Annotated in this window: 430 protein-coding genes, 1 tRNA gene, 4 pseudogenes and 2 riboswitches (1 of these 437 running past the window's edge); of the genes and pseudogenes, 209 read left to right on the forward strand and 226 right to left on the reverse strand. The window is 63.2% G+C overall.

What is annotated here, in order from left to right; genetic code table 11:
- Together BLS48_RS06745 and BLS48_RS06750 are read left to right on the forward strand one after the other, a co-directional pair.
- On the forward strand, positions 1-303 hold a 303-nt coding region (locus BLS48_RS06745; protein ID WP_091576257.1), incomplete at its 5' end, for a hypothetical protein.
- A 53-nt stretch (positions 304-356) separates the two neighbouring features.
- Positions 357-851, forward strand: coding sequence for a thermonuclease family protein (locus BLS48_RS06750; protein ID WP_091576258.1), 495 nt, complete (start codon positions 357-359; stop codon positions 849-851).
- A gap of 462 nt (positions 852-1,313) precedes the next feature.
- On the opposite strand, the gene BLS48_RS06755 is transcribed toward BLS48_RS06750, so the two are convergent.
- Positions 1,314-1,469 carry a hypothetical protein gene (locus BLS48_RS06755; RefSeq protein ID WP_244529530.1) on the reverse strand — a complete coding sequence of 52 codons (156 nt, stop codon included), beginning with the start codon at positions 1,467-1,469 and terminating at the stop codon, positions 1,314-1,316.
- 158 nt (positions 1,470-1,627) lie between these two features.
- Entirely contained in the window at positions 1,628-2,524 is an 897-nt protein-coding gene (locus BLS48_RS06760) for a LysR family transcriptional regulator (protein ID WP_091576259.1), read from the reverse strand.
- 108 nt (positions 2,525-2,632) lie between these two features.
- On the opposite strand from BLS48_RS06760, the gene BLS48_RS06765 reads away from it, so the two are divergent.
- From BLS48_RS06765 to BLS48_RS06775, 3 genes are read left to right on the forward strand one after another with little or no spacing between them, the layout of a single operon-like run.
- On the forward strand, positions 2,633-3,511 hold the full coding sequence (locus BLS48_RS06765) for an NmrA/HSCARG family protein (RefSeq protein WP_091576260.1): 879 nt from the start codon (positions 2,633-2,635) through the stop codon (positions 3,509-3,511).
- Positions 3,512-3,545: 34 nt separating this feature from the next.
- A complete protein-coding gene (locus BLS48_RS06770) occupies positions 3,546-4,496 on the forward strand; it encodes an alpha/beta hydrolase (protein WP_091576261.1) in 951 nt (316 codons plus the stop codon).
- A 1-nt stretch (position 4,497) separates the two neighbouring features.
- Positions 4,498-5,127, forward strand: coding sequence for an SDR family oxidoreductase (locus BLS48_RS06775; protein WP_091576262.1), 630 nt, complete (start codon positions 4,498-4,500; stop codon positions 5,125-5,127).
- Between the two features lie 82 nt (positions 5,128-5,209).
- On the opposite strand, the gene BLS48_RS06780 is transcribed toward BLS48_RS06775, so the two are convergent.
- From BLS48_RS06780 to BLS48_RS06820, 9 genes are all read right to left on the reverse strand, one after another.
- The gene (locus BLS48_RS06780) at positions 5,210-6,115 is read right to left on the reverse strand and encodes a tyrosine-type recombinase/integrase (RefSeq protein WP_091576263.1); all 906 of its coding nucleotides are present in this window, start codon (positions 6,113-6,115) and stop codon (positions 5,210-5,212) included.
- 470 nt (positions 6,116-6,585) lie between these two features.
- A complete protein-coding gene (locus BLS48_RS06785) occupies positions 6,586-6,918 on the reverse strand; it encodes a hypothetical protein (protein WP_091576264.1) in 333 nt (110 codons plus the stop codon).
- 84 nt (positions 6,919-7,002) lie between these two features.
- A complete protein-coding gene (locus tag BLS48_RS06790; protein ID WP_091576265.1) occupies positions 7,003-8,118 on the reverse strand; it encodes an ABC transporter substrate-binding protein in 1,116 nt (371 codons plus the stop codon).
- Between the two features lie 63 nt (positions 8,119-8,181).
- On the reverse strand, positions 8,182-9,117 hold the full coding sequence (locus tag BLS48_RS06795) for an SMP-30/gluconolactonase/LRE family protein (RefSeq protein WP_091576266.1): 936 nt from the start codon (positions 9,115-9,117) through the stop codon (positions 8,182-8,184).
- 28 nt (positions 9,118-9,145) lie between these two features.
- Complete coding sequence (locus tag BLS48_RS06800; protein WP_091576267.1) at positions 9,146-10,195, reverse strand: ABC transporter permease; 1,050 nt, start codon at positions 10,193-10,195, stop codon at positions 9,146-9,148.
- A 19-nt stretch (positions 10,196-10,214) separates the two neighbouring features.
- Positions 10,215-11,711, reverse strand: a complete 1,497-nt coding sequence (locus BLS48_RS06805; protein ID WP_091576268.1) for a sugar ABC transporter ATP-binding protein — start codon at positions 11,709-11,711, stop codon at positions 10,215-10,217.
- 80 nt (positions 11,712-11,791) lie between these two features.
- On the reverse strand, positions 11,792-12,676 hold the full coding sequence (locus BLS48_RS06810) for an NAD(P)-dependent oxidoreductase (RefSeq protein WP_091576269.1): 885 nt from the start codon (positions 12,674-12,676) through the stop codon (positions 11,792-11,794).
- Positions 12,673-13,251 carry a gluconokinase gene (locus BLS48_RS06815; protein WP_091576270.1) on the reverse strand — a complete coding sequence of 193 codons (579 nt, stop codon included), beginning with the start codon at positions 13,249-13,251 and terminating at the stop codon, positions 12,673-12,675. Before BLS48_RS06815 ends, BLS48_RS06810 begins: the two co-directional genes overlap by 4 nt.
- Entirely contained in the window at positions 13,220-13,957 is a 738-nt protein-coding gene (locus BLS48_RS06820) for an SDR family oxidoreductase (RefSeq protein ID WP_244529543.1), read from the reverse strand. The genes BLS48_RS06815 and BLS48_RS06820 overlap by 32 nt, the downstream gene beginning before the upstream one ends.
- Positions 13,958-14,130: 173 nt before the next feature.
- Here BLS48_RS06820 and BLS48_RS06825 point away from each other — a divergent pair, with 173 nt between their 5' ends.
- Positions 14,131-15,051, forward strand: coding sequence for a 2-hydroxyacid dehydrogenase (locus BLS48_RS06825; protein WP_091576272.1), 921 nt, complete (start codon positions 14,131-14,133; stop codon positions 15,049-15,051).
- A gap of 14 nt (positions 15,052-15,065) precedes the next feature.
- A complete protein-coding gene (locus BLS48_RS06830) occupies positions 15,066-16,097 on the forward strand; it encodes an L-idonate 5-dehydrogenase (protein WP_091576273.1) in 1,032 nt (343 codons plus the stop codon).
- Between the two features lie 14 nt (positions 16,098-16,111).
- Here the strand turns inward: BLS48_RS06830 and BLS48_RS06835 are convergent, their stop codons facing one another.
- The 4 genes from BLS48_RS06835 to BLS48_RS06850 form a co-directional block, all read right to left on the reverse strand.
- The gene (locus tag BLS48_RS06835; protein ID WP_091576274.1) at positions 16,112-17,155 is read right to left on the reverse strand and encodes a LacI family DNA-binding transcriptional regulator; all 1,044 of its coding nucleotides are present in this window, start codon (positions 17,153-17,155) and stop codon (positions 16,112-16,114) included.
- 415 nt (positions 17,156-17,570) lie between these two features.
- The gene (gene sigJ / locus BLS48_RS06840) at positions 17,571-18,431 is read right to left on the reverse strand and encodes an RNA polymerase sigma factor SigJ (RefSeq protein ID WP_167364980.1); all 861 of its coding nucleotides are present in this window, start codon (positions 18,429-18,431) and stop codon (positions 17,571-17,573) included.
- Entirely contained in the window at positions 18,428-19,690 is a 1,263-nt protein-coding gene (locus BLS48_RS06845) for an NAD(P)/FAD-dependent oxidoreductase (protein ID WP_091576276.1), read from the reverse strand. Before BLS48_RS06845 ends, sigJ begins: the two co-directional genes overlap by 4 nt.
- Before the next feature lie 300 nt (positions 19,691-19,990).
- Entirely contained in the window at positions 19,991-20,860 is an 870-nt protein-coding gene (locus BLS48_RS06850) for a LysR family transcriptional regulator (RefSeq protein ID WP_244529531.1), read from the reverse strand.
- Positions 20,861-21,042: 182 nt separating this feature from the next.
- On the opposite strand from BLS48_RS06850, the gene BLS48_RS06855 reads away from it, so the two are divergent.
- From BLS48_RS06855 to BLS48_RS06890, 8 genes are all read left to right on the forward strand, one after another.
- On the forward strand, positions 21,043-21,630 hold the full coding sequence (locus tag BLS48_RS06855) for a cytochrome b (protein WP_091576278.1): 588 nt from the start codon (positions 21,043-21,045) through the stop codon (positions 21,628-21,630).
- A gap of 3 nt (positions 21,631-21,633) precedes the next feature.
- Complete coding sequence (locus BLS48_RS06860) at positions 21,634-22,185, forward strand: hypothetical protein (RefSeq protein WP_091576279.1); 552 nt, start codon at positions 21,634-21,636, stop codon at positions 22,183-22,185.
- Between the two features lie 74 nt (positions 22,186-22,259).
- Entirely contained in the window at positions 22,260-23,069 is an 810-nt protein-coding gene (locus BLS48_RS06865) for a peroxiredoxin family protein (RefSeq protein WP_091576280.1), read from the forward strand.
- 14 nt (positions 23,070-23,083) lie between these two features.
- Positions 23,084-23,983, forward strand: a complete 900-nt coding sequence (locus BLS48_RS06870; RefSeq protein ID WP_244529532.1) for a haloalkane dehalogenase — start codon at positions 23,084-23,086, stop codon at positions 23,981-23,983.
- 101 nt (positions 23,984-24,084) lie between these two features.
- Positions 24,085-24,270 carry a hypothetical protein gene (locus tag BLS48_RS06875; protein WP_091576281.1) on the forward strand — a complete coding sequence of 62 codons (186 nt, stop codon included), beginning with the start codon at positions 24,085-24,087 and terminating at the stop codon, positions 24,268-24,270.
- Positions 24,267-25,217, forward strand: a complete 951-nt coding sequence (locus BLS48_RS06880) for an SDR family oxidoreductase (protein ID WP_091576282.1) — start codon at positions 24,267-24,269, stop codon at positions 25,215-25,217. The genes BLS48_RS06875 and BLS48_RS06880 overlap by 4 nt, the downstream gene beginning before the upstream one ends.
- Complete coding sequence (locus tag BLS48_RS06885; RefSeq protein WP_091576283.1) at positions 25,214-25,642, forward strand: hypothetical protein; 429 nt, start codon at positions 25,214-25,216, stop codon at positions 25,640-25,642. The genes BLS48_RS06880 and BLS48_RS06885 overlap by 4 nt, the downstream gene beginning before the upstream one ends.
- Positions 25,639-26,580 (forward strand): SDR family NAD(P)-dependent oxidoreductase, encoded by a 942-nt coding sequence (locus tag BLS48_RS06890; protein ID WP_091576284.1) that lies wholly within the window; start codon positions 25,639-25,641, stop codon positions 26,578-26,580. Before BLS48_RS06885 ends, BLS48_RS06890 begins: the two co-directional genes overlap by 4 nt.
- A gap of 321 nt (positions 26,581-26,901) precedes the next feature.
- On the opposite strand, the gene BLS48_RS06895 is transcribed toward BLS48_RS06890, so the two are convergent.
- A complete protein-coding gene (locus BLS48_RS06895) occupies positions 26,902-27,780 on the reverse strand; it encodes a class I SAM-dependent methyltransferase (protein WP_091576285.1) in 879 nt (292 codons plus the stop codon).
- Positions 27,781-27,925: 145 nt separating this feature from the next.
- Between BLS48_RS06895 and BLS48_RS06900 the strand changes: the two genes are divergently transcribed.
- Both BLS48_RS06900 and BLS48_RS06905 read left to right on the forward strand, forming a co-directional pair.
- On the forward strand, positions 27,926-28,519 hold the full coding sequence (locus BLS48_RS06900; protein WP_167364981.1) for a TetR/AcrR family transcriptional regulator: 594 nt from the start codon (positions 27,926-27,928) through the stop codon (positions 28,517-28,519).
- Positions 28,520-28,720: 201 nt separating this feature from the next.
- Positions 28,721-30,562, forward strand: coding sequence for a type II toxin-antitoxin system HipA family toxin (locus BLS48_RS06905; RefSeq protein ID WP_091576286.1), 1,842 nt, complete (start codon positions 28,721-28,723; stop codon positions 30,560-30,562).
- 287 nt (positions 30,563-30,849) lie between these two features.
- Here BLS48_RS06905 and BLS48_RS06910 read toward each other — a convergent pair.
- Positions 30,850-31,112: pseudogene (locus BLS48_RS06910) on the reverse strand (IS21 family transposase); the annotation flags it as partial.
- A 307-nt stretch (positions 31,113-31,419) separates the two neighbouring features.
- Here BLS48_RS06910 and BLS48_RS06915 point away from each other — a divergent pair.
- The 3 genes from BLS48_RS06915 (at position 31,420) to BLS48_RS06925 (ending at position 34,158) form a co-directional block, all read left to right on the forward strand.
- Positions 31,420-32,136 carry a response regulator transcription factor gene (locus BLS48_RS06915; protein ID WP_208604594.1) on the forward strand — a complete coding sequence of 239 codons (717 nt, stop codon included), beginning with the start codon at positions 31,420-31,422 and terminating at the stop codon, positions 32,134-32,136.
- Between the two features lie 190 nt (positions 32,137-32,326).
- Complete coding sequence (locus BLS48_RS06920) at positions 32,327-33,637, forward strand: 8-amino-7-oxononanoate synthase family protein (RefSeq protein ID WP_091576288.1); 1,311 nt, start codon at positions 32,327-32,329, stop codon at positions 33,635-33,637.
- Complete coding sequence (locus BLS48_RS06925; RefSeq protein ID WP_167364983.1) at positions 33,634-34,158, forward strand: GNAT family N-acetyltransferase; 525 nt, start codon at positions 33,634-33,636, stop codon at positions 34,156-34,158. Before BLS48_RS06920 ends, BLS48_RS06925 begins: the two co-directional genes overlap by 4 nt.
- A 168-nt stretch (positions 34,159-34,326) precedes the next feature.
- Here BLS48_RS06925 and BLS48_RS06930 read toward each other — a convergent pair whose 3' ends face one another.
- Genes BLS48_RS06930 through BLS48_RS06950 form a run of 5 tightly spaced genes read right to left on the reverse strand, consistent with a single transcriptional unit; the run spans position 34,327 to position 39,787 of the window.
- Complete coding sequence (locus BLS48_RS06930) at positions 34,327-35,835, reverse strand: M81 family metallopeptidase (protein WP_167364984.1); 1,509 nt, start codon at positions 35,833-35,835, stop codon at positions 34,327-34,329.
- A gap of 14 nt (positions 35,836-35,849) precedes the next feature.
- On the reverse strand, positions 35,850-36,908 hold the full coding sequence (locus tag BLS48_RS06935; protein WP_091576291.1) for an ABC transporter substrate-binding protein: 1,059 nt from the start codon (positions 36,906-36,908) through the stop codon (positions 35,850-35,852).
- A 35-nt stretch (positions 36,909-36,943) separates the two neighbouring features.
- Positions 36,944-37,735 (reverse strand): ABC transporter permease, encoded by a 792-nt coding sequence (locus BLS48_RS06940; RefSeq protein WP_167365001.1) that lies wholly within the window; start codon positions 37,733-37,735, stop codon positions 36,944-36,946.
- 49 nt (positions 37,736-37,784) lie between these two features.
- Entirely contained in the window at positions 37,785-38,681 is an 897-nt protein-coding gene (locus tag BLS48_RS06945) for an ABC transporter permease (protein ID WP_091576292.1), read from the reverse strand.
- A gap of 2 nt (positions 38,682-38,683) precedes the next feature.
- A complete protein-coding gene (locus BLS48_RS06950; protein ID WP_091576293.1) occupies positions 38,684-39,787 on the reverse strand; it encodes an ABC transporter ATP-binding protein in 1,104 nt (367 codons plus the stop codon).
- Between the two features lie 248 nt (positions 39,788-40,035).
- Between BLS48_RS06950 and BLS48_RS06955 the strand changes: the two genes are divergently transcribed.
- The 7 genes from BLS48_RS06955 (at position 40,036) to BLS48_RS06985 (ending at position 47,994) form a co-directional block, all read left to right on the forward strand.
- Positions 40,036-40,740: a GntR family transcriptional regulator gene (locus BLS48_RS06955; RefSeq protein WP_091576294.1), complete on the forward strand. Its 705-nt coding sequence runs from the start codon at positions 40,036-40,038 to the stop codon at positions 40,738-40,740.
- A gap of 72 nt (positions 40,741-40,812) precedes the next feature.
- A complete protein-coding gene (locus BLS48_RS06960) occupies positions 40,813-42,144 on the forward strand; it encodes an aspartate aminotransferase family protein (RefSeq protein WP_091576295.1) in 1,332 nt (443 codons plus the stop codon).
- 10 nt (positions 42,145-42,154) lie between these two features.
- On the forward strand, positions 42,155-43,867 hold the full coding sequence (locus tag BLS48_RS06965; RefSeq protein ID WP_091576296.1) for an acetolactate synthase catalytic subunit: 1,713 nt from the start codon (positions 42,155-42,157) through the stop codon (positions 43,865-43,867).
- A complete protein-coding gene (locus BLS48_RS06970; protein WP_091576297.1) occupies positions 43,864-44,640 on the forward strand; it encodes an SDR family NAD(P)-dependent oxidoreductase in 777 nt (258 codons plus the stop codon). The genes BLS48_RS06965 and BLS48_RS06970 overlap by 4 nt, the downstream gene beginning before the upstream one ends.
- A 95-nt stretch (positions 44,641-44,735) precedes the next feature.
- Positions 44,736-45,446 carry a response regulator transcription factor gene (locus BLS48_RS06975; RefSeq protein ID WP_091576298.1) on the forward strand — a complete coding sequence of 237 codons (711 nt, stop codon included), beginning with the start codon at positions 44,736-44,738 and terminating at the stop codon, positions 45,444-45,446.
- A 343-nt stretch (positions 45,447-45,789) separates the two neighbouring features.
- Positions 45,790-46,506, forward strand: coding sequence for an antitoxin Xre/MbcA/ParS-like domain-containing protein (locus tag BLS48_RS06980; RefSeq protein WP_091576299.1), 717 nt, complete (start codon positions 45,790-45,792; stop codon positions 46,504-46,506).
- A 372-nt stretch (positions 46,507-46,878) separates the two neighbouring features.
- Positions 46,879-47,994, forward strand: coding sequence for a porin (locus tag BLS48_RS06985; RefSeq protein WP_091576300.1), 1,116 nt, complete (start codon positions 46,879-46,881; stop codon positions 47,992-47,994).
- A gap of 1,312 nt (positions 47,995-49,306) precedes the next feature.
- Here BLS48_RS06985 and BLS48_RS06995 read toward each other — a convergent pair.
- Complete coding sequence (locus BLS48_RS06995) at positions 49,307-49,633, reverse strand: MarR family transcriptional regulator (RefSeq protein ID WP_342028502.1); 327 nt, start codon at positions 49,631-49,633, stop codon at positions 49,307-49,309.
- An 814-nt stretch (positions 49,634-50,447) separates the two neighbouring features.
- Here BLS48_RS06995 and BLS48_RS36750 point away from each other — a divergent pair.
- Entirely contained in the window at positions 50,448-50,864 is a 417-nt protein-coding gene (locus BLS48_RS36750; protein ID WP_091576303.1) for a LysR family transcriptional regulator, read from the forward strand.
- On the opposite strand, the gene BLS48_RS07010 is transcribed toward BLS48_RS36750, so the two are convergent.
- From BLS48_RS07010 to BLS48_RS07080, 15 genes are all read right to left on the reverse strand, one after another.
- On the reverse strand, positions 50,856-51,083 hold the full coding sequence (locus BLS48_RS07010; RefSeq protein ID WP_091576304.1) for a DUF2274 domain-containing protein: 228 nt from the start codon (positions 51,081-51,083) through the stop codon (positions 50,856-50,858). The genes BLS48_RS36750 and BLS48_RS07010 overlap by 9 nt on opposite strands.
- On the reverse strand, positions 51,080-52,294 hold the full coding sequence (locus BLS48_RS07015) for a TraB/TrbI/VirB10 family type IV secretion system protein (protein ID WP_091576305.1): 1,215 nt from the start codon (positions 52,292-52,294) through the stop codon (positions 51,080-51,082). The genes BLS48_RS07010 and BLS48_RS07015 overlap by 4 nt, the downstream gene beginning before the upstream one ends.
- Positions 52,291-53,304 (reverse strand): P-type conjugative transfer protein TrbG, encoded by a 1,014-nt coding sequence (trbG, locus tag BLS48_RS07020; protein WP_208604600.1) that lies wholly within the window; start codon positions 53,302-53,304, stop codon positions 52,291-52,293. Before trbG ends, BLS48_RS07015 begins: the two co-directional genes overlap by 4 nt.
- A 47-nt stretch (positions 53,305-53,351) precedes the next feature.
- The gene (gene trbF / locus BLS48_RS07025) at positions 53,352-54,038 is read right to left on the reverse strand and encodes a conjugal transfer protein TrbF (RefSeq protein WP_091576306.1); all 687 of its coding nucleotides are present in this window, start codon (positions 54,036-54,038) and stop codon (positions 53,352-53,354) included.
- Positions 54,035-55,405 (reverse strand): P-type conjugative transfer protein TrbL, encoded by a 1,371-nt coding sequence (gene trbL, locus BLS48_RS07030; protein ID WP_091576307.1) that lies wholly within the window; start codon positions 55,403-55,405, stop codon positions 54,035-54,037. The genes trbF and trbL overlap by 4 nt, the downstream gene beginning before the upstream one ends.
- A complete protein-coding gene (gene trbK-alt, locus BLS48_RS07035) occupies positions 55,402-55,770 on the reverse strand; it encodes a putative entry exclusion protein TrbK-alt (RefSeq protein ID WP_091576308.1) in 369 nt (122 codons plus the stop codon). The genes trbL and trbK-alt overlap by 4 nt, the downstream gene beginning before the upstream one ends.
- Before the next feature lie 12 nt (positions 55,771-55,782).
- Positions 55,783-56,529: a P-type conjugative transfer protein TrbJ gene (gene trbJ / locus BLS48_RS07040; protein ID WP_091576309.1), complete on the reverse strand. Its 747-nt coding sequence runs from the start codon at positions 56,527-56,529 to the stop codon at positions 55,783-55,785.
- On the reverse strand, positions 56,529-59,033 hold the full coding sequence (gene trbE, locus BLS48_RS07045) for a conjugal transfer protein TrbE (protein WP_091576310.1): 2,505 nt from the start codon (positions 59,031-59,033) through the stop codon (positions 56,529-56,531). Before trbE ends, trbJ begins: the two co-directional genes overlap by 1 nt.
- 13 nt (positions 59,034-59,046) lie before the next feature.
- Positions 59,047-59,310: a VirB3 family type IV secretion system protein gene (locus tag BLS48_RS07050; protein WP_091576311.1), complete on the reverse strand. Its 264-nt coding sequence runs from the start codon at positions 59,308-59,310 to the stop codon at positions 59,047-59,049.
- The gene (locus tag BLS48_RS07055; RefSeq protein ID WP_244529546.1) at positions 59,310-59,573 is read right to left on the reverse strand and encodes a TrbC/VirB2 family type IV secretion system protein; all 264 of its coding nucleotides are present in this window, start codon (positions 59,571-59,573) and stop codon (positions 59,310-59,312) included. Before BLS48_RS07055 ends, BLS48_RS07050 begins: the two co-directional genes overlap by 1 nt.
- 106 nt (positions 59,574-59,679) lie before the next feature.
- Positions 59,680-60,675 (reverse strand): P-type conjugative transfer ATPase TrbB, encoded by a 996-nt coding sequence (gene trbB / locus BLS48_RS07060; RefSeq protein ID WP_091576313.1) that lies wholly within the window; start codon positions 60,673-60,675, stop codon positions 59,680-59,682.
- Between the two features lie 157 nt (positions 60,676-60,832).
- Entirely contained in the window at positions 60,833-61,285 is a 453-nt protein-coding gene (locus BLS48_RS07065; RefSeq protein WP_091576314.1) for a CopG family transcriptional regulator, read from the reverse strand.
- A 5-nt stretch (positions 61,286-61,290) separates the two neighbouring features.
- A complete protein-coding gene (locus BLS48_RS07070; RefSeq protein ID WP_091576315.1) occupies positions 61,291-63,291 on the reverse strand; it encodes a conjugal transfer protein TraG in 2,001 nt (666 codons plus the stop codon).
- Between the two features lie 491 nt (positions 63,292-63,782).
- Positions 63,783-63,855, reverse strand: a tRNA-Pro gene (locus tag BLS48_RS07075).
- 38 nt (positions 63,856-63,893) lie between these two features.
- The gene (locus BLS48_RS07080; RefSeq protein WP_091576317.1) at positions 63,894-65,144 is read right to left on the reverse strand and encodes a tyrosine-type recombinase/integrase; all 1,251 of its coding nucleotides are present in this window, start codon (positions 65,142-65,144) and stop codon (positions 63,894-63,896) included.
- Between the two features lie 1,026 nt (positions 65,145-66,170).
- On the opposite strand from BLS48_RS07080, the gene BLS48_RS07085 reads away from it, so the two are divergent.
- The 11 genes and pseudogenes from BLS48_RS07085 to BLS48_RS07140 all read left to right on the forward strand — a co-directional run bounded on the left by BLS48_RS07085 (position 66,171) and on the right by BLS48_RS07140 (position 74,758).
- On the forward strand, positions 66,171-67,376 hold the full coding sequence (locus tag BLS48_RS07085) for a DUF932 domain-containing protein (protein WP_091576861.1): 1,206 nt from the start codon (positions 66,171-66,173) through the stop codon (positions 67,374-67,376).
- Positions 67,377-67,850: 474 nt separating this feature from the next.
- A pseudogene (locus BLS48_RS36135) lies at positions 67,851-67,970 on the forward strand (DUF2285 domain-containing protein); the annotation flags it as partial.
- 184 nt (positions 67,971-68,154) lie between these two features.
- Entirely contained in the window at positions 68,155-68,310 is a 156-nt protein-coding gene (locus BLS48_RS36755; protein ID WP_425284664.1) for a transcriptional regulator domain-containing protein, read from the forward strand.
- Positions 68,255-68,896, forward strand: a complete 642-nt coding sequence (locus BLS48_RS07100) for a DUF2285 domain-containing protein (RefSeq protein ID WP_167364986.1) — start codon at positions 68,255-68,257, stop codon at positions 68,894-68,896. The genes BLS48_RS36755 and BLS48_RS07100 overlap by 56 nt, the downstream gene beginning before the upstream one ends.
- 134 nt (positions 68,897-69,030) lie before the next feature.
- On the forward strand, positions 69,031-69,321 hold the full coding sequence (locus tag BLS48_RS07105) for a helix-turn-helix transcriptional regulator (RefSeq protein WP_091576320.1): 291 nt from the start codon (positions 69,031-69,033) through the stop codon (positions 69,319-69,321).
- A gap of 356 nt (positions 69,322-69,677) precedes the next feature.
- Entirely contained in the window at positions 69,678-70,100 is a 423-nt protein-coding gene (locus tag BLS48_RS07115) for a DUF2840 domain-containing protein (protein WP_091576324.1), read from the forward strand.
- The gene (locus tag BLS48_RS07120; RefSeq protein WP_091576326.1) at positions 70,097-70,657 is read left to right on the forward strand and encodes a S26 family signal peptidase; all 561 of its coding nucleotides are present in this window, start codon (positions 70,097-70,099) and stop codon (positions 70,655-70,657) included. Before BLS48_RS07115 ends, BLS48_RS07120 begins: the two co-directional genes overlap by 4 nt.
- 45 nt (positions 70,658-70,702) lie before the next feature.
- On the forward strand, positions 70,703-71,029 hold the full coding sequence (locus BLS48_RS07125) for a DUF736 domain-containing protein (RefSeq protein ID WP_091576328.1): 327 nt from the start codon (positions 70,703-70,705) through the stop codon (positions 71,027-71,029).
- Positions 71,030-71,483: 454 nt separating this feature from the next.
- Positions 71,484-72,110, forward strand: coding sequence for a lytic transglycosylase domain-containing protein (locus BLS48_RS36760; RefSeq protein WP_244529533.1), 627 nt, complete (start codon positions 71,484-71,486; stop codon positions 72,108-72,110).
- A gap of 245 nt (positions 72,111-72,355) precedes the next feature.
- Entirely contained in the window at positions 72,356-74,095 is a 1,740-nt protein-coding gene (locus BLS48_RS07135; protein WP_091576332.1) for a relaxase/mobilization nuclease domain-containing protein, read from the forward strand.
- A gap of 294 nt (positions 74,096-74,389) precedes the next feature.
- The gene (locus BLS48_RS07140) at positions 74,390-74,758 is read left to right on the forward strand and encodes a VanZ family protein (RefSeq protein ID WP_091576333.1); all 369 of its coding nucleotides are present in this window, start codon (positions 74,390-74,392) and stop codon (positions 74,756-74,758) included.
- 52 nt (positions 74,759-74,810) lie between these two features.
- Here the strand turns inward: BLS48_RS07140 and smc are convergent, their stop codons facing one another.
- The 3 genes from smc to BLS48_RS07155 form a co-directional block, all read right to left on the reverse strand.
- Entirely contained in the window at positions 74,811-78,269 is a 3,459-nt protein-coding gene (gene smc, locus BLS48_RS07145) for a chromosome segregation protein SMC (protein WP_091576335.1), read from the reverse strand.
- A gap of 78 nt (positions 78,270-78,347) precedes the next feature.
- Positions 78,348-79,091 (reverse strand): DsbA family protein, encoded by a 744-nt coding sequence (locus BLS48_RS07150; RefSeq protein WP_091576336.1) that lies wholly within the window; start codon positions 79,089-79,091, stop codon positions 78,348-78,350.
- Positions 79,092-79,233: 142 nt separating this feature from the next.
- Positions 79,234-79,734 (reverse strand): DUF721 domain-containing protein, encoded by a 501-nt coding sequence (locus BLS48_RS07155; protein ID WP_091576338.1) that lies wholly within the window; start codon positions 79,732-79,734, stop codon positions 79,234-79,236.
- A gap of 54 nt (positions 79,735-79,788) precedes the next feature.
- Here BLS48_RS07155 and mutY point away from each other — a divergent pair, with 54 nt between their 5' ends.
- A complete protein-coding gene (gene mutY / locus BLS48_RS07160) occupies positions 79,789-80,970 on the forward strand; it encodes an A/G-specific adenine glycosylase (RefSeq protein ID WP_091576339.1) in 1,182 nt (393 codons plus the stop codon).
- On the forward strand, positions 80,963-81,574 hold the full coding sequence (locus BLS48_RS07165) for an HAD family hydrolase (RefSeq protein WP_091576341.1): 612 nt from the start codon (positions 80,963-80,965) through the stop codon (positions 81,572-81,574). Before mutY ends, BLS48_RS07165 begins: the two co-directional genes overlap by 8 nt.
- Before the next feature lie 68 nt (positions 81,575-81,642).
- Here the strand turns inward: BLS48_RS07165 and BLS48_RS07170 are convergent, their stop codons facing one another.
- Positions 81,643-82,776 (reverse strand): site-specific DNA-methyltransferase, encoded by a 1,134-nt coding sequence (locus tag BLS48_RS07170; protein ID WP_091576343.1) that lies wholly within the window; start codon positions 82,774-82,776, stop codon positions 81,643-81,645.
- 163 nt (positions 82,777-82,939) lie between these two features.
- Here BLS48_RS07170 and BLS48_RS07175 point away from each other — a divergent pair, with 163 nt between their 5' ends.
- Positions 82,940-83,629, forward strand: coding sequence for an HAD family hydrolase (locus BLS48_RS07175; protein WP_091576345.1), 690 nt, complete (start codon positions 82,940-82,942; stop codon positions 83,627-83,629).
- 41 nt (positions 83,630-83,670) lie between these two features.
- On the opposite strand, the gene BLS48_RS07180 is transcribed toward BLS48_RS07175, so the two are convergent.
- Positions 83,671-84,396, reverse strand: a complete 726-nt coding sequence (locus BLS48_RS07180; protein WP_091576347.1) for a hypothetical protein — start codon at positions 84,394-84,396, stop codon at positions 83,671-83,673.
- A gap of 129 nt (positions 84,397-84,525) precedes the next feature.
- Between BLS48_RS07180 and thrC the strand changes: the two genes are divergently transcribed.
- From thrC to BLS48_RS07200, 4 genes are read left to right on the forward strand one after another with little or no spacing between them, the layout of a single operon-like run.
- A complete protein-coding gene (gene thrC, locus BLS48_RS07185; RefSeq protein WP_091576348.1) occupies positions 84,526-85,923 on the forward strand; it encodes a threonine synthase in 1,398 nt (465 codons plus the stop codon).
- Positions 85,924-85,937: 14 nt separating this feature from the next.
- On the forward strand, positions 85,938-87,230 hold the full coding sequence (locus tag BLS48_RS07190) for a M16 family metallopeptidase (RefSeq protein ID WP_091576350.1): 1,293 nt from the start codon (positions 85,938-85,940) through the stop codon (positions 87,228-87,230).
- 15 nt (positions 87,231-87,245) lie between these two features.
- Positions 87,246-87,842 (forward strand): GNAT family N-acetyltransferase, encoded by a 597-nt coding sequence (locus BLS48_RS07195; protein ID WP_091576351.1) that lies wholly within the window; start codon positions 87,246-87,248, stop codon positions 87,840-87,842.
- A gap of 3 nt (positions 87,843-87,845) precedes the next feature.
- Positions 87,846-90,734: an EAL domain-containing protein gene (locus tag BLS48_RS07200; protein WP_091576353.1), complete on the forward strand. Its 2,889-nt coding sequence runs from the start codon at positions 87,846-87,848 to the stop codon at positions 90,732-90,734.
- A 19-nt stretch (positions 90,735-90,753) separates the two neighbouring features.
- Here BLS48_RS07200 and BLS48_RS07205 read toward each other — a convergent pair whose 3' ends face one another.
- A complete protein-coding gene (locus BLS48_RS07205; RefSeq protein ID WP_091576862.1) occupies positions 90,754-91,362 on the reverse strand; it encodes a YqgE/AlgH family protein in 609 nt (202 codons plus the stop codon).
- Between the two features lie 169 nt (positions 91,363-91,531).
- Between BLS48_RS07205 and BLS48_RS07210 the strand changes: the two genes are divergently transcribed.
- The 3 genes from BLS48_RS07210 (at position 91,532) to BLS48_RS07220 (ending at position 93,478) form a co-directional block, all read left to right on the forward strand.
- The gene (locus BLS48_RS07210; protein WP_091576355.1) at positions 91,532-92,338 is read left to right on the forward strand and encodes a protein-disulfide reductase DsbD domain-containing protein; all 807 of its coding nucleotides are present in this window, start codon (positions 91,532-91,534) and stop codon (positions 92,336-92,338) included.
- 84 nt (positions 92,339-92,422) lie between these two features.
- A complete protein-coding gene (locus tag BLS48_RS07215; protein ID WP_091576356.1) occupies positions 92,423-92,905 on the forward strand; it encodes a peroxiredoxin in 483 nt (160 codons plus the stop codon).
- A 93-nt stretch (positions 92,906-92,998) separates the two neighbouring features.
- Positions 92,999-93,478, forward strand: coding sequence for a DUF2938 domain-containing protein (locus BLS48_RS07220; RefSeq protein WP_091576358.1), 480 nt, complete (start codon positions 92,999-93,001; stop codon positions 93,476-93,478).
- A gap of 120 nt (positions 93,479-93,598) precedes the next feature.
- On the opposite strand, the gene rnhA is transcribed toward BLS48_RS07220, so the two are convergent.
- The 11 genes from rnhA to coxB all read right to left on the reverse strand — a co-directional run bounded on the left by rnhA (position 93,599) and on the right by coxB (position 102,839).
- Complete coding sequence (gene rnhA / locus BLS48_RS07225) at positions 93,599-94,129, reverse strand: ribonuclease HI (RefSeq protein ID WP_091576360.1); 531 nt, start codon at positions 94,127-94,129, stop codon at positions 93,599-93,601.
- Positions 94,126-95,088: a homoserine kinase gene (locus tag BLS48_RS07230; RefSeq protein ID WP_091576361.1), complete on the reverse strand. Its 963-nt coding sequence runs from the start codon at positions 95,086-95,088 to the stop codon at positions 94,126-94,128. Before BLS48_RS07230 ends, rnhA begins: the two co-directional genes overlap by 4 nt.
- 5 nt (positions 95,089-95,093) lie before the next feature.
- Positions 95,094-96,104 carry a 4-hydroxy-3-methylbut-2-enyl diphosphate reductase gene (ispH, locus tag BLS48_RS07235; protein ID WP_091576363.1) on the reverse strand — a complete coding sequence of 337 codons (1,011 nt, stop codon included), beginning with the start codon at positions 96,102-96,104 and terminating at the stop codon, positions 95,094-95,096.
- A gap of 88 nt (positions 96,105-96,192) precedes the next feature.
- Complete coding sequence (locus BLS48_RS07240; protein ID WP_167364987.1) at positions 96,193-96,948, reverse strand: SURF1 family protein; 756 nt, start codon at positions 96,946-96,948, stop codon at positions 96,193-96,195.
- Positions 96,945-97,331, reverse strand: coding sequence for a DUF983 domain-containing protein (locus tag BLS48_RS07245; RefSeq protein ID WP_091576364.1), 387 nt, complete (start codon positions 97,329-97,331; stop codon positions 96,945-96,947). The genes BLS48_RS07240 and BLS48_RS07245 overlap by 4 nt, the downstream gene beginning before the upstream one ends.
- A gap of 235 nt (positions 97,332-97,566) precedes the next feature.
- Positions 97,567-98,448, reverse strand: coding sequence for a cytochrome c oxidase subunit 3 (locus tag BLS48_RS07250; RefSeq protein ID WP_091576366.1), 882 nt, complete (start codon positions 98,446-98,448; stop codon positions 97,567-97,569).
- A 1-nt stretch (position 98,449) separates the two neighbouring features.
- Positions 98,450-99,082, reverse strand: coding sequence for a cytochrome c oxidase assembly protein (locus BLS48_RS07255; protein WP_091576368.1), 633 nt, complete (start codon positions 99,080-99,082; stop codon positions 98,450-98,452).
- Positions 99,082-99,240 carry a hypothetical protein gene (locus BLS48_RS07260; RefSeq protein ID WP_091576369.1) on the reverse strand — a complete coding sequence of 53 codons (159 nt, stop codon included), beginning with the start codon at positions 99,238-99,240 and terminating at the stop codon, positions 99,082-99,084. Before BLS48_RS07260 ends, BLS48_RS07255 begins: the two co-directional genes overlap by 1 nt.
- A gap of 2 nt (positions 99,241-99,242) precedes the next feature.
- Positions 99,243-100,187, reverse strand: a complete 945-nt coding sequence (locus BLS48_RS07265; RefSeq protein WP_091576371.1) for a heme o synthase — start codon at positions 100,185-100,187, stop codon at positions 99,243-99,245.
- A 77-nt stretch (positions 100,188-100,264) separates the two neighbouring features.
- Positions 100,265-101,917 carry a cytochrome c oxidase subunit I gene (gene ctaD, locus BLS48_RS07270; RefSeq protein ID WP_091576372.1) on the reverse strand — a complete coding sequence of 551 codons (1,653 nt, stop codon included), beginning with the start codon at positions 101,915-101,917 and terminating at the stop codon, positions 100,265-100,267.
- 37 nt (positions 101,918-101,954) lie between these two features.
- On the reverse strand, positions 101,955-102,839 hold the full coding sequence (coxB, locus tag BLS48_RS07275) for a cytochrome c oxidase subunit II (RefSeq protein ID WP_425284660.1): 885 nt from the start codon (positions 102,837-102,839) through the stop codon (positions 101,955-101,957).
- Between the two features lie 375 nt (positions 102,840-103,214).
- Between coxB and BLS48_RS07280 the strand changes: the two genes are divergently transcribed.
- Together BLS48_RS07280 and tldD are read left to right on the forward strand one after the other, a co-directional pair.
- Entirely contained in the window at positions 103,215-103,775 is a 561-nt protein-coding gene (locus BLS48_RS07280; RefSeq protein ID WP_091576376.1) for an invasion associated locus B family protein, read from the forward strand.
- 124 nt (positions 103,776-103,899) lie between these two features.
- A complete protein-coding gene (gene tldD / locus BLS48_RS07285; RefSeq protein WP_091576866.1) occupies positions 103,900-105,312 on the forward strand; it encodes a metalloprotease TldD in 1,413 nt (470 codons plus the stop codon).
- A 44-nt stretch (positions 105,313-105,356) separates the two neighbouring features.
- Here tldD and BLS48_RS07290 read toward each other — a convergent pair whose 3' ends face one another.
- The 3 genes from BLS48_RS07290 to BLS48_RS07300 form a co-directional block, all read right to left on the reverse strand.
- Entirely contained in the window at positions 105,357-107,747 is a 2,391-nt protein-coding gene (locus BLS48_RS07290) for a caspase family protein (RefSeq protein ID WP_091576378.1), read from the reverse strand.
- 187 nt (positions 107,748-107,934) lie between these two features.
- Positions 107,935-109,170, reverse strand: a complete 1,236-nt coding sequence (locus tag BLS48_RS07295; protein WP_091576380.1) for a class I SAM-dependent RNA methyltransferase — start codon at positions 109,168-109,170, stop codon at positions 107,935-107,937.
- Positions 109,167-109,931 carry a TlyA family RNA methyltransferase gene (locus BLS48_RS07300; RefSeq protein ID WP_091576381.1) on the reverse strand — a complete coding sequence of 255 codons (765 nt, stop codon included), beginning with the start codon at positions 109,929-109,931 and terminating at the stop codon, positions 109,167-109,169. The genes BLS48_RS07295 and BLS48_RS07300 overlap by 4 nt, the downstream gene beginning before the upstream one ends.
- A gap of 174 nt (positions 109,932-110,105) precedes the next feature.
- On the opposite strand from BLS48_RS07300, the gene BLS48_RS07305 reads away from it, so the two are divergent.
- Positions 110,106-110,507 (forward strand): GFA family protein, encoded by a 402-nt coding sequence (locus BLS48_RS07305; RefSeq protein ID WP_091576868.1) that lies wholly within the window; start codon positions 110,106-110,108, stop codon positions 110,505-110,507.
- Here the strand turns inward: BLS48_RS07305 and BLS48_RS07310 are convergent.
- From BLS48_RS07310 to BLS48_RS07335, 6 genes are all read right to left on the reverse strand, one after another.
- The gene (locus tag BLS48_RS07310; RefSeq protein ID WP_091576383.1) at positions 110,504-110,797 is read right to left on the reverse strand and encodes a hypothetical protein; all 294 of its coding nucleotides are present in this window, start codon (positions 110,795-110,797) and stop codon (positions 110,504-110,506) included. The two genes, BLS48_RS07305 and BLS48_RS07310, sit on opposite strands and share 4 nt — an antisense overlap.
- A gap of 149 nt (positions 110,798-110,946) precedes the next feature.
- Positions 110,947-112,881 (reverse strand): 1-deoxy-D-xylulose-5-phosphate synthase, encoded by a 1,935-nt coding sequence (gene dxs, locus BLS48_RS07315; protein ID WP_244529535.1) that lies wholly within the window; start codon positions 112,879-112,881, stop codon positions 110,947-110,949.
- Between the two features lie 120 nt (positions 112,882-113,001).
- Positions 113,002-113,922: a pirin family protein gene (locus tag BLS48_RS07320; protein WP_091576386.1), complete on the reverse strand. Its 921-nt coding sequence runs from the start codon at positions 113,920-113,922 to the stop codon at positions 113,002-113,004.
- Between the two features lie 40 nt (positions 113,923-113,962).
- Entirely contained in the window at positions 113,963-114,229 is a 267-nt protein-coding gene (locus tag BLS48_RS07325) for a DUF2277 domain-containing protein (protein ID WP_013532791.1), read from the reverse strand.
- A 112-nt stretch (positions 114,230-114,341) separates the two neighbouring features.
- Positions 114,342-114,593, reverse strand: coding sequence for an exodeoxyribonuclease VII small subunit (locus tag BLS48_RS07330; RefSeq protein ID WP_013532792.1), 252 nt, complete (start codon positions 114,591-114,593; stop codon positions 114,342-114,344).
- Positions 114,594-114,596: 3 nt separating this feature from the next.
- On the reverse strand, positions 114,597-115,523 hold the full coding sequence (locus BLS48_RS07335) for a histone deacetylase family protein (RefSeq protein ID WP_091576388.1): 927 nt from the start codon (positions 115,521-115,523) through the stop codon (positions 114,597-114,599).
- 121 nt (positions 115,524-115,644) lie between these two features.
- A riboswitch (cobalamin riboswitch) is annotated at positions 115,645-115,824 on the forward strand.
- 60 nt (positions 115,825-115,884) lie between these two features.
- On the opposite strand from BLS48_RS07335, the pseudogene bluB reads away from it, so the two are divergent.
- Positions 115,885-116,502: pseudogene (gene bluB, locus BLS48_RS36145) on the forward strand (5,6-dimethylbenzimidazole synthase); the annotation flags it as partial.
- Between the two features lie 125 nt (positions 116,503-116,627).
- Here the strand turns inward: bluB and BLS48_RS07345 are convergent.
- A complete protein-coding gene (locus BLS48_RS07345; RefSeq protein ID WP_244529536.1) occupies positions 116,628-117,611 on the reverse strand; it encodes a hypothetical protein in 984 nt (327 codons plus the stop codon).
- A 92-nt stretch (positions 117,612-117,703) separates the two neighbouring features.
- The gene (locus BLS48_RS07350; protein ID WP_091576389.1) at positions 117,704-118,312 is read right to left on the reverse strand and encodes a TetR/AcrR family transcriptional regulator; all 609 of its coding nucleotides are present in this window, start codon (positions 118,310-118,312) and stop codon (positions 117,704-117,706) included.
- Positions 118,313-118,432: 120 nt separating this feature from the next.
- On the opposite strand from BLS48_RS07350, the gene BLS48_RS07355 reads away from it, so the two are divergent.
- Positions 118,433-119,656 (forward strand): MFS transporter, encoded by a 1,224-nt coding sequence (locus BLS48_RS07355; RefSeq protein WP_091576391.1) that lies wholly within the window; start codon positions 118,433-118,435, stop codon positions 119,654-119,656.
- Between the two features lie 54 nt (positions 119,657-119,710).
- Here the strand turns inward: BLS48_RS07355 and ribB are convergent, their stop codons facing one another.
- Entirely contained in the window at positions 119,711-120,811 is a 1,101-nt protein-coding gene (gene ribB, locus BLS48_RS07360) for a 3,4-dihydroxy-2-butanone-4-phosphate synthase (protein ID WP_091576393.1), read from the reverse strand.
- 79 nt (positions 120,812-120,890) lie between these two features.
- Positions 120,891-122,006, reverse strand: a complete 1,116-nt coding sequence (gene aroC / locus BLS48_RS07365; protein ID WP_091576395.1) for a chorismate synthase — start codon at positions 122,004-122,006, stop codon at positions 120,891-120,893.
- A gap of 178 nt (positions 122,007-122,184) precedes the next feature.
- Here aroC and BLS48_RS07370 point away from each other — a divergent pair, with 178 nt between their 5' ends.
- A complete protein-coding gene (locus BLS48_RS07370; RefSeq protein ID WP_091576397.1) occupies positions 122,185-122,445 on the forward strand; it encodes a DUF1344 domain-containing protein in 261 nt (86 codons plus the stop codon).
- Between the two features lie 24 nt (positions 122,446-122,469).
- Here the strand turns inward: BLS48_RS07370 and BLS48_RS07375 are convergent, their stop codons facing one another.
- From BLS48_RS07375 to BLS48_RS07390, 4 genes are all read right to left on the reverse strand, one after another.
- Positions 122,470-123,057, reverse strand: coding sequence for a histidine phosphatase family protein (locus BLS48_RS07375; protein ID WP_091576399.1), 588 nt, complete (start codon positions 123,055-123,057; stop codon positions 122,470-122,472).
- 46 nt (positions 123,058-123,103) lie between these two features.
- Positions 123,104-123,922 carry an enoyl-ACP reductase FabI gene (fabI, locus tag BLS48_RS07380; protein ID WP_091576401.1) on the reverse strand — a complete coding sequence of 273 codons (819 nt, stop codon included), beginning with the start codon at positions 123,920-123,922 and terminating at the stop codon, positions 123,104-123,106.
- Between the two features lie 106 nt (positions 123,923-124,028).
- Positions 124,029-124,958: a DnaJ C-terminal domain-containing protein gene (locus tag BLS48_RS07385; RefSeq protein WP_091576402.1), complete on the reverse strand. Its 930-nt coding sequence runs from the start codon at positions 124,956-124,958 to the stop codon at positions 124,029-124,031.
- 99 nt (positions 124,959-125,057) lie between these two features.
- A complete protein-coding gene (locus tag BLS48_RS07390; RefSeq protein WP_091576404.1) occupies positions 125,058-125,519 on the reverse strand; it encodes an RT0821/Lpp0805 family surface protein in 462 nt (153 codons plus the stop codon).
- A gap of 39 nt (positions 125,520-125,558) precedes the next feature.
- Here BLS48_RS07390 and pdxH point away from each other — a divergent pair, with 39 nt between their 5' ends.
- Positions 125,559-126,176 (forward strand): pyridoxamine 5'-phosphate oxidase, encoded by a 618-nt coding sequence (pdxH, locus tag BLS48_RS07395; RefSeq protein ID WP_091576406.1) that lies wholly within the window; start codon positions 125,559-125,561, stop codon positions 126,174-126,176.
- A gap of 9 nt (positions 126,177-126,185) precedes the next feature.
- Here the strand turns inward: pdxH and BLS48_RS07400 are convergent, their stop codons facing one another.
- The gene (locus BLS48_RS07400) at positions 126,186-126,938 is read right to left on the reverse strand and encodes a crotonase/enoyl-CoA hydratase family protein (RefSeq protein WP_091576408.1); all 753 of its coding nucleotides are present in this window, start codon (positions 126,936-126,938) and stop codon (positions 126,186-126,188) included.
- A 19-nt stretch (positions 126,939-126,957) separates the two neighbouring features.
- Positions 126,958-128,727 (reverse strand): acyl-CoA dehydrogenase family protein, encoded by a 1,770-nt coding sequence (locus BLS48_RS07405; protein ID WP_091576410.1) that lies wholly within the window; start codon positions 128,725-128,727, stop codon positions 126,958-126,960.
- Between the two features lie 214 nt (positions 128,728-128,941).
- Between BLS48_RS07405 and BLS48_RS07410 the strand changes: the two genes are divergently transcribed.
- Positions 128,942-129,178: a hypothetical protein gene (locus BLS48_RS07410; protein ID WP_091576411.1), complete on the forward strand. Its 237-nt coding sequence runs from the start codon at positions 128,942-128,944 to the stop codon at positions 129,176-129,178.
- Between the two features lie 87 nt (positions 129,179-129,265).
- Positions 129,266-130,429: a glycoside hydrolase family 25 protein gene (locus tag BLS48_RS07415; protein ID WP_244529537.1), complete on the forward strand. Its 1,164-nt coding sequence runs from the start codon at positions 129,266-129,268 to the stop codon at positions 130,427-130,429.
- 22 nt (positions 130,430-130,451) lie between these two features.
- Here BLS48_RS07415 and purD read toward each other — a convergent pair whose 3' ends face one another.
- A complete protein-coding gene (gene purD, locus BLS48_RS07420; protein WP_091576413.1) occupies positions 130,452-131,729 on the reverse strand; it encodes a phosphoribosylamine--glycine ligase in 1,278 nt (425 codons plus the stop codon).
- 159 nt (positions 131,730-131,888) lie between these two features.
- Positions 131,889-132,695 carry a phytanoyl-CoA dioxygenase family protein gene (locus BLS48_RS07425; protein WP_091576415.1) on the reverse strand — a complete coding sequence of 269 codons (807 nt, stop codon included), beginning with the start codon at positions 132,693-132,695 and terminating at the stop codon, positions 131,889-131,891.
- 91 nt (positions 132,696-132,786) lie between these two features.
- Here BLS48_RS07425 and BLS48_RS07430 point away from each other — a divergent pair, with 91 nt between their 5' ends.
- Positions 132,787-133,698 (forward strand): LysR family transcriptional regulator, encoded by a 912-nt coding sequence (locus BLS48_RS07430; protein ID WP_091576417.1) that lies wholly within the window; start codon positions 132,787-132,789, stop codon positions 133,696-133,698.
- 61 nt (positions 133,699-133,759) lie between these two features.
- Positions 133,760-134,743, forward strand: coding sequence for a 4-hydroxybenzoate octaprenyltransferase (ubiA, locus tag BLS48_RS07435; RefSeq protein ID WP_091576872.1), 984 nt, complete (start codon positions 133,760-133,762; stop codon positions 134,741-134,743).
- A gap of 97 nt (positions 134,744-134,840) precedes the next feature.
- Here the strand turns inward: ubiA and BLS48_RS07440 are convergent, their stop codons facing one another.
- From BLS48_RS07440 to BLS48_RS07450, 3 genes are all read right to left on the reverse strand, one after another.
- Positions 134,841-135,407: a DUF6101 family protein gene (locus BLS48_RS07440; protein WP_091576418.1), complete on the reverse strand. Its 567-nt coding sequence runs from the start codon at positions 135,405-135,407 to the stop codon at positions 134,841-134,843.
- A gap of 185 nt (positions 135,408-135,592) precedes the next feature.
- Positions 135,593-137,023, reverse strand: a complete 1,431-nt coding sequence (locus BLS48_RS07445; RefSeq protein ID WP_091576420.1) for an FAD-binding oxidoreductase — start codon at positions 137,021-137,023, stop codon at positions 135,593-135,595.
- A gap of 9 nt (positions 137,024-137,032) precedes the next feature.
- Positions 137,033-138,007 carry an L-threonylcarbamoyladenylate synthase gene (locus BLS48_RS07450; protein ID WP_167364988.1) on the reverse strand — a complete coding sequence of 325 codons (975 nt, stop codon included), beginning with the start codon at positions 138,005-138,007 and terminating at the stop codon, positions 137,033-137,035.
- Between the two features lie 186 nt (positions 138,008-138,193).
- Here BLS48_RS07450 and BLS48_RS07455 point away from each other — a divergent pair, with 186 nt between their 5' ends.
- A complete protein-coding gene (locus tag BLS48_RS07455) occupies positions 138,194-138,664 on the forward strand; it encodes a hypothetical protein (RefSeq protein WP_167364989.1) in 471 nt (156 codons plus the stop codon).
- Between the two features lie 156 nt (positions 138,665-138,820).
- Positions 138,821-139,210 carry a hypothetical protein gene (locus BLS48_RS07460; RefSeq protein ID WP_091576877.1) on the forward strand — a complete coding sequence of 130 codons (390 nt, stop codon included), beginning with the start codon at positions 138,821-138,823 and terminating at the stop codon, positions 139,208-139,210.
- Between the two features lie 165 nt (positions 139,211-139,375).
- Here BLS48_RS07460 and BLS48_RS07465 read toward each other — a convergent pair whose 3' ends face one another.
- On the reverse strand, positions 139,376-139,786 hold the full coding sequence (locus BLS48_RS07465) for a cupin domain-containing protein (protein ID WP_091576421.1): 411 nt from the start codon (positions 139,784-139,786) through the stop codon (positions 139,376-139,378).
- A 101-nt stretch (positions 139,787-139,887) separates the two neighbouring features.
- Here BLS48_RS07465 and BLS48_RS07470 point away from each other — a divergent pair, with 101 nt between their 5' ends.
- Positions 139,888-140,781 (forward strand): LysR family transcriptional regulator, encoded by an 894-nt coding sequence (locus BLS48_RS07470; protein ID WP_167364990.1) that lies wholly within the window; start codon positions 139,888-139,890, stop codon positions 140,779-140,781.
- A 251-nt stretch (positions 140,782-141,032) separates the two neighbouring features.
- Here the strand turns inward: BLS48_RS07470 and BLS48_RS07475 are convergent, their stop codons facing one another.
- Positions 141,033-141,329: an ATPase gene (locus tag BLS48_RS07475; RefSeq protein ID WP_091576425.1), complete on the reverse strand. Its 297-nt coding sequence runs from the start codon at positions 141,327-141,329 to the stop codon at positions 141,033-141,035.
- 109 nt (positions 141,330-141,438) lie between these two features.
- The gene (gene glyS, locus BLS48_RS07480; RefSeq protein ID WP_091576426.1) at positions 141,439-143,655 is read right to left on the reverse strand and encodes a glycine--tRNA ligase subunit beta; all 2,217 of its coding nucleotides are present in this window, start codon (positions 143,653-143,655) and stop codon (positions 141,439-141,441) included.
- A 226-nt stretch (positions 143,656-143,881) separates the two neighbouring features.
- Here glyS and BLS48_RS35590 point away from each other — a divergent pair, with 226 nt between their 5' ends.
- Positions 143,882-144,058, forward strand: a complete 177-nt coding sequence (locus BLS48_RS35590) for a hypothetical protein (RefSeq protein ID WP_167364991.1) — start codon at positions 143,882-143,884, stop codon at positions 144,056-144,058.
- A gap of 17 nt (positions 144,059-144,075) precedes the next feature.
- Here the strand turns inward: BLS48_RS35590 and BLS48_RS07485 are convergent, their stop codons facing one another.
- Complete coding sequence (locus BLS48_RS07485; RefSeq protein WP_208604602.1) at positions 144,076-144,996, reverse strand: glycine--tRNA ligase subunit alpha; 921 nt, start codon at positions 144,994-144,996, stop codon at positions 144,076-144,078.
- 222 nt (positions 144,997-145,218) lie between these two features.
- Here BLS48_RS07485 and BLS48_RS07490 point away from each other — a divergent pair, with 222 nt between their 5' ends.
- Positions 145,219-145,680 (forward strand): GNAT family N-acetyltransferase, encoded by a 462-nt coding sequence (locus BLS48_RS07490; protein ID WP_091576429.1) that lies wholly within the window; start codon positions 145,219-145,221, stop codon positions 145,678-145,680.
- A gap of 106 nt (positions 145,681-145,786) precedes the next feature.
- On the opposite strand, the gene BLS48_RS07495 is transcribed toward BLS48_RS07490, so the two are convergent.
- The 5 genes from BLS48_RS07495 to BLS48_RS07515 form a co-directional block, all read right to left on the reverse strand.
- Positions 145,787-147,562: a tetratricopeptide repeat protein gene (locus BLS48_RS07495; protein ID WP_091576431.1), complete on the reverse strand. Its 1,776-nt coding sequence runs from the start codon at positions 147,560-147,562 to the stop codon at positions 145,787-145,789.
- 236 nt (positions 147,563-147,798) lie between these two features.
- Positions 147,799-148,242 carry a DUF1284 domain-containing protein gene (locus BLS48_RS07500; protein ID WP_091576432.1) on the reverse strand — a complete coding sequence of 148 codons (444 nt, stop codon included), beginning with the start codon at positions 148,240-148,242 and terminating at the stop codon, positions 147,799-147,801.
- 6 nt (positions 148,243-148,248) lie between these two features.
- Entirely contained in the window at positions 148,249-148,848 is a 600-nt protein-coding gene (locus BLS48_RS07505) for a biotin transporter BioY (RefSeq protein WP_091576434.1), read from the reverse strand.
- A 107-nt stretch (positions 148,849-148,955) separates the two neighbouring features.
- On the reverse strand, positions 148,956-149,624 hold the full coding sequence (locus BLS48_RS07510; RefSeq protein WP_091576436.1) for a GntR family transcriptional regulator: 669 nt from the start codon (positions 149,622-149,624) through the stop codon (positions 148,956-148,958).
- Between the two features lie 119 nt (positions 149,625-149,743).
- Positions 149,744-150,760, reverse strand: a complete 1,017-nt coding sequence (locus tag BLS48_RS07515; RefSeq protein ID WP_091576438.1) for a polyprenyl synthetase family protein — start codon at positions 150,758-150,760, stop codon at positions 149,744-149,746.
- A gap of 205 nt (positions 150,761-150,965) precedes the next feature.
- Here BLS48_RS07515 and BLS48_RS07520 point away from each other — a divergent pair, with 205 nt between their 5' ends.
- The 7 genes from BLS48_RS07520 (at position 150,966) to BLS48_RS07555 (ending at position 155,288) form a co-directional block, all read left to right on the forward strand.
- Positions 150,966-151,190 (forward strand): putative signal transducing protein, encoded by a 225-nt coding sequence (locus BLS48_RS07520; RefSeq protein ID WP_091576439.1) that lies wholly within the window; start codon positions 150,966-150,968, stop codon positions 151,188-151,190.
- Positions 151,190-151,990 (forward strand): tRNA1(Val) (adenine(37)-N6)-methyltransferase, encoded by an 801-nt coding sequence (locus BLS48_RS07525; RefSeq protein WP_091576441.1) that lies wholly within the window; start codon positions 151,190-151,192, stop codon positions 151,988-151,990. The genes BLS48_RS07520 and BLS48_RS07525 overlap by 1 nt, the downstream gene beginning before the upstream one ends.
- 79 nt (positions 151,991-152,069) lie before the next feature.
- Complete coding sequence (locus tag BLS48_RS07530; RefSeq protein WP_091576443.1) at positions 152,070-152,930, forward strand: S49 family peptidase; 861 nt, start codon at positions 152,070-152,072, stop codon at positions 152,928-152,930.
- Positions 152,931-153,070: 140 nt separating this feature from the next.
- Positions 153,071-153,256 carry a membrane protein gene (locus BLS48_RS07540; protein WP_013896713.1) on the forward strand — a complete coding sequence of 62 codons (186 nt, stop codon included), beginning with the start codon at positions 153,071-153,073 and terminating at the stop codon, positions 153,254-153,256.
- 26 nt (positions 153,257-153,282) lie between these two features.
- Positions 153,283-154,182, forward strand: coding sequence for a 4-(cytidine 5'-diphospho)-2-C-methyl-D-erythritol kinase (locus tag BLS48_RS07545; RefSeq protein WP_091576444.1), 900 nt, complete (start codon positions 153,283-153,285; stop codon positions 154,180-154,182).
- Complete coding sequence (moaB, locus tag BLS48_RS07550) at positions 154,169-154,723, forward strand: molybdenum cofactor biosynthesis protein B (protein ID WP_091576446.1); 555 nt, start codon at positions 154,169-154,171, stop codon at positions 154,721-154,723. Before BLS48_RS07545 ends, moaB begins: the two co-directional genes overlap by 14 nt.
- Positions 154,724-154,865: 142 nt before the next feature.
- Positions 154,866-155,288 carry a GFA family protein gene (locus tag BLS48_RS07555; protein ID WP_091576447.1) on the forward strand — a complete coding sequence of 141 codons (423 nt, stop codon included), beginning with the start codon at positions 154,866-154,868 and terminating at the stop codon, positions 155,286-155,288.
- Positions 155,289-155,295: 7 nt separating this feature from the next.
- Here BLS48_RS07555 and BLS48_RS07560 read toward each other — a convergent pair whose 3' ends face one another.
- Both BLS48_RS07560 and BLS48_RS07565 read right to left on the reverse strand, forming a co-directional pair.
- Positions 155,296-156,270, reverse strand: coding sequence for a hypothetical protein (locus tag BLS48_RS07560; RefSeq protein ID WP_091576879.1), 975 nt, complete (start codon positions 156,268-156,270; stop codon positions 155,296-155,298).
- Positions 156,271-156,410: 140 nt separating this feature from the next.
- Positions 156,411-156,938 carry a glycosyltransferase gene (locus tag BLS48_RS07565; protein ID WP_091576881.1) on the reverse strand — a complete coding sequence of 176 codons (528 nt, stop codon included), beginning with the start codon at positions 156,936-156,938 and terminating at the stop codon, positions 156,411-156,413.
- A gap of 150 nt (positions 156,939-157,088) precedes the next feature.
- On the opposite strand from BLS48_RS07565, the gene BLS48_RS07570 reads away from it, so the two are divergent.
- On the forward strand, positions 157,089-158,243 hold the full coding sequence (locus tag BLS48_RS07570) for a PA0069 family radical SAM protein (protein WP_143019402.1): 1,155 nt from the start codon (positions 157,089-157,091) through the stop codon (positions 158,241-158,243).
- Positions 158,244-158,395: 152 nt separating this feature from the next.
- Positions 158,396-159,091 carry a ribonuclease HII gene (locus tag BLS48_RS07575; RefSeq protein ID WP_091576450.1) on the forward strand — a complete coding sequence of 232 codons (696 nt, stop codon included), beginning with the start codon at positions 158,396-158,398 and terminating at the stop codon, positions 159,089-159,091.
- A gap of 124 nt (positions 159,092-159,215) precedes the next feature.
- Here BLS48_RS07575 and BLS48_RS07580 read toward each other — a convergent pair whose 3' ends face one another.
- From BLS48_RS07580 to BLS48_RS07610, 7 genes are all read right to left on the reverse strand, one after another.
- Positions 159,216-159,707 (reverse strand): F0F1 ATP synthase subunit B, encoded by a 492-nt coding sequence (locus BLS48_RS07580; protein WP_091576452.1) that lies wholly within the window; start codon positions 159,705-159,707, stop codon positions 159,216-159,218.
- 10 nt (positions 159,708-159,717) lie between these two features.
- Positions 159,718-160,317, reverse strand: a complete 600-nt coding sequence (locus BLS48_RS07585) for a F0F1 ATP synthase subunit B (RefSeq protein WP_091576453.1) — start codon at positions 160,315-160,317, stop codon at positions 159,718-159,720.
- A gap of 78 nt (positions 160,318-160,395) precedes the next feature.
- On the reverse strand, positions 160,396-160,620 hold the full coding sequence (locus tag BLS48_RS07590) for a F0F1 ATP synthase subunit C (protein WP_006206606.1): 225 nt from the start codon (positions 160,618-160,620) through the stop codon (positions 160,396-160,398).
- A gap of 69 nt (positions 160,621-160,689) precedes the next feature.
- Positions 160,690-161,448, reverse strand: coding sequence for a F0F1 ATP synthase subunit A (locus tag BLS48_RS07595; protein WP_091576882.1), 759 nt, complete (start codon positions 161,446-161,448; stop codon positions 160,690-160,692).
- Positions 161,449-161,533: 85 nt separating this feature from the next.
- Positions 161,534-161,941: an AtpZ/AtpI family protein gene (locus BLS48_RS07600; protein WP_091576455.1), complete on the reverse strand. Its 408-nt coding sequence runs from the start codon at positions 161,939-161,941 to the stop codon at positions 161,534-161,536.
- A 255-nt stretch (positions 161,942-162,196) separates the two neighbouring features.
- Positions 162,197-163,381, reverse strand: a complete 1,185-nt coding sequence (locus BLS48_RS07605; RefSeq protein ID WP_091576457.1) for a cell wall hydrolase — start codon at positions 163,379-163,381, stop codon at positions 162,197-162,199.
- A 148-nt stretch (positions 163,382-163,529) separates the two neighbouring features.
- Positions 163,530-164,828, reverse strand: a complete 1,299-nt coding sequence (locus BLS48_RS07610) for an MFS transporter (RefSeq protein WP_091576459.1) — start codon at positions 164,826-164,828, stop codon at positions 163,530-163,532.
- Between the two features lie 121 nt (positions 164,829-164,949).
- On the opposite strand from BLS48_RS07610, the gene BLS48_RS07615 reads away from it, so the two are divergent.
- Complete coding sequence (locus BLS48_RS07615) at positions 164,950-165,873, forward strand: LysR substrate-binding domain-containing protein (protein WP_091576884.1); 924 nt, start codon at positions 164,950-164,952, stop codon at positions 165,871-165,873.
- A gap of 28 nt (positions 165,874-165,901) precedes the next feature.
- Here the strand turns inward: BLS48_RS07615 and der are convergent, their stop codons facing one another.
- Together der and BLS48_RS07625 are read right to left on the reverse strand one after the other, a co-directional pair.
- A complete protein-coding gene (gene der / locus BLS48_RS07620; RefSeq protein WP_091576461.1) occupies positions 165,902-167,341 on the reverse strand; it encodes a ribosome biogenesis GTPase Der in 1,440 nt (479 codons plus the stop codon).
- Positions 167,338-168,003 carry a tetratricopeptide repeat protein gene (locus BLS48_RS07625; RefSeq protein WP_091576462.1) on the reverse strand — a complete coding sequence of 222 codons (666 nt, stop codon included), beginning with the start codon at positions 168,001-168,003 and terminating at the stop codon, positions 167,338-167,340. The genes der and BLS48_RS07625 overlap by 4 nt, the downstream gene beginning before the upstream one ends.
- Before the next feature lie 197 nt (positions 168,004-168,200).
- Here BLS48_RS07625 and BLS48_RS07630 point away from each other — a divergent pair, with 197 nt between their 5' ends.
- The gene (locus tag BLS48_RS07630) at positions 168,201-169,208 is read left to right on the forward strand and encodes a polysaccharide deacetylase family protein (protein WP_091576464.1); all 1,008 of its coding nucleotides are present in this window, start codon (positions 168,201-168,203) and stop codon (positions 169,206-169,208) included.
- A gap of 39 nt (positions 169,209-169,247) precedes the next feature.
- On the opposite strand, the gene sbmA is transcribed toward BLS48_RS07630, so the two are convergent.
- From sbmA to BLS48_RS07645, 3 genes are all read right to left on the reverse strand, one after another.
- Positions 169,248-170,507 (reverse strand): peptide antibiotic transporter SbmA, encoded by a 1,260-nt coding sequence (sbmA, locus tag BLS48_RS07635; RefSeq protein ID WP_091576466.1) that lies wholly within the window; start codon positions 170,505-170,507, stop codon positions 169,248-169,250.
- A gap of 112 nt (positions 170,508-170,619) precedes the next feature.
- Complete coding sequence (locus BLS48_RS07640) at positions 170,620-171,777, reverse strand: YbfB/YjiJ family MFS transporter (protein ID WP_091576467.1); 1,158 nt, start codon at positions 171,775-171,777, stop codon at positions 170,620-170,622.
- A 118-nt stretch (positions 171,778-171,895) separates the two neighbouring features.
- Complete coding sequence (locus BLS48_RS07645; RefSeq protein ID WP_091576469.1) at positions 171,896-172,120, reverse strand: hypothetical protein; 225 nt, start codon at positions 172,118-172,120, stop codon at positions 171,896-171,898.
- A 97-nt stretch (positions 172,121-172,217) separates the two neighbouring features.
- Between BLS48_RS07645 and BLS48_RS07650 the strand changes: the two genes are divergently transcribed.
- The 3 genes from BLS48_RS07650 (at position 172,218) to BLS48_RS07660 (ending at position 174,852) form a co-directional block, all read left to right on the forward strand.
- A complete protein-coding gene (locus tag BLS48_RS07650; protein ID WP_091576471.1) occupies positions 172,218-173,132 on the forward strand; it encodes a LysR substrate-binding domain-containing protein in 915 nt (304 codons plus the stop codon).
- An 84-nt stretch (positions 173,133-173,216) separates the two neighbouring features.
- The gene (locus tag BLS48_RS07655) at positions 173,217-174,473 is read left to right on the forward strand and encodes an aminopeptidase (RefSeq protein ID WP_091576473.1); all 1,257 of its coding nucleotides are present in this window, start codon (positions 173,217-173,219) and stop codon (positions 174,471-174,473) included.
- Between the two features lie 25 nt (positions 174,474-174,498).
- Positions 174,499-174,852, forward strand: coding sequence for a DUF488 domain-containing protein (locus BLS48_RS07660; RefSeq protein ID WP_091576474.1), 354 nt, complete (start codon positions 174,499-174,501; stop codon positions 174,850-174,852).
- A gap of 57 nt (positions 174,853-174,909) precedes the next feature.
- On the opposite strand, the gene BLS48_RS07665 is transcribed toward BLS48_RS07660, so the two are convergent.
- The 9 genes from BLS48_RS07665 to BLS48_RS07710 form a co-directional block, all read right to left on the reverse strand.
- Complete coding sequence (locus tag BLS48_RS07665) at positions 174,910-175,257, reverse strand: ArsC family reductase (RefSeq protein WP_091576476.1); 348 nt, start codon at positions 175,255-175,257, stop codon at positions 174,910-174,912.
- A 208-nt stretch (positions 175,258-175,465) separates the two neighbouring features.
- Positions 175,466-175,819, reverse strand: coding sequence for a SnoaL-like domain-containing protein (locus BLS48_RS07670; protein WP_091576477.1), 354 nt, complete (start codon positions 175,817-175,819; stop codon positions 175,466-175,468).
- An 88-nt stretch (positions 175,820-175,907) separates the two neighbouring features.
- The gene (locus BLS48_RS36150; RefSeq protein WP_244529538.1) at positions 175,908-176,270 is read right to left on the reverse strand and encodes a 2'-5' RNA ligase family protein; all 363 of its coding nucleotides are present in this window, start codon (positions 176,268-176,270) and stop codon (positions 175,908-175,910) included.
- Between the two features lie 520 nt (positions 176,271-176,790).
- A complete protein-coding gene (locus BLS48_RS07680; protein WP_091576478.1) occupies positions 176,791-177,876 on the reverse strand; it encodes an ABC transporter ATP-binding protein in 1,086 nt (361 codons plus the stop codon).
- Positions 177,866-178,474, reverse strand: coding sequence for a cupin domain-containing protein (locus BLS48_RS07685; protein WP_091576480.1), 609 nt, complete (start codon positions 178,472-178,474; stop codon positions 177,866-177,868). The genes BLS48_RS07680 and BLS48_RS07685 overlap by 11 nt, the downstream gene beginning before the upstream one ends.
- A 204-nt stretch (positions 178,475-178,678) precedes the next feature.
- Complete coding sequence (locus tag BLS48_RS07695) at positions 178,679-179,737, reverse strand: ABC transporter substrate-binding protein (protein ID WP_091576484.1); 1,059 nt, start codon at positions 179,735-179,737, stop codon at positions 178,679-178,681.
- Complete coding sequence (locus BLS48_RS07700; protein ID WP_091576485.1) at positions 179,722-180,591, reverse strand: ABC transporter permease; 870 nt, start codon at positions 180,589-180,591, stop codon at positions 179,722-179,724. Before BLS48_RS07700 ends, BLS48_RS07695 begins: the two co-directional genes overlap by 16 nt.
- The gene (locus BLS48_RS07705; RefSeq protein WP_091576885.1) at positions 180,588-181,472 is read right to left on the reverse strand and encodes an ABC transporter permease; all 885 of its coding nucleotides are present in this window, start codon (positions 181,470-181,472) and stop codon (positions 180,588-180,590) included. Before BLS48_RS07705 ends, BLS48_RS07700 begins: the two co-directional genes overlap by 4 nt.
- A gap of 84 nt (positions 181,473-181,556) precedes the next feature.
- Positions 181,557-182,840: an NAD(P)/FAD-dependent oxidoreductase gene (locus tag BLS48_RS07710; RefSeq protein ID WP_091576487.1), complete on the reverse strand. Its 1,284-nt coding sequence runs from the start codon at positions 182,838-182,840 to the stop codon at positions 181,557-181,559.
- A gap of 220 nt (positions 182,841-183,060) precedes the next feature.
- Between BLS48_RS07710 and BLS48_RS07715 the strand changes: the two genes are divergently transcribed.
- The 5 genes from BLS48_RS07715 (at position 183,061) to BLS48_RS07735 (ending at position 188,684) form a co-directional block, all read left to right on the forward strand.
- A complete protein-coding gene (locus BLS48_RS07715) occupies positions 183,061-184,218 on the forward strand; it encodes a fumarylacetoacetate hydrolase family protein (RefSeq protein WP_091576488.1) in 1,158 nt (385 codons plus the stop codon).
- Positions 184,219-184,698: 480 nt separating this feature from the next.
- Positions 184,699-185,634, forward strand: a complete 936-nt coding sequence (locus BLS48_RS07720) for a substrate-binding domain-containing protein (protein ID WP_091576490.1) — start codon at positions 184,699-184,701, stop codon at positions 185,632-185,634.
- A 120-nt stretch (positions 185,635-185,754) separates the two neighbouring features.
- Positions 185,755-186,741 carry an ABC transporter permease gene (locus tag BLS48_RS07725; RefSeq protein ID WP_091576491.1) on the forward strand — a complete coding sequence of 329 codons (987 nt, stop codon included), beginning with the start codon at positions 185,755-185,757 and terminating at the stop codon, positions 186,739-186,741.
- 3 nt (positions 186,742-186,744) lie between these two features.
- Positions 186,745-187,536 carry an ATP-binding cassette domain-containing protein gene (locus BLS48_RS07730; protein ID WP_091576493.1) on the forward strand — a complete coding sequence of 264 codons (792 nt, stop codon included), beginning with the start codon at positions 186,745-186,747 and terminating at the stop codon, positions 187,534-187,536.
- Between the two features lie 125 nt (positions 187,537-187,661).
- Positions 187,662-188,684, forward strand: a complete 1,023-nt coding sequence (locus BLS48_RS07735; protein WP_091576494.1) for a LacI family DNA-binding transcriptional regulator — start codon at positions 187,662-187,664, stop codon at positions 188,682-188,684.
- A gap of 334 nt (positions 188,685-189,018) precedes the next feature.
- On the opposite strand, the gene BLS48_RS07745 is transcribed toward BLS48_RS07735, so the two are convergent.
- The gene (locus BLS48_RS07745) at positions 189,019-189,609 is read right to left on the reverse strand and encodes a TetR/AcrR family transcriptional regulator (RefSeq protein ID WP_091576887.1); all 591 of its coding nucleotides are present in this window, start codon (positions 189,607-189,609) and stop codon (positions 189,019-189,021) included.
- 245 nt (positions 189,610-189,854) lie between these two features.
- On the opposite strand from BLS48_RS07745, the gene BLS48_RS07750 reads away from it, so the two are divergent.
- Genes BLS48_RS07750 through BLS48_RS07760 form a run of 3 tightly spaced genes read left to right on the forward strand, consistent with a single transcriptional unit; the run spans position 189,855 to position 194,446 of the window.
- Positions 189,855-190,106 carry a hypothetical protein gene (locus BLS48_RS07750; RefSeq protein WP_091576496.1) on the forward strand — a complete coding sequence of 84 codons (252 nt, stop codon included), beginning with the start codon at positions 189,855-189,857 and terminating at the stop codon, positions 190,104-190,106.
- The gene (locus BLS48_RS07755) at positions 190,100-193,276 is read left to right on the forward strand and encodes an efflux RND transporter permease subunit (RefSeq protein WP_091576888.1); all 3,177 of its coding nucleotides are present in this window, start codon (positions 190,100-190,102) and stop codon (positions 193,274-193,276) included. The genes BLS48_RS07750 and BLS48_RS07755 overlap by 7 nt, the downstream gene beginning before the upstream one ends.
- A 15-nt stretch (positions 193,277-193,291) precedes the next feature.
- Positions 193,292-194,446, forward strand: a complete 1,155-nt coding sequence (locus tag BLS48_RS07760; RefSeq protein ID WP_091576497.1) for an efflux RND transporter periplasmic adaptor subunit — start codon at positions 193,292-193,294, stop codon at positions 194,444-194,446.
- A 44-nt stretch (positions 194,447-194,490) separates the two neighbouring features.
- Here the strand turns inward: BLS48_RS07760 and BLS48_RS07765 are convergent, their stop codons facing one another.
- The gene (locus BLS48_RS07765) at positions 194,491-195,399 is read right to left on the reverse strand and encodes a LysR substrate-binding domain-containing protein (protein WP_091576890.1); all 909 of its coding nucleotides are present in this window, start codon (positions 195,397-195,399) and stop codon (positions 194,491-194,493) included.
- A gap of 103 nt (positions 195,400-195,502) precedes the next feature.
- Between BLS48_RS07765 and BLS48_RS07770 the strand changes: the two genes are divergently transcribed.
- The 12 genes from BLS48_RS07770 to BLS48_RS07825 all read left to right on the forward strand — a co-directional run bounded on the left by BLS48_RS07770 (position 195,503) and on the right by BLS48_RS07825 (position 210,691).
- Entirely contained in the window at positions 195,503-196,291 is a 789-nt protein-coding gene (locus BLS48_RS07770; protein WP_091576891.1) for a HalD/BesD family halogenase, read from the forward strand.
- A gap of 115 nt (positions 196,292-196,406) precedes the next feature.
- On the forward strand, positions 196,407-197,099 hold the full coding sequence (locus tag BLS48_RS07775; RefSeq protein WP_091576499.1) for a GntR family transcriptional regulator: 693 nt from the start codon (positions 196,407-196,409) through the stop codon (positions 197,097-197,099).
- A 36-nt stretch (positions 197,100-197,135) separates the two neighbouring features.
- On the forward strand, positions 197,136-198,242 hold the full coding sequence (locus tag BLS48_RS07780) for a mandelate racemase/muconate lactonizing enzyme family protein (protein ID WP_091576500.1): 1,107 nt from the start codon (positions 197,136-197,138) through the stop codon (positions 198,240-198,242).
- A 1-nt stretch (position 198,243) separates the two neighbouring features.
- Positions 198,244-199,428 carry a mandelate racemase/muconate lactonizing enzyme family protein gene (locus tag BLS48_RS07785; RefSeq protein WP_091576502.1) on the forward strand — a complete coding sequence of 395 codons (1,185 nt, stop codon included), beginning with the start codon at positions 198,244-198,246 and terminating at the stop codon, positions 199,426-199,428.
- 232 nt (positions 199,429-199,660) lie between these two features.
- Positions 199,661-201,325 carry an ABC transporter substrate-binding protein gene (locus tag BLS48_RS07790; RefSeq protein ID WP_091576503.1) on the forward strand — a complete coding sequence of 555 codons (1,665 nt, stop codon included), beginning with the start codon at positions 199,661-199,663 and terminating at the stop codon, positions 201,323-201,325.
- A 71-nt stretch (positions 201,326-201,396) separates the two neighbouring features.
- Entirely contained in the window at positions 201,397-202,350 is a 954-nt protein-coding gene (locus BLS48_RS07795) for an ABC transporter permease (protein WP_091576893.1), read from the forward strand.
- On the forward strand, positions 202,347-203,225 hold the full coding sequence (locus BLS48_RS07800) for an ABC transporter permease (RefSeq protein ID WP_091576505.1): 879 nt from the start codon (positions 202,347-202,349) through the stop codon (positions 203,223-203,225). Before BLS48_RS07795 ends, BLS48_RS07800 begins: the two co-directional genes overlap by 4 nt.
- Positions 203,218-205,248 (forward strand): dipeptide ABC transporter ATP-binding protein, encoded by a 2,031-nt coding sequence (locus tag BLS48_RS07805; RefSeq protein ID WP_091576506.1) that lies wholly within the window; start codon positions 203,218-203,220, stop codon positions 205,246-205,248. Before BLS48_RS07800 ends, BLS48_RS07805 begins: the two co-directional genes overlap by 8 nt.
- 121 nt (positions 205,249-205,369) lie before the next feature.
- Positions 205,370-206,134, forward strand: coding sequence for an SDR family oxidoreductase (locus BLS48_RS07810; RefSeq protein WP_091576508.1), 765 nt, complete (start codon positions 205,370-205,372; stop codon positions 206,132-206,134).
- A 440-nt stretch (positions 206,135-206,574) separates the two neighbouring features.
- Positions 206,575-207,549, forward strand: a complete 975-nt coding sequence (locus tag BLS48_RS07815; RefSeq protein ID WP_091576509.1) for an ABC transporter substrate-binding protein — start codon at positions 206,575-206,577, stop codon at positions 207,547-207,549.
- 77 nt (positions 207,550-207,626) lie between these two features.
- Entirely contained in the window at positions 207,627-208,712 is a 1,086-nt protein-coding gene (locus BLS48_RS07820) for a quaternary amine ABC transporter ATP-binding protein (protein WP_091576511.1), read from the forward strand.
- Positions 208,709-210,691: an ABC transporter permease gene (locus tag BLS48_RS07825; RefSeq protein ID WP_091576513.1), complete on the forward strand. Its 1,983-nt coding sequence runs from the start codon at positions 208,709-208,711 to the stop codon at positions 210,689-210,691. Before BLS48_RS07820 ends, BLS48_RS07825 begins: the two co-directional genes overlap by 4 nt.
- A 15-nt stretch (positions 210,692-210,706) precedes the next feature.
- Here BLS48_RS07825 and BLS48_RS07830 read toward each other — a convergent pair whose 3' ends face one another.
- A complete protein-coding gene (locus BLS48_RS07830; protein ID WP_091576515.1) occupies positions 210,707-212,065 on the reverse strand; it encodes an NAD(P)-binding domain-containing protein in 1,359 nt (452 codons plus the stop codon).
- 258 nt (positions 212,066-212,323) lie between these two features.
- On the opposite strand from BLS48_RS07830, the gene BLS48_RS07835 reads away from it, so the two are divergent.
- Complete coding sequence (locus BLS48_RS07835) at positions 212,324-213,049, forward strand: helix-turn-helix domain-containing protein (protein ID WP_091576517.1); 726 nt, start codon at positions 212,324-212,326, stop codon at positions 213,047-213,049.
- 274 nt (positions 213,050-213,323) lie between these two features.
- On the opposite strand, the gene BLS48_RS07840 is transcribed toward BLS48_RS07835, so the two are convergent.
- Genes BLS48_RS07840 through BLS48_RS07855 form a run of 4 tightly spaced genes read right to left on the reverse strand, consistent with a single transcriptional unit; the run spans position 213,324 to position 217,107 of the window.
- Positions 213,324-214,364, reverse strand: coding sequence for a heme-dependent oxidative N-demethylase family protein (locus tag BLS48_RS07840; protein ID WP_091576518.1), 1,041 nt, complete (start codon positions 214,362-214,364; stop codon positions 213,324-213,326).
- Between the two features lie 9 nt (positions 214,365-214,373).
- Positions 214,374-215,339, reverse strand: a complete 966-nt coding sequence (locus BLS48_RS07845) for a PDR/VanB family oxidoreductase (RefSeq protein ID WP_091576520.1) — start codon at positions 215,337-215,339, stop codon at positions 214,374-214,376.
- Positions 215,336-215,932 carry a dimethylamine monooxygenase subunit DmmA family protein gene (locus BLS48_RS07850; protein WP_091576522.1) on the reverse strand — a complete coding sequence of 199 codons (597 nt, stop codon included), beginning with the start codon at positions 215,930-215,932 and terminating at the stop codon, positions 215,336-215,338. The genes BLS48_RS07845 and BLS48_RS07850 overlap by 4 nt, the downstream gene beginning before the upstream one ends.
- 41 nt (positions 215,933-215,973) lie before the next feature.
- On the reverse strand, positions 215,974-217,107 hold the full coding sequence (locus BLS48_RS07855) for an aminomethyl transferase family protein (RefSeq protein WP_091576524.1): 1,134 nt from the start codon (positions 217,105-217,107) through the stop codon (positions 215,974-215,976).
- Positions 217,108-217,392: 285 nt separating this feature from the next.
- Between BLS48_RS07855 and BLS48_RS07860 the strand changes: the two genes are divergently transcribed.
- The 18 genes from BLS48_RS07860 (at position 217,393) to BLS48_RS07945 (ending at position 238,700) form a co-directional block, all read left to right on the forward strand.
- A complete protein-coding gene (locus BLS48_RS07860) occupies positions 217,393-217,680 on the forward strand; it encodes a hypothetical protein (RefSeq protein ID WP_091576525.1) in 288 nt (95 codons plus the stop codon).
- A gap of 12 nt (positions 217,681-217,692) precedes the next feature.
- Positions 217,693-218,070 (forward strand): hypothetical protein, encoded by a 378-nt coding sequence (locus BLS48_RS07865; RefSeq protein ID WP_091576527.1) that lies wholly within the window; start codon positions 217,693-217,695, stop codon positions 218,068-218,070.
- Positions 218,071-218,086: 16 nt separating this feature from the next.
- Positions 218,087-218,248, forward strand: coding sequence for a hypothetical protein (locus BLS48_RS07870; protein WP_081294059.1), 162 nt, complete (start codon positions 218,087-218,089; stop codon positions 218,246-218,248).
- 14 nt (positions 218,249-218,262) lie between these two features.
- Positions 218,263-219,657, forward strand: coding sequence for an APC family permease (locus tag BLS48_RS07875; RefSeq protein ID WP_091576529.1), 1,395 nt, complete (start codon positions 218,263-218,265; stop codon positions 219,655-219,657).
- Between the two features lie 45 nt (positions 219,658-219,702).
- Positions 219,703-220,392, forward strand: a complete 690-nt coding sequence (locus BLS48_RS07880; protein WP_167364993.1) for a hypothetical protein — start codon at positions 219,703-219,705, stop codon at positions 220,390-220,392.
- A complete protein-coding gene (locus BLS48_RS07885) occupies positions 220,389-220,718 on the forward strand; it encodes a hypothetical protein (RefSeq protein WP_091576530.1) in 330 nt (109 codons plus the stop codon). The genes BLS48_RS07880 and BLS48_RS07885 overlap by 4 nt, the downstream gene beginning before the upstream one ends.
- Before the next feature lie 85 nt (positions 220,719-220,803).
- Entirely contained in the window at positions 220,804-221,700 is an 897-nt protein-coding gene (locus BLS48_RS07890) for a class II glutamine amidotransferase (RefSeq protein WP_091576532.1), read from the forward strand.
- Between the two features lie 4 nt (positions 221,701-221,704).
- Positions 221,705-222,430, forward strand: coding sequence for a GltB/FmdC/FwdC-like GXGXG domain-containing protein (locus BLS48_RS07895; protein ID WP_091576533.1), 726 nt, complete (start codon positions 221,705-221,707; stop codon positions 222,428-222,430).
- Positions 222,431-222,436: 6 nt separating this feature from the next.
- Complete coding sequence (locus tag BLS48_RS07900; RefSeq protein WP_091576535.1) at positions 222,437-223,765, forward strand: FMN-binding glutamate synthase family protein; 1,329 nt, start codon at positions 222,437-222,439, stop codon at positions 223,763-223,765.
- A gap of 40 nt (positions 223,766-223,805) precedes the next feature.
- Complete coding sequence (gene glnT, locus BLS48_RS07905) at positions 223,806-225,113, forward strand: type III glutamate--ammonia ligase (RefSeq protein WP_091576536.1); 1,308 nt, start codon at positions 223,806-223,808, stop codon at positions 225,111-225,113.
- An 88-nt stretch (positions 225,114-225,201) separates the two neighbouring features.
- Positions 225,202-226,455, forward strand: a complete 1,254-nt coding sequence (locus tag BLS48_RS07910) for a sarcosine oxidase subunit beta family protein (protein WP_091576538.1) — start codon at positions 225,202-225,204, stop codon at positions 226,453-226,455.
- Positions 226,456-226,471: 16 nt separating this feature from the next.
- Positions 226,472-226,747 (forward strand): sarcosine oxidase subunit delta, encoded by a 276-nt coding sequence (locus BLS48_RS07915; RefSeq protein WP_091576539.1) that lies wholly within the window; start codon positions 226,472-226,474, stop codon positions 226,745-226,747.
- Positions 226,747-229,728, forward strand: coding sequence for a sarcosine oxidase subunit alpha (locus tag BLS48_RS07920; protein ID WP_091576541.1), 2,982 nt, complete (start codon positions 226,747-226,749; stop codon positions 229,726-229,728). Before BLS48_RS07915 ends, BLS48_RS07920 begins: the two co-directional genes overlap by 1 nt.
- Entirely contained in the window at positions 229,721-230,350 is a 630-nt protein-coding gene (locus BLS48_RS07925; RefSeq protein ID WP_091576896.1) for a sarcosine oxidase subunit gamma, read from the forward strand. The genes BLS48_RS07920 and BLS48_RS07925 overlap by 8 nt, the downstream gene beginning before the upstream one ends.
- 127 nt (positions 230,351-230,477) lie before the next feature.
- Positions 230,478-232,847 (forward strand): trimethylamine N-oxide demethylase, encoded by a 2,370-nt coding sequence (locus tag BLS48_RS07930; protein ID WP_091576542.1) that lies wholly within the window; start codon positions 230,478-230,480, stop codon positions 232,845-232,847.
- Between the two features lie 251 nt (positions 232,848-233,098).
- A complete protein-coding gene (locus tag BLS48_RS07935) occupies positions 233,099-234,808 on the forward strand; it encodes a trimethylamine N-oxide permease (RefSeq protein ID WP_091576544.1) in 1,710 nt (569 codons plus the stop codon).
- A 180-nt stretch (positions 234,809-234,988) separates the two neighbouring features.
- Complete coding sequence (locus tag BLS48_RS07940) at positions 234,989-237,091, forward strand: oxidoreductase (RefSeq protein ID WP_091576898.1); 2,103 nt, start codon at positions 234,989-234,991, stop codon at positions 237,089-237,091.
- Positions 237,092-237,161: 70 nt separating this feature from the next.
- Positions 237,162-238,700, forward strand: coding sequence for a trimethylamine methyltransferase family protein (locus BLS48_RS07945; RefSeq protein WP_091576545.1), 1,539 nt, complete (start codon positions 237,162-237,164; stop codon positions 238,698-238,700).
- Here the strand turns inward: BLS48_RS07945 and BLS48_RS07950 are convergent.
- From BLS48_RS07950 to BLS48_RS08000, 11 genes are all read right to left on the reverse strand, one after another.
- On the reverse strand, positions 238,697-239,377 hold the full coding sequence (locus tag BLS48_RS07950) for a TetR/AcrR family transcriptional regulator (RefSeq protein WP_091576547.1): 681 nt from the start codon (positions 239,375-239,377) through the stop codon (positions 238,697-238,699). The two genes, BLS48_RS07945 and BLS48_RS07950, sit on opposite strands and share 4 nt — an antisense overlap.
- 46 nt (positions 239,378-239,423) lie before the next feature.
- Positions 239,424-240,971, reverse strand: a complete 1,548-nt coding sequence (locus BLS48_RS07955) for an ABC transporter substrate-binding protein (protein ID WP_244529539.1) — start codon at positions 240,969-240,971, stop codon at positions 239,424-239,426.
- 16 nt (positions 240,972-240,987) lie between these two features.
- On the reverse strand, positions 240,988-242,016 hold the full coding sequence (locus tag BLS48_RS07960) for an oligopeptide/dipeptide ABC transporter ATP-binding protein (RefSeq protein ID WP_091576550.1): 1,029 nt from the start codon (positions 242,014-242,016) through the stop codon (positions 240,988-240,990).
- A complete protein-coding gene (locus tag BLS48_RS07965; protein WP_091576552.1) occupies positions 242,013-242,978 on the reverse strand; it encodes an ABC transporter ATP-binding protein in 966 nt (321 codons plus the stop codon). Before BLS48_RS07965 ends, BLS48_RS07960 begins: the two co-directional genes overlap by 4 nt.
- Entirely contained in the window at positions 242,975-243,862 is an 888-nt protein-coding gene (locus tag BLS48_RS07970; protein ID WP_091576553.1) for an ABC transporter permease, read from the reverse strand. The genes BLS48_RS07965 and BLS48_RS07970 overlap by 4 nt, the downstream gene beginning before the upstream one ends.
- On the reverse strand, positions 243,846-244,796 hold the full coding sequence (locus BLS48_RS07975) for an ABC transporter permease (protein ID WP_091576555.1): 951 nt from the start codon (positions 244,794-244,796) through the stop codon (positions 243,846-243,848). The genes BLS48_RS07970 and BLS48_RS07975 overlap by 17 nt, the downstream gene beginning before the upstream one ends.
- Positions 244,797-244,813: 17 nt before the next feature.
- A complete protein-coding gene (locus BLS48_RS07980) occupies positions 244,814-246,823 on the reverse strand; it encodes a CocE/NonD family hydrolase (protein WP_091576557.1) in 2,010 nt (669 codons plus the stop codon).
- 197 nt (positions 246,824-247,020) lie between these two features.
- Entirely contained in the window at positions 247,021-250,161 is a 3,141-nt protein-coding gene (locus BLS48_RS07985; protein ID WP_091576559.1) for an efflux RND transporter permease subunit, read from the reverse strand.
- Positions 250,162-250,359: 198 nt separating this feature from the next.
- Entirely contained in the window at positions 250,360-251,508 is a 1,149-nt protein-coding gene (locus BLS48_RS07990; protein ID WP_091576560.1) for an efflux RND transporter periplasmic adaptor subunit, read from the reverse strand.
- 54 nt (positions 251,509-251,562) lie between these two features.
- Positions 251,563-252,171 (reverse strand): TetR/AcrR family transcriptional regulator, encoded by a 609-nt coding sequence (locus tag BLS48_RS07995; RefSeq protein ID WP_091576562.1) that lies wholly within the window; start codon positions 252,169-252,171, stop codon positions 251,563-251,565.
- A 187-nt stretch (positions 252,172-252,358) separates the two neighbouring features.
- A complete protein-coding gene (locus BLS48_RS08000; protein WP_091576564.1) occupies positions 252,359-253,999 on the reverse strand; it encodes an acyl-CoA synthetase in 1,641 nt (546 codons plus the stop codon).
- Positions 254,000-254,197: 198 nt separating this feature from the next.
- On the opposite strand from BLS48_RS08000, the gene BLS48_RS08005 reads away from it, so the two are divergent.
- The 4 genes from BLS48_RS08005 (at position 254,198) to BLS48_RS08020 (ending at position 257,966) form a co-directional block, all read left to right on the forward strand.
- Positions 254,198-255,166 carry a sugar-binding transcriptional regulator gene (locus BLS48_RS08005; RefSeq protein WP_091576565.1) on the forward strand — a complete coding sequence of 323 codons (969 nt, stop codon included), beginning with the start codon at positions 254,198-254,200 and terminating at the stop codon, positions 255,164-255,166.
- A gap of 81 nt (positions 255,167-255,247) precedes the next feature.
- On the forward strand, positions 255,248-257,302 hold the full coding sequence (locus tag BLS48_RS08010; protein ID WP_091576567.1) for a bifunctional aldolase/short-chain dehydrogenase: 2,055 nt from the start codon (positions 255,248-255,250) through the stop codon (positions 257,300-257,302).
- Positions 257,303-257,425: 123 nt separating this feature from the next.
- Positions 257,426-257,686: a ribbon-helix-helix domain-containing protein gene (locus BLS48_RS08015; RefSeq protein ID WP_425284665.1), complete on the forward strand. Its 261-nt coding sequence runs from the start codon at positions 257,426-257,428 to the stop codon at positions 257,684-257,686.
- Positions 257,679-257,966, forward strand: coding sequence for a type II toxin-antitoxin system RelE/ParE family toxin (locus BLS48_RS08020; protein ID WP_091576570.1), 288 nt, complete (start codon positions 257,679-257,681; stop codon positions 257,964-257,966). Before BLS48_RS08015 ends, BLS48_RS08020 begins: the two co-directional genes overlap by 8 nt.
- Before the next feature lie 68 nt (positions 257,967-258,034).
- Here the strand turns inward: BLS48_RS08020 and BLS48_RS08025 are convergent, their stop codons facing one another.
- The 3 genes from BLS48_RS08025 to BLS48_RS08035 all read right to left on the reverse strand — a co-directional run bounded on the left by BLS48_RS08025 (position 258,035) and on the right by BLS48_RS08035 (position 261,730).
- A complete protein-coding gene (locus BLS48_RS08025; protein ID WP_091576900.1) occupies positions 258,035-259,087 on the reverse strand; it encodes a substrate-binding domain-containing protein in 1,053 nt (350 codons plus the stop codon).
- A gap of 49 nt (positions 259,088-259,136) precedes the next feature.
- Positions 259,137-260,132, reverse strand: a complete 996-nt coding sequence (locus BLS48_RS08030; RefSeq protein WP_091576572.1) for an ABC transporter permease — start codon at positions 260,130-260,132, stop codon at positions 259,137-259,139.
- Between the two features lie 86 nt (positions 260,133-260,218).
- Positions 260,219-261,730, reverse strand: a complete 1,512-nt coding sequence (locus BLS48_RS08035; protein WP_091576902.1) for a sugar ABC transporter ATP-binding protein — start codon at positions 261,728-261,730, stop codon at positions 260,219-260,221.
- Between the two features lie 137 nt (positions 261,731-261,867).
- Here BLS48_RS08035 and mtnK point away from each other — a divergent pair, with 137 nt between their 5' ends.
- Positions 261,868-263,139 carry an S-methyl-5-thioribose kinase gene (mtnK, locus tag BLS48_RS08040; RefSeq protein ID WP_091576574.1) on the forward strand — a complete coding sequence of 424 codons (1,272 nt, stop codon included), beginning with the start codon at positions 261,868-261,870 and terminating at the stop codon, positions 263,137-263,139.
- A complete protein-coding gene (gene mtnA / locus BLS48_RS08045; protein WP_091576576.1) occupies positions 263,136-264,230 on the forward strand; it encodes an S-methyl-5-thioribose-1-phosphate isomerase in 1,095 nt (364 codons plus the stop codon). The genes mtnK and mtnA overlap by 4 nt, the downstream gene beginning before the upstream one ends.
- Before the next feature lie 37 nt (positions 264,231-264,267).
- Here the strand turns inward: mtnA and BLS48_RS08050 are convergent, their stop codons facing one another.
- The gene (locus tag BLS48_RS08050; RefSeq protein ID WP_091576578.1) at positions 264,268-264,807 is read right to left on the reverse strand and encodes an Lrp/AsnC family transcriptional regulator; all 540 of its coding nucleotides are present in this window, start codon (positions 264,805-264,807) and stop codon (positions 264,268-264,270) included.
- 48 nt (positions 264,808-264,855) lie between these two features.
- On the opposite strand from BLS48_RS08050, the gene BLS48_RS08055 reads away from it, so the two are divergent.
- The 4 genes from BLS48_RS08055 to dhaL all read left to right on the forward strand — a co-directional run bounded on the left by BLS48_RS08055 (position 264,856) and on the right by dhaL (position 268,672).
- Positions 264,856-266,031, forward strand: a complete 1,176-nt coding sequence (locus BLS48_RS08055; RefSeq protein ID WP_091576580.1) for an MFS transporter — start codon at positions 264,856-264,858, stop codon at positions 266,029-266,031.
- Positions 266,032-266,239: 208 nt separating this feature from the next.
- Positions 266,240-266,387: riboswitch (FMN riboswitch) on the forward strand.
- A 77-nt stretch (positions 266,388-266,464) separates the two neighbouring features.
- Complete coding sequence (locus BLS48_RS08060; protein ID WP_091576582.1) at positions 266,465-266,938, forward strand: 6,7-dimethyl-8-ribityllumazine synthase; 474 nt, start codon at positions 266,465-266,467, stop codon at positions 266,936-266,938.
- Between the two features lie 75 nt (positions 266,939-267,013).
- A complete protein-coding gene (locus BLS48_RS08065) occupies positions 267,014-268,021 on the forward strand; it encodes a dihydroxyacetone kinase subunit DhaK (RefSeq protein WP_091576903.1) in 1,008 nt (335 codons plus the stop codon).
- Between the two features lie 15 nt (positions 268,022-268,036).
- Positions 268,037-268,672, forward strand: coding sequence for a dihydroxyacetone kinase subunit DhaL (gene dhaL / locus BLS48_RS08070; RefSeq protein ID WP_091576583.1), 636 nt, complete (start codon positions 268,037-268,039; stop codon positions 268,670-268,672).
- Here dhaL and derI read toward each other — a convergent pair.
- From derI to BLS48_RS08085, 3 genes are read right to left on the reverse strand one after another with little or no spacing between them, the layout of a single operon-like run.
- Complete coding sequence (gene derI, locus BLS48_RS08075) at positions 268,669-269,109, reverse strand: D-erythrulose-4-phosphate isomerase (protein ID WP_091576585.1); 441 nt, start codon at positions 269,107-269,109, stop codon at positions 268,669-268,671. The genes dhaL and derI overlap by 4 nt on opposite strands.
- Before the next feature lie 39 nt (positions 269,110-269,148).
- Positions 269,149-269,907 carry a triose-phosphate isomerase gene (locus tag BLS48_RS08080; RefSeq protein WP_091576587.1) on the reverse strand — a complete coding sequence of 253 codons (759 nt, stop codon included), beginning with the start codon at positions 269,905-269,907 and terminating at the stop codon, positions 269,149-269,151.
- 9 nt (positions 269,908-269,916) lie between these two features.
- Complete coding sequence (locus tag BLS48_RS08085; protein ID WP_091576588.1) at positions 269,917-270,684, reverse strand: DeoR/GlpR family DNA-binding transcription regulator; 768 nt, start codon at positions 270,682-270,684, stop codon at positions 269,917-269,919.
- 271 nt (positions 270,685-270,955) lie between these two features.
- On the opposite strand from BLS48_RS08085, the gene fba reads away from it, so the two are divergent.
- Positions 270,956-272,020: a class II fructose-bisphosphate aldolase gene (gene fba, locus BLS48_RS08090; RefSeq protein WP_091576590.1), complete on the forward strand. Its 1,065-nt coding sequence runs from the start codon at positions 270,956-270,958 to the stop codon at positions 272,018-272,020.
- Between the two features lie 68 nt (positions 272,021-272,088).
- Here fba and BLS48_RS08095 read toward each other — a convergent pair whose 3' ends face one another.
- From BLS48_RS08095 to ftsZ, 12 genes are all read right to left on the reverse strand, one after another.
- Positions 272,089-273,030 carry a sugar phosphate isomerase/epimerase family protein gene (locus tag BLS48_RS08095; RefSeq protein ID WP_091576592.1) on the reverse strand — a complete coding sequence of 314 codons (942 nt, stop codon included), beginning with the start codon at positions 273,028-273,030 and terminating at the stop codon, positions 272,089-272,091.
- Between the two features lie 49 nt (positions 273,031-273,079).
- Positions 273,080-274,165, reverse strand: a complete 1,086-nt coding sequence (locus tag BLS48_RS08100) for a class II aldolase/adducin family protein (RefSeq protein WP_091576594.1) — start codon at positions 274,163-274,165, stop codon at positions 273,080-273,082.
- Positions 274,135-275,652, reverse strand: a complete 1,518-nt coding sequence (locus tag BLS48_RS08105; RefSeq protein WP_091576596.1) for a glycerol-3-phosphate dehydrogenase — start codon at positions 275,650-275,652, stop codon at positions 274,135-274,137. Before BLS48_RS08105 ends, BLS48_RS08100 begins: the two co-directional genes overlap by 31 nt.
- Positions 275,653-275,698: 46 nt before the next feature.
- Positions 275,699-276,739 (reverse strand): 2-hydroxyacid dehydrogenase, encoded by a 1,041-nt coding sequence (locus tag BLS48_RS08110; RefSeq protein WP_091576598.1) that lies wholly within the window; start codon positions 276,737-276,739, stop codon positions 275,699-275,701.
- A 10-nt stretch (positions 276,740-276,749) separates the two neighbouring features.
- Positions 276,750-278,303: an FGGY-family carbohydrate kinase gene (locus BLS48_RS08115; RefSeq protein WP_091576599.1), complete on the reverse strand. Its 1,554-nt coding sequence runs from the start codon at positions 278,301-278,303 to the stop codon at positions 276,750-276,752.
- The gene (locus BLS48_RS08120; protein ID WP_091576601.1) at positions 278,303-279,427 is read right to left on the reverse strand and encodes an ABC transporter ATP-binding protein; all 1,125 of its coding nucleotides are present in this window, start codon (positions 279,425-279,427) and stop codon (positions 278,303-278,305) included. Before BLS48_RS08120 ends, BLS48_RS08115 begins: the two co-directional genes overlap by 1 nt.
- The gene (locus tag BLS48_RS08125) at positions 279,424-280,542 is read right to left on the reverse strand and encodes an ABC transporter ATP-binding protein (RefSeq protein ID WP_091576603.1); all 1,119 of its coding nucleotides are present in this window, start codon (positions 280,540-280,542) and stop codon (positions 279,424-279,426) included. The genes BLS48_RS08120 and BLS48_RS08125 overlap by 4 nt, the downstream gene beginning before the upstream one ends.
- Before the next feature lie 2 nt (positions 280,543-280,544).
- Entirely contained in the window at positions 280,545-281,402 is an 858-nt protein-coding gene (locus BLS48_RS08130) for a carbohydrate ABC transporter permease (protein ID WP_091576604.1), read from the reverse strand.
- A 9-nt stretch (positions 281,403-281,411) separates the two neighbouring features.
- Positions 281,412-282,335 (reverse strand): carbohydrate ABC transporter permease, encoded by a 924-nt coding sequence (locus tag BLS48_RS08135; protein WP_091576905.1) that lies wholly within the window; start codon positions 282,333-282,335, stop codon positions 281,412-281,414.
- 193 nt (positions 282,336-282,528) lie between these two features.
- Positions 282,529-283,974 carry an ABC transporter substrate-binding protein gene (locus tag BLS48_RS08140; RefSeq protein WP_091576606.1) on the reverse strand — a complete coding sequence of 482 codons (1,446 nt, stop codon included), beginning with the start codon at positions 283,972-283,974 and terminating at the stop codon, positions 282,529-282,531.
- 45 nt (positions 283,975-284,019) lie between these two features.
- Positions 284,020-284,994 carry a sugar-binding transcriptional regulator gene (locus BLS48_RS08145; protein WP_091576608.1) on the reverse strand — a complete coding sequence of 325 codons (975 nt, stop codon included), beginning with the start codon at positions 284,992-284,994 and terminating at the stop codon, positions 284,020-284,022.
- 497 nt (positions 284,995-285,491) lie between these two features.
- Positions 285,492-286,529: a cell division protein FtsZ gene (gene ftsZ / locus BLS48_RS08150; RefSeq protein ID WP_091576610.1), complete on the reverse strand. Its 1,038-nt coding sequence runs from the start codon at positions 286,527-286,529 to the stop codon at positions 285,492-285,494.
- Positions 286,530-287,070: 541 nt separating this feature from the next.
- Between ftsZ and BLS48_RS08155 the strand changes: the two genes are divergently transcribed.
- From BLS48_RS08155 to BLS48_RS08170, 4 genes and pseudogenes are all read left to right on the forward strand, one after another.
- Positions 287,071-289,137: a N,N-dimethylformamidase beta subunit family domain-containing protein gene (locus tag BLS48_RS08155; protein ID WP_091576612.1), complete on the forward strand. Its 2,067-nt coding sequence runs from the start codon at positions 287,071-287,073 to the stop codon at positions 289,135-289,137.
- A pseudogene (locus BLS48_RS36765) lies at positions 289,119-289,430 on the forward strand (hypothetical protein); the annotation flags it as partial. The gene BLS48_RS08155 and the pseudogene BLS48_RS36765, both read left to right, overlap by 19 nt.
- Positions 289,403-290,101: a GntR family transcriptional regulator gene (locus BLS48_RS08165; RefSeq protein ID WP_091576613.1), complete on the forward strand. Its 699-nt coding sequence runs from the start codon at positions 289,403-289,405 to the stop codon at positions 290,099-290,101. The pseudogene BLS48_RS36765 and the gene BLS48_RS08165, both read left to right, overlap by 28 nt.
- A 218-nt stretch (positions 290,102-290,319) precedes the next feature.
- Entirely contained in the window at positions 290,320-291,675 is a 1,356-nt protein-coding gene (locus BLS48_RS08170) for a glutamine synthetase family protein (RefSeq protein ID WP_091576615.1), read from the forward strand.
- 133 nt (positions 291,676-291,808) lie between these two features.
- On the opposite strand, the gene BLS48_RS08175 is transcribed toward BLS48_RS08170, so the two are convergent.
- Both BLS48_RS08175 and BLS48_RS08180 read right to left on the reverse strand, forming a co-directional pair.
- Positions 291,809-292,498, reverse strand: a complete 690-nt coding sequence (locus BLS48_RS08175; RefSeq protein ID WP_091576616.1) for an SDR family NAD(P)-dependent oxidoreductase — start codon at positions 292,496-292,498, stop codon at positions 291,809-291,811.
- Between the two features lie 224 nt (positions 292,499-292,722).
- A complete protein-coding gene (locus BLS48_RS08180; protein WP_091576618.1) occupies positions 292,723-293,583 on the reverse strand; it encodes a MurR/RpiR family transcriptional regulator in 861 nt (286 codons plus the stop codon).
- A 194-nt stretch (positions 293,584-293,777) separates the two neighbouring features.
- Between BLS48_RS08180 and murA the strand changes: the two genes are divergently transcribed.
- From murA to BLS48_RS08230, 9 genes are all read left to right on the forward strand, one after another.
- On the forward strand, positions 293,778-295,034 hold the full coding sequence (gene murA / locus BLS48_RS08185; RefSeq protein ID WP_091576619.1) for a UDP-N-acetylglucosamine 1-carboxyvinyltransferase: 1,257 nt from the start codon (positions 293,778-293,780) through the stop codon (positions 295,032-295,034).
- A complete protein-coding gene (locus BLS48_RS08190; RefSeq protein ID WP_091576621.1) occupies positions 295,031-295,915 on the forward strand; it encodes a glucosamine kinase nucleotide-binding domain-containing protein in 885 nt (294 codons plus the stop codon). The genes murA and BLS48_RS08190 overlap by 4 nt, the downstream gene beginning before the upstream one ends.
- A 180-nt stretch (positions 295,916-296,095) precedes the next feature.
- Positions 296,096-297,022 carry an N-acetylmuramic acid 6-phosphate etherase gene (gene murQ / locus BLS48_RS08195; RefSeq protein WP_091576622.1) on the forward strand — a complete coding sequence of 309 codons (927 nt, stop codon included), beginning with the start codon at positions 296,096-296,098 and terminating at the stop codon, positions 297,020-297,022.
- Between the two features lie 138 nt (positions 297,023-297,160).
- Positions 297,161-298,675, forward strand: a complete 1,515-nt coding sequence (locus BLS48_RS08200; protein ID WP_091576624.1) for an ABC transporter substrate-binding protein — start codon at positions 297,161-297,163, stop codon at positions 298,673-298,675.
- A gap of 34 nt (positions 298,676-298,709) precedes the next feature.
- Positions 298,710-299,669 (forward strand): ABC transporter permease, encoded by a 960-nt coding sequence (locus BLS48_RS08205; protein WP_091576625.1) that lies wholly within the window; start codon positions 298,710-298,712, stop codon positions 299,667-299,669.
- Positions 299,669-300,508 carry an ABC transporter permease gene (locus BLS48_RS08210; protein ID WP_091576906.1) on the forward strand — a complete coding sequence of 280 codons (840 nt, stop codon included), beginning with the start codon at positions 299,669-299,671 and terminating at the stop codon, positions 300,506-300,508. Before BLS48_RS08205 ends, BLS48_RS08210 begins: the two co-directional genes overlap by 1 nt.
- Complete coding sequence (locus BLS48_RS08215) at positions 300,505-302,253, forward strand: ABC transporter ATP-binding protein (protein WP_091576627.1); 1,749 nt, start codon at positions 300,505-300,507, stop codon at positions 302,251-302,253. Before BLS48_RS08210 ends, BLS48_RS08215 begins: the two co-directional genes overlap by 4 nt.
- 223 nt (positions 302,254-302,476) lie before the next feature.
- Entirely contained in the window at positions 302,477-303,481 is a 1,005-nt protein-coding gene (locus BLS48_RS08225; RefSeq protein WP_091576628.1) for a serine hydrolase domain-containing protein, read from the forward strand.
- A gap of 64 nt (positions 303,482-303,545) precedes the next feature.
- A complete protein-coding gene (locus BLS48_RS08230; RefSeq protein ID WP_091576630.1) occupies positions 303,546-304,661 on the forward strand; it encodes an anhydro-N-acetylmuramic acid kinase in 1,116 nt (371 codons plus the stop codon).
- Positions 304,662-304,722: 61 nt separating this feature from the next.
- Here the strand turns inward: BLS48_RS08230 and BLS48_RS08235 are convergent, their stop codons facing one another.
- The 3 genes from BLS48_RS08235 to BLS48_RS08245 all read right to left on the reverse strand — a co-directional run bounded on the left by BLS48_RS08235 (position 304,723) and on the right by BLS48_RS08245 (position 308,412).
- Complete coding sequence (locus BLS48_RS08235; protein WP_091576908.1) at positions 304,723-305,151, reverse strand: GNAT family N-acetyltransferase; 429 nt, start codon at positions 305,149-305,151, stop codon at positions 304,723-304,725.
- Positions 305,152-305,218: 67 nt separating this feature from the next.
- Complete coding sequence (locus BLS48_RS08240; protein ID WP_091576631.1) at positions 305,219-306,610, reverse strand: sigma-54-dependent transcriptional regulator; 1,392 nt, start codon at positions 306,608-306,610, stop codon at positions 305,219-305,221.
- Positions 306,607-308,412 (reverse strand): sensor histidine kinase, encoded by a 1,806-nt coding sequence (locus BLS48_RS08245; protein WP_244529541.1) that lies wholly within the window; start codon positions 308,410-308,412, stop codon positions 306,607-306,609. The genes BLS48_RS08240 and BLS48_RS08245 overlap by 4 nt, the downstream gene beginning before the upstream one ends.
- 324 nt (positions 308,413-308,736) lie before the next feature.
- On the opposite strand from BLS48_RS08245, the gene BLS48_RS08250 reads away from it, so the two are divergent.
- The gene (locus BLS48_RS08250; RefSeq protein WP_091576634.1) at positions 308,737-310,065 is read left to right on the forward strand and encodes a dicarboxylate/amino acid:cation symporter; all 1,329 of its coding nucleotides are present in this window, start codon (positions 308,737-308,739) and stop codon (positions 310,063-310,065) included.
- 170 nt (positions 310,066-310,235) lie between these two features.
- Here BLS48_RS08250 and BLS48_RS08255 read toward each other — a convergent pair whose 3' ends face one another.
- The 12 genes from BLS48_RS08255 to BLS48_RS08310 all read right to left on the reverse strand — a co-directional run bounded on the left by BLS48_RS08255 (position 310,236) and on the right by BLS48_RS08310 (position 321,836).
- A complete protein-coding gene (locus tag BLS48_RS08255) occupies positions 310,236-311,258 on the reverse strand; it encodes an ROK family protein (RefSeq protein ID WP_091576636.1) in 1,023 nt (340 codons plus the stop codon).
- On the reverse strand, positions 311,255-311,977 hold the full coding sequence (locus BLS48_RS08260; protein WP_091576637.1) for a ribulose-phosphate 3-epimerase: 723 nt from the start codon (positions 311,975-311,977) through the stop codon (positions 311,255-311,257). The genes BLS48_RS08255 and BLS48_RS08260 overlap by 4 nt, the downstream gene beginning before the upstream one ends.
- The gene (locus tag BLS48_RS08265) at positions 311,974-312,807 is read right to left on the reverse strand and encodes an alpha/beta fold hydrolase (RefSeq protein WP_091576639.1); all 834 of its coding nucleotides are present in this window, start codon (positions 312,805-312,807) and stop codon (positions 311,974-311,976) included. The genes BLS48_RS08260 and BLS48_RS08265 overlap by 4 nt, the downstream gene beginning before the upstream one ends.
- A complete protein-coding gene (locus BLS48_RS08270; protein ID WP_091576641.1) occupies positions 312,807-313,625 on the reverse strand; it encodes a sugar phosphate isomerase/epimerase family protein in 819 nt (272 codons plus the stop codon). Before BLS48_RS08270 ends, BLS48_RS08265 begins: the two co-directional genes overlap by 1 nt.
- A complete protein-coding gene (locus BLS48_RS08275) occupies positions 313,625-314,701 on the reverse strand; it encodes a Gfo/Idh/MocA family protein (protein WP_091576643.1) in 1,077 nt (358 codons plus the stop codon). Before BLS48_RS08275 ends, BLS48_RS08270 begins: the two co-directional genes overlap by 1 nt.
- Positions 314,702-314,712: 11 nt before the next feature.
- Complete coding sequence (locus tag BLS48_RS08280) at positions 314,713-315,534, reverse strand: sugar phosphate isomerase/epimerase family protein (protein WP_091576645.1); 822 nt, start codon at positions 315,532-315,534, stop codon at positions 314,713-314,715.
- Positions 315,535-315,597: 63 nt separating this feature from the next.
- Complete coding sequence (locus BLS48_RS08285) at positions 315,598-316,440, reverse strand: carbohydrate ABC transporter permease (protein ID WP_091576646.1); 843 nt, start codon at positions 316,438-316,440, stop codon at positions 315,598-315,600.
- 5 nt (positions 316,441-316,445) lie between these two features.
- Positions 316,446-317,342 (reverse strand): carbohydrate ABC transporter permease, encoded by an 897-nt coding sequence (locus BLS48_RS08290; RefSeq protein ID WP_091576648.1) that lies wholly within the window; start codon positions 317,340-317,342, stop codon positions 316,446-316,448.
- 133 nt (positions 317,343-317,475) lie between these two features.
- Positions 317,476-318,723 carry an ABC transporter substrate-binding protein gene (locus BLS48_RS08295; protein ID WP_091576650.1) on the reverse strand — a complete coding sequence of 416 codons (1,248 nt, stop codon included), beginning with the start codon at positions 318,721-318,723 and terminating at the stop codon, positions 317,476-317,478.
- A gap of 122 nt (positions 318,724-318,845) precedes the next feature.
- Complete coding sequence (locus BLS48_RS08300) at positions 318,846-319,991, reverse strand: ABC transporter ATP-binding protein (RefSeq protein WP_091576652.1); 1,146 nt, start codon at positions 319,989-319,991, stop codon at positions 318,846-318,848.
- A 90-nt stretch (positions 319,992-320,081) separates the two neighbouring features.
- Entirely contained in the window at positions 320,082-321,032 is a 951-nt protein-coding gene (locus BLS48_RS08305; protein WP_091576653.1) for a PfkB family carbohydrate kinase, read from the reverse strand.
- A gap of 3 nt (positions 321,033-321,035) precedes the next feature.
- Positions 321,036-321,836: a beta/alpha barrel domain-containing protein gene (locus BLS48_RS08310; protein ID WP_023756676.1), complete on the reverse strand. Its 801-nt coding sequence runs from the start codon at positions 321,834-321,836 to the stop codon at positions 321,036-321,038.
- A gap of 162 nt (positions 321,837-321,998) precedes the next feature.
- On the opposite strand from BLS48_RS08310, the gene BLS48_RS08315 reads away from it, so the two are divergent.
- From BLS48_RS08315 to BLS48_RS08325, 3 genes are all read left to right on the forward strand, one after another.
- Entirely contained in the window at positions 321,999-322,760 is a 762-nt protein-coding gene (locus tag BLS48_RS08315) for a DeoR/GlpR family DNA-binding transcription regulator (protein ID WP_091576910.1), read from the forward strand.
- Positions 322,761-323,028: 268 nt separating this feature from the next.
- Positions 323,029-324,177, forward strand: coding sequence for a Gfo/Idh/MocA family protein (locus BLS48_RS08320; protein WP_091576655.1), 1,149 nt, complete (start codon positions 323,029-323,031; stop codon positions 324,175-324,177).
- A gap of 10 nt (positions 324,178-324,187) precedes the next feature.
- A complete protein-coding gene (locus BLS48_RS08325; RefSeq protein ID WP_091576657.1) occupies positions 324,188-325,156 on the forward strand; it encodes an alpha/beta hydrolase in 969 nt (322 codons plus the stop codon).
- On the opposite strand, the gene BLS48_RS08330 is transcribed toward BLS48_RS08325, so the two are convergent.
- On the reverse strand, positions 325,144-326,178 hold the full coding sequence (locus BLS48_RS08330) for a LacI family DNA-binding transcriptional regulator (protein ID WP_091576658.1): 1,035 nt from the start codon (positions 326,176-326,178) through the stop codon (positions 325,144-325,146). The two genes, BLS48_RS08325 and BLS48_RS08330, sit on opposite strands and share 13 nt — an antisense overlap.
- A gap of 269 nt (positions 326,179-326,447) precedes the next feature.
- On the opposite strand from BLS48_RS08330, the gene BLS48_RS08335 reads away from it, so the two are divergent.
- Both BLS48_RS08335 and BLS48_RS08340 read left to right on the forward strand, forming a co-directional pair.
- Positions 326,448-327,401 carry a sugar kinase gene (locus BLS48_RS08335; protein WP_091576912.1) on the forward strand — a complete coding sequence of 318 codons (954 nt, stop codon included), beginning with the start codon at positions 326,448-326,450 and terminating at the stop codon, positions 327,399-327,401.
- Positions 327,398-328,681, forward strand: a complete 1,284-nt coding sequence (locus tag BLS48_RS08340) for a D-tagatose-bisphosphate aldolase, class II, non-catalytic subunit (protein ID WP_091576660.1) — start codon at positions 327,398-327,400, stop codon at positions 328,679-328,681. Before BLS48_RS08335 ends, BLS48_RS08340 begins: the two co-directional genes overlap by 4 nt.
- A gap of 8 nt (positions 328,682-328,689) precedes the next feature.
- Here BLS48_RS08340 and BLS48_RS08345 read toward each other — a convergent pair whose 3' ends face one another.
- From BLS48_RS08345 to BLS48_RS08400, 11 genes are all read right to left on the reverse strand, one after another.
- The gene (locus tag BLS48_RS08345; RefSeq protein ID WP_091576661.1) at positions 328,690-330,210 is read right to left on the reverse strand and encodes an SRPBCC family protein; all 1,521 of its coding nucleotides are present in this window, start codon (positions 330,208-330,210) and stop codon (positions 328,690-328,692) included.
- A 9-nt stretch (positions 330,211-330,219) separates the two neighbouring features.
- The gene (locus BLS48_RS08350; protein ID WP_091576663.1) at positions 330,220-330,657 is read right to left on the reverse strand and encodes an SRPBCC family protein; all 438 of its coding nucleotides are present in this window, start codon (positions 330,655-330,657) and stop codon (positions 330,220-330,222) included.
- Between the two features lie 306 nt (positions 330,658-330,963).
- Entirely contained in the window at positions 330,964-333,150 is a 2,187-nt protein-coding gene (locus tag BLS48_RS08360) for a flotillin family protein (protein WP_091576664.1), read from the reverse strand.
- A gap of 89 nt (positions 333,151-333,239) precedes the next feature.
- Complete coding sequence (locus tag BLS48_RS08365; protein WP_091576666.1) at positions 333,240-335,465, reverse strand: ABC transporter permease; 2,226 nt, start codon at positions 335,463-335,465, stop codon at positions 333,240-333,242.
- The gene (locus BLS48_RS08370) at positions 335,458-336,243 is read right to left on the reverse strand and encodes an ABC transporter ATP-binding protein (protein WP_091576667.1); all 786 of its coding nucleotides are present in this window, start codon (positions 336,241-336,243) and stop codon (positions 335,458-335,460) included. Before BLS48_RS08370 ends, BLS48_RS08365 begins: the two co-directional genes overlap by 8 nt.
- A gap of 24 nt (positions 336,244-336,267) precedes the next feature.
- Positions 336,268-337,515: an ABC transporter substrate-binding protein gene (locus BLS48_RS08375; protein ID WP_091576669.1), complete on the reverse strand. Its 1,248-nt coding sequence runs from the start codon at positions 337,513-337,515 to the stop codon at positions 336,268-336,270.
- A 51-nt stretch (positions 337,516-337,566) separates the two neighbouring features.
- Positions 337,567-338,595, reverse strand: coding sequence for a branched-chain amino acid ABC transporter permease (locus tag BLS48_RS08380; RefSeq protein ID WP_091576670.1), 1,029 nt, complete (start codon positions 338,593-338,595; stop codon positions 337,567-337,569).
- Positions 338,592-339,641, reverse strand: coding sequence for a branched-chain amino acid ABC transporter permease (locus BLS48_RS08385; RefSeq protein ID WP_091576672.1), 1,050 nt, complete (start codon positions 339,639-339,641; stop codon positions 338,592-338,594). Before BLS48_RS08385 ends, BLS48_RS08380 begins: the two co-directional genes overlap by 4 nt.
- Entirely contained in the window at positions 339,638-340,966 is a 1,329-nt protein-coding gene (locus BLS48_RS08390) for a metal-dependent hydrolase family protein (protein WP_091576674.1), read from the reverse strand. The genes BLS48_RS08385 and BLS48_RS08390 overlap by 4 nt, the downstream gene beginning before the upstream one ends.
- 52 nt (positions 340,967-341,018) lie before the next feature.
- Entirely contained in the window at positions 341,019-341,798 is a 780-nt protein-coding gene (locus tag BLS48_RS08395; protein ID WP_091576676.1) for an alpha/beta fold hydrolase, read from the reverse strand.
- Complete coding sequence (locus BLS48_RS08400; RefSeq protein ID WP_091576677.1) at positions 341,795-342,673, reverse strand: fumarylacetoacetate hydrolase family protein; 879 nt, start codon at positions 342,671-342,673, stop codon at positions 341,795-341,797. Before BLS48_RS08400 ends, BLS48_RS08395 begins: the two co-directional genes overlap by 4 nt.
- A gap of 205 nt (positions 342,674-342,878) precedes the next feature.
- Here BLS48_RS08400 and BLS48_RS08405 point away from each other — a divergent pair, with 205 nt between their 5' ends.
- Positions 342,879-343,550, forward strand: coding sequence for a FadR/GntR family transcriptional regulator (locus BLS48_RS08405; protein WP_091576679.1), 672 nt, complete (start codon positions 342,879-342,881; stop codon positions 343,548-343,550).
- Positions 343,551-343,573: 23 nt separating this feature from the next.
- Here the strand turns inward: BLS48_RS08405 and pobA are convergent, their stop codons facing one another.
- The 6 genes from pobA to pcaD are packed head-to-tail and all read right to left on the reverse strand — an operon-like array spanning position 343,574 to position 348,386.
- Complete coding sequence (gene pobA / locus BLS48_RS08410; protein ID WP_091576681.1) at positions 343,574-344,746, reverse strand: 4-hydroxybenzoate 3-monooxygenase; 1,173 nt, start codon at positions 344,744-344,746, stop codon at positions 343,574-343,576.
- Positions 344,746-345,798, reverse strand: coding sequence for a 3-carboxy-cis,cis-muconate cycloisomerase (locus tag BLS48_RS08415; protein ID WP_091576682.1), 1,053 nt, complete (start codon positions 345,796-345,798; stop codon positions 344,746-344,748). Before BLS48_RS08415 ends, pobA begins: the two co-directional genes overlap by 1 nt.
- A 19-nt stretch (positions 345,799-345,817) precedes the next feature.
- Complete coding sequence (gene pcaG / locus BLS48_RS08420) at positions 345,818-346,432, reverse strand: protocatechuate 3,4-dioxygenase subunit alpha (RefSeq protein WP_091576684.1); 615 nt, start codon at positions 346,430-346,432, stop codon at positions 345,818-345,820.
- Positions 346,432-347,187 (reverse strand): protocatechuate 3,4-dioxygenase subunit beta, encoded by a 756-nt coding sequence (gene pcaH, locus BLS48_RS08425; protein WP_091576686.1) that lies wholly within the window; start codon positions 347,185-347,187, stop codon positions 346,432-346,434. The genes pcaG and pcaH overlap by 1 nt, the downstream gene beginning before the upstream one ends.
- On the reverse strand, positions 347,177-347,584 hold the full coding sequence (gene pcaC / locus BLS48_RS08430; protein ID WP_091576688.1) for a 4-carboxymuconolactone decarboxylase: 408 nt from the start codon (positions 347,582-347,584) through the stop codon (positions 347,177-347,179). Before pcaC ends, pcaH begins: the two co-directional genes overlap by 11 nt.
- Positions 347,577-348,386, reverse strand: a complete 810-nt coding sequence (gene pcaD, locus BLS48_RS08435) for a 3-oxoadipate enol-lactonase (RefSeq protein ID WP_091576690.1) — start codon at positions 348,384-348,386, stop codon at positions 347,577-347,579. The genes pcaC and pcaD overlap by 8 nt, the downstream gene beginning before the upstream one ends.
- Positions 348,387-348,479: 93 nt before the next feature.
- Here pcaD and pcaQ point away from each other — a divergent pair, with 93 nt between their 5' ends.
- From pcaQ to BLS48_RS08475, 8 genes are all read left to right on the forward strand, one after another.
- The gene (gene pcaQ / locus BLS48_RS08440) at positions 348,480-349,397 is read left to right on the forward strand and encodes a pca operon transcription factor PcaQ (RefSeq protein ID WP_091576692.1); all 918 of its coding nucleotides are present in this window, start codon (positions 348,480-348,482) and stop codon (positions 349,395-349,397) included.
- 142 nt (positions 349,398-349,539) lie between these two features.
- Positions 349,540-350,856: an ABC transporter substrate-binding protein gene (locus tag BLS48_RS08445; protein ID WP_091576913.1), complete on the forward strand. Its 1,317-nt coding sequence runs from the start codon at positions 349,540-349,542 to the stop codon at positions 350,854-350,856.
- Positions 350,857-350,877: 21 nt separating this feature from the next.
- Complete coding sequence (locus BLS48_RS08450; RefSeq protein ID WP_091576693.1) at positions 350,878-351,621, forward strand: ABC transporter ATP-binding protein; 744 nt, start codon at positions 350,878-350,880, stop codon at positions 351,619-351,621.
- Entirely contained in the window at positions 351,618-352,346 is a 729-nt protein-coding gene (locus BLS48_RS08455; protein ID WP_091576695.1) for an ABC transporter ATP-binding protein, read from the forward strand. The genes BLS48_RS08450 and BLS48_RS08455 overlap by 4 nt, the downstream gene beginning before the upstream one ends.
- Entirely contained in the window at positions 352,343-353,239 is an 897-nt protein-coding gene (locus tag BLS48_RS08460; protein ID WP_091576697.1) for a branched-chain amino acid ABC transporter permease, read from the forward strand. The genes BLS48_RS08455 and BLS48_RS08460 overlap by 4 nt, the downstream gene beginning before the upstream one ends.
- Complete coding sequence (locus BLS48_RS08465) at positions 353,236-354,306, forward strand: branched-chain amino acid ABC transporter permease (RefSeq protein ID WP_091576699.1); 1,071 nt, start codon at positions 353,236-353,238, stop codon at positions 354,304-354,306. Before BLS48_RS08460 ends, BLS48_RS08465 begins: the two co-directional genes overlap by 4 nt.
- A 2-nt stretch (positions 354,307-354,308) precedes the next feature.
- Complete coding sequence (locus tag BLS48_RS08470) at positions 354,309-355,094, forward strand: coniferyl-alcohol dehydrogenase (RefSeq protein WP_091576915.1); 786 nt, start codon at positions 354,309-354,311, stop codon at positions 355,092-355,094.
- 40 nt (positions 355,095-355,134) lie between these two features.
- Complete coding sequence (locus BLS48_RS08475; RefSeq protein WP_091576701.1) at positions 355,135-356,580, forward strand: aldehyde dehydrogenase; 1,446 nt, start codon at positions 355,135-355,137, stop codon at positions 356,578-356,580.
- 33 nt (positions 356,581-356,613) lie between these two features.
- Here BLS48_RS08475 and BLS48_RS08480 read toward each other — a convergent pair whose 3' ends face one another.
- Positions 356,614-357,543: an aldose 1-epimerase gene (locus BLS48_RS08480; protein ID WP_091576917.1), complete on the reverse strand. Its 930-nt coding sequence runs from the start codon at positions 357,541-357,543 to the stop codon at positions 356,614-356,616.
- Positions 357,544-357,603: 60 nt separating this feature from the next.
- Between BLS48_RS08480 and BLS48_RS08485 the strand changes: the two genes are divergently transcribed.
- The 8 genes from BLS48_RS08485 to BLS48_RS08520 all read left to right on the forward strand — a co-directional run bounded on the left by BLS48_RS08485 (position 357,604) and on the right by BLS48_RS08520 (position 365,864).
- Positions 357,604-358,395 (forward strand): FadR/GntR family transcriptional regulator, encoded by a 792-nt coding sequence (locus BLS48_RS08485; protein WP_091576703.1) that lies wholly within the window; start codon positions 357,604-357,606, stop codon positions 358,393-358,395.
- Complete coding sequence (locus tag BLS48_RS08490) at positions 358,392-360,119, forward strand: IlvD/Edd family dehydratase (protein ID WP_091576704.1); 1,728 nt, start codon at positions 358,392-358,394, stop codon at positions 360,117-360,119. Before BLS48_RS08485 ends, BLS48_RS08490 begins: the two co-directional genes overlap by 4 nt.
- Before the next feature lie 11 nt (positions 360,120-360,130).
- On the forward strand, positions 360,131-360,910 hold the full coding sequence (locus BLS48_RS08495) for an SDR family NAD(P)-dependent oxidoreductase (protein ID WP_091576706.1): 780 nt from the start codon (positions 360,131-360,133) through the stop codon (positions 360,908-360,910).
- Positions 360,911-360,941: 31 nt separating this feature from the next.
- Positions 360,942-361,940, forward strand: a complete 999-nt coding sequence (gene araD1 / locus BLS48_RS08500) for an AraD1 family protein (RefSeq protein WP_091576707.1) — start codon at positions 360,942-360,944, stop codon at positions 361,938-361,940.
- A 52-nt stretch (positions 361,941-361,992) separates the two neighbouring features.
- Positions 361,993-363,018, forward strand: a complete 1,026-nt coding sequence (locus tag BLS48_RS08505; protein WP_091576709.1) for an ABC transporter substrate-binding protein — start codon at positions 361,993-361,995, stop codon at positions 363,016-363,018.
- A gap of 76 nt (positions 363,019-363,094) precedes the next feature.
- Positions 363,095-364,198 (forward strand): ABC transporter ATP-binding protein, encoded by a 1,104-nt coding sequence (locus tag BLS48_RS08510; RefSeq protein ID WP_091576710.1) that lies wholly within the window; start codon positions 363,095-363,097, stop codon positions 364,196-364,198.
- Positions 364,195-365,067 (forward strand): ABC transporter permease, encoded by an 873-nt coding sequence (locus BLS48_RS08515; protein ID WP_091576712.1) that lies wholly within the window; start codon positions 364,195-364,197, stop codon positions 365,065-365,067. Before BLS48_RS08510 ends, BLS48_RS08515 begins: the two co-directional genes overlap by 4 nt.
- Positions 365,064-365,864, forward strand: a complete 801-nt coding sequence (locus BLS48_RS08520) for an ABC transporter permease (RefSeq protein WP_091576714.1) — start codon at positions 365,064-365,066, stop codon at positions 365,862-365,864. The genes BLS48_RS08515 and BLS48_RS08520 overlap by 4 nt, the downstream gene beginning before the upstream one ends.
- A gap of 14 nt (positions 365,865-365,878) precedes the next feature.
- Here the strand turns inward: BLS48_RS08520 and BLS48_RS08525 are convergent, their stop codons facing one another.
- From BLS48_RS08525 to BLS48_RS08555, 7 genes are all read right to left on the reverse strand, one after another.
- A complete protein-coding gene (locus BLS48_RS08525) occupies positions 365,879-367,282 on the reverse strand; it encodes an FAD-binding oxidoreductase (protein ID WP_091576716.1) in 1,404 nt (467 codons plus the stop codon).
- A 214-nt stretch (positions 367,283-367,496) separates the two neighbouring features.
- Positions 367,497-368,756 carry an ABC transporter substrate-binding protein gene (locus BLS48_RS08530; protein ID WP_091576718.1) on the reverse strand — a complete coding sequence of 420 codons (1,260 nt, stop codon included), beginning with the start codon at positions 368,754-368,756 and terminating at the stop codon, positions 367,497-367,499.
- A gap of 48 nt (positions 368,757-368,804) precedes the next feature.
- Entirely contained in the window at positions 368,805-369,236 is a 432-nt protein-coding gene (locus BLS48_RS08535; protein ID WP_167364995.1) for a DUF4440 domain-containing protein, read from the reverse strand.
- Positions 369,233-370,288 (reverse strand): aldo/keto reductase, encoded by a 1,056-nt coding sequence (locus tag BLS48_RS08540; RefSeq protein WP_091576720.1) that lies wholly within the window; start codon positions 370,286-370,288, stop codon positions 369,233-369,235. Before BLS48_RS08540 ends, BLS48_RS08535 begins: the two co-directional genes overlap by 4 nt.
- Entirely contained in the window at positions 370,285-370,638 is a 354-nt protein-coding gene (locus BLS48_RS08545; protein ID WP_091576721.1) for a TIGR04076 family protein, read from the reverse strand. The genes BLS48_RS08540 and BLS48_RS08545 overlap by 4 nt, the downstream gene beginning before the upstream one ends.
- The gene (locus BLS48_RS08550; protein WP_091576723.1) at positions 370,631-371,128 is read right to left on the reverse strand and encodes a DUF3830 family protein; all 498 of its coding nucleotides are present in this window, start codon (positions 371,126-371,128) and stop codon (positions 370,631-370,633) included. Before BLS48_RS08550 ends, BLS48_RS08545 begins: the two co-directional genes overlap by 8 nt.
- Complete coding sequence (locus BLS48_RS08555; RefSeq protein WP_091576725.1) at positions 371,125-371,859, reverse strand: GntR family transcriptional regulator; 735 nt, start codon at positions 371,857-371,859, stop codon at positions 371,125-371,127. Before BLS48_RS08555 ends, BLS48_RS08550 begins: the two co-directional genes overlap by 4 nt.
- Positions 371,860-371,985: 126 nt before the next feature.
- On the opposite strand from BLS48_RS08555, the gene BLS48_RS08560 reads away from it, so the two are divergent.
- The 5 genes from BLS48_RS08560 to BLS48_RS08580 are packed head-to-tail and all read left to right on the forward strand — an operon-like array spanning position 371,986 to position 376,718.
- Positions 371,986-372,786 carry an ABC transporter ATP-binding protein gene (locus BLS48_RS08560; RefSeq protein WP_091576726.1) on the forward strand — a complete coding sequence of 267 codons (801 nt, stop codon included), beginning with the start codon at positions 371,986-371,988 and terminating at the stop codon, positions 372,784-372,786.
- Positions 372,783-373,532, forward strand: coding sequence for an ABC transporter ATP-binding protein (locus BLS48_RS08565; RefSeq protein WP_091576728.1), 750 nt, complete (start codon positions 372,783-372,785; stop codon positions 373,530-373,532). Before BLS48_RS08560 ends, BLS48_RS08565 begins: the two co-directional genes overlap by 4 nt.
- Positions 373,529-374,437 (forward strand): branched-chain amino acid ABC transporter permease, encoded by a 909-nt coding sequence (locus BLS48_RS08570; RefSeq protein ID WP_091576730.1) that lies wholly within the window; start codon positions 373,529-373,531, stop codon positions 374,435-374,437. Before BLS48_RS08565 ends, BLS48_RS08570 begins: the two co-directional genes overlap by 4 nt.
- Positions 374,434-375,417 carry a branched-chain amino acid ABC transporter permease gene (locus BLS48_RS08575; RefSeq protein WP_167365006.1) on the forward strand — a complete coding sequence of 328 codons (984 nt, stop codon included), beginning with the start codon at positions 374,434-374,436 and terminating at the stop codon, positions 375,415-375,417. Before BLS48_RS08570 ends, BLS48_RS08575 begins: the two co-directional genes overlap by 4 nt.
- A complete protein-coding gene (locus tag BLS48_RS08580; RefSeq protein ID WP_091576734.1) occupies positions 375,414-376,718 on the forward strand; it encodes an NAD(P)/FAD-dependent oxidoreductase in 1,305 nt (434 codons plus the stop codon). The genes BLS48_RS08575 and BLS48_RS08580 overlap by 4 nt, the downstream gene beginning before the upstream one ends.
- 21 nt (positions 376,719-376,739) lie before the next feature.
- Here the strand turns inward: BLS48_RS08580 and BLS48_RS08585 are convergent, their stop codons facing one another.
- Genes BLS48_RS08585 through BLS48_RS08600 form a run of 4 tightly spaced genes read right to left on the reverse strand, consistent with a single transcriptional unit; the run spans position 376,740 to position 381,080 of the window.
- Positions 376,740-377,396, reverse strand: a complete 657-nt coding sequence (locus BLS48_RS08585; protein WP_091576736.1) for a GntR family transcriptional regulator — start codon at positions 377,394-377,396, stop codon at positions 376,740-376,742.
- Between the two features lie 16 nt (positions 377,397-377,412).
- A complete protein-coding gene (locus BLS48_RS08590; protein ID WP_167364996.1) occupies positions 377,413-378,723 on the reverse strand; it encodes an aspartate aminotransferase family protein in 1,311 nt (436 codons plus the stop codon).
- Entirely contained in the window at positions 378,724-379,782 is a 1,059-nt protein-coding gene (locus BLS48_RS08595; protein ID WP_091576738.1) for a phosphotransferase, read from the reverse strand.
- Positions 379,779-381,080 carry an ArgE/DapE family deacylase gene (locus BLS48_RS08600; protein WP_167364997.1) on the reverse strand — a complete coding sequence of 434 codons (1,302 nt, stop codon included), beginning with the start codon at positions 381,078-381,080 and terminating at the stop codon, positions 379,779-379,781. Before BLS48_RS08600 ends, BLS48_RS08595 begins: the two co-directional genes overlap by 4 nt.
- A gap of 177 nt (positions 381,081-381,257) precedes the next feature.
- Between BLS48_RS08600 and BLS48_RS08605 the strand changes: the two genes are divergently transcribed.
- The 8 genes from BLS48_RS08605 to BLS48_RS08640 all read left to right on the forward strand — a co-directional run bounded on the left by BLS48_RS08605 (position 381,258) and on the right by BLS48_RS08640 (position 390,320).
- Complete coding sequence (locus tag BLS48_RS08605) at positions 381,258-381,905, forward strand: GNAT family N-acetyltransferase (RefSeq protein WP_167364998.1); 648 nt, start codon at positions 381,258-381,260, stop codon at positions 381,903-381,905.
- Positions 381,902-384,613, forward strand: coding sequence for a winged helix-turn-helix domain-containing protein (locus tag BLS48_RS08610; RefSeq protein ID WP_091576925.1), 2,712 nt, complete (start codon positions 381,902-381,904; stop codon positions 384,611-384,613). Before BLS48_RS08605 ends, BLS48_RS08610 begins: the two co-directional genes overlap by 4 nt.
- A gap of 84 nt (positions 384,614-384,697) precedes the next feature.
- Entirely contained in the window at positions 384,698-385,819 is a 1,122-nt protein-coding gene (locus BLS48_RS08615) for a class II histone deacetylase (protein WP_091576740.1), read from the forward strand.
- A 4-nt stretch (positions 385,820-385,823) separates the two neighbouring features.
- The gene (gene urtB, locus BLS48_RS08620; protein WP_091576927.1) at positions 385,824-386,681 is read left to right on the forward strand and encodes an urea ABC transporter permease subunit UrtB; all 858 of its coding nucleotides are present in this window, start codon (positions 385,824-385,826) and stop codon (positions 386,679-386,681) included.
- Positions 386,678-387,664: a branched-chain amino acid ABC transporter permease gene (locus BLS48_RS08625; RefSeq protein ID WP_091576741.1), complete on the forward strand. Its 987-nt coding sequence runs from the start codon at positions 386,678-386,680 to the stop codon at positions 387,662-387,664. Before urtB ends, BLS48_RS08625 begins: the two co-directional genes overlap by 4 nt.
- The gene (locus tag BLS48_RS08630) at positions 387,661-388,365 is read left to right on the forward strand and encodes an ATP-binding cassette domain-containing protein (protein ID WP_091576743.1); all 705 of its coding nucleotides are present in this window, start codon (positions 387,661-387,663) and stop codon (positions 388,363-388,365) included. The genes BLS48_RS08625 and BLS48_RS08630 overlap by 4 nt, the downstream gene beginning before the upstream one ends.
- 2 nt (positions 388,366-388,367) lie before the next feature.
- Positions 388,368-389,069, forward strand: coding sequence for an ABC transporter ATP-binding protein (locus tag BLS48_RS08635; RefSeq protein ID WP_091576745.1), 702 nt, complete (start codon positions 388,368-388,370; stop codon positions 389,067-389,069).
- An 81-nt stretch (positions 389,070-389,150) separates the two neighbouring features.
- Positions 389,151-390,320 carry a substrate-binding protein gene (locus tag BLS48_RS08640; RefSeq protein WP_091576747.1) on the forward strand — a complete coding sequence of 390 codons (1,170 nt, stop codon included), beginning with the start codon at positions 389,151-389,153 and terminating at the stop codon, positions 390,318-390,320.
- Positions 390,321-390,372: 52 nt separating this feature from the next.
- On the opposite strand, the gene BLS48_RS08645 is transcribed toward BLS48_RS08640, so the two are convergent.
- Entirely contained in the window at positions 390,373-392,019 is a 1,647-nt protein-coding gene (locus tag BLS48_RS08645) for an acetolactate synthase large subunit (protein ID WP_091576928.1), read from the reverse strand.
- A gap of 356 nt (positions 392,020-392,375) precedes the next feature.
- Between BLS48_RS08645 and BLS48_RS08650 the strand changes: the two genes are divergently transcribed.
- Together BLS48_RS08650 and BLS48_RS08655 are read left to right on the forward strand one after the other, a co-directional pair.
- Positions 392,376-392,669: a TFIIB-type zinc ribbon-containing protein gene (locus BLS48_RS08650; RefSeq protein ID WP_091576748.1), complete on the forward strand. Its 294-nt coding sequence runs from the start codon at positions 392,376-392,378 to the stop codon at positions 392,667-392,669.
- 76 nt (positions 392,670-392,745) lie between these two features.
- Complete coding sequence (locus BLS48_RS08655) at positions 392,746-393,738, forward strand: Tim44 domain-containing protein (protein WP_091576750.1); 993 nt, start codon at positions 392,746-392,748, stop codon at positions 393,736-393,738.
- Positions 393,739-393,759: 21 nt separating this feature from the next.
- Here BLS48_RS08655 and BLS48_RS08660 read toward each other — a convergent pair whose 3' ends face one another.
- Positions 393,760-394,854 (reverse strand): lactonase family protein, encoded by a 1,095-nt coding sequence (locus BLS48_RS08660; protein ID WP_167364999.1) that lies wholly within the window; start codon positions 394,852-394,854, stop codon positions 393,760-393,762.
- Between the two features lie 199 nt (positions 394,855-395,053).
- On the opposite strand from BLS48_RS08660, the gene BLS48_RS08665 reads away from it, so the two are divergent.
- The 8 genes from BLS48_RS08665 to BLS48_RS08700 all read left to right on the forward strand — a co-directional run bounded on the left by BLS48_RS08665 (position 395,054) and on the right by BLS48_RS08700 (position 402,615).
- Positions 395,054-395,605: a MaoC family dehydratase gene (locus BLS48_RS08665; RefSeq protein ID WP_091576751.1), complete on the forward strand. Its 552-nt coding sequence runs from the start codon at positions 395,054-395,056 to the stop codon at positions 395,603-395,605.
- A 2-nt stretch (positions 395,606-395,607) separates the two neighbouring features.
- Complete coding sequence (locus tag BLS48_RS08670; RefSeq protein WP_091576753.1) at positions 395,608-396,768, forward strand: CaiB/BaiF CoA transferase family protein; 1,161 nt, start codon at positions 395,608-395,610, stop codon at positions 396,766-396,768.
- A 14-nt stretch (positions 396,769-396,782) separates the two neighbouring features.
- Positions 396,783-397,928: an extracellular solute-binding protein gene (locus tag BLS48_RS08675; RefSeq protein WP_091576931.1), complete on the forward strand. Its 1,146-nt coding sequence runs from the start codon at positions 396,783-396,785 to the stop codon at positions 397,926-397,928.
- A gap of 27 nt (positions 397,929-397,955) precedes the next feature.
- The gene (locus BLS48_RS08680) at positions 397,956-399,143 is read left to right on the forward strand and encodes an ABC transporter substrate-binding protein (RefSeq protein WP_091576755.1); all 1,188 of its coding nucleotides are present in this window, start codon (positions 397,956-397,958) and stop codon (positions 399,141-399,143) included.
- A 72-nt stretch (positions 399,144-399,215) separates the two neighbouring features.
- Positions 399,216-399,953: an ATP-binding cassette domain-containing protein gene (locus tag BLS48_RS08685; protein WP_091576756.1), complete on the forward strand. Its 738-nt coding sequence runs from the start codon at positions 399,216-399,218 to the stop codon at positions 399,951-399,953.
- Positions 399,946-400,695, forward strand: coding sequence for an ATP-binding cassette domain-containing protein (locus tag BLS48_RS08690; protein ID WP_091576758.1), 750 nt, complete (start codon positions 399,946-399,948; stop codon positions 400,693-400,695). Before BLS48_RS08685 ends, BLS48_RS08690 begins: the two co-directional genes overlap by 8 nt.
- The gene (locus BLS48_RS08695) at positions 400,692-401,642 is read left to right on the forward strand and encodes an ABC transporter permease (protein ID WP_091576759.1); all 951 of its coding nucleotides are present in this window, start codon (positions 400,692-400,694) and stop codon (positions 401,640-401,642) included. The genes BLS48_RS08690 and BLS48_RS08695 overlap by 4 nt, the downstream gene beginning before the upstream one ends.
- Before the next feature lies 1 nt (position 401,643).
- Entirely contained in the window at positions 401,644-402,615 is a 972-nt protein-coding gene (locus BLS48_RS08700; RefSeq protein WP_091576761.1) for an ABC transporter permease, read from the forward strand.
- 21 nt (positions 402,616-402,636) lie between these two features.
- Here the strand turns inward: BLS48_RS08700 and BLS48_RS08705 are convergent, their stop codons facing one another.
- A complete protein-coding gene (locus tag BLS48_RS08705; RefSeq protein WP_091576763.1) occupies positions 402,637-403,476 on the reverse strand; it encodes an amidohydrolase family protein in 840 nt (279 codons plus the stop codon).
- 49 nt (positions 403,477-403,525) lie between these two features.
- Positions 403,526-404,323 (reverse strand): IclR family transcriptional regulator, encoded by a 798-nt coding sequence (locus BLS48_RS08710; protein ID WP_091576764.1) that lies wholly within the window; start codon positions 404,321-404,323, stop codon positions 403,526-403,528.
- 168 nt (positions 404,324-404,491) lie between these two features.
- On the opposite strand from BLS48_RS08710, the gene BLS48_RS08715 reads away from it, so the two are divergent.
- From BLS48_RS08715 to BLS48_RS08750, 8 genes are all read left to right on the forward strand, one after another.
- Positions 404,492-405,811: an ABC transporter substrate-binding protein gene (locus tag BLS48_RS08715; protein WP_091576766.1), complete on the forward strand. Its 1,320-nt coding sequence runs from the start codon at positions 404,492-404,494 to the stop codon at positions 405,809-405,811.
- Positions 405,812-405,975: 164 nt separating this feature from the next.
- Positions 405,976-406,872, forward strand: coding sequence for a carbohydrate ABC transporter permease (locus tag BLS48_RS08720; RefSeq protein WP_091576768.1), 897 nt, complete (start codon positions 405,976-405,978; stop codon positions 406,870-406,872).
- A 2-nt stretch (positions 406,873-406,874) separates the two neighbouring features.
- On the forward strand, positions 406,875-407,741 hold the full coding sequence (locus BLS48_RS08725; RefSeq protein ID WP_091576769.1) for a carbohydrate ABC transporter permease: 867 nt from the start codon (positions 406,875-406,877) through the stop codon (positions 407,739-407,741).
- 4 nt (positions 407,742-407,745) lie between these two features.
- Entirely contained in the window at positions 407,746-408,843 is a 1,098-nt protein-coding gene (locus tag BLS48_RS08730) for an ABC transporter ATP-binding protein (RefSeq protein ID WP_091576771.1), read from the forward strand.
- Between the two features lie 5 nt (positions 408,844-408,848).
- Positions 408,849-409,961 carry a mandelate racemase/muconate lactonizing enzyme family protein gene (locus BLS48_RS08735; RefSeq protein ID WP_091576773.1) on the forward strand — a complete coding sequence of 371 codons (1,113 nt, stop codon included), beginning with the start codon at positions 408,849-408,851 and terminating at the stop codon, positions 409,959-409,961.
- Between the two features lie 10 nt (positions 409,962-409,971).
- A complete protein-coding gene (locus tag BLS48_RS08740; RefSeq protein WP_091576776.1) occupies positions 409,972-410,301 on the forward strand; it encodes an L-rhamnose mutarotase in 330 nt (109 codons plus the stop codon).
- Entirely contained in the window at positions 410,294-411,370 is a 1,077-nt protein-coding gene (locus BLS48_RS08745; RefSeq protein WP_091576778.1) for a Gfo/Idh/MocA family protein, read from the forward strand. The genes BLS48_RS08740 and BLS48_RS08745 overlap by 8 nt, the downstream gene beginning before the upstream one ends.
- Positions 411,367-411,822 (forward strand): MaoC/PaaZ C-terminal domain-containing protein, encoded by a 456-nt coding sequence (locus BLS48_RS08750; RefSeq protein ID WP_167365007.1) that lies wholly within the window; start codon positions 411,367-411,369, stop codon positions 411,820-411,822. Before BLS48_RS08745 ends, BLS48_RS08750 begins: the two co-directional genes overlap by 4 nt.
- Before the next feature lie 129 nt (positions 411,823-411,951).
- Here the strand turns inward: BLS48_RS08750 and fghA are convergent, their stop codons facing one another.
- The 14 genes from fghA to BLS48_RS08820 form a co-directional block, all read right to left on the reverse strand.
- Complete coding sequence (gene fghA / locus BLS48_RS08755; protein ID WP_091576933.1) at positions 411,952-412,815, reverse strand: S-formylglutathione hydrolase; 864 nt, start codon at positions 412,813-412,815, stop codon at positions 411,952-411,954.
- 168 nt (positions 412,816-412,983) lie between these two features.
- Positions 412,984-414,423, reverse strand: a complete 1,440-nt coding sequence (locus BLS48_RS08760; protein WP_091576782.1) for an NAD(P)-dependent oxidoreductase — start codon at positions 414,421-414,423, stop codon at positions 412,984-412,986.
- A gap of 58 nt (positions 414,424-414,481) precedes the next feature.
- The gene (locus BLS48_RS08765) at positions 414,482-416,878 is read right to left on the reverse strand and encodes a xanthine dehydrogenase family protein molybdopterin-binding subunit (RefSeq protein WP_091576784.1); all 2,397 of its coding nucleotides are present in this window, start codon (positions 416,876-416,878) and stop codon (positions 414,482-414,484) included.
- Between the two features lie 3 nt (positions 416,879-416,881).
- Positions 416,882-417,340 (reverse strand): (2Fe-2S)-binding protein, encoded by a 459-nt coding sequence (locus BLS48_RS08770; RefSeq protein WP_091576786.1) that lies wholly within the window; start codon positions 417,338-417,340, stop codon positions 416,882-416,884.
- A gap of 28 nt (positions 417,341-417,368) precedes the next feature.
- On the reverse strand, positions 417,369-418,229 hold the full coding sequence (locus tag BLS48_RS08775; protein WP_091576788.1) for an FAD binding domain-containing protein: 861 nt from the start codon (positions 418,227-418,229) through the stop codon (positions 417,369-417,371).
- Positions 418,230-418,292: 63 nt separating this feature from the next.
- Positions 418,293-418,892 carry a biotin transporter BioY gene (locus BLS48_RS08780; protein WP_091576789.1) on the reverse strand — a complete coding sequence of 200 codons (600 nt, stop codon included), beginning with the start codon at positions 418,890-418,892 and terminating at the stop codon, positions 418,293-418,295.
- A 32-nt stretch (positions 418,893-418,924) separates the two neighbouring features.
- Positions 418,925-419,968, reverse strand: coding sequence for an ABC transporter permease (locus tag BLS48_RS08785; protein ID WP_091576791.1), 1,044 nt, complete (start codon positions 419,966-419,968; stop codon positions 418,925-418,927).
- Positions 419,965-421,482, reverse strand: coding sequence for a sugar ABC transporter ATP-binding protein (locus BLS48_RS08790; protein WP_091576796.1), 1,518 nt, complete (start codon positions 421,480-421,482; stop codon positions 419,965-419,967). Before BLS48_RS08790 ends, BLS48_RS08785 begins: the two co-directional genes overlap by 4 nt.
- A 61-nt stretch (positions 421,483-421,543) precedes the next feature.
- On the reverse strand, positions 421,544-422,611 hold the full coding sequence (torT, locus tag BLS48_RS08795; RefSeq protein ID WP_091576797.1) for a TMAO reductase system periplasmic protein TorT: 1,068 nt from the start codon (positions 422,609-422,611) through the stop codon (positions 421,544-421,546).
- Between the two features lie 64 nt (positions 422,612-422,675).
- Positions 422,676-423,647, reverse strand: a complete 972-nt coding sequence (locus BLS48_RS08800; RefSeq protein WP_091576799.1) for a 5-oxoprolinase subunit C family protein — start codon at positions 423,645-423,647, stop codon at positions 422,676-422,678.
- Positions 423,637-424,512, reverse strand: a complete 876-nt coding sequence (locus BLS48_RS08805; RefSeq protein ID WP_091576800.1) for a 5-oxoprolinase subunit B family protein — start codon at positions 424,510-424,512, stop codon at positions 423,637-423,639. Before BLS48_RS08805 ends, BLS48_RS08800 begins: the two co-directional genes overlap by 11 nt.
- Entirely contained in the window at positions 424,512-425,897 is a 1,386-nt protein-coding gene (locus BLS48_RS08810; protein ID WP_091576802.1) for an acetyl-CoA carboxylase biotin carboxylase subunit, read from the reverse strand. Before BLS48_RS08810 ends, BLS48_RS08805 begins: the two co-directional genes overlap by 1 nt.
- On the reverse strand, positions 425,894-426,136 hold the full coding sequence (locus BLS48_RS08815) for an acetyl-CoA carboxylase (protein WP_091576803.1): 243 nt from the start codon (positions 426,134-426,136) through the stop codon (positions 425,894-425,896). Before BLS48_RS08815 ends, BLS48_RS08810 begins: the two co-directional genes overlap by 4 nt.
- Entirely contained in the window at positions 426,133-426,939 is an 807-nt protein-coding gene (locus tag BLS48_RS08820) for a 5-oxoprolinase subunit PxpA (protein WP_091576805.1), read from the reverse strand. The genes BLS48_RS08815 and BLS48_RS08820 overlap by 4 nt, the downstream gene beginning before the upstream one ends.
- A gap of 289 nt (positions 426,940-427,228) precedes the next feature.
- Between BLS48_RS08820 and BLS48_RS08825 the strand changes: the two genes are divergently transcribed.
- Positions 427,229-428,134, forward strand: coding sequence for a LysR family transcriptional regulator (locus BLS48_RS08825; protein ID WP_091576934.1), 906 nt, complete (start codon positions 427,229-427,231; stop codon positions 428,132-428,134).
- 164 nt (positions 428,135-428,298) lie between these two features.
- Here the strand turns inward: BLS48_RS08825 and BLS48_RS08830 are convergent, their stop codons facing one another.
- The 7 genes from BLS48_RS08830 to BLS48_RS08860 all read right to left on the reverse strand — a co-directional run bounded on the left by BLS48_RS08830 (position 428,299) and on the right by BLS48_RS08860 (position 436,805).
- A complete protein-coding gene (locus BLS48_RS08830) occupies positions 428,299-429,177 on the reverse strand; it encodes an SMP-30/gluconolactonase/LRE family protein (protein ID WP_091576807.1) in 879 nt (292 codons plus the stop codon).
- 46 nt (positions 429,178-429,223) lie between these two features.
- On the reverse strand, positions 429,224-430,186 hold the full coding sequence (kce, locus tag BLS48_RS08835) for a 3,5-dioxohexanoate:acetyl-CoA acetone transferase (protein WP_091576809.1): 963 nt from the start codon (positions 430,184-430,186) through the stop codon (positions 429,224-429,226).
- Entirely contained in the window at positions 430,183-431,130 is a 948-nt protein-coding gene (locus BLS48_RS08840; RefSeq protein ID WP_091576810.1) for a 3-hydroxyacyl-CoA dehydrogenase, read from the reverse strand. Before BLS48_RS08840 ends, kce begins: the two co-directional genes overlap by 4 nt.
- 11 nt (positions 431,131-431,141) lie before the next feature.
- A complete protein-coding gene (locus BLS48_RS08845; RefSeq protein WP_091576812.1) occupies positions 431,142-431,948 on the reverse strand; it encodes an SDR family oxidoreductase in 807 nt (268 codons plus the stop codon).
- 13 nt (positions 431,949-431,961) lie between these two features.
- Complete coding sequence (locus BLS48_RS08850; protein ID WP_091576813.1) at positions 431,962-434,043, reverse strand: ABC transporter permease subunit; 2,082 nt, start codon at positions 434,041-434,043, stop codon at positions 431,962-431,964.
- Entirely contained in the window at positions 434,040-435,572 is a 1,533-nt protein-coding gene (locus BLS48_RS08855; protein WP_091576815.1) for a sugar ABC transporter ATP-binding protein, read from the reverse strand. The genes BLS48_RS08850 and BLS48_RS08855 overlap by 4 nt, the downstream gene beginning before the upstream one ends.
- 105 nt (positions 435,573-435,677) lie before the next feature.
- A complete protein-coding gene (locus BLS48_RS08860) occupies positions 435,678-436,805 on the reverse strand; it encodes a sugar ABC transporter substrate-binding protein (protein ID WP_091576817.1) in 1,128 nt (375 codons plus the stop codon).
- Positions 436,806-437,026: 221 nt separating this feature from the next.
- On the opposite strand from BLS48_RS08860, the gene BLS48_RS08865 reads away from it, so the two are divergent.
- Positions 437,027-437,707, forward strand: coding sequence for a GntR family transcriptional regulator (locus BLS48_RS08865; RefSeq protein ID WP_091576819.1), 681 nt, complete (start codon positions 437,027-437,029; stop codon positions 437,705-437,707).
- Between the two features lie 139 nt (positions 437,708-437,846).
- On the opposite strand, the gene BLS48_RS35600 is transcribed toward BLS48_RS08865, so the two are convergent.
- Positions 437,847-438,014: a hypothetical protein gene (locus BLS48_RS35600; protein ID WP_167364978.1), complete on the reverse strand. Its 168-nt coding sequence runs from the start codon at positions 438,012-438,014 to the stop codon at positions 437,847-437,849.
- Between the two features lie 397 nt (positions 438,015-438,411).
- Here BLS48_RS35600 and groL point away from each other — a divergent pair, with 397 nt between their 5' ends.
- The 5 genes from groL (at position 438,412) to BLS48_RS08890 (ending at position 442,877) form a co-directional block, all read left to right on the forward strand.
- Complete coding sequence (groL, locus tag BLS48_RS08870; RefSeq protein WP_091576936.1) at positions 438,412-440,034, forward strand: chaperonin GroEL; 1,623 nt, start codon at positions 438,412-438,414, stop codon at positions 440,032-440,034.
- A gap of 245 nt (positions 440,035-440,279) precedes the next feature.
- A complete protein-coding gene (locus tag BLS48_RS08875) occupies positions 440,280-441,101 on the forward strand; it encodes a universal stress protein (RefSeq protein ID WP_091576937.1) in 822 nt (273 codons plus the stop codon).
- Between the two features lie 67 nt (positions 441,102-441,168).
- On the forward strand, positions 441,169-441,699 hold the full coding sequence (locus tag BLS48_RS08880) for a flavin reductase family protein (RefSeq protein WP_091576939.1): 531 nt from the start codon (positions 441,169-441,171) through the stop codon (positions 441,697-441,699).
- An 86-nt stretch (positions 441,700-441,785) separates the two neighbouring features.
- Positions 441,786-442,610 carry a universal stress protein gene (locus BLS48_RS08885; protein ID WP_091576821.1) on the forward strand — a complete coding sequence of 275 codons (825 nt, stop codon included), beginning with the start codon at positions 441,786-441,788 and terminating at the stop codon, positions 442,608-442,610.
- 57 nt (positions 442,611-442,667) lie between these two features.
- Positions 442,668-442,877, forward strand: a complete 210-nt coding sequence (locus BLS48_RS08890; protein WP_091576823.1) for a ChaB family protein — start codon at positions 442,668-442,670, stop codon at positions 442,875-442,877.
- Between the two features lie 436 nt (positions 442,878-443,313).
- Here BLS48_RS08890 and BLS48_RS08900 read toward each other — a convergent pair whose 3' ends face one another.
- The 4 genes from BLS48_RS08900 to ftsH all read right to left on the reverse strand — a co-directional run bounded on the left by BLS48_RS08900 (position 443,314) and on the right by ftsH (position 447,088).
- Entirely contained in the window at positions 443,314-443,718 is a 405-nt protein-coding gene (locus tag BLS48_RS08900; protein WP_091576826.1) for a baeRF12 domain-containing protein, read from the reverse strand.
- A 200-nt stretch (positions 443,719-443,918) separates the two neighbouring features.
- On the reverse strand, positions 443,919-444,566 hold the full coding sequence (locus BLS48_RS08905) for a BON domain-containing protein (RefSeq protein WP_091576828.1): 648 nt from the start codon (positions 444,564-444,566) through the stop codon (positions 443,919-443,921).
- A 131-nt stretch (positions 444,567-444,697) separates the two neighbouring features.
- Positions 444,698-445,216, reverse strand: coding sequence for a pyridoxamine 5'-phosphate oxidase family protein (locus tag BLS48_RS08910; protein WP_091576830.1), 519 nt, complete (start codon positions 445,214-445,216; stop codon positions 444,698-444,700).
- Between the two features lie 51 nt (positions 445,217-445,267).
- Positions 445,268-447,088, reverse strand: coding sequence for an ATP-dependent zinc metalloprotease FtsH (ftsH, locus tag BLS48_RS08915; protein ID WP_091576832.1), 1,821 nt, complete (start codon positions 447,086-447,088; stop codon positions 445,268-445,270).
- A 214-nt stretch (positions 447,089-447,302) separates the two neighbouring features.
- On the opposite strand from ftsH, the gene BLS48_RS08920 reads away from it, so the two are divergent.
- Complete coding sequence (locus BLS48_RS08920) at positions 447,303-448,256, forward strand: hypothetical protein (RefSeq protein ID WP_143019400.1); 954 nt, start codon at positions 447,303-447,305, stop codon at positions 448,254-448,256.
- Here the strand turns inward: BLS48_RS08920 and BLS48_RS08925 are convergent.
- Positions 448,201-449,262 carry a ribose-phosphate diphosphokinase gene (locus tag BLS48_RS08925; protein ID WP_244529542.1) on the reverse strand — a complete coding sequence of 354 codons (1,062 nt, stop codon included), beginning with the start codon at positions 449,260-449,262 and terminating at the stop codon, positions 448,201-448,203. The genes BLS48_RS08920 and BLS48_RS08925 overlap by 56 nt on opposite strands.
- A 75-nt stretch (positions 449,263-449,337) precedes the next feature.
- On the opposite strand from BLS48_RS08925, the gene BLS48_RS08930 reads away from it, so the two are divergent.
- From BLS48_RS08930 to BLS48_RS08950, 5 genes are all read left to right on the forward strand, one after another.
- Complete coding sequence (locus BLS48_RS08930; RefSeq protein WP_244529549.1) at positions 449,338-450,201, forward strand: nucleotidyltransferase family protein; 864 nt, start codon at positions 449,338-449,340, stop codon at positions 450,199-450,201.
- Complete coding sequence (locus BLS48_RS08935) at positions 450,201-450,641, forward strand: DUF3775 domain-containing protein (RefSeq protein ID WP_091576839.1); 441 nt, start codon at positions 450,201-450,203, stop codon at positions 450,639-450,641. Before BLS48_RS08930 ends, BLS48_RS08935 begins: the two co-directional genes overlap by 1 nt.
- A gap of 367 nt (positions 450,642-451,008) precedes the next feature.
- The gene (locus tag BLS48_RS08940; protein WP_091576840.1) at positions 451,009-451,548 is read left to right on the forward strand and encodes an Hsp20/alpha crystallin family protein; all 540 of its coding nucleotides are present in this window, start codon (positions 451,009-451,011) and stop codon (positions 451,546-451,548) included.
- A 138-nt stretch (positions 451,549-451,686) separates the two neighbouring features.
- Positions 451,687-452,052, forward strand: a complete 366-nt coding sequence (locus BLS48_RS35605) for a hypothetical protein (RefSeq protein ID WP_167365000.1) — start codon at positions 451,687-451,689, stop codon at positions 452,050-452,052.
- A 56-nt stretch (positions 452,053-452,108) separates the two neighbouring features.
- Positions 452,109-453,047: the 5' portion of a PAS domain S-box protein gene (locus BLS48_RS08950; RefSeq protein WP_091576843.1), read on the forward strand. 570 nt of this gene lie beyond the right edge of the window; 939 of the gene's 1,509 nt are visible here — the first part of the coding sequence; it begins with the start codon at positions 452,109-452,111; the stop codon falls past the right edge of the window.

Below are 453,047 nucleotides of genomic sequence, written 5' to 3' on the forward strand. Positions count from 1 at the left end.
GGCAGCTATGACTGCACAATGGAAAAGGACGACATAGCCCTGCGCATCGAAGCGTTCGACCAGGCCAATGGCGGCGGCGTTGGCTGGTACAAGGACAAAGGTGCCTACCACCTGTACCTGCTGGCAACCGAGGTGCCGATCGCCCGTCTCAAGCCGATCGGCAGAGGCGATGAGGTCAAAATCGCCTACTGGTCACACCGGCGAAAATGGGAAGACATCGACGATATGGGAGGCTGCAGCCTGCCCCTCGATCAGGCGCTCAGCCACATCGCAACCAACAGCCTCTTCTGGACATGGACCTGACCAAAAACGTACAAAGTCGAGCTCAGTGGCCGCCTCGATAATCGCAGTGGGTTATGCAACACCGCGACAGCATTCCCGAAATCGGTGTCTCTCAATGGATCGGCCCGACGCCTGCTCCGATCGCCGGCGTCGCCTCAGTCATCGACGGTGACACGATCGAGATCCATGGGCAGCACATCCGCTTTAACGGCATCGACGCGCCCGAGAGCAGGCGGTATTGCGATGACGCCAAGGGGTTCGAATATCCTTGCGGTCGACGCCCGGCCGAGGCGCTCGACAACTTCCTTGCGACCTCCAAGCCCGTGCAGTGCGCTTTTGTCTCCTGGGATCGTTACGACCGCTTCGTGGGCGATTGCAGGCGCGCCGACGGCGCCAGCGTGGCATCGTGGATGGTCGAGCACGGTCAGGCCTTGGATTGGCCCCGCTACAGCCAGGGGGCCTATGCAGGGCAACAGGCGAAGGCCGAGGCGGCTAAGGTCGGCCTGTTTTGGCTTAAAACTGACCGTCCAGCCACTCCCGCAGTTCGCGATCCTCTTCGGTCTCGCTGACAGGCGGCGGGACAGGCCTCGTCCTAACGTACCAAATCGCAGCAACAACGCATGCCGCCCAAACACCAGCGAACATGTCTGCGATTAGCGTAGCCATTTCGTCTCCTGTAAAAAGCCCGCGCCTCTGGCGGAGAGCGCGGACCAATCGGGGCTATCATCCAAAGCAGGAGAATGCGGCACTACCCCCTGCCACAGCACGGAATGTTTCGGGAGGACTAATGTTCCGTCAAGCCGGTTTTGACGTTGCTGATCGGCATTATCGCCGGGCGCGCCGTTACGCCCCCATTTGCAGAGTTACAGCCATAATCCTTGCAATGGCCGCCGGTTTTGGAATCTTGGTCTTTATCATCGCCAGGAACTCCAGCACTTCCAAACCAAGCGGCGCAAGCGCTAGCCGGCCGGAGTGGAGGGCAGCGTCGTAAGTTGACTGGCGACAGCCTTTTGGATGGCGGCAACTGGTGATCACTCATCCGAGACGACGAGTGTTGAGCCGATCGAGGCTTCATCGACTTCCGCTTCCATCTGATCGCTGACGGGCTGGTCCTTGCCGCCGGCAAGCGGCTCGCCATCGAAGCCCTTCAGCCACGCACCGGCGAATTCGTCCCATGCCTGCGGCACAACGCGTTCCTTGCCGTCCTTGCTAGCCTGGGTTCACCGTTATTGCAGGATAGACGCCATCCGCGCCGCTCCTGAGATACAGGCAACGCGTGCGTTGAAGGGGATTGCCACCGACAGTCCTCCTTCCCCAACCCTGATGGCCGAGAGGAAAGGCCACTTCAGGGGTCAGGAACAAAAACTTTGCTAGGAAACGACCTCTCCATCACATCCAGGAAAGCGCGAACCTTCGCACCGACAAGACGTCGCGAGCTTTGGAGCGCCCAGATTTCCACAGACGGACCGGTATGAGTTCCCCAGCAAACGAGCCGGCCCGCCTCGATATCGCCTTCGACAAGGAGTTTCGGAAGCAATGCCGCGCCCACACCTGCCAGAACGGCATCGCGCACCATCAGCAGAGAAGAGAAGCGCAGGATCGGCTCGGGCTTGAAAAGGACTTCGTCCTCAAGGTCGGATTTCATGCGCCAAACAACGTTCAGCGAAGTCGCGCTCAGCAAGACCGCCTTTACGGCGCTCGCTCCGCCGCCCGGCGCCGGCTGAGGGCGCGGCATGTCCGGTGAGGCAACGATCAGGCGCTCGTCATCGAGAAAACGGCGACCGATGAGCCGTTCATCCGGTGAAGGATCGATCCGGATAACAAGGTCGTAGCCATCCTCGACCGGATCGACCTTGCGATCCTCGGCAACGATCTCAAGCTTGACCTCCGGATAGGCGAGCGCGAAGCGGGCGCCGATCCTGGGAAGCGCCACATGCGCGAAAACCATCGGAGCGCTCACCCGCAGCCTGCCTCTCGGGGTCGACGCACCCAAGACAATCGCCTCTCCCGCCTCCGCAATTTCCGCCAGCAATCCGTCGGTGCGCTCGTGAAGCGCTCGCCCTTCGTCAGTCAGTCGCAGACTTTGGGATCCACGCTCGATCAGCCGCACGCCAAGGCTATGTTCGAGTTCGCTCACATGGCGCGACAATGTCGCCTTGGATCGGCCGGAGATGCGACCGGCTCTGCCGAAACCGCCGTGGGCGGCAACGAGATTGAAGTCCGCCAAGGCCTCGAGATCCATAACGTGTTCCAATATTGAGACGAGTTGTTCCGAACATGCCATCTCCTGCTCATGATTGGAACGTTTATCTTTCTCTCGACACGCACAAACACTCAAGGAGTTTTCACAATGGCTATTTTGGTAACCGGCAGCACCGGGACGATCGGCTCCCAGGTCCTGGCCCACCTGCAGGGGCGCAACGTCGAGGTTCGCGCCCTGACGCGCTCTCCTGAAACAGCGCAACTGCCCTCGGGCGTGACCGCGGTCCGCGGTGACCTCGCTGATCCGGATTCGGTCCGCGCGGCGCTGCAAGGCGTCAGCACTCTGTTCCTGCTGGCCCCGAACGTCGCCGATGAATTGACACAGGCCATGCTGACCCTGACGGTCGCCCGCGAGGCCGGCGTCAAGGGCATCGTCTATCTGTCGGTGTTCGGCGGCGACGGCTATGCCGACGTGCCGCATTTTGCGGGGAAGTACACGGTCGAGCGCATGATCGAGGCGCTCGACCTGCCCGCGACGATCCTGCGGCCCGCCTACTTCATCCAGAACGATCTCCGTCAGAAGGACGGACTTCTGAAGACCGGCGTCTATGGCTCGCCGATCGGCAGGAAGGGCGTCTCGATGGTCGATATCCGCGACATCGGCGAAGCCGCCGCGATCGAGCTGGTTCGCCGTGAGCAGGCAGCAGCGCCGCTCGGCCGCGAGACCTACGCCCTGATCGGCCCGGACAGCCTGACCGGCGACGGTATCGCCACCATCTGGAGCGAGGCCCTCGGCCGCGCGATCCGCCATGGCGGCGACGATCTCGTCGTCATGGAACAGCGCACGAAGACCATGCTGCCAGCCTGGCATTCGCTCGACCTGCGCCTGATGTTCAGCCGCTATCAGACGGAAGGCGCGGTGGCGACCGCTGACGACATCGAGCGCTTGACCAAACTGCTCGGCCACGCGCCCCGCTCCTATGCCGCTTTTGCCAGGGATGCCGCCGCCCAGTGGGCAAACGGCTGAACCCGCACTTACCCCCCAACCAAGGAGACCTGCCATGATGACGATCCAACCCCTCTCGCCTGAAGATGCTCCAGCGGTGGCCGCGATGCGACAGGCCGCCTCGGCCCACAAAGGTGAAAAGCTCGGGCCCGAGGCACGGCCGATGTTCGACGCCATGTTTGCCGCCACGCCCGCCGCCGCGGATGTGCGGATTGAAGTGGCGACGGTCGGCGGCATCGCCGGCTTCTGGCTTCGACTGCCCAATGCACGACCGGGCGCAAGCATGCTCTATCTTCATGGTGGTGGCTATGTGCTCGGCTCAGCCGAGGCGCTCACCAACTTCGCGGGCCAGATCGCCACACGCGTTGGCGCCGATACTTTTGTCCCAGACTACCGGCTCGCGCCCGAACACCCCTTCCCGGCGGCGATCGATGATGCCGTCGCCGCCTATCGCGGTCTCGTTGCGGAGGGGGCCGATCGGATCGGGGTCGTCGGCGACTCCGCCGGCGGTGGTTTGACGCTCTCGCTGCTCTCGATTCTCGCCTCTGACAAGACCAAGGGCTTGGTGCAACCAGTCGGAGCGGCGGCGATGTCGCCCTGGACCGATCTTGCGCTCACCGGCGACAGCTTCGAGACCAGGGCGGAGGCGGATCCGATCTTCACGCGCGGCGTACTGCAGGGCTTCGCGGACATGTATCTTCAAGGCCAGGATGCCACGAACCCCAAGGCCTCGCCGCTCCATGCGGAACTCAACGGCCTGCCGCCGATCCGCATCGATGTCGGAGACCACGAAGTGCTGCTCGCGGACTCTGTCCGCTACGCCGACCGTGCGAGGGCGGCAGGCGCGGAGGTCACGTTGTCGGTGTGGGAGGGCATGCCGCATGTCTTCCAATCTTCCCTCGGCCGCTTTCTCGCGGCAGAGCAGTCGGTAGACGCCATCTGTGACTTCCTCCGCCAGCGGCTCATCGATGCTTCCCCGTCCATCAGCACACCTTCGGAGGCTTGAGATGAAAATTCTTGTATTGGGCGCCACGGGCGCAACCGGTCGGCTGATTGTCAGCAAAGCCATCGCTGAGGGGCACAACGTCGTTGCCCTCGTCCGCTCCAAGGCAAAGGCCGGGGACCTCGCCGGCGCCGAGCTCATCGAAGGCGACGCCCGCGATGCCGCAGCGCTAACCAGGGCCATCGCGGGTTGTGATGCCGTCGTCAGTTCATTGGGCACCGCCATGAGCCCGTTCCGCGAGGTGACCCTGCTTTCGATCGCGACACGCGCGCTGGTCGGGGTCATGGAGCGGCAGAACATCCGTCGTCTGGTGTGCATCACTGGCCTCGGCGCCGGCGACAGCCGCGGCCATGGCGGTTTTTTCTTTGACAGACTCCTCCTGCCCCTCATGCTGCGGAAGGTTTACGAAGACAAGGATCGCCAGGAAGATGCAATCCGTGGCAGCGCGCTCGATTGGACCATCGTTCGGCCGATGGTGCTCAACGACAAGCCGGCGCGCGGTGGCATCAAGGCGTTGACCGACCTGTCAGGCGTACATGGCGGGACGATCGCCCGAGCCGATGTCGCGGATTTCGTCGTTCAGGAACTCACTACGGATACGTGGCTGCGCAAATCGCCCCTGATCAGCTGGTGAATCGTGCCCTGCGTGGGTGGCCCGGTAGGCGGGCCCAGTAGCACGGAAAATGTCGGCAGCCTCCAGGTCCGCGCGCACCGGTTCAGCCGGGAGGCGACTTATCCTCCATCAGCGCCATCAGCCGGTCGAGCGGCCCTGCGACCGCGTGGATCGTCCGGGTCGAGACCTTGGTGTAGAGCGCGGTGGTATCGAGCTTGCTGTGCCCGAGCAGGACCTGGGTGACGCGGATGTCGACATCCTGCTCAAGCAGGTGGGTGGCGAAGCTGTGACGCAGCGTGTGCGGGCTGACGCGCTTGCGGATGCCGGCGACTTCGGCTGCTTCCTGGACCGCGCGATGCAGTTGCCGCGATGAGATCGGCGCGATGCAACTGCGTCCCGGGAACAACCAACCATGCGGAAGCATCACCCCGCGCCGCTTGCCTTCGCGCCACCACAGTCGCAGCAGTTCCAAGAGTTGCGGCGAGAGCATGGCGTTGCGGTCCCTGCGTCCCTTGCCCTGTTCGATGCGGATCAGCATGCGTGTGCTGTCGATATCATCCACCTTGAGGTGCGCGACCTCGGACACGCGCAGGCCCGCGCCATAGGCAACACCGAGCGCGGCCTTGTACTTGATGCCAGGTGCTGCTTCGAGCAGCCGCGCCGCTTCCTCAACGCTCAGCACCTCGGGCGGCTTGCGCGGATACCGGGTGACCACCAGCGCACGCGCCAGATCGCGCCGCTTCAGCGTCACCGTGAACAGGAATCGCAGCGCCGAGACCGCGCCGTTGATCGTGGCGGGGCCCACGCCGCTCTCATGCTGGTACAACTGGAAGCGACGGATGTCCTCGGGCGTCGCAGTATCGGGAGAGCGTCGGAGGAAGGCTGCGAAGCGCCGGACGTGACGAACGTAGTCCTGCTGGGTATGGGGGCCCAGGCCCCGCATGAGCATATCCTGCTGCATGCGCTGGCGAAGCGGCGTGATCGGTGCATCGATCGACAGAGTATCCATGGCAAGTTCCTCTCGTTGAAGGGAACTCCATGGTCAGATCGCGGCCTCTACCCGCTCAAGGCCTATCAATACCGCGCCATCTCAGAACGAGGCGCCCCTCCCGCGCAGCGGGTTCGTGCTTGAGGCGCATAGCTGCCTTTTCCGGCATCGGGCCGTCCTACCCTACCTACCTGAACTCAAGAAGCCGGCAACCGACCAATAAAAACCTTGGCTTACCCCTAAAGGCGCGTTACGTCGCGCCTAGGCGCCCTAGCTTGCTCGCGCTCCCATTTCGCGCGACTTGACGAGGCGGTGATGCGCCTTCAGGCACGCTGCGGCGGTTGCATCCCCATCGCAAAACGCAAAAAACCGCCCCGGTTAGACCGGGACGGTAATTGATTTATGATGAAAGTGGTTGCGGGGACACGCAACCACCGATACCGGCATTCGCCGATCGCAGCAATTGAGAGCGTTGCCAATCAAGATTCCAATCAGGCCGTTGCGTACTCATTTGCCTCGAAAACATGGTGATGCACGCGGCCAGTGAACATCTTCAGCAGTTCACCGGTCACCTCCCGACTTTGAAATCTTACGTCGGATTGAAGCGCCCGGTTGCAGGTGTCCATGTCGGGATAGCGAATGGCGAGCGCCATCGCGTAGGCGGGCGCACCTTCGTCGCGCGCCGTACCGTCGAGAACGCGCACTTCTTCGGCTCCGGGAAACTGTGTCCACAGCGGCACCAGCCGGTCCCTGACGAAGCGCCGGAATTCACTCTCTTGTCCGGGATGGATTTCACCTTCGAAGAGGGCGTAGCGAATGATCATAGCGAGGCTGTCCTGACTTTGTACGCTTGAGATGTCTGTCGGCTTTGCGGGCGCATCGGGTGATGCGCCCGCCTGCGTGCGTGCTTATTTGCCCCAGATCTTCTTGTACTGGTCGCGGTAGCCATTCTCGGGGTCGAACGCATTCTTCGGACCGCCGTCGAACTCGACATTGTCGGCCGTCACCACATGCAGCGGCGACAGATAACCCGACCATTTCTCACCAGCGATGGCGCGGTTCAGTTCGTCGACCAATTGCCAGCCCTGCAGGTTGAGCGGTTCGGCGACCGTCACTTTCTGAAACTGGCCGGCGCGGATGCGCTGATAGGCCGATTCCGAGCCGTCGCCGGCGGCGACATTGATCGGTGCGTCGGTACCGGCCTTGCCGGCAGCGGCTAGCGAAGGTCCCATGAAGTCGAAATAGAGGTCGTTGATCGCCAGCGAATGCGTCCAGGCATCACCGTATTTCTGCAGCAGCGAGGTGGTGAGCTGCGGCATGCGTTGCGAGGTCTCGGCGATCGGCGTGTCGACATATTCGAGCACCTTGCCGCCCAGCCGCTCGATCTCCGCCTTCATCTTGTCAGCCTTTGCGATGGCGATGGCGTAGGTCGAATCGGTGAAGATGACGACGCCAGGCTTGCCCTTGGCATCGGCGTAGGCCCAGTCGGCCGCCGCCGTGGAGACCTGCATGGCGTCGGTCGAGACATTGGCGAAGACGCCGCTCTTTTCGTCGGGTCCGATCACCGGTCCGGCATGCCAGGAAACCAGCGGGATGCCGGCAGCCTTCGCCTGTTCCAGCGCCGGCGCCTGCTCGACAGCGTCGAAACCGTTGATGACGATGCCATTCGGCTTCAGCGCCATCGCCTGACCGAAGGCGGCGGTGCGGCCGCCGATCGAGCCGGCGCCGTCGATCACCTTGACCTCCCAGCCGATCGCCTTGGCGGCTTCCTCGACGCCGGTGGTGACGCCCAGAATGCCGCCGTTCTTGAGGTCACCGGCGAGCACGACGATCGTCTTGCCAGGCTGTGCCTTTGGGCCGGTGGTCGGGCCGTCCCAGGCGGTTACTTTCTGGGCATATTTTCCCACCACCGCCATGGCGTCGGCCATCGCGTCTGCCCGTGCATGGCCCGCGAACAGGACTGGAGCAGCGATGGTAATGGCCATCAAGGCGACGGATGATTTCAGGAATGTTCTGCGTTGCATGTTGGTACCTCCCTTGGTTCAAAAAATTGGCTGGTCTTCCGGGACTCGACTTCGGGCGCCAGGTCACTGGCTGATCGGCCCAGCCATCGGGCCCAAACCGGCTGGATGCGCGTTGACATAGATGGAATAAAGCGACGTCTGGGCGGTGATGTAGAGGCGGTTGCGCTTCGGACCGCCGAAGCATAAATTGGAGACGATTTCGGGAACCAGGATGCGACCGATCAGCTGCCCGTCCGGCGCGTATACGCGAACCGCATCGGCGCTGGAGGCCCAGATGTTGCCATCGCGATCGACGCGAAATCCGTCGAAGAATCCTGCCTCGCATTCGGCCAAGGTGCCACGCAACCGCAGCGAACGGCCGCCCGCGGCAACGTCATAGGTCTTGATAGCCCGCGGCAGGCCCTGAACATGGCTTGCGCCGGTATCCGACACATAGAGGATGCTCTCGTCGGGCGAAAAAGCCAGCCCGTTCGGCTGCACCAGATCGGTGATGACCGCACCCACCTCGCCGGTTGCTTCGTGGAAGCGGTAGACATGGGACGCGCCGATCTCCGGTCGGGCAATCATGCCTTCATAATGGCTGTCGATGCCGTAGACCGGGTCGGTGAACCAGATCGTCCCATCAGATTTGACCACCACATCGTTCGGCGAATTGAACCGCTTGCCATCGGTGGCCTCGACAAGCGGCTGCCAGCGCCCGTCATGCTCAAGCCGGGAGACCCGCCGGCCGCGATGTTCGCAGGCGACGACGCGGCCCTCGCCATCGAGCGTGTGACCGTTCTGGTTGTTGCAATGGGTTTCGAAGACACTGACCGAGCCGTCGCTTTCGTCGTAGCGCAGCAGCCGGTCGTTGGGGATATCCGACCACAGCAAATGCTTTGCCGCGGGAACATAGACCGGTCCCTCCGCCCAGCGGCTACCGGTCCACAGCCGTTCGAGCTTGGCATGCCCGATCGTCAGCTTTCGGAAACGATCGTCCAGAATCTCGTAGTCGCTCATTCCATTATTCCCGGATGGGTTCGGCTGGTCACTTCGAGGACTGCGTTGCCGTGCTGGTCCTGTGCGCCGCGCCGCGCTTGCGCTGGGCGTAGCCGGCAATGCCGATGGCGACGAGCAGCGTCACACCGTTGAACAGCGGTTCGACGAAGAACGAGCCGCCAAACTGCTGGATGCCGGAAATGCCGACCGCGAGGATAATAACACCGGTCATCGTGCCCCAGACATTGACGCGTCCGGGCTTGATGGTGGTCGAGCCGAGAAAGGCGCCGACCAATGCCGGCAGCAGATATTCCAGCCCGACGCTGGCCTGGCCGATGCGCAGCTTGGAGGCGAGCAGCACGCCTGTCAGGGCCGTCAGGAAACCCGACGAGATGAAGGCGCCGATGACGAAGCGGCGCACCGGTATGCCGTTCAGCGCCGCGGCCTTCGGATTGGCGCCGATGGCATAGACGTAGCGGCCGATCGGCAGATATTCGAGGATGATCCACAGCGCGACGGCGATCGCCAAAACATAGAGGCCGGTGATCGGCAGCCCGAACACCATCGTGCCGTTGAGCGCGTAGAACCCGTTCGGCAGCACGCCAACCACTTGCCTGCCGCCAGTGTGCCATAGCGCCAGCGCGTAGAGCACGGTGCCGGTGCCGAGCGTGGCGATGAACGAGTCGATGCGGGCAACTTCGACCAGCAGGCCGTTGAGGAAGCCGGTCACAGCACCGAGAAGCAGCACGATGATCACCGCCAGCGGCCACGGAACGCCGAACATGGTCTGCAGGCTGATGGCGAGGATGTGCCACAGCACGATGCCGTAGCCGACGGTGAGATCGATGCGACCGGACGCCATTGGGATCATCGCCGCCAGCGACAGCAGTGCGATGATCGCCTTGTCGGAGACGATCGAGCGCAAATTGAGCAGCGTTGGAAAGGTGCTCGGCAGCAGGATCGAAAACAATAGGATCAGCAGCGCCGTCAGGATCACCAGCCCGTAGACCGGCAGCAGCCGGATGATTTTCTGCCCCAACGACAAGCCCGCCATTTCGCCGCGGGTCGGTTCGAGTGCGCTGGATTCGATCGATTGCATGGGTTCGCTCCCAGAAAAATCAGGCGGCTTCGGAAGCCGATGCCGCGGTGATCACGGCGGATGTGGTCAGGTTGTCGCCGGTGAGTTCGCGCACGATCTGTCCGCGCGAAAACACCAATGCGCGATGGCAGACGTGGGCAATCTCCTCGAAATCAGTCGACACCACGACGACGGCGAGGCCGGCTTCGAGCGCACGGCCGATCAGTCGGTAGATCTCGGCCTTGGCGCCGACATCGACGCCGGCCGTCGGATCCTCGGCGATCAGCAAAGTGCGGCCGGTGTGGAGCCAGCGGCCGACGACCACCTTTTGCTGGTTGCCCCCCGACAAAGCCTCGATTGGCAGGTTCGGATCGTTGGGGCGCAGCCCGACCGAGCTACCGATCACTTGCGCCAGCGCGGCCTCCTTGTGAGGCGCGAGAAAAGAAAACAGGCCGCGCTTGCCGGCGCCGGGATTGAGAAAACTGTTTTCGCGGATCGACAAGGAAGCCGCGATGGATTCCTCGGTCCGGTCGCGTGCGATGAGGCCAACGCCGGCCGACATTGCCGCGATCGGGCTCGACAGATCGGGCGTAACGCCATCAATGGTCACCGAGCCGGAAAAGGCCTGGCAGCCAAACAGCGCCCGGCCGACCAGTTCTTGCCCGGCGCCGCGCAGGCCGACTAGCCCGAGCAACTCGCCCTTGCGCACGTCGAACGACACCGGGCCGGCACCGGCGCAGATCAGGTCGCGGACAGCGCACACCGTCTCGCCGGCCTGCGTTTGAGCCTTGCTGAAAACCTGGCTGACTGGACGGCCGACAATCATCTCGACCAAGTCGTCCGGCCTGGTGTCGGCGACCTCCTCCTGGCCGACCAACCTGCCGTCGCGCAGCACCGCGACGCGGTCTGCGATGCGGAAAATCTCGTCGAGGCGATGCGAGACGTAGATCATGCCGACGCCGCGCTGCTTGAGCGGGCGGATGGCGTCGAACAGGCGGTCGACCTCGTCGGCGGGAAGACTGGCCGTCGGCTCGTCGAGCACCAGAACATCGGCCTCGGTGGCCAGGGCGCGGGCGATGGCGACCAGCGACTTTTCGGTGCGGGTCAGATCCTGGACACGCGTCGTCGGATCGAAATCGCAACCGACCAGTTTCAGGGCCTCGTGCGCCCGCTTCTCGGTGGAACGCCAGTCGATGAGACCCGAGCGCAGCGAAAATCCCTGGGCGAGACCGACATTTTCGCCGACCGTCATCCATTCGATCAGGCCGAGATCCTGGTGAATGAAGGCGACGGACTGCCGCTGGTTCGGCCGCGGCGGACGATGATGATAGGGCTCACCACGAAACAGGATCTGGCCGCCATCGGGCCGGTAGATGCCGGCAAGCGTCTTGATCAGCGTCGACTTGCCGGCGCCATTCTCGCCGAGCAGTGCCAGGATCTCGCCCTTGTGCAGATCGAGCGTCACGTCGAAGAGCGCGCGGGTGCCGCCGAACTCCTTGGTAATCGACTTGAACTCGATCAGTTTTTCTTCAGCCACAAAGCGTTCCTCCCGAGATCGCCAAACGATGTTATCGATAACATTTCTGAGCGTCAAGCGACAAAATCAGGGTTCTCCACTTAGCCGGTCTTGCCGTCGAGCAGGCGCATCATTTCGGCCGAATCCCTGGCCCCCAGGCCGGCGGCGCAGAGCAAGCGGTGGATCTCGACCACTTGCCCTGTCATCGGCATCGGCGTCTTTGTCTTCAGGGCAAAGGCCTGCAGCGAATCCAGATCCTTCAACATGTTGTCGATGCGGCCGGTGGCTGAAAAATCGCGGGTGGCGAACTTTGCCATGAACTCCTGCATGATGCTGGAATCGGCCCGCCCCCCCTTCAGCGCCGCTGGGATTGCCTTCGGATCGACGCCGCCGGCTTCAGCCAGTTTGACGGCCTCGGCGACGGCCTGGAACAGCACCGCGCAGAACAGCTGGTTGATCAGCTTGGTGGTCTGCCCTGCCCCACTCGGCCCCATCAACGTGTAGTTGGCGCACAGATGCTGCATGACGGTACGGGCGTGTTCGAAGTCCGCCGCCTCGCCGCCGGCCATGACGGTCAGCCGACCGGCCAGCGCACCGGGAACGCCGCCCGACAGCGGGCAGTCGAGCCATTTCATGCCGGTCTCGGCCGAGAGCTTCTTCGCCATCTCGGCGGTGTCGGCCGGGTCAATCGACGACATGTCGATGAGCAGCTTTGCGGGCGATGCCGCAGCCGCGACACCGGCATCGCCGAACACGACCGAACGCACGATATCGGCATGGTTTAGGCTGAGGATGACGAAGTCGGTCGCTCGCACTGCCTCGGCGACCGACGCAGCGGCAGCCGCACCCTTCGCGGTCAGGGCAGCAACCTTGGCCTTGTCCAGATCGAACACCGCCACCGCCTGCTTGGCCTCGATCAGGCGGGTGGCGATCGCCGATCCCATGATGCCGGCGCCGACAACGGCGATTTTTGCAGCTTGCGTCATCTCAACGAGCCTCTTTCCTTGATCCTGGCGGGGGCGATCGCGAAGGCGCCCAGGCCCTCCAGCCCCGCATCGGCAATGCTGTCGACCGGAGCGTCGATGTCCACTGTGACCACCAGCTTTTCGTCACCAGGATGTTCCAGCGCGACGAACTGGCTGTCGAGCAGCGCCGGCGGGAAGAAGTGGTCGCGGCGCGCGGCGAGCCTGGCTTGCAGCAGCGAGCGCGCCCCCTCCAGGAATATGAAAAATAGCGGCCCGCCCGCCGCATGGCGAAGCCGATCGCGATAGGATTGCTTCAGCGCCGAACAGCTGACGACGAGCCCGCGGCCCTCTTCACCGGCCTGGCGCAAGGCTGCGCCGACCAGATCCAGCCAGGGCCAGCGATCGTCGTCGGCAAGCGGGATGCCCGCCGACATCTTTTCGACATTGCCGCGCGGATGCAGCGTATCGCCTTCGACAAAGGCAACGCCAAGCCGCGCGGCGATCTCGACGCCGACCTTGGTCTTGCCGCAGCCGCTGACGCCCATCACGACGATGAGCGCGGGTTCAAAGACAGGTCGTGATGCCACCGTCGACATAGAGCGTGTGTCCATTGACAAAGGATGAGGCCGGTCCGGCCAGGAACACTGCCGCGCCGACCAGTTCGCCGACGTCGCCCCAGCGCCCCGCTGGCGTGCGGTTGGTCAGCCAGGCTGAAAATTCGGGATTGTCGACCAGCGCCTGGTTGAGCGGCGTCTTGAAGTAGCCCGGCGCGATGGAATTGATCTGCAAGCCATGCTTGGCCCAGTCGGCGCACATGCCGCGCGTCAGGTTGCGCACCGCGCCTTTCGTGGCCGTATAGGGCGCAATGTTGGTCCGTGCCAGCTCGCTCTGCACCGAAGCGATGTTGATGATCTTGCCGCGCCGCCGAGGGATCATGTGCCGCGCCGCCGCTTGACCGACAAAGAACACGCTGGAGATGTTGGTGCGCAGCAATTCGTCCCATTTGTCGGCGGGAAAATCTTCGAGCGGCATGCGGAACTGCATGCCGGCATTGTTGATAAGGATGTCGATGGCGCCGATGGTCGCCTCGATCTCGGCAACGCCATTCGCCACCGCCGCATGATCGGTGACGTCAAAGACGGCGCTATCGACCTTGTATCCCTTCGCCGTCAGCGCATGCGCAGCCGTTTTGACTTTTTCGGGGCTGCGGCCGTTAATCACGATTTCGGCGCCGTGCTGCGCCAGCCCCTCCGCCAAGGCCAGGCCGATGCCCTGCCCCGACCCTGTGACCAGCGCCCGCATGCCGGTCAAATCGAACAACGAACTGCTCAAGTGCTCCTCCCGAGGAATATCCCTGAAGCGGGATACGATTTCCACCGCGCGGCCGCCAGTGCCTATTGACATGAATGTTATCGATAACATAGTCAATAGAAAAATACAGTTGCGCGGGAGACGATGCCGTGACCGACATATTGATGACCGGCCCCTATCCGGACTGGGACATGGCAGATCTCGAAGCGAAATATCGCGTCCACAAGCTTTGGCAGGCGCAGGACAAGGACGCGCTGATATCAAGCCATTCCGATGCCATCCGCGCCATCGCGACGCGCGGCGAGCTTGGCGCCAGCGCTGCGCTGATGGCGAAACTGCCGAAGCTCGAAATCGTCTCCTGCTACGGCATGGGCACCGACGCCATCGACCTTGCCTATGCGAGGGAAAAAAGCATCCGTGTCACCAACACGCCTGATGTGCTGACCGAGGATGTGGCCGATATCGGCATCGGGCTGCTGCTCGCCGTGGCGCGCCAGATTCCGCAGGCCGATGCCTATGTGCGCGATGGAAACTGGTGCAAGGCCAACATGCCGCTGGTCACGCGCGTTTATGGGAAGAGGCTGGGCATTGTCGGCATGGGCCGCATCGGCAAGGCGGTGGCCCGGCGCGCGGCTGCGTTCGACTGCGAGATCGCCTATTTCGGCACCCGCAAACACCACGAGCTGCCTTACGACTTCATCGGTGATCTGGTCGAGCTGGCACGTCGGAGCGAGTTCCTGATGGTGACGCTGGCCGGTGGCGAAAGCACCAGGAACATTGTCAATGCAGAGGTTCTGGCAGCGCTCGGGCCGGACGGCATCCTGATCAACATCGCGCGGGGCAGCACCGTCGACGAGACCTCGCTGCTCGCCGCGCTGGAATCCGGTGCGATCAAGGGCGCGGGGCTCGACGTGTTCTGGAACGAGCCGACGATCGACGAGCGCTTCGGAAAGCTTTCCAACGTCGTGCTGCAACCCCACCATGGCAGCGGCACGGTGGAGACCCGCAAGGCCATGGGTCAACTCGTTCGCGACAATCTCGCGGCCCATTTCGGTGGCCGGACCTTGCTGACACCGGTCGTCTGAGACAGGATCACATCATGAAGTCGATCGTCATCCACGCCGCCAAAGATTTGAGGATCGAGGAGACCGATCCGGGTGTGCTTGGCGCCGGACAGGTGGAGATAGCCGTCGAAGCCGGCGGCATTTGCGGATCGGACCTGCACTACTACAATCATGGCGGCTTCGGCGCGATCCGCCTGCGCGAGCCGATGATCCTCGGCCACGAAGTTGCCGGCACGGTAGAGGCCATCGGCGGCGGCGTTTCTGCGCTGGCCATCGGTGACCGTGTCGCCATCTCGCCCAGCCGTCCCTGCAATGCCTGCCGCTATTGTCTGCAAGGCATGCAGAACCAGTGCCTCAGCATGCGCTTCTACGGCAGCGCCATGCCGATGCCGCACATCCAGGGGGCCTTCCGCCAGCGCCTGGTCGCCGAGGCGTGGCAGTGCCATAGAATAGCCGACCATGTCTCCATCAACGAAGCCGCTTTCGCCGAGCCCTTTGCGGTGACGCTGCATGCCATGAACCGCGCCGGCTCGCTGCTTGGCAAGCGCGTTCTGGTCACCGGCTGCGGGCCGATCGGCGCGCTCTGCATTCTCGCCGCGCGGGCGCATGGCGCGCGCGAAATCGTCGCCACCGATGTCATGGACGGCGTGTTGGCAAAGGCCCTGGAGATCGGAGCCGACCGCACCATCAATGTCGCGACGAACAGCGAACAGCTAGCCACCTACAATGTCGACAAGGGCAGCTTCGACGTGATGTTCGAGGCCTCGGGCAACGAACGCGCGGTACGTGCGGGACTTGATGTCCTGAAGCCTCGCGGCGTGCTCATGCAGCTCGGTCTCGGCGGCGATCTGTCGATCCCGCAGAACCTGATCGTCGCCAAGGAGATTGAGATGCGCGGCACTTTCCGTTTCCACGAGGAGTTCGCGCTCGCCGTCGACCTGATCAATCGCCGTCGGGTGGATGTCAAACCGCTACTGACGGGCGTCTATCCTCTCGACCAGGCGGTCGCGGCTTTCGAGATCGCCGGCGACCGCAACAAATCGATGAAGGTCCAGATCGCGTTCTGACCGACACCGCAACGTCAGGTGCTTTCGCGCTCGACGACGCGATAGCCGGTGAGGACGATTTCCTGGCCGTGTCGTTTCTCGTCGCCACGGATCACCTGGATCAATCTTCGGGCAGCCTGTTGCCCGATGCCATAGCAGTCGACATTCACGGTGGTGATACCGGGATGGCAGAAGGCGGCGACTTCATAGTCGCCAAAACCGGCAATGGCGATGTCCTGCGGCACTCGCATACCCCGGCGCTTGCATTCCATCAGCGCGCCGAAGGCCGAAAGATCCGAGACGCAAAGCACGGCTTGCGTGTCCGGCCAGCGTTCCAGCATGCTGACGACGGCCTGGCCGCCTTGCTCGATGGAGATGGGCGGCACGCCGAAGGAAACGAGGCGGCCGGTCGGCAGGCCGAGTTCGTCAATGGCCCTGACGAAGCCTTCGCGCCGCTGGCTGCCGCGCGTGTCGCGCGAGGTCGTACCGCCGATGTAACCGAACTTCCGGTAGCCCCTTTTTGCGAGCGTCTTGACCAGCAGACCCATCGCCTCTTCGTTGGAGAACCCGACCACCTGATCGATCGGCTTTGCCGGCAACTCCCAGGTTTCGACCACGGGAATGCCGGCGCTTTTCAGAAGGCGGCGGGCGCGATCGGTATGAGCGCCGCCGGTCAGGATGATGCCTTCCGGCCGCCGGCGCAGCATCGCCTCGATCAGCTGTTCTTCCTTCTCGACCGTATAGTCGGTGTAGCCGAGCAAGAGCTGTAGCCCCGTGCTTTCAAGCTCGTCCGTGATCCCGCGCGCCGTATCGGCGAAGTTGGAATTGTTGATCGAGGGCACGATCGCAGCGACGAACCCCGTCTTGCGCGAGGACAGGCTCCCGGCCGATTGGTCGAGCACGTAGCCGAGGTCGTTGACCGCGGTCATGATCTTTTCGCGCGTTGCCTTGGAAACGCGGCTGCCTTCCTTCAAGGCGCGCGACACCGTCATGGTCGACACACCGGCCCGCAGCGCCACGTCGACCATCGTCGGCGTGTGGCTTTCGCCCGGTCTCGATGCGGCTGCCTTGGCCATCATGCCGCTCCATCGGCCGGCTGCGGTTTGCCCAAGGAAAGCCCTAGACGCTCGGGCACACGGTCTCTGCGGCGTCCGGCATCGCTCATGAACCACCTACTGGAATCAACTTCACGCAAAGGCATGTTATCGATACCAAATCAACAAGACAACAGCCACATACGAGGCCCAATTGTATTATGGTCATGGGCACTAAGTTTGAGCCGCGGTCACCTTTTGATCTGCTACAAGGTCTTCCCGCGCCGTCTTGGTGCCTGGGGTGGATTCCGTAAAAACCCAGAGGGGTTCGAGTTCAAGAGCGTAAAACCAATACGAGTAAAAACTTCAACAAAATCAGATGCTTAATATTCTGTCTGCCTCGGATTGCATATCGTTCCGCCTACGGGCCATAACCCGACCGCTTCCGCCCACCCGAAGACTACGACTTGGCCAGCGCGAGTGCGTCGAGCTTGTCGGGGTTCGCGACCGCAAAGACCGAGCGGATTCTCTCCCCATCTGTATCAATCAGGATGGCGACGACGGGGTGTCCACTCGACGATATGACCAGAGCTGGCGCGCGGTTTAGGTCAATCTCATCCACGCTCACGCCAGTCGGCAGGGTCCGCGTCACCGCGAAAATGAACTGAGCGACGGCCTCTGCCCCGACGACGGGCCTCTTGAGGGCTAGCGCCTTGCCGCCGCCATCGCCATGCAGCACAACAGATTCATCGAGGAGCGAAACCAGCTTTGCCGTGTTGCCGTCGAGCGCGGCTTCCGTGAAGCTTTTCAACAGCGCATGGTGCCGGTCGCGGTCGATTGTAAAGCGCGGCCGCTCTTCGAGGACACGGGCGCGGGCGCGGCTGAAGATCTTGCGACAAGTGACGGCATCGCGACGAGCCACCGGCATAATCTCTTCGAAGCTAAAATCGAACGCGTTACGCAACACAAACACGACGCGCTCCAGCGGGGACAGGCGCTCTAGCACGGCCATCAAGGCAAACGATACGTCTTCGGTGCCAATGCCAGGTTCATCCGCGGTGAGCAACGGCTCAGGCAGCCACTCGCCGACATAGGTTTCGCGGCGCGCACGTTGATCGCGTAGGCGATTGAAGCTGAGCCGCGCGGTAATCGTCGCGAGGTAGGCCTTGTGCGAGCGTACCGCATCTTTTGGCGTGGATTTCTGCAGGCGCACGAAGGCGTCCTGCACAATCTCCTCGGCGTCGGCCCGATTGCCAGTAATCCGATAGGCAAGGGCGAACATGGAGGGACGAAGCTCAACGAAGGCGCGGTCAATGCTCACGCTATCTGAAGCTTCTTTGCCGTCTCGGCTTTTTGTAGCGCGTCGTTTGCTTGATCCCATGACACTCTCCGGCGCCCCGGCCAAAAGAACGAGCCCGGCATTCTACGCTCGAGTGTGAGCACATAGCTTACGAGCCACACGAAGAAATTGCGGATTTGGCGTGCCGTTTGACCTTTGACGATGAACAAGGCTTGCCGGTCATCAGGATAGCTGAAGAAGCCCACGCCGCTGCGGCCAATGGCGATGCCTTGGCCAAAGGTAGAGAAACTAAATGGCCGAATGCGCCGCTTTGCCCTATTCGCCAAAATAGCGTCCGCGGCGTAAGCCCCTGACACCAATGCGCTGAATGCCGACAATCGGTAAGGTGCGCCAGTCGGAGCGATAGGATGGACCGCGTCGCCGACAGCCAGGATATGCGGGTGAGAAACCGACCGCAAATTGGCGTCCACCCAGATTCGGTCTTGCGGATCAGTCGCCAAACCGGCACCGCGGGCGACTGGGGCAGAGCGCAGTCCGCCCGACCAGACACAAATGTCGCAGGCAAGGGATCGACCTCTATTGGTTACGACCTCTGCGGGCCCGACCTCAATGACAGTCTCGCCATCGATCAATTCAACACCCAGGCGGATGAGCTCGGCTCGCACGGCCCTTTCAACACGAGGTCCTCTGGACGCCCCGCATCGGGATCGGCAGACCATGGTCATTTTGACGCCCGGCCATGCGGTCTTGATTTCGCCTGCGACTTCGATTGCTGTCTCGGCGCCACCGACAGTGATGACGTGCATGGGTCGGTCAGCATTCACGCGTAGTGTCGACCGCAGCGCCGCCGCGGAATGTGGGCCGTTGCCGGCCTCAAGGCGATAGGCGTTCTCGGCTGCGCCCGGAACATCCTCCACGTCGATGTTTGAGCCCAGAGCAAAGATGGCCTGATCGAACACGATTTCGCGCATTTGAGTGTCGGTTTGGATCTGAACGTGCCTCAGGTCCGGGTCGAGCGAGGTGACGTTGCCACAGATGAATTCGATTGTGGTTCCCGCGACGAATGCCGAGATCGATGCGATGCGTGGCGCCACTGCGGCCACGATGCTCTCCTGCAGCCTCACTCGTTCCAGGAACTGATCCTGCGCGCTTACGAGGGCGATGCGCAATGGCCATTTTCGTCGGCTAAGCCTTAGCGCGGCCATTAGACCGGCATAGCCAGCTCCCAAGATGACAACGTCATAGGAACTTGATTTCTCGGTTGTCCGTGTCGCGTTCATACAAATCTCCACTGAGGCGCCTTGCACAACAAGACACGCCAGGAGGCTGAAACGTGACAATGGGCTGATCCCAGCTTGGCCTGCAGGGCAATTCCATGCCGAACGCGGACGCCGAGCGCGGCAAGATGCAGGCTGGCAGAGGTTCACGCCAAGCTTCGACGCAGGCTATCCGCAGGAGCTGCTGAACGGCGTGCGATCCTAGTCCGCCGATCCCGCTGCCTACAACAATCTTGCGATCACAGCCTGGCATTTTGAAAAGATGTCGATGCTGAGGATGGTCAGCGCAGCGGTTTTTTGCTGTCAGCGCGCCTGAGTCTTCAACACGTTGATAAATGCTTGCAGCGCGGCGGGCATCTGGCGCCGGCTTGGATAGTAGAGGAAAAAACCAACCGAGCGTGGCGTCCAATCTTCCAGCAGTGGAACTAGCCGCTTACATGTTACATGCGGCTCGGCATAAATGGCTGGCACGCGAGCGATTCCCACGCCATCCAGAGCGGCGCGAATAGCAAGATCACTCTCGCTGGTGATCAGGGAGCCTGTGACGATCACCTCCAGACTCTTGCCACGCTTCTCGAAATCCCACCGGTGGATCACTCCGCTCGCAAAACGCTGACGGAAACAATTGTGCTCCTGAAGGTCTCCCGGGACCTTCGGTCTAGGATGCCTTGTCAAATAGTCCGGCGACGCGACGATTGTCGCCCGCGCATCCTCGCCGACACGCACCGCGATCATATCCTGCTCGACGCGATGACCAGGCCGGATGCCCGCATCGAAGCGGTCGCGCACGATGTCCGTGAGCGCGCTCTCGATGACGACTTCCAAAGTGATGGCCGGATTCGCTGTTAGAAATGTCGCGAGGATCGGCTCTATGACCTGCTTCGCGGCGGGCCGCGGCACCGTGAGACGCAGGTGCCCCGCCGGCTTGTCGCGGAAGACATTGATCGACTCGACCGCCGCCTCAAAACTTTCAAGAGCCGGGCGCAACTCGGCCAGCAGGCGCTCGCCGACCTCCGTCAGAGCGACACTGCGTGTGGTGCGGTTGAGCAAGCGCACACCGAGCTTTTCCTCGAGCGCCCGAATGGTCTCGCTGAATGTCGAGCGCGAGACGCCGAGCTGACGCGCCGCCTTGGCAAAGCTCAGGCGCTCGGCCACCGCCACGAAGGCATTCATTTCGGCAAAGCCTAGCTTTCGCATTAGTCGGGAATTCCGAATAGGGCATACGGATCATGCCGGATTGTCGAACAAATGGTAAGACCCTAACTCCTCCGAAGCAAGCGAGCACTGACCGGACCTGCAGAATTGGGACCATCAACCGAACGGATCAGCGCCGCGTTCTTCGAAGGAGAAACGAGATGGATCAGGTTTCGCGCTACCACCCGTTACTCGTCGCGCTTCATTGGGTGCTGGCCCTGCTGATCATTGCGGCACTGGCGCTTGGCGCTCTGGTGATGGTCAATATCCCCAATACCGACCCGATGAAGCTCGAGGCGCTGCGTAGCCATATGAGCGGCGGCCTCCTCATTCTGATCCTTATGCTCATCCGCCTCTTCGTGCGGACGCGGACCCGACATCCGGCGCCCGCGACGGCAGGCAATCCGCTCCTCGATCGCATTGCCTGGGCCTCGCACCGGATGTTGTACGTCGCTGTTTTTGGGATGGCCGGCAGTGGCCTCTTTATGGCTGTGCAGGCCGGGTTGTTCGGCATTGTCTTCGGCGGCCACGGCTCCCTGCCCCCCGACTTCTGGGGCTTCCCCGTGCGGATGGTTCATTACGCGTTTTCACGTCTCCTTATGGCTCTGATCGCCCTCCACGTCGCCGCCGCGCTCTTTCACAGCCGGATGCTCAGGGATGGGTTGCTGCGGCGTATGTCCTTCGGACGTCGCGCCCTGAAGACGAACGCCACCGCAGCCACCCTCGGCCGCCCTCATGCAGGAGTTTGACCGATGACCTACATGATGCCCGCCCAAGCAGGCGCCCAGCTTTTGAGCCTGATCGTGTTCGCCGCCGCCGCGCGCTGGTACGTGGTGCCCTGGCTCAAGAGCCGCTCCCGTGCCGACGCGCTTGGCGCGCTGCTTTGGGTGCATGTATTCCGCTATGTGGCGCTGCAGGTGTTCTCCGCGCAGCATGACGGTTTTCCAATCTCGGACAGCGGCGCCCTGGAGATAGTGATCGGTGACGTCGCCGGCGCGGTGATTGCGTTCGCGGCGATCGCGCTGCTCCGATATCGCGCGCGTTTTGCCATCCCGCTCGCCTGGTTGCTCGCGCTGGAGACCGTCTACGACACGATCACCAACATCCAAGGCGGCCTGCGCGAGCATCTGATGGGCGCAGCGAGCGGCGTCACCTGGCTGGTCCTGGTCTATTTCGTCCCGATGGTGGTGGTGAGCTGCGTGCTGTTCGTCTGGCAGCTCTACGCAAGACGTGGGGAGGCGCTCGACTCCATGCGCGACTGCGACTTTCGCTCGCAAGCCAGCCTCGCGCTGAAGGCTTCATAGAAGACGACGATCAACTGTTGAGCTGGCGCCGGCGGCGCACGCCGCGTTTCGACCCATACCAAGGAGTGGATGACATGACCATCGGATTGATACTTGCCAGCCTCTCGCTTGCGACAGGCGCCGGCACGATCGCGAGCTATTACCCGAAGATGCAGAGCAACCAGGCGACTCTGCTCCCGCGGCGGCAACAGGCCCTGATGGTACTCGCATTGCTGCTCGCCATAAGCGCTTTCTTTCTGCAGCCCGGGATCGTCGGCTATGTCCTCGGCGCGCTTGCGATCGTGCCGGCTGCGTTGTTCCTGTTGGGAACTTCCACCAGCGGATTGCCGAGCCTGCAGCCCGCAGTGAGCGTCGGCGCTCTCGCGCCAGATTTCTCGGCAATCGATGCCGAAGGCATGCCGTTCCATCTTTCAAATCTGCGCGGAGAGCCCGTGTTGATCAAGTTCTTCAGGGGGTACTGGTGCCCCTACTGCATCGCCGAACTGAAACAGCTCGACGATTCCGCGAAGGAGTTCGCCGCGCTCGGCATCAAGCTTGTGGCACTGAGTTCCGACCGTGTCGACGAGTTGCGGCCTTTCAAGCAGAAGCAGAATTGGGACATCACTTTGCTGGCAGATCCCGAACTCGTCGTTCATCGGCAATACAGAGTCGAGTTCCGCAAATTCTCACCTAAACGCGGCCCGTTTCGTGATCTCGCGATTCCCACGACGATACTTATTGACCGAGATGGTCGCGTTCTCTTGCTCGAGCAAACGAGTGACTTCCGCGTGCGCCCGCAGGCGTCGATGATCCTGGCCAAGGCCAAGGCACTGCTGGCGACCAATGAGCGACAGTTCGACCACGCGGCGTCCTGCGACGTCTGCGCCGCAATCGATCCCACTTGAAAGGAACCACCTGCGTGACCAGCAAAGTGATCAGCGCGGCCGATCCCCATCCACGCCAGCGCGCCAGCGTCCTCGATAGCGAGATCAGCTACGTCGACACCGGCGTCGGCGATCCAGTGGTATTCCTGCACGGAAACCCAACCTCCTCGTATCTCTGGCGCAACATCATCCCGTATGTCAGCCCGTTCAGCCGTTGTCTCGCGCCCGACTTGGTCGGCATGGGCCGTTCGGGAAAATCGCCGGCCAGGTCGTATCGGTTCGTCGATCATGCGCGCTATCTGGATGCTTGGTTCGATGCCCTCGATTTGACCAGAAACGTCACTCTGGTCCTACATGACTGGGGCTCTGCTTTGGGCTTCCATCGCGCCTTCCGCTTTCCAGAACAGGTGAAGGCGATCGTATATATGGAGGCCATCGTCCAGCCGATGCATTGGGCGCACTTCGGCGAAGCCGGCGGCATCTTCCGCTCGCTCCGCTCGCCCCAGGGAGAGCAGCTGATCCTCGACCAGAACGTCTTCGTCGAGAGGGTGCTGCCAAGCGCGATACTCCGTACCCTGGGCGAGGAGGAAATGGCCTCCTATCGCGCGCCTTTCACCGAAAGGGAGGCGCGCCTGCCGACCTTGATCTGGCCGCGGGAGATTCCCATTGACGGCGAGCCGGCGGACGTCACCGCCATTGTCGAAGCTTATGGGACCTGGCTCTCCCAAAGCCCGCTTCCCAAGCTCTTCATCGCCGGCGACCCCGGCGCCATCCTTTCGGTCAATGGCCTCGCCCGCGACTTCTGTCGGACTTGGCGGAACCAGCAGGAAGTCATCGTGAACGGTCGACATTTCCTTCAGGAAGACTCGCCCCATCAGATCGGCGAGGCGCTGCGGGAGTTTGTGACGGCCCTAAGAACTGACCGGTGCCCTTAAACGTCGACCAAAGGAATAGCCCCAATGAAGTCTGGCAAGGCATCGATGGCTGCGCTGGAGTGTTCAGTGTTGGCCGATCGCGCCGTTCCCGGGGAATTAACATGAGCACGCAGCAGGTCTCTCGCTACCATCCCGTGCTGGTCGTTCTGCACTGGATGCTGGCCTTTCTGATCATGGCTGACCTGGCCATCGGCGGGCTCATCCTCGTTCATATACCGAACGGCGTTCCCAAGGAGATCGAAGGCTTCGGTCCCATATCGCCAAAGCAAGAATCGAAACGATCATGAACCAGGACAACGATCTCCTCAATATGTACGCAGATCCACTCACTCGATGGGATGATGCCATGCATGGAAAAATCGTGCTTATCACTGGCGCCAACAGCGGCATCGGTTTCGTTACTGCCCGTGAACTGGCAAAAATGGGCGCGCAGGTTCTGATGGTCTGCCGCAACGCTGAGCGTGGAGCCCAGGCTCAGACCGAAGTCGCGATGGAGGCCACTGGACCTGTGCCGGAACTCTTGCTTGCAGATATGTCGTCGCAAGCTGAAGTTCGAGCTCTCGCCACTGAAATTGGTCGACGTTTCCACAGCATCGACGTTCTGATCAATAACGCTGGAGCCATTTTTGCCCGTCGTGAATTGACCGCGGACGGCATCGAGAGAACGTTTGCGACCAACTTTCTGGGTCCGTTCCTGTTGACTAATCTCGTGCTCGACCTTGTACGCACGGGGGGCGGTCGCATCATTAACGTCGCATCGGAATCTTACCCGCCCAAGCTCGATTTCGGCAATCTTCAAGGCGAAAAGAGATACAGCTTCTTGAACGCTTATTTCCGCTCGAAACTCGAGAACATCATTTTTTCCATGGACTTGGCGAAGCAACTCCAGGACTCCGGGGTTACCGTCAATTGCTTTAGCCCAGGGCCGACCAACACTGGGTTCGGAGACGGCATGTCCGGCCTCGCCGGTCTTTTTCCCCGCCTAGCGAAGAAACTGTTTCCGAGTCGCGAAAAGGGAGCCCGCACCTTGATTTATCTGGCGTCCTCACCCGAGGTAGCGGACGTCTCTGGCCGGTTCTTCCTGCGGCAACGAATCAGGCGAACCAAACCTGTAACTCATGACGCCGAGATTGCAGCGCGGCTCTGGCATTTGAGTGCCGAGCTGGTTGGCCTACGCGTCGAGCAGCCCAAACCTAGCACTTCCGCGAAAGCCGTTTCTCGGAGCGTGGCATGAGAATTCTTTGGACGCTTTCGCCTTGGCTGAGCCGCCTCATCATCCTGGCGGTAGCCGCCCTCTTCACCATGATCAGTCTCAAGTTCGTCTTCGATCCGCAGCAGGCCGCCGCGACTTCGGGCATCGCCATCGAACCGGGCCTTGGCTTCACAAACACCCGCGCGGGGTTCGGCGGTTTTCCGCTGGGATTCGCGTTGATCCTGGTGTTCTGTCTGTTTTCGTCGCGTTGGTTGCTTGCCGCGCTGTCATCCATCGCCATAGTAACAGCAGTGATCTTTGTAGTGAGGGTCTATGGCGCGGCACAGGACTCCACCTTCAGCCAAAGCGCGCATCTTTTGATACCTGAAGCTGGGATTCTGGTCGTTTCGCTCCTGGGCGTGGCGATGGAGAAGCGGCGGCGCGCCAACACGATGGCAAAGACGTGAAGCCCGTCAAAGTCGACGGATCGGCCAGCGGAAGGCGGATCGCGCTGGTGACTGGCGGCACCGACGGCATCGGCAAGGCGATCGCGTTGGTCCTGGCCAAAGCGGGCGTGGACGTCATCATCATTGGGAGCATTGGCGAAAAGGGCACCGCCGTCGCCAACGAATTGCAAGCTGCGTCCGGTGACTGCCACGTCGAGTTTCTGCAGGCTGACCTTAGCCTCATGTCGAATGTCGATGCGCTTGCAGCACAGGTCTCAGCACGTTGGCCACGACTGCACTATTTGGTACTTTGCGCGGGCGTCATGTGCGGCCGGTACACACGGACAGCGGAAGGAATTGAGACGAATTTCGCCCTCAACTATCTGAGCCGCTTCGCTTTGACCGAGGCCCTGCTTCCGTGTCTCGTTGCTAGCGGGGACAGCGATGACGTCTCCAGGATCCTGGTCATTGGAGGCGCCGCGCAAAACGGCAAGATCCAATACGAAGACGTCAATCTGACGAAGCGATTTGGTATCCTACGCGTCGTGTCGCAGTTCTGCGAGGCGAACGACGAGTTCGTCCTTGAACTATCACGCCGAATAGCGGCGGCCCACTCGTCATCGCACGTCACTGTCACCGGCCTCAAAGTCGGTGTTGTACGCACCGGAATCCGGCGGCAATTCCCACTGTGGATGAAGTTGTTGGTGCCGCTGCTCGACCCATTCTTGTCTAGGTCGCCAAAACAGATTGCCGCTTCCGCGTTGCACCTTCTGCTCGGTCCGAAATTTGAGGGCGAAACCGGTGCATTGTTTCTCCACATCAAGCACTTCAAAAGACTTCAGCCGGGACGGCACACAAGCGATCCCGCGCAAGGACAAAAATTGTGGGATTTCAGCCGACGCCTTATTGCTCAAGCTCGGACGGTCAACGCGAACTGTGTGCCCTGTACCAACTGCTAACTGGTATTCCGGCCATCATTGAGGTTCGGCAGGCGAGGATGCTCCACGGCAGAAAATATGCACAAATACGTCCAGGCGGTGGTGACAACCGAACGAGTTGCCGCAAGCTGGGCATGACGGAAGCAGGCCTCAGATGATTTGCAGGCCTTGGCGGCGCAGATTAGATGAACCAGGGCGAGATCGCCGAGATGAACAGCCCGGCCGAATTCTTCTTGTACCCGCGTTAGCGTAGCAAGCAGTTCCTTGCCTAGATCCTGAAGTAGCCGGCCCTGTCCCGCGGGCTGATTGCCCCTGTCGGACGAGCGAGCGAATGCCGCCTCCTCACACCTGCCCACCCTTGCCGGGCGTCGCGCGAATATAGTTCAGGTTCGTGGTTCCGACCGCGCCGATGTCTTCAACCTTGAACCGGTGCTCGCTGAGCAGCGCGGCGATCGCCCGCATGTCGATATGGCCATGTCGATGAAGTCTCGGCAGCCAGTGGGATCTGCGCCCTGGCCCGCCGAAATCAATGAGGAGCAGCCGACCTCCCGGTTTCAGCACGCGGCCGGCTTCACGGACAAATTCCGACCGAACGGGCTTCGATAGATGATGCAGCATCAGCGTGCCGATGACGATGTCGAACTGCGCATCGCCGAAGGGAAGTGCCTGCGCCGTGGCGTTGACGAAATTGAGGTCAAGGCTGGCGCGTCCTGCCTTGGCGCGCGCTCGCTCGATCATTTCGGCTGAGGCATCTACGCCGGCGACGCGTCCGCTCGGGCCGACTTGTCGCTTCGCCGCAATGGCCAATGTTCCCGTTCCGCAAGCGACGTCGAGCACTGACTCGCCAGGCCAGAGGTTTGCCAGGCACAGCATGGCCTCGCGGAAACGGTTCTCGCGACCGAAGGTCAGCGCGCGCACCAGAAGGTCATAAACCAGCGCCCGGTGCAGGACGATGCCGATGCCCCTGTAGGCGGCGCCATGCGCTCCGCCGCCGCCGAACGCCTTGTGACGCAACCCGCCCCACAGGGCCACGACCACGACCGCGGCAAGGACGAGACCGTGGAGGGCTGCCGTCCAGGTGCCGACCTCGATGTAGCCCATGCCCAGTTTGGCCAGCACCAGTAGACCCGCGACCAGCGTGAACTTGGCGAGCAGGACCAGCACGATGGCGCGCTTTCGGGAATGCATTCCGTTGCCGGCATTATGATCGGATGAGTGCATGCTCAGTGTCCTTCCGCTCCGTTGTGAGGTGCTCAAACATCATTGAGCTTCTGGACGCGGCGTATCATACTGGACACAACGTCCGAAATCGATGTTGCCGGACAGTAAGGCGCCGACTGCCCAGAACCGGGCACATGGAGGATCTATGACCATGAAAATCGAGCGAGCGGGCGACACAGGCACAATCGACCGTCGCGTCGCGCGGACCCGCGCCCTGCTGCAGGATGCCATCATCGCACTGATCCCGGAGCGCGGCTATGCGGCAATTACGGTCGACGACATTTGCCGCAAGGCGAATGTCGGCAGGTCGACCTTCTATACCCACTACACCGACAAAGACGCCCTGCGTAGCGCCACACTCGAGGCGCATCTCCGTTCGCTGAGCCGCGAGCAGCTGTCGAAGGAAGAGCGAACGGGAAGCCGGGTGTTCGATTTCAGCCTACCGATGTTCGAGCACGCGCAGGCGTTTCGCTCACTTCACCACGCGCTGCTTGCGAGCAGCGGCGACACCATCCATGACCAGATGCGCCAGCGTATCCAGCGTGCCGTTCGCGCGGAGCTTTCCGGAAAGCGGGTCGGCGAAGCCGGCGTCCCCATCGAATTCGCCGTCCAGTTCATCGCCGGCGCATTCCTTGCAGTGCTGGCCTGGTGGCTTCCCAGCGACATGAAACTTTCGCCCGCACACGTCGATGAGCTGTTCCAGAAGATGGCGGGACAGGCCATCGGCGCTCGAGGATAACAGGGCTGAGCCCAGAACTCCTTGCATCGAAGTCCAGATAATCGTTACAAATCAGTAATTTAACCATCATGCTCAAGGCACTTGGCTTATTGCTATATGAAACTATCGCGTATTTCAGATACGCGATAGTTTCTTAGAGGATTGAAATCTCGAAGAAAATCTGTAACTTTCCCGTATCTGAAATGCGCGAAAGTTGCATGCATGCCCCTCCATCTCGTCGGCGAAAACATCGATAAAATGCGCGCTCACCGCCAGGCCGAGGCCGGCAAGCTCGTCCAGCTGATGCGCGGCATCTATGTCAATGCCGACGACGACATAGACCAGACGGTGCGGACCCATGCGGTACGCATCGCCAAATACCTCTATCCGAACGCCTACCTGTCCGCCGCCAGCGCCGTACTGCTTGGCCCCATGCGCGATGGCCGCCTGTTCCTGACCGGCCGCCGCGCGCAGCGGCAGCGCATCAGGGCGCTCGAAATCATACAGAACAAAGCACCGGACCATCCATCCGTCGCGCAGGCGACTGTCGGCGACGACATGGGCGAACTGCGCGTGGACGTTTCTTCTCTGCGGCAGCGTTTCCTAGAAGCCTTCCGCATCCGTAGCGAACATGCCGCCTCGTTCGACGAAACGATGAAAGAAGGAATCGCAGCGCGACTGATTGAAGAATACGGCAGTCCGGAGGGTGCCGCCGATGCGGTGTTCAAACTTGCCCGTGACAATGACTGGCTTCATGAAGGGAGCGCCGCCGAACGCTTCCTCAAACGGAAGCCGGCTGCCCCCGCCGCCGTCGCAAACCAGGCCGCGCTCGACCTGATGGTGGCGTGGCACGGCGCGCCGATCGGTAACCTGGTGCATGATGGCTTCGAATGGCGATGGCAGGCGTCCGAACCGGGCGGTCCGCCGCTCGTGCGCCAGACCACGCCCGGCAGATTGCCTCCCTTCATTGAATCGCTGTTGCCGGAAGGCTGGCTGAACCGGGTGCTGAACAGCCCGGATGAACGCACGGAACTGCGCACCGGCAAGCGGTACATGTCGAACATCACGATCGTAGAGCGGGCAAGCGAGTTGGCGGCCCTGCCGGCTGATGTTCTGCTCACAAGGCTGCACAGCTTCACGGCGGATCACGAGTTCACCGGGATCTATGTCGGTCCCGGCCGCGGCGACATCCAGGATACGTTCGAACAGAACCTGGCGCGCATGTTCGCCACTGGCGCAACTCCGCGCCTTTCAGGTGTGCAGATCAAGGCGCCGATGTTCCTCAATGCCGACGGCACCCTGATGCCGAGTACAGACAAGCCGTTCACGCATATTCTGAAGCCGGCCGGTACGTCGGGATTCGAGGCGCTGCCCGCAATCGAATGGCAATCCATGGAACTCGGCCGCGCGGTCGGATTCACCGTGCCTGCCATTGCACTCGTTACCATGCCGGATGGCATGCCGCACGCCCTGGCTGTTGAACGGTTCGATATCCGCACCAGCCTTGATGACGTGCGTCGTCTGGCGCTGGAGGACATGACGTCAGTCCTGGGCGTGCGGGCGGAAGACAAATACACAGGCACCATGGAACGGATTGCCGGCGCACTGCGCCCCCTCTCGACCGACTCAGACGCGGACCTGCTGCTGCTTTTAAGGCGGGCACTATTCGCGTGGCTGATCGCCGATGGCGACATGCATCTGAAGAACATGGCCGTGCTGAAAATCGCGGAGCCAGGCAGAGGAGATTTTAGCTCCGTTCGCATGGCGCCGCTTTACGACGCGGTGTCAACACGGGTATTTCCGAATCTGCAGCATGACCACATGGCGCTCAAAATCACCGGCAAAGACGAACGCCTGAAGAGAGCGGATTTCAAGCGTTTTGCGGCGACGGCGGGTATTCCGGCGGCGGTTGCGGATACGGCCATGGATGAACTGGCAGCAGCGCTTGCGCGCGGCCTGGACGACCTCACGCTGCCGGCGCCGCTGACCGGTGGATCGACGGGCGCTGAACGGGCGGCGAAGATGCGAGAGATTGTCCGCGAACGCCTGGATACGTTTCAATAGCGTCGAGCGCGTTTTGCAGTTGGTGCCTAAACGGAAGGCTCTCTTCCCGTGTCCGGCGTACGGAGTTCCTTGGGGACTCGCAAGATGCGCCGGTAGATCCGCAAAGACCCATCGGGCAGGTCATTCAGCGCCCTGTTCATGAGATAATCCTGCAGCTGTCGTCAGTCTCTGTCCCGCCGTGTGCCGTCCAGCATCGCCGCCGCCATGGCGACGCTGCTGTGGCCCGCTCGCCTTTGGCTACGAAGGCAGAGCTGGACTGCCTCGGCCGCATTTTTGAAATGCCTCGGAAAGCGGCGGTTGTAGCGGCTGTCGATAAAGATCGCGTCCACGGCCGTCTTCATGTTGTCGGAGATGCCGCGCGTGCAGGCGCCGCGGAAGGAGCTGAATGCCCGCTCATGGGGTTGGATACCATCTCCCGCGTTTCGCGCGGATAGGCCCGCACGAGGAACATATGGCGGTGGGAAAGCCGCGTGTGCGCAAGCTTCACCGTTACCGTCACGCCATCGAGCAGAACGATCTCGTGGCTCCAGTCGAACTGGTAGGCCTCGCCTGCCGCAAGGGGCAACCGATGTAGGCTTCGTTCGCGGCGCCGCCGCAATCCGACTCCAAGCATGCCGCCAAGGCCACAACTCCTGCTTGTCACGAGCAATCACAGCGATTATGTTGCAACATAATCAAAAGGTAAAATCTGACATTTAGACAAATCGACAAAAACCTCGGAGCGGAGAAGCCTAAATCAACTTATTAGTCACATCTAACGAAAGTCGCCAGCCATTCTATTTCTGGTTTGTTGCAACATTATGGTGACGTCGAGAGAATTAATTCGAGGCGTCTCGTCAACTGTGAGTCTAATCGGTATGAGACCTTGCATCCTCGTTTGCTCTGCCGACGCCAGTTATTATCTGCTTATCAGCTATATCCTCGAAAACGAGGGATTTTCCTGCCTGCCCGCCCGCGATTGCGCAACGGCGCTAGAACTCTTGCTGCAACAATCCTTCGCGGCTGTGCTGCTAGACTGCAACGACAATCTGTGTTGTGGGCCCGACGCAATCGATCGCATGTGTCAGGCAAGCAAGGAACGGTCAATTCCGCTCGTTGCGGTGTTGCCTGCGGGCAATGAGGGTCGGTATCTCGAACTCCTGAAGGCTGGCGTCACTCACATCTTTGTATCACCCCATCCGCCGGCGCAGATTGTCCACGTCTTGCGCCAGCTGGCTGCAATGGGCGAACAGTTGGTCCCGCCGGGCCTTGGCGAGACTGGGCTGATTTGGGGAAAGCTCGAACTCTTTCCGAGACAGCACCGTGTGCGTTACGACGGAAACGATGTCGTCCTTGGGCCGATACAGTTCAAGCTACTGGCGACAATGATGCTGGAACCTGGGCGCATTTTCAGCCGCGACGAATTCATCCACGCGGCATGGCCACCCAACATCCACGTCGAACCGCGGACCGTCGACGTGCATATGGGCCGGTTGCGCGATGCGTTGCGGAAGGCAGCCGGCCGAGATGTCATCCGTACGGTGCGTGCGGCGGGCTACGGACTCGAGAACCCGCTCGAGCAGATGGGCGCCTAGCGGCATCGAGCTCGAATGCGGCTCGCCGGTAAGGCGGTCATCAAAGTTTGTCGCAAAATTGTTTCCGGCTTTATGGAATTTCACCGGCCATTTGCCGACTATCCCGGACGACGAGACATGGCGCGGATCTGATTTCCCTTTCATCGGACCCTGCCGTTTGACACGCCGCGTCGAGCGCTGGAGGAATTCGATGGTCAGTCAGTCTGTCGGACAAATTGCCAAGAGCGACAAGCGCGCGAGCCGGAACACAAAGAGCCTCATCGACAAAGCGAGCAGTCATTTCGCCACTGCGCGCCTGGCGGGGCTAATGGCAGTGTATGCTCGTCCATTGCCGGGGCGAGGCGTGGCAATCAGCACAGGCCCGAACAAGGAACAGCCGGTGGTCGACTTCGTCCGCTGCTCCTATCTTGGCCTGGACAACCATCCGAAGATCGTTGGTGGTGCGCTTGAAGCCATCGAGCGCTACGGCACACTACACTGGTCATGCGCGCGCACCCGTCTCAATTTCGGTTTAATCGGCGAACTGGAAGAAAACCTGTCGGACCTCTTCGACGCGCACGTCATTGTCTACACAACGGTGCTAGCCGCCAACATGGGCGCACTTCCAATCTTGGCTTCCGGGCACCTTACCGGGGGCAAGAAGCCGGTGATGGTTTTTGACCAGTTGGCGCATGCGTCATTGGCGTTTCACAAGGGAACGATCGCCGAAGAAACCGAAGTCGTGACGATCCCACACAATGACATGCAGGCACTCGAGACTATCTGCCGCGACAAAGCCACCGTCGCCTATATCTGTGACGGCGTCTATTCGATGGGTGGCGGCGCCCCCATCGCCGATCTGCTGGCCCTGCAGGAGAACTACGGACTTTTCCTCTATATCGACGATGCCCACGGAATCTCGATTTTCGGCCGCAACGGCGAAGGCTACGCACGCTCTCAGATCAGAGGGCCGCTTGGGGATCGCACCATCATCGCGACCTCACTCGGAAAGGGCTTCGGCGCATCCGGCGGGTTGCTCATGCTGGGAACCTCGCGACAAGAAGAACTGTTTCGCAGCTTCGCCATCGCACACGCCTTTTCGGCCTCGCCGAATGTTGCGGCAATTGGTGCGGCACTTGCGTCGGCCGAACTGCATCGCACTCCCGAATTGCATCGCCTGCAATCGACACTTCAGAACAGATTGCAGCTGTTTGATGGAGTGTTTGAAACGAGCGGGGCCGGGAGCAAACTCCCGATTCGCTTAGTCACCATTGGCGACGAACTGGTCTCGATTGGAGCGGCTCGCGCCATTCTCGACCGCGGCTTCTATGTATCGGCCGTTTTCTTTCCGACTGTTCGCAGAGGCGAATCCGGCTTGCGCATTTGTCCCACCGCTGGACATTTTCCCGAAGACATCGAGCGCCTGGGCGAGGCGCTTGTCGAGATTGTCCCAACTGACGAAGCCCCAGAGCCGCCGACATCGCCTGCCGCGAAAACCACCAAGGCTGGAGGAGGTCGTTGAGAGTTCTGGAAACGGACCGGCTCTTTCTGCGCCCTCTTCAGGCCTCGGATGCGAGTGCGTTGTTTCAGCTTCACTGCGATCCGCTTGTCGTTCGGCTTACAACCGACGGTCAGCCGATGACCCGGGACCAGTCAGACGAGCGCCTCGACCTTTATCTGCGCGAGGCGAGAGATTTTGGACTGGGGTTCTTTGCCGTCTTCGAGAAGCAGCCAAACGGTGATCTTCTGTTCGCGGGACGATGCGGCCTGCGCAGCTTCAAAAATGACGCTGTCGAAATCGGCTATTGCTTCTCTGAACGCGCTTCGGGGCGTGGCCTGGCGACTGAATCGGCCGGACTGATGATTGCCGACGCTTTTGGCAGGTTGGGTTGCCAAAAGCTGGTCGGATTGGTGCGCCCTGCCAATCAGCAATCGCAAAAGGTCCTCAGGAAGCTTGGGTTCACGCAAAACGGCATGATCTGTTGTCGCAACGTCAACTACCGCAGTTTCGAACGGAACAATGGCGAGACGGGACGTCTATGAGGTTCGCCCCATCCCCGCGAACGGCCATCCAGTATCTTCCGACCCGAGAACCGAGGTTCTTTGCAAGTGAAGTCCCAGTAGCGCGGTCGCGATTTCATCACTTGGTCCATTCAGAGCGTTCGCTTGATGTTCGATGCACTCGCTTGTCGTTCAAAAAGAGCGGGCGCACTACGATATCGCTCTGTCGAAAGTGCGCACCTTCACCACGGGATCGCCGACATCGTGTTCCGGCCAGAACCGGGCCTTGCGATAAGTGAGCGAGCCCTTGGTGTAGTATCCAACCCCTGGCGTGCGAACCAGCAGCGGGGTGGCTGCGGCGCCGAAATTCAGCTTGAAATGGTATCCAGATTTGACGACGAAAAAATCGCGTGAAACAAGTTCTATGCCCTGGCTGGTGAAAACGGCTGGGTCGTGACTGAACGCTGCCTTGGTTGTCAAAACGACGAGCAGCCGGCCATCGATCTCCACGACGGCGGTGCGTCCCATGCTTGAGGGTTCGCCGCCCTGGAAGGGACCGGCCAAAATGAAGTCGCCGCTGCTCAGGTGGATGACTTTGCCGGTGATAGGCAGAGGCCTGAAGCCTGGTGTGATCCGACCTCCTACCGCGCAGGCAATGACGTTGCCCAGTCCGGCTTCGAAGGCGATATCGACGGAGCGGGGATCCGTAATTGGGATTGCTCCGCGCAGGTCGTCGTGGCGGTGCAATGCGGCTTCCAGGATCGCAGTACTGTCTCCAGGCGCGCCGGCAAGCACACGGTCACCCATATCGGCCAGGACGAAAGGCCGACGGGAATTTGCTGCTGCAACCGTGTCGAGGGCCTCGGCAATCGACAACAATTCGTCAGTGAAACGGGCGCGATTTTCCCAGAAAGCCCGGGCGAGCGAATTCGCGACCAGCTCGCCCTTCTTGCCGGCATCATTCGTCAGAACGACGGCCGCCTGGCCGATATTCTCATCATCCGCGTAGCGGAATACGTTAAAGAGGGAGACGTCCCAGATTGCCGGGCAGCCCTTCGCCGCAAGGCGCGCCTGGTTGTGGATCTCGTGCAGAGGACCCCCGGCTGTTTCGGCCGCGCCTGGCAGGATCATCGGGATCTTGGCCATCGCGGTCACCGGACGCAGCGCGCCATTGAGCATCGCCAAAAGATATGCGGCGACCTTTTCACCGCATTCGACAACGTCGGAGTGCGGGTTTTCCTTGCAGGCAATGCAGATATCGACCGCAGCCAGCATGGCCTCCGTGACGTGCGCATGAAGATCAAGCCCGATACCGATCGGCACTGTTTTGCCCACCGCGGCGCGGAGCCCTGCGAGCAGATCTCCTTCCGCGTCCTCGATGCGTGTGGTTCCCATGGCGCCATGCAGCTCGAGCGCAATCGCATCGGGGTCGAGGGCGATGGCATCCGCAATGAGACGCTCCTTGACTCCGATGAAGAAGGCATGATCGACCAGTCCGCCAGGCGGCGCGACCACCGAAATGCTGGGCAGAATTTCTACCTGCTCCTTGGTGAGTTTCTGGACGATGCCGGCCAGGGTAGAGCCCGAAGTCGCAGCAGCTGCCATCAACTCGTCGCCTGCCGAAATCTGGAAATCGGCTGCGCAGGTTGGCTGTGGATTGAACCCGTTCGACTCGTGCCATATCCGTGCGACGAGAACACGCGGCGCAGATCTGTTCATGGTCATTCTCCTGTTCACTGCTGAATCCAGGCGTTCCACCGCTCAAGCAAGAGAGCGGCGTTGTCATTGATCCATTTAGCATCTGGAACGATGGGGCTGTTTTGGGGATCAGTCGTGCTCGGCATATCGGCGCGGGCTTGCGGGGACATCAATTTGACGGCCTCGCTGCTTGGCGGTTTGCACGACAACGCTTCGCAGACCTTGGCCTGCGCAGCCGGCGTGTTGAGCCAATATTCAGCCAGTTTAAGCGCGTTCTGGCGATGCGGCGCGTTCTTGATCAATGCGATCCGGTCGCCGACGAGGAACGAAGCAGCGTGTGACCACGCAATGGGCAGGCCCTCGCTTTTCAGAGCTTTGGCGCGGGTCAGCCAGATCTGACCGACGACATAATCGCCATTGCGAAAGCCCTGCATGCTTTGATCCCCGGTCTTCCACCACAACGTCACCGCCGGTCGGATCTGTTCGAGCTTGGCCAAGGCCCGGTCGATGTCGAGCGGGAACAGTTTTTCCGGTCTCACACCGTCGGCAAGCAGGGCGCTTGCCATGACCCGCCAGGGATCATTGAAGTCTGGAAACGATCGGCCGCCAGGAAATTTCTTCAGGTCCCACATGTCGGCCCAGGTCTGGGGACTTCTGCCGTCGAAGGCGTCCGATCGGTAGGCAAGGAGGGTCGAATTCGAGAGCAGCCGCACCCCCGCCGCAGTACAGGCGTCGGGATCGAGGTTCGCGTGCGTGAAAAATTCCTTACAAAACTCCGAGAGGTTCTCGGCGTAGAGCAGGTGTTGCTCGGAAGCCGCCTGTATCTCGCCTTGCAGGTAAAGGTCCCAGCTGACATTGCCCGTCTTGACCATCGCGGCTGCCTTAGCCCGCATCTCGGCGTTGGTGGCCGCAACGGTGACGACCTCAATGCCCGTCCTGGCTGTAAACGGATCGAACCAAGCCTCCCGGAGTGCCTTTTCGTATGCACCACCGGTTGTCGCGACCACGATCGTCTCGGCGGCAGCGGCGCTGGACACCAAGGCGGCCAGACACGCCGCTGTCGCTGCAGACATTTTCTGAAAAGCCCAAAGCATCGAAGTTCCTCCCGTCTGGTTTGGTCAGCTAATTTCTAGTTCTGCCGGCTGGCCCTAATGGCTGCCATCAGCAGCAGAGACACGCCTGCCAGCAGGGTCGAGACAGCGGCAATCACTGGTGTGAGATTAAAATCAATGTCCTCGAACATCTTCCGACTGATGGTCTTCCCGCCCGTATCGGAAAGGAAGAACGCCACTGTCGCCTCGTCGAAGGAGGACAGGAAGGCGAACACCGCCGCGACAGCGACCGAAGGCGAAATATTTGGGAGCACGATGAGCAGAAACGCTCGCGTCCGGTTGGCCCCACAACTGAGCGCGGCAAGTTCCAGCGTGAAATCAAACCGTTGCAGCGCGGCCATTACGGTGACCAGCACATAGGGAACGGCAAGCACTGTGTGGCCGATGAGGAACCCCACGAGATTTCCTGTCAGCCGCAGGGGCGAGAAAATCAAATAGAGTGCGACACCGAAGACCACATGAGGAACCACCATGGGCGCAAGAGAAAGCGCCTGAAGGGCTTGTTTGCCCGGCAGATCCCCGCGGGTCAGAGCCATTGCCGCAAGTGTGCCGATGGCCGTCGCAGAAAGGCTGGTTGCCAGCGCGATCTTCAGGCTGAACCAGGTTGCAGCCATCCAGTCCGGGTCGGACAGGTATTCGCGATACCAGTGCAGCGTCAGTTGATGGGGCGGAAACTCGATATGATCAGCGCTGCCCAGCGAAATTGGCAAAATGACGAGGGTTGGCAGGACAAGGTAGAAGAGGATGAGGCCGAGCACGGCGCCTTGCAGTAAGACGGCGACCGTAGATGCCCAGGGCCTTTGCCAGATGGCGGCGCTGTTGCCTGCCAGAGAGGCCGCTTGACGTGGGTATCGGGTTTCAATCGACACTTGCAAATCCTTTGGACATGGAAAAGGCCTTGCGGAAAACCAGCACCATGGTCAGCGTCGCGATCACCAGGATGGTTGAAAGCGCGGCAGCGAAGGGCCAGTCGAGAAGGACTGTCGCTTGCTGACCGATCAGTGTCGCGACGATCAGAGTGCCTGGTCCGCCGACCAGTGCAGGAGTGATGTAAAAGCCGAGGGCGAGGATGAAACACATGACGCATCCGGCAAAGATACCCGGCAGGCTGAGTGGCAGGGTGATGCGCAAAAATGCCATCGTGGCGCCAGCCCCAAGGCTACGGGCAGCGCAGACATACTCCTGCGGGATCGACCGCAGCGCCGCGAAAATCGGCAAGATCATGAAGGGCAGGAGGACGTGGGTCATTGCCAAGATGACCGCCCCTTCATTGTAGATGAGCTTGAGGGGCGCTTCGATCAATCCGAGCTGCTGCAGGACGTTATTCACCACGCCATTGCGTTGCAGAAGCACGATCCAGGCATAGGAGCGAACCAGCACCGGCGACCACAGAGCGATAAACACCGCAGCCGTGGCAACGGCGGCCAGGCGCCGTTTGAGGCTGGCCATCGCAAGGGCGACTGGATAGCCAAGTACGAATGAGGCGATGGTGACGGACAGAGCAATTCTGAACGTTCGCGCCATGACCGAAAGATAGATCGGCTGCTCGATGATCTTCCGGTATGCGGTGAAATCCAATGCCGGCGTAAACAGGCTCAGCTTGATCAGCGCTGCAATCGGATACAGGAAGCCAACCAATAAGAGCAGCAGTAAAGGACCGATCAATGAAAACGACAATGCCCGCGAGTAGCGGCTTGCCGGGCCCCCCGGTCGACCGAGACTATGATCGCTTGGCCTGGAAGCTACGTCAGCCATGATCAGGCTTCCGGCGCAGCAAAGACATGGAAGGCTTCCTTGAACGCAAACAAGTCAACACGTTCGCCGCGTCTGAAAGGACCTGCCGATGTGGAAGCGGGCAGTTGGACCTGCACGATCGGCTGCCCGATCGTGGCAAGGCGCACCAGATAGACGCGGAAGGCGCCGACGAAGATCTCCGCGTCGATGTGGCCGGGTATGGCGGTCGCTGAATCGGGCGGGGCGAATGACAGACTTTCGGGCCGAACCGCGAGCTTGACAGCTCGACCCCGCTGCAGGTGCCCTGCCCCACTCAAGGACGGGGACGGGGCAGGGATGGTGATCCTGTCCGATATGCGGATGTGGCAGGTACCGGCTTCGTCACGTTGGCATTCACCGTTGATGAAATTCATCTTGCCAACGAACTGCGCGACAAAGGGTGAGCATGGCCGTTGGTAAATGTCCGCTGGAGCGCCGAGCTGGACAAGGGTTCCACCAGACATGATCGCCACACGGTCGGACAAGGTCATCGCTTCGTCCTGATCGTGGGTGACGTAGATGACGGTAGCGCCGAGCTTGGACTGGATGCGTTTGATTTCCAGCTGCATGGCCTCTCGCAAATTCTTGTCGAGGGCACCGAGGGGTTCATCCATCAGCAACACAGGGGGCTCGCACACAAGCGCACGGGCAACAGCGACGCGCTGCTGCTGGCCGCCCGAGAGCTGATTTGGGTAGCGATGATCAAAACCGACCAGCTGCACCAATTCGAGGATCATCCTCACACGGTCCCTGATCGCTAGACGATCCACCCGGCGCATACGCAAAGGAAAGGCCACGTTCTGGTGGACCGTCATATGCGGAAACAGCGCATATTTCTGAAAAACCATGCCAATGTTGCGCCGGTTGGGTGCGGCTCCGGTGATATCCTGGCCGCCGATCGAAATCCGGCCAGAGCTCGGCGCTTCGAACCCGGCGATCATGGTCAGCAAAGTGGTCTTGCCGGACCCCGATGGTCCCAGCACTGACACGAACTCGCCCGCCGCAATGTCGAACGAGACGCCCTCAACCGCAACGGTGCGTTCAAAGCGCTTGCTGAGGGATTGGAGAGATAGCGTTTTGCCGATCAAGCTGGTGTTCCTCCGTGCGAAGAATGTGCCCGCGACTATCCGACCTTCGGAAGGATACCAGCGCCCTTGTCGTTGCTGCCGTACAAGCCCGCATACGGCTTTTGATCCCGGTTTCATCCATCGCCACGTCAAAACAGAGGACGCGAGACCGGGAAGATGTTATGCAGATGTCACACAAACTTTACCGTGACTTCATAGTCGCATTTTGATGCAACAAAAAACTCAGCCTGTCAACGTCAGGATTTTCGATGGCCTCCAGCACCCCATTCGCCAAAGAAGACGACAGACAGCCAACTCGCCTGGGCGATCGCGTCTACGAGCAAATCAAGGAACGTCTCATCCGGGGCGCCTATGGTCCAGGCGACAAGCTGACCGTTCGCGGCCTGGCCGAGACCTTGGGGGTGAGTTCCACGCCGGCGCGCGATGCCATCAACCGCCTGGCCCTCGAAGGCGCACTGGTCTACGCCGGGCCTAAAACGGTTATCGTTCCGGCTCTCGACCCCGAAGTCCTTGAAGAGATTACACTTATGCGCCTGGCTCTTGAGGGTCTGGCCGCCGAGAGGGCCGCTGCTCGCGTGGCGGACGAGGACATTGAGGCGCTCAAAGAGACCCAAGCACGGATCAACGCCGCCCTCCGTGAAAGGCGGTACGCGGAAGCGTTGTGGAGCAACAAGGAATTCCATTTCTCGATCTACAAGCTCAGCGGGATGCCCCATCTGCTCGCTACGATCGAAACACTTTGGTTGCGTATCGGGGCCTCGTTCAATGATCTGTATCCAGAATTCGCCGAAGCGAAATATGGCATACACAATCACATGGCCGCACTTGAGGGACTGGCCGAACGCGACGGCAGTGCCGTCCGTGCTGCGATCGAAAGTGACATTCGGGACGGCTATCGGCGTATGAGACAAGCCACTCGCGAACGGAACGCCATACAATCACTACCGTCGTGATATTTTTGTTGCGTCAATTCCGTTTGTGTGTTTTTTGTTGCAACATAATTGTGCTGCGATGGAAAACATCTGATGACGACACGACAGGTTCGCCTCAATCAGGCCCGTCAGGTATCCAATCGGCTTTACGACCGCGGACTTCGCGTTTTTCCCGACGGCACGACACGGATCACCGTCGAGCGTGATCCGGTCCCGCGCTATGCGAAAGCAGGCCGGGGCGCTTACCTGGAAGATGTGGACGGCAATCGCCTTCTCGACCTGAACAACAATTTCACCACGCTCATTCACGGCCATGCCTACGCCCCGATCGTGGAAGCCGTTGCATCGCAGCTTGCTTGCGGAAGCTGCTTTGCGAACCCGACTGAATATGAAATCAAGCTTGCCGAACTGCTGGTCGATCGCATCCCGTCGGTTGAACGGGTTCGCTTCGTCAACAGTGGCACCGAAGCCGTCATGTTCGCAATTAAAGCGGCCCGTGCATTTACGGGCAGGCCTGCCATCGCTCGGATTGAGGGGGCTTTCCACGGTGCCTATGACTGGGCGGAGATCGGCCAGGCAGGAACACCTTTGACCTGGGGACCACCGGAGGATCCGCTGCCAGTCCCGCTGTATGCGGGCGTTCCGGCCTCTATCGCGGACGATGTGCTCGTTCTGCGCCTCAACGATATCGGAGGCTTGCAGCGCCTGGAGGATGCGGCCGACAGACTGTCTTGTATTCTCATAGATCCGATGCCCAGTCGCGCCGGCCTGATCGCTGCAGATCCAGAATTCCTCACGGCATTGACGGAATCGGCGCGCAGAAATGGCGTCCTTGTCATTGCCGATGAGGTGTTAAATCTGCGACAGGGCTTTCAAGGCGCGTCCGCAAGATATGGGCTCACGCCAGATCTTGTGGCGATGGGCAAGATCATTGGCGGTGGCTTTCCAATAGGCGCGATCGGCGGTCGCGAAGACGTAATGCGCGTTTTCGGTACTCGCCAAGCCAAAGGAAGTTTGCCGCAGGGGGGCACGTTTTCAGCGAATCCCGTATCGATGCTTGCCGGCTCCATAGCCATGCAGGCGCTGACGAAAGACGAATTCGATCGGCTCGAGCAGTTGGGCAACCAAGTCAGGGCCGGCCTGTCTGAAGTGATCAGGCGCCATTGCGCAGCATTTTCGGTAACTGGTGCGGCTTCGCTTTTCCGCATTCATCCGAAGGAACAGCCGCCGTGCGAGTTCAGGCAAGCATTCTGCAATAAGGCCGAAGCAGAGACGTTGATGAGATTGCATCGACATTTTCTGGCGTCTGGCATCCTCCTGCCAAATGGCGCAGCGGCCTCGTTGTCGACGCCCATGGGAGCGGCAGAAATGAATATGATCGTCGAATGCTTCGACGATTTCCTCAGCCAAGCAAACCAGCGTTGAAGTGGGGCCAATGTCACCAGATCTCTCCAGCACGGTTGCCGGCCGCATTGCGCTGGCATTGAGACGCCATGACGTCTCTCATATTTTCGCACAAAGCCTGCCGTCCGCTGTCATCCTGGCGGCCGAAGCATTGGGAATCCGGCAGATCGCCTACAGACAAGAAAATATGGGCGGCGCCATGGCCGATGGATATGCCCGCCGTTCCGGAAAGATCGGCATAGTGGCCGCGCAGAACGGGCCAGCCGCCGCGCTTCTGGTCCCTCCCCTGGCAGAGGCGCTCAAGGCCAGCGTGCCAATCGTTGCAATCGTGCAGGATGTCGAGCGCCCCCAGGCCGACCGCAATGCTTTCCAGGAACTCGACCATCTGGCGCTATTTCAGTCCTGCACCAAATGGGCGCGAAAGGTTGTGGTGCCGGAGCGGATCGAAGACTACGTCGATGCTGCGTTTGCCATCGCAGGATCAGGGCGCCCGGGTCCCGCCGCGCTCGTCTTGCCGGCTGACCTCTTGCGCGCCAACTGGACGGGGACGCAATTCGATCGAACGGCCAATCTCGGCCACTGGCCAATCGACAGGTTGCGCCCATCTGAACGTGACGTCATGGCTGCAGCGAGACTTTTGAGCAATGCGCGATCGCCGGTCATCATTGCCGGCGGCGGCGTGCACGCCAGCGGGGCGTCGGCCGAACTTGCTCTGCTTCAGGAAGAATGCGCACTTCCAGTTTTCACAACCTTCATGGGCAAGGGAGCGGTTGACGAATTTCATGAGCTCTCGGCCGGTGTCCTCGGCTCTCTTGTCGGCCCCACTTCACTCGGATCTCATTCAGTGGCGCTCTTGAGAGACGCGGACGTCGTCTTGCTGGTCGGCACCCGCACCAATCAGAACGGCACGGACAGCTGGTCCCAAATATCTGCCGATACGGCGATCATCCACATCGATGTGGATCCGGCGGAAGTTGGCCGGACTTACGAGGCAAAGGTGCGCCTGGTTGGCGACGCTGCCGAAACCCTGCAGGTGTTGCGCGTTGCGCTTTGGACCGATCTTTCGCGACGGCGCGCTGCCAGGAGCGTGATTGCAGGTCGTATAGGGAGCTTCTGGGCGCAATTTCACGATGCGCGTTCAAGCCGCCTGGAAAGGCAGAAGGGACCAATCCATCCCGAGCGGGTCATGGCCGAACTACAGGCTCAGATTACACCGGAAACGACCATCGTGGCCGACGCCAGCTATTCATCGATGTGGGTCACCGGCCAATTGCGAGCGTTGTCCCCAGGAATGCGGTTTTTGACGCCACGAGGTCTGGCTGGGCTTGGATGGGGAATCCCCCTCGCCATTGGGGCCAAGGTGGCGCGGCCGGAATACCCTGTGGTCGTCATCGTCGGCGACGGTGGATTCGCACACAGTTGGGCCGAGCTCGAAACCATGGTGCGCTGCCAACTTCCAATTACAGTGATTGTGCTCAACAATGGCATTCTTGGCTTTCAGCGGGACGCAGAGTCCGTCAAGTTTGGCGCCTTCACGACCGCGTGCCACTTGGGTCAAGTCGATCATGCAATGATCGCAAGGGCCTGCGGTTGTGCCGCGGTTCGGATTGAATCTGCGGATGAGATTTCTGGTGCATTGCGGACGGGTATGGCTGCAGACTCTCCTTTTGTCATCGAAGTCATGACCGACCCAGGTGCTCATCCGCCTCTGTCGCTGTTCGCGGAGGTCGACGCCGCGGCATGAACGATAACAGCCACTCGCAGGTCGCCGTGATCACCGGCGGCACGACCGGGATAGGACTGGCGACCGCGCGCCGCCTGCTTCGCCGGAATTACCTTGTCGCCGTGTTCAGCCAGCGCCGTGAAAGCGTCGAAGCAGCGCGCGACGAACTGGCGGAGGAGTTCGGCAAGGAGCGGGTCTTCGCCCAACCCGTTGACCTGGCAGTGCCAGGGCAGATTGAAGAGTTCTTTGTCGTACTTCGCGCTCATTGGGGTCACCCGCATGCACTGGTCTGTAATGCGGGTGTTTCGCCGAAGGGACGTGACGGCGCCCTCCCCTTTAACGAAATCCACTTGCAGGAGTGGAACGAAGTGTTGGCCGTGAATCTGACTGGGGCGATGCTTTGCTGCCAGGCAGTCGGACCAGCCATGATGGACCGCGGTTTCGGCCGTATCGTCTTGATCGGCTCCGTCGCGGCCCGCACGAGACCGAAAATTGCGGGAGCCAGTTACGTCGCTTCCAAAGCAGCGCTCTCGGGGCTGACGAAGTCGTTGGTAACTGCCTATGCTCCTTTTGGCATTACCGTAAATCTGGTCGCACCTGGCCGGATTCTGACCAATATGTCCGGTGAACCGAATACGCCCGCAAACAAGGCAGCACTTGCCGCCATTCCGGCCGGCAGACTCGGCCAACCCGATGATGTCGCAGCCGTTGTTGAATTCCTGATCTCTCGCGAAGCCGGTTTTGTGAACGGCGCGGTCGTGGACGTTAATGGTGGAGAATTCCTGCCTCTGTAGGTGTGCCGATCAACGCTGTGTGGCGACCGAGCGCAGGTGCGAAGTGACGGCGAACTGCAATACAAGGTTATGCCGAACGCGACGGGAGGCGACAAATGAAACCTGTTGTAGTCCTGAGTTCTCAAGACCCGGAATTCTGCTTTCTCCTCCAATATATCCTTGAAGCCGAGGGGTACGCGGTTTGTTTAGCCACCAAACCCGATCAGGTGATCCGCCTTGCCGATCATCCCAGTACCCATGCCATCCTTCTTGATTGTTTGGCCGATAACCTCGATGCGATATGTAAAGGACTGAAACGCGGCGCCCTGACTGGCCGCATTCCAATTGCGGCACTGGTTGGCGCCAACAGCGACCGTCACATCGACCTGATAGAAGCAGGCATCGACGAAAGCCTCGTCCGCCCTTTGGCGCCAGCCAGACTTCTGCAGTTCCTCAAGACAGGTGTGACTAGTGGTCAACAAGGCGAGGATCTCGGCCGGTTTGGATCAGGCAGGACGCTGCGACAGCTTGAGATCGAGATCAACCTTGCCAGCCAAAGCGTCAGATGCAATGGGCAGCCGCTGGATCTGGCGCCGATCGGGTTCCGTCTGTTGCAGTATTTTCTCCAGTTTCCCAATGTAGTGCACAGCAGACAATCGCTCATCGCGGCAGCATGGCGTGGAACCAGACGTGTCGATCCGCGCACCGTCGATGTGCACATCGGGCGGTTGAGGCAAGCATTGCGGTCATTGAGTGGGTACGATGCGATCCGAACGGTTCGCACGGCCGGTTACATGTTGGAAACCCGTGCGCGCCACAGCGTGTAAGCCATGACAGCGCCTCGATTCAATGGGGTACCCGTTTTGTCCCAAACTCTGTCCTGCTTTCCCAAAAGGTGTCGAATCCCCGGCACTTATCGCAGCGGATGGGCGGCGGCGCGTAATTCGTCCGAAATCCCGATCTATCCCGCGCCTGACTTTTTCAAACCCGCGGCGTCGCCTGCTGCAAAAGACAAGATCGCCGGCGTTTTTCCACACAGCAAACTCGGTCCATCCACGGCGGCAAGGACAAACAAGACGTGGCTTGGCCTCAACGAAATTGTAGCGCCCAAACGCCGGGCTTTTCTCATGACATTTGCTCTTTACGTCTTCAGCTTCGGCATGACACGGCATGATTGAGTTGCCACACTCCCAAGCCAATAACCACTTGGATGACTTCGAAATCTTCATAGCGGTAGAGGTCGAGCGCGCGTTGGTTCGGCGCGACCAATCGAGAAAAATCTCCATCTCAGCCGGCAAGGTGGCGGGCAGAGTCGCAGCCGCGGTGGCGCTTCTTCCACCCATCCAATTGCGCGCCATCGACGGTATTTCGGACGACCTATCCAGGCTGGCGTCAGATTTCGTCAAATCGCTTGCAGCCAGGGCGATGCTTCGATGGGAAATGCGCGATGTAGGTCAGGCACAAGACGCCCCAGCCACCTCACCCACAGGTGAGCCAACGCAAATCTTCCAGAACGTGCCGACTGAGAAGGCCTACCTTGAGACAACATTGATCGAAGATTGGGCTGGCCAGGTAGTGGGACAGACGTATCTGGAAGAACAGCTTCGTATACCCCGATCGACACTCCATCTATGGAGGCGGCACAACGAGGTGGTCGCCTTGCGGGCAGGGAGCCGTAAACATGTGTTTCCTTTGGCCCAATTTGTAGACGGCAGGCCCGTTCCGGGCATCAGGGACGTGCTCTCCGGCATTGCAAATCCACGGCGAGCATGGTTCTGGCTGAATACCCCCTCGCCTTGCCTGGAAGGCCGCACTCCAATTTCCATGCTCCGGCAAGACCTGGTCGCGGAGGTCGTTTCGGCCCTGCGCCACAACTTGTCGTCGTAAAAGCACTCTCGAAAACCTCCAAAGGAGCTCATAGCCATTCGACAACGCGATCTTCATCGTGCCTGTCTGCCATGCGCGCCAGATTCATCATCTCAATTAGTAGACGCGTCAAACAAATATACCTATTGCACAAACTAAACTATATGCACAAAATTGAGCGGTTTTAGCGCCATTTATGCAACATTATATTTTAACTTAGTGGCAAACAATACTTTGCGAAAAAATGCCCATTGAATCCGTGCCTACGCTGAAGTCAATTTAAACTTCGAGAATGGGCCAGAAAGCATCCTTCTCGATTGCAGGGCGGGGTGAGGACGCTGTCTTTCAGCAAACGGCCCTGACCCCTTTTTTAACCCTTACGGAGGTACGAAAGTGAACACGACAGGACTTCTTGTCAGCTCCGCTGCGGCGCTGATCGCAGTTTCCAATGCGCGCGCGGCCGACGCCGTCGTCGCCGAGCCGGAACCCGCTGAATACGTCAAGATTTGCGACCTCTACGGCGCTGGCTATTTCTATATCCCGGGAACCGAAACCTGCCTGCGCGTCGGCGGCTATGTTCGCTACGACATCGCCGCTGGCGACGCCGGTTCGTTTGACGGCGTCAATCATGTCCCTGATCAGAAGGGCAACGGCAACAGCTCTGCCTGGAAGAAGAATGCCCGCTTCACGCTAAAAACCTGGACCGGCCAGCAAACCGAGCTCGGCACCTTGAAGACCTACACCGAAACCCGCGTTAGCTTCGGCAACAGCGGCGGTGACTACACAATCGGCGGTACCAACTGGCAGGCCCGTAACAAGGGCCTGACGCTAAACTTTGCCTGGATTCAGCTCGGTGGTCTGCGCGTAGGAAAGGATGAATCGGCCTTCGATACTTTCATTGGCTATGCCGGCAACGTCATCAACGATACGCTGATCCCCTATGGTGGCTTCGACACCAACGTTGTCCAGTACTATTTTGACGCCGGCAATGGCTTAACGGCGGTAGCGTCGGTCGAGGAAGGATCGGGCGCGGATACAATTGATAGCTACGTTCCGCATCTCGTCGGCGGCCTGAAATACAAGGGCCACTGGTGGGCGATCACCGCAGTCGGCGCCTACAACAGCAATTGGGAGGAATGGGCTGGCAAGGCTCGTCTCGACGTCAACGCGACGGACAGGCTGACTCTCTTCGTCATGGTAGGCTACGGCACAGACGCGAACACCTCCACGGGCCGCAACTTCTTCAAGCAGTGGGGTGGCAATGTCGCGATCTGGGGTGGTGGCACCTACAAGATCAACGAAAAAACTTCGTTCAATGCCCAGATTTCTTGCGACCAGGACAAGAATTTGGGCGTGGCGACGAACATTGCCTACGACATCGTGCCCGGGCTCAAGGTAACGGGCGAACTTGACTATCTTAACGTGGGTTCGAAGGACACCTACAACTGGACCGGCGCCACCAAAAAGGCCAACGTCGGTGGCATCGTCCGGTTTCAGCGTTCTTTCTGACGGACAAGTCGGTGGAAGAGTTGGCCCACAGTGACAACTGTGGGCCGTTTCAGGTTGCCCGATGCCATTGTTGCACCGCCGTAAGACAGAGTTGTACTGCTTTCTGTCGATGGATGGGTTGGCGGCGCCACCGGAATTGAGCAAGACGGGAGCCTAATGCGCGCGCCCCATGTGGACGCAAGAGACCGTATCGAGGACCGCCAGGATCCGATCTTCTCGCCCGTAGCGAGTTGGTTGTGAATGAAATCCACCACCCAGATGTCGGCATTGCGGCAATGGACAGTGCGCGATATCGGCGGCTCCGGCGTTCCCGGCAGTGCCAGTACCGGCAGCCGTATCAAAGCTCATGGCCGGCGCAAGCCTGCTGGGTGCCGATGATCGGCCAACAGATCGGCCAATATTCTATAAAATCAGGAATATATCATAATAATTATGTATTTAGCGGAACCCAAGTTCGGCCAACTAGTGGTGAAAACCTGACGCTAGGTACCCCGCGATGACCGGCAAGATTCGGACCCTTAGCGGAATTTAAACGCCACGCCTCTAGAGCGAAGCTATGCTGCCGAAACGCCTTCTACAGCTCCCGTACCTGGTTCACACGAACCGAGAACTCGGCTTAATGCTCAAAGGGGTAAAGCCGCTCGCATACTTCATGGATGTGGCTGGTCAGGAGCCAGATTGCCTTGTCCGATATTGGCGAATGTTCGATAGGCACGTTGGCTTGGGGCGCTTTGTCAAGCGTGAATTCCATGATCCAGCCCCTGAACGACCACAGTTCCAGTGTCGCTCGATCTTCTATTCGTTGCCAGGCGAGGAGTGGCGGATCGACGCCTTTCGGACGCTCCTAGCTCAACCCGGCGCGTGGTCCCGTAATCGCGAACGGCGATTTGGTGAGTTGCTTGGCTACGCAGACTGGCAGAACGACTACTGGTTGAGCCATCGGAGCATTTAGTCCGCTTTCCACCCCGAGCTGCCCTGCGCGTCGGGTACCAAGCGTCAGGCTTTGACCACTAGGAAGAAAGCATACAACGCATCGAACCGGCACGGCTAGCAAGCGCATCCGAGACTACCTCGAGGGGCAAAACTCAGCCCAACCGTCATCCAGGCGGAAACTGTATCCTGCGTCTTGATCCTTTTGTTGTCAGCCGTGCTTTCAGGTCGCGCTTTGCACGGCTGCCGGAATATCGTGGCCTCGATGTCATCCGTCCTATCGACGTACACGCGCGCGGAGATGAACCAGTTCCCCTGCTTGGGCAAGCAGATGGACGCGCTTGGCGTCTATGGCCTCTCCTACAAGGTGCAGTACAGAGTTTCAGCGAGGCGAACGTTCAACCTGTCGGATTCGTTCGAATATCTCTTCCGGGAAGGAAAAGCGCCGGGCCTTGCCGCGGCCAAGGGAATTCCTGACTTCTGTTTCGTCCAACAGGCTGCGTTTCAACAAATATGCGATGGTCTCATAGACGCCACCGCGAGTAAGCCCGGTCTCGGCCGTGATAGCGGCCAGGGTCAGGGCCTGGTTGTCGACATGCATGCAGTAGAGCACGCTCATCAATCCGACCTGCTTTAGCCGGGCCGAAGCGGTTTCGTCCTCCAATGGATTGTCCATGATTTCGCGCATGACGAAGGCGGTGAACGACAATGCGCGCCAGCTGTTATCCAATGCTCTTGAATCCACACTCGGTGCTTTGTATAAGACAGTTAAAGCTGCCAGATCGTTTTGTAAATAGGAACCACCGCATCTTATTAGCTGTGCTTAAATCAGCAATTCAAGCGCCCTGGCGTCGACCTGACCTCTCTGATTGCTCAACGATTGGGCCGCAGCAGAGCGTTGCGCAGGACGAAACTTTTTTCGGCCACCGGTCTGAGCAGTTTTTTTCAAGCAGTGCAAAATGGGATCGGCGCATTTGGCGTGCCTTTCACCAAGGCACGTTCGGAGTTCGTGCCGGTTCAACGAATCTGGCAATTACCTGCGCCCCATCGCCTGTCGCAAGCTCATTCCGGCCCTTCTACGAAGGCGAGAGCGGTTGGGAGAGGAAGTGCCACTGTGTCGAGGCCCGTCGGCGGCGGGCCCGGAAGCTGAGGTCGATCGCAAATACTCTTCTCACCGGCATTATCGCGCATTGCATTCGCAAGGGAGTCTCCACGGTCACCGTCGACATGAACAAGCTTCGGCTTATGGGGCTCGGGCAACTGCATTTGAGAGTTACGCCGGTCGGCCTGCCGCGGACGATCGAGAGCGAGGAGACGATGGCCGCCAAAGCGAGCTCTGGCCGCAGGCAATCGCCAGGCTGCGTGACACGAAAGGCGAACACCAAGCTAGCGCAACCAAAAACTGAGCATGCGGTGCGATCTGAAAAAGCGCCCGCCGCCTAATATTTCATTGGTGAAGGAACCAATCACCTCTCGAGGTCGTGAGCCTATTAGCCTGCTGGCGTCAAGACGAAGGAAGGAAGATGCGGCGAATCCAGCTCATTACGCTTGATTGCGCACTCGTCGTCGCCGAGGAGGGCAGCTTTCTCGGCGCTTCCCGACGTGTTGGTATCCACCACTCCGCTCTGAGCCGAAGAATCCGAGACCTTGAGCACTCGCTTGGAACGACGCTGTTCGAACGTCACGCCAGCGGCGTGCGACCTACCCCAGCCGGCATGAGACTGCTACACGATCTTCGACGGGTCCTCGCCGATCTCGACGGTACACTTGCATTTGCAAAGTCTGCACGATCAGGAAAAACTGGCGGGCTTCTTGCCGACTTAGATACATCCGAGCACGCGATCGAGTTTCTGCACGCAGTTGCCGAGTTCATTAGGAGCAGGCCGGATGTCGCTCTCAGTTTCATGAAGGCGAAGCGGACCGCGGGCCGCTTATCCTGACTTCGTTTCGCGCCGGGCTCGACTGAAGACCCGGTCCGTCGCCATGAAGCGTGCCAGCATCGGAGCTATCAGCTTTACTGGATCGACAACCAACTGTCCGGTCTCGCGACCGAGCACCTCAGCATAAGCAATCAGATCGCGGTGAACCGCGGCTGGCAATTCTACGGTGGCTTTGACCGGCCGATCATCGGGAATGGAGGAGAGTTTCAGTTTGGTCATGACGGCTCCTTTGCCGCATCATAGGGGTTTAGTATCAAGTCGCGATTGACGATGACGCGCACCGGAAAACCGGGCCGGATGGTGAGGGTCGGCTGGACGTTCAGCTGATTGCGAACGATCTGCTGGCCGACACTGGACAATGAATCCTGTGCGCTCTCACGGATCGCCTTGGCGATGTCGCTCTCGTTGCTGCTGGAACCAAGGTTGGAGCCGATCCCCAGCAGCGTCGTAAGCGCCGCAGCCCTGAACAACTGACCCCAATGGTGGTCGATCTCGTCCTCCAACCCGGAAAACCCTTCAGTGTCCGCGCCCTGCTGGCGTTCGAGCGCGATGGAGGTGCCGTTGGGCATGATCAGCCGGTTCCAGACCAGCAGCACGCGCGACTGGCCGAAGGTGACCTGGCTATCGTACTGGCCGATCAGGCGGGCGCCTTGCGGGATCAGGAGATATGATCCTGTTGGACTATCATAGACGTTCTCGGTCACCTGAGCGGTGATCTGACCGGGAAGGTCGGAACGGATGCCAGTGATGAGAGCAGCCGGGATGATTGTGCCGGCCTGGACGACATAGGGTGAAGCCTTCTCGACTATTCGATCGGGACTGACGGTGCGGCGGTCTGGTTCGGCATTGACGAAGGCGAGTTTGCGGTCCTGCATGTTCTGCGCAGAACCTGGATCAACCGCCAACTGCTCCGCTGGCGGGGTCGAACCTGGACCGGTGTCCGCGATGGAACTTCCTGGACCAGCACCTTGTCGCGCCGCGTTTGTTCGCCCACGGGTGTCGGTAAAGAGCTTTGCGACACGCGCGGCCTCGATTTCGGCAAGGCGACGCTGTTCCTCCGCGTCGACGCGGGGCGTGTGTATCTCAGGCGCAATGACTGACTTGCCCTGCTCCTGCGCGCGCAGGATCGGTCGGCCGAGATCCCCAGGCAGTGCGGGACCGAGCTTTGGAACCCCGGAATAATCCTTCGGCAGCGTCTGCAGCCCATCGGCGGTCGAGCGGTCTTCAGTGGTGAAGAGTTCGGAGGGCTGTTCATTGCCGCGCCGCCTGATGTCGAGCGCCCAGATCAACGTGCCCAGGATCGCAACGCTGGCCACTCCACCAAGACCGATCAGCACCTTGCGCGAAAGACGCGTGACCCTGGCCGGTTCGGGCCGCAAGCGCAGTTGCTCCCTGATGTCCGGATTGGGGGGAATGCCGGCGTCGCTCATCGGAACAGCCCCGCGCTGCGCAGTGGTTTCCTCCCGTCGGTGCGCACGATCCTGACACGTCGCTCCGAACCTTTGTCACCCAGCCTTAGCTCGGCAGCGGCAAACAGGCGGTCGACGACATAGTAGTTTTGCCGGGCGCGGTAATTGACCAACTCGGAGCCGCCAGAGGAGCCGATGACGAACAGTGGCGGCATTTCCCCCTGCCCAATGCCGGACGGGAATTCGATATAGACCTTTTCGCCGTCGTCGAACGCGCGCAGCGGTCTCCAGGGTGCTGCGTCGCCCTCGATGCGATAGCGGAAGTTGAGCTTCTGGATGTCCACTCCAGAAGCGACCGGCTGCGCGGCGGAAGCTTGTACGTTCTGGCGCCGCAGCGCAATCAACTGGTCCTGCGGATACTGCCACGACACCGAGGCCATGTAGGTCTTTTCCGTCGAGCGCAGCTCGAGATGATAGGTGCGACGGTCGCTGTTGATCACGAGGTTGGTCTGAAGATCGGTGCGTGTCGGCTTAACGAGGATATGGACCTGCAGCCGGTCCCCTGCCCCGCTCTGCGTATCGCCGATGATCCAGCGAACCGTATCGCCGGCGGCGACGGGACCGGAGCCGACAAGCTGTTCGCCCGGTTGGAGCGCGATGTCGGTGACCTGGCCCGGCGCGGCGTAGATCTGGTAGAGCGCCCCTTCACTCCAGGGATAGAGCTGGATCGCGTTGACGAATCCATCGCGGACCGGCTGCATTCGAGCTGCTTCGTTGGCTTGGCTGATCCGCTGTTTCGGATCGGCCGGCTCAGCTTTCGCTTTGCTGGCCTCGACCGGCTTCAACTGACTGGGTAGCGGAAGCGGCTTTGATACCTCCACCACCTTCACCGGACCAGGCGGATCGACCTTCAGCACGGCAGGCCTGGGATCGTCATATTGGATTTCGGGTAGAATGTATTTTTTCGAGGCGCAACCGGCGAGCGCTGTCGCTGACAGCATAGCGGCGACAAGCACGCGTGCTCTCATCATGTCGCGCGCGACATGTCTCGTTGTTTTGCGTGTTGGTGCCGCACTCATCATGAAAGTTCCTTCGACCAGTTGATGGCGTTGACGTAGATACCGAGCGGATTGACCTTCAGCCGGTCGGCATCGCGCGGTTGCTGAATGACGATGGTAAGGAAAGCGGTCCAGCGCTCGGTGCTGGCCAGGCTGCCGTTATCGTAGTGGCGCTCGATCCAGGCAACACGGAACGAGTCCGGCGAGGCACGAATGACGCTGGAGACTTCGACCGCGATCTGGATCTTGCCGACCTTGGCAAAAGGGTCGTTCAGACGGGCGTAGTCGTTCAGCGAGACGGCACCGCGATCGGTCGTGTAGTCGTAGGCACGCAACCAATTCTGGCGAACGATGACCGGATCGTCAGGGATGCTTCTCACCTCTTCGATAAAACGAGCGAGATGCCATGCGATCTGCGGATCGGTGGGCCGATAGTCGGCAACGGCCGGAGCGACCGCCTGCGCTTCGCCAAGCTTATCGACCTGAACCACCCAGGGAACAACGGAGCCGCGTGTCGACTGCCAGACCAAGACGGAAGCGAAGACGCCGGCCAGGACGAGCGAGCCGACGGCCATCAGCCGCCAATTCTTCGCTTGCACACGAGCCGAGCCGATGCGCTCGTCCCATACCTGCGCAGCACGCTGATAGGGCGTCTCCGGTTGTGGTGTTTTTCCGTAACGAACGGAAGGTCGTCTGAAGAGGTTCATCGGCGATCATCCTGGTTGAGGGGAACATTCATTGAGCCTCCGCCGTGATCGCCAGAGCGGACAGAATGCGCGGCCATGCTCGCGCCATGGCTCATGGTCTGGCCGCGCTTCATGCGAGCGGCCCAGGCGGGCGGCGATCCAGCGCTGGATTCTACGGTCCGAGCACGGCCTAAGGAGACTGCTCCCGATGGCTCCTCTCCACCGGTCGCGGTCCATGCCGCCGAACGGCCAGCCTGCTGGCTGGCTGACAGGGCTGACGCCGCGCGTGACATTGCCTGCTTGACAGGTTGAACAGCGGCGCCGGCACCAGCTTTGGCGACACCAGCAATGCCGGCGGCGATCGAGCTTGCACCGCTCTGTCCGGATGTCGCCGCGGCTAGGCTGTAAGCTGTCGAGGTGCTGCCGGCCAAATGCGCGCCGCCACGTGCGGCGGCTGACGACATGCCCCCACCAGCACTGAGCGCACTTGCGGCGCCGCCCAATCCGGCGCGGGCGCCCATGGCACCAGCAGCACCAAGGCCGACGGCGGCGAGACTGGTGCCCACAGCAGCACCCGCCCCGAGTTGCGGCGCTCCGGAGACGAGGCCAGTTGCGATGCCCGGTCCAAAGATCGACAGCCCCATCAGCGACAGGGCCCCCAGCACAAGCGACAGCGCATCCGTGATCGTGGGTTGTTCAGCGCCGAAGCCTTGAGTGAACTCGCCGAAGAGACCCGAACCGATTCCGACGATGACGGCAAGCACCAGGATTTTCACGCCGGAGGCGACGATGTTGCCGAGCACCTTTTCGGCGAGGAAGGCAGTTCTGTTGAAGAGCGCGAACGGGATCAGAACGAAGCCAGCAAGCGTCGTTAGCTTGAACTCGATAAGCGTGACGAAAATCTGGACGGCCAGGATGAAGAAGGCGATCAGAACGATCGCCCAGGCGATCATCAAGACGGCGATCTGTACAAAGTTCTCAAAGAAGGAGACGTAGCCCATCAGCTCGCTGGCGGCTTCAAGGATCGGATTGCCGGCGTCGATGCCGACCTGCGCGACGCGACCCGGCTGCAAGAGAGCTGAGCTCGAAAGTGCGGACCCTCCGGCCTTCAGGCCAAGCCCGGAAAAGCTCTCGAAGACGATGCCGGCCAGACGATTGAAGTTGCCGATGATGAAGGCGAAGAAGCCGATATAGAGCGTCTTCTTCACCAGCCTGTGCAGAATGTCCTCGTCCGCACCCCAAGCCCAGAACAGGCCGGCGATCGTGATATCAATGACGATAAGGGTGGAGCTGAGAAAAGCCACCTCGCCACCGAGCAGCCCGAAGCCTGAATCGATGTAGCGGGTGAAAGTCTCCAGAAAGCGATCGATAACGCCGGTGTCGTTCATGGCGCCACCGTGTTCGGGCGGTATTGGTCCTGCGTACCCGGCGAGGTCGACGGCTGAAGGGGCAGAAGCCGGCTCTGATCCTTCCCGGCTGAAGGAACGGCATACGGCGTCACGGTCTTTGTAGGCCGAAGGAATCGCCGGCGGTTTTCCGCCCAGGCCTTTCTGCAAACCTCGTCAGAAACGGCGGCCATGCCGATGTCCCGGCATCGTGCAAGCTCGACCCTTTCCGGCTCGCCGCCCGGATGTGCGGAGCGCGGGGAGGACGCGTCCTGCGAGCCGTCGCCGCGCAACGCCATGAAGGCGGCGGTCATGGCGGCGCCAAGGGCAAGAACGGCTGTCATCCGGGCGGCGATCTTGAGATCCATGCGACTCTCGCCTCAGTCGTGGAACATCTTCACAGATGACGGGCTGTAGCCATTGCCCGTCATGAAGCGGCTGAACTGTTCACGTGCTTGTCCCTGTGCAGCCGCCTGCCTCGCCTGGTCTAATGCGTTGGCGCGTCCCTGCGCTGCCATCATCGCCGTCAGGTCCGAAACCTGCCTTGCCTGGACGGCGAGAAGCTGGTTACCGGCTTGCGTCGCCTGGAGCACGCCGACTGCCGACTGGCTGGCGCCGACCAGCGCGCTGGTCTGTTCCTGTGTTCCTTCGATGTTGTCCACGGCAACGGCACCCGCCTTCAGCGAGTGCTCGAAGGCCGAAACCGAGGTCTGCCAGCGTTCACGCGCGCCATCGACAAGCTGCTGGCTGGAGAGGTCCGAACCAAAATTCTCGTAGGTCGAGGCGAATTGGCTCTCGATGTCCTGGACGCTGTAGGCGAGCTTCTCGGCCTCGCCGAGCAGAGTCTTCATCTGAGAGAAACTGTCTTCGATCTGGCCTAGCACCGAGGTCGGCAGCGAAGTGAGGTTCTTTGCCTGGTTGATCAGCATCTGCGCCTCATTCTGAAGCGAGGTGATCTGGTTCTGGATCTGCTCCAGGGCGCGCGCCGCCTGGAGCAGATTCTGGCTGTAGTTGGTGGGATCATAGACAATCAGCGCCGATGCCGGCAGCGGCGCCAGGGCAACGGCGGCGAGCGCTGCGGCGGCCGTCGTGCGGCGGATTCGATAGCGTGCAAAAACGGACTGCATCAGGAAATCTCCTTGGCGGATTGGTTGATGACATTGGTGAGATCGGGAATGAGGTCGGCCGCCCAGGAAAGACCGCGGTTCGCAAGCCAGGTCTCGAGGAAATGTTCGCGACCGCCCTCAGCGATGATCCGATCGATCGCCGCCTGATCGGACTTGGAGGACGCAGCGCAGAGCGCCAGCGCTATGGGACCAAGGCCAAGCTCGAAAAGACGATTGCCGCGGCGGCTCTGACAGTAATAGTCGCGCTTCGGCGTCGCCCGCGCCACGATCTCGATCTGCCGATCGTTAAGACCGAAGCGGCGGTAGATGCCGGTGATCTGCGGTTCGATCGCGCGTTCGTTCGGCAGGAACAGCCGCGTAGGACAGCTCTCGACGATGGCGGGCGCGATCCTGCTGCCGTCGATATCCGAGAGCGATTGCGTGGCAAAGATGACGGAGGCGTTCTTCTTCCTCAGCGTCTTCAGCCATTCGCGCAGCTGATCGGCGAAGCCGCCATCGTCGAGCGCCAGCCAACCTTCATCGATGATCAGCAACGTCGGCCGCCCATCCATTCGCTGCTCGATGCGGTGGAAAAGATAGGCAAGCACAGCCGGAGCCGCCCCCGTGCCGATCAGGCCTTCGGTCTCGAATGCCTGGACGGAAGCCACGCCCAGCCGCTCGTGCTCGGCGTCGAGCAGTCGGCCATAGGGACCGCCGATGCAGTAGGGCCGCAGTGCCTGCTTCAGTGGCGAAGATTGCAGCAGCACCGACAGGCCGGTCAGCGTCCGTTCCTGAACCGGCGCGCTGGCCAGCGAGATCAGCGCCGACCAGAGATGCTCTTTAACCTCCGCCGTGACGCGAACGTCTTCGCGCAGAAGAATGTCGACGAGCCAGTCAGCCGCCCAGGCGCGCTCTGGAGTTTGGTGGATACGGCCGAGCGGCTGCAGCGAAACGGTCTCGACGTCATCCGACAGTTCCGTCAAGGTGAGCAGAGCGAGCGGATCGTCGGGCCCTCGCCCGCTCGAAGCATTGCCGCCGAGATTGTGCCAATCGCCGGCCATGCCCAGCATCGCCGCGCGGATCGAGCCGCCGAAGTCGAAGGCAAAGATCTGGCTGTTCTCGTAGCGCCGGAACTGCAGTGCCATCATCGCCAATAGCACCGACTTGCCGGCGCCGGTGGGGCCAATGACAAGGGTGTGGCCGACATCGCCCACATGCAGGCTGAACCGGAACGGCGTCGCGCCTTCGGTCCTGGCAAAAAACAGTGCCGGAGCGCCAAAATGCTCGTCCTCTACAGGTCCCGCCCAAACTGCCGAGAGCGGGATCATGTGGGCGAGGTTCAGTGTCGACAGCGGCGGCTGGCGGACGTTCGCATAGACGTGGCCCGGGATGCTGCCAAGCCATGCTTCGATGGCGTTGACGCCCTCGATGATTGCTGTGAAGTCCCTGCCCTGGATATTTTTCTCCACCAGCCGAAGCTTCTCGTCGGCGATTGATGGGTCGGCATCCCATACCGTCACTGTCGCCGTCACGTAAGCCTCGCCGATCTGATCGGAACCTAGGTCCTGCAGGGCCGCATCGGCATCGGCCGCCTTGTTCGTGGCGTCGGTATCGACGAGAACGGAGCCCTCGTTGGTCATCACCTCCTTGAGGATGGTGGCGACGGACTTCCGCTTGGCGAACCACTGGCGGCGGATCTTCGCCACCAGCCTGGTCGCGTCGGTCTTGTCGAGCATGATCGCTCGCGTTGACCAGCGGTAGGGGAAAGCAAGCCGATTGAGGTCGTCGAGAACCCCCGGAAAAGTCGCGCTGGGGAAGCCGATGATGGTGAGCGTGCGCAGATGAAACTCGCCCAGCCGCGGCTCCAGTCCGCCGGCGAGCGGCTGATCGACAAGCAATACATCGAGATGCGTCGGTGTTTCCGGCACACGAACCCGAAGGCGCTTCGTCGAAATGGTCGAGTGGAGATAGGTCAACGTCTCGCCGTCATCGAGCCAGGCGGCTTCCGGGACGAACCCCTCGACCAGGTTGAGCACGCGGTCGGTGCGGTCGACAAAGCCCTTCAACAATTCCCAAGGATCGACGCCGCTCTTCTCCCGGCCTTCGTAGAGCCAGCTCTCTATGCGGGAGGCTTCCTCAGCCGGCGGCAGCCAGACGAAGGTGAGAAAATAGGTGCTCTCGAACAGGGCACCGGAGTCTTCGAACTGCTCGCGCCGCTCGAGGTCGAGCAGTGCCGATGCAGAATCCGGGAACTGGCTGTTGGGATAGTTGGTGGTCGGATTGCGCTGCGCTTCGACGAAGATCGCCCAGCCGGAGCCGAGACGGCGAAGAACGCTGTTTAGCCGTGCCGTCGCGCCGACCAGTTCCGCCGGTGTGGAGGAATCCAGATCGGGGCCTCGGAAACGAGCGGTTCGCTGGAACGAGCCATCCTTGTTGAGGACTACGCCCGGTGCCACCAGGGCAGCCCAGGGTAGGTAGTCTGCGAGGCTGGCGCTCTTCTTACGATATTCGGCGAGATTCATCATCGCGGAAAACCTCTTAGCAACCGAAATGCGGGGGATAGCGCAGATGCCGGCGAGCCACGTCGACGAACCGCGCGTCGCGCTTTGCCGCCCATACGGCAGCGAAATGGCCAATCGCCCAGATAACGAGACCCGCGATCCACAAGCGAAGTCCCAATCCGACCGCGCCAGCCAGCGTGCCATTGGCGATGGCGACCGCGCGTGGCGCGCCGCCAAGCAGGATCGGTTCGGTGAGCGCGCGACGCACCGGAGCGAAGAATCCGCGGATCTCCTCCTCCATCAGATCAGCGCTCCGCCGCCGAAGGAGAAAAACGACAGGAAGAATGAACTCGCCGCGAAGGCGATCGACAGTCCGAACACGATCTGGATCAGACGTCGGAATCCGCCCGCCGTGTCGCCGAAGGCGAGCGACAAGCCCGTGACGATGATGATGATGACCGCCACGATCTTGGCGACCGGTCCCTCGACAGATTCGAGGATTTGCTGAAGCGGTTCTTCCCACGGCATGGAAGACCCTGCGGCATGGGCAGGCGCGTTCATCATGGTCGCGACCACAGCAGTCGTTGCGGCGAATGGGAGCACCGCACGAACCCTACGGATAGACGATGAAGTGAAGCGGATCGGATTCATTATGGATCTCCATGAGGGATTAGGGCTTGGCGGTTGACTTGGTCTCCAGTCTTGCTTCGAGCATGCGGTAGTCGCCGGTCGCGGGATCGAGCCCTTCGACCCATGCGATCTCGACAACGCGGCGCGCAGCGCCCCGACCGGCGAGAACCGCAATGAGGTCAACAGTGTCGGCAATTAGCGCGCGCGGGACGGTGATCACCGCCTCCTGTATGAGCTGCTCGAGCCGTCGCAACGCACCCAGGGCCGTACTGGCGTGGATGGTGCCAATGCCGCCGGGATGTCCCGTGCCCCAAGCCTTCAACAGGTCGAGTGCTTCCGCCCCGCGCACCTCGCCGATCGGGATGCGGTCGGGACGCAGCCGCAGCGACGACTTCACCAGATCGGAAAGCGAGGCGACGCCGTCCTTGGTGCGTAGCGCCACCAGATTGGGTGCTGCGCATTGCAGTTCGCGGGTGTCCTCAATTAGCACCACGCGGTCGGCGGTCTTGGCCACTTCCGCCAACAACGCATTCACCAGCGTGGTCTTGCCGGTCGACGTACCGCCAGCAACGAGCAGGTTTTTGCGTCGTTCTACGGCGAGGCGTAGCACTGCAGCCTGGGCCTCCGTCATGACACCAGCGGCGACATAGTGCTCAAGAGTGAAGACAGCGACGGCGGGCTTACGGATGGCGAAGGTGGGTGCTGCGACAACAGGCGGCAGCAGGCCCTCGAAGCGCTCGCCGGTTTCCGGCAGTTCGGCAGATACACGAGGGCGCCCGGAATGCACCTCCGCACCGACATGGTGCGCGGCCAGTCGGACGATGCGCTCGCCGTCGGCCGGGATCAGGACTTCATCGGTGGCGACAAGTCCATCCTTTAGCCGGTCGACCCATAGCCGCCCGTCCGGGTTGAGCATCACCTCGACGATTTCGGGATCTTCAAGGAACCCTGCGATAGCCGAGCCGAGCGCCGTGCGTAGCATGCGCGCGCTGCGCGACCGCGCTTCCCTGCCATTCTGATGAGCTTCCACGATCATCCCCATTCCGTGCGGCGAATTGGTTCGAGCCGCGGTTGGGGATGATTAGAAGAGGCAGGAATACCGATCCTGCAACAAGCAAAATGGGCGATCGTGATGAGACGTGTAGCGACTTGCGAAATGCGGTGCGGCGACCTCGCCGGCTTGCCTCCGCTGCCTATCTCGGCGGGGAGCCATCCGCGTCGGCTGGCGACACAGGCGGCACGTCGTCAGCTACTTCCTGCCTCAGTTTGGGCCCTTTGCTCAACCTGCGGCCAAGCGCGTCAACGAATGCTTCATACCGCTGTAGGCCTTTCGCGCGGGCTTCGGCCTGCGCGGATTCCGGCAGGGCAGGTGTCGAATTGAGCCAGAAGCGCACGAACAGCGCCAGCGTCTCGATGGCGATGCCAACATCACGTTCGACGCGTTGCACGCGCCGGTCGACCTGATCGAGGCGCCGGGTGATCGCCGCTTCCTTTCGCTCCTCGGCGTCCGGCGACAGGAACGAGGCGATTGCAGCCTCGGCAATCAGAGAAAGCGAGGCGTCCCTTTGCGCCGAGTAATCGGCGAGCGCGTTCATCACGTCGGGATCGAGATAGGCCGAGAGCCGTTTTTTCTTGGCGTTCTTCATGCGGCTCAAAGCCCGATGCCATCATCGGGATCCAGTGCGGCCTGCCGTGCAGCACGTCGCATCACCTGATTGACCGCACGACGACGAACGGCATCATCGTCAGGTTCGTCCCGGTCGAGGTCAAACTCGTCGCCGCGCTGTACCGCCCGTTCCGGCGCGATGTCCTCGTGTCCGGGGAGCTCGGGCTGGCGGCGAATGCCGCCATTTGCCGGATCATCGTCCTGAGGATCCGTGGAAGGTTTTGATCGCAGATGACTTCGTTCCGGTTCCGACGCGAGGATCGCTGTCCCAGTCCAGTCGTCGGGGCGCGACGGTCTTTCGGTCGTTGCAGACTTAGGCGGCGGCAACACACGTTCGGTAAAGCGCCGGTCGGTGAAGTAGCGTGCTTTCTTCGCCCGGATCGGGAAGAGGCCGGACACCATGACAATAGCGTCAGTCGGCGGGAGCTGCATGATCTCGCCGGGCGTCATCAGGGCGCGAGCCGTTTCCTGCCGCGAGACCATGAGATGTCCGAGCCAGGGCGACAGCCTGTGGCCGGCATAGTTCTTCATGGCTCGCATCTCGGTTCCTGTTCCCAGCGAATCGGACACGCGCTTGGCTGTTCGTTCGTCATTGGTGGCGAAGCTCACTCGCACATGGCAGTTGTCGAGGATGGAATTGTTCGGCCCGTAGGCCTTTTCTATCTGGTTGAGCGACTGCGCAATCAGGAAGGATTTGATACCGTAGCCCGCCATGAAGGCGAGCGTCGACTCGAAGAAATCGAGCCGGCCTAGCGCCGGAAACTCGTCGAGCATCATGAGCAATCGCTGCCGTCGATCTTTCGCATGGAGATCCTCGGTCAACCGGCGGCCAATCTGATTGAGAACGAGGCGGATAAGCGGCTTTGTGCGACTGATATCTGAGGGCGGCACAACCAGATAGAGCGTGGTCGGATGCTCGCACTCGACGAGATCAGCGATCCGCCAGTCGCAACGAGACGTGACCTTGCCCACGACTGGATCGCGGTAGAGGCCCAGAAAACTCATGGCAGTGGACAGCACGCCGGAGCGCTCATTTTCCGACTTGTTGAGCAATTCGCGCGCCGCCGATGCCACGACCGGATGCGGGCCGGTGTCGCCCAGGTGCCGCGTCAACATCATGGTGCGCAATGTCGTTTCGATCGGCCGCTGTGGATCGGAGAGGAAGTTTGCTACGCCCGCGAGGGTCTTGTCCTTTTCAGAATAGAGAACATGCAGAATGGCGCCGACCAGCAGCGCATGGCTGGTCTTCTCCCAATGGTTCCTGCGCTCCAACGACCCTTCGGGGTCGACGAGCACATCGGCGACATTCTGGACATCACGGACTTCCCATTCGCCACGTCGCACTTCCAGCAGAGGATTGTAGGCTGCCGAAGCTGCGTTGGTCGGATCGAACAGAAGTACGCGGCCGAAGCGCGCCCGCCATCCGGCGGTCAGCTCCCAGTTCTCCCCCTTGATGTCGTGAACAATCGCCGACCCTGGCCAGGTGAGCAGTGATGGCACGACGAGGCCGACACCCTTGCCACTTCTAGTTGGCGCAAAGCACAGCACGTGCTCGGGACCGTCGTGACGGAGATAGTCGTGATTTAGCTTACCGAGCACAACGCCATCCCTGCCAATTAAGCCTTCGCCGCTGATCTCGACGCGCGTCGCCCATCGCGCCGAGCCGTAGGTCACCGAGTTCTTGGCCTCTCGCGCTCGCCAGACCGACATGCCAACGGCCACGACGATCGCGACAAGGCTTCCGCTTGCCGCAACTACCGCACCTTCAATGAAGACCTGTGGCGCGTACGCATCGTAAAAAAACCACCACCAGAAGAATGATGGTGGTGGATAGATTGGTTGGCCAGCGAGTTCGAACCAAGGGAGACCGAGTTCGCTCTGGAAACCGAGCCGCCAAGCTGTCCATTGCGTCGAGCACCAGATCGTCGAGAGCACAATCAGACATACGGCAAGAACTTGATCCCACAATATCTTGGTACCTGGCATCTGTTGTTTCCCGGAAGCGAAGGATCGGGCTTAAACAGAAACGGTCAAATCTCCGATCCACAAGTATGAATCCGCGATGAGAGCAATAGCGCGCGGCGCGGCGTGAAAAGACTTGCCAAATCCGCCCCTTACGGCGCAGGACTATAGATCCAGACGTCGAGGCGATTTCCCAATCAACTGTCAAAGGCGGGCGGCTCGAGCAGTTGCCGAGCAGGCCAGTACAATGCCAACGCGCGCTGCATTTGGCGAGCTTTCTGGTGAACTCTAACCGAGCCAACTTGGTTGATTGGTGTCGCGGCGGGCTGTGGTCACGCGACTTCGTTGTGCCTCAATGGTGCCTATAGCGCACGGAGCGGAGAGGTCTTCGGAGAGATCGACTATCGGATCAAGTTGGATCGGAAAGAAATCGCGCCTTTCGTGAACTGACCTATGCACACTGGGATTGAGACGGCAGTAATCTGTGTATCAGGAATGGACCCCTCCTTTCTGGTCGGAGTGGCAGGATTTGAACCTGCGACCCCCTCGTCCCGAACGAGGTGCGCTACCAGGATAATCGTAAACTCCTAGCCATTTTCGTCAATTTCTCTGACAATCATCGCGTTTCATCTTAGTTCTTGCAGTGGGTCAACGTCGGCGTTCGCCCTTTGTGCCTCTCCCAGTTTGGATGGCTTCGTGGCTTTGGTGGCAACACTTTTCTTGGTGATATTCTCAGCCGCCTCTATCTGAAAATCGGGATGATGGTGTCCATAAATGTCCACGAGGACGTCGACGGTAATGCCAAGAAAACCCGCCGCCTGCCACAAGTCTGTACCAGCCTGCATTAGCCATGTCGCGGCGGTGTGACGAAAAATATGCGGAGTAACATCGGGGCCAAGACCGGCGATTATGCGCGCCTTCCTAAAGCTTTTCTTTATTGATTTAACAGGTCTTCCATTCCACTCTACAACAAAGTCTTGTGATATCTTGCGGCCAATGTTCGCGCTTTTGCAGCGTCCCTTGGTCTTGATGTCGAGATCGGTGCGCGACCAGCGACGCAGATGCGCCAGCAGCCGGTCCGGTAGCCGTACGGGCGGTTGGCGCTTCTTGGTCCTCTTGGCGCCATCACCGCGGCGGTGAAAGACCCCGCTGTCGAGATCCACGTAGCCACGCCCTTCGGTCGGACGGATGGCTGCACCGCAAACCGCGCCTGAGCGCGTCCCCGTGTAGAGCGCGACGAGAATGAAGCGGGCAAGATGGCGCCCGGTGCGCCTGTCACTCTCCTGGCCTCTCCAACTTTGCTTCATGCGCCATGCAGCCCAAATGAGTGCAGCGGCTTCACCGCGCGTCAGCCAGCGCTCACGTGCGGCGCGCTTCTCGGGCAGTGAAATCGTCGGCGCGGCTGTCGTATAACCTTCCTTGCGGCAGTAGTTGATGGCCGCGCGCAGATCCTCAAGTTCTCGGCGCGCCGCAGCTTCGGTTGATCTAGTCGCGACGTAGCTTCGGCAAAGCTTGCCGTTGATGTCGGCGAGTGTCATTTCTCCGAAGAAATCGAGGATCTTGTCTAACCGAGCAGCCGTCTCTTCGGGCGTGACATGCGCAGGCGCAACCTCGTTCAGGTATAGGTGGATTACCTGAGCGATCAGGACGTCGACGGCAGCATGTCCGTGTTCTCGCACGGGGGAGTACTTATCGGCGATGTGGGCCGCGAGCGCCTTTTCAGTTTCAATCCCTGGACGGCCTCTTTCGCCGCCGCCAGCGCAGAGGAATGTCGATCTATCCCAAATGAACGATCCGGCCTTGTTTCTAAGGGTTCCGTTCTTGTTCCAGCTTTCTTCGCGCCAGACGAGGAGAGGCCCCTTCGACGTCCGCGGCATAGCTCCCTCATTCTTATGATCGCGGCCAAGGTCACGTACTCCTTCCCGGCGACCAGCTCCGTTTCAAGCCGGCCGGCATCGCGTTCCCTGCGCAAGCCAGCCGCCCCCATCGAGCCATCGGGAAAAGCGATTTGGGCAGCAATCTCAATGCGTAGGGGCGTGGTCTCGTCGTACCGCTCTGGTATCTTCAATTGATCTTTCGGATCGCCGAACAAGTGTGATTGTCGTTTGAGAAAAGAGTGACGGCTGTCGTTGCGCAGGCGGAGGATATGTCCGCGCATTGCGCGTTAGGGTCAGATTTCCCTGCGTTGGTCCCAAGCCTGCCTCCAACTAGATAACGTCGGTGCGGAGTGAGGTTAGTCACGCGCGGCATACATCTGGCAGGTCGATGCCGGGCAATGTTGCTTTTCACTATGCCAAATTTGATCGTGCCGCATTTCACCGCGACGCCTCCATTTTCGCCCCTTTGCGATCTTGAGCCTGCTGCATGAGATCATTCGCAAATATACGGGGGCGAAAAGCGGCAAATGGATATCCTCGGGCAAAGATGATCTCCTGACGTGCTTATCGGACAGGTCGCACTTCCAGGCCGACAGGAATTACTGGCGACACGTGCGCTCAATTGGATTCCGACCCAAAAAGAGGTTCGCTGAGAGAGAGATATGATTCACGGCTTCCGAAAAGAGAGCGTCGATCCTTATCCGTCGCGATTATCACGCCAGTAAGCTTCGCTTGCATTGTTCTGACGGCTACGGACGAGCCTTACCGATCATTTTGGAAAGCGAGGCGACTTTCCCTCGCTTCCCCGCCAATGCCGCCTGTGCAGAGCAGGGTTGCCGGCTCGCAAAGCGGCCGACTGCCAGGAAGTCCTCCTTACGAACTTTGATCCGCTTCGCTCGACCGCGCAGCCCGGCTCCGCGCGCCGACATTGGCCCCCATCACTCCCGCGCGCTCCCGCGCCCCCGGAAGGCATGCCGGGGGACATGCCTTCGGCATCAACGGAAAAAAGGAGTGAACACCGTGAACATGACTACCATCATCAACAGCGAGAGCAACACCCAGCAGCAGCTGATTTCCAGCGGCTTTGGCGTGGATATCTCGCGCGGCGTGCGGATCGGACGAGTTTCCTCGGAATGGTTTTCGCGTCCCGATGACGAGCGCTATTTGAGCCTCACCGAGCTTTTTGATGCCGTGAAGCAGAGAGCGGACCGCGCTACCGCCCGCACCGTCGAGAGTCGCTCCGTGGGCGTGGAGGCCACCCGCGACAATGCAGAGCGGCTTGCGGTCATCGTCCCAGGACAGGACCAGCCAATCGCGCCGACGCATTGGAGTTTTGGCCAGCTCTGCAGCCTCGTCAGCGCACCAGCCACCTACATGCGCCAGCTGCCCGCGCCGCTGGCAGGCATTAATTTGCAGCACGGCCTTTTGAGCCATAGAGCGGAATTGATGAAGACGCTCGAGACGAAGGACGGTCGCGTTGAGCTTCGCGCCGTAACCGGGCCCGACTATGGCCGCATCTGGGATCATGAGCTTGTCGCCGCCGTGATGAAGATCGCGGGCAATGGCACCGGCGACACCATGTGGAAGGTGCCTGGCGTTCTCGACTGGGCGACCATGACGCACAATCCTTTCGTGGACGTGACCAAGGACACCACCACGCTCTATGCCAGTGACCGAGACGTGTTCCTGTTTCTGGTGGACGACACGCATCCCATCGAAGCCGGACGCCTTCCGAATGGCGAGCCGGATTTGTATTTCCGTGGCTTCTATTGCTGGAATTCGGAGGTGGGCAGCAAGACGTTGGGCATTGCGAGTTTCTATCTCCGTGCGGTGTGCATGAACCGCAATCTGTGGGGCGTTGAAGGTTTTGAGGAAATCAGCATCCGGCATTCGAAGTTTGCCGCGCAGCGTTTTGCTCACGAGGCAGCGCCCGCTTTGACGAGCTTCGCAAACTCAAGCCCCGCACCGTTCATCGCCGGGATCAAGGCCGCGCGCGAGAAGATCGTCGCCCGTAGCGACGAAGAGCGCGAAAGCTTCCTGCGCAGGCGTGGTTTCTCCAAGAGCGAAACGGGCAAGATCATCGAGGCTGTATTGCAGGAGGAAGGCCGCCCGCCTGAAAGCATCTTCGATTTCGTGCAGGGCATGACTGCACATGCCCGCAGCAAGGGGCATCAGGACAGTCGCCTTGAAATGGAAGGAAAGGCCAAGGCCCTATTGGAAAAAGCGGCATGAACAAAGAAAGGACGCCCGGCGAGGTCTCCCCGGGCGTCCTTTCAGGTCCGCCACATCAACGAGACCGTCATAGCATAAGAATATCTAACGACCAGATCATCGGGCTCGGCGCGTGCGGCCGTTTTTGACACGGCGGCCGCTCGCCGGGCTTCGCCCGGCTCGCAATGCAACTGCCGTCATGGGTGCCAACAAATACAAATGGGGGCGATTTGCTCACTACCGTGTGACGCGCAATGGAGGCCGCCTTAGAAGGTCCGCAGCCTCAATCCCGGAACATCTGCCAACTTGTCGACGACGTCGATCGCCGTAGACGCTGCGTTCCAACGCACTGATATGGGTGCGATCGACATCCGCAGGGTGGGCCAGCTCTTCTTGCGGAAGCCCACCGCCTGCCGATGCCGCCTCAGATTGCGCGCAAACACCTCGCGTATTTCCATGCACGCAAGTGCAACGCCTTGTCAGGATCGTTCTGCAATAGACCCGGCTGAGGAACCAGAGCGGGAGTTGCGGTCATGGGAGACGCATCTTGCCCGCGCCCGCTGGATGACGACGAACGGCTACCGATATCTTCTGGCCGGCGGTGCGCCACACTGACCGTCCAAGGCCATGGTTTGCTGAATCAGCACAGCGGTTTGCCGACTCTCCAACTACCCGATTTGTGTATCGGCAGGGATGCTCATTCCGAAGCCCGCAGCCTGGTGCGGGCATCGGGAGAGGGTTTGGCGCATTGCAAGGCGATTGGACCGATCCGGAAGCCTACGCGCACATGCAAGGTTACATGCCTGCTCAGTTCGCTGCCGAGTATCTGATCCGAAACGACGACTTTGTTGCCGAGTGCGGCCAGCTGTCATCACATCTGCCAGGTGCCGTAGAACCTGTTGGCCCGGGCGACTTCGTCACACGTTGGGGCGCGCGATTTCACAGTCACCGGTGACGGGCTTCCGTTAGCTCAGAACATCGTCTGGACGGAAAAGGCCTCGCCGCGCGTGCTGCGGGCCACGCAAATCCGATCGTCAGTTAGCCCTTCGCATCAGACGGTCCAACTTTCCAGATTCAGCGGTGCCGCCGTTTGGAAAGCAGACGACCTTCATATTCTTTGGCCGGCACCGACCGGAACAAATACTCTCGTCACTGACATTCGCAGCGGCGCCACCGAATTCAATGCCATCGTACTGCCACTCGATACTGCATTCGAGACACGCCTCGACGCAGCGCGCCAGTTCTGGCGGGCGCTCGGCGACCGGCCGTCTGGCCGGGTCTACGGCGCGCTGCCGAAGCAAACAATGGCAAGGCATACTCTCAATTTGCGCGCTCATGACGCCAGACGCGCAGAGGCCACCTACCGCGAGATCGCGGAGGTGCTTTTGTCACGAGAGTCGATCTCGCCTCGAGATTGGCGCGATCATCATCTGAGACATAAGGTTCGGGCGATCCTGCGAAGGGCGGATCGTCTTGTGGATGGCGGTTACCGCGACCTTCTCTTCTATCCTCACAGCCGCAGCCGAAAATCCGACCGCTGAAACCGCTGTTCGCAGGGGTAGCAAAAACACATCCCCCGATCTTTGCCCTCCCACGCCTCTTCTTAATTCGGCCATCGTCCATTTGCGCGTCCCGGCAGGCCAGGACGACACCAGAACCAAATGGAGATCGAGCGATGTCGAAGGGTCCCGTGGACGCGCCCCAAAAATACCTGCGAACGAAGGAGGCAGCGCCAATCGTAGGCCTTTGCGCTCGCACCATGGAAAAGCATCGGACCTATGGCACCGGTCCAAAGTACCGCAAGGTCGGCGGTCGGGTCCTCTACGACATCGACGACCTGCATGCCTGGATCGCACTTGGCGCTCGCACCTCCACCAGCGATGCGAATGCGACCTATGTTCCGCCAGCCAAGCAGCATGCCGCTCGTGCGCCGGCCTATGTCGGCAGACGCGATCGCACCTCCTGACCAGGGCGCAAGACAATGCGACATCACTCGCCCCCTAAGGCTCAGCTTGAGTTGTTTCATGCGCCCCCCGGCGCCTTTGCTCTTCGCGATGCGCAAGGCTTCTCGTCGTGGCCGTTCTCGTCCCTCGCCAAATCCCTTCGCGTGACACCGATCGACTTTCGCCACGATTGCATCAAGCCCCGGAAGGCCGTCAACCAGCTCGCGCACCACCTTCAGCCCGAGCGGCCGGATCGGAACCATGACCTTTCGGCCAGGCGGATAATAGTCGACGACCGTTGTTCCCCGTGGAGCACGACTGATCTCTCCGCTCCTCGTTTAACAACGTCGACTGCTGGCCTCCTGTCACGGAGGCCAGCATGAGCAATATCACGCACGTCGAACTGGTGCGGCTTAAGAAGCGGATCGAGAACTGTATCAGGTTCGGCAAGGTTGCTTCGAATAGGAATATTGACCGCAGTCGTGGTGTCGTCTCGTTCACGCCAGGCTGCGTCATCGCTTTCGTTCGTTGGCTGCGAGCCGCCGTTGCCGGTAAGCGCTGCTCGACCGTCGCATATGTCCGACCTGGCGCTGACATCCTGCTCATGGTCACCGGATGGCCGAATGTCGAGAAGGTTCTGAACATTATCGACGCCATCGAGGCGATCGGCATCGATCCTGTCGATGTCTCGTCGGACTGCTGGCGGCGTGCCCACAGTCGGCTCGCCGTGCGCACGGCGCTCAGGACGTACATTACCCAGCACTACGGGGCCTGGCTCCTGCGCTGCAGGATAGAGCTATGAGCACGCGAGCAACGACTATCGTCACAATGCTCAGCGGTGCAGTTCTGGTCGCGGCCCCCATGTGGGCAGGCCATCGATTGCGCTTTGTCTGGAATGCATCCGCGAGCGTGCGAACCGGGCTCTATCTCGTCAAGCCGGCCAACAGGATCGCTGTTGCCGACATCGCCGTCGTCATGCCGCCCGAACCGCTGTCGAGCTTCCTTGCTGAGCGCGAATATCTACCGAAAGGCGTGCCGCTCTTAAAGCGCGTGCTGGCACTTGGAGGCGCGACAGTCTGTCGGCAAGGCACAGCCATCATCGCCCACGGCGTGACCGTCGGACATGCTCATGAGCGTGACAGTCGCGAGCGAGGGCTGCCCGTCTGGCAGGGCTGCCGCCTCATCGCCAGTGACGAGGTCTTCCTTATGAACTTGAACGCAGCCGACAGTTTTGACGGCCGCTATTTCGGCCCGCTGAAGCTCACTTCGATAATCGGTCGAGCGGTTCCGGTCTGGACACGCGACCGCATTGCTCAGGTACCGGATGATTTTGTGGAAGCGGATCGCGGCGAGCCGTGACGGCTCGCACCAACCCTCACGAACGCTCATGAAAGGAGCAACGCAATGGCCCAGATCGGCATCTTCACCCGCAGCGATGACGGCTTCTTCGGCAACATCTCTACGCTGACCCTCGACGCCAAGCTCGCTATCCTGCCTGCCGAGAAGTCGGACGCGGAGAACGCGCCAGACCATCGCGTCTTCTGTGAAGGCATGGAGATCGGCGCAGCGTGGGATCGCACTGGCGAGAAGGCCGGCGCTTATCTCTCAGTTACCATTGACGATCCCTCGTTCATCCAGCCGATCCGCACCAATCTGTTCCAGTCCGATGCCGAGAAAGGTGTCTGGGCCTTGCACTGGAGTCGGCTGCTCAAGCGCGACGAGCGAGGCTGATCGGATGCTCCGATCGCGCTTCTGCGGCCTTTCGGCATCAAATCGGGCGCCGGTCAACCCCTTCGACCCTATCGCCCGCCAGGCAGCTGCCGCGCGCAGCGAAGGTCAAGGGCGGCCGGACGCTTGCCCGTCGTTCAGGACGTTCATCGTTCCGCGGTTTGCGGCCGGCTGGCTCGGCCGGCGAAGCCTTGCCCCTGACGCGGGCCAGCACTATGGAAGGCTGCCGGCGCGTCGGGCTGGTGGTGCATATAGTTTAATCTGCCGAGGTATTGCAGGACTGTCTGCAAGCATCATACTCACGCTCCCAGCGTCTACTGTCTGTGCAGAGCCTTCCCCGCATCGTGAGCGGCCGGGGCACTCCCGCCTCACCATCTCATCCTCTGATCCCTGGTCGGCGCATATCCGGGAGGCTGCCGAACGCTTTGCCATTCCCGAGCGGCTGCTTCGCGCCGTCATGCATGTCGAAAGCGTTGGCGATGTTGACGCAGTGTCGAACAAGGGCGCAATGGGCCTGATGCAGATCATGCCGGCGACGTGGGAAGATCTGCGCACCAGGTACTGCCTTGGCGACAATCCTTATCAGCCGCGCGACAACATTCTTGCAGGTGCAGCGTATCTGCGCGAAATGCTCGACCGCTTCGGACGCAACGGCTTCCTGGCGGCTTACAATGCCGGTCCTGGGCGATACGAAGAGCACCTTGCTACCGGCCGGCCGCTGCCGCGTGAGACGATCGACTACGTCAGGAAACTCGCGCCGGTGATCAACGGTGCGGTTCCAATTTCGACTCGCGCACGGCAACGATCGGGCACGGCGAGCACACTCGATGCGGCGATTTTCGCGCACGTCGTGAACACCTTGAATAGCTCAGCTTCGCAAGGCGAGCGCGAGACCGATGTTCCCGTCGAGACTGTCTTCACGGCGATCCGCTCACCCAGCGTGCGAGCGCGGGTGGGTAAAGCGGTCACCGATCTTACGGCGCTTGTATCACAATCGGACGGCTGGCGAAGTGAAGGAGTATCCGATCCGAACCCCGCTATTCGTAGCCCGTTTGTACAGGGCTCCTCCGCGACTCCACAATGATCGCAGCATTCCTGCTCAATCGCATTCCGACCTGTTCCGTCGTGGAAATTGCGGCGGGGGGGTGGTCGTGAAAGCAGGCGAAGAGGGAAGGCAGGATAAAGGGTCGCGATGTGCGGCTCGGTCGGGGTGCTGGATTTCAAGCATTTGCACGACGTTTTCGCGATGTGCGCCGCAGATCCACGATGTGCGGCGTCGAAAATTTCTCAATTCATTCAGGAAAGGCCCACCTCGCAGGATTGGCAGCCATGATCCGTGACGACGACTTTCGCGTCCGCCCCGGCCGCATCCGCTCTCGAGCCGGTCAGCATGCACGCCCTTTCATTTTCCAGGCGCTCACAGCGGCACAGCGGGCGGGCGGGCATATCTCGCGTAAGGGCCGGATCATCTCACCGCGCGCCTCGACATTCGGTCGCGGCAGATCGGCGAGCATCCGCGCCAATCGCCTCATCACCGGCCGCTCACGCGGCGCCGTGGTCAAGGCACGTGTTGTCCGGCAGTTCAGAGGGGCGACGCCGCTCGTTGCTCATCTCAAATATCTCCGCCGCGAGGGTGTGACGCGTGACGGCGAGAAGGCAACGATGTTTGGCCCTGACAGGGACGAGCCCGATCATGACGTCTTTGCCGATCGGTGCAAGGACGACCGGCACCATTTCCGTTTCATCATCTCGCCGGACGATGCGTTGGAGTTGGGGGACCTCAAGAGTTTTGCTCGTGACCTCATGGTCGACATGGAGCGCGATCTTGGCACGAAGCTGGATTGGATCGGCGTCGACCATTGGAACACCGAACATCCGCATGTTCATATTCTTGTGCGCGGCGTGGCCGATGATGGCGAGAACCTCGTCATCTCACGGGACTATATACGTCAGGGCATGCGCGACCGTGCGAGCGACATCCTCACCCAGACGCTGGGGCCCCGCACCGATCACGACATCCGTCGGACAATCGCACAGCAGGTCCATACCGAGCGCTGGACACAGCTCGACCGCCAGCTCGTTCGAGACGCGGATCGCCTTGGCATGATCGATCTCGCGCCGCGTCCCTATCGCCCGCCAGACGAGTTTCTGACGCAGAAGGTCGGACGGCTTCGCAAGCTGGAGAACCTCGGCCTGGCCAACGAGATCAGTCCCAACCAGTGGACGATGGCCCAAGAGGCTGAGACGACCTTGCGTGCGCTCGGCGAGCGCGGCGACATCATCAAGCGCATTCATCGCAGCCTGACCGGGCACGGGCTCGAAAGAGGTGCGGCTGATTACGTGCTTGCCTCGGAGCTGATTGATACGCCGGTGATCGGCCGGCTGCTCGAGCGCGGTCTGCACGACGAACTATACGGATCGGCCTACGCTATCGTCGACGGCATTGACGGGCGTACACATCACATCCGCTTTCCTGAAATCGATGCCACTGGGGATTCTACGCCAGGCTCAATCGTCGAGCTTCGTCGCTACGAGGATGCGAAGGGCCGCAGCCGCGTTGCACTCGCAGTGCGCTCTGACTTTTCGATCGAAGAACAGGTTCATGCTTTCGGCTCGACCTGGCTCGACCGGCAACTCGTAGCGCGTGAACCGGCCGAACTCGGCGAGGGCGGGTTCGGCAAGGTAGTGAGGCAGGCGCTGGAGAATCGCGTCGATCATCTGATCGAGCAAGATTTGGCTCGGCGCGAGGGACAGCGCGTCATTTTCGCGCGCAACCTGATCGATGCACTATGCGACCGTGAGGTGAACTTGCTCGGTGCTAGGCTTGCCGAGGACACTGGATTGTTGTTCGCTAAGGCTTCGGACGGCGACCATGTGGCCGGCATCTATCGGCAGCGTTTTTCCCTTGCCTCTGGGCGCTTGGCAATGATCGACGACGGACTTGGCTTCCGCCTCGTGCCTTGGTCGCAGTCGATTGACAGCCAGATCGGCAGCCATATTTCTGGCGTTGCCCGCGGCAGAGGCGATGTGGATTGGAGCGCCGGAAGGAAGCGTGGTGTTGGGCTGTGAAGATCTCAACTGGTGTAGAATTTAGAAGGTACGCACATCTGGAATGAGATTAGAATGTTCGACGAACTGGACGTTTCGCCACATCGCCCTACGCGGATGATATTGGCCTGCGAGGCGCCGGCAAAAAAAGGCAGACGGCCTCTGGACGAAGGCCTTAAGGAATGAGAAGCCCTAAATAGGTGAAGGTGGACAAACGCCCTGCCCCATCGGGTGTTCCCGCAAAAGCCCGGCCCGGATCTTCGAGCCGGCTTTGGCTTTCTCGGCGGTCAGGCACAGATTTGTTGTTGGAGCAGCATGAGATCTTATTCGGCCGCGGGACGGATCGCCTTTGTCATCACGCTCGTTGTCGTTCTTGTGCTTGCGCTGTTGCCGGTACCCCGTCTCGAGGAATTCGGCATCGACGTCGGTTTCCACTACGACAAGCTGAACCATGCCAGCGCATTCGCCGTCCTGACATTCCTCGGAATCCTCGGCTGGCCCGAGCGCAAGGCAAGGCTAATCGTCTTCCTTGCCCTGGTTGGAGCCGCGATCGAAATTCTCCAGGGCACGACGCTGATAGAGCGTGATCTTGACGTGTTCGACTGGGTTGCCGATTGCGTCGGCATGGCGTTCGGTCTCGCGGCCGCGATGTGCGCAAACTGGATTTTGCGACGCGGAGACTGAAAGTGGCCAATCGCTGCAGGATCATTCAAGCGATCCAGGCAGCCCGGATGGTTCAGCTAGCCTCGCGCATCGCCTCGGCGGCCTGCAGATCGACCGACACGAGCTGGCTGACGCCCTGCTCGGCCATGGTCACGCCGAACAGCCGGTTCATGCGCGCCATGGTGATCGGGTTGTGGGTGATGATGACGAAGCGCGTCTCGGTGGTGTTGGCCATCTCGTCCATGAGATTGCAGAAGCGCTCAACATTGTGGTCGTCGAGCGGGGCATCGACTTCGTCGAGCACGCAGATCGGCGCCGGATTGGTCAGGAACACGGCGAAGATCAGCGACATCGCCGTCAACGCCTGCTCGCCACCGGACAGCAGCGTCATGGTCTGCGGCTTCTTGCCGGGCGGGCGAGCCAGGATTTCGAGCCCGGCCTCAAGCGGATCCTCGGACTCGATCAGCTGCAGTTCCGCCGTGCCGCCGCCGAACAGATGCGAGAACAGCCGCTGGAAGTGGCTGTTGACCACGTCGAAAGCGGCGAGAAGCCGCTCGCGGCCTTCACGATTGAGGCTCTGGATCGCCTGCCGCAGCTTGCGGATGGCCTCGATGATATCCTCGCGCTCGGAGACGATGGTCTCCAGCCGGTCGGACAGCTCCTTCTGCTCTTCCTCGGCGCGCAGATTGACCGCGCCAAGCCGCTCGCGCTCGATCTTCAGCCGGTCGAGTTGACGCTCGATCTCGGCCATTTCCGGCATCGGGCTGTCAGCTTCCAGGCCGGTATGGCGGATGACCAGATGCGGCGGCGTGTTCAGCGTTTCCTGGATCCGCGCCTCGACCTCCAGCCGGCGTTCGTCGGCCGCCGTCAGCCGCTCTTCGGCGCGAACGCGCGTCTCGCGCGCCTCGGCCAGCGACTGGATGGCGCCGGTGGCCGCCTTGTCCAGTTCGGATTGCTTGTTCTCCGCTTCCTGCAAACGGTCGGCGGCCGCCTTGCGCAAGGTCTCGGCCTCGGTGAGCTGCGACAGCAATGCGCGCCGTTTGGCGTCGATTTCGTCGGGTGCATCGGCCAGTCGCTCGCGCTCCGCCTCGGCCTCGGCCTTGCGTTCACCAAGCGATGCGATCTGCGTTGAGGCGTTTTCGGCGCGCTCCAGCCAGTTGCTGCGCTCGGCGCCAATGGCATCGAGCCGGCGTATGCGCGCCTCGGCTTCGCGCCGCAAACCCTCGTGCACGGCACGCGCATCGGCAAGCGTGGCGCGGTCGCGGGCGACATTGGCCGAGGACTGTTCGAGCTGCAATTGCAGGTCGCCGAGATCGGGCGCGTCCTGCAGAAGCATCTCGGCCTCGACGAAAGCCGCCGACGTCTCCTCATGGCTATCGACGATGCGGGCCCGTGCCTCATCCAATGCGGCGCGCCGGCTCGACAATTCGCCGCCGGCCTTTTCGGCCTCGGCCAGCGCATTGCGGGCTGCGTCCAGCCGATGCTGGGCGTCACGTCCGGCCTGGCGCGCATTGCGCTCGGCCTCGCTTGCCAGGCGAAGCGTCTGTTCGGCCTGTGCCAGCGCTTCCTCGGCCTGGCGCAGAACCAGCGTCGCCTGCACGGCTTCGGCATCGAGTTCGGCCAGCCGGTTCTTCTGCGCCAGCCGTTGCGCTGCCGCGGTCGGCGCGTCGGCGCTGGCGGTAAAGCCATCCCAGCGCCAGAGCGCGCCTTCGCGGCTGACCAGCCGCTGGCCGGGCGCAAGAAGCGCCTGCAGCCGGCGGCCATCAGTGTCCGCAACGATGCCGATCTGCGCCAGCCGGCGGGCCAGCTGCGCCGGCGCGTGAACCACGCTGGCAAGGCTCGTGACGCCCTCGGGTAAAGCCGCATCACCGGGATGGATCTGGCTTTCGCCCCAATGCACCGGCGCGCTGCGGTCGAGCGGCACGTCGAGGTCTTCGCCAAGGGCGGCACCCAGCGCCGTCTCGAAGCCGCGCTCGACGCTGATCTGTTCCAATACGGCCGGGAAGAGATCGCCACTGGCGGCGTTGAGGATCTTGGCCAGCGTGCGCGCTTCCGTCTCGATCCGCGCCAGCTCCGCCCTGGCGTCCTGGAGTGGCGGCCGGGCAGCGCTTTCGGAGGCGCGGGCATCGACGACCGACTGTTCGGCCTCCGATACCGCAGCCTCGGATTCTTCCAGCAGCGCGATGGCCTGTTCGACCAGAAGCTGTTTCTCGGCCGGATCCGGCAGTCCGGCCACCTTCGACAGGATGTCCGACAACTCCCGGTCGACCTCGGCGAGCTGGCGCGCGAAGCGGTCGCGGCGCTCGGCGGTGTCGCGCAGCGTCCGTTCGATCTGGTTGCGCGAAGCGGCGGCCTCGGCCCGCTCGGCGGTCAGCGCGGCGAGCCTGGCTTCGCTTGCGGCAAGCGTCGATCCTGCCTGTTCGAACGCAGACCGGGTGCTGGCCTCGCGCTCGGCGGCACCGGCATTTTCGGAATTGAGAGCGGCTTCTTCCGTGCGAAGGCGCTCGAGAATATCCGCATTGTCGCGGACCATGCGCTCTTCGCGCGCGATATCGCCGTCGAGTTGCTGCAGCCGGCGCTCGAGCTCGGCCTGGCGGGCACGGATACGGCCGGCTTCCTCCTCGATCTGCGACTTGGCGATCGACAGGCGCTGAAAGGCAGCGGCGGCGGCGGCTTCCGCGTCACGCAGGTCAGGCAAGCGGTGAGCGCCGATGCCTTGTTCCCTGGCCGCATTCATCTGAGCGGCGGCGCGATCGCCGACCAGCGCCGTGGCAACCGCCAGCGCCGAGCGTGCCTCGCCTTCCTGCGTCTTGGCCAGCGTCCAGCGCAGATGCAGCAGTGTCGCTTCGGCCTTGCGGATATCGGCCGACAGGTTCTTGAAGCGCGATGCCTGGCGAGCCTGGCGCTTGAGGCTTTCGATCTGGCTTTCCAACTCGCCGACGACGTCGTCCAGACGTTCGAGATTCTGTTCGGCCGCCTTCAGCCGCAGTTCGGCCTCATGACGACGGGTGTGCAGGCCGGAAATGCCGGCCGCCTCTTCGAGCAGCGCGCGGCGCGCCTGCGGCTTGGCCTGGATCAGTTCGCCGATGCGGCCCTGCCCGACCATCGACGGCGAACGCGCGCCGGTCGACTGGTCGGCGAACAGAAGCTGCACGTCCTTGGCGCGCGCTTCCTTGCCGTTAATGCGGTAGAGCGAACCCGCCTCGCGCTCGATGCGGCGCGACACCTGCAATTCGTCGGCATCGTTGAAGGCGGCGGGCGCCGAGCGGTCGCTGTTGTCGAGGAAAAGCGTGACTTCGGCGGTGTTGCGTGCCGGGCGCGTGCCCGAGCCGGAAAAGATGACGTCGTCCATGCCGGATGCGCGCATGTTCTTGTAGGAGCTTTCGCCCATCACCCAGCGCAGCGCCTCGACCAGGTTCGACTTGCCGCAGCCGTTGGGCCCGACAATACCCGTCAGGCCGCGTTCGATGACGAACTCGCCGGGCTCGACGAAGGATTTGAAACCGAGGAGGCGAAGGCGCGAAAACTTCATTCACGCCGCCCCATGATCAGGTCGCGGCACAACGAAAAGCCGCACACGCCGAAGTGCCGCCGCTTCGGCGCCCGAGCGTCAGAGCAGAGGGTCGATGATGGCCGACATTTCCTCAATCGACATCGCCCCTTTGTAGGTCTTACCGTTTATGAAGAAGGTCGGCGTTGAATCGACCTTGAATTCATTGGCGCCGCGCTTCTGGACCGATCTCACATCGTCCAGAAGTTTCTGGTCCGTCAAGCAGGCCTCGAAGGACTCCTGTGTAAAACCGGCGAGCTTCGAGATTTGCAGTAGCGCATCCTTGGTGTTGGCGACGCCAACCCAGTTCGCCTGCTGCCTGAACAGGACATCCACCATCGGGAAATAGTTATCCTTGGCGCAACGCGCCAGCATGAAACCGGCCTCGGCGCTCGGATCGAACGGGAATTCGCGCAGGATGTAGCGGGCCTTGCCCGTGTCGATGTACTTCGTCTTCAGATCCGGGAAGGTGGTCTCGGCGAAATGCGCGCAGTGCGGGCAGGTCATCGAGGCGTATTCGACGATGGTGACCTTGGCGTCGTCCTTGCCAAGCTGCTTGTCGGGCAGCGCACCCGGCTTCAGCAATTCCGCCATGTCCACCGTGCCCTGTGCTTCCGGCGCGGTAGCGGCGGCCGGCGTGGCCGGCTTCGCGGGCGCGGCCGGGGCGGCAGGCTTGACATCCGCGGCCTTGGCTTCCTCGCCGGAGTCGCTGCAAGCCGCGAGCAGGGCCACCGCCGGAATGGCGGCCAGCGAAGACAGAAGGTTTCTGCGAGACAAGCTTGCGCCAAACGGGGGACGGTTCATACGAATCACCTGACAAGGGTTGGATTTTGCAATGCAAAAGCACGAAAAGGCGAGAGTTGGCGCGAATTAAGGCATCCCTGTCCCCAATCCAATCGCGAAACCTGACAAGGGCGATCACGAATGCGCGAGATTGGCGACAAATCTATGACTTCCTTTCCCCAATAATGGTCGCGCCAAGTTTTTCCAACGAGGCGCGCAGTCCATCATCGTCGATCAGGCCGACAGTGCCCGACAATTTCGTCTTCTCGGCCGCGGTCAGCGGCCTCAAGGTCGGTTTAGGCCGTCCTTTGTCCGCTGTCACCGGTTTCTGCAGGATTTTGATCCGGCTGATGGCGGTGAAGCCGAGGAAGGCGTTGACCCGGTTGATGATCTCGCCGGTCTCGTGCTGCAGGTGGAGTGCGGCCATGCCTTCGCAGGCGATGACCAGCACCGCCGGCTCGAACGGATCGTCTTCATGCATGCGGCGCGGCCACTGGATTTTCTCGGGACGAGAGCGGCTGGCGAGGCGCGGACCGGCGATCTCTTCCCATGACTGGACGAGGCCGATCGAAATGCCGGCCCGCTTGCGCAGCACCGGATCGAGGATTTCGGTTGCAAGATCGCTCACCGGGACGGGATTGCCGTAGGGCTTTCTCCCTGCCATGTACGTCCTCCAGCCACGACCTTCATCAGCATCGCCAAGGCCAATTCCCGATCAATGGCACCAGCAGACCAGACCCGCAAGACCGCATCCAGAGATAGCAGCGCTGCTGCATCTGGAGATAGCAGCGCAGCTGCATCTGGAAGCGGCGACGACATCGCGTCCCGCCTGCTCGGCTGGTACGACATCCATCACCGCGAGCTACCGTGGCGTATCACGCCGCGGCAGCATGCGCGCGGCGTGCGGCCCGACCCTTATCGTATCTGGCTGTCCGAAGTCATGCTGCAGCAGACCACGGTTGAAGCCGTGAAGACTTATTTCCGCGCATTCGTCGAGAAATGGCCTAACGTCGAGGCGCTCGCCGCGGCACCGACCGAGGATGTGATGAAGGCCTGGGCCGGGCTCGGCTATTACTCCCGAGCCCGCAATCTCAAGGCGTGTGCCGATCTGGTGGCCGGGCGCGGCGGCCGGTTTCCCGACACAGAGGCTGGCCTGAGGGACCTGCCCGGCATCGGCGCCTATACGTCGGCGGCCATCACGGCGATCGCCTTCGACCAGCCGGCCGCCGTCGTCGACGGCAATGTCGAACGCGTCATCTCCCGCCTGTTTTCGATCACCACGCCGCTGAGCGAAGCCAAGGCTGTGATCCGTGCCCATGTCGAGCGCATGATGCCAGGGACGAGGCCGGGCGACTTCGCCCAGGCGATGATGGATCTGGGGGCGACGATCTGCACGCCGCGCCGGCCACGCTGCATGCTGTGCCCGCTACGCGAAGACTGCAGCGCCACTGTTTCAGGCGATCCCGAGCACTTCCCCGTGCGCCTGCCGAAGGCCGACAAGCCGTTGCGGCGCGGCGCGGCCTTCGTCGCCGTGCGCGGCGACGGCGCCATCCTTCTGCGCAAGCGGCCGGAAAGAGGCCTGCTCGGCGGCATGACCGAGGTGCCGACGACCGACTGGACGGCGCGGGTCGACGGCGCGACCACCGAGGCGGCAGCGCCTTTCCCCGCCAACTGGCGGCCTGCTGGCCAGATTGCCCATGTCTTCACCCATTTCGTGCTTGAGCTCGACGTCTTTCGTGCCGAGGTGAACGTCGCCGCGCCGGCGGGGCATTTCTGGTCGCTGGCCCATGAAATTTCCGGCGAGGCACTGCCCACTGTCATGAAAAAGGCAATCGAGGCTGCGATACCCGGCGCGACGAAAAAACCGTCGCCACACTATGTAAAGAGGCCCCATGACTGAAGTCCGCCACATCGTTTTCGACATCGGCAGAGTGCTGATCCACTACGATCCCAACATTCCGTTCAGCCGGCTGATTCCCGACGAGAAGGAGCGGAAATGGTTCTTCGACAATGTCTGCACGCATGATTGGAACATCGAGCAGGACCGTGGCCGGACCTGGGAAGAGGCCGAGGCGCTGCTGATCGCCGAGCATCCCGATCACGCGGAAAACATTCGCAATTTCCGCCGCTACTGGCACGACATGGTGCCGCATGCCTATGACGACAGCGTCGCCATCATGGTCGGCCTGATCGAGAGCGGTCACGACGTGACCATGCTGACCAACTTCGCCACCGACACGTTGGCCGAGGCGCGCAAGCGCTTCGATTTTCTGGAACGGCCGCGCGGCGTCACCATCTCCGGCGAGATCGGCATGATCAAGCCGGATCGCGGCATCTATGATCATCACGTCGCCACGTTCGGCCTCGAGCCGTCGGCCACCTTGTTCATCGACGACAGCCAGAAGAATGTCGACGGCGCCAAGGCGGCCGGCTGGCAATCGGTGCTGTTCACCGACGCGACGACGCTTCAAGCGGACCTTCAGCGCCTCGGAATCAAAGCGTGATTTGAATCGCTTGCGGTGATCCAATGAGGTTTTGAATCAACGCAAATTAGGGCAGCAAATGGCAGGGCTCAGGCCCCTGCGCGCTCCATCCCCAGTCGTGCAATGCGGCGAAGCTCGTCGATCGGGGTCAGGCCGCCGCTGCGCTCATAGTGCCAGAAGGTCCAGCCGTTGCAGGCATCCAGGCCCTGCACTTCGGCGCCGATCTTGTGGATCGAGCCGGCGCTGTCGCCGATCGCCACCGTGCCGTCGGCGCGCACCTTGGCCGCCCAGCGCTTCTTGGCATCGTAGAGCGTCGCGCCGGGCGTCATCAGTCCGGTGTCGATGAGGCTGACGAAGGCAACGCGCGGCTCGGCGCGCTTGCCGGTGAGCACGGTCAGATCAGCGCCGTCCAGCGGCCGCACCGCGTCGATGCGCTCATTGGCGGCGTCGATATAGGCCTGCTCACGCTCGATGCCTACGAAATGGCGGCCGAGGCGCTTGGCCACCGCGCCGGTGGTGCCGGAGCCGAAGAAAGGATCGAGCACGATGTCGCCCGGTTTGGTCGAGGCCATCATGATGCGGGCGAGCAGCGCTTCCGGCTTCTGCGTCGGATGCAGCTTGTCGCCATTGTCGTTCTTCAGCCGCTCGCCGCCGGTGCAGATCGGAAACAGCCAGTCTGAGCGCATCTGGATGTCGTCGTTCGAGGCCTTCATGGCTTCGTAGTTGAAGGTATATCCCTTGCCCTTCTGGTCGCGCGAGGCCCAGATCATCGTCTCATGGGCGTTCTGGAAACGGCGGCCGCGGAAGTTCGGCATCGGATTGGTCTTGCGCCAGACCACGTCGTTGAGGATCCAGAACCCCAGGTCCTGCATCTTGGCGCCGACCCGGAAGATGTTGTGGTAGGAGCCGATGACCCAGATGGTGCCGTTGGGTTTCAACACGCGGCGCGCCGCCAGCAGCCAGGCGCGGGTGAAAGCATCGTAGGCCTCGAAGCTTTCGAACTGGTCCCAGTCGTCGTCGACGGCATCGACCTTGGACTGGTCAGGGCGGTGCAGATCGCCGTCGAGTTGCAGATTGTAAGGCGGATCGGCGAAAATGACGTCGATCGACTTTTCCGGCAGCCGGTCGAGCGCGGCGACGCAGTCGCCCTTCAGGATCGTATCCAGCCATTCGGATTGCTGGGGAGCGTGGGAAAGCTCGTCGAGAAGACGCACGGCAGACATTCTGACACCCAAGGCACGCGTTACTGTTTTACTCTCTGTTATGGTTACCGATCAGCGTAAACATTCGGTGAAGACCGCCGAGTTTGCGAAGGCCGACCTGTTGGTGTATGCCGCGCCGCCTGAGCCTTCCGAGGCCCCTTCTCCTCCCACTGTCCGGATAACCATGCCCCAGCCAGACCTTGTCATCTTCGATTGCGACGGCGTTCTCGTCGATTCCGAAATCATCGCCGCGCGTGTCGAGGCCGAGCTGCTGACCTTGGCCGGGTACGAAATTTCGGCCGAGGAAATTGCGGAAACCTATGCCGGCCTGACCTTCAAGGACATCATGATGCGGGTCGAGGAGAAGTCCAGCATCCCGTTCCAGGCCTCACTCATCGACCGCGCCGAGGATCTGGTCGACCGCAAGTTGCGCAGCGACGTCCGTGCCATCGATGGCGTGCGCGAGGCGGTCGCCGCGGTAACGGCGCCGCGCTGTGTCTGCTCGAATTCGCGCACCGAGCGGGTCGAGTTCATGCTGGAGAAAGTGCACCTGATGCCGTTTTTCGCTGGCCGGATATTTTCGGCGCTGGAAATACCGAGCAAGAAGACCAAGCCCGCGCCCGACGTGTTCCTGTTTGCGGCGGAAAAGCTCAACGCGAATCCGGCGAGCACCTTTGTCATCGAGGATTCCGTGCATGGCGTCCACGGCGCCAGGGCAGCCGGCATGCGCGTGATCGGCTTCACTGGTGCCGGACACAATTATCCCGGTCATGCCGACGCGCTGACCGAAGCCGGCGCCGAAACGGTGATCCGCCGCTGGGCGGAGCTGAAAAGCGTCATCGCGGCGCTGTCGGAGTGGTCGGCCGATGCTTGAAAACGTGCGTCCGTCCGGACGCACGTTGGGCAGGTAGCCCCTTAATTTGTCGCCACTTTCTTCCTGTGGGTCTTCTTCGGCTTGTCGGTCGTCGCCTTGGGTGCGGTCTCATCGTAGCCGGCATAGGCCTGATAATCCTGCGCCGTCGGCTCCGGCACGACGACACTGGAATCGGTGAAGACGAACTGTGTGGCGACCGAGGGGTCGGTCACCTGGACTTGATACTGGTGAAGCTGCGAGTAAAGCACTTCGGTGCCGTGCATCACCGCGGTGCGGATCGGCATGGTGATGGTGCCGGGCGAGAACTTCGGCCCCGGCACGATCCTGCCGGCGACCGCTATCTTCATCGTCAGCTGCCCGTTGGCGCGGCTGCAGTCGCGGGTCACGTCGCTGATCGAGGCCTGATAAATGATCCTCGCCGAATCGTCGGGCGGAGTAGCAGCGGCGGCGTCAGCCGCAGCCTGGGCCGCAGCATCCTGCGCGGCATCGCCGGTCTTCTTGAGCTTGGGCTTGGACTTCTGGACGTCCTTGCCATACGTGTTGAAGAAGGCCGTGCCATCTCGCACAGTCACCCTCGGACAATAGGCCTGCAACTGGCTGGCCAGGACCTTGGGATCCTGCGGTGGCGGTGGCGCCGTCGGGTCCTTCTTGCCGATGCCGAGGTTCAGGATGCCATTGTCGCCCGATTGGCAGCCGGCGGCGGCAAGCATAAAGCCGGTGAGCGCAAGACCCGCCAAAAAGCGACCACTGAATGTACGAAACGCCATGAAACTGCACTTCCCTCTCGCAAAGCTGGTGACGTATATCAACCGCGCGGCAAAAATGCGACTGAGCCAGCGCAGAAATTAACCACCTTCTGGTGAACGGAAAAGCCAAGCGGCAATGGATTTGTGACGATGCAATATGTGAGTACCCGCGGGGAAGCGCCCGTGCTTGGATTTTCCGACGCCGTGCTGGCTGGCCTGGCGCGCGACGGCGGGCTCTATGTCCCGCGTGAGTGGCCGCGGTTCTCCGCCGCCGAGATCCGCGCCATGCGCGGCCTTGCCTATCCCGATCTTGCCATCCGCGTGCTGTCGCCGTTCCTTGGCGACGAAATCCCGGCGCCCGTCTTCGAACGCCTGGTGCGCGAGGCCTATGCCACTTTCCGCCACGAAGCCGTCTGCCCGCTGGTGCAGACCGGCCCCAACACCTTCATCCTGGAACTCTTCCACGGCCCGACGCTCGCCTTCAAGGACGTGGCGATGCAGTTGCTCGCCCGGCTGATGGACCATGTGCTTGCCGAACGCGACCAGCACGCCACCATCGTCGGCGCCACGTCAGGCGATACCGGCGGGGCGGCCATCGATGCCTTTGCCGGCCGCAGCCGCACCGACATCTTCATCCTTTTCCCACATGGCCGCGTCTCGCCGGTGCAGCAGCGGCAGATGACGACATCGACGGCTGAAAACGTCCATGCGCTGGCGATCGAAGGCAATTTCGACGATTGCCAGGGCCTGCTCAAGGACATGTTCAACGATCACGGCTTCCGCGACCGGGTTGCGCTGTCCGGGGTCAATTCGATCAACTGGGCCCGCATCATGGCCCAGATCGTCTATTATTTCTCCTCGGCGCTGTCGCTCGGCGCGCCCGACAGGCCGGTGTCCTTCACGGTGCCGACCGGCAATTTCGGCGATATCTTCGCCGGCTACGCCGCCAAGAAGATGGGCCTGCCGATCGAGCGACTGGTCATCGCCACCAACGACAACGACATCCTGGCGCGCACCTTCGCGACCGGCGAATACCGCACCAAGGGCGTCTTTGCGACCACTTCGCCGTCGATGGACATCCAGGTGTCGTCGAACTTCGAGCGTTTGCTGTTCGAGGCATCCGGCCGGGACGCCACGACCGTGCGGCGCTACATGGCCGGGCTCAAACAGTCCGGCGCCTTCACCATCGAAGCGGCGGAGATCGGCAGGATGCGGTCCGAATTCGACGCCGGCCGCGCAACGATGGACGAGGTCGCCGCCACGATCCGCTCGACGCTTGCGGCCAGCAACTATTTGCTCGATCCGCATACCGCGGCAGCCGTGCATGTGGCGGCGGGCAAGGCGGCCGGCGCCGTGCCTATGGTGGTGCTGGGCACCGCCCATCCGGCGAAATTTCCGGCCGCCGTCGAAGCCGCCAGTGGCGTGTCGCCCGCACTGCCCGCATGGCTAGGTGGGTTGATGACCGCGCACGAAAAATACACGGTACTTCCATCCGACCTGAAAATGGTGGAAGATTACGTCGGCCGCCGCGCGCGAGCGGCGCGTTAGGGAGTACAAGCCATATGGGTGTTGAGGTAAGCCGTCTGTCGAACGGCCTGACAGTCGCCACCGAAACCCTTCAAAGCATCGAATCGGTTGCCCTTGGTGCCTGGGTCAAGTCCGGTGCCCGCAATGAGCGTGACGAAGAGCATGGCATGGCCCATCTGCTCGAACACATGGCGTTCAAGGGGACGAAGCGGCGAAGCGCCTTCGAAATCGCCTCGGAAATCGAGGATGTCGGTGGTGAGATCAATGCGGCCACCAGTGTCGAGACCACCTCCTACTATGCGCGGGTGCTTTCCGACGACGTGCCGCTGGCTGTCGACATCCTTGCCGACATCCTGCAGGAATCCGAGTTCGACCCGCAGGAACTCGAACGCGAGCAGCACGTGATCCTGCAGGAGATCGGCGCCGCACACGACACACCCGACGACATCGTCTTCGACCGTTTCACCGAGACGGCGTTTCGCCATCAGACGATCGGTCGCTCGATCCTGGGCACGCCCGAGACCGTCAAATCCTTCACCTCGAAGCAGTTGCACGATTTCATCGAACGGCAATATGGCGCCGAGCGCATGGTGATCGTGGCCGCCGGCGACATCAAGCACGACAATTTCGTGCGCGAGGTCGAAAAGCACCTCGGTGGCTTCCGCAGCAAGGCCGACAGCACCATCCCGCAATATGCGCAATATGTCGGTGGCGACTTCCGCGAGGATCGCGACCTGATGGACGCGCAGATCGTGCTGGGCTTCGAGGGCCGCGCCTATCACGTGCGCGACTTCTATGCCTCGCAGGTGCTGTCGATGATTCTCGGCGGCGGCATGTCGTCGCGTCTTTTCCAGGAAGTCCGTGAGAAACGCGGCCTGTGCTATTCGGTCTATGCCTTCCACTGGGGTTTTTCCGACACCGGCATCTTCGGCGTCCATGCCGCGACCGGCCAGAGCGACATCGCCGAACTGGTGCCTGTCATCATCGACGAATTGCAGAAGGCCGGCGAGAACATCCTGCAGGAAGAACTTGACCGGGCGCGCGCCCAATATCGCGCCGGGCTGATCATGTCCGCCGAAAGCCCGGCCAGCCGCGCCTCGCAGATCGCACGGCAGATGCTTCTGTTCGGCCGGCCGATCGGCAAGGAGGAACTGATGGAGCGGCTGTCGGCGCTGACGGTCCAACGGCTGACCGATCTGTCGTCGCGGCTGTTCTCGACCAAGCCGACGCTTACCGCGGTCGGGCCTGTGGGTACGCTGGCACCATACGAGGCGATCCTCGATTCGCTTGCGGGCACGCAGACCACGGCCCGCAAGCTCGCCGTCTAAGCCCCTCAAAGCGTCGTGTTCGCACTCCCTTTCTTTCGCCGTGACCTGCCGGCACTGAAGGGTGACCGCGTCACGCTGCGTGTGCCGTTCACGAATGACTACCGCGAATGGGCGGTGCTGCGCGGCGAGAGCCGCGCCTTCCTGGAGCCATGGGAGCCGCGCTGGACCCCCGATGAACTCGACCGTACGGCATGGCGGCTGCGCATCAGCCGCTACCGCGAAGACTATGCCCAGGGAACCGCGATCGCCTTCTTCATCTTCGAGAAGAGCAGCGGCAAGCTGGCGGGCGGCATAACGCTCGGCAACATACGCCACGGCGTTTCGCAGAGCGGTCACGTCGGCTACTGGATCGGAGAGCGCTTTGGCGGCCGTGGCCTGATGACCGACGCTGTCAAGGTGGTGGCGCGCTTCGCCTTCGATACGCTGAGGTTGCACCGGATCGAGGCGGCCTGTATTCCCGACAACGCCCGGTCGATCCGCGTGCTTGAAAAAGCCGGATTCCGGCGCGAAGGACTTCTGCGATCCTATCTCCGGATCAACGGCATCTGGCAGGACCACTACCTCTACGCCCGGATCGCGGACGATCCGCCGGGCGCTGGAACGAAGGACTGATTTTTGACGAATTTCCTGCGAAACGGGCCGCTGTTCGCCTTTGTCCTCGCGACAATCCTGGCGCTGTGCGCGGCATCGTCGGCTTTCGCCGTCGAGCCGATCAAGATTGCCCGCGACGACGTCGCGCTCGACCTGTCGGGCGCCGTCGAGATCTACCGGAACCAGGGCGAGAATTTCCAGGTGTCGACCGCTCCCGGACCGGACGGCATCGTGCGGCGTATCGAGGTCGAGGCCAATGACGCGCGATCGACCGGCGACTGGGCGGTGTTCGCGCTTGCCAACACCACCGATCAGCAGCTCGACAGGCTGATCGTCGCGCCGCATTTCCGCTTGGTGAATTCCGGCATCTTCTGGCCGGATCTCGGCTCGACCCGCATCGCCGCCATCACGCCGAGCGAAGGCTTCGCGCTCGATCGTCAGACCAGCCCCGACGCCGACGTGTTCCGGGTGACGCTGAACCCTGGCACGGTGATCACCTTCATCGCCGAACTTGCCTCGCCGAAGCTGCCGCAGGTCTATCTGTGGGATCCGGAATCCTACAAGGACTCGGTCAATTCCTACACGCTGTTCCGTGGCATCGTCATCGGCATCGCAGGCCTGTTGGCGCTGTTCCTGACTATCCTTTTCGTGGTCAAGGGGACGTCGATGTTCCCGGCGACGGCAGCGCTTGCCTGGGCGGTGCTGGCCTATATCTGCGTCGATTTCGGCTTCCTCAACAAGATCATAGAGATTTCGCCGGGCAATGAGCAGATGTGGCGAGCGGGAACGGAGGTGGCGCTGGCGGGAACCTTCGTGGTGTTCCTGTTCGCCTATCTCAACCTCAACCGATGGCACGGCCATTTCAGCTATGGGGCACTGGTCTGGATCCTTGGCCTGGTGCTGATCGCGGGTGTGGCCATCATCGATCCGGCGGTCGCTGCCGGCATCGCCCGCATCTCGTTTGCCGCGACCGCGCTGACCGGGCTCGGCCTGATCATCTTCCTCGGCATACGCGGCTATGATCGCGCCATCATGCTGGTGCCCAGTTGGGTCATGGTGCTGCTGTGGCTATGCGGGTCGTGGATGGCGATCACCGGCATGCTCGACAACGATATCGCCCAGCCCGCGCTAGGCGGCGGGTTGATCCTGATCATCCTCTTGATCGGCTTCACCGTCATGCAGCACGCCTTTGCTGGCGGCGCGCTGCACCAGGGCCTGTTCTCCGACCTCGAACGGCAGGCGCTGGCTGTCGCCGGGTCGGGCGACACGGTGTGGGACTGGGATGTGCTGCGCGATCGCGTCGTCACCAAGCCCGATGTCAGCATCCAGCTTGGGCTGGCGCCCAACAGCCTTGGAGGTGCTGCCCGCAACTGGCTGCCGGTGCTGCATGCCGACGACCGTGACACCTTCCGCACGACGCTCGACGTCGTGCTGGAACATCGGCGCGGCCGGGTGTCGCAGAACTTCCGCCTGCGCGGCGCCGACGGCCACTATCACTGGTTTTCGCTGCGCGCACGGCCGGTCATCGGATCCGACGGCGAGGTCATCCGCTGCGTCGGCACCATGGTCGACGTCACCGAGCAGAAGAAGTCCGAGGAACGGCTGTTGCACGACGCCGTGCACGACAACCTGACCGGCCTGCCGAACCGCGAACTCTTGATGAACCGGCTGGAAGCGATCATCTCGATCGCACGCACCGAGGAGAAGGTGCGCCCGACCGTCTTCGTCATCGACATCGACCGTTTCAAGCAGGTCAATGACGGGCTCGGCATCTCGGCCGGCGACACCATCCTGCTGACCATTGCGCGTCGCCTGCACCGGCTGCTCAAACCGAAGGATTCGCTGTCGCGCTTTGCCGGCGACCAGTTCGCGCTGATGCTGCTTTCCGAACAGGACCCGGCCCGCATCGCCGCTGTCGCCGACGCCATCAAGCATGCCATCAACAACCCGATCACCTTCGCCAAGCGCGAGATCGTGCTGACGGCGTCGATCGGCTTGATCACCTGGAACTCGCCGCAGATGTCGGCGGAGGACATGGTCAAGGATGCCGAGCTCGCCATGCATCAGGCCAAGCGCTTCGGCGGCGACAGGATCGAGCCGTTCCGGCCGGCCTTCCGCACCGTCGGCACCGATCGGCTGCAGTTCGAATCCGACCTGCGGCGCGCCATCGAACGGCGTGAATTCACGCTTGCCTACCAGCCGATCGTGCGGCTGGAGGATGGCAGCGTCGCCGGCTTCGAAGCCTTGCTGCGCTGGGATCATCCGCGCCGCGGCATGATCCCGCCGGCGGATTTCATCCCGGTCGCCGAAAGCTGCGGGCTCATTGTGCAGCTCGGGTTATTCGCCATGCAGCAGGCGGCCGAGGACCTTGCCGGATGGCAAAAGCAGATCGGCGACGCGCCGCTGTCGGTGTCGGTCAACCTGTCGAGCCGCCAGCTCATCCGCCGCGACCTGGTCAGCGACGTCCGCTCCGTCATCGCGCGGGCCAATCTGAAGCCGCGCTGCTTCCGGCTCGAACTCACTGAATCGCTGGTGATGGACAATCCCGAGCAGACCGCCCACGTGCTGACCAAGCTGAAGCAGCTCGGCATCGGCCTGTCGCTGGACGATTTCGGCACCGGCTATTCCTCACTGGCCTATCTGACGCGCTTCCCCTTCGACACCATCAAGATCGACAAGAGCTTCGTCGACGACAACACGCCCAAACGCGCGGTGCTGCTCAAATCCATGGTCAACATGGCGCATGAGCTTGGCCTGTCGGTGGTCGCCGAGGGCATTTCGGACGAAAGCGACGCGCTGGAACTGCGCCAGATGGGCTGTGAATATGTTCAGAGCTTCATGTTCGGCGCCCCGATGCCGGGCGACCAGGTGCTGAAGACGCTGAAGGAGCAGTATCCGCTGACGCAAGCCTGAGATCAAGGCTTGCCTGGGTTCAGGCGTGCCCGGCGGCGAGGCTCAGATGGGCCAGATCGATGCCGATCGAGGCAAGGATCCGGTCGTATTTGCGCTCTATGTCGGTGTCGAACAGAAGCTCGGCGTTGGCCGGGCAGGTCAGCCAGCCATTTTCGGCGATCTCGGTCTCCAGTTGGCCGGCGCCCCAGCCCGAATAGCCAAGCGCCATCAGCGCGTGACGGGGGCCGCGGCCCGACGATATGGCACGCAATATGTCGACGGTGGCGGTCAGGCAGATGTCGTCCGAGACGGTCAGCGACGATTCCACCCGATAGTCGCCCGAATGCAGGACAAAGCCCCGGCTGCGGTCGACCGGCCCGCCATTGCGCACGACGAAATCACGAGCCTGCGCCGGCAAGCGGATCGCCTCCTGTTCGTTCATGATGCCCAGTTGCACCAGCAAATCCGGAAACAGCATCTGCTGTGTCTGGTTGATGATCAGGCCCATGGCGCCTTCATCGCTGTGCGCGCAGACATAGATGACCGAGCGCGTGAAACGGTCGTCCTTCATGCCGGGCATGGCAATCAGGAACTGGTCATCGAGAAAGCCGCGGCTGGCGGCTGTCTTCTTGTGGCGCAGCAAGTCCATGGCGAGAGGGTAACGCGTTTCCAGAGCGCCGAAAAGATGTACCGTGCGGGATTCGACCAAAGCCCATGCCGCCGGCTCGAGCATTCTTCCGCTCGAGGTCACGCAAATATGATATCGGCAACACCATGAAAACATTGCGCGGCCACGAACGGACGATCAAATCACCGCCATGCAAAGCTTGAAAATCCTGCTGCTCGGCGCCGCGATCGGATTGGCAACCGCTCTTCCCGCCGCCGCCTCCTCGTCGGCGTGGTACAATAGTGAAGGCGGCAAGGTCCGGCTGGTGACGACCGGCAAACCCGATGATGCCGGTCGCATCCAGGGTGTTCTCGACATAGCGCTCAAACCCGGCTGGAAGACCTACTGGCGCGACCCGGGCGACGCGGGTGTGCCGCCACAGCTCGACATTTCGGCCAGCACCAACATCGCCGAGGCCAGGCTTTCCTTCCCGGCACCGCAGCGTCACGACGACGGCTATGGTAAATGGGCGGGCTACGACTACCCGGTTTCGCTGCCGGTGGTGTTCACCCTGTCGGCGGCGAAGGATCCAGCCGTCATCGACGCCGACATTTTTCTCGGTATTTGTGAAACGATCTGTATCCCCGTGCAGACGCGGCTGACTGTCGACCCAGCCTCAGACCCGGACAATGCCGACGACGCGGCGCTGGTGAAGGCGGGTTTCACAGCACTGCCGTCGCCCGCAAGGCCGGATTTCGGCATCAACGTCCTGCCCGGCGACCACGAAACGCTGATTGTCGAGGCGAGCTTCCCCGGCGATCCGCAAGCAGCGGATTTCTTTGTTGCCGGTGAGCGGGATTACATGTTCGGCTCTCCTGTCCGCAGTGAAAAGGACGGCAAGCTGATTTTCACCGTGCCGATCCTCGACCGCCCTTCGACGACGCCCACCGATGGCGGACTTCATTACACGCTGACGAGTTCGGCCGGGGCGGTCGAAGGGCTTCTGCCTTTCCCTTGATCCAGTCTGCTCAAACGATTGCAGGAAGCCGCTGAGTTCGCTACGCAAGCAAACATCCTTCCCCATCCCCCAAGCGAGGAACTCATGACCATTTCCGTTGGCGACAAGCTGCCCGAGGTGACCTTCAAGACGATGACCGCCGACGGCGCGAAGGCGATCACTTCGGCCGAGATTTTCTCCGGCAAGAAGGTCGTGCTGTTCGGCGTCCCCGGCGCCTTCACGCCGACCTGCAGCAACAACCACCTGCCCGGCTATCTCGAAAACCATGACGCCCTTCTGGCACGCGGCGTCGATACGATCGCCGTCGTTTCGGTCAACGACGTTCACGTCATGGGCGCCTGGGCGCGCTTCACCGGCGGGGAGGGCAAGATCCTCTATCTCGCCGACGGCAGTGGTGATTTCGCCAAGGCGGTCGGCCTCGACAACGACCTTTCCGCAGGCGGCATGGGGCTGCGCTCGAAGCGTTTTTCGATGATCGTCGAGGATGGCAAGGTGACGGCGCTCAATGTCGAGACCAAGCCAGGTGTCGACGAAAGCGGCGCGGCTCATATTCTCGGACAGCTCTGAACCTCAGCGACAGCGCCGGGCCTGGGGTACCGCCCAGACCTGACGTTTGCGCTTGCACTCCAGAACTGCCTGCTTTTGGGGGGACCTCAAACGATGTCTGATATCTTCTGGCGCGCGATCGCGATCGGCATCGGCGCTACGGCGCTGATGGATATCTGGGCGATTTTCCTGAACACCGTGTTTGCCCGGCCGCGTTCGAACTGGGGACTGGTCGGTCGCTGGGTCTGGCATCTCAGGGAAGGCAAGGTCTTTCACGACGATATCGGCGATGCCGCGCCCTACGCGCATGAGACAGCGCTGGGCTGGGCCTTTCACTATTTTGTCGGCATCGTTTACGGCATCGTCCTGGTGCTGCTGGCTGGAACGGCCTGGCTGGCGGCGCCGACATTCCTGCCGGCCTTCATCCTGGGCCTCGTCACCGTCGGCGCCGGCTGGTTCCTGCTGGCGCCGGGCATGGGCGCTGGCTGGGCGGCTTCAAAGCGGCCCAATCCCACGCAAATCCGGGCGCTCAACCTCGTTTCGCACACCGTGTTCGCGCTCGGGCTTTACGGCACGGCGCTGTTGATCCGCTAGAGCAATTCCAGGAAAAGTGTGAAACGGTTTTCCGTTCGGAATTGCGTCAAAACAAAGAGTTAGAGCGGTTTGCCGTTTCCGTGAAATGGTGAACAGCTCTAAAGTGGCGGCCGAATTCGCTCAATAGCTCCGGGTCGAGCGCCGCGCCTTTGCCACCGTCGGCCGCTTTGCCTGTGTTGCTGGCTTCGGCGCCGCGGCAGGCCTGACCGGGCCTTTCTTGAACGGCGCCATGCCTTCGCGCGCGAGTTCGTCGGCGCGCTCGTTCTCGCTATGGCCGGCATGGCCCTTGACCCAGTTCCAGGTGACCTTGTGGCGCCGGTTGGCTTCATCCAGCGCCTGCCACAGCTCACCGTTCTTGACCGGTTTCTTGTCGGCGGTCTTCCAGCCGTTCTTCTTCCAGCCGTGGATCCACTTGGAAATGCCGTCCATGACATATTTGCTGTCGGTATGAAGGTCGACCGTGCAAGGCTCCTTCAGCGCATTCAGCGCCGATATGGCCGCGAGAAGTTCCATGCGGTTGTTGGTCGTCTCGGCCTCGCCGCCGGAAAGCTCCTTGGTGGTGCCGTTGAAGCGCAGGATCGCGCCCCAGCCGCCGGGGCCGGGATTGCCCGAACAAGCGCCGTCGGTGAAGATCTCAACCTGTTTGCTCATGCCAATCCATATTCCGAAGGAGATCTGATCGCCCGATGGAACCGCATCCTGCGGATATACTCGGTCGGGTCGCGTTTCATCACCAGCCCGCCATCGGGAACGGTCAGCCAGTCGTAGAGCCGGGTCAGCATGAAACGCAGCGCCGAACCGCGCGCCAGTATCGGCAGTGCCGCCTTCTCCTGGTCGCTCAAGGGACGCACGCTCTGATAGCTGGCAAGCAACGCCCTGCCCTTGGTGAGGTTGAAGGAAAAATCCTTCTCGAAGCACCAGGCGTTGAGACAGGTGGCGACATCATAGGCGTAGAGATCGTTGCAGGCGAAATAGAAGTCGATGAGGCCGGAGAGTTTTTCGCCGAGGAAAAAGACGTTGTCCGGGAAAAGATCGGCATGGATGATGCCCTGGGGAAGGTTCTTCGGCCAGTTGCGCTCGAAATCGGCGAAGTCGGCATCGACCTCGGCCGCCAAGCCTGGCTCAACCTCGTCGGCTCGCTCGTGGGACGCATTCCAAAGCTTGCGCCAGCCGTCGATTGCGAGCGCATTCGGACGGGTCATCGGAAAATCGGCGCCGGCCAGATGCAGGGCCGCCAGCGCCTTGCCGACCTCGGCGCAATGCGTTGAAGTCGGCCGCCGCAGTGAAAGCCCTTCGAGGAAGGTGATGATGACGGCTGGCCGGCCGGCGAGCGTGCCGATGACGCTGCCATCATGCGCGGTCACGGGCAGCGGGCAGGACACCCCCTTTTTGGCGAGATGACCCATCAGGCCCAGGAAAAATGGCAGATCCGCCTTCTCGACGCGCTTTTCATAGAGCGTCAGGATGTAGGAGCCGCTTGAGGTGTGCAGCAGGAAGTTCGAGTTCTCGGTGCCTTCGGCGATGCCCTTGTAGGACAGGAGATCGCCGACAGGATAGCGCTGCAGGAATGCGCCGAGTTCGCCTTCCGCAACATCGGTGTAAACCGCCATTCGCTTTACGCGGCTCCATTGACGAAGGCCATGTCGGCCCGCGTCAGTTCGACGTCGCGCAATACCCGCATGACCGGAAAATCCTCCGTTTCCGTGGCCGTGATGGCCAGGTCGATCGTGACATCGAAGCGCTGGCGGAACGCGTCGATGATCTCGTCGACGATGATTTCGGGCGCCGACGCGCCGGCCGACAGGCCGAGCGTCGAGATGCCGGCGATGTCATTCCACGGAATCTCGGCGGCGCGCTGCACGAGAAGCGACATCGAGGCGCCGGCACGCTCCGCCACTTCGACAAGACGCCGCGAATTGGATGAATTGGGCGCACCGACGATCAGGTAGAGATCGGCGCCGGCCGCGGTTTCCTTGACCGCTTCCTGGCGGTTGGTGGTGGCGTAGCAGATTGATTCCGCGGCCGGGGCTTGCAGGTCTGGAAAGCGATCCTGCAAGGCGCGGACGATGCCGGCGGTGTCCTCCACCGACAGGGTGGTCTGGGTAACGAAGCCGAGCGCGCGCGGATCGGCCGGCGCAAGCTTCGCGGCGTCGGCTTCGGTCTCGACCAGCGTCACCGCTCCCTCCGGCAGCTGGCCCATCGTGCCGATCACCTCGGGGTGTCCGGCATGACCGATAAGCAGCACATGACGGCCAAGCCGCTGGTGGCGCATCGCCTGCTTGTGGACCTTCGACACCAGCGGGCAAGTGGCGTCGAGATAGAAGAGGTTGCGCGCCTGGGCATCGGCCGGCACCGATTTCGGCACGCCATGCGCCGAGAACACGACCGGGCTCTGGCGATGTTCCGCCGGAATCTCGGAGAGCTCTTCGATGAAGACCGCGCCAAGGCTTTGCAGCCCCTCGACGACATAGCGGTTGTGCACGATCTCGTGGCGGACATAGACCGGCGCACCATATTTCTTCAACGCCAACACGACGATCTGGATGGCACGGTCGACACCGGCGCAGAAACCGCGCGGCTGGCAGAGCCGGATCGTCAGAGGAGGCTTGGTGGTTGTCTGAAGCATGAATCCGGGCCGGTTGATCAGAGCCGAAATGAGGTGCGTACCCCCGCCCTGTCAAGGGCGTCGGTAGAAAGGGGGGCGTCGGTCGCGTTCATTCCTCTTTCACGGGTCGGCGAAGCCGCAGGATGAGCACGGCGGCGAGTGCCGCGGCAAGCCCGTACCAGGTCACCGCATATTGCAGATGGCTGTTCGGCAGGTCGATGATGGTGACGCCGCCGACCGGCAGCCCGCCGGGATTGGGCGCCTTGTCGGCGTCGATGAAGATCGGCACCAGCGTGGCGCCCGCCGGCAGCCCGGCGCTCGCCGCCATCGCGTCGCGGTCCTTCCAGTAGAAGATGTTTTTCGCCACGTCATTGTCGGGAAGCATCATCGACGGCTTTGCCGGCAGCGGGTTGCGGGCGAGCCCTGATATCGTCACCTTCCCCGGCACCTGCCCTTGCGAACGCTTGGCTGCATCTTTCAGGTCGTAAGGCACGAAGCCGCGATTGATCAGGACGAAGCGGCCGTCGCCGAGGGCGAGCGGTGTGTAGACGTTGAAGCCGGCTTCACTTTCCCACGTAGCATAGAAGTGCCGTTCGCCCGAATGCAGGAAGGTGCCGGTGACGGTCACAGGCGTATAGTCGACGTCCCCGGTGGAGGCGAACTCTTTCTCAACTTCGGCCAGCGGCCGTGGCGCCGAATGGGTGCGCTGGTCGATGGTCTGGAGAAGACTTTCCTTCCAGTGCAGTCTCTGCACCTGCCAGGTGCCAAGCGCCAGCAGGATCAGCAGCAGCACCAGGCCGAGGCCGAGCAGCAATGCGGTCCTTGGCCGCGCACGGCCGCCACCTTTCACGGACGCCTCGCTCATTCACCGCGATCCAGCCGGCCCTCGGCGGCCTTGTTGCGGTATTGCAGGGTGAGCAACACGCCCTTGATCAGCCGGAGCGCCGTCAGGCACAGCACGACGGCCAGTGGGATCCACAGCAGCAGATGCAGCCAGAGCGGCGGGCTCAGCGTGACTTCCACCCAGAGCGCCAGGCCGACGATCAGAAAGCCTATGATCAGGATGACGAAGACCGCCGGCCCGTCACCGGCATCGGCATAGGAATAATCGAGGCCGCAATTGGAACAGCGCTTGCCGACGGTGAGGAAGCCGGAAAACAATCGCCCCTCGCCGCAGCGCGGGCAGCGGCCGTGCAGGCCGGCCGAAATCGGATCGATCGGAGGCCAGATCGCCTTGTCGTCGCTCATTGTCTACCACTCGATCTCGATGGTGAGCCATCGGCCGCCATCGCCCAGTTCTCGTCCATGCCCGGAATCCGTAACCGCAATGCAGCCATCGGTCCAGTCGACCAATTGAAGCAGCCAGCCCACAAGCCGAAACCATTTGGTCGAGCTATGGACCGTACCGACCGGCGATCATTGCGCTGAAAAGAAAAAGGCGGCCGCGTCGACGCGGCCGCCTCCTTGTTTCCTCAGACCGGTATCAGTGGCCTTCGATCACCGCGCCGACCGATCCCCAGACGTAGATCGATGCGAACAGGAACAGCCAGACCACGTCGACGAAGTGCCAATACCAGGCTGCGGCCTCGAAGCCGAAATGCTGCTTGGGGGTGAAATCGCCCTTCATTGCCCTGATCAGGCAGACCAGCAGGAAGATGGTGCCGATGATGACATGGAAACCATGGAAGCCGGTGGCCATGAAGAAGGTGGCGCCGTAGATGGAATCCTTGAAGGCGAACGGCGCATGCATGTACTCGTAGGCCTGCACCATGGTGAACAGCATGCCGAGGCCGACAGTCAGTGCGAGACCGTTGATCAGCCCTTTGCGATCGCCATGGATGAGCGAGTGGTGCGCCCAGGTAACCGTGGTGCCCGACAGGAGCAGAATGACGGTGTTGTAGAGCGGCAGGTGGAAAGGATCGAGAACCTCCATGCCCTTCGGCGGCCAGACACCACCGGTGAACGCGGTACGAGCGTAATTCTGAACCTCGCTGGGGAACAGGCTGGCATCGAAAAAAGCCCAGAACCAGGCGACGAAGAACATCACCTCCGAGGCAATGAACATGATCATGCCGTAGCGCAGGTGGAGCGATACCACCCGCGTGTGATGGCCCTCATGCGCTTCCTTGATCGTATCCGACCACCAGGCGAACATGGTGTAGAGGACGATTGCCATGCCGATGAAGAACAGCCACGGATTGGCGATGTTGAAGCCGAAGATCGGGAAGTTGCCCGCCTTGAGATACTGCATCAGGCAGACGCCACCGATCGCGGTCACCAACGCGCCGATGGACCCCAGGAAAGGCCATGGGCTCGGGTCTACGAGATGGTAGTCATGGTGTGGTTTTGCGTGCGCGTCTGCCATATCAACCCCCGAGATTTGCTTCGGTATTCGAAATTATCTTGCTGCTGCCTTTGACCGGCACCGATGATGCAACCGGCTTGCTCTTCTCGACCGGGAACATCGTATAGGACAGAGTGATCGTCTTCACGTCCTTCAGTTCCGGCACGTTCACAATATCGGGATCCACATAGAACACGACCGGCATGTCCAGCGTCTGGCCGGGCTTCAGCGTCGTATCGGTAAAGCAGAAGCACTCGACCTTGTTGAAGTAGGGGCCGGCGAGTTCCGGCTGCACATTGAAGGTGGCCCGGCCGGTAACGGGGCGATCGAACTTGTTGATGGCCTGGTACTGCGCTTGCACCGTCTCGCCGATCTTCATCGTCATAGACCGTTGGACCGGCTGGAATTGCCACGGCACGCCGGCAATGTTGGCATCGAAGCGGACGGTGATGTCGCGGTCGAGCACGCGGCCGGCATATTGCTTCTCGGCACGTTGCGTCTTACCGCCATAGCCGGTCGCCTGGCAGAACATCTTGTAAAGCGGCACCGCGGCATAGGCCATGCCGATCATGCCGGTGAAGAAAACAAGGCAGACCGCCGCGACCATGACGTTGCCATTGTTCCTGCCCGGTCTTTTGTACGTTTCGACGCTCATCACATCGTGCCCAGGTTGTGGCCGAACTTGACGATCGTGGCGATATAGAAAATGACGACCAGCACGGCTAAAGCCAGGCCGATGGCGACGGAACGGTTGCGCCTGGCTTTCCTCTGACGCTCGGTCAATGTGACCAGCTCGAGCTTTTCTTCGATCATGGTCATGCTCCACCCATGGCAAGGACACGCTCGACGACGCTGTCGGCAAGATAGGCGGCGAAGATGGCGAAGAGATAGAGAAGCGAATAGGCGAACAAGGCCTTGGCCGGCTTCATCACGCGGTCGCCGTCGGCCATCGCCAGCACCTTCCACGAGTACCAGACAAAACCAGCGCCGAGCAGCACTGCGGCCACGCCATAGACGGGCGTGGTGTAGCCAAGCAGCCATGGCAGCACGCCAACCGGGGCCAGCACCAGCGCGTAGGCGAAGATCTGACGGCGGGTTGAAGCCTGGCCGGCGACATTCGGCATCATCGGAATGCCGGCACGTTCGTAATCTTCCGACTTGAACAGCGCCAGCGCCCAGAAATGCGGCGGCGTCCAGAGGAAGATGATCAGGAACAGGATCAGGCTTTCGAGGCTGACCGTTCCGGTCACCGCTGCCCAGCCAATGACCGGCGGAATGGCGCCGGCAGCCCCGCCGATGACGATGTTCTGCGGCGTCCAGCGCTTCAGCCACATCGTGTAAACGACGGCGTAGAAGAAGATGGTGAAGGCAAGCAGCGTCGCCGACAGCCAGTTGACCAGAACGCCCAGCGTCATCACCGACAGCACCGACAGCACCAGGCCGAAGCTCAGCGCCTCGCCGGGCCGAATGCGACCGGCCGGGACCGGCCGGCTCGCGGTCCTGGTCATCACGGCATCGATGTCGGCGTCATACCACATGTTAAGCGCGCCCGACGCGCCGGCGCCGATGGCGATCGACAGGATGGCGATCACCGCCAGCAGCGGGTTGATGGTCACGGGTGCGGCGACCAGTCCGACAAAGGCGGTGAACACCACCAGCGACATGACGCGCGGCTTCAGCAGGGCGAAGAAATCGCCTGCCGTCGCTTCCGACATGCGAAAGCCCGCTTCGTCAATCAATTGGTCGTCGACAAGGGCCATGCGTACTTAGGTCCATCATTCCGTTTGGCCAAAACCGCCGGCGGACCGGCGGTTTCGATTCCATGCAGGCTGCCGCCTTACTTGATCTTCGGCAGCTGCTCCCACTGGTGGAAAGGCGGCGGCGAAGGCAGCTGCCATTCCAGTGTCGTCGCTCCCTCACCCCACGGATTGGCACCGGCCACCCGCTTCTTCTGGAAGGCTTCGAACACACCGTAGAGGAAGATCACGACGCCGACGGCCGAGATATACGAACCGTACGAGGACACCATGTTCCAGCCCGCGAATGCGTCCGGATAGTCGATGGTGCGGCGCGGCATGCCGGCCAGGCCGAGGAAGTGCTGCGGGAAGAAGATCAGGTTGACGCCGACGAACGTGACCCAGAAGTGGGTGTTGGCGATAACCGGCGAGTACATGTAGCCGGTCATCTTCGGGAACCAGTAGTACCAGCCGGCGAAGATGGCGAAGACCGCACCCAACGACAGCACGTAGTGGAAGTGCGCGATCACGAAATAGGTGTCATGCAACGAGCGGTCGAGGCCGGCATTGGCCAGCTGGACGCCGGTGACGCCACCAATCGTGAACAGGAAGATGAAGCCCAACGCCCACAGCATCGGCGGCTTGAACGAAATCGACCCGCCCCACATCGTGGCGATCCAGGAGAAGATCTTCACGCCCGTCGGCACCGCGATGACCATGGTGGCGAAGACGAAATAGCGCTGCGTGTCGAGCGACAGGCCGGTCGTATACATGTGATGCGCCCAGACGATGAAGCCCACCGCGCCGATCGCCACCATGGCATAGGCCATGCCCAGATAGCCGAACACCGGCTTCTTCGAGAAGGTCGAGACGATGTGGCTGATGATGCCAAAGCCCGGCAGGATCAGGATGTACACTTCCGGGTGACCGAAGAACCAGAACAGGTGCTGGAACAGGATCGGGTCGCCCCCGCCGTCCGGTGCGAAGAAGGTCGTTCCGAAGTTGCGGTCGGTCAAGAGCATGGTGATGCCGCCGGCAAGCACCGGAAGCGACAACAGCAGCAGGAATGCGGTGACCAGCACCGACCATGCAAACAGTGGCATCTTGTGCAGCGTCATGCCGGGAGCGCGCATGTTGAAGATGGTGGTGATGAAGTTGATGGCGCCGAGGATCGACGACGCGCCGGCAATGTGGATCGACAGGATCGCCAGATCCATCGCCGGTCCAGGCTGGCCCGAGGTCGAAAGCGGCGGATAGAGCGTCCAACCGCCGCCGACGCCAAAGGCGCCCGGCGCGCTCGGCACGAACATCGAGGTGAGCAGCAGGATGAAGGCTGGCGGCAGCAGCCAGAAGGAAATGTTGTTCATGCGCGGGAACGCCATGTCGGGCGCGCCAATCATGATCGGAACCATCCAGTTGGCAAAACCGCCGATCAGCGCCGGCATGACCATGAAGAAGATCATGATCAGGGCGTGCGCGGTGGCGAAAGCATTGTACATGCTCTTGCCGCCGTCGATCGCGGCATCACCGTTCATGCCGTAGACCATCTGCGCGAGGCCACTGAAAATCTGGATGCCCGGCTCCTGCAGCTCCATGCGGATAGCCACGGACAGGGCGCCACCGATGATGCCGGCGAAGATCGCGAAGATCAGATAGAGCGTCCCGATGTCCTTGTGGTTGGTCGAATAAACCCAGCGGACCCAGCCGTGATAAGGCTTGTGGTCGTGCCCGTCGTGAGCTGCAGCGTCTGCCATGTTCCGCTCCGTTCCCTGATCTTTTCTGGCCGCGGCGTCAGTTGCCGGCGACCGCTACCTTGTTCTGGCCGTCGACCTCAGCCATCAGCGCCTTGTTGGCGCCGGGCAGATTGGTTTTGGCTGCTGCCAGCCAGCTGTTGAATTGTGCGTCGGACACCACGCGGATGGCGATCGGCATGAAAGCATGATCCTTGCCGCAGAGCTGCGAGCACTGGCCGTAGTAGAGGCCTTCCTTCTCCGCCTTGAACCAGGTCTCGTTGGTGCGACCTGGGACCGCGTCCATCTTGATGCCGAACGACGGCATGGCGAAGGAGTGGATCACGTCGGTAGCGGTCACCAGCACGCGGGTCATGGTATTGACCGGCACAACCATCTCGTTGTCAACGGCAAGCAGGCGGGGATAGACCTTGCGATCTTCCTTGCCGGCAGCCGCCCGGTCCGCGTCCTGGAGGACCGCGGAATTGAAGGAAAGCGTGCTCCCGGTCTGGTATTCGTAGTCCCAGTTCCACTGGTTGCCAGTCGCCTTGACTGTCAGCTTGGCTTCTTCCGGCGGCGTGTATTGCGCCGTCAAAAGCTGGAACGAAGGTATGGCGAGGCAGAGCAGGACGACGACCGGACCAACAGTCCAGACCACCTCGATCAGCGTGTTGTGGCTGGTCTTCGAGGGGACCGGGTTTGCACTCGCGCGGAATCTCACGATGCAGTAAGCGAGAAGAAGCAGCACCAGGACGGTGATCGGGACGATGAACCACATCGTGTAGTTTCCGAACCATTCGATCTGCCGCATAATGTCGGTAGCCGGCGCCTGGAAGGTCGTCTCCCATGCCACAGGCTGGTCGGCATGGGCGGGTGTGCCGGCGAAAAACGTGGCAGCGGCCCCAGCACTTGCTAGAAACTTGGCGCTTGCTAGGAATTTTCTCATCGCCCTCATCGTCTCCCAGTTCCTCGCGGTTGCGGTGCGAGAATATCGAACAATGCCGGGACGGGAATCCCGACAGTCTCAAGCTGGTTCAAACCATACTCTTTTTCCCTCCGCAAGAAAGGAGCGGACGAAACCGTGCGGCATTTTTGCGCGCAAGCCAGGATGAGCCCTTGAAGGCAGCAGCGGTGGCCCCGAATCGCGTATGTTCGGCCAATGGCCGCATTCTTGCGGGCCCTGCGTAGCGGACGTCGCAATTCGGGCGAAATTGGCTAGGAAAAGCGCCGTGTTGGCTTTTTCGGGGCAGACCGGTTGCGGTCTCATCCTTTACTTGGCTTTGGCGCGGCTTAAAGTGCCGTGATTCGCAATGGAGCCGTCATGAACTCTTGGCTTTCGAGACTTGGGCTTTCGAGAACCTTGGCGAAGGTCAGCTTTCTCGCCGCCTTGTCCGTGATGGGCTTGTCTGCAATCGGCTTGTCCGGCATCAGCCAGGCCAATGCCGCGCAGCCGAGCGGCACTGTCCGCTCGACGCATGGCGCGTGGTCGATCATCTGCGACACGCCGGCCGGCGCCACCTCGGAACAATGCGTGATGATGCAGAACGTCGTCGCCGAGGATCGCCCGGAGATGGGGCTCTCGGTCGTCGTGCTGCGCACCGCCGACAACAAGGCGGAGATCCTGCGCGTGCTGGCGCCGCTGGGCGTGCTTCTGCCCAACGGGCTCGGCCTCAATGTCGACGGCAAGGATATCGGTCGCGCCTATTTCGTGCGCTGCTTCCAGGACGGCTGCTACGCCGAGGTCATTCTCGAAAAGCCGCTGCTCGACACGTTGAAGACCGGCACATCGGCCACTTTCATCGTCTTCCAGACCCCGGAAGAAGGTATCGGCATTCCGGTCGACCTCAAGGGTTTCGCCGACGGTTTCGCCGCCCTGCCCTGAGCAGTTCTCTTCCTGAGGGACATGTTTGCACGGACGCGCGTGCACCATCGCTTTGCCGCAGCGCATTGCCGAAACGCCCGGTCGCGCCTACATCGGCAAAAGAAATCTTCTCCAGGGATGCGCCATGAACAGCCTGATAGGCCAATTTGACATTTCCGACGACCGCATCAAGCAGATCGTCGCCGACACCATCAATGGCGCCGACGACGGCGAGTTGTTCCTCGAATACAGCGAGAGCGAGGCGCTGATGTTCGACAATGGCCGACTGAAGACCGCCAACTTCAACACGGACCAGGGCTTTGGCCTGCGTGCCGTTGCCGGCGAAGCCAGCGGCTATGCCCATTCCAGCGATCTTTCGGAAGCCTCGTTGCTGCGCGCGGCCGATGCCGTGTCCACCGTCAAGGGCGGCTATTCCGGCACGCTTGCCGCGGCCCCCGCCCGTACCAATCGCCATCTCTATGGAGACGAGAACCCAATCCCCTCGCCTTCCTTCGAGGTCAAGGCGAAGCTGCTGCAGGAAATCGACGCCTGGCTGCGCGCCGAGGACCCGCGCGTCCGCCAGGTTTCGGCATCGCTCGCAGCCTCCTGGCAGCATGTCGAAATCGTGCGCGCCGACGGCCAGGTGGTGCGCGATATCCGGCCGTTGGTCCGGATCAACGTCTCTGTCGTCGTCGGCAATGGCGACCGCCAGGAGAGTGGCTCCTACGGCATGGGCGGACGCAAGGCTTTCGGCGACTTTCTCGTCGAGGACAGCTGGAAGCACGCCGCCAAGGAGGCGCTCAGGCAAGCGCTGGTCAACCTCGAGGCCATTCCGGCGCCGGCCGGGACCTTCGACATCGTGCTGTCGAGTGGATGGCCGGGCGTCATGCTGCACGAGGCCGTCGGCCATGGCCTCGAAGGCGACTTCAACCGCAAGAAGACCTCGGCCTTCGCCGGCCTGCTGGGTCAGCAGGTCGCCGCCAAGGGCGTCAGCGTCGTCGACGACGGCACCATGCCCGAGCGGCGCGGCTCGCTCACCGTCGACGACGAAGGCACGCCTTCGGCCCGTAATGTACTGATCGATGACGGCAAACTGGTCGGCTACATGCAGGATCGCCAGAACGCCCGGCTGATGGGCATGAAGGCCACCGGCAACGGCCGGCGCGAAGGCTATGCGCACCAGCCGATGCCGCGCATGACCAACACCTACATGACGGCGGGCGACATGGAGCCGGACGAGATCATCGCCTCGGTCAAGAACGGCATCTATGCCGTCTCCTTCGGCGGCGGCCAGGTCGACATCACCTCGGGCAAATTCGTGTTCGGTTGCACCGAGGCCTACATGATCGAGAACGGCAAGGTGACGCAGCCGATCAAGGGCGCCATGCTGATCGGCAACGGGCCGGATGCCATGCACCGCGTTTCGATGGTCGGCAACGACATGAAGCTCGATACCGGCATCGGCATGTGCGGCAAGGCCGGACAGGGCGTCCCGGTCGGTGTCGGCCAGCCGCATCTCAGGATGAACCAGATGACAGTCGGCGGCACGCGGGTTTGAGCGTCACGACATGAAGGAAGGCCGGCGCATTTCCGCCTTCCCGCCTACTGCTTGCACGGAGGCTCGCCCGGGTGTCCGCAGGCAGGTTTCTTGTTGCCTTGCGGCGGCTGCGGATTGGGCTGTTGCAACAGACGCCGCTCCTGGACCTGGGGCTTGGGCTGAGCATGGAACTCCGGCTTCTGCGGCTTTGAGAACATCTGCACGTTCGGCTTTTCCTGCAGCTTGAGCTGGCGCTGCGGATTCTCGTTAGGCTTGTTGACCTTGAAGTTCCGCTGGACGTTGACTTGCGGGCCGGTGGAACCTCCTCCGCCGTTCTGCAGCTTGCGGAACTTCTTGTTCCTGTTTCCTAAGGCCTGATCGCTCGGTCCGGCAACGGCCTGGCCGGCGGACAGATTCTTGCGCGTCAGCTTCTTCGGCTTGCCGCCACCCTGGTCAGAGAAGACAGCTGGATTGTTCTTCTTGAGCTTTTCCCGCGCGCTCAGGCCCTGCCCGGCCGGTGCACCGTTGACGGTCGGCAGCTTGCGGAACTTGCCTTTCTTGCCCTGCCCATCGCCGACTCCGTTCTGCTGCCCATTTCCCTGTCCGGTAACGGCAGCGCCGGCATTTCCCGTGGCCTGCTGGTTGCCGCCCAAGGTGCCTTGCTTGCCACGCAGCTTCTTGGACTTGTTGTTGGGTAGATTCTGGCCGTTGAGCACCGGCGGTTTGCCGTTGACGAGTGGCAGCGTCTTGCCGTTTGCTCCCGGCAGAGTGTGATCAGTTGAGAGCGTCTTCGACAGCCGCTTTGCGCCGCCGGGCTGCTGGCCTTGCGCCGCACCCTGGCCGAGCTTGCCCAGAGCGGCAGGGTTCCGGTCAGAGAGCACGGCCTTCTTCTGCAGCAGCGGCGGCAGCGCCACCTTGGTCGCGATCGCGGCCGCGCCCACTCCAACCGCGGCGCCGGTCAGCTTCTGGCCGGTGGTGAGGCCACCGCCATTGCCCTGCCCTGCCTGATTGTTCTCGTTATTGATCGTCGTGTTGTTGATGACGGTCGTGTTGTGGATGTTTTTGAAGATGATGTTGTCGGGCGGCGGCACGATGTTGTGCGGCGGGTTGACCCACACCGGCACCGGCACGAAGACCGGCACCGGCAGAACAAAGATATCGACTGCCGGCCGCGGCGGCGCCAACACGATGAAATCCGGCGGAGGCGGCGGCAGGAAGATCACCGCGACAGGCGGCGGTGGCTCGAAGTCGAAATCGGGATCGTCGAAATAGAGAACGGGCCGGTCGACATAGATGATCTCTTCCGGTGATGGCGGCGGCACGTCGTAGTCATAGACGGTAAAATCCTCCGGCGGCTCCAGCGCTGCGTCGAAATGCTCCAGCCGGCGGCGGGCATCCCAGGCGTGCGGGCCATGCGGATATCGATCGAGGTAGGACCAGTAGGCCTCCGGCGTGTCCCGGAGCCAGGTTTCGCGCCAAGTGATCGCTTCGCGCCGAGCAGCTATGATGGCCCGCACGCGCTTGGCCATTGGATCGTGCGGGTAGGCGCCGACGAAATCCTCGTAACCGCGGAGCGTGTCGCGGTCGAGGGCCGCGACATAGGCGTCGTGGGCGTCGAAGTCGCGGATCTCTCTGGTCCGGTTGGCTTGGGACTCAGCCTCCGAGACCTTGGGCGCGGGCGCGTCCGGAGCGCGGTCGAAGAAGACGAAGGGCGCCGTGATCTTCGAGGCGCTCCACGGAACTTCCGCGCCCTGGGTCACCTCGTTGACGCGCAAGCGTGTGCGATCGAAAACATCGTCAAGCGGCAGGCCGCCTTCGCGCATCATCTCGGCTAGCGCCTGTGCGTAGGCGCCGTACGGGCCCTTGCCCTCCGGCGCGACGGTCCCCGGAGCGGCATTGAATGCAACAAGCATGTTCGGATCGGGATCGACCAGTGCGAGACCTCCGGCCAGCGGCTGGTTCGTCTGCGGGAATGCATTCGGCCGCGCCGCATCGAGCACGACGATGTTGACCTTCGTCGGTAGTCCAGCCAGCGACTTGGAGACATCGGAGAGCCGCATCCCCTGAAGCGGGACGTCGGTTGGATTGGCGATCTGGGCATCGACGGGCAAGAAGTAATTCTCGCCTTCGAACTGCACGCCATGGCCGGCGAGATAGATGAAGACGACCGCGTCGGGACCGGCGGCAGAAACCTTGCCGAGGAAATCCCGCAACGCGCCGCGCAGCGATTCCTGGTCGACGTCGCGGGCACCGACCACATCGAACCCTGCCGCCTGCAAGGTCTGCGCGATCAGCCCGGCATCATTGGCGGGCGTCGCCAGCGCACCCGACGGATAGGCGGCATTGCCGATGACGAAAGCGAGGCGTTTTTCACCTTGCGCGAGGGCACCCGTCGCGGAAGCGGCCACGAAAATGACGAGCAGGAAGAAGCCGAGGAATTTCTGGAGCGTCCGCATTTCTGGCCACCATGTCAAGCAAACGGTGATGGAGCAGGATGGTTCCCTCCTCCAGTGATTCCGAAATAGACGGACGCAAAGGGGGCGGCTTTGCGGCGCGATTTCGGCAAGCCCGCCCGACGCGGAAAACTCAAGAAGATGTGATCGTTTTCGGTTCACGCGTGAACCAAAGGAAATGCGAACAACGCTATCGCCGCTTCCGCGGCTTCTCCAGGAGCGCCACCGCCTCGACATGGGATGACCACAGGAACTGGTCGATCGGCGTCACGCTTTTCAAGGTGTAGCCGCCGTCGATGAGGATGCGCAAATCCCGCGCCAGCGTCACCGGATTGCAGGACACCGCGGCAACGAACGGAACATCCGAGCGGGCGATCTGCTTCGACTGGTCCTCGGCGCCGGCGCGCGGTGGGTCGAACACGAGACCGTCGAAAGCGTTCAACTCCTTGAACGTCAGCGGCCGGCGGAACAGGTCGCGGCGTTCGCCCGTCACCCGCTTCAGTCCGGTCGCGAAGCGTGCCCCCCGATCGAGCGCCGACAATGCCGCCGCGTCGCCTTCGACAGCATGGACTTCCGACTTCGCCGCAAGCCTCAGCGCAAAGCTGCCGCAGCCGGCGAAAAGATCGGCGACCTTCTTGGCACGTTTCAGATGTCCGCCAACGATATCGGCCATGGTCTGTTCGGCGGCCGCTGTCGCCTGCAGAAAAGCGCCCGGCGGAACGGCGACCGCGACGCCCCCGAACATGACCACCGGCTTCTTCGGCTCGATGACGATTTCGTCGTCGATCGAAAGCCGGGCAAATCCCTGAGCCATGACGAAGTTGGAGGCGACCCGACGCTGGTTCTCACCCAGTTTCCCGGACTCGTAGACCGCGATGTCGAGGCCCGACCCGGTCACGGTGACTGCCATCCGGAACGATTTGGTGGTGGCGCAAACCAATTCGGCGAGTGCCTTCAACCGGTCGAGCGCGGCGACGATCTCTGGCAGGGAGATCGGGCATTCCGATATCGGGATGATTTCGGGCGACAGATGGCGATTGAAGCCGAGCAGCATGCCCGTTTCGGCGCGCCGGGCGGCGAGCACCACACGGCGCCGCGTGTGCGGCGCACAGGCGACCAACTCGCCAATCTGGCAATCGATGCCCCTCAAGGCGTGCACCACCTTGTCGCGTTTCCATTGGCGATAGGCTTCGGCTTCGAGATGCTGGAGAGCGCAACCGCCGCATTCGGTGAAATGGCGGCAGGCGGGATCGATGCGCAGCGGCGAGGCCTCCAGCACCGCCATCAGCGTGGCGCGGTCCCTTTCGCGCGCCGCGGTGACGGTTTCGCCGGGCAATGTGAAGGGAATGAACAGATCGCCGCTCTCGGTCTCGGCAATGCCGTCGCCCTGGGCGCCAAGTTTCCTGATGGTGAAGCGCGTGCTCATCGATCCTTGATCCCACCGAGCAGGAATTCGCGATTGCCGTCGCCACCTTCGATCGGCGACAGGTGCAGCCCGAGCGAGCGCCAGCCGGGAATGGCGTCCAGCCAATCCTGCAGTAGGCCGGCGACGCGGGAGGCATCGTAGGGATCTTTCAACAGGCCACCCTTGCCGATCGCTTCGCGACCCGCCTCGAATTGCGGCTTGACCAGAAACACGGCGCCGGTACCAGCCTTCGCGATGGCAAGCGCCGGCGGCAGCGCCAGTTTCAGCGAAATGAAGCTGACATCGGAGACGATAAAGTCCGGAATACGGCCGGCAAGATCGGCGGCTGCGAGGTCGCGGGCGTTCAGACCCTCGATGACCGTCACCCGCGGATCGCCGCCGACATCGGGATGCATCTGGCCATGACCGACATCAATCGCGGTGACATGCGCAGCGCCGCGCTCAAGCAGGACCTGGGTGAAGCCGCCCGTCGAAGCGCCGATGTCGAGTGCCTCGCGGCCAGCCGGGTCGAGGCCGAAATGGTCGAGCCCGCCGATCAGCTTGAGCGCCGCACGCGACACGTAGCCTTGCGCCGGGTCGTCGATGGCAATCAGGCATTGCGGCAAGACGTTCTGACCGGGCTTGCGGGCAATCACGCCGTCAACCGTGACGGCTCCGCGTTCGACCGCGTCGCGGGCACGCGAGCGGCTGGCAAACAGCCCGCGCTGGACGAGCAGTTCGTCGAGCCGTTGGCGTGCGCTGGCTGGCAGAGGCGAGTTCATCGGCCTTCATGGCGAAAGCCGGCGGCGAAGGCAAGGATATTGGGGCGGGACAAGGAACATCGTCGGAAAGCGGCGAAGGGATCAAGCCGCTCCGTGGCTTGTCGAGTACCGCATCGGGTCCGGCACAATGTTAAGGCGGAGAGCAGCTTGCTGTCGGAACTCGAAGAAGGGCGGATGCTGACGGGAACCTGCCACTGTGGTGCGGCCCACTGGACCCTGGAGGGCGATCCCGGATCCATCACAGCCTGCAATTGCACGCTCTGCCGTCGCTATGGCGTGCTCTGGGCTTACGATTATGTCGACGAACGCATTCGCGTCGCCGGACCGACGAGCAGCTATACGCGTGCCGGGAAGGATGCCCCTTCGCTCGAGATCCTGTTCTGCCCGACCTGCGCTTGCGTGCTCGCCTGGCGTGGCTTGCGCCCGAGCGCCGGCGGTCGAACGCGAATCGCCGTCAATGTGAGGCTTGCGCCACCGGAGGCCGTCGCCGACTTGCCGATCGACCATTTCGATGGCCTCGACACCTACGACGACCTGCCACGCGACGGTCGCTGCGTGCGCGACTTGTGGTTCTAGAAAACGGTTCGCGAAACCTGGCGCTCGACGGCTGGAGACAAACCGTCGTCCCGATCCCCGGAAGCTTGCTCGCGTGGATGCTCGGTCGCAACCGCGGGCGCCGGAACAGGGTCCGGGAGGACCACAAGCTGCGGCACCTGCTTGTAGGAAAAGCCGCTGCGAATATCGCCCATCTTGCCGGCGACGATGCCCATGGCAGCCTTTTCAAGGTTGCGATCATAGCGCGTTTCGGCGGCGGCCGGCGCGACGATGACCGCCAAGAGGGCGACGCCACACAGAAGCGTTCTCATCGTTGTTATCTCCCCTGCCTGATCATGATCTAGCAGGGCGCCATTGAAAAACGGCCAAGAGACACGGTAAGCAAAGCGCCAAACGGCAGCGTAAACAATGCGTTACGAATTCAAGCCGGCAAATCGATTCAAGCCGTTGAGGTTTTGATTCAGGCGCGCTGGGCGCGAACCGTATGCCCAAGCGCCGTGAATACGGTGCGCACGATGCCGGCGGCGTCGAGGCCTGCATCGGCATACATCTTTTCCGGCTTGGCGTGGTCGGTGAACGCGTCAGGCAACACCAGCGGGCGCACCTTCAGGCCGCTTTCCAGCAGGCCCTCATGGGCGAGGAACTGCAGCACGTGGCTGGCGAAGCCGCCCACCGCGCCCTCCTCCACCGTCACCAGAACTTCGTGCGAGCGGGCCAGCCGCCGGATCAGATCCTCGTCGAGCGGCTTGGCAAAACGGGCATCGGCGACGGTGGTGGAAAGCCCGGCCGCGCCAAGCTCCTCGGCGGCGATCAGGCAATCCTGCAGACGGGTACCGAAGGACAACAGCGCGACCTTGCTGCCCTCCCTGACGATACGGCCCTTGCCGATTTCGAGAACCGAGCCACGCTCCGGCATGTCGACGCCGACGCCGTTGCCGCGCGGATAGCGAAAGGCGATCGGGCCTTCATCATAGCTTGCAGCGGTGCGCACCATGTGGCGCAGCTCCGCCTCGTCGGCCGCAGCCATGACGACGAAGCCGGGCAGTGTCGCCAGGAAGGTGGTGTCGAAAGCGCCGCAATGGGTGGCGCCATCAGCGCCGACGAAGCCGGCGCGGTCGATGGGGAAGCGCACCGGCAGTTTCTGGATCGCGACGTCGTGCACGACCTGGTCGTAGGCGCGCTGCAGGAAGGTCGAATAGATGGCCGCGAACGGCTTGTAACCTTCCGTGGCGAGGCCGGCGGCGAAGGTCACCGCGTGCTGCTCGGCAATGCCGACATCGAAGGTCCGTGCCGGAAACACCTCGCCGAACAGGTCAAGGCCGGTGCCGCTCGGCATGGCGGCGGTGACGGCGACGATGCGGTTATCCTGATGGCCTTCCTGGATCAGGCTTTCGGCGAACACCTTGGTGTAGGCCGGCGCGTTGGCAGGCGCCTTGGCCTGCGCGCCGGTGATGACATCGAACTTGTTGACGCCATGATACTTGTCGGCGGCGGCTTCAGCCGGCGCATAGCCCTTGCCTTTCTGCGTGACGACATGGATCAGCACCGGGCCTTTGCCATTGTCGCGGACATTCCTTAGCACCGGGATCAGATGCTCGAGATTGTGACCGTCGATCGGGCCGATATGGTAGAAGCCGAGCTCCTCGAACAGCGTGCCGCCGGTGACGTAGCCACGCGCATGCTCGACCGCCCGGGTGATGGCGCGGTCGGCGCGCTTGCCGAGATAAGAGGTCAGTTTCTTGCCGAAGTCACGCAGGCCGATATAGGCCTTGCCCGAGGCCAGACGCGCCAGGTAGGCGCTCATGGCCCCGGTCGGCGGAGCGATCGACATGTCGTTGTCGTTGAGGATGACGATGAGACGGGCATCGAGCGCGCCGGCATTGTTCATCGCCTCATAGGCCATGCCAGCCGACATGGCGCCGTCACCGATGACGGCGATGACATTGTTGCGCCCGCCGGAGAGGTCGCGGGCGGCGGCCATGCCGAGGCCGGCCGATATCGATGTCGAGGAATGGGCGGCGCCGAAGGGATCGTACTCGCTTTCGGCGCGGCGGGTAAAGCCGGACAGGCCGCCCTCCTGCCGCAAGGTGCGGATGCGGTCGCGGCGGCCGGTGAGGATCTTGTGCGGATAGGCCTGGTGGCCGACATCCCAGATCAGCCGGTCATCCGGGGTGTTGAAGACATAGTGCAGCGCCACCGTCAGCTCGACCACGCCAAGGCCGGCGCCAAGATGGCCGCCAGTGCGGGACACGGCGTCGACCAGTTCAGCGCGCAGCTCGGATGCCAGTTGCGGCAGCTCGCTCTCGGCAAGCGTGCGCAGGTCTGCCGGAATGCGGACCTTGTCTAGAAGCGGCGTATGCAGCGTTGCGTTCACGGGCTCAGGCTCTCTATTCATCGGCGAAATAGGCCGCCGGCCAGCGAATGTAAATGCGTGTCAGTGACGCGCGTCGATCCACGGCTCTATCTGTTGGGCATGATCTCTTCCGAACCGGTTCCCACTTTTCGGGATCATGCCCTAGCTCTCCGGCAGCGGGATGAACTCTTCCTCGTCTCCAGGAACGATATCGAAGCGGCCAGTCTTCCATTCCTGCTTGGCCTGTTCGATGCGCTCCTTGGACGACGAGACGAAATTCCACCAGATGTAACGCTGCGAGCCGAGCGAAGCGCCACCAAACAGCATGAAATGCGCGCCGCCCTGCGACGATACGACGATTTCGTCACCGGGCCGGAACACCAACAGGCGTTCCGCCGGAAACACGTCGCCTGAAATCGCGACCTCACCTTCCAGTGTGTAGATGGCGCGCTCTTCCGCATCGGCTGGAATTTTCACGCTGGCGCCGGGCGCCAGGCGCAGGTCGGCATAGAGCGTGTCGGAATGCGCCCTGACCGGAGACCGCATTCCCTGGAAATCACCGATGACGACGCGCCCGCTGACGCCTTCGGCATCGATCTCGGGGAGAAGCATCGCGCCGGTGTTCTCGAACACCGGTGCCACTTCTTCCTTGCCGTCCGGCAGCGCCAGCCATGTCTGCAGGCCGGAGATCGACATCGGTGCGCCGCGCAATTCCTCGGGCGTGCGCTCCGAATGGACGATGCCGCGGCCGGCGGTCATCAGGTTCACGTCACCGGGCTGGATGACCATCTCGGTGCCGAGCGAATCACGATGCCTGATCCTGCCGTCGAACAGATAAGTGACCGTCGATAGTCCGATATGCGGATGCGGGCGGACATCGAGCGCCTGGCCGGCGCGCAGGATGGCCGGGCCCATGCGGTCGAAGAAGATGAATGGCCCGACCAGCCGCCTCTTGGCGGTCGGCAGGGCGCGGCGCACCTGAAAACCGCCAATGTCCTTGGCGTTCGGAATGACCATCAGCTCGATCTGGTCGCTGGCGAAGGCATCGCCGGCTTCAGGGTCCTTCCCGGGGAAGAAGCTCACGAGATCTCCTTGTCAGCGGTCAACGACCGCATTGGACGCCTCAGGCAAACCGGATCGCCGCCTTGGCCCGCAGTTTGGCCGCCACCTCTTCGCGATTGCGAGGATGCTGATGGGTTTCGAGAGAATCGAGCAGTTCGCGCGCTGACGCGGCAATCGCATCGACAGCGTGGTCGAACGCGTGCTGGTTCTGCTTCGAAGGCCGCGTCGTTCCGCTCAGCTTACGGACGAACTGAAGTGCCGCGTCGCGGACCTCGTCGTTGGTTGCCGGCGGATCAAAGTTGAACAGGGTCTTGATGTTTCTGCACATCGTTTCCGAACCTCCTCTTGTCCTGGAGCCGTTTCAATCGGGACGAATTCGATCCTCAATCATGATCGTGTCCAAAAACCGGTGAGGCAAGACCATCGTTCGCGACCACGCCTCAGTCCGCGTCGAGCGGCTCCGTTCCGACCGGCTTGCCGTCGCGCGACAGCCTGATCTTCTCGACCTTGTCCTCGGCGGCCTTCAGCAGCCGGTCGCAATGCGCCTTCAGCGCCTCGCCGCGCTCGTAGATCCGGATCGACTGGTCGAGCGGGACGTCGCCGCGCTCCAGATCATCGACGATCTTCTCCAGCGCGTCGAGTGCCTGTTCGAAGCTCATCGCCTTGACGTCTTCGTTGGTCTCACCAGCCATCATTCATCCTTTCATCAGTCGCCCGACATGGGCGGCGACCGAAAATGCCAGTCCCTGCAGATCGTAGCCACCCTCGAGCAGGCTGACGAGCCGGTTGCCGCTGTGGCGCGTGGCGCGCTGCATGAGCTGGCCGGTCGCCCAGTCGAAGTCGTCCTCGGTCAGATTGATCTCGGCTAGCGGATCACGGTGATGCGCGTCGAAACCGGCCGAAATGATGATCAGATCGGGCGCGAAATCGTCGAGCGCCGGCAGCACGCGCGACAGGAAGGCATCGCGAAACACCTCGCTGCCGGTCTGCGGCGCCAGCGGCGCGTTGACGATGTTGCCGGCACCGGTCTCGTTCTTTGCCCCTGTGCCGGGATAAAGCGGCATCTGGTGCGTCGAACAATAGAGCACGGAGGGATCGTCCCAGAAAATGTCCTGCGTGCCGTTGCCGTGATGCACGTCCCAATCGACGATGGCGACACGCTCGGCGCCGAATTTCTTCTGCGCATAGCGTGCCGCGATCGCCGCGGTGTTGAAGAGGCAGAAGCCCATCGCCGTCGTCTTCTCGGCGTGATGGCCTGGCGGTCGGGCGGCGACGAAGGCGTTGTCGGCGCGGCCCGTGAAGACGTCGTCGACGGCGGCGTTGGCGGCGCCGATCGCCGTGATCGCCGCCTGCCAGCTTTTCGGGCTGGCGGTGGTGTCGGCGTCGATGCGGGCGATACCCTCGTCGGGAATGGCGGCGCGGACGCGCGCGACGAAATCAGCGGGATGCGCGTAGAGGATGGTCGCCTCGTCACCTTCCGGCGCCCTGACGCGGTCGAGCGCGGCAAATGCCTCATCGTCGAGCACGCGCTCGATGGCGCGCAAGCGGTCCGGCCGCTCGGGATGGCCGGGCGGCGTGATGTGCTCGAGGAAGATCGGATGGGTGTAGAGACGGGTAACCATCGGCCTAATCTAGTGGCCCGGATCGACAAAGGCCATGAGCAGGCGGCTGATGGCTGGGGAAAATCACGCCTGCGTCCATTCGTGTCGTTACGGGCATTGGCGTCGCCGGCGCTTCGGCGTAAGGTCGCCGCCACTGCCTGGTGCCCGCCGCAAGCGGGAGAATCGGGAACACGGTTGAACTCCGTGGCGTGCCCAACGCTGTGAGGGGGACCGCGCCGGTAAATGCCACTGTCTATGACGGGAAGGCGCCGGACGCGGGTTGATCCCGAGCCAGAAGACCGGCCTGGCAGGCATCGTCATCCGCATGGTCAGGCGGCTGGCATTGATTGCAATCGCAAGGGGACAAGCGATGCCGGAACACATGACCGCTCCTGTTGGCGACGGATTTGACCAGACAGCGCGCGATGCGGTTTATCGCGCCATGTTCACGCGGCGCGATGTGCGCAGCCATTTCCTGCCCACCGCGCTCGACGATGACGTGCTGGCGCGGCTGTTGCTTGCCGCCCATCATGCGCCGTCGGTCGGCTTCATGCAGCCATGGAATTTCATCGTCATCCGCGATGCCAAACGACGGGAAAAGGTGCGCGACCTGTTCCTGGCGGCGCGCGAGCAGGAACTGCCGGCCATCGAGGCAGAACGACAGGCGCTCTACCGCAAGCTCAAACTGGAAGGCATTTGCGAAAGCGCGCTCAACATCTGCATCACCTGCGACCGTAAGCGCTCGAAGGATTCACCGCTGGGACGCTGGCACAATCCCGAGATGGATCTCTACAGCACGGTCTGCGCGGTGCAGAATTTCTGGCTGGCGGCGCGCGCCGAAGGCGTCGGTGTCGGCTGGGTCAGCATCATCGAGCCGCAGGCGCTGAAAAGCCTGCTGTCCATTCCCGATCATGTGACGCCTGTCGCCTATCTCTGCGTCGGCCGCGTTTCCGAGTTCGCGCCAAAACCGGACCTCGAAATGCATGGCTGGGGCCGCCGGCTGCCACTGCCGGAGCTGATCATGAGCGAGACTTTTTCCGGGCAAGGTGAGGCGCCACTAAAATCGACCGTGGCGGGCCTCAACACCGTCAATGCTACGGCGGCGATCGCAGGCCGCCCCGCTGATCAGCGTGTTGCGCCGGCCGTGCCCCAACGCGAGCCGCCGAAGGAGGCCAGCGCCTTGTCCTTGAGTTCCCTGAACTTCGACGATGCCTCGGCCAGCCGGGCGTCCCAGTCGGGATCGGGTACCTGACCGGCGATGGTCTTGAAGTAGACCTGCATCAGGCAGGCGATGGCGAAGGGCTCGATGAAGGCCGCCTTGAAGGCCCAGGCGAAGACGATGGCGAGCACGAAGGCCCAGCCGGCGAGTTGCCCAGGCATCATGAAGAGAATGGCGGCGGCAGGGGCCAGCATCAGCAGGAAGATGACGAAGGACACGCCCCACATGATGACCGCCAGCCAGACGGCGTTCTTGACCATGATCTTGCCATTCTGGGCGTAGAGCACGACGCCTTGCCGCGCCGTCTCGAAAGGCGAGGCGGAATTGATGCGGATGTTATAGCCGAGGATGATCTCGTCGACATAGGTCAGCGACAGGCGGATCACCGTGTTGATGAAGGAGACAAGGCCGCTCAACCCCGGAATCGGCAGGAAGGCGGCGATGCCGCCGAGCAGGCCGGTGACGGCGCGGATGGCGCCCTTGACCAGCTGGTCGACGACGAAAAGGATGTTGGCCTCGGCGAAACGCTGGGTGACGACTTGCCTGGCATAGGCGATCTGGTCCTGGCCGTCGGGAATGTCGCGGCCGTCGATCAGATGGACCATGACGGCGACATGGCCAGCCTTGACGACATAGAGGATGTATTCGCGAATCCAGTACACGGCGATCGAAACGACGCCGAAACCGACCACGCCGCCCCACAAGGCAAACGACAACGGCCCGTCGGGGTCGGTGGAGATATGGCCGACGCCATAGCCGACTGAGGCGCCGGTGCCGGTCGCCACGATATAGGCCAGCGTGATGCCGAAATAGACGATCATGCGAAAGACAATGAAGGGCCAGGTGCGCATCATGATGGACACCGACCTGCCGATATCGAAATCCCACATGCCCGAATCTCCCCTCAGAGATGGTGGGAGAGGATGCGCTCAACCCGGCTATTGTCAATTGCGATAGCAGCGCCAAGCCGCCAATGGCGCCTTCAGTTCGGCTGCCGATCCGTTTTTTTGAGCAGGCCCTCAAGCAGTTGCTTGAAGGCCGCTACCGCCATTTTCGACGTCGCTTCAGGGTCTTGCGAATTGGCGATCCGCTGCGAGGCCTGGCTGCTGGCGCCATTGATCAGCCGCGCCGTGGTCTCCGGGTCGAGATCGGCCACGACGACGCCGTCCTGCTGCAGCCGAGTGAGGTTGTCCGTCATCGAGGCGACGCAGCCATTGGCATTCGGCCATTGTGCCGGGTCGCCCAGCACCGCCGGGCCATCGCGGAACATGATGCGCTGGATTTCCGGCTCCAGCGCCATCTCGATGTAAGCGGTGCACTCGTCGACGAAGTGCTGCCAACGGGTTGGCGCCCTAGCCGCCACTTCGTTCACGCGCGCCGCCATCTCCGCGTCGATCTCGGCGATGACCGCCTGCAGCAGTCCCTTCTTGTCGCCGAAATGATGATAAAGCGCGCCGCGCGTCAGCCCGGCCGAGGCGGTGAAATCATCCATTGAGGCTTCGGCATAGCCGATGGTGCCAAAGGCATGGCGCGCCGCCGCGATCAGCTTGGCGCGCGTCTCGGCGATCATCTCCTTGCGGGGCCTGTGCATGGTTCTGGTCCTACTGACATACGCTTCGTATGCCAATTGACATACGCGGCGTATGGTCTATTTAACAGTCATACGCTTCGTATGTAATTACTGAATCGTCCTTTGTCGAGGAACCCAGCCATGCAAAACCCCTACTCGGAAATCTTCCGCGCCCCCGGAGCCAAGGGCTTTGCCGCCGCCGGCTTCGTGGCGCGCCTGCCAATCGCCATGGCTCCGATCGGCATCGTGGCGATGCTGTCGCAGACGCGTGGCGAGTACTGGCTGGCCGGCGCCGTCTCGGCGACCTTCGCGCTGGCCAACGCTTTCGTGGCGCCGCAGATATCAAGGCTGGTGGATCGCCTTGGCCAGGCGCGGATCGCGATGCCGACCACCATCATTTCGGTGCTCGCTTTCGCGGTTCTGATCGCGGCGGCCAATCGGGACTGGCCGGTATGGACCTTGTTCGTGTCGGCGTTGCTGGCCGCAGCCATGCCCAGCATGCCGGCAATGGTGCGCGCACGCTGGACCGAGATTTTCCGGGGTCGGCCGCAAATGAACACCGCGTTCGCCTTCGAGTCGGCGGCGGACGAGCTGGTCTACATCGCTGGGGCATCGCTGTCGGTGGGCCTGAGTGCCGCCCTGTTCCCGGAAGCGGGGATGCTGGCGAGCACCTTGTTCCTCGCCTTCGGCTCGACGGCGTTCATCCTGCAGCGCTTGACTGAGCCACAAGTGCGGCCGGTGCAACATGGTTCGCGCGGTTCGGCAATCCGCCTGCGGTCAGTTCAGGTCATCACCTTCGCCCTGATCTTCATCGGCGCGACATTCGCGACAACGGAAGTGAGCACCGTGGCGATCACCAAGGAACTTGGACAGCCAGGTGTCGCAAGCCTCGTCATCAGCGTCTACGCGCTTGGATCGTTCGTGCTGGGCATCATTGTGGGTGCGCTCAACCTGAGGGCGCCGCTGCAACGCCAGCTGGCGATAGCGATCGCCATTATCGCGGTCAGCACGCTGCTGCCGCTCACCGCTGGCACGGTGCCGCTCCTGGCGCTGACAGTCTTCGTCAGCGGCGTGGCGATCTCACCGACCTTCATCACGGCATTCGGCCTGATCGAGCGGCACGTGCCGGAGGCGATGCTGACCGAGGGCATCACCTGGGTGACTACCGGGATCGGCATCGGCATGGCGCTGGGATCCTTCGCCGCCGGCGCGGTGGTGGACGCGTTCGGCGCCCAGAACGGGTTCTGGGTTTCGGTCGCGGCCGGCGCCATCGCACTGGTCACCGTGCTGCTTGGCCAGCGCAGCCTTGCCACGCCAGAGTGCGACCTGAACGGATGCGAAGCGGGTATCGTTCCCGCGGAATGATCCGCGAAGCGCCCGGTTTCGAACGGCCGGGCGCTATCCGTTGTCGACTGACCTTCAGAGAATCTCGGTCTTGGCGATGTGGATGCCAAAACCTTCGAGGCCGACATAGTGGCGTTCGCGCGAAGCGATCAGGTTGATCGAGGAAATGCCGAGATCCTTCAGGATCTGTGCTCCGAGCCCGATCTCGCGCCATTCGTTCTCGCGGCGGCGCGCCTCATCGTGATCCTCGCGGTCGCCGGAGGCGGGACGCTTGCGTTCCTGATGGGCGACGCCGACCGAGCCCTCACGCAGATAGACAATGACGCCGCGCCTGCGCTCGCCCATCGTTTTCATGATGCCGTCGAGCCGATGGCTGGTGCCGAAGACGTCGGTCACCACATCCTCGGAATGCAGGCGCACCGGGACATCCTCGCCGTCGCGGATGTCGCCGAAGACGATGGCGACGTGGTGCATGGAATCCCACGGCAGCGTGTAGGTGAAGACCTGCGCCTTGCCGCCCGGCGTTTCAATATCCGAGCAGGCGACGCGTTCGACCAGCGTTTCCTTGCGCTGCCGGTAAGCGATGAGGTCGGCAACCGAAACCTGCTTCAGACCGTGCTGCTCGGCAAAAGCGGCAACCTGCGGGCCGCGCTTGACCGTGCCGTCGTCGTTCACCAATTCCGAGATCACGCCGACCGGCGGCAGGCCGGCGAGCTTGCACAGGTCGACCGCCGCCTCGGTATGGCCCGAGCGCATCAGCACGCCACCCTCGCGCGCGATCAGCGGGAAGATGTGGCCGGGACGGACGAAATCCGAACCACCAACATTGCCGTTGGCGAGGTTGCGGACGGTCAGGGTGCGGTCCTCGGCCGAAATGCCGGTCGTGGTACCGTGCTTGAAATCGACACTGACGGTGAAGGCGGTGGTGTGCGCGGAATCATTGTCGGCAACCATCGGCTGCAAGTTGAGGCGCTTGGCCTCCTCGCGCGGCATCGGCGTGCAGACGATGCCGGAGGTGTGGCGGACGATGAACGCCATCTTTTCCGGCGTGCAATGGACGGCGGCGACGATCAGGTCGCCCTCGTTCTCGCGCCCGTCATCGTCCATGACGACAACGATCTCGCCGCGTTCGAAAGCACGCAGGGCTTCGACGATCTTCTTCTGGTCGTAAGGCATGGGCGGCTCGCTTCGCTCGCAGGGACTAAGGCAGTAAGGCAGTAGGAAAAAGAAAAGGCTGTATCGGGCGGCCTACTGCCTATTCCCTACTGCCTATTCCCTTCCCCGTCTGTCCGCGATGACGCAGATAATGGTCGGCAATGGCGCACGCAACCATCGCCTCACCGATCGGCACAGCGCGGATGCCGACGCATGGGTCGTGGCGACCCTTGGTCATGATCTCGACGTCGTTGCCGTCCTTGTCGATCGACTTTCGCGGCGTCAGGATCGAGGACGTCGGCTTGACGGCGAAACGGGCGATGATCGCCTGACCGGTCGAAATGCCACCAAGGATGCCGCCGGCATTGTTGGACAGGAACACCGGCTTGCCATCATTGCCCATGCGCATCTCGTCGGCATTCTGCTCGCCGGTGATGCGGGCGGCCTCGAAGCCGTTGCCGATCTCGACACCCTTGACCGCGTTGATCGACATCAGGCCGGATGCGATGTCCTGGTCGAGCTTGGCATAGATCGGCGCGCCGAGGCCTGCCGGAACGCCGTCCGCAACGATCTCTATCACCGCGCCGACCGAGGAGCCGGCCTTGCGGATGCCGTCGAGATACTGCGTGAAGACGGGAACGGAAGCCGGATCTGGGGTGAAGAACGGATTTTCCGCGTCGCCGATGAAATTCCAGTTCCAGTTGGCGCGATCGATCGATTTTTCGCCCATCGACACCAGCGCGCCGCGCACCACCATGCCGGGCACCACCTTGCGCGCGAGCGCGCCGGCTGCCACCCGCGCGGCCGTCTCGCGGGCCGAGGAGCGGCCGCCGCCGCGGTAATCGCGTATGCCGTATTTGACGTCATAGGTGTAGTCGGCATGGCCCGGCCGGTATTGGCGGGCGATCTCGCCATAGTCCTTTGAACGCTGGTCGACATTCTCGATCAGCATCGACACCGGCGTGCCGGTGGTGATCATCGTCTCGCCGTCCTCGTCGAGGATGAAGCCGGAGAGCACCTTCACTTCGTCGGGCTCGCGGCGCTGGGTGACGAAGCGTGACTGTCCCGGCCGGCGCTTGTCGAGTTCTGCCTGGATCTCGTCGCGCGTAAAGCGGATGCCGGGCGGACAGCCGTCGACGACGCAACCGAGTGCGGCGCCATGGCTTTCGCCCCAGGTGGTGACGCGGAAAAGATGGCCGAACGTGTTGTGAGACATGAAATGACCCTGCCCGGCATTGGAGCCGGCTCAAGGCAGCCTTCTATTGGCGTTTTTCACAGGGGTCAAACCGTGATCTGGTGGATTTAGTTTTGACACATTCGGTTGGTTTCTGCTCAGCTCCATCCGCCGTTGAACGCCCGCCGCCATGCCGGTGCAATGATAAAGAGGAACGATTATGCGTACCCTGATTGGCGCCGTTGCCGCCACACTGCTGCTTTCCACCGCCGCTTTCGCCGGCCAGACCGAAGGCCTGATCAAGAAGATCGACAAGGACGCGCTGACGCTGACGCTGGATGACGGCAAGTCCTACAAGCTGAACGCCGAGACCGATCTCGATGCGCTGAAGCCGGGCATGGACATCGTCATCGCCTATGATGTGACCAATGGCGAAAACGTGATCACCGACATGGAACTGCCGGACAGCTCGGCCAACTAGAGAATCGGCGCCGCTACCAGGCGGCTAAAGCCACCCCAGGCCCTTGCCTTCGAGTTTGAGCACGCGATCCTGCGGCATGTCCAGGTTCGCTGCCTCGTCCTCGGCTATATCAAGCACGAAGCGAAACAAGGTCCGCATGACGCCGCCATGCGTCACGCAGATCGTCGGGCGTTGGATCGCATCGAACCAGGGCTTCACCCGTACGAGCAGCATCTGGTAGCTCTCGGCGCCTTCGCCCGGCGGCTGAAAGTTCCATTTGTCCAAAGCGCGCGTCCTGCTCGCGCCTGGATACCGCGTCTCGAGTTCGGCAAAGGTAAACCCCTGCCAATCGCCGAAATTGACTTCGACGAGGCGAGGATCGGTCCGATAGGCACGCGGATCGAGCTTCATCGCGGCGCGGATGCGCTCCATCGTTTCGCGCGTGCGCTTCATCGGGCTGGCGACGAAATCGAAATCCCGGGGATTGCCGACGAGTTGGGCAAGCCGATGCCCGTTTCCGGTCGCCTGCTCGCGGCCGAGAGCATTGAGATCGGTGTCGGCCTGCCCCTGAAGCCGGAATTCGGCGTTCCACGCGGTCTGGCCGTGGCGCACGATATAAACCAGCGGGTACATCGGGTCTTCCGGAACGGGATCGGGACTGACGACGATTGGCGGGCTGTTAATCCTTGACCGTCGAAATGTCCGGCGCGTCGACCGCCTTCATGCCGACGACGTGATAGCCCGAATCGACGTGATGCACCTCGCCGGTGACGCCACGCGACAGATCGGACAGGAAATAGACGGCGGAATCGCCGACTTCCTCCTGCGTCACCGTCTGCTTCAGCGGCGAATTGTATTCGTTCCACTTCAGGATGTAGCGGAAATCGCCGATGCCGGACGCGGCAAGCGTCTTGATCGGGCCGGCCGAGATGGCGTTGACGCGGATCTTCTTGGCGCCGAGATCGACGGCCAGGTAGCGCACGCTGGCCTCGAGCGCCGCCTTGGCGACACCCATGACGTTGTAATGTGGCATCACCTTTTCGGCGCCATAATAGGTCAGCGTCAGCAGCGAGCCGCCATTGGTCATCAGCGCCTCGGCGCGCTTGGCGATGGTGGTGAAGGAATAAACCGAAATGTCCATGGTGCGCAGGAAATTGTCGCGCGTCGTCTCGACATAGCGGCCGGTCAGCTCGTCCTTGTCCGAAAAAGCGATGGCGTGGACGAGAAAATCAAACTTGCCCCAGTGCTTGGCGACGTTGGCGAAAACCTCGTCCAGGCTCGCCGGATCAGTGACGTCGCAATGGCCGGCGACAAAAGCGCCCAGTTCCGCGGCCAGCGGCTCAACGCGCTTCTTGAACGCCTCGCCCTGATAGGTCAGCGCGATCTCGGCGCCATGGTCGACACAGGCCTTGGCGATGCCATAGGCGATCGATCTGTTGTTGGCGACGCCAAGAATAAGGCCGCGCTTGCCGGCCATAAGGCCCTGTCCACCCGCCATGTGAGCGCTCTCCGCAAGGTTTTCTGCTTTGTGGAGTGCCTATCGCACAGGCACAGGGCCCCTTCAAGCGCTCAAACCGGACACTTCAGGGGACAAGAGCCGACAATCAGCCTTTTTGGCTGCGCAACAGCGCTTCGAGCGCACTGTCGCCGCCCTCTGGCAGCATTATCCGCACATGGGCATAGAGATCGCCATGGCCGCCGGCCTTTTCCGGCAGACCCCTGCCCTTCAGCCGCAGGACCTTGTCCGAGCTCGACCAGGCCGGAACGTTGACGGCAAGCTTGCCGGTCGGCGTATCGACCGCCACCTTGGCGCCGAGCACCGCATCCGCCAGCGCAACCGGCAGATCAGCGTGCAGGTCGCGGCCCTCGAGACGATAGCGCGGATGCCGGCGAAAGCGGATCTTGACCAGCGCATCGCCAGGTTGGCCCGGCCCCTGCTCGCCCTGCCCCTTCAACCGGATGGTCTGGCCATCCTCGACATAGGCCGGCAGCTTGACCGCCACCTTGCGGCCGTCGGGGAACATCGCCGTCACCTTGTCGGCGGTCGCAGCTTCCTCGATGGTGACGTCGAGCGTCACGTTCAGATCGGCGGCGGTTGCCGGCTGGCGGCGGTCGCCAGGGCCTGCGCCGCGCGCGCCTGAAAAGGCGTCGCCGAATATCTGGCTGAAGATGTCGCTGTTGCCGTCGAACGGATCACCGCCCGGACGACCGGAGCGAAATTCGAATCGCGAACCGCCAGCCCCTTGCTGCCGGCGAAACCCGCCGAAGGGATCGCCGCCACCGGCCGCGCCCTCAAAACCCTGGAACCGCGGCTTGCCGTCAGCGTCGATCTCGCCGCGATCGAAAGCGGCGCGATTCTTCTCGTCGCCGACGATCTCATAGGCCTGGTTGGCCGCGGCAAAACGGTCCTTCGCCTTGGGATCATTCGGATTCTGGTCCGGATGATGCTTCTTGGCGAGTTTCCGGTACGCCGATTTTATGTCCTTGGCCGATGCGTTCTTGGCAACGCCCAGCACCTCATAGGGGTCGCGCATGCTTACTGCCCTGGAGAAGGAGTGAGTCTCTGTTGCCCCCTATATGCGCTCGCATAGGAAGAAATTCCAGTGGTGGAGCGGCATATCAAAGGCGGAAAATCAGAGCGCCTTGAAGTCCTGCATGCGCCAGCCGCCGGCGCCGGCCAGGCAAAGTTCGCCTTCGAACATGGCAACGCCGTCAAAGCTTTCGCGCGAGGCCTTGAACCGGCGGCAGGTCTGGCCCTTGTCCTTCAATTCCGCCAACCCGGTGATGGAGCCGCGGGACCCCGTGCCGGCGTTCGCCCATGGCACGGACTGGCCGGCGAGCTGCTCGATGTCGGCGGAAGACACCGCATTGCCGATCGTCGTCTGGTCGGAGTCGCGCTCCGAATCGGTCGGCGCGGCTGAGGCCGATGTGCTGCTGGTCAGGATCGAGCGGTCGACTTCGGCTTTTTCCAGGCTGAAGCCACCAGCGCCACAGGCTGCAAGCGGCAGGGCGACTGCCACGATCGCGGCTTTCCTGCTGGCCGAAGCGATAACGCTCCGTTGCCTGCTGTCAAAAGCTTGCGCGATACGCAACAATCAGCAACCTCCCCGCTTCGTGACAATTTGAGAAAAACTATGAGTGACACAGAGTTAACAAGCAGTGACTTTACCGAGGCGGCCGAGCCGTTTCGCCTCTTTGCCGCATGGCTGGAAGACGCCACGAAAAGCGAAGTGAACGACCCCAACGGCGTGGCATTGGCGACCGTCGATGCCGACGGCATGCCGGATGTGCGAATGGTTCTGCTCAAGGGGTTCGATGAAGGCGGGTTCGTCTTCTACACGAATTTCGAGAGCGCCAAGGGCCGGGAAATTCTTGGCAGCATGAAGGCGGCGATGTGCTTCCACTGGAAATCGCTGCGCCGGCAAGTGCGCATTCGCGGTCCGGTGGAGATCGTCAGCGATGCCGAAGCCGACGCCTACTACGCGACGCGTCCGCGCGGCAGCCGCATCGGCGCCTGGGCCTCGAAACAGTCGCGGCCGCTGGAAAGCCGCTTCGCCTTGGAGAAGGCGGTGGCGGAATACACGGCGCGCTATGCGATCGGCGATATCCCGCGGCCAAAACACTGGTCGGGCTTCCGCATCGTGCCGCAAACGATCGAGTTCTGGCACGACCGTCCGTTCCGGCTGCATGACCGCGTCGTCTTTTCACGCAACGGCAAGGGTGGTTGGGGCAAGACGCGACTTTACCCCTGAAGGAGAGGCTCAGGCTTTCTTCCTGGTCATGAAAGCGGTCAAGGCAGCGCGCGCCTCGTCTGACTTGAGCCGCTCGCGGAAGTGCTCGCTTTCCTCGCCGATGCGGGCGACAAGGTCGTCGCGCGATCCGCGCATCAGGTCGCGTGCGATCTTCAGCGCTTGCGGTGGCTTGGCGGCGATCTGGCCGGCCGCCGCCAGGACCGAGGCTTCCAGCGCTCCTTCCTCGACCACCTCGTAGATCAGGCCGGCGGCCTTCGCTCGTGCGGCCGAAAAACCCTCGCCGAGGGCGAGCAATGCAAATGCGCCTTGCTGCCCCAGCATGCGCGGCGCCAAAAGGCTCGACCCCGCCTCGGGCACCAGGCCGAGGTCGACGAAAGGCGTCCTGAACACGGTGCGCGGCGTGGCGAAGGTCAGGTCGCAATGCAGATTGAGCGTCGTTCCTATGCCGACCGCGATGCCGTCGACGCCGGAGACGATGGGCTTCTCGACCCTGGCCAGCGCCATGAGGAAATCCCACACCTCGGTGCCGCCATCGCCGCCTGTGGCGACGACCATGAAGTCGGCAAGGTCGTTGCCGGACGAAAAGGCGCCGGGCACGCCGAGAAACACGTGGACGCGGATCGCCGGGTCGGCGTCACCTTCGGCAAGAGCGGCCGACATTTTCGCATACATGGCGCGCGTCAGCGCGTTCTTCTTGTCGGGGCGATTCATGCGGATGACCTGGATGGCGCCCTGGCGCTCCACGAGGATATGGTCTGTCACGGTTTCTTCCTTGTGAGCGTCAGGCTGAAATCAGCGTTTTACTGGCAGCGGCTAGGCTTTCGGCGCCGTCGATGACGCGCGCCCTCAACGCGCTGACCTCACCGAGCAGGTTTTCGGCGAAAAAGCGGCAAAGCGCGATACGGCCCTGATCGACAAGCGCCCCCTGCGCCAGGTAGGCGCCGCCAGCGGCAAGCGAGGTCAGCCGGAGATAGGGTGTCGCACCCGCCAGTGCCTCGTCTAATCGGCCGTCGGCCGTCAGTTTCTGCAGGAAGCGGGTCGCTTGAGTCAGATCGGCGAGCGCCGCGTCGAGAGCACCGGCGGTGCGGCCGAACCCCTGGAGATTGGAGGTGCGCACCGCTCCGGCCACCGCCGCCAGCTCGTTGATGAAGCCATGCACATGTTCGCCGCCGCCGAGCGGCAGCTTGCGCATCACCAGGTCGATCGCCTGGATGCCGTTGGTGCCCTCGTAGATCGGCGCGATGCGCGCATCGCGATAGAGAGCGGCCGCGCCCGTCTCCTCGATGAAGCCCATGCCGCCATGCACCTGGACGCCGAGCGAAGCAACGTCCACGCCGACATCGGTCGAGAAAGCCTTGGCCAGCGGCGTCAAGAGATTGGCACGGTCACGCCAATGCGCCGCCTCATCGCCGGCCGATACGCGCGCCAAGTCGATGGCGTGGGCGCAGCAGTAGCTGATGGCGCGCGCAGTCTGCGTCAGCGCCTTCATGGTCAACAGATTGCGCTGCACGTCTGGATGATGGACGATCGGCGCCATGCCGGTGCCAGCGTAGCTCGCCGCCTTGCCCTGACGGCGGTCATTGGCATAGGCGATCGCCTTCTGGGTCGCGGCTTCCGCGACCGCCACGCCCTGCATGCCGACGCAGAGCCGCGCATTGTTCATCATGGTGAACATACAGGCGAGGCCCTTGTTCTCCTCGCCGATCAGCCAGCCGATGGCGCCGGGTTTGGCGCCCTCGAAACCATCGCCATAGATCATGGTGCAGGTCGGCGAGGCATGGATGCCCAGTTTTTGCTCGAGGCCAGAACAGAAGACATCGTTGCGCGCGCCGAGCGATCCATCGTCGCCGACCAGGAATTTCGGCACCAGGAACAGCGATATGCCGCGCGTGCCGGCGGGGGCGTCGGGCAGCCGCGCCAGCACCAGATGAATGATGTTGTCGGTGAAGTCATGCTCGCCATAGGTGATGAAGATCTTCTGGCCGAAGATGCGGTAGGTGCCGTCACCAGCCGGCTCGGCGCGGGCGCGCAGCGCGTTGAGGTCCGAACCGGCTTGCGGCTCGGTCAGGTTCATCGTACCCATCCATTCGCCGGAGACGAGCTTTGCGAGATATTTCGCCTTGAGATCTTCAGAGGCGTGCTTGTCGAGCGCTTCGACCGCGCCCATGGTCAGCGTCGGGCCGATGCCGAAGGCCATGGCGGCGGAGTTCCACATTTCGAGCGCGGCGACACCGAGCATGGTCGGCAGCGCCTGGCCGCCGTACTCTTCAGGCCCGGAGAGCGCATTCCAGCCGCCATCGATCCAGCGGCGATAGAGGTCCTTCCAGCCGGGCGGCGTGGTGACGGCGGCACCCTTCAGCACCGCACCTTGTTCGTCGCCGATCTTGTAGAGCGGTGCCACCTCCTCGGTGGCGAAACGGCCGGCCTCGCCAAGCACGGCATCGACCAGGTCCTCGCTCAGATCGCCAAACGTGCCGGCATCGAGCGCGGGCTTGAGGCCAGCAACATGCTTGAGAGTGAAAGCGATATCCTCGACCGGTGCCCGATACATGCCGCTCTCTCCTCCTGATGCATCGGCCCGATTGATCCTAGGACCCGCGCTGCCGCAAAACCATCCCGCCTTTGGGCGGTCTCTCATCTTCTTTTTACGTAAACGTCAAATTTTGTCACGCGGATTTTGCAATCGCGCCAGCACGTATTAAATTCAATCGAAGCCGGATCAAGTCGACCTGGCGAAAGAGCAAAACCAGCGGACCGGACCACCCATGCTTCCCAGACCCGACTCCTATCGCTGCATCGAATGCGGCCTGCCCTATCGCGCAACAGGGTTCTGGTACCATCAGGGCAAGCTCGAAAACGGCGCCGCCTACTGGTCGGATCGCGGCATATTGTGTTCGCCGCAATGCTCCCTCGCCCACCACCGCAAACGCGCCGCCGAAGGCACGCTGCCGCAAGAACCCGCACCCGACCCGTATGAATTTCAGCCGCTCATGCGACGCTGACTTCGCCGGCACCAGCATCGGGAAGCATTTCCTTAACCATAGCGGTTCAGCATCTGCCTTTGATCAACGGGGATTCCCTGTTTGCCAATGCCGGCGCGCCTCCTTCGCCGCACAGCGCTTCTCGCTTTCGCGGCGACAATGGCGCTGTCGACGGCAGCAAAGGCCTCGGATTTTTCCGAGCCTTGGAAGAACGCTGACCGGGCCCTGGTCGTCGACGCCTACGAGTACAATTCCATCGACTGGGCCCACCTCGCCACCGACAAGCGGATTGTCGGCTTCATCAACAAGGCATCAGACGGCATGCCGCCGCCCTACTTCTGTTTCGGCAACGATACCGAGGTGAAACTCTGCAAGGCGCTGTGGAAACGCCATGCGGTGACGCGCGAGCTGTTCCAGACACGCAGGGTCGTCGCCAAGGCGCTCGGCCTGAAATGGGGCGCCTATCACCTCGCCCGCCCCGGCAATCCGGTCGAGCAGGCCAACAATTTCCTCGATTTCGCCGAGCCGGCGCCGGACGACCTGCTGGCTCTCGACATCGAGGGCAACGATCCCTCGCAGTGGATGTCGCTCGACGATGCCGAGGAGTTCGTCCGCCAGGTGCACAGGCGCATCGGCCGTTTCCCGGTGCTCTACACCAATGGCAAGACGGCCCAGTACATTGCCGACAACAGCTACCGATACCGGCTCTTGTCGCGGCTGCCGCTCTGGTACGCCCGCTACAAGTCCGACATTGACGTGCATTTTCCGATGGGCAACTGGCAAGGCTACGCATTGTGGCAGTTCTCGGCGCAAGCCAATTGCGGCAGGTTCCGCTGCCCGTACAGGGTCGCCGGCACGCCTAACGACATCGACGTCAACGTCGCGCCGACGGACGCCGCCACGTTGCGTGCGCAATGGCCGTTCGGTGGGCTCATCGATGTGCCGCCTGATTATCTCGCCTCGATACCGTTGCCAGTCTCACGCCAGGCTGGCCTCGCCGGCAACGTCACCATCACCTATGCCTCGGTGGCGGCACCACCGACCTTCGAGGAAATGGTCGCGGCGCTCAGTACGCGCTGGGCGAAGTTCCGCGACGGTTTCCGCATGCCAGTCGTGAAGACGGTGCCGCGGCGGCCGAATTTCGGCATTGTCCAATATGTCGCCTGGAAGCGGACCGAGCGACGTTCACCCGCGCAACTCGACGCCGCCTTCGCCGGGGCGGCCGACCCGGTCAGTACAGCTTCCACCGAACTCGATCGCGGCCAGCGGTAGGCTGCCTTCCCGATACGGAACTTCAGCCTGCCCGCTCGCGCGCCACGGCCTGCCAGCCGATATCGCGGCGGCAGAAGCCGTCCGGCCAGTCGATGCGGTCGAGCGCGGCATAGGCGCGCCTCTGCGCCTCGCCGACCGTGCTCCCGGTCGCCGTGACATTGAGGACGCGGCCACCATTGGCAACCAGCGCGCCGCCGTTGATGGCCGTGCCGGCGTGGAATATCTGGACGCCGTCACTTGCCGCGTCTTCGACGCCGCGGATGACGGATCCTTTTTCCGGAGTACCGGGATAGCCCCTGGCCGCCATCACCACGGTGAGCGCGGCTTCGTCGCGCCAGCGCACTGAGGTATGTGCAAGCTGGCCGTCGGTCGCTGCGTTGAGCAGCACCAGCAGATCATCCTTCAGCCGCATCATCAGCACCTGGCATTCCGGGTCGCCGAAACGGGTGTTGTATTCGATCAGCTTCGGCCCATTCTCGGTGATCATCAGCCCAGCGAAGAGAATGCCGGCGAAAGGCGCGCCTGATACAGCCATTCCGCGCATGGTCGGCTCGATGATCTCGCGCATGGTGCGTTCAACCATCTGCGGCGTCATCACCGGGGCCGGCGAGTAGGCGCCCATCCCACCGGTGTTGGGACCAACATCGCCATCACCGACACGCTTGTGGTCCTGCGCGGTGCCGAAGGGCAGCGCCGTGGTGCCGTCGCAGAGGCAGAAGAAACTTGCCTCCTCACCGGTCATGAATTCCTCGATCACCACCTCCGCGCCAGCGGCGCCGAAGGAACCCTCGAAACAGGCATCGAGTGCTGCCTGTGCCTCACCGAGGGTCATGGCGACGGTCACGCCCTTGCCGGCGGCCAGGCCATCGGCCTTGATGACGATCGGCGCACCCGTCTTTTCGACATAGGCCTTGGCGGACGCCAGATCGCCGAAACGGCCATAGGCGGCGGTCGGGATGTTGTATCTGGCGCAGAGGTCCTTGGTGAAACCCTTCGAGCCTTCCAGCTGTGCGGCGGCCTTGGATGGACCAAAGACGCGAATGCCTTGCGCACGCAGATCGTCGGCAATGCCGGCGACCAGCGGCCCTTCCGGACCGACCACGACGAGATCGATCTTCTTGTCCTTGCAGAAGGCGGCAACGGCGGCGTGATCGGTGATGTCCAGTTTCACCAGCTCGGCCTCGCCAGCGATGCCGGGATTGCCGGGAGCCGCATAGAGCTTGGTCAGCAGCGGTGAAGCCGCGATCTTCCAGGCAAGCGCATGTTCGCGGCCGCCGGAGCCGAGAAGAAGAACGTTCATGGCCACCTCTTGATGCCGAGAATCCTGCAGAGAACCCGCTATTGCTCTCTGGACGACGGGTCAAGGCATCCGGGTGTTTTGATCCGAATTGCGCACGGGAACGTTACCCCTGCCGAACACGGGCGCCGGATACCGGCGCCCGTATTCTGGCAATTCGGTTCAGCCCGGGAAAACGACCGGAAACCAGTCCTCGCGCAATTTCTGTCCCGGCTGCATGCCGTGGCCATGATAGGGCGGAGACGTGCGTCCCGGCCGCTCGACATAGCGTGCATCGTCACCGACCCAGCGCAGCGACAGCGCCCGGCGCCGCGCCGAGGTCATGTTGCCGCGCGCGCCATGCGCGGTCCTGAAGTCGAACAGGATGGCGTCGCCAGGCTCCATTTCCCACTCAAGCACCTTCAGCGACGGATCCTTGTCCGGGTCGGGCACCGGCAGATAGTCCCCCTCGCCAGCGTAGAAATTGCTGTCGTCGAGCCAGCGCACCGGCAGGATCATCTTGTCCCATTTGTGCGAGCCGGCGATGAGGCGCAGCGTCGCCTCCTTCACCGGGTCGATGGGAATCCAGAAGCTCACCGTCTGCCGGCCGTCGACAAAGTAGTAGGGGATGTCCTGGTGCCAGGGCGTCGGCCTCTGCGTGCCGGGTTCCTTGACCAGCACATGATCATGGAAGAACTGCGCGGTGCGCGATTGCATCACCGCCGCCGCCAACTCAGCGGCCGGCGATTCCCGCACCACCCTGACGAATTCGGGAATGCGCTCCCAGTTGCAGTAGTCGTCGAAGAAGCTGCCGCGGCCATTGGCGATATCAGACGCGGTGGCGCTGCGGTTCTGCATATTGCGTTCGATCCCGGCGGCAATCGTGTCGACCCAATCCTTGAAGGCGCCACGGATGCAGACCGCACCGTCACGCTGGTAGTCGGCAATCGTTTGGGCATCGATCGTCTGGGCGTCGCTTTCGAAAGCCATGGCGTTCTCCTCTTGGGGATGAGCCGGACTATCGCAACCATTCCTCATTCAGTAAAATAATAACTTTCCATCTAGCACATAGGGGATTCCTATGAATGTGACGCTCACGCAGTTGCGCTATCTTGTCGCCGTGGCGCGTCATGGCAGCGTCACGGGCGCGGCAAAAATGCTGAACGTCTCGCAGCCTTCGATCTCGGTGGCGATTGACGCCGTCGAAAAGAACTTCGGCCAAAAGCTGTTCGTCCGCCAGCGGGGAAGCGGCGTGTCGCCGACATCGTTCGGGCGCGCCGTTGTGGCGAAGGCAAGACAGGTCCTCACCGAGGCGGACGAACTCGTCGGCCTGGGCTCAGGCAAATCGGCTGTCGGCGGTGAACTGGTGCTGGGATGCTTCGAGGATCTGGCACCGTTCTTCGCGCCGGCTCTGATCCGTGCCTTCTCCCAACGCTATCCCGCCGTGAAGATCGTGGTTCGCGACGAGACGTTCGAGACGCTGGGACGACGGCTCGGCGATGCGGCCATCGATCTCGGCCTCACCTATGATCTCAGCCTGCCGACGCATTTCGCCCGCATCCTGCTGCGCGAACTTCGCCCGCACGCCCTGTTGCCGGCAGGCCATGCCCTGGCGGACCGCCCATCGGTCAGCCTCGCGGACCTGGCCGCCTATCCGCTGATCACCACGGACCAGCCGCACAGCTGGCAGCACATGCTTGATCTGTTCCGCAGCCGCGGCCTTTCGCCGGTGGCCGACAGGGCGACGAGCTCGTTCGAACTCCAGCGCAGCATGGTCGCCAACGGCTTCGGCGTTGCCATCAGCTACACCCGCCCGCACGGTGACCGCAGCTATGACGGCCTGCCCCTCGTCTGCAAGCCGCTGTCGGATCCGCTGCCCATGCAGCGGATCCTGCTCACCCATGACACGCATCAGCGTGTATCGAATGCGGCGCTGGCCTTCATCGAGGTGGCGAAGGAGTGGTTCGCCACCCACGACATCTTCCCATCATGATCCGGCTCAGCTGCCCGCCTCCCCGCTTGACGACCTCCAACTCTGCTGCCAATCCAGCATGATGGAACCCATCCAAACGAAAGCGGCCCAGGGCCGTGTCGCCGATGCGCCGAACGGCCATTGGGTCTATCGTGTGCTGCCACGCTCGATATGGCCCTACGCCCAGCTTGCCCGGTGGGACAGGCCGATCGGCTGGCAGTTGCTGCTGTGGCCGTGCTGGTGGTCGGCGGCGCTTGCGGCGAGCGCCTATCCGCGCCCCGGCGACCCGCTGCTCTCGCTGCTGCCGGCGCCATTGTATCTCGCGCTGTTCCTGGTCGGCGCCATCGCCATGCGCGGCGCCGGCTGCACCTACAACGACCTCGTCGACGAGGACATCGACAACAAGGTCGAACGCACGCGGTCGCGGCCGCTGCCATCGGGCAAGGCCACGCGCCGGCGGGCATGGTTGTTTCTCGTCCTGCAGGCCCTGGCCGGCCTGGCGGTACTGCTGCAATTCAACAGTTTCGCCATTCTGCTCGGCATCTGTTCGCTGGCCGTCGTCGCCATTTATCCGTTCATGAAGCGGATAACCAACTGGCCACAACTGGTTCTCGGCCTTGCCTTTTCCTGGGGCGCGCTGATGGGATGGGCGGTCGAGTTCGGCGATCTCGATGGGCCCGCCATCATGCTCTATGTCGGCTCGATCCTGTGGGTGATCGGCTACGACACGATCTATGCGCACCAGGACAAGGAAGACGACGCCATTGTCGGCGTGCGCTCGACCGCACGCCTGTTCGGCGAAAACACCAAATCGTGGCTGGCAGGGCTCTATGGCGGCGCGCTGATCTGCTTCGCCATCGCCTTCGCGTCGGCGCAGGCTCCGGTGCCGGCTCTGGCCGGGCTGATCGCCGCCGGCGCCCATATGGCCCGGCAGATCACGGTTCTGGATATCGACAATCCGGACCAATGCCTGCGGCTGTTCAGGTCGAACAACCAGGTCGGTTGGCTGATCTTCCTTGGCCTGATCGGTGGCGCGCTGTGGGTGGCGCTGAAGCCGCTGGTCTAGCGGCCGCCTCCCTCGCCCCGGCCCTTCGCAAGCTCAAGGCGTTCGAAGCTCGAAAAGTCAAGCAATTGGCTTTTCGGCCGCTGTCGCGGACCGCTTCTCACTCCCTTGAAATCATCTCCTGACCGTCGATGACCAGCCTGAGGCCGAGGTCTCCCGCCCTGCGGCGAGCGAGGAAGCGCGGGCGACGCGTGGTCGAAACGCGACCCTTTCGGCGATCCTGCGGCGGCAGCGTCTTGATGGCCGCGCCGAGCGATTCCTCCAGCGTGCGGGCCACACCGTCCGATTCGATCAAGAGCATCGGAAGACGGTAGGCATCCGCCCAGGCGCGCCAGTCGGCGGCGACATCCTCGAGATCGTCGGCAACCAGCAGCGGCACCGACAGCATCGGATCATTGTGCAGAAGTTCCAAAGTCACCGTGACATTGCCGTCCGGATCCTCCATCGCGCGGGCGGCAACGCCGCGGAACGCATTGGCGGGCAGAGCGATGATCGCCGGCACGCCGCTCATCTCGAGGACGCGGCGGATCACGGCGCCACGCTGGTCGATGGTGAAGGTCACGTCGCCGTAGTCGTCGCGCGTGGCATAGCTCACCACCTGCGGCAGGCGGAATGGGTCAAGACGCATGTTGCGTCCCGCCCAGACTGGCTTCAGTCCGGTGTTCATAGAGTGCCTTCCTGTCTGTCTCCTGAGAGCCGGTGTCCGGTTCTCTCCGGGCCGGTTTTTCCAGCCTCGTTTGTGAGGAAACAGTAGCGCGGGCTCCTTACCGTCGCGCTTAAGAAAGTCGGTTAAATTTTGCTGATCTCAGGGATGGTTATCGGAATGCCACCAGGCACAAGATGTTGAAAGGATCAGATAACCTTACCGGGATTCATGATCCCCGCCGGGTCGAAGGCCGCCTTCACCCTGCGCATCAGGTCGATCGCCATCGGCGGCGCGGTGGCGATCAGTTCGTCCCGCTTCAACTGGCCGATGCCGTGCTCTGCCGAGATCGAACCGTGCAGGCTGCGCACCACGTCATGCACCGCGTGGTTCATCGCATGATAGAGACCGAGAAACGCTTCGTCGTCGCCATCCACTGGCCGCGAGATGTTATAGTGGAGATTGCCGTCGCCCATATGGCCGAAGCAGACCACGCGGGCGTTCGCACTCACCGATGCCACGGCACCGGCGGCCTGTTCGATAAAACGCGGGATCATAGCCACCGGCACGGAAATGTCGTGCTTGATCGAGGCGCCCTCCGGTTTCTGCGCTTCGGGCAGCACCTCGCGGAAACTCCAGAAGGCATCCCCCTGCCCGAGACTTGCAGCGATGACCGCGTCACCAACGAATCCCTGTTCAAGACCGGCTGAAAGCACGTCCTCGATCAACGCTCTCGAATCTTCCGATGAACGGCCGGACGAAATCTGTATCAGCACATACCAGGGCCAATCCTCGACCAGCGGCCGCGTCACGCCTTGGGCATGCGCCAGCGTGAAATCGTATGGCCGCTTGCCGATCAGTTCGAAAGCGGTGAGTGCGGCCCCGGCACGGTCCATTGCCAAGCTGAACAGGGAAAGCGCCGCCTCGGGCGACGACAGGCCTACGAAAGCCACTTCCCGCCCCTTCGGCTTCGGGAACAGCTTGAGCACGGCGGCTGTGATGACACCGAGCGTGCCCTCGGCGCCGACGAACAGGTCTTTCAGGTCGTAGCCGGTGTTGTCCTTCTTCAACTTGCGCAGGTCGTCGAACACCTCGCCTGTCGGCAGCACCACTTCGACGCCAAGGCAGAGTTCGCGCGCATTGCCATAGGCAAGCACGCCGGTGCCGCCGGCATTGGACGACAGGTTGCCGCCGATCTGGCAGGAGCCTTGCGCGGCCAGCGACAGGGGAAACAGCCGGTCGGCAGCGTCGGCCGCTTCCTGCAGCGTCTGCAGGATGACGCCGGCCTCGACCGTCACCGTGTTGGACAGCACATCGATCTCGCGGATGCGGTTCAGCCGCGACAGCGACAAGACGATCTCGCGGCCGGATTTGTCCGGCACCTGGGCGCCGACCAGCCCGGTGTTGCCACTCTGCGGCACGACCGGCGTTCCCGTCTCGGTCGCCAGCTTCATGATCTGGCTGACCTCCTCAACGCTGCCCGGCCGCAGCACCAGCGATGTCGCGCCATGCCAGAGGCCGCGCCGCTCTGCGAGATAAGGCGCGATATCCCGCGCGTCGCGCAGTGCATATTTGTCGCCGACGATCGCCGCAAAGCGATCGATGAGAGCGGGGTCGAGAGTCGTTGAAATCTCGGTCATGTCGGAAAACTATGTTGTGGGCTGTGTGTTGTCACGTGGGGCGGCCGCGCGCGACAGCCGATCGTTGATCGCCTCGCCGAGCCCGTCGAAGGGGACAGGCTCGACGGCGATGGTCCGCGCGCCGCTGCGGTCGAGATCCTGCATGTAGGCGAAAAGATTGCTCGCCGCTTCACGCAAGTCGCCTGATACGGACAGGTTGAGGAACGCGGCGGCGTGTCGCCAGCCTTCGGCTCGCCGGCTGCCGAAGGCGAGCAGGGCTTCGCCCTCGCCGACCGTACCGGCGTTGAGCCGCACCGCGGCACCCGGCGCGTAGTGCGAGGCCAGCATGCCGGGCGCCTCGACGCCGACGGCACCGCCACGCAAAAGCTTCATGCCGATGACCGCCTCGATCTCCCCGGCGGCGATGCCGCCGGGCCTGAGCAGCCGCGCTGCCGAGCCTTCTACCTTGACGATCGTCGATTCCAGCCCGACCGGCGTCGCGCCGCCATCGACGACCAGCTTGATCCGCGCGCCGAGATCCGCGGCCACCGCCTGCGCCGTCGTCGCGCTGATCTTGCCGGAGGAATTGGCGCTGGGCGCGGCAAGCGGGCGGCCAAGCCTGGCGATCAGTTCGCCGCCAAAGCCCCTCGGCATGCGCAAGGCAATCGTATCGAGCCCGGCCGTGACCAGCGGATGGATGCCGTTGCCGGGCCGCTGCGGCAGCACCAGCGTCAGCGGACCCGGCCAGAATGCCAGCGCCAGTTTCTTCGACAGCGGATCAAACAACGCGATGCGCTCGGCCATCGCCATGTCGGCGACATGGGCGATCAGCGGATTGAAGCGCGGCCGCCCCTTGGCTTCGAAGATGCGCGCCACAGCGATGCCGTTGGTGGCGTCACCGGCAAGCCCGTAGACGGTCTCCGTCGGGATGGCGACGACATCGCCACCCCTGAGCAGCGCCAGCGCCTGCTCCATCGCCTCGCCGACGGCAAGTATTTCAGCCACTCTCGTCACCTCACAGATGTCGGCTGCGTAGTACGATGGCGGCTGTCGGGCAAGTCGGCAGTTGGGCAAGTCGCTGTTGGGAACAGTCAGGCATTGGCGATTTATCAATCCCTAAAATGCAATGTTTCCACGAAAGCCGAAATCAAGTCCGACCCGCTATCGTGTGGTTCTGGACAAAGGGGAGCTATGATCGTGTCTGTGCGTATCCTGGGGGCGCTGGGGATCATTCTGGCGGCGGTGACCGGCGGGGCGCAGGCCTCGTCGCTGGTTTTTCCCGGTATGCCATCCTCGACACCATCCATCATCAAGCTTGGCGTCAAAGCCAGCGATATGCGGTCCGTGGTGGCGCTCGGCGAAGCACAGCCCGACGTCACCTATGAAAAGGTGGCCGCCATCCCGGACAAACCCGGGACCAGGCGCGGCTCCCAGCAAGCCCCCGTGGTCATCCGTGGTGGCGTCGCCGGTCCTGCCTTCTCGGCACCGGCACCAAGCGCCGCACCGGCCACCGGTACCGCGCCGGCGGCAGGCACTGCGCCCGCAACGGCCACTGCCTCGGCAGCCCCTTCGGGAGATACTGGAAATAAATCCGTCGCAGCCCCGAGCACGCCCGCGCAGGCAGCGACCCAGCCTATACAAGGGCTCGGCAAAGCCAAGTAAGGCGCTCACCGCGACTTGACTGCGGTCTAACGGTCGGCGCACCATTGCCGGGCAAACCCCGTCCCGGCTGATCTTCACTGCTGGACGCGGTAGCCTGAATTCGCCAGGCGGCTGTGGCAGACGGGGTTTCATCGTTCAGGGCAAGAGGGGTTGATCATGAGCAAATCCAGAACTGTCACCGTGGCCGGGCTTCTGCTGGCATCACTGCTAGGCGCCGGCGCGGCTCATGCGGACGACATGCTGGGATCCTATGTCGCGCGCATTTCTGATCGGGATCATCAAGCGAGTGACGGCTATGCGCTCGACAGCGCCGCGCAAATGGTGCGGCAGGACCGGGCCAACTGGCACAAATTCCATCGCCGCGACCGCGACGACGAGGGTGACGCCTGGTTCAGGACCAATGACCAGCGCGCCGATCTGCAACGCATGCTGGAGCGCCCTGGCGCGATGAGTTCCTCGACCAAGCGGGCCATCGTCAATGGCGAGCCGCTGATCCAGGTAGACGTCTACGAAAACAGCGTGCGCGTCAGCATCCTGGAGGACTGACAGTTCAGCATCCGGGGCACTAAAAAGAGAGGGTGGCGCTGATCAGGCTGTGTGAAAGCACAATTGGTGCTTTGCGTCGTCGCGGAGGTCTGCCGAACGGCAGACCCTTCCCGGCTCTCCACCGGGGCTAATCGATCGGGGAACGCCCTAATCGAAAACGGACGTTCACTTCACAGGGTCGGCAAATGGTGTGTCGGGGTCGCTCACATAAAAGAGCACCATTCTTGCCGGTACTTTGGGATCGAGATTGCGTCCTGTCATGGTGACGTGTGCCGGTTCAACGAACACTTCGCCGGCGCGCATGTGGACAGGCTCACGGTCGTCGAGTTCCAGAGTGAAGGTGCCTTCGAGCATATAGACCGTAACCGGAAAGCGATGCGAATGATGTGGCGTGCGATCGCCTGGATCGAGAGTGGCGGACAGAACGCGTACCTCCTGATCTTCTCCGCGCGACATCGTCCGCACGACCTCGCGATGAAGCGGGGTGAGTTTCGCCGCGCCGGTGTCTCGCGCTGATGCGGTGACGCCGACCGAAAGGCCCGCGATCGCCTGACTGACTCCCATTGTCTTGTGCATACGGCTCTCCTTGTCGAATGATGGCCGATCCTAGGCCGGTACCGCGACACCGGGCAGCAGCAAGTTTGCCGAACGGCCATGCAATGCTGCATAACGTCCGAATGTTCGATTGGAACGGCCTTCGATATTTTCTTGCAGTTGCGCGGCATGGAAGCACGCTCGCGGCCGCTCGCGCGCTCGGCGTCAATCAGTCGACGGTTCATCGGCGACTGATGGAGTTGGAGCGCAAGGTCGGTCATGCGTTGGTGCGCCGCCACCCGACAGGTTATCAGCTAACGGAACTCGGCGAAGCGCTGCGCCCGGCGATCGAAAGGGTGGACGAGGCCGTAGCAGGAGTTGAGCGCCAGGTCCGCGACCATGGAAACGAGCTGGTCGGCACGATCCGCCTTACCTGCCCCGAGCCTTTGGTATCCCGCATCACATCATCGCCTTTGCTCGATCTTTTCCACGAGCGCCATCCCAGGCTGCGGGTGGAGTTCGTGATGAGCGACGGTTATCTCGATCTTTCGAAAGGGGAGGCCGACATCGCGCTGCGCTCCGGCGAACCTGCCGACGAAAACCTGGTCGGGCGGAAAATCGGCGATTCGATCTGGGCGGTTTACGCCAGCCAGAGCTACGTCCAGCACAATGGCAGGCCACATCGTGTTGAAGATATCGCCGACCACTCCATCGTGGAATTCGATGGAATGCTCGTGAACCACCGGGCAGCGAAGTGGTTCGCCAGCGTTGCGCCCAACGCAAAGGTCGCAGTTCGCAACAACAGCGTTCTTGGCGTGTTGATGGCCGTGAAATCGGGCGTCGGTGTCGCTCCGCTGCCCACCACGATTGCCGACATGCACGATGACTTGGTGCAGGTCCTTCCTCCAGTCCAGGAACTGACACGCGGCTGGTACCTCCTCACGCATCCCGACCTGCGGACGACACCTCGCATCCGCGCCTTCTTCGATTTCGTTGTCGAGAAGCTGGACCTGGTCCGGCCCATCCTAATGGGATGATCGCCGCGCCCGACCTGAAGCACTGGATAAAATGGATGATGACAGGCCGGTTCCTGACGCGAGGCACCAAGGGAACCAGCACCGAAATGGCACTCTCGGTGCTGGCTTTCAACATGGTCCGGAGCATCAACCTCGGCCAAAGCCGTTGAAAGGCAGATGGGCTGTTTCAGGCGCTTCGCCGAGACGAAGCGCCGACGTTCTCGTACAGCCTGTGATGCGCCGCCCTCTCTCGACTGAACTGGATTGAAATCTCAGGCCGCGACGTCCTTGTCCTCGTCTTCTTCGGACTCGTCTTCTTCGGATTCCTCGTCGTCGCCTTCAGCCTTCACGCTGTCGTCGGCTTCGTCTTCTTCATCTTCCTCGTCTTCGTCCTCGTCGTCACCCGAGAGAGTGGCGGCTTCGTCGTTGTCCGACTCTCCGCCGTCTTCGTTGTCCGACAGGTCGGCGATTTCGACGGCAGCGGCATGATCGGTTTCGGAAGCGGTTTCAAGCGCCTCGGGCTGGCCTGAGGTTTCTTCAGTCACTTCGATTTCGTGATCGGAATTCATGGAAGCCTCCGTGGGGTTGGGGAACATGTCCCTTTTGCCACGGAGAGATCATCGCCATATGACTGTAAGCCGGCTCGAACGGCCGGCGGCGAAGAAAATCTTCGTCGCCTCAGCCGGCGATCCTGGAAAAATCCGCGACCTGACCGGTCGCGGCGCGGATGCGGGCAAGCAGCGCCAGGCGGTTGGCGCGCACGGACGAGTCCTCATCATTTACGAGGACATGCTCAAAGAATGAATCAACCGGTTCACGCAACACGCTAAGCGCCAGCAAGGCGCCGGAAAAGTCATCGTTTTGAATCGCTTCGCCGGCTTGCCTCTCAGCCAGATTCACCGCGGTAAACAGCGATTTCTCGGTGTCCTGGCGAAACAACGCCGGCTCAACGGTTTCGGCGACCGCCGTTTTCTTCTTCTCCTCGGCGGCCAGGATGTTGGCGGCGCGCTTGGTCCCAGCGAGCAGGTTCCTGCCGTCCTCGCTATCGAGGAAGGAGCCAAGCGCCTCGACGCGGCGGACGATCTGCAGCAGATCATCGGACTGCGGCGTGATGACCGCGTCGATGAGATCATGGCGCGCGCCCTGGTCACGCAGATAAACCTTCAGGCGGTCGTGGAAGAAGGCGAGGAGGTCGAGCACCTCATCGCCAACTTGCGCACCTCTGAACTCTCGCATTCCTCGCCCTATTGCTCCACCTTGGGCGATCCTCATCGATTGATGGACCGAAGGGATGTGAGATTCTGCCACATCGACGATGCTGAACTGAATCTTGTTCTCGACCAGTATCCTCACGACGCCAAGCGCAGCCCTCCTCAGAGCATAAGGATCCTTCGAACCGGTCGGCTTTTCGTCGATGGCCCAGAAGCCTACCAGCGTGTCGAGCTTGTCGGCGAGCGCGACAGCGATCGAAACCGGATCGCTCGGCACGCGGTCGGAGGGGCCTTGCGGCTTGTAATGTTCTTCAGCGGCGGTGGCCACGGATGGATGCTCGCCCTGGAGGAGCGCGTATTTGCGGCCCATGGCGCCCTGCAGTTCCGGGAACTCGCCGACGACCTCGGTCTGCAGATCGGCCTTGGCGAGAACCGCGGCGCGGCGCGCCAGCGCGGGACCGGCGCCGACGATCGGCGCCAATTCTTCGGCCAGCCGCTTGATCCGCTCCACCCGCTCGCCCTGTGTGCCGAGCTTGGCATGGAAGGTGACGCCGAGATGGTCGAGGCGGGCCATGCGCTGATCAAGCGGTTTGTTCAGGTCGAGTTCGAACTTTTCCGCCGACGCCCGCAACCGGTCGAGATCAGGCAAATCGCCTTGGTCGGTTGTCCAGAAATAGAGCGCGTCCGACAGGCGAGAGCGTACCACCTTGCCGTTGCCGTGGGCGATCTCCTTGCCGCCATCCTTCGCTTCGATGTTGGCGGTGAGGATGAAGTGGTTGGAAAGCGTGTCGTCGACGCCCGGCGGCCGTGTCACAAAGCACTTCTGGTTGGCGCGGATGGTCAGCCGGATCACCTCGGCCGGAATGCCCAGGAAAGCCTCCTCGAACTCGCCCATCAGCACGACCGGCCATTCGACCAGCCCGGAGACTTCCTCCAGCAGCCCGTCGTCCTCGACCAGGTCGAGCCCGTTGGCGAAAGCGAGATTGCGGGCGTCGGCAAGGATGATCTCCTTGCGCCGGTCGGCGTCGAGCACGACCTTCGCCACCTCCAGCTTGGAAACATAGTCATCGAAGCGACGCACGGTGATGGCATCAGGCGCATGAAAGCGGTGCCCATAGGTGATGTTGCCGGAACGGATGCCGTCGATCTCGAAATCGACCACGACGGGCTCCTCGGTCTCCGGGCCGAAGGTGCACAGGATGGATTGCAGCGGCCGCACCCAGCGTAGCGACCCGGGCTTGGCCGAGGCCGGGCCCCAGCGCATCGATTTCGGCCAGGGGAAATTGCGGATGATGCCCGGCACCAGTTCGGCGATGATCTCTTCGGTTGCCCTGCCCGGCTTCGAAATGTGGGCGACATAGAAGTCGCCCTTCTTGGAGTCGGAATGGACATGCGCCTCGGCGATCGAAGCAAGCCCGGCCTTGCGCAGGAACCCCTGGACCGCCTGCTCGGGCGCGGTCGTCGACGGCCCCTTGATCTCCTCGCGGATGTCCTTCGAGCGTGCGGTCAGCCCCCTGATGTCGAGTGTCAGACGCCGCGGCGTCCAGTATTCGCGCGCAGCCTCATAGGTCAGCCCTGCCTCTACCAGACCGTCGGTCAGCATCTTCCTCAGGTCACCCGCCGCCTTGCGCTGCATGCGGGCAGGAATTTCCTCGGAACGAAGTTCTAGAAGCAGGTCAGGCATCGGGGTCAGCTCGTGCGGGAGAGTGGTCCGGGCGGGGCATAGCAACTCGGCTGGCCGCTGTCACCCTTTCGGCGCTTCAATCACCGACTTCGGCTGATTTCCGGAAATTTTGGCCTCGCTGTCGGGACGCGGCGATCCGGCCCGTCCTTGGATCAAAGATTTCCATGAACCGAACGCAGCGCTGGAGCGACCCACGCTCAGGCAGGGAACTATTGGCTGAACGACCATGAAAACGGCATCCAGACTTCTTCAGATCCTCGCGCTCAGCGCCTGCTTCACCGCGCAGGTCCATGGCGCCTTCTCGATGCCGGGCGTGCGGCAGGCATTGCGGACCATGGCTGGCCCGAGCGGCCAGATCCTGTCGCCGATCAACGCGTCGCTAGAGATGGTGAAGCAGGGATGATGAAGCGCGCCTGAAACTCAGGCCGCCAGTCCGCCTGCCTGTGTCTTCAGAAACGCCTCGCCGCAGGCCTTGGCCAGATTGCGCACCCGCAAGATGTAGCTCTGCCGTTCGGTGACCGATATCACGCCGCGCGCGTCGAGCAGGTTGAAGACATGGCTGGCCTTGATGCACTGGTCGTAGGCCGGGAAGACCATCCTGTGCATCGGCAGATTGTCGTTCGACGCCGGCGCACCGGCATCGAGCAGCGCCTTGCACTCGGCCTCGGCATCTTCGAAATGCCTGAGCAGCATCGCCGTGTTGGCGTATTCGAAATTGTGACGCGAGTATTCCTGCTCGGCCTGCAGGAAGACATCGCCGTAGGTCACCTTGTCGGCTCCCTCACGGCCGTTGAAGTTGAGGTCGTAAACATTGTCGACGCCCTGCACATACATGGCCAGCCGCTCCAGCCCGTAGGTGAGTTCGCCGGCCACCGGCGCGCATTCGATGCCGCAGACCTGCTGGAAATAGGTGAACTGCGACACTTCCATGCCGTCGCACCAGCATTCCCAGCCGAGCCCCCAGGCGCCAAGCGTCGGGCTTTCCCAGTCGTCCTCTACGAAGCGGATGTCGTGCAGCAGCGGATCGACGCCGATCGCCACCAGCGAGCCGAGATAGAGCTCCTGCAGGTTCGGCGGATTGGGCTTCAGGATGACCTGATACTGGTAATAATGCTGCAGCCGGTTCGGGTTCTCGCCATAGCGGCCGTCCTTGGGACGGCGCGAAGGCTGGACGTAGGCGGCATTCCAGCGCCTGGGTCCAAGCGCCCGCAACGTCGTTGCCGGATGAAACGTGCCGGCGCCGACCTCCATGTCGTAGGGCTGCAGGATGACGCAGCCATAGGCCGCCCAGTAGTTGTGCAAGGTCAGGATCAGCCCCTGGAACGAGCGGCTGGGGTGCATATGGGCGGGGAGTTCAACGGTCACGGTGGCCTCGACAGCAAAGGCTAGCTTGCCGGCACGTCCTAGAGACACGGCGGCGAAGCGTCAAGCAAGGTGCACGGATCGCCACGAGCATGGCGGCGATGTTGAAGGTTTTGCGAGGGGCTGGCCCATTGCCTGTCATCGAGGCCTGCCATCAGTTCGATGCTCATGTCGGCAAATTCAGGAATAGCAGGTTCAACCATGCCCAGCCCAATCGCCATCCGTCCCGTCACGCGCCAGGATTTCGACCAATGGCTGCCACTGTGGGATGGGTACAACGCATTTTACGGCCGCTCCGGCGAAACCGCCCTGGCAAGTGAGATCACCGCGATGACGTGGTCCCGCTTCTTCGATGCCTATGAGCCGGTCCATGCGCTGGTCGCCGACAGTGGGGGACAACTCCTCGGCCTCGTGCACTACCTCTTCCACCGCAGCACCACGGCGATCGCGCCGAATTGCTATCTGCAGGACCTTTTCACCACCCAGGCCTCGCGTGGAAAAGGTATCGGCCGGGCGCTGATCGAGGGCGTCTACGAGCGCGCCCAGGCCGCCGGCTCGGGCCGGGTGTACTGGCTGACGCACGAAACAAACCACACGGCGATGAAGCTCTATGACAAGGTCGGCGAACGGTCCGGCTTCGTCGTCTACCGGAAGATGTTCTGAGGCAATTCCGAGCGCATCGACGCCTGTCTGGGCGCGTCGCCGAATACCATCGATCCAAACGAAAACGGGGCTCCGAAGAGCCCCGTTCGCATTCATAAAGCTGGCTTCAGCCCTTCGGCGCGGGCACCGGCTCGGGCTTGACCTTCGGGGTTTCCTGCGCCGTGTTGGATTCGATCGGCGGCAGGCCCTTCATCAGCTTCTGCTGCAAGGTGGCCAGCACATCGGGATCCGGCTTCAGGTCGCGCGCCTGATTCCACTGGAAGGTGGCTTCGAGCTTGCGGCCGACGCGCCAGTAGGCATCGCCCAAATGGTCGTTCAGAACCGGATCTTCCGGCTTCAGCGACACGGCGCGTTCCATTTCGCGCACCGCATCATCGAACCTGCCCAAGCGGAAATAGGCCCAACCCAGCGAGTCGACGATGTAACCGTCGCTTGGCCTGAGGTCGACGGCCTTCTGGATCATCGCCAGGCCTTCCTTGAGGTTCGTGTTCATGTCGACCCAGGAATATCCGAGATAGTTCAGCACCTGCGGCTGGTCGGGCTGCAGTTCCAGTGCCTTGCGGAAGTTGGGCTCGGCCTTCGGCCATTCCTTCAGCCGCTCATAGGCGATGCCGCGCTGGTAGAAGATGTTCCAGTTGGCGGCGGTCGGCGTTTTCAGCACCGCAACAGCCTTGTCATAAAGATCGGCCGCCGAGCGGAAATCATCCTTCGAGGAATAGACGCCGCCGAGCGCCAGATAGGCGCGCATGTCGTCGGGATGCGCGTCGACGAACGCCTTCAGATGGGTGATCGCCTCATCGTGACGGTCGAGATCGGCAAGGTTGAGGCCGAGCTGCAGGTCGGAAAGCTCCTTCAGCGGCGAAGTGTCGGGAATCCGCCGATAGAGCGCGATCGCGCCCTCGCCGTCCTTCAACTGCTCGGAGACGGCGGCGAGCTGCACCAGGGCGGCGTCGCTGTCGGGCTTCAAGGCCAGGGCGTATTGCAGATAAAGACGGACGAACGGCTCGCCGCCGCCGCGGTTGAGCGCGGTGGCGAGATCGAGCAGGATTTCGGAGGCGCCGTCGGACGGGCCGGTAACCATGGGCGCAATCTTGTCGCCCTTGCTGATCCTGTCGCGCAAGGCGACGATTTCCAGCTTGCCGGGCGAAAACGCCTCGGCCTGATCGAGCACCGACAGCGCCTTGGCCTTGTCGCCCTTGCGGGCCAGGAACGATGCATAGGCCTGGGCGTTGCGCATCCAGGTTTCGGGAGCGGCACCACCGGCGGTCGTGTCCTGCATTGTCGCGGCGTAGATCGCCTCGGCCTTTTCAGGCATGTTCGACGCATCGGCGATGAGCGCGCGGTGGAACGACTTGAACAGGCCGAACCAGTCGGGGCCCTGAAGCTTGTCGATCGAAGCCATCGCATCGCTGGCCTGGCCGGCGCCCTGTTCGGCCCAGCCGGACATCACCCCGGAGATCAGCCGATCGAGATCGGATTCCAGCGACAACTTGAGCCAGTACTGCGCCTTGGTGAAATCCTTCTTGTGGAAGGAGTCGACGGCCAGTGCCAGGCGCGAAAAACGCTCGACATCGGGAACTTCCTTGAGCTTGTCCGCATAGACCAGGGATTCGTCGAAGCGTCCTAGAGCGATCAGCGACAGCATCAGGCTCTGCTGCAGGCCGGTGTCACTCGGGTCGAAGGCCAGTGCCTGCTTGTAATAGGCTATGGCGCTGTTGAGGTCATTGTCGCCTTCGGCGATCCGCGCGGCCAGATAGGCCCCCGAGAAAGACGTGATCTTGACCGGTTCGGTGGTTTGCTTGGCATGGGCCGGCAAAGCCGAGATCGCCATGCCTGCCACAATTGCCAGCCTTGTCAGCCAGCGCGCACGTCCTTGCCGCATCGTATCCCTTTCAGCCAAACGTCATCTCCGCGTCAGCGGGATCGACGTAGACTCGATCTTTCCGGGCAAAGCATGGCCTTTTTGGGGTCACGCTTCAATCCGCCTCAAATTCACAATCGGGTCACCCGATTAACAAACCATGGCGGCAAGGGGCAGTTTTCCGCCTCGAATTTCCGCTCTGGCGTTGGCGGAACCGAATATATCACAATTCGACCACGGAGACTCCAGCGCCAAAGTCAGCGTTTGCCCGGCATGGCGGACGGCTGCACCTGCGTATCGCGATATCCACCGGCCGCGACCGTGCTGCACAGCTCGTTCCATTCGCAGCCACCGCACGCCTTGCGCACGAGGCCCGCCGAAAACGCCTGCCGCATCCGCGCCAGAATCGCCACATCGAGGTCGAAGCACGCGCCGATCCGGATTGGCCGCGCCAGCAATTCCTCCACATCCGCCGCCGCGAGCCCGTCCCGCTCCACCGCGCTTTCGCGCAGACAGTGCGGTTCCGGCCCATCGAGCAACGGCGCGCAGACGTCGTCCGGGCCGGAAACGATCAGGATGTCCTCGCCCCGGCTCAGGCGCTGCGCGATCCCGTCGTAGTTGGCGGTGAAGGCGGGGCTGTACCCCTTGCCCACATAGGTAAGCAGGCAAAGGAGATGATGGGCGCGCAGCCTGATCGTCATCTGTTCTTACGGCCTGAGATCGCTCGGTTCCGGCTTGTAGCCCGAAAACAGCTTAAGTGTCGCGGCACCGAGCGCCGACTTGAGCAAGCCGCCGACGATGAATGGCAGGAAGCCGAAGGTAATGGCTTTTTCGGCGCCGATCATGACGGCGAGCCATGCCGTGCCCAGAACCAAGCAGGCAAGGTTGCCGAGCAGCATGGCGGCGAAGGCAAACACCACCCTGTTGCCGTTCCAGCCGCGTTCGGCCAGCCAGCCGACAAGCGCGCCGGTGATCGGGAAGGCGAAGAGATAGCCGCCAGTCGGCCCGACGAAATGCGCTACACCGGCCGCGCCTCCGGCGAGGACCGGAAAGCCCACCGCACCCTCGACCAGCCATGCCGCGATGGTTACCGCGCCGAGCCGCCAGCCATAGAGCGCGCCAATGAGTGTCACGGCGAAAGTCTGCATGGTCACCGGAACCGGAACCATCGGCACTTCGATGTAGGACGACAACGCTAGGAACAGCGTGCCGATAACGACGGCTCCGACCTGCCAGCCGAGAGCACGATCCTGGAGCCTGAGCGGGCTGAAAGAAGCTTTGCGGGAGGTGAATGCGATGTTTGCCATTGGGATTCCTTCGATCGATCTACAAATTATAGATAATTTCTGTTTTCGATCTATTATCGAATCCACAAATCCCTGGAGATAGCAAGCCTTCCCTTTGCAAAGGCCGTCTAGCCCACGATTGCAAAGGCCTCGCGCGTCGCCCCGGAGGCCGTCTTGACCGGCTTGCGGCCAATCCATTGGACATGCCGCCCCAGCGTCACTGCCGCCGATTCGGTGTTTCCCTGCCGCAAGGCGGTCAATATCGCCCGGTGGTCCTGGTCGGTGCGTGTCTCCCACTCCGAACGCCATGCGGCGAACAGGAAGCGCGCACTCGCGGCGTGCAGATCGTCGATGGTGGCGATCAGGCGCGGCATGCCGCACGGCGCCAGGATCAACCGGTGAAAGGCGCGATTGGCTTCTTCCCATGACCTGACATCGCGGGACTTGTCGCCGGCCTTGGTGGCTTCCTCGGCCAGATCGAGAATGGCTGACGTCAGGTGCGGCGCGGCATGGCGCAGCGCCAGCACTTCGAGCGCGGCCCGCATTTCGGCGACCTCCTTGACCTCGCCCAGATCGAAAGCCGCCACGCGCACGCCACGGCGCGGCTCGCTGACGGCCAGCCCTTGCGCCTCGAGACGGCGGAAGGCCTCGCGTACGGGAACATGGCTGGTATGGAATTCCTCGGCGACACGGTCCTGCCGAAGCCGAGCCCCGGGCTCTATCGCGCCCGAGATGATGCGGTCCGCCAGTATCTTGCTGATGCGCACCGCGATGGTGTCGTCTGTGCCCTTTGCCATTTTTTATAGATAATTTGCGGCATGGCAGCTTGTCGAGACTGCAGGACCGGGATTCGGCGGATTGCCTTCTTTTCGCGGATATCCTCGTCAGCCACGCCGGAAAGGCGCGGCTGCGCTTCTCAGTTCACCCGGCTGATGCAGAAATCGATGACGTCGATCAGCGCCGATTTCTGCGGCGTCGCTTCCAGCGGCGCCAGCGCGTCGCGGGCGATCTCGCCGAAATGGCGGGCGCGCCCGATCGTGTCTGCAATCGCGCCGTGGCGGGTCATCAGGCCGATCGCCTTTTCCAGGCCGGCGTCGTCGACGACATTGTCCTCGATGGCGCGCTTCCAGAAGGTGCGCTCGGCCTTGGTGCCGCGCCGATAGGCGAGAATGACCGGCAAGGTCACCTTGCCCTCGCGGAAATCGTCGCCGACATTCTTGCCCAGATCCTTGCTGGTGCCGCCATAGTCCAACGCATCGTCGATCAGCTGGAAGGCAAGACCGAGATTCATGCCGTAGGAGCGCAGTGCCGCGCGGTCGTTGCGGGTCGCCTGGGCAATGACGGGGCCGACCTCGGCGGCAGCGGAAAACAGCGCCGCGGTCTTGGCCTTGATGACCGCGAAATGTTCATCCTCGGTGGTCTCGAGGTTCTTGGCGGCGGCAAGCTGCATCACCTCGCCCTCGGCGATGATCGAGGCGGCGCTCGACAGAATGTCGAGCGCTTCGAGCGAGCCGACATCGACCATCATGCGGAAGGCCTGGCCTAGCAGGAAATCCCCGACCAGGACGCTCGCCTGGTTGCCCCAGATCATGCGGGCGGTTTTCTTGCCGCGCCGCATGCCGCTCTCGTCGACGACATCATCGTGCAGCAAAGTCGCGGTGTGCATGAACTCGACAGAGGTGGCGAGCTTGACGTGGCCCTCGCCCACATAGCCGAACATCTGCGCCGCAGCGAGCGTCAGCATCGGCCGCAGCCGCTTGCCGCCAGACGAGATCAGATGGTTGGCAACCTCTGGAATCATCTCGACATCGGAGCCGGCCTTGGACAGGATCAATTCATTGACGCGCCCCATATCGGCCGCCGTCAGATCGATCAGATCCTTGATGGAGGCGGGCTCCCGCTTCCCGTTTTCGATGTTGAGAACGACACCCACGACAATCACTCCCGTCTTGGTATAACGCGTGCGACGGCACCCTTAGTCCCGACAGGACTCTAGGGCGGCAGACACCGCCACGGCAAGTGGCGAATTGGCGCGGCGGCAACGACAGCGTGTCAACCGACGCCGAAGGGGGGCTCTGCTTTGCCACGGAAATCCCCTGCCCGTTTACATCAATAGCGCAAGCTGCGAGTTTCATACGATGATAGAGCTCATCCGCACCAACGACGCCGTCATCATATCCTTTGTCGAATCGCTGATGCGCGATGCCGGCATCGGTTGCTTCGTCGCCGACCAGAACATGAGCGTGCTCGACGGCTCGCTCGGCATCCTGCCGCGACGCATCATGGTCGACGCCGACCAGGCCGACGCCGCACGGCGCATTCTGACCGACGCCGGCATCGCCAACGAGATCCGCGGAAAATAATGTCCGCCGCGCCAGCCGCCCTTGCCCCGGACACGCCGGCCCACACGGTCGACGCCTTCCATCGCGGCCGCTTCTGGCTCGTGCAGCCCAAGCATGGCGGCCATCGCGCCGGCATGGACGCGATGATGCTGGCGGCGTCCGTGCCATCCTCGTTTGGTGGACGTCTCGCCGATTTCGGCGCCGGAGCCGGGGCCGCCGGCCTGGCGGTGCTGTCGCGCTGCCCGGCCGCCGAGGCCGTGCTTGTCGAACGCGCGCCGGAAATGGCGGCCTTCGCGGCTGCCACCCTTGCGCACCCCGGCAACGCCCATCTCAGCGATCGCGCGTCCGTTCTCATCGCCGATGTCACGGTGTCGGGCCGGGCTCGGGCGGCGGCCGGCCTCGGCGACAACGACTTCGACTTCGTCATCATGAACCCGCCCTTCAACGCCGCACGCGACCGGGCCACGCCCGATCGCCTGAGAAAGGAAGCGCATGTCATGGAGGACGGGCTGTTCGAGAGCTGGATCCGAAGTGCCGCGGCGGTGGTCAGGCCGCGCGGCGGGCTTGCCGTCATTGCGCGGCCCGAACAGCTCGGCTCCATTCTCGACGCCCTCGCTAGCCGTTTCGGCGATGCCGAGCTGCTCGCCGTGCATCCTCGCCCCGACGCGGCGGCGATCCGCATCGTCGTGCGGGCAACGCTCGGAGCGCGTGGAAAACTCGCCATCCGCCCTCCGCTGATGCTTCATGCCCAATCGGGCCACGGCCCTGACGAGCGCAGCGAAATGATCACCAACGGTCTCGCCTCGCTGTTCGGAGACTGAGCTATTCTTGCCCCCCACATTGCCGTTGGCTGGGGAATCCCTACATGCCTGCAACCTACCGACCGGAGACCGCGCCATCGTGAAACGTCTTTTCAACCGCCTGCTGCCGAAATCCTGGCGCTCCACCGTCGTCACCATTCCGGTCATCCGGCTGCACGGGACGATCATGACGGGCGGCCAGTTCCGGCAGAACCTGTCGCTGGCCTCCACAGCCGGCCTCATCGAGAAGGCATTTTCCTTCGACGCGCCGGCGGTTGCCGTCTCTATCAACTCGCCGGGAGGTTCGCCGGTGCAGTCGCGGCTGATCTTCAAGCGTATCCGCGACCTGGCGACGGAAAAGAACAAAAAGGTGCTGGTCTTCGTTGAGGACGTCGCGGCATCGGGCGGTTACATGATCGCGGCCGCCGGCGACGAGATTTTCGCCGATCCGTCGTCGATCGTCGGTTCGATCGGCGTGGTTTCGGCCTCGTTCGGTTTCCCGGAACTGATGAAGAAGATCGGTGTCGAGCGCCGTGTCCACACCGCCGGCCAGAACAAGGCCGTGCTCGATCCGTTCAAGCCTGAGAAGAAGGAAGACGTCGAGCGTCTGAAGGCGCTGCAGCTCGAGGTGCACGACACGTTCATCGATCTCGTCAAGGAGCGGCGCGGCGCGAAGCTGAAAGACGATCCGGACCTGTTCACCGGCCTGTTCTGGACCGGCAAGAAAGGCCTTGAGCTCGGTCTCGTCGATGCGCTCGGTGACATGCGCACCGTGCTGAAAACCCGTTTCGGGTCGAAAACCCAGCTCAGGCTGATCACGGCGCCGCGCGGTTTCCTCAGCCGCTTTGGTCTGTTTGGCTCTAGCAATGGCTTTTCGGCGCCCGATATTGCCGCGGCTGCAGCCAGCGGCGTCATCGATGCGGCGGAAGAGCGCGCGCTGTGGGCTCGCTTCGGGCTTTGAAAACCGGGCAAAACCGTCTAGCATGAGTGCTTGAAGTCTTATGCATGTCGTTTTCCCAAAATCGGATCCACTTTTGGGCGACATGCATCAACCGACCCGACCGGCCGCCTTTGCCGGCCCAGCGTGGGAGGAGTTTTGACATGCCGCAGATCATTTTCTTCACCGTCGTTGGCGTCGCCGCCTATTTCGGCTACCGCACCTTCGTGCGAGAAGCCGAACGCGTGACGGCCAAGGTGCGACGCACCGAGAAGCAGGCGGCGAACGGCGCGATGGGAACGCTGGTGAAGGATCCGAAGACCGGCGAATACCGGCTGGCCAAGGACTGAGCATCATCCCGCAAACATCAGACGTAGTGGACACTGACATCGGTGTGCGCACTTGGTCCGCGCATGCCAAGATCAATCTTGCCCTGCACGTCACAGGCAGGCGCCCGGACGGTTATCATCTGATCGAGAGTCTGGCGGTATTCACGCGTTTTGGCGACCGGGTCGAGATCGCGCTTGCCGACAGCGATGATTTCACCGTGTCCGGCCGCTACGCGCCAACGGTTCCTCTCGACGCCAGCAATCTGGTGCTCAAGGCCCGCGATGCCCTGCGCAGGGCGGCCGGACCGCAGAGAACCCCACCGGTCGCCATCAGGCTCGAAAAGAACCTGCCGGTTGCCTCCGGCGTCGGCGGCGGCTCGAGCGACGCGGCAGCAGTGCTGCGCGGGCTGGCGGAGACCTGGGCCCTGGACCTCGATGGCGTCGAACTGGCGCGGATCGGCCTCTCGCTTGGCGCCGACGTGCCGATGTGCCTGGCGGCAAAGCCGCTGGTCGCGCGCGGCATTGGCGACGAGCTGTCGATGGTACCGGATTTTTCAACACTGGGGCTGGTGCTGGTCAATCCAGGCACGCCGGTCTCGACGGCCGAAATATTCAACGCGCTGTCGAAGCGCGACAATGAAGGCCTGCCGCCCCTACCGCGCATCATCGATTTTCACAGCCTGCGCAACTGGCTGGAGGTCACCCGCAACGATCTCGAGCCGGCAGCCCTTGCGATACAGCCCGCCATAGGCAGGGCGCTTTCATGGCTGAACAAGGCTGGATCGGGTTTTTCTCGCATGTCCGGGTCGGGCGCGACATGCTTCGGCCTTTTCGAGACCGGCAATGTCGCCAAGCGCGCCGCCGCCGAGATCCGCACCCGCCAGCCCGACTGGTTCGTCGCGGCGACGCGCAGCATTGCATCGGAGGGAGCTGATGGCCAGAATTGACGAGAGCCGTTCCTTCATTCCCGTGCGCATCGCGGTGCTGACCGTGTCGGACACACGCGGCCTTGCCGACGACAAATCCGGCCAGGTGCTGGTCGATCGCATCAGTGAAGCCGGCCATATGCTTGCCGCACGCGATATCGTCACCGATGACCGCGAAAGAATCCGCGACAAGGTGCTCGGCTGGTCGAAAGACAAGACCATCGATGTCGTGATCACCACTGGCGGTACCGGGTTCACCGGGCGCGACGTGACGCCGGAAGCGCTGGAGCCGATCTTCGAAAAGCGCATGGATGGCTTTTCGGAAGTGTTCCACCGCATCTCCTACGACAAGATCGGTACCTCAACGATCCAGAGCCGGGCCACCGGCGGCGTCGTCAACGCAACTTTCGTCTTCGTGCTGCCGGGCTCGCCCGGCGCCTGCAAGGACGCCTGGGACGGCATCCTGAAGGCACAGCTCGATTACCGGCACATGCCGTGCAACTTCGTCGAGATCATGCCGCGCCTCGACGAGCATCTGCGGCGCGGAAAATCGACTCCGTAAAAGCCGAGGCAAAGTGCCGGTTTCGCGTCGCGTTTGCCGGGCAGAACGGCACCGGCGCCTTCGAAACGCCATTCCACACCGGATCCCGGAAAAGTATCTTGCCCTGAAGGCGATCATCGCCGTTCACGACAAGGCAGATACGATGACCATGCATACTGGCGGATGCCATTGCGGCAACATACGCCTTGGATTTTCAACCGGGCTCGACCCATCGCAGATCGAAGTTCGCGCCTGCCAATGCTCGTTCTGTGTCAAACATGGTTCGCGCGCCGTTGCCGACCCGGACGGCAGGCTGATCATCTCGGTTAAGGACGAAACGCGATTGCACAGATACCGGTTTGGGCTGAGAACGGCCGACTACCTGCTCTGCCGGGAGTGCGGCGTCTATGTCGCCGCGATCACCGCAGACGATAACGCCAGGGCGATCGTCATTGTCAACGCGCTGGACGACCAGGGACGGTTCAGTCAGCGACCGATCCCCGTGGATTTCGATGCGGAAGGCAAAGCGCAGCGACAAGCCAGGCGCCGCGCGCGCTGGATGCCTGTCGAGGTGAGCTTCGAATAGTTCTCTTTCAGCGGATGACAGGTTCCCCATGAAACCGTCGGCGCGACGGCGGCGATACGCCGAAGCCGACTTCCATCATCAGCCGCGGCGTGCGCGCCGGCACTGTACCCATGTGAAAACCGAACGGGTCCTCGACGAAGCCGAGGCCCGCTTCGCCGGTCAGCGTCACCGGGCTCTGCTCGCCATAGACATCCAGAACCTCCTGCGCGGGATGGCCAACCAGCAAGGTGAGTTGATGCTTGAGGGCGCGGCGTTTGTGGCTGCCCCGGACATAGACATGCGGACCCGTGTCAGCGTCGACGGGCTTGAGATAGAAGAAGAATTTCAGCATGCGCCAATCGTCGAGGTCGAAATGGTACTTGCCTAGCGAGGCAAGGTTCTTGTCGGCGTCCGAGGCCTCGCCGGTCGGAAAGCTCCACCAGACGCGCGTCGTGATCAGTTTTGCCTGGCCGCCGAGATAATGCGCGGCGATGTCGAGAAGCAGCGGATCGCGCTGGATGGCGAGCGCTGCACCGCAGTCGAGTGTGCGTTCGAAATAATGGCCGCTGAGCAGCGAGCGGCCAAAGCGCTTCTCGGCCTCGGCATGTTCACCCGGCATGAATTCGAGACGACGATCGAAATTACCGAAACAAGGCGTGCGCCGCGCGAAATCAGCGATCTCTCCATGGATCGCCGGCGGCAGGACCAGGCCTGAAAACAGCCCGTCGGAGCGCAGCGCTTCGACGACCGCGGCGCGCTCGATGCCGGCGAACATCGTATCCCCGGCATTGTCGGCCGAACGGGCGCGCTTTGCGCCCAGCCAGTGCATCCGGCGCCCGGGCATGGTTCGGGCCAAAACGAACATCGGCAGCCAGGCTGGGTTTTCGCGCAGATCCGTCAAATAGGTCGGAATGCGCACGGCGATGCGGCGCAGCAGGGTGCCATTGCGCGCGATTGCCTCGAGACTGGCAGTGCCGGATTTGTCTGACGTCGAAAGGTTCATCGGATCCTCGGCTATGAGAGCGGCGCCGATACGCATCGGCGCTCAGCACTCGGCATGACCCAAACCCAATTCACCCAACTGGAAGCTAATCCCGCGTCAGATTTTGTGCAATGCACAATGGAGAGACCAACTGCAAAAAATCACTTCGGGGTGCGGCGCTCTTGCCTCGGCGGCGCCACCCAGATCTCGGCGTCGAGCCGCTTTGTCGCGCGGCCCCGCGCGATGGCCTCGGCGCTGCCGGAACTCTTCGCCGCGGCCGCGGCCTGCTGCTTGCCGATCACCAATCCGTCGGCCAAAGCGCGGTTTCCCGAAAAGACCCGGGCCAGGAATGGCACGCGGCTGCCGCGCGCCCGCGAGAATCGCGCCGCCATGGTTTGCCTGGCCGTGTGGGCGACGACCTCGTCGATCCAGCCCTCCACCAGCCGCGCACCAGGCTCCAGCAGCAGCAGCCATTCACCCTTGGCTTGCCGAATGCCCGCAACAACACCACCGCTCGCGACATAGTGGCAGCCGGCATGCTCGGCGACACGATGCGTCTGGTCGGTCGAACCCGTGTCGCAGACGATGACTTCGCGCACCACGCCCTCGACCGCGCCGCCGATCAGCGAGGCGAGCGTGCGGGCCAGAGCCTCCTCGTCATTTCGGGTTTCTATGAGAACGCTGAGCATCATTAGCCGAATAGCGGAAAGCGGCGCACAGCGCCAGTTCTTGCGCCGCACCATAAAAAGTTCTTGCTTTGTTCTTATCGGCGAAATAGGAATAATTTCATGACCCGAGCGATTCGACACAACATGGACAGTCCCTGGGAGCGGGCGAAAATGGAACAGATCGTGCGCGCAGACATTGCAGCTTTCGGGGCAGGACGAGCCGAGATGGCCAATGCAATGATCGAGCAGAGCGGCATGCGTGTCCGTCCGGACCGCAATCGCGGGAGGTCGGCGGGCATCAATCCTTCCGGGCGATTCGAGCCGGTCAGCCGGCACGTCTTCGATGACGGCTGGAATTCGCTGGAGGAACTGCCGCCCTTCAAGACCGAAGTGCAGGTCGAGAAGCCGCGCACCATCATCACCCGCAACGAATCGCCCGACATTTCCTTCGACCGTTCCATCAACCCCTATCGCGGCTGCGAGCACGGCTGCGTCTATTGCTTTGCCCGACCGACGCACAGTTTCATGGGCCTGTCGCCGGGTCTCGATTTCGAATCCAAGCTGTTTGCCAAGCCGGATGCGGCGCGCTTGCTCGACAAGGAGCTGTCGAAGGACGGCTATCAGCCGCGCACCATCGCCATCGGCACCAACACCGACCCCTACCAGCCGATCGAGAAGCAGTACCGGATCATGCGCGAGATCCTCGAGGTGCTGGAAGCACGCGGCCATCCAGTCGGCATCGTCACCAAGTCCGCCTTGGTGACGCGCGACATCGATATTCTTTCGCGCATGGCCGAGCGCGGGCTGGCCAAGGTGGCGCTGTCGGTGACGACGCTCGACCGCATGCTGGCCAGAACGATGGAGCCACGCGCATCGACGCCGACCAAGCGGCTGGAGGCAATCCGGCAGCTTTCGGATGCTGGCATTCCGGCTTCGGTGATGGTGGCGCCGATCATCCCCGGCCTGACCGACCAGGAGATGGAACGCATCCTTGATTCGGCACGCGCGGCCGGCGCGCGAGAGGCGGGTTATGTCATCCTGCGCCTACCGCTGGAGGTGAGCCCGATCTTCAAGGACTGGCTGCTGCGCCACTATCCCGACCGCTACCGCCACGTGATGTCGCTGATCCGTTCGATGCGTGATGGCAAGGATTACGATTCGGAATGGGGCAAGCGCATGAAGGGTGCCGGTCCCTATGCCTGGCAGATCGGCCGGCGTTTCGAGATCACCGCCAAGCGGCTCGGCCTCAACGTCGAACGGCGTGCGCTTCGGACCGACCAGTTCGTTTCCGCCGGAAAGGACCAGCTGCAGCTGACGCTGCTTTGAGAGTTCAATTCACTGCGGTGGTTTGATCTGTCGCGGCACAAGAATCCCGTCCGGCCTGCCCCGGCCTGCAGACGGTGCCCTCCCGGTCCGGCGCCCCACCCGACCCGGAGGGACTTGCGGAGAATCGGAGCCGATGCGAACCTCGCCGCAACATGGCTCGCGCGCGATCCGATTCTCCGCTTCTCTTCGAAATCGTAGAGAAGCCCGATTTCTCCTTCGAGACGAAGGCGATGGCCGACGGTCTGTGGCCGGTGGCCGGGATGGATGAGGCCGGCCGCGGCCCCCTGGCTGGGCCAGTGGTCGCCGCGGCGGTGGTGCTCGACCCCGCCAACATTCCAGACGGGCTCGACGATTCCAAGCGCCTTAGCCACTTGCAGCGCGAGGCGCTGTTCCTGCGAATTCTTGGTTCCGCGCTGGGCGTTTCGATGGCGTCCATCAGCGCCGAGGGCATCGACGGTAGCAACATCCTCAAGGCCAGCCTGGAGGCCATGCGCCGTGCGCTGGTCGGCCTGCCTGTTCAGCCGAAGCTCGCGCTCGCCGACGGGCGCGACGTGCCGCCAGGCCTGCCTTGCGCGGGTCGGGCGCTGATCAAGGGCGACCAGCGTTCGCAATCGATCGCCGCCGCCTCTATCGTCGCCAAGGTGATGCGTGACAGAATGATGTGCGGTTGCGGCAACCACCACGATCGCTATGGGTTCGAGGTTCACATGGGCTACGCCACGGTCCGCCACCGCACGGCGATCGAGGCGCATGGGCCTGTCGCACGGCTGCACCGCGTGTCCTTCGCGCCGTTCAGGCTGGGCGGCGTTGAGGTGGCGGAAGAGGAGAGCCTGGCCGGACTTGATTGAATTAAAGGATTGGCGAAACCGCTGAGCGGGTAATCTCCTTCCTCGAGAGGGAGATCATTTCCGCAACAACAAAAAAAGCCGCCAGGTTTCCCAGGCGGCTTCGATCCTTGCTTGAACAACAGGCTCAGTTCAGCTTCGACTTCACGTCCGCAAGCGACGCCTTGAAGAGGTCGGCGCCGGCCTTGGCGTCGATCTTGCCGGCAAGCAGGGTACGCGCAGCCTCGACAGCGATGTCGACGGCGCTGGCGCGGACTTCAGCGATCGCGTCACGCTCCGCCTGACCGATCTTCTGCTCGGCAAGGGCTGTACGCCGGGCAACATAATCCTCAGTTTTCTTGTGCGCATCCGCGGCAAGCATGTCGGCCTCGCGTTTGGCAGCCGCGACGATGTCGGCGGCCTCCTGCTCGGCTTCCTTGCGCTTGCGCTGATACTGGCCAAGCAGTTGCTGAGCCTCCTCGCGCAGCCGGCGTGCTTCATCAAGCTCGTTGCTGATCCTGGCGGCGCGGGCGTCGAGCGCCTTTGCGATCAGGCCAGGCACCTTGATGTAGACGGCAACGCCCAGGAAGATGACGAGGGCTACCGTTGCCCAAAGCGTTGCGAGAGATGTGGCGTCCATGATGCGCTCCTCACCCGGCCACGGATTTGACCGCGGCCGCGATCTCGGCCTTGCTGGCCTTGCCGCCGACCAGTGCCTCGACGATCGCCGAAGCGGTGTCCTCGGCGATGGTGCCGACTTCCTTCATGGCATTGGCCTTGATGGAAGCGATGCGCGCCTCGGCCTCGCCAAGCTTCTGGTCAAGCGCTGCCTCGACCTTCTTGCGTGCGGTCTCGGCTTCGGCCTTGGCCGCATCGCTGGCCTGCTGGCCGATCGCGTTGGCATTGGTCTTGGCTTCCGCCAGTTCCTGCTCGTAGGCAGCAACAGCGGCGTCGGCCTCGCCCTTCAACTTGGCTGCCTGGTCGAGATCCTGCGTGATTCGATCGTTACGGACATCGATGATGCCCCCGACACGCGGCATCACCACCCGCTTCAGGAAGAGATAGAACAGCCCGAAAGTGATCGCCAGCCACAGAAGCTGCGACGGGAACGTCGCAGGATCGAATGGCGGAAACGTGCCGTGCGCTTCAGCAGGCACGCTGGTGCCGGAATGCGCGTCGCCTCCCGTCGCAGCGTGGCTGGTATCGGCGGCAGGCGCGGACTCTTGCGCGAAGGCAGATGTCACGAACATGGACTATCCCCGAAATTCAAGCCCGCCGCTTTCGCGGCTGGCCTGTCCAATCTTCCCATGGCTTAGCCAAAGAGGGGCTCAGCCGAACAGGGCAAGAAGCGCGATGAGAAGCGAGAAGATGCCCAGAGCTTCGGTCACGGCGAAGCCGAAGATCAGACGGCCGAACTGGCCATCAGCAGCCGACGGGTTGCGCAGAGCGCCCGCGAGGTAGCTGCCGAAGATGTTGCCGAGGCCAATGCCCGCGCCACCCATGCCCAGGCAAGCGATGCCGGCGCCGATGTACTTTGCTGCTTCTGCGTCCATTTGTTCAACTCCTTTGGATCTAAAATTCCGTTGCGATTCCATCCGGCGCCAATGCCGGAAACTCTTAGATTAATGCCCGGGATGCAGGGCGTCGTTGAGATACATACAGGTCAAGACGGCAAAGACGTAGGCCTGCAGGAAGGCGACCAGCAATTCCAGAGCGGTCAGCGCCACCGCCATTGCCAGCGGCAGGACCGAGCCCGCCACGCCAACCGCCCCCAGCGCGCTCAGGCTGACGACGAACCCTGAGAACACCTTCAGCGTGATGTGGCCGGCGAGCATGTTGGCGAAAAGACGAACCGAGAGGCTGACCGGGCGCGACACGAAGGAGATCACCTCGATCAGCACCACCAGCGGCAGCAGGAACACCGGCACGCCATGCGGCACGAACAGTTTCAGGAAACCGAGGCCATGCTTCATGAAGCCGTAGACGACCACGGTTCCGATCACCAGGGCGGCGAGGCCGAAGGTGACGATGATGTGGCTGGTGACGGTGAAGAAATACGGGAACAGGCCAAGCAGGTTGGCGACCAGCACGAACATGAACAGCGAGAACACGAACGGGAAGAACTTCATGCCTTGCGTGCCGGCGGCATCGCGCAACATGTTGCCGACGAACTCATAGGCCATTTCGGAGATCGACTGAAGCCGGCCGGGAACAAGGCTGCGGCTCGACGTCGTCAGAAACAGAAATGCCGCCGCGACAACCACGGTGGCGACCATGAACAGCGCCGAATTGGTGAACGACAGGTCATAGCCGCCGATCTCGATCGGTATCAGCTTGTTGATATGGAACTGGTGGATCGGATCGACCTTGTCAGCTGCCACGTTCAAACCCCGTCAATGCCGCGTACGGCCAAATTACCATTGCCGCATAAAGGGCGGCTATTTCCAAATGCCGCCTGAAGGGCGGTCATTTTCCATCGTCCCGGTCAGAACGCGACTTATCGCTCTGTCCGAATTCGGCCACAACGCCCGCGGAACGCATGACATTGAGCACGCCGGCGCCAAAGCCAAGCAGCAGGAACACGATCAGACCCCATGGCGAGATCCCCGCCAGACGGTCGATCATCCAGCCGATGCCGGCGCCCACCACCACCCCGGCGATAAATTCGCTGGAGAGTTTGACCGCCTGGCCATAACCGGCCGCACTGCCCGCTTTCGCGTCGTCTTTCCCCTCGAGCCGGTTCGGCAGCCTTGTCGCAAGCGATGCTTCAAGTTCACGCCGGCGGCGCTCAAGATCGTCGTCGCGGATGTCGGGTTCATGCTGCTTGCCGCGGCCGGTTTCTCCGGTTCCGTCTGGCCTGCTTTTATCGGCCATCGCAACCCCCCTGCCCGGTCAGACCGTCACCGTCCGTCCGCTTCTAAAGTCGCCGGCAACATAGTTAGAGGGTTTGCGCCCGTCAAGCCACGGGCGGAAGTTCATCGCCATGTATTTTAGGCAATAAAATCAGATATTTAGAAAGGTGCGACATCGTGCCCGCCGCGATGGCGGGGATGCATGGCACGAATCCCCCAGGCAATGGCTCCTTGATCGACCGCGCACCACGCGAAAAGATCAGCGACTGTTCGGTGCTCAGCTCCAGCCGCCGCCATAGGTCCGGTAGAAGATATGCAGGCCGATCTTTGTCATCTTCTGCATCGTGCGTGCCCAGCCGGGATGGACATATTGGGCGTAGTAGTGGGTCGACGAGCCGACCTCGGGGATGAAGATCTTGCCGGCGGTGACGGCCATGGCGATATCCTGAGCGGTCTTGTAGGCGGCCGGGCTGTCGATGCGCTTCTTCCTGCCGTCACAGGCGAAGGAGAACTGGCAACGGTTGAACCAGCTGTCGTTCTGGTAGACGACGCCGCAGATCGAATTCGGATAGGCCGGGTTGCGGACGCGATTGAGGATGACCTGGGCAACGGCGGCCTGGCCGCGCACGGATTCGCTCCTCGCCTCGAAATAGATGCCGTTGGCAAGACATGCCTGTTCCGGCTTGGAGAAGACGCTTGCCGGAAGCGGGTTCTGTATCCACGAATGGTCGCCTTTGGCCATCGGCGGAATGAAGCGGCCGTCATTCGGCTTGTCGTCCTGCAGCAGGGCCTCGAAGGGCGACGCCTTGGCGTAGTCCGGCTCGGCCTGCGCATAGGCGGTCGCCAGCACATCCGGATGGTCATTGTTGACCAGGGCTGCAAGCATGGCCGGCACGCCGGGATCCGACTTCTTGTCCTCACGCGCATGGAACGCCGCGGCGATCTGGATTTCCTTGCCTTTGATCTGCGGTTTGGCGAAGGCCATCTTGAGGCCGCTGTCCATGCTGGGGCGCAGCAAGGAGGAGGTGCGCTCGAAGATCGACCCGGCGTTGAAGTTCTTGGGCGGTGCGACGGGAGACATCTGGACGATGCGGCCCTTCTTGTCGGCGCGCACGACGCGGTCCTCGTCGGGAGTCCCACTGACCTTGCCGCCCTTGCCGCGAAACGACACATTGCCGACGCCGGCCAGATGGATACCCGATCCGGAGATGGAGCCGGTGACATCGGAATCGACAAAGGGCATTTCAGCGGAATGGGTCGAGCCGGCAACGGATTTCTCGACATAGGAATTCCAGCGCGTGCTCGACGCTTCGAGGCCGGAAACAAGGCTGGTCATGTCCTGGTAGGCGGCGACGGTCGGGAAGCCGATCCAGATGCCGAGACCGATGACGAGCTGAGGCAGAAAGCCGCGTTTTCTCTCACCGGCGGCGGCGACCAGCCGCTTCAACACACGTCGATGCACGGAACACTCTCCAGGAACGCTACTGACCCCACTGGAGAGCAAAATGATGCATTAACCTTGATGGGACGTTAACGGAATCGATCGGGTTTTCTTAGTCGACTGTAGGTGGTGATTTCGAAGTCGGGCGGTTTTGCGGCTGGCACGTCCCTCAGGCCGGCCGCAGGAAGATCGGCCAGGCGATCAGCGCGCAGATGGCTGCCGACAGCCAGACGCCGGGCCATGAGCAGAGGTGCAGAAGCCCCGGAATGGCCACCGGCACGAGGAAGAAGCCGACGAAAACGAAGCTGTTGGCAAGGCTGAGCGCGGTTCCGACATGGCCGGTGCCGGCAAGCGTGGCAAGCTCGGTGTAGGCGACGCCGTGCCAGGAAGAGACCGAGATGCCTGCGACAACCAGGAGCACAGGTAGGATCGCCACCAGGAAGAACGCGCTGCCTGACATGGCGGGAGCGGCCAGAACCAGCAGCCAAAGCACCACGAAGGCAAGCGCGCTGATCGCACTGCAAGACCGAAGAAACTGGCGGCGGTTGCCATGGCGGTCGGTGAAGCGGCCGCTCCAGACGCGCATGACCACGGCGCCGACCTGCACGGCGGCGAGGCTGGCACTGGTCGCCGCCGTTCCCACCCCAACGAAGTCGTGCAGGAACACCGATGCGAAGGTGAGCACCGCCACCTGTGGAAAACAGAGCAGGCCGATGGCGGTGGCGATACGCCAGACCTCGATGTTGCGCAGCGGCGGCGGCCCGGCCACAACCGCCGAGCCGAACTGGCCCTCGCCCTGCATCGGCGGCTCATGCAGCCAGCGCCAGGCGAACAGGGCGGACAGAGCCGATGCCGCCGCCAGGAGCCCGAACACCGCGGCAAAGCCGCAAGCCAGGGCAAGCGACGGCAGAACAAGCGCGCCGAGGCCGCCGCCAAGCGGCACGGCTGTTTGCCGGATGCTCATGGCGAAGCCGCGTTCGCTTTCTCGAAACCAGGCCATGATGGCGCGGCCGCTTGAACCGTTGACGCTGCCCCCCAGCAATCCCGTGAGGAGCAGGCTGGCCGACAGGAGCGTGACGTTGGGAATACTGGTCCTCGTCGGGACGACGAGCATCGCCATGACGAAGAGCCAGGCCGCCGTCGCGCCGAGCCCGATCAAAAGCACGCGGCGATCGCCCCAGCGGTCGGTAAGCAAGCCCCAGGGCAGTTCACTGAGCGCAACCCCCAACCCGAGAACGCCGAGCGCCATGCCGAGCTCGGCATTGCCCAGGTGATAGCCCTGGCGAAGCACGACCGCCGTTGCTGGTATGCCGGAAAAAGTGGCCGAGAAACTGGCGTTCGCGGCAACGCCTATGCCCAGAACCTTCCAGCGATGTCCGGGGCTGAACACCTTCTCGGCAGGGCTGGCAGGACCACCTTTCCGGAGCTCAGTTGGCTGTCGGTCGGTGCAATCGATGATGGCGGACATGATTATTTTCCTGTGGTGGACCAGCGGTCTGGACCTTGACGGCGTCTCTCTATCGCCATAAATCCGTCCCTAAAATCAGGAAATTTTGTACCTACTATTCTGAAAAATGGGACGTTTTCTGATGCGACGTGTGACATTCGATCTCGACGTTCTCCGCAGTTTCGTCACCGGCATGGAGCTCGGCAGTTTTGCCAAGGCCGCCGACCGGCTCGGCCGATCGACCTCGGCGGTCAGCGCCAAGTTGAAGAAACTCGAAGAACAGGCGGCGACGCCGATCTTCCGCAAATCAGGACGCGGACTCGCCTTGACGGAGGCGGGAGAGACCATGCTCGGCTATGCGCGCCGGCTGCTCGAATTGAATGACGAGGCCGCGGCGGCCCTTCATGACGTCGAACTGGAAGGCTGGGTACGGCTCGGGCTGCAGGAGGATTTCGGCGAGGCGGTGCTGCCTGACGTGCTCGGCCGCTTTGCCCGCGCCCACCCCAAAGTCAAGATCGAGGCCAGGATCGCCCGCAGCTACGAGCTCGCCGAACGCGTCACCTCAGGCAATCTCGATATCGCGCTCGCCTGGCACAGCGGCGAGACGCTGCCTTACAGTCGGCACGTCGCCGATGTGCAGATGCGCTGGATCGGTCCGGCAAAGCGCATCGAGACCAGCCTGCGCGACGGCGAGCCACTGCCGCTGGTGGCGCTCGAAGCGCCATGCCTTTTGCGCACGGTGGCGACAGAGACGCTCGACCGCGCCGGGCTGCCCTGGCGGATGGCCTTCTCCAGCCCTAGCCTTGGCGGCATCTGGGCGGCGGTCGCCGCGGGACTGGGGCTGACGATCCGCACCGACATCGGCCTGCCGGCCAGCGTCAGCGCAATGACGCCTGAGATCGCCGGGCTGCCGGCATTGCCAAAAATGGCGCTGTTCATGCATCGCAAGGACGCCGAACTCGAGCCGGTGGCGGCACGCCTTGCCGACATATTGCTGGAAGCGGCGCGGCAGACGCTGCCCAAAAATGCCTGGGCTAACGACAACGGTCTGCGTAACGTGGCGTGATCATTTAGCGCCAGTCGGGCGCCAACACTCAGCTACGTTTCTTTGCCCTGCCGGCGAACGGATTGTCGGAGGTGCGCAGCGCGATGCGGATCGGCACGCCCGGCATGTCGAAGGCTTCGCGCAGGCTGTTCGAGAGATAGCGGACATAGGATTGCGGCATCGCGTCGGGCCGCGAGCACTGGACAACGAAACCCGGCGGCCGCGTCTTGGCCTGGGTGACATACTTGACCTTCAGCCGGCGGCCGGCGACGGCGGGCGGCGGATGATGCGCCAGGATGCCTTCCAGCCAGCGGTTGAGCTTGCCGGTCGAGACGCGGCTGTTCCACACCTTGTGGGTCCTCAGCACCGCATCCATCAGCTTGTCGAGGCCACGCCCGGTCTCGGCCGAGACGGGCACGGCCTGGAGGCCGCGCACCTGCGGCAGCAGCCGCTCGGTCTTCTCGCGCAGTTCCGCCAAAAGCTCCTGCGGGTTGTCGATCAGGTCCCATTTATTGAAGGCGATTACCGGCGCCCGTCCCTCGCGGATGATCAGGTCGGCGATCTGCAGGTCCTGCTTCTCGAAGGGAATGGTGGCATCGAGCACGATGATGACGATCTCGGCAAAGCGGATGGCGCGCAAGCCGTCCTGCACCGACATTACTTCCAGTTTCTCGTGAATCCTGGCCTTGCGGCGCATGCCGGCGGTATCGAACAGTTTCAGGCGGCGGCCGTGCCAGTCCCAGTCGACCGAGATCGAATCCCGGGTGATGCCGGCTTCCGGTCCGGTCAGCAGCCGCTCCTCGCCGATCAGCGCATTGATGAGCGTCGACTTGCCGGCGTTCGGGCGACCGACGACGGCGATGCGCATCGGCTTGGTGTCGTCGTAGGTGTGCACATCCTCGGCGTCCGGATCGGCGATGTCCTCGCCTATCAGCACCTCGCCGGTGGAGATCTCTTCGTCTTCGCCATCCTCGTCTTCGCCGAAGGCACGCGCCTCGCCGAGCGCGCCGATCACGGCATCGCGCAAATCGGGCATGCCCTGGCCATGCTCGGCCGAGACCGGGATCGGCTCACCGAGGCCAAGTTCCCAGGCCTCGAGCATGCCGCCCTGGGCGCCCTTCGCCTCGGCCTTGTTGGCGACCAGCACGACCGGCTTGCCGGACTTGCGCACGATCTCGGCGAACGTCTTGTCATCGGGCATCAGGCCGGATTTGGCATCGACCGTGAAGAAGATCAGGTCGGCCTCGCGGATGGCGATCTCGGTCTGCGCGCGCATCCGGCCGGGCAAGGTCGAGGCGCCGGCGTCCTCGAAGCCCGCGGTGTCGATGACGTCGAAATGCAGGTCGTAGAGCTTGGCGGCATGGACACGGCGATCGCGGGTCACGCCCGGCGTGTCGTCGACAAGCGCCAGCTTCCTTCCCACCAGACGATTGAAAAGAGTCGATTTGCCGACGTTAGGTCTGCCTATGATGGCGACTTTGAAGGTCACGACGCATTGCCCGAGCCGCGGATCAGCTCAGACATCAGCGTTGCCCGCTCGCGGGTGTTGCGCGGGGCGCCGTCATCGGCGGCGATCTGGTCGAACAGCTTCAGCGCGTCCTGGGTCTTGCCTTCCTTCCAGGCGGCAAGGCCGAGCGCCTCGCGCGCCGTGTGGCGCAGCGTGTTGGTATCCGATGTGAGTGCCTCGACGCGGCTGGAGACGTCGGCGAAGGAGCCATGGTCGACGAGCAGGAGTGCTGCCCGCAGCCGTGCCATGTCGCGGATGCCCTGGGGAATGGCGGTGTCGGCGGCGACATCGTCGAAATCCTTGACGGCGGCGGCGACGTCGCCCTTGTCAGCCTTGACGGTCGCGGCGCGCATGCGGGCGAGCAGCGGATAGGCGCCGTAGCCATCCTTCTCCAGTTGATCAAGGGCGGCCAGCGCTTCGTCGTTCTTGCCGTCATTGGCAAGCTTCAGCGCCTGCGAGAACGCATCCCCCGAGCGGTTGGCGCGCGTCTCGTCCCAATAGCGATAGCCGACGAAGGCGGCGGTGCCGAGCACCACGAGGATCGCAAGGCCAAGCAAGGCCGGACCGAAACGGTCCCACAGCGCTTGCGCCTGGTCGCGACGCATCTCGTCGTTGACTTCACGGATAAAACTGTCGTCGGACATCAATCAAAACCATTCCTGCCCCGGGCCGGGGCGGTTCATGAGCCCGCGTTTTAGCGAAATTTTGTCGGCATGGAAGGGGTTCGGCAGGAAAATCGGCTTATCCCAAGACAAGTGACCACAAATGAACGACCGTACCCACGCCACATTTGCCCGATAGCCGGCTTCCAGACATTTTCCCGAGCCCAGATCGATTGCCTATGCTTCGTCCGTTCCGCGTTGTTGCGTTCTCCCTGGCCTCGCTCGCCAGCGTCGGCACGGCCTTGGCCGATCCGCCAGCGCCCCCAATGCCAGCGAGGCCCAAGCAGGTCGTCATCATCTCGTTCGACAGCGCCCGCGACATTTCGCAGTGGAAACGCAGCCGGGCGCTGGCGCAGCGTACCGGCGCGCATTTCACCTATTTCCTGTCCTGCGTGTTCCTGCTTTCGCCGGAAACCCGCAACCAGTACACCGCGCCGGGCAAAACCGTCGGCAAATCCAACATCGGCGTTGCCGCGTCCAGGCAGGAAGTCGCCGAGCGGCTCGAGCAGATCGGGCTCGCCGCCTCGGAAGGTCACGACATCGCCAGTCATGGCTGCGGCCATTTCGACGGCAAGGACTGGAGCAAGGCCGACTGGCTGAGCGAGTTCGCCTCGTTCGAACACATTCTCGAGAACGCCTACGCGATCAACGACATCGCGCCCGAACCCAAGGGCTGGCGAGATTTCGCGCGGCAGGCGGTGGCCGGTTTTCGCGCGCCATACCTGTCGGCAAACAAGGCGCTCTACGAGGCGCTGCCGGCTGCCGGCTATCAATTCGACGCCAGCGGCGTCTCGCAGGGCCCTGCCCGGCCGTCGACCGTCGGCAGCATCACCCGCTTTTCCCTCCCACAGATCTCGGAAGGACCGAAATCAAGGCCGGTGATCGCCATGGACTACAATCTTTATGTGCGCCATTCCGGCGGCTTCGAGCGGCCAAGCAAGGCAGATGCGTTCGCGAACCGAGCCTATGACGCCTTTCGCGCCGCTTTCGACAAGGAATATGCGGGCAAGCGTATTCCGCTGGAACTCGGCTTCCACTTCACGCTGATGAATGACGGCGCCTATTGGAACGCGCTGGAGCGCTTTGCCGGTGAGGTATGCGTCAGGGCCGACGTCGAGTGCATAAGCTTTCGCGACTATGTTTCGCGCCAGGATGCTGGCCAGAGACAGGTCTCGATTGGCGGCTGAGCCGCCAATCCGGTTCGATTTCCAAAACCTCGGTCTTTATCAGGCCGGATCCTCGGCGCTCTGCCTTGCCAGGTAGCGCTGGTCGATATCCGGCAGCGGCTCCCCTTGCAGCGTCGCTTCGAAGGCGCGCAGGCGTTTGTGAACCGACTGAAGTTCCACGATCGTCGACCAGGAGGTGAGCAGAAACTGCAGCGAACCCGTCACCTTGCCGAACGCGTTCGAGATCTGGTTCAGCGCGCCGAAAGTGATCTTGTGCGCTACCAGCGAGGGACCCAGGATCAGCAGCGAGAAGATGTTGTCGGCCTGCAGGTAGGTGTAACGGACAACGTTGAAATAGATGTAGTGGAAATAGAGCCTGAAATAGTTGTGACGAACATTCGCGAACAGCTCGGCGGTGGTGGCTGGCTGTGCCCTGTCCGCGTGATCCTCGCCGTAGACCAGTTCCTTGCGATAGGCGGCTTCGACACGCTGGTTGCGGAACTGCAGCCCGGGAAGTTTCAGGCCGGCAATCATGACCGAAATCGTTCCGAACAGACACCAGGCCAGTGCTGCGACAACCAATGGCTGCGGGATCGCCCCGATGATCGGCAACTCGGTGATATGGGCCTGCAACTGGATCATGACCGGCAGGAATGCGATCAAGGTCATGATCGACTGGACAAAACTGGAGCCGAGATCCTCCATGATCTGCGAAAAACGCATAGTGTCTTCCTGGATGCGCTGCGAGGCGCCCTCGATATGACGCAGCCTGCCCCAGTTCTCGACGAAGTAATTGTTCATCGCCGTGCGCCAGCGGAAGATCCAGTGGCTGACGATGAAGGCATTGACGACCTGCACGTTCATGCCGACCAACGCGAGCCACGAAAAGTCGGCCAATCCGATGTAAAACTCTCCGTTGGTCGATTTTCCAGTCCCCGACATCAGCCCCTGTACATAGTCGAAGAAAGGCCCGTACCAGGCGTTGACGGCGACACTGACCTGCACATTGAAATAGATGAAGAACAGGATGACCGCCGTCATCAGGATCGACCAGCGCTGCCATGGATGCGGAGAGTACCAGCTCCAGAACGCATAGAAGACGGCCACGCAAAACACGAAGTAGAGATAGAACCAGAGAAACGGCTTCGATACGAGCACGGCAATGCCGATGATGGGCGGCGCGTCGGCGGCGGCCGGCGGCAGCCCGATCAGGGCGCCCAACTGCTCGCCGCCGAAAAACCAGAACAGGATTGCCGCAAGGCTCCAGATGGCGGCCGAAGAGAAGAACAGCTTCGGCTGCGGGAAGAAGGATACGAACACTGTGGCGAATTCCTCGATCGATGCGCAAATCAGCGGGGTTGGCGGGCATAAAGTCACACATTAGGTGGAAAGCAAATGCCTGCCCGATGCCCGGTGCCGAGCAAGACCACAATCATGGCGATTTTGGCGCAGCCGACCATGTGATGGCGCCGGAAACGACAAGAGCGCCGGCCGCGACAATCGAGGCGAGGAAGAAGTCACCGGACATCTGCGCGAGCAGCCCGGCGGCGATCGGGCCGATAATCTGGCCAAGCCCGAATGAGGCCGTCATCACGGCAAAGATCCGGCGTGGTGCCATTGGCGCCAGCTGCCGTGCGGCCTGCAGACCAAGCGCGGTGATGGCAATGAAGGTGCCGCCGAGCAGAAGGCCACCAAGCAGCGGCCCGGTGCGTCCGCCGATGGCGACGCTTGCCGTGACCCCGGCAACTTCGATGAAACATGCCAGCGCATAGGCGACATAGAGTCCGATCCGCGCTGTGATTTTCTGCCAGAGCCAGGTCGAGGGAAATCCGGCAAGGCCGGCGACCATCCACACAACAGCCTCGAAGACGCGGCTACCGCCGCCTTGCCGGACGATGGCGACCAGGAATGTTGCCGTCACTACGTAGCCAAAGCCAAACAGACCGTAGGCGACAATGATCTCCAGCAGCGATCGATCTTTCGGCAGAGCCGGCTCACGCCCGGCTTCGCCATTGGCGAGCGGGCCCTCATCCGCCAACAGCGCCACGACCACAAAGCCGCAAGCCGAAATCGCCGCCGACCACAGCCAGCCTGCCGCCCAGCCGGCATGTTCGGTGACCAGGACAGCCATCATCGCCGCGGATACCGCGATGCCGAGGCCAACGCCGCCGAAGTGCCAGGCCTGCAAGTCGCCGCGACCGGCGGCGATATGGCTGAAAACGATGCTGGCCATGAACACCATGACAAAGGCACTGGCCAGACCGGCCAGAAAGCGGATGACGAGAAAGGCGACCATCGCGTCGGTCAGCCCCATCAGCGCGGCGAGGACAGTGCTGGCGCCGAGACCCGCCAGCATAAGCAGGCGTTCGCGCCCATGCGCCCAGCCGCCCGCCGCCGCCAGCGCGCCGACGAGATAGCCGAGATAGTTGGCGGAGGCGATCCATCCGGCATCGGCCGGCGACAAATGGAGCTCTTCCATCATTCCGGGCAGGATCGGGGTATAGACGAAGCGGCCGATGCCCATGGCGACGGCCAGGGCAATCATGCCGGCGAAAGCGTAGCGCAGCGCTGTCGAGGTGGGCGATATCATTGCAGCGCACAATAAGTGCGCGAGCCGGTGAAACAATCCGCCTTTTGTTGGGCCAGTACAACCGCGAGGCGGCGCGATCGCCTCGACTTTTCCTTAAGTAGGAGGGCGTGGCGTCCGCTCAGCAGCGTCCACCGGAACCGGCGCGCAATGAAGCCGTCTCGTGGGCGGTCCGCCGCGCCGTCAGCCTGAACGGCACATCACCAAGTTCGCGCTCCGACATGGTGCTCAGCACGGGGTGCGAAAGCGGATCGGACAGCCATCCCTGCGTCTCGCTTTCACGGCACGGCTCATACGGCGTATTCGCGGCGAACAAGACCTTCAGCGACGACAACATCCTCAGCATTTCCGGCTCCGCGGGCCTGCATCCTCGTCGATAAAGTCTGCCGTTTCGATATGTCTTTCAATTGAGATTTCGGCCGGATCAGTTTAGAAAAACTCAAATGGCCATGCTCAATCGCGTCCATCTCAACGGCCTTCGCGCCGTCGAAACCGTTGCCCGTCTCGGCTCGCTTGCGGCAGCGGCCAACGAGCTCGCCGTTTCCGTCAGCGCCGTCAGCCAGCAGATCAGCCGCACCGAAAAGCAGCTCGGCCAGGCGCTGTTCGAGCGGACGGCGAGCGGTCTCGTGCTGACCGAATTCGGCGCCGTCTTCGCGGCCCGCCTCGGCGCGGGGTTTCGCGAGCTTGCCCAGGCCGTGGCGCTGGCCGACGAGGCGACGCAATGCACATTGGTGGTTTCGGTTGCGCCGGCCTTTGCCTCGAAATGGCTGCTGCCCAGGCTGTCGCGTCACTTCGCGCGGCATCCCAACGTGCTCCTGCGCATCGACGCTTCGGTGCGGCTGGCCGATCTCGATCACTCCGACATCGACATCGCCATCCGGCTTGGCGACGGCAAATGGCCGGGCGGACGGGCGGAACTGCTTTTGGCGCAGGAAGTCTTCCCCGTTTGCGCACCGGTGATCGCCAGGAAACTGAAATCGATCGAGGACCTTGCCCAGACCTGCGCGATCACCGACGAGCGGGCGATGATCAACTGGGAAAGCTGGTTCGAGGCGGCTGGTGTCCCACCGGTCACCTTCCTGAAGGGCGCGCGTTTCACCGACCCGATGCTTTGCCTGGAATCGGCGATTGCCGGCCATGGCGTGATGCTGGGCTGGCAATTGCTCACCGCGGATGCACTGGCAGACGGGCGGCTCGTGGCGCCTTTCGGAATCCGCGCTCAGAGTGGGCTCGGCTACTGGCTGGTCACCTCCGCCACCAAGAGCGAAAGCCGCAAGGTCAGGGATTTCAAGATCTGGGTCCGCGAGGAGATCGAGGCGACGATGGCGCAGTTCAGGTCGCTTGAAAGCGCGGCCTAGGTCTGGACCAGCGCAATCGCGGTGGAAAGGATGCGGACTGCGGTCTATGTAAGACCAGATCAAAACATTACGGCAGGCAGGATCATGACGACACATTCGCGCGGCGTTTCCGCATCGATCGACCCGGTGAAGCTCGACAGGCTGGCGGAGGTCGCCATCAAGGTCGGGCTGCAATTGCAACCCGGACAGGATCTGGTGCTGACATCGTCGATCGCAGCACTCCCGCTGACCAGGCGGATCGTCGAGCATGCCTACAAGGCCGGCGCCGGCCTGGTGACGCCGATCTTCAACGACGATGAGATGACGCTGGCGCGCTACCGCTTCGGAGCCGATGCGAGCTTCGACCGTGCCGCCGGCTGGCTTTACGAAGGCATGGCGAAAGCCTTTTCCAACAATGCGGCGCGGCTTGCCGTACGCGGCGAGGATCCATCGCTGTTGTCGGCGCAGGACCCGGCGAAAGTGGCTCGCGCCAACAAGGCGAATTCGATGGCCTACCAGCCGGCGCTGGAAAAGATCACCGGCTTCGACATCAACTGGAACATCGTCGCCTACCCGGACCTCGCCTGGGCCAAGCAGGTCTTCCCGGACGATGCCGACGATGTTGCCGTGGCGAAGCTCGCCGACGCCATCTTTGCCGCCTCGCGGGTGGATGTGGAGGACCCGATCGGCAACTGGAAGGCGCACAATGCAGCGCTTCGCGGCCGCACCGAATGGCTCGATGGTCACAATTTCCACGCGCTGCACTTCACCGGACCCGGCACCGACCTGATTGTCGGGCTGGCGGACGGCCATGAATGGATGGGCGGCGCCTCGACCGCCAAGAACGGCATCACCTGCAATCCCAACATCCCGACCGAGGAAGTCTTCACCACGCCGCATGCAAGGCGCGTCGAAGGCCATGTCTCCTCGACCAAGCCGCTGTCCTACCAGGGCACGTTGATCGACGAGATCTCGGTGCGTTTCGAGGAAGGCAGGATCGTCGAGGCCAAGGCTTCGAAAGGCGAGGACGTGCTGAAGAAGGTGCTCGACACCGACGAGGGCGCGCGCCGTCTCGGCGAAGTGGCGCTGGTGCCGCATTCCTCGCCGATCTCGGCGAGTGGCCTGTTGTTCTTCAACACGCTGTTCGACGAGAACGCCGCCTGCCACATCGCGCTTGGCCAGTGCTATTCGAAGTGCTTCGTCAATGGCGCGTCGCTCAGCCAGGACGAGATCGCGGCGCGCGGCGGCAACAAGAGCTTCATCCACATCGACTGGATGATCGGTTCGGACAAGATCGACATCGACGGCGTCCGCAAGGACGGTGCCCGCGTGCCTGTCATGCGCAAGGGCGAGTGGGCCTGACGGGATTGCATGAAGGAGGGCATTGATGGCCTTCGGGATCGCGGTCAAGCGCGTCTATGCGGCACCCGAAAAAGCCGATGGCCAGCGGGTGCTGGTCGACCGCGTCTGGCCGCGCGGCGTCAGCAAGGAGCATGCCGCGCTGGCGCTATGGCTGAAGGACGTGGCGCCGAGCGCCGAATTGCGCAAGTGGTTCGGGCACAAGCCCGAACGCTGGGCTGAGTTTCAGAAACGATATCGTGCCGAACTGGATGGGAATGGCGAGGCGGTGGCGCAACTGCGCGCCATGCTCCATCACGGCAAGGTGACATTGCTCTATGGCGCGCATGACGAAGCGCACAACAACGCGGTGGCGCTGGCGGCGTATCTGCGGGGAGAATGACCTTCCCCGCTGTCATCCTCTGGTCCGAGGATAACGAAATCAGGGTGGATACAGCGCCTACTTCACCGCCTGCTCATAAACATCCGGCTTGAAGCCGACGAGAACCCTGTCTCCGAGTTCCAGCACCGGCCGCTTGATCATCGTCGGCTTGGCCAGCATCAGCGCCTTGGCCTTCTTTTCGTCGAGGCCCTGCTTGTCCTTGTCCGCCAATTCGCGAAATGTCGTGCTCGCCTTGTTGAGCAGGATTTCCCAGCCGACCTTGCCGACCCAACCATTCAGCTTGCCCGCCTCGATTCCTTCAGCCCGATAGTCATGGAAACGATAGGGCACGTCACGGCTCTCCAGCCAGACGCGCGCCTTCTTGATCGTGTCGCAGTTGGTGATGCCGTACATGGTGATCGTCAAAGCAGTGGCCCTTCGGACTTCGAATCTCGCCGCAGATTAAGGACGCTCTGCGCGCTTTGCCAGCGGCCTCACCAGCGTCCTTTTGGTTTCGTGCTTGCAGCGTATGCAAAGACGATTTGAGCGCCACATGGCGGCCAGGGCATTGCCCCGGCCGCCATGCTTGTATCTCGAAGCGAAGAGCAGTCCGAAGTCGGAGGTATCTCCTGCCTCAGTAGTAAAAACGTTCTTCGGTAATCTTGCCGTTCTTGACCGTGTAGAGGCCAACCTCGTCCATGGTGACACGCTGGCCGGTGGCCCTGGGCGTTATGTCGAATGTGAAGCGCACCGCGAACTGGTCGCCGTTGACATAGGGTCCCTCGACCGAGCCGCCGTGGACCTCGTGGTTTTCCTGCCACCACTGGCTTTTCTGCTTGAGGGCCTCCTTGCCGTGGCTGACGGCCATCGGCCCCTCCATGGCTTCGTAACTGGCGATGTCCTCGGCATTGTATTTTTCAGCAGCACCGTTGTGATCACCCTGCTTGAGGAGTTCGGTGAAATCCTTGGCAATTTCCGCGATGGTCATTTGTGTTCCTCCTGTTCGGACTGGCTTGAAGTAGGGAACCGATTGCTGACCTGCCATCGTCGAACCGGTCGATAGCTGACACTTCGTGTCAGGACGGACGGTCCAGCTTGCCGGCTACGAGCCCATCCAAGGGCCAACGGTCCAGAAAGAGGTATTTTGTCAGACCGCGCAGGCTGTGAACAAAGATGAAGTCTTGGGCCACGAAGCTGATCGGTTCGACCGGCTGCCGAGGAATAAACTTTTGATCGTAGGCAAGGGTCAGATGCGGAACGAAATGATCCGACGCTTTGAGCCCATTCTTCACCATCTCGGCGCCAAGCAATTTGTGGAGTTCGAAAACCGGTCCATCATCGGCGAGCAGAACAAACGGTCGATGCGGCGGCTTGCCTCCGGTTGCCGGGCGGCCGGGAAAACTGCCAACATGGCCAAAGGTGACCTCAAAGGCAGGCATGGACATTTCGGCCAGATCGTGACGCCGCAAAGATGATCTTCGACCGCAGCCGTCTGTAGTCGCCGGCATGCTGTAAGCTCAGGTGAAGCCGTTCCACCGACAGCCGCGATCCAACTATTCCATGCTTATGACAAAGCTGCTCCTGCAGGTCGGCGAAGCGATTGCAGAACCGAGGCTGCAAGAACAACCCGAAGAAAGGCACGATCCGGCAGCTTCGGCCTCCGAGGCGGCACCGGTATGCCGAAATCAAATTCACCTTGCCAATACATATGCACACGCCCGGCAAAGAACGTTCCTGTCTTACTCTGAGAGTAGAACAAAACAGGAACTCTTCTAGTCAAGAGGCGGCTTGGTACGACGTCCCGTAGCCGACGATGCCCTTGGCCTGCAGAAAATCGTGGATTGCCCAACCGGTGGATTCGCGGCCATTGCCGGCTGCGTGCGATCGTGTCCCATTCCGGATAGTTGATCGAGACTTGCCCGGCGCGGCTGTCCGGCCACCTTGCGAAAGTAGATGAGACTAGCTGGGCAGCACGGGGCAGTTGGCGCCACGGCGCAGGCTGATATGGGCCACGTCGCCGACGCTGAATTGAAACCCCTCGGCCTGGCGGGGGGCGTCGATGACGATCGGGACCCCCGGCCCGAGTTCGGCATGCAGGCGCAGGGTGCGGCCGTGAAAGACGATGCTGTTGACGCGCGCCGGCGCCGTGCCGGCCGTGGCTTCCGTCGTCGCCAGGAGATCCTCTGGACGCACGCCGATGATGCGCACTGCGCCCGCGCTCGGTGCCTTGCCATTTTCCGGCATGGCTTCCAGCGGCAGAGCGCCGGCGGCGAAGCGCAAGCGATCGCCGTCGCGGCCGACAAAGCGCGACTGCAACAGGTTCATCGTGCCGATGAAGCTGGCGACGAATGTGGTGGCGGGCCGGTCATAGAGCGTCGCCGGCGGCGCAATCTGCTCGATGCGGCCCTTGTTCATGACGACGATGCGGTCGGAGATCGACAATGCTTCGGTCTGGTCGTGGGTGACCATGACGAAGGTGGTGCCAAGCCTGGACTGCAGCCGCTTCAGTTCGACCTGCATCTGTTCGCGCAGATGTGCGTCGAGTGCCGACAGCGGTTCGTCGAGCAGCAGCACGCGCGGCTCGCAGACAATGGCACGGGCGAGTGCGACGCGCTGGCGCTGGCCGCCCGACAGTTCGGACACGCGAGCTGTAAGCTTGTCAGCAAGGCCGGCCATATCGAGCGCTTCGCCGACGCGTTTTGCCTGCTCGGCGCCGGACAGTTTTCGCAAGGACAGGCCGAAGCCGACATTCTCGGCGACGTTCATGTGCGGAAACAGCGCATAATCCTGGAACACGGTGTTGACCGGCCGGTCGAAGGGCCGAAGCGCGGTGATGTCGCGGCCGTCGAGCAACACCTTGCCGCTCGACGGACTTTCGAAGCCGGCGATGACCCGCAGGCTGGTGGTCTTGCCGCAGCCGGATGGACCGAGAAGGGTGAGAAACTCGCCGCGGACGATGTCGAGATCGACGGCGTCGAGCCCGACGATGCCGCCGGGAAAAACCTTCGAGACCGCTTGTAGCCGGACGAGAGGATCAGGCGCCATCGCGAACCTCGGACGGTTTCGTGGTGTTGACCCAAAGGATCTGGCAGCGCTCACTGCCAGGATTGCGGAAAGCATGCAAAAGCGTGCTCTTGAACGCAAAACTGTCGCCGCTCTTCAGCACGTAGTTTGTAGAATCCACCACCAGTTCGACCTCTCCCGACAGGACGAAGCCGAATTCATGCCCGGCATGCGCATAGGCCTCGGCGGTGCCGCCACTGGCTTCCACCGTCACCAGCATGCCGGTCAATGTCGCACCCGGCGGCGACAGCAGCGCCTTGGCAATGCCTTCCGACTTGACGGGGATGGCGCGGCGGCTGTTGGCACGCACGCAATAGAGGTCGTTGACGGCATCGTTGCCGTCGGCGATCAGTGCCGACGGCTCGATGTCGAGCGCGGCGGCGAGCGGCCAGATCACCTTGACGCGCAGCGAGGACATGCCACGCTCGATCTGGCTGAGCGCGCCGATCGACACGCCTGCCCTGGCGGCAAGATCAGCCAGCGACAGGTTGCGCTCGAGCCGCAGCGCCCGCACGCGGCGGCCGACGCGCACGTCGGCATCGTCCTTCGGCCTTTCAGTCGGTTCGTCCAGAACATCCATGCATACGTCCTCGTTGCAGTATCTCTGTCGGTGCAGCTTGGCGCGACTCTCCCTTCTCCCCTTGTGGGAGAAGGGAGAGTCGGAGGCGACGGATGAGGGGTGTTCCAGCTTGGCGACGACGGCGCTCCGTCCAACACCCCTCATCCGTCTCGGCGCTGCGCGCCGATCCACCTTCTCCCACAAGGGGAGAAGGGACGCCTCAGTTCACCCGCCTGCCTTCACTTTCTCGAACATCTTGGCAAGTTCGTCATTCTGTTTCATCGGTCCGGTGAAGATGGTGGTCTTCAGCATCACTTCCGGATCGGACGGCAGCTGCAATTTCTCCAGATCCTCCTTCGGAACGGTGGCAAAGGCAGAGCTCAGCGAGCTGCCGTAACCATAGGACTCGATCAGGTATTTGCCCGAGTCGGCGTCCAGACGGCTGTTGATGAAGTCGTAGGCGAGATCGACATTCTTGGCGTCCTTGAGCATGACGAAGCCGCAGGCCCAGGTCAGCATGCCTTCCTTCGGCTTCATGAACTCGACCGGCACGCCCTGCTTCTTCAACGAGGTGGCGGACGCGTTCCAGGTCATGGCGGCGACCAGCTGGCCGCTTGCCAGCGCCTGCTCGACCGAGGTCATGTCGGTGGTGTAGTTGGAGAGCAGCGGGCGCTGCTCGCGCAGCTTTGCGGCTACTTTGTCCATCTCGGCCGGTGTCATGTCGAACGGATTGACGCCGGCCAGCAGCGCCGCAACGATCGGCGTGTCATGCACGGCGTCGATCGTCGCCATGCGACCGGCGTACTGCTTGTCCCACAGGAGGTTCCAGCTCGCTTCCGGGTTCTTCACCAGATCGGTGCGGTAAAGGATCGAGGTGTTGCCCCAGTCCCACGGCACCATCCAGACCTTGCCGTCGCTGGCCTGCAGGTCGGGCAGGTTCTTGAAGACCGGGAAAATCGAATCCCAGTTCTTGATGCGCTTGGTATCGATCGGCTGCAACAGGCCTTCCTTGTTCCAGCGCGCCACCTTGTCGTAGCAGGGATGGGCGATATCAGGGCGGAAGCCGGCCTTGACCTTGGTGAAGGCGTCATCGTCATCACCGAAGATCGAGGCCTCGACGCCATCGGGATGCGCGGCGAGGAAGCTCTTGTTGAAGTCGGGCAGTTCGTAGCCCGACCAGGTGAAATATTGCAGCTTGTCGCCGGCGAAGGCGACGGTCGACGACAGCGCCAATGCCAGGCTGGCCAGACCAGCCCGGGCCGTCTTTATCAGGTCGAATGCCATTGCAGTTCTCCTCTCTCGGTTTGTTTTGGTTGTGATGGATCCGCGGGTCGAGGCGCCGGCGCGGACAGGCCGCGATGGCGCAGGATTTCGGCGGTTGCGGCGATGATGAAGGACACCGCCAGAATCGACGTGCCCAGCGCCATGACCGTCGGTAGCGATTTCGGAAAACGCAGCTGGCTCCAGATGTAGAGCGGCAGCGTCGGCTCGGTGCCGGCGAGGAAGAAGACGACGATGAATTCGTCGAACGAGATCAGGAAGGCCAGCATGAAGGCCGAAACGATGGCCGGCAGGCTGAGCGGCAGCATCACGCGCCGGAAGGTCGTCCAGTCGGAGGCGCCGAGATCGAGTGCCGCCTCGCGAATGGTTTTCGGGATGGCCGCGAAGCGGCTGCGCATGATTACCACCGTCGTCGGCAGTGCCACCAGAATGTGGCCGAGAACGATGGCAATGCGCGATGGCCCGAGCCCAATGAGATTGATCAGGATCAGCAGCGATATGCCGACGATCACGCCCGGGATCAGGATCGGCAGCCGCGCAATGGCACTGATGGTGGCGGCCAGCGGCGAGCGGCCATAGAGGTCCATGTAGGATACGGTGATGCCGCAGATCGTTGCGCCCGTGGCGGCTATGGCACCGATAACGAGACTATTCAAAAGCGCGCCGGACAGTGCTGAATTGCCGAACAGCGTCGCGTACCATTGCAAGGTGAAGCCTTGCAGCGGAAAGGCTGCCTGGATCGAGTTGTTGAAGGAAAACAGCGGGATCAGCAACACCGGCAGATAGAGAAAGACCAGGTAGGCGACGACATAGACGCCAAGCCAGCGGCCGCCTCCTTCCGTGCGCCCCCCGCTCATGTGCGGCTGCCAAATCTGCGGTCGGTGAAGCGTGCGACCAGCACCACGCAGAGGATGACCAGCATGACGGCGACGGAGAGTGCGGCGCCAAACGGCCAGTCATTGGCCTTGCCGAACTCAGCCTGGATCAACGTGCCGATCATCGTACTGGCCGGGCCGCCGACGAGAGCTGGCGTGACATAGTCGCCGACCGTCGGCACGAAGACGACAAGGGCGGCCGCCAGCACGCCCGGCATCGAAATGGGCAGCACGACCCGGCGAAACGACGTGAAGGGCCTCGCACCGAGATCGGATGCGGCCTCGATCAGCGATTTCGGGATCGTGTCCAGCGCCACATAGATCGGCAGGATGGCGAACGGCGCATAGGCGTGGGCGAGCGTGACGACGACGGCGGCCGGCGTGTTGAGAAAGGCCAATGTCGGCTCGGACCAGATGCCGCTTTCGATCAGCGCCGAATTCAGCACGCCATTGTAGGCCAGAACAATCTTCCAGGCGAAGACGCGCAGAAGATAGCTGGTCCAGAACGGCAGCGTCACCAGGAACAGCAGCAGGCCGCGCCGTCGTCCGGCGTGAAAGGCGAGATAGTAGGCGACGGGATAGGCGGTGACGACCGTGGCCAGCGTGACCAGAGCGGCAATGACCAGCGAGCGCAGCGTCACCGTCCAGTAGAGCGGATCGGAAACCACGGTGGCGAAGTTCGCCACCGTGAAACCGGCGCCGAGCAGCGAACCGTCATTGCCGCGAAAGGCGAGGAAAAGCACCAGGCCAAGGGCAAACAGGATCAGCATGAAGGTGACCAGCGCGCCCGGCAGCAACATGGCGATCCGGAACCCCGATGAAGACCGGGCCTCTGGCGCTCGTATTGCAACTAGGGTCGACATCGACCTGCTCATCGAAATTTTGAAATTACCTAAGAATTTTTCATATTCATGAAACTGTCAAGCGGAATTCCGTTGATCCGGCAGTCAACGCTCCAGCGCGTCGAGCAAGCGATACCAGGCGATCGTTGCGGCAACGCCGACCTGCCGGAAAGCATGGAACGGGATCGGCCGGATCGGCGAGACAGGGAATGGCAATTGCCTGGCATCGCCACTTTGGAGATAGCCCGCGAGGCGCTCGCCAAGCGCCGTCATCAGGCCGACGCCGCGGCCCTGGCAGCCGACCACGGCGACAAGGCCCCGTTCGGGCTCGTGGATGTGCGGAAGATGGTCCGGCGTCATCGCCACCCGGCCGAACCAGCGCCTTTCGATGGCGAGACCAGACAGTGCCGGATAGAGCCGCAGCAGCGCGCGCTCGAGATGCGCCCAGTCACCGGCGCTCGACGGCAGGGCCATGCGGCCACGCCCACCGAGGACCAGCCGCCCATCGGCGCTCTTGCGGTAATAGACAAGGATGCGCCTGGAGTCCGAAACCGCCTGCCCTTCAGGCAGGATCGTGGCTGCCAGGTCAGGCGGCAACGGCGCGGTCGCAATCTGGAAGGAGTGCAACGGCACGATCGTCTCGGCGAGGCCGGGGATCAGGCCGTCTGTGTAGGCGTTGGTCGCCAGAACGACCGCCTTGGCCTGCAATTCCGCGCCATTTTCGGTTGAAATGCGCCAGATATCGGCGGCATTGGTGAGCCGTACGACCCTCTGGCGCTCGGCTATCCTCACACCAGCCGCCGCCGCGACCCGGGCAAGTTCCGACGTATAGGCAAGCGGATCGATCACACCGGCGCGGCGATCGTGCCAGCCGCCGAGATAGCCGCGCGCGCCAGTCATCGAAGCGATCTCCGTCGCGCTCAGAAGCTTGACGTCGGCACCCCGCGCCCGCCATTGCCGGTCGCGGTTTGCCGCTGCTTTCAGTGCAACCTCGGTATGAGCGGCCTGGATCCAGCCCTTTTGAGCGAACGGCACCGACAGCTGTTCGTCGCGGATCAATTCGAACACCGCATCGGCGGTCGAGGCGGCAAAATTGACAAGCGCCTCGCCGCGCTCCTCGCCAAAATGCTCCAGCAGCCATTCCGGATCATATTTCAGGCCGGGAATGACCTGCCCGCCATTGAGCCCCGACGCGCCCTGGCCGATTTCACCGGCCTCCAGCACCTGGACCGACATACCAAGGCGAACAGCATGCAGCGCCGTCGACAGACCCATGATACCGCCACCGACAACCACGACATCGACATGATCACCGCTTGGAAAAAGCGACTGAAACTTGGAAGCTGCCTGGGGCTTGCGCCAGATCGGATCAGAGAATGGTGCGGACAAAGGGTCACCCGGATGCGCTGCGTTTCGGTGAAAATCCTATCCAATATTTCACAATTTTGAAAGAGCTACTTCGGTTTTCGTTTGTGAACTGCCGCCAACGGATCTCGGAAAACTGGAATCCGATCGTCAGTGACGGGATAGACCTTTGACCGGAATCCGGTGAAAGTGCCGCGCCGATCCGGCCAACTCGCATTGTTGATCATCCAGAGGACCGAACGCCATGACGAACCCGACGCACCTGCCCGCCGAAGGCCTTTTTCTCGGCCGCGCCAGGAACAGTGATGCCTCGCATCCTCTGGTGGTCACGGTCCGCGATGGCACCGTGTTCGACATCACATCGCGTGCGGCTCCGACCGTGCGTGATGTCTGTGAGATGCCTGATCCCGCCGGCCACGTCCGATCGGCCAAGGGCAAGCCAATCGGGTCACTCGACGCCATCGCCGCCAACAGTTTCCAGGCCACCCGCGATCCGGCAAAGCCGTATCTGCTGTCCCCGGTCGACCTGCAGGCGGTCAAGGCTTCGGGCGTCACGTTCGTCGTCAGCCTGCTGGAACGGGTGATCGAGGAACAGGCGCGCGGTTCAGCGGAAAAGGCCGACGCCATCCGCGCCGATATCGCCGGGCTGATCGGCCATGACCTGTCGAAGCTTAAGCCCGGTTCGCCCGAGGCAATGGAGATCAAGGCTAAGCTCATCGCCCGCGGCGCCTGGTCGCAATATCTGGAAGTCGGCATCGGCCCCGATGCCGAGATCTTCACCAAATGCCAGCCGATGGCCTCGGTCGGCTTCGGCGCCGATGTCGGGCTGCACCCGGTGTCGACCTGGAACAATCCGGAGCCGGAGATCGCCATGATCGCCGCCAGCAGCGGCAGGATCGTCGGCGCCACCATCGGCAACGACGTCAATCTGCGCGACGTCGAAGGGCGTTCGGCGCTGCTGCTCGGCAAGGCCAAGGACAACAATGCCTCGGCGGCGCTGGGTCCGTTCATCCGCCTGTTCGACGACACGTTTTCGATCGATGACGTGAAGCGGGCTGTCGTGCGCCTGAAGGTCGAGGGCGAGGACGGGTTCTCACTCGAGGGCGCGAGTTCAATGGCCGAGATCAGCCGTTCGCCAGAAGAACTGGTTGCCGCCGCCATGGGCCCGCATCATCAGTATCCGGACGGGCTGGCGCTCTATCTCGGCACCATGTTCGTGCCGTCCAAGGATCGTGGCGAGAAGGGCAAGGGCTTCACCCACAAGGTCGGCGACATCGTCACCATCTCGTCGGAGAAATTCGGCGCGCTGGTCAACCGGGTGCGGTTGTCACCCGACTGCCCGCACTGGACATACGGCGCCAGCCATCTGATGCGTGAGCTGGCGAAGGCGGAGCTCATCTAGGTCCTCGCCCGTAGGGGCCGCCATCAACACAATTTTGTGCGGAACCCGGGTGACTGCGGACGCAATCCGCTCCAAGATCGCGGTGTAATGAGCTTGCCTGGCAAGGATGCCGCGTGGAGCACCTTCATCACCGGCGCCCATCACCGGCGCCCTGACCGTGCTCGCCCTGGCGCCCGACCGGCCGATCAGGCTGCGTCGCAACCGGCGCGTCGAAGGCGGTCGGGACAACCCATTCGGCTGAGCCTCGACGCCAATCATCCGAGCGTCGGAAAAAATCACCTCAACTGATGCAATCTGATGGGACCGCTGATGGCGCCTCGTCGGACGCCAACTACGACTTGCAGATGGAGGCTTGCCATCCGTCGAAAAAGGGAATGCTCTGACGCGTTCAACTTGGCGTAGGCGAGAGAGACGCGATCCGGTTCTTGCCGGAACAAGAAGTGGATCCGGACTGATCATCTTCAAACGGGAGGAAATCAAATGCTGACACGGCTAAGACTCGTTTTGTACGGCCTGTTGGTGGCGCTGATGGTGGTACCAGCAGCGGCACAGGCCAAGACGTTCTACTGGATTTCGCATGGCGGTCCGGCCGATCCGGTCTGGACCTACTTCCTCGCCGGCGCCAAGCAATGGGCGAAAGACACCGGCAACACCGTCAACACCTCGTTCCACAATGGTGACGTCGCTTCGCAGCAGGAAGCGGTTCGCGCCGCCCTCTCCGCCAAGGCCGACGGCATCGTCACCACCAGCCCCGATCCGGGCAGCCTCGTCGAGATCGTCAAGGAAGCCCGTGCGGCAAACATCCCGATCATCAATTTCAACACGCCCGATCCCAAGGCCAATTTCAATGCCTATGTCGGTGGCGACAACGTCACCTTCGGCAAGCATTGGGCGCAGTATCTGGTCGACAAGGGGCTGGTGAAGAAGGGCGACTTCGTCTGGATGCCTGTCGAAATCCCCGGTGCGACCTATGGCGTCCAGGAAGAGGAAGGCATCAAGAGCGTCTTCGGGCCGCTGGGTATCACCTATGAGATCACCGAGGCGACGCTCGATCAGGCCGAAGTGATCAACCGCATGGTCGATTACCTCACCGCCAACAAGGCCAAGGTCAAGGCAATCATCGGCCTCGGCGACCTCGTCACCGGCTCGATCAAGCGGGTCTTCGACCAGGTCGGCATCAAGCCGGGCGAAATCCCGGTCGTCGGCTGGGGCAACTCGCTCGACACCACGCAGGAAGTGCTGAACGGCTACGTCAATGCCGGCCAGTGGCAGGACCCGCAGGCGACCAGCTACGTTGCGCTTTCACTGGCCAACATGGCGGCAAGCGGTATTCCTCCGGGCTTCAACGTCATCACCGGCGCGCTCTACGAAAAGGACACCGCCGGGGTCTACGACAAGATCCTGTCCGGCAAATAAGCTCCGAGACGCACACAGTCGCGACTGCTCCGGTGGTCGCGACTGACTTTCCATTTTCGCCGAGCTCTTCGCACTCCGATGCGCGAGCCTCAGCCTTTCCACTCATGTCGCGGATACCTCGTGGAAAATCGTTCGCTCATCCAACGCTTGATCGCGCGGCCTGAATTTGGGCCTTTCGTGCTGCTCATCATCGAGATCACCGTTTTCTGGGGCTTCAATCACGACTTTCTGTCGCCGCAGAACATCTCCAACACGCTGGCCTTCACGGTCGAGCTCGGCCTGATCGCGCTGGCGATGACGCTGCTGATGACGTCGGGCGAATTCGACCTTTCCGTCGGTTCGCTCTTCGGCTTCTCGCCGGTGCTGATGTGGACGCTGTTCAACAGCGGCGTCACCTCGCTGGAAGTCGGCTTCCTCGTCGCGCTGCTGGTCGCCGCCCTGATCGGGCTGGTCAATGGCTGGTTCGTGACGCAGCTCAAGATCCCGTCGTTCCTGGTCACCCTCGGCATGCTGCTGGTGGTGCGCGGCACCGCCCTTTTCGTCACCGACGGTTTCCCGCAACGCACCTGGAGCGCGGAAGGCAGCTGGCTGGCGGAGGCGCTGGTCGGCGACTTCTTCATCGGGCCGTTCCGCATCTACATGTCGCTGTTCTGGTTCATCGCCGCGGCCATCGCGCTGGGCTATGTCTTGACGCAAAGCCGCACCGGCAACTGGATCCAGGCGGCTGGCGGCAATCCCAACGCGGCGCGTGCCCGCGGCGTCAATGTCAGCGGTGTCAAGATCGGCCTGTTCATCCTGTCGTCGGTCATGGCATCGCTCGCCGGCGTGATCAGCTCGCTGCGTACCTCGGCGGCCAATCCCAACAGCGGCACCGGCTATGAGCTCGAGGTCATCGCCATGGTGGTGATCGGCGGCACGGCGCTGACCGGCGGGCGCGGCACGATCATCGGCACCGTGCTCGGCATCCTGATCCTGCGCGTGATGCGCAACGGCATCGTGCTGATCGGCGTGCCAGGCCTTGCCTACAACATCTTCATCGGCGCCATCATCCTTGGCATGATGGCGCTCCATTCATGGCTGGAACGCCGGCATCAGGCAGGGACTTGAACCATGGCCGAGCCACTGATCCGCATGCAGAACATCCGTAAGTCCTATGGCCGCGTGCAGGCCCTGGAGGATGCCAGCTTCCACGTCAATGAAAGGGAGATCGTCGGACTTCTCGGCGACAACGGCGCCGGCAAGTCGACGCTGATCAAGGTGCTTTCCGGCGCTGTGCCGCTGACCAGCGGCGACATCTTCATCCGCGGCAAGAAGGTCAACCTCCGCAGCACCAGCGATGCCATCGCCCACGGCATCGAGACGATCTATCAGGACTCGGCGCTGGTCACGCAACTGTCGATCGCCCGCAATCTGTTCCTCGGACGTGAACCGATCAAGCCGCCGCGTTTCCTGAACCGGATGGATCAGGACGCCATGAACAATGTCGCCCGCGACCTGCTCAAGCAGGTCGGCATCTCGAAGAACATCCCGCCGACGACACCGATCGGCTCGCTGTCCGGCGGCGAGCGCCAGGCTGTGGCCATCGCGCGCGCCATGCATTTCGACAGCGACCTCATCATCCTCGACGAGCCAACCAACAATCTCGGCGTCGCCGAGACGCAAGGTGTGCTGAGCTTCGTGCGCAGTGCCCGTGATTCAGGGCATTCCTGCATCTTCATCGCCCACAACATCCACCATGTGTTCCAGGTGGTCGACCGCATCGTCGTCATGCGCAGGGGCAAGGTGGTGGCCGACGACATCGACCCGAAGAAGACCAGCGTGGCGGAAGTCGAACAGATCATCACAGGCATGTCGGACAAGGAAATCCGCGATGCCATCGCCGACGGCAAGCCATCGCACTGAGCACGGGCGGAAGCCGCCTTGTCAAAGCAGCCGAAATGCGTCCGGCTGATGGGCGGCAATCACCCGTCACCTCAAATCGCATCGCTTGTCTGGCGCGGTATCGCATCGGCGCATAGGGTTGCGGTATGAAAGCCACCGTCTCGGATATCGCCCGCAGCTGTGGGCTCTCGACCGCAACGGTCGACAGGGTGCTCAACAACCGGGCGGGCGCCAGCGCGGCCAACCGGCAGCGTGTGATGGAGGCAGCCAAGCAGCTCGGTTATCTGCCGGTGGCAGATCAGGTGACGCTTCCTTCACGGCCCGCCCATCTCGAATTCCTGCTGCCGATCGGAACCAACGCTTTCATGAGCGATCTCGCCGGACATATCGAGGACTACGCCGCGCGCCTGCCGCTGGTCGCTTCTTGCCGGATCCATAACCTTGCCGGGATCTCGCCGAACGCCTTGCAGACCGCCGTTGAAAACCTCTCGCTGAGGGCCAACGGCGTCGGTGTCATCGCCGTCGATCACCCGCGAACCCGCAACATCCTGCGCGACGTCGTCGATGCCGGCATCCGCCTGGTCACACTGGTGTCCGATATTCCGGCGGCACCGCGATCGGCCTATGTCGGCATCGACAACCGGGTAGCCGGACGAACGGCCGCACTGTTGATGGGACGGTTCCTTGGCGGCCGTACCGGTCATCTGGCGATGGTCGTCGGCTCGCGCTCCTATCGCGGCCACGAAGAACGCGAAATGGGTTTCCGCTCGGTGCTCAACGAGGAGTTTCCCAACCTGATGATCAGCAGCGCCGTCGAGATCAACGACGAGCCGGAAGTGAGCTATACCGAGACCATGAAGGCGCTGCACAACGAGCCGGAACTGCTCGGCATCTATTGCGTCGGGGCCGGACGCTCGGGCGTGGCAAGAGCGCTCGGCGAAGCCAAGCCGAACCGCAAACCGGTGTTCATCTGTCACGACCTGACAAGGGAAACGCGGGGCTATCTCGTCGACGACCTGCTGGATGTCGTCATCGACCAGAATGCCAGGCTGATCGCCGAACAATCCGTCATCCGCCTGCTTGGTTCCATTGCCTCATCAGCGCCCTACCTGACACGTAAATTCATCGAGCCGCGCTTGATCTTCAGGGAAAACGTGCCGGTGCAGTGAGGCGGGTCGGGCTGGCAAAGCCGGTTTTCGGATTTGTATGACAATTGACACGGCAAATCTGCACAGCTGCTATGCACAATTCATTGTTGCCGAATCATTGGGCAACTCGTAGCTTCTGGACGTCGGCCATCTACTCCTCCCAGATGCGATGCCGACGCTGAATGGGGTGCACCTCCTCCCGCGCCACATTCGAAAATCGAGCCCGCTGCCACCTCCTCCCGGCAGCGGGCTTTTTTCATTCCGGCTAGAAACGATTTCAGCGCCTGCAACGCCAAAAGCGCAAGGCACCGTTCATCCTCGGTCTTGAAATCGAATAGGGGCGGTCCGCGAGACTTCAGCCGGCCGCCGTGCCTCTGAAGGAAACGATCAGCCCTTCCGCCATGCGCACGAACTGCGCGCTCGGGCCCTCGGTGCCCACGGTCTGCACGCTGACACGCGCGCCCTCGAACAGCAGCGAAAGCGTGTCGGCAAGCAGCTCGGCCTGGCCGATACCGGCATCCCGGCATAGCGTCACAAGGCGATCGCGCTGGGCTTCCTTGAGTTCCTTGATCACGCTTCTGGCCGGATGGTCCGGCTCGGTCAATTCAACGGCGGCATTGGCCATGTCGCAGCCGCGTCCGTCGGCCTTGAGCATTTCGGCCGCCTTGCGAACCCAGGCATGCAGTTGCGCAAGCTTGTCGCCGGGAAACTCGGCCTCGAAGGCTTCCCACATGGCGCCCGCCTTGGACGCAGTGGCGCGCAGGCACTCGATGATCAGATCGTCCTTGGATTCGAAGTGACGGTAGAGCGTCATCTTGTTCGTGCCGGCAGCTTCGGTGATGGCGTCGACGCCGACGCCCTTGATGCCATGCTTGTGGAACATGTCACGCGCTGTCTCCAGAATCCGATCCCGGGGACGAGAGCGCTCCACGACGCCGTCTGCCATCATGATCTCCTTTCGTTTCCAAAAAACCCTCGGCCACCTCTTGACTAGGGTGTTACCGGTCTGTAACGTCACGAATGTTACTTACTGGTAACACCTATGTCGCCTTTCGTCAATAACAAGACCGTGAACTGGTCCTGCCAGATAGAGATGGGCGAAAAATTGCAGATCATGCGGCCTCGGCCGGTGAAGAGATGAAAAACGGTTCGCGAGCATGGGCTGCGAATCGACAGACAAGGAGCCGGCCAATGCCAAAGCGCCGTGATCTTACCATAGATGAGGCCGTCCGGGATCCGATGATCCGGCTGGTCATGATAGCAGATGGGGTCGACCCCCGCGCTTTCGAGACGATGCTTCGCTCGCTTGCCAATGAGCAGCGTCGCGAGGTGCCGTTGCTGCGTTCGCGGGAAGTCCCCCGTGACGGGCACGGCCAGTTGTCCAGGGTTGCCAGCGCCTTCGGGCGGGCAAGAGCAGCCGGCGAGGCATGTGTGTCGTGGTAAACTTCTTCATCCACCGTCCGATCTTCGCCTCGGCGATCGCCATCATCATGGTGCTCGCCGGGACGATTTGTTATTTCCTGCTGCCGGTCTCGCAGTTTCCGGACATCACGCCGCCCCAGGTCGTGGTCAGCGCCCACTATCCGGGCGCCAGCGCGCAAGTGGTGGCTGACACGGTGACGACGCCGCTGGAGCAGCAGATCAACGGCGTGCAGGGCATGACCTACATGTCGTCGTCGAGCTCCAATGACGGCTCCTCGACAATCACCATCACTTTCGATGTCGGCTATTCCCTGAGCACCGCAGCCGTCGACGTCCAGAACCGCGTCTCGCAGGCGGCCTCGTCGCTGCCGGCGATCGTCAACCAGGGTGGTGTGACGATCAAGAAGCAGAATCCGAACTTCGTCCTGATCGTCAACCTGACTTCGCCGGACAATTCCATCGACCCGGTGGCGCTGAGCAACCTTGCCTATCTTCAGGTCGTCGATCCGCTGAAGCGGCTGCCCGGCGTCGGCGACGTGCAGATCTTCGGCGAACGGCGCTATTCGATGCGCATCTGGCTCGACCCCGACAAGCTCGCCAATCTCGGCATTACCGCGGTCGACGTCCAGAACGCCATCGCAGAGCAGAACGTCCAGGTGGCGGCCGGCAAGATCGGCCAGTCGCCAGCTCCCGCCGGCACCGCCTTCGAGATGCAGGTCAACGCCGTCGGCCGCTTGAGCGATCCCAAGGAATTCGGCGACATCGTCGTGCGCGCCAACACCGCCAATGGCTCCCTGGTACGGCTGCGCGACGTCGCCCGCATCGAGCTCGGCGCGTTGCAATATTCATCGTCGGCCTTCTTCGGCAAGGACCCGACCGTCGTTCTCGCCGTCTACCAGATGCCCGGCTCCAACGCGCTTGATCTGCAGCAGCGCGTCAAGGACAAGATGCAGGAGCTGTCCGGCCGGTTCCCGAAGGGTGTCTCCTATGCGATGCACTATGACACCACGCGCTTCGTCTCGGCGTCGATGCATGACGTGCTGATCACGCTGGGCGAGGCGCTGGTCCTCGTCGTCGCCGTGGTGTTCATCTTCCTGCAGAGCTGGCGCACGACGATCATCCCGACCATCGCCATTCCAGTGTCGCTGGTGGCGACGCTCGTCGTCATGGAGATGCTCGGCTTCTCGCTCAACATGCTCTCCCTGCTCGGCATGGTGCTGGCGATCGGCCTCGTCGTCGACGATGCCATCGTGGTGGTCGAGAATGTCGAACGACAGCTGGAGGCCGGGCTCAAGCCACTCGCGGCAACAAAGGCGGCGATGGCCGAAGTCACCGGTCCGATCATCGCCACCACCGCCGTGCTGATGGCGGTGTTCGTGCCGGTCGCCTTCATTCCCGGCGTCTCCGGGCGGCTCTACAACCAGTTCGCGCTGACGGTGGCGATCTCCGTCGGCATCTCCGCCTTCAACTCGCTGACGCTGAGCCCAGCGCTCAGTGCTGCCTTCCTGCGCCATCGCGGCGAGACGCAGTTCGTCCTGTTCCGCTGGTTCAATACGGGCTTCGACAAGCTCTCGCATGCCTACGCTCACGGTGTACGCTTCCTCATCCGCCTGCGCTGGATCATGCTTGGCCTGTTCGCGGCTGGCCTGGTCGCCACCTACTTCGTCTGGCAGCGCCTGCCCTCGACCTTCCTTCCGGTCGAAGACCAGGGCTACTTCTTCGTCGTCATCCAGTTGCCCGACGGCGCGTCGCTGGAGCGCACCGACGCGGTGGCACAGAAGGCGCGTGACATCCTGCAGTCGACGCCCGGCGTCGACATCGTCGGCTCGATCAGCGGCCTGAACTTCCTGACCAGCGCGGCGCAGTCGAACTCGGCGGTCGAATTCGCCATCCTGAAGCCTTGGGAGGAACGCGGTCCCGACCAGAGCGCATCGAAGCTCGTCGCCGACGTGCGCGGCAAGCTGATGCAGATTCCGGAAGCCTTCGCGCTGAGCTTCGATCCGCCCTCGATCCCGGGTATCGGCACGACAGGCGGCTTCGAATTCGTCGTCGAGGATCTCACCGGTCGCGGCAGTTCGGCACTCAACGACGCGACGCAAGCCGTGATCGCCGAGGCGCGCAAGCAGCCGGAAATCAATCCGCAGCAGCTGTTTTCGCCGTTCTCGACCTCGACGCCGCAGTTCAACTACGACCTCGACCGCAGCAAGGCCAAGCTGCTGGGCCTGAACCTGCCCGACGTGTTCAACACGCTGCAGATCTATCTCGGCTCGCTCTACGTCAACGATTTCAACCTGTTCGGCCGCACCTTCCGGGTGACCATCCAGGCCGACAAGGATGCACGTGCCGGCGCCGCCGACATTTCGCGGCTCTATGTGCGCAATGCCTCCGGCGGCATGGTGCCGCTCAGCACGCTGGGCAAGCTGGTGCCCTTCGTCGGCCCGGAAACCGTGCCGCACTACAACAACAACGCCTCGGCCACGATCAATGGCGGTGCCGCACCCGGCTTTTCCTCGGGCCAGGCGGTCGCCGCGATGGAACGGGCCGCTGCCACAGCGCTGCCCAGGGATTTCGGTTTCGAATGGACCGGCATCACCTTCCAGGAGCTCAAGGCAGGATCGATCGCGTCGGTGGTCTTCGGCCTCGCCATCGTCTTCGTCTTCCTGATCCTGGCGGCGCAGTACGAGAGCTGGGCGATGCCCTTCATGGTGCTGCTGGCGGTGCCGCTGGCCCTGTTCGGTGCCTTCGCGGCGCTGTGGGCACGCGGCATGCAGATCGACGTCTATTCGCAGATCGGCTTCGTCATGCTGATTGGCCTGGCGGCCAAGAACGCAATTCTGATCGTCGAGTTCGCAAGACGGCGACGCGAGGAGGGCCTCAGCATCGTCGAGGCGGCGATGGAAGCCGCGCGGCTCAGGCTGCGGCCGATCCTGATGACGGCCTTCGCCTTCATCCTCGGCGTGCTGCCGCTGATGTTCGCCACCGGCGCCGGTGCCGCCAGCCGCCAGTCGATCGGCACCACCGTGTTTGGCGGCATGGTCGCGGCGACCATCCTGTCGCTGGTGTTCGTGCCGGTCTTCTACGCGGTCATCGAACAACTGCGGGAACGCCGCGAAAGCGGCGAGCCCGCCTCCAAGCCCACTGAACCGACAGCCGAAACCGCCTTCCCTCCCCTGGCGGAAGCGGCCGAATAAGATTGGAGACTAATCATGCGTAAATGGAAAATCGCGTTGGGAGCGGCTGTCGCGCTGGGTGCCATTTCGGTGGCCAGCGTCCACCTGCTCGACATGGGCAACCTCAGGCTGAGCAGCGGCACGGCCGGAGCGGCGACACCCGCTCCAGCGGCGTTTGTCATGCCGGTGCCGGTGGCGAGCGTCGTCAAGAAGACGATCCCGATCTATCTCGACTATGCCGCCCGGATCGAGCCGATCCGCAGCATCACGCTGCAAGCGCGCGTCCCCGGCTACCTGCAGGAACAGACGGCGCAAGATGGCGCGGATGTGCGGCAGGGCGACCTTCTCTACAAGATCTCGCCTGACGACTTCCAGGCCGCACTCGACCAGGCGAAGGCCCAGGTGCAGCGCGATACGGCGACGCTCGATTATGCGCGTTCCAATCTCGGCCGCGGCACCGAGCTCGCCAAGAGCGGTTACCTGGACAAGGACAGCTTCGACCAGCGCACCAGCACCTTGCGCGAAGCGCAGGCGTCGCTGGCTCTCAACCAGGCGGCTGTGCGCACCGCGGAGCTCAATCTGAGTTACGCTGAAATCCATGCTCCGTTCACCGGGCGCCTGGGCCGCAACCAGGCCTCGGTCGGAACGCTGGTCAGCGTTGCCGGTACCGTGCTCAACACGCTGGTGCAGCTCGACCCGATCTACGTCACCTTCAATCCGAGCGAGACGGATCTGGCCGAGATCGAACAGGCCCGCGCGGCCGGCCCGATCGAGGTCGAAGTCCTGCTCCCGGGGGAGACCGAGACCAGCCAGAAGGGCGAACTTACGTTCATCGACAACACGGTCGACCACTCGACCGGCACAATCACCGCCCGCGCCACCATCGGCAATGCGAAGTTCACGCTGATGCCCGGCCAATATGTCCGCGTGCGGCTGCACATCAAACAGCAGCCCGATGCGCTGATGGTGCCGCAGACGGCGCTCGGCTCAAGCCAGCTCGGCAAATACCTCTACGTCGTCGGCAAGGGCAACACGGTCGACCAGCGGCTGGTCTCGCTTGGCCCGACGAGCGGCGATCTGGTGGCTATCCTCAGCGGCGTGTCCGAAGGCGACCAGGTGATAACAGGCAATCTGCAGAAGATCGGACCCGGAATGCCGATCTCGCCACTGCCACAGAAGCCGGCTACCTGACTCCCCCGCAGGCCCGGTTTCCGCGCGGCGCCTTCGACCTTTTCTCAGGTCGTGGGCGCCGTTTTCGTGAGAAGCTCCACCAGACCCGCGACATCGGACCGGTCAGCCTTGGCCGGCGGCATGAACGCACAATAGGGATGCCCGAGGGGAACCGAGACGGACGACAACGCGATCAGGCGACCGGCCTCCAGATCGGCGCGCGCCATGACCCGCTGGCCGAGGGCAATGCCCAGACCCAACCTTGCCGAGGCGATCGCCAGGCTGGACAGGCCGACCCGGCGCCCATGCGAGGGATCGGGCGCGCGACTGCCGCCGGATGCCGCGAACCAATCCGCCCAGGTCGGGTGCGAGGCGTAGTTCGGTCCCCAATTGGTGTGGATGAACAGGCTCTCGTGCAGATCCGCCAGGTTCGGATCACCATTGCCGTATCTGTGCCAGAACTCCGGCGCGCAGACCGGCAGCACGTCGTCATGGACGAGACGCACGAGTTTCAGTCCGGGATAGTGATAGTCGCCATAGCTGATGCGCAGGTCGATGTTCTGGCGCATGAGGTCGACCGGATCATCCTCGACCCGAACATCGATCGCCATCTGCGGAAAAGTATCGAGAAGCACGGCCAGCCTCGGCGCCAGCCATAGCTCGGCCAGCGAAAACGGCACGCTCACGACCAGACGCGTCCTCAAGCCGCCTTCCAGCATGCGCCGGCCGATCGCGGCGATGTCGCCCAGCGCACGCGCGGTCTGTGGGTAGATGGCATGGCCGGCATCGGTGAGCGCGATGCGATTGCCGCTGCGCACGAAAAGCTGCTTGCCGAACCAGGTCTCGAGATTGCGTATCTGCTGGCTGACCGCCGCCGACGAGACTCCGAGCTCGGTCGCCGCCAGGGTGAAGCTGCCGGCGCGGGCGGCGACTTCAAAGGCCTTGATGGCATTCAGCGGAGGCAATCGTTCCACATTAGGCTCCATAAGTTTTTCTTGCTCAATCCTAATAATTTTCCGCGTTGAGAGAAAGATTTTTTTGCCGTCTCATGTGCTCGGAACCTCGGAGCCCATGACCATGAAAGACATTCTCGATCTCGACCGCTATCCGCTCGACCGCGAAGGCAGCGCCGAATGGCAGCGCCTCGTCGAACAATCCATCGCGGCGCTCGAAGCCGGCGGCATGTACAACCTCGAAGGGTTTCTGCGCCCGGGCGTCGCTGAAAAGGCGGTGGGGGAGATCAAGCCTGTCATGGATGCGCGCTCGCATGTGCACAAGCGGACGCACAACATCTACTTCAAGCCTGATATCCCCGAGCTTGCTCCCGACCACCCGGCCTTGCGCAAGGTCGAGACCATCAGCCACACCGTCTGTGCCGACCAGATCCCCGGCAGTGTCGTGCTCGCCATCTACGAATACGAACCGTTGCAGCGCTTCCTTGCGGCGACAATGCGCAAGAGCCGGCTGCATGTCATGCAAGATCCGCTGGCGCGCACCAATGTCATGGCCTATCGGGCCGGCGAGGCGCTCAACTGGCATTTCGACCGTTCGGAATTCACCACCACCCTTCTGCTGCAGGCGTCGGAACGCGGCGGCGATCTCGAATACCGAACCGGCCTCCGTTCGGACGACAATCCCAACTATGACGGCGTCGCCAGACTGCTCGAAGGGCGCGACCCGCAGGCAAGGATCCTGCGTATGAAGCCGGGCACGCTGAACGTCTTTCGCGGCAAGAACACCGCGCACCGCGTCACCACCGTCGAAGGCAATCGCGAGCGCATGATCGCGGTCTTCTCCTACTACGAGAAACCCGGCGTCATGTTCAGCGACGAGGAGCGTATCGGCTTCTACGGCCGCGCGGCCTGAGGACCGACTGTCGAGGACGCATCGTGCTTCGAGGCCATCGAAATCCGAAAATAATCCCTTGTCAGATTGTCGACAATCTGCTTGTCTTACTCTCGGTTTCCTTGGGAGTGGCCGAATGGGGAAAGCGGATTTCAGTCCGATCGCGGACACCACGCGCCGCGCCGAAATCGTCGCGCTGTTGCGGCGCGCGATCCTGACGGGCCAGTTGGAACCCGGCCAGAAGCTCAACGAGCTGCGGATCTCCGAACAGATGCGGGTCAGCCGCGCGCCGCTCCGCGAAGCGATGCGCGAGCTGGTCCAGGAAGGCATCCTGACCAGCATTCCCTATGCCGGCACCTTCGTCATCGATGTCACCGCCAAGGACATCGACGATGCCTATTCGCTCAACAAGGTGCTGGACGAGTTCGCCATCGAGCGGACATGGCCACTGCGCAACCAGCGGTTTTTCGATGAGCTCGACCGGCGCCACGAGACGGTGAAGCAGGCGACCCGCAACCGCGATACCACCCGCCAGATCGAAACGGCGCTGCAACTGCATGGCCTGATCTACGAATGGGCCGACAATTCGGTGCTGCTGGAAACCTGGCAGCGATTGACCAGCCGGTTGCAGATGTATTTCGCGCTGCACCAGCAGGCACGCAAGGAAGCGGTGCCGGCCGCAGACATTCACGAGATCTATGTGTCGCTGCTCAAGGGCACCGACATGCGCGCTGCCCAGCGCCATGCCCGCGAACACATCGACCTCGATTTCGAAGAGCTTCTCTCTTACGCGCGCGGCCTCGAACAGCGCCCGTCGAAAGGCGCCTGACCAATTCCCCAGACATCGCAGCCAACGGACAGACACGTGCAGATCGAAACCATAAAAGCCTACCATGTCGTGCAGCCCTTCGTGGACGGGCCTTATCGCATGTCGAAGGGGCGCGTTGCCGACGCCTTCGACGCGGTGATCGTGTCCACTACCTCTGATAGCGGTTTGACGGGCTGGGGCGAGATGGCGCCGCTCGGCAATTTCTACTCGCCCGCCTTCGCCGCTGGCGTTCGCGCCGGCGTGGTGGAGATCGCGCCGCATCTCATCGGCCACGATCCGCGCGGGCTGGCCAGCATCGGACGGCTGATGGACACGGTGTTCAAGGGCCATCCCTACATCAAGTCGGCGCTCGACATGGCCTGCTGGGATCTCGCGGCACGCGCCGCCGACGTGCCGCTGGTCACGCTGCTCGGCGGCCAGGAGAGCGACACGGCTGAACTCTACAAGGTCGTCACCCACGGCAGCGTCGATGACATGGCTGCGCTGGCGAAGCGGATCGTCAAGGACGGCTTCCACCGGCTGCAGGTCAAGGTTGGCGGCAACGTCCATGACGACATCGAGCGCGTCACCGCGGTCGCCGCTTCGGTGCCGAAAGGCACCGTCATCTTCTGCGACGCCAATGCCGGCTGGACGCCCTATCAGGCACGCCAGTTCGCTGATGCGACGCGCGCCATCGACTATACGTTCGAGCAGCCCTGCACCACGATCGACGAATGCATGTCGGTGCGCCGCTCGCTCGACAAGCCGATGGTCCTCGACGAGTCCGTCGCCTCGCTGGACGACATGCTGGACATCCACCGCAAGGGTGCGGCCGACGGCCTGACGCTGAAGATCTCGCGGCTCGGCGGCGTGACCAAGACACGGCAGGTCCGCGATCTCGCCGTAGACCTCGGCTTCATGATCACGGTCGAGGACACTGGCGGCGCCGAAATCGACACCGCGGCCATGGCGCATCTGTCGCTGTCGACGCCGGAGGAGCGCCGGCTGCACGCGATCGCCTTCCACGAATGGGTGACGGTGCGCACCGCGTCGAACATGCCACCGGTCACCGGCAGCCGCATGGGCATTCCAGACGGGCCGGGCCTTGGCATCGACGTCGTTCCCGACCTGCTCGGCGCGCCGTTCTTCGAGGTCGGCCGCTGACATGAAAATCCGCCGCATCACGGCAACGCCGATCAACCTGCGCCTCGAGGCGCCTTACGCCTGGGTGTTTGGCGAGCTCGACGGGTTTTCGCCAACCATTGTCGAGGTCGAGACCGAGGATGGCCTGATCGGCCTCGGCGAGGCCCCGACGTCGGCAGCCGCGGCAATCATCAACGATGGTCTGGCATCGCGACTGACCGGCCGTGACGCCTTCGACATCGCCGGCGCCGAGCATGTCTGCCTGCCCTACTGGACCGGTGTGCAGTCGATCAACGACCGCACCCGCATCATGGCCTTCGGCGCCATCGAGATGGCGATGTGGGATCTGCGCGGCAAGGCATGGAACCAGCCACTCTACCAATTGCTTGGCGGCGCCGTGCGCAAGGACATCCCGTTCACCGACTATTTTTCGCTGCGCGGCGACGGGCCAAATGTAAAGGGAGAGACAACGCCGGAAGAAGTCGCCGACTATTGCGTCGAATTGCACGAGACGCACGGAACGACCTTCTTCGAAGGCAAGTTCTCGACCCGGGATTCGAAGATTTCGCTCAGGATAGTCGAGCTGATCCGCGAAAAACTCGGCGACGATGCGATGATCCGCATTGATTCCAACCAGGCCTATTCGCTGGCGACGGCGCGGCGACTGGCGCGGCCGCTGGAAGACCTCGGCGTGCGCAACTGGGAGGACCCGGTGGCGACGATCGAGGAGATGCGTGAGCTCCGGCGCCATTGCTCGATCCCGTTCTCGACCCACAACATCGACATCGCGCGCGCCATGGAAACCAAGGTGCCGGACGCTTTCGTCGGCAACCCGACGACGCATGGCGGCATCGGACGCCTGCTGCGTTTCGTCGGCGCCTGCGAACACGCCGGCATCGATTTCTGGTGCTACAGCGGCGACAGCGGCATCGGCAGTGCGGCCTACCTGCATCTGTGCGCGGCGCTCGGCTGGATCAGGGAGCCGAACCAATCGCTGTTTCGCATGCTGCCGATGGATATCATCGAGCAAGGGCCGTTTTCGCCGAAGAACAACGTCGTGCGCGTGCCGGAAGGTCCCGGCCTCGGCATCAGCTTGTCGCGGGAACACCTCGCCGCCTGTCACAGAGACTTTACCGAGAAAGGACCGTGCAACAAGTATCATGACCCGGCAAAGCCCGGAACCTATCGCCGCTTGCCGCTGAACTAGATGACGACTGGCGGCCAAGACAACAAGAAGCCAACCGCCGCGACTTCGGTCGGGAAGGTCGGCCACGTACAGGTGGAGCAGTGCAGACAAGAATCCGGCGCATCCACGCCAAGGACTGGATGGTACGGACAAAACCGCATGCTACAGTCCCGGTCAACAGGCCTCTGGCGGCGGGAAACGGAGCAATCCACGAAATTCGTCAACCATAAGAAATAGGGGAAAGTGTAAACCCATGAGCAAGAACTATCGCATTCTCGATCTCATCCGGCGCAACCGTTCGCCGCTTGAAAATCACCTCATCGACGGCCTCGTCGACGGCAGGCTCAGCCGCCGCGATTTCGTCCGCCATGGCAGCCTGCTCGGCCTGTCGCTGCCGCTGCTGGGCCGTATCGGCATGGCTGCCGGCCTTGGCGGCATGCCCTCACTGACGCGCGCCGCGGGCGCGCCCGGCGCCACGATCCGCGTCGCCAGCAGCGTGCCGGCGGCAACGATCGACCCGGTCACCATCGCCGATGCCGGCGGCCTGCTGGTCATGCAGCAGGTTGCGGAGTTCCTCTGCGTGGATGGACCCGACCTCGTGCTGCAGCCGGCGCTGGCCGAAAGCTGGAAGCCGAACGACAACGGCACGGTGTGGACCTTCAAGCTGCGCAAGGGCGTGAAATTCCACAGCGGCGGCGAGATGAAGGCCGACGATGTCGTGGCCAGCATCGACCGCCTTGCCGACCCCGCCAATTCGTCCAACGCACTGTCGGTGTTCACCGGCATCCTGCAGAAGGGCGCCACCAAGAAGGTCGACGACTACACGGTGGAGTTCCATCTCGACGCCCCGAACGGCAACTTCCCCTACATGGTGTCGTCCGACAACTACAACGCCGTCATCATCCCGGCGAGCTACAAGGGCGACTACGAAAAGAGCTTCGACGGCACCGGGCCGTTCAAGATCGAGAAGTACACAGCAAAGGTCGGCGCATCCTTCGTCCGCAACGAAGACTACTGGGGGCCGAAGGCACTGCCCGAGCGCACCGAGTTCACCTTCTTCGCCGATACGCAGCCGCAGATCCTGGCACTGCAGGGTGGGCAGGTCGACATCATCAACCAGATGCCAGTGCTGGCCGGCGTCGCGCTGCTCAACGATCCGAATGTCGACATCATCAGCCTGAAGTCGGTCGCACACCAGCAACTGCATTTGCGCTGCGATTCCGATCCCTTCAAGGACCCGCGCGTGCGCCGTGCCATCGCGCTCAGCCTCGACCGCGACAAGCTGGTTGCCGGCCTGATGAAAGGCCGGGCTTCACCGGGCAACGACAGCCCGTTCGCACCTGCCTATCCCTCGACCGATACGAGCGTGCCGCAGCGCAAGCAGGATATCGCGCAGGCCAAGCAGCTGATGGAAGCGGCCGGCGCCGGCAAGGGCTTCAAGGTGACGCTGACCACCGAGCGCTACCTCGAAATCCCCGAATACGCCCAGCTCATCCAGAACTGGGTCAAGGAGATCGGCATCGAGCTCGAACTCAACATCCTCGACCAGGGCGCCTATTACGGAGACGCGGTGTTCGGCAAATCGAACTGGCTGGATTCGGTGATGGGCATCACAGATTATGGTCACCGCGGTGTGCCGAACGTGTTCCTTGCCGCGCCGCTCAAGAGCGACGGCACCTGGAACGCGGCGCACTTCAAGAACAAGGACTACGACGCACTCGCGACCAGCTACATCGCCGCACTCGACCTCGAGGCGCAGAAGGCGACGGCAGGCAAGATCCAGAAGCTGCTGCTCGAGGAAACGCCCGTCATCTTCGGCTATTTCTACGACTACCTGACAGCGACGGCGAAAGGTGTCACCGGCGTGCAGCCGACCGCGATGTCGCAGCTGTTCCTCGACAAGGCATCGAAGGCCTGAGCCAGAAGGGAAAGCCAATCCTCTAACAGCCAGCTCCCTCATGGGGGCTGGCTTCACAAGGAGTGTTAGCCATTCTCTCCTTCTTTGTCCGGCGTGTCTCTCTATCGCTCGTCACGCTGTTCCTGCTCAGCATCATGGTGTTCCTGGGTGGCCAGGTGCTGCCCGGCAATGTCGGGCGCGCCATACTGGGCCCGTTCGCCGATCAGCGCGCGGTCGACGCGCTCAATCATACGCTCGGTGTCGATCGACCGCTGCTTACCCAATATGCGACCTGGATCTGGAACTTCGTCCGGGGCGACATGGGCACGTCCTATATCTTCCGCTCGCCGGTAGCGCCCTTCGTCATCGATGCGCTGGGCAATTCGATGAAGCTGGCGGCGGTCGCCTTCGTGCTGGTGGTGCCGATCGGCATCCTCGGTGGCGTCGTTGCCGCGCTCAATCTCAACCGCCCGCTCGACCGCATCATCAGCCTCGGCGGCCTATCGGTGACCGTCTTGCCCGAATTCGTCACCGGCATCATCCTGATCCTGATTTTCGGTGTCTGGCTGCGCTGGCTGCCGATATCGGCCGCATGGCCGCGTGATGCCGGCTTCTTCACCCAGCTCTATTATCTGATCCTGCCTTCGCTGCCGCTGTTCCTGGTGCTGTTCGGCTACATCGCCCGCATGGCACGCTCCGGCATGATCGAGGCGCTCGATTCCGACTACACGCGCACAGCCGTGCTCAAGGGCCTGCCGTGGCGCACGGTGATCTGGCGGCATGTGCTGCGCAACGCGCTGTTGCCGACCATCACCGTCATCGCGACGCAGACCGGCTATCTCATTGGCGGCCTCGTGGTCATCGAAACGCTGTTCCGCTACCAGGGCATCGGCTCGCTGATCTTCACCGCGGCGCGCGGCAAAGATTTCCCGATGCTGGAATCGGGAATTCTCACCATCGGCATCGTCTATGCCGTGGCGACACTTGCCGCCGACTTTCTCTATTCCGTGCTCAATCCGCGCATCCGGCTGGGGTCAGATCAATGAGCGCCATCCCAACCAGCTCCCCGACACCCGACGATACGCGCCAGCGTGGCCCGCTGGCGGAGGTGTTGTTTTCGCTGCTGCGCTCCGGCACGTTCCTCACCGGTCTTGTCATCGTGCTGTTCTGGGTGGGCTGCGCGCTTTTCGGCGAGCATTTCGCACCCTATGATCCGCTTGCCGACGACATCATCAACGCGCTGGCGCCGCCTTCGGCCGCGCACTGGTTCGGCACCGACCAGATCGGCCGCGACGTCTTCTCGCGCGTCATCGTCGGTTCGCGCGATATCCTGACCGTCGCGCCGCTGGCGACCTTGCTGGCGGCAGTGGCCGGCACGGCGCTCGGCCTCATCACCGGCTATTTCCGAGGCATCGTCGACGATGTCGTCAGCCGCATCCTCGAGGCCTTCATGGCGATCCCGGTGGTCATCGTCGCGCTGCTGGCGATCGTCGCGCTCGGCACCTCCAAGACGACCGTCATCGTCGTCATTGGCCTGAGCTTCGCGCCGATCATTGCGCGTACCGTGCGCTCGGCGGTGCTCGCCGAGCGCGAACTCGACTATGTCGCCGCCGCACAGCTCAGGCACGAAAGCGCGCTGCATACGATGTTCGTCGAGATCCTGCCCAACGTCATCCCGCCGATCCTGGTCGAAACCACCGTGCGGCTCGGCTATGCCATTTTCGCGGTCGCCACGCTTTCCTTCATGGGCTTCGGCATCCAGCCGCCCTCGCCCGACTGGGGGCTCTCGATCTCCAGCAATTACGGCATGATCGGCGGCGGCTTTTGGTGGACGGTGCTGTTCGACGCGCTGGCCATCGCCTCGCTGGTGATCGGTGTCAATCTGGTGGCCGACGGCGTTCACGGAGCGCTCAATGACTAAGTCCGTCACCGCCGAAAACGCGCTCGAGCTCGCCGATCTGTCGGTCGCCTACCGCGTCGCCGGGCGCAACCGCGCGGTGCTGCGCAATCTCAGCCTCACCATCGGCCAGGGCGAAGCCTATGGACTGGTCGGTGAATCCGGGTGCGGCAAATCCACCGTGGCTCTCACCGTGGTGCGCTATCTGCCGAGGAACGGCTCGATCACCGGCGGCGCGATCTCGCTCGACGGCCAGGACGTCATGAAGCTGGACGCCGAGGCGCTCAGGCGAGCGCGGGCCGAAAGCGTTTCCATGGTCTACCAGGATCCGGGCAAGGCGCTGAACCCGTCGATCCGCATCGGCCGCCAGTTGACCGAGATTTTCGAGCTCGGCGGCATAATGGGACAGGCGGCGCAGGACCGCGCGATCGCCATGCTGAACCGCGTGCGCATCTCCGATCCGACAAGCGTCATGCAGCGCTACCCGCACCAGCTCTCCGGCGGCATGCAGCAGCGCGTGGCGATTGCGATGGCGCTCGCCAACGATCCATCGATGCTGATCCTCGACGAGCCGACCACCGGCCTCGATGCGACAGTGGAGGCCGAAGTGCTCGACCTGATCGCGCAGCTCAGGCAGGAACTGTCGGCCTCGATCCTGTTCATCAGCCACAACCTCGCGGTTGTCTCCAACATGTGCGACCGGGTCGGCGTGCTCTATGCCGGCATGCTGGTGGAGGAAGGGCCGACGGAGGTCGTGTTCAACGATCCGCGCCACCCTTACACGGTGGCGCTGCTGCGCTGCCTGCCGCGTGGCGGACAGCGCAAGGACCAGGGTCGCCTCGACACCATCCCGGGCTTCCTGCCCGGCATCGGCGCCGCCATCAAGGGCTGCGCTTTCGCAGACCGCTGCGCGCTCGCCGATGACCGCTGCCGCACCGAATCGCCGCCGCTCTACGATCTCGGTGGCAGGCTGTCGCGCTGTCACTATCACGAAAGGGCGCAGGCGCTGCCGCGCGCGACACCGAGCAATGTCGCGCCTGCACCAAGGGCAGCAGCGGCACCCGTGCTGCGCGTCGCCGGGTTGAACAAGACCTATGCCAGCCACGGCCACGCACTGCGTGCCGTCAAGGACGTGTCGCTCGATCTGAGGCCCGGCGAAACGCTCGGGCTGGTCGGCGAATCCGGCAGCGGCAAGACGACCTTCGCCAGGCTGCTGCTCGGCCTGGTGCCACCGGACGAAGGCGGCACCATCGAGCTGGAAGGCAAGGCGCTGGCGCCGCGGCTGGCAGACCGCAGCGACGATCAGATCAAGGCGATGCAGATCGTCTTCCAGAATCCGGACTCGGCGCTGAACCGCTCGCATTCAGTCCGGCACCTGATCAGCCGCGCGTTGAAGCGGCTGGCGGGCTTGAGTGGCAAGGCGCTGGAGGCTCGCCTCAACGACCTCGTCCGCTCGGTGCGGCTGACCGACCGGCATCTCGCAGTCAAGCCACGCCAGCTTTCGGGCGGGCTGAAACAGCGCGTCGCCATTGCGCGCGCCTTCGCCGGCGACCCCCGCATCGTCGTCTGCGATGAGCCGACGTCGGCGCTCGATGTCTCGGTGCAGGCGGCCATCCTCAACCTTCTCGCCGACCTGCAGTCGAAGGAAGACGTCAGCTACATCTTCATCTCGCACGATCTTGCCGTGGTCCGGTACCTCTCGGACAAGATCGCCGTGCTCTATCTCGGTCGCATCATGGAGTTCGGACCATCGGAAGACGTCTTTTCCGGTCCGCACCATCCCTATACGGAAGCGTTGCTGTCGGCCGTGCCCAGGCTCGATCAGACCGAGACGGCGCGCATTCGCCTTGACGGTGAAATCCCCAGCGCCACCAACCCGCCGTCAGGCTGCGTGTTCCACACGCGCTGCCCGCGAAAGATCGGTGCGGTCTGCGAGCAGCAGGAGCCGCCGCTGAGCGAGGCGCAGCCTGGCCATTCGATCCGCTGCCACATCCCCTATGGGGAGTTGGCGAGGCTGCAGAAGGCGGTCGTGACCGAACCGGCATAGCGAGCATCGCCATCGAAGGCTATTTCTGAACATCAACGGACTATCTGTCCGCTTGCGCGGAGTGCGCTTGATCCAAGCACAGTTCAGCGCATACCCTCCCTGAGCCAAGGGAGGGCTATCGATGGATCTTTTCAAGCTGGACGGCGACGTCGCGCTGGTCACCGGCGCCGGCAGCGGCATCGGCCAGGCAATCGCGATCGGACTGGCCGAGGCAGGTGCAGACGTCGCCTGTTTCGGTCATGCATCGAAGGGTGGGTTGGACGAAACCGCGCATCGGATCTCGGCACTCGGCCGCAAGGCGCTGGTGCTGACCGGGACGGTGACGTCGCAGAGCGATCTCGCGGCGGCGATCGAGCGCGTCGAGGCCGAACTCGGCGCGCTGACCGTCGCCGTCAACAATGCCGGCATTGCCGGCTCGGAACCCGCCGAGACGCTGTCGCTGGAGAAATGGCAGAAGGTGCACGAGGTCAATGTCGCCGGCGTGTTCCTGTCGTGCCAGGCCGAAGCCCGCAAGATGCTGGCGCGACGCAAGGGCTCGATCATCAACATCGCCTCGATGTCGGGAACCATCGTCAATCGCGGGCTGACGCAGGCGCACTACAACTCCTCGAAAGCCGCCGTCATCCACATGTCGAAGAGCCTCGCCATGGAGTGGGTCGACCGCGGGTTGCGGGTCAATGTCGTCAGTCCTGGCTACACGCTGACGCCGATGAACAAGCGGCCGGAGGTGGCGGAAGAAGTGAAGATCTTCAAACGTGACACGCCAATGGGACGCATGGCAGCGCCGGAGGAGATGGTCGGGCCGACGGTGTTCCTGGCCAGCCGCGCATCGAGCTTCGTCACCGGCCTCGACCTGATCGTCGATGGCGGCTACGTCTGCTGGTAGGACGGAATGCTCAAGCGGGCAGGATGTCGGGGACTTCGCCTGCAGTCTGAAATTATCCATCTCGCGAGGCGTTAGTCGTTGCGTGGGATGAACCTTGGTATATATAATTTCATCCCATGAAACGGTTTCGCAAGATGGGGCTTGCCGAGGCCGATAGCCGAAATCGTGGGACCTTGATGGCTCGCAAATTTCAGAGCGCCGCAGCGCCGGCAATCCATCCATGGATGACTGCTTCGGCAGCAATCCTTCGGCAGCCATGACGCGGCCCCTTCGGCACGACATCACCACCTTCGAATTGAGCACCATCGCGCCTGCGCCGGCTTTTAGCCGCTGCATGGCGACAACGGCCTTGCGCAACGACCAGCCTTTCCAACACAATCAAGAAAAGCCGCAAGAAGGGAACGAACGACAACTTTCACACAGCTTGAAGGAGAACAAGCATGTCATTTCGCAGCCAGATCTCGAAACTGTCTATGGGCGCCGTCGCGCTCGCGACGCTCAGCCTGCTGACACCTTCCGCCCAAGCCGCCGCGCCCGAATCCAATGACCCGATCAAGATCGCGCTGTTCGACTGGACCAGCGTCAACCTGAACGCCAAGATCCTCGGCGGGATCCTCGAAAAGCTCGGCTACACGGTGGAATATCCGACCGCCGACTACCTCTCCAGCCTGACCACGGGTCTCACCAATGGCGACCTCGATGTCGGGCTGGAATTCTGGGACACGACCGCCGGCGAAGCCATGAAGGCGTCCGACGCCACCGGCCAGACCGAACGGCTCGGCAAGCTCGGCCCGAAGGCCAAGGAAGAGTGGTGGTTTCCCGAATACATGAAGGAAAAATGCCCGACCTTGCCGGACTGGCATGCCTTGCTCGACGCCACATGCGCGGCGTCGTTCTCGACGGCGGAGACCGCGCCGAAGGGGCGCTATCTCGGCGGCCCTGTGACCTGGGAGGGCTTCGACGACGAGCGTGTCGCGGCGCTGAAACTACCCTTCACCGTCATCCATGCCGGAACCGACGCGGCGATGTTCGCCGAACTAGATTCTGCCTATCAGCGCAAGGCGCCGATCATGCTGTGGATCTATTCACCGCACTGGGCGCCCGCCAAGTACAAGGGCGAATGGGTGCAATTCCCTGAATACACGCCCGAGTGCTACAACGACCCGAAATGGGGCGTGAACCCGGACGCCAAATATGACTGCGGCAAGCCGCATGGCGAGATCTGGAAATACTCCTGGTCCGGTATGAAGGACAAATGGCCGGTCGCGTACAAGGTGGCGAAGAATTTCACAATCGACACCGACGAGCTCAACAAGATGAGCGGCGAGATCGACCTTGACGGCAAGACACCGGAAGATGTCGCCGCCACCTGGATCGCCGCCCACGAGGCCGACTGGAAAGCCTGGGCGCAGTAATCGACCCGACTGGAAAAATGAGACCTGGCTGTTGACCAGCCGGGTCTCAATTCCTGGTATTCCAGAAGGACGATTGGATGACGGATAGGACTGAACAGGGGGCGGACGCAGCGGGCACGCCAAAGGATGCCCGTCCAATAAAACTTGCCTGCCGCAATGTCTGGAAGCTGTTCGGATCGAACGCGGCCAATTTTATCCGCGAGCGCGACGGCAAGGCCAGCATGGCGGAGGTTGCTGCTGCCGGACTGGTAGGCGCCGTGCGCGCCGTCGATCTCGAGATCCGCCAGGGCGAGATCTTCATCATCATGGGCCTGTCGGGGTCCGGCAAATCGACGCTGGTGCGTTGCATGTCGCGGCTGGTCGAGCCGACGCATGGCAAGGTCGAATTCGAAGGCAAGGACCTGCTGAAAATTTCCGATGCGGCACTCATCGAACTGCGGCGGCATCGCATGGGCATGGTGTTCCAGAATTTTGCCCTGCTGCCGCATCTCAACGTGCTGGAGAACATTGCCTTCCCGCTCAGCATCCAGGGGCAGGACAGGCCGACACGCGAGGCGCGGGCGCGCGAGGTCATCGATCTCGTCGGCCTGCGCGGCCGCGAGCAGTTCTATCCGCGCGAATTGTCCGGCGGCCAGCAGCAGCGTGTCGGCATCGCCCGCAGCCTCGCCACCAAGCCGGAGATCTGGTTCCTCGACGAGCCGTTCTCGGCGCTCGATCCGCTGATCCGGCGCGAGATGCAGGACGAACTGATGCGACTGCAAACGATGCTGCACAAGACCATCGTCTTCATCACCCATGATTTCGACGAGGCGATCCGGCTGGCCGACCGCATCGCCATCATGAAAGACGGCGAGGTCATCCAGATCGGCACGCCGGAGGAACTGGTGGTCGATCCGGCGACCGACTATGTCGCCGAATTCACCCGCGACGTCGACCGCGCCAAGGTGATCTCGGCGCGTGGCCTGATGCGCGCCTGCGATGGCAGCGACCATGGCGGCACGGTAGCGCCGGATGCAAAGATCGCCAGCTTCTCGGCCAGCATCGTTGCCGCCGGCAAGCCGTTCGCGGTGGTCAACGGCACCGGCAAGCCGATCGGCGAGGTGACGCCGCAAGCGGTGATCGATCTGCTGGCCGGCATCGACCGTTCCGGAGCCGGCGCATGACGGCGACGGCAAGCGCCAGCGAGGCAAGGGGGCGCCCGGTTCAGGTCTGGCTTCTGGTCTGGACCTTGGCGCTTGCCATCGTGCTTGTCACGTTCCTGCTGCAGGACAGCCTGCTCTGGGCCGTCAATTATCCCGACAGCGCCGTTGTGCCGGTCGCCGACTGGGTCAGCGCACTGATGCGCTGGATCAAGTCGAACCTGTCCTGGCTGACGCGCTCGATCACCGCGGTGCTCGGCGTGCCACTCGACTTCGCGCTCAATCTGTTGGCCAAGAATTTCAAGTTCGGCCATGGCGCCGATACCGTCATCCTGCCTCGGCTGTCCTGGGTCGGTGTGTGCGCTGCCGCCTTCCTCGCCGGGCATGCCGTTGGCCGCCGGAAGCTCGGCATGCTGGTCGGCGGCTGTTTCCTCTACATCGCCCTGTTCGGCCAGTGGACCAGCGCCATGCTGACGCTGGCGCTGATTTCCATCGCCGTGCCGTTCTGCATCGTCACCGGGCTGTTCGCCGGTATCTGGGCCTGGCGCAAGCCATGGGCGGAAAGGCTTATCATCTCGCCAGCGCTTGATCTGATGCAGACGATCCCGACCTTCGCCTACCTCATCCCGATGCTGCTGCTGTTCGGCAACAGCCCGGTGTCGGCGATGATCGCGACCGCGATCTTCGCCACGCCGCCCATGGTGCGGGCGACGATGCTGGGGCTGTCGCGCGTCCCTTCGGAAATCGACGACTTCAGCGAAATGGCCGGCTGCACGGCGCGGCAGAAACTGTGGCGGGTGCTTTTGCCTTCGGCACGGCCGACGCTGATGGTCGGCGTCAACCAGGTGATCATGCTGGCGCTCAACATGGTCATCATCGCCTCGATGATCGGCGCCGGCGGCCTTGGCTACGATGTGCTTCTGGCGCTGCGGGCGCTGAAGGTCGGCGAGGCAATGGAGGCTGGGCTCGCCATTGTGGCGCTGGCCATCGCGCTCGACCGGCTAAGCCAGGCCATCGCGCACAACAACGCGAAGGGCCATGTCCATCAAGAAACCAACCCGGTGTTCTGGCGGCGCTACCCCAATCTGACCCTGGCTATCGCGATCCTTGTCGTGACAACACTGCTCGGCCTGTTCGTACCGGCCTTCGCGGCGGTGCCGAAGGCGATCACCTTCACCACCGCGCCGCTGTGGAAAGCGGCGGTGAACTGGGTGACGATCAATTTCTTCGACGTGATCGAGGCCTTCCGCGTGGCGCTGATCCTCAATGTACTCAATCCGGTGCGTGCCTTCTGCGAAGGGTTCCCATGGCTGGGCGCGGTGTTCCTGCTCGGCCTTGCCGGCTATCAGCTCAGCGGCCTGCGCCTGGCCGCCCTGGTCGCCGGACTGACCGCCTTCTGCGCGGTGACCGGCCTATGGGAAAAGACCATGGCGACGGTCTATCTCTGTGGCATCTCGGCCTTCATCGCGTGCCTGATCGGCATTCCGATCGGGCTGATGGCCTCGCGCAGCGACCGGCTCGAGAAGATCGTCACCCCTGTTATCGACACGCTGCAGGTGCTGCCGTCGTTCTGCTTCATCATCCCGGTGGTGATGCTGTTCCGCGTCGGCGACGTCACCGCGATGATCGCCACCGTCGCCTTCGCCGTGGTGCCGGCCATCCGCTACACCAATCACGGCATCAGGCAGGTGCCGCCGGCGCTGATCGAGGCGGCCAAGGTTTCCGGCTGCACGCCGAGTCAGACCTTCTTTCGTGTGCAATTGCCGCTGGCGCTGCCGGAGATCATGCTCGGCGTCAACCAGACCATCCTGATGGCGCTGGCGATGATCATCATCTGCGCCATGGTCGGCACGCGCGATCTCGGCCAGGAGGTGTTCATCGCGCTGTCCAAGGCCGATTCCGGCCGCGGCATCGTCGCGGGCCTCGCCATCGCCTTCATCGGCATCGTCGCCGACCGGCTGTTCAACGCCTGGACGGCGAAAGCACGGGCGAGATTGGGGTAGTCTGAGGCGCGACGGCTATTCCGCCGCCACCCCCTTGACCTCGAGATAAGACTCCATCGAATCGTCCAGTGCCTGCAGCCACGGCGTGTGGTGCAGCGGCGCCATCGTTCCGGTCATCAGCGAGCGGTAGGCATTGTCGCGGAAGCCCATGATGTTCTCCGCCTTGTGGTGCTCCCACTCCATGAAGGTCCGGTTGACCGCTTCGACATCGAAACCAGGGTAGTCGGTCTGGTCCATCAATTCCTTGGTGTAGTCGCCCTGGAACCAGATCATCTGCTCGGCGTCTTCCAGCGTCTCCTCGCGCGCGCGCCACTTGGCGCTGTGCTCGGCCATCGCCTTGGCGGACGGTAGCTTGATGCGGCCCATGATGACGTCGCGCGCGTACCAGGCCTGCGCGTCGAACATGTTGAAAGTGTAGAACTGGTCCTGCATGCCGATATAGAACAGCTTCGGATTCTTCTCCCAGACGACGCCCTCATAGAGGTCCAGCGGCCACATGCGGTTCGCGGTCTTGAGTTTCAGATCGTCAGTGAGGAAGGGGAAGGAATGCAGGTAGCCGGTGCATAGGATGATGGCGTCGACATCCTTGGTGGTGCCGTCCTTGAAGTGGGCCGTCTTGCCGACGACCTTCTGCAGCAGCGGCACCTCTTTCCAATTCTCCGGCCATTTGAAGCCCATCGGCTTCGAGCGGTAGCTGGAGGTGATCGATTTGGCGCCATATTTGTAGCACTGCGAACCGATGTCCTCGGCCGAATAGGAGCGGCCGATGATCAATATGTCCTTGCCCTTGAACTCCATCGCGTCGCGGAAATCATGGCTGTGCAGGATGCGGCCGTTGAAAGTGGAAAAACCTTCGAAATAGGGAACGTTGGGCACCGAGAAGTGCCCGGAAGCGACGACGACATTGTCGAACTCTTCCGAATAGGTCACGTCGTTGGTGCGGTCATGCGCGGTGACGGTGAATTTCTTCGTCTCGTCCGAAAACGTCACCATGCGCACCGGGCTGTTGAAGCGCACCCATTTGCGCACGCCCGACTTTTCGACGCGGCCCTTGATGTAATCCCACAGCACGGACCGTGGCGGATAAGAACCGATTGGCCGGCCGAAATGCTCCTCGAAAGTGTAGTCGGCGAATTCCAGGCATTCCTTTGGCCCGTTCGACCAGAGGTAGCGGTACATCGAGCCGTGCACCGGGTCGCCATGCTCGTCGAGGCCGGTGCGCCAGGTGTAGTTCCACAGCCCCCCCCAGTCGGACTGCTTTTCGAAGCAAACGATCTCGGGAATCTCGGCGCCCTTGTCCGCCGCCGACTTGAAGGCTCTGAGCTGTGCCAGGCCGGACGGTCCGGCTCCGATGACGGCAACGCGACTTTTCATTGCAGGCCTCCCGGTCTCATTTCCCTAACGAAACAAATTTCACTCACAGGACAGTAATTGGCCCTTGCGTGCTGTCAACAGCCTGCGTGCTGAAACAGCGTTCCGCCAAGGCGGATTTGCCGCAGAAATCGAACGCGGCCAAACGCAGGATCACGAGCATGCGCCCCCAAGCGGCTTGCCGTCGCAGTTGCGCTCCTGTATCGGCACCGAATATGTTCACCTCGGGTGAAATAAATCTTCAAAGTCCGGGGTGGCGACATGGCGAAAAAAACTTCCGATCCCAAGGCTGGCGCCAACCCTGCCGGTGCAAAGGCAAAGCCGCTGCCAAAGGTCTCGGTGGATGGCAAGACCATCCGAACACCGCTGACGCAGAACCCGCACGCCATCCGCGACACCCGCGAGAAAGTGCTTGAGGTGGCGATTGGCCGCGAGGTGCGGGCGTTCCGCAAGAAGCTCGGCATCACCGTCGCCGACCTTGCGGTCGCGACCGACATTTCGCTGGGCATGCTGTCGAAGATCGAGAACGGCATCACCTCGCCGTCGCTGACCACCTTGCAGGCGCTGTCGCGGGCGCTCGGCGTTCCGGTCACCGCCTTCTTCCGCCGCTTCGAGGAGGAACGGAGCGCCGTCTTCGTCAAGGCCGGCGAAGGTCTCGATGTCGAGCGTCGCGGCACGCGTGCCGGCCACCAGTACAATCTGCTCGGCCATATCGGTTCGAACACCAGTGGCGTCGTCGTCGAGCCCTATCTGATCACGCTGACCGAGGATTCCGATGTGTTTCCGACCTTCCAGCACGAGGGCATGGAGTTCCTCTACATGCTGGAGGGCGAGGTCGTTTACCGGCATGGCAGCAACCTCTACCCGATGAAGCCCGGCGACAGCCTGTTCTTCGACGCCGATGCGCCGCATGGGCCCGAACAACTGACACGACTGCCGATGCGCTATCTCTCGATCATCTGCTATCCTCAGAACAGCGCGGGCTGAGTTGCCAATCTCCCCCTCGTGGGAAGGGCAATCGCATAGGAGGCCGGGGCTTTCGCTCTACGATTTGCCCCCACCCCTAACCCCTCCCCACAAGGGGCTGGGCGATCGCATATGGATTCTTACGAAGATAGACTCCCACCCTAACCCTCCCCACAAGGGGGAGGGAATGCTGCCGCGCGCTGTTACTCGGCGTCAAAACGTTGGCAATCTGTCGATGTCAGCGCCAACGGAAGTCTCCCCCCTTGTGGACCCACGAGGGGGGAGATCGGCAGCTTCAATCCGGTCCAAACCCCGGGCTGGTCGGGCTGCCATCATCCAGCTTCGACAGCCACTCGACCAGTGTCGGGCGGTAGCGCGTCAGGCCCTTGTAGTTGGCGAGTTCGTCCGGCAGGTCGCGGATGACGCGATGCAGGCGCCTTGCCCATTTCGGCTGCGTCACCAGTTCATCCATCTTGATCAGGTAGCAGCGGATCGGGAAGACGATGCCATTTGAGCGCGGCAGCCGCCAGAAACTCTGCAGCTCGACGCGCAGATGCACCTTGTCGCCGACGTTCTCGGGCGTGACCGTGGTGCGGTCCGGACCCCATTTGTGGTAATTCTCGGGGCTGGTGTCGAGGCGTGGATTGATGGTCATCGTCCAGTTCAGGCGCCGCGCCGGCTTGCCTTGCTGGATGTTGGTGAGGAACTTCAGCGCCCTGACGAAAATCCCCTTCTCATGTGCCAGCGGCACCGGGGCGTGCCATTCGAAGAAGTTCATGCCGATGTCGAAATCGAGCGACCAGTCGGCTTGCGTGGTGACCATGCCGGCATCCATCCACAGATTGCCGTCGCGCTGGTCGAGGATGCAGAAATCGCCCTGGCTCTGCCGGGTGATGTATTCCATCGGCCCGTAAGGCAGCGTCGAGGTGTCGCCGAAGGTGAAGGTGTCGTCGATGCCGAGCGGCCGGTTGATCCAGCGCCAGCGGTCGCCGTCGCGGGACAGCGTGAAATGCTCGGGATAGCCCAGCGCCTGCTGTTCCATCAAAAGCTCGAGCAGGTCCCAGCCGGCGAGCGTCATGTGCGGCAGCGACTGGCAGCGCAGCGGATCTTCGGCAAGCACCAAAGCACGGTCCTGCATCTCGGCGACATAGTGCTCGTCGACGTCGATCAGGTTTTCCAGCACGCTGCCCTTCGGTCCGACGACATGCGGCTCGATGTTGACCGCATACATGTACGCGTCTTCGTGGAAGGGGAAAGGAAACCGCCTGATATGCTCCGGGCTGTTCTTGAAGGTGAAGTCGTCGCGGAACGTTTCCTTGCGAAAGGTGATGCCCATGATTTCCTCCTACCGCTCCAGCACCAGCGACCGGCCCTCGAAGCGCGACACGCACGGCATGATCTTGCAGCCGGAGCGGTGGTCTTCCTCGCTCAGCCAGTGGTCGTTGTGGATGAACTTGCCGTCATAGGAGACGACATTGGTTTCGCACTGGCCGCAGACGCCGCCACGGCAGAGATAGGGCGGATCGACGCCGGCCGCCTCGATAGCTTCCAGGAGGCTCTGTTGCTCATCGACCCTGATCGTCTTGCCGCTGACCGCCAGCGTCACGTCGAACGGCAGTCCAGGCTGCGGTGCCGCGAAATGCTCGAAATGCACGGTCTCCGACGGCCAGCCCAGCGCGGCGGCGCGGTCGCGCACCCAGCCGATCATGCCTGAGGGGCCGCAAACATAGAGATGCGTGCCGAGCGGTTGTGTCGACAGCAGCCGGTCGAGCTCGATGCGCTCGTCGCGGTCGTCATGGTAGAGCCTGATGCGCCGGTCGTAGCGCTCCCGCAGCACATCGGCATAGGTGCCGAGCGAAGCAGTGCGGCAAGTGTAGTGCAGTTCGAAATTGCCGCCTTCCGCCGCCAGCTGCGCGGTCTGCGCCATGAACGGCGTGATACCGATGCCGCCCGCCAGCATCAGGTGCTTCCTGGCGCGCAGGTCGAGCGAGAACAGGTTGACAGGATAGCTGATCACCATCTCCAGGCCGGGCCTGACGCTCCTGTGCATGAACAGCGAACCGCCGCGGCCGACATCGTCGCGCCGCACCGAGATCGTGTATTCGCGCGTGTCGAGCGGCGAGCCCATCAGCGAATAGGGATTGAGCCGGGTGCGCTCGCCATCGCGCATCTCGACCACGACATGGGCCCCGCCGGAAAAAGTCGGCAAGAGCTGCCCGTCGCGCCGGCGGAAGTGGAAGCGGGTGACCAGTTCGTTGACCGGGACGACATCGCTGACGATGACATCGAGCTTGGTGGTGCCGGTGCTCATCGGAAGATCTCCTCCATCGGAGGGATTTCGCTGCGATCCTCGGCGTTGATGCACACACCCTGGAAGGCGGCGATGCGCCGGGAATAGTGATCGCGCACCAGAAGCAGCAGGCCGCAATGCGCGCAGGTCGCCGGCTGCGTCGTCACATTCTCGGTGATGCCCTTGCAGTGGACGCACTGCATGCGCCGCGCCAGCGAGCCGCGATGCTCGGTCTGGATCGAGGTGTGGTCGATGCCGGCTTCGAGTGCCACCTGCATGGCCTGGCCGATCAGGCCTTCGGTGCCGGCAAGGTAGAGACGCAAGCCCATATGCGCGTTGGCCAGCGTTTGCTTCAACCGGGGCAACAGGCTGGCGAAGGACGGCGCCTGATGAAACTGCGCCGGCTTCAGCGCTTCGAGGGCGGCGACGTGCTTGCCGTCGGGCCCTGGAATGAAGTCGATTTCGGCACCGTCGAAAAACCCGGCTGGGGCTCTCCCGGCCATGTCCGATATAGCGAGCGCACCCTCGGCATCGGCGATGAAAAGATGGTGCTTGCCGGGTTGCGGAGACAAGGTTCCGTAAACGGGCCGGCTGATGATGCTTTTGGCTGCCATTTAAGTCTTCGTGCCTCGAACCCCTCGCTGTCGACTATGCCTCAACCTTTCGCCGTGCGCTTGGTCTTCTTGGGATCATCGAAGGGAAGCGGCTGCGCTGTCGCCTTGATGGCGCCGCTCCTGTTGCGGATTTCCAGCTTGGTGTCCTTGACCGCGCAATCGACGTCGAGGCGGGCGATGCCCATCGATTTCTTGATCAGCGGCGAATACATGGCGCAAGTCACCACGCCGACTTGTCTGCCGTCGCGATAGACGGGCGCGCCCTCGTCGGCCGGCTCCTTGCCGTCGAGCAGGACGCCATAGATCTTGAAGCGCTCCTTGCCTTTCAGGCGATAGTGCTCCTCGGCGCCACGGAAGCCGGTCTTGCCGGGGCTGACGGTGAAGTCGAGGCCGAGTTCCCACAGCGTGTCGCCGGGGCCTTCATTCTCGAACGGGTATTTTTGGGAATTGTCGTAGGGGTAGAACAAGAGGTAGCTTTCGACGCGCAGCATATCGAGCGTGGTGAAGCGGCACGGAATGATGCCGGCGCTCTTGCCCTCGTCGAGGATCCTGTCCCAGATGGTACCGGCATCCTGGCCACGGCAGAAGATCTCGTAGCCGCGCTCGCCGGTGTAGCCGGTGCGCGAGATCATCACGGGCAAGCCGAACAACTGCGTCTGCATGTGGTGGAAATAATTGAGATCGCGAATGCCTGGCACATGCTTGGCGAGATAGTCGACTGATGTCGGCCCCTGCAGCGACAGGTCATGCAGATTGTCGTCGAAGCGCAGCGAGACGTCACGCCCGACGGACGCCCTCTGCAATTCCTCATGGCCGGTGCCCGAACCATGCACGACCATCCAGGCGTTCGGGCCGGTGCGGTAGAGGATGCAGTCGTCGGTGAATTTCCCCGCCTCGTTCAGCATGCAGGCATAGGCCGACTTGCCCGGGTATATCTTTTCCACGTCGCGCGTGGTGGCGAGGTCGATGAGATGCGAGGCGTGCGGCCCGGTGATGTGGACCTTCTTGAGACCCGACACATCCATCAGCCCGGCCTTGGTGCGGATGGCGATGTACTCCTCGTCGGCATCCTTGTCATAGGTCCAGGCGGTTCCCATGCCGCTCCAGTCTTCGAGCTTCGAACCAAGCGCGCGATGGCGATCCGCCAGGGTCGAGAATCTCCAGGATGCCGTCATCCGCTAGTCCTCCGTCCAAAAATCCTGCTGTTCCCTGCTCCTTTGCACACGGGCCGGAGCTTTGATCGAATATTGATCGTAAACGCAGGAGGCCCGCAATCCCCTGCAAGCAAATAATTTCATTGTCAGGCAAAATCGACCGCCGAACCAAACGGTTAACTCAGTGTAAATTCGCCTTGACAATTGGCGAATTCGGTCTGAATCTATGAAAAAAATTTCACTCTCTTGAAAGAGGGCGGCGGACGGTGAATTCGGAACCGGACGTCGGCAAAAAGGGGAAAACCGATGTCAGACCTGCAGCAGCGCATCGAGGCGCTGTACCGTTCCGACCTGCGCGGATCCGCGCTGCTGATCATCTGCCTGTGGGCGACGATCCTCTTCGTCCTGCTGATGACCTGGCCATACATACCGGACGCCGGGATCAAGCTCGTGGTGGCGATCGCCGCCGCCGCCGTGCTGATCTTCAACACGGCGGCCATCCTGGCGATGGTCAGGCACTACAAGGAAGACAAGGACTTCATCTACGGGCTCGATATCAAGAACGCCGACGCCTTCCGCAACCGCAAGTCCTGAGGGGTAGAAAGCATGTCCCGCTACACGCCGCCGGAGCAGAGCAAGACCGGGCAGATCTTCGATATTGTTGTCGTGGTCGTCGCCATATTCGTGGCGCTGTGGCTGCCGCTGAAGCTGGGCCTGGCAGGGGCGGCAAAGTCCATCGATGCGCTCGACGCCAAGACCTGGGAAGCGCTTGGCCAGAATCCGACCATGGCTTCGATCTGGGAAAAGCTCGGCTACACGCCCGAGACCGCGCACGACATCATCCAGAACCGTTTCCATTATGTGATCGACTGGCCGACGCTGATCATCATGGCGGCGGTGCTGATCGGCTATTTCGTGTTCCTGTTTCGCGCATCCGACCGCGAATATCGCGACGTCATCAACGAAAAGTTCGACGATAAGTAAATCCGGGGGACGCATCATGTGGGTGGCACTCTCTTACGCATGCTGGGGCATATCGATCGTGCTCGCGCTGTGGATGCTCTACGACTGGTTCAAGGTGGATACCACCTACACCGAGGATGTCCTGACTTCCTCACGCGAAGGCGAGCTTGAAGCCGTTTCCGAAAAACACCGGATCTGAGTGGGGATTGAACAATGACGATCACGCTTGAACCGACAATCCACGGAGACAGGGTTTCACTGCTGCGCGTGCTTGGCCCAGCCCATGTCTGGGCGCTCGGCGTCGGCATCGTCCTGGTCGGCGAGTTCACCGGCTGGAATTTTGCCGCCGACAAGGGCGGCGCGCTGGCGGCGCTGATCGTCTGCTGGATCGTCGGGCTGCTCTATACCTCGGTCGCCATGATCGATTCCGAGGTGACATCGACTGTCGCCGCCGCCGGCGGCCAATACGCGCAGGCCAAGCACATTGTCGGACCGCTGATGGCTTTCAACGTCGCGCTGTTCCTGGTCTTCGCATACACCATGCTCGAAGTGTCCGATGCCATCCTGCTCGGCGACACCATTGTCGCCAAGGCCGGCGTCGAAGGGCTCACTCACAATTCCTTCATCGCCGCCACCATCGTGGTGCTGGCGTGGCTCAACTATCGCGGCGTTCTGATGACGCTCAACGTCAACTTCGTCATCACCGCGATCGCCTATATCTCGATCGTCATCCTGTTCTTCTCGGTCAGCCCGTGGACGCAGGGCGCGGTGCTGAAGCTCAATGAACTGGTCACTCCGGGCAACGCCCTGCCCTATGGCTGGATCGGCGTCATCGCCGCCTTCCAGTTCGGCATCTGGTATTATCTCGGCATCGAAGGCACCACGCAGGCGGCCGAGGAAGTGCGCTCGCCAGCGCGCTCCCTGCCTTACGGCACCATGGCCGGCATGATCACGCTTTTGATCGCCGCCGCCATGACCTGGTATGTCTGCGCCTCGCTGATGCCATGGGAATATCTCGGCATCACCTACTATCCGCTGTGGGACGCGGGCAAGCTGACCGGCAGCCCGCTGCTCGAGAACCTCTTGTTCGTCGCCACGCTGCTGGCAGCACTTGCATCGGCCAATGGGTGCATCAACGACGCGGCGCGGGCCTGGTTCTCGCTCGGCCGCGACCGCTATCTGCCGAGCTGGTTCTCGGCGGTGCACCCGAAATATCGCACGCCCTATCGGTCGATCCTGTTCCTTCTGCCGATCGCGCTTGCCTTCGCCTTCATCGCCGACCTCAACCAGGCGATCACCTTCTCGATCCTGTCGGGCGTGCTGCAATATACGTTCATGAGCATCAACATCATCATGTTCAGGAAGAAGTGGCCGCTCGGCTCGATCCGCCGCGGCTACACGCACCCCTTCCATCCGCTACCGGCGATCGTGCTGTTCTGCCTGTGCGTGGTGACCTTCTTCGCGATCTTCCTAGGCTTCGGTTCGCAGCTGATCGCCATGGTCGCCTTCTATTTCCTGATCTCGCTGTGGTTCCATTTCTACCGCTACAAATTCGTGCGGCGCGGCGACCAGTTCACCATGCCGTGGCCGAAACCGCAGGGCTATTGATGGGAGAAGGTCCGTCCAGATCCTGGGCGGGCCTGGCATGACGAAATGTCCGAGGTGACGTCAGCACTGCTTGCCGGGGCAATTGCCCTGGCTCTCGCCCTTCACCTTGCCTGGCTGGTGCGCGCCAGCCGCAACAAGGCGTCAGTGGCGCTCGCTGTCGAGCAAGCCAACATCCGCACCGCCATTGCCGACGCAGCCGATGTCTCGGACGGCACCGCCGGTGTCATCACCTGGGAAGGATCATGGAATGGCCGGCGCGTCCAGGTACGCACCATCGTCGACACGCTGGCGACGAGAAAACTTCCGGCGCGCTGGCTAAGCGTCTCGATCACCGAAAAGGTGGCGGTGCCAGCCACGTTCGACATGATGATGCGGCCGGGTTCGCCAACGACCTTCTCCAATTTCGATCATCTCGACCATACGCTGCCAAAGAGTTCGGCATTGCCGGCCGAGGCCGTGGTGCGGACGGATCGCAAAGGCGTTCGCTTCCCGCAGGAGATCATCGCCGATCACCTGGGGATCTTTTCCGAAGGGCGCGCCAAGGAACTGCTGATCACTCCGAACGGCGTGCGCATCGTCTGGCTGCTGGCGGAGGCCGAACGCGCGCGCTACGGCGTCTTCCGGCAAGCCCAATTTGGCGACGCCACGCTGGACCCGGTGCTGATCGAGAGACTGCTGGAATCAGCGTCGACGCTTCGCGACGCCATCAACAGAAACGAACGGCAAGCCGCATGACCAATTCAGCCGCCGCACCCGCGCCCCCAAACCCCTATCTGGTACTCGGCGCGGCAATCGTCCTGCCGGCTAGCGGACACGTCATTCTCGGGGTGCCGGTGCGAGGCTTGCAGTTTCTTTTCTTCATGGTGATCCTGGCATGGGTGACGGCCAAGATCGCCCCGCCGGATGCCAGCTTCGTCGGCCGCCATGCGGGTGGCTTCCTGATCTATGCGCTGTCGGTCCTCGATGCCTACAAGTTGGCCCGCATCCGCCATGCCCAATGGGTTCACAATGCCCGCGAGGGTAGCGATAGTGGGCATGGCGGCATTGCGCCGCATACGTAACTAGAGGAATATTTTTTTCATACGATTGAATTTATGGGACTCATTCGATACATCATCTTCTAGCTACAAACGCCGGGAGGCTGACATGTGTGGAATCGTCGGACTGTTTTTGAAGGACAAGTCGCTTGAGCCCCAACTCGGCTCGATGCTGTCGGAAATGCTGATCTCGCTCAGCGATCGCGGCCCGGACAGCGCCGGCATCGCCATCTATGGCGCCCCGTCCGGGAATGAAGCCAAGATCACCATCCAGTCGGCCAAGCCGGAGCGCGATTTCCGCGGACTCGACACCGAACTCGCCAAGGCCATCGGAACGCCGGTGAGCATCGCGGTGAAATCGACCCACGCCGTGGTCAGAACCACGCCCGCCAAGATCGACGAAGCGCGCGAAGCCATCCAGGCACTTCGTCCGGACATCCGCATCATGGGCGCCGGCGACGTTGTTGAAATCTACAAGGAAGTCGGCCTGCCGGAGGCGGTGGTCGACCGTTTCGATGTCCGCAGCATGACTGGCACGCATGGCATCGGCCATACCCGCATGGCAACGGAATCGGCGGTGACGACGATGGGCGCGCATCCGTTCTCGACCGGCGCCGACCAGTGCCTGGTGCACAATGGCTCGCTGTCCAACCACAACAATGTCCGCCGCGAGTTGGTTCGCGAAGGCATGAAATTCGAGACCGAGAACGACACCGAAGTCGCCGCCGCCTATCTCTCCTCGCAGATGGCGCATGGCAAGAACCTCGGCGAAGCGCTGGAAGGCACGCTCTCCGACCTCGACGGCTTCTTCACCTTCGTTGTCGGCACCAAGAACGGCTTCGGCGTCGTGCGCGATCCAATCGCCTGCAAGCCCGCCGTCATGGCCGAGACCGACCAGTATGTCGCCTTCGGCTCGGAGTATCGCGCGCTGACCAAACTGCCCGGCATAGACAATGCGAGGGTCTGGGAACCGGAGCCCGCAACCGTCTATTTCTGGGAGCATTGAGTTCATGGCGGCAACCTCCAAGGCAACGCGCGACCAAAGCCACGCGCGCGTCTTCGACCTCGACGTCATGTCGCTGCGCGAGCTCAACCAGGCGCTGCACAATCTGACGCCCGGCTCGAATGAAACGGCATGGGAAGTGCTGAACCCGAAGGGCAATCATTCGGTCGCCGTCGGCGTCGATCAGCCTGTTACCATCGATGTGCGCGGCAGCGTCGGCTATTACTGTGGCGGCATGAATGACGGCGCCACGATCACAGTACACGGCTCGGCCGGACCCGGCGTCGGCGAGAACATGATGTCGGGCTCGATCATCATCAAGGGCGATGCCAGCCAGTATGCCGGCGCCACCGGCAAGGGTGGCCTGCTGGTCATCGAAGGCAACGCGTCGTCGCGCTGCGGCATTTCGATGAAGGGCATCGACATCGTCGTGCGCGGCAATATCGGCCACATGTCGGCCTTCATGGCGCAGTCCGGCAATCTGGTGGTGCTGGGTGACGCCGGCGATGCGCTGGGCGATTCCATATACGAGGCGCGGCTTTTCGTGCGCGGCAAGGTCGACAGCCTCGGCGCCGACTGCATCGCCAAGGAGATGCGGCCCGAACATCTGGAATTGCTGCAGGGCCTGCTCGACCGCGCCGGTGTGACTGGCATCAAGCCGACGGAATTCAAGCGCTACGGCTCCGCGCGCACGCTCTACAATTTCAATATCGACAACGCCGACGCGTATTGAGGCAGCATGACCTACAAGAATCCGCCGACGACGCCGCGCAAATCCGCGACCTTCGACGACTACACGCTTTCCGAAATCCGCCGCGCCGCGGCAACCGGCATCTATGACATCCGTGGCGGCGGCGCCAAACGCAAGCTACCGCATTTCGACGACCTTCTGTTCCTCGGCGCCTCGATCTCGCGCTATCCGCTCGAAGGCTATCGCGAGCGCTGCGACACCAGCGTCGTGCTGGGCTCCCGCCACGCCAAGAAGCCGATCGAACTGAAGATCCCGATCACCATCGCCGGGATGAGCTTTGGCTCATTGTCCGGCCCGGCGAAAGAAGCCCTCGGCCGAGGCGCGACGCTGGCCGGCACCTCGACCACCACGGGCGATGGCGGCATGACCGAGGAAGAGCGCGGCCATTCCAAGACGCTGGTCTATCAGTACCTGCCATCCCGCTACGGCATGAACCCGCGCGACCTGCGCCGGGCCGACGCCATCGAGGTCGTTGTCGGCCAGGGCGCCAAGCCCGGTGGCGGCGGCATGCTGCTCGGCCAGAAGATCTCCGACCGCGTCGCCGAGATGCGCACGCTGCCGAAAGGCATCGACCAGCGCTCGGCCTCACGCCACCCCGACTGGACCGGCCCCGACGATCTCGAGATCAAGATCCTCGAACTGCGCGAAATCACTGACTGGGAAAAGCCGATCTACGTCAAGGTCGGCGGCGCGCGTCCTTATTACGATACAGCGCTTGCGGTGAAGGCCGGCGCCGATGTCGTCGTCGTCGACGGCATGCAGGGCGGCACGGCCGCCACGCAGGAAGTGTTCATCGAGAATGTCGGCCAGCCGACGCTCGCCTGTATCAGGCCGGCGGTGCAGGCGCTGCAGGATCTCGGCATGCACCGCAAGGTGCAGCTGATCGTCTCCGGCGGCATCCGCAACGGCGCCGATGTCGCCAAGGCGCTGGCGCTGGGCGTCGATGCCGTGTCGATCGGCACAGCCGCCCTTGTCGCACTTGGCGACAACGACCCGCGCTGGGAGGCGGAGTACAACGAGCTCGGCACCACCGCCGGCGCCTATGACGACTGGCACGAGGGGCGCGACCCGGCCGGCATCACGACGCAGGACCCCGAACTGATGAAGCGGATCGATCCGGTGGCCGCCGGACGCCGGCTGGCGAACTATCTCAAGGTGATGACGCTTGAGGCACAAACCATCGCGCGTGCCTGCGGCAAGAACAGCCTGCACAATCTCGAACCCGAGGATCTCGTCGCCCTGACGATCGAGGCGGCCGCCATGGCCGGCGTGCCGCTGGCCGGCACCAACTGGATACCGGGGAAGAACGGCTTCTAAGACATCAGACCACCAAAAATACCATAAGCGAGGAACTATAATGGGGAACGATCTCGCCGCATTCGCCAAAGAGAACGGCGTCAAGTATTTCATGATTTCATACACCGACCTGTTCGGTGGCCAGCGTGCCAAGCTGGTGCCGGCGCAGGCGATCGCCGACATGCAGAAGGACGGCGCCGGCTTTGCCGGTTTCGCCACCTGGCTGGATCTCACGCCAGCACACCCGGATATGCTGGCGGTGCCGGACCCGGCTTCGGTTATCCAGCTGCCATGGAAGCCCGATGTCGCCTGGGTCGCCGCCAACTGCATCATGGACGACAAGGAGGTCGACCAGGCGCCGCGCAACACGCTGAAGCGGCTCATCGCCGAAGCGGCGAGTGACGGCATGCATGTGAAGACCGGCGTCGAGGCCGAGTTCTTCCTGATCTCGCCCGACGGCAAGACGATCTCCGACGAATACGACACCGCGTCGAAGCCTTGCTATGACCAGCAAGCGGTGATGCGCCGCTACGACGTCATCGCAGAGATCTGCGACCACATGCTGGCGCTCGGCTGGGGCGCCTACCAGAACGACCACGAGGATGCCAACGGTCAGTTCGAGATGAACTGGGCCTTCGACGATGCGCTCGCCACCGCCGATAAGCACTCCTTCTTCAAGTTCATGGTCAAGTCGATCGCGGAGAAGCATGGCCTGCGCGCCACCTTCATGCCAAAACCGTTCCAGGGCCTAACCGGCAATGGTTGCCATGCCCACATCTCGGTGTGGGACAAGGCCGGCAAGACCAATGTCTTCGCCGACAATTCGATGGAGCTCGGCCTCTCTGCAAAGGGCAAGAACTTCCTCGGCGGCATCATGAAGCATGCGTCCGCGCTCGCCGCGATCACCAACCCGACGGTCAACTCCTACAAGCGCATCAACGCGCCGCGCACCATTTCGGGCGCGACCTGGGCGCCGAACACGGTGACCTGGACCGGCAACAACCGCACCCACATGGTGCGCGTGCCCGGTCCCGGCCGTTTCGAACTGCGCCTGCCCGACGGCGCGGCCAACCCCTATCTGCTGCAGGCGGTCATCATCGCCGCCGGCCTCGACGGCATCCGCTCGAAGGCCGACCCCGGCAAGCGTTACGACATCGACATGTACCAGCACGGTCATACCGTGAAAGGCGCGCCGAAGCTGCCGCTCAACCTGCTCGACGCCTTGCGCGAGTTCGACAAGGACAAATCGCTCAAGGCGGCGCTGGGTGAGGAATTCTCGTCGGCCTACCTAAAGCTGAAGCACCAGGAATGGAATTCCTATGCTTCGCACTTCACGCAATGGGAGCGCGACCACACGCTGGATATCTAGAGCATCGGACCGAAAAGTGTGAAGCGGTTTTCGGGTGATCCGATGCATCAGGAATCCAGCGCGGTGCGAGCGACCTCGGAATGAACGTATGAAATACTCGATCTTCTCGCTCGCCCGCGCCGCGCTTTCCGGTCACAAGAACTGGCAACGCACCTGGCGCGATGCCACGCCAAAGGACCACTATGACGTGGTGATCATCGGCGGTGGCGGCCATGGCCTGGCCACCGCCTGGTTCCTGGCCAGCGAATACGGCATCAAGAATGTCGCCGTACTGGAAAAAGGCTGGATCGGTTCCGGCAATGCCGGCCGCAACACCACCATCATCCGCTCCAACTACGGCCTGCCCGGCAACACCGGCTTCTACGAATTGTCGATGAAGCTGTGGGAGCGGATGGAGCAGGACCTCAACTACAACGCGATGGTCAGCCAGCGCGGCGTCGTCAATCTCTATCACTCCGACGCGCAGCGCGACGCCTATGCGCGGCGCGGCAACACGATGCGCATCAACGGCATCGACGCCGAACTGCTCGACCTCACCGCGGTCAAGAAGATGATGCCGTTCCTGAACTTCGACAATGCGCGCTTTCCGGTGCAAGGCGGGCTCTTGCAGCGGCGCGGCGGCACGGCACGGCACGACGCCGTGGTCTGGGGCTATGCCCATGCGGCGAGCGCGCTCGGCGTCGACATCATCCAGAACTGCGAGGTCACGGGCTTCGTGCGCGACGCCAATGGCAAGGTGACCGGGGTCGAGACTTCGCGCGGCAAGATCGGCGCCGGCAAGGTCGGCATGGCGGTTGCCGGCAGTTCCTCGCGCGTCGCGGCGATGGCAGGCTTGCGCCTGCCGATCGAAAGCCATGTGCTGCAGGCCTTCGTCTCCGAGGCCATCAAGCCGCTGCTGCCCAACGTCATGACCTTCGGCGCCGGCCATTTCTATGTCAGCCAGTCGGACAAGGGCGGGCTGGTCTTCGGCGGCGACATCGATGGCTACAATTCCTACGCCCAGCGCGGCAACATGCCGGTGATGGAAGACGTATGCGAGGGCGGCATGGCGCTGATGCCGATGATCGGCCGCGTGCGTCTGCTGCGCCAATGGGGCGGCATAATGGACATGTCGATGGACGGCTCGCCGATCATCGACAAGAGCCCGGTGGACGGGCTCTATCTCAATGCCGGCTGGTGCTATGGCGGCTTCAAGGCGACGCCGGGATCGGGCTTCGTCTTTGCCCATCTGCTGGCCCGCGACACGCCGCACGAAGAGGCCGCAAAGTTCCGCCTCGACCGCTTCCGGCGCGGTGCGATGATCGACGAAAAGGGCCAGGGCGCCCAACCGAACCTGCACTGAGGACGGTCAAGAAATCATGCGTATTGTCTGTCCCTTCTGCGGCGAACGCGAACTCGGCGAGTTCACCTATCTCGGCGACGCCAAGCCGGTGCGGCCAGTGGCCGGCGCCTCGGAAGACGAGGTGTTCGACTATGTCTATCTGCGCGACAATGTCGCCGGCGCGACCAGCGAATACTGGTACCACGGCGGCGGCTGCCGGGCGTGGCTTAAGGTCGCCCGCAACACGCTGACGCATGAGATTTCTTCGGTTGAGCCGGCCCTTGGCGCCGGTGCCGCCAGGGTTGGCGCGTGATGGCCGGCGCGCAGACACACCGGCTGGACAAGGGTGGTCTTATCGACCGCTCGGCGTCGCTTAACTTCCGCTTCGACGGCAAGACTTTCTCGGGCTTCCAGGGCGACACGCTCGCCTCCGCACTGATCGCCAATGGCGTCAAGCTGGTGGGCCGTTCGTTCAAATACCATCGCCCGCGCGGCATCCTGACATCAGGCTCGGAAGAGCCCAACGCGCTGGTCGAATTGCGCACGGGCGCCCGACGCGAGCCGAACACCAAGGCAACGACCGCCGAGCTCTATGAGGGGCTCGAGGCCGCCAGCCAGAACCGCTGGCCGTCGCTGCGCCACGACGTGATGTCGGTCAACCAGCTGTTCGCGCCGATCTTCGTCGCCGGCTTCTACTACAAGACCTTCATGTGGCCGGCCAAATTCTGGGAAGCGATCTACGAGCCAGCGATCCGCCGCGCCGCCGGCCTTGGCCGCGCCGCCGGCGTTGCCGATCCCGACCACTATGACAAGGCCTGGGCGCATTGCGATGTGCTGATCGCCGGTTCCGGCCCGGCCGGTCTGGCGGCAGCACTCGCCGCCGGTCGCAGCGGCGCCCGCGTCATCCTGTGCGAAGAGGATTTCACGCTCGGCGGCCGCCTGCTGTCGGATGGCGGCACGATCGATGGGCTGCCGGTGGCCGAGTGGCTGTCGCGAACGCTGGCAGAACTCGCGGCGATGCCCGACGTCCGCATCATGACCCGCACGACGCTGTTCGGCGTCTATGATGGCGGCACCTATGGCGCGATCGAACGGGTCAACGACCACCTGCCCTCGCCGCCCGAGCACCAGGTGCGCCAGCGGCTGTGGCGGATCGTGGCCAGGCGCTGCGTAGTCGCCGCCGGCGCCCTTGAGCGGCCGATCGTCTTTGCCGGCAACGACACGCCTGGCGTGATGATGGCTTCGGCGATGCGGACCTATATCGCGCGATACGCCGCCGCACCTGCAAAACGCATCGCGCTGTTCACCAACAATGAGGATGGCTGGCGCACGGTCGAGGCTGCGCTCGGTGCTGGACTGCAGATCGCGGCGGTGATCGACGCGCGGCCTGATGTATCGGCTGCGTATCGCTCGCTGGCCTCCAAGGGCGGCTTCCCGGTGCTGCACGGCTCCGTCAGCGGCGTCGAAGGCGGCAAGGATGGCGTCAGGAAAATTGCCGTCTCGCTGACCGGCGGTGCGCGCGCCGAAGTCGAGGCCGACGGTCTTGCCGTCTCCGGCGGCTGGAACCCTGCAGTCGGGCTGACCTCCTATCATCGCGGCCGGCCGAAATGGCGCGACGACATCGCCGCCTTCGTGCCGGATGGCGCGCCTCCCGGCATGGTGGCCGCCGGCGCGGCCAACGGCGATTTCGGACTGGGCGCGTGCCTCAGCCAGGGGTTTGCCGCGGGTGCTGCGGCAGCGCATGACGCTGGGCACAACGGCAAGGCGGGTACCGCGCCGGTCGCCGACGACGAGGCGTTCTCGCTCACCCCGCTCTGGCATGTCGCCGGCAAGGGCAAGGCCTTTGTCGACTACCAACACGATGTGACGGCGTCCGACATCGAACTGGCGCAACGCGAAGGCTTTGAATCGGTCGAGCACCTGAAGCGCTATACGACGCTCGGCATGGCCACCGACCAGGGCAAGACCTCGAACGTCGCCGGCCTTGCCATCATGGCGGCGGTGAGCGGCCGGTCAATTCCCGAGACCGGCACGACGATCTACCGGCCGCCCTATGTGCCGGTCGCCATCGGCGCCTTCGCCGGCCACCATCGCGACGAGACTTTCCATGCGACGCGGCTGACGCCGTCGCATCACTGGGCAGCCGAACAAGGCGCTGTCTTCGTCGACACCGGCCTGTGGAAGCGCGCGCAATGGTATCCGCGCGCCGGCGAGAAGGACTGGCTGGAATCGGTGACCCGCGAGGTCAAGGCGGTGCGCGGCGGCGTCGGTTTCTGCGATGTCTCGACGCTCGGCAAGATCGACGTGCACGGCCGGGATGCCGGCGCCTTCCTTGATCGCGTCTACATCAACACCTTCTCCAACCTTGCTGTTGGAAAGGCGCGCTACGGGCTGATGCTGCGCGAGGACGGCATCGTCTATGACGACGGCACGACGTCGCGGCTGGCCGAGGACCATTATTTCCTGACCACGACCACGGCCAAGGCTGGACTGGTGATGCAGCATCTCGAGTTCTGCCGGCAGGTGCTGTTTCCGGAACTCGACGTGCAATTGACCTCGGTATCCGACCAGTGGGCGCAATTCTCGATCGCCGGACCGAAGACCCGGGACCTGCTGAAAGAAATCGTCGATCCGGCCGAGGACCTGTCGAACGAGGGTTTTCCGTTCATGGGCGCCCGCGAAGTGGCGTTGCGCGGTGGCATCAAGGCGCGGCTGTTCCGCATCTCGTTCTCAGGTGAGATGGCGTTCGAGATTTCCGTGCCGGCACGTTTTGGCGATGCCATGGCACGCAACCTGATGCTGGCGGGCGCGCCATTCGGCGTGACGCCTTACGGCACCGAGGCGCTTGGCGTCATGCGGGTCGAAAAGGGTCACGTCGCCGGACCAGAGCTGAACGGAACGACAACGGCGGCCGATCTGGGGCTGGGCAAGATGATGTCGACCAAGAAGGACTATATCGGCCGCGTCATGGCCGGGCGCGAAGCACTGGTCGCGCCGGATCGTCAGGTCGTCGTCGGCATCAAGCCCACGGATAAGGCACGCCGTCTGCGTTCGGGCGCGCATATCATCCCGAAAGGGCAGATACCTGGCCCGGGCAACGACCAGGGCTACGTCACCTCGGTGTGTTTCTCGCCGACACTCGACCAGTGGATCGGGCTCGGCCTCGTCGAGCGCGGGCGCGAGCGCATCGGTGAAGTCGTCCATGCGCATGACCCGCTGCGCGGCGAAGACTATGACGTCGAACTGTGCAATCCCGTCTTCTACGATCCGGATGGAGGGCGCCAGCGTGGCTGATTTTTCCTGGGTTTCCCGCAGTCCGCTCGAGCATGCGCTTGTCACCGGCACGCATGGTGCACGCGGTGTCGAGGCCGGCGTCTCGCTGACCGAGATCCGCAATTTCGACCTGATCCAGGTGATGGCGCGGCGCGGCCAGGCGGCTGAACTGGCAAAGGCGGCAATGGCCCGTTTCGGCGTGGCGGCTCCGGATGCGCCCAAGGCGGTGCAAACCTCGGACGCCACGCTTATCTGGTCGGGGCCGGATCAGTTTTTCGTGCTGTCGAAGGGCAGCAAGCACACAATGCAAACGCTGGCTCCGGCCTTGTCCAGCCCCGCCTCGCTGTCGGACCAGTCGCATGCCCGTGCTCTGATCGGCATTTCCGGATCGAAGGCGCGCATCATGCTGGCCAAGCTGTCGTCGATCGACCTGCACCCGGAAGTATTCCCCATTGGCTCCGCAGCCGCCACGTCGATGGATCACACCAGCGTCACGCTCTGGCGCGGCGGCAACCGGCCGGATGGGCAGGCGCTGTTCAACCTTCTGGTGTTTGCGACCTTCGCCGAAAGCCTGTGGCACACGATGCTTGATGCCGCTGCCGAATACGGCGTCGACATCAGCCACTCCGAGGAACTGGCCTAGTTTTCAACCCTGCTGGCGATGGGTGGTCCGCCGCCTCCGCCTTGCCAAACCCGGCCTTGCTGCCTATTCTTGCTGCTAAAATAATTTCACATACAGGCAAACTTGTTTCTCGAACCGCAAGGCTGAGATGAGCCAGTCGCCCTACCCTGCAATCGCAGCCGGACCGCCCAAGCCCAGCCTTATCCTGAGGCCCGGCCAGATCGCGCTGCCGCCGGGCATGGAGCGCTATACGATCCAGGGCAACGGCGCGGTGCTCATCGAGGTCGAAGCCGGCGACACAATCACCGTGCGCAATGTCGAGGGTGGCCAGGCCTGCGAACTGCTGGCCTGGGACAAGACCGGCGCGACCGATACCGGCATTTTTGGCGAGACATCGAACAGCAATGCCGCCGGCATCAAGGCGCTGCTCGCCGAGGGCGATGACAGTCTCGCTGCACTTCGGCGCGGGCTCGCGCGCCGTCAGGTGCAGATCGACCAAGCCAGGGCGCTGCGGGTGTTTGGCGCCGCCACACCCGCCGGCACCGAGCAGGGTTTCACTGCCCTGCGCGACGGCTCGATGGTCATCGCCGCCCCCGGCGGGCCTATGCTGGTCGATGGCCACGACACGGCGACGCCACTTACCGTTATCGTCCGGCGGGCCCCCATCCGTCCGGCGGCGAAATCGCAGCTGGCCGACCCGCTCGCCGATCCGGTGCTCGATTTGCGCGTCCATTCGGCGACTGCGGAATCCTATTTCGTCAAGGCTGGCGACTATCTGCAGATCATCGATGTCGACGGGCGCCAGTGCACCGACTTCCAGTGCTTTTCGGCGCGCAAGCTGGACAAAGGCCTCGACCATCCGCTCGACGTAACGACGACCCGCACGCTGATGGGATCGAACTATCCGATGCCAGGCCTGCATTCGAAATACTACGACCAGGACATGGAGCCGCTGGTCGAGGTGGTGCAGGACACGTGTGGCCGACATGACGCCTTCGCGCTCGCTTGCGCGGCCAAATATTACGACGACATCGGCTATCCCGGTCACACCAACTGCTCGGAGAACTTTAATCACGCGTTGTCGGACAAGGGCGTCACGCCACGCGCCGGCTGGATGGCGATCAACTTCTTCTTCAACACGGCGATCGACGCGCATGGCGTCATGGTGTCCGACGAGCCGTGGTCCAGGCCGGGCGACTATGTGCTGCTGCGCGCGCTCACCGACATCGTCTGCGTTTCATCCGCCTGCCCCGACGACACGACGCCGGCCAATGGCTGGAACCTGACCGACATCCATGTGCGGACCTATTCCGGCCAGAACAAATTCTCGCGAGCGATCGCCAGACGCATGACGCCCGATTCGGAACCCAAAATGACCCGCGAGACATCATTTCATTCGAGCTTTGCCAAGCACACCCGCAACTTCGTCGAGTACCGGGGCTACTGGCTGGCCAATTCCTTCGCCAAGCAAGGTCCGATCGACGAATACTGGGCCTGCCGGCGGGACGCCGTGATCATGGACCTGTCACCGCTGCGCAAGTTCGAGGTCACCGGCCCGGATTCCGAAGCCTTGCTGCAATACACGCTGACCCGCGACGTCAAGAAGCTCGGCGTCGGCCAGGTCGTCTATTCGGCGATGTGCTATGAACACGGCGGCATGATCGACGACGGCACGCTGCTGCGCCTCGGCAAGGACAATTTCCGCTGGGTCGGCGGCGACGATCTGTCCGGCGAATGGTTGCGGGAAACGGCGGCGAAGCTCGGCCTCAACGTGCTTGTGCGTTCATCGACCGACCAGATGCACAATGTCGCCGTTCAAGGGCCGAAGAGCCGCGACATTCTCAGGCAGGTGATCTGGACCTCGCCGCTGCAGCCATCGATCGACGAACTCGAGTGGTTTCGCTTCGCCGTCGCGCGCATCGGCGGCGGCAACGGCATTCCGGTCGTCGTCTCGCGCACCGGCTATACCGGCGAGCTCGGCTATGAGATCTGGTGCCATCCGCGTGACGCCGAGAAGGTGTTCGACGCGATGTGGGAGGCTGGCCAGCCGCATGGGCTGAAACCAATGGGGCTGCAGGCGCTCGACATGGTGCGCATCGAGGCCGGGCTGATCTTCGCCGGCTACGAGTTCTCCGACCAGACCGATCCTTTCGAGGCCGGCATCGGCTTCACGGTGCCGCTGAAGACCAAGACCGATGACTTCATCGGCCGCGAGGCGCTGATCCGGCGCAAGGAGAACCCGCAAGCAAAGCTGGTCGGCCTCGACATAGACGCCAATGTCACTGTGGGCCATGGCGATTGCGTCCATGTCGGCCGCGCGCAGATTGGCGTGGTCACCTCCAGCATGCGCTCTCCCCTGTTGAACAAGAACATCGCGCTGGCGAGGCTCGATGTCACCCATACCGCTGTTGGCACAGAGGTCGAGATCGGCAAGCTCGACGGCCATGCCAAGCGGCTACCGGCGCGCGTTGTCGCCTTCGCGCACTACGACCCGCAAAAGACCAGACCGCGCTCCTGACGACCGCTTCGCGACGTACAGACCCGCCGGTCGGCGACGTCGCCGGGCGCGTGAGCCCGCGCGCTCGCAAGCGTGATGTGCATGGTTTCACAAAACGCTTGACGTGAAAGCGCGCCGGATCAATCTTCACTCTTAAGAAAAAAATGCGACTGAGTGGAAACACGGCAGTCGTGCAATAACATGCCGGGGAACAAGCTTCGCGAAGTCGAGGCATCGCCGGCGGGGAACATAAAAAAGGGGAATTCACACATATGAGCACGATAAGCACGGCCCTGGAGCAGCCTGCCGAAAGCAAGCTGCTAAGGCATATCGACTGGCGCGGCGCTTTCTGGGTGGCAAGCGGCGTTCCCGCGCTGGTCCTGTTCTCGATCGGCGGCATTGCCGGTACGACCGGAACATTGGCCTTCCTGATCTGGACGGCGTCCATGATCATGGGCTTCCTGCAATCCTTCACCTATGCCGAAATCGCCGGCCTGTTCCCGAACAAATCCGGCGGCGCCTCGATCTACGGCGCCACCGCCTGGCTGCGTTATTCGAAGTTCATCGCGCCGCTATCGGTGTGGTGCAACTGGTTCGCCTGGTCACCGGTGCTGTCGCTCGGCTGCTCGATCGCCGCCGCCTATATCCTCAACGCGCTGGCGCCGGTGCCGCTGTTCACCGATGCCTCGCCGGATGTCGTCGCCTATATCGCGGCGCATGCCGGAACGAGTGCCGCCGACGCCGTCACGGCGGTGACCGCGGCCGCCACGCCGGCAATCCGCAACTGGACGCTGTACAGCCACACGCTGGGTCCGGTTTCCTTCACGCTCAACGCGACCTTCTTCATCGGCGCGGTGCTGATGCTGATCATCTTCTCGATCCAGCATCGCGGCATCCTGGGCACGGCCAACGTGCAGAAATATATCGGCCTGCTGGTCATCATCCCGATGCTGATCGTCGGCGTCGTGCCGATCGTCACCGGCCAGATCAACTGGGCGAATTTTTCGCCGCTGGTGCCGCTGGCAGCCGCCTATGCGCCCGAGCCCGGCGCCTGGAGCATCGCCGGCTGGACCCTCGTGCTTGGCGGCATGTTCATCGCCGCATGGTCGACCTACGGCTTCGAGACCGCCGTCTGCTACACTTCGGAGTTCAAGAACCCGGGCACCGACACGTTCAAGGCCATCTTCTATTCCGGCCTGCTGTGCATGCTGCTGTTCATCCTGGTGCCCTTCACCTTCCAGGGTGTGCTGGGGCTGAACGGCATGCTGGCGACACCGATCGTCGATGGCTCCGGCGTTGCCGACGCGCTGGCCGGCATGGTCGGTGGCGGAGCGCTAATCCACAGCCTGCTGGTGATGCTGATGATCCTGGCGCTGGTGCTGTGCATCATGACCGCCATGGCGGGTTCCTCGCGCACGCTCTACCAGGGCTCCGTCGACGGCTGGCTGCCGCGCTATCTCAGCCATGTCAACGAACATGGCGCACCGACCCGTGCCATGTGGACCGATCTCGTCTTCAACCTGATCGTGCTGGCCATCGCCTCGGCCGATGCGACGAGCTTCTTCTTCATCCTCGCGGTGTCGAACTGCGGCTACATCATCTTCAACTTCCTCAACCTCAACGCCGGCTGGATCCATCGCATCGACAACGGCCATATCGCGCGGCCGTGGAAGGCACCGAGCTGGCTGCTTGGCGTCGGCGCGATCTTCGCTTACGTCAATGCGATCTTCATGGGCGCCGGTGCCAAGGTGTGGAACCCGATGGCGCTGTGGGCCGGGCTGATCACGGCTGCCCTGATCATCCCGGTGTTCTGCTACCGGCACTACATCCAGGATGGCGGCAAGTTCCCCGACCATATGATGGCGGACCTCGGCATGACGGGTGCCGACCTCTCGGTCAAAAAGGCGGGAATGCTGCCCTATCTGACGCTGGTCGCCGGTGTCGTGGTGATGCTGCTCGCCAACTGGTTTTTCGTCATCTGACCAGGTCCTTTGACCGGGCGCCGATCAGCGCCCGGTCCGCATCCTCCCTGTGATCACAATCCATCCCAGCGAAAGCCGGGACGGATTTTTTGTTGTTTGCCTCCCTGCCCATTGCGCGGCGCCCGGCGTGCGAATATGCTTGTTGTACGATCGTTCAACAAGCATATTCGAGAAGCCTCGATGCCGTGCAATCCCCGCTATGAAATCCTGTTCGAGCCGATGCGGATCGGGCCCGTCACCGCGCCAAACCGCTTCTATCAAGTGCCGCATGCGAGCGGCATGACCAACGCTCTGCCGCGGGTGCGCGCCGCGTTCCGAGAAGCGAAGGCCGAGGGCGGATGGGGCGTGATCTGCACCGGGGCCTGTTCGATCGACCCGAGTTCCGACGACGCACCGCTGCCTTTCGCCACGATGTGGGACGACAACGATATCCGCGCGCATGCGCTGATGACGGAGGCGGTACACCGCCATGGCGCGCTTGCGGGCGTGGAACTGTGGCACGGCGGCGCATCGGTCATGAACAGGACAAGCCGCCTGCCGCCGCTGTCACCGTCGGGAATTCCGTGGATGGCCACGCATGTCGGCTTCATGGGCAATTTGCGGCCGAAGACGATGGACAAGGCCGATATCAAGGAAGTGCTGCGATGCCAGGCCGAGGCGGCGCGCAAGGCGCGCACGGCCGGCTTCGACATCGTCTACGTCTATGCCGGCATGGGCTATCTCGGCTACGAATTCCTGCTGCCGGAATACAATCACCGCACCGACCAATATGGCGGACCGATCGAGAACCGGGTGCGCTTCGTGCGCGAGATGATCGAGGTCACCAAGGACGCTGTCGGCAAGGATTGCGGCGTCGCCTTGCGGGTAAGCCTCGAGGAATTGCGCGGTAGGCCCGGCCGCAACCAGCCCTCCGAGGCGCACGAGCTGGTCGAGCTGCTCGCCGACCTGCCCGACCTGTTCGACGTGAAGATGGATTCCAGTCCGACCGACTGTTCGGCGTCGCGCTTCACTGGGGAAGGCAGCCACGAGCCGGTGATCGATTTCGTCAAGTCGCTGACGAAGAAGCCGGTGGTCGGCGTCGGCCGCTTCACCTCGCCCGACACCATGGTCTCGCAGATCAGGCGCGGCGTGCTGGACTTCATCGGCGGCGCGCGCCCCTCGATCGCCGACCCCTTCCTGCCGGCCAAGATCCGTGAGGGCCGCGAGGCTGAAATCCGCGAATGCATCGGCTGCAACATCTGCATTTCGAGCTGGCATGACGGTGTGCCGGTGCGCTGCACCCAGAACCCGACCGCCGGCGAAGAATGGCGGCGCGGCTGGCACCCCGAACGCGTCGAGCGCACCGACGCGCCCGAGCGGATCCTGATTGTCGGCGGCGGACCGGCCGGGCTCGAATGCGCGCTCACGCTCGGCCGTCGCGGCCATGAGGTGATGCTAGCCGACGGCAGCCGGTCCTTCGGTGGGCGGCTGACCTTCGAGAAGACGCTGCCCGGCCTCTCGGCCTGGAACCGCGTCGTCGACTACCGGCTCGGGCGCCTCGACGAGATAAGCAACGTCTCGCTCTATCCCGAGAGTCCCTTGGGCGCGGAAGAGATCATCGCCCTGGCACCGGATCGCGTGGTGCTGGCGACCGGCGCGCGCTGGACCGATATGCTCTACTCCTCGCTGGAGATTCCGGTCGGCCGGCTCGACCGTCCCGATGTGCTGACCCCGGACGACATTGCCGGCGGCCGGCTCCCTCAGGGGCCCGCCTTGGTTTTCGATTTCGACAACTATTACATGGGCGGCGTTCTCACTGAACATCTGGCCGCGCAGGGCATCCCGGTCAGCTACGTGACCCCAGCTGGCCAGGCGTCCGCATGGACGATCATGACCAACGAGTTGCCGTTGGTGCATCGCGCGCTGGCGCGGCGCAAGGTGCCGGTGACCACGCTGCATCTCCTAAAGTCCTTTGACGGTGAGACGGCGACACTGGCGCATCTGTTCACCGGTGAGGAAACCCGCGTCGCCTGCCGCTCGGTGGTGATCGTCGGGCTGAGATTGCCGCGCGGCGAGCTCTTCGAGGCGCTGACCGAACGGGCGGACGAGCTTGCGGCGGCCGGCATCCGCAGTGTCGACCGTATTGGCGACGCGCTGGCCCCGGGCGCCATCGCGCACGCGGTGCACAGCGGCCACAAGCTCGCTCGGGAGATCGGAACAAAAATCCGTTGGCCGCCCTACCGTCGCGACACGCCGATCGTCGACGCGGTGGCGGATTTCAACATGCGCACAGCCGCCGAATAGAGCAGTGCCAGGAAAAGTGCGAAGCGGGTTTCCGTTCGGAATTGCGTCAAACAAGGAGTTCTAGAGAGCCATGGAGCGCATCACGGCACGTCGCAGACCCGGCCGCCCGCAGCGCGAGATCGGCGGCATCGAACAGCGGCCATGGAAACAGCTGACGCGACCCTATGCGCCGATCGAAATCCTGTCGACCGACCAGGTGCAGACGATCCACGAAATGGGCCTCACCATTCTCGAAGAGATTGGCATGCGGGTGCTGCAGCCGCAGGCGCGCCAGTTCTATCGCGCGGCCGGCTGCGATGTCGACGAAGGCGAGATGCGGGTGCGCTTCGACCGCGCCATGGTCATGGAGCGCGTCGCCATGGCGCCGTCATCCTTCGAACTGCGCGCTCGCAATCCGCAGAAGAACGTCAAGGTCGGCGGACGGCACTGCATCCTGTCGTCGGTGGGCGGACCAGCCTATGTCATGGACAATGATCGCGGGCGCCGCCCCGGCACCTATGCCGAGATGTGCGACTACTTGAAACTCATCCAGTCGTTCAACGTGTTGCACCAAGAGGGCGGCGGGCCGTTCGAGCCACTCGACCTGCACCAGAACACGCGCCATCTCGACCTCTACTATGCCGAGATCACTTTGCTCGACAAGAACTGGCAGCCGCAGACGCTCGGCCACGGACGCGCCATCGACGCGCTGGAAATGGTGGCGATCTCGCTCGGCACGACGCGCGAGAACCTCGCGCGGGAGATGCCGGTCTTCACCGGCATCATCAACACCAATTCGCCGCTGCAGCTCGACGAGCCGATGGCCGAAGGGCTGATTGCACTGGCCGAGCATGGCCAGGTCAATGTCATCACGCCGTTCACGCTCGCCGGCGCGATGAGCCCTGTGACGCTGGCCGGGGCGCTGTCACAGCAGCATGCCGAGGCGCTGGCCGGCATTGTGCTCACCCAGATCGTGCGACCCGGCGTGCCGGTGATGTATGGCGGCTTCACCTCCAATGTCGACATGAAGACCGGCGCACCGGCCTTCGGCACGCCCGAATACACGCAAGCCGCGCAGATCACCGGCCAGCTGTGCCGGCTGATCGGCGTGCCGTTCCGCTCGAGCAATGTCACCGCCGCTAATTCGGTCGACGCGCAGGCCGCCTATGAGAGCGCGATGTCGCTGTGGGGGTGCCTGATGGGCGGCGCCAATCTGGTGCTGCACGCCGCCGGCTGGCTCGGCGGCGGGCTGACGGCGTCGTTCGAGAAACTGGTCATCGACGCCGAGATGCTGCAGATGATGTGCGCCTATTTCGAACCGCCGGTGGTCGACATCGATACGCTGGCACTGGAAGCCGTGCGCGAGGTCGGTCCGGCGGGACACTTCTTCGGCGCGGCGCACACGATGCAGCGCTACGAGCGCGCCTTCTATTCGCCGCTGGTGTCCAACTGGGACAATTACGACACATGGATGGAGCGCGGCCAGGTCACGGCGCGCGAGCGGGCCAACGTCGTGTGGAAGCGCATGGTCGCCGAATACGAACAGCCGCCGATCGATCCCGGCATCGACGAAGCTTTGCGCGACTATATGGAGCGCCGCAAGCGCGAGGGCGGCTCACCGCTCAACTAAGCGCCCCGCAAAGGCCCGACCTGTGCCTCCAGCATTTCAAAGCCGGCGGCTTCGGCGGCCTGTGGCGTCACCACGCTTTCGTCGAGACACCATTCGAGCCAGAGCCCGTCTACCAGGGCGATGAAATTGCGCGCCAGTGCCGGCGCATCGACATCCCTGCCGCGCGGCTTTGCGACCGCCGCGATGTCCTCGGCGAGTTCCGCCCGATAGGCGTCGTAGAGTTCGCGATGCGCCGCCTTGAGACGCGGGTTGACGGCAATTTCGCCCCACAGCGACAGCCAGATCAGCAGGTTGTCGCGGCTGAAATAATCGGGCGAGAAATTGGAGTGCACCAGGGCGGCGAGCGCTGCCTGCGGCGACCAGTCCGAAGTCTCGGCGCGGCGTCGCTTGGCTTCGGCGATCTGGTTGTTGACGCTGGCATAGAGCGAGGATTTGTAGACCTCGACCAGCAGCCCGTCGAGGCTTTCGAAATGATGGTTGATAAGGCCACGCGAGACACCAGCCTCCTTGCAGATGCGATCGATGGTGAAGGCGCCGATGCCGCCGACCGACAGGCATCGCGTCGCCGCCTCGATCAGCATGGAGCGGCGCACATCAGCCTGTTCGCGGCTGAAGCGCGGCGGCGACTTCTTGGCACCGCGCTTCTTTCTGGCAGTTGCTGGTTGGGCTTCCGTCATGGACTCCAGCTAATCGATTGCGGCCAAGCTGTCCACTTGCCGCCGTTCACACCCGCTTCTTGAACAGCACCGGATTGGGGTGGCCGTCGGGATAGATGACCGGCTCGAAGCCCGTCTTGTGGATGACGACGAGCGGCTGGTGGCAGATGAAGACGAACCCGCCGGACTGCTCCATCAGATCCTCCATCCGGTTGGACAGCGCGATGCGCTTGGCCGGATCGCTTTCCGCCACCAATTGCTGATAGCTGATCTCGAATTCAGCACTGTCGAAGCCGGACCAATTGTAGGCGCCGATCTGGTCGGGGCGGAACCAGACCAGGTTTTCGGACGGGTCGACGCCACCGGCGAAGTCCATCAGTGCCAGATCGATGTTCTTGTAGCCGTCGCCTTGCGTCTTGTCGCCGACGCCCCAGAATGCGGCTTCGTCGTAAGGCTGGATCTCGACCTTGATGCCGGCTTGTTCGAGACTGGCCTGGATGATCTGCGCCGTCGCCGTGCGGATGGAATCGTTCATCACCGTCAGGGTCAGCGACAGACCGCTGACACCGGCTTCGGTCAGCAGTGCGGCGGACTTTTCATAGTCCGGTGCCGCGATCAGGTTGCTGGCGCGCGCGAATTTGGTGCCAGGCTGCACGACGCCGGTGGAGCGCTTGGTGAGATCGTCATAGACGCCGGTGAGTATCTGCCCGACATCGACACCGTATTGCACGGCCTGCCGCACCTTGAGGTCCTTGAGGCGTGGGCTCAGCATGTTGATGGTCAGCCAGACATAACGGGTCGACTGCGCCTCGATCACCTTGGTGTTGGCCGGTGGGCTGGCCTTGACCGCCTTGGTCGCCGAAATGGCGATCTTTGTGTAGTCGAATGCATCGGCTTCATAGGCAAGCTGCGCCGCCTGATCGTCAGCGACGATGTAGATTTCGACCTTGCTGAAATCCGGCTTCGGACCCGGCCAGTCAGGATTGGCGGTGAGCGTCACCTTCTGCTTTTGCTGCCAGTCGGAGAAGAGATAGGGGCCGCAGGTTGCCGGTGGCTCGGTGGTGAACTTTCCACCGGCCTTTTCGGTGCCGGCGCGGCTGATGATGTGACCACCATAGTAGGGCAGGCTGGTGACGAAGATCGGCTGGTAAGGGTCCTTGAGATGGATGATGCCGGATCTGGCATCGACGACTTCGACGCGGTCAAGCTTTTCGAACTGATAGGCCCAGGGCGACGATAGCTTCGGATCGGCGATGCGCTCGTAGGAGAATTTCACGTCCTCGGCGGTAACGGGACCAAAGCCCTTCGACCATTTCAACCCGTCGATCAGCGTGAAGGCAATCGTCTTCGGATCCTTCAGCTCAAGCGTCTGCGCCCCCCACAGCGACCATGGCGAACCTTCCCGGAGATCACCGAGACGGTTCAGCGACACATAGATGCCGCGCATGATGACGTCCTCGATGCCGCCGATCATGAAGGCGGGGTCAAGCGTCTGCAAATCGCCTTCCATGCGGATGCGCAACGTGTCGCCATCGGCCGACCAGGCGAAACCCGGCTTCATCGCCAGGCCGGCGCCGAGCGCGCCGGCCACTTTCAGGAATGCACGTCTGTCCATGTTCCATCGTGTCATGTCAGTTTCCCCTTTGGTTTGCGGAAGCGCGTGAGAAGGCTTCCCGTTCTTGCCCGCCGGTCTCCAGCGGGAAATGGCAGCGCACCATCCGGTCGGCGCCCATCGGTCGATAGGCCGGTGCCTCGGTCTTGCAACGATCGCGCGCGATCGGGCAGCGCGTATGGAATTCGCAGCCCGAAGGCCGGCGGAAAACGCTCGGGATTTCGCCGGTGACGGCAGGATTTTGGCTGCGCCGGCGCGGGTCGGGCACCGGCTCGGATTGGATCAGCGTCGCGGTGTAGGGATGCATGGGCGCGGAGAACACGTCCCGCGTCGGTCCGGTCTCGACCAGCCGGCCGAGATACATGATGGCCAGCCGGTCGCTGACATGGCGGATCATTGCCAGATTGTGGGTGACGATCATGGCGGCGAAACCGAGTTCACGTTTCAACTCGCCGATCAGGTTGAGCACGTCGCCCTGCACCGAGACATCGAGGCCGGCGGTCGGCTCGTCGGCGAGCAGCAGATGCGGTTTCATCGCCAGCGCCCGGGCGACGCCGACGCGGCGCGCCTGCCCGCCGGACAGCTCATGCGGAAAGCGGTCGACGAAGGAGGCCGGCAGCCCGACCAACGCCAGCAGCGCCTTGGCGGCGGCGCGGCGATCCGGCATCGGCACGCCCTGAATGATCTGCGGCTCGGTCAGCAGTGTGCCGATACGCAGGCGTGGGCTGAGCGACGCCACCGGATCCTGGAACATCATCGCCGAGTGCCTGCGCATGGCGCGGAAATCGGCTGGCGTCCGCACGTCCCTGCCCTCGAAGGTGATACGGCCAGCAGCCGCGCGCACCAGCCCGAGAATGGTGCGGGCAAGCGTGGTCTTGCCGGAACCGGACTCGCCGACCAGACCCAGGGTCTCGCCGGGCATCAGCGACAGCGTCACGCCGTCGATGACATTGAAGCTCGGCAACGGAAACGGGTTGATCAGGCGGCTGAGCAACCCGTTGCGGACGAAAGTCACCGACAGGTCCTCGACAGCGAGCAGCGGGCTCATGGCGTCACCGCATGACAGCGCGCGACATGGGAGGCGGAGAGCTTCACCAGCGGCGGCGCGACGCTGCCGCATGGCGCAAAGGCACGGTCGCAGCGTGGTGCATAGACGCACCCGGATGGCGGCTGGGTGAGGTTAGGCGGCGTGCCGGGGATGGTCGGCAGCCTCTCCAGCTTTTCATGGAAGCGGGCCGGATCGCAGGCGAGCAGTGCCTGCGTGTAGGGATGCCTTGCATCGTGGAAGATCGCGTCAACCTCGCCGCCCTCGACCACCTCGCCGGCATACATGACATAAACCCGGTCGCAGAGCTCGGCGATGACGCCGAGATGGTGCGAGACGACGATGATGATGCCGTTATATTCGCGCCTCAGTTCGCGCATCAGATGGATGATCTGCGCCTCCATGGTGACATCGAGCGCGGTCGTCGGCTCGTCGGCGATAAGCAGGCCGGGATCAGTCAGCAAGGCGGCGGCGATGGCCACGCGCTGGCGCATGCCGCCGGAGAGCTCATGCGGATAGCAGTCCATCCGCCGTTCCGCATCCGCGATGCCGACTCGGCCAAGCATGGCGGCGATGCGGGACCGCTTCTGCGCGCGACCGAGATCCTTGCGGTGGTGCTGGAAGTCGACAAGCTGGTCACCGATGGTCAGCACCGGGTTGAAGGCCGTCATCGGATCCTGGCTGACCAGCGCGATCTCGTCGCCGCGCAGCAGGCGCTGGCGATGGGCGTCGAGCTTTGCCAGGTCGACGCCGTTGTAGCTGATCGACCCATCGATGCGGGCATTGGCCGGCAACAGGTTTGCCAAAGCGGTGACCAGCGTGGACTTGCCGCAGCCACTCTCGCCGACGATGCCGATCACCTCGCCGGGATGCGCTTCGATGTCGACATGGCGCAACGCGTGCACCGCCCCATGCGGCGTCTCGTAGCGGACGCTGAGATCGCTGGCGGCAAGCGAACCGCTCATCCCGGCCTCCGCAATTGCAGGCGCGGGTCGAGATAGTCGCGCAGGCCCTCGCCGAGGAAGGTGAAGCCGAGCGTTGCCAGCACCAGCGGCAGCCCACCGAAGATGACCATGAACGGTGCCGAGCGGATGCTGGTGTAGCCGTCGTAGAGGATAGAGCCCCAGGATGGCGTCGGCGGCCTGACACCAAGACCGAGGAAGCTCAAGCCCGCCTCGACCATGATGACGACCGGAATGTCCATCGACAAAAGAATGATCAGCGGGCCGACGACATTGGGCAGAAGGTGGATGAAGATGATGCGCGCCGGGCTGGCGTCGAGCAGGCGCTCCGCGAGGATATAGTCGCTGTTCTTCAGCGCCAGCGTCTGCGCCCGGATCAGCCTGGCATAGCTTGGAAACGAAGTCGCGGCGATGACGATGATCAGCGTGCCGGTGCCGGCGCCGAGCACGGTGATGATGGCGAGCGCGAACATGATCATCGGCAGAGAATTCAGGCTGTCGAAGCTAAGCACCAGAATGGCGTCGAGCCAGCGCGGCCCGTAGCCGGCGATCAGCCCGAGCATCAGGCCGATGGCGCCGGCTATTGCCACCGACACCATGGCGATGGTGAGCGCCGTACGCGCGCCGTAGATGACGCGTGACAGGAGATCGCGACCGAGATGATCGGTACCGAACCAGTGCTCGACCGATGGCGGCTGCAGCTTGTGCAGGACATCGATCTTGACCGGCGAATAGGGTGCCAGCCATGGCGCGAAGATGGCGGTGATGAGGAAGCCGGCGACCAGGACCAGCGCCACGCCGGTGAACGGATCGGCCAGCAGCGCGCGCAGCAGCGGCAACCGTTGTCGGCCCGGAACGGACAGCGAGGCGTCAGCCACGGAAGACATCGCGCACCCTCGGATCGAGACGCGCGATCAGGAGATCGGCGGCTATGGTGATGGAGACGTAGATGGCTGTCATGATCAGCACCGTGCCCATGACGACCGGATAGTTGCGGGTGTTGACGGCGTCGGTGATCAGCTTGCCGATGCCGGGCCGGGCGAACACCGCCTCGACGAAGACGGCGCTGGACAGGATGCTGCCGAGACCGACGGCGACCAGCGAGATGGTCGGGATGATGGCGATGCGCAACGCGTATTTGGAAACGATCTTCCACTCCGGCAGGCCGAAGGAGCGGGCGGTCCGAATGTGCGGTTCGCCCATCACCTCCATCATTGAGGCGCGCACCATGCGGGCGATGTAGCCAATCCAGCCGAGCGCGATCGCCGCCGCCGGCATGACCAGCGCCTTGGCCTGGCTGACAATGTCACCGGTCTCGCCGGCGCCGATGGCCGGCAGCCAGCGCAGCGTGACGGCAAAGAGCAGCAGCGAATAGATAGCGACGACGAAGGACGGCACAGCGATGACACCAACCGAAAGCACGCCGATGACGGCATCGGCAAGCGTGCCGCGCCGCATCACCGACAGGCAGCCGAGCGGAACGCCGATGAGAAGCGCGACCGCCAGCGCGGTCAGTCCGAGGATCAGCGTGTTCGGCAGCGCCTCCATGACGAGCGTGGAGACAGGCCGGTTCGACCAGACGTCGTAGCCGAGATTGCCGGTCAGGGCGTTGCGGAAGAATTCGACGATCTGCCACCAGACCGGCAGGTCGAGACCCATGCGCTCGATCAGCAGCCGCTTCAGTTCCGGCGTGGCGCGGGGACCAAGCGCTACGGTTGCCGGATCGCCGGGTACCAGGAAGACGGCCGCATACATGGCGACCATGACGAGGACGAGGATCAGGAGGCCGAGACCGATGCGCTTCACTGCATATGCAAGCATGGTCTCCTCCTCCCTCCTTAGGCGAAATCGCGCCTGATGCGTCGCGTTGCCGAGGCGCTGTGGACGAGCCTGCCCCGTTCTCGGGCCTCGAGCCGCCAACTCAGGTTGAAATGCGTTTCATCCGATGTCAGCTCGGTCACCGCCATGGCCTCGGTGTCGGCATCGCCGCTGGCAATCGCCCAGCGGTATTCGGTGACGAGCCTGGCCGACAGCGGATCGTCGGCGCGAATGCTCATCGTGTCGCTGTTGGCCGAGGAGACGGTGATGGCGCGATCGTCGTAGCGCCTGCGGCCATGGTCGGAACTCAACGCGATGGTCTGCATGCCGCTGCCGACATCGTCGGCGACGATGCGGCGATCGAAACCGTCATCCAGGGCCGTTGTCGGCACTGGCGGCGCAGTTTCGGCAGGCTCGAAGCGGACGTCGCGATCGCGCGGCGACGGCGGACGCACGGGAAGCATCACCGTGCTGTCACCGCAGGCAACCGACAGCGTCGATAGTTTCGGCTGCGGCCACAGGATCGGCCAGTGCTGGTTGGCCAGCGCCAGCCGGATGCGATGGCCCTTCGGCACGGTACGGGCGAAATCATTGAGCTTCAGCCGCACGCGGAATGGCGTTCCGACCGCACAGGGCGTCGGATGCTCGTGACTGTCGCGGTGGCTGAGGTTGAGCACGCCGTAGGTCATCAGCGCCGAAGTGCCGTCGGGATAGACGTCGCAGAGGCGGGCGGCAAGGTTGACATGTGGTTGGTCGACGGTAACCAACAGATCCAGTTCCGGCGCGCCGAGCAGGGTCAGGTCGCCGTCGAGCGGCAAAGTATCGAAGCACAGCGCCAGGCCGTCCTCGCGGCGCTGGTCGATGGCCATGTCCGGGCAGGAGCCGCCATAGCCGCCCCAGCGGCCGCAGTCGCGCCCGGCGCTGGCCGGCGAGCGCACCGAAAGCGTGGCACCCGGCGCTGATTCTCTGCTCAGTCCGGCCGCGTTCAGGTGCAGAACACGGCGTTCGATGCGCGGCGACGGCCATTGGTCCTCGGCGGCCCAGCTACCGGCATGATCGGGAAGGTAAAAAGGCTGCGGTCGTTCCGCACCGGTGACCCAGACGCGGTACAGCGGCTCATCCATGATGCCGGTGTCTTCGCCGCACAGCCAATGGCGCCACCAGCGCAGCGCCTCCTGCAGATAGCCGATCAGCGGCCCCGGCGCACCCCGACAGGGATAGGCATGCGACCACGGACCGACGATGCCAAGCTTGGGTCCGGGCAGATGTTCGAGCAGGCGCGGCACGAAGTTGGAATAGCTGTCTTCCCAGCCACAGACGGCCATGACCGCGCATTCGATCGCCGCATGATCTTCGCAGATCGAGCCCTGCCGCCAGTAGTCGTCGCGGCGCTGGTGAGCGAGCCAGATTTCCGACAGCGAGCTTGTCGCCTGAAGACGGCTGACCCACATTGCGCGCCAGGCGTCGCCGACGATCTGCGGATCGGGAGCCATCGCCTTCTTCACCAGCATGAAGTTCGACCACATCTCCTGCTCGGTGAGCAGCGCCCCGCCCATATAGTGGATGTCGTCGGCGTAGCGGTCGTCGGTGGCACAGTTGGTGATGATGGCCTTCAAGGCCGACGGCCGGCGCGCCGCAACCTGCAGCGCGTTGAAGCCACCCCAGGAAATGCCGGTCATGCCGACATTGCCATTGCACCAGGACTGCGCGGCCAAATGGGCGATGATCTCGCAGGCGTCTTGCTGCTCGCGGGGCAAGTACTCGTCGGCCAGATCGCCATCGGAATCGCCCGAGCCCCTGATATCGATGCGGGCGCAGGCAATGCCGTGCCCGGCGAGCCAAGGGTGGATGTCGATGTCACGCGCCACGGTGCCGTCACGGCGGCGATAGGGCACCATTTCGACGACGACAGGCACCCTGGCGTCGGTGCGCGGACGCCACAAAGTGGCGGCGATGCGGGTGCCGTCGGCCAACGTGATCCAGAGCGGATCAACGGTTTCGACGGCAAAGGGGAACTCGGTTCGTACCACGGCAGGTACCCGTTAAATCGCCTTGTTGAACGTTCGTACAACAAGGCGATTTAACGCGCAATCCCGCTTCGCGCTTTTTGGCGCCGAATACCGTTCACAGCCAGCACCGGTCGGTCGGACCGGTGAGAGACCGGGTTATGAATCAGTGGAAGACCGCAAAATTTGCGGGTCGGACAGTACCGTCCGACCCGCGTTATTTATTCGGCAGCCAGCGCCAGTTGCGGCCTTTCGGCAGGCAACTCTGGCTCAGGCGTCTGTTCTGTATCCGCCGCCTTCTTGGGCTCCCGCCCAAAGAACAGGGCGTAGCCGGCCGGCAGCACCAGGATGGTCAGCACGGTGGCAACGAGGATACCGCCCATCATGGCGTAGGCGAGCGGACCCCAAAAGACAGCGCGCGAGATCGGGATCAGCGCCAGCACCGCCGTCATCGCCGTCAGCACGATCGGCCGGAAACGGCGGACGGCCGAGCCGATGATCGCTTCGGATCGTTCCATGCCTCTCGCGATGTCCTGGTCGATCTGGTCGACCAGGATGATCGAATTGCGCATGATGATGCCGAGCAGCGCGATGACGCCGAGGATGGCGACGAAGCCGAACGGCGCGCCGCTTATCAGCAGTGCGGCGGCCGCACCGATGATGCCGAGCGGACCGGTGGCCAGCACCAGCATCGCCTTGCCGAAATTCTGCAGCTGTATCATCAGCAGAACCACAATGATGGCGAGCATGACCGGCGCCTTGGCTGCGATCGACGCCTGGCTTTCCGCCGAATCCTCGGCGCCGCCCTGGATCTCGATCTTGTAGCCGGGCGCCAGGCCATCGCGCAGGCCCTGCATGTCCTTGTACATCTTGGTGACGACGTCGTTGGACTGCACGCCGTCGGGCAGCGTTGCCCGTACGCTGATGGTCGGCAAGCGGTCACGACGCCATTCGATGCCTTGCTCCAGGACCGGAACCACCTTGGCCACCTGCGACAGCGGCACGAAGCCGCCGAAATCGGTCGGGATATAGACGGAGTCAACCGAGGACAGCAGGCTGCGGCTAGCATCCGGCTCGCGGGCAACGATGGACACCGTCTCCTCACCGTCACGGAAGTCGTCGAGCGGCGCGCCCGACATTGCAGTCTGTAGCATCTGGCGGATGCGCTGCGAGGTGACTCCGAGCGCGCGGGCGCGATCCTGGTCGATGACCAGCTTCATCGCCGGCACCGGCTCCAGCCAGTCGTCATGCACGGCGCCGAGCAGCGGATCCTCGCGGAACTTCGCCTTCACCTGATCGGCGATGCGGCGTACCTCCTGGCGATCCGGCCCCATGACGCGCATCTGCACTGGCCAGCCGGTCGGCGGCCCGAGGAACAGGCGGTCGACCTTGGCGCGGATCGAGGGGAAATCCTCAGCCAGGACGGCGCGCAGCTTGACGATCAGCCTTTCGCGCGCCGGCTCATCATTGGCCATGACCAGCATCTGGGCAAAGTTCGGATTGCGCAGCTGCTGATCAAGCGGCAGGAAGAAGCGCGGCGCGCCTTCGCCGATATAGGTGGCGATGAAGCGCTTGTCCTTGTCGTCCATCATCTTGGCCTCAAGCGCCTTGGCCTGCGTCTCGACCTCCTTGATGCTGGTGCCTTCCGGCAGCCAGAGATCGACGAGGATTTCCGGCCGCGACGATTGCGGGAAGAAGTTCTGCGGAATGAACTGGAACGCCCACAGGCTGGTGCCGAAGGTCACCAGCGTCATCACCAGAACGATGATGCGATGGCGCACCGCCCAACCGACGGTCGAGCGAAGCCTGCGGTAGAAGCGCGTGTCGAAGGCATCGTGATGCGTGCCGGCATGCTTGCGCTGCTTGAGGATCATGTTGCCGAGCCATGGCGTGAAATAGACCGCCACGAACCAGGACACGACCAGCGCGATGCCGACGACGTAGAACAAGGTGCGCACATATTCGCCGGCCGTCGAAGCGGCGAAGCCGACAGGAATGAAGCCGGCGGTGGTGATCAGCGTGCCGGTCAGCATCGGGAAGGCGGTCGAGGAATAGGCAAAGCTTGCCGCCTCGATCTTGACCAGCCCCTCCTCGAGTTTGCGCTCCATCATCTCGACGACGATCATGGCGTCGTCGACAAGCAGGCCGAGCGCGATGATCAATGCGCCGAGCGAGATACGCTGCAGGTCGATGCCAAGCTCGTACATGATGGCAAACGTGGCTGCCAGAACCAGCGGAATGGCGATGGCGATGACCAGGCCCGAGCGCCAGCCGATCGACAGGAACGAGACGACAAGAACGATCAGCAGCGCTTCGCCGAGCGCATGCATGAATTCGGCCACCGCATCCGTGACAACTCCCGGCTGGTCGGAAATCTGGTCGACCGAAACACCATAGGGCAACGTCTCCTCGAAGCGCTTGTAGGTTGCCTCGACGTCCTTGCCGACATCGGTGACCTTGAAGCCCTTGGCCATGACGACACCAAGCTGCACGCTGTCATGACCGTTGAAGCGGTATTTGCGCTGGAAGGGATCTTCCAGTCCTGAGGTCACGGTGGCGATATCGCCCAGCCGGGTGACCTGACCGCCGGCGCGCAAGCGCAGATTGCGGATGTCCTCGACCTTGCTGACGTCGCCCTCGACCGAGATGCGCACCGAGTTGGTGCCCGTATCGACGGACCCGGCCGGGTCGACATTGTTCTGTCCCATGATCGCGTTCTGCAGATCGATAAGCGTCAGGCCGCGTTCGGCCAGCGCCTTGGACGAAACGTCGATGTAGAGCTTTTCCGGCTGGTCGCCGATGATCACTGCCTTCTCGACGCCTGGCGTCGTCAGCAGCATGTCGCGCGCCTGGATGGCGAATTTCTTCAACTCGGGATAGCTGAAGCCGTCACCGCTGATCGAATGCAGGGTAATGAAGGTGTCGCCGAACTCATCATTGAAATAGGGGCCGAGCAGGCCCTGTGGCAGATCGCCGGCGATATCGCCGACCTTCTTGCGCACCTGGTAGAAGGCATCCTTCACCTCTTCGGCGTTGGTGTCGCCCTTGATCTGAACCGTGATGATGGCGCTGCCGGCGCGGGTGAAGGAGCGCACGAAGTCGAGATGCGGCGTCTCCTGCAACTTGCGTTCGATCTTGTTGACGACCTGATCTTCCATCTCCTGGATCGAGGAGCCCGGCCAGATCGCCTGGACGACCATCACCCGGAAGGTGAAATCGGGATCTTCCTTCTGGCCCATGCGCATCAGGCCGAGCGCGCCGGAAATGATGATCAGGCCGAACAGGAACCGCGCAATGGCGGGATGGCCGATCGCCCAGCGTGACAGGTTGAAGGGCCGCTTCTCGTCCGTGGAATTGGTCATGGATGGTGGTCCATCTGTTAGCAACAAGATCGAGGTTCGGTAGTGGCTTCCGGGCGGCAGGGCTCTCCGAGCGGAGAAACACTCATCGCGGTGGGACGCGAAGATCGATGTGGGGGTTACATCAACCGAGCGTCTCGGATCGGGCGCCTGCCGCCCGGAAACCAGCGGCTGCGGGAACGCGCAGCCGGTTGTCTGTCGTCAGCGCAACTGCTTGGTGTCGCCGCCATCGCCTGCCGCGGAGGCGGACTGCAGCACCGTGTCGGCAGCGAGTTTCACTTTCAGGTTCTCGGTCATGAACTGCGTGCCGGCCGCGACGACGACATCACCAGGTTTCAAACCTTCGGCGACACGCACGCCATCGGCGGCGAACTTGGCGACCTTTACCGGGCGGGCGTGAACAGTGTCGGCGCCACGATCGACGGTCCAGACGATCGACTGGCTGTCTTGCTCGGCCAGCGCGCTCAGCGGGATCGACACGAGTTGCCGCTCATTGGCCGCCGAGGCTTCAATGTTGGCGGTCATACCAAGAAGCACGCGTGGGTCGTTGGGCAGGCTGACGCGGACGGCAAAGGTGCGCGACTGCGGGTCGGCGCTGCCGGCGACTTCGCGAACCTTGCCATCAAGCGCCAGCGCGTCGTCGGACCAGAAACCGGCCTTGACGACCTTGCCGGGCTTGAATTCGGCGATTTCCATTTCCGGCACCGCGATCAGCACTTCCTTTTCGCCGTCGACGGCGACGGTGACCACCGGCGTGCCGGAGCCAACCACCTGGCCGACATCGGCGTTGACCGCCGTGACGATGCCGTCCCTGTCAGCCTTGAGATCGGTATAGCCGACCTGATTCTTGGCCTGGTCAAGCGAGGAGCGGGCGGAATCGCGGGTGGCCACGGCCTGGTCATAGGTCAGCGTTGCCTGTTCGAGCTGCGATTTCGGCGCAAAGTTCTTGGCAAAAAGCTGCTCGGCGCGCTTGCGCGCAAGTTCGACGGTCTCGACCTGCCGCTCGGCTGCATCAAGCGCCGCCTGCGCGCTTTTGACCGAAAGATCGTAGTCGGAAGCATCGACGCGGGCGAGCACGTCGCCGGGCGCCACATGCTGACCGATGTCGACAAGGCGCTCGGTGATCTTGCCATTGACCCGGAAAGCCAGAGCGCTCTCGGTGCGGGCCCGCACCGAGCCGGAATAGGAGAGCGTGCGGGTGTCATGCGCCTGGGCGATCTCGACGACCTTGACCGGGCGGATGATATCCTTGACTTCGGCATTTTCTTGCGAGCAGCCGGCAAGCCCGAGCGCCGCGACGATCAGTCCGGCAGCTGGCAGCTTGCGAAGGATGGAAGTGGGCAAAGACATCTTGGTACTCCTGACTGGAGATGAACGGTCGACACCGGCACCCGCGTGCGGCGGCTATTTCTTCAAGGCCTTGATCGCATAATCGATGAGGTCGTCGGGCATCGCCCGGTTGGTCTTGGCAAGGCACTGCGCGACCATCTGCGGATGGCACAGGATGACCGTGGCGGCGCCGAAGCAGCGTGAGGCGATCACCGGATCCTGTTCCCTGAACTCACCGGCCTCGATGCCATCGCGGATAACTTCCGCGAACAGGTCGTGAATGCTGTTGACGTGCTTGTCGATGACGCCCCAGTCCCGCTCGAGCGCGACGACGACCATCTCATGGACCTTCTGGTCGTCAAGCATGACCTCCAGCGTCATTTTGTACTGCGCATGCACGTAGCGGCGCAGCCGCTCCTCGGCGCTGATCGGCAGGCGAGAAATCTCGTAGGCCATCTTGTAACTGGCACCGAGCATCCGGCCGCAGACGGCCTGGTGGATTTCGACCTTGGAGGCGAAGAAACGGTAGATGTTGGCCGGCGACATGCCGAGTTCGCGCGCGATGTCGGCGACATTGGTCTTGCCGTAGCCATAGTGCCGGAACAGGCGCTCGGCGCAGTCGAGAATGCGCGTTACATTTTCCTGTCGGGCGGCGTCGGCGACTATGGTGGCGGCTTCGGACATGGCCTTCTGCTTATTTACGAGTGACGAATTTCAATTTTCGTCACTCGTAAATCGAAACATGCGACCTGTCAATGCGGATTCGATATACGCGTACGATTGGTGACAGATGGTGACATCCAACAGACGTCACGGAGCGGCCCGAGGATGCGGGCCGCTAAAAATATTCTTGAAAGAGCTGTCGGAGCCGTCAGGCGACCTTGGCCATCTCGCGCAGCCGGAACTTCTGGATCTTGCCGGTGGAGGTCTTCGGGATTTCGGCGAAGATCACCGCCTTCGGCACCTTGAAGCGGGCGAGCAGCGCACGACAGTGCTCGATGATCTCGGCCTCGCTCGCACTCTTGCCGGGCTTCAGTTCGACATAGGCTATTGGCACCTCGCCCCATTTGTCATCGGGCCTGGCGACCACGCCGCAAGAGGCAATGGAAGGGTGCTTGTAGAGCGCATCCTCGACCTCGATCGACGAGATGTTCTCGCCACCGGAAATGATGATGTCCTTGGAGCGGTCCTTGAGCTGGATGTAGCCGTCGGGATGCATGACGCCGAGATCGCCGGAATGGAACCAGCCGCCGGCGAAGGCTTCGTCGCTCGCCTTGCGGTTCTTCAGGTAGCCCTTCATGACGATGTTGCCGCGGAACATGACTTCGCCGATGGTCTCGCCATCCGCCGGCGTTGCCTGCATCGTCTCGGGATCCATGACGGTCAGGCCTTCGAGAGCGGCGTAGCGAACGCCCTGTCGTGCTTTCTTGGCGCTGCGCTCTCCCTTTTCGAGATCGTTCCAGGCGTCATGCCATTCGTTGACCACCGCCGGGCCATAGGTCTCGGTGAGGCCATAGAGATGGGTGACGGCAAAGCCGGCATCGGCCATGCCGGACAGCACGGCTTCCGGCGGCGGTGCCGCGGCCGTGTTGAAGGTGACCGTCTGCGGAAACTCGCGCTTGTCTTCGTCCTTCGCATTGATCAGCACCGACATGACGACCGGTGCACCGCACAGATGCGTGACGCCGTGATCGGCGATGGCGTCGTAGATCGGCTTCGGCCGCACCCAGCGCAGGCAGACATGGGTGCCGGCCTGAATGGCGAGCGTCCATGGAAAGCACCAGCCGTTGCAGTGGAACATCGGCAGCGTCCACAGATAGACCGCATGCTTGGCCATGCCGGCATGGATGGTGTTGGTGTAGGCCATCAGGGCCGCGCCGCGATGGTGGTAGACGACGCCCTTTGGATTGCCTGTCGTGCCGGAGGTGTAGTTGAGCGAAATGGCGTCCCATTCGTCGTCGGGCATCGACCATGCAAAGTCCTCGTCGCCTTCAGCGACAAACGCCTCATAGTCGGATGTGCCGATGCGCTGGCCCTTCGGATAGGGCGCGTCGGCGGCGTATTCGGGGTCGTCATAGTCGATGACCAGCGGCTTGACCTTGGCCAGATCCAGCGCTTGCCTGACGACACCAGCAAACTCGCGGTCGACGATCAGCACCTTGGTTTCGGCATGGTCGAGCTGGAAGGCGATGACCGCGGCGTCGAGGCGGGTGTTGAGCGAATGGAGCACCGCCTTGGTCATCGGCACGCCAAAATGCGCCTCCAGCATCGGCGGCGTGTTGGACAACATGACGGTGACCGTATCGCCCTTGCCGATACCGCGCTTGCGAAGCGCCGAGGCAAGCTTCAGCGACCGGCGCCAGAACGTGCGATAGTCCATGCGCTGGCGGCCATGGATGATGGCGATATGGTCAGGATAGGTCTTTGCCGCGCGCTCCAGGTAGGTGAGCGGCGTCAGCGGCTGGTGATTGGCCGCGTTCTTGTCGAGATCCTGCTCATAAGGCTTGCCCATCCCGCCTCCCCTTGGCTTCCTGGTTGGAGACTTCTAATCACAGGCTCCAGGCCACGTCACCATCCTTGTATGCGAAGCCTGTCATACACCACAGCCAGCTTCGCCTTGATCCCGATCAACGAGAGAAAGACGTTTGCACTCTCGCGCTCGGTTTGACTTTTGTCGAAGGCCGTGAATAATGTCAGCGGAGGAGATGGCATGGCGATCCGACCAGCAGAGCAGCTGATTCACAAGGCCGCGTGGCTGTATTACGCGCATGGCCTGCGGCAGGATCAGGTTGCGAGCCAGCTTAACATCTCCCGTGCCTCGGTCGCCATGTATCTGCGCAAGGCGCGCGAGACCGGCATTGTCAACATCTCGACCTCGACCCAGCTTTTCACCGACGATGTGCTGGCGCGCAAGCTCGAGGATGCACTGAAGCTCGACGCGGTCTGGATCGCGCCCGGGAACGACCACATTGCCGACCCCTCGATGGAAATCGCCGTGCTGGCGGCGAGCGTGTTTCTCGAACTGGTCAAGAAGGGCGACCGCATCGGCGTTGCCTGGGGCCGCACCGTCTACACGATCGCCGACATCATGTCCTATGCCGATCTGCAGGACGTGACGGTGGTGCAGCTCTGCGGCAATCTCGGAGCGCCCTATTCCTACCGGCCCGACCAGTGCACGATGGAGATCGCGCGGCGGCTCAATGCCAAGGGCCTCAATTTCTACGCGCCGCTGGTGCTGTCGACGGAAGAGCTGGCGCGCGCGCTGCGCGCCGAGCCGGTGATCCGTGAGCAATTGTCGGGGATTGGCGAATGCGATCTGGCGCTGTACTCGGTCGGAGCGGTCGATGCCGACAGCCATCTGGTCAAATGCGGCGCGCTCACTCCTGACGAAATGGCGGAGCTGCGCAGCCGAGGTGCCGCCGGTGTCATCGCAGGGCAGATCATCGACGCCGACGGCAAGCTGCTCGATTGCAGCTACAACCGCCGGGTGATCTCCGCCGAGCTCTCCTCGCTGCGCGCCATCGACAGGCGCCTGATGGTCGTGCAGGAGGACAGCAAGTTCGAACCGCTTCTCGCGGCGATTGCAGGCGGACTTTGCACCCATCTGGTGGTCGGCGCACGCATGGCGCAGCGGCTTCTGGACCATGCCGGAGCCGCTGCAAGCGAAAAGGCATCCTAGCAAGACCACCTCGCCGCGTTGTCATCAAGGCGTCGCGGCTTTCCTGTTCACCAGCAAGAAGACGGAATCGGACGAAGCGAAATGAAGAACCTTTGGAATGACGGCGACGCGGAAAAGATGGTTGCCGACTATGCCAGGAAAGGCGTCGACGGCGACCTGGCACTGCGCGTCTACACGACGCGGCTGCTTGGCGGCGAGCCGCGGCTCGTGCTGCATGGCGGCGGCAACACCTCCTGCAAGACCAAGGCAACCGACCTCCTTGGCGACGAATGGGACGTGTTGTGCGTCAAGGGCAGCGGCTGGGACATGGCCGTCATCGAGCCGCAGGGGCTGCCGGCGGTGAAGATGGGCGCGCTGCTCAAGGCGCGCAGGCTCAACAAGCTCTCCGACGAGGACATGGTCGCCCTGCAGCGGGCAAATCTCATCGACCCATCCTCACCCAATCCCTCGGTCGAGACGCTGTTGCATGCCTTCCTGCCGCACAAATTCGTCGACCATACCCATTCGACCGCCATCCTCGCCATCGTCGATCAGGAAGACAGCAAGCCGCTGGTGAGGACGGTGTTCGGCGACAAGATGGGGTACGTGCCCTACATCATGCCCGGTTTCGATCTCGCCAAGGCGGCGGCAGACGTCTTCGACGCCGACCCGACGGTCGAGGGCCTGATCCTCGACAAGCATGGCATCTTCACGTTCGGCGACGATGCCAGGCAAGCCTACGACCGGATGATCCACTATGTGAACGTCGCCGAGGACTATGTCGCCAAACACGCCAAGCCGAAGGCGGCAAAGGCCGCGCTGCCTGCAAAGCTCGCCACACCGGCAGCCATCGCGCCGATGCTGCGCGGCGCCGTCGCGGTGGCGCGCGGCGAAGGCCGCTTCGACCGCATGATCAGCGACTTCCGCACCTCGGACGCCATCGTCGATTTCATCAACTCGGCCGAGATCGCCGATTATGCCGGACGCGGTGTGTCAACGCCCGATTTGTCGATCCGCATCAAGACCGGACCGATGGCTGTGCCGGCCCCCGATGCCGACAAGATCGGCGACTACAAGGCCGTGATCAAGAGCCACGTCGACGCCTTCGCCAAGGATTACCGCGCCTATTTCGAAACCAACGATGCGCTCGACGATGTCAAACGCACCATGCTCGACCCGATGCCGCGGCTGACGCTGGTGCCGGGCCTCGGCATGTTCGGCCACGGCCGCACGCTGAAGGATGCCAGGATCGCTTCCGACGTCGGCGAGATGTGGATTGAGGCGGTGCGCGGCGCCGAAGCGGTCGGCCGTTTCCATCCGCTTTCCAAGGCCGACCTGTTCCCGCTCGAATACTGGTCTCTGGAACAGGCCAAGCTCGCCTCCAACAAGCCGAAGCCGCTGACCGGCCAGGTGGTGCTGATCACGGGCGGCGCCGGCGCGATCGGGGCCGCGACGGCCAAGCTGTTCGCCGACAATGGCGCTCACGCGGTCGTCGTCGATCTCGATGCCGAAAAGGCCGCTGACGCTGCAAAGAAGGCCGGCAACAACTCGATCGGCGTCGCCGCCGACATTACCGATCCCGCACAGGTGCGAGCCGCCTTCGACAGGGCGGTTGCCGTGTTCGGCGGCGTCGACATCCTGGTGTCCAATGCCGGGGCTGCCTGGGAAGGCCGGATCGGCGAACTCGACGACGCGCTTCTGCGCAAGAGCTTCGAGCTCAACTTCTTCGCCCACCAGTCGGTGGCGCAGAACGCCGTGCGCATCATGCTCGAACAGGGTACCGGCGGCGTGCTCCTGTTCAACACCTCCAAGCAGGCGGTCAATCCGGGCCCCAAGTTCGGCGCTTATGGCGTGCCGAAGGCGGCGACGCTGTTCCTGTCCCGGCAATACGCGCTCGACTACGGCACCTTCGGCATCCGTTCGAACGCCGTCAACGCTGACCGCATCCGCTCAGGCCTTTTGACCGACGCCATGATCGCCAGCCGTTCGGGCGCGCGCGGCGTTTCGGAAAAAGAATACATGTCCGGCAATCTGCTTGGCCAGGAAGTGACGGCGCAGGACGTGGCGCAGGCCTTCCTGCATCATGCGCTGGCCGAACGGACCACCGCCGATGTGACGACGGTCGACGGCGGCAACATCGCGGCGGCGCTGCGGTAGGCAAAACTTTCCTTGTGATCCCCTGCCACAAGGCAGGGGATCACAACATGAGATACCGGAATCCTAATAAATATTGTTAGTTCTTGTGAGTCGTGATACAGGATCGGCATGAAAGCTGAACCGATGCGCACTCTCACCATCTCGCTTACCGCGAAGCAGAGTGCTCGCCTGCAAAGCGCCATCGAAGGTGGTGGCTATGCCTCCAACAGCGAGATTGTCCGCGACGCCTTGCGCCTGTGGGAGCAGCGGGAGGAATTGCGCGCCCTTGAACTCGAGCACTTGAAGCGCGCCTATGCCGACGGCATGGCCAGCGGCAAGCCGGTGGAAATCGACCCCGCCGAGTTTCTGCGCAATCTGAAAGCAGAACGCCGCGCTCGTGGCTAGATATCGGCTCACACCGCGCGCTTCGCAGGATTTGCGGGATATCTGGCACACGATAGCAATCAACAATGAAAAGGCAGCGGACCGGCTGCTGATGCGCATTTTTGAGAAGCTGGACCTGGCGGCACAGCACCCCAAGATGGGCACGGCCCGGCCGGAATTGAGCGCGACAGCCCGCGTGCTCATCGAAGGCCGCTACATCGTCATCTACGAGCCGCAGCCGGACGGTGTCTTGGTCGTGGCTGTCGTCCGCGGGATGCGCGATCCGGAACACTGGCTGTAAAGCGAGAGCCTACCTCAATATGAAAAGGGCGGCTCGTGGCCGCCCTTTTGCGTTTATCAGACTCGCGACTACTTCGCGTTCGGGTTCGGCATCCAGGCCGGCATCGCGACATCGGCATGGGCGAACTGCGGCAGCTTGGCCGACAGGTCCTCCATGTTCTTGATGTCCTTGTCGACCAGTTCCTTCTGGGTGATCAGCGTCGGCGGCACGATGACGTTCTGGCCGGGGTCTTCACCGGCGAGCAATTGCGCCAGCGCGCGCACCGAGACCTGGCCGACCACGGCCGGGTTGGTGGCGGCGGTCGCTGCCCAGGCGCTATCGGGCTCGCGCATCGCGGCGATGTCGGACGTCGAGATATCGGCCGAATAGATCTTGATACCCTTGTTCAGGCCGGCTTCGTCGACGGCGATCTTCACACCCTTGGCGAATTCGTCATAGGGGGCGAACATCACCTTGATGTCGGGGTGGGCCGACAGCACCGAACGCGCCTGGTTGGCGACGGAGTTGGCGATCGGATTGTCGAGCGTGCCGAACATCGCGACTTCCTTGATGCCCGAGTATTTCTTTTTCACATCGACCCAGGTCTCGTTGCGGCGATCGAGCGGCGCGATGCCGGCGACATAGACATAGCCGGCGTTCCAGCTGTCGCCATTGTCCTTGACCGCCTGTTCGAGCGCCAGGCGCGCAAGGTCGCGGTCGGACTGCTCGATCTGCGGGATCTTGGGGTTTTCGACATTGACGTCGAAAGCAACCACCTTGATGCCGGCATCGACCGCGCGCTGGGCGGCGTCCTTCATCGATTCCGTCAGGCCGTGCTGGATGATGATGCCCTGCACGCCGAGTGCGATGGCCTGATCGACCATGTCGGATTGAAGGGCTGCGTCCTGGCGGCTGTCGAGGACGCGCAGATCGATACCGAGCGCTTTCGACTGTGCCTCGACGCCCGACAGATAGGCCTGGAAGAAGTCGCCGGTCGAGAGATAGCGCACCAGCGCGATCTTGACGCCGGGCTTGTCGAACGGCGCCGGCTTGTCCGCCGCCAGTGCCGGGAACTGCATCAGCATGGTTGCGCCGGCCAGCCCGAGCGCGACCTTTCCTAGAAGTCTTCTTGTGATGTTCACCTTGTTTTCCTCCACTCTTGTTGAACCCAAAATCCTGCCCGGTCGAAAGCTATCCCCTGCCCCTGCCGGAAAGTGCAAAGGTGAAGACAAGGGCGACGACCAGAACCACGCCCTTGACGAAATCCTGCGTGTAGTAAGGCGCGTTCATCATGGTCAGGCCTTGCAGCAAGATGCCGACGAACAGCGCGCCGACGGCGGTGCCGAAGGCGTTCGGCTTGGCGGCGCCGAGCACCGCGTAGCCGATGAGCGCCGCCGCGACAGCGTCGAGCAGCAGATTATTACCCGAGGCGATATCACCGCGTCCAAGTCGGGCAGCGAGCAAAATACCGCCGATCGAGGCAAAAACTCCTGAAATGACGTAGGCCCAGATTTTGTATGCCTTGACAGGCGCGCCGGCGAGTTCGGCGGCGCGCTCATTGCTGCCGACCGCGTACATCATCCGTCCAAAACGGGTGTACTCGAGGAAGAACCAGATCAGCACGGCGAGCACGAGCAGCACGACGACCGACACCGGAATGAGGTTCGGGATGAAGAAATCGAAGCGGTGGCGGCCGAGCGCCAGGAAGGCGTCGCCGAACTTGCCGTTGGCGACTGAGCCATCGGGCATCGTCATGCCGGTGGCGATCGAGCGGCCTTCGGTCGGAATGCGCTGCAGGCCGACGAGCAGGAACATCATGCCGAGCGTCGCCAGAAGATCGGGCACGCGCATGTAGACGATCAACCAGCCGTTGATCAGGCCTACGATGGCGCCGATCAGCAGGCAGACGACGACCGCGACGACGGCGTTCTGCTCCAGCACCACCATCACATAGGCCGCAGCCATCATGGCGGAGGTGGCGACCGAACCGATCGAGAGATCAAAGCCGCCAACGACCAGAGTGGCGGTGACGCCGAGCGCCAGCACGCCGGTGATGGCGACCGACTGGAAGATGAAGACGGCACTTTGCGGCGAGACGAAACCGTCGGCAGCGATCGCGAAATAGGCGACGAGACCGAACAGCAGGACGATGAACCCGTAGCGGATGGCGTGGTCGCGCAGCGTCATTCAGCGCTCCCGCGCGCCGCTGCCGTTCTTACCCAACTCGAACCCATAGTTTCTCCGTTCCGATTCCCATTTACCCACCGCCATGCTCAGGCCGCGTCGTGCAACGGCCCGCCGGCCACCTCGGCCAGAAGGCGATCGAGATCGACTTCGGCGTTGCGATGTTCGCCGACGATGGTCTGCTCCGACATCACCAGGATGCGGTCGGCCGTCTCCAACGCCTCATCGAGTTCGGTGACGAACAGCAGCGTCGCGCGGCCATTGGCACTGGCCCTCAGCTTGGCGGCGATATCGCGCCTGGCCGAGATGTCGACGCCCTGAAACGGCTCGTCGAGGATGAACAGCGTTGCGTCCTGCGCCATCCAGCGAGCGACCATTACCTTCTGCTGGTTGCCGCCCGAGAGAGACGCCAGTTCATCTTTTTCGGAGCGACAGACGATGCCGAGTTCCTCGATCTGCCGGCGCGCGGTGGCGCGCTCGAGACGGCGCTTGAGCACGCCCAGATTCGCCATCCGCTTGAGGAACGGCAGGCTGACATTGCGCTCGAGGTTGAAGCCGCCGACGATACCGCTGGTGGCGCGATCCTTGGCGACGAGGAACACGCCGGCGGCGATCGCCTCGCCCGCCGAGCCCGGCGCATAAGGCTTGCCGTTCATCGTCATGGCGCCGGCGAGCGGCCGGCGCACGCCAAACAGCGTCTCGGCAAGCGCCGTCTTGCCGACGCCAACGAGGCCGGTAATGGCAACGACCTCGCCATCGCCGAGCGTCAGCGAGATCGGCCTGGCGCCTGGCGCGATGCGCAGGCCGTCGATGGTCAGGATCGCCTTGGCAGAACTCCTGGCAACGATCTGGTCGAGGTGGATCTTGCGGCCGAGCATGGCGTTGACCGCGCCTTCATAGTCGAGCGGCTTCTTGTCGAAGACGCCTGAGATGATCCCGTCGCGCATCGAGACGATGCGGTCGGCAAGCCGCCGGATGTCCGACATGCGGTGCGATATGTAGAGGATCGCCACGCCTTGCTCGCGCAGCCTGTCGACCAGCGCAAACAGCCGGTCGGCCTCGGCGCTGGACAGCGATGACGTCGGCTCGTCGAGGATGAGCACTTTCGGCTGATGCGCCAAAGCACGGGCAATCGCCACCATCTGGCGATCGGCCAGCGAAAGATCGCTCACTCGAGCCTTCAGGTCGATGGCCAACCCCATGCGGTCGGCAACCGCCTTGGCCTCGCGACGCACCCGGGCCGGATTGAACAGGAACGGGGCGCCGCTGCCGCTCAGCCGGTCCAGGGTCAGATTGGTGGCGACGTCGAGATCGGCGACGACCCCGTCATTGATGTTCTGGTGAACGGTGACGACGCCGGCGCGGATCGCCTCCGCCGGGGTGTTCGGCGCGAAGTCCTGGCCGGCGAGGCTCATCGTGCCGCCGCCGCGCTCATAGACGCCGCTGATGATCTTGACGAGGGTGGATTTGCCAGCGCCATTGGCGCCCATCAGCACCGTCACTTCACCGGCATGAAGCTCCAGCGAGACGCCGCCAAGCACCTCGTTCTGGCCAAAGGATTTCCTCAGTCCCTCTACGCGGAACACGGCACTGCCGACCATGCGTTCCTCCCTGGCCATGACGCTATGGTCTATGTCGGCAATTGTCAACACGATTGACAATTGCCAGACAGCTTCCTAGCTTGGCCCAGCCGCTAAGGCTCCCCTATGATCGGAGCGCATAGGCGGGAGGGAGAAGAATGACTGGGAAATTGCCGTTCGAAGCACTGTCGGTGGAGACGCTTTCAACGCGACTCGGCACGAACGAGGCGCTATGCGCGAAGATCGGCAAGGACACGACACGCTGGAAAGTCCGCGAGGTCGGTGACGGCAATCTGAACCTGGTGTTCATCGTTGAGGGCGCCAGCGGTGCCGCCGTGGTCAAGCAGGCCCTGCCCTATGTCCGCCTCGTCGGCGACAGCTGGCCATTGCCGCTGAAGCGCTCCTTCTTCGAATATCACGCGCTGACCCGGCAGGAGGCGCGCGCGCCGGGCTCGGTGCCGGCGATCTATCATTTCGACGAAGGCCAGGCGCTGATCATCATGGAGTATCTGTCGCCGCACATCATCCTGCGGCGGGCGCTGATCGAAGGCCGGCAGCTGCCTGATATCGCCAGGGATATCGGCCTGTTCATGGCCCGCACGCTGTTTCGCGGCTCCGACCTCTCGATGGTGACTAGGGATCGCAAGGCCGATCTGGCGCTGTTCGCCGACAATGTCGAACTCTGCGACATCACCGAGAACCTGGTGTTCTCCGACCCGTATTTCGATGCCAGGATGAACCGGCATACCAGCCCGCAGCTCGACGGGCTCGTCGCCGAACTGCGCGCCGACCGAGATCTTAAGGTCGAGGCGCAGCGGCTGAAGCATATCTTCGCCGCCAATGCCGAGACGCTGCTGCATGGCGACCTGCATTCGGGCTCGATCATGGTGACAGACACCGAAACGCGGATGATCGATCCGGAGTTCGCCTTCTACGGCCCGATGGCCTTCGATGTCGGCATGCTGCTCGCCAATTTCTGGATGTCGTTCTTCTCGCAGCGCGGCCATGAACAGACCGGCAAGCGCGATGCCATGCGCGCCTATCTGCTCGACGTCATCGTCGAGACGTGGTCGGTGTTCCGCGCCGAGTTCTCGCATCTGTGGCGCACCGAGCGCACCGGCATGCTCTACCAGAAGAGCCTGTTTGAGGATCAGGGCGACAGGCTGGGCGCCGAGCAGGCGCTCGACCACGTGCTGCATCAGGTCTGGACCGATCTGCTCGGTTTTGCCGGCATCGAGGTTCACCGGCGCATCCTCGGCCTCGCCCACAATGCCGATTTCGAGACCATTGCCGACGAGGACCTGCGCGCCACATGTGAGGCGAAGGCGCTGAAGTTCGGCCGTCACATCGCCGTCAACCGGCGCCAGATTCACAGCATCGACGAGGTCAACACCCTGGCCACGCTGATCGAACAGGAGAACAGCATTTGAACGTCGGCGACCGCCACTATCGTACCATCTGGCTGAGCGACGATGGGCGTTCGGTGGAGATCATCGACCAGCGCTGGCTGCCACATGATTTCCGCATCGAGACCATCGGCACCGTCGCCGGCATTGCCACCGCCATCCGCGACATGTGGGTGCGCGGCGCGCCGCTGATCGGCGTCACCGCCGCCTATGGCGTCGCCATGCAGATGGCGGATGATCCGTCGGACGCCGCACTTGATGCCGTATGGGAGACACTGCACGAGACCCGCCCGACAGCGATCAACCTGCGCTGGGCGCTCGATGAGATGCGGCGTTTCCTGCGGCCGCTGCCAACACAACAACGCGCCGCAGCCGCCTATCGCCGCGCCAGTGAGATCGCCGATGAGGATGTCGGCCTCAACCGCGCCATCGGCGCCAACGGCCTCGCCATCATCAAAGATATCGCGGCGCGCAAGCAGAAGGGCGAGCCGGTCAACATCCTGACCCATTGCAATGCCGGCTGGCTGGCCACAGTCGACTATGGCACCGCAACGGCGCCGATCTACCTGGCAACCGAAGCCGGCATTCCGGTCCACGTCTATGTCGACGAGACGCGGCCGCGCAACCAGGGTGCCCAGCTGACCGCCTGGGAGATGGCCGGCCACGGCGTGCCGCACACGCTGATCGTCGACAATGCCGGCGGCCACCTGATGCAGCGCGGCGAGATCGACATGGTCATTGTCGGCACCGACCGAACCACCGCCGATGGCGATGTCTGCAACAAGATCGGCACCTATCTGAAGGCGCTTGCCGCCGCCGACAATGACGTGCCGTTCTATGTCGCCTTGCCGTCGCCGACCATCGACTGGACGGTGCATGACGGGCTGGCCGAGATCCCGATCGAGCAGCGCTCGGCCGACGAGGTCTCGCTGGTGTGGGGCAAGACCGCCAAGGGCGAGATCGCCCAGGTGCGCATATCGCCCGAGGCGACGCCCGCGGCAAACCCGGCCTTCGACGTGACGCCGGCGCGGCTGGTGACCGGACTGATCACCGAACGCGGCGTCGCCAAGGCCTCGCGCGAGGGCCTGAAGGCGATGTTTCCCGAGCGGGCGTAACGCGCTAGCACCACCGGCGCTGGCTCCGTACCGCCCTCTAGTACAGAGGTTCGGCCATGTGCTTGGGCGTTGGCCAGTTCGCGGTGACGCCGGGCTGCACCGGCCGCTCGAGATAGGTCGACAGAACCACATAGCTGCGCGTCGAGGTGACCCCCGGCGTCTCGTAGAGGCGCGCGAGGAGCCCTTCGAGCGCTCTCGTGTCTTCGGTGCGGACCTTCAGCAACATGCAGGTGTCACCGGCGACGGTGTGGATCTCCTCGACCTCGGGGTACTCCGAGACCGCCATCAGTTCCGGTGTCTTTCCCCAGCCTCTGGTGTCGATATGGACAAAGGCGAGCAACGGCTTCTTCACTGCCTTGGGATCGATGATGACGGCGGTGTTTCGGATGGCGCCGCTGCGTCGAAGGCGCTTGACGCGCTCATGGGCGGCTGGCGGTGAAAGGCCAACACGATCGCCTAGTTCGGCATAACTGACCGTCGCATCGTCGACCAGAACGCCTAATATCTTTCGGTCGATCGCGTCGACATCGCGGGCCGCTGGCTTGTTCCGCAGAATGTCATCTGTTTCTTCATCCATATCGAGATTCCTAGTTGCTGCAGAACTCAATGCGGCCATTATGGTCATATGTCGAACAGTGATCAAGCAGCAACGTTGGCCGCGAACGCCAGGGCGCCCATCCCGGCCCTCGCCTATCTGCTGACCGGATGCATCGCCGTGATCGGCTCGAACTCACTCGTCCTTGGCCCGATAGCACCGGCCGTGGCCTCGTCGTTTGCGACAAGCGTGCCGGTCGTCATGATCGCCTCCGCCGTGTTCGGCCTCGGAACCTCCGCAAGCGCCCTGTTCCTGGCGCGCTACATCGACCGAATCGGCGCACGCCGGATGCTGCAGGGCGCCTTGCTGCTGCTGGCGATCGCACTCGTTGCAAGTGCTGCGGCGCCGACGGTGATGATGCTTGTCGCGGCGCAACTGCTCGCCGGCATCGCCGCCGGTATTGCCATGCCGGCGATCTATGCGAGTTCAGCGGCGATCGCGCCGCCTGGACGCGAAAGCGGCACCATCGGCGTCGTGCTGACCGGCTGGACCTTGAGCATGGTCGCCGGTGTCTCGCTGTCGGCCGTGCTGGCCGACCTCGTCCATTGGCGTGCCGTTTTCGCGGCCGTCGCGCTCCTCGCGACCCTGGCATTGGCCGGTCTCACGCTGTCGTCACTCAGCGACATCAGGAAGAGCGGCCCCGCACCGACGCCGCTGGCCGCGCTCAGCATTCCCGGTATCGTGCCGCTGCTCATCGCCTGTGCCGCCTTCATGACCGCCTTCTACGGTGTCTATGGCTATCTCGGCGATCACCTTCACAGTGGATTGGGAAGGCCAGTGAGCGCCAACGGGTGGGCCGCGCTCGCCTATGGCGTCGGCTTCGGCACGGCTGCTGTCCTCGACGGCGTGATCGATCGGCTGGGCGCGCGGCGCGTCATGCCGTTCGCCTATCTTCTGGTCGCAGTCGCCTACGTCGCGCTCGCCGCGACCAGCGACGGCTTCGGCCCGACCATAGCCATGGTGGCGGTCTGGGGCCTCGCCAACCATTTCGGACTGAACGTCCTGGTGATGCGCCTGTCGGCACTCGACCCGTCGCGACGCGGCACGATCATGGGCCTGAACAGCGCGGTGACCTATCTGGCGGTCTTTGTCGGCACCACCGCCTTCGGACCGCTCTATTCGACCTACGGTTTTGCGACCTGCGCGGCGGTTGCGGCATTGCTGATGCTGGTTGCCGCTTCGGCAGCGTCATGGCGCACGCGCTAAGGTATGTTGATATTCAGGTGATGCCGGCCTGCAAACGGCAGCTTCCTGCGCTTCCGGTGCTCACGTACCTTAAGTACGCTCCGCTCCGGTTCTCGGAACCCACCGTTTTCGACTCGGCCTGACCTGAATCTCGACACACCTTGGTCGTGATCGGCATCAGCCTTCGTCCGGTTGACAGCGACGCCCTGCCCTTCCATACAAACGGCGCTAAAGTTCTCAGGGCGGGGTGAAAGTCCCCACCGGCGGTAAGGGTCTCGACCCAAGCCCGCGAGCGCTTTCCGACAAATTCGGAAAGGTCAGCAGATCCGGTGTGATTCCGGAGCCGACGGTTACAGTCCGGATGGAAGAGAACGAAACGAAAGACGGCCCGCCTTGGTGGGTCGCATTTCGTATCGTGCGTCCTGATTCTGGTTCGAAACGGAAGGATGGACCCATGAATCAGCATTCCCATAAAGACTATGAAACTGTTCGCATCGCCGTCATTCGCGCGCGCTGGCATGCCGATATCGTCGACCAGTGCGTGCAAGCCTTCGAGGCCGAGCTTTCCGCGCTTGGCGACGGGCGCTTCAGCGTCGATGTCTTCGACGTGCCCGGCGCCTACGAGATTCCGCTGCACGCCCAGACCCTGGCGCAGACCGGCCGCTATGCCGCGATTCTGGGTGCGGCGTTTGTCGTCAACGGCGGCATCTACCGGCATGAGTTCGTCGCCAGCGCGGTGATCGACGGCATGATGAACGTGCAGCTGTCGACCGGCGTGCCGGTGCTTTCGGCCGTGCTGACGCCACACAATTACCACGACAGCACCGAGCATCACCGCTTCTTCTTCGAGCACTTCACCGTCAAGGGCAAGGAAGCTGCCAATGCCTGTGTCCAGATCCTGGCCGCGCGGGAACGCGTCATGGCCTGAAATACGCTTCGCCGGGTGGAAATCCCGGTAACAGCCTGTAGTATCTCGGAAAATGCCGAAATCGGGAGGATGCCGGTGCAGACCAAGAAGATCATCAATGACGGCAACCGCGCCGTCGACGAGATGCTCGAAGGGATTCTGACCGCGCATCCCCGCCATCTCAGAAGCGCGGACGGCAGCCCGCGCTCGATCATCGCCCGCGACGGGCCGCGGCCCGGCAAGGTCGGGCTAGTCATCGGCGGCGGTTCGGGTCACGAACCGACCTTCCTCGGCTTTGTCGGCAAGGGACTGGCGGACGCGGCGGCCATCGGCAATGTCTTCGCCTCGCCGCCGCCCGATCCGATCCTCGAATGCGCCAAGGCGGTCAGCGGTGGCGCCGGCGTGCTGTTCATGTACGGCAACTATGCCGGCGACGTGATGAACTTCGACATGGCGGCCGAGATGGCAGCGATGGACGACATCGAGGTGCGTACCGTGCTGACCACCGATGACGTCGCCTCGGCGCCGCGCGATCAGCGGCACAAGCGCCGCGGCGTCGCCGGCAATTTCTTCATCTTCAAGGCGGCCGGTGCTGCCTGCGATCGGATGCTCTCCTTCGACGAATGCGAGCGTATCGCGCGCAAGGCCAACGACCACACCTTCACCATGGGCGTGGCGCTGTCGCCCTGCTCGCTGCCACAGACGCGGCGGCCGAATTTCGAGATTGGTGCCGACGAGATGGAGATCGGCATGGGCATCCATGGCGAGCCTGGGATCGCGCGCGCCAAGCTCGGTACCGCCGACGAGATCACGGACGAGATGCTGGACAAGATTTTCGCCGAGATGGCGCCGAAGCGTGGCGACAAGGTCGCGGTGCTGGTCAACTCGCTCGGCTCGACGCCGCTGATGGAACTCTACATCATGAACCGCCGGATCAAGCACAGGCTCGACGCAATCGGCGTTTCCATTCACGCGACCTGGGTCGGCAATTACTGCACGTCGCTGGAAATGGCCGGCGCCTCGGTGACACTAATGCATCTCGACGGCGAGTTGCAGACCATGCTCGACCACCCCTGCGACTGCGCGATGTTCCGTGCCGGCTGACGAAAGAGCGATCCCGTGACCATCGACGCCGCTGACCTGAAAAGAATGTTCGACGCCATCACGGTGGCGATAGAGGCCGACAAGGACCGGCTCTGCCAACTCGACGGTGTCATTGGCGACGCCGACCACGGCATTGCCATGGCGCTCGGCTTCGGCGCGGTGCGCGATGCGCTGGCATCGCTCGACCTTGCGACGACCGAGCCGACGGCGCTGCTCAACACGGCGGCGAAATCTTTCCTCAATGCCGTCGGCGCCTCGTCAGGCCCGCTCTACGCGACGGCCTTCATGCGCGCGGCTTCCACCGTCAAGGGCAAGGCGACGCTGGCGGACGCGGACTTCAACGCCCTGTTCCAGGCCATGGCACAAGGCATCAAGGATCGCGGCAAGGCGGAACCTGGCGAAAAGACGATGGTCGATGCCTGGCAGCCAGCGGCCGAAGCGGCCGCCGCAGCCAATGCAGCCGGCAAGACGCTGTCCGAAAGTCTCGAAGCAGCACTTGCCGCGGCCGAACGCGGCGCGGAGGCGACCAAGGACATGATCGCGCAGAAGGGCCGCTCGTCGCGGCTCGGCGAACGGTCGCTCGGCCATCTGGATCCGGGCGCGGCGTCGGCCGTGACGGTCATCGGCGCGATACGCAAGAGCTTGAGCTAGCGCTTTGCCGCATCCAGCCTGTTGATCGCCTGGACATTGCCGGCCGAAGGCCCATTCTCGTCGAATTCCGACGCCAGCCAGGCATCGACGATCGACTTGGCCAGTTCCGGACCGATGACGCGGGCGCCCATGGTGATGATCTGGGCGTTGTTGGATTTTGCCGCGCGCTCAGCCGAATAGGTGTCGTGGGTGAGCGCGGCGCGAATGCCGGGCACCTTGTTGGCCGAGATGGAAACACCGATGCCGGTGCCGCAGAACAGGATGCCACGATCGTTCTGGCCGTCGACGATCGTCTGGGCGAGGTTCTGCGACAGGTCGGCATAGTAGCCGGCCTGGCTCAGATCGCTGACGGTGATGCCGGGCTTGGTGGCTAGATGCGCGGCGATGACATCGAGCAGCGGCTTGCCGGCGCTGTCGGCTCCAATGGCTATTTTCATGGTCGTGTCCTTCCTTGACTGAATAATATCTCGATTGGTTCAGATCGCCGCCGAGGCGCGACCGAGGATGTCGATGTAGCCTTCCGCCTGCCAGGCGGAGCGGCCGATGAACAAGCCGTCGACATTGGGCTTGCCGATCAGCTCGGCGGCATTGCCGGGATTGACGCTGCCGCCATAGAGCACCGGTGGCACGGACGGCAGCAGATCGCCTGCAATGGTCTTGATCAGCGCCTGCTGTTTGTCGGCATAGTCGGAGCTGGCCGGAATGCCCTTGTCGCCGATCGCCCAGACCGGCTCGTAGGCGAACAGGATTTTCGCGCCCTTCGCCTCGCCTTCGAGGAATTGCAGCGCACCCCGCACCTGCGCCGTCAGCACCGCATCGGCCTGCCCACTCTCGCGTTCCACCAATGTCTCGCCGACGCAGATCAGCGGCACCAGCCCGTGCTTCACCGCCGCGGCGGTCTTGAGGCCGACGGTACGGTCGGTCTCGCCAAAGTGCTCGCGCCGTTCACTGTGGCCGAGCTCGACCAGATCGAGGCCGCAGTCCCTCAGCATCACCGGCGAGATCTCGCCGGTCCAGGCGCCGGCATCGGCCCAGTGCATGTTTTGCGCCCCAACCTTGATCCGCGTCCGCGACAGCGCCTGCCTGACTTCGCGGACCGCCGTGAAGGGCGGGATGATGAAAGGCTGGATACGATCGTCGAAACCGGGGATGAATCCGGCCAATATCTCGGCGAACGCCAGCGCCTCGGCAAGCGTCTTGTTCATCTTCCAACTTGTGCCAACCCAGTAAACCACGCGTACTCCCTAGTGTTTGTCGACCAAAGTCAGCGAGACGCCTGCGGCATCCAGCGCCTCGCGCAGTCCAGGCTCGAGCTCACGACCGGTGAAGACCGCGTCGAACGCCTTGAGGTCGGTGAGGAAATGCAGGGCCGTGCGGCCGAACTTGCCGTGATCGGCCAGCAGATATTTGCGGGCAGCGGCGGCCATCATCAGGCGCTTGGTCTGAACCACTTCCTGGTCCTGGTGGAAGGCGGAAGCGCCGTGGATGGCGGATGACGACAGGAAGGCGACATCGGCGCGCAGCGATTTCAGCGTATCCTCAGCGAGCAGGCCGAAAAAGCCGTGGAACTTCTTGCTGTAGAGGCCGCCAAGCGCGATGAGGTTGATCCCTCCTACCCCCGACAGCTCCTCGATGACGGCCAGATTGTTGGTGATCACGGTCAGTGGACGTAAATCCGAGAGACGGCCGGCAATGCCACCCGCCGTCGAGCCATCGTCGATGATCACCGTCTGGCCAGGTTCGATCATCGCCACCGCTGCTGCCGCCAGGCGTTGCTTTTCCTCGGTCGCCTGCTTCTGCCGGTAGCGGAAATCGCTTTCGAAGAGACCACTGGGCTGGATCGAGGCACCGCCGCGCACCTTGCGCAGGAAGCCGCTCTCCTCGAGCTCGTCGAGATCGCGGTGGACGGTCATCTTCGACACGCCGAAGCGCGATGCAAGGTCGTCGACGCTCGCTGTTCCGGCGTCCATCAGAAAATCCATGATGCCTTGCCGGCGGCTGTCGCTCTTCATTCCTCGGTTCCCTCGCGCGGACCGGGCAAGGCCTCGCGTGGCCTGCAATATAACACCAAACGGCTCATTCACATCAAAGAATTTGTGATAATGTGTTATTCACGTGGGATATTCGTTTCGTTTTCATGGCGGCGCTGTAACAAGAATTGCTATCGGGGCGCCCTCTGACGGTTGCGGTTGTCCGGAAATCCGGCCAGAAGCATCGGTGGGCTGAACGATGCGCGGACAGTCCGCAACCACAGGCTTGAAACCAGATACGGGAGACTAATCGTTGGCTCGCATCACACTGAGACAATTGCTCGATCACGCCGCCGAATACGGCTATGGCGTACCCGCCTTCAACATGAACAACATGGAACAAGGCCTTGCCATCATGGAGGCGGCGGAGGAGACCAAATCACCTGTCATCCTGCAGGCAAGCCGCGGCGCGCGCGCCTATGCCAATGACGTGGTGCTGGCCAAGCTGATCGACGCGCTGGTCGAGATCCATCCCGACATCCCGGTCTGCATGCATCTCGACCATGGCAACAATGAAGCCACCTGCGTCACCGCGATCCAGCACGGCTTCACCTCTGTTATGATGGACGGGTCGCTCAAGGAAGACGGCAAGACGCCGGCGGACTATTCCTACAATTCCGGCATCACCAAGCGCGTCGTCGACATGGCGCATTGGGGCGGCGTGTCGGTGGAAGGCGAGATCGGCGTGCTCGGTTCGCTCGAAATGGGTGGCGGCGAGCAGGAAGACGGCCACGGCGTCGAAGGCACCGTCAGCCACGACCAGTTGCTGACCGATCCCGTTCAGGCCGAACAGTTCGTGCGCGATACGCATGTCGATGCGCTGGCTGTGGCCATGGGCACCAGCCACGGTGCCTACAAGTTCTCGCGCAAGCCGGACGGCGCGGTGCTGGCGATGAATGTCATCGAAGAGATCCACCGCCGCCTGCCGAACATGCATCTGGTCATGCATGGCTCGTCCTCGGTGCCGGAGGATCTGCAGGAGATCATCAACAAATATGGCGGCCAGATGAAGCCGACCTGGGGCGTGCCGGTGGAAGAGATCCAGCGCGGCATCAAGCATGGCGTGCGCAAGATCAACATCGACACCGACAACCGCATGGCGCTGACCGGTGCGATCCGCAAGGTGCTGACCGAGAACCCGAGCGAGTTCGACCCGCGCAAGTACCTGACGCCGGCCATGGCGGCGATGCGAAAGCTGTGCAAGGAACGCTTCGAGCAATTCGGCACCGCCGGCAACGCGCCGAAGATCAAGCCGCTGCCGGTCTCGGAAATGGCCAAGCGCTACAAGTCGGGCAGTCTCGATCCGAAATTCGGCTGAGTTCCGCCCGATCAAAATCCGGCCGCGTTTCATCGGGCAGGAGCCGCATCGGCGCTCCTGCCCGGTCTTTATCCGGCCTGTGGCAGAAGACCCGACCTGCCGGTTTCGATGAAGGGCGCCCAGTAATCGACCGACTCGCGGATCATGGCGACGACCTGATGGTCGACCGGCTCGCGCTCGCGGAACGACAGTTCGAGGCAAATCTCGTTATCGGTGCCGCCGCCGCGCCGAACCGTCTCGAGAAACTTTTCCGGCGTGATGCGGCCGTCCCGGTTGTAGGTGGCGGTGAACGGCCAATGGCCGCCCTTGTTCATCGACGACTGCTTGATGTGGATTATCGGCGACTTCGTGGGAAAGGCTTCGGCCCAGGCATAGGGGTCGATGTCATCCGGGTTGCTTGAGGTCACGTCGCCATGGTCGATGTCGACCATCATCTCCAGCGGGATCGTCATGCCGGCCGCGTCGATCGCATTCTGCAGCGCCCGGCAGCTCTCAATCGTGTGGCCGAATTCGCGGCCGACCGACATCGGCTCCCAGAACAGGTAGGTCAGACCGGCGGCCCTGGCGTGTTCGGCGACGTCGCGCCAGCATTCCAGCGCGATATCGAACAGCCGCGCGCGGCGCTCGGGGTCGTCATAGTCCCGGTGGGTGAAGATGGCGAATTGCGTGCCCATGCCGTTGGCGCCGAGTTCGGCCGAGATGTCGGCAAAGGTCTTGAACCAGTCGACATAGTAGCGGCGCACGTCAGCGTCGGGATGGCCAAAATGATTGAGCCGGCCATAGGGGCCGGTCATGCCCGAGGTGATGCGTACGCCGGTACGATCCAGCGCGCCGCGGAACAGCCGCACGAACTTCGAGATCGTCGCCGCCGGCCAACCGGGATTGATGAACTCATGCGTGAGCTGCACGTCCCTGATGCCGATATCATAGGCAATGGTGTCGATCAGATCGTCCGGCTCGGCAAAGCGGTTGACCAGCGGATTGGTGTTGAGGGAGAGCGTAAACGCCAAGACCGATCCCCTTCTCAGCTTTGCCGTGGGATCGAGGCGACGAATGCCGTCATTGCAGCGTCACCCCGGTGCGGTTGAGTTCCTGGCGATATTTTTCGGCGTCCCAGTTCAGGAGCTCGGCATTGTCCTTCGGGCTCAGATAGTTGAGGCGCACCGAGCCATCGACGCGCGCGGCGACATCGGCCAGGCAACGCGCCATCGCTTCGGCACCGGCATTGGCGTCGCGGCGCATCAGGACGCCCTTGCCTGGAAACAGAATGGACGTGGGAGCGACGGCGCTCCGAGCGACGACGGCCGCTGCATTCTCGTCCGGACCGGCGATCGTCGATCCGACCCCGAGGAAGATCACATGATCCGGATAGAGGCTGCCCGAAGCGGCGATCCGGCAACTGGCGAGATCGGTCGCGACGCTATGCGCCGCAGTCGAGGCGGGAAGCCGGTAGTCACTGCCGATGGCAAGCCTGAGCAGCGCGTCGGTGTCAGGCGCCGAGGCCGGCCGTGGCTCGCGGGCGAGCAATCCGGTCACTCGCTGCAGCAGCAACGCTGCCTCCGCAACCGTGTCGGCGGCGACCACCAGCCCGTGATTGCCGAGAACGAGCACGCTGGTCGCGGGCTTCAGGCGCTCCGCTATGGCTTGCGCCAGCGGCAGGCCAGGCCTGCGATAAGGCACATACGTCCAATCAAGACCCCGCAGGCGCTCTTCCAGCAAGGCCTCCGCATTGGCCTGGACGGCGATCGAGATCGTCTCGACACAATGGACATGGACGACGACCTTCTGCCGCATGAGCGCATGCACCGTCGTCTCGATGGAAGGCCGCAGCCGCCGGGGATTGAGTTCCTCCAGCGTGAACTGCCCGGCCTTCTCGGCGGCGTCGCTGCGATGCGCCAAAGCGTCGAGCAGCGGCTCCAGCGCGACCGGCACCATGATGTCGCCGGTCAGCGCGTTCATCAGCCAGGTGCCGGAAGCCTTGATCCACAACACGCCATCCTGCTTGATGGAGGTATTGCCGCCGGCGCCCTGGACCAGCAACGGATCGGCGCCGATGCTGGCGGAAAAAGAGCGCAACATCCGGAATTCCGTGGAGCCGGCATCGAAGCCCACCATCAGCCCGCCCTCGCCAGCCGGCTTGCGCACCAGTCCTCGAAAGCCGACCTTTCCTCGGTGGAAAGATGCAGGCCGTGCTTGGTGCGCCGTTCGAGAATATCGGCCGATGTCATCGCCCATTCCTGTTCGAACAGGTAGCTGGCCTCGCGCTCGAAGAAATCCTTGCCGAAGCATCGCCCCAGTTCCGCGAGTGATCTGGCGTTGCCGACCACAAGATGTGTCCTGGTCCCGTAAAGCCGGCCGTAGTGATTGATCAGCGATGCCGGCATCCATGGATACTCACGTCCGAGGTCGCCGAGAAACCGGTCGAAATCGGCATTGGCGATGTCCCCGCCAGGCAAATGTGCCTTCGCTGTCCAGGGCTTGCCCATCCGGGGAAAGAACGGAGCAATTTTGTCCAGCGCATGCTCGGCCAGCTTGCGGAAGGTGGTGATCTTGCCCCCGAACACGGAGAGCAGCGGCGCCGCTCCGGACGGCGCGTCGAGTTCGAAGATGTAGTCGCGGGTCACTGCGCTTGGGTTGTCGGCATTGTCGTCGTAGAGCGGCCTGACGCCGGAAAAGCTGTAGACAACATCGTCCCGCACGAGCCCGCGCTTGAAGTAGCGGTTCACCACCTTGAGCAGGTAGTCGATCTCGCTCGCGTCCGCCGCTACGTCCTCGGGCCTGCCGTCATAGGGAATGTCGGTGGTGCCGATCAGCGCCAGATCGTTCTGGTAGGGATTGATGAAGATCACACGCTTGTCACTGTTCTGGACGAGATAGGCCTGGCGACCTTCCCAGAATTTAGGCACGACGATGTGGCTGCCCTTGACCAGCCTGACGCTGCGCTTGGAGTTCTGGCCCGCCACGCGATTGATGATGTCGTTGACCCAGGGACCGGCCGCGTTGACCAGGGCGCGTGCCCGCACCGTCGTCCTGACGCCGGTTCGGACGTCCTGCGTTTCGACAGACCACAGGCCGTCTTCACGGCGGGCGGCGGTGCAGGCGGTTCGGGTGAATATGCTGGCGCCACGCTCGCGCGCATCGAGCGCGTTGATGAGCACAAGGCGGGCATCGTCGACCCAGCAGTCGGAATATTCGAAACCGCGCTTGAAGGCGTCCCTGATCGGCACGCCCTCGGGCGCGGTGTGCAGGTTCAGCGTGCGGGTCGGCGGCAGCCGCTTGCGGCCGCCGAGATGGTCGTAGAGGAACAGGCCGAGCCGGACCAGCCATGCCGGCCGGTCGTCCGGGCTGTGCGGCAGCACGAAGCGCATCGGCCAGATGATATGCGGCGCCGATTCCAGCAGCACCTCGCGCTCGATCAGCGCCTCGCGCACCAGGCGGAATTCGTAATATTCGAGATAGCGCAGGCCACCATGGACGAGCTTGCCCGATCTCGAACTGGTGCCTTCGGCCAGATCGTCCTTTTCGCACAGGATGACGGAAAGCCCGCGCCCGGCGGCGTCGCGTGCGATGCCCGCACCGTTGATGCCGCCGCCGACGACAAAGAGGTCGACGATTTCAGAGCCGCCGTTCATCCCGCCGTGGCCTCGATGCCGAATTTGTGGGTCATGGCCGCCGCCTTCAGCACGGATTGACCGGAGGCAGGCCGGCGATATAGCGGCGCACCTCTTCGGCGGCCTGCTCGGCGGCATAGGTCACGGTGCGCACCGAGGCGCCGGCGATATGCGGCGTCAGCGTTACGTTGGGAAGCTGCAGCAAGGGCCATTCGGCGGGCACGGGCTCGACCGCGAAGGTCTCCAGCATGGCGCTGGCGATCTGCCCCGAAACAAGCGCCTCGTAGAGCGCGTCATAGTCGACCAGCGGTCCCCGCGCGGTGTTGATGAGAATTACCCCCGGCTTCATCCGCGCGATGGTGTCCTTGCCGATCATGCCGCGTGTCTCCTCGGTCACCCGGGGATGCAGCGTGACCACGTCGGAACGGGACAGGAGATCGTCCAGCGCGACCAGCTCGACGCCGGCATTGCGGTCGTCGGCGCTCAACTGCACATAGGGGTCGCAAACGAGGATGTGGCAGCCGAAGGCGCGCAGCAGACGGACCACTTTCGTGCCGATATTGCCATAGCCGACGACGCCGACGGTCATTTCGCTGAGTTCGCGGCCGGTGCGGTCGGCACGGTAGAGATCGCCGCGCCATTCGCCCTTGCGCAAGGCTTCGTGGCCGACCCGGATCAGCCGCGTCTCGGCAAGGATGGCGCCGATGGTGAACTCGGCCACGGCGGTCGCATTGCGGCCGGGCACATTGACCACGGTAATGCCGTGAGTCCTGGCCGCGCCCATGTCGATGTTGATCGGGCCGCCGCGCGACACCGCGACCAGCTTGAGCGCCGGCAGGCGCCGCATCATGCCGTCCGACAGCGGAGCAAGCTGGGTGACGAGGATTTCGGCATCGCCGATGAAATCGACGATCTCGTCGGGGTGGCCGAAATACTCCTTGATCTTGTCGAGGCCGAGCGCCGCATTGCCGAATTCCATCGGTTCGTCGGGCCATGCCGTCTGCAGTGTGCGGATGTCGAGGCCGCCGCTGGCGGCCTTCTCGATCTCGGCGCGAAACACGTCCGGAAGCATGAAATGATCGCCAATGATCGCTATTTTCCTGGGCATATTCGACTTCTCAATTTGCTTTCGATGCAGCCATGGCGCGCCAGACCGGCCGCAGCGCCTCGTGCGCCAACATGTAGGATGGGGTCATCTTGTCGTAGATCGCGGCGAGGCTCCGGTCACTTGGCTCCGCCTCGCCAAGCAGGGGCGTCACCCATCCACCGACGCAATCATCCATCGATGCGTATTGGCCGACGCAGACCGCGGCGATCATCGCCGCTCCCGCGGCACCGGCCTCCTCGCGCTCGCTCGTGCGAATGTCGGCGCCGACCGCGGCACCAAGGATCTTGCGCAGCGCCGGGCTTCGGGCGGCGCCGCCGGTCAGGCGAACTTCACGCGGCAGCGGCCCCATGGCGGCGTAGCAATCGCGCGCCGCGAAGGCCAGCCCCTCGAAGACCGCGCGGACGAGGTCGGCATAGCCGTGCCGCGAGGAAATGCCGACGAACCCCGCCCTGGCATTGGCATCGACGAACGGCCCGCGCTCGCCAGCCTCGGACACGTAGGGCTGATAGAGCAGCGAAGCCGGCTGCGAGGCCGCAATCCAGGTGTCGACCAGCGCGATCATCTCGCCATTGCTGCGGGTGATGCCTTGCGAGGCGAGAATTCCGGAGGCCAGTCCAAGCACCCAGTCGATGTTGAGCGTTGCCGCCATGTTCGACTGCATCTGCGCGAACACGCCAGGCGCCGGCATCGCCATCGTGTAGCCGGTTGCCGCCTGGTTGAGCTGCACGTCGTCCGGGGTTTCGGCCAGCCGCATATGCATGCCGGTGGAGCCGATGATCGAGCAGCCGGGCTTGCGCTTGCGGTCCAGCAGGCCGGCGCCGAGCGCGGTGCAGACGACGTCGACATAGCCCAGCACCACCGGGGTACCGGCGAGCATCCCGGTGGCGTCGGCCGCTGCCTGCGACAGGCCGGTGCTGTGCCTGGTGCCGTCGACGATCGGCGGCAGCAGATGCCTGAGATCGGCGACGCCGAGCACATCGAGCACGTCGTCGCAATAGTCCCGGGTGTGAAAATCACCGAAGGTGAAGGTTCCCTCCGACGGATCGGTTGCGCGTTCGCCAGTCAGTTTGAAATAGAGCCAGTCCTTGCAATGGAAGGCCGTCGCGGCCTTGGCCAGCATTGCAGGCATGTTGCGCTTCATGAACACAAACTGCGAGCCCTGCTGGCAGGCGGCAAGCCCGGTGCCTGTCCTTTCGAAGCGGAGCCGATCCTCGGGCCGCGCGCGGATCTCCTCGACCACAGCGGCGGCGCGCGCGTCGAGCCAGAGCCAGCCCTTGGCGACCGGTTCACCCTTGCCGTCAATCAGCCAGGTGCCGTCGCCTTGCCCGGTGACCGCGATCGCGACGGTTCGGTTGGCGAGGTCGGGCACCTTGTCGGCAAGCTGGCGCAAGGTCGCGGCGGCATCGCTCCATGTGCGCGCCAGATCCTGTTCGGCGCCACCGCCCGGCAGTGTCTCGTAGTGGTTCGGCAGCGCGGCGGCGGCAATCTGCCGGCCAGCGGTGTCGAAGGCGATGGACTTGATGACGGAGGTACCGGCGTCGACGCCGATCAGTATGTCACGCATCACGCAAGCTCCATGCCGTGCGAGATGGCCTTGCCGCTCGCCTGGTCGAAGACGTGCAGGTTCTTCGGATCGATGCTGACATTGATGGGCGCACCCAGGTCCAGGCGGGTGCGGTCATGTTCGACCAGAACCAGCGAGCCGCCGGCAAAGTCCGCCGCTATGTGGGTCTGATCGCCGAGCCACTGATTGGCCGAAACCCTGGCCGGAACACCCTCCTTCGAGCGCCGCACCGCGTAGGGCCGGATGCCGATGACGACCCGTTCGCGGCTGAGCAGCTCGTTGCGAACCGGAGCGCTGAAAGCGTCCTTGTCGTAGTCGAGCGACAGTCCATCCGGCAGCCGCAAATTGATGCGCCCGGCGGCCGCGCCGACATAGGCCTCGAAGACGTTCATCGGCGGCTCGCCGACAAAGGTGCCGGTGAACAGGTTCGCCGGGCGCTCCTTGATCCTGTCTGATGTGTCGAACTGCTGCAGCACGCCGCCCTCCATCACCGCGATGCGGTCGGCAAGCGCATTGGCCTCGGTCTGGTCGTGGGTGACCAGGATCGCGGTCAGGCCGCGCTCCTTGATGAAGTGCTTGATGCGGCCGCGCAGCACGGCGCGCAGCTGCGGTTCGAGCTGACCCATCGGCTCGTCCAGCAGATGCAGATCCGCCTCCCGGATCAGCGCCCGGCCGAGGCTGGCGCGCTGCTGCTGGCCGCCGGAGATGGAGCTGGGGTAGCGCTCCAGTATATCCTCGATCTCGAGCAGCTTGGCGATGCTGGCGACCTTGGCGTCGACCTCGCTCTTCGGCAACCTTGCCGCCTTGAGCGCGAACGCCATGTTCTCGCGCACGGTCAACGGCGGATAGAGCGAATAGCCCTCGAACGCCATCGCCACGTTGCGCCTGACCGGCGGCAAGGTGTGAACCTGGCGGCCGCCGACCGAGATCGCGCCGCGCGAGACCTCTTCGAAGCCGGCAATCATGCGCAGCGTCGAGGTCTTGCCGCAGCCGGACGAGCCAAGCAGCGCCACGATCTCGCCCTTGCCGATTTCGATCGTCAGGTTCTTGACGGCGTGAACGCCCCTGTCGATCGGGCCGTAGAACTTGTCGACACTGGTTATGGTGAGTGCGCTCGGGCTCATGCCGCTTCTCCGTTGCGCAAAATGACGACGTTCTTGGAACCGATGCGCTCACCGCTCGCGTGGTCGAACAGCAAGGCGCTCTTGCCGTCGACGGAGATGTGGGCCTTGCCCTCGCTGCGACCCGGCGTTCCGGCCGGCCGCGAGACCAGGACTTCACGGCCGCGCACGGTGCGCACCAGCGTGACGATCTTTTCGTTGAGCGGCGTCTCCGCCTCGACGGTCACGGGAATGGCGCCGGGCGCACCCTCCTCGACGAAGCTCAACGCTTCCGGCCGCAGGCCGATCACACAATCGCGGCCGACCGCCGTCTCGTAGGCTCCGGCGAGATGGACCTGGACGTTGGACAGGCCGACATAAATCCCCCTGGTATCCCGCGCGGGCTTGACGTCGAGCAGGTTGATGGTGGGGTCGCCGAACAGCCGTGCGATCTCGATATTGGCAGGCTCGCGGTAGATCTGCTCGGGCGTGCCGAGCTGCCTGATGACGCCTTGCGACATGACCGCGATGCGGTCGCCGAGCGCCATGGCTTCCTTGTAGTCCTGGGTGACGTAGACGACGGTGGCGCCGCGATCGGCGAGCAGCCTTGGCAGTTCGAGCCGCATCTCGAAGCGCAGCTTGGCGTCGACATTGCGCAAGGGGTCGTCGAGCAGGAGAAGCGGCGGCGAGCCGACCAGCGCGCGGGCAAGTGCCGTGCGCTGCTTCTGGCCGTTGGAAAGCGCGCGCGGCTTGTGGCTGAGCACATGGGCGATCTTCAACAGCTTGGCGACGCTCTCGACGCCGGCCTTGATCACGCTTTGCGATGATCGCTTGGCCTCCAGCGGCGTCGCGATGTTGTCGAACGCGGTCATATGTGGAAACAAAGCGAAATTCTGGAAAGCCATGCCGATGCCGCGGAACTCCGCATCGACATCGGTCATGTCGTCACCGCCGATGAGTATCTTGCCTTCGTCCGGATCGATGACACCGGCGACAAGGCGCAGCAGCACGGTCTTGCCGGCACCAGAGGGGCCGAACAGGACGAGGGTCTCACCGTCGGCGACGGTCAGGGACAGATTGTCGAGAACGGTCTGGCTCTTGTAGCGCTTGACGACGTTTCTGAGTTCGAGGCTGGCCATGGCTATCCTTTCACCGCGCCGAGCGACAGACCTTCGACGAGATAGCGCTGCGCATAAAGGGCGAGCGCCAGCGTCGGCGTGATCGACAACACGATGGCCGCCGAAATCTGGCCATACTGGATGCCCGAGGAGGTGATGAAGGCGAGCGCACCGACCGTCACCGGCTGCTTGTCGGCCGAGGCTAACACCAGCGCGAAGACGAAATTGTTCCAGGCAAAGATGAAGGCGAGCAGGCCGGCGGCGGCGATGCCCGGGCCGGCAAGCGGCAGCGCGATCTTGCGGAAGGTGGCGAACCAGGAATGGCCGCCGATGCGATAGGCATATTCGATGTCGGCCGGAATGTCCTCGAAATAGCCGCGCACGATCCACAGGATCAGCGGCAGGCAGATCAGCTGATAGACCCAGATCAGCCCGATATAGGTGTTGGCCAATCCAAGCTTCTGGAAATAGAGGGTGAGCGGCAGGAGCACTAGCAGCGCCGGCGCGAACTTGAACGACAACAGCGTGAAGGCGATGTCCTCCGAACCGCGGAACTTGTGCCGCGCGAAGGCGTAGGCCGCCGGGACGCCGAGCAGCAGGGAGACGGCAACTGAGGTGACCGACAGGAACACCGAATTCCACAGGTTGCGCATGAAGGCAATGTCGAGCGTGCCGGCCGCCGTCACCAGCTTGCCGGTAATCAGCGCGGTGTAGTTGGCCAGCGTCGGCTCGAAGATCAACTGCGGCGGAATGCGCAGGATGGTCTCGTTGGTCTGGAACGACATCATGAAGATCCAGGCGATCGGGAACATGAAGAAGACCACGACCAGCGTCAGTGCCACGCCGCGCAGGATGCGTTCGAGCAAGGAGGTATGTTCCATGTCCGCCTCCTATGCCTGGCCGCGGGCGCGTTCGCGCAGCCGCAGCCAGTTCTTGATGAAGATGTTGGAGAGGAAATAGGTGATCGCCCACAGGATGATCATCAGGGCCGCCGAGCGGCCGACATTGGTCGACTGGAAGAAGTTGAGATAGGCCTCGACCTGGAACACGGTCAGCGTATCGCCAGGCCCGCCTTGGGTCATCGCGTAGATGATGTCGAACTGCTGGATGGAGTCGAGCAGGCGGAACAGCGTCGCCGTCAGTATGTAGGGCGTCAGCATCGGCAAGGTGATGCGGAAGAACACGAAGCTCCTCGGCACGCCGTCGAGTGCCGCGGCCTCGAAAGGCTGCGTCGGCAGGCTGCGCAGGCCGGCCAGCAGGAGGATCATGATGAAGGGCGTGTAGACCCAGATGTCGACGAGCACGACGGTGAAAAGCGCCGTCGACGGCGACGAGGCCCAGCGGAAATCCTGCAGTCCGATCAGGCTGGCGAGATAACTCAACACACCGAAGCCGGGATTGGTCATCAGCTTCCACATCAGCGCGGCCAGCGCCGGCGCCGTCATCAGCGGCATCAACAGCATGATCGAGATGAAATTGTTCAGCGTCGAGCGCTTCTGCAGCAGCATGGCGATGGCGAGACCGAGAAGCAGTTCCAGCACGACCGTGGTTCCCGCATAGAGCAGCGAGACCTTGAGCGTGTTCCAGAACTTCGGGTCGGTGAAGAAGGAGATGTAGTTGTCACCCCAGTTGAACTGCCGTGCCCAGGGCTGGCTCAGCCGGTAGCGCTGGAACGAGTAGACGACCGAGGTCAGGAACGGGATGAGGATGCCGATGCAGACCAGCAAGGCCGGCAGGCTGAGCACGTAGGGCAATACCCTCTTGCTGATCCTGAAGCCGGACGGCCCGGCCCTTTGTGTTGTTGCGGCAGTCATCCGCTGCTCCATGATCCTGTTGCTTCGCCCGGCCGGCCGCCCAAGGGAGCCAGGCGGCCGGTGGGCGAACTGGCGGCGCTTTTTTCGAGCATCGGATTCCACTTTTGGGTCCGATGCTCCAGGCGCCGCGTCGCAGACGTGAAAGTCGGGGCGGGACTGGCCGGCCGCGGCAAGCCAGCCCCTGGGCCTTGGCCTAGCCGAGACCAGCTTCCTTGAGCTGGCCGTCGATGCTCTCGGCCAGCTTGTCGAGACCCTCGTCGACCGGCACTTCCTTGGCCACCATCTTCTGCAGCGTCGCGGCCCATTCGGTGGTGAGATCGAAGAACAGCGGCTGCGCCGTGAACTTGATGCTGGCGCCCGGCGCCGAGGCGTCGAACATCTCGACATAGCCCGGATAGCTCTTGTTCAGCTTGTCGCGGAACATCTCGTCCTTCCAGACCGACTGGCGGACCGGATTGACGAAGTCCATCTTGGTGGCGCCGAACAGCCCATGCTCCGGACCGGAGGCCCATTGCATGAAGTACCAGGTGGCGTCCTTGTCCTTCGAGAAGTTGGACATTGCCAGCGACCAGATCCAGATGTTGGGCGTCGGCGCCTTGGCTGCCGGATTGGCCTTGAAGCTTGCAAAGGCGAGCTTGCCGGCCATCTTGTTGTCGCCGCCATTCATGAAGTAGCCGAGGATATCGGCGTCGAAGATCATCGCCGAGGCGCCGGCGCCGAGATCGGTGCCGACCTGATACCAGGTGTAGGTCGACCAGTCCTTGGGGCCGCTCTCCTGGATCATCTGAACCCACTGCTTGTGGAAAGCCTTGGACTGGGCGGTGTTCATCGCGGCCGACAATTTGCCGTCAGCCGAGACATTGAGGTCCTTCTGGTCAAAATTGGCGTAGGCCGACAGAAAACCGGGATGGATCGTCGCCCAGGAGCGCGAGCCACGCACGCCGATGCCGTAGACGCCGCCGCCGACATCCTTGGTCAGCTTGGCCGCCGCGGCAACCATCTCGTCCATGTTGCCCGGAATGGTGACGCCGGCCTTGTCGAACATGGCCTTGTTGTAGGTGATGTTGTTCTGTTCGAAGCCCCACGGAATGCACCACTGCTTGGCGTCGTCCGAACCCAGCGCGCCGCCCGGCTTGCCATTCCAGGCACAGGAATTCTTGACGCCGGGCAGGAAGTCGTCCCAGGCATAGTTCGGGTTGGTCTTGGCCGGGTCCTTGATCCATTCGTTGAGGTCGGTGATCCAGCCGGCTGGACCATAGGTCCAGGTCATGTAGGCGCCAGTCATGAAGGCATCATATTCGGGCGAGCTCGCCGACAGCGCGGCGGTGACCTTGTCGAAATAGACGTCTTCCGGGAACACGTCATAGACGACGTTCATGCCGGTCAGCTGCTTGAAGTTCTCGAGATCGGCGATCATCGCGTCGGCGTAAGGATGCTTGTTGAGCAAGAGCTTGATGGTCTTGCCCTTGTGCGCCTTCCAGTCGAAGTCCGCGGCAAGCGCGCGGGTCTGGCCCAGATTGAGCAGCGTGCCGGCGGTACCGGCGGCAAGGCCCACCGCACCCAGTCCCTTGATCAGCCCGCGACGGTCGACTTGTCCGCGCAGGAAGGCGTCAATGAGGTCTTTCTCTTTCTCATGCATTTCGTCTTCTCCTCCACAGGGTAGTTTCAACTGAACGGTTGCCGGCTACCCGACCGGCGTCTCTCCCACGAGCGATCGTGCCGTCCGCTCGTCGGTTATCAGGCCCCTGAGATAGCGGCCCTCCAGCACCGATTTGATGGCACGAACCTTCACCTTGCCGCCGGCGACGGCGACAATCCGGCGATTGCTGATATCCTCCCTGGCCAGAGCCAGCGCCCGGTTGGAAACGGTCGTCGCCACCGCATTGCCGGCATCGTCGAAGAAATGGCCGAGCAATTCGCCGACGCCGCCGTTGCGGCGGATCTCCTCCATCTCGCCCTTTTCGATCATGCCGGTGGCGACGAGCGACGCCTCGCGTTCGGCGGTGCCGATGCCGGCAAGCAGCAGGTCGGCCGATCTCGCGAGGTCGAAGACCTCGCTGATGCCCTTCTGCCCGAGCAGCACGAGCCGGTCCTCCGCCGTGTTGGCGAACATCGGCACCGGCATGACGTAGGCTTCGGCGCTTGTGCGTTCGGCGAGGCGGTGGATGACGTCATGCGGGTTGGCCGAGAATTTCCGCGTCAGGCCGCCGAGCAGCGAGACGAAGCGGATCTTGTCGGTCGAGGTGCGCGGCAGATATTCCACGCAAGCGGCCAGCGTGCGGCCATGGCCGACACCGATCAGCGCCTCCTCGCCGCGTTCGATCTCGCGCTTGAGAAATTGCGCGCCGGCAATGCCGAGCGCCTTGAGCGGCAGATCTTCCGAATCGAAATCGGGAACCACCTCGCAATAGTCGAGGCCGTAGCGACGGGACAGTTCGTCCTCGAGCTCGACGCATTCCGACACTTCGCCGTCGATATAGACCTTCACCAGCCCTTCCTGGTTGGCCTTGGTGATGAGGCGATGCGCCTTGAGGCTGGTCAGCCCCAGCCGCTTGGCAACCTCGGACTGGGTCAGGCCGCCGGCGTAATGAAGCCATGCGGCACGTGCCGCCATGCTGGTTTCATCGTCGCGCAAGAGCCCGTTGCCGAATCCGACCATTTCCGCCCTTTGATATTTTTATCAGCTTGTGCAAAATTTTTCATAAGACACCCCCAGAGTCAAGCGCCCAGCCATGCGAGAGGCTTGAAACAGCCTCCGGGCTGTTCAATGACAGTCGTGGGTGGGGAGCGAAGGGCAGCCGGCCGTATGCGCAGCGCCAGTCAGGAATGACGGCGGGCAGCCAGAAGAGAGAAGGCGCTTATACTTCGCGCAGGAAAGCGCACAGGCGCAGCTATGCAGATCCAGGCTGCGGCTCGGGCGGAGATCCGATTGCCGCATGGTCGTTGCACGATAAGGCTGACTGCGTTGTCAAAGGTCCGGGGCCAAGCTGTTCAGCACGCAAATCAGCACGCAAATCGCGATGACGCCGCTGCGAAGACGGGCCGCGTTTTGCCACCATTGATGCGGCGCCCCCCCTGGAATCACACCTCGCCCGGGACGCTACGGGCAATGCCCGGAGGCAGAGCTTTGCCGGACGGCGTCGGATCGAATGCGCCCTACTGCAGTATCCGCGACGGCGCCTGGCCTGAACGGTCGCCCGTGAACTCGGCGTTGGCGTCCCCCACCTCAAACGGACGATCGAGCCCGGTCGCCACGACCGACACCCTGAACTTGCCTTCCAGATTCTTGTCGAAGATGGCGCCGACGATGATGTCGGCATCCTCGTAGACCTCTTCGCGTATGCGGGTGGCGGCTTCATCGACCTCGAACAGGGTCATGTCGCGGCCGCCCGATATCGAGACCAGAACGCCCTTTGCGCCCTTCATCGAAGCCTCATCCAGAAGCGGATTGGCGATCGCCGCTTCCGCGGCCTTGATGGCCCGGCTTTCGCCGGACGCCTCGCCCGTGCCCATCATCGCGCGGCCCATGCCCCGCATCACCGATTTCACGTCGGCGAAGTCGAGATTGATCAGGCCTTCCTTGACGATCAGGTCGGTAATGCAGCCGACACCGGAATAAAGCACCCGGTCGGCGATGACGAAAGCGTCGGCGAAGGTGGTCTTGGCATCGGCGATCCTGAACAGGTTCTGGTTCGGGATGACGATCACGGTGTCGGCGCTTTCGCGAAGCCGCGCGATGCCTTCCTCGGCCATCTGCATGCGCCGCTTGCCCTCGAACGCGAACGGCTTGGTGACGACACCCACGGTCAGGATGCCGGCCTTGCGCGCCGCATGCGCGATGATCGGAGCGGCTCCGGTTCCCGTGCCGCCGCCCATGCCGGCGGTGACGAAACACATATGCGTGCCCTGGAGATGGTCCATGATCTCGTCGAGCGATTCCTCGGCGGCGGCGCGGCCGATCTCGGGAAGCGATCCGGCACCCAGCCCCTCGGTGACATGAGCACCAAGCTGGATCAGCCTCGTTGCCTTCGACATCGCAAGCGCCTGGGCGTCGGTGTTGGCGGCGATGAACTCGGTGCCCTGAAGCTGCTCCGCGATCATGTTGTTGACGGCATTCCCACCTCCGCCGCCAACGCCGATCACGGTGATCTTGGGTCTCATCTCGGAGATCTCGGGCTTCTTGAACTCGGCCATGCCGCTTTCTCCTTTGCCAATTGCGCGCTTCACGACCACCCGCAGACTGCCTTGGGGGGTATTGCAATCGAGCGGTGCGACGCGAATCAGTCCGCTCGGATGGGTGCCCCAAAAAGCCAGAGAGCGGCCGCGCGTGCAAGTGCGGCAAAAGTCAAGATTTGTGATGACGAGATCGACCTCGTGCCGCGGGACTGTCCGTCCCCGGCGATCCTGCGATCAGGCGCCGCTTCGGGACGACCCTGCGTCCCCGGAATCCGACTTGTTGCCCGCTCCAGGATCGGCATCGGCGACCGCGGGCGGGGACTCGGGCGCGAACCAACGGGCATGCAGCAACGACACGATCGCCGGCTCATGCGAGCGCAGGCATTCCTCGGCGCGAGATCCTCAAAAAACAGACTTTGCCACCAATCATGCCGCGATGGGGTATACCCCCAGGAAACGATGCCCGTAGTGTAAATCAAAATGGGGGTACGAGAGAATTGTCGAATTCGCCATCCAACGGATTGCACAGACCGGAATCGCGGCACGGACTTTTGCCGAAATGAGACATCCCGTCGATCACGGTGCCATGGCCGTTTCAGGTTACACGGTTCCCTGGCACGCAGCGGCCGGAACGCCTGTCGCCCTTCATGTCTCGTCGTCGCGGCAAGTGCGCGATGTGCGGATCGTACGGCTCGACACGCCCTCGGCTGAATTCATGGATTGGCCCATTGAACCGACCGGGGATGCCGCGTCCCACCGCGACTTCGACCAGGGATCGTTCCTGAAAATGGCGGCGTCGGAGCTTGCCAAGTGCGCGGAGATCCGCGGCGTCGCCTTTGAAGTGTACCTGACCCGCAATGACGGCATCCGGGTGCTGTTTGAGAGCGGTGCATTGCGGCTTCAGCTGCAGGACGGAAAGCTGACTTTCATCCATCATGGCGAAGCGCTTCAGACCGGCGGGACCGTGCCGGCAAACACCTGGCTGGCGGTCGAGATTTCATCCGATGACGGTGGGACAGCCCTTCGGATCAGCTCGGACGACCTGTTGGCGCCGTTTCACCTGCATCGTCAATTCAATCTGCCCTGGCAGCCTCCGTCAGACGACGTGTTCTTCGGCGCGAGCGCGGCGAACGACGTCAGGTCGCTCAACGGCAAATTCTCGGCAATCGCCTTGCAAACCACAAGCGGACGCATTGCCTGGAGGTTCCCCACCCTGCTGCCGAGCGGCCCGATCGCCTCGACAGGCGGAGATGGCGTCCTCTTGCTGGAAGCGGTCAACCAGCCGGCGTTCTGCATGACCTCACGCCGCTGGGACGGATCGAGTTTCGATCCAAGGCTGGTGCCGTCGCACTACGACGCCGTGCATTGCCACGACGACGACATCGGATCGTTGCAGTGGCCAGCCTCGTACCAATTGCATGTCCCCGCCGGGGCGACTGCCGGCGTCTACGCCTTCGAGGTTGGCCATGACGGCGGTGCGGAGCGCATCGTCTTCTTCATCACCTCGTCCGTCCGCCGCTCACCGCTGTTGTTCCTGGTGCCGACAGCAACCTATCTCGCTTACGCGGATGAATTCCTGCCCGCGCATCTGTACGAATGGATGTGCGAGGATCGAGGCCATCGCTTTGCGATCGATAACAATCTGAAGTCGCTCTACGACTACCACAGCGACCTCAGCGGCGTGTCGATCTGCTCCTACCGGAAGCCGAAGGCGACGCTGCGCGACGACTACAATTACCCGCTGTGTGGCTGCCCGCACAATCTGCCGGTCGACCTGCACTTGCTGCGCTTCTGCCATAGCAACGGCATCGCCTTCGATCTCATCACCGACCGCGACCTGCATGAGCGGGGTCTCGCCGGCCTGCAGGGCTATCGGGCTGTCGTCACCGGCAGCCACCCGGAATACATGTCGACCGAAATGGAACATGCCCTGCGCCAGTTCGCGGCAACAGGCGGCAGCATCGCCTATCTCGGCGGCAATGGTTTTGCCGGCAAGGTCGCGTTCCAGGACGATCTCATGGAATTGCGCCGTTCGCCGCTCGAAGCGGCGCGCACCTGGGATGGGCCGATCGCCGAACAATCGCTGTCGATCACCAACCAGCCGGGCGGCCATCTTCGCGCCAGCGGGCGCGGCGAATTCTCGCTGACCGGCGTCGCCATCTCGCTGATGGGCTTCGACGGGGCGCGCCCCTTCACACGCACACCGCAAAGCCGTGAACCTTCGGCCGCATGGCTGTTCGACGGCGTCTTCGACGAGACCTTCGGCAGCGAGGGCATCGTGCTCGGCGGCGCGGCCGGTTATGAGGTCGATGCCACCGATCCACATCTCGGCACGTCCCCCGATACTATAGTCATTGCGCGTGCAACCGGCTTCCCGGACAGTTTCGTCCATGACGCGACGCGCTGGTACGAAGGCGGCGCCAGCGAGTGCGCCGCGCGCCGTTGCGCGGAGATGACGCTGCGCCATCTTCCGTCAGGAGGTTTGATCTTCTGCGCGAGCTCGGTCGCCTGGTGCGGCGCATTGCCGACAGGCAGTGCCATGAACGACGTCGGCCGGATCACGATGAATTTGCTGACGCACCTGGCGGCGGCAAGGAGCCGGCCGACCAGATGCAGGAACTCTTGATGCATATCTGGCAGGAGCATCGCCTGACCGTGATCTTCGTCACCCACGATGTCGAGGAGGCCGTCTACTTGTCCGATCGCATCCTTGTCATGGGCCTCAACCCGGGGCGCATCAAGGAGTGCATTCCGGTGCCTTGCGACACTGCGATCGATGCGTCTATCATGCCGACCCACAAGTCGCTGACAATGGCCCACACGCGGCGTCCAGCCAGCAAAACAATTACTAGCGGCGAATGTCGTCAGCTGCGTAGATTAGCGACCCGCCAATGGCCGATAGAACACAATTCGGGTTGACCGCCGTCGACACTGTTCCCTTGCATGAGAAAGTCTATCTGGAACTCGTGCGGGCGCTGATGTCCGGCCAGTTCGTACCTGGCCAGAAGCTGACCTCACGCAAGCTCGCCAAGGAACTCGGCACCAGCGACATGCCGGTGCGCAGCGCCTTCATGCGGCTTCAGGCATTGCGCGCGCTCAGCCCGATGCCGAACGGCAGCGTCGAGGTGCCGGTGATCTCGGCCGAACGGTTTTCGCAGTTGACCGCCGTGCGCACGATCCTCGAAGGCTCGGCAACCGAGCTTGCGACTAAACTCATCAACGGCAACAATCTGCGGACGATCCGACGCCACGGCACCGAACTGACCCTGGCAGCCCGCAAGGGCAATATCGACGACTATCTCAGGAAGAACTACGACTTCAAATTCTCGATCTATCGCCATTGCGGCAACGAGCAGATGATCTTCCTGATCGAGACCGTATGGATGCAGGTCGGCCCGTTTCTGCGGAACCTCGCCATGGGGTTCGAGGACGACCTCGCCTCCATCCTCGACATCGACTATCACGAGGAAGCCGTCGCGGCGATCGAGGCCCAGGACGGGGAACGAGCCCGCGCAGCCATCGTGCGCGACATCGACGAAGGCGCCACACATATCCTGCAGCAGGCCAGATTTCCGGGAACAAGAACCTAGAAATGCCACTTGGCTTTCCATTCTCTTGCCTCTATGTTGCGATCGCAGATCGCACAATTGGTTTTGGAAATGCCTCCCGACATCCCGGCTAGTGAATTGAAAAAATAAAGAAAACCCTCTGGTAGCAGCCAGGGTTCGTTTTCAAAAAACTCACAAGCTATTTTTACCAGGGACGTGCGGCCGATCAGGCCGCGGCACCAAAAACCAGAGGTTGGAAATTGAGCGATGCAATTGCGGACGTTCTGAACTGGCTTGAAAGCAGAAGCGATATCCAGAGCCTGAGGGCGGCGGTGTGCGACCTCAACGGTGTCATGCGCGGCAAGCGCATCCCGGTCGAGCAGGCACGCAAGGCGCTGGAAGGCAAGCTGCGCATGCCCTATTCGCTTATCGGCCTCGACATCTGGGGCGAGGATATCGAAGGCAACACGCTGGTCTTCTCGACCGGCGATGCCGACGGACTTTGCCAATGGACCGGACGCGGCATTCTCCCGGTGGCCTGGACGGCGCATCCGACGGCGCTTGTCCCGCTCTGGCTCGCGGACGAAACCGGCGCGCCCTATCTCGGCGATCCAAGGCGGGCGCTGGCCCGCATCCTCGACCGCTACAAGGCGTTGGGATTGACCCCGGTCGCGGCAACCGAACTTGAATTCTATCTGGTCGACCCGCAATCGCAGCGGCCGGTCGGCCCCGTCTCACCGGTGACCGGGCGCCGTCTCGATTCCGATGCGGCGTTGTCGATCGATGAGATCGACGACTTCGAGGCCTTCATCTACGATGTCTACGAGGCCTGCCGAACGCAAGGCATTCCAGTCGATACCGCCATTGCCGAAAATGGCGTCGGCCAGTTCGAGATCAATTTGAACCACGTCGCGGACGCCCTGCGGGCGGCCGACGATGCCGTCCTGTTCAAGCGCACGGTCAAGGGCATCGCCCGCAAGCACGGCTTCGCCGCCTGTTTCATGGCCAAGCCCTATGGCGACCGCGCCGGCAATGGCTTTCACGTCCATTTCAGCCTTGTCGACGGCGAAGGGCGCAATGTGTTCGACGACGGCACCGATCAGGGCTCGGAGATCATGCGCCATGCGGTCGGGGGCCTGCTTGCGGCGATGGCCGAGAGCACGCTGGTGTTCGCACCGCATTTCAATTCATACCGCAGGCTTCGTCCGAGGTCCTACGCGCCGACTGCCGTAGCCTGGGGCTACGAGAACCGCATGGTCGCGATCCGCATTCCCGGCGGCCCGACTGGCGCACGCCGCATCGAGCATCGCGTGTCGGGAGCGGACGCCAATCCCTATCTCGTGCTTGCGGCCATATTGGGCGCCGCGCTGATCGGCATTGAAAGACAGATGTCACCGGGCGATCCGGCCGGCAGCGATGGCCAAGGGCTTGCGCCGGCCAAGCTGCCGCCGGACTGGGCGTCCGCGATCGCCGCCTTTGAAAGCGGGACCCATGTGGCGGAGATCTTTCCAGCGATCCTGCGCGACTCTTTCATCGCCTGCAAACGCCAGGAGCTGAATACGTTCGCGCTCAATGTCAGCGATTTCGAGATCGAAACCTATCTCGAAAGCGTCTAGCCCCGACTGACCGGCAGCTTCCTGCCCTATAGGGCACCGCTGCCGATATCGACGAGGTAGGCATCTATCCATACGGCTGGGCCAATGCGACCGAGCGGGCGCGCATCGATCGGTCATGCAAGCAGCTGGATTGTCAGAACGCCTCGACCCATGGCCTGAGCTCGACTTCGAAGCTCCAAGCGCTCCGGTGCTGACGATGGGCCGCGAGATAGGCCTCGGCGATCGCGTCCGGCGACAGGCGGCGGTCCGGCCGGTCGGGCTCGGATGCCTGTCCGGGCGGCTCGATCTGGCCGTCGATGATGAAGTGGGCGACATGGATGTTTTGGGGACCCAGTTCGCGGGCCATGGATTGCGCCAGTCCGCGCAGGCCGAATTTAGGCATGGCAAAGCCGGCGGAGCCGGAAAATCCCTTGAGGCTGGCGGTGGCACCGGTGAACAGGATCGATCCCGAGCCACGCGCCAGAAGTCGCCGCGCCGCCTGCTGGCCGACCAGGAAGCCGCCATAAGCGCCTACCAGCAGCGCCTGCCTGACCGCATCGGGATCGAGCTCGGCGATCGGGCCTCGCGTGCGCCCGCTGGCGTTGAACACCGCAAGCGCCAGCGGACCGGCCTTGTCGGCGGTCTCGAACAGATTTGCGACGGAGGCCGGATCGGCGACGTCCGTCTCGACGGCCAGCGCGCCGGTTTCGTCGACCAGGGAGGCGAGTTTTTGGACATTGCGGGCGGCCAGGACCACACGAAAACCATCCTTGGCGAGAAGGCGTGCCAGCGAGGCGCTAAGGCCCTGCCCCGCGCCTGCTATCACTGCAACGTTGGATGCCATGATATCTTCCTCCTTGCGAATGAACGCGCTGCGTTTCGCAGCGTCGCGCCTTCAGCGACGAGAGGCAAGAAGAGCCTTGCTGGAATTTTTGGCGCCTGGCGGATGCGGATGCCAAAAGCTGCACGTGCTAGCTCGCGGACGACCAGCCGACCTGCGACCTCGGCAGGACAGAAGCGGTGGGAAGGATCGCCGCGGGTGGAGTTGGCCCCCGTTGCCCAACCATCCTACGAGGCGCGATCCGCCTTCAGCACCGAGACCGCCGCCTCGCTGTTGTGGACATACTCGTTGGCGTCGGGCTGCTTCTGCACAAGCAGGATGAACAGCAAATCGGTCAGCGTCAGCTGCGCGTCGCGCGCGGTGATGGAGGAAGAGCGCGCGCGCTCCTCGTCGGCGACGGTGTAAAGGCGGATGTCGGCGACGCGGCTCAGCGGATTGTCATGCAGGCCGGTGACGGCGATCACCGTCGTGCCGCGCTTGCGGGCAAGCTCGGCGATGCGCAAGGTTTCGATGCTGGCGCCGGAATAGGAGAGTGCGAACAGCACGTCGCCGGGCCCGAGCGTCGAGACATTGGCCATCTGGATGTGGCTGTCGCTGTCATGCAGCACGTTGCGGCCGAGCTTCATCAGCTTGTAGGAGAAATCGCGGGCCACCAGCGAGGAGGCGCCGACACCGACCAGATGGATGCGGCGCGCGCCATCCAGCAGCTCCAGCGTCCTGGAGATGATGCGCTCGCTGTTGGCGGCCACCGTCTGCTGCATCGACAGAAGCTTGCTGCCGATCAGCTTCTTCAGGATGACCTGATAGTTGTCGCCGACCTCGATCGAGCCGTGGATGACGCCGGCCGGCACCTGCCATTCCTGCGCCTTGGCTTCGCTGACCGCGAGCTTGAGTTCCTGATAGCTGGCATAGCCGAGCTTCTGGCTGAACTTGACGACACTCGACTGGCTGCGCCCGATCTCGGCCGCGAGAGCAGCCGTCGATAGCCGCAGCATCTGGTCGGGATTGTCGACGATATACTGGCCGATCTCGCGATCGCCGGGCGCCATGCCATCGAGCTTCGCATTGATCCTGTTCAGAACAGACACGGGAATCCCTCGCGTTTTTCAGGCCCGCAAGCCCCAGACGACCTGCCGGGTCAAGGAATGAATTATTCCAATTTCGATTGACAGCCAAGAACGCAGAATTAATTCTCGACCTAGACCGGGCTAGGAACCGGAATTCGGAGCATTATCTCCGGAGCGAGACGCCGGCCCGGCGCTCATCACCAAGGTTTCAGCCCATGGACAGATTGCGGATCGTCGGCGGACAAAGGCTGGAAGGCGCGGTGACGATATCCGGCGCCAAGAACGCCGCGCTGCCGCAGATAGCGGCGGCGCTGCTCAGCCCCTACCCGCTCGAACTGACCAACCTGCCTGATGTGACCGACGTCGAGAACATGCTCGGCGTGATGCGGCTTCATGGCGCGGAGGTGACACGGTCGGCTCATGCCGCGACGATCGACACCAGTGCCGCCGTTTCCAAGGAAACGTCCTACGACACGGTCAGAAAGATGCGAGCGACGGTGCTCGTTCTGGCGCCGCTGCTCGCCCGTTTCGGTCAGGCGCGGGTCTCGCTGCCGGGCGGCTGCGCGATCGGCGCGCGGCCGGTCGACATGCATGTGGCGGCGCTCGCGGCATTGGGCGCCAGGATCGCGATCGAGAATGGCTCGATCGTCGCCTCGGCGCCGAACGGACTGACCGGCACACGTATCGTTTTGAGCTCGCCATCGGTCGGGGCAACGGAAACCGCGATGATGGCGGCGTCCGCGGCAAAGGGCGAAACCGAAATCCTGAACGCGGCGCGCGAGCCTGAAGTGGCGGACCTCGCCGCTTGCCTCAACGCCATGGGCGCGCACATCGAGGGCGCTGGCACGCACCGCATCCTGATTGCCGGCAGGACGAGCTGGCATGCGGCCAGGCATGACATCATTCCGGACCGGATCGAGGCCGGCACCTATGCCATCGCCGCGGCGATCACCGGTGGCCAGCTGGAACTGACCCATGCCCGGCTCGAGCACATGGCATCGGTGGTGCAGCTTCTCGAGGCCACCGGCGTCAGCGTCTGGCCCGGCGACCGCGGGCTCATCGTGTCGCGCGACCGGCCGCTCAGGGCCGTCGACGTCACGACGGAACCCTACCCGGGTTTTCCGACCGACCTCCAGGCGCAGTTCATGGCGCTGATGTGCTGTGCCGAGGGTGCATCGCTGTTGCGTGAAACCATCTTCGAGAACCGCTTCATGCATGTTCCCGAACTGATGCGGCTCGGCGCCAACATCAAGCTGCAGGGCACCATGGCGCTGGTGCGTGGCGGCGAGAAACTGCACGGCGCGCAGGTGATGGCCACCGATCTGCGCGCTTCGGTATCTCTGGTGCTGGCGGCGCTGGTGTCCGAAGGCGAGACCATCATCAACCGCGTCTATCATCTCGACCGCGGCTATGAACAACTGGACCGCAAGCTCCGCCTGTGCGGCGCCGACATCGAGCGGCTGAGCGCATGAGCAGCAGCGCGGACCACTATTTTCTCGGCGTCGACGGCGGCGGCACCGGTTGCCGGGCCCGCATCGAGGATGCGAACGGAACCATACTGGGACAGGGCCTGTCGGGTCCGGCAACGACCCGGCTCGGCATCGACGCTGCCTGGGCCTCCATTGCGAAAGCTTTCGGCACGGCGATCGAGGAGGCAGGCTTTGGACCGGCGCAGAGCGCCAGAATCCGCGCCGGCATCGGTCTTGCCGGCATCGGCCGCAAGGGCGCGCTGGAAGCGTTGCGGGCGATCGCGCACCCGTTTGCCAGCATCGATTTCGTCAGCGACGGCGTCGGCGCCTGCCTTGGCGCGCATTCCGGTCTGGACGGCGCCATCGTCATTGCCGGTACCGGCTCGATCGGCCTCGGCTTCGTCGAGGGGCGCGATCTGCGCGTCGGCGGCTACGGCTTTCCGATCTCCGACGAGGGCAGCGGCGCCGATCTTGGACTGAAGGCCGTGCAACTGGCGTTGCGCGCCCATGACGGTCGGCACGAGCCGACCGCGCTGCTGGCAGAGGTGATGCAGCGCTTCGAAAGCGACCCGATGGAAGCCGTCGCCTGGATGGATCGAGCCAGTGCCACCGACTACGCGGCCCTGGCGCCGATGGTAATGCGCCATGCCGACCAGGGCGATCCGGTCGGACGGCGCATCGTGCAAAGCGCGGCCGAGCAGATCGATACGCTGGTGCGGGTGCTGTTCGAAAAGGGCGCGCCGCGCGTGACCCTGCTGGGCGGACTGTCCAGCCCGATCGAGCCCTGGCTTTCCCCCGATGTCCGGCGCCGGCTGAAGCCCGCTGACGGCGATGCCGTGTCGGGAGCGATCATCCTTGCCAAGAGATCCCTCGGCGGGCGATAGCGCCTTGCCCCAGGAAGGAATAATATATTCCATATTCCTGTTGACGATACGAATATTCAATTCTAAGAAGTTAACAAAAGAAAACAGGGCGGCAACCATGGACCCACGGTCCGTGCGCAGCGGTGCCGGTACGAGCCATGCTCGCCACCGCCTGGGCCGCATGATTTTTGAAAGCAAGCGATGACCGAGCACGGGTTGATGTCTGAGCTGGACCGGCTGGTTTCCGAGGGCCGAAACCCAAGGACGATGGACATCGACTTGCTGCCGACCATTGACGTCCTGCGCAAGATCAATGACGAGGACAGGGCCGTCCCGGCGGCTGTCGAAAAGGTTCTACCCGACATCGCTGCCGCGGTGGACCGGATCGTGCTTGCCTTCCAGAAAGGTGCGCGGCTTGTCTATATGGGCGCCGGCACCAGCGGCCGGCTTGGGGTGCTCGACGCTTCGGAATGCCCGCCCACCTTCGGCGTGCCGGAAGACATGGTCGTCGGCCTTATCGCCGGTGGTCCCGACGCGCTGGTGCGGTCGACGGAAGGCGCCGAGGATGATCCGAAAATGGGCGCCAAGGCATTGCAGGAGATCGGGCTCACCGCCGACGACGTCGTGGTCGGCATCGCGGTCAGCGGGCGCACGCCTTACGTCATCGGCGGATTGAACTATGCCAGGCAGGTGGGCGCAACGACGGTCGCCCTGTCCTGCAATCCGGCGTCGACCATTGCCGGTATCGCCGACATAGCCATCTCGCCGGTTGTCGGCCCGGAAGTGCTCACCGGCTCGACCCGGCTGAAGTCGGGAACGGCGCAGAAGCTGGTGCTCAACATGCTGACCACCGCCAGCATGATCCGCATCGGCAAGAGCTACCAGAACCTGATGGTGGATCTCAACCCGTCGAACAAGAAGCTGGTGGCCCGGGCGATCCGGATCGTCATGCAGACGACCGGCTGCGCGGCGCAACAGGCAAAACAGGTGCTCGCCCAGACCGGCAATGACGTGAAACTGGCGATCCTGGTGACGATCACCGGCATGGGCGTCGAGGAGGCGCGCGTAGCTCTTGGCAAGGCCGGAGGCTTCCTGCGAAAGGCAATCAGCGACGTTACGGCGGCATGAGGCCGCTTGAGACAAGACGGCATGTGCCGCTTGAGACAAGACGGCGTCAAGCCGCATAGACTGGGCCGATACTCCAAAGCATGGAAGCGGTCGGCAGAAACTGCAAGGCATCAAGTTCAATCACAATGGGAGACGAAAATGATCCACCTCACAAGAAAGCTGCTGTCAGGCATCACGCTGGCGGCGATGCTCGGCATCGCGACGGTTTCGACGCAGGCGGCAACGCTGCACATGGCCTGGTCGCAGGACGCCACAGGACTTGACCCGCACAAGCAGACCGCCTTTTCGTCGCTGCGGCTGCTGGAACTGATCTATGAGCCGCTGGTGCGGGTCGACGCCAGCCTGCAGATCATCCCCGCCATCGCCACATCCTGGGAGTTTTCCAAGGACGGCAAGGCGCTGACCTTCAAGCTCGATCCCAAGGCGAAATTCCAGGACGGCACCGCTGTGACCTCGGCCGACGTCAAGGCATCGTTCGAGCGCATTCTCGACGAGAAGACGGGCGCGGCCGCCCGCGCCAACTTCCTGTCGATCGCCAGCATCGACACGCCGGATGCGGCGACCGTCGTGTTTCATCTGTCGCAGCCCGACGTGCCGATCCTGACGGCGATGAGCGACGTCAACGCGGCCATCGTTCCGGCAAGCGAAATCAAGGCCGGCTCGATCGGCACCAAGGCGGTCGGCTCGGGTCCGTTCAAGCTCGACAAATGGGACCCCAACGCCAAGGAAGTCCTGAGCGCCAACAAGGATTGGGCTGGCGGCGCGACGGGCGTCGACGGCATCGAGATCAGCGTGCTGCCGGACGAAGCGGCGATCCTGGCCGCCATGCGTACCAAGCAGATCGATTTCGCGCTGCTCAACGACCCGCTCGTCGCCACGCTGGTGCCGAAGGAACCCAGCCTGCAGTTGAACCGCGAGCCGGTCTTGTCCTATCACGTGCTGCAGCTCAATCCGTCGCGCAAGCCGATGACCGAGCTCAAGGTGCGCCAGGCGATCTCTTGCGCCATCGACCGGCAAGAGGTGCTGGACACCGCTTCGCTCGGCGAAGGCAAGGTCACCGGACCGCTGACCATTCCGGCTATGGCGACCGATCCGAGCCAGCTGTTCTGCTACAAGCGCGACGTCGAAAAAGCCAAGAAGCTGATGGCCGAGGCCGGCTTTGCCGACGGCTTTTCGGCGACCGTGATCGGCGCCACCGGCGAGCCGCCGACGGCGGCGGCGGAAGCCCAGGTCATCCAGTCGCAGCTCGCTGAAATCGGCGTCAAGCTGGACATCAAGATGATGGAGCTCAACGTCTATGTCGACGCCTGGCTGAAGGGCGATTTCGACATGGCGATCGCCTTGAATGGCGGCCGGGCCGACCCCTACACCATGTACAATCGCTATTGGACCAAGGCCGGCAATCTGCAGAAGGTGGCGAACTACATCGACGACACGCTCGACAGCCTGATGCAGAAAGGCCGCGCCGAGACCGACCCGGCGAAACGCAAGGTGATCTTCGCCGAGTTCGAGAAACACCTCGCCGAGGTGTCGCCGTGGATCTGGCTCTACACCTCGTACAGCTACACGGCCCAGCAGAAGAACATTGCGGGGTTCGTACCGACGCCGACCGGCACGCTGTTCAGCCTGAGCAAGGTTACCATTCAGCAGTAGCCGCCGCTGGCATTGGACGAGAGGACTTCTTCGCGTGAACTATCTGATGCGACGACTGACGGCGTTTCCTCTCGTCCTGCTTGGCGTGTCCATCCTGGTCTTCGTTGCGATCCGGATGGTGCCAGGCGATTCGATCACGGCGATGCTGGGCACCGAGGCCGGGCTGCTGACCCCGGCACAACGTGACTCGCTTGCCGCCTATTTCGGCATCGACCAGCCCTGGTTCGTCCAGTACTGGCGCTGGATAGGCGGCATCCTGCACGGCAACCTCGGCATCTCGGTCACCTATGGCAGGCCGGTGCTCGACGTCATCCTCGAGCACTTCCCACTGACACTCGAACTGGCAGTGCTGTCGATGATCATCGCGCTCATCGTCGGCTTGCCGGCCGGGATCTTTGCCGCCACGCACAATGAGAAACCGTCCGACCTCGGTGTGCGCATCGTCGCCATGGTCGGCCAGTCGACGCCAAGCTTCGTGCTCGGCCTGCTGATCATCTACACGTTGTCGGCCGGCTTTGGCGTGCTGCCGGCGATGGGCGAGTTCGCGCCGCTCTGGCAAGATCCGTTGCGCAATCTCAGCCAGCTGATCCTGCCTGCCATCACGCTCGGCTTTGCCTTCGCCGCGTCGGTCACCCGCATATCGCGCTCGGCCATGCTCGACGTGTTGAGCGACGACTATGTCCGCACCGCGCGCAGCAAGGGTGCATCGGCGCGCAGCGTCATCTGGCGGCATGCCCTGCCCAATGCGCTGATCCCGGTCGTGACGCTGAGCGGCATCGAATTCGGCTATCTGCTGGGTGGCGCCGTCATCGTCGAGCAGATCTACGCGCTGCCAGGCCTCGGCCGCATGGTGCTGGATGCGATCCAGCAGCGCGACTACGCGCTGGTGCAGGGAAGCGTGCTGTTCATCGCCCTCAACTTCATGATCGTCAATCTCCTGGTCGACCTCGCCTATGTCGCGCTCGATCCGCGCATCCGGCTCGGAGAACAATGATGCGCATCCTGCGAGCCATCTTCGGACATGGCAGTGGCCGCATCGGCGGCGTCATCGTCGGCGTCTATCTGCTGATCGCCGTCCTCGGCATGCTGGGGCTGACGCCGCACAATCCCATCACGCAATACCGGATCGACCGGCTGCATGCGCCCAACGGCGCCTACTGGATGGGCACGGACCTGTTCGGCCGCGACGTGGCCAGCCGGCTGATGGCGGGCGTCGGCCAGTCCTTCACGGTTGCCTTCTTCTCGGTGGCCTTCGCGACCCTCGCTGGCACCGTGCTGGGGCTGGCCGCCGCCTGGCTCGGGCGCCGCTGGGACGGTGTGCTGATGCGGCTCATGGATGTGCTGCTGGCCTTTCCGGCAATCCTGCTGGCACTGCTCATCGTCACCGTCGCCGGGCCGGGAACGTGGACCAGCGTCGTCGCCATCGGCATCGTCTACACGCCGATCTTCACCCGCGTGGTGCGCGGCCCTGCCCTTTCGCTCAAGGCGCGCGAATTCGTCGACGCCGCGCGCACTTTCGGCAGCAGTTCGAGCTATATCGTCACGCGGCATCTGCTGCTCAACCTGGTGGCGCCATTGACCGTGCAGGTAACGCTGGCACTGGCCTGGGCGCTGCTGACGGAAGCAGGCCTGAGTTTTCTGGGGCTGGGCACACAGCCGCCCGCCGCCTCGCTCGGCCTGATGCTGAGCGACAGCCGCAACCTGATGGAGACAGCACCCTGGCTGATGATCTTTCCGGGCCTGGCAATCATGATCAGCATCCTCGGCTTCAACCTGCTGGGTGACGCCTTGCGCGATATCCTTGACCCGAAGATGCGGAGGGCGCCGGCATGATCCCGCTTCTCTCCGTCCGCGACCTGCGCGTCGGCTTCGGCCGCGATCCGCAAGCCAATGAGGTGGTGCGCGGCGTCAGCTTCGATCTGGCCGACGGCGAAACATTGGCGATCGTCGGCGAAAGCGGTTCCGGAAAATCGGTCACCGCGCTGTCGATCAATCGTCTCATCGATTTCGGCGGCGGCCGCATCACCGGCGGCGCGATGAAGCTGAAACGGGCCGACGGCGGCATCTTCGACCTGATGACCGCGACTGAGCCACAACTGACCGGCATTCGCGGCGCCGAGATCGGCATGATCTTCCAGGAGCCGATGACCTCGCTCAATCCGGTGCTGACCATCGGCACGCAGATCGAGGAATCGTTCCGGCTGCACCGCGGCCTGACCGGCAGGCAGGCCACGGCGGCGGCCAAGGATGCGCTCGACCGCGTGCGTATACCCGATGCCGCGCGGCGGCTGAAATACACGCCCAACCAGCTGTCAGGCGGCATGCTGCAGCGGGTGATGATCGCCATCGCGTTGGCCTGCAATCCGCGCCTGCTCATCGCCGACGAGCCGACGACGGCGCTCGACGTGACGGTGCAGGCGCAGATCATGGCGCTGCTTGCGGAGTTGAAGCGGGAAACCCGCATGTCGATGATCTTCATCACGCACGACATCGGCCTGGTTGCCGGTATCGCCGACAAGGTGATGGTGATGCAGAGCGGAAAGGCTGTCGAACAGGGCGAGTTGAACCAGATCCTCGACAATCCGCAGCATCCCTACACGCAGCACCTGCTGCATGCCGTGCCGCATTTTGCCAACGGCCGCGCGACGCGCGTTGACGGACAGCGTGACAAGGGCGCAAGCACGGAACCAGCCTTGAAGGTCGATGGTCTGGTGGTGCGGTTTCCGCTCAAGAGCAGTTTCTTCAGCCGCGCCACGGGCGCGGTGCATGCCGTCGACGGCGTCGACTTCGACCTGATGCCAGGCGAGACGCTGGCCATCGTCGGTGAGAGCGGCTCGGGCAAGTCGACCACCGCCCGCGCGGTGCTGGGGCTGGTGCGATCGACGCGCGGCAGCTTCACGGTCGGTGCTCGAAAGGCTTCGGCGGCGCAAAGCGCCCTGCCCGTTCAAATGGTGTTCCAGAACCCCTATGCCTCACTCAACCCGAGGCTCACGATCGAGAGCATTCTGGCCGAGCCGGTGATCGCTACCGGCGGCCGGGTGGATGCCGGGACGCGGGCGAGGATGGCAAGCCTGCTCGAACGCGTCGGCCTGCCAAGGAACAGCCTGGAACGCTATCCGCACGAGTTCTCCGGCGGCCAGCGGCAAAGGCTGTGCATCGCGCGGGCGCTTATGCTCAACCCATCCGTCGTTGTTCTGGATGAAGCGGTTTCGGCGCTCGATGTGTCGGTGCAGGCCAAGGTGCTGGAGCTTCTGGTCGACCTGCAGCGCGAGTTCGGGCTGGCCTATCTGTTCATCTCGCACGATATGGCTGTCGTCGAGCGGATCGCCCACCGGATCGCCGTCATCTATGCCGGCCAGATCGTCGAAATCGGCGACGCGACCTCGGTGCTGGCGAAGCCGAAGCATTCCTATACGAAAAAACTTATTGCCGCCGTTCCGACCATCGACCGTCGCCATGAGCATTTCGAGCTCGACACGCGCCAGGTTCCCTCGCTAGTGCGCCCGCAGGGATTTGAGCCGGATGCGGCCAGATGGGAGCAGTTTGGCAGCGATCATATGGCGAGGGTGGAAGGTTGATAGCCCTGGGATATCCGAGGTTGGCGGGACAGCGCCCCCCTCTGCCCTGCCGGGCATCTCTCCCACTTGGGGGGAGATTGGCCGCTTTGACCTTCCGCCCACCTTCCAACGCAGAAGGTTGGCGAAAGCATTGGCGACATCCGGTCTCCCCCCTAGTGGGGGAGATGGCCGGCAGGCCAGAGGGGGGCGCGAAGGATCGCGGCCTCTCCGATGGAAGTCGGCATTGACCGACCTCGCCCAGATTTTCGACCGAGCGTTCCAGCCGCTAGAAGCGGCTGTAGCAGAGGGTCGCATTCCCGGCGGCGTGCTTGGCATCGTCGACAAGAACGGCCACCGCATCACCAGGGCAATCGGCTCGGCGCAACTCGTTCCGAAACTCCGACCCATGCAGGACGAGACGTGGTTCGACCTGGCGTCGCTGACCAAGGTCATCTTCACCACGCCGCGCATCCTGGCGCTGGCCGAAGACGGCGTCATCGATCTCGACGCGCCGCTGATCTCGGTGCTGCCGGACCTTCGCCAGTATGATGCGGAGGCTTGGGAGCGGAAGGTGACGTTCCGCCAGTGCCTCGGCCACCAGACACCGTTTCCGGCCGTCGAGCCGATCTACACCTACGGGCGCGATCCCGAGCTGCTGCGCGCCTTCATCCTGCAGCGCGAATGGCGGGCACGGGACCCGGTCTACTCCGACATCAACTTCATTCTGCTCGGCTTTGCACTTGAGCGGCTGTCCGCAAAGACCATCAGGGACATGGATCCCGGCCCTGGCTTTGCTTTCTCGGCGGAGCCGGATGCGTCGGCCGCCACCGAGGACTGCACCTGGCGCCATCGCGTGCTGTCCGGCGAGGTCCACGACGACAATTGCTCGGCGCTGCAAGGCTCGGGGCACGCCGGCCTGTTTGGAACAGCCGCTTCCGTGCTCGATTTCGCGCAAGGGCTGCTGGATGGCACGGGGGCATCCGAGCGTTCGATCGCACTGATGCGTACTCCCTTGTCCGCTACACGCACCCATGGCTGGGAGCGTCCCTATGACGGCTGGTCCGGCGGGTCCTTGTGCAGTCCGGGAACCATCGGCCATACCGGCTTTACCGGCACCGGACTGTGGATCGACTTCGACAGAGGCAAGGCATGGACCTTGCTCACCAACCGGATCCATCCGACACGTCATTTCGACAGCGGAATCATTTCGCTTCGGCAGGCGGTCGGCGATCTCGTCAACGGAGCATGATCCCCAAAGGTGGACCGGGTTTTGGGATAGGATCACGCTCAAGGCAAAGAGGCAGAGCTCAACAATGAAACCAATCTGGGCCGTCGGCTTGATGACCGGCACCGTGCTTGACGGCAACATCGACGTTGCGCTGATCAAGACGGATGGCGAGCGGATCGACGATTTCGGCACCTACCGGCTGATGCCCTACCCGCAATCGATCCGCTCGCTGCTGGAAGAGACGCTGAAGGAGGCAAGGGCCTGGAATTTTGTCGGGCCGGAGCCGGTGATCTTCCGCAAGGCGGAGGAAGCCCTGACGCGTGCCCAGTCGGCGGCGGTCAAGGAACTCGTCGAAGGCTACGGGATGACGATGGCCGATATCGGCGTCGTCGGCTTTCACGGCCAAACCGTGCTGCATCGTGCGCCACAGGTCGGCCGGCTTGGCCAGACCCGGCAGCTCGGTGACGGCGAGCTGATGCATGCGATCCTCGGCACCAAGGTCGCCTACGATTTCCGCTCGGCCGACATGCGCGCCGGCGGGCAAGGCGCGCCATTGGCGGCCGCCTATCACACCGCGCTGATGCGCAGTGCCGGCGCCAGTGGCGAGGTGGCCGTACTCAATCTCGGCGGCGTCGCCAACATCACCTGGTGGGATGGCGCCGACAATGTCATCGCCTTCGACACCGGGCCTGCCAATGCGCCGCTCAACGATTTCATCAAATCGAAAGGGCTCGGCGAAATGGACCGCGACGGCGCGCTTGGCCGCGCTGGAACGGTCGACGAGGCAAGGCTCGCCAAGCTGCTGCAGCACCCCTATCTAACCAAGCCCTATCCCAAATCGCTGGACCGTTTCGATTTCGGCGCCGCCATGGCGGACGGTTTGAACGCCGAGGATGGCGCTGCCTTGCTGACCGCCTTCACCGCAGCCGCCGTCGGCAAGGCACTCGACCTTCTGCCGCGTCGGCCCAGGAAACTGGTGGTCAGCGGTGGCGGCCGCCACAACCCGACGATGATGGCGATGCTGGCCAGCCGCGCCGGCGTCGAGGTGGTGCAGGCCGAGACCCTCGGCTGGAGCGGCGACGCGGTGGAGGCGGAGTGCTTTGCCTTCCTAGCGGTTCGCGTGCTGCGCGGGCTGCCGATCAGCTTCCCGAGCACGACCGGCGCGCCGCAACCAATGCGCGGCGGAAAGCTCGCCGGATAGACTCTTGCTTTGACGCAATTCCCAAGGGAAAGCGCTTCACACTTTCCTGGAACTGCCCTGATCAAGCCGGCGACAGTTTCTTCCGCAGGAAGATGCGGCTGCGGCCGATGGGGAAATCGGCAAGCGTGCCGAAGGTCTGATAGCCCTGGCGCTGATAGACCCTGGCTGCGTTCGGATTGAAGGTATCGATCCAGGCGCTTTGGCAGCCGCGCGCCATGGCTTCCTGTTCGGCCGCGTCCAGCATCTTGCCGGCCATGTGCTGGCCGCGCAGCCTTTCATCGACCCACAGCCATTGCACGTAAAGCCAGCCCCAGGCGGTGTAGCCGGAGATGCCCGCGACGACCGCGCCGTCCTCGTCGCGCACGAACACCGCCAGGGCCATCCTCTCGGAAGCGCCGACATCGGCGTCGTTGAACGCCGTCAGGCGCTCGCCGAGCAAGGCGAGTTCGTCCGGCAAAGGATCGGCGGTCGTTTCAAGTGTCGTGTTCATGGTTCTTTCCGACATGCGCTCAGGATACGAATGCAGCGTTACGAAGGGCGGCGCACTCACGCAACGTCTATGTCTGGCCTCGAACGGGTTGCGCATCCGCATCGCCGCCGTTGCGAAATTCGGACGCGGAAATGCCGTAGCGCTTGAGCTTGTCGTAGAAGGTCTTGCGTGGCACGCCGAGCGCGTCGATGGCGCCGCGCACGTCGCCGCCATGATCGCGCAACGCGTCGCGGATGAGTTGCGCCTCGTAGTGGCCAACCCGTTCGGGCAGTGTTGCCTCGGGCTCTGGCAAGTGCGCGGGAGCTACTTTCGTCTCGTCGTCCGGGCCGAGACCGAGCGCCACGCGATCGGCGAAATGGGCGAGTTCGCGCACATTGCCCGGCCAGGCATGCGACTGGAGATGGTCGCTCACCGCTACGTTCACCTTGGCGACAGGCCGGCCGAAACGCTCCGCCGCCTTGCCGAGGAAATGCCCGAACAGCATTGGGATGTCGCCGCGCCGCTCGCGCAAGGGCGGGATGCGCAGTGTCACCACGTTGAGGCGAAAATAGAGATCCTCGCGAAAATCGCCGCGCTGGTCCGGCCGGCCGAGATCCACCTTCGTCGCCGCGACCACCCTGAGGTCGATGCGCCGGATCTCGTTCGAGCCAAGCGGCGTGAGGCTGCGCGTCTCGAGCACCCGCAGCAGCTTGACCTGGAGGGCCGGCGGCATGGATTCGATCTCGTCGAGGAACAGCGTGCCACCGCTGGCATGCTCGATGCGGCCGATGCGGCGCCGCTGCGCACCGGTGAACGCGCCTGCCTCGTGGCCGAACAGTTCGCTTTCTATGACGGTCTCCGGCAGCGCGCCGCAATTCAGCGCCACGAAGGGTTTCGCGCGCCGCCGCCCCCATCTGTGCAGGAGGTCCGCCACCACTTCCTTGCCGGTGCCCGTCTCCCCTTCCACCAGCACGTCGACATCCATGTCGGCGATCTGGCGCAAGGTCTCGCGCAGCCGCCGGATGGCGGGTGCCTCGCCGATCAGCGGCAGGCCGTCGGCGGCCACTGCCGCGGCCTCGCGCAGCCGCCGGTTCTCCATCACCAGCCGCCGCTTCTCGCTCGCCCGTTTCAATGCCTCGACAAGGCGATCGCTGGCATAGGGCTTCGGGATGAAATCGTAGACGCCGTCCTTGAGCGCGGCCACGGCAAGATCGACATCGCCATGCCCGGTGACCAGGATCACCGGTATGTCCGGGTCGATCGCCTTGACGCGATCGAACAGCTGCAGCCCGTTCATGCCAGGCATGCGGATATCGCTGACGACCACGCCCTCGAAATTCCTGTCGATGACGGCAAGCGCCGCCTCGGCTGCGTCGAGCGCGATCACGCTGAAGCCGGCAAGTTCGAGCAATTGCGTGGTGGCGTGAAGCAGGTCCGCATCGTCGTCGACGAGCGCCACCAACCCTGATCCCTGCGTCATTCAATTCGCCTCAAATCGATGGTGAAGGACGCGCCGCTGACGCTATCGGGATCGAGCCGCAACGTGCCGCCCAGTTCCTGGGCGATCTCCTGCGAGATCACCAGTCCGAGGCCAAGCCCTTTCTCCTTGGTGGTCTGGAACGGCATGAACAAATTGCCGGCCGCCTCCGGACCGAGGCCGGGGCCGTTGTCGCGCACCGAAATCAGCACCCGGTCGTCGCGCTCGGCAAGCTCGATCTCGATGCGGGGATCGGGCTGGTCCTTCATGGCGTCCAGCGCATTCTGCAACAGGTTGACGAGGATCTGCTCCAGCCGGATGCGGCTGGCCATGACTGTCGGCGATGCGTTGCCGCGCGGCTTGACGATGGTCACGCCGGAATCGCGGATGCGGCCGGACAGAAGCGACAGCGCGCCGTCGATCGCCTCGCGCACCGGCAATGGCGAAGCGGCGACGCCGGGCCGGCGGGCGAATGTGCGCAAGGTGCTGGTGATCGCGCCGATGCGTTCGGTCATCGAAACGATCGATGTCAGATTGCCGCTGACCGGTTCGGTCCTGCCGTCGGCGAGAAAGCGGCCGGCATTCTCGGCATAGGTGCGGATCGCGGCGACCGGCTGGTTGATCTCATGCGCTACGCCGGCGGCGATCTGCCCGAGAATGGAAAGCCGGTTGGCCTGGGCGAGATCGTCGCGCAACCGGCGGACCTTGGCTTCGGCATTCTCGCGCTCGGCGATTTCGCCGGCAAGGGCTGTATTGGAGCGCGTCAGCTCGGCCGTTCGCGTGCTGACGCGGCTCTCCAGTTCGACATTCATGCGCGCCAGCGCCTCCTGCCTCAGCCGGCGCGCGCGCTGGCGTCGGGTGAGCACGAAGGCCAGCAAGCCGGTAAGCAGCAACCCGAGCAGCGTGGTCAGGCGCGCCGTGTTGGCGGCGGACGACAGAGCAGTGTCGGCGGGCGTCAGCAGCCAGAGACGCCAGCCGGGAACCGCGCCGGGCAAATCCTGCACCACTTCGACGAACTGGCGCGGCTTTCCTGAGCTGTCGATTGTTGCCAGGCCGTCACCAGAACCGCGTCGTATCGGCAAGGGTTCGAAGGCGGCGTCCGTCAGCTGCAGTTGCTCATGGGCGGCGGCGGCATCCTGGGCGGAGAGCGGCGCCAGCGCATGAAACCGCCATTCGGGTTCACTGGTAGCCAGCACGACGCCGCGTTCGTCGGTGACGAAAACGAGGAAGCCGCTGGAGCGCCAATTGGCTTCGACGCCGTCGAGTTCGACCTTCAGCACCGCAACGCCCAGCGGTTTGCCGTTGTCGTCGACGCGGCTCGAAAGATAGAGTCCCGGCCGGCCGCTGATCGTGCCGAGGCCGTACTGGCTGGCAGAGCCTTTCGCCATCGCCTCATTGAAGTAATGGCGAAAATTGTAGTCGATGCCGACAAAGCTCGTCGGCTCGCCGGCATTGCTGGCGGCGATTGCGATGCCGGCCGTATCGATGACATAGATGGCGGACGCCGAGGCATCACCGGCAATCGCCCTGAGCTTGTCGTTGAGGGCCGCTTCCTGCATCTTTCCGGCCCGGCGTAGCGCCCCGCGCACCGCATCGTCGCGGGCCAGCACCAAGGGGACCAGGCGCTGCTTTTCGATTTCGCCGGTCAGCGTTCCCGCCGCCAGCGGCAAGGCGGCAAGCGCCCCGTCGCGCAGATTGTCGGCCGCCTGGCTGGAGGCGATGCGCCCGGCAATGGCGATCGCGCCCGCCAGAACCGCGAGGGCGATGAGGGCGACAAGCCAGCGGCCATCGCGCAGCCGGACCACTGCCTCGCGCAGCAGATCCCGGCCGGCGATCCCTATTGACCTGCTATCGGTGCCTGCTTGTGGCGTCCGCCTCTTTCCTTCTTTCTCGCGCCTAATGACCAGTCTAATGCGAAATTCCGCCCAGGCAAACGCTACCTGTGCGGAAATCCGCACAGGCTTTCGCCGCGCGACCCCGGAAAGTGGCCAAAACGCTAGGGTTTCAGCCTTTCCCCGATCTGGCACAGCGCTTGCAAAAGTTCCTGCAGCGGCGTGCGACCGGAGCGCCGCGATGGGAGAAGTCACGCAGGGCGGCGCATTTCCGCCCCATCCGGCAGGGAGAGTTCGATGCACATCGCAGACCAATCAGGCGCGCCTTCCGCGCAGCGCAAGCCTTTCTATGCCCAACTCTACGTGCAGGTGCTCGTCGCGATCACCGTCGGTATCCTGCTCGGCCACTATTATCCGTCGATCGGCGAAAGTATGAAGCCGCTCGGCGACGCCTTTATCAAGCTGGTCAAGATGATCATCGCCCCGGTCATCTTCCTGACCGTAGCGACAGGCATCGCCGGCATGAGCGACCTGCAGAAGGTCGGCCGTGTCGCCGGCAAGGCGATGCTCTATTTCCTCACCTTCTCCACGCTCGCCCTCATCATCGGCCTCGTCGTCGCCAATGTCGTGCAGCCGGGCGCCGGCTTCAACATCGACCCGGCGACGCTCGATGCGTCCACCGTCAGCACCTACGCCGCCAAGGCGCACGACCAGTCGGTCACCGGCTTCCTGATGAACATCATCCCGACGACCATCGTCGGCGCCTTCGCCGACGGCGACATCCTGCAGGTTCTGTTCTTCTCGGTGCTGTTCGGCATTGCGCTGGCGCTGGTCGGCGACAGGGGCACGCCCGTCCTCAATTTCCTGCAGGCGCTGATGGCACCGATGTTCAAGCTGGTCAGCGTGCTTATGAAGGCCGCGCCCATCGGCGCCTTCGGCGCCATGGCCTTCACCATCGGCAAATACGGTATCGGCTCGGTCATCAACCTCGCGATGCTGGTCGGCACCTTCTACGTGACGTCGCTGCTGTTCGTGTTCGTCGTGCTCGGCGCCGTCTGCCGCTACAACGGGTTCTCTATCCTGGCGCTGATCCGTTACATCAAGGAGGAGTTGCTTCTGGTGCTGGGCACCTCCTCGTCGGAAGCCGCCCTGCCCTCGCTGATGGAAAAGATGGAGAAGGCCGGCGCCAAGCGCTCGGTGGTCGGCCTGGTCATCCCGACCGGCTATTCCTTCAACCTCGACGGCACCAACATCTACATGACACTGGCGGCGCTGTTCATCGCGCAGGCGACGAACATCCATCTGTCGATCGGTGACCAGATTCTGTTGCTGCTGGTCGCCATGCTTTCGTCGAAGGGCGCCGCCGGTATCACCGGGGCCGGATTCATCACCCTTGCCGCCACGCTTTCGGTCGTTCCATCGGTGCCCGTCGCCGGCATGGCGCTGATCCTCGGCGTCGACCGCTTCATGTCGGAATGCCGGGCGCTGACCAATTTCGTCGGCAATGCGGTGGCCACGCTGGTCGTTGCCCGCTGGGAAGGCGAACTCGACGAGGCCAAGCTGGCCAGCGCTCTGGCGGGCACGGCGGACGACAGCCTGCCGGGGGACGTCGTTCCGGCCGAGTAATCTGCACGCTTTGATGCCAATCAACGGCCGGAGGCCTACCTCCGGCCGTTGCCGTACAAAGATCGTAGTGATGTCAGACGGTACCGGTCTTGCTGAGCGGCGCCAGCGCCTTGACACCTTTGATCACCTCCACGCCGCCGTAGGACTTGCGCACACCGCGCATCTTGAGCTCAGCCATTGAAGTCCCTCCTTGCGTCAGGATGCGTAGTTGGGCCGACAGGCATGCGTGTAGCCAAAGTGCCGACGTCGTCGAACAGGACGAGGCTGGCGGCGCCGACGAGCCCGGCGTGGCGGCCGAGCTGCGCCTGAACGACCGGCACGTCGCGATAGGCGCGCATGGCCCGCTGCTTGATGGTCGCCTCGATGACAGGCAGCATAAGGTCGAGCCCATTGGCGATGCCGCCGCCGACGACCAGCACATCGGGCGAATAGAGATGCAGCAGATTGGTGAAGCCGACGCCCAGCCAGCGCGCTTCCTCCTCAAGCAGGGCCAAAGCGAGGTCGTCCTGCAACCGCGCCGCCTCGACGACATGGCGACCGGTCACTTCCGCGTCCTCCGACAGGCGCCGCAAAGTCGAGCCGTCACCAGCGGCCGTGGCGGCGGTCGCGCGACGGCCAAGTGCCGTTCCCGAGGCGATGGCCTCGAAGCAGCCGACGACGCCGCACACGCAACGTTCGCCTTCGTTGGTGATGGTCATGTGGCCGATCTCGGCGGCAAGGCCGCGGCGACCGTGCAGGATGCGCCCATCGACCACGACGCCGCCGCCAATGCCGGTGGAAACCGTGACGAAGACCAGCGAGCGAGCGCCATGACCCGCACCGAAGCGCCATTCGCCGAGCGCGGCGGCGTTGGCGTCATTCTCCAGCCGCACCGGCAGACCGAGCCGCCGTTCGAGGATATCGGCAAGCGGCACATCCAGCCAGCCGGCGAGCGTCGGCGGCCCGACCGCGATGCCGGCGAGCGGATCGAGTGGTCCCGGCGCACCGACGCCGACGCCGACAACAGCGAGCCCCGGTGCCTCGGCATGAACGGTCGCGGCCAACGCCTCGATCTGGCCGATCACCACGTCGGGGCCGGCCTGCGCCTGAGTCGGCACCGCTGCGAATGCCAGGATCTTGCCGTCGCGGTCGACCAGGGCGGCGCGAAGCTCGGTGCCGCCAAGATCGATCGCGAGGGCAGCTTCAGTGCTCATGCCGCTACCTTCAGTCCGTGCAGCCAGCCGATGCGGCCGGCCAGATCCTTGTCGCCAAAGGCGAGCGAACCGAGAACCACCGTCTCGGCGCCGGCGGCTCGCAGCAACGGCACCGTTTCGTGGCGGATACCGCCGTCGGCGGCCAGAACCACTGCCGCCTCGCGGCCGGCTTGCTTGAGGATGGCGCGGGCGGCGCCAAGCCTGTCACAAGCTTTTTCCGACAGGCTCTGCCCCTTGACGCCGATTGCCGTGCCGAGAAGCGTGACGAAAGCGACCTCGGAGACGAAAGGCGTCACCTCTTCGACCGGCGTCTCCAGCCTGAGGACGACGCCGGCTTCGGCGCCGAGCTCGCGGGCCAGCCGAACGGCGCGCAATCCCGCCTCGCCATTCTCGGCATGGACGCTGATCATGTCGGCGCCGGCCTCGATGAACTGGCGCGTCTGCGCCTCGACTATGCCAGCATCGACCATCAGGTGGACATGGATGGGCTTGGCCGTCAGCCTGGCAATGCGGGCGACGAGATCGGGGAAGAACAGGAAGGATGGGGCAAAATGCCCATCCGCCACATCGATGTGATGAAGGTCGACATAGGGCTCGATGCGCTTCAGGTCGCTCTCGAAATTGACGAGGTCGGCGGACCACAACGAGAATTCAGCGATCATGCGATCGCGCGGCAATGCGGCGATGGCGGCCGGGCCTGAGAGTGGTTTCGAGATCATGGCTGGTCCTGGTTGTTGAAACGATCTTCGAGAAAGCGGGCGATGGCGGCGCGGACCTCCGTGAAATAGCGATCCTTGTCGGTGGCCTTCGGCGTCACCTCGACAAAGGCGGCGTTGGGAATGGCGTCTGCGAGGCTGCGAGCGATCGCCAGCGGATGAACAAGGTCAATGCCGCTGCCGATGACCAGCGTGGGGATTGCGAGGCCGGAAGCAGCCGCCCGCGTGACGCCAGGCCCATCGTTTGCGATCGCCTGCATAACCTCGGCGAAAACTGTCGCATTTTCACGCGCGAAGAAGCCGAGCAAGGACGTGAGATTGTCCGGTGCTTCAGCGCGAAAGCGGGCGGCAGTGGCGGATGCCGCGAAGGCGTCGCGCGCTTCATCCAGCGGATGGCTGCGGATTAGCTCCGCCACTTCCACGTAAGGGCGCATGTTCAGCGGCGCTGCGTCGAAGGCCCAGGCAGGGCGCACGAGTACCAGGCCAATGACGCGTTCCGGATAACGGCTCGCCAGGTTCAGCGCGATTGCCGCGCCCATCGAGATGCCGCCGGCGACAAATCGGTCGAGGCCGGCCGCATCGGCGGCGGCCAGCACGTCGTCGGCAAACATGGCGATCGAAAAACGGCGACGGCCGCCGGAGCCGGAGCCGCCTTGCGCGCGGCATTCGACGGTGAGCCGCCGGCGTGCCGGGCTGTCGGGAAAGTTCTGCGCCACCTGCGCTGCATCGCCGCCGAGACCATGCTGGAAGACGACGGGAAGCCTGCCCTGTACCGTATCGAAGACACGAAGCGTTGCATCGTCGCGAAGCATGATCGCCGGCGCGGTACCCATCAGAGGAGCCTCCGCAGGAAGGCGGCAACACCGGGGGCTTCGTCGGCGGACAGGCCGTGGGTGACGAGCGGCCCGTCGAAACCCGCAGCCTTCAGCCGCGCGACGAAATCCGGAAAATCGACGATGCCTTGCCCGGTGGTGGCAAAGCGGCCGTCACCATGGCGGTCCTTGGCGTGCGCCATGGCGATGTGGCCGGCCGCCTCGTCGATCGCGGCGGCAACGATGGCGCGCGCCTCGCCCGGCGTGGCGTGCTCGAACAGGTTTGCCGGGTCGAGCACCATCTTCAGATGCTTTGATCCCATCTCTCGGATCAGCTTTGTCGCGTCCTTCGCCGAGGTGACGATGTTGGCCTGCTCCGGCTCGATGCCGAGATCGACGCCGGCGGCTTCGGCCAACGCCAGCGCCTTCTCCATCTCGGCGGCCATGTCGGACCATGCTGCCGGTGTGGCGTTGTCCGGATGATACGCCCATTGATCGGCGCCATTGCGCGAGCCGGTGCAGAGCGTGACCAGCGGAATATCGAGGGCGGCCGCGGTCTCGATTACGACCGCAAGACGGCGAAGACCGTCGTCACGGGCGGCCTTGTCGGGATGCGCCATGTTGTAGGTGCCCGATAGCGCGGCGAGTGAAACACCGGTCGACCGCGCGGCGGCGCGGATCGCCATGATGACATTCGCCGCCACTGCGTCCGGCATCGATGGCAGGCCGGCGCAAGCGAGATTGAACTGCGTCGTTTCATAGCCCGCTTGTCGCGCCGCGGTCAGCACCGCGGCCGGTTCGGTACCAGGAAAGGTCTTGGCGAAAATGCCGAGACGCATCAGACCGCCCCCGAAACCGAGGCGAGCTCGACCCGCTCGCCTGTCTCCACAGACCGGGCAATCGCGACCATGGCGCGGATCGACGCGATGCCGTCCTCGACATTGGCGCCGCGCATCGGCGCGCCCTCCAGCACGGTTTGGGCAAGCCCCTCCAGCTGCCGGCGGAAGAAATGGCCGTCGGCGCCGAGTGGCTTGTGGGCCGTGGCGGTCTTCTCGTGAAAGATCTCGACCTCGCTGGCGCGGAAATACCAGGGGTTGAAGGTCTTGGCGATGATGGAACCGTTCTCGCCATAAAGCTGAAAGCCTTCGTGCCAGTCCATCCGTACGGCCACCGTCAGATCGAGATGGCCGAGCGCGCCGCTGGCGAATTCGGTTTCGACGAACCAGCAATAGGCGCCGAAGCGTTCGTTGAGGCGGGCGCGCACGGCGACGATATCACCGCACAGGAAGCGTGCCGTGTCGACGAGATGCGAGCCGTGGGCCAGCATGAAGTATTGCCTGAGACCAGCCTTGGGATTGCCCGCCGGCTTCCGCGCGAGCTTGCTGGTGACGGGCAGCGGCTGCACGGCATCGGTGTTGGTGTAGCGATGAGTGGAATCGCAGTACCATGCCTTCAGCGCCAGCACGTCGCCCATCTCGTCGCGGACAAAGTCGCGCGCGGCCTCCAGCGCCGGATCGAAGCGCTTCATGTGCCCGACCTGCAGGACCTTGCCGGAACGCCTGACAGCCTCGGCCAGCGCCTCGCCTTCCTCCACCGAGGTACCGATCGGCTTTTCGCACAGCACATGCTTGCCGGCATCGAGCGCCTTGATCGACATCGGCACGTGATAGGCGTCCGATGTGGCGACGATCACCGCCTCCAGTTCGGGATCGGCGAGCATGGCGTCGTAGTCGGCATACATTTTTTGCGGTTCGTAGGTCGCGCCCATGCGGGCGAGCAAATCGGGCGCCGCATCGCAGATGGCGTAGAGATCGGCATTGGCGGCCTTCGTGCAGGATTGCAGATGCGCGAACTGCGCGATGGGGCCGCAGCCGAGCACACCGACCCTGAGGCGTCTGTCTTGTTTCTTGATCATCGTCTCGTTCTTCAGGCGCCGTAGCTGCGCATCGTCTGGCGATTGGTCTTCACCGCGCCGGCGGGGTCGGCGGCGGCCGTGTCGGATTCCTCTTCGAGCACCAGCCAGCCGTTGAAGCGCGGCGCGGTGTTTGCGATCTCGATGACCGCTGATGTGTCGCAGACGCCCTTGCCCAGCATCGTCCAGGTGCCGTTGGCGTCGACGTCCTTGAGGTGGATGTAGCGGATGCGATCGCGGTGGGTGCGCAGCGTGTCGGCCATGTCCTTGTGGCCGCGCAGGATATGGCCGGTGTCCGGCACCCAACCGACCAGATCGGGGTCGAGCAAGGCAAAGATCCTGTCATAGTCGGCGCGGTCGAACAACAGCGTGTTGTGGTGCGAGCTCGGATGCACCGCCACCTGGACACCGGCCTTGCGGCCAAGCTCGCCGGCCTTGTTGTAAACCTCCGCCGCGATGGCGAACTTGTCGTCGCGCGGCCCGTCGGACACCACGGTTGCCGAGCCCATCGACACCAGCGCACCGGGAAAGGCGGAAGCGAAATCGATCCAGCGCTGCGCCGCCTCGAGGTCGGCGCTGATCTGGTCCTTGAGCGTGAAGCCGCTCTTCGAGCCGAAGGCGAAGGAGACGAGCGTCAGCCCGGATGCCTTCAGCGCGGTCGCGAACTCCGCCGGCTTGTCGGCGTAGCGGCCGATCATGGTGTCGGTGATCTCGATACCGGAATAGCCGCCATCGGCGATCGCCTTCAACAGATCGTCGGGGCCACCGGTAAAACGGTCGCCGAGCATTTCCCAGGTGAAGGTCTGGCAGCCGACTTTGAGGTCTTTCACGTTCATTCTTTCAATCCTTGATACCGCTTATTACTTGATGCCACTCTGCGTCGCCCTGGGATGGACATGCTACTTGACCGAGCCCGCGGTCATGCCGGCGAGGAAGTACCTCTGGGCAACGAGGTAGATGAGCAAGAGCGGTAGCGAGCCGAGCACGCTCATCGCCATCATCTGGTTCCATTCGAAGGCGTGCTGCCCCATCAACAGCTGGATGCCGATTGGGACGGTGCGCATGGACGTTGACTTCGTCAGCGTCAGCGCAAAGAGAAATTCGTTCCAGCACAACAGGAAGGTGTAGACCGACGTCGCCACGATACCGGGCAGTGAAATCGGGACGACAACCCGCCAAAGCGCGGTCCAACTGGTGCCGCCATCTACAAGCACGGCTTCATCAAGATCGCGGGGCAAGGTGTTCAGATATCCCGTCATCAGCAGGATCGCGTAGGGCAGCGTGAATACCAGGTAAGTCAGGATCAGTGCGACGTAGGTGTCGAAGATGCCATATGAGACGACAAGCCCGAAGAAAGGGATCAAAAGTGTGATTGGCGGGATCGTCTGCGTGCTGATGATGAGTGTGTTCAGGCTGCCCTTGCCGCGGAAGTTGAAGCGGCTGAACCCGTAGGCCGCCAGCAAGGCGATCAGCACCGTCAGCACGGTCACCGCTCCCGCCACGAAATAGCTGTTGAAGAAGAAGCGCAGCTTTACCGAGTCGCCAAGGATGGCTGCATACGCTTCCAGCGTGAAGGCCTTTGGCAGGATGGTTGGTGGCAGGGCAAAGATTTCGGTGTTCGACTTGAACGAGCTGCTCAGCATCCAGTAGATCGGGAAGGCCGCGAAGAACAGTCCAACCGCAAGAGCAACATGCAGCGCGACAGTGATCAGCTTGTCTTTGCCAGAGTTTCGTTTCCTCATGGTGACTACCGAGCCTTCTGATAGCGAATATAGAACAGCGTTAGGCCGAGGGAGATCAGCAGGATGACCACGGCGCTCGCCGACGCCTGTGACAGGTTGTAGCTCGAAAACGCCAGCTTGTACGTGTAGGTGCTGAGGACCTCAGTCGAGTAGATCGGGCCACCGCCCGTGGTTATCCAGATCAACGGGAAGACCTGCATGGTCCAGATGAAGTCGAGCAGCGAGATGCTGATGATGATCGGCATCAGCTGCGGGATGGTGATGAAAATCAGCTTCTGGTAGGCTTTTGCCCCGTCGATATCGGCGGCCTCGTAGAAATCCTTGGGAATGCCCTGCAAACCCGCGAGCAGGCTGACCATGAAAAGCGGATAGCCCGCCCAGATGTTGGCGAAGGTGACGGCGTGCAGCGCGGTCTCGGGCGAGGAAAACCACTCGACCTTGGAACCGATGATGCCCAATTGCATGAGAATGCTATTCACGACACCGTTCGGCTCTAGCAGGAGGCGCCAGATCACGGCGATGATCACCGCGGTGAACAGCCAGGGCAGTATGTAGAGCACGCGCAAAATATTGCGCAGTGTCGGATTGATGCGGTCGCTGTTCAGCATGAGCGCGAAGATCATGCCGATGGTCATGTGGAAAATGACACTCATGCATGTGAAGTAGAGCGTGTGCCACAGCGATGCCCAGAACACGGGGTCGTCGAAGATCGCCTGGTAGTGTTTCAGTCCGGCAAAGGATGGGTCACGACGCAGCACCGCGCTGTTCTGGAACGAGTAGGCAATCACCGTCACCATCGGCAGCAGCATCAGAAGCCCGATTATGAGCAGCGATGGCGACAGATAGAGGTAGGGTGCGACCGCTCGTTTCAGCTTGTGGTGGGAGCGCTTTTGCCGGGTCATGTGCCAACCTTGGGATACGCCTTCATGAGAAGGTAAGCTTCAAAAACAGGTCCATCTCAAATTGCCGATCCGTTGTTGCCGGGTGGCCTGCCCGAAGTCAGGCCACCCGGTCGAAGAAACGGGAACAGGCCGATCAGAATTTCGCCATCCAGCCCTTCTGAGCGGCGGCAGCGGCTTGTTCCGGAGACTGCTCGCCAGCGAGCATCTTCTGGGCTTGCACGTCGAACTGGGTCATCAGGTCTTCAGCCACCGGCAGGCCCGTGAACTCATTGGCGAGATAACCGGTCTTGAAGATTTCAAAAGCCTTGCCGAAAGCCTTGTCCGAGGTGACGAAATCGGGCTTGGCGTTGACGTTGCCCGGGAAGGCGTTTGCAAGCGACACGAGCTTGGCGTTCACCTTTTCACTCATCAGATATTGGACGAGTTTCCAGGCCTCTTCCTGATGTTTCGAGGCAGCAGAGATGCCGATGCCCCAGGAGGCATAGGGAAGGCCGCGCTTGCCGGTATAGTTTTCCACGACCGGGACCGGGATGAGGTCGAAGTTCAGCTTGGGATTGCGCTTGCGGATGAGGTTCACATGCGCGAGCGAGTCGATCATCATCCCGACGCGGTCGTTGACGAATTCCTCGACCTTTTCCTGCTCGGTCTTGGTGGCGATGCCGGGCGAGATGGTGCCGGCGTCGTTGAGTGATTTGACGAAGGTGAGCATATCCACCACCGGTTTGCCCTCAAGGTCCGGCTTGCCGTTCGCCATCATCGACTGACCCGAAGCCCAAACCCACGACATCATGTCGTTCTGGACGCCGGATGGTGTTTGCAGCGACAGGGGCAGCACCCAGCCATACTGGTTCTTGTCGGCGTGCGTCATCTTCTTGGCGGCTTCGAGAAACTCCGCACGGGTCGACGGCAGTTTGGTTACGCCAGCCTGGGCGGCGAGGTCCAAATTCACGAAGACCGGATAGACGAAGGAAGCGACGGGAAACATCACCGCCTTGCCGTCCACCTTGATGATGTCCGCGACTTGGGCTTTGTCGAACTTGCTCGCATCCATCATCGGGTTCATGTCGGCGAGCGCACCCTGCGCATTCAGATTGTTCACCCAGGCGCCGTCGAGCCCGACGACGTCGCTGAGCGTTCCGGTTGCAGCACCAACCGAGATCTGGTCTCGCGTGGTCGCATAGGGGCCGCTGACCAGCGTCACCTTGATGCCGGGATTCGCGGCCTCGAAATCGTCCATGATTTTCCGCAAGGAGCCAGCGGGCAGTTCAGGCTCCCACCATTGGGTGAATTCCAGCGTGGTGTCCGCCATGGCCGCGGTTGCGCCAAGCAACCATGCTGCCGCGGCTATTTTCAGCATCGCGGGCTTTATCCGAAACGTCATTTCTTCTCCTCCTTCTTTGGGATCGACGGCACAATGCAGCCGATCGTCTGCTTCATTCAGAAGTCTTCTTACGAGTACTTCGCAGGCGCCTCACCCTCGCCTGCGGGCTCTGCCACAGATCTTCAGATCGCCAAATGCGTCTCGGGATCGAAGAAATGGAGCTTGGTATCATCCAGGGCCAACCGGATTTCCGAACCGGAGCGGACTGTGCTGTCGGGTTCGAATCTCGCCACCGCATTCGACGTCAGGCCGAAATCCTGCACCGCGTCGGGGTCGCCGGAGTCCACCCGGACCGCATCGATGTTCAAATGGACGATATGTTCCGACCCGAGTTCTTCGATCGAGGTCACCTTTGCCGGTATCGTCTGATACTTGCGGCCGGATTCGAGGCTGCTGTCATAGAGATCCTCCGGTCGTATCCCGAACACGACCTTGCGCCCCGCATACGACTTCAAACCCGGCCTGCGCACGAAGGCTGCATCCTGCAGCCGAATGGCGAAGGCGCCGGACATCAGTTCGCCGCCCGTCATGGTGGCCTCGAAAAGGTTCATCGAGGGAGAACCGATAAAGCCGGCAACGAACGCGTTCACCGGCGATTCGTAGAGCCTCTTGGGTGTGTCGACCTGCTGCAGCACGCCGCCCTTCAGCACGGCGACCCTGTCCCCCATCGTCATCGCTTCGGTCTGGTCGTGGGTCACGTAAATGGTCGTCACGCCGAGCTGCTTTTGCAGGCGGGTGATTTCGGCGCGCATTTGAACACGCAGTTTCGCGTCCAGATTGGAAAGGGGTTCGTCCATGAGAAAGGCTGCCGGCTCGCGCACCATGGCGCGGCCCATGGCAACCCTTTGACGCTGTCCGCCTGAAAGGTTCGCGGGTTTGCTGTCCAGCAGAGACGTCAGTTGAAGGGTCTTGGCGATCTCGTCGACGCGCTTCTTGCGCTCGGCCTTCGGCTTGCCTGCCAGCCGCATCGAAAAGCCGATGTTTTCGAACACCGTCATATGCGGGTAAAGGGCGTAGCTCTGGAAGACCATCGCGATGTCGCGGTCCTTGGGCGGCATGTCGACGACGTCGACTCCGCCGATCCGAAGGCTGCCACTGGTGACGTCCTCCAATCCCGCGATCATCCGCAACGCGGTGGATTTTCCACAGCCGGACGGCCCGACGAGAATCAAGAACTCGCCGTCCTCGACCGACAGGTTCAATTGGTCGATTGCGTGAAAATTGTTCCCGTATGTCTTGCAGATATTCTCAAGAACGACGTCTGCCATATTTCCTCCCTCCACAAGTCTAAGCCACTGATTTTTATGATTGTCCTCGGCTTATCTTCACCTGCGAAATACTTCCTCGGATAGTTCGAGCTATGTTCCGGTATCGAGTTGCGCATATTTCAGTTCGACTGCCGACGGCGCGTTCGTCGACGCCAGGAGTTCGGTGACCTGGTCGTCGGTCGGAAGCGCCTCGCGCCCGCCACGCCCCGTTATCGAAAGGGCCGCCGCCGCGGCAGCGAATGCCACCCGGCCGGCGGTGTCGGCACCGCGCGTCAATGCATGGGCATAGGCGCCATGAAAGCAGTCACCGGCACCGGTCGAGTCGACGACGGCAACCCGGTGTGGAGGCAGGTGCCAGAACCCTGTCGCATCGCGTCCGCGATAGTAAACGCCCCTGCCACCATCGGTCAGAACCACGGCGGACCGCGACGGCAACCACAATGCATCGAGCATCTCGGCGGGCGATCGGCACCCCGTGGCAGTCCGCGCAAAGCCGAGTGGAAGAATGAGATGGTCGCAGAGCGCGATCAGCCGCTCCGTGGCCGGGCCGCCGCTCCATTCGATATCGCCGAGGATCGCAAGGCCGAGATCGCGAGCCCGAGCCACGACATCCAGCGACCGGATCGCATAGCTATCGACGATCAGGACGGTCGCGCGGCCGAGAACCTCGTCCGGAAAGTCCGGCGCGGTGCCCAGCATTGCTTCGTCGTCATACGCGATGAACCGCTCCCCATCCGAACCGACGGTGATCCGCGAGCGCACCGGGCGCGCGTCCGGGTGGCGCGGCGCGAACGCGGTTTCAACGCCGCTCGCAACGAGATCGCACAACACGGCGTCGTCGGCGGCACTGCCCAGCCATCCGACGAACCCGGCGCTTCCGCCGAGCCGCGCGACGGTGGCAAGTGCCGTCGCGACATTTCCCCCGAACGCCCGGGCACTTTCAAGAACCTTCCCCTTGCCTGCCGACAACGGCTGATCGACATAGACGATGTCGTCGATCGCAATAGCTCCGAAGCCGAGGATTGAAGGGACGGTGGGCATCGATCAGGCACCCGCCTTCGCCAGGGCGTCTTGCGCCGAAAGGCCGTCATGGATGACGCCCCGAAAGGCAATCGCTGCCTTTTCCGGATCGCCATGCCCCCAGAGATTGCGGCCCACCACGGCACCGCGCGCGCCGGCACGGATGGCGTCCGCCGTCTGCTGAAGCGCGCCGAGCAGCGTATCCGTCTTCGGACCACCCGCGATCACGACCGGCACCGGGCAGGTCCGAACGGTCTCTCGGAACGACTCGAAATCGCCCGTGTAGCCGATCTTGATCACGTCGACGCCGGACTCGTAGCCGATGCGCGCCGCATAGGCGATCTCGTCGGGGGTGAAGACGATTTTTGCGCCGTCGGTGAAATCGCGAGGGTAGATATGCGCCACCACCGGCATGCCGTAACGGGCCGCCGCATTCACCGAATCGGTCAGCCAGCGTATGTATTTGCCCTCGGTCGCGCCGCGCACCGGAATGGCCACGGCCAACGCATCGGCGCCAGCGCGCACCGCATCCTCGGGCGTTGCAATCAGTTCACTGATGCGATCGTCTGGGGTGAAGCAGCCGGCCTGGATCACCAGGGAAGCCTTGCCCGCGTATTGCGGCCACAGATGGCGTGCGGTGCCAGGCTGGATGCTGACGTAATCGGGTTTGCCCACCATGACGCGTGCAAGCGCGCCCGGCAGGTCAGCAAGACCTCCTTTGCGCACGTCGCCATAGCCGACAAAATGATCGACCGCGCCGCCAAAAAGATTCCCCGATGGATGTGAGAAGAGGCGCGCCAAGCGCACCTTGGTTCCGAGGCTCATGAGTCCAAAACTCTCCAATCGATTGATTTCAAAATCCCGGACCCAGTGTTTGCGAAAGAAAAGATAAATGCAATCTTTCGAAAGCTTTCGAATTCGCGTATTTTTGGTAAAGTGAACCGAGGCCAGGGCGATCGCCTGGCGCATGGAGGCAAGGACAGGGAAATGTTGTCAGAGCAGAGACGCCAATCGATCCTGGGTGAAGTGCAACGCAGCGGACAGGTTCGCATCAAGGACCTGTCAGACGATTTTGGCGTGTCGGAAGTCACGGTGCGCTCCGACCTCGAGATACTGGACCGCAAGGGACTGCTGACCAAGACCCGTGGAGGGGCGGTGACCCGGACCACGGATTCGACCACGGCCGCGTTCGCCCGGCGGATGCAAACGAACCTCGATGCAAAGAAACGCATCGCCCGGGCAGCGATAGAACTGTTCGAGGACAACCAGTCGGTCATCTTCGACGGCGGCTCGACATTGATGCAGGTTGCCATGCTGTTACCGCCGCTCAGCAATGTCGTGGTCGCGGCCACGGCGATGAATATCGTGCAGCATCTGATGCATCGGCCCGGGCTCGACGTTCACATGATCGGTGGCCGGGTCTATCCAGACACGGTGAGCACGCTGATCACCGATGCCGACACGGCTCTCGGCGGCTTGGTAGCGCATCAGGTCTTTGTTGGAGCGCATGCGATTGACTCATCACTGGATGTGGTCGACGTGAACGAAGACATGGCGCGAACGAAGCGAAACCTCGTGCGCATGGCCCGGCGCGTTGTCCTCCTTGCGGATTCGAGCAAATGGGGCGTCAGCGGGACCTCCAAGGCATTTTCGCTGTCGAGCGTCGATGTCGTGATCACCGACGATGGCCTGTCCGGCCCGATACGCAGCCAGCTTGATAGGACCGGGGTCAAGGTGATCTATGCCTGACCCCGTCGAGATTCCCGGCCGCGACGGCAATATCCAATGCGCGCATGACCCACGGGATTCGCATCGGCACCCGGCCCTTTTTCAGGTCTGTCATTTTCTCCTCCCAGGGCTGGCAGCCTCCCGATAACGCGCCAGCATTCTCGCATGTTGTATAAAAATTTTACGCGCGTCAATATTTAAAATGTTGTATAGCGCTTTTCGAAGACGATCCGTTGCCGGCGTAATGGATTCGGCAGACCATGACCGCTTTGGGGAGGTACGATCAAAAATGCACGGAAAATCAAAGACGAAGCTCGGGATCGGCGCCATCGGATGCGGCAATATCTCGATGACTTATCTGCGCAATGCCGCCCTCTTCGGCGGGATCGAGTTGCGCGCCTGCGCCGATATCTCGGCCGACATGGCGGCGGTACGGGCGAAGGAATATGGCATCCAGGCACTCGGCGTCGATGCGCTGCTGGCCGACCCCGAGATCGATCTTGTCCTCAACCTGACCGTTCCGGCGGCGCATTTCGACATTTCGTTCTCGGCGCTTTCGGCCGGCAAGCACGTCTTCACCGAAAAGCCGTTGGCAACTTCGGCCAGCGACGGGCGCCGCCTGGTGGCGGAGGCGGCAAAGCGCGGCCTGCTGCTCGGCTCGGCGCCCGACACTTTCCTTGGCGCCGCCGGACGCCGTGCGCGCCGGCTGATGGACGACGGCGCCATCGGTCGTCCGGTCACCGGCACGGCCTTCATGATGGGCCGCGGCATGGAGCACTGGCACCCCAACCCGCAGTTCTACTATCAGCCGGGCGGCGGGCCGGTGTTCGATATGGGCCCTTACTATCTGACCATGCTGGTCAACCTGCTCGGTCCGGTCGAGCGGGTCATGGCGATGGCGACGCGCGGCCAGGAGGAACGGCTGATCACCGCCGAGGGACCATTCAAGAACACCACATTCAAGGTCGGCACGCCCACCAACGTCTTGTCACTGCTTGAATTCCGTTCTGGCGCGACCGTCACCTTCGGCGCCTCCTGGGACGTCTTTCGCCACTCCAACCACCCGATCGAGCTGCACGGCACGGGAGGCTCGATGCGACTGCCCGACCCCGACACATTCGGCGGCACCGTCTCGCTCTCCGAACGCGGCGCCGAGTGGAAGGATTTCGCCAGCGAAGGCGAACTCTATGGCGCCCGCAACTGGCCCTATGCGGCACCCGATCGCGCCAACTACCGCATGCTCGGCGTCGCCGATCTGGTGCGCTCGCTCCAAACCGGCAACACGCCTCGCGCCTCTGGCAATCTGGCGCTGCACGTGCTGGAAATCATGGAGGCGATCCTGCGTTCCGGTGAAACACAGGGCTCGGTCGCCGTCGCAGGCGACGTCACCCAGCCGGCCCTGCTGACCGAGGACGAGGCGAACAGCCTGCTGGCCTGAGGATATGAGGATGACACTCGACCCGGATGCGCTGCGCGTCCTCGAAATCGGCCGCGCGGCCGGCGGCGAGCCTTTCGAGAACGGTAGCGTGGCGGCGGCGCGCGCCGCCTACAACGCTTCGTTCCCGACGCTGCAGGGCGAGCACGAGCCAATTGCAACGACCTTGGAGCAGCAGATCGACGGGCCGAACGGGCCTGTCACGATCCGCATCCATCGCGGCATCGGCGCGCCACGAAGCGGGGCGCCGGCGCTGCTCTATCTGCATGGCGGCGGCTGGGTCATCGGCAATCTGGATTCGCATGACGAGATCTGCCGCTGGCTGGCCAATCTCGGCGGCGCCGTCATTGTCTGTCCCGATTATCGCCTGGCGCCGGAACACAAATTTCCCGCCGGGCTGGAGGATGCCCGGGCAACGCTCCGCTTCATGGTGGAGAACGCCGCCGAACTCGGCATCGACCGGACACGCATCGGCGTTGCCGGCGACAGCGCCGGCGGCAATCTCGCCGCCGTACTGGCGCTGCTCGCCCGCGACGGGCTGGCGCCAGCGCTTGCCGCGCAGATCCTGATCTATCCCAACACCGATGCGCGACAGACGGCCGACAGCTACCGGCGTTTCGGCGACGGCTTCGGGCTTACGGCCGCCACCATGGCATGGTTTCGCGACCACTATATGCGAACGCCCGACGACATCATGGACTGGCGCGTCTCGCCACTGCTGGCGCCTGAACTCGCCGGCGTCGCGCCGGCTTTCGTGGCGCTTGCCGGCTGCGATATCCTTGCCGACGAAGGGGCAGCCTATGCCAAGCGCCTGCAAGCCGCGGGCGTTCCGATGATCCTGCGGCAATGGCCGGGCCAGATCCATGGCTTCGTCTCGATGGGACGCCATATCCCTGCCGCGCGGCAAGTGGTGGCCGAAGGCGTGGCTGCCTGGCGTCAATTCGAACGGGGTTCGCTGGCGTCGGCTGCTCAAGCCGACTGACGCATCACCAGGGTGGCATCGAGCTTGACCGTGCGTTCCATGCCTTGCCTCGGCAAGTTGGCTTCGTCCAGGAGAGCCAGCAGAATCTCGACGCTGCGGCCAGCCATGGCGGCGAAATCCTGCGCCATGGTGGTCAGCGCCGGACAGGTGTAGCGGCTCAGCGGATGATCGTCATGCGCGGCAACGCGCAGATCGCAGTCGGGCCTGCGGCCGATCTTCAGGCCGCGCGAGAACGCCGCCGACATCACGCCGAAGGCCAGACGATCGTTGGCGCACAGGATGGTGCGGCCGGGCAAGGTGCCGGTCTCCAGCATCGCTTCCATTTGCTCGTAGCCGACACGCTCGAAGTCCCAGGTGTAATCGCGCGCCGCCTCGATGACGACCGGCTCGAACCCGGCCGTCTCCATCGCGATGATGTAGCTTTCCTGCCGTTCGCCGGAGTTGTGGTTGACATGTGGAATGTCGAGATAGGCCGGCGGCTCGCCCGACCGGCACAGATAGTCGACGATGGTCGACACGCTCTGCCGGTTGTCGTTGCCGACAAATGGCGTATCGCCCTCGATATAGGTGTCGAAATAGACGATCGGAATGTCCTGTCCGAGCTTGTCGAAAACGCTGCGGTCGGAGGCCAGGCCCAGCGGCGCGATGATCGCGCCCGCGACCTTTAGTGACAACAGCGTCCTGACCGATTCCGCTTCCAGCTTCGGCGAGCCGTGCGAGGAGATGACGATCGGCCAATAGCCTTCGTCGCGGCAGCGAAATTCGATGCGGCTGACCATCTCGGCATAGAACGGATCGGTGATCGTCGGCACGACGATGCCGATGTTGCGGGTGCGCTTGCGGTTGAGGTTGCGGGCGAAAAGGTTCGGCTGATAGTCCGAGGAACGCAGGGCGGCTTCGATCCGTGCTCGCGTCGCCGGCTTCACGCTCGCCGGATCGTCAAAATACTTCGACAGCGTCGGGCGGGACACGCCACATGCCTGGGCGAAGTCATCCATCGTGCGGTGCGTCTTCTCCGCCATCGATCTTTCAGGTCCTCTTGCCACAATCGCCGACCGGGACGATCCGGCCGTCACCAGTCATGCGGCCGTTGCCCGGAAGCGGCAATGCTTGACCGAACTTATTCAGTCAAATTTTCACGTTTCCCAATACAGCGCAAAAACATTACGTGCGTCAAATTATTTATTGACGCTCTAAAACTGACGACATACGCTTTGAGAACGCGACAAGACGCAACATGGCGCTTCGCATCCGGCCGCGGGCCCGATGCTATCTGGCGAATGGTGAGGACATGAAGAAACTGGTTTGCGCCGGCGAGATCCTGGTCGAGATCATGGCCGAGCGGATCGGCCAGAGTTTCCTTGCTCCCGGGCCACTCGTCGGCCCGTTTCCATCCGGCGCACCGGCCATTTTCATCGACCAGGCGGCGCGGCTCGGCCAACCGGCGGGCCTGATCGCCGCGGTCGGCGATGACGATTTCGGACATTTGAACATCGAGCGCCTGCGCGCCGACGGCGCCGACATCTCGGCCATCAAGGTGCATCGCGGCGCCGCCACGGGAACCGCCTTCGTCACCTACGAGACGGATGGCAGCCGGCATTTCGTCTACAACATCAAGCAAAGTGCCGCCGGCCTGATCGAGATCGGCACCGAGGCGCGCGCGCTGCTGGCCGGTGCCGACCATTTTCACGTCATGGGCACGTCGCTGTTCTCGCCTGAAACGATCGCGGTGGCCCGCGCCGGGATCGAAGCCGTCAAGGCGCGCGGCGGCACGGTCTCCTTCGACCCCAACATCCGCGCGGAAATGCTCGATTTGCCGGGCCTGCGCGACGCCTTGCATTTCGTGCTGTCGAAAACGGATCTGTTCCTGCCAAGCGGGCCGGAACTGTTCATCTTCGCCAGGGCGACCGACGAGGAAGCCGCGGTGCGCGAAATGCTGGAACGCGGCATCTCGACGGTGGTCATCAAGAAGGGGGCACAAGGCGCCGTTCACTACGACCAGGCCGGACGCACCGCGTCGCCCGGATTCGTCGTCGACGAAATCGACCCGACCGGCGCCGGCGACTGTTTTGCCGCCGCCTTTGTCTCCTTCTGGCTGCGCGGGGCGACGCCCGAGAAGGCGCTCAGAATCGCCAATGGCTGCGGCGCACTGGCGGTCACGAAGAAGGGGCCGATGGAGGGCATAGCCTCCCTTGCCGCCGTCGAGGCCTTCATCGAGACGGCCGAGACCGGAGAGACGGAGTGAGCCAGGCGACGGACAGGCTGGCTGCCATCGCGACGCGACGCGCGGCCGGCGAGCGCCGCGGCATCGCCTCGATCTGCTCGGCCCATCCGCTCGTCATCGAGGCGGCGCTACGCCACGGCAAGGCGCGCGACGCCGACGTGCTGATCGAGGCCACCTGCAACCAGGTGAACCACGAGGGCGGCTATACCGGCATGACGCCCGGGGACTTCCGGCGTTTTGTCGAGACGATCGCCGGCAAGGTCGCCTTTCCCCTGGACAGGCTCGTGCTTGGCGGTGACCATCTCGGGCCCAATCCCTGGAAGCATCTGCCCGCGCCTGAGGCCATGGCAAAGGCCTCGCGCATGGTCGACGCCTATGCGGAAGCCGGCTTCACCAAGATCCATCTCGACGCCAGCATGGGCTGCGCCGGCGAAGGTGCCGCACCGCCCGACGCGACGATTGCCGCGCGCGCGGCGGAACTGGCCGCGGCGGCCGAGGCCGCGAGCGAACGAGCGAGTGGCGCCAAACCTGTCTACGTCATCGGCACGGAAGTGCCGGTACCTGGCGGTGCCTTCGAGGCGTTGGACCATCTGGCGGTGACGACGCCGGAGGCGGCACTGGAGACCGTACGGATCCACCGGCAGGCTTTCAGCCGCCGTGGCCTCGACCAGGCCTTTTCGCGCGCGATCGGCGTCGTCGTGCAGCCGGGCGTCGAATTCGGCAATGCCGAGGTGATCGCCTACCAGCCGGAACGCGCCGGCGCCCTGGCCGGCACGCTGCGGGACCTGCCGCAATTCGTCTTCGAGGCCCATTCGACGGACTACCAGCCGGTCGCGGCGCTGACCGCGCTGGTCGACAATGGCTTTGCCATCCTCAAGGTCGGGCCATGGCTGACTTTCGCCCTGCGCGAGGCGCTCTATGGTCTGAGCCACATTGCCGATGTCCTCGCTCCCGATGCGGCGCGCGAAAGCCTGCCGGCGGCCATGGAACGCGCCATGCAGGCAGCGCCCGCCAACTGGAAGAACTATTACCACGGCTCCGAGGCCGAGCAGCGGATAGAACGCCATTTCTCCTACAGCGACCGCATCCGCTACTACTGGCCGGCACCGGCGGCGAAGCAAGCCACGGACGCGCTGATGCAGGCGCTCGGCGACCGCGACATCCCCCCACCCCTCATCAGCCAGTACCTTGGCCATCTCGACCGCCCGGTGGCGAACGGGTCCGTCGCGCCAAGGGCCAGGGACCTGCTGATCGGCAGCGTGACACAGGTTCTCGATATCTACGCCAGCGCAACGGGCTGACCCGCCGACTACGGCAGCAAGACCAGGGCTCCCGTCGTGCGCCGGGATTCCAGATCGCGGTGCGCGTCGGCGGCGTTGGCAAGATCGTATCGGGTCGGCGCCTCGACCCTGACGACGCCCTGGCGAAGGGCCTGGAAAAACCTGGCGACATGCGGCGCGAGCTTCTCCGGCGTGTCGGTGTAGTGGGCGTAGTTGGGCCGCGAAATGGTGAGCGACCTGGAGGCGAAGCGGCCGATATCCCAATTGCCGACCGGCCCCGAAGCCTGGCCGAAACTGACGAGATGGCCACGCACGGCAAGGGCCGCCAGCGAACCGGCGAAGGTGTCATTGCCGACCGCGTCATAGGCGACATTGGCGCCCATGCCTCCCGTCAGCCGCATGACGGCCTCGGCGAAATTTTCGCGGGAATAGACGATGACATGGTGCGCGCCGAGACGCTCGACGATCCGCGCCTTGTCATCACTCGACACCGTGGCGATCACCGTTGCGCCGAGATGGCGGGCCCATTGCACCAGCAACTGGCCGATGCCGCCAGCCGCCGCATGGATGAGAACGATGTCGCCGCGCTTCACGACATGGACATCATGCAACAGGAAACTCGCGGCAACGCCCTTGAGCAGGCCGGCAGCGGCAATCTCATCTGGAATATCGTTGGAGAGATGAACCAGCAGCTCGGGCGCCATGTTGCGCCGCTCCGCATACGCGCCAACCGGTGGGCAGGCATAGGCGACGCGATCGCCGACCGAAAAGCCCGACACCGCCGGGCCAACCGCCTCGATGACGCCTGCGGCCTCCATGCCCGGCACGCCAGGCGGCTGCAATAGGTCGAAAAAACCGGTGCGGCAGTAGACGTCGATGAAGTTGACGCCGATCACCGTATGACGGATCCGCACCTGGTTCGGCTCCAGTGGCGGCAATCCGATTTCCCTGAGCTGTAACTCCTCCGGTCCGCCATAACGTTCGACCAGGATTGCCTTGGTCGTCGAGGCCTGACCCGGAGCAACCGTTGACACCGTGCGAGGCACGCTTGCGGATGGCATCGGCACTGCAACCGCCCGCGGTTGTCTCGCGTCGATCGGCGAAACCACGCTTCTGCGTCGCAAGAGGTTGCGCACGGCCGAGAAGCCGGCCTGATAGATACCTTCGGTGACAAGCTTGACCAGTTCGTCGCGGCGATGCGCCGGCGGGTTGAATTCGGAGCGCCATTCCCAGAAGGTCGCGTTGCCATCGGTCACCGGCTTCAGCCGCAGCGAGGCGACATAGCCCATCAGCGGCAGCGGCGCTTCGAGCAGGCAATAGCTCAACCGATGATCCTTGTCCGACAACGCCAGCAGTTGCTCACGCAGCTCACCACCGTCGGCGAGCCGGAAATGGCGCACCGCGCCGACCGCATCGACAGGTTCGCCGCCTTCGATTTCACTAAACGAGATCGCCGGGTGCCAGCGGTCGTGACCGTTGAAATCACGCAGGATCGCCCAGACCTCGTCGATCGGCGCATCGATGATCGTGCTCTGGCGAACCTGGACCATCGGGCCGCGTCAGCGCCCGAACCGGTGTTTCAACGCGGTCAAGGCGGTCTGGAACACGCCATTGCCGATCTGATGCATCAGGGCAGCTTCGCGGTCGGCGGCGCAGTCGAACTCGGCCTGCCATTCGGCGAGCGTCAAATTGCCGTCGGTGATCGGTGTCAGCGACAGGGTGGCGACATAATTCTCCACCGCCATCGGGCTTTCGAGAATCGCGTAGCTGCAGGATAGATCATAGTCGGACAGCGCCAGCAGCCTTTCACGGATCCGCCCGCCGTCCTTCAGCGTGAAGCTTCTGATGCAACCGATCTGGTCGGCCTGCGCGTTCTGCTCGATGCGGCTCTCGGCGACGAAAGGCGCCCAGCCCGGCAAACCATTGAAGTTGCGCACGAGCTTCCAGACTTCCGCCGCCGGCGCGGGAATGACTGAGGAGACATAGACCTTGGTCATGCTTACGAGCCGGCTATCGGCATGGAAGTCCGCGCATGCATTGTCTCGCGCCGCGCCAGCTCGACCCCCACTCCGTCGAGCTTCGCTCGACACCTCTCCCCCGATCGACGGGGGAGAGGAAGGGCGCGAACCGTCCGCGGCGGGCTCCCTTCCTCTCCCTCCGGAGGGGGGAGAGGTGGCGCTGCGAAGCAGCGACGGAGTGGGGGAACCACTTGGCAATCATCGCGAACCGACGCAGCATGGCAATCAGGCGTAAAATATCGTCTCGCACGGCCCAACGAAGCGCAAGGAAACACCGCCCTCACCTCAGTGATCGCGGTCGTCATCGTCGTCCTTGGCAGGCTTGCCCTTGCCCTTCTTGTCGCGGGTCAGGCTCGAAATGTCCTTGGCATCGCGCAGCACGTCGGTCATGCGGCCGAGCGAGCCGCCTTCGATGCCGATCTCCTTCATCAGATTGTCGATCATCGGCGCCTGCACACGGTAACGCAGCGCCGAGTCGATGACCTCGTCGGTGACGTTGCGGTTGCCGCCGGTGCCACCGTTGATGCCGTCGACATGCAGGATCTTGATGCCCTCGATCTTCTCCATCGGCTTGACGCTCTCGCGGATGATGCCTTCCATGTGGTCGAGCAGCTTGCCACGCAGACGCCCTGCCCGCGCGCCTTCGGAAAGGATGTTTTCGGCCTCGTTGAGCTGACGATGGCCGGCGGCGTCGACCTCGTAGCGCTGGGCGGCGGCAAGGGCGTGGATCTTCTCCGACTCGGCCGAGGCGACGGCGGCGATCTTCTGCGCTTCGGCAAGGCTCTTTGCCGCCTTCATCTCGGCATCCGCGGCAGAGACTATGCGCAAGGCGTCACGCTCGGCTTCGCGTTGCGCGCCGATCAGGTCGGTCAGCTTGCGGCGCTCGGCGATCTCGCGCTCGCGGGCGGTGAAGGCCTGTTCCTCGGCCTGGATGGCCTTGGCGCGGACGGCTTCCGAAGCGGCTATGGCCGAGGACCGCTCCTGCGTCTTCTTGGCGATGTCGATTGCCTTCTGGATTTCGGCGATCTCGATCTTCTGGTCGCGGTCGACGCCAAGCTGCCTGATATCGCGATCCTTGATCAGCCGGGCCTCCTCGATGCCGCGCTCGGTGGTGATGCGGGCGCGCTCGACCTCTTCGCCGGCCGAGATCTCGGCTTCCTCGAAAGCCTGACGCTTGGCGATCTGCAGCGCTTCGAGGTGACGCTCCCTTGCGATCCTGACCTCGTCGATGGCGCGATCCTGCGCGATCCGCGCCGTCTCGGTTGCCTGGTTCTCGACGATCTCGGCGCGGCGCTTTTCCGCCTCGGCCTTCGTCACTTCCAGCGCCTTTTCAGCCAGCGCGATCTGACGCTCCAGCTCCGCGACCTCGAGCAGTTTCCTGCGCTCGATCTCGAGCTGGCTCTGCGTGCCCTCCCGCTCGATGCGGGCCTTTTCCAGCGACAGTTCAAGCGCAATCTGCTCACGCTCGGTCAGTTCACGCATCTTCATCTCGGTCTCGTCGAGCGAACGGCGCCGCGCAATCTCGCGACGCTGCGTGTCTTCCTCGCTCTTGATGCGCTCCTCGGTGATGTTTCGCTCCTGGTTGAGGCGCGACTTCTCGACGGCTTCGCGCGACGAAAGCTGCGCCTGCTCGGATTCCTGGTCTCGCAGCGCGCGCTCGATGGCGAGCTCAGAGCGCTGCGCGGCACGGCGGATCTCGACCTCGCGCTCCTGTTCGAGGCGGGCATACTCGCTGTCGCGGTCGATCTCCAGCACCTTGCGCTGGGTGTCGAGGTTCTGGTTGCGGATATCGACCAGCGTGCGCTGCTCGATCTCGTTGCGCATCCGGCGGCGGGTCTCGATCGATTCCGTCAGCTGCGTCAGGCCCTCGGCGTCGAAGGCGTTGGACGGGTCGAAATATTCGAGGCTGGTCTGGTCAAGATCGACGATGGCGACGCTTTCCAGCTCGAGCCCGTTGGCGGCGAGCGATTCCGAAGCGAGGCTGCGCACCTTGGCGGCGTAGTCGCCGCGCAGTTCGTGCATCTCCTCCAGCGTCATCTGGGCCGCGACCGTGCGCAGGGCGCCCGCGAACTTGCCTTCCAGCAATTCGCGCAGGCTGTCGGGCTGCAGCGTGCGGCGGCCAAGCGTCTGCGCGGCGGCGGCCACAAGGTCGCGGCTGGCGCCGACGCGGACGAAGAACTCGGCGATCAGGTCGACGCGCATGCGGTTTTTGGTGATCAGCGCAAAACCATCCTCGCGGCGCACCTCGATGCGCAACACGTTCATGTTGACCGGGGTGATATCGTGCAGCACCGGAATGACGAAGGCGCCGCCATTCACCACCACCTTCTCGCCCATGAAGCCGGTGCGCACGAACGCCGTCTCCTTGGTCGAGCGGCGATAGAGCCAGCGCAAGATGTAGACGGCGATCACCACGACGACCGCGGCGATGATCAGCCACAACAGGAAAGCGCCAAAGGTTTGCGCGTCCATGATCTATCCTCCCCAAGACAATACGGTCGGCACGGGGCGACCGGCGATATTTTCAAACATCCACCCGCACGGTGGCGAAGTCCAATTCTTCATGCCCGCCTCTGCAGCTTCGGCGTGATCGCGTGGAATGCGTTGATCGCCGCGTCGACGAAAGGCGCTTCGTTGATGTTTGCCCGCACCCGCTCGACATGGCGCAACGGAGTCTGGCGAACGGTTCTCTCGATGGCCTCAAACAGGGCGTTGTCGGCTTCAGGATCGTGAAAGGCTTGACCGGGCGCATCGAGCATCGACACGCCGCCTTCGGGCAGAAGGAACCGCACCGGGCCATTCATGGCGTTGAGCCGCGCGCCGATCCATTCGCCGAAGGCGCGGTTCTCGTCGCGCGTGGTGCGCATCAGGGTGACGTTCGGATTGTGGATGACGAATTTGCGGCTGCGGAATTTCTCCGGCACGCTGTCGCGCGGGCCGAAATTGACCATGTCGAGCGCGCCGGTCGAGCCCACATAAGGCAGCCCGGTGCGGATCGCCGCGCCGAAACGATCCTCGGTCGCCGGGAAGACGCCGCCGACGATCATGTCGGCCACTTCCGTGGTGGTCAAGTCGAGGAAGGCCGACAACAGGCGAGAGTCGCCGAGATTTTCCATGGCCCGTCCGCCGATGCCGGTGGCATGGAAGACGAGGCAGTCATAGTCGGCTTCGAGACGTCTGGCCACCGCCTGCACCGCCGGTGTGGTGACGCCGAACATGGTGATGCCGACAGCCGGCCGAGCCAGTTTGCGCCTGGCTTCCCACGCCTCGGCGTTGGGCAGTTGGGCGACCATGCCGGCCATGGCGTGCGCGGCGTTGGACAGCACCTGTTCGGTGATCGAGTTCAGCCCCTGCACATCGGCGACCGAATGGAACATCATGATGTCGGCGCCGCCGACATATTTGGCGACATCGCCGGCCGCCACCGTCGACACCATCAGCTTGGGTATGCCGACAGGCAGCACGCGCATTCCCGCCGTTGCCAGCGTGGTGCCGCCGGAGCCACCGGCCGATATGATGCCGCCGATGTGCGGCTCGCGCTCGATCCAGCGCGCGAAGGCTTCCGCCATGGCACTGACCGAGCCGCCGCGATCATTGGTGAAGACGGCGGACGAACCGCGCGCGTGCATGCCGGCCACCTGCATGGCGGGCACGTCGGCGCTGGTCGGTTTTCCCGATGTCGAGAGATCAACGGTGCGCACCGGGATGCCGAGCGACTTCAGCCGGTCGGCGGCGAAGCGCAGTTCCTTGCCCTTGGTGTCGAAGGTGCCAGCGACCAGCACGGTCCGGCCGATACGCTCGGCGAAGGGGATGGCGAAGACCTTCTTCAGATCGTCCTGAGGTGCTGCCTTGTCGACCGCTGCCTGCCGCATTTCCGTGACCGGCACGTTCCAGCGGTTGGGCAGGTCGGTGACCGGACGATAGACGCCATTGCGCGGCATTGGTTCGGCCGAGCCGGCGGCGGTGCGGTCGACGCGATAGACTTCCGCCAGTTGTTCCTTTGCCTGTGCGGCTTCCGCCGCCGTGACGGGCGCTTCCTCGGCATGGCGGCCAACGCCAAGCAGCCGCTGCTGCAACTCACGGTCGGCGGCGAGTGCCTTTGCGTCCATCAGCCGGTTGATGCGGCCATTGACCATGATGGCGACCTGGTTCGACACCGCGGTCGCCACGCCGATATTCTGCTCGATGACCAGCACCGCCATCTCGCCTTCGGCGGCGAGGTTGACCAGCATCTGCTCGACCTGGTCGACGATGATCGGCGCCAGGCCTTCGGTCGGCTCGTCCATGACCAGCAGCTTCGGATCGCTGAGCAGCGCGCGCGAAATCGCCAGCATCTGCTGTTCGCCGCCCGACAGCTGAGAGCCGCCATTTGTGCGGCGTTCAGCCAGGCGCGGAAAGGTCTGGTAGACGCGTTCGACCGTCCAGCTGGCATCGCGCCGGTTGCCTGCGGCAAGGCGCAGATGTTCATCGACCGTCAGACTCGGCCAGACGCGGCGCCCTTGCGGCACATAGCCGACGCCGAGACGGTGGATCTCGTGCGGCTCGAGCGCCGATATCTCGCGGCCATCGACGCGGATCGAACCGGAGCGCGCGCGCTTCAGGCCGACAATGGTGTTGCAGAGCGTCGACTTGCCCATGCCGTTGCGGCCGACCACCGACAGCACGCCGCTCTCCAGCGTCAGCGAAACACCTTGCAGCGCATGGCTTTCGCCATAGAAAACCTGCAGGTCGTCTATTCGGAGGATGGCCCTGGTTGGTTTGCCGGAGGGGGTCTGGCGCTCAGCCATGCTTGCCCCCGAGATAGATCTCCTGGACCTCGGGATCGGCTTCGATCTCTTGCGGCGTGCCTTCCTTGAACAGACGGCCATTGTGCATCATCGAGACATATTCCGACACGCGCAGGGCGACATCGAGATCGTGCTCGATGATGATGTAACCAATGTGCTTCGGCAGCGCGTTGAGGATGGCCACGAGATCGCGTCGTTCGGTCGGCGAAAGACCGGCCGCCGGCTCGTCGAACAGGATGAAGCGCGGCGCGCCGGCGAGAGCCAGCGCGATCTCCAACTGGCGCTGCTGGCCGTGGCTCAGCGTCGCCACCAGCGTATCGCGATAGGCCTCGAGATGCACGGCGTGGAGGATCGACTCCGCCTGCACCATGTTGACGTCGCTGGCCGCCGGACGCAGCAGCGAAAACCGCCGGCGCGAGACACCCCGGCAGGCGAGAAAGATGGAGTCGAGGACCGACAGGCCCTTGAACAGTTGCGAAATCTGATAGGTACGCCGCAGGCCGCGCCGGATGCGTTCATGCGGCGGCAGGTCGGTGATGTCCTCGCCGAAGAAGCGGATGCGCCCTGATGTCGGCAGGAAGTCGCCGGTGACGGCATTGAACAGGGTCGTCTTGCCAGCGCCGTTGGAGCCGAGGACCGCACGCCGTTCGCCGGCCGCGATCCTCATATTGATGCCCGAGAGCGCCACCAGCGCACCGAAATGCCGCGCCACGCCATCGAGCTCCAACGCATAGGCGCCGGTGCTCTGGAGACGGTTTGCTGCGAAGCTTTCGGTCACTGGCGGCTACACTCGATGTCGCTGTTACGGGCAGCTCGGATTGTCGCGGTTGACCGCGCCAAGCTTCATGAACTCGTCTTCGGGAATGCCGAGCGTCTGGTTGACCTGTGGCACCACCTTGACCAGCTTGTTCATGAGATTGCCGTCGGCGCCTTCGGTGACCTCGGTCAGGAAGATGTCGGCAATCGCGTTGCGGTTCTTGTCGAGCGACACCTTGCCGGTCGGCGTGTCGAAGGACAGCTTCGACAGCGCATCGCGCAGCTTCTTGCCGCCGTCGGAGACATCGCCGCCGACCTGATCGAGACCGAGCAGCGTCGCCTTCATGTCGACATAGTAGCCATGGGCGAAGAGTGACGGCGAGGGAAAGGCGCCCGGCTGCTTCTTATAGGCCTCGACGAAGGCCTTCCATGCCGGCGCGTCATTGGTGTCGGCGGTCGGCCCGGCCGAGGGCGTGCCCTTCAGCACGTCGCGCAGCTTGCCTTTCGAGGTCAGCACCGTCTGGTCGACGGTGATCGAGCCGCCGATCAGCGGTGCGGAACCGCCGCCCTGCTGGTACTGGGTCAGGAAGTTGACCGCATCGGCGCCGCCAAGCGCGACGTAGATCGCGTCAACGTCTTCCGGGATGGCGGCGATGACCGAAGAAAAGTCCTTGTTGCCGATCGGCACCCAGGATTTCGACGGCACATGGCCGCCGGCCTTGCAGAACTCGGCCATGAAGCCGAACACCTGCGTGTAGGGGAAGGAATAATCCTCGGCGACGGTGGCGACCTTCTTGTAGCCCTTGTCCTTGAAGGCATAGGTGCCGAGACCGGCCATCCACTGGGCGCCGTCGGTCGAGAAGCGGAAGAAGTTTTCCGCCGGATCGCGCAATGTCGTGTCCTGCGCGGCCGAGGTGCCATTGATGAAGGTCACGTTCGGCTGCGTCTTGGCATAGTCCTTGACGGCCAGGCCTTCGTCCCCCGAAAGCGGGCCGACCAGCACCTTGACGCCGTCCTGCTCGACCAGCTTGCGCGCCGCGCGCACGGCGCTGTCGGGCGAGGCGTCGGACGAGCCCTTGACGATCTCGATCTTCTTGCCGGCGACCGTGCCGTTCATCTCGGCGACAGCGGTCATGGCACCGCGCTCGCCGTCCTCGCCGAGCACCGTGAACGGTCCCTCGAAGGTGGCGAGCAGGCCGATCTTGATGGTGTCGTCGGCAGCCAGCGCCATCGAAGGCGCGGTCAGCCCGGTAAACGCCGCCAGGGCCAGCAATGTACGTCTATGCATCCTCATGATTTTCCTCCCGTTGATTTCGTTTTGCAGTGGTTCATTCCATCCCGGCCGCTACGAGCCGGGACGCAAGGACTCCTGGGCAAGATGTGGCTTGATCCTCCCCCACAACCCAAGAATTCCATCCGGTGAGACGAAGACGATCACCAGGAACACCAGCCCGATCAGCGTGTTGAAGCGCTCGGCGCCGACGATATCGATGGCGAAGGTCTGCATCAGAATGACGACGACCGCGCCGAGAAACGGCCCGATCGGATGGCGAAGGCCGCCGATGACGGCAATGATCAGCACGTCGATCGCCGCATCGACGCCGATGGTGCCGGGCGAGACACGGCCGTTGAACCAGACCAGCAGCACGCCGGCCAATCCGGCGATGACGCCGGCCAGCAGCCAGGCGAAGACCTTGTGCGCGGTGACGTGGTAGCCGAGCGCGCGCATGCGGCGCGGATTGTCGCGGATCGCCTGCAAGGTCATGCCGAAGGTCGAGCGCGAGCCGTAAAGCACCGCCGCGTAGGACAGCACCGCCAGGCCGAGGCAGAGATAATAGAAGGGCTTCGGGTCACGCCAGCTGATGCCCCAGAAGGCCGGGGCGCGGATGCCGGCATAGCCGGAATGGCCGTTGAAGATGGCGTAGTTCTGCTGGGCGAAATAGTAGGTCGCGGTGGCGATCGCCAACGTGATCATGATCGTGTAGATGCCCTCGGTGCGCACCGAGATCCAGCCGATCAGCGCCGACGCCAGTGCCGCCGCGAGAACCGCGAACGGCACCGCGAGCCACCACGGCCAGCCGAAGCCGAGGATGTTTGAATTGTTGTTGCCGAGGATGGCGATGGCATAAGCGGCGATGCCGGCAACCGTGATCTGCGCCAGGCTGACCATGCCGCCATAGCCGGCGAGCAGCATCAGCGACAGGCCCATCATGCCGAAGATCAGCGAGTAGCCGCCGATCTGCGTCAGGAAGAAATCCGACGCCACCAGTGGATAGAGCACCAGCACGACGGCAAGGATGATGTGGCCGGCGCCCAGCCTCTCCAGCCAGTTCTGCCGCGGTGTCGTGCCGTCCGTTGCGATGGCCAGGCTCATCGGGCTTTCCCCATGATGCCTTGTGGCCGGACCGCCAGCGTGACCACCATGATGACGAAAGTCAGCACGATGCCGTAGGTCGGGAAATAGACGAGGCCGATCTGTTCGGCGAGGCCGATCAGCAGCGCGCCGATGGCGGCTCCCGTGATCGAACCCATGCCGCCGACGATGACCACGACCAGCGACGCCAGGAGGTAGCGGACATCTTCGCCGGGCGCGACGGACAGCGCCGAGCCGCCAACGACACCGGCAAAGCCTGCGAGCCCGGCGCCGACCGCAAAGACGATGGCAAACACCGCGTGCACGTTGACGCCGGAGGCCTGCAGCATGGCACGATCGTCGACGCCGGCACGGATCATCATGCCGACGCGTGTCCGGTGCAGCATCAGCCAAAGCCCGACGCCGATGACGATCGCCGCCGCCAGCACGACCAAGCGGTAGAGCGGATAGGTGAGGAAGACCGAGGCGCCGTTGGAGCGCACCGCGGTGATGATTGGCAAGGTCAAGGCGCCGTCGAGCCATTCCGGCGTCGCGATCTGATAGGTGCCGCCGGCCCAGACAGCCAGCATCAGGTCGGCGGCGACGATCGAGATGCCGATGCTGACCAGGGTCTGGCGCAGGTCATCGCCTTCGAGGCGACGGAAAACGAAGACCTGCATGACGACGCCGACGATGGCCAGCACGGCGAAGCCGGCAGCGACGCCGAGCAGCCAGTAGCCGGTGCGGCTGGTGACCTCGTAGCCGATATAGGCGCCGAGCAGATAGAGCGAGCCATGCGCCAGATTGACGTTGCGCATCAGGCCGAAGATCAGCGTGAAGCCACTCGCAACCAGGAAATACAGGCCGGCCAGAGTGATACCGTTGAGGATGGCGCTGACGAACGCCTTCTTCGAGATCAGGATCGCGTTCAGCCAATCCGGCCAGACGGCAAAGACCAGCCATACGATGACGGCGGCGGCAAACAGGCCGACGAGGCCCCAGGCCTGGCGCCGTGTCATGCCGCCGCCCGAAAGCGACGGCGAGGATGGCTGGTCGAGCAGGCTCATGCAGTGAGCCGCCGACGCTGCTCGTTCATGCGCGGCGCCTTGTGAAACTTGCCGTCCTTCATGATGGCGAGGATGCGGTTCTTGTCCTGCAGAATGCGAACGTCGGAGATCGGATCGCCGTCGATCAGCAGGATGTCGGCAAGGTAGCCTTCCTTGATCAGGCCGAGCTCGTCGCCCATGTTCATGATCTGGCCGCCATATTTGGTGCCGGCCTGGATGGCTTCCATCGGCGAGAAGCCGAGCATCTCGACGAAGGTCTGGATGTCCTTGGCGTTGGTGCCTTGCGGCGTCCAGGCAAAGCCGTAGTCGCCGCCGATACAGACGCGGATGCCGCGCCGGTGCATCTTCTTCATGGTCTCGATGCACATCTCCAGCTCGCGCTCATATTCGAGAGACAGCGGCGAACCGGGCTTGATGCCCCATTGCTCGGCATGGCGCGCGGTGTTGATCAGCCAGGCGATGCCGGGTGCGACGAAGTGCTTGTCCTTGACCGCCTCGAGCATGTCGAGCGCTTCCTCGTCGGCGAAGGAGGCGTGGTAGATGTTCTGGATGCCGTGGCGGATGCACTGCTTGACCGAGCCCGACGAGCGCGCATGCGCCGACAGCACCTTGTTGCGGCAGCGCGCCTCGGAAGCCGCCATCGCGACCTCCTCCTCCGACATCGGCGTTTCCTCGGCGCCCATGCCGGTGATGCTCTCGCCGGACAGGTTGAGCTTGATGGAATCGACACCGTATTTGATCAGCTGGCGCACGGTGCGGCGAATTTCCTCGGGACCGGAAACGACGATGCCGAGGTTCAACCCTTCATGCGGAATGTGTGAAGGCGCGGAATCGCCGAGACCGCCGACCGTGGTGATCTCCGGGCCGGCGGCCAGGTAGCGCGGTCCGGGGAAGCGGCCCTGGTTGATGAATTTCTTGGCGACGACGTCGAGGCGCGGCTTGGCGGCCGCCGCGCCCCTGCCGGCGGTGAAGCCGGCGTCGAGCACCAGCTTGGCCATCTCCATGGTGACCAGCATGTGCTCCTCGATCTCCATCATCTGGATGGGGTCGATACCGGGTGCGTTGTTCCACGACAGATGCAGATGCGCGTCGATCATGCCGGGCATCAGCGTCGCGCCCATGCCGTCGATGACGGTTGCGCCACCACTGTAGGAAGATGAAGAGGACGAGCCGAAGCGCGACGAGCCCTTGGTGATCTGCTTGATGCGGTTTCCCTGCACCAGCACCTCACCGGTATATGGATATTCACCTGTCGCGTCGAGCACGCGCACATTGGTGAACAGCGTGCTGCTCGAGCCGTTCCCGTTCCAGCTGTCGTCTGCCATCACAAGCCTCCCAACTTGCCGAGCGCGTAGTTCTACGCCCGATCAGAATTCCTCACCTATCAACCCGTCTCAAAAAATCGGCGAGCTTCTGGCTGCTCTCGCGCGGGCTTTCCACCGTGGCCCAGTGCCCGCACCGATCCAGAGACGAGAATATGGCTCCCTTGATCTTGTCGGCAAGCGCCTGCCCGACACCAGCCGGATTGACCGTGTCGGCGTCGCCGGTGACAAGCAAGGTCGGCACGGAAATCCGCCGCGCGTCGACCGCGGTTGCCTTGGCCAGCGCCTCACAAGTGCGGGCATAGGATTCCGGATCCTGGCGGGTGATCGATTCACGCACGAAGGCGACGGCGGCGGGCGAGGTTTCCCTGGTGTGCGCCGAGATCGCATTGGCGACGATCTGGTCGGCGATATCGGCAATGCCGCCCGAGCGCGCCAGCCGGGCGCGATTGGCAAGCCCTTGCCTGGTCGCTTCCGCCGGTTCCGCCAGTGCGCCGAACAGCGCCAGCGACGCAACCAACGAGGGCTGCGTCGCGGCAATCTGCTGGCAGATGATGGTGCCCATCGAGTGGCCGACGAAATGCGCGGTAGTGACGCCCATGCCGGCCATGGCGCGGATGACCGCCTCGCTCATCAATTCGATGGTCAGCGGCTCGATCGGGCGCGGCGAGCGCCCGGAGCCCGGCAGGTCGAGCCGGATGACGCGATAGCTGGAAAGTGCCGCCATCTGCGGCTGGAACATGTTGGATGTGCCGCCAAGACCGTGGATCATCACCACGGCCGCACCCTCGCCGACAACCTCCGCAACGACCTGGCCAACCGTCACGGTCGTCATTGCGCATACTCCACGAAGCGGTTTTCCAGCGTGCCGATGCCGTCGATCTCGATGCGCACGACGTCACCGGCCTTGAGGTATTTCGGCGGATCAAAGCCGATGCCGACACCGACCGGCGTGCCGGTGGCGATGATGTCGCCGGGCTTCAGCGTGATGCCTTGCGAGAGCGTCGCGATGATGGTCGGGATGTCGAAGATCAACAGCGATATGCGCGAATCCTGGCGCAGATCCTCATTGACGAAACAGCGGATGCCGGCCGTCGCCAGATCCAACTCATCCTTGGTCACTGCCCAGGGACCCATCGGGCAGAACGTGTCCTGTGACTTGCCGATCAGCCACTGGCTGTATTTGGCTTGCAGGTCGCGGGCGGTGACGTCGTTGACGATCGTGTAGCCCCAGACGTGGTCGAGCGCGTTTTCCCTGGAGATGCCGCGCCCACCCTTGCCGATGATGACGGCAAGCTCCGCCTCGTAGTCGATGGCCGTCGAGACCGAGGAATCGATCAGCACGCTGGCATGGTTGGCGACGACCGATTCAGGCACCTTGGAAAAGATGATCGGGTGTTTTGGGATCGCGCCGGCGCCGGCGCTGGAATCGAAGCCGCTGCGGGCAAACTCGTGCGCGTGCTCGTGATAGTTCTTGCCGACGCAGAAGATGTTGCGGCGCGGCTGCGGGATCGGCGCCTCTATTTCCACCTGCGCCAGAGGGATGGGTGACAGGGTGCGCGGCAGGCCGGCGCCGTTGCGCTCGATCAGTGCCAGAATGCCGGCCTTGGCCTGATCGACGGCAAAATCGAAAGGAGCGATGGTCTGGGCATCGAGATCGACAATACCCACGCGACGTTCGCCGGCGATCGAAAATGTCGCGACCCGCATTCGATTCCTCCCTGAACCTTTTATGAACCAATGCTGGCTCTTTCGTTACACGCTATCGCCGATTGGTTCACGCTTCAAGAGGATTTCAGCTTCCAATTCAACAAAACATGCGCATGCGGCGTCTGTTTTCGTCTGAACACTGGACCAACCGGCAATCGCTTGATAATATTGGTTCAACATTGGATCAGATAAAAGTTCTCAACGAATGCCGAAGCTCGTCGCCAACGATATCGCCACAATGCTCAAGAAGCGTATTTCCTCCGGCGAGTGGCTCGAGGACGGTCGCATGCCGCCCGAGCGCGACCTCGCGGTCGAATTCGGCGTCGCGCGCAATACCGTGCGCCGTGCCGTCGGCTTCCTTGAGAACGACGGAACTGTCGTCCGACATGTCGGGCGGGGCACCTTCCTGACCGCGACCAACCCGACGTCGATCACATCGATGGTCACGCGGATGGAGGGCACCAGCCCCGCCGACATGATGGAGATCAGGCAGCTGCTCGAACCAGCGGCAGCGGCCTTTGCCGCGACCAATGCCAGCGCGACCGAACTGAACGCGGTTCGCGAAGCGCACCAGACCGCGTGCGACGCCAAGGACATGCCGGATTTCGAGCATTGGGACGCCGAATTCCATCACCGGGTGTTCGGATGCTGCCGCAATGACTTCCTGAAAGAGATCCACAATCTCATGCGCGCCATTCGCAACCAGTCACCCTGGTTCGAAATGAAGAAGCGCTCGTTCTCGGAGGAACGTCGCCAGGCCTATTGCGACGAGCACCAGGCGATCCTGGATTGCCTGTTTCACCGCGATCCGGAAGGTGCGAAAAACGCGATGCTGGCGCATCTGAGAACCGTCGAACGCAATCTCCTGGGTCGATAGACCCGCGCATCGTTTGCCGCCCGTCAGTAGGGCAAGCCGACATAGTTCTCGGCAAGCGCCGTCGATGCCGCCTTGGAATGCACGAGATAGTCGAGCTCGGCCTCCTGGATGCGTTGGCCGAATTCGCCAGTGTCGGGAAAGCGGTGCAGCATCGTCGTCATCCACCAGGAAAAGCGCACTGCCTTCCAGACCCGCGCCAGCGCCTTTTGCGAATAGACATCGATGCCGGCGTGCGATTTTTCCACATAGAAGTCGCGCAAGCCGGCGAAGAGATAACGCACGTCGCTGGCGGCAAGGTTGAGACCCTTGGCCCCTGTCGGCGGCACGATGTGGGCGGCATCGCCGACCAGGAAAAGCCGGCCGAAACGCATCGGCTCGGCAACGAAGGAGCGCAGGGGCGCGATCGACTTCTCGAAGGATGGCCCGGTGACGACACTCGCCGCTGTCGGCTCCGGCAAGCGGCGGCGCAACTCGTCCCAGAAGCGGTCGTCCGACCATGCCTCGACGCGGTCGCCCTCGGGGCACTGCACATAGTAGCGGCTGCGGTGCGTCGAGCGCATCGAGCACAGCGCAAAACCCCTCTCATGATTGGCGTAGACCAGTTCATGATCGGCCGGCGGCACTTCGGCCAGCACGCCGAGCCAGCCAAACGGATACTGCCGCTCGAAGGTTTTTAGCGCGCCCTCCGGCACCGATTTGCGGCTGACCCCGTGATAGCCGTCGCAGCCGGCGATGAAGTCGCAGTCGATGCGATGGCTGACGCCATCCTTGTCATAGGTGGCGAAAGGCTCCTCGCTGTCGAAATCGTGCAGTGTGACGTTTGCCGCCTCGTAGACCGTGGTCAGTCCTGCCGCATCGCGCTTGTCCATCAGATCGTGCGTCACTTCGGTCTGGCCATAGACGGTGACATGCCTGCCGCCGGTCAGCGCTGCCAGATCGATGCGATGCAAGCGGCCATCGAAGGCAAGTGAGATGCCCGAATGGGGAAGCCCCTCGGCATGCAGCCTGGTGGCAGCGCCGGCCTCCTCCAGCAACTCGACGGTGCCTTGTTCGAGCACGCCGGCGCGCACGCGGCCAAGCACGTGATCGCGGCTGGCGCGTTCCAGAATGACCGTCTCGACGCCTATGCCGTGGAGCAATTGTCCGAGCAGCAGACCGGACGGTCCCGAACCGATGATAACAACCTGAGTGCGCATCAGTGCCCGAGACTTTCGATCTGCCCGGCCAGTTCGGCGGCAAGGCGCAACGACGCGGCGGTGGCGACAGCCATCTGCGGCAGCAACAGCCACTCCAGCGTCCATGCGGCACCCGAACGCTCCTGCTCATGCACGAGCGCCTGATGCATGCCGGAAAGCTGCGTGGCGTTGAAGCGGGCAAGCGCCACCAGCGCCTCCGCCTTCACCGGGTTCTGCTTGTGTGGCATGGCCGACGAACCGCCGCCGCCCGAGAGTTCGATTTCGGTTCCGCCCAGCGCCATCAGGGCGATATCCTGGCCGAACTTGCCGAGGCTGCCGGTTACCAGCGACAGCCAGCCGCTGAAATCGGCGAGCGCATCGCGCTGGCTCTGCCATTGCGGCGCATCGGCAAGACCAAGCCTGGCGGCAAGGGCCGCGCGCACCGCCGGCCCCTTGTCGTCGAACTTTTCGAGCGTACCGGCGGCACCGCCGAACTGCACGACCAGCAGGCGCCTCGACTGTTCCGGCAATCTTTCCTGGTGCCGTTGCAGCGGCGCCCGCCACGCTCGTACGCGATCCGCCACTTTGATCGGGATCGCAGCTTGCATGCGCGTCACCCCGGCCAGCGCCCTGCCCCCGAAGCGCTCATCGAGCGAAGTGAGCCGTATGATGGTCTCGGTCAGCAGCAGGCCGAGATGTTCGACGACGGATTTCAGCCGAAGCATCAGGCCGGTGTCGATGACATCCTGGCTGGTCGCACCGAAATGCACTTTCTGGCCATGCGGCTCGCCGACCGCCATCCTGATCTGGCGTACGAGTTCCGGCACCATGACCCCGTCCCTGGCGACCGCGGCCCGCAGCAAGGCAGTGTCCGGCCGAAACGAGGATAGGCCCGACACGATCGCTGCCGCCGCATCCTTGCCGATGATGCCGTTTTCGGCCTGCGCTTGCGCCAGCGCGCTTTCAAATGCCAGCGCCGCCTCGATTTCGGCTTCGACAGAAAAATGCCTGCTCGCCTCCTCGTCGCCGAGAAGAGCGGAGAGCAGCGGATGGTCGAAGGGCGATACGGTCATGTCCTGCTCCTCCTGACCATCAGCTGTCGAAGAAGACCGTTTCCTTCTCCCCCTGGAGATGGACATCGAAGACGTAGGTGTCGCCCTTGCGCTCGGCGATCAGGGTCGGCACGCGAACGCGGTGCTCGATGCGCGCCAGGATCGGATCCTCGGCATTGGCCTTTTCCTCGTCGGAAAAATAGAGCCGCGTGTGCAGGCCGAGATTGATGCCACGGGCGACGATCCAGAGCGTGATATGCGGCGCCATCAGGCGGCCATCCCTGAACGGCACCCGGCCAGGCTTGATCGTCTCGAATGTGCACAGGCCGGTTTCCATGTCAGTCGGGCAACGACCCCAGCCGAGGAAATTCGGATCGGCGGCACCGCGCATCTCCGCCGGCGAATTGTAGAGCCCGTCCGCATCCGCCTGCCAGATCTCGATCAGAGCGTCCTTGAGCGTCGTGCCGGTGCCGTCGAGCACCCGGATGCGCAGGCCGATGCGTTCGCCTTTGGTCTTGTCGTTGACCATGGTCGCACCGAGGTCAGTCGCGTAGACGCCGCCGATGCCGCAAAAATTGGGCGTCAGCCCGATATGGACGTAGGGTCCGGCGGTCTGCGAAGGACTTTCCTTCAGCCGGTCGAGCGACTGGACCATCAATTGCCCTCCAGCCTGTTTTCGAACAGCGATGAGCGGCGCCCGCGCAGCACGATGTCGAACTTGTAGGCGCGCGCGTCGAAGGGGATCGTCGCTTGCATGTCGAGCGCGGCGATCAGCGTCTCAACGGCAGCCTTGTCGGGAATGCCGCGCGCGATCGGGCAGTGCCAGATCAGCGGGTCACCCTCGAAATACATCTGCGTGATCAGCCGCTGCGCGAAGCCATGGCCGAAGACCGAGAAATGGATGTGCGAGGGCCGCCAGTCATTCGGCCCGTTCGGCCAGGGATAAGGACCGGGCTTGACGGTACGAAAGGCATAGCCGCCATCCTCGCCGGTGATGGCGCGCCCGCAGCCGCCGAAATTCGGGTCGAGCGGTGCCAGATAGCCGTCCTTCTTATGGCGATAGCGGCCACCGGCATTGGCCTGCCAGAATTCGAGCAGCACGCCTGGCACGCCAGCGCCGCGTTCGTCGAGCACGCGGCCATAGACGATGATGCGCTCGCCGAGCGCGCTCTCGCCGGGCCTGGCGAAATTGTGGATCAGGTCGGCGTCGAGTTCGCCCAGCATGGCATGACCGAAGACCGGGCCTGAGGTCTCCGACAGCGTGTTGTCGAAGGCGACCAGCGCCTTCTGCGGCGAGCGCAGGATAGAAGTCTTGTAGTTCGGCGTCAGCGCCGGCGGATGCCATGTCCGGTCGCGCTGGAAAAAGGCGCCGGTCTCAGGCCTCCGGTTCGAGCCGGATTCAGCGGGCATTCTTGGCTCCGTCCATTTCCGAAAACACGTCCTTGGCGATCTTGAAGGCACGGTTGGCGGCCGGCACGCCGGCATAGATGGCGACATGCAGGAACGCCTCGCAGATATCGTCGCGCGTGGCACCAGTGTTGGCGGTGGCGCGCACATGCAAGGCGACCTCCTCATCATGGCCGAGCGCGGCCAGCAGCGCCAGCGTGACGATCGAACGCTCGCGCCTTGTGAAGCCCGGCCGTGCCCACACGGTTCCCCAGGCTGCCTCGGTGATCAGTTCCTGGAACGGTTGATCGAAATCGGTGGCGGCAACTTCGGCCCGGTCGACATGGCGATCGCCGAGGACGGACCGCCGCACCGCGAGGCCGGCGCGATATCTGGCTGCGTTGCCGGGGACTTCATCCATGGGTTTCTGCTCCAGAGGGAAGCGATGCGATAAACTCGCGGATCAGGGTAACCAGCGCTTGAGGCTGTTCGACGCACGGAATATGCCCGGCGTCGCGGATGATCTCGAAGCGCGCGCCGGGAATGAGAGCGGCCAGCGAGCGGACGAGATCGGAAGGCGTCGAACCGTCCTGATCACCGACGACGCAAACCGTCGGCACCGCGATGCGGCGCGCAGCGTCGGTGAAATCCGCGTCGCGAACCGCTACGCAAGTGCCAATGTAACCGGCAAGCGCTTGCCGGGTCATCATGTTCCAATAGCCGTCCAGCTCGGGCAAACGTGCCGAGTGGAAGGCAGGAGTGAACCACACTTTGAGCACGGCATCGGCAATGGCCTGGATGCCCTTGCTTTCAACCGTCGCGATGCGTGTGTTCCAGCTGTCCGTCGTGCCGATCTTGTGTGCCGTGTCGCAGAGGATCAGCGCCTCGACGTCTTCGGGGCGCCTGGCATAGAACCCCTGCGCAATCAGACCGCCGACCGACAGGCCGCACAACACCACCTTGCCGAGACCGAAGTGATCGATGAGGCCGCTGAGGTCGTCGACATGATCGTCGATCGACCTGATATCGCCGATGTCGGAGAGCCCGTGGCCACGCTTGTCGTAGACCAGCAAGGGCATTTCACCATCAAGTGCCAAGACGACCTCGTCCCAGATCCGGAAGTCGGTGCCGAGCGAATTGATGAACACGATCGGGCGTGCCTTGCTGTTCGCTTCGACGCGACGATGGTGCAGCGTGATGCCGCCGATGGTGACGAATGGCACGATTTCTGTCCTCCATCTCCACATTGCACAAGGCATTTGGTTCGGTAAAATGATATTTTGCGCCGTTTCATTAACTCAGAGGTTATCGAATTCATGTCCGAAGGCCGCATCCGCTTCCGCCACCTGCAGGCATTCCTTGAGGTTGCGCGGCAGGGAAGCGTGGCGAGAGCGGCCGACTTCCTGCATGTCAGCCCGCCGGCGGTGACCAAGACGTTGCGCGAACTGGAAGAGGCGCTCGGCGTGGCGGTGGTCGAACGCGACGGCCGCGGCATCCGGCTGACGCGCATCGGCGAAATCTTCCTTCGCCATGCCGGCACGGCGATCACCGCGCTGAAGCAAGGCGTCGATTCCGTCAGGCAGGACGGCGCGGTCAACCGGCATCCGATCCGCATCGGCGCGTTGCCGACGGTTTCGGCGCGCGTGATGCCGCTCGCCATGAGCCTGTTCCTCAAGGAGAGCACTGGCGCTGCGATCAAGATCGTCACTGGCGAGAACGCGGTGCTGCTCGAGCAGTTGCGTGTCGGAGCGCTCGATCTCGTTGTCGGACGGCTGGCGGCGCCGGAGAACATGACCGGCTTCTTCTTCGAGCACCTCTATTCCGAACAGGTGCTGTTCGTGGTGCGCGCGGAACATCCGCTGCTCGAAGCCGGACAGGACGTGTTCGCACGGCTCGACGAATTCCCGGCGCTGATGCCGACGCGGGAATCTGTCATCCGTCCCTTCGTCGACCGGCTGTTCATCACCAACGGCATGACGGCGCCGGCAACCGAAATCGAAACCGTCTCGGACTCCTTCGGCCGCGCCTTCCTGCGGCAAAGCAATGCGGTCTGGATCATTTCGGCGGGCGTCGTCGCCAATGAGCTCGGCAGCGGCGCCTTCGTCGCCCTGCCGGTCAACACAGAGGAAACCAAGGGACCGGTCGGCCTGACGATGCGAACCGACACGGCGCCCTCGCCTGCTTTCTCCATCCTGCTGCAGACCATCCGCGAAGCGGCAAGGCAAGGCGGCTGACGCGTCCACATATCCGAACAGGCTGTTGTCGTGACCTGAGATTTCCTAACCCATGGGTTAATGAAACACCGCAAAATATCATTTTACCGAACCAAATGCGTGGTGCACTGTGGTGATGGAGGAGCCACAGAGGGAGGAACACATGACCCACGTACTCGGCAGCAGATCCACGATTCCGGGCATTTCGCGACGCCAGTTCATTGCCACCTCGATCGCCGGCGGCACGGCGCTGGCCCTTGGCGGCCGCAACGCCTTTGCCCAGGCCGGCAACACGCTCAAGGTCGGCTTCGTCAGCCCGCGCACCGGGCCGCTGGCCGGCTTCGGCCAGACCGACGGCTACGTGCTCGACCTGGCCCGCAAGGCGCTGGCCGGCGGCCTCGACATAGGCGGCAAGAAATACAGCGTCGAAATCCTCGACCAGGATACGCAATCGGATCCGTCCCGCGCGGGCCAGCTGGCCAAGGACCTGATCAACAACCAGGCTATCGACCTGATGCTGGCGGTCTCGACGCCCGAGGTGATCAATCCGGTTGCCGACGCCTGCGAAGCCGCCGGCGTGCCTTGCCTCTCCACGGTGATGCCGTGGGAAGCCTGGTATTTCGGCCGTGGCGCCAAGCCCGGCGCGCCCTCGCCGTTCAAATGGACCTACCATTTCGGCTTCGGCGTCGGCGAGTTCTTCAAGACCTACATCTCGCAATGGAACCTGATCGAGACCAACAAGAAGGTCGGCGTCATGTATCCGAACGATGCCGACGGCAACGCGATCCGCGCCAATCTGGCGCCGCTGCTGGCCAAGCAAGGTTTCACCATCGTCGATCCCGGCGCCTATGAAACCGGCACCACCGACTATTCCTCGCAGATCGCGCTGTTCAAGCAGGAAGGCGTCGAGATCTTCAACTCCTTCCCGATCCCGCCGGATTTCGCCGCCTTCTGGCGCCAGGCGGCGCAACAGGGCCTGATCAAGCAGATCAAGATCTGCCAGGTCGCCAAGACCGGTCTGTTCCCTTCGGACATCGAGGCGCTCGGCGATCTCGGCATGAAGATTTCGAGCGCCGCCTACTGGCACAAGGCCTTCCCCTACAAGTCGCCACTGACGGGCGTTTCAGGCACCGAGCTGGCCGACGGCTATGAGGCGACGAGCGGCAAGCAGTGGACGCAGCAGCTCGGCGCCTCGATGTCGTTGCTCGACGCCGGCTTCGAAGCGCTGAAGGCAAGCACCGACGCCAAGGACAAGGCGGCGGTCGCCAAGGCGCTGAGCACGCTCAAGACCGAGACGATGATCGGCAAGGTCGACTTCACCAGCGGACCAGTGGCCAATGTCTCGCCCGGCCCGATCATCGGCACGCAATGGGTGGCCGCCAAGGAAGGCAGCAAATTCCCGCTCGACTACGTGGTGACCGAGAACGCCACCGACCCCAAGGTGCCCGTCGAAGCCAAGCTTCTGCCTTACAACGGTTGATGGACCGCTGACGAGGATCGCCTGGTGACCCATCCGCAACAACAGGCGATCCTCGCTGCCGCCGATATCCACAAGCGCTTCGGCGCGCTTGTGGTGCTGGATGCCGTCGACTTCACCATGGAAGCCGACGAGGCGGTCGGTATTGTCGGCCCGAACGGCGCCGGCAAGACCACGCTGCTCAGCGTGCTTTCAGGCGCCTTTCCGCCGAGTTCGGGCACGGTGAGTTTCAAGGGCGGTGACGTGACGACCCTGACGGCGACGCAGCGCTGCCGGCTCGGCCTGGTGCGTACGCACCAGGTGCCGAAACCGTTCAGCGGCATGACCACTTTCGAGAACGTTTTCGTCGCCGCGTCGCATGGCGCCGGCCTCGGCCGCGACGAAGCCTATGAGGAGGCACTTGGCTCGCTGAAATTGTGCGGCATGCTCAGCGTCGCCAACCGGCGCGCCGAGACGCTCGGGCTGCTCGACCGCAAGCGGCTGGAACTGGCCCGGGCGCTCGCTGCAAGACCGACGCTGCTTCTCCTGGACGAGATCGGCGGCGGCTTGACCGATGGCGAAGCCGGCGAGCTTGTCGACACCATCAAGGAATTGCGGCGACGCAAGATCGGCATCGTCTGGATAGAACACATTGTCCACATTCTGCTGCAGGTGGCCGAGCGGCTGATCTGCATGGACGCCGGCAGGATCATCGCCGACGGCGACCCGCAAACGGTGATGGCCGACCCGCAAGTGATCCACGCCTATCTCGGCGGAGGCCCGAAATGAGCCTGCTTTCGGTCGAGAACCTGGTCGTCCGGCATGGCCTGCTGCAGGCGGTGCGCGGCGTCAGCTTCACAATCGAACGCGGCGAGACGCTGGCGCTGGTCGGCGCCAACGGCGCCGGCAAGACGACGCTGCTCAGGGCAATCGCCGGCGCGCATCAGCCGGCGGCCGGCCGTGTGCTAATGGACGGGGCCGATCTCACCGGCGTGCCATCGCACAAACGCGTCGGCATGGGCATCGCGCTGGTGCCGGAGGGGCGAAAGCTGTTCGTCCAGATGACGGTCGAGGAGAACCTTCTGCTCGGCAAGACCGCCGGCCGGCCGGGCGACTGGAGCGTCGACAAGGTGCTCGAGATGTTCCCCAATCTGAAGCCGCGCCGCCATGCCAGGACGGGTCACCTGTCTGGCGGCGAGCAGCAGGCGACGGCGATCGGCCGGGCGCTGATGAGCAATCCGGACGTGCTGCTGCTCGACGAGGTTTCGCTCGGCCTGTCGCCGCTGATCGTCGACCGTGTCTATGCCGCACTGCAGGGCCTGATCAGCTCGGGTACGACGATCATCCTGGTCGAGCAGGACCTCAACCGGGCGCTCGCGGTATCCGACAGGGTCATCTGCATGCTCGAAGGCCGCGTTGCGCTTGAAGGGTCGAGCAAGACGGTTTCGCGCGACGAGGTGACCAAGGCCTATTTCGGCCTGCACAGGAAAAGCTCCGGGAGCGTTCCCGCATGAGCAACCAGATCATCCAGGGCATCCTGCTTGGCGGCTACTATGCGCTGATCGCTTGCGGCCTGTCCTTCATGTTTTCGGTGATGCGCATCATCAACCTCGCCCATGGCAGCCTGGCCGTGTTCGCCGCCTATGCGCTGTGGCTGCTGGCCTCGCGGTTCCATGTCTCGCCATTTGTCGGCCTGCTCATCGTGCTGCCATTGATGGCGGTGATCGGCTGGACGCTGCAGCGCTTCCTGCTCGAACGCAGCGCGCGCGGCGGCGCACTGCTGCCGATCCTGACCACGTTCGGCCTCGCCATCGTCATCGACAATCTGCTGTTCGAGCAGTTTGGCGCCGATACGCGTTCGCTGGCGCCCTATATCGGCAGCCTCTCCTATGATTCCTGGGAGTGGCCGGGCAGCATCTATGTCGGCAAGCTCGCCGTGATCATGTTCGCCACCGCCGTGGTCCTGCTTGGCGGGCTGCAGCTATTCCTGACCCACACCCGGCTCGGGCGCTCGATCCGCGCCACTTCGGAGGATCCCGATACAGCCGGCCTGGTCGGCGTCGACGCGCGCTGCGCCAACGCCATCGCCGCGGCAATAGCCATGGTGACGGTCGGCCTTGCCGGCGCCTTCCTCGGCATGCGCGCCACCTTCGATCCCTATGCCGGCGCGCCACAATTGTTGTTCGCCTTCGAAGCCGCGGTGATCGGTGGCGCCGGTTCGTTGTGGGGAACGCTGATCGGCGGCATCGTGCTGGCGCTTGCGCAGACGCTTGGCGCACAGGTGCATCCGCAAGGTTTTCTGATCGGTGGCCATGCGGTGTTCCTTGTCGTGCTGTTCGTGCGGCTTTCGACATCCGGCCTTGGCCTGCGCGGCCTGCTGCGCCTGCCCTCCCGGAGCGCGTCATGAGCGCCTCGACCTCGCCTGTCATCGAGCGCGGCACAGCGACATCGCGGATCGCCGCGGTGGCGGTCGCCGTCATCATCGCGCTGCTGGCAATCGCGCCGCAATTCCTGTCGGCCGGCGCGGTCGACCGGATGACCGCGCTGTTCATCTATGTGATCCTGGCGGCGATGTGGAACGCGCTGGCCGGCTTTGGCGGGCTGGTGTCTGTCGGCCAGCAGGTGTTCTTCGGGCTCGGCGCCTACTTCGCCATCCGGCTGGCCGATGCCGGCCTCAACCCCTTCGCCTCGCTTTTCGTTTCGGCGATCGTCGTCGGCGTGGTGTCGGTACCGCTGTCGCTGTTCATGCTGCGGCTGAGAAACGGCGAATTCGCCATCGGCATGTGGGTGATCGCGGCATTGACGCATCTGCTGGTCAATCTCGACCGGCTGGTGCAGGGCGAAACCGGCACCTCGCTGATCTCGCTCAACGTCTACGATGCCGGCACCAGACGGATGACGATCTACTGGCTGGCGCTGGCGTCGATGACCGCGCTGCTCGCCATGCTGTTTGGCCTGCTGCGCGGCAGCACCGGTGCCGCGATCCGCGCCATCCGGGACAATGAGGATGCCGCCGCGTCGGTCGGCGTGCGCGTCACCGGCACCAAGCGGCTGCTGTTCGTGCTTGCCGCCTTCGGCATCGGCATCGCCGGCGCGCTGTGGCTGGCGACCTCCATCACCTTCCAGCCGAAAACCTATTTCAACGTCCAGTGGACCGCCTACATGATCTTCATGGTGCTGGTCGGCGGCATCGGCACCTTCGAAGGCGCCATTCTAGGCGCGCTGGTGTTCTTCCTAATCGAGACCTGGTTCGGTGGCGCCGGCGTCTGGTACCTGATCGGGCTTGGCGCCACCGCCGTGCTGTTCTCGCTTTTCCTGCCGCGCGGCCTGTGGGGGACGGTCGAGGAGCGTTTTGGCCTGCGCCTGCTGCCGGTCGGCTACCGCGTCAGGCTGCCGGGCAATCCGACAGCTCCGGCCGACGATGGCACCGCGCCCTCGCCGCGACAAACCACCCAGCATCAGGAGAAGGCATGACCATGCTTTTCGGCAAGACGATCCTCATCACCGGTGTCGCCTCCGGCATCGGCGCCCGCACGGCGGAACTCGCCGGCCAGCTCGGCGCCGACGTGATCGGTGTCGATATCCGTGAGCCGGCCGGACCGGTTGGCAGCTTCGTCAAGGCCGACATCTCGTCGAAGGCCGGCGTCGACGATCTCGTCGCAAGCCTGCCGCAACGCATCGACGCGCTCTGCAACGTCGCCGGCCTCTCCGGCAACACCGGAGCGGCGTCGACGCTGGCCGTCAACTTCTTCGGGCTGCGGGCGCTATCGGAAGGCCTGGCGCCAAAGCTTCGCGAAGGCGGCGCCATCGTCAACGTCGCCTCGATCGCCGGCTATGGCTGGCGCGCCAATCTCAATCGTGCCGCTTCCATGGCCGGCATCGAGGGTTTCCCTGATATCGCCAAGGTGATCGCCGACCACGCGGTCAAGAACGAGGAAGGCTATCCGGTCTCGAAGGAACTGCTGCTGCTTTGGACTTTCCGTGCCGCGCATCAGGACCTGTTCAAGAACCGTGGCATCCGCGTCAATGCGGTGAGCCCGGGGCCGGTCGAAACGCCGATCCTGAAACAGTTCCGCAGCGTGCTCGGCGACGCGCGCGTCGACAGCGACATTGCCAGGGTCGGGCGCGCCGGCACATCGGGCGACGTCGCGCCGGTGGTGCTATTCCTGTGCTCGGACGGCGCGCGCTGGGTCAATGGCGCAAACGTGCCGGTCGATGGCGGCCTCGAGGCCTCGATCAACGCCGAAGTGCTTGGTTTCTAGAACACGAATGAAGACGCTCGCGAGAGCAATGGAGACAGTCATGGATATCGGACTTCTGATCGACGGCGATAAAAGGGATGCGTCCGGCTCGGCCTCCTACGAACGCTTGGACCCGTTCACCGGCAGGCTGGCGACACGCGCCGCCGCGGCCAGCATCGCCGACGCCAACGCCGCGGTCGACGCCGCGGCGGCGGCCTTTCCGGCATGGTCAAAGACCGGGCCTGGCGAGCGCCGCGCCTTGCTGTCCAAGGCCGCAGACGTGATGGCCTCGAAGGTCGGCGAGTTCACCAGGCTGATGATGGAAGAAACCGGGGCTACCGGCCCCTGGGCCGGCTTCAACGTCATGCTGGCGGCCAACATGCTGCGCGAGGCGGCGGCGATGACGACGCAGATCTCGGGCGAGATCATTCCCTCCGACAAGCCGGGAACGCTCGCCATGGCGATCCGCCAGCCGGCCGGCGTGTGCCTCGGCATCGCGCCATGGAACGCACCCGTCATTCTCGGCACCCGCGCCGTGGCGATGCCGATCGCCTGCGGCAACACCGTCGTGCTCAAAGCATCCGAGATGTGTCCCGGCACGCACCGGCTGATCGGCCAGGTGCTGGTCGAGGCCGGCCTGCCCAAGGGCGTCATCAATGTCGTCACCAACGATCCGAAGGACGCCGCCGGCATCGTCGAGGCGCTGGTCGCGCATCCCTCGGTCAAGCGCGTCAACTTCACCGGCTCGACCAAGGTCGGCAGGATCATCGCCGAACTCGCCGGACGGCACCTGAAGCCGGCGCTGCTCGAACTCGGCGGCAAGGCGCCATTGCTGGTGCTGGATGATGCCGACATCGATGCGGCGGTGAATGCCGCGACCTTCGGCGCCTTCATGCATCAAGGCCAGATCTGCATGTCGACCGAGCGCCTGATCGTCGATGAAAAGATCGCCGACGAATTCGTTTCCAAGCTGGCTGCGCGCGCATCAAAACTGCCGGCAGGCGACCCGCGCGGCCATGTCGTGCTGGGCTCGCTGATCAGCAGCCAGGCCGCCGACAAGATGGAGGAACTCATCACTGATGCCGTCAGCAAGGGCGCGAAGCTCGTCGCGGGCGGCAAGCGCAGCGGCACCGTCGTCGAAGCGACATTGCTCGACCACGTGACGCCGGCGATGCGCGTCTACGCCGAAGAGTCCTTCGGACCGGTCAAGCCGGTGATCCGGGTGAAGGGCGAGGATGAAGCCGTTCGGGTCGCCAACGACACCGAATACGGCCTGTCGTCAGCCGTGTTCAGCCGCGACATCAAGCGCGCCATGGCGGTCGCCGCGCGCATCGAGGCCGGCATCTGCCACATCAACGGCCCGACCGTCGGCGACGAGGCACAGATGCCGTTCGGTGGCGTCAAGGGTTCGGGCTATGGCCGCTTCGGCGGCAAGGCGTCGATCGCCGAATTCACCGACCTGCGCTGGGTGACGATCGAGGATCCGGGCCAGCACTACCCGTTCTGACCGGCCTGGCATGGGGCAGTTCGCCACGGGCGATCAGATCGCCTGTGAAGGCGTGAAGCGAACGCCTGCGGATCGCATCTGCCCAGGCGCGAGCACAATGCCGCCGGTGTTGATGCCAGGGTCATCCGCGCGGTTGAACGCATCGGTGATGTTGCTGACCGGCTCGGCACAAAAGAACGGCTCGCCAGGCGGCGTGTAGAGGACGAGGAAATCGAGCGGCGCCTCGGCCTCGATGTCCAGCTGCCGTCCATGCTCAGGCCAACTGATCAGGGCGCGGCCCGTCCATCCGGTGAAGACCGTGTCGAAATCCACCTCTGAGACGTCGAAGCCGGTGGTCGGATCGGCTCCCGCCGGCGGTGGCACGTGGCGGGTTGGCAAGACCTCCGCGTCGGTCTCCCACATGCCGGACACCCGCGCCTGGACATGCGTCCACGGCGTCGACGGGAAAAAGGGGTGGAGCCCGAAGCCGGCAGGCATCGGCGTGTCCGACAGGTTGCGCACCGAAATGGCAATCACCAGCCTGCCATCGATCAGCGAGATCACTTGCCGGGCCTCATAGCTCCACGGCCAGGAATCGGCGATGTGGTGATAGTGCAGGACGATGGTGCCGGCTTCGCACCGCATGACTGTCCATGGCCTGCGCCAGCCATGGCCATGCTCATGGTGCGGGTCCTCCGGCCGGCTGGGCAACTCGACGGTGCGGCCCGCGAATTCGAAGCGGCCACCCCTTATGCGATTGGAATAGGGGACGAGCGGGAAGCAGGCCATCGCGCCGGCATCGCGGCGGCCGATCGCCGCCTGATCGGCCGGGCGTAGCCAATCGACGGCAGACCCGTTCTGCCACCAGCGATACGACGCCACGGCGCCGCCGGCAGCCGGAGCAACTTCGACAGTCGCGATGCCGTCGCTGATCGAGATCAGCTCTGGATGCTGCTCGGCAACGGCAGCGGAATTCTTTGTCATCAGCATTCCCCCATCCTTGACTCCGATCGCAATGCCTTTAAGACATATCATATGAATAGTATGAAGAATAAGAAATCTTTCAGTACGGCACGCACTTCGCGCGTCGCCGTCGCGGTTTCCAGCGGCTCCACCGCGCTGCACGCGACGGTGGTCGAGCAGATCGGTCTGCGCATCGTGCAAGGTGATTTCCTGCCCGGCGAAGCACTGCCCAATGCCGACGATTCCAGTGAGATGCTGGGGGTCAGCCGCACCGTGTTGCGCGAGGCGATCAAGGTGCTGGCGGGCAAGGGGCTGGTCGAGTCGCGGCCGAAGACCGGCACACGGGTGCGTCCTCGCTCCGACTGGAATTTCCTCGACCCGGATGTCCTGTCGTGGCGCTACGCGACGGGTGTCAGCGCCGACGATGTCAGGGCGCTGTTCGAGCTGCGGCGGGCCATCGAGCCGATGTCGGCAGCACTTGCCGCGCAGCGCGCCACACCGGCGCAGATTGCCGAGATCAATGCCGCGCTGGCTGAAATGGAAGCGGTCGGCGACGACGGCGACCGCTTCGCCAAGCCCGACCTGCTGTTCCACCAGACCATCCTGCGCATGACCGGCAACGAGCTGATCGGCTCGCTGGCGGCGCTGGTCGAAACCGCATTGGTGATGAGCTTTCGCCTCTCCAACGACAATCCGGAAGGGCAGCGCCACTCCTTGCCGCTGCATCGGGAAGTGGCCGAAAAGATCGCATCCGGCGACGCAGCCGGCGCGCAAAAGGCACTGCTCGTGCTCATCGACAATGCCGAGGAAGACGTGCGCCGCAGCGTCGAGAACCGAAACAAGCGTCGCCAGGATCGGGAACAGACATCGTGACGGACAAGAAACGCAAGCTGCGTTCCCAGGCGTGGTTCGGCGGTGAAGGCAAGAATGCCTTCATGCACCGCAGCTGGATGAAGAACCAGGGCATCCCCGCCGACGCCTTCGATGGCCGCCCGGTGATCGGTATCTGCAACACCTGGTCGGAACTGACCCCGTGCAATGCGCATCTGCGCGCGCTGGCCGATCACGTCAAGCGTGGCGTCTATGAAGCCGGCGGCCTGCCGCTGGAGTTTCCGGTGATGTCGCTGGGCGAGAGCAATATGCGCCCCACCGCCATGCTGTTTCGCAACCTGGTCAGCATGGATGTCGAGGAGTCCATCCGCGGCAATCCTATCGACGGTGTCATCCTGCTGGTCGGCTGCGACAAGACCACGCCGGCACTGCTGATGGGTGCTGCGTCGTGCAATCTGCCGACCATCGCCGTGTCGGGTGGGCCGATGCTCAACGGCAAGTTCCGTGGCAAGGATATCGGTTCGGGCACGCATGTCTGGAAATTCGCCGAGGAGGTGAAGGCCGGCCGCATGCCGATCGCCGATTTCCTTGCGGCCGAGCAGGGCCAGAGCCGATCGGCGGGCAGCTGCATGACAATGGGCACAGCCTCGACCATGGCCAGCATGGTGGAGGCGCTCGGCATCGGCATGCCGGACAATGCCGCGATCCCGGCGGTGGATTCGCGCCGTAGCGTGCTTGCCCAGATGGCCGGACGCCAGATCGTCGAGCTGGTCCACAGGGACGTGACGATAGCGCGGATCCTCACCAGGCAAGCGTTCGAGAATGCCATTCGTGTCAACGGCGCGATCGGCGGCTCGACCAATGCGGTGCTGCATCTCATCGCCATCGCCAACCGGCTCGGTGTCGATCTCAGCCTCGAGGACTGGGACCGCCTTGGCCGCGACGTTCCAACCATTGTCGACCTGATGCCGTCGGGCCGGTTCCTGATGGAAGATTTCTACTATGCCGGGGGGCTAGCTGCGGTCATGGCGTCGCTTGATGAAGTGGGGCTTCTTCATCGCGACGTCATGACCGTCAGCGACAAGACAATCGGTGAATTGATCGACGGCGCGCCCAACTACAACAGCGAGGTCATCCGGCCGCTGAGCCATCCGCTGACCAAGGAAGGCGGCATCTCGATCCTGCGCGGCAACCTGGCGCCCGACGGGGCGGTCATCAAACCGTCGGCTGCGACGCCCGAGCTGATGCAGCATCGTGGCAAGGCGGTGGTGTTCGAGAACATCGAGCACTACTACGCCCGCATCGACGATCCGGAACTGGATATCGACGCCTCCTCGGTGATGGTGCTCAAGAACTGCGGACCGCGCGGTTACCCAGGGATGGCCGAGGTCGGCAACATGCCGCTGCCGGCGAAGCTGCTCAAGCAAGGCGTCTCGGACATGGTGCGCATCTCGGACGCGCGCATGAGCGGCACCGCCTACGGCACCGTCGTGCTGCACGTGGCGCCGGAGGCCGCAGCCGGTGGCGCGCTGGCCCTGGTGCGCGACGGCGATCTCATCGAGCTCGATGTCGCCGGCCGCCGCCTGGAGCTTTTGGTGTCGGACGAGGAGCTGGCGATCCGCCGGCGCGACTGGCAGCCGCCGACGCCCCCCGAAGGCGGGTACCAGAGCCTCTATGTCGAGCGCGTGCTGCAGGCCGACAAGGGCTGCGATTTCGACTTTCTCGTCGGCCGGCGCGATGCCGGCATCCCCCGGCATTCCCACTAGAGAGGCGCGTGATGACGAATGAAATCGGCAGCTACGCGACCTACCCAAGCCTCAAGGGCCGCAGCGTCTTCATAACCGGCGGCGGCAGCGGCATCGGCGAAAGCCTGGTGCGGCATTTCTGCGCGCAAGGCAGCCGCGTCGCCTTCGTCGACCTGGCGGAGGAGCCTTCACGGCGCCTGGTCGATGCGATCGCGGCCGAGGGGCATGCCGCACCGCTGTTCATTCCCTGCGACCTGCGCAATGTCGAAGAGTTGCAGGCAGCCACGGCGCAAGCAATGCGGCACAACGGTCCGATCCAGGCCCTGTGCAACAATGCCGGCAATGACGACCGCCATCAGACCAAGGACGTGACGGTCGCCTACTGGGACGACCGCATGGCGGTCAATCTGCGCCACCAGTTCTTCGCGGCGCAGGCGGTGCGACCGCAGATGAGCACGCTGGGCGGCGGCTCGATCATCAATTTCGGCTCCATCACCTGGATGGTCGGCGATCCCGATTGCCCAGCCTACGTCACCGCGAAAGCCGCCGTTTACGGCATGACGCGGGCGCTGGCGCGCGAGCTCGGCCCCGAGCGCATTCGCGTCAACTGCATGGTGCCGGGCTGGGTGATGACCGAGCGCCAGATGCGGCTGTGGCTAAACCCTGCCGGTGAGCGCCAGATCGAGGAGAGGCAATGCCTGCCCGACCGGCTGCAGCCCTCCGATATCGCGCGCATGGCGCTGTTCCTCGCCGCCGACGACAGCCGCATGTGCACAAGCCAGCAGTTCATCGTCGATGCGGGCTGGGTGTGACCCGCACGGTCTCAAGGAAAAAGGGTATTTCATGCGTCTTGTTCAGTACAGAATGCCAGATGGCAGCAGGCGGGTCGGCCGTGTCTCCGATGACGGCAACCACCTGCGCCCGCTCGAAGAGACCAGCAGCGTGCTGGAACTGGCAGAGGCTGCAATCGCCGGGGGTGCGTCCATCGCCTCGCTGGTCGAGAAACGGACGGGCGCTGCAGCGATCGACTATGACGAGCTGTTGCGCGATGGCCGCGTGTTGGCCCCGGTCGACCATCCCGAACCGGCGCGCTTCCTGGTCACCGGCACCGGCCTGACCCATACCGGAAGTGCCGCGGCACGCGACAAGATGCATGTGCTGACCCATGGCGAGGACGCCGAGGAGTCGGATTCGCTGAAGATCTTCCGCATGGGCCTGGAGGGCGGCAAGCCCGCCGCCGGGCAGATCGGAATCCAACCCGAATGGTTCTTCAAGGGCGTCGGCACCTGTGTCGTTCCGCCCGGCGCGCCCCTGCCGATGCCGGCCTTCGCGCGCGCCGGCGCCGAAGAGGCCGAGATCGTCGGCCTCTATCTCAACGGGCCGGACGGCCGCCCATACCGCATCGGCTATGCGCTCGGCAACGAATATTCCGACCATGTGACGGAGGCCGAGAACTACCTCTATCTCGCCCATTCCAAGCTCCGTTCCTGCTCGATCGGCCCGGAGCTGCTGATCGGCGACCTCCCCGACGAAGTGCGCGGCCATTCCCGCATCCTGCGCGACGGCGCCGTCATCTGGGAGCAGGAGTTCCTGTCGGGCGAGGCGCACATGTCGCACTCGATCGCCAATCTCGAACACTTCCATTTCCGCTACCCGATGCACCGCAGGGCGGGCGACCTGCATGCCTATTTCTTCGGTGCGGCGGTGATGAGCTACGCCTCCGGCATCAAGACGGCCTCCGGCGACGAGTATGAAATCCAGGCACAGACATTCGGCAAGCCACTGCGCAACCGGATGGTTTCGGTGCCGGACGAGGGACTGGTCGCTGTCACGCAGCTGTGACGGCGAGGGTCCGGAAATAGCGGTCCACCAGAACGACAATGGGAGATTGAAAATGGGACTGAAAAGACTGTTTCTAAGAATGGCGACAATCGGCCTCGGTATCGGCCTGATGACATCGGCGGCCCTGGCCGCGAACCTCAGGGTTCTGGCCTGGGACGGCTATGCCGACCCGGACTGGGTGAAGGATTTCACGGCGGCAACCGGCATCGGCGTCGATGTCGTCTTCATCGGCAGCGACGACGAGATCTGGGCCAAGATCAAGGGCAGCGAAGGGCAGGACTTCGACGTCTTCGCCGTCAACACCGCCCAGTTGCAGCGCTACATCAAGGCCGATCTGGTGTCGCCGATCGACATCACCAAGCTGGCCAACCAGAAGGAAGTGCTGCCGCGCTTCCGCGATCTGTCTCAGGTCAGCGGCGACACCAAGGACGGCAAGGTCTACGGCATTCCGTTCTGCTTCGACTCCATCGGCCTGATCTACGACACCGACAAGGTCAAGCCGGCGCCGACGTCGATGTCGGTCCTGTGGGATCCGGCCTACAAGGGCAAGGTGCTGGCCTATGACAATGGCGAGCACAATTTCTCGTTCACCGCGCTGACGCTCGGCTACAAGGATCCGTTCAATCTCAACGAAGAGCAGATGGCGGCGGTCAAGGCCAAGCTGGTCGAACTCAAGCGCAACGTGCTGAGCTTCTACACCACCGCCGACGAGGCGCAGCAGATCTACCAGAACAATGACGTTGCCCTGATCTGGGCCAATTACGGCCAGCAGCAGGTCAAGGCGCTGCAGAAGATCGGCGCCCATGTCGCCTACGTCAATCCGAGCGAGGGCGCGCTTGCCTGGCTCGACAACTGGGTTATTTCCAAGGGCGTTCGCGACAATGCGGCCGCCGAGAAGTGGATCGACTTCATGCTGAGCAAAAAGGTCAGCGGCGAGCTTTCCGAGCGTACCGGCTTCGGCAACACGGTGACCGAGACCGGCAGCGCCGGCGGCAACGACAAGCTGGTCTGGCTCAACAATGTCGAAGACCCGCTCAAGCGTTCGGACATGTGGAACGAGGTCAAGGCCACGCCCTGATCTTTCCGCACCCTGACTTCGAAGGACCCGGCGGTCCGGACATTCCGGACCGCCGCAGCGTATGCGAGAATATCTTATGAACCAGAACACCGACCTGCTGACGCTGCGGTCCGTCTCGAAATCCTACGGCACGGTTCCCGTGCTGCACGACATCGACCTGTCGATCCGCGACGGTGAGTTCCTGACCGTTCTCGGGCCCTCCGGCTCCGGCAAGACCACGGTGCTGCGGCTGATCGGCGGGCTGGAGCCGCTGACCTCGGGCGAGATCCGACTGGACGGCCAGGACATCGGCCACATGCCGATCAATAGGCGGCCGTTCAACACCGTGTTTCAGGACTATGCGCTGTTCCCGCACCTCACCGTTTCCGGCAATGTCGGCTATGGGCTTTCGGTCCGCCACGTGCCGCGCAAGGAGATCGTGCGCCGCGTCGCGGAGGCGCTGGAACTGGTCCAGCTTGGGCGTTTTGCCGATCGCTTTCCAGCACAGCTCTCCGGCGGCCAACGCCAGCGCGTCGCGCTGGCCCGTGCGCTGATCTGCCAGCCGCGCCTGATCCTGCTCGACGAGCCGCTGGCGGCGCTCGACCTCGAGTTGCGCCGGCAGATGCAGGAGTTCCTGAAATCCATCCAGCGCGAAATCAAGACCACCTTCCTGTTCGTCACCCATGACCAGGAAGAAGCCATCGGCATGGCCGATCGGATCTGCGTGATGGAAGCCGGCCATATCCGCCAGCTCGGCACGCCGCACGATCTCTACTACAAGCCGAATTGCGAATTCGTCGCGCGCTTCTTCGGCGAGAACAATCTGGTGGCCGGACAACTCGGGATGGTCCAGGGCGAGCTGCGATCGATCGAGACGGCGCTCGGGCGCCTCATCTGCTCGATCAGTGGCCAGCCGCATTTGAAAGCCGCACCGGATGGCGCCAGCGCCTACGCGGCGTTCCGCCCCGAGGCCCTGCACCTGGCCGATACACAGGACACCGACAACCGCTTTTCCGGTACGATCGCCGATCTGGCTTTTGCCGGCTCATCGACCGTCGCCACCATCGCGGCTGGCGTCGATAGCGCCGCGCAACGCCTGCGGCTGCGCGTGCCAAGCCGGGTCGACGGCAGCGCGCTGAAATCCGGCGAGACGGTATCGCTTTCGTTTGCGCCGCATGAAGGCCATCTGGTGCTGGCATGAGCGAAGCAGGTTCGATGCAGCCCGCGGAAAGACGGCTGTCGCTGTTGGTGACGGTGCTGGCCTTCGCCTTGCCGGTGCTCTTCGTCCTGGTGCCGCTGGCGATCTTCCTCGGCTACAGTTTCTTCAGCGTCGACCAGGGCACGATCGTTTACGGGCTGTCGCTCGGCAACTATGTCCGCTTCTTCACCGATCCGATCTTTCTCCCGGTGTTCTGGAACACCATCGTGCTGTGTATATCGGTGGCCATCATCTGCATCCTGCTCGCCTATCCCGCCGCCTATTTCCTGACGACGCTGGAGGGGCGCTGGCGTTACGCCTTGCTGATGCTGCTGCTGGTGCCGTTGCTGATGAGCTACGTCATCAAGATCTACGCGATCCGCAGCATCCTTGGCCTCAACGGCTTCCTCAACAAGGCGCTGGTGGCGGTCGGCATCCTGCAGCAGCCGTCGACGCTTTTCGTGTTCAACATGAATGCCATCCTGCTGACGCTGACGTTGTTGCTGATCCCCTTCGCCATCCTGCCGATCTTCCTGTCGCTGGAGCGCATCCCGCAGGTGCTGCTGCGCGCCTCCGACGATCTGGGGGCGAGCGGATTGCAGACATTCCTGCGCATCACCTTGCCGCTCAGCCTGCCCGGCGTCGCCTCGGCGGCGAGCTTCGTCTTCGTGCTGGCGATCGGCGATTTCCTGACGCCGCAAATGGTCGGCGGGATCAGCGGCTTCACTTTCGGTCGCATCCTCTACAGCCAGTTCGGCACGGCCTATAACTGGCCGTTCGGCGCGGCGCTGTCGGTGGCGCTGGCGGTCGTGGTGATCGCTGCCATTCTCATTGGCGAGCGCTTCGGGCGCAACCGGGGGACGTCGATATGAGCGCCCTGCCCCGGCTGTCCACCGTCCTTCTGGCAGCGATCACGACGCTGGTTGCGGTGCTGCTCTACAGCCCGCTGTTCGTGCCGATCGTGTCTTCGTTCTTCACGATTTCACATGGTGATGTCGACTGGTCGTCACCGACCCTCTCGACCTATGTGGCGCTGGCGGAGAACCATGACATCCTGGCCGCCTTGCGCACGACGCTGATCGTCGGTGTCTGCACCGTCATCCTGTCGGTGGTCAGCGGAACGCTGCTGGCGCTCTACTATCACGGACGCCGTTCCGGGCGTTCTGTACTGCAGTTCATCATCTTCCTGCCGTTCCTGATGCCGCCGATCATCAGCGGCCTTGCGCTGCTGATCTTCTTTCGCGAGATCCACCTCGAACGCTCGCTGCTGACTGTCATCATCGGACACACGGTCTTCGTGCTGGCGATCGTCTACCGCACGGTGCTGACGCGGTTGCAATCGATGAGCCGCACTCTGGTCGAAGCGTCCTACGATCTTGGCGCCACCGGCTGGCAGACGTTCTGGCGCATCATCCTGCCAAACCTGTCGAGCGCGATGGTCGGCGGGGCTATCCTGGCTTTTGCCCTGTCGTTCGACGAAACGATGATCACCATCCTGGTCACAGGCACGCAAAGCACGTTGCCGGTCAGGCTGTGGGCGATGATGCGGCTTGGCTTCTCACCCGACATCAATGCGCTGGTGGCGCTGATCCTGATGTTCACCGTGCTGCTCTGCGTGCTTGCCGCCCGTTTTCTCATTCCCAGGCAAGTCGCGACGGAACGGACCTGAGTTACCGGGCACTGTCATCGAGACAAGGCAGATGGCTCGAGGTCGAAGACCCGCCCGGGATTGAGGATGTTCTTCGGGTCGAGTGCCGTCTTCAGCCGCCGCATCGTGGCGATCTCGGCGTCGCTGCGGACCAGATGCAGCCACTTCTTCTTGTCGAGGCCGATGCCATGTTCGGCCGAAACGCCGCCTCCGGCCGCCGCCACGCCGCGATAGATGATGTCATATGCCGCCGCCGGATCCACCGTGCGGACCTGATAGTGCAGATTGCCGTCGCCGAGATGGCCGAAGACATAGATGTCGGCGCCAGGGTCGACGGCATGGATGGCAGCGTCCGTTTCCCGCAGGAAGGCGTCCATGCGCGCCAGCGGGATGCTGATATCGACCCCGACCAGGTCTTTTGTCGAAAACAGAACGCGATTGGCATCCTCGCGCACATCCCAGAGTGCCCGGAATTCGCGCGGCGACTGCGAGACGACCACATCGTCGATCACGCCATCCTCGACCGCCTGCATCAACACCTCGGCGAAGCGCTCGCCGTCGCGTTCCGGCTCGCTGCCTTGGATCTCGGCCAGCACATAGACGGGCGAGCCCGCCGGCAGCGGCGCCGGCATGGCCATGCTGGCGACCATGACGTCATAGAGCGGTGCGAAGTTGACCTCGTAGGCGGACAGTAGCGGGCCGAGCTTTTGCCGGAGCAGCCCAAGCAGGGCGATCGCCGCATCGAGCGAAGAGAGCGCGCAGAAGGCGTTCACTTCGGAGGCCGGCTTGGGATGCAGCCTGAGTGCGGCGCGTGTGACGACGCCGAGGGTTCCTTCGGTGCCGATGAAGAGCTGGCTGAGGTCGTATCCGGAATTGTCCTTGGGCAGGCCCTTGAGCGAGGTCAGCACGCTGCCATCGGCAAGCACCGCCTCCAACCCAAGCACCTGCGCGCGGTACATGCCGTAGCGCAGCACGCGAATGCCGCCGGCATTGGTGGCGACATTGCCGCCAACCGTTGCCGAGCCACGGGCACCAATATCGACGCCGAACATCAAACCGGCGTCGTCGGCCGCCTCCTGCACCGTCTGCAGCGTCGCGCCCGCTTCCGCGACGATGCTGGCAGCCTGGCGATCCGGAGCGGCAAGGCCGGCCATGCGCTCCAGCGACAGCACGATCTCACCCGGCTGGACGCGTGCGCCACCGGCCAGCCCGGTGCGTCCGCCCTGGACGACGACCGGCTGGCCGAGAGCGTTGCACCCAGCCAGTGCTGCCGCGACACCAATGGCATCGCGCGGACGCAGTACCACTTCGGGTAGCACCCCAAGCTTCCCGTCGGGATCGTCACGATAGCGCTGGTCCACATCGGAGCCGACGAGGACGCCGCCCGCGCCCAGCCTATCGCCAAGAGCGGAAAGAAGCCGTTGCGTTTCAGGCGACATCGGGCTCAGGCGCTTGTGCGGCGAAGCGCGTCGTCCGTATCCGACGACCGGATGGCCCGATGAGTATTGTTGTCCAACACGCTCGCCATCCTTCAATTGCAGCCGGCCGATCCTATTCGAGATCGCCTGCTGTGCAAGCGATATCGGCCTGCCTTGAACGATGCCGGCATCAGTCGCGACAAGACGCGGTTGATGCCGGCAGCGCTGTGTCAGCCTACTGAAGCTTAGCCTGCAGCGCGTTGACGTCGTCGGTGGTCATTTCGCCGTCGGTCGTCACCTTGCCGTCGACGATCTTCCACAGCCGGAACGGGCCGGTGATGTCGCCATACTTGTCGAATGCGACCGGGCCGATGACGCCTTCATAGCGGATCGGCTTGCCGTCCTTGATCAGGCCAAGCGCCTTGGCGAATTCGTCCTTGCCGGCAAAGATAGGCGTGCCGGCCGGGTCGACCGCCTTGTACATCGCGTCCTTGATCTTGGCCGGATCCTCGGAGCCGGCGATGGCGATGGCGAGGCCGACGATGGCGCCGGCGTCATAGGAACGGTCGGCGGCTGGATTGGACGGCTCGATGCCGGAAAATTCCTTGTAGTTCTTCATGAAGTAGTCGGTCGATGCGGTCGGGCTGGTACCCGACGACGTGCCATAGGCATCCTTCAGATAGTCGGCGCCGACCGATTCGATGAAGTCCGGGCTGTTCATGCCGTCATTGAGCAAGAATTTCTGCACGCCGCCTTGCGAAATCCAGGTGCGGGCAACGGTTGCACCGTCGACCGGCGTGCTGACGAGATAGAGCCCGTCCGGCTCGCCGGCCATCGCCGCCGTGACTTCCGAGGCATAGCTCGACTGCTTTTCGTTGTAGGGCGTGTCGGAGACGATGGTGCCGCCGAGCGCTTTGTAGGCGCGAGAGAATTCGGCCACCATGTTGACGCCGAAGTCGTTGTTGACGTGGATGATCGACAGCTTCTTGAAGCCCTTGTCGATGGCATATTTGGCGGCGGCGACGCCCTGCAGCGCGTCCGACGTAATGGTGCGGAAGAAGATGCCGTTGGTCTTGCCGTCGCGGCCGAGCGCCGTCAGCGTCGGCGAGGACGAGGCCGGCGACACCTGGACGATCTTGGCCGGCGCGGTCACCGAGGTCAGGATCGGGATCGACACCGAAGAGATGATGCCACCGATGATGACAGGCACTTTCTTGACCTGAACCAGCTGGGTCGCGGCATCGACGGCGATGTTGCCCTGGCTCTGGCTGTCCCGCGTGTCGGTGGCCAGATCGCAGCCGCGCACGCCTCCGGCGGCGTTGATGTCACGGAAGGCCATTTCGACCGACTTGGCGCCGGCCTGGCCGTACTCGCCGGCCGGGCCGGTCAGTTCCATGACAAGGCCGACGGTGATCTTGCAATCGGCGGCCTGCGCCGCGCCGGCCATCGTCACGAGCGCGAGCGCGGTGGTGAGAGTGAGTATGGTCTTTGTCATTGTTGTTCCCCTTTCGTTACTCGACTGTATTTAATCTCTGGAGCCTGTTCAGCTTTCCGGCACCTGCAGCCAGGTTTCATGCAGATGCCGCCATTGGACGCCGTTGGGCGCCGATGAACTGGTGGTGAAGACGGCGCTGGACTGGCGACGGCTGCGCTTGCCTGCGCGCAGCTGCGCCTCGACGTAGAAGACGACGACCGTGTCGGCGTCCTGCCAGCCGGGCCGGATATCCTCGATCGAAATGGTGAAGCCGTCGTCGCAAGTGGCGCGGCTTGAGCGGACATGATCGACGACCGCGTCGCGATCGAGGACCTTGCCGTCCGGCGCGACCATGCCGAAGTCGTCGCCCATGGCACGCTCGAAACGGCTGAAATCTGTCTTGTCGGCGCGCGCCGCGACGAACCAGTCGACGAAGAAGCGATGCAGGTCGATGACCTCGGCGCTGGCCCTGGAAAACAGTGTCTCGTTCATGGCGATCATGTCCGGCCCGCGTTCAGATTGTAGTGCATGATCGAACCGTGGCGGCCGTGGCGGTCGCGCTCCAGCGTATAGACGTCGCCCAGGGGGCCTTGGCTTTGCGCGATCACGGCGGCGATCCCCGCCATGTCCTCGGCATCGAGCGCAACGTCCATGATTTTGGCATTGGCCAGCGCATGCGCCTGGTTGCGGGCACCGACGATGACGGCCGCCACTTGCGGCTGTTCGAGCACCCAGGCGCTGGCGATGGTGGCGATGTCGACGCCGTGGCGATCGCCGACGGTCTTCAGCGCCCGAAGCAGCTGCTGGAACAGATCCCAGCCACCGAAGTCATCGATGATCAGCTTGTATTTCACCAGCGAGCGGTTTTCGAGCGGCGTGGCGGGCTCGGCCACGCCAAGCCACTTGTCGCTGAGGAAGCCGCCGGCGACGGAACCATAGCAGAGGAAGCTGACGCTATTTTTCGCGGCCATGCCCGCCAGGCTGTTCGCTGGCCGCTGGTCGAGCACCGAATATTGCAGCTGCTGGCTGACCAGCGGAATGCCGGCAGCGAGGATTTCGGCCAGCCGCGGCGTGTCGAAATTGGTGGTGCCGAGATTGCGCACCTTGCCCTCGAGCCGAAGTTCGTTGAGCCAGCCCATCGCCTCGACATAGCGAGGCTGATCATAGTCCCACCAGTGGAACTGCACGAGATCGAGCCGTTCGGTCTTCAGCCGCCGCAGCGACTGGTCGACGATGCCCCTGATATAGTCGCGGCTGATGCTAGCAAGCCTTTCAAGGTCAGGCACCAGCTTGGTGTGCACCTTCATCCTGGCGGCGGCGTCGAGGCCGCGCTCGCTGGCCAGCCGCAGGCGCGCGGCACCGATGAGTTCCTCGACGCCGGTGTAGATGTCGGCGCAATCATAGGTCCAGATGCCGGCATCGAATGTGGCGATCAGGTCGGTGACCGCTTGGCTGCGATCGATAGCGCCGTGGCCGCCGGCCAGTTGCCAGCCACCGCGAATGACGCGCGAGATCGTATAGCCGGGGCCGAGTTCGAAGGTCTTGGCGGTCATCTCTGGTCATTCTCCTTCGGCAGCGGCACGGCCGTGGTTTCGGCATGGCTGAACCGCCGCTTGCCGGTCCTGACGATCCTCAGCCGGCTGGCGCAATTGGGATCGGGACAAGCGATCTCGGCGTCCGAGGTCATCCAGTCATTCCTGTCGGTCGGGCGCTGCTTGGCCGCCAGCAGCGGCAACACGGCGGCGAGCGAGTAGATCGAGAAGCCTTGCCCAGCCGGCATCGACAGCATCTCGCCCTTGAGCTCGAAATAGTCGCCGGCCCTGGCCCCGCAATAGATCGGCTTGCCCTCGGGGATGACCGCCTCGACGCGAAGGTCGAAGAGCTCGAAACTGTCGTCAGCCATTTGAGGCCTCCACCAGGCTGAAGGTGATGTCGCAGGCGCCGTTGCGCCGGATCACACCGCAGGCGGCAGCGAACTGATCGCGGTCTTCGGCGCGCACCTGCGCCACCACGCTGCCGGCGAGCCAGCCGATCGGGAACAGAAGCCGCGAGCCCTGCCCGTAGAACAGGCCGATGTCGAAGATCGCATTGGGGTTGCCGCCCCACATGCGCGGCGGCACATAGGACAATACGATGTCACCGGGCTGCGGCGTCAGCGTCGCATTCTCCGCCGGCAAGGGCCTGGCATAGGCCTGCCCCTCAAGATCGGCTGATGGAACCGGGCAGGAGATTTCCGGCCCCGTCCACATCGCATGGATGCCCGGGACGACGCGCGGCGTGCCGAGATACGCCTTGAGAAAGGCGGCGTTTTCCGGCGCCTTCTCCGGCAGCAGCAGCGCCGTGACGGCAAGCTTCGAGCGCGGTTCTGTGATCCTGATGGCGGGCCTGGTCATTTCTGGTCTTTCGCGGCGGCGGCTTGCAATTTGCTGCGCAGGAAGGTGAAGGGCCGGCTGATATCGGCGACCAGCGCCTCACGCGCTGCCTGCGCATCCTGCGTGGACAGCGCCGTCACGATGCGCCGGTGATACTGGGCGGTGTCGACCTCGCCGGCTTCCGAGAAGGCATAGATGGCGACGCGAATGCAAGGTCCCGACTGCAGCCACAGACTCTCGATCATCGGGATCAGCACGGCCGAACCGCAGGACCGGTAGATCTCGAAGTGAAAGCTCTGGTTGAGCGTCACTTCGCGGTCGACATCCTTTTTGTGTTTCAGCGCCCGCATCTCGTCCCATTCGCCCAGAATGGTCTCGATGGTCGCGATCTGGCGCGGACCCATGCGGGCGGCGGCAAGCGCGATGGCCTCGCCCTCGATCAGGATGCGGGCCCGCAAGAGATCGTCGAGCCGTTCCAGCGTGATCGGCGGCACGCGCACCGAACGGTTGGGCAGCGCCTCCAGCGCCTTTTCGGTGATCAGCCGGCCCAGCGCCTCGCGCACCGGCATGGTCGAGGTGACGAGCGCATCGGCGAGACCACGGATGGTCAGCACCTGGCTTGGCTCGAACAGGCCGCCGATCAAGGCGCGGCGCAGTTCGGAATAGACGCGATCCTGCACGGTCTCGCGGCCGACCGGCGCAAGCTGGGCAGCGATCACCTCGTTGTTCTTTTCGATGGCAGCCTTTTGCATGGAATTCCGTTGTTGGCCGTTTTCGGCTTGCGGACGAAATTAAAGCCGAATAGCGTGATCAAAGCAAGTGTGATCACAAATCAAAAATCAGGAGGCGGCGATGATCGTCTTCGGCCAGAGGGTTTGATGAGCGAGGCAGCCAAACGGCAAAGGGAGGGAAACCGCGCCCCGGTTCTGGCGGCAAGGAATGTCGTCAGGCGTTTCGGCGGTCTCGTCGCCGTCAACGATGTCTCGTTTGATCTCAGGGCGGGAGAAATCCTTGGCCTCATCGGACCCAACGGCGCCGGCAAGACGACGATGTTCGACCTGCTCGCCGGCAGCATCTTGCCAAGCAGCGGCGAGATCTTCCTCAACGATGCGCGCGTCTCGGGGGAAGCCGCGCATCTGCGCATCGGTCGTGGTCTCGGCCGCACTTTCCAGATCCCTCGTCCGCAGCCCAACCTGACGCTGATCGAAAACATCATGCTGGCGGCACAGGGCCAGGCCGGCGAAAAATTGCTCGCCAACTTCGTCACGCCGTGGCGGGTGGCGGCGCAGGAAAGAGCGGCCAGGGCAAAAGCGCTCGAACTGCTGGAACTCGTCACCCTCACCCACCTCGCGCATGAACCGGCGCGCGTGCTTTCTGGCGGCCAGCGCAAGCTGCTCGAACTCGCCCGCGTGATGATGGCCGACCCGGCGATCATCCTGCTCGACGAACCGGCGGCCGGCGTCAACGCGAGCCTGCTCGAAGTCATCATCGACCGCATCCGCGACATCAACGCGCGCGGCATCACCTTCCTGCTGATCGAGCACAACATCGACATGGTGACGCGGCTCTGCCATCGCGTCCTCGTCATGGCGAGCGGCCAGTTGCTCAGCGAAGGCACGGCGGAAGAGGTCGCGCGCGACCCACGCGTCATCGAGGCCTATCTCGGAGGCACCGCATGAGCGAGACCGTTCTCGATGTCCGCGACCTCGAAGCCGGTTACGAACCCGGCGTGCCGATCGTGCGCGGCGCGTCGATCACAGTCAACAAGGGCGAGATCGTCGTTGTCCTTGGCCCCAACGGCGCCGGCAAGTCGAGCTTCATCAAGGCGATTGCCGGCCTCGTCCCGATCACCGGCGGCACGGTGTTTCTGGATGGCAGGGACATCACCGCCGCACCGGCCCACACCATGGTGCGGCTTGGCCTCGCCTTCGTGCCGCAGACCGAAAATATCTTTCCGCTGATGTCGGTCGAGGACAATCTCAGGGTCGCCTGCGGCATCCTCGAGCGGCGCGAAATCCCTGCCCGCCTCGAGGAAATGTATGCGGCCTTCCCCGACCTCGTCCGCCAGCGCCGCACCGCCGCCGGCAACCTGTCGGGCGGGCAGCGGCAGATGCTGGCCGTCGCACGGGCGCTGATCGTCCACCCCAAGGTGCTGGTGCTCGACGAACCGTCGGCCGGACTGTCGCCGAAATTCGTGTCGATGGTGTTCGAGATGCTGGCCGGCATCCGCAAGTCCGGCGTCACCATCCTGCTGGTCGAACAGAACGCCAAGGCAGCACTTGCCATCGGCGACCGCGCCTATGTGCTGGTCGAAGGCAAGGACCGGCACGAAGGCATTGCCTCCGAACTGTGGAACGATCCCGTCGTCGCCGAACTCTACCTCGGCCAGCGCCCGCTGCACGCCGAGAAAGGAGGCGCGGCATGAGCCTGCAATTTGTCGTCGACGGGTTGCTGACCGGCTCGATGATCGGCTTGGGCGCCATCGGCGTGACGCTCACCTATTCGATCCTGCGCTTCTCGAACTTCGCCCATGGCGACTTCATGGCCTGGGGCACCTATGCGACGCTGGCCGTCGTCAGCGCCATCGGCGCGACATTCGGCAAGGTGGCGCCGATCGCGCCACTGTCCTTCGGCTGGCCGCTCCTTGTCGCTCTGGTCGTCGGGATGGCATTCACCGCACTCCTGGCGCTGCTGCTGGACAGAGTGCTGTTCGCGCGGCTGCGCTCACAAGGCCAGGCCATCATCGTGGTGATGGCGAGCTTCGGCGCTTCGATGGCGCTCCGGAGCCTGCTCGAATTCACCTTCTCCTCGCGCCCGACCTATTTCAGCCGGGCGATCCAGATCGCCATGCCGGTCGGCTTCGGCATCCGCATCACGCCCGACCAGATCGCGCTCTTGCTGCTGACCGCCGTGCTCGTGCTCGGCGTGCATCTCTTGATGACACGCACGCAGACCGGCCGCTCGATGCAGGCCTTGAGCCAGAACGCGGCACTTGCCCGCATCGTCGGCATCGACGTCGCCAGCGTGGTGCGCGTCACCTGGATCATCGGTGGGGCGCTGGCCTGCGTGGCCGGCGTGATGATCGGCATTCTGGTGCAGATCCGCCCCTTCATGGGCTTCGACATGCTGCTGCCGATGTTCGCCGCAGCCATCCTCGGTGGCATCGGCAGCATCCCCGGCGCCGTTCTCGGCGGCCTGATCATCGGGCTCGCCGAAGCCGGCGCGGTGCAACTGATCGGCGCCGAATGGCGCGCCGCCGTCTCCTTCATCATCCTGATGGCGGTGCTGTTCGTGCGGCCGATCGGCCTTTTTGGTGTGAGGGAACGCTGATGGATCTGCTCGGCTATGGCGCCTTCTTCCTGACCACCGCGCTGATCTTTTCGCTGGTCACGCTGGGGCTCAATCTGCAGTGGGGCCTGACCGGCCTGTTCAATGTAGGCCTCGCCGGCTTCGTCGCCATCGGTGCCTACACCTCGGCGCTGCTGACGACACCGGACGACGCCGCGCGGCTCGGCGGCTTCGGCTTGCCGATCCTTGTCGGCTGGCTCGGTGCCATGGTCGTCGGCGGCATCGCTGCCGCGCTTACCGGCATGGCCACGCTGCGTCTGCGATCCGACTATCTGGCGATCACCACCTTCAGCGTCGCCGTCGTCGTGCAACTGGTGGCACTCAACGCGCAGAAATTGACTGGCGGCCCATTCGGCATCGGCTTCATCCCACGCCCGTTCGGCAGCCTCGCCGAGACGCCGCTGCTGTTCAACCTGTCCAACCTCGCCGTGGTCTGCGCGGTCACGCTCATCGCCTATCTCGCTTTGGAGCATCTGTCGCGCAGCCCGTGGGGACGTGTGCTGAAGGCGCTACGCGAGGACGAACGGGCGGCGATCTCGCTGGGCAAGAGCGCGCGTTTCTACCGCGTGCAGGCCTTTGCCGTTGGTGGCGCCATCATGGCACTGGCTGGCGCACTGCAGGCGCATTTCACCGGCTTCATCGCGCCGGACAATTACCTGCCGATCCTGACCTTCCAGGTTTGGGTGATGCTGATCGTCGGCGGCTCGGGCAGCAATCTCGGCGCCGTCATCGGCAGCATCCTGGTGTGGGGGATATGGGCAGGCTCAGGCACGCTGACCAGCGTGCTGTTCCCACCGGAGCAGCAGGCCCGCGCCGCCTCGCTGCAGATCGTCGCCATCGGCGTCATGCTCTGCGTCATCCTGCTGATCCGGCCGAACGGTCTGTTCGGCGACAGGCCGCGGCGGCCACGGTTCGGCAAGCGGGCGAGGATCGCCGAGGCCAAGAGCAGTTCCGGGTCATGAACGCAGTAGCCCGGCCGGAGGCGCATGGCGCTTCGCTCTGGCATGCCGTCAGCCGCAACCACCGCGACCGGCCGGCGCTGCAAGGCGGCTTCGATGTCGACCTCGCCATTGTCGGCGGCGGTTTTTCCGGTCTTTCAACCGCGTTGCACGCCGCCGGGAAAGGACTTTCCGTCGCCATTCTCGAAGCCGAATTCATTGCCTGGGGCGCGACCGGCAGGAATGCCGGTTTCGTCGTGCCCAATTTCGCCAAGATGGACCCTGACACCATCCTTGCACATCTGGGACCGGAGCGCGGCGAACGCCTGATCGATTTCGCCGCAGGCAGCGCCGATCTGGTCTTCGGCCTGATCAAGCGGCACGGCATCGACTGCGACGCACTGCAGAGCGGATGGATCCAGCCGGCGCATTCGCCCGCCGCGCTCGAGAAGGTCAAATCACGCGCCAACCAATGGACGCAACGCGGCCGGCCGGTCGCAGCATTGGACCGGCAGGAGGTCGAAGCCCTGACGGGCGCCAAGGGCTATGTCGGTGGCTGGATGGATCGTTCGGGCGGCGTGCTCAATCCGGTGGGATACGCGCGCGGGCTGGCCGATGCGTCCGAGAAGGCTGGCGCGCGCATCTTCGAACAAACACGCGTCACCTCGGTCGATCGCATGGCCGATGGCTGGGTGCTGAAAACGCCGGCAAGCTCGGTGCGTGCCGGCAAGGTGCTGATCGCCACCAACGCCTATGGCGGGCCACTCAATCCGTTGCTGCAGCGAACCTACTTCCCGCTGAAAGTCTTCCAGATCGCCACCGCGCCGCTGCCGCGCGAGATACGCACCCGCTTGCTGCCCGGCGGGCAAGGCGTCGGCGACACCAGGCGCAATCTCTTCACCTTCCGCTTCGACGCCGAAAACCGGCTGATCAGCGGCGGCATGCACATCCTTGGCGCCGGCGCCGATACGCGCGTGCCGCAGACAATCTGGCGGCGGCTCGCCCGGCATCTCGACCTGCCTGACCTGCCGCCGCTTGCCTATAGCTGGTCGGGAATGGCCGCGGTCGAACCGGATTTCCTGCCGCATCTCCTCGATCTCGGGCCGGGCCTGATCGCCGGTCGCGCCTGCAATGGACGCGGCATCGCCATGACCACGGCGATGGGCAAGGTGCTGGCCGACTGGGCCGCTGGAACCGACGCCCGCGACCTGCCGCTGCCCTTCGGGCCGCCGGCGCCGATCCCGTTCCATGCGCTGATGCGGCACGCGCCCAACATGCTGCTTGGCTGGAGCATGCTGCGCGACCGAATGGACGAGGCTGGATAGCGTGCCTAGCCGCGCGGACGATCAGTCGGTCGTGCGAAGATTCTCGGAAAGAATCGCGGCCGCGACGGCGATGTCCTCTTCGAGGGATGCTCGAACCGCCGAACCGCTGTGCTGCTCCAACGCGGCAACGATCCTGCGATGCGCATCGTTCGACTGCGGGATGTAGCGATCGGCCTGCATCAGCAGCTTCAGATAGGGGCCTACCCGGCCCCAGAGGTCGCGGATCATGTTGAGCAGGATGGGCGCACCGGCGTGCTGGTAGATAGCGAAGTGGAAGGCCTCGTTCAGCGTGAGATAGGCCCTGGCGTCACCAGCCTCGATGGCGCGCTGCATGCCGTCGAGCGTGACCTGCAGCTGTGCCAGCCCGCTTTCGGTCATCCGCGAGGCGGCCATCTCGCCCGCCAGTCCCTCGACGGCGACGCGAATGCGCGTCAGTTCCTCGAAGGCAGGCGCGGACAGCAAGGGCACGATGATCGAGCGGTTGTTCTGCATCTCGAGCAGCCGCTCGGCGACAAGTCTCTGCAGCGCCTCGCGGATCGGCGTCGTCGATATCCCGAACGTCTCGGCGAGCTTGCGGATGACCAGCGTCTGGCCCGGGCTGAAGCCACCTGAAATCAACTCCTGCTTGAGCGCGCCATAGGCGCGGTCGTTCAGGGTCTGATGTTCAAGCTTCAGCATGGGCGGCCCGCTCCGTTCACCATTGCGACAGTGCGCGATCGAGCGTCTCGGCCAGTTGCTCGGCATTGTCCCTGGCGAACGGCAGAGGCGGCCTGATCTTCAGCACATTGCCGCGCGGACCGCAGGAGGAGATCAGCACGCCATCCTCGCGCATGGCTTCGACAACCGCTGACGTCTTGGCCGCGGCCACTGCCTCGTCGCCCTCCGCCGTCAACTCGACGCCGAAATAGAGGCCGTTTTGCCTGATATCGGCGACCATGCCGTGCCGGCTCTGGAGGGCGGTCAACAGGTCAGCCGTATAGGCGCCGACCATGCGCGCATTCTCGATCAACCCCTCGCCTTCGATCACGTCGAGAACGGCGATGCCGACGGCAGCCGCGACAGGATTGCCGCCGAAGGTGTTGAAGTAGCCGGTGTTCGAGCCGAAAGAGGCAACAAGCTGCGGCCGCACGAGCACGGCTCCCATAGGATGCCCGGCGCCGATCGGCTTGCCCAGCGTGACGATATCGGGCTCGATGCCATAATTGGCGAAGCCCCACATGCCCTGGCCGAGCCGTCCGAAGCCGGACTGGACTTCGTCGGCGATGACGATGCCGCCGGCGTTTTTGACGTGATCCGCCGCCTCGCGCATCACCTCGGCGTCGGGAAAGAAGATGCCGTCGCTGGAAAAGGCCGAGTCGAGAAGCATTGCTGCGGGACGGATATTCTGCGCACGCATGCTGTCGATGGCGGCGGCGACATTTTTGGCAAAATCGCGCGCGGTTCGGCCATGGTCGCGGAACGTGTCGGGCGCCGCGACAGTGCGGTGGTGCGCGGGCACACCCTTTGCCCCGACCGCCGCCGGCGACAGTTGCGCGGTCGCGATCGTCGCGCCGTGATAGGCGAAGTCGGTGATGATCACCCCGGTGCCGCCGCTGGAATGCTGGGCAATGCGGATGGCGAGGTCATTGGCCTCGCTGCCGGTACAGGTGAACATGGCGTGTCCCAGATGGGGCGGACAGGTGCCGAGGAGCTTTTCCGCGTAGTCGAGGATGATCTCGCTCAGATAGCGGGTGTGCGTGTTGAGCGTGGCGGCCTGCCCCGACAGGGCCTCGACGACGCGCGGATGGCAGTGCCCGACCGAGGCGACATTGTTGTAGGCATCGAGGAATTTCCGGCCCTGCGCATCGTACAGCCAGACGCCGCTGCCGCGCACCAGATGGATGGGGTTGCGGTAGAAGGCGCGATAGGTCGGGCCAAGCAGTCTGGCGCGACGCTCGAGCAGCGCGCGCTGGGATGCCGTCGCGTCGACATTTGCAGGGTTTGGCGAGGACTGGGACACGAGCATCTACTCCGGATTGGAATGGTCGAGGAAATATTGGCGGGCATCTTTGGACGACAGACCGTCCAGCCGTTCGAGCGAGGCCCAGACTTCCGCGCCGTGGCGCAGGACATAGTCGCGTTTGGCAGGGAACCGCTCCGCCTGCCAGGTGGCGATGTTCACGATGAGCGCAAGGCGGGCGCGGATCAGATTGAAAAGAATGCCGATCTCTTCGACCTCGAGCGGCTGCACCGATTGATAGCCGGCGACGAAGCGCGCGGCCGGTGCCAGTGGATGGCCTTCCGCCGGCCAGCGATAGACGGCGCCTATGGCGAGGTCACAGATCAGCGGCGAATGGATCATATCGCCGAAATCGAGGATGCCGCTCACGACTTCCGGCCGCGAAGCGTCCATCACCACATTGTAGGAGTTCATGTCGTTGTGGACGATCTGGGCGCGCAGTTTCGGGATTACCGGTGCCGCATGCTCCTCGAAGGCGTCGATGGCACGTTCGACCATGGCGCGCCGGCCAGCGTCAGTGATATGCGCCATCATCGGCCGCGTCTTGGCGACCTTGCGGATATCCCAGAGCAGATCGCTGCCGGCGGCCGGATGGAAGAAGCCGCGCAGCGCCCGACCGAGGCGGGCGAGGAAGATGCCGAGATTGCGATCCTGCGCCGCTGATGCCGGCGAGCGCGAAAGCAACTGGCCGGGCAGATAGGTGACCAGCCGGATGATACGCGGCGCCGACCCACCGACGCTGAATGCGAATTGGGCTTCGCCCTGAAGGCTTTTGCGTACCGAGGGAACCGGCAAGGTGGGGTCGACCGCCAGGATATGGTCGAGCGCCTTGTTCTGGAAATCGGTGAAGCCGGGCTCTTCCGCCGGATGGGAGATTTTCAGGACGAACTCGCCCTCTCCGTCTGTCTGGATGTGAAAGTTGTGGTCGCGTTCGCCGGGCAATGGACGCGCGGTGCCGGTGAGCCCGTAGTGCTGGCGCAAGATGGCGAGTGCGTCGGCTGTCGAAACGTGCGGCGCGTCCTCGGCGAGCGTGTCGCCGAAAGCATCAGGTACGGCCGCGTTCATGATTTTGCCTCGGGAGCGACCGGTTCGAGGCCGCACCAGTCGGCAATGAACAGCGCGATGGTCTGGGTGACCTTGCGCACCGAATCCAGATCGACGGCTTCGTCATAGCCATGCGGCATGCGGCAGATCGGGCCGTAGACGATCGCCGGCGTGTCGGCATAAAGGCCGAAGAAACGCGCATCGGTCGTCGCCGAGGTAACGTGTTCCGTCAGCGGCTCGCCCCAGACCGCGACATGGCTGCGCCGCAGCACGGCTTCCATCTCGTCGGCCCCTTCCAGCACATAGCCCTCGGCCATGAAGCCGTTGTAGGTCATCTTTGGCGGGCGATTGGCCAGGAACGGATCGGCGCGCGCCGCATCGGCGATGCACGCCTCGATCTCGGCTCTGGCGTCCTCGAGCTTCTGGCCGGGATAGGTGGCGACGCGCATCTCGAACACACAGCGCGCCGGAACGCTCGATGTCCACTCGCCGCCTTCGATCCTGCCGAGGTTGAAACGGATCGGGTGCGGATGCTCGCAAAAATGCGGGTCATCGACCTTGCGCGCGTTCCAGACGATTTCGAGCCGCTTCAGCGCCTGGATGATGACGAATGCCTTTTCGATGGCATTGGCGCCGGCCGAGAAGGCGCCCGACGCGTGCTGCGGATCGCCGTCGACCTCGACCCGGAACCAGATCGGCCCGACCTGCGCCCGCATCAGCCTCGGCTCCAGCGGTTCCGGGATGAAGGCGGCGTCGGCGCGGTAGCCGCGCTGCAGGCAAGCGAGCGCGCCATTGCCGGTGCACTCTTCCTCGACCACCGATTGCAGGAACACGTTAGCTGCCGGCTGATAGCCGAGGCTGCGCAATGCGGTCAGGGCATAGAGACAGGCCGACAGGCCGGCCTTCATGTCGCCGGCGCCGCGGCCATGCATCCAGCCATCCTCGATCGCCGGATCGTAGGGATCACGCACCCAGCGGTCGAGCGGTCCCGTCGGCACCACGTCGACATGGCCGTTGAGGATCAGCGAGCGGCCGGTCGCGTTTCGCGGCGTGTGAGTGGCAACGACGTTGAAGGCATCGTCATAGGAAACCGCCACGGGTGAAAAACCCGGCAGGTCGCGAATTGCATCGACATCGACACGCCACATATCGACCGCATAGCCATCCGCTTCATAGGCAGCCGCCATGAAGGATTGCGCGGCGTGTTCCTCGCCACGCTGGGAGGGAAAGCGCACGAGGTCCGCCAGGAACGCGACTTGCCGCGCGAAGCCGTCATCGACCGCGCGCAAAATGGCTTCGTCGGCAATTCGCTCAGGCATGATATTCCGCTTTCCCGTGAATGGTGTATCATATCTCATATGCCATTTCCTGGAAAGCCAAAGAGACAGGTCAGGCCAAAACGATGGCCCAACCAGGGAACCTCTTGGCAGGCGGGCGCAGACTTGGCATCAGCTTAACGCATGCCAGCGAAATTGCGTGGCAGAGATCGAGGACAGATGCTGGTCACCGAAGGCGCATTGCCGGATGAAATCACCGATCTGTCGTCCGGCTACCGGCGCGTGCCGGCCGGCAAGATCGTCAATGCGGTGACCTGGATGGAAGCGCGCGCCCCGGTGCTGGGTCTCGCCCAGCCGTTGGCCATGACCCGGATCACCAAGCCCGACCGCACTTCGTACCGTGCGATCTTCCTCGAGATCGGCGCTCCCTGGCTGTGGGACCGCGCTGCAGAAATGTCTGATGCCGAAGTTGCCGCGCACTTCGCCGACCCCCGCCAGCATGTCTATTACGGCCATGATGATAGCGGCGACCATGTCGGCATGGTCGAATTCTCCGTGGCGGACGACAATGAGATCGAGATCACCTATTTCGGCCTGTTCCCGTCCTTGCCCGGCAGGGGCCTTGGCAAGCGGCTGATGGCCGGCGCGCTTGATCAGGCATGGCGCCTCAGCCCTCGCCGCATCTGGCTGCACACCAGCAGCATCGATCATCACAGCGTCATCGGTTTCTACCGGGCTTGCGGGTTTGAACCCTATGCGGCCGGTTTCGAAATCACCGACGACCCCCGGATCATGGGAACCCTGCCGCGCGATGCGGCCCCGCAAATCCCATTGATCGAAACGGAATGGGTGCCCAGCGCCAGATGAAACCGTCTTCGCAACCCGACAGCCAGGCATCGCCCCATCATCGCCGGTGGGTAAGGCGCGAAAACATCCTGTCGAGGCTGGAGCGGCACATCAACACGCGCATCGTGCTGTTCGCCGCGCCTGCAGGCTTCGGCAAGTCGACGACGATGGCGCAGTGGGCGGCGGAAGTCGCGCGCCACGGACGGTTGACCGCATGGCTGTCCTGCGAAGCGACGGACAATGACGAAGGTGCCTTCCTGTCGCATCTGGTGGGGGCGCTGCGCCACCTCGTCCAGAACCCGGCCGAGCTCGACCTTGCCTTCCAGTCGAGCCCGATCCCGCAGCTCGACGTGGTGCTGGCAGCACTGGTCGCGGGTTTTGCGGCGCGCGACGCCGACATCACCCTGTTCTTCGACGACTTCCACGCCATCGAAGCGCCGGCGGTGAAGCGGTTTATGGAGCGGCTGACCCGGCAGGCGCCCGCCAACGTCGCCTTCGTCATCGGTTCGCGCAACCTGCCCGACCTGCAGCTCGGCAAGCTCAGGGTGCTTGGCGATGTTTTCGAAATCGGCCCGGACGATCTGCGCTTCGCCTCGTCAGAAGCCGAAGCCTTCTTCAACGACAAATTGGGCCTGAGCGTCAGCAGCGGCACGGTGGAGACCTTGTGCTCACGGACCGAAGGCTGGGCCGCCGGCCTGCAACTCGCCTCGCTGTCGCTCAGTGCCGCGCATGCGCCGGAAACCGTTATCGGCAATTTCACCGGTGCCAACCGCAACGTCGCCGATTTCCTGATGGGCGAAGTCTTCCTCGGGCTGCCGCCGGCGCTGGCGAAATTCCTGCTGCACAGTTCCATCTTCGAGCGCTTCAGCGCCGAGGCCTGCCGGGCGGTGATGCGCGCTGCAGACGCCGAGGCTGATATCACGGAGATCGAGACCCGCAATCTGTTCCTGGTGCCGCTCGACGAGGAGCGGCGCTGGTTCCGCTATCATCATCTGTTCCACGACTTCCTCAGCCGCGAAATGGAACGGCGCGAACCGGAGATGATCGCACCGCTGCATCTGGCCGCCGCCGAATGGTTTGGCGAACGCAAGATGCTGACCGAGGCGATCGGACATGCGCTCGCCGCCGGCGACCAGGCCCGCGCGGCGGTGTTCGTCGAGAACAATGCGCTCGAACTCATCGCCCAGTGCCAACTGCTTTATGTGCGCCAGTTGCTGGCACTGCTGCCGAAGAAACTGGTCGACCAGCGCATCCGGCTGCAACTCGTCGTGTTGTGGCTGGCGGTGCACTCAAGCCAGCCCGAGATTGCCCAGCAGACGCTCGCCGATGCGCGCAAGCTCGTCGAGACCGGGCCGGCCGACGGCAAGGATCCGGGCACATTGACCGGCACGACGATCGAGGCCGAGATCGTGGTCCTCGAAGCCGCCGTGCACAGCACGCTGGAGCAGTTCGAGGCCGCGCGCGATACCGCGCTGGCCGCCCTGCGCATCATCGCCCCCGATGCCTGGTTCATGGAGGGTGCGACCGCCAATGTCATCGGCTACAATCTCTACGCGCTGGGCGACCTCGAAGGCGCACGCGCGGCAGCGGACGCGGCGCGCAAGGCGCATGAGCGAAGCGGCAGCCTGCTCGGCGTCACCATCGCCAATTGCTACATGGCAGTCATCGAGCGATCGGCCGGCCGCCTGCCCGCCGCCGAGCGGCTGCTGCGCAACACCATCATCGAGGCCAGGACGCGGATCGGGGCAAACTCCTATGCCGAGGCGCTCGCCGGAACGCTGCTCGCCGAACTCGCCTACGAGACCAACGCCTCCGGCGAGGCGCTGACGCTGGTCGAGAATCTCGGGCCGCTAATCGAGGGCGCCGCGGTCATCGTCTATCCCCTGGCCAGCGTACCGACCTATGCCCGTGTGCTGCAGCTGACCGGTCGCGGCGACGCGGCATTGGATATGCTGGAACGCGTCTACCAGCGTGTGCGCGGCTCCGTCTACCGTCGCCTCGCTTCGGTGCTGGTGCATGATCGCATCCGGCTGCTCATCGACCAGAACCGCGTCGCCGAGGCGCGCGCCCTGCTGAGCGAGCATCGCCGCGAAAGCGCTGAACCCGCCCCCACTGTCGCCAACGAATTCGAGTTCTTCGCCGAAGGCCGGCTGTTGACGGTGGAGAAATCCTACGCGGCTGCCGCGGCGCTTTTCGACACGCTGCTGGAGCGAACGAAAAGCAGCGGGCGCATGCGCCGCCACATACTGGCGCTGATCCTACGCGCCAAGAATGCCGGCCCGGACCAGCGCGAGGCCGATCGCCATCTCCTTGAAGCGCTGCGCCTTGCCCAGCCTTCAGGCTTTATCCGCTCCTTCGTCGATGAGGGCAGGCCTGTTGTCGAAGGGCTGATGCGGCTGCGCGCCGCTCAGGCAAAGACCGACCCCGCCCTTTCGGCCTATGCGACGCGCATCATCGATGCCGCGCAGACGATGCCTGTCGCGACACGCAAGCCCGCCGCACCAGCCGAGAAGGAACAGCTGACCCAGCGCGAGTCCGAGCTGCTGCTCTGCCTGTCGGAAGGCCTGTCCAACAGGGATATCGCGGTGGCGCTGTCGGTGAGCGAGACGACGGTGAAATGGCATTTGAAGAACATTTTCGGCAAGCTCTCGGTATCGAACCGCGTCCAGGCCGTGCGCGCCGCGCAGGCCGCCGCGAACCTCCGTCCCCCTCCGAAAGGAGGGGCATAGGCATCTGGCACACCCCCCTCTTTCGGGTCGGGCCATGAGATCGTTACCCTGCTAGCGTCCTCTGGATTTCAGAGGACGCTGCTTATGGCGACAGGTTACGTTTTTCACGAACAGCTGATGTGGCATGACACCGGCTCCAGCGCCGACATGATGCCTCCCGGCCGTTTCGTGGAACCCGGCCGGCATCTGGAATCGCCCGGCTCGAAGCGCCGGTTGAACAATCTCATCCAGGTCAGCGGCCTGTCGCGCCACCTGGTGCCGATTATCCCCGAGCCGGTCTCGGTCGAAGACCTGCTGCGCGTGCACACGCAACGCCACGTCGACGATATCAGGATGCTCAGCGAGCGGGGTTCCGGTTTCGCCGGACCGCAAGCGCCGATCGGCCTCAACAGTTTCGACATCGCCCTGCTGTCGGCCGGCACCACCTATGCGGCTATGCGCGCCGTGCTGACCGGCCGCGTCGACAACGCCTACGCGCTGGCGCGGCCGCCCGGGCACCATGCCGAACCCGATCAGGCGTTGGGCAACTGCCTTTTCTCCAACATCGGCGTCTCCGTGCGCCGGCTGCAGCACGAAGGCCTGCTTGGCCGCGCCGCGATAGTCGACTGGGATGTGCATCACGGCAACGGGACCGAGACGGTTTTCTATTCCGACCCATCGGTGCTGACCATTTCCGTGCACCAGGACAATCTCTATCCGACCGGTCGCGGCGCACTGGCCGACAACGGCAAGGACGCCGGCGAAGGCTACAACATCAACATCCCGCTGCCGGCCGGCAGCGGCACAGGTGCCTACGAATCGACCTTCGACCGCGTCGTCGCCCCTGCACTGCGCGCCTTCAAGCCCGATCTCGTCATCGTCGCTTCCGGCTTCGATGCGTCTGGCTTCGATCCGCTCGGCCGCATGATGCTGAACAGCGAGTGCTTCCGACGCCTCGCCGCGCGCATGGTGGCGCTGGCCGCCGAGACGTCGCAGGGACGCCTGATGATGACCCATGAAGGCGGCTACTCCGAGGGCTATGTGCCGTTCTGCGGCCATGCCGTCATCGAGACACTGGCCAATCATCGTACCGAGGTGGTCGACCCGCTGTCGGACCATATCGACGAATGGGCCGGGCAGGATCTGCAGCCGCATCAGGCTGATGTGATCAATGCCGCCGAAGCCATGCTTGCGGGCCTGCGCCAACGCCTCGCCAGCGCGGCCTGACGCGATGGACTTTGTCGTCACCACGCTCCTCAACGCACTGACGCTGATCAGCATCCTGATGTTGGTCGGGCTCGGGCTGGCGATCAGCTTCGGCCTGATGAACGTGACCAATCTGGCGCATGGCGAGTTCGTCACCGTCGGCGCCTTCGCCGTCTATTTCGTCCAGAGCATCGGTGGCTCGTTCTGGCTAGGCCTCGCCGCGGCACCCATCGCCGGCGCGGTGGTCGGCTGCATCCTGGAATTCGCCATCATCCGGCATCTCTATTCGCGGCCGGTGTCGACCGTGCTCGCCACCTGGGGCGTCAGCCTGATCCTGCAGCAAGGGCTGGAACTGACATTCGGTCTCGGCGCCAAACCGGTGACGCCGCCGATCGAAGGCACGTTCGACCTGTTTTTCACCGTCTATCCGGCCTACCGGCTGATCCTGATTGCTATCGCCATGGTGACTTTGCTCGGCGTCGTCCTGCTGATCAGCCGGACGTCGTTCGGCCTCGATATCCGAACCGTTATCCAGAACCGCGAGATGGCCGAGGGCGTCGGCATCAACACGCGGCGCACCTACGCCATCGCCTTCACTTTCGGCGCGGCCATCGCCGGGCTTGCCGGCGGGCTGGTCGCGCCGCTTGCGATCGTGCTGCCGCAGATGGGGGTGAACTATCTCGCCAACGCCTTCTTCGTCGTCATCGTCGGCGGTGTCGGCTCGATCGGCGGCCTGGTCGCCGGCAGCGTCTTCGTCGGTGGGCTGACCAGCGTCCTCAACTACCAGATATCGCCATCACTGGCGCAGGCGATCGTGCTGCTCGCGGCCATCGTCGCTGTCCGGCTGCGGCCCAACGGACTGTTCAACGGGGCAGCGCGATGATCGCCCGGGACCGCAACTGGCTGCTGGTCTTCGCCGTCTGCGTAGGACTCACCATCGTCTATCCGTTCATCGCCGACGGTTACCAGCTGACGGTGATCCGCGACGCGCTGATCTTCGGCCTGTTCGCGGCGAGCCTCGACTTCTTCTGGGGCCGTACCGGCATTCTCTGCTTCGGCCACGCCGCCTTCTTCGGCATCGGCGGCTACATCATGGCACTGGTCACGCTCAACGACGCCATCCCTTTCGCCAGCCTGCTCGGTATGATGGGCGCGGTGACTGGTGCTGCCTTCGTCGCCGCCATCATCGGCTACTTCCTGTTCTTCGGCGGCATCCGCGGCAGCTATTTCACCATCGTCACGCTGGCCATGGGCGTCATCTGCCAGCAGGCTGCGGTGTCCTGGAGCTCGGTCACCGGCGGCGACAGCGGCCTAATCGGCATTCCGCCGATCGAATTCGATGTTGGCGGTACGCATCTCGATCTCAGCCAGGATCTGCCCTCCTATATCTTCGTCTCGGCTATCGTCGCCGTGGTCGTGCTGGCTCTGTGGTCGATCAGCCGTGGCCGCTGGGGCACGGTGCTGACCGCCATCCAGGACAATGAGGTCCGGGCGGCGGCACTCGGTCACAACGCACCCTTGCGACTGCTCGTCACCTTCGTCCTCTCGGCAGCCATCGCCGGTCTTGCCGGCGCGCTTTATGTCTGCATGGCGGGTCTGGTGGCACCCGATCTTTCCGGGCTGCTTCTGTCCACGGAGGTCATCGTCTGGGTGGCGGTCGGCGGGCGCGGCACACTGCTTGGTCCCGTTCTCGGCGCCATCTTCATCCAGCGCGCCCAGCAGACGATCAGCAGCTTCAATCCAAGCCTGTGGCCACTCCTGCTCGGCTGCGTCTTCGTCGTCATCGTCTTTGTCTTGCCGGATGGCATCCTGTCGATCTACGCGCGGCTGAAGGCTCTGCTCAAGGGTCGGAGGCGCGCGTCATGAGCGACGTCCTGCTCCAGGCCGAGAATGTCGGCATCCGCTTTGGCGGGCTGCAGGCGCTTGAGGCGTTGAACCTCACTGTGCGCGACAAGGAACTTTGCTGCATCATCGGGCCGAACGGCGCCGGCAAGAGCACGTTCCTCAATGTTTTGACCGGCACGCTTCGCCCAACCAGCGGCAGCGTGCGGTTTCTCGGCCACGACATTGCCGGCCTGCCGCTGCACCGCATCGCCCGGCTCGGCATCGCGCGAAAATTCCAGATCCCGTCGGTGTTCCCGAGCCTCTCGGTCGAGGACAACCTGAAGGTGGCGCGGTGGGGCGTCCCCTCGCCGGTTCGCCCGGTCGGTGACCTGCTGGAACTGGTCGCACTCGGCAATCGCGCCGCCACGCTGGCCGGTGAACTCGCGCATGGCCAGAAGCAATGGCTGGAGATCGGCATGGCGCTGGCGATCGAACCAAAGCTGCTGCTGCTCGACGAGCCGACCGCCGGCATGACACCTCAGGAGACGTTGGCGACAGCCGAGATGCTGCTGCGGCTGAAAGGTGAGTTCTCGATCGTCGCCGTCGAACACGACATTCGCTTCGTGCGGGCGCTGAACTGCGAGACGCTGGTGCTGCATCAGGGGCGCCGCCTGCGCAGCGGTCCTTTCCACGACATCGAGACCGACGAAATGGTCCGCGACGTCTATCTGGGGAGGCGCTGACCATGCTGCGGACACTTGCCGTCTCCGCCGGCTACGGCCTGCTCCCGGTGCTGAACGGCATCGACCTCAGCGTCGCGCCGGGCGAAGTCGTCGGCCTGCTCGGCCGCAACGGCGCCGGCAAGACGACACTGCTGCGCGTCATCGCTGGCGCCTTGCGGGCGACCGGCGGGGCGGTGGTTCTCGGCGACCAGGACCTTACCAATGCTCCCGCCTTCCGCCGGGCGCGTGCCGGCATCGCGCATGTGCCGCAAGGGCGCGGCATCTTCAACCAGCTGACCATGCGACAGAACCTCGAAGTTGGCACCCGCGCCGCGAGGGATCGTGCCGCCGGCGGCATTCCTGACGACATCTTCGGCTATTTTCCGATCCTGCGCGAACGCGAAGCCCAGGTCGCCGGGACGCTCTCGGGTGGCCAACAACAGATGCTGGCGATCGGCCGCGCACTGTGCGGCTTGCCGTCGGCACTGCTGCTCGACGAGCCCTCGGAAGGCATCCAGCCGAACATCGTGCAGTCGATCGCCGAACTGGTGCCGCGCATCGCCCGCGAGCGCGGCATCGCGATCGTTCTCGTCGAACAGAATCTCGATCTCGTTCTCAAGGCGGCGGATCGCTGCCTGGTGATGGAGAAGGGCAGGATCGTGCATGCAGGCGCGCCGGAGGCGTTCGCCGACGAGACCCTGCTCAAGGATTTGTTGGCTTTGTAAGGCGTGCCTGAAGCGCGCCTGGGACTTGCTGGCTTTGTAAGGCGTGCATGGGGCGCGCCTGGACTGGAAGGGAACACAACAATGATAAGCAGAAGAACGATCCTGAAATCCGGCGGCGCTGCGGCCGCCTTCGCCATGGTCGGCGCGCCGGCAATCCTGCGCGCCGCCGACACCGTCAAGGTCGGCCTGTCGATCCCGATCACCGGGCTGCAGGCGATCCTCGGCGAGACGCTGCTCAATTGCTACAAGCTGGCCGCCGCCGAGCTCAACGCCGCCAACGGCATTAGCGGCCGTCAGGTCGAGTTGTTCATCGAAGACAACCAGACCACGACCAAGGGCGCGATCGACAAGGCGCGCAAGCTGCTCAACGAAGACAAGGTCGACGTGATCATGGGCACGATCATTTCGCCCGAGCGCAGTGCGACGCTATCGGTGACCTCGAAGGCCAAGAAGCTGTTCTTCTACCCGACCAATTTCGAGGGCGGCGAATGCAACCGCTACTTCGTCGCCACCGGCCCGATCCCGATGCAGCAGGTCGACCCGATGATGCCATGGGTGGCCGAGAACCTCGGCAAGACGATCTACATCATGGCTTCGGATTATGCCTGGCCGCAAAAGATGACCGAGGCGATCACGGCGGCCTATGAGAAGGCCGGCGGCAAGATCATCGGCGCCGACTACTATCCCTTCGGCACCACGGATTTCGGCCCCGCCTTCCAGAAGATCAAGTCGCTGAAGCCCGATGTCGTCTGGTCGATGGTGGTCGGTAACGACGCCGTCACCCAGCTCAAGCAGTATCGCTCCTTCGACATCAAGCAGCCGCTGATCGCGCCGCTCGACGAGGTTTTCAACAAGGACGCGCTGCCGCCCGGCGTGGCGGCCGGCACCTACGCGCCGCAGCCCTACTGGATGGCGCTCGACAATCCGGTCAACAAGAAGTTCATCTCGAGCTTCCGCGAAAAGTTCGGCCAGGAGAAGATGGTCAACGGCATCGGCGAAGCCGGCTACAACGGCCTGCATCTCTACGCGCTGGCCGCCGAGAAGGCCGGATCGCTGAAGGACGACGATGTGCTCAAGGCACTGCCAACCATCGAGTTCGACGCGCCGCAAGGCAAGATCCGCGTCGACGCCTCCAACAACCACACGCTCTGCCACTCCTATGTCGGCAAGGCGGCGGCCGACGGCATCGGCTACGAGATCGTCAAGGATTTCGGCACCATCGCGCCGGTAACGCCCTACTGCAAGGTGTAGGGAATTTCGGCTGCACCTCCAGGCAATCCTGACGGCGGCGTTGTCGCTGTCGTCAGGGCGTCTGCGGCGCGGGCAGCCGCTCGCGCAGTTCGTCGACGAGGACCCTGGTATTTTCGGAATAGTCGATGGGCACGACGACGAGATGCACGCCGCCGCCGGCGAAGGCCTGTTCCAGCGCCGGCCGCAATTCGGCAATCGCGTCAACACTGGTCCCCTTGGCGCCATAGGCCTCGGCGTATTTGACGAAATCGGGATTGCCGAAGGTCATGCCGAAATCCGGAAATTCATCGACCGCCTGCTTCCAGCGGATCATGCCGTAGGCATGGTCTTCCAACAGCAGGACGACGAGGTTGAGCTTGAGCCTGACGGCGGTCTCCAGTTCCTGGCTGTTCATCATGAAGCCGCCGTCGCCGCAGATGGCCATGACACGGCGCTGGGGATAGAGCAGTGCCGCCATCATCGCCGACGGCAAGCCCGCGCCCATGGTGGCGAGCGCGTTGTCGAGCAGCAGCGTGTTTGCCATGCGCGTGCGGTAGTTGCGCGCAAACCAGATCTTGTACATGCCGTTGTCGAGGGCGAGGATCCCGTCCGCCGGCATCACAGCACGCACATCGTGCACGATGCGCTGTGGCGTGAAACGGTCTTCGGTGGCGCGCGCGGCGATCCGGCTCAAAATGCGTTCCCGCAGTGGCAGCAGGGCCTGCGCATTGGGGATCTTGCCCCCGATACGATCCGCCAGCAGCGCCAGCGAAGGACCGAGGTCACCGACGATCTCGGCCTGCGGAAAATAGACCTGCTCGACATCGGCGGAGTGATAGCCGACATGGATGACCGTCGGCCCCTTGGCGCCCATGATGAAAGGCGGCTTCTCGACCGTGTCGTGGCCGATGGTGATGATCAGATCGGCCTGCTCGATGGCCTCGTGTACATAGTCGCGTTCCGAAAGTGCTGCCGTTCCCATGTAGAGCTCGGTTCCGCCCGGTACGGTGCCCTTGCCCATCTGCGTGGTGAAATAGGGAATTTGCGTGCGCAGGACGAACTGGGCGACGTCAGGAGTGACGCGGGGCCGCGACGCCGCCGCGCCGAACATCAGCAGCGGACGCTTGGCTTCCATGATCATGCGGGCGGCGCGATCGAGCGCGACCGCGCTGGCCAGGGGCAGCTCGACCGGATGCGTCGGCACAAGCGCGACAGGCTCACACTCCGCCGCGGCAATGTCTTCCGGCAATTCCAGATGCACGGGGCCGGGACGCTCTTCCTGGGCGACGCGAAAGGCTTCGCGAACCAGTGACGGAATCATCTTCGGCGAGACGATCTGGCGCGACAGCTTGGTTAGCGGCTTCATCGCCGCGACGATGTCGACGATCTGGAAGCGCGCCTGCCGGGATGACAGGATGCCCTTCTGGCCGGTGATCATGATCATCGGCATCGCGCCGAGCAGCGCATAGGCCGAGCCGGTTGTCAGATTGAGCGCGCCGGGGCCAAGCGTGGTGATGCAGACACCTGCCTTGCCGGTGAGCCTGCCATAGGTGGCGGCCATGAAGGCGGCCGCCTGCTCGTGGCGGGTCAGGATCAGTTGTATCGACGAGCGCCGGATCGACTCGACGATGTCCAGATTTTCCTCGCCCGGAATGCCGAAGATCCGCTCGACCCCTTCGTTCTCGAGGGCCGCAACGAACAGATCCGAACCTTTGGTCATGAACCAACTCTCCTGCAATGCGAACATTCCGTCAGCCACCCTCATATGGCACCGGAACGCGACGCCTCAAAGAGGCTACGGATCGTAGCAACAACCATTGCCCGTCTTCGGATCCAGCACTAGCTCAGCGATCCGACACCATTATGCCGAATCGGGCGATCTCAGCCGCAATGCCAACAAATCATTCGCGCGGGCAAGATCGCCCTTGAAGGCGTGGCTCCGCATTCCTAGCTGTCTGATGCGGGCCGGGCCCCTCTGACGATCCCTTTTGGTGATTGTGATGTCGGACCGCTTTAACGGGCCCGTTCCTTCCTTTTCGGTCAAGCGGGCTCATTCCTTTCGGTTTGGAGCCCCGCATGACATCTTCCCTCCTTGGTCTGGTTTGCCCCTCCTGCCGCGTCGCGCTCACAATGAGCGAACGCCAGGGGATCGAGATCGATTACTGTCCACAGTGCCGCGGCGTCTGGCTTGATCGAGGCGAACTCGACAAGATCATCGAGCGTTCCGGCAGGGAGGCGCCGCCCGCGCCGCAGCCGCAGCCGGCGGCATTCTCCCAGCCGCAACACGGTCGCGATGACGATTATTCCCGCTCGCAGGGCCACCGCTATCCGAAGCGGAAGAAATCCTTCTTCGAAGAATTGTTCGATTGACGCATGACGCCGCCCGGCAACCGGGCCGGCATTCTGAAAATTTCCAAAAAACCACATTGATAAAGGTTCATCCCCGATGATCTCTCGCACCAGCCGATTTGCCACCCTCTTTGCAGGACTGTTCCTTGCCTTCTCCATGGTCGCGATCGATCATGCCGAGGCTCGTCGCGGCGGTAGTTTCGGCAGTCGCGGCACGCGCACGTTCCATTCGGCGCCCCCGACCAGGACCGCACCGGCGCCGACCGCTCCGCTCGAACGTTCGATGACGCCCAACACCGGTGTGAACACTCCAGCCCGGCAGCCGCAGGCCGGCCTGCAGAGGCCCGGCTTCATGAGCGGCTTCGGCGGAACGATGATACGGGGTCTGCTGCTCGGCGGCCTGATCGGCCTGCTCGTGGGCCAAGGCTTCGGCGGGCTGGCCGGGATGTTCGGTTTCCTGCTTCAGGCCCTGCTCATCGGTGGCGCGATCATGCTGGCTATCCGCTTCTTCCGGTCGCAATCCGCGCGTGGCCCTGCCCCAGCGCTCGCCGGTGCAGGCTATGGCCAAGCTTCGCGATTTGAGAACCGCGCAATGGCACAGCAGCAGACGGACCCTGCACGCTCCTTCACGATTCCCGGCTTTGGCGGCGGTTCGGGCGGCGGCTCTCCGGCCGCGGGTTCCGAGGACATCACGCTGGCTCAGACCGACCTCGACGCATTCCAGCAGCTGTTGACCGATGTCCAGGAAGCATTCGGGCGCGAAGACCATGCCGCTCTGCGTCGGGCGACGACGCCCGAGATGGTGTCCTATCTGTCGGAAGAGCTGGCCGACAATGCCCAGAAAGGTCTCAGGAACGAGGTGTCTGACATCACCTTGCTGCAGGCCGACATCGCGGAAAGCTGGCGCGAGGATGACCGCGACTACGCCACGGCGGCACTGCGCTACGAGTCTCGTGACGTGACGCGCGAACGGGCCAGCGGCAAGATCGTCGAGGGCGACGGGGACCATCCGACAGAGACGACCGAGTTGTGGACATTCACGCGTGAGAATGGCTCGAACTGGAAGCTCTCGGCAATACAACAGGCATGAGCCTGGTTAGTTGCAGGCGGTTCAACGCACGATCTTGACGCACATTGGCGTGCCGATCTCGATGGTGCGGCCGGTGTCGGTCAGTATGCCGCTGTCGGCGTCGCGGACAAAGATCGAGATGCGGTCGGCATTCTGGTTGGCCGAGAACAGATGGCCGCCCGACGGCGTCAGCGCCAGGTTGCGCGGCGTCGCGCCGCCGCAGGGAACATAGCCGACGAGGCTCAAAGCGCCAGTGCCCTGGTCGACCGCCATGATGACGACGCTGTCGTGGCCACGGTTGGAGCCATAGACGAAACGGCCGTCGGGCGAGATCTGGATGTCGGCGCAATGATTGCTGTCGCGCGCCTCGGCCGGCACGGCCGGCCTTGCGTCGATGATCGACAGCTTGCCGGTGGCTTTGTCGAGCGCCATCGACACGATGGTCGAATCCAGCTCGTTCATGACAAAGACGAAGCGCCCGTTGGGATGCAGTGCGAGATGGCGCGGACCGGCGCCCGGCGGCAAAGCGGATTCGGCTGACTTGCTCAGGCTGCCATCATGCTCGACGCGGTAGGATACCAAGCGGTCGATGCCGAGGTCGGCGACAATAGCCGTTCCGCCGGCGATGGTTTCGGTTACGCTGTGGGCATGCGATCGTTCCTGCCGCGCCGCATTCGGGCCGGTGCCTTTATGCGAAACGCTGGCCAGCGGTGCCGACAAGGCACCGTTCTTTTCGAAGCCATAGACCGCCACGGCGCGATCCGGCCCACCCTCGCCCATGCCGTAATTCGCGACCAGCAGTTTCGTCCCGTCCTGGGTGATGGTGTTGTGGGCGGTGATGCTGCCCAGCGAGGGCTGCTTGTTCAGATAGCTGAGCGTCCCCGAGGCACGATCGAAACTGTAGGCGGAAACGGTTCCCTCGCGCCAGGTGAAGACCTCCGAATTGGCGTAGAGGCGAGAGCCATCCGGCGTCACCGACAGGAATGTCGGATTGTCGATGTCATTGGTCTCGGCCAGTTTCCGTGTTCCCAGCGTTTCCTCGTCGAAGCTGTAGACGCTGAGACCGACCCCGCGCGCGCCCTGAAAATAGGGCGCCTCACGGTTCAGGCTGCCGACAAAGACCAGACAATCGCGCATGATTTCCTCCCCTGCCCACCAGCGCTTGGGTGCGCGGGAGCAGCCAAAATTTCGCCTGTTCACGCTTGCAACGCAACCCCATATGTGAAAATACTATTTACAAAAGAAGATTGGAGGGAGGAGATGCCGTGCTTTTCGACGCTTTGATGCGCGTTCAAACGGTTGCCCGGAACCTCGCGAGAGACCATCGGAGCCAGCCATGACCGATTTCGCGCCCACCGTCGGCGTCGCCTCGACGTATCCCAGCAACATGCCCGCGGACCACGCCGCCCTGCCGGTGTGGAACGCCGAGAACTGGTTCTATGAGGACTGGCCCGTTGGCCAGAAGATCCGCTCGTTGCGCCGCACCATGGCCGAAGGCGACAGCCACCTTTTCAACACGCTGGTGCTCGACATCCACCCTTACGTGCAGGACCAGATGTTTGCCGAGACCGAGGGCATTTTCGGCAAGCGGCTGGTGGCCGGCGCCTTTGTCTTCTCGGCCGGCCTGGGGCTGGTCGCCACCAATTGCGTCAATGCCTTCTCCTATGGCTACGACAGGCTGCGTTTCATAAAGCCTGTCTTCATTGGTGACACCATCTATTCGATCCGCTCCAACCTCGACAAGAAGCCCCGCTACAAGGAAATGGGGCTGATCCGCGCCAGCTATGAGGTGTTCAAGGGCGAAGGCGAACTGGTTCTCTATTGCGAGCATCTGCAGACGGTGAAGTACCGCAACCCGGCCGATTTCGTCGGCAAGACGGAGAAATAGCCATGCCGGCAGCAGCCGAATTGCCGCTTGCCGGTCTCGTCGTCGTCGACATGAGCCAGTTCCTGTCCGGGCCCTACTGTTCGCTCAGGCTGCTCGATCTCGGCGCCCGCGTCATCAAGATCGAGCGTCCGGATGGCGGCGACCTGTCGCGCCGGCTCTATCTCAGCGACACCGAGATCGGCGGCGATTCCACCATCTTCCATGCCATCAATCGGGCCAAGGAAAGCCTCGCCATCGACCTCAAGAACGAGGCCGACCTCAAGGCGCTGCGCGGCCTTCTGGCCAAGGCCGACGTGCTCATCCAGAATTTCCGGCCGGGCGTCATCGAGCGGCTCGGCCTTGACTATGAGGCTGTCCGCAAGATCAACCCGCGGCTGGTCTATGCCTCGATCAGCGGCTATGGCGAGGACGGGCCATGGGTCAAGCGTCCGGGCCAGGATCTTCTGGCGCAGTCGCGCTCCGGCGTGATGTGGCTGAACGGCGACGAGGACCAAGGGCCGGTGCCGTTCGGCCTTGCCATCGGCGACATGCTGGCCGGTGCTGCCTGCGCGCAAGGTATCCTGGCGGCGCTGGTGCGGCGCGGCATCACCGGCCAGGGCAGTCATATCGAAACCAGCCTGCTGGAAGCGCTGGTGGATTTCCAGTTCGAGGTGCTGACCACCCATCTCAATGACGGCCGGCGCTTGCCCAAGCGCTCCAACTTCCGCAGCGCGCATGCCTATCTGTCGGCGCCCTATGGCGTGTATCCGGCCAAGGACGGTTATCTGGCCATCGCCATGACGCCGATCCCCAAGCTGGCCGATCTGCTGTCACTCGAGGAGTTGGCGCCCTATCGCGACAATCCGGCATCGTGGTTCACCGCGCGCGACCACATCAAGGCGATCATCGCGCAACGCATCGCCACCAAGACGATCGACGAATGGCTGGCCATTCTCGAGCCGGCCGACATCTGGTGCGCCAAGGTGCTGACCTGGCCGGAGATGCTGGCAAGCGAAGGCTTCCAGTCGCTCGACATGCTGCAGACGGTGACGCGCGAGGACGACGTCTCGATCCTCACCACCAGCTCGCCGCTCAGGGTCGATGGCATCAGGGCCAAGGTCGATCGGGCAGCTCCACGTATCGGCGAGCATAGCGCGGCAATCCGCGAGGAGTTCGGCCTGTGAGCACCCTCAAGGGCATGACCTGGAGCCATCCGCGTGGCTACGATCCGATGGTCGCCTGCTCGTCCCTGTGGCGGCAACGGACGGGTGTCTCGATCGAGTGGGACAAGCGCTCGCTGCAGGATTTCGAGTCCTTCCCGGTCGAGGAACTGGCGCGGGCCTACGATCTCATCGTCATCGACCATCCGCATGTCGGCCAGATCACGGCGGAGCGCTGCCTTGAGCCGCTTGATGTCGTCGCTCGCGAGGCGGAGCGCGCGACGCTCGCGTCGGGTAGCGTCGGCCAGTCCTATCCGAGCTACAACTGGCAGGGGCGGCAGTGGGCGTTTCCGATCGATGCTGCCAGCCAGGTCCAGGCCTGGCGGCCGGATGCGCTCGATGCGCCGCCACCGCGCTGGAGCGATGTGCTCGATCTCGCCCGGCAAGGCCATGTGCTTCTGCCATTGCGGCCGCCGCATGTGCTGATGGTGTTCTACACGCTGGCCGGCAATCTCGGTCATCCCTGCGCGACCGATCCGTCCCGCGACCTCGTCGACATCGAGACGGGCAGCGAAGTCTTCGAGACGATGTGCGAGATCGCGGCGCTGGTCGACCCCGCCTGCTTCGAGATGGATCCGATCGCCGTTTCGGAGCGCATGGCAGAGTCCGGTTCCCGGTTCGTCTGCGCGCCGTTGATCTACGGCTACGTCTCCTATGCGGTGACGGGATTTCGCGCGATCCGGCTGGCCTTCGCCGACATCCCGGTCATCGGCGCGAGCGGCCCCGTCGGTTCGGCGCTCGGTGGCACAGGCATAGCCGTGTCAGCCTTTTCGAAGGCGAAAGAGGCAGCGATCGACTTCGCCTATTGGGTCGCCAGCGGCGATGTCCAGCGCAGCGCCTACGCCGCCGCCGGCGGCCAGCCCGGCCATGAGGCGGCCTGGGAAGACCAGGCCGTCAATGCCGCGACCGGCAACTTCTACAGGGATACGCGCGCAACGCTGGAGGGCGCATGGGTGCGGCCGCGCCATGACGGCTACATGGTGTTCCAGCAGGCGGCATCCGACCGCATCCTTTCCGGCATGACCTCCAGGCATCAGTCCCGACAGGTCGTTGCCGATCTCAATCGCCTGTTCCGGGAGAGCTCCCCGGCGCAGGTGTCCGGCGCTGCCGGTGGAGGAGCCTGAACGAAACCTAACGGGAGGAGAACGAGAATGACAGCAATGATCCGCGGCCTGCTGGCCGCAACGGCGCTTGCCTCGCTTGCAACGACCGCCTTTGCCGAGGACGTGCAAGGCGTCATCGGCGGGCTGCCGACCGAACTCAAGGCGCAATATGACGGCGCGCCGCAGAAGGTGCTGCCCTCGGCCTGGGACAATTTCACCCCGCCGCCGAAGCCGTGGAAATGGTGCCACTCGGAATCCTACCAGGGCAACCCATGGCGGGTCACGGTGACCAAGGAACTGAAGCGGCTGGTCGACGGGCTGATCGCCGACGGCACGGTGTCCAGCTTCGAGGTATCGGATTCCAACAACGACGCCAGCCAGCAGATCAACCAGATCCGCGCCTTCATCGACAAGAAATGCTCGATCATCACCTCGATCCCGGGTTCGGCGACGGCGCTTGACGATGCGATCGATGCCGCAGCCAAGGCCGGCATCCCGTTCATCACCGCGGCCGGTTCGGTGACCAGCCCGAACGCGATCAATGTCGATTCCAACTATGCGCGCTGGGGTTACGACATGATGACGGCGATCGGCAAGGCACAGCCGGACGGCGCCAGCATCCTTTTGGTCGAAGGCATTGCTGGCCACCCGATCGTGGTGCAGGAACGCCAGGGTGCCGACAAGGCGTTGGCCGAGAATCCCAAGCTGAAGATCTCGCGCAACGTCAACGGCAACTGGACTGCCAACGTAACCAAGACGGTGGTGCTGCAGGCCATCGCCACCAACCCGGCACCGATCGACGCGGTGTGGACGACCGGCAGCGAGAGCCGCGTCGTCGCCGAGGCCTTCGCCGAAGCCGGCAGGCCGGCGCCATTGATCACCGGCTCGATCACCGGCGATGCGCTGGGTTACTGGAAAGCCAACCCCGACAAGTACCGCTTCGAAGGCCACGCCGTGCTGCCGCACTGGACCGCCGAAACGCTGTTCCGTGTCGGCGCGCGCATGCTCGACGGCCAGAAGCCGAAGCTGAACACGATGCTGATCCCGATCCCGCCGGTCCACAGCGCCGATCTCGGCCAATGGTACAAGGACTGCATGACGACGGACGCCGTCTCGATCTTCCCGATCCCGCCCAAGGACCCGATGCCGGAGGAATGGCTCGACGCCTATTTCTCGAACCCGGCGCCGACCAAGGGCTGGGATTATTCGAAGGTGCCAGACGCCTGTGCAAAGTGACGCGTGCGCCAAATAGGGTCTCGGCAAGCCGGCTCCTTTGGGGGAGCCGGCCAGCCAGCATCGAAACACGACATGCTTGAAATCAGAAACATATCCAAACGCTATGGCGAGACGGTCGCGCTCGCGGACGCCTCGATCGCGTTCCGGGCGGGGACCATCCATACCATTCTGGGTGAGAACGGTTCGGGCAAGAGCACGATGGTCAAGCTTCTGTCCGGCATCGTCCAGCCGGACAGTGGCGCGATCCTTTTGCAAGGCAAGCCGTTCTCAGGCGCCGGCCCCTCGGTCTTCCAGGCGCAAGGTTTCGCCACGGTGTTCCAGGAGGTGCTGATCGCGCCGGACCGCAGCGTGACAGACAACATCCTGCTCGGCCTCGACGGGCTGGTCCGACGCACCGTCCCCCGCAACGAGCGTCGCGACCGGGCGGCTGCGGCGTTGAAGCGCTTCGCCGTCACCGACGTTCCGCTCGATTCGCGCGCCGGCCTGTTGCCGCTTGCCGCGCAGCAACTGGTCGTCCTCGCCCGCGCGCTCGTGCGCAATCCAAAAATCCTCATCCTCGACGAGGTCACAGCCGCGCTCGATTTCGCCGATCGCGAGTCTGTCTTCTCGTTGATGCGCGCCCTTGCCGGCGAAGGTTGCCTCATCCTGTTCATCACCCACCGCATGGACGAGGTGATGTCGCTTTCGGACCGCATTTCGATCCTGCGCGGCGGCAGCGTTGTGCGCACCGAGGAACGCGGCGCCTCGACGCCGGCTGAACTGCTGAAGGCCATGGCACCACGCATGGCGGCGGAGCTGGCGCATGGCTGATCACACGGCTCCTGGCCTCGCTGCCCGCGATCTCGTCATCGCGCCCGGCGCCAGCGCAATAACGCAAACCATCGCTCCCGGTGAAATCGTCGGCCTTGCCGGCCTCGACGGCCATGGCCAGGAGCTGTTCCTCAAAATGCTCGCCGGACTCGCCTCGCCGCTTGGCGGCTCGATCGAGTTTGGTGCGCCGGGCGCTTCCCGCAAGATCACCGGCTTTCGCAAGGCCGTCGCCAGCGGCATTGCCTACCTGCCGCGCGACCGACGCGCGAACGGCATTTTCCCGACGCAGTCCGTGCTCGACAATTTCGCTGTCTCGACATTGTCGCGCGATACGCGCCTTGGCCTGATCAGCCCGGCGGCGCGCAAGGCGCGCTACGATATCTATCGCGAGAAACTGTCGATCGTGGCGCCCCGTCCCGATGCGCCGATCACCACACTGTCGGGCGGCAACCAGCAGAAGGTGCTTTTGGCGCGGGCATTGGCGCTGGAGCCTGCGATCCTGCTGCTCAACGACCCGACGCGCGGCGTCGACGTGGCGACGCGGCATGTGCTCTACGATGTCTTTCGTGGTCTGGCGGCCGAGGGCATGGGGCTGGTCATCCTGTCCAGCGAGATCGAAGAGATTCTTCTCCTCTGCCAGCGCGTTCTGGTGTTTCGTGAAAATGAGGTCGCAGCCGAAATCGCCGATGAGCGGCTCACCGCCGACAGTGTAATCGCTGCCATGTTCGGACGGGCGGCATGACCCTGGCAGCCCGCCTCCTGTCTCTTGGACGAAGCGTCGGTTTCGCCGTCGTGCTGCTGGTGATCCTGCTCGCGGTCAATCTCATTCTCAGTCCGGGGCGGTTCCAGCCGGGCTCCTGGGGCGCGCTGGTCGGACTGGCCGCGCCTCTTATCGGCGCGGCCATCGCGTCGACCCCGGTGATCCTTGCCGGGCGTGGCGGCATCGACATTTCGGTCGGACCGCTGATGGGCTTCGTCAATGCTTTTGCGATCCAGGTGCTGTTCCTTGGCGCCGGCATCTCGTCGCCCCTGGTGCTCGTTCCGGCAACGCTGCTCGTTGGCGCGCTGGTGGGCGCGGCGAATGGTTTCCTGGCGACCGTCGTGCGCATCCAGCCGATCGTCGCCACGCTTGGCACCTATCTGATCCTCACCGGCGTCACGCTGACGATCCTGCCGGCGCCGATCGGCCCGGCGCCGGCCTGGCTCAAGGCGCTGTCCGGCCCGCTGTCGCTGCTGCCGCTGGCGGCGATGTTCATTGCCTGGTGGCTGGTGCGGCGCACTCCCTACTACGACCAGCTGATGGCGGTCGGCAGCGACGACCGCGCCGCCTACACCGCCGGTGTCGATGTCACGCGTGTGCGCTTCATCGCCTATGTCATGACCGGCATCTTTAGCGGATGCGCCGGGCTGATGCTGACGGCGCTGATCGGCTCCGCCGATCCCAATATCGGGCCGACCTACACGCTGATCGCCATCGCCGCCGTCGCGCTTGGCGGCGTCAGCCTGGCCGGTGGTCGCGGCGGTGTCGCGGGCGCGGCGATCGGCGCCATCGACATCTTCCTGCTGCAAAGCGTGCTGACGACGTTCAACGTTTCGACCTTCGTGCTGCAGATCGCCTATGGCGCCATACTGGTGCTGGCGGTGATGCTGACCGCGCTGCAGGAACGTTTTGCCATGAGGGGACGCTGACATGGCCACTGGGCGAAACCTGTTCGCGACAACCAATGCCCGCGTCGTCGGTGCTTTCTTTGTCGCCGCCGTTCTGCATCTCGCCGGCACAGTCCTCATCCCCGGCTACTCCTCGCCATTCGCCGTGCGCGCCATGCTGGTGCTCGCCTCGCTGCTGGCGGTCGCCTCGATCGGGCAGACGCTGGTCGTCATCATGGGCGGCATCGACCTGTCCATCCCCTTCGTCATCGGTTTCGCCAATGTCGTGGCGGCGCAGCTCTACGGCGATGGCTGGAACTTTTTTCTCGTCTGCGGCCTCGTCGGGGTGCTGGCACTCGTCATCGGTGGGCTGAACGGGTTGATCTCGCGCAGCCTCGACATCCAGCCGCTCATCGTCACGCTCGGCATCGGCATGGTCGTGCAAGGGCTGGTGCTTTTATGGACAGCCGGCTTCCCGTCCGGCTCCGCGCCGCAAGCGGTTTCCAACTTCGTGTCGATCGGTGGATCGGCTGGGCCGCTGCCGGTTCCATGGCTGGTGCCGAGCCTGGTCGTGCTGGCGGCGCTCGTCGTCCTGGTGCTGGAGCGGACGCCCTATGGGCGTCGGCTCTATGCGCTGGGCAGCAATCCGGGCGCGGCACCGCTGGCACTGATCGACCCGGTTCGCATGTGGGTCATCACCTATGCGGCGAGCGCCTTCTTCGCCGCGGTCGCGGGCGTACTGCTGCTCGGCTTCACCGGTTCGGCCTATGGTGATGTCGGCCAGCCCTATCTGTTCCAGACCATCGCGGCGGTCGTCGTCGGTGGTGCGGCGCTGGTCGGTGGCCGTGGCAGCTATCTCGGCACGATCGCCGGCGTGCTGGTGCTGACGGAAATCAACACGCTGCTGATCGGCCTCGGCTTCCAGCCTTCAGCGGTTCAGGCGGCACTCGGCTTCATCATCGTGCTGCTGGTCTCGCTCTATGGCCGCGAACGGCACGTCTCGACGACGATCTGACGCAATGCCAAGGGGACCCGCCTATTCGAGCCGCCACAGCTTGCGGGCATTCGCGGACAGGAGCCCGTCACGTTCCGAAACGCTGCAGCCCGAAAGCAGCGCATGGGTCGCCGCCACCCAGGTCGAGAGCCCGCCGCCGAGCGTGCAGACCGGCCAGTCGCTGCCCCAGACAACACGGTCCCAGCCGAACACACCGATTGTGTGCTCGACATAAGGCCGCAACGTCTCGGCCGTCCAGCTGCCGGGGTCGGCATAGGCGACGACACCGGAAATCTTGGCCATGACATTCGGACGCCGCGCGATCTCGCTCATATGTTCGCGCCAAGGGTGCTCGGCTCCGCCCTTGATGTCGGGGACGCCGCAATGGTCGAGGACGAACTTTGCATCGGGCGCGAGGTCGGCAAGCGCTGTCGCCTTGGGAATCTGGTGCGGCAGCACGACGAGATCGAAGGTCAGGCCGGTGCCGCCAAGCCGCTTGATGTTGTCTCGAAACTGCGCGCCTTCCGAGAGATCGTCGGGCACGACATGGAGAACGCGGCGGAAACCCTTGACGAAGGGATTTGCTCGTTGACGTTCGAGATAGGCCGCAAAATCCGTCTCTTCCGGCCGGCAGGAGGCGATCGCCCCGGCCAGCATGCTGCCGGGTTGCCGCGACAGCCCTTCGACCCGAGCGGTCTCTGCCTCGATGTCGGCTGGATCGACATCGACTTCCATGTGCAGCACGCGCTCGACGCCGACACGCTGCGCCTCGACAGCGTATTCCTCGTAGGAGAAATCGCGATTGAGCGCCGGCACGCCGGCGAGCCAGGGATAGCGCAAGGCCGAGCGATCGATGAGATGCAGATGGGTGTCGATGATCATGGTGGCTCCCTCCTTCTTGGCTTTTCAGATCATCTCACGGAGGAATTCTTCATTCAAATAAGAATGTCGACGAGCCGACCGCCGACCCGGCCAGCCGCGACAACTTGTCAGCCGTGGCCAGCAGCAGTTCGATCGTCCTGGTGATGTCGGGCGCGGAAGGCGCATTGACGACAGTGATGTAGGGAATCGACAGCGCAGCGATCGCCTTGCCGTCGGAACTGCGCACCGGCGCCGACAGGTTGAAGACGCCGGCGGTCTGCATCGAGGCCATCATCTCGTAGCCACGATCGCGGATCTGGTCGAGACGGGTGAAGAATTCGGCCGATTGCGCCGTCTTGTCGGTGCTGCGGACATGCTCGGAAATCATCATCTGCCGCTCTTCGGGCGAACGGAAGGCGAGCAGGACATGTCCCGAGCCGGTGTCGAACAGGCTGATATGCGAGCCGACCCGGATCGATATGCCCCAGTAGTTCGGCGCTTCCTGCTGAGCGATCACGACGGCGGAACCGCGATCAAAAACAACAAGTTGGTTGGCCTGCTGTGATGTCTCGGCCAGCTCGCGCATCAGCGGCGTGGCGTAGGAAACGAGGCGGCGCACCGGGGCATGCAATTGCGCCAGGCCGAACAGCTTGAGCGTCAGCGAATAGCGGTCTCCATCCAGCCGCGTGACGTAGCCGCGCCGTACCAGCCGGTCGAGCATGCGATAGAATTCGTTCGGGCTGCGGTCGAGTTTCTTGGCGATTTCCGCCTGCGTCAGGCCGCCGTCGACGCCTGCCAGCAGTTCAAGGATGTCGAGCCCCTTGTCGAGCGCCGGCGCGCGATAGCGCTCGTCTTCGCTGTCGTCCATGGCTCTTCCCTCCAGTGAATTCTGTCCTTCATATACGCAGGAATGTGACCAGCGGAAACAAATTTCGCCTTGACGTATCCATGAATGTTTTGTTTGTATATGAATGTAGCACTTCTTGTCATCAGACGAGTTGCGGTCGCCGCTGAGGCGCACCAAGGGAGGATACCAATGAACAGACTGCTTTCCGGCGTATCGGCCGGCGCATTGTTGCTTGCATTCGGTGCAGGCACTGCCCTTGCCGGCGACCTGCCCGGCAAGTTCGAAGGCGTCACCATCGATGCCAAGCTGATCGGCGGCCAGCAATATGAAAAGCTCTACGAGCGGATTCCCGAATGGGAGAAGCTGACCGGCGCCAAGGTCAACATCCTGACCAAGAAGAACGGCTTCGATATCGACAAGGAGCTCAAGTCCGACATCGCCTCGGGCAGCACCAACTGGTGCGTCGGCTGGAACCATTCGTCGTTCGCGCCGCAATATACGAGCCTCTACACCGACCTCGGCAAGCTGCTGCCCAAGTCGGAGATCGACGCCTTCGTGCCTTCGACGATCAAGGCGGCGACCATCGACGGCAAGCTGGAGATGCTGCCGCGCGCGCAGTTCGACGTTTCGGCGCTCTACTACCAGAAGAGCCTGTACGAGAACGCCGACAACAAGACCAAGTTTAAGGCGAAATACGGCTATGACCTGGTGCCGCCGGACACCTGGAAGGAAGTCACCGACCAGGCCGAGTTCTTCGCCAACCCGCCCAATTTCTACGGCACGCAATTCGCCGGCAAGGAAGAGGCAATCAACGGCCGCTTCTACGAGATGGTGGTCGCCGAGGGCGGCGAGTATCTCGACAAGGACGGCAAGCCGGTCTTCAACTCAGAGGCCGGCATCAGGGCGCTCGACTGGTTCGTCAATCTCTACAAGGCCAAGGCCGTGCCGGCCGGAACGACCAACTATCTCTGGGACGATCTCGGCCAGGGCTTTGCCTCCGGCACCGTCGCCATCAATCTCGACTGGCCGGGCTGGGCCGGCTTCTTCAACGATCCGAAGTCGTCCAAGGTCGCCGGCAATGTCGGCGTCAAGGTTGCGCCGAAGGGCTCGTCGGGCAAGCGCACCGGCTGGTCCGGTTTCCACGGCTTCTCGGTGACCGAGAACTGCCCGAACAAGGAGGCCGCAGCCTCGCTGGTATGGTGGCTGACCAACGAGGACAGCCAGAAGCTCGAGGCTGCCGCAGGCCCGTTGCCGACCCGCACGGCGGTCTGGGACTGGGACCTGCAGCAGGCAGCCAACGATCCTTACAAGAAGGAAGTGCTGGCGGCTTTCCAGGAAGAGGCAAAGAGCGCCTTCGCCGTACCGCAGACCCCGTCGTGGATCGAGATCTCGAACGCCGTCTATCCCGAACTGCAGGCGGCGATCCTCGGCGACAAGACGTCCAAGCAGGCCCTGGATGAAGCCGCGGCCAAGGCGACGCAGATCCTCCAGGACGCCGGCAAGCTCTAGCAAACGCTCCCAAGGCTGCCTCCCCCGTCAGGAAGATGGGGGAGGCGATCGCGCCTTTCCGGGCGAAGCCGCGGGCCGATCCATGATGGCCCTTCCGCCACCCGCCGTGGGCTTCGGCGTGGAAGAGGCACCGACAGCCGCATGCAACACCACACAGGACCTCAATGAAGGGCTTCAAGCCATCCGCGCCATTCCTGTTGCTGCTTCCGGCGATGATCGTGCTGGCGGCGGTCGTCGTCGTGCCACTGCTTCTGTCGCTCTATTCCAGCTTCACGCCATTCCGCCTGACCAAGCCCGAGACATTTTACGTCTTCATCGGCATCCGGAACTATCTTTCGATCCTCTCCAACACCGATTTCTGGTGGGCGTTCGGCCGCACTGTTCTGCTGCTGACAATCGCGCTCAATCTCGAAATGCTGCTCGGCCTTGGCCTGGCGATGCTGGTCGAGAAAGCGACACGCGGCCAGCGCATCCTGCGCACGCTGATGATGTTCCCGATGATGTTCTCGCCGATCCTCGTCGGCTTCCAGTTCAAGTTCATGTTCAACGACAATATCGGCCTGGTGAACAATGCCCTGCAGTCGCTCGGCATCACGCAGGACGCCATTCCATGGCTGATCCAAGGCCATCTCGCCTTCATCGCCATTTCGATCGCCGAGATCTGGTCGTCGACGGCGATCTTCGCCATCCTGATCCTCGCCGGCCTGCTGGCCATGCCCAAGGAGCCGATCGAGGCGGCGCGGGTCGACGGCTGCACGCCGTGGCAGACATTTCGCTATGTGACGTGGCCCTTCGTCATGCCTTTCGCCTACATTGCCATGACCATCCGCTCGCTCGACGTCGCGCGCGCCTATGACATCGTCAAGATCATGACCGACGGCGGACCGGCGGGTCGCACCGAGCTGTTGTGGACGCTGGTGGCGCGCACCGCCTACAGCGACGGGCGCATGGGCATGGCCAACGCCATGGCCTATTTCTCGATCCTGCTGTCGATCGCCTTCACCGTCTACTTCTTCAACAAGCTCGCCGCGGCACGCACGCAGATCGGTGCGGAGTGGTGAGAATGGACGAGAATTCTTCCGCCCGCCTCAAGCGTCGGTTGCTGGGCATCATCTATCGCATCGGCCTGTTCCTGGCGATGCTGACGATCTGCCTGCCGGGCCTGTGGATCGTCATCTCGTCGCTGCGGCCGACCGTCGAGATCATGGCCAAGCCGCCGGTGTGGGTCCCGCAGGAGATCTCGCTCGACGCCTATGTCGCCATGTTCAGCGGCATCGGCAAGGGTGGCATCCCGGTGATCGAATACTTCCGCAACTCGCTGATCATCTCAGTCACCTCGACGATCATCGCGGTCGCCATCGGCATGGCCGGCGGCTACGCCTTCGCGCGCTACCGCTTCCGCGGCAAATCCAGCGTGTTCCTTGGCCTGATGCTGACGCGCACGGTGCCCGGCATCGCGCTGTCGCTGCCGCTGTTCTTCCTCTATGTGCGACTCGGCATCATCGACACCCATTTCGGGCTGATCCTTGCCTATGTCGCGCTCAACGTGCCGTTCACGATCTGGCTGATCGACGGTTTCTTCCGCCAGGTGCCGAAGGATCTCGCGGAGGCGGCACAGATCGATGGCTGCACGCGCTGGCAGGCCTTCTGGCAGGTCGAGTTCCCGCTCGCCGGGCCGGGCATCGCGTCCGCCGCCATCTTCGCCTTCCTGACCTGCTGGAACGAGTTCGCGCTGGCCTCGCAACTGACCCGCTCGGTGAGCGCCAAGACGCTGCCGGTCGGCCTGCTCGACTACACGGCCGAGTTCACCATAGACTGGCGCGGCATGTGCGCGCTCGCCGTGGTGATGATCATTCCGGCGCTCACCCTCACCTACATCGTCCAGAAACACCTTGTCGGCGGCCTGACCTCCGGCGCGGTGAAAGGCTGATCCAATGGCAACCGTTACCCTCACCAAGCTGACCAAGCGCTATGGCAATATCGGGATCGTGCACGGCATCGATCTCGACATCGCCGACCGCGAGTTCATCGCGCTGGTCGGCCCCTCCGGCTGCGGCAAGTCGACGACGCTGCGCATGATCGCCGGGTTGGAAGAGATCAGCGCCGGATCGATCGAGATCGGCGGACGCGTCGTCAACGATCTGCCCCCGCGCTCGCGCAACATCTCGATGGTGTTCCAGTCCTACGCGCTCTATCCGCATATGACGGTGCGCGAGAATCTCGGCTTCTCCCTGAAGATCGCCGGTGCCGCCAAGGAAGACATGGACCGCCGTGTTGCAGAGGCCTCGGCCATCCTCGGCCTCGACACGCTGCTGGACCGCCGCCCGTCGCAACTGTCCGGCGGCCAGCGTCAGCGTGTTGCCATGGGCCGCGCCATCGTGCGCGACCCCGACGTGTTTCTGTTCGACGAGCCGCTTTCCAACCTCGATGCCAAGCTGCGCACGCAGATGCGCACCGAGATCAAGAAACTGCATGCCAAGGTGCAGTCGACGGTGATCTATGTCACCCATGACCAGGTCGAGGCGATGACGCTTGCCGACCGCATCGTCATCATGCGCGACGGCCATATCGAACAGGTCGGCACGCCCGACGAGGTTTTCCGGCGTCCGGCGACGCGCTTCGTTGCCGGCTTCATCGGCTCGCCACCAATGAACCTGCATGAAGCGACGATCGACGACGGCCAGATGGTTTTCGCCAGCGGCGAAAAACTGCCTTTGCCCGGTCAGTTCAAGGCCAATGTCGCCACCGGCGACAAGGTGGTGTTCGGGCTGCGGCCGGACGACATCTACCCGACCGGCCATGGCATCAGCTCCGGGGGTGCGGCCGACGTTCACCAGATCGAGCTGCCGATAACGGTCACCGAACCGCTCGGCAACGAGACGCTGGTGTTCGTCGAGTTCAACGGCACGGACTGGGTGTCGCGCATGCTGAACCCGCGACCGCTCAGGTCGGGCGAGCGGGTCGCCATGAGCCTCGACATGTCGCAGGCGCATCTGTTTGCCGCCGACACCGGAAAGACATTGCGGAGCTGACCGACATGGCTAGAATCGAGAAAGTCGAACTGCGGATGGTGGACCTTGTGCCCAAGGTCAAGCGCACCGATGCGATCCAGAGTTTCGTCAGCCAAGAAACGCCGATCGTGACGATCACCGATTCCGACGGTGCGGTCGGCACCGGCTACAGCTACACGATCGGCACCGGCGGCTCGTCGGTGATGCGGCTCCTGTCCGACCATCTTGTGCCGCGCCTGATCGGCCGCGACCCCGACATGATCGAGGCGATCTGGCACGATCTCGAATTCGCAACGCATGCCACCACGATCGGCGCGATCACGGCCATAGCGATCGCTGCGATCGACACGGCGCTGTGGGACCTGCGGGCGAAGAAACAGAACCTGCCTTTGTGGAAACTGGCCGGCGGCGCCAAGGACCGCTGCCCGCTCTATACGACCGAGGGCGGCTGGCTGCACATTGAGACACAAGCTCTGGTCGACGATGCGCTGGCCGCCAAGGCGAAGGGCTTTCGCGGCTCGAAGGTGAAGATCGGCAAGCCGCATGGCGCGGAGGATTTTGCGCGGCTGTCGGCGGTGCGCAAGGCGGTTGGCGACGGCTACGAGATCATGACCGACGCCAATCAGGGCTTCTCGGTCGACGAGGCGATCCGGCGCGCGGCAAGGCTGCGCGAGCTTGACCTCGCCTGGATCGAGGAGCCGCTGCCAGCCGACGACATTGACGGGCATATACGGCTGTCAAATTCGACGCCGACGCCGATCGCCATCGGCGAGTCGCTCTATTCCATCCGCCATTTCCGCGAATACATGCAGAAAGGTGCCTGCTCGATCGTCCAGGTCGATGTCGGCCGAATCGGCGGCATCACGCCCTGGCTCAAGATTGCCCATGCGGCGGAGGCGTTCGACATTCCGGTCTGCCCGCATTTCCTGATGGAACTGCATGTCAGCCTGACCTGCGCTGTTCAGAACGGCAGATATGTCGAGTACATTCCGCAGCTCGACCAGTTGACCGGCAAGCACATGCGCATCGAGGATGGCCAAGCGCTGGCGCCCGACGAACCGGGCATCGGCATCGACTGGGACTGGGACGCGGTCAAGGCCATGAGCATCGCCGAATTCACCTCAGCGATCTCGAAATAGGGAGACTGGCATGCAGCGGATGGGGATGGTTCTGGGGCTGAAGCCGGAAAAGGTCGAGGAGTATGTCCGCCTCCATGCCGCCGTCTGGCCTGACGTGCTGACCATGATCTCAGCCTGCAACATCAAGAACTATTCCATCTACCTGAAGCGCCCGGAGAACCTGCTGTTCAGCACTTTCGAATACCATGGCACCGACTACGAGGCCGACATGGCCAGGATGGCTGCAGACCCCAGGACCCAGGAATGGTGGGCGGTCTGCATGCCTTGCCAGGAGCCGCTGGCGACACGCAAGGATGGCGAATGGTGGGCAGCGATGGACGAGGTCTTCCATCATGACTGAAGGCGGTTTCGATCCTGCCTCACTCGTTCAGTCCTGGCCCAAGCCTTCGAAGCCCCGGCCGATCGTCACCTTCGGTGCCGGATCGATCGTCGGCGACGCGCATTTCCCGGCCTACAGGAAGGCCGGCTTTCCGGTCACCGGGCTTTACGATCCCGATCATGCCAGGGCCGCAAGGCTGGCGGATCAATGGGGGGTAACCGCCTTTCGCTCGGCGGAGGAAGCCGCCGCCGTCGAGGGCGCGATCTTCGACCTCGCGACGCCGCCCTCCCGCCATGCCGATGTGCTGAAATCCTTGCCTGACGGTGCCGTGGCGCTGGTCCAGAAACCGATGGGCGGCAACCTTGCCGAGGCGACCACGATCCTCGAGATCTGCCGTGCCAAGAAGCTCCACGCGGCGGTGAACTTCCAGTTGCGCTTCGCGCCGATGATGCTGGCGCTCAAGGACGCGATCGCCAAGGGCTGGCTCGGCGAAGTCGTCGACTTCGACGCCTGGCTGGCGGTGGCCACACCTTGGGAACTGTGGGAATTCCTGCTCAAGGCGCCGCGCGTCGAGATCGCCATGCATTCGATCCACTATCTCGACCTGATCCGGCAGTTGCTCGGCGACCCGCAAGGTGTCCACGCCAAGACGCTCGGCCACCCCAACCATGCGGTGGCGCAGACGCGCACCAGCGCCATTCTCGACTACGGCGACACCGTGCGCTGCGCGCTGTCGATCAATCACGACCACAAATTCGGCCGCCGGCACCAGGCCTGCGAGTTCCGCATCTGCGGCACCGAGGGTGGAGCCTATCTCAAGCTCGGCCTCAATCTCGACTATCCGCGCGGCGAGCCGGACGTGCTCGAGATCTATCCGAAAGGCGGGACGGACTGGATCGCCGTGCCCTTGGCCGGCGAGTGGTTCCCCGACGCCTTCGTCGGCCGCATGGCCAATGTCCAGCGCTTCGCGGCGGGAGAAGACGCAACACTGATCAGCCCGGTCGAGGATGCCTGGAGCACGATGGCGCTGGTCGAGGCGGCCTATCAGTCGAGCGCGGCGCCGGCGACACCGATCGCGGAAAGACCCTGATGGAACAGATCCAGTATTTCGAGGACTACGAGATCGGCTACTCGCGCCTGACCAGCGGCCGCACCATCACCGAAACGGACTTCATCGTCCATGCCGGCCACACCGGCGATTTCTTCCCGCATCACATGGACGCCGAGTTCATGAAGACGACGCCGTTCGGCCAGCGCATCGCCCATGGCACGCTGGTGTTCTCGGTCGGCATCGGCCTGACGGCAACCATCGTCAATCCCGTCGCCTTTTCCTATGGCTACGACCGGCTGCGCTTCATCAAGCCGGTGTTCATCGGCGACACGATCCGCACGCGCACCACCATCGCGGCCAAGGAAGACGATCCCAAGCGGCCAGGTTCGGGACGTGTGATCGAGCGCTGCGAGGTGATCAACCAGCGCGGCGAAGTGGTGCTGGCGGCCGACCACATCTACATCGTCGAACGCAAGCCGGCGCAGAGCTGAAGCCATCGTCACCTGCGCCGTCGCGCCGCTGGCAGGCGGCCAAGGTCTCGATGCTGCAGTCGTATTTCAGTGCTCCATTCGCCGGCGTCCGTCGCGGAAGGCAATCAGCCCGTCGGATAGCAAAAAGCCTTATGCGCCGGCTTTTGGATCAGACAATCTTTTGGCGTGCCATTTCAGATGGTCGTCCATGAATGTCGAAATGAAGAAATACGAATGATCGTAGCCGTCCTGGATCCTCAATTTTAACGGGATGCCGGCTTGGGCGCAGGCCGCTTCCAGCAGCCAGGGCCGCAGCCCATCGTTAAGAAATCCGTCAGAGGTACCCTGGTCGATGAGGAATTCCGGGAAACGATGTCCGTCCTCGACAAGCGAGGTGGCGTCGTAGTTCCGCCACGAGGCCTCGTCGTTGCCGAGATATTTTTCGAAGGCCGGCCTCGACCAGCCAGCGGTGCGTGGCTGCACGATCGGCGCGAACGCCGAGCAGCTTTTGAAGCGCTCGGGATTTTTCAGCGCGATCGTCAGCGCGCCGTGGCCACCCATCGAGTGGCCGAAGATTGCCTGGCGCGTCATGTCGGCTGGAAACTCCTGCGCGATCAGAGCCGGCAGTTCCTCGGTGATGTAGGAGTACATCCGATAGTTCTTCGCGTAAGGCTCTTGCGTCGCATCGACGTAGAAGCCGGCGCCACAGCCAAACTGCCAATTGTCCTTCTCGTCAGGAATGTCGGCGCCACGCGGACTAGTGTCGGGACAGACGACGATCAGGCCAAGCTCCGCGGCCATCCGCCTGTACTCGCCCTTGTCCATCACATTCGCATGGGTGCAAGTGAGGCCGGAGAGGTACCACACCACCGGGCAAGGCGTTTCACGGGCCTGCGGCGGCACGAAAACGGCAAACGTCATGTCGCAGGCGCAGGCATCCGAAGCGTGGGAATAAACGCCCTGCACGCCGCCATGCGACTTGGCTGCGGAGATGATCTTCATCTGCCCTGACATGTGCTTCTTCCCCGCCATTTCAAAATGCCAACCACAGTCGCTGTGTCTACGGCATTAGTCGGGATCGCGGCAACCTCGAGGCGCGCAAGATCGAGTGCCCCAGGTGCCGGCGGGAAGAATGCCGTGAGGATCACCGCGGCATACATCCGCCTGCGGGGCAGCTTGATCCTATTGATACGGGCCTCTGAGGTTCAGGTTCTCAGCCAACGTACAAAAGCGGTTTGTCAACCGGACAAGCTCCTCGCCTGGTTCGGCGATAACCTTGCCGCGCTGCTCTGGCAGCGCGATTGAAAGAGCCTTCCACAGCTGGGCTTGCCGTTCACACAGACCAGCCAATTCGGAGCACTCGTCGGCGGTCAATTTCCCGAGGTCGCGTGCCGTCACCGGTCCGATGCCGGGAGGCGTGGTCACCCCCAGGGAAAGATACCCTTCCGGAACAGTGCCTTTGGCATTGGTCACCGTTTTGCGGCAGATGGCGTCGAATATCTGGTCGACGGCCTGCCTGGCGCCGGCGACGCGCGAAGGATGATCCGTATCGGCTGCGGCATGCGGCAGAAGTTCAAGCCTGGCGCCATGCTTTTCGACGAGATCGAGATAAGGCAGCATCGGGCCGGAGAGAGCACCGGTGGAGGCATCCCTGAACAGATCGGCATCGATGGCGGCATGGCGCACCTGCCCTGTGTCCAGGGCGTCGCCAAGGGCCGCAACGTCGACAAGCTCGCCGCGATCGTAGTTGACCAGAACCGCGCCCTTGTTCATGCGTGACAGGACATCCGTACCGATGAGCCCGGCATTGGCATAACGCCCGGTCTGCGCGTCCTGCTTGCCGAGACCGACATGGACGCTCAGCACATCGGCGCCTTCAGCCGCGTCGCCGAGGTCTGGCGCATAGGCAAAGCCCTCGGCGTCTATCCAGTCCCGGTGTCGGGGTCGCGCGTGGATCACCACGCGCATGCCGAAGGCGCGGGCAAGCTTGGCCACCTCGCGGCCGATATTGCCGTAGCCGATGATCGCGATCGTCTTGCCTTCGAGCTTCTCGGTGGGAAAATCGCGCAGTCCCCTGCCGGTGTCAAAGGCACCGTGCGCCACCCGGTCGTGAAGCCTGTCGACCGGGAGATCGGGCAGCACTTTCAGGATCGCCTTCATCACCATCTGCGCGGTGGCGCGGCTGTTGATGCCGGGCGTGTTCATCAGGACCGCGGTGCCGCCCTCGCCATTGCCGCCGCCCCAGGAGCGTGAGCCCATATTGCCGGTGCCGGCACCGATCCGCACGCCGGCCAGCGGAAAAACGGTTTCGGCAGGCAGGAAGGTCGCGGCTGCAATGACGGCGTCGTAGCGGCCGTCGCCGGCGGCTTCGATCAGTTCTTCCCGGGCGCTGAGGTCCGGCTGGTAGAAGAAATGCACCCTGCCCTGTTCGAGGCCTGCCTTGTCGCCAAGCGCCGTTGCGTGAAAGCGGCCGCCCCTGGCTTCGATATGGGCGCGCACTTCGCTCGGATCAGGCTTGCCGTCGGGGCCGAAGCGCAGGCCGACCAGATCGCAGATCAGCACCGTGTAGGCGCGCTGCGGATCGATTGGCTCCACGGCCTGTGTATTGGTGTTTGCTGTCACGTCGTTTCCCCATGCAAGAACGGAAAGGCCTGCTGGTACAGCAGCGCGCTCTGAATAATCAGAACCTATCCGCTCGGAACGGCGTGAGATCAATCGCTGGCGGCAAACCGGCGGCAAGCTGCGACACGATCTTGATGTGAGGCAGTTCGACGGCAGGTTCCCTGCCCAGCAGAAGCCCCAGCACACGCGGCGGCGTGAGCGGCAATTGCTGGACACGGCACCCAGTGGCGTTGGCAATGGCGCAGGCGACGGCTGCAGGGGGATTGAGAATGGGCACCTCGCCCGCACCCTTAGCGCCGAGCGGGCCAATGGAAGGCGCACCTTCGTAGAGGTCAATCTCGACAGGCACGGTATCCAACGCGAGTGGGACGCGATAGGTCTCGAGGCTGTCCTGCCGGATGCACCCGTCCTCGCCGATGGTGTGCTCTTCATGCAGCGCGTAACCCAGCCCCTGTGTGACCCCGCCCTGGATCTGCCCGTGGATGGCGCGTGGGTTGAGCGCCCGGCCGACATCCTGCACCACCTTGTAGCTCAGGATTTCGACATGGCCGGTGTCGGGGTCCACGGCGACCTCGCAATCATGGACGTTGAAGACGGGAATATCGATTGCGTCGATGAAATGGCCCGCCGCGCAGCCGGGCATCGCCGGCACGCCGGGATTGGTGAACGAGCCGCTGCCGACCACTGGACCCGTCAACCGGTGCGCGTGCTGGACGGCCTTGGCAATGGTCATCCCCGATCCCTCGATGCCGGCGATCTCAACCCGTCCATTGCGCAAGACCAGCCGTTCCGGCTGGGTCTGCAGCAGCTCGCTCGCCGTGTGCAGGATCTTGTTGCGTACGTCCGCGGCAGCGGCGAGGCTCGCCGCGCCGACGGAGACGGTCGTGCGCCCTCCGCCGACGCCGAGATCGAAACCGGCTGCATCCGTATCGGCATTGCGAACGATCACGTCATTCGGATGAATCCCGAGCTCATGGGCGACGATCTGCGGCAACGCCTGCACCATCGTGCCCTGACCGAGCTCGACCCCGGCGGTGATGAGCGTCGCGCTGCCGTCGGCATTCAGGTTGATGGTGGCCGTCGAGGGTCCGACGAAGATGAACCAGGTGCCCACCACGGTGGCCCGGCCGTACAGGCGCCCGCCCGCCAAGGGCTCCTTGCTGTGAGACGCTTCCCGCAGCTTTTCCATCCGATCAAGCATCGGACCGAGCACGTCGCCTTCGAAGACCTGTCCCGTTGCGCCAAGGTCTCCGTCGCCCAGCACGTTCCGCCGCCTGAATTCGAGCGGATCCATCCCCATGGCCTGGCAGATCTCGTCCGTATGCCGCTCCAGTGCGAATGTGTTGTAGACACCGTTGCAGGCGCGAAAGGCCCCATTGGGGGGAGTGTTGGTGTAGACGGCTCGGCTCGCCAGCTTGACCGAGCCAAGCTTGTAGTTGCCGCCCAGCGTGTGCGCCGTCATCGTCGTGAGGAAAATCTGCTCGCCGCCATAGGCGCCGCAGTCCATCAGCACGACGGCTTCGCGTCCAGCGATGTCGCCGCTTTTTGTCACCGCGGATCGGATCTTGATTTCGGCGTTTTCGCGGCAGAGGCAGGTCAGCATCTCCTCCTGCCTCGAATAGACGAGGCGCACTGGCTGCCCGGATTTGCGCGCCAGGATCGCGGCATAAGGCTCCAGCGTGCAATCGAATTTCTGACCGAACCCCCCGCCCACGGGCGGCACCGTGACATGCACCTGAGAGGCAAGAACACCAAGCAGCTTCGCCGTCATGTTGCGAACCGTCCACGGAACCTGTGTCGACGTCTCGATATGGTAGCGACCGTCCTCGTAGGAGGCGACGACGGCCCGGGGTTCGAGCGAGACATGGTTCTGCCGGCCGACCCGAAAGCAGCTCTCCACGACCACGACGTCATCGCGGGCGAATGCCGCTTCGGTATCGCCCCGGACCACCGTCGCCTCCCAGGCAACGTTGCCGCCACGAGCGCCGCCTTCGAACAGAACTTCGTAGTTCTTCCAGTCAGGGTGAACCAAGCGAGCGCCAGGCGCCAGCGCATCGGCCATGGTGAGCACTATGGGAAGGGGTTCAAGTTCGACTTCGATCGCGCGTGCCGCCGCCTGGGCTTGCTCGTAAGTGTCGGCGGCCACCGCGGCGATCTGCTCGCCGTGAAAGCGGATGACGCCCGAGGCGAAGAGCGGATGGTCGGCGATGCCGATACCGTGCATCCCCGGGGCGTCTTCGGAAAGCGCTATGGCGCGCACGCCAGGCATTTGACGGGCACGCGTGATGTCAATCTTCAGGATGCGGGCCGACGCGACCTCCGATCTCAGGATCGCCGCGTGAAGCATGCGCGGCAGCATGCGGTCGACGGTGTAGCGCGTACGGCCGAGCAGCTTGTCGCGTGCGTCGCGCCGCGGCAGGTTCATCGTGACGTTTGACGGATCCGCGATTGCCATTGCTCAGCTCCGCTTCGCCAACGCCACGGCCGCATCGACCAGGCGCTCATAGCCGGTACACCGGCAGATATTGCCGACGAGCGCCACCTTGATTTCACCCCTCTCGGCCCGCGGGTGCTCCCGGAAGAAGCTCGTGAGGACCATCAGGATACCGGGAAAGCACATGCCGCACTGGACGACGTCGTGCTCTTCCATGATCCGCTGCAGAGGCGATAGCTCGCCCGCCGCAGCAAGCGATTCGACCGTGCGGACCTCTCGTCCCTCGACCATGCCGAGCGGCACCAGGCAGGACACGACCGGCTGTCCGTCGATGTGGACGGTGCAGGCGCCGCAGAAACCCTCGCGGCATGCGACTTTCGCTCCGGTCAGATGGAACTCGTCCCTCAACACGTCGACAAGCGGCGTGAGCGGTTCGGCGCGCGAAACCCGGTCTTCTCCATTGACAACGAGACGCAAGGACATCGGCTTGATCTCTTCCGGGGTACGAGCTTCAGGACTGCTCTTGAAGGGCGAGCACGGCGCGGCGCACGAGGCTCGGGAGCACCTTCACCCGATACCAGCCAGGTGCCTCGACGCCTTCGCGGCCTAGAAAATCTCCGCAAAACCGTTCGGCTTGTTCGGCCGCGCGGCGTGGATCGAGGCTATGCCCGACAAGGCTTGTTTCGAGCTGCTCCCAGCGGCGCGCAACGGGTTCGACCGAGCCGACCGCCACCCTGGCGCTTTCGACGACGCCGGTCGGGTTCAAGGTCGCCGCCAGGCTCACGATTGCCACGGGGTAATCTCCCGCCTTGCGCAGCGGGAGCCTTATGTGCGCCGAGCGCCGCGCCGTGCGTGGAACGATCACGCGGCGGACGAGACGGTCGGGCCCGATGCCTGTCCTGACCTCCAGGAAACGCTTCACCGTCATCCGTTCGGACCCTTTCGCACCTTCGATTTCGAGTTCGGCATCGAGGCATATCAGGGCGGGCACCAGATCAGCCGCGGCAAAGGCCGAAGCGCAGAGATTCCCACCAATCGTGGCAACGTTGCGGACTGCGGGATTTGCGGAGTTGACGGCGGCCTGTGCCAGCGCGCGGCATTCGGGCAGGGATCCAAGCGAGCTTGCCAGTTCGGCATGGGTAACGCAGGCACCTATGCTGATCTCGCGATCGAGAATATCCAGCCGCCGCAACTCATCGATCTTGGAAATCGCCACATAGGACAGGTCCCGCCGCTCGTGCCTGAGCGGCGCCCGCATGATCCAGGTTGCGCCGGCAAGAGCTGCTCCAGCCGACCCGCGATCGGCAAGAGCGGCTATCGCGTCGGTCAGCGACGTCGCTGCATGGAAGCGCTCTCCATTCTGTCCGGGCACGCTATTGGGTCCTTCCTGCCGGATGGATCTGAGGATCGCTGCGCAACCCTGGCAATTGCGATTTCAGCGATCGCCGTTGCGCGTCCGGCCAACAAATTTCCAAGCCAGCGGCAGGACCGCGGTGGCAAGCGCCAGCTTGAGCAGATCGCCGAGGACGAAGGGCGTGAGACCCCAGGCCAGGATCGGCTTGTCCCACCCAAGGACGGTGCCCAGCCAGGAAAGTCCGAAGGCATAGATGACGACCGTTCCCAAAAGCATGGAAAGCGCCGTCGTGACGATCCTGCGATCCCAACCGTGGCTGGCGAGGAAGCCGCAAAGTGCCGCGGCGGGCAGATAACCGAGGAGGTAGCCGCCGGTCGGACCGACCATGTAGGCGAGACCGATGCCTTTCTCAGGCGTTCCGGCGAAAACCGGAAGCCCGAGCGCGCCTTCGATGAGATAGAGAGCGACTGTGGCAGCGCCCAGCCGCCATCCGAAACTTGTCCCGATCACCAGGACGACAAAGGTCTGCATGGTCATCGGCACCGGATAGAACGGAACCTGCAGTTTGGCTGACAGCCACAGCGCCAGCGATCCGGCGATGGCCAGAACACCATTCCTGAGCGCTGTCGTGCGGCCGGAGAAGGCCTGCTCTGCAAGCGTGGGATAGGTCGAGGAAATCATGGTCCTTCCTTTCGGTGTTTGAGTGATTGCCGTCAGCGGTCGCCAACCAGCATGCGGTAGCGGAATTGGTCGAGAATGACGGCGAGCACCAGCAGCGAGCCGAGCAGCACCATCTGCATGTACGAGCCGATCTGGGCGATGTTCATGCCGTTCTGCAGCAGCACGATGAAGAAGGCGCCGAGAACGACATTCTCCACACGGCCCAGCCCTCCCCGCAGGGACACCCCGCCAATGACACAGGCGGCGATCGATTCCAGCGCGATCGTGCCGCCAAGATTGGTTTCGCCGGACTCGACCCGGGCCGTGAGCAGAAGACCGGCGAGAGAGGCCAGCAGCGCGCACAGGACATAGGCCAGGAACAGCACCTGCTTGGTGTTGACGCCCGAGAGGTTGGCCGCCCTGACATTGCCGCCGACCGCGTAGATGTGAGAACCCAGTTTCGTTCGGTTCATCAAGAGCCAGATGCCAATGATCGCCAGCAAGGCGATCATCACCGGCACGGGAACGCCGAGCACCCGCCCGAAGCCGAAGAAATTACCGAAATCGTAGGGCAGTCCGGATATCGGAACGCCGCCGGTCAGGAACAGCGCGATGCCCGCACCGACCGACTGCACGCCAAGGGTCATGATGAACGGCGAGACGTCGAACTGGGCGATACCGAGCCCGTTCAGGCATCCGATCAGTAGCGCGGCGCCCAATCCCGCACCGGCGCCAAGGAGGATCGCCAGCCAGATCATGTCCGGCATGACCGGCGCCAGCGCGACCATCGCCATCGCCGACACAACCGAAGTCATCGCGATCGCCGTGCCAACCGAGAGGTCAAAACCTCCGGTGATGAGGACCAGCATCTGACCCAGCGAAACCAGAACCAGATAGACAGACTGCCTGGCGACGTTGGTCAGGTTCTGAATCGACAGGAACTGGTTCGAGATCAGTGAGAAGACGATCAGCGAAAAGACCAGGAAAAACGGCAGAACCCCGACGCGCAGGAAGACGAATCTTATGGCCGCCAGCAGAATGGTGGCGCGGGTTCGCGGCGCCCCTGCATCCTCGGTTCGGCTGCTCTGAATGGTCATGGCTGGATTCCCGTCTCCGCAAAGAAATATTTCAGGACATTTTCCTCCGCGATCTCGGTGCCGGTGAGTTCGGCCGACACTCTGCCCTTCGAGAAGACCAACAGGCGGTGCGCAAGGTTCATCACCTCCGGCAGGTCGGAGGAGATCACCACCACCGCCTTGCCGGCCTCGGCGATCTCCTTGATCAACCGGTAGAGCGCGGCGCGGGTGCCCATGTCGACGCCGACCGTCGGCTCATCGAAGATGTAGATGTCCCGCTCCTCGCCAAATCCCTTGCCAAACAGCACCTTCTGCTGGTTGCCGCCCGAAAGCTTCGAGACAATGCGGCCCATATGGGCCGAAGCAATGCCGACGCGCTCGCCGATCTTGTCGGCCAATGCCCTTGCGCGACGCGGCGCAACAATTCCCAGGCGCCCCACGATCTCGGCCCGGCCGAGCAGGTTGAGCTTGATGTTCTCGCGCGCCGTCGCCGCCAGTTGCAGGCCCTCGCCCTTGCGGTCGGGCGGCAAATAGTAGACGCCGCCGGACAGCATATGCCTCGTCGCCGCATGGGTCACGTCGCGCCCCTTCAGCGTGACCGTGCCTGACCGGATCGGCTGCAACCCAAGAACGCTGCGCCAGATCCGCGACTTGCCGCTGCCGACAAGGCCGGCGACCCCCAGAACTTCGCCGGCACGCACGTCGATATCAACGCCATGAAAGCCGGCGCCGTGCATCCCGCGTAGCGTCATCAGCGTCCTGCCATCCGGCTGGCGGCCGATCTCGGGATAGATCTGATCGATCGCCCGACCGGTCATCAACTCGACGAGCGTCTTCTCGGAGGTGTCGCGCGCCGACACCGTCCCGATCAGACGGCCGTCACGAAGCACGCTGATGTTGTCGGCGATTTCGCGGAATTCCTGGATGCGATGTGAAATGTAGATGATGCCGACGCCGTCGGCCTTCGCCTTGGCGATGAAGGCGAAAAGCTTGCGCGTTTCCTTCTCGGTGAGCGAGGCGGTCGGCTCGTCGAGGATCAGGACCCTCGCCTTGCCCAGAAACACCTTGGCGATCTCCACCATCTGCTGCTCGGCACGCGACAGAGTGGAAACGCGCCGGCGGATGTCGATCTCGAAGCCCAGGTCATGGAACAAAGCGCGTGCGCCCTCGGCCATGGCGCGCCGGTCGGTCAAAGGACCGCGCTTGAGCTCGCGACCGAGATAGACGTTCTCGAAAACACGCAATGTCGGGATCAGCGAGAATTCCTGGAACACCGTGCCGATGCCATGTCTGGCGGCGTCATGTACCGAACGCAGGTCGACCTCCTCGCCGTCGATGCGCAGCGAACCCGATGTCGGCCTGTAGAGGCCGGAGAGGATCGAGATGAGCGTCGACTTTCCGGCACCGTTCTCGCCGAACAACACATGAACCTCTCCACGCTCGAGCTTGAAATCGACGCCATCAAGAGCCTTGACGCCGGGAAACTCCTTCGAGATCCGGGTCATTTCCACGAGCGGAGTGTTTGCGTTGTCCATTTGCCAACCCGGTCGATCCGGTCCCGCCTTGCCTGGCGGAACCGGACAGCGCTTGTCGCGATCAGTTCACGTTGAAGACCGGCTTGTAGCCATCCGGCGGCAAGATGTTCGTCGGCGAAACGTCTTTGATATTGGACGGATCGACAACAAAGATCTTCGGACCGACGTGCTTGATGTAGTCCTTGCCTTCCAGGATGCGGACGGCCTGGTCCACCGCAATGCGGCCCTGGATGACCATAGAGTCGGCCGGGGACGCGAGGATGAAGCCGCGCTTGATGCCCTCGTAGACGCCAGGCGTCATGTAGAAGGACAGAAGGTCGACCTTGCCTTGCAGGCCGCGCTCGCGAATGACGCCCTGCGCGGCTTCCGCCGTCACCGCGGTGCCCGCGATGTAGCGGATGTTGGGATTGGCCTGCAGCGCGTCCTCGACGAGCTTCAGCTGCACTTCCTTGCCGGTGTCGCCGAACTTGGGTTCCAGCACCTTGACCGCGGAGCCCTTGACGGCGTCGAGGAAGCCCTGGTTCGCCGCGCTCACCCAGCCGGCACCCGCCGGTCCGGGGAACCAGCCCACCTCCACCTCTTCGCTGCCGGCCGGATGTTTCTTGGCCAGATAGGCGCCGGCTTCCGAGCCCATCGTGTAGAAGGACACCAGCGACTTCGCCGAGATGTCCGGCGATGAGATGCCGTTGATGACGTCGATCACCGGGATGTTCTTCTTGTGGATTTCCGAAACAAGATTGTTGAGGCCGTCGGCGGAGATCGCACCGATGACGACCGCTTGCGCGCCGGCGGCGACGCAATCCTCGATCTGCGAAATCTGCTTGTCGAGCTCGGTATAGCCGCCTGCTTCGAACAGGTTCATCTTGACGCCGAGCCGCTTGGCCTCCTCCGCCACGCCGTAGTCGACACCGAGCCAGTAGGCGTCCTTCATGTGCGGAAAGGAAACGCAGATGTTCCAGGGTTTCGACGCCTTGTCGAGCGGCACGTAGGTGACATCGACCGACTTGCCGTCGGCCGCAAAAGGCGGCTCGATCTTGGCCGCGTCGTATGGATACCAGTCGGCGGCATAGGCGGCGCCGGTAATCAAAGTCGCCGCCGTCACAAGCATCATTTTTCCGAGATTTTTCATGTCATTCCCCTTTCTTGTTATCGGCCGCCGCCTTGAGGACGGTTCGGCCGCACTTACCCAAATGTCAGTTGAAAACGCTCCTGATTCTGTCGAGCAATGCTGCCCGGTCGGCGCGGGCTTTCAGCGCGCCGTCCATGTCGACCTTGACGAAACGTGTTGGCGTGTTGGGCTGCAGCTGGCCGATCAGGTCCATGTCGGCCGAGACCACCGTGCCGACCATGAAGTAGCCGCCACCCGAGACCGCGTCGCGGTGCAGGATGATCGGCTCGGTGCCGCCCGGCACCTGGATCGAACCGTAGGGATAGCAGCTGTCGACGATGTTGGAGGGATCCGACCCGGCTCCGAACGGCTGGTCGCGTTCGACGAATTGCAATGGCCGGCCGCCGCGGAAGCGATAACCCATGCGGTCTGCCTCGGGCGCCACCTTCCATTGGTCGTCGAAGAAGTTCTGATGCGACTGCTCGGTGACGCGATGCCAATAGAGGCCCGGCAAGACCCGCAGTTCGGCCGGCATTCCCGGTCGCCGACGCAAAGCTTCCGGGACGCTTCGCCCTTCCTTGCCGGAAGTGGCGTTGCCGACAGGCAATTCGTCGCCCTTGGCGATGGCGCGGCCCTTGAATCCGCCCAGAGCGCCGATCGGATAGGTCGAGCGGCTGCCGAGCGCGATCGGCACGTCGATGCCGCCAGCGATTGCGATATAGATGCGCGCGCCTGTCTTCAGGAAACCAAAGCTCAGCACCTGACCAGACTTGACGTTCAGCCCGGTCCAGGACGGCTTTTCCTCGCCGTCGAGCTTGATCGGCATGTCGGCACCGGTCACCGCGATCAGCGCGTCGCGGGTGAATTCGAGCTGCGGGCCGATGAACACCGCCTCGAGACCGGCCGCACCCTCGTCATTGCCGACGATCAAATTGGCGGCGCGCAGCGCCAGCCGGTCCATGGCACCGCCCATCGGGATGCCGAGATGGAAATAGCCGGGACGGCCGAGATCCTGAACCGTGGTCGAAAGCCCCGGATTGAGTACCTTAGCGGCCATTGATCATCCCCTCCAGCTTGGCGTTGTAGCCGTCGATGTCCTTCTGGAATTCACGCAGGTCGAAGGTGACGTCACTGATTGCCGGGGCAAACCGGCCGGCGGCGACTTCCTCGACGGTATGGTCGTATTCCTCGCGGCCGATCGGCTTGAACTTGACGATGTCGCCTGGGCGGAAGAACACCATGAAGTCACGGAGGTAGCTGGTCTTCTGCTCCGGATCGAAGATCGGCATCGGCGTGATGCCGAACATCTGGTAGCCGCCGGCGCCACGCACGGAATAGATGCAGGAAAAGCAGCCGCCATAGCCGATGGTGAGCTTAGGTGTATCGGTGCGCGGCCTGAGATATTTCGGCACCTGGATCTGCCGCGGCCGGTCGACCATCTGGTACATGAACGGCAATCCGGCGACGAAGCCGACCATCGACACGAACCACGGCGAGCCGGCATGGGCGGCGATGAAGTCGTCGACCGTGGCGTAGTTGTTGATGCGGGCGGCGTATTCGATATCGGTGGCTTGCGGATCCTGGTGCCGCTCGCGAAAACGCATCAGCGTCTCGTGCGTCCACGGATCCTGGTAGAACACCGGGATTTCGATGATCCTGGTGGCGATCACCGGATCGGTCTTGCTGGCCGCACTTTCGATGGCCTGCACCTCGCGCAGCATGTCGCCGGGCCGGATGATGTCGGGATTGAACTTGATCTGGAACGAGGCGTTCGCCGGGCAGATCTCGGTCACGCCTCTGATCTGGCTGTCGCGCACGGCATTGGTCATCGAGAGGCTCTTGAAGAACGCCTCCAGCGACATGCTCTCGTCGCATTCGACGAAGAGATGCTCGTCGCCACCGAATGAATAGCGGTTCTTCATCAGGCAACCTCCCTCGCGCCGCCTGGCGAAGCGGCGAATTTCGTTTCCAGCCAGTCCTCGAGAAAACGCGTATGGAAGCGCCCAGCCGCCACGTCGGCATCGGCCGCGAGCGCCTGATGCAGCGGCACGGTCGTCGGAATACCGGTGATCCTGAGACCGGCAAGTGCCGTGCGCAGCTTCGCCAGGCAGGCGGCGCGATCGGCGCCGTGCACGATGAGCTTTCCCAAAAGCGAATCGTAGAAGGGCGGCACCGTGTAGCCGGCAAACAACATGGTGTCGAAGCGGATGCCCTCGCCCTGTGGCACGACGAACGTCTCGACGGTGCCAGGACCAGGCATGAAACCCTTGTGCGGGTCTTCGGCGTTGATCCGGCATTCGATGGCGTGGCCGGCAATGGAAATGTCTTCCTGCCTGACCGACAGAGGCTGGCCACCGGCGATGCGCAGCATCTCCTGCACGAGATCGAGACCAGTGATCATCTCCGTCGCCGGATGCTCGACCTGAATGCGGGTGTTGACCTCGATGAAATAGAAGTGGCGGCTGGCATCGTCGTAGAGATATTCGACCGTTCCGGCGCCGCTGTAGCCGACCGAGCGCGCCAGGGCGACGGCGCTGTCGCACAGGCTCTTGCGCACATCGGCCGGCAGTCCGGCGGCCGGGGCTTCCTCCCAGACCTTCTGCCGGCGCCGCTGCAGCGAGCATTCGCGCTCGTAGCAATGAACGAAATTCCTGCCGTCGCCGAGGATCTGCACCTCGACATGACGCGCCTTCTCGATCACCTTCTCGATGTAGAGGCCGCCATCGCCAAAGGCCGCCGCGGCCTCGGCCGAAGCTTGCGGGAAATGACGCTCGAAGTCCTCAAGGGTGTGTGCGATGCGGATGCCCCTGCCGCCGCCGCCGGCGGCCGCCTTGATCATCACGGGCAAGCCGATGCGCGCGACGATCGCCGCCGCCTCGGTGACGTCGGAGACGCGCCCGTCGCTGCCGGGCACGGTGGGCACGCCGGCCCTGGCCGCGACCTGGCGCGCCGCCACCTTGTCGCCAAGCAGCCGGATGGCCGAGGCGTCCGGCCCGACGAATTTCATTCCCGCTGCAACCACAGCTTCGGCGAAGTCGGCATTCTCCGACAGGAAGCCGTAGCCCGGATGGATGGCATCGACCTTGGCCGCCTTGGCCGCCGCTAGTACCGCCTCGATGTTCAGGTAGGATTTCTTCGCCGCCGGCGGCCCGATGTCGATCGCCTCGTCGGCCAGTTGCACCGCCAGCGAGCCGGCATCGGCATGGCTGTACACCTGCACTGTCCTCAGCCCCAGGGCCTTCGCCGCGCGGATGATCCGCACCGCGATCTCGCCTCGATTGGCAATCAGGACGGAATTGATGGTCATGCCTCGACCTCGGCAAGCGCCTGGCCGGCCATGACCGCATCAGCGTCGTCGACGAGGAAACGGATCGCCTTGCCGTCGATGCCGGCCGTCACTTCATGGAAAGACTTCATCACCTCGACAATGCCGATCACATCGGTGGCGGAAACCGCATCGCCGTCGTTCTTGAACGGCGCGCTGTCGGGCGATGGCCTGCGGTAGAACATGCCTGGCAGCGGCGACTTGATTTCGGCTTTGCTCATTTTGATCCCCTTGCGGCCTGGGTCTGTTGGGCGGACACTTCCGACACCGGTGCGATCCGGATCCCGTTCGCGACCAAAGCGGAACGCATGGTGGCGGCGATCTCCAGGCAACCCGGCGTGTCGGAATGAAAGCAGATCGACTCGAAATCGATGTCGATGTCGGCGCCATCGACGGTGCGGACCTTGCCCTCAAGACAGGCGCGCACGACCTTGTCGGCAATGCCGGCCGGATCGAGCTTGCCGACATGCCGCGTGAACACGATCGAGCCGGAGCGATCGTAGTCCCGATCGGCATAGAATTCCCTAATTACCGGTTGGCCGGCTTCGAGCGCGGTGCGATAGGTCTGCGACATGCCCATGCAGAAGACGAAGGCATTGGGTGCCACGGTGCGCATCAGCTTGATGAAGGATCGCGACAGCGCCTCGTCGGCGGCGAGTTCCATGTAGAGGGCGCCGTGCGGCTTGACGTGCTGCAGGACGGCGCCATGACGCCGAGCAAATTCCCTGAGCGCGCCGATCTGATAGACGATGTCGTTGACGATCTCGTCGCCGCTGCCGTTGATCTTGCGGCGGCCAAAACCTTGCAGATCCCGATAGCCCGGATGCACGCCGATGCCGACGCCGTGCTGGGTCGCAAGCCGCACGGTGGCGTCCATCAGATTGGGATCACCGGCGTGGAAACCGGCGGCGATGTTGGCGGAGCTGATCAGTTCCATCAGCCTGGCATCGTCGGTGTCGCTCAGCCGCCATTGGCCGAACGCTTCACCCATATCGCAATTGATGTCGACAACCGTGACTGGCACGTTGCTCCCTTTGCATTCATGCGCCGATCGACAGCGCGGTTCCCGTGTTCTTGTTTTTTTGAACGTTAACGCGGAAGCACGACATTGGAAAATTCTATTCTCAGAATTTGACTTTCTGATTTTCAGATACCTATGGGCGATGCAGCTGGAAGAGAAAGTGCTCGATACCGCCAGAAACGCTGGCATTTACTGCAACTCAAAAAGGCAATGGCTGCTCAAAGAAATTGCGTGTATCGTATTTTCCGAAAGTGTATGCCGCCGATATCAGATAAACGGAAAGCTGCGTCCTTTGCCAATCAGCCTGCGCCAGATCCGCTATTTCGTCTCGACCGCAGAGCAGGGCCAGATTTCGCAAGCGGCGGTCGACCTCGCCATTTCGCAGTCGGCGATCACCACGGCGATCAAGGAACTGGAGAGCGAGGTCGGCGCCGACCTGTTCGTCCGCTCTCCCCAGGGCATGGAACTGACCGCCGCCGGGCGCCAGTTCCTGTTCCACGCCTATGACATCCTCAACAAGGTCCAGGAAGCGACCAGCCTGAATGTGCCGGCGAACAACCTAGAGGGCAGCCTCACCGTCGCGGCGACCTATACGGTGATCGGCTACTTCCTGCCCAACCACCTGGAGAAGCTGAAGCGAAATTTCCCGAAGCTCGACATCCAGCTTTTCGAGCTCAACCGCGAGGCAATCGAGGAGGGTCTTCTGTCCAACCGGTATGACATCGCCGTGCTGCTCACCTCGAACGTGCTCAATCCGGATCTGACGACCGAGACATTGATGGGTTCGCGGCGGCGGCTCTGGGTCGCTTCGAAGCATCATCTGCTGCAGCGGGAATCCGTCGGCCTGAAGGAAATCTCGCAAGAGCCCTACATCATGCTGACCGTCGACGAGGCGGCGCACACCTCACTGAAATACTGGAGCAAGACACCCTATCAGCCGTCGGTCACGCTGCGCACATCCTCCGTCGAGGCGGTGCGCTCGATGGTCGCCAACGGACAAGGGGTCGCAATTCTCTCGGACATGGTTTTGCGGCCATGGTCGCTGGAAGGCAAGCGCATCGAAACGCTGGTGCCCAGCGACCCGATCCCGGCGATGGATGTCGGCCTGGCCTGGCGCCGCAATGCCCAGTTCACCCCCGCCATGGAGGCGTTCCGGTCCTATTTCAGGCAGACGTTCTACATTCCGAACAGTCGTTAGCGCTCGCAGACGGACACAGATTTAAACGCCCTGGCCCTCCGCGAGGCTGAACGGGATTTGCTTCGGAAGCAACGACGTCTCCGATCATCCAACCCGTCAGGAAAGAGCGCAAGACGGCGGAAGGTGTCCGAGGCGAATACGGCGACGGAAATGTCGCCCCCTCCTTACCCGGCAAATCTGGGCTCGGCTATCCCGGTCACGCCGAGACCGGTGATGGCGAACAGGCTGCCGCGCAAGACACCGTCGCCGGGAAATCGCGGCAGCGGCGGCTTGGCCATCGAGGTCACATACAGGGTGTCGAGCTTCGGCCCGCCGAACATGACGCTGGTGATCTTCTTCACCGGCATGTCGATGACGCGGTCGATGCTGCCGTCCGGCGCATAGCGCACCAGCCGACCGTCATAGACCAGAGCATTCCACAGATAGGCTTCGGCATCGACAGTCGAGCCGTCGGCCGCACCGCCGCGGCTGGTGTCGACCCGGGTGAAGGTGCGGCGGTTGGTGGCCGCGCCGGTGGCGATGTCGTAGTCGTAGGCCCAGATCTCGCCGGTCCAGGTGTCGGCGAAATAGAAAGTGCGGTCGTCGGGGCTCCAGCACGGCCCGTTGGAGCAGATGATGCCGGAATCGATCCTGGTGACGGAGAAGTCCGGATCGAGCCTGTAGAGACCGCCGGACGGCCCCTCCTCCATCGTGTCCATCGAACCGGCGAAGAAGCGGCCGCGCCGGTCGACCTTGCCGTCGTTGAGACGGTTCATTGGCCGGTCCGGCTCGGGATCGTGGATCAGCGTCACATCGCCGGTGGCGAAATCGAGCAGATGGAAGCCGCGCTGCAGCGACACCACCGCGCCGCTGCCATCCTTCCGCAGCGCCATCGAGCCTATCTTCATCGGTACGTCCCAGCAGCGGATCTCACGCCCGTCGGCGGTCGCCCGGAACACCCGCCCGTCGAAACTGTCGATCCAGTAGAGTCGCTCCTGCTCGACATCCCACAGCGGTCCTTCGCCCAGTGTGGTCTTCACGTCCACCACGACTTCGATCTTCATACCGTCCTCCTCTGTTTGATGCCGCGCGGCGATTGGCCAGGCCGCGTCAGAAAGCGACCTTGTCGCCGCCTTTCAATGACAGGATCTCGCGCGCCTCGTCGGGCGTCGCCACCTCCATGCCAAGCCCCTCGATGATCTTGCGCGCGAGCAACACCTGTTCGGCATTCGACTTCGCCAGTCTGCCCTTGCCCGCCCAAAGGCTGTCCTCCAGCCCGACGCGGATGTTGCCGCCAAGCGCCGCCGATTGCGCGGCGATGCGCAGCTGGCTGGCGCCGGCGCCCAGCACCGACCAGCGGAACTGGTCACCGAACAACCGGTCGGCGGTGCGCTTCATATGGGCGACGTCTTCGGGATGGGTGCCGATGCCGCCGAGCAGTCCGAACACCGACTGCACGAAGAAAGGCGGCTTCACCAGCCCGCGATCGGCGAAGTGGGAAAGGTTGTAGAGATGGGCGATGTCGTAGCACTCGAACTCGAAGCGCGTGCCGTTGTCGTAGCAGGTGGCCAGAATGTACTCGATGTCCTTGAACGAATTGCGGAAGACCAGGTCGCGCGTCGCTTCCAGATGCGGCTTTTCCCAGTCGAACTTGAAGGTCTCGTATTTGTCGGCGAGGTGATAGAGCCCGAAATTGATCGAGCCCATGTTGAGCGAGGCAACTTCCGGTTTGAACTGGGCGGCAGGGCGCACGCGCTCCTCGACCTTCATGTAGGGGCTGCCGCCAGTGGTGATGTTGATGGCGGCATTGGTGCCCTGCTTGACGCGCGGCAGGAAGCGGGCAAAGGCCTCCGGCGTCTGGTCGGGCTTGCCGGTTTCCGGGTCGCGGGCATGCAGATGCAGGATCGCGGCCCCAGCCTCCGCCGCTGCGATCGCTTCGGAGGCGATCTGGTCCGGCGTGATCGGCAGATAGGGCGACATGGTCGGCGTATGGATCGCCCCCGTCACCGCGCAGGTGATGATGACCTTGCCCTTGGTCTGCGCGGCACCCGGCTTGCGGCTCGTTTGCGTCATTCTCCGAACTCCTGATCCGATTTTCTTTTGTGCGCCGCCAGCGCCATAAGCCGGCGATCACGCCACACCTGCCGTGCGCCGAGACCGTCGCGCGGCAGGCGCTTGCGACGGTCGGCCTCGACGGTCGCCATGACCTCGCCGGCCCAGTCGACGCGACGAAGCATCTGCGGGAAGATGTTCGAATAGATCGACTGATAGCGCTCGACATAGTCGCGCACGCCGCCAGGCGCATTGAGGTCGATGGTCTCGAACGGCCCCATGAACGACCAGCGCAGCGCCAGCCCGTCGCGGATGCCGATATCGACATCCTCGACGCTGGCGTAGCCGTCGGCGACGAGCCGAAAAGCCTCCTCCAGCAATGCACCTTGCAGGCGGTTCATGATGAAGCCGTCGAGCTCGCGCTTCATCACCAGCGGGGCGTGGCCGGCATCGACGAGGAAGGCGCGGGTCCTTTCGACCGTCTCGGCGGACGTCCACGGCGCCGGCACGACTTCGGCCGCCGGAATGAGATAGGGCGGATTGATCGGATGCACGACCAGGCAGCGGTGCCGCCCCCGCAGATGATCGGTGAACTTCGACGGCAACAGCGCCGAGGTGGAACTGGCGATGACCGTTTGCGGGCCGGCAAGGGTGTCGATCAGGGAGAACACCTCCCGCTTGACCTCGAGGTTTTCGGGCGTGTTCTCCTGGACATGGACTGCATCGGCCACCGCTTCCGCCAGTTCGGCGACAATGGCGATGCGGCCGAGCACGGTGTCGACGGATTGACCGCGCAGCAGGTCGTTCGAGGCAAGGTCGCCGAGCACGCCGGCAATGTAGTCACGGGCACCGCCTGTCGCGGCCGGCGACTGGTCCCACATCCGCACATCATGGCCGGCGCGGGCGAAGCTGATCGCCCAGGCCCGCCCGATGAACCCGCTTCCGACAATCGCGACATTGGCCATGGATCGGTTCCTCAGAGTGTTTCGACATTGCCGTCGACGCCGAGCGACTGGCCGGAAATGTTGATCCCCGCATCGGACAGCAGGAAGGCGACCATCGAAGCCACATCATAGGGGCTGGTCATGCGGCGCAGCGAGATGTTCTGCAGATAGCGCCCGGTCATCTCCTCGTGGCTGATGCCAATCTGCTTGGCGCGCGCCGAGATGACGCCCTCGATACGTGGTCCCTCGATGATGCCGGGCAGGATGGCATTGACCCTTATGCCGTGCGGCCCAAGCTCCTTGGCGAGGCTCTGCGTGAAACCGATGACACCGAACTTGGCCGCCGAATAGGGCGTGCGGAACGCATAGCCGTGGCGGCCGGCCGCCGACGACATCGACACGATCGAGCCCCCGCCCGCCGCCTTGATCAGCGGCACGGCGCGCCGTGCGCACAGGAACTGGCCGGTCAGGCAGATGTCGATGCAGCGCCGCCAGTCGGCCGGATCGATCTCGTCGACACCGCCTGTCGGGCCGGCAATGCCGGCATTGTTGATCAGCGCGTCGAGCCCGCCGAGCTTTTCCTTCACGGCCTCGAACAGCCGGTCGACGTCCGCGTCACGCGAGACATCCGCCTTGATTGCCGCGACCAGATCGATCTTGTCCGGAGCGGCGGCCAGCGCCTCGTCGGAAACGTCGCAGACGACGATGCGCGCCCCGAGCCGCGACAGCGTGTCGGCTATGGCAAAACCGATGCCGCCGGCGCCCGCCGTCACCAGCACGCGCTGGCCTTTCAGCCCGCTCAGAAATTCGTCCGCCGATGCCGGTGCGCTCGCGCTCATGGTCCTGTCCTTCTCATTGCAACCGCCGTTCGCGCAGCGCCATGACGGCACCCAGAACGACCAGCCCGTAAAGAATTGCCCTTGTGGCGTAGGGAAGCGTGGTGCCGGCCAGCAGCATCTGCAGCGCCGTCAGCAACAATACCCCGCCGAGCATGCCGAGATAGTGGCCGCGCCCGCCGGTGATCAGCGCACCGCCAACCACCACCACGGCGATCGACGGCAAGAGATAGTCGTCGCCCATGCCGAGGCTTGCCTGGCCCGAAAAGCCGGTCAGCATGATGCCGACGATCGCCGCGCAGACGGCCGACAGCATGTAGACCAGGATCAGCGTGCGCTCGACGCCGATGCCTGACAATCGCGCCGCGCGCAGCCCGTTGCCGATGCCGTAGACCCGGCGTCCGAACGGCGTGCGTCCAAGCAGCAGCACTGCCACGACCACGAAGACGACCATCAGCAGAACGACCGGCGTCACGAGGCCGAGCTTGGCCGTCATGAACCAGCGCAGCAGCGGCGAGGAAAAACCGGCCGGTGTTCCCTGCGAATAGAGCAGCGCACAGCCCTGCAGAATGCCGTTGGTGGCGAGCGTCATGACGATCGGCGAGATGCCGAGATAGACGATGCCGAAGCCATTGGCGAAGCCGATGGCGCAGGCCATCAGCAATACGACCGGCAAGGCGTAGACGAGGGCAGCATCGGAGCCGTTGACCATGCCGGCCAGGATGATGCCGGAAATGCCGATCGTCCACGGCACGGAGAGATCAAGGCCGCCGGTCAGGATGACCGTTCCCTGCCCGAGCGCCAGGACGGCCAGGAAGGACGACAGCACGAGCAGCGAATTCCAGTAACCCGGATTGAGGATGGCGCGACCGAGCCAGATCTGCGTGACGATGACGATGATGAGCAGACAGACATAGGCGGGCAGTGCGTAGCGCAGCGTCTCCGCGTTGCGCAGATGGAAGGCAGGGCGCGGCGATGCCGGGCTGCCCTGGTGATGCGATGGCCCGGCGATCCTGAGGCGCCGGTCCACGCGCTCGAGTTGCGAGGGCAATATGCCGGCGCGCCAGGCGGCAAGCCGGGCACGCGCGGCGCGCAATTGCACGGCAAGCACCGATGCGTGCGAGATCGAGCCAGCGAGAGCCGCCAGCACGAGAATGGTGCCTTCGGCTATGGTCGAGTAGTAGGCCGACACATTGAGCACCAGCAGGATGTTCACCACCATCATCAGGATATAGGCGCCGAAGACCGTGCCGACCGGACCGCCCTGCCCGCCACCGAGACGCGTGCCGCCGACGACGACCGCCGCGAACATCGACAACAGCAGCGGATTGCCGACCAGCGGATCGCCGCTGCCGGTCTGGGCGCTGATGAACACGCCGGCAAGGCCGTAGCAGCCGCCGGCGATGACATAGACCGCAAAGCGCACCAGCACGACATTGATGCCGACGGAAGCGGCCGAATCCGCGTCGCTGCCAACCGCGTAGAGCGCCGTGCCGAAGCGGGTTCCCTTCAGCCAGAACCAGGCGAGCAGGACGACGCCCAGCACCACCAGCGGCATCGGCAGCCAGTTGGTGATCGCGTCGCCAAGGTAGAACGTGCCGAGATCGGGCGACACGAAGCCGCCGGGCTTGTCCATCACCAGCAGCGTCACACCTTGCAGGATGAACATGGTGGACAGCGTCACCACTATGGGCTGCATGCGCAGCACGGCGATGAAGAAGCCGTTGAAGGCCCCGACTGCCATGCCGACGCCGATGCCGACTGCCGTCCACAGCAGGATGCTGGCGCCTGGTGCCATCGGGTCCATGCTCGACGCCAGCACGACATTGACCAGCGATATCACCGCGCCGGCGGACAGATCGAAGCCACCCGAGAGGATCACGATCGTCTGGCCGATCGCCGCGAGCGCCGAGGTCGCGCCGCCGCTCGACAGGAACGACACATCGAAATAGGTCAGCGGCCCGGCACTGATCCAGTCGACAATGAAGAGCAGGATCGCAAGGACGGCGGCGGCGATCAGCGCGCCGCGATTGCGCATCAGCGCGCGGCGCAGCCCGAAGCCACTGGAAGCAGGAGATGGAAGTGTCGTGCTGCTCATGCGGCGGCTTCCCCGGCATGGCCGAGCGCCGGACGCATGATGGCCGGTTCGGTGATGGCGTCACCTTCGAGCTCGGCCGCGATGCGCCCGTCGTAGAGAACCAGGACCCGGTCGCATTGGTGGACGAGTTCGGGAATCTCCGTCGAGTGCAGCAGGATCGAGCCGCCAGCGGCCACGTAGTTACGCATCATCACGTAGAGCTCGTGCTTGGTGCCGACATCGATGCCGCGGGTGGGATCGAACAGAAGCAGGATGCGGCTCTGCGCCACCAGCCATTTGGCGATGGCGATCTTCTGCTGATTGCCGCCGGAAAACGCTCCGGCCCGAGTCCACAGCGCGCGGCGGTCGACCTCGACAGTGGCGAATGCCTCCTCGACGGAACGGGTCTCGGCTTCCATGTCGACAAGGCCGAAGCGTGTAAAACGCGACACCACGGGCAGTGTGGCGTTCTGGCTGCCCGACAGTTTCAGGAACAGGCCCTCGGATTTGCGGTCTTCCGGCACCAGGCCGATCGCCATGTTGGGCAGCAAGGCATCGGCGGGCGAGCCGAGCCAGACCTTGCGGCCGTCGACAAGGATGTCGCCATGGGTAATTTCAGCCATGCCGAAGCAGGCCAGGAACAGATCCTGCTGGCCCATGCCCTGCAGTCCGGCAACGCCGAGGATCTCGCCCCGGCGCAGGTCGAAGCTGGCGCCGTCGAGCTTGCGCCCGACCTTGAGGTCGCGCACGCCCAGAACCGATGGACCGAATGCCTGGGCACTATCGGGCTTGGGCGGGAAGGTCTGCTCGATGCTGCGGCCGATGATCTTTTCGATCACGTCGGCGTCCGAGACGTCGGCAACGGGCGCGGTGACGATGTGGCGGCCGTTTCTCAGGATCGTCAACGTGTCGCAAAAGGCGCGCACCTCGCGCATGCGATGGGTGATGAAGACGATGGTCGTGCCCGCGGCCTTCAGCCTGGCGATGATGTCGCCCAGCCAGTCGACGTCGCGGCCGGCGAGCGTCGAGGTCGGTTCATCGAGCAGCAGGATGCGCGGCTTGCGGTAGACGGCACGCGCGATCTCGATCTTCTGGCGCACCGAAAGCTCGAGCTCGCTCACTTCGGCATCGAGATCGACGGAAAAGCCGAGATCGTCGATGTGGCTGCGAACTGCCTTGCGGGCGGCAGTGCGCCGGATCAGGCCGGAGATGCCCACCGGGGCGTAGGGCAGCAGCATGTTGTCGAGAACGGAGAGATCGCGCACCAGGGTCATCTCCTGGAATGCCGTCTGCACGCCCAGCGCATGCGCGGCGCGCGGTGCGCCGTAGCCGATCTCCTTGCCGAAGACATGGACATGACCCGCGCTCGGCCGGACCAGTCCGGACAGCAGTTTCACCAGGGTCGACTTGCCGGCTCCATTTTCACCAAGCAGCGCATGGACGCCGCCAGACGCGATCCGGAACGACACGCCGTCCAGCGCGACGGTCGGGCCGAACGCCTTGCTGATGCCGTCGATCTCGATGGCGGGAAGCTCGGAGTGGTCTGTCATTGTCCTCGATCGCCGGGCTGCGCACTTCTGGGCGACATGCATTAGCGCGGATCGACGATGCGCGGACAGGAGGTCCGCGCATCGTCGCGATTTGCCTTGGGAGGCTCAGTCTTCCGGCTGGCCGACGAGGGCAGCGCTGAGGCCGATCTCGGGCGCTTGGTCCGAAAAGATCGAAGCGAACCAGCCGGGATTGGAGACCAGCGACGGCTTGAAGGCGTTGCAGCCGGCCTTCATCTCCGCCCAGGTGCCCTCATTGCAGAGCTTGATCGTCTCGTTGGTGACGACCGGCAGCGGCAGGATGGTGGTCTTCGGCACGTCCTTGCCTTCGATCGCCTCGACGGCGAGCTTGAGTGCCAGCGCCCCGGAGTACGGCGGCGAGGCGTAGGAAATGCGTGGCGCGCCGAGCGGCGCATAGGGCGACGCCGCGCCTTCGACTTCCGTCCCCTCCGGCAGCATCTGGATGCGGCCACCATTGGAGCCTTCACCAGCGCAAGGCAGGAGTTCGCTGGTCTTCTTGCCGGCCTCGAGCTGCATGGAATTGGCGGTGAAGCAGCCGACCTGCATCCACAGCCCGTTGATATCGCTCCAGCTGCGCGTCGCCAGGATCTTCGAAAGCTCGGTGCGAGCGACAGCCTGACTCCACATGCCGACAGCCTCGCCGACGATCTTGATATCGGGATACTTGGCGAAGACTTCCTTGGCGGCCTTGGTGCGCAGATCGTCGACCGATGTGCCGGGAACGCCGGTCACCGCGATGATGTTGCCCTTGCCATTGAGCTTCTTGACCAGCCATTCGGCCGTCACTCGGCCTGCTTCCTCCTGGTCGATATGCACGTTGTAGGCACAAGGCTCGGTGATCTCCGCGTCATAGGCAAAAACCTTGACGCCCTTGTCGCAGGCATTCTTGACCACCTGGTTGAGCGCGGTCGGCGAGATCGGGAAGATCACGATGGCTTCGGCGCCCGCCTGCACCATCGCGTTGACCTGCTGGATCTGGCGCTGCGCGTTCGGCCCGGCCACCTGGACCTGCAGGTCGACCTTGTCGGCCAGGCTCTTGTGCGACGCCATCGCCTTGACCATGTTGGCGGCCTCGGCCTGCCAGTCATTGCCGATGAAGCTCATGCTGAGAAAGATCTTGTGCTTTTCGGCCGCTTCCGCGGCGGACAGGCCGAAGGCGCAAGCAGCCATGCCGGCCAGCAGCGCGAGCCGCCGGACTTTCAATCCGATACCCATATGAAACTCCTCCCAATCCGAACGACCGAATGCCTCCCAAGGGCACGAAACGTAACCCTTGTCATTCGATGCCAGCGACCGTAACATGATTTGATCAAAGATCAATGATGAAATCGCTCAGTATCAGAACCGGCGGTCGTGGGCGCTTGACGCGGCATCCCGAACCTTGCATTCCGGGCACAGGCGATAGGGTCGCCCTTGGGCGGGAAGGTTGACGGGAGATGGCTGGATCGGCGTTCAGGAAGCCGGGGGTCGAGATCACGCCCCTGTCCAGGGAGACCTTGCAGGACAGGGTCTACCGCCACGTCACCGAACTGATCCTCGACGGCAGCATCGTCCCCGGCGAGATGGTCACGGTTCAAAGCCTTGCCGACGCTTTTGGCGTCAGCCCGATGCCGGTCAGGGAAGCGCTGCGGCGCCTGACGGCCGCCAACGCGCTGATGGTGGTTTCGGGCCGCTCGATCGGCATTCCGGCACTAAGCCGCGCGCGCCTCATCGACCTCAGGAATGTCCGGTTCGAGATCGAAGCGATCGCGGCAGCATGGGCGGCGGAGCGCATAGACGACCAGGGCGTGGCTCAGCTGCGCCAACACCTTGATGCGCTCGAACAGGCCAATGCGGCCGGAGACGTCAAATCCTATCTCAGGGCCAACTATGCCTTTCATTTCTCGATCTATCGGGCGGCCGGCTCCGAGAACATGCTCAACATCATCGAGAATCTTTGGCTGCAGATCAGCCCTTACTTCAACATGCTGCACGATTCGGGAAACTACTCGACCGCCAACGAGCACCATCAGGAGATGTTCGCAGCACTGCGCGACCGGGATGCGGAGGCGATTCGGGCCGCGGTCCGCGCCGACATCGACGCGGCTTTCGACGTGCTGGTCGGACTGCTGAAGTAGCAGAAAATTGCCTGATACTTCTTCAAGCTGACGTTGGGCCTCGGTAGCGTTCACCCCGCGGGGCCCGTGGCGGCTCTGGAGCTCGGCGTGACGGGGATGCATGCGTCCACCGCCAGGACGGAGCCAGCAGACTTCCTTTCTACACGAAGGCCATCACGACCACGCCGCCCACGACAACCAGGGCCAGTCCAGCGATAAGCATGGGCAGCAACGTATTGCCTGCCTTTGCGCCGCTTGCCGCTTCAGTACTGAACACAAGGCTTGGGCGCTCTTCGAGCATTTCTTGCTTCTCGATCTGGAATTTCATTTTCGTCTCACTTCGCTTCGTTGGCGTCGCAGGGAGAACCATTCGCCGCGCCGAAGCGGCGCGTCGACACGTCAATGTTCTATCTATCAGCCGTTGCTGAAGAAGAGAGGCTACCGGACTTGAAGCGTCGGTTCTTTGCGCTCGCGCAAACTGGATGCCACGACGCGTTCGTCGCCGCTGCTGTCGGCGGAGTGTTTTCTGGAGCAGAAAACCCGGCCATAGCGCTCTTCCCGAAGGCCATCGCTACCCCCCTTCGACCGTCGCCGGGATGTCACTCCTTCGAATGCCCATCCATCGTTGATCCTCGTCAACATCGCCCGAAATCCCGATTGATGCGCATCAAAGCCGACGGAACGTATGCCGGTTAGTTAAAGCGGACAGCAGTTCGGAGATGGTCATGGCTCACAAGCAAGTGTTGTTTCGTTCCGCGGCGCGCGAAAAGATCCTTCGTGGCGCGACCCAACTCGCCGACGCCGTGCGCGTGACGCTCGGGCCGCGCTCGAAGTCGGTCCTGATCGAAAAGAAATGGGGTGCTCCCATCGTCTGCAACGACGGGGTGACCATCGCCAAGGAATTCGACCTGAAGGATCCCGAGGAGAACCTTGGCGCGCGGATGCTCAGGCAGGCGGCCGAGAAAACCGGGGACATGGTCGGGGACGGCACCAGCACGTCGACCATTCTGGCCCATGCGATATTCGCCGACGGCGTGCGCAACGTTGTCGCCGGCGCCAGCGCGATCGATATCAAACGTGGTCTCGATCGTGCAACAAAACGGGCCATAGAAGCGCTCAAGCAGATATCCCGACCAGTTTCGACCCGCCGCGAGAAAGAGCAGGTGGCGACGATCTCCGCGCACAACGACCCGCTCATCGGCGAACTCGTCGGCGAGGCAATGGAGAAGGTCGGCGGCGAAGGCGTCATCACGGTCGAGGAAGCGAAGACCACGGAGACGGTTCTGGAGGTTGTCGAGGGCATGCAGTTCGATCGCGGTTTCTTGTCACCTTATTTCGTGACCGATCCCGAGAAGATGGAAGCGGTCCTGGAAGACGCGGTTGTGCTCATCGTCGAAAAGAAGATCTCTTCGCTGAACGATCTCATCAAGTTGCTGGAAGCCGTGGCAAAGTCGGGCTCGCCCTTGCTGGTTGTCGCCGAGGAAGTCGAAGGCGAGGCGCTTGCGACGCTCATCGTCAATCAGATCCGGGGTACGTTCAAGAACTGCGCCGTCAAGGCGCCCGGTTTCGGCGACCGCCGCAAGGCCATGCTGCAGGACATCGCCATCCTGACCGGCGGTCAGGTTATTTCCGAAGACCTCGGGCTCAAACTGGAAAATGTCACGATGGAGCAGTTGGGGCGCGCAAAGCGCGTGGTCGTCGACAAGGACAATACGACAGTCATCGGCGGCGGCGGTGACGCGAAGGCGATCAAGGGTCGAGTGGAACAGATCCGACGCGAGATCGACGACACAACCAGCGACTATGATCGCGAAAAGCTGCAGGAACGGCTGGCCAAGCTTGCAGGCGGCGTCGCGGTCATAAAGGTCGGCGCGCCGACCGAGGCCGAAATGAAGTCGAAAAAGGAAGCGCTCGACGATGCCATCAGCGCCACCAAGGCCGCGGTCGCCGAAGGCATAGTGCCAGGCGGCGGGCTTGCCCTGTTGCGCTGCATCGCCACGGTGGCTGACGAGGAGCAGCATTGCGAAGGCGACGAGCGGACGGGCGTGCAGATCCTCAAGCGCGCGCTTGAAGCACCGGTCCGGCAGATCGCCGAGAATTCCGCGGTCGACGGCGGCGTTGTCATTGCCAAGATGATTGAAGGCACGGGCAATTTCGGATTCGATGCCGGACAGAAAGTTTACGTCGACCTCGTCGAGGCCGGCATCATCGACCCGACCAAGGTGGTGCGCATCGCGCTTGAAAACGCGGTCTCCGTCGCAAGCGTTCTGCTCTTGACCGAAGCAACCATGACCGAAATTCCCGAACCGGCGAAAGAACGCGCTCTCGAACCTGAAATGACGATGTAACGCGCGAAGCCTCGTTGATGAGGTGGAAATAGACAACTCGATGATGATTTCGGCGCGGCAGTGCCGCGCTGATCGCATTCTCATCCAGGTCGACCGTTCTCTCTTGATTACAGCGTCCGGCGTCTCGCCAGCCGGCGATGACGATGTGCCCAGACGGACCTGCAAGAGATGCAGGTTTGACGCGCATCAAGGCGCAAGATCGGACCTCCGGTGATCCTGAGACAAATCTCATCGGAGGCACGAAAATGATCTTCAACACCATCATGGTTCAACTCGATGTCGATTCTCCGGCAGCGCCGCGAACGACCTATGCGCTGGAGTTGGCGCGGCGCTTCGAAGCCACGCTGATCGGTTTTGCAGCGGCCGACGCATATGTGTTTGTTCCTGGCGACGATGGCGGCATGGCGGCGGCGGAAATCATGCGTCAACGCCTCACCGAGATCGAGGATCGCCTGAAGATCCTGAAGGAAGAATTCCTGGCCGTCGTCGGAGACGAGGCCTCCTGGCGCGAGGAGATCGGCGATCCGACACGTCTGCTCGCGATGCATGCCCGCGCAGCGGACCTGATCGTGACCGGAGCGCCGGCCTCGGGAGTCGCCGGTGACCACCACCGGGTAGTGGATACAGGAGCGCTCGTGCTGTCGGCTGGACGGCCCGTGCTGATTGCGGCCGACGGACTTGCCCCGCTTGATCCCAAGAAGGTTGTGGTGGCGTGGAAGGATAGTCGCGAGGCTCGGCGTGCAGTCATCGATGCACTTCCCTTTCTCACCGGCGCACAAGATGTGCTGGTGGCGACGGTCGAGGAACAGAACCAGAGGGACGCGCGCGAAAGTATCGGCGACGTCGTCCGGTTCCTGATGAGGCATGGCGTCAAGGCGAGATCGGAGGTGCTGGGCGCCGGTCATGCGGACGCTTGCGAAACCGTCACCGAACTCGCCCGCGGCATGGGTGCTGAACTTGTGGTTGCTGGCGGCTACGGTCACAGCCGGGTCCGCGAATGGGCCTTTGGAGGCATGACCCGCTCCCTGCTCAAGCAAGGCTCGGTCAACCGGTTGTTTTCGAACTGACGACATTGCCGAATACAGTGGCGGTCGCCTTGCGCTTGCTAAAAGGGGATGCGACGGAGCTATGAAGATGAAGGAACTGCCGCTTGCCGAGGTCTACCGGCTGATCGAGCCTGGTCCTGTTGTTCTGCTGACAACGCGGGCCAGAGGCCGCGCCAACGTCATGACCATGTCGTGGCACACCATGGTGGAGTTCACGCCCCCGACAATTGCCTGTGTCGTATCGAGCGGCGACTTCTCTTTTGCTGCGTTGCGCGACACAAAGGAGTGTGTGATCGCAATTCCGGCCGTGGGGCTGGCGGAAAAAGTGGTGGAGGTCGGCAACTGCTCAGGCCGCGACAGAGATAAATTCGCGACGATTTGGCTGACGCCACTGCCCGCCGAGCATGTCGCTGCGCCCTTGGTGGCTGAATGCTTCGCCAATCTCGAATGCCGCGTCGTCGATACCCGGCTGGTCAACAAATACAATCTTTTCGTTCTGGAGGTTGTTAAGGCGTGGGTTGATCCGGGACAGCCAAGGCCGAAGACCATCCACCATGTTGGAAATGGAGCCTTCGTAGTGGACGGAGAGATCATCCACTTCGAGTCAAGCATGCCTTGAAGTCCGCCACTTGATCGGCGTCAAGGAGCACATGCCCTGCCCGGTCTAGTTTCGGTTCATCCATCGATACAAAAAGAGCGCCACCGATGAGCTACAAATCCATTCTGCTGAATGTGGACATAGACGGTCCAATCGGGCCGATCACCAAGATAGCCATCGATCTTGCCAGGCGTTCCGAGGCTCGGCTGATCGGCTTCTGCGCGGCAGACGCACCCTTGCCAGTCACGATGGCGCCAGAGGGTGCCGCGATAGCCGCCGAGGTCTGGCAGCAATTGAGGGATGACATCAAGAAACGGTTCAAGGACCTGCATGCCGAGTTTGACAGTCTGGTTGCTGGTTCGGTGGCGACGGAATGGCGCGAAGCGCTCGACAACCCCAACCACGCCCTGGTCGTGACATCGAGGATCGCGGATCTCATCATCACCGGTGCGGCTCAAGGGGCTTCCTCCGGCGATTCCTATCGGACTGTCGATCCCGGCACCCTCGCGCTGCGCGCCGGCAGGCCGCTGCTGATCGCGTCAAGCGGCACGGAGCATGCGCCGACAGGCAGGATCGTGGTCGCCTGGAAGGACACGCGCGAAGCGAGGCGCGCGGTGGCCGACGCCGTGCCGCTGATGGCCATGGCAGACGACGTGATCGTCGTTACGGTCGGCTCCGACCCCGACGACCGGACGACTGCCGGCATAAAGGATGTCGCGACCTTCCTGGCCACGCATGGCATCACGGCTCGCACCGAAGTGCTGAAGGCCGACGACGAAGGCGACAAGCTGATCGACTTCCTGAGCTCCGCCAATGCCGACCTGATCGTGTCAGGCGCCTATGGACACAGTCGGATCAGGGAATGGGTATTCGGCGGCGTTACCCGCTCGCTGCTCGACGACACGCGGCTCTGTCGCTTCATGTCAAGCTGATCGTTCGCCTCCTCAACGCGTCGGTTTGGCTTGGCAGTCTTGGTAGTGAGGATAGCAATGCCCTATGCGACCGAGGAAGATCTTCCACCGCCCGTCAGGACGCATCTGCCCCTGCATGCCCAGGAGATCTTTCGCGCTGCCTTCAACAGCGCCTGGGACGAATATGCCGACCGAGGCCAAGAGCGTGAAGAAATAGCTCATCGCGTCGCTTGGGCGGCCGTAAAGCGCCTTTATCGCAAGGAAGGCAGGGATTGGGTGCCTATCTGAACAGCCCGGGCAATTTGATCCAGATCAAACCATCCCCACCGTATTCATTCCATATGATTTGAAATCAATCACTTGATGAGTAATGCAGGTTCAATGACCGACATCGTTGCGAGGCTTCTCAATGCGTGCAACGCTATGAGGAGCAAGGGGGCGGACTTCCCGACAATCTGGAAAGACATCCTGAAGGGGCACCCTTACGTCGCGGGATCACCAATCCAGGATAGCGGCGAGGACGGTCCCATGTTGAGAATTCCCCTCATCACCGGTCAGGTTCTCGTCTTTCTCGGTTCAAACTTCTCTCTCCTCTAGCCGCGGCGGTGACCTAGCCGACGCCTTGGGACGTCCCTTGACCGATGCCGGTCGTGGCATGCGGTCTCTGGCCGTGGCAGCCTGTTCGTCAAGATCAGCGAGGTCTGGTCCATGGCCTGGACGAGCCTCAAGCCGCCGCCAAGGTGTTCTCGATGGCTTCGATGGGATGTTTCGCGAGATCCTTGGCCAGCTCACCCACCAGCTTTGCCTTCAGCGAAGGCTGGAAGTGCTTGCGCAGCTCGCCCAGCGTGCGCGGATCGGCGATCACCACCACATGCTGGAACGCTTCCGTCAGCGCTTCGCGATTGAGATAGGCAGCCACGGCGGCGGCAAAGTCGTCTTCCCGCAGGCGGGAGTCATCGGGATTGGCCGTGGAACTGCGATGCCGTCCGCCCGAGCCCGTGCTAGCCGAGTGCAGCACCGGCTCGGGCAATTCTACCAGGTCGATCCGCGGTTCAGGGCTCTTGTTGCGGTAGAGACGCAGCTTCTCGCCGTCGGTGACCGCGATGATAGTGCCATTAGCCAGAATCATCTTGTTTCTCCTTTGAGATGGTTTTGATCGAGGTCCAACGCTCTCCCTCGCCATGATTGGCAAGGAGTCTCGTCGTCTCGTAAACTGGAAGAGAGTGCGGTCTTTCTCCGAGCGTACTTCTCCTGGCCGAATAGACACAGCGCGCTGTATCGGCGCGGCGGCAACTCACGGAAGCCGCCACGCCGAGCTTGTCGACCCCATCAGATTATGGAAATCCGATCTTCCACCGCCCGGACGCCCGGCGAGGACCAGGCGGCACGCTCGGCTGCCTGGCGCTCGGACCACGCCCGGACCTTGCCTTCAAGGGTAACCTTGCCATCCTGAACGATGACGCGGATCGTCTGTGCTTCAGTTTCCGCATCGCGCTTCAGGGCGTTCTCGATGCGCTTCTTGATGTCGGATACCGAGGCTCGTGGCGTGATTTCGATCTGGTTGGCAACGCCGACGACGCCCGCCAGACCGCGCACGGCCTCGGCCGCGGCATTCTTCTGGTACTGCCATTCGAGTTTCCCCGTCAGCGTGATCCATCCGTCCTGCACCTTGGCCTGCACCTTGTCCCTCGGAATGGAGACATTCCAGGTGATCGCATCGACCGCGCGCCTGGCGATCTCGTCGTCGGCGGTTCCTTTCAAGCCAACCAGCCGAACTTCGATTTCCTCGGCGAGGCCCTTCACGCCCTTGACCCGCTTGACCACATTTTCGGCGGTTGTCTTTTCCCAATAGGAAGAAACATGTCCGGTCAGGGTGACGATGCCGTCTTCCACGGCAACGCCGATGTGGGCAGCGTCAATGCTCGGCTCGAATTCCAACTCATCGAGAATGTTCTGACGCAACGTTATATCCGTCATGATCTGTCTCCTGTTTGTTGAGCGGGTTCTTCTCCCGCAGCGAAACAAAAAAGCATCCTTTGCGTCACTGCTCATTGATCCGGCGCAATGCCCGGTCAAATAGTCAGCTGGCTGGACGACTGGCGCGACTGTCACGTGGTCGCGGAAGTGCCTACAAGCCAATGGTGCCGCATGCTGTCCAGGGTCTCGGCGATGTCATCGGCCTCGATCCTGACGAGATCGGTGTGACCAAAGCCCAAGGAATAGTCGAGTACAGAGATGATCGTGGGTCGTACCCTGAACAGCTTCACGGGTGCGGCCTCACTAGGCTGGATAGCCGAAATCTGCGGGAAGCGCTGCACCATCATCCGGCCAATTTCTGTGAGTTCGGAAGGAAAAACGACCTCCGTCGCGGTCGCCGCCATCGACAACCCCTTGATCTCCAGCCAGTCCTCATAGGGTGCGGTCATGGCGACCGAAACGCGCGGGTCGCGCGAGATGTTCATAGCCTTCTGCGAGCCGGCTCCGCAGCCGAAATAGAGCAGCAGACCATCATGGACGAACGAGACCACCGTCGCCTGTGGCGAGCCGTCGGAGCGGGTCGTGGCAATCGTCATGTCCATGCAACGCGCCAGGATGGCGATCATCTTCTGCTGAAGCTTGTGTTTCATGACACTCTCCTCGTTTGTTCAAGGATGCCGGCATCTTGGCCGGCGTCGCTTTCAAGCCGCCGGGGCCAGCACCGCCGTTCGCCGCAACGGCGCGAAGTCGTCAGGCGTCAGCGTTTCTTTCTCGAGCAGCAGTTTCGCGCCGGCGCGCAGATCGGTGATCCTTTCGCGGAGCACATCCCTGGCACTGGCAAAGGCCTCGTCGATCATGCCGCGGACTGCCAGGTCGACCTCACGCGCCGTGGCCTCCGAATAGTCCTTCTTGTTCGGCAGGCCAGGGCCGTCACCCAGCCATTGCAGGCGCTGCTCTTCGAGGACTGCCTGTCCCACCGTCGGGTCCATGCCGAAGCGGGTAACACATTGACGGGCAATATCCGTGACCTTGGCGAGGTCGTCGGCCGCCCCGGTCGAGACTTCGCCGAATATGACTTCCTCGGCCGCGCGGCCGCCCATGAGGACGACCATGCGATCCTTCAGCTCACTTACCGTGATCAGAAACCGGTCCTCCGTCGGACGCTGCATGGTGAAACCGAGGGCGCCGATCGAGCGCGGGATGATGGATACCTTGTGCACCGGATCGGCGCTTCGCGTCGCGACCGCCACCAAGGCATGCCCCATTTCGTGAAAGGCGACACGCTCACGCTCCTGCGGCTTCAGCAATCGGCTTTTGCGTTCCGACCCTGCGACGATGCGCTCGACCGCATTGGTGAAGTCATCCATCGTCACCTTGTCGGCGCCACGCCGCGTGGCGATGATGGCCGCCTCGTTGACCAGATTGGCAAGATCGGCACCGGTGAAACCGGGCGTTATCGCGGCAATCTCGTCCGTTCCGACGCCAGGCGCGGTTGAGACGTTCTTGATGTGAACCTTGACGATCGCCTCCCTGCCCTTGCGGTCGGGCCGGTCCAGCACCACCTGCCGGTCGAAGCGCCCAGCGCGCAGCAGGGCCGGATCCAGGATTTCGGGCCGATTGGTGGCGGCAAGCAGCACAATACCAACACGCGGATCGAAACCGTCGAGCTCCGAGAGCAGCTGGTTCAATGTCTGCTCTTTCTCGTCACCGCCGCCATAACCCGCGAACGGGCTGCGGGCACGGCCCAGCGCGTCGAGTTCATCGATGAAGATGATGCAAGGCGCGGCTTGCCGGGCCTGCTCGAACAAGTCTCGTACCCTGGCCGCCCCCACGCCGACGAACATCTCGACGAATTCCGAGCCAGAGATGGAGAAAAAGGGCACCCCCGCCTCGCCGGCTACGGCGCGCGCCATCAGCGTCTTGCCGGTTCCGGGCGGCCCGACCAGCAGGATGCCCTTGGGGATACGCGCGCCGAGGCGACCGTACTTGTCCTTGTCCTTGAGGAAGGAAACGATTTCCTGCAGTTCGGCCTTGGCTTCGTCGACGCCCGCCACGTCTTCGAAAGTCACACCTGTCTTGCGCTCCAGATAGACCTTCGCCTTCGACTTGCCGATATTGATCAGGCCGCCCATGCCTTGCCTGTCGGCGAACCCGCGGAAGAAGAACATCCAGATGCCGACGAAAATCAGCGCGGGCAATATCCAGGAGAGAACTGTCGTGAGCCAGTTGCTGTCGGACGCGCCGGTGATCTTGACGCCGGCCTTCTCGAAAACCGCAACTGCCGCAGGGTCGACGCGATTGGCAAGGAACGTCTTCTTGCCATCCTGCGGCTCCTTGAACGCGCCCTCGATCATGGTCTCGGTCAGCGTGACGGACGCAACCTTGCCCTCCTCGGTGAGGCGGATCACGTCGCTGTAGGAAAGCTGGGCAGTGTCGCGATAGGCGAACCAGACCTGAAACAGCTCAATGATCAGGATGGCAAAGATGACGTAGCCTAGATTGAAGGTGTGTTTGCGGTCCATGACATCCAGCCGGAAATTGCACTCATCGGCAAAATGTCACGACCAGCGGGCGCGTCCTTGACACGCATCAAAGTGCGGATCGCTGCTGATCATCATTGTACCGGCGATGATGGAGCACCGGCAAATTGCAGACTTGGCGGCGAAGGTGCGCTTTCTCAGCGATCCGGCGGCATACGGGAGCGAAACGACACATGTGGATGTCCGCGAGACGCATATGTCCTGGGTCTTCCTCACGGATGAACTGGTCTACAAGCTCAAGAAGCCGGTCAGGCATGCCTTCCTCGACTTCAGCACGATCAGGAAGCGGCACTTCTACTGTGGCGAGGAATTGCGGCTGAACGCTCGCCTTGCCGCCGAGACCTATCGGCGGGTCCTTCCTCTTCGCCGTGACGCATCGGGCCGCTTCTCCCTCGACGGCCGCGGACGCGTGGTCGACTGGCTGGTCGAAATGAAGCGCCTGCCGCAAGGCGACATGCTGGACAAGCGCATCGCCTGCGGTCGCTTGGACGCGGCGGAGATTGATGACCTCGCCAAAAAGCTGGCGGACTTTTATGCGCAACGCCGGGCGGAGATTGACGGCGGCGGCGCCTATCTGCGCCATCTGACAGGAGAGCAGCGCATCAACCGCGCCATCCTGCTCCGACCCGAATTCGCATTGGCGGATATCGTGTCCGGCGCCTTGGACATGGTGGACGGCCTGCTGCAGCAATTGAGGCCGCGGATAGAAGCGCGCATCCTTCGCGGCGCGATCGTCGAAGGGCATGGCGACCTGCGCCCCGAACACGTCTGCCTTTGCCAGCCGCTCCAGATCATCGACTGCCTCGAGTTCAACCGGTCGATGCGCATCATCGATCCCTATGACGAGATCAACTATCTAGGCATGGAATGCGAGAGGCTGGGCGCGCCCTGGATCAGGCCGCTGCTGGTCAAGGCTCTGCAAAGCCGGCTGCCGGATAGCCCCGATGCCGATCTGCTGGCGCTCTATGGCGGTTTCCGGGCATTGCTGAAGGCCCGTCTCGGGGTGGCGCATCTCCTCGAGACGCCGATCCGTCATCCGGAAAAATGGCGCCCGCAGGCCATTCGCTACATCAGGCAGGCAGAGCGCGAGATTTTCAGTCGTCGATCCCGATCAGGTCGGAAATCGACCCCTGTGCGTGGAGACGCCTGATCGCCTTGCCGATCAGACGGCCGATCGGCAGAATGTCCAAGGGCGCTAGCGGGTAACGGGCTTTGGCGACTGCCGCCGCATCCACGCTGTCAGTGACGATGATGCGGTCTATCGCCTGGCTGCCGAACAGAATGTCGGCCCCCTTGCCAAACAATCCGTGCGTGGCGATCGCATAAACTGCCTTGGCGCCACGTTCACGACAGGCCAGGGCAGCGCGCAGAATCGTGCCACCCGTGCTAATCAGGTCGTCGACAATGAAAACGGCTTTATCCGCGACGTCGCCTGCAAACAGCTCACCGGAAACCACGTTCCGGCTGCGGCGCTTTTCCATGAAGCCGAATCCGATTTCTTTCCCGGTTTCCACCTCCAGGGCCTCCTTGAGCAATTGCGCGCGCTTTACGCCGCCACTGTCGGGTGAAAAAATGGTGATCGGCAGATCGCCAGCCAATTTGCCTATCAGCGGGGCAAAGACCTTTCGCGTATCGAGATGGATGCTCTCGCACCGAAAGGCGTTCTGGTAAGCCGCGAAATTGTGGACGTCGAGCGTCATGATCCGGTCGGTACCCATTGCCTCGAAGAGTTGCGCCACATAGCGCGTGGTGACCGGGTCACGCGCCTTGGTCTGCCGGTCCTTGCGCGCATAGGCAAGATAGGGAACGACCGCCGTTACTCGCGCGGCGCCGTTCTCCCTGCATGTCGCCAGGAAGAACAGGAGCTTGCATAGCTTGTCGTTGGGTGACACGCCGCCACCTCCACCAAGGCTGTGCAGCACATAGACATCCCTGCCGCGCACGCTGACCAGCGGGCGCGCCTTGTGCTCCCCGTCCTCGAAATCTCGCTCTTCATGCGGATCAAGCTCGATCGAAAGCGCCCGCGCCGCGACCGCGCCTAGTTGTTCCGAGCCTTTGAGTGCGAAGAAGCGCATAATCCCTTCTATCCAGTTTCGAACATTGATGGATTGATGCGCGTCAAGGAAGCAAGCCGTCGAATGGCCTAGGAGGAGCAATCTTCAACCCCTGTGCTGGGGAGAACCATGCCGGAGCCGCTTCTGACCGCGAGGCCGAACCCAGGCGTCAAGCCAATGACCCCATTGGCGACGAAGCCGCTCCCCGAGAACATCGGGGTGGCAACGAAATTCCGCGATTTTGCCGATCTCCTCGACAGCCAGGGCGCTGACGGTTTCCGCGCACGAGCCTACAGAAGGGCGGCGGATGTCGTTTCCAGGCTGGAACGGCCCTTGGGCGAGATCCTGGCAAAGGAGGGTCGTGACGGCCTCATCGCCCTCCCGGCCATCGGAACAGGCCTGGCTGGCGCGATTGCCGAGATGGTTGCAACCGGGCGCTGGTCCCAACTGGAACGACTGCGCGGCGATATGGAGCCGGAGGCGCTGTTTCGGTCGATCCCCGGAATCGGACCCCGATACGCGCACAGCCTCGCCGAGGACGGACAGCTCGAGACCCTCGAAGACCTCGAGAACGCGCTCCATAGCGGCGCGCTTCACATCAAGGGCATCGGTCACAGGCGCAAGGAGATGCTGGGGGCAGCCCTCGCCGAGCGGCTCGGCAGGGCTCGATTGAGCACGACCCCTCAACCTCAACCCCTGCCGCCAGTGTCGATGCTGCTCGATGTCGATCGCATGTATCGCGAAAAGGCGGCAGCCGGAGTGCTTCGCAAAATTGCGCCGAAGCGCTTCAATCCGAAGGGCGAGGCCTGGTTGCCGGTCCTGCATGCGCGGCATGACAACTGGCATTTCACCGCGTTCTTCTCGAACACCAGGCTCGCGCACGAACTGGCAAGGACGAGCGACTGGGTTGTGATCTATTTCCAGGCCGAAGGCCAACCGGAGGGACGATGTACTGTCGTCACCGAAACCAGGGGGCCGATGGCAGGCAAGCGCGTCGTCCGAGGACGGGAAGACGAACAGCAACTGAAGGAACCGGTATGATGGAAAAAGCGGACAGGACTGGCGACGGCGAAACGGAACTTGAAATTCCACTCGAAACCGTATGCTTCATCATCATGAAGGCGCGCGAGTTCGATGCCAAGGATCCGGTGACCGAACCCAGCCCCGCGTCCAATCCATCCGACGATCAGTCCGCCGCGATCCTCGAGGATCATGACGATGACCCGGTTCTCGAAGAATTGCAGTCGCTGATCTCCGATCTTTCCGTCGACGCACAAATCGACCTGGTCGCCCTGATGTGGTTGGGACGCGACGATCAGTCCGCCGACGAGTGGCAAAGTGTCCGCCAGCAGGCAGCTGACGCGCACAACGAGCACACTGCCGACTATCTCTGTGGGACGCCGCTGCTTGCGGACCATCTCGCCAATGGTCTTTCGACACTCGGCTACTCCTGCGTCGAATTTGAGCGCGAGCACTTTTAGTCATCGGCGCGTCCTGGACTGCTGACGGACGGCGTTTGGGCGCCGCCGCTGTGCTATCCCTTGATGGTCGCGCATCCATCCGGGCTCCAGCGGAAGACATTTTCTGTCGCAATTGATCCCAATCAATGAGCTCGCCGCTTGCAATGGCTTTGATGGTGGTCTTGCCAGGCCGAGCCAAATTTGGCGACGCGGGCGCGATGGACAGCGGCAAAACCGCGGATTCGCGAAGCAATGGACCAGTTCGACGACGACACTTGGCAAGCGGGTCCGCTGACCTCCAGCTCTAGCGCCTCCTGGGAAACCTAAGGTGGAAGGGTGGAGGCAGCGGTACCTGTCCGATCAACTCACTCGCCAAAGGAGAAGAGCCATGGCCGAAACTGCCACCAAACTGCCCGTCAAGACAGAGAAGAGTACTGCCCCTGCCCGGTCCGACAACTGGATCGCTCCGTTCGAAAGCCTGCGTCGCGAAATCGACCGTCTGTTCGAAGACTTCCATCCTTTCGATTTTCGCCTGCCCTCGACGCGCTCCCTGTTCGGTCGTGAACTGCCGTCCCTGCGCAATGCGGGCTGGCCGGTCGCGCCGGCCATGGATCTGGTCGAGAAGGACAAGGAGTACGAGATCACCGCCGAACTGCCCGGGATCGACGAAAAGAATGTCGAGATCAAACTCGCCAACCGCATGCTGACCATCAAGGGCGAGAAGCAGGAGGAAAAAGAAGAGAAGGACAAGGACTACTATCTGTCCGAGCGCCGCTACGGCTCCTTCCAGCGCTCGTTCCAGCTGCCTGAAGGGGTAGATGCCGACAAGATCGATGCGACCTTCGCCAAGGGCGTGCTGACGGTGAAGCTGCCCAAGACCGCTGAAGCCCAGAAGGCCGAGAAGAAGATCGAGGTCAAGCCTGCGTAGTGGTCGTGACCGCTGATCACCCTCAGCGCGTCTGGTCGGCGCGCTGAGCCTCTTCAAGAGAAGACAGTTTGTCGAGCTGCCTCTATTGGGGGTCCAAGTCGGACCGCGAAACGGGCAACGTTTCCACCTTGGGATATGTTGCCGCGCGCCATATCAGCGCGATGGTTTGGCAATACTTGCTGGGCTGCCAGGTCGGCGGGACTGATCGCGTGCCTGGCTTTCGGCGATCTCGAGCTTCTTCTGCTCCAATGCCAACAAGCCTTCGAGTATACGCCGCTGTTCCGGATCGGTCTCGCGTGCGAGCAGATCCTGAAAATGGGCGATGTTGGCGCGTGCAATGAACCGGTCCATGAACATACCGCGATTGCCAAGGCGACGGCATCCTACACCCAAGTCCCGGGCCGTCCTAAAGCTATTTTGGCGCAGGTCAACGCTGCGACCGCGCTTTCACATCTTTTCTGGATTGATCTTGCGCTGGGCGACATCCTGTCGCCGATGGCCTAGTTAAACAGCGAACAGAAGGTTAGAGATGGCTGACTCTTTGCCACAGTGGTGAGACCATGCCTGCAAGAGATCTACCCGGATTTAGAGGGCGCGCGCTGCAAGTCCTCTTTTCTCCCCGCTTTGAAGCGTCAGAGGGATATTTACTAGCGGTTGCAACAGTCGCGGCCGTCTTCCTCGTCAGGCTTGTGCTGCAAACCGCCCTTGGAAACAGCGCGGTCTTCATCCTGTTCATTCCCGTCATCCTCGTCTCGGCCATCGCAGGCGGCATCGGCCCCGGTCTCGTAGCATTCGCCCTTTCGCTCGCCGGCGCTCTCTACATCGTCGGCCTCGCGCAATCGACATTGATCCAGGTGATCGTGTTCGCACTCGTAGGTCTGATGATCGTATGGATGGGCGAAATGCTGCATCATGCACGCCGAGCCATCGACAGAACCGAGGCGGCACTCAAGGCGCGCGAAGCGCATTTGCGCTCCATCCTCGATACCGTTCCAGACGCTACAGTGGTGATCGACGAAGCCGGAATCATCAATTCCTTCAGCGCCGCGGCGGTCCGCCAGTTCGGCTATGCCGAAGCAGAGGCCGTGGGTCAGAATGTTCGTCTTCTGATGCCCGAGCCTTATCATCGCGAGCACGACGGCTACATCCGGCGCTATCTCGCCACTGGCGACAGGCGAATTATCGGTATCGATCGTGTGGTTGTCGGGCGCAGAAAGGATGGCTCGACCTTCCCGATGAAACTATCGGTCGGCGAATTGAAATCGGGCGACAGGAGATACTTCACCGGCTTCATCCGCGACCTGACAGAGCAGGAGGAATCCGAGGCTCGGCTTGAGGCGTTCCAGGGCGAACTGGTGCGGCTCGCCCGGTTGAACGAACTTGGTGAGATGGCCTCGACCCTCGCCCATGAACTCAACCAACCTCTCGCGGCGATCGCCAATTATTCGCAGGGCTGCGTGCGCTTGCTGCGCGGTCTTGACGACGCTGCGGCTGAACGC

The organism is Mesorhizobium qingshengii, assembly GCF_900103325.1.
Taxonomy (GTDB): domain Bacteria; phylum Pseudomonadota; class Alphaproteobacteria; order Rhizobiales; family Rhizobiaceae; genus Mesorhizobium; species Mesorhizobium qingshengii.

Excerpts from the sequence above, each read along its gene's own strand:
- trbG (WP_208604600.1), bottom strand. The coding sequence starts at position 53,304 with ATGATGAGAGCACGCGTGCTTGTCGCCGCTATGCTGTCAGCGACAGCG.
- BLS48_RS08300 (WP_091576652.1), bottom strand. The coding sequence starts at position 319,991 with ATGGCAGACGTCGTTCTTGAGAATATCTGCAAGACATACGGGAACAAT.
- BLS48_RS07560 (WP_091576879.1), bottom strand. The coding sequence starts at position 156,270 with ATGAACCTTTCGACGTCAGACAAATCCGGCACTGCCAGTCTCGAGGCA.
- BLS48_RS07960 (WP_091576550.1), bottom strand. The coding sequence starts at position 242,016 with ATGAGCCCGCTGCTCGCTGTCGAGGACCTGTCGGTGACTTTCGTCCGC.
- glnT (WP_091576536.1), top strand. The coding sequence starts at position 223,806 with ATGGGGAACGATCTCGCCGCATTCGCCAAAGAGAACGGCGTCAAGTAT.
- BLS48_RS08105 (WP_091576596.1), bottom strand. The coding sequence starts at position 275,652 with ATGAACGGCGGCTCTGAAATCGTCGACCTCTTTGTCGTCGGCGGCGGC.
- BLS48_RS06780 (WP_091576263.1), bottom strand. The coding sequence starts at position 6,115 with ATGGATACTCTGTCGATCGATGCACCGATCACGCCGCTTCGCCAGCGC.
- BLS48_RS08710 (WP_091576764.1), bottom strand. The coding sequence starts at position 404,323 with ATGGACGACAGCGAAGACGAGCGCTATCGCGCGCCGGCGCTCGACAAG.
- BLS48_RS06800 (WP_091576267.1), bottom strand. The coding sequence starts at position 10,195 with ATGCAATCGATCGAATCCAGCGCACTCGAACCGACCCGCGGCGAAATG.
- BLS48_RS07945 (WP_091576545.1), top strand. The coding sequence starts at position 237,162 with ATGGAGCGCATCACGGCACGTCGCAGACCCGGCCGCCCGCAGCGCGAG.
- BLS48_RS07660 (WP_091576474.1), top strand. The coding sequence starts at position 174,499 with ATGGCCTTCGGGATCGCGGTCAAGCGCGTCTATGCGGCACCCGAAAAA.
- BLS48_RS07215 (WP_091576356.1), top strand. The coding sequence starts at position 92,423 with ATGACCATTTCCGTTGGCGACAAGCTGCCCGAGGTGACCTTCAAGACG.
- ctaD (WP_091576372.1), bottom strand. The coding sequence starts at position 101,917 with ATGGCAGACGCTGCAGCTCACGACGGGCACGACCACAAGCCTTATCAC.
- purD (WP_091576413.1), bottom strand. The coding sequence starts at position 131,729 with ATGAACGTTCTTCTTCTCGGCTCCGGCGGCCGCGAACATGCGCTTGCC.
- BLS48_RS08700 (WP_091576761.1), top strand. The coding sequence starts at position 401,644 with ATGGCCACTGGGCGAAACCTGTTCGCGACAACCAATGCCCGCGTCGTC.
- BLS48_RS06960 (WP_091576295.1), top strand. The coding sequence starts at position 40,813 with ATGACGACACGACAGGTTCGCCTCAATCAGGCCCGTCAGGTATCCAAT.
- BLS48_RS08680 (WP_091576755.1), top strand. The coding sequence starts at position 397,956 with ATGACAGCAATGATCCGCGGCCTGCTGGCCGCAACGGCGCTTGCCTCG.
- BLS48_RS08935 (WP_091576839.1), top strand. The coding sequence starts at position 450,201 with ATGGAAAAAGCGGACAGGACTGGCGACGGCGAAACGGAACTTGAAATT.
- BLS48_RS07050 (WP_091576311.1), bottom strand. The coding sequence starts at position 59,310 with ATGGAGGAGGAGATCCGCGGATTCTTCGCTCCGGTGCGTCGCGCGCTC.
- BLS48_RS08380 (WP_091576670.1), bottom strand. The coding sequence starts at position 338,595 with ATGAGCCTGGCCATCGCAACGGACGGCACGACACCGCGGCAGAACTGG.
- pcaG (WP_091576684.1), bottom strand. The coding sequence starts at position 346,432 with ATGGTCCAGTCGCTCGACCGGCTGAAGGAAAGTCCTTCGCAGACCGCC.
- pobA (WP_091576681.1), bottom strand. The coding sequence starts at position 344,746 with ATGCGCACTCAGGTTGTTATCATCGGTTCGGGACCGTCCGGTCTGCTG.
- trbF (WP_091576306.1), bottom strand. The coding sequence starts at position 54,038 with ATGAACCTCTTCAGACGACCTTCCGTTCGTTACGGAAAAACACCACAA.
- BLS48_RS08880 (WP_091576939.1), top strand. The coding sequence starts at position 441,169 with ATGAAGGAACTGCCGCTTGCCGAGGTCTACCGGCTGATCGAGCCTGGT.
- BLS48_RS07705 (WP_091576885.1), bottom strand. The coding sequence starts at position 181,472 with ATGTCGACCCTAGTTGCAATACGAGCGCCAGAGGCCCGGTCTTCATCG.
- ubiA (WP_091576872.1), top strand. The coding sequence starts at position 133,760 with ATGGAACCCATCCAAACGAAAGCGGCCCAGGGCCGTGTCGCCGATGCG.
- BLS48_RS07405 (WP_091576410.1), bottom strand. The coding sequence starts at position 128,727 with ATGTATCGGGCACCGGTCGAGGATATCGCTTTCACTCTCAAGCATGTT.
- BLS48_RS06970 (WP_091576297.1), top strand. The coding sequence starts at position 43,864 with ATGAACGATAACAGCCACTCGCAGGTCGCCGTGATCACCGGCGGCACG.
- ftsZ (WP_091576610.1), bottom strand. The coding sequence starts at position 286,529 with ATGGCCGAGTTCAAGAAGCCCGAGATCTCCGAGATGAGACCCAAGATC.
- pdxH (WP_091576406.1), top strand. The coding sequence starts at position 125,559 with ATGAGTGACACAGAGTTAACAAGCAGTGACTTTACCGAGGCGGCCGAG.
- BLS48_RS08905 (WP_091576828.1), bottom strand. The coding sequence starts at position 444,566 with ATGACGGATATAACGTTGCGTCAGAACATTCTCGATGAGTTGGAATTC.
- fghA (WP_091576933.1), bottom strand. The coding sequence starts at position 412,815 with ATGTCAGGGCAGATGAAGATCATCTCCGCAGCCAAGTCGCATGGCGGC.
- BLS48_RS06830 (WP_091576273.1), top strand. The coding sequence starts at position 15,066 with ATGAAGTCGATCGTCATCCACGCCGCCAAAGATTTGAGGATCGAGGAG.
- BLS48_RS07465 (WP_091576421.1), bottom strand. The coding sequence starts at position 139,786 with ATGCACAAGACAATGGGAGTCAGTCAGGCGATCGCGGGCCTTTCGGTC.
- kce (WP_091576809.1), bottom strand. The coding sequence starts at position 430,186 with ATGACGCAAACGAGCCGCAAGCCGGGTGCCGCGCAGACCAAGGGCAAG.
- BLS48_RS07855 (WP_091576524.1), bottom strand. The coding sequence starts at position 217,107 with ATGACGGCATCCTGGAGATTCTCGACCCTGGCGGATCGCCATCGCGCG.
- BLS48_RS07715 (WP_091576488.1), top strand. The coding sequence starts at position 183,061 with ATGACGAACCCGACGCACCTGCCCGCCGAAGGCCTTTTTCTCGGCCGC.
- moaB (WP_091576446.1), top strand. The coding sequence starts at position 154,169 with ATGGCCAGAATTGACGAGAGCCGTTCCTTCATTCCCGTGCGCATCGCG.
- BLS48_RS08000 (WP_091576564.1), bottom strand. The coding sequence starts at position 253,999 with ATGGGCAAGCCTTATGAGCAGGATCTCGACAAGAACGCGGCCAATCAC.
- ftsH (WP_091576832.1), bottom strand. The coding sequence starts at position 447,088 with ATGGACCGCAAACACACCTTCAATCTAGGCTACGTCATCTTTGCCATC.
- BLS48_RS07930 (WP_091576542.1), top strand. The coding sequence starts at position 230,478 with ATGAGCCAGTCGCCCTACCCTGCAATCGCAGCCGGACCGCCCAAGCCC.
- BLS48_RS07915 (WP_091576539.1), top strand. The coding sequence starts at position 226,472 with ATGCGTATTGTCTGTCCCTTCTGCGGCGAACGCGAACTCGGCGAGTTC.
- BLS48_RS08570 (WP_091576730.1), top strand. The coding sequence starts at position 373,529 with ATGAGCCTGCAATTTGTCGTCGACGGGTTGCTGACCGGCTCGATGATC.
- BLS48_RS08540 (WP_091576720.1), bottom strand. The coding sequence starts at position 370,288 with ATGACCGCCAAGACCTTCGAACTCGGCCCCGGCTATACGATCTCGCGC.
- BLS48_RS07495 (WP_091576431.1), bottom strand. The coding sequence starts at position 147,562 with ATGCGGCAAGGACGTGCGCGCTGGCTGACAAGGCTGGCAATTGTGGCA.
- BLS48_RS08015 (WP_425284665.1), top strand. The coding sequence starts at position 257,426 with ATGCGCACTCTCACCATCTCGCTTACCGCGAAGCAGAGTGCTCGCCTG.
- BLS48_RS06790 (WP_091576265.1), bottom strand. The coding sequence starts at position 8,118 with ATGCAACGCAGAACATTCCTGAAATCATCCGTCGCCTTGATGGCCATT.
- BLS48_RS07325 (WP_013532791.1), bottom strand. The coding sequence starts at position 114,229 with ATGTGCAGAAACATCAAGACCCTGTTCAACTTTGATCCGCCGGCAACC.
- BLS48_RS07655 (WP_091576473.1), top strand. The coding sequence starts at position 173,217 with ATGACGACACATTCGCGCGGCGTTTCCGCATCGATCGACCCGGTGAAG.
- urtB (WP_091576927.1), top strand. The coding sequence starts at position 385,824 with ATGGACTTTGTCGTCACCACGCTCCTCAACGCACTGACGCTGATCAGC.
- BLS48_RS08690 (WP_091576758.1), top strand. The coding sequence starts at position 399,946 with ATGGCTGATCACACGGCTCCTGGCCTCGCTGCCCGCGATCTCGTCATC.
- BLS48_RS08270 (WP_091576641.1), bottom strand. The coding sequence starts at position 313,625 with ATGCGTCTCGGCATTTTCGCCAAGACCTTTCCTGGTACCGAACCGGCC.
- BLS48_RS08920 (WP_143019400.1), top strand. The coding sequence starts at position 447,303 with ATGTCCTGGGTCTTCCTCACGGATGAACTGGTCTACAAGCTCAAGAAG.
- BLS48_RS07415 (WP_244529537.1), top strand. The coding sequence starts at position 129,266 with ATGCCGGCGCGCCTCCTTCGCCGCACAGCGCTTCTCGCTTTCGCGGCG.
- BLS48_RS08780 (WP_091576789.1), bottom strand. The coding sequence starts at position 418,892 with ATGATTTCCTCGACCTATCCCACGCTTGCAGAGCAGGCCTTCTCCGGC.
- BLS48_RS36760 (WP_244529533.1), top strand. The coding sequence starts at position 71,484 with ATGCATGTCGAAAGCGTTGGCGATGTTGACGCAGTGTCGAACAAGGGC.
- BLS48_RS08120 (WP_091576601.1), bottom strand. The coding sequence starts at position 279,427 with ATGAGCCCGAGCGCACTCACCATAACCAGTGTCGACAAGTTCTACGGC.
- groL (WP_091576936.1), top strand. The coding sequence starts at position 438,412 with ATGGCTCACAAGCAAGTGTTGTTTCGTTCCGCGGCGCGCGAAAAGATC.
- BLS48_RS07350 (WP_091576389.1), bottom strand. The coding sequence starts at position 118,312 with ATGCACAGGCCCCGCAAGGAGATGATCGCCGAGACGCGCGCCAAGCTG.
- BLS48_RS08555 (WP_091576725.1), bottom strand. The coding sequence starts at position 371,859 with ATGCAAAAGGCTGCCATCGAAAAGAACAACGAGGTGATCGCTGCCCAG.
- BLS48_RS08720 (WP_091576768.1), top strand. The coding sequence starts at position 405,976 with ATGAAGGGCTTCAAGCCATCCGCGCCATTCCTGTTGCTGCTTCCGGCG.
- BLS48_RS07955 (WP_244529539.1), bottom strand. The coding sequence starts at position 240,971 with ATGGACAGACGTGCATTCCTGAAAGTGGCCGGCGCGCTCGGCGCCGGC.
- BLS48_RS36150 (WP_244529538.1), bottom strand. The coding sequence starts at position 176,270 with ATGCCTGCCTTTGAGGTCACCTTTGGCCATGTTGGCAGTTTTCCCGGC.
- BLS48_RS08485 (WP_091576703.1), top strand. The coding sequence starts at position 357,604 with ATGAAGAATAAGAAATCTTTCAGTACGGCACGCACTTCGCGCGTCGCC.
- BLS48_RS06860 (WP_091576279.1), top strand. The coding sequence starts at position 21,634 with ATGACCTACATGATGCCCGCCCAAGCAGGCGCCCAGCTTTTGAGCCTG.
- BLS48_RS08325 (WP_091576657.1), top strand. The coding sequence starts at position 324,188 with ATGACACTCGACCCGGATGCGCTGCGCGTCCTCGAAATCGGCCGCGCG.
- murQ (WP_091576622.1), top strand. The coding sequence starts at position 296,096 with ATGACCGAGCACGGGTTGATGTCTGAGCTGGACCGGCTGGTTTCCGAG.
- BLS48_RS06980 (WP_091576299.1), top strand. The coding sequence starts at position 45,790 with ATGATTGAGTTGCCACACTCCCAAGCCAATAACCACTTGGATGACTTC.
- BLS48_RS08360 (WP_091576664.1), bottom strand. The coding sequence starts at position 333,150 with ATGGACGCGCAAACCTTTGGCGCTTTCCTGTTGTGGCTGATCATCGCC.
- BLS48_RS07805 (WP_091576506.1), top strand. The coding sequence starts at position 203,218 with ATGACTAAGTCCGTCACCGCCGAAAACGCGCTCGAGCTCGCCGATCTG.
- BLS48_RS08085 (WP_091576588.1), bottom strand. The coding sequence starts at position 270,684 with ATGAAGAGCGACAGCCGCCGGCAAGGCATCATGGATTTTCTGATGGAC.
- BLS48_RS08350 (WP_091576663.1), bottom strand. The coding sequence starts at position 330,657 with ATGACCAAGGTCTATGTCTCCTCAGTCATTCCCGCGCCGGCGGCGGAA.
- BLS48_RS06900 (WP_167364981.1), top strand. The coding sequence starts at position 27,926 with ATGACCATGAAAATCGAGCGAGCGGGCGACACAGGCACAATCGACCGT.
- BLS48_RS07490 (WP_091576429.1), top strand. The coding sequence starts at position 145,219 with ATGCCCAGCCCAATCGCCATCCGTCCCGTCACGCGCCAGGATTTCGAC.
- BLS48_RS07700 (WP_091576485.1), bottom strand. The coding sequence starts at position 180,591 with ATGAGCGGGGGGCGCACGGAAGGAGGCGGCCGCTGGCTTGGCGTCTAT.
- BLS48_RS08790 (WP_091576796.1), bottom strand. The coding sequence starts at position 421,482 with ATGGACAACGCAAACACTCCGCTCGTGGAAATGACCCGGATCTCGAAG.
- BLS48_RS08855 (WP_091576815.1), bottom strand. The coding sequence starts at position 435,572 with ATGACAGACCACTCCGAGCTTCCCGCCATCGAGATCGACGGCATCAGC.
- BLS48_RS07615 (WP_091576884.1), top strand. The coding sequence starts at position 164,950 with ATGCGACGTGTGACATTCGATCTCGACGTTCTCCGCAGTTTCGTCACC.
- BLS48_RS08675 (WP_091576931.1), top strand. The coding sequence starts at position 396,783 with ATGACCTGGAGCCATCCGCGTGGCTACGATCCGATGGTCGCCTGCTCG.
- BLS48_RS08275 (WP_091576643.1), bottom strand. The coding sequence starts at position 314,701 with ATGATCAAGAAACAAGACAGACGCCTCAGGGTCGGTGTGCTCGGCTGC.
- BLS48_RS07865 (WP_091576527.1), top strand. The coding sequence starts at position 217,693 with ATGTCCCGCTACACGCCGCCGGAGCAGAGCAAGACCGGGCAGATCTTC.
- BLS48_RS07155 (WP_091576338.1), bottom strand. The coding sequence starts at position 79,734 with ATGGCAGGGAGAAAGCCCTACGGCAATCCCGTCCCGGTGAGCGATCTT.
- BLS48_RS06820 (WP_244529543.1), bottom strand. The coding sequence starts at position 13,957 with ATGCGGGCGCTGGTCACAGGGTCGGGGCAGGGCATCGGCCTGGCCTTG.
- BLS48_RS08345 (WP_091576661.1), bottom strand. The coding sequence starts at position 330,210 with ATGGTCCAGGTTCGCCAGAGCACGATCATCGATGCGCCGATCGACGAG.
- BLS48_RS07810 (WP_091576508.1), top strand. The coding sequence starts at position 205,370 with ATGGATCTTTTCAAGCTGGACGGCGACGTCGCGCTGGTCACCGGCGCC.
- BLS48_RS07870 (WP_081294059.1), top strand. The coding sequence starts at position 218,087 with ATGTGGGTGGCACTCTCTTACGCATGCTGGGGCATATCGATCGTGCTC.
- torT (WP_091576797.1), bottom strand. The coding sequence starts at position 422,611 with ATGAAAAATCTCGGAAAAATGATGCTTGTGACGGCGGCGACTTTGATT.
- BLS48_RS07300 (WP_091576381.1), bottom strand. The coding sequence starts at position 109,931 with ATGAACTCGCCTCTGCCAGCCAGCGCACGCCAACGGCTCGACGAACTG.
- BLS48_RS06905 (WP_091576286.1), top strand. The coding sequence starts at position 28,721 with ATGCCCCTCCATCTCGTCGGCGAAAACATCGATAAAATGCGCGCTCAC.
- BLS48_RS07115 (WP_091576324.1), top strand. The coding sequence starts at position 69,678 with ATGAGCAATATCACGCACGTCGAACTGGTGCGGCTTAAGAAGCGGATC.
- BLS48_RS06810 (WP_091576269.1), bottom strand. The coding sequence starts at position 12,676 with ATGACGCAAGCTGCAAAAATCGCCGTTGTCGGCGCCGGCATCATGGGA.
- glyS (WP_091576426.1), bottom strand. The coding sequence starts at position 143,655 with ATGCCTGACCTGCTTCTAGAACTTCGTTCCGAGGAAATTCCTGCCCGC.
- BLS48_RS07735 (WP_091576494.1), top strand. The coding sequence starts at position 187,662 with ATGAAAGCCACCGTCTCGGATATCGCCCGCAGCTGTGGGCTCTCGACC.
- BLS48_RS07580 (WP_091576452.1), bottom strand. The coding sequence starts at position 159,707 with ATGGACGCCACATCTCTCGCAACGCTTTGGGCAACGGTAGCCCTCGTC.
- BLS48_RS08210 (WP_091576906.1), top strand. The coding sequence starts at position 299,669 with ATGCGCATCCTGCGAGCCATCTTCGGACATGGCAGTGGCCGCATCGGC.
- BLS48_RS08480 (WP_091576917.1), bottom strand. The coding sequence starts at position 357,543 with ATGACAAAGAATTCCGCTGCCGTTGCCGAGCAGCATCCAGAGCTGATC.
- BLS48_RS07685 (WP_091576480.1), bottom strand. The coding sequence starts at position 178,474 with ATGGATGTTCTGGACGAACCGACTGAAAGGCCGAAGGACGATGCCGAC.
- mutY (WP_091576339.1), top strand. The coding sequence starts at position 79,789 with ATGGCACCAGCAGACCAGACCCGCAAGACCGCATCCAGAGATAGCAGC.
- BLS48_RS08565 (WP_091576728.1), top strand. The coding sequence starts at position 372,783 with ATGAGCGAGACCGTTCTCGATGTCCGCGACCTCGAAGCCGGTTACGAA.
- BLS48_RS07330 (WP_013532792.1), bottom strand. The coding sequence starts at position 114,593 with ATGGCTGGTGAGACCAACGAAGACGTCAAGGCGATGAGCTTCGAACAG.
- BLS48_RS06770 (WP_091576261.1), top strand. The coding sequence starts at position 3,546 with ATGATGACGATCCAACCCCTCTCGCCTGAAGATGCTCCAGCGGTGGCC.
- BLS48_RS07570 (WP_143019402.1), top strand. The coding sequence starts at position 157,089 with ATGGAACAGATCGTGCGCGCAGACATTGCAGCTTTCGGGGCAGGACGA.
- BLS48_RS08590 (WP_167364996.1), bottom strand. The coding sequence starts at position 378,723 with ATGCTCGTGTCCCAGTCCTCGCCAAACCCTGCAAATGTCGACGCGACG.
- BLS48_RS06865 (WP_091576280.1), top strand. The coding sequence starts at position 22,260 with ATGACCATCGGATTGATACTTGCCAGCCTCTCGCTTGCGACAGGCGCC.
- trbL (WP_091576307.1), bottom strand. The coding sequence starts at position 55,405 with ATGAACGACACCGGCGTTATCGATCGCTTTCTGGAGACTTTCACCCGC.
- BLS48_RS07290 (WP_091576378.1), bottom strand. The coding sequence starts at position 107,747 with ATGCGGACGCTCCAGAAATTCCTCGGCTTCTTCCTGCTCGTCATTTTC.
- BLS48_RS06835 (WP_091576274.1), bottom strand. The coding sequence starts at position 17,155 with ATGATGGCCAAGGCAGCCGCATCGAGACCGGGCGAAAGCCACACGCCG.
- rnhA (WP_091576360.1), bottom strand. The coding sequence starts at position 94,129 with ATGAGCAAACAGGTTGAGATCTTCACCGACGGCGCTTGTTCGGGCAAT.
- BLS48_RS08705 (WP_091576763.1), bottom strand. The coding sequence starts at position 403,476 with ATGATCATCGACACCCATCTGCATCTCATCGATCGCTCGGCCTTGCGC.
- BLS48_RS07210 (WP_091576355.1), top strand. The coding sequence starts at position 91,532 with ATGCAAAGCTTGAAAATCCTGCTGCTCGGCGCCGCGATCGGATTGGCA.
- BLS48_RS07520 (WP_091576439.1), top strand. The coding sequence starts at position 150,966 with ATGATAGAGCTCATCCGCACCAACGACGCCGTCATCATATCCTTTGTC.
- BLS48_RS07070 (WP_091576315.1), bottom strand. The coding sequence starts at position 63,291 with ATGCCAGGTACCAAGATATTGTGGGATCAAGTTCTTGCCGTATGTCTG.
- BLS48_RS08655 (WP_091576750.1), top strand. The coding sequence starts at position 392,746 with ATGATCTCTCGCACCAGCCGATTTGCCACCCTCTTTGCAGGACTGTTC.
- BLS48_RS07575 (WP_091576450.1), top strand. The coding sequence starts at position 158,396 with ATGGCTCGCGCGCGATCCGATTCTCCGCTTCTCTTCGAAATCGTAGAG.
- BLS48_RS08585 (WP_091576736.1), bottom strand. The coding sequence starts at position 377,396 with ATGCTGAAGCTTGAACATCAGACCCTGAACGACCGCGCCTATGGCGCG.
- BLS48_RS08900 (WP_091576826.1), bottom strand. The coding sequence starts at position 443,718 with ATGATTCTGGCTAATGGCACTATCATCGCGGTCACCGACGGCGAGAAG.
- BLS48_RS07800 (WP_091576505.1), top strand. The coding sequence starts at position 202,347 with ATGAGCGCCATCCCAACCAGCTCCCCGACACCCGACGATACGCGCCAG.
- BLS48_RS07180 (WP_091576347.1), bottom strand. The coding sequence starts at position 84,396 with ATGGCGTTTCGTACATTCAGTGGTCGCTTTTTGGCGGGTCTTGCGCTC.
- coxB (WP_425284660.1), bottom strand. The coding sequence starts at position 102,839 with ATGAGAAAATTCCTAGCAAGCGCCAAGTTTCTAGCAAGTGCTGGGGCC.
- BLS48_RS07815 (WP_091576509.1), top strand. The coding sequence starts at position 206,575 with ATGTCATTTCGCAGCCAGATCTCGAAACTGTCTATGGGCGCCGTCGCG.
- BLS48_RS07410 (WP_091576411.1), top strand. The coding sequence starts at position 128,942 with ATGCTTCCCAGACCCGACTCCTATCGCTGCATCGAATGCGGCCTGCCC.
- BLS48_RS07505 (WP_091576434.1), bottom strand. The coding sequence starts at position 148,848 with ATGGCAAACATCGCATTCACCTCCCGCAAAGCTTCTTTCAGCCCGCTC.
- BLS48_RS08265 (WP_091576639.1), bottom strand. The coding sequence starts at position 312,807 with ATGGGTACCGCGCCGGCGATCATGCTTCGCGACGATGCAACGCTTCGT.
- BLS48_RS08615 (WP_091576740.1), top strand. The coding sequence starts at position 384,698 with ATGGCGACAGGTTACGTTTTTCACGAACAGCTGATGTGGCATGACACC.
- BLS48_RS08035 (WP_091576902.1), bottom strand. The coding sequence starts at position 261,730 with ATGGTCGGCAGTGCCGTGTTCCGCGTAGAGGGACTGAGGAAATCCTTT.
- mtnK (WP_091576574.1), top strand. The coding sequence starts at position 261,868 with ATGACTGGGAAATTGCCGTTCGAAGCACTGTCGGTGGAGACGCTTTCA.
- BLS48_RS08315 (WP_091576910.1), top strand. The coding sequence starts at position 321,999 with ATGTTGTCAGAGCAGAGACGCCAATCGATCCTGGGTGAAGTGCAACGC.
- BLS48_RS08685 (WP_091576756.1), top strand. The coding sequence starts at position 399,216 with ATGCTTGAAATCAGAAACATATCCAAACGCTATGGCGAGACGGTCGCG.
- BLS48_RS07770 (WP_091576891.1), top strand. The coding sequence starts at position 195,503 with ATGAAAGACATTCTCGATCTCGACCGCTATCCGCTCGACCGCGAAGGC.
- BLS48_RS08715 (WP_091576766.1), top strand. The coding sequence starts at position 404,492 with ATGAACAGACTGCTTTCCGGCGTATCGGCCGGCGCATTGTTGCTTGCA.
- BLS48_RS08520 (WP_091576714.1), top strand. The coding sequence starts at position 365,064 with ATGAGCGCCCTGCCCCGGCTGTCCACCGTCCTTCTGGCAGCGATCACG.
- BLS48_RS08735 (WP_091576773.1), top strand. The coding sequence starts at position 408,849 with ATGGCTAGAATCGAGAAAGTCGAACTGCGGATGGTGGACCTTGTGCCC.
- BLS48_RS08550 (WP_091576723.1), bottom strand. The coding sequence starts at position 371,128 with ATGACCAGGCCCGCCATCAGGATCACAGAACCGCGCTCGAAGCTTGCC.
- BLS48_RS07205 (WP_091576862.1), bottom strand. The coding sequence starts at position 91,362 with ATGGACTTGCTGCGCCACAAGAAGACAGCCGCCAGCCGCGGCTTTCTC.
- BLS48_RS07650 (WP_091576471.1), top strand. The coding sequence starts at position 172,218 with ATGGCCATGCTCAATCGCGTCCATCTCAACGGCCTTCGCGCCGTCGAA.
- BLS48_RS07355 (WP_091576391.1), top strand. The coding sequence starts at position 118,433 with ATGCAAAACCCCTACTCGGAAATCTTCCGCGCCCCCGGAGCCAAGGGC.
- BLS48_RS08860 (WP_091576817.1), bottom strand. The coding sequence starts at position 436,805 with ATGGGTATCGGATTGAAAGTCCGGCGGCTCGCGCTGCTGGCCGGCATG.
- BLS48_RS08830 (WP_091576807.1), bottom strand. The coding sequence starts at position 429,177 with ATGAAGATCGAAGTCGTGGTGGACGTGAAGACCACACTGGGCGAAGGA.
- BLS48_RS07820 (WP_091576511.1), top strand. The coding sequence starts at position 207,627 with ATGACGGATAGGACTGAACAGGGGGCGGACGCAGCGGGCACGCCAAAG.
- BLS48_RS08005 (WP_091576565.1), top strand. The coding sequence starts at position 254,198 with ATGGCGATCCGACCAGCAGAGCAGCTGATTCACAAGGCCGCGTGGCTG.
- BLS48_RS08670 (WP_091576753.1), top strand. The coding sequence starts at position 395,608 with ATGCCGGCAGCAGCCGAATTGCCGCTTGCCGGTCTCGTCGTCGTCGAC.
- BLS48_RS07920 (WP_091576541.1), top strand. The coding sequence starts at position 226,747 with ATGGCCGGCGCGCAGACACACCGGCTGGACAAGGGTGGTCTTATCGAC.
- BLS48_RS07835 (WP_091576517.1), top strand. The coding sequence starts at position 212,324 with ATGGCGAAAAAAACTTCCGATCCCAAGGCTGGCGCCAACCCTGCCGGT.
- trbE (WP_091576310.1), bottom strand. The coding sequence starts at position 59,033 with ATGATGAATCTCGCCGAATATCGTAAGAAGAGCGCCAGCCTCGCAGAC.
- BLS48_RS08785 (WP_091576791.1), bottom strand. The coding sequence starts at position 419,968 with ATGACCATTCAGAGCAGCCGAACCGAGGATGCAGGGGCGCCGCGAACC.
- BLS48_RS08320 (WP_091576655.1), top strand. The coding sequence starts at position 323,029 with ATGCACGGAAAATCAAAGACGAAGCTCGGGATCGGCGCCATCGGATGC.
- BLS48_RS08240 (WP_091576631.1), bottom strand. The coding sequence starts at position 306,610 with ATGACGCAGGGATCAGGGTTGGTGGCGCTCGTCGACGACGATGCGGAC.
- BLS48_RS07220 (WP_091576358.1), top strand. The coding sequence starts at position 92,999 with ATGTCTGATATCTTCTGGCGCGCGATCGCGATCGGCATCGGCGCTACG.
- BLS48_RS07085 (WP_091576861.1), top strand. The coding sequence starts at position 66,171 with ATGACTACCATCATCAACAGCGAGAGCAACACCCAGCAGCAGCTGATT.
- BLS48_RS08930 (WP_244529549.1), top strand. The coding sequence starts at position 449,338 with ATGACCCCATTGGCGACGAAGCCGCTCCCCGAGAACATCGGGGTGGCA.
- BLS48_RS06775 (WP_091576262.1), top strand. The coding sequence starts at position 4,498 with ATGAAAATTCTTGTATTGGGCGCCACGGGCGCAACCGGTCGGCTGATT.
- BLS48_RS06955 (WP_091576294.1), top strand. The coding sequence starts at position 40,036 with ATGGCCTCCAGCACCCCATTCGCCAAAGAAGACGACAGACAGCCAACT.
- BLS48_RS07555 (WP_091576447.1), top strand. The coding sequence starts at position 154,866 with ATGACCATGCATACTGGCGGATGCCATTGCGGCAACATACGCCTTGGA.
- BLS48_RS07760 (WP_091576497.1), top strand. The coding sequence starts at position 193,292 with ATGCGTAAATGGAAAATCGCGTTGGGAGCGGCTGTCGCGCTGGGTGCC.
- BLS48_RS08695 (WP_091576759.1), top strand. The coding sequence starts at position 400,692 with ATGACCCTGGCAGCCCGCCTCCTGTCTCTTGGACGAAGCGTCGGTTTC.
- BLS48_RS07080 (WP_091576317.1), bottom strand. The coding sequence starts at position 65,144 with ATGCCGCGGACGTCGAAGGGGCCTCTCCTCGTCTGGCGCGAAGAAAGC.
- BLS48_RS08770 (WP_091576786.1), bottom strand. The coding sequence starts at position 417,340 with ATGTCCTTGCGTCTCGTTGTCAATGGAGAAGACCGGGTTTCGCGCGCC.
- pcaH (WP_091576686.1), bottom strand. The coding sequence starts at position 347,187 with ATGCCCGCTGAATCCGGCTCGAACCGGAGGCCTGAGACCGGCGCCTTT.
- BLS48_RS06750 (WP_091576258.1), top strand. The coding sequence starts at position 357 with ATGCAACACCGCGACAGCATTCCCGAAATCGGTGTCTCTCAATGGATC.
- BLS48_RS06975 (WP_091576298.1), top strand. The coding sequence starts at position 44,736 with ATGAAACCTGTTGTAGTCCTGAGTTCTCAAGACCCGGAATTCTGCTTT.
- BLS48_RS07280 (WP_091576376.1), top strand. The coding sequence starts at position 103,215 with ATGAACTCTTGGCTTTCGAGACTTGGGCTTTCGAGAACCTTGGCGAAG.
- BLS48_RS07105 (WP_091576320.1), top strand. The coding sequence starts at position 69,031 with ATGTCGAAGGGTCCCGTGGACGCGCCCCAAAAATACCTGCGAACGAAG.
- BLS48_RS08215 (WP_091576627.1), top strand. The coding sequence starts at position 300,505 with ATGATCCCGCTTCTCTCCGTCCGCGACCTGCGCGTCGGCTTCGGCCGC.
- BLS48_RS08445 (WP_091576913.1), top strand. The coding sequence starts at position 349,540 with ATGACCCACGTACTCGGCAGCAGATCCACGATTCCGGGCATTTCGCGA.
- BLS48_RS08230 (WP_091576630.1), top strand. The coding sequence starts at position 303,546 with ATGAAACCAATCTGGGCCGTCGGCTTGATGACCGGCACCGTGCTTGAC.
- BLS48_RS07540 (WP_013896713.1), top strand. The coding sequence starts at position 153,071 with ATGCCGCAGATCATTTTCTTCACCGTCGTTGGCGTCGCCGCCTATTTC.
- BLS48_RS08525 (WP_091576716.1), bottom strand. The coding sequence starts at position 367,282 with ATGTCGCCTGAAACGCAACGGCTTCTTTCCGCTCTTGGCGATAGGCTG.
- derI (WP_091576585.1), bottom strand. The coding sequence starts at position 269,109 with ATGAAAATAGCCATTGGAGCCGACAGCGCCGGCAAGCCGCTGCTCGAT.
- BLS48_RS07165 (WP_091576341.1), top strand. The coding sequence starts at position 80,963 with ATGACTGAAGTCCGCCACATCGTTTTCGACATCGGCAGAGTGCTGATC.
- BLS48_RS08295 (WP_091576650.1), bottom strand. The coding sequence starts at position 318,723 with ATGACGTTTCGGATAAAGCCCGCGATGCTGAAAATAGCCGCGGCAGCA.
- BLS48_RS08250 (WP_091576634.1), top strand. The coding sequence starts at position 308,737 with ATGCACATCGCAGACCAATCAGGCGCGCCTTCCGCGCAGCGCAAGCCT.
- BLS48_RS07995 (WP_091576562.1), bottom strand. The coding sequence starts at position 252,171 with ATGTCCGAAGCCGCCACCATAGTCGCCGACGCCGCCCGACAGGAAAAT.
- BLS48_RS07845 (WP_091576520.1), bottom strand. The coding sequence starts at position 215,339 with ATGAGCACCGGCACCACCAAGCTCGATGTCATCGTCAGCGATGTCGTC.
- BLS48_RS07565 (WP_091576881.1), bottom strand. The coding sequence starts at position 156,938 with ATGCTCAGCGTTCTCATAGAAACCCGAAATGACGAGGAGGCTCTGGCC.
- BLS48_RS08885 (WP_091576821.1), top strand. The coding sequence starts at position 441,786 with ATGAGCTACAAATCCATTCTGCTGAATGTGGACATAGACGGTCCAATC.
- BLS48_RS07375 (WP_091576399.1), bottom strand. The coding sequence starts at position 123,057 with ATGTACCCGCTGGTTTATATCGTGCGCCACGGCCAGACCGCGTGGAAC.
- BLS48_RS08460 (WP_091576697.1), top strand. The coding sequence starts at position 352,343 with ATGAGCAACCAGATCATCCAGGGCATCCTGCTTGGCGGCTACTATGCG.
- BLS48_RS07370 (WP_091576397.1), top strand. The coding sequence starts at position 122,185 with ATGCGTACCCTGATTGGCGCCGTTGCCGCCACACTGCTGCTTTCCACC.
- BLS48_RS07935 (WP_091576544.1), top strand. The coding sequence starts at position 233,099 with ATGAGCACGATAAGCACGGCCCTGGAGCAGCCTGCCGAAAGCAAGCTG.
- BLS48_RS07625 (WP_091576462.1), bottom strand. The coding sequence starts at position 168,003 with ATGTCCGACGACAGTTTTATCCGTGAAGTCAACGACGAGATGCGTCGC.
- BLS48_RS07150 (WP_091576336.1), bottom strand. The coding sequence starts at position 79,091 with ATGAACCGTCCCCCGTTTGGCGCAAGCTTGTCTCGCAGAAACCTTCTG.
- BLS48_RS08060 (WP_091576582.1), top strand. The coding sequence starts at position 266,465 with ATGAATCAGCATTCCCATAAAGACTATGAAACTGTTCGCATCGCCGTC.
- BLS48_RS07610 (WP_091576459.1), bottom strand. The coding sequence starts at position 164,828 with ATGTCCGCCATCATCGATTGCACCGACCGACAGCCAACTGAGCTCCGG.
- BLS48_RS08140 (WP_091576606.1), bottom strand. The coding sequence starts at position 283,974 with ATGCATGAGAAAGAGAAAGACCTCATTGACGCCTTCCTGCGCGGACAA.
- BLS48_RS08175 (WP_091576616.1), bottom strand. The coding sequence starts at position 292,498 with ATGGCATCCAACGTTGCAGTGATAGCAGGCGCGGGGCAGGGCCTTAGC.
- BLS48_RS08030 (WP_091576572.1), bottom strand. The coding sequence starts at position 260,132 with ATGACGCTGCGCGACCACGCCATCCGCTACGGGTTCATCGTCCTGCTG.
- BLS48_RS08815 (WP_091576803.1), bottom strand. The coding sequence starts at position 426,136 with ATGAGCAAAGCCGAAATCAAGTCGCCGCTGCCAGGCATGTTCTACCGC.
- BLS48_RS06845 (WP_091576276.1), bottom strand. The coding sequence starts at position 19,690 with ATGAACGCGACACGGACAACCGAGAAATCAAGTTCCTATGACGTTGTC.
- BLS48_RS07990 (WP_091576560.1), bottom strand. The coding sequence starts at position 251,508 with ATGTCTTTGCCCACTTCCATCCTTCGCAAGCTGCCAGCTGCCGGACTG.
- BLS48_RS07335 (WP_091576388.1), bottom strand. The coding sequence starts at position 115,523 with ATGGTTACCCGTCTCTACACCCATCCGATCTTCCTCGAGCACATCACG.
- BLS48_RS07880 (WP_167364993.1), top strand. The coding sequence starts at position 219,703 with ATGTCCGAGGTGACGTCAGCACTGCTTGCCGGGGCAATTGCCCTGGCT.
- BLS48_RS07525 (WP_091576441.1), top strand. The coding sequence starts at position 151,190 with ATGTCCGCCGCGCCAGCCGCCCTTGCCCCGGACACGCCGGCCCACACG.
- BLS48_RS08810 (WP_091576802.1), bottom strand. The coding sequence starts at position 425,897 with ATGACCATCAATTCCGTCCTGATTGCCAATCGAGGCGAGATCGCGGTG.
- BLS48_RS08940 (WP_091576840.1), top strand. The coding sequence starts at position 451,009 with ATGGCCGAAACTGCCACCAAACTGCCCGTCAAGACAGAGAAGAGTACT.
- BLS48_RS07950 (WP_091576547.1), bottom strand. The coding sequence starts at position 239,377 with ATGACGGAAGCCCAACCAGCAACTGCCAGAAAGAAGCGCGGTGCCAAG.
- BLS48_RS06920 (WP_091576288.1), top strand. The coding sequence starts at position 32,327 with ATGGTCAGTCAGTCTGTCGGACAAATTGCCAAGAGCGACAAGCGCGCG.
- BLS48_RS08805 (WP_091576800.1), bottom strand. The coding sequence starts at position 424,512 with ATGAAGAACCGCTATTCATTCGGTGGCGACGAGCATCTCTTCGTCGAA.
- trbB (WP_091576313.1), bottom strand. The coding sequence starts at position 60,675 with ATGATCGTGGAAGCTCATCAGAATGGCAGGGAAGCGCGGTCGCGCAGC.
- BLS48_RS08055 (WP_091576580.1), top strand. The coding sequence starts at position 264,856 with ATGTCGAACAGTGATCAAGCAGCAACGTTGGCCGCGAACGCCAGGGCG.
- BLS48_RS07630 (WP_091576464.1), top strand. The coding sequence starts at position 168,201 with ATGCTTCGTCCGTTCCGCGTTGTTGCGTTCTCCCTGGCCTCGCTCGCC.
- BLS48_RS08305 (WP_091576653.1), bottom strand. The coding sequence starts at position 321,032 with ATGCCCACCGTCCCTTCAATCCTCGGCTTCGGAGCTATTGCGATCGAC.
- BLS48_RS07825 (WP_091576513.1), top strand. The coding sequence starts at position 208,709 with ATGACGGCGACGGCAAGCGCCAGCGAGGCAAGGGGGCGCCCGGTTCAG.
- BLS48_RS06880 (WP_091576282.1), top strand. The coding sequence starts at position 24,267 with ATGAACCAGGACAACGATCTCCTCAATATGTACGCAGATCCACTCACT.
- BLS48_RS06915 (WP_208604594.1), top strand. The coding sequence starts at position 31,420 with ATGAGACCTTGCATCCTCGTTTGCTCTGCCGACGCCAGTTATTATCTG.
- BLS48_RS07900 (WP_091576535.1), top strand. The coding sequence starts at position 222,437 with ATGACCTACAAGAATCCGCCGACGACGCCGCGCAAATCCGCGACCTTC.
- BLS48_RS08465 (WP_091576699.1), top strand. The coding sequence starts at position 353,236 with ATGAGCGCCTCGACCTCGCCTGTCATCGAGCGCGGCACAGCGACATCG.
- BLS48_RS07250 (WP_091576366.1), bottom strand. The coding sequence starts at position 98,448 with ATGGCAGACGCGCACGCAAAACCACACCATGACTACCATCTCGTAGAC.
- BLS48_RS07190 (WP_091576350.1), top strand. The coding sequence starts at position 85,938 with ATGGGTGTTGAGGTAAGCCGTCTGTCGAACGGCCTGACAGTCGCCACC.
- BLS48_RS07305 (WP_091576868.1), top strand. The coding sequence starts at position 110,106 with ATGCTGACGGGAACCTGCCACTGTGGTGCGGCCCACTGGACCCTGGAG.
- BLS48_RS08455 (WP_091576695.1), top strand. The coding sequence starts at position 351,618 with ATGAGCCTGCTTTCGGTCGAGAACCTGGTCGTCCGGCATGGCCTGCTG.
- BLS48_RS07230 (WP_091576361.1), bottom strand. The coding sequence starts at position 95,088 with ATGGCGGTTTACACCGATGTTGCGGAAGGCGAACTCGGCGCATTCCTG.
- BLS48_RS08145 (WP_091576608.1), bottom strand. The coding sequence starts at position 284,994 with ATGGTCGGATTCGGCAACGGGCTCTTGCGCGACGATGAAACCAGCATG.
- araD1 (WP_091576707.1), top strand. The coding sequence starts at position 360,942 with ATGCGTCTTGTTCAGTACAGAATGCCAGATGGCAGCAGGCGGGTCGGC.
- BLS48_RS07875 (WP_091576529.1), top strand. The coding sequence starts at position 218,263 with ATGACGATCACGCTTGAACCGACAATCCACGGAGACAGGGTTTCACTG.
- BLS48_RS08200 (WP_091576624.1), top strand. The coding sequence starts at position 297,161 with ATGATCCACCTCACAAGAAAGCTGCTGTCAGGCATCACGCTGGCGGCG.
- BLS48_RS07125 (WP_091576328.1), top strand. The coding sequence starts at position 70,703 with ATGGCCCAGATCGGCATCTTCACCCGCAGCGATGACGGCTTCTTCGGC.
- BLS48_RS08865 (WP_091576819.1), top strand. The coding sequence starts at position 437,027 with ATGGCTGGATCGGCGTTCAGGAAGCCGGGGGTCGAGATCACGCCCCTG.
- pcaQ (WP_091576692.1), top strand. The coding sequence starts at position 348,480 with ATGTCCGAAGGCCGCATCCGCTTCCGCCACCTGCAGGCATTCCTTGAG.
- BLS48_RS08475 (WP_091576701.1), top strand. The coding sequence starts at position 355,135 with ATGGATATCGGACTTCTGATCGACGGCGATAAAAGGGATGCGTCCGGC.
- BLS48_RS06965 (WP_091576296.1), top strand. The coding sequence starts at position 42,155 with ATGTCACCAGATCTCTCCAGCACGGTTGCCGGCCGCATTGCGCTGGCA.
- smc (WP_091576335.1), bottom strand. The coding sequence starts at position 78,269 with ATGAAGTTTTCGCGCCTTCGCCTCCTCGGTTTCAAATCCTTCGTCGAG.
- BLS48_RS08645 (WP_091576928.1), bottom strand. The coding sequence starts at position 392,019 with ATGACCAAAGGTTCGGATCTGTTCGTTGCGGCCCTCGAGAACGAAGGG.
- BLS48_RS07885 (WP_091576530.1), top strand. The coding sequence starts at position 220,389 with ATGACCAATTCAGCCGCCGCACCCGCGCCCCCAAACCCCTATCTGGTA.
- BLS48_RS07485 (WP_208604602.1), bottom strand. The coding sequence starts at position 144,996 with ATGCACCCCAGCCGCTCGTTCCAGGGGCTGATCCTGACCTTGCACAAC.
- thrC (WP_091576348.1), top strand. The coding sequence starts at position 84,526 with ATGCAATATGTGAGTACCCGCGGGGAAGCGCCCGTGCTTGGATTTTCC.
- BLS48_RS07850 (WP_091576522.1), bottom strand. The coding sequence starts at position 215,932 with ATGGCAGCCAAAAGCATCATCAGCCGGCCCGTTTACGGAACCTTGTCT.
- BLS48_RS06875 (WP_091576281.1), top strand. The coding sequence starts at position 24,085 with ATGAGCACGCAGCAGGTCTCTCGCTACCATCCCGTGCTGGTCGTTCTG.
- BLS48_RS06785 (WP_091576264.1), bottom strand. The coding sequence starts at position 6,918 with ATGATCATTCGCTACGCCCTCTTCGAAGGTGAAATCCATCCCGGACAA.
- BLS48_RS08875 (WP_091576937.1), top strand. The coding sequence starts at position 440,280 with ATGATCTTCAACACCATCATGGTTCAACTCGATGTCGATTCTCCGGCA.
- BLS48_RS08285 (WP_091576646.1), bottom strand. The coding sequence starts at position 316,440 with ATGAGGAAACGAAACTCTGGCAAAGACAAGCTGATCACTGTCGCGCTG.
- BLS48_RS08130 (WP_091576604.1), bottom strand. The coding sequence starts at position 281,402 with ATGGAACATACCTCCTTGCTCGAACGCATCCTGCGCGGCGTGGCACTG.
- BLS48_RS08765 (WP_091576784.1), bottom strand. The coding sequence starts at position 416,878 with ATGGCAATCGCGGATCCGTCAAACGTCACGATGAACCTGCCGCGGCGC.
- BLS48_RS08310 (WP_023756676.1), bottom strand. The coding sequence starts at position 321,836 with ATGAGCCTCGGAACCAAGGTGCGCTTGGCGCGCCTCTTCTCACATCCA.
- BLS48_RS07440 (WP_091576418.1), bottom strand. The coding sequence starts at position 135,407 with ATGAACACCGGACTGAAGCCAGTCTGGGCGGGACGCAACATGCGTCTT.
- BLS48_RS07175 (WP_091576345.1), top strand. The coding sequence starts at position 82,940 with ATGCCCCAGCCAGACCTTGTCATCTTCGATTGCGACGGCGTTCTCGTC.
- BLS48_RS08110 (WP_091576598.1), bottom strand. The coding sequence starts at position 276,739 with ATGCCCAGGAAAATAGCGATCATTGGCGATCATTTCATGCTTCCGGAC.
- BLS48_RS08580 (WP_091576734.1), top strand. The coding sequence starts at position 375,414 with ATGAACGCAGTAGCCCGGCCGGAGGCGCATGGCGCTTCGCTCTGGCAT.
- BLS48_RS07720 (WP_091576490.1), top strand. The coding sequence starts at position 184,699 with ATGCTGACACGGCTAAGACTCGTTTTGTACGGCCTGTTGGTGGCGCTG.
- dxs (WP_244529535.1), bottom strand. The coding sequence starts at position 112,881 with ATGAATAGAGAGCCTGAGCCCGTGAACGCAACGCTGCATACGCCGCTT.
- BLS48_RS08725 (WP_091576769.1), top strand. The coding sequence starts at position 406,875 with ATGGACGAGAATTCTTCCGCCCGCCTCAAGCGTCGGTTGCTGGGCATC.
- BLS48_RS08560 (WP_091576726.1), top strand. The coding sequence starts at position 371,986 with ATGAGCGAGGCAGCCAAACGGCAAAGGGAGGGAAACCGCGCCCCGGTT.
- BLS48_RS08530 (WP_091576718.1), bottom strand. The coding sequence starts at position 368,756 with ATGACAAAGACCATACTCACTCTCACCACCGCGCTCGCGCTCGTGACG.
- ribB (WP_091576393.1), bottom strand. The coding sequence starts at position 120,811 with ATGCCTTACGACCAGAAGAAGATCGTCGAAGCCCTGCGTGCTTTCGAA.
- ispH (WP_091576363.1), bottom strand. The coding sequence starts at position 96,104 with ATGCTTCAGACAACCACCAAGCCTCCTCTGACGATCCGGCTCTGCCAG.
- BLS48_RS08625 (WP_091576741.1), top strand. The coding sequence starts at position 386,678 with ATGATCGCCCGGGACCGCAACTGGCTGCTGGTCTTCGCCGTCTGCGTA.
- BLS48_RS08165 (WP_091576613.1), top strand. The coding sequence starts at position 289,403 with ATGGCCGATAGAACACAATTCGGGTTGACCGCCGTCGACACTGTTCCC.
- BLS48_RS35600 (WP_167364978.1), bottom strand. The coding sequence starts at position 438,014 with ATGAAATTCCAGATCGAGAAGCAAGAAATGCTCGAAGAGCGCCCAAGC.
- BLS48_RS08255 (WP_091576636.1), bottom strand. The coding sequence starts at position 311,258 with ATGAGCACTGAAGCTGCCCTCGCGATCGATCTTGGCGGCACCGAGCTT.
- BLS48_RS07600 (WP_091576455.1), bottom strand. The coding sequence starts at position 161,941 with ATGGCCGATAAAAGCAGGCCAGACGGAACCGGAGAAACCGGCCGCGGC.
- BLS48_RS08610 (WP_091576925.1), top strand. The coding sequence starts at position 381,902 with ATGAAACCGTCTTCGCAACCCGACAGCCAGGCATCGCCCCATCATCGC.
- BLS48_RS06930 (WP_167364984.1), bottom strand. The coding sequence starts at position 35,835 with ATGAACAGATCTGCGCCGCGTGTTCTCGTCGCACGGATATGGCACGAG.
- BLS48_RS08400 (WP_091576677.1), bottom strand. The coding sequence starts at position 342,673 with ATGCGGGTCGCGACATTTTCGATCGCCGGCGAACGTCGCGTGGGTATT.
- BLS48_RS07455 (WP_167364989.1), top strand. The coding sequence starts at position 138,194 with ATGATCGTGTCTGTGCGTATCCTGGGGGCGCTGGGGATCATTCTGGCG.
- BLS48_RS08890 (WP_091576823.1), top strand. The coding sequence starts at position 442,668 with ATGCCCTATGCGACCGAGGAAGATCTTCCACCGCCCGTCAGGACGCAT.
- BLS48_RS36755 (WP_425284664.1), top strand. The coding sequence starts at position 68,155 with ATGCCTGCTCAGTTCGCTGCCGAGTATCTGATCCGAAACGACGACTTT.
- BLS48_RS06935 (WP_091576291.1), bottom strand. The coding sequence starts at position 36,908 with ATGCTTTGGGCTTTTCAGAAAATGTCTGCAGCGACAGCGGCGTGTCTG.
- BLS48_RS08650 (WP_091576748.1), top strand. The coding sequence starts at position 392,376 with ATGACATCTTCCCTCCTTGGTCTGGTTTGCCCCTCCTGCCGCGTCGCG.
- BLS48_RS07730 (WP_091576493.1), top strand. The coding sequence starts at position 186,745 with ATGGCCGAGCCACTGATCCGCATGCAGAACATCCGTAAGTCCTATGGC.
- BLS48_RS07120 (WP_091576326.1), top strand. The coding sequence starts at position 70,097 with ATGAGCACGCGAGCAACGACTATCGTCACAATGCTCAGCGGTGCAGTT.
- BLS48_RS06765 (WP_091576260.1), top strand. The coding sequence starts at position 2,633 with ATGGCTATTTTGGTAACCGGCAGCACCGGGACGATCGGCTCCCAGGTC.
- BLS48_RS08845 (WP_091576812.1), bottom strand. The coding sequence starts at position 431,948 with ATGAGCGCGAGCGCACCGGCATCGGCGGACGAATTTCTGAGCGGGCTG.
- BLS48_RS08800 (WP_091576799.1), bottom strand. The coding sequence starts at position 423,647 with ATGGCCGCTAAGGTACTCAATCCGGGGCTTTCGACCACGGTTCAGGAT.
- BLS48_RS07640 (WP_091576467.1), bottom strand. The coding sequence starts at position 171,777 with ATGATATCGCCCACCTCGACAGCGCTGCGCTACGCTTTCGCCGGCATG.
- BLS48_RS08495 (WP_091576706.1), top strand. The coding sequence starts at position 360,131 with ATGACGAATGAAATCGGCAGCTACGCGACCTACCCAAGCCTCAAGGGC.
- BLS48_RS07265 (WP_091576371.1), bottom strand. The coding sequence starts at position 100,187 with ATGGCCCTTGTCGACGACCAATTGATTGACGAAGCGGGCTTTCGCATG.
- BLS48_RS06945 (WP_091576292.1), bottom strand. The coding sequence starts at position 38,681 with ATGGCTGACGTAGCTTCCAGGCCAAGCGATCATAGTCTCGGTCGACCG.
- BLS48_RS35590 (WP_167364991.1), top strand. The coding sequence starts at position 143,882 with ATGAAAACGGCATCCAGACTTCTTCAGATCCTCGCGCTCAGCGCCTGC.
- BLS48_RS07910 (WP_091576538.1), top strand. The coding sequence starts at position 225,202 with ATGAAATACTCGATCTTCTCGCTCGCCCGCGCCGCGCTTTCCGGTCAC.
- BLS48_RS07830 (WP_091576515.1), bottom strand. The coding sequence starts at position 212,065 with ATGAAAAGTCGCGTTGCCGTCATCGGAGCCGGACCGTCCGGCCTGGCA.
- BLS48_RS08545 (WP_091576721.1), bottom strand. The coding sequence starts at position 370,638 with ATGGCTGACGACAGTTTCGAGCTCTTCGACCTTCGCGTCGAGGCGGTC.
- tldD (WP_091576866.1), top strand. The coding sequence starts at position 103,900 with ATGAACAGCCTGATAGGCCAATTTGACATTTCCGACGACCGCATCAAG.
- BLS48_RS07775 (WP_091576499.1), top strand. The coding sequence starts at position 196,407 with ATGGGGAAAGCGGATTTCAGTCCGATCGCGGACACCACGCGCCGCGCC.
- BLS48_RS07065 (WP_091576314.1), bottom strand. The coding sequence starts at position 61,285 with ATGAAGAACGCCAAGAAAAAACGGCTCTCGGCCTATCTCGATCCCGAC.
- BLS48_RS07970 (WP_091576553.1), bottom strand. The coding sequence starts at position 243,862 with ATGTCTTCCGTGGCTGACGCCTCGCTGTCCGTTCCGGGCCGACAACGG.
- BLS48_RS07055 (WP_244529546.1), bottom strand. The coding sequence starts at position 59,573 with ATGATGAACGCGCCTGCCCATGCCGCAGGGTCTTCCATGCCGTGGGAA.
- BLS48_RS07385 (WP_091576402.1), bottom strand. The coding sequence starts at position 124,958 with ATGCGCGACCCCTATGAGGTGCTGGGCGTTGCCAAGAACGCATCGGCC.
- BLS48_RS07430 (WP_091576417.1), top strand. The coding sequence starts at position 132,787 with ATGAATGTGACGCTCACGCAGTTGCGCTATCTTGTCGCCGTGGCGCGT.
- BLS48_RS07890 (WP_091576532.1), top strand. The coding sequence starts at position 220,804 with ATGTGTGGAATCGTCGGACTGTTTTTGAAGGACAAGTCGCTTGAGCCC.
- BLS48_RS07425 (WP_091576415.1), bottom strand. The coding sequence starts at position 132,695 with ATGGCTTTCGAAAGCGACGCCCAGACGATCGATGCCCAAACGATTGCC.
- BLS48_RS08125 (WP_091576603.1), bottom strand. The coding sequence starts at position 280,542 with ATGGCCAGCCTCGAACTCAGAAACGTCGTCAAGCGCTACAAGAGCCAG.
- BLS48_RS08660 (WP_167364999.1), bottom strand. The coding sequence starts at position 394,854 with ATGCGCGATTGTCTGGTCTTTGTCGGCAGCCTGAACCGTGAGGCGCCC.
- BLS48_RS07345 (WP_244529536.1), bottom strand. The coding sequence starts at position 117,611 with ATGTGGGATTTCGATATCGGCAGGTCGGTGTCCATCATGATGCGCACC.
- BLS48_RS08010 (WP_091576567.1), top strand. The coding sequence starts at position 255,248 with ATGAAGAACCTTTGGAATGACGGCGACGCGGAAAAGATGGTTGCCGAC.
- BLS48_RS07985 (WP_091576559.1), bottom strand. The coding sequence starts at position 250,161 with ATGACCAATTCCACGGACGAGAAGCGGCCCTTCAACCTGTCACGCTGG.
- BLS48_RS06825 (WP_091576272.1), top strand. The coding sequence starts at position 14,131 with ATGACCGGCCCCTATCCGGACTGGGACATGGCAGATCTCGAAGCGAAA.
- BLS48_RS08605 (WP_167364998.1), top strand. The coding sequence starts at position 381,258 with ATGCTGGTCACCGAAGGCGCATTGCCGGATGAAATCACCGATCTGTCG.
- BLS48_RS08260 (WP_091576637.1), bottom strand. The coding sequence starts at position 311,977 with ATGATCTCGAAACCACTCTCAGGCCCGGCCGCCATCGCCGCATTGCCG.
- BLS48_RS08745 (WP_091576778.1), top strand. The coding sequence starts at position 410,294 with ATGACTGAAGGCGGTTTCGATCCTGCCTCACTCGTTCAGTCCTGGCCC.
- BLS48_RS06795 (WP_091576266.1), bottom strand. The coding sequence starts at position 9,117 with ATGAGCGACTACGAGATTCTGGACGATCGTTTCCGAAAGCTGACGATC.
- BLS48_RS07460 (WP_091576877.1), top strand. The coding sequence starts at position 138,821 with ATGAGCAAATCCAGAACTGTCACCGTGGCCGGGCTTCTGCTGGCATCA.
- BLS48_RS08050 (WP_091576578.1), bottom strand. The coding sequence starts at position 264,807 with ATGGATGAAGAAACAGATGACATTCTGCGGAACAAGCCAGCGGCCCGC.
- murA (WP_091576619.1), top strand. The coding sequence starts at position 293,778 with ATGGACAGATTGCGGATCGTCGGCGGACAAAGGCTGGAAGGCGCGGTG.
- BLS48_RS07745 (WP_091576887.1), bottom strand. The coding sequence starts at position 189,609 with ATGGCAGACGGCGTCGTGGAGCGCTCTCGTCCCCGGGATCGGATTCTG.
- BLS48_RS06855 (WP_091576278.1), top strand. The coding sequence starts at position 21,043 with ATGGATCAGGTTTCGCGCTACCACCCGTTACTCGTCGCGCTTCATTGG.
- BLS48_RS07510 (WP_091576436.1), bottom strand. The coding sequence starts at position 149,624 with ATGGCAAAGGGCACAGACGACACCATCGCGGTGCGCATCAGCAAGATA.
- BLS48_RS08390 (WP_091576674.1), bottom strand. The coding sequence starts at position 340,966 with ATGGCAGACGACAGCTGGAACGGGAACGGCTCGAGCAGCACGCTGTTC.
- trbK-alt (WP_091576308.1), bottom strand. The coding sequence starts at position 55,770 with ATGGATCTCAAGATCGCCGCCCGGATGACAGCCGTTCTTGCCCTTGGC.
- BLS48_RS08235 (WP_091576908.1), bottom strand. The coding sequence starts at position 305,151 with ATGAACACGACACTTGAAACGACCGCCGATCCTTTGCCGGACGAACTC.
- BLS48_RS08840 (WP_091576810.1), bottom strand. The coding sequence starts at position 431,130 with ATGGCCAATGTCGCGATTGTCGGAAGCGGGTTCATCGGGCGGGCCTGG.
- BLS48_RS08505 (WP_091576709.1), top strand. The coding sequence starts at position 361,993 with ATGGGACTGAAAAGACTGTTTCTAAGAATGGCGACAATCGGCCTCGGT.
- BLS48_RS07790 (WP_091576503.1), top strand. The coding sequence starts at position 199,661 with ATGAGCAAGAACTATCGCATTCTCGATCTCATCCGGCGCAACCGTTCG.
- BLS48_RS08470 (WP_091576915.1), top strand. The coding sequence starts at position 354,309 with ATGCTTTTCGGCAAGACGATCCTCATCACCGGTGTCGCCTCCGGCATC.
- BLS48_RS07475 (WP_091576425.1), bottom strand. The coding sequence starts at position 141,329 with ATGAATTCCGATCACGAAATCGAAGTGACTGAAGAAACCTCAGGCCAG.
- BLS48_RS06850 (WP_244529531.1), bottom strand. The coding sequence starts at position 20,860 with ATGAATGCCTTCGTGGCGGTGGCCGAGCGCCTGAGCTTTGCCAAGGCG.
- BLS48_RS08535 (WP_167364995.1), bottom strand. The coding sequence starts at position 369,236 with ATGATCGCCATGAACGAGACACTGTTTTCCAGGGCCAGCGCCGAGGTC.
- BLS48_RS08415 (WP_091576682.1), bottom strand. The coding sequence starts at position 345,798 with ATGACCGTATCGCCCTTCGACCATCCGCTGCTCTCCGCTCTTCTCGGC.
- BLS48_RS08365 (WP_091576666.1), bottom strand. The coding sequence starts at position 335,465 with ATGGCTGAGCGCCAGACCCCCTCCGGCAAACCAACCAGGGCCATCCTC.
- BLS48_RS07260 (WP_091576369.1), bottom strand. The coding sequence starts at position 99,240 with ATGATCGAAGAAAAGCTCGAGCTGGTCACATTGACCGAGCGTCAGAGG.
- BLS48_RS08385 (WP_091576672.1), bottom strand. The coding sequence starts at position 339,641 with ATGAGCCTGCTCGACCAGCCATCCTCGCCGTCGCTTTCGGGCGGCGGC.
- BLS48_RS07860 (WP_091576525.1), top strand. The coding sequence starts at position 217,393 with ATGTCAGACCTGCAGCAGCGCATCGAGGCGCTGTACCGTTCCGACCTG.
- BLS48_RS08635 (WP_091576745.1), top strand. The coding sequence starts at position 388,368 with ATGCTGCGGACACTTGCCGTCTCCGCCGGCTACGGCCTGCTCCCGGTG.
- BLS48_RS07245 (WP_091576364.1), bottom strand. The coding sequence starts at position 97,331 with ATGAGCGACGACAAGGCGATCTGGCCTCCGATCGATCCGATTTCGGCC.
- trbJ (WP_091576309.1), bottom strand. The coding sequence starts at position 56,529 with ATGCAGTCCGTTTTTGCACGCTATCGAATCCGCCGCACGACGGCCGCC.
- BLS48_RS07445 (WP_091576420.1), bottom strand. The coding sequence starts at position 137,023 with ATGACCGAGATTTCAACGACTCTCGACCCCGCTCTCATCGATCGCTTT.
- BLS48_RS06815 (WP_091576270.1), bottom strand. The coding sequence starts at position 13,251 with ATGTCGACGGTGGCATCACGACCTGTCTTTGAACCCGCGCTCATCGTC.
- BLS48_RS08595 (WP_091576738.1), bottom strand. The coding sequence starts at position 379,782 with ATGAACGCGGCCGTACCTGATGCTTTCGGCGACACGCTCGCCGAGGAC.
- BLS48_RS08280 (WP_091576645.1), bottom strand. The coding sequence starts at position 315,534 with ATGAACGTGAAAGACCTCAAAGTCGGCTGCCAGACCTTCACCTGGGAA.
- BLS48_RS07140 (WP_091576333.1), top strand. The coding sequence starts at position 74,390 with ATGAGATCTTATTCGGCCGCGGGACGGATCGCCTTTGTCATCACGCTC.
- BLS48_RS07940 (WP_091576898.1), top strand. The coding sequence starts at position 234,989 with ATGCCGTGCAATCCCCGCTATGAAATCCTGTTCGAGCCGATGCGGATC.
- BLS48_RS08135 (WP_091576905.1), bottom strand. The coding sequence starts at position 282,335 with ATGACTGCCGCAACAACACAAAGGGCCGGGCCGTCCGGCTTCAGGATC.
- BLS48_RS07170 (WP_091576343.1), bottom strand. The coding sequence starts at position 82,776 with ATGTCTGCCGTGCGTCTTCTCGACGAGCTTTCCCACGCTCCCCAGCAA.
- BLS48_RS08730 (WP_091576771.1), top strand. The coding sequence starts at position 407,746 with ATGGCAACCGTTACCCTCACCAAGCTGACCAAGCGCTATGGCAATATC.
- BLS48_RS36750 (WP_091576303.1), top strand. The coding sequence starts at position 50,448 with ATGCGGCGAATCCAGCTCATTACGCTTGATTGCGCACTCGTCGTCGCC.
- BLS48_RS07750 (WP_091576496.1), top strand. The coding sequence starts at position 189,855 with ATGCCAAAGCGCCGTGATCTTACCATAGATGAGGCCGTCCGGGATCCG.
- BLS48_RS07010 (WP_091576304.1), bottom strand. The coding sequence starts at position 51,083 with ATGACCAAACTGAAACTCTCCTCCATTCCCGATGATCGGCCGGTCAAA.
- BLS48_RS07670 (WP_091576477.1), bottom strand. The coding sequence starts at position 175,819 with ATGACCATCGCGGAAATTGCCAAGGATTTCACCGAACTCCTCAAGCAG.
- BLS48_RS07240 (WP_167364987.1), bottom strand. The coding sequence starts at position 96,948 with ATGAGCGAGGCGTCCGTGAAAGGTGGCGGCCGTGCGCGGCCAAGGACC.
- BLS48_RS08115 (WP_091576599.1), bottom strand. The coding sequence starts at position 278,303 with ATGCGTGACATACTGATCGGCGTCGACGCCGGTACCTCCGTCATCAAG.
- BLS48_RS08335 (WP_091576912.1), top strand. The coding sequence starts at position 326,448 with ATGAAGAAACTGGTTTGCGCCGGCGAGATCCTGGTCGAGATCATGGCC.
- BLS48_RS08395 (WP_091576676.1), bottom strand. The coding sequence starts at position 341,798 with ATGACGACCGTGACGGTTGGCCAGGTCGTTGCGGAGGTTGTCGGCGAG.
- BLS48_RS08740 (WP_091576776.1), top strand. The coding sequence starts at position 409,972 with ATGCAGCGGATGGGGATGGTTCTGGGGCTGAAGCCGGAAAAGGTCGAG.
- BLS48_RS07895 (WP_091576533.1), top strand. The coding sequence starts at position 221,705 with ATGGCGGCAACCTCCAAGGCAACGCGCGACCAAAGCCACGCGCGCGTC.
- BLS48_RS08330 (WP_091576658.1), bottom strand. The coding sequence starts at position 326,178 with ATGGCGGAGAAGACGCACCGCACGATGGATGACTTCGCCCAGGCATGT.
- BLS48_RS06760 (WP_091576259.1), bottom strand. The coding sequence starts at position 2,524 with ATGGATCTCGAGGCCTTGGCGGACTTCAATCTCGTTGCCGCCCACGGC.
- aroC (WP_091576395.1), bottom strand. The coding sequence starts at position 122,006 with ATGTCTCACAACACGTTCGGCCATCTTTTCCGCGTCACCACCTGGGGC.
- BLS48_RS08405 (WP_091576679.1), top strand. The coding sequence starts at position 342,879 with ATGCCGAAGCTCGTCGCCAACGATATCGCCACAATGCTCAAGAAGCGT.
- BLS48_RS07840 (WP_091576518.1), bottom strand. The coding sequence starts at position 214,364 with ATGGGCATCACCTTTCGCAAGGAAACGTTCCGCGACGACTTCACCTTC.
- BLS48_RS07135 (WP_091576332.1), top strand. The coding sequence starts at position 72,356 with ATGATCCGTGACGACGACTTTCGCGTCCGCCCCGGCCGCATCCGCTCT.
- BLS48_RS07785 (WP_091576502.1), top strand. The coding sequence starts at position 198,244 with ATGAAAATCCGCCGCATCACGGCAACGCCGATCAACCTGCGCCTCGAG.
- BLS48_RS07590 (WP_006206606.1), bottom strand. The coding sequence starts at position 160,620 with ATGGACGCAGAAGCAGCAAAGTACATCGGCGCCGGCATCGCTTGCCTG.
- BLS48_RS08375 (WP_091576669.1), bottom strand. The coding sequence starts at position 337,515 with ATGAGGATGCATAGACGTACATTGCTGGCCCTGGCGGCGTTTACCGGG.
- BLS48_RS08510 (WP_091576710.1), top strand. The coding sequence starts at position 363,095 with ATGAACCAGAACACCGACCTGCTGACGCTGCGGTCCGTCTCGAAATCC.
- BLS48_RS07695 (WP_091576484.1), bottom strand. The coding sequence starts at position 179,737 with ATGGCATTCGACCTGATAAAGACGGCCCGGGCTGGTCTGGCCAGCCTG.
- BLS48_RS07645 (WP_091576469.1), bottom strand. The coding sequence starts at position 172,120 with ATGCTGAGGATGTTGTCGTCGCTGAAGGTCTTGTTCGCCGCGAATACG.
- BLS48_RS07680 (WP_091576478.1), bottom strand. The coding sequence starts at position 177,876 with ATGGCGCCTGATCCTCTCGTCCGGCTACAAGCGGTCTCGAAGGTTTTT.
- BLS48_RS07255 (WP_091576368.1), bottom strand. The coding sequence starts at position 99,082 with ATGAGCGTCGAAACGTACAAAAGACCGGGCAGGAACAATGGCAACGTC.
- fabI (WP_091576401.1), bottom strand. The coding sequence starts at position 123,922 with ATGGCGGGTGGACAGGGCCTTATGGCCGGCAAGCGCGGCCTTATTCTT.
- BLS48_RS08910 (WP_091576830.1), bottom strand. The coding sequence starts at position 445,216 with ATGAAACACAAGCTTCAGCAGAAGATGATCGCCATCCTGGCGCGTTGC.
- BLS48_RS08600 (WP_167364997.1), bottom strand. The coding sequence starts at position 381,080 with ATGCCTGAGCGAATTGCCGACGAAGCCATTTTGCGCGCGGTCGATGAC.
- BLS48_RS07965 (WP_091576552.1), bottom strand. The coding sequence starts at position 242,978 with ATGAGCGGTTCGCTTGCCGCCAGCGATCTCAGCGTCCGCTACGAGACG.
- BLS48_RS06895 (WP_091576285.1), bottom strand. The coding sequence starts at position 27,780 with ATGCACTCATCCGATCATAATGCCGGCAACGGAATGCATTCCCGAAAG.
- BLS48_RS08290 (WP_091576648.1), bottom strand. The coding sequence starts at position 317,342 with ATGACCCGGCAAAAGCGCTCCCACCACAAGCTGAAACGAGCGGTCGCA.
- BLS48_RS07470 (WP_167364990.1), top strand. The coding sequence starts at position 139,888 with ATGTTCGATTGGAACGGCCTTCGATATTTTCTTGCAGTTGCGCGGCAT.
- BLS48_RS08190 (WP_091576621.1), top strand. The coding sequence starts at position 295,031 with ATGAGCAGCAGCGCGGACCACTATTTTCTCGGCGTCGACGGCGGCGGC.
- BLS48_RS08640 (WP_091576747.1), top strand. The coding sequence starts at position 389,151 with ATGATAAGCAGAAGAACGATCCTGAAATCCGGCGGCGCTGCGGCCGCC.
- BLS48_RS07015 (WP_091576305.1), bottom strand. The coding sequence starts at position 52,294 with ATGAGCGACGCCGGCATTCCCCCCAATCCGGACATCAGGGAGCAACTG.
- BLS48_RS08630 (WP_091576743.1), top strand. The coding sequence starts at position 387,661 with ATGAGCGACGTCCTGCTCCAGGCCGAGAATGTCGGCATCCGCTTTGGC.
- BLS48_RS07585 (WP_091576453.1), bottom strand. The coding sequence starts at position 160,317 with ATGTTCGTGACATCTGCCTTCGCGCAAGAGTCCGCGCCTGCCGCCGAT.
- BLS48_RS07500 (WP_091576432.1), bottom strand. The coding sequence starts at position 148,242 with ATGACGATCAGGCTGCGCGCCCATCATCTCCTTTGCCTGCTTACCTAT.
- BLS48_RS07295 (WP_091576380.1), bottom strand. The coding sequence starts at position 109,170 with ATGAGCACGCGCTTCACCATCAGGAAACTTGGCGCCCAGGGCGACGGC.
- BLS48_RS08665 (WP_091576751.1), top strand. The coding sequence starts at position 395,054 with ATGACCGATTTCGCGCCCACCGTCGGCGTCGCCTCGACGTATCCCAGC.
- BLS48_RS07310 (WP_091576383.1), bottom strand. The coding sequence starts at position 110,797 with ATGAGAACGCTTCTGTGTGGCGTCGCCCTCTTGGCGGTCATCGTCGCG.
- BLS48_RS08155 (WP_091576612.1), top strand. The coding sequence starts at position 287,071 with ATGAGACATCCCGTCGATCACGGTGCCATGGCCGTTTCAGGTTACACG.
- pcaC (WP_091576688.1), bottom strand. The coding sequence starts at position 347,584 with ATGGATGAAGTCCCCGGCAACGCAGCCAGATATCGCGCCGGCCTCGCG.
- BLS48_RS06885 (WP_091576283.1), top strand. The coding sequence starts at position 25,214 with ATGAGAATTCTTTGGACGCTTTCGCCTTGGCTGAGCCGCCTCATCATC.
- BLS48_RS08850 (WP_091576813.1), bottom strand. The coding sequence starts at position 434,043 with ATGAGCAGCACGACACTTCCATCTCCTGCTTCCAGTGGCTTCGGGCTG.
- BLS48_RS08515 (WP_091576712.1), top strand. The coding sequence starts at position 364,195 with ATGAGCGAAGCAGGTTCGATGCAGCCCGCGGAAAGACGGCTGTCGCTG.
- BLS48_RS07975 (WP_091576555.1), bottom strand. The coding sequence starts at position 244,796 with ATGCTTGCATATGCAGTGAAGCGCATCGGTCTCGGCCTCCTGATCCTC.